Raw genomic sequence first — 451,215 nt, 5'->3', positions numbered from 1 at the left:
ACGAGGTACCCCTCACCGAGGGTGCCACCAGCCTCAGCTACATCCTCCACAAGGGCGACGAGAAGGACCTGCCCACCGACCAGTCGCTCGACCTCAGGGCGAACGGCCACGAGGTGTGGCTCCTGAACGGCCAGGAGAAGTACCTGCTGCCGCAGCCGGCCGGCTCCGCCGCCGCGCTCGACCTGAGCACGTCCAAGGCGGTCTGGCTCGACCGGAACACGGTCGCCTGGAACGCGTCCGACAACGCCGCCTCCACCCAGCTCCTGACCTCCCGAACCGGCTCGATCAAGGCCGAGAACGGCACCCTCACCGGCGCCGACACCCGCTGGCTCCGCCTCACGAAGACCACTCTGACCGACACCCAGAAGACGAAGTTCCCGCACCTTGAGGACAACACCGCCTGGTCCGTCGACCCCCGTGACCGCAGCCGGGTCCGCGAGGCCCTGCGCGGCCAGGTCGTCGCCGCCCAGCGGGCCGCGAACGGGGCCGTCCTCGCCGCGACCGGCGTCCAGATCGCCGGCGTACTGGACGATCTGTACAACGCGACCAAGGCGGACCTCGGCCCCACCTTCCACCAGGGCCGCCCCACCCTCTCCGTCTGGGCACCGACCGCCCGGTCCGTCTCCCTCGAACTCGACGGCTCCCTGAAGCACATGCGCCGCGACGACACCACCGGCGTCTGGTCCGTCACCGGCCCGCGGTCCTGGAAGAACAAGCCGTACCGGTACGTCGTGAAGGTCTGGGCGCCCAGCGTCCGCGAGGTCGTCACCAACAAGGTCACCGACCCGTATTCCGTCGCCCTCACCGCCGACTCCGGGCGCAGCCTCGTCGTCGACCTCGCCGACAGGTCACTGAAGCCGAGCGGCTGGACGACCCTGAGGAAGCCGAAGGCCGTACCGCTCAGGGACGCCCGGATCCAGGAACTGCACGTCCGCGACTTCTCCGTGGCCGACCCGACCGCCGCCCACCCCGGCACCTACCTCGCCTTCACCGACCAACAGAGCGACGGCACCCGGCACTTGAGGAAGCTGGCACAGGCGGGCACCTCATACGTCCATCTGCTCCCCGTCTTCGACATCGCCACCATCCCCGAACGCCGCGAGGACCAGGCGACCGTGGACTGCGATCTCGCGTCGCTGCCCGCCGACTCGGAGCGCCAGCAGGAGTGCGTGGCCGAGGTCGCCGCGAAGGACGCCTACAACTGGGGCTACGACCCGTACCACTACACGGTCCCCGAGGGCTCCTACGCCACCGACCCGGACGGCACGGCCCGCACGGTCGAGTTCCGCGAGATGGTCAAGGCACTCAACAACGACGGTCTCAGGGTCGTCATGGACGTCGTCTACAACCACACCGCGGCCGCCGGCCAGGCGGACACCTCGGTACTCGACCGGATCGTCCCCGGCTACTACCAGCGGCTCCTCGCGGACGGCAGCGTCGCCAACAGCACCTGCTGCGCCAACACCGCCACCGAGAACGCCATGATGGGCAAGCTCGTCGTCGACTCGGTCGTCACCTGGGCCAGGGAGTACAAGGTCGACGGCTTCCGCTTCGACCTCATGGGCCACCACCCCAAGGCCAACATCCTCGCCGTCCGAAAGGCCCTCGACGCACTCACCCTCGAAAAGGACGGCGTCGACGGCAAGAAGATCATCCTGTACGGCGAGGGCTGGAACTTCGGCGAGATCGCCGACGACGCCCGCTTCGAGCAGGCCACCCAGGCGAACATGGCCGGCACCGGCATCGCCACCTTCTCCGACCGGGCCCGTGACGCCGTCCGCGGCGGCGGCCCCTTCGACGAGGACCCCGGCGTCCAGGGCTTCGCGTCCGGCCTCTACACCGAGCCCAACTCCTCGCCCGCCAACGGCACTCCGGCCGAACAGAAGGCCCGCCTCCTGCACTACCAGGACCTCATCAAGGTCGGCCTCTCCGGCAACCTCGCCGACTACCGCTTCACCGACACCAGCGGTACGGAGGTCAGGGGCTCCGACGTCGACTACAACGGCTCACCCGCCGGATACGCGGCGGCCCCCGGTGACGCCCTCGCGTACGCCGACGCCCACGACAACGAGACCCTCTTCGACGCCCTGGCGTTCAAGCTTCCCGCCACGGCGAGCGCCGCCGACCGGGCGCGTATGCAGGTCCTCGCCATGGCCACGGCCACGCTCTCGCAGGGCCCGGCGCTCTCCCAGGCCGGCACCGACCTGCTCCGCTCCAAGTCCCTGGACCGCAACTCCTACGACAGCGGCGACTGGTTCAACGCCATCCACTGGAACTGCGCCGACGGCAACGGCTTCGCCCGCGGCCTCCCGATGGCCACCGACAACGAGCCCAAGTGGCCGTACGCGAAGCCCCTGTTGGGCACGGTCCGAGTCGGCTGCGAGCAGATCGAGGGCGCCTCGGCGGCCTACCAGGACCTACTCCGCATCCGCACGACGGAACCGGCCTTCTCCCTCGCCACAGTGGAGGAGGTTCAGTCCCACCTCACCTTCCCCCTGTCAGGAAGGGACGAGACCCCGGGCGTGATCACCATGCACCTGGACAACCTGCTGATCATCTTCAACGCAACCCCGGACAGCCAGGACCAGACGATCTCCACCCTCGCGAATAGCGGCTACCGGCTCCATCCGGTACAGGCGCGCGGCGACGACGAGGTGGTCAAGGCCGCCTCGCACGAGCCGGGCAACGGCAGGTTCACGGTGCCGGCGCGCACGGTAGCCATCTTCACGCAGCCCCACTGAACCCACCCAGGGGCGCGGGGCTGTATCGATATGCGGCTCCGCCGCGTGGGCGCGACCAGCCACAACGCACCCGCAGACAATTAGAATGCGCCCATGCCCCAGATCACCGTGGACTACTCCACAACCCTCGCGAACGACTTCAACCGCCCCGCGTTCGCGAGGGCCCTGCACACCGCGGTGGTAGCCATCGCCACCGCGAAACCGCAGGCCTGCAAATCCCACTTCCGCCCCACAGAGGACAGCACCGTCGGAGACGACACCGAGGGCCACGCCCTCGTCCACGTCACCATCGGCCTGCTCGCCGGCCGCACGGACGAGACCAAGGCCCGCCTCACCGAGACCACGGTGGAACTACTCCGTGAGCACGTGAAGCCGGCCGGCGGACGCGTCCTGCACGTCTCGGCGGAGGTCCGCGACCTCGACCCCTCGTACCGCAAGTACGAGGGCGAGGGCTAGGACGAGGATCAGGACGCGAGCGCGATCAGCCGTGTCACGAGGTCGGTGAACGGCCCCTCCGCCGGCTCGTCCTTCAGACACCGCCGCAGCAGCGCGGACATCTCCTCGTCATGGGCCGCACTGATCGCGGCCAGCGCGGCGAAGTCGTGGACGAGCTGGACCTCCAGCTCGCCGCGCGGAATACGCCGGCCGTCCAGCCAGATCAGCGCGGTGGACTCGGCGAGCGAGATCCACGAGCGGACGACCAGTTCGAGCCGCGCCGGCGGCTCGGTGACCCCGAGATGCGACAGGATCTGCTCGTACGCGGCCTGCCGTACGGAGTCGATGAGCGCGTTCGTCGTGGACGAGCCGACCGCCGGGCCGCCGCGCATCAGCGCCGAGAAACCGGGCCCGTGGTCGTCCACGAAATCGAAGTAGCGGCGCATCACCCGCAGCAGCCGCGCACCCAGCGGACCCTCGGGAGCCTCGACGAACCGGCCCGCGAGATCGTCCGACGCCCGCTTCAACGCGGCCTCGTACAGGCTGAGTTTGCCGGGAAAGTAGTGGTAGACCAGCGGGCGCGAGATGCCCGCGGCCGCCGCTATCTCGTCGATGGAGACCTCGTCGGGCGAGCGTCGGCTGAACAGTTCGAGGGCGACGCCGATCAACTGCTGCCGCCGCTCGTCGACACCCATTCTGCGGCGAACCCCGGAAGACATACGAACACCTTACCGATCAGATCCGGCCGCGAACGGCCAGGGCCGACCACGGGTGTTCGTCCAGGATCCGTACAGCCGGGTCACATGTCCAGCACCAGTCGCTCTCCGCGTGCCCGCGACACACAGATCAGCATCGAGTCGGCCCGCTCCCCGTCGGTCAGCAACTCGTCCCGGTGGTCCACCTCGCCCTCCAGTACCCGCTGTTGGCAGGTCCCGCAGAACCCCTGCTCGCACGAGTACAGCGTGTCCGGCAGCTCCCCGCGGATCGCCGCCAGCGCCGACGTGCCCGCCGGGACCGTCAACGTCCGCCCGCTGCGCCGCAGTTCGATCTCGAAGGCGCCGCCCTCACCCGTGGACGCACGCGGCGAGAACCGCTCCAGGCGCACCTCCGGCACCCGCTCGGCGACCGCCGCCATCAGCCCCTCGGGCCCGCAGCAGTACACGGCCGCGCCCTCTGGCAGCCCCGCCAACTCCCGGTCGAGGTCGGGCAGTCCGGACTCGTCCTCGGCGACCACCCGCACCCGGGCCCCGCCGAGCTTCGCGACCTCCTCAAGGAACGGCATCGTCGCGCGCGACCGCCCACAGTACAGCAGCCGCCAGTCGGTGCCCTCCGGCAGCGCCCGCAGCATCGACATCACCGGCGTGATCCCGATCCCGCCGGCCACGAAGACGTACGACGGTGCCGCTGTCAGCGGGAAACGGTTGCGCGGCCCGCGCACCTCCAGCTCCACACCGGCCCGCAGCTCCTCGTGCACCTCCCGCGACCCGCCCCGCCCGTCCGCCACCAGCCGGGTCGCGACCGTGTACGACGAGGTGTCCTCCGGATCGCCGCACAGCGAGTACTGCCGCACCAGCCCGGACGGCAGCACGAGGTCCAGATGCGCGCCCGGCTCCCAGCGCGGCAAGTCCCGGCCTTCCAGGCGCAGTTGGACTACGCCGTCGGCGATCGTCTCGTGCGCGGTGAGCAGCAGCCGCAGCGCACGCGAGCGGGGGCGGCCGGAGATCGGCTCGTCCAGCGCGGGCATCGGCCACAGCGGCGAGTCCTGGATCCGGCTCCGCATGGCCCGCCGGGCGAGCACCGCGGCGGCCGCAACGACGGCGAGCGTACGCAGTCTGGGCATCAGGCGCCCGCCTTCCGTGCCGCCTGCTCGGTCGCCTTCTCCGCGGCCACGGCGGCGGGGGAGGAGGCCAGATACGCCACCGCCTGTTCGGTGGAGGCTTCCTGCGACGGATGGTATTCGTGGCTCAGATAGCGCGGGATCGACCGGACCAGCGCGCCCGTCGACGGCAGCACGCCGCGCTTGCCGCGTAGGTAGAAGCCCCGGAACGAGGCCTTGCCGTCCAGCAGCGTCGGATCGTTCTCCATAAAGAACCGCGCCCCGCGCTGCCACAGGAACAGCAGCGCCGAGAACGCCAGCGCCCAGGTGCGCACCCGGCGCCGGTAGCCCCCGTCGACGTGCATGAACAGATCGAACGCCACCGACCGGTGCTCGACCTCCTCGGCGCCGTGCCAGCGCAGCAGATCCAGCATCGTCGGATCGGCGCCCCGCCGGTCCAGCTCGTCGGCGTTGAGCACCCAGTCGCCGAGGAACGCCGTGTAGTGCTCGATCGCCGCGATGAGCGCCACCCGCTCCATCAGCCACCAGCGCCGCGACCGGCCCGGCGGCAGGGTGCGGTCGCCGAGCAGCTTCTCGAAGAACCAGTCGATCTGCGCGGTGTACGGCGTCGGGTCGAGACCCTGCTCCCTCAGATGCGGGAGGACCTCGTCGTGCGCCTGCGAGTGCATGGCCTCCTGGCCGATGAACCCGATGACATCCTCGCGGAGCCGGTCGTCACGGATGTACGGCAGCACCTGCTTGTAGACGTGCACGAACCAGCGCTCGCCGGCCGGCAGCAGCAGATGCAGCACGTTGATGGTGTGCGTGGTGAGCGGATCCCCCGGCACCCAGTGCAGCGGTGTGGCCTCCCAGGAGAAGGACACCTTGCGGGGTGTGAGCGGCACCTGCTCGCCCGCCACGGGCCGGGGCGCCCGCGCCTGCTTGTTAGACATGATGTCAATGTACTGATGGGTAGCGCCGGGGTGAACCCCTGTGCAGCACTTACCTCGGCGCGTACCCCCGGCGCTACCTGAGCGCGTCCACGGACCGCCCGTCCTCCAGCGTGCCCGTCAGCTCGGCCTTCGCGCCCTGCTCGGTGCGGACGGCCAGCAGACTTCCCTGCGCGGACGCCTCGACACCACCGGTCGTCTCGATCGACGCCGTGCCCCGGCCGCCCGCGGCGAGCAGATACCAGGACCCCGCCTCCGACTTCCACAGCACCCCGGCCAGCACCTGCGGATCACGCGGCCCGCACGCGGGCACGCTCTCGCCCTTCGCGGCGACCGCCCCGTACGTCCCGCCCGGCGTGTGGAACTGGGCGAGCACCCGCTCGCCGCCGCCCCGCCAGGTCTCCGCCCTGGTGCACACCCAGGTCGCCGTGCCGCCGGACTCGGGCAGCTCCTGCGACGCGTAGCTCCACGCGTTCACCGTCCGCACACCCTGTCCGCGCACCGCGCCCAGCGAGCAGGCGAACGGCGACCAGGTGCGCAGCGCCTCCGCGCCGGACGCGTCGTGCGTCGAGCCGGGGCGGCCGGTGGTGAGCCGGGCCGGGACCAGTTCGCCCAGGTCGGAGGTGAGGCGGGTGCCGGTGGGGGTGGTCAGCTGGAGCACGTTCCAGGACGTGCAGGTGCCGGTCCGGGTCGCGGGGCTCGCCATCGGCGAGGTGACCCCGGCCGTCACGGTCAGGTCCATCGCGCCGGAACCGGGCTTCATGAGGTCCCGCTCGGCGGCCTTCGTCACCCAGGGGGCCGTCAGATAGCGGACGTTGCCGTCGACGCGGTGCAGGAGGACCGCGTTCGCCTCGGCGTCCGTGGCGCCGTCCATCCGCGCGAAGTCCAGCGCCGCGCCCGCCGTGCCGTCCTTCGGCTCGGCGTAGCGGGCGATGCGCAGACCGTCGTAGAGGATCACCACGCGCGCGTTGTCGATCTCGCCCGCGTAGAGCAGCTGGGGCGGGCCCGCCGGGCCGCCGGACGGGGTGCCCGGGGTCGCCGAGACCTTGACGGTCTCGCCGGGGCGGGCCCAGACGGCGAGCGCGCGGCGCAACAGGTCGCTGTCGCCGGTCAGTTCGCCGCGCGCGGGCCACACGGAGAAGTCGGTGCGTACGGAGGAGCGCCAGGCGGCCGGGGAGATCTTCACCAGCCGGGCCGGGTCGAGGGCGGCCTTCGCGGACGGGTTCTGCGCGTACGCCGGGGCGGCGGCGCCGTCCGGGGCCCAGCCGTCGCCGGGCAGCCCGAGCAGCGCCCCGCACACGGCGAGCGCGGCCGTCGCGGCGAGCGCCGCCTTCAGATGCTGGCGCCGCCGCATCAGATCGGTGGGCCGGGCCTGCAACGAACAGGGGTCGAACTCCGGGGAGTCGAGCAGCGCGTACTGCGCGGGCACCTCGTCCGCCTGCGCGAGCGCGGCACCCGGGTCGTCGACACCCGCGTCCGCGAGCACCTTGCGTACGTCGTCGTCGTCGAGCCGCTCCAGACCGCGCAGCGCGTAACCGGCACGGGCCGGCGCGGACAGGGCCGCCAGCCGCTGGTCCAGGGCCAGTTCGTCGGCGCCGCCCGAGCGCGGGAACAGCCGCAGCCCCCACACCTGCGGCAGCAGCGGCGGCAGCTGGGACCGCTTCGGCAGCGCCCGGCGCTTCAGCGGAAGCCCCGCCTCCAGCGCCGTACGCAGCACCTGGAGCCGGACGTACGCGTACCCCGGGTCGCCGTCGCGGCCACCCGTCGACTGGGCCGGGATCACCGGTGCGCTGGCCCGGCCGCGCGGCAGGGCGCGCTGGGTGAGGGCGTGTGCGGTCAGGACCCGGCGGCCGCGGCTCAGGCTCGGCGGCAGCACCAGATAGGCGAGCCGGACCAGCCGTGGATAGTGCTCGACGAGCGCGGCCTCGGCCTGCTCGACATCGACGACAGAGCCGGGCCCGTCGGCTCCGGAGGGCACGGGGCGTGAGGCGACATCCTGTGACTGCACGCCCAGCAAAACGACTGAACCGACGGATGGTCACCGCCGTACGCCCCTGTTCGGCCGGGGTCAGGCCTCCGGATCGACCAGTGCTCGGGCGTAGTTGGCCATGGAGCGCTGGTAGCGGGGGAGGTGGGGGGCCAGGGCGCCGAGGACCAGAGCCAGGGCCTCGCGGTCTCGGCCGAGACTGGACAGGCACAGGGCCAGGCATGCTCGTACGGCGTCGTCGAGTTCGTCGGAGGGGGCTTTCAGCTCCGGTGTCAGCAGCGCGACGCCCTCGTCGGGCCGGCCGGTGTTGCGGAGCGAGCTGGCCAGCTGGATCTTCGCGCGACGGCCCTTGTAGCCGTGCAGGCCGCGCGCCAGCGCCTCCCGGTACAGCGGCACCGCGCGGTCCGAGTGGCCCGTGGAGTCCCAGGCGCAGGCCTGCTCGAACGGGCCCAGTGGACTGCCGTCCGGCAACTCGGCGACCAGCTCGTCGATCACCGCGCGGAACTCCGGCGCGCCCGCCTCGTCGTAGTCGTCCAGGGTCGCCCAGGCGGCGGCCACGCGATCTTCCCAGTCGGTGATCATCGGCACACTGTGGCACGGACCATTCGGCGATCGCACGGTAATTTGAGCAGTCCGCGCCCGGCAGCCGTATCGGAGTGCGGCACGTGTGTGCCCATGCCGTACCGGAGGAACAGATGAGGTTGACCCGACCGATGCTCGCCGTGGGCGCTGCCGCGGCGGTCCTGGTACTCGCGGGCTGCGGCTCCGACGGCGACCAGGAGGCCGCCGTACCGCAGACGGCGACCGGCAGCCTGGAACACCTGGCCGCCGAGGCGAAGTGCGAGCCGGACATCCAGACCGACGCCGACGAGATCCGCCAGGCCATCTGCAAGAACGGCGACACCAAGTTCATCCTCGCCACCTTCGCGACCGACCGCGGCCAGCGCGAGTGGATCAACGGCGCCAAGGACTACGGCGGTCACTACCTGGTCGGCCGCAAGTGGGTGGCCGTCGGCGAGACGAAGGTCGTGCAGACACTGCGGACCACACTCGGCGGCAGCATCGAGGAAGGCACCGACCACTCGGCGCACGAGGGATCGAGCAGCAGCAGCCCCTCCCATTCGGGCCACTGAACAACCGGCTCGGGTCACTGAACCGAAAAGACCGGCGGTGGGAATTCCCACCGCCGGTCCTCTTTGTTCGGCTAGCCCCGCGTCACTGGCACTGCCTGCCCTCATTGATGCAGTTGACCATCTTCTTCATCGTCTTCTTGGAGAAGAAGTTGATGAAGTCGTTGTGGTCGGTGATGGGCTTGTGCAGCTGCTCCGGGAAGGAGTCCACCGCGAACGGATTGGACACCTGGCCGTTCTCGATGGTCGGGGCCGGAACCTCGTAGACCAGTCGGACCTGGAGCTGCGGGATGGCCTGGAAGCCGTTGGCGCAGGCTCCGTCGGCTCCCACGAACGCCACGTGCGTCCGGTGGTTGGCGCTGTCGATGTTCTGCCCGTCCCAGCAGCTCTGGAAGTTGGACAGCCGCACCACGTCACTGCCCTCGGGGCACAGCGGGTACTTGTCCGTCAGCTGCCGGTCCTCGAAGCCCGTGCAGGTCCACGCCGTGTTGGCGTTCGCGAGCCCGTTGACGAAGGCCTTGGCGTCACCGGTGATGATGCGCAGTGCGCGCGGCATCGCCACGACGTCGCTCGTCCGGTTGCCGACGAACGTCAGCTTCGCCTCCTTGGCCTCCAGGATCTGACCCACGTTGCCCTCGGTACCACCGCCGGCGTCGTTCTGGTCGAAGTCCTGCGAGCCGTCCTGAAGACGCAGCACCGGCCAGAAGTACGACGACCGGTCGCCCTGGTTCTGGCAGCTGGTGTCGGCGTTGGCCAGGTCCTCGTCGCTCGCGAAAGCGTCGTTGTTCTGGTTGCCGACGTAGTCGTGCAGGTGGTGGGCACCGTTGGTGACACCGGGCGCCACGATCACGTTGTCCGTGTTGTGGTTGTCGTTGCCGTTGGTGCCGCAGTTCGTCGTGAAGGTGCCCGTCGAACCGGAGTCGCCGTTGGCCGCGAGACCGTTCGGCAGGTTGCGGGCGTTCGGCTGGACGGTGGTGATGTCCTGGAAGTCGTCCGCGACCGGGCCGTTGCCGCCCTGACCGCCGTTGTCCGGCGGCGGCGGGGCCTCGCCCTGACCGTCACCGTTGTCCTGGCCGTCACCCTGGTTGTCGCCGTCGCCCTGGCCGTCACCGTTGTTCTGGCCGTCGCCGTCGCCCTGGCCGTCGCCGCCCTGGCCGTCGTTGGTCTGGGGCTGCTCCACCGGGGTACCGGTGCAGCCGGAGAGGTTGTCCAGGTCGTCGGAGGCCTGGCCCCCGGCCCGGTTGATCTCCAGCTTGATCCGGTCGATCAGCACCTTCCGGTTGTCCTTCAGCGGCTGAAGGATCGTGTTCTGGACGTAGTTGGCGTCCTGGACCTGCGCGTCACGCGTGGTCGCGAGCCGCTGGTACGCCTCGGTGATCTGCTGGTCCATCGAGGCCAGCTCGCCGTCGACCTCCCCGCGGGCCTGGTCCGGCACGTCGGACAGTTCCTGACCGACGTCGGGGCAGTCGATGGTGGCGACCTGAGCCGCCGCCGACCGCGTCTGGTTGCCCCAGCCGTTGTCCTCCTCGTGAGCCGAGGCGTAGAAGTTTGCCCAGATCAGCCCGCCCCCACCGAGCGCTAGGGCCGCCGATGCGGCTATGGCCTTGGTGGCCAGCGGCATACGGCGCTTTCGTGTATTGCGTCCCATGGAACTCCTCTGACTTCCTTGCGGGGCAGCATCGAGGCGCCCGACAGGAGTGAAGCGGCTCCCATTCATACGCAGGGCGCCTCAGAGGTGTTCAGCCGTCTCAGAAATTGGTGAGAGATTCGTGGGACAAATGGGCCTCAACTTGCGCACGAGTACCGGCAGTTGTGGTGATCTCACGGCAAGTGTTCGGCGCGGCCGGAGATTTCGTGGAGATTCAGCGGGCCTGGTTGAGATGGGCGAGAACCGCCAGGACGCGCCGGTTGTCGTCGTCCGACACCTCAAGACCCAGTTTGGCGAAGATGTTGGAGGTGTGTTTGGCGATGGCCCGTTCCGTCACCACAAGACGTTCCGCGATCGCCGCGTTGGAGCGGCCCTGCGCCATCAGCTCCAGCACCTCCAGCTCGCGCGGCGTCAGCCGGGACAGCGGCTGGTCGTCCGCCGTCCGCCGGCTCAGCAACTGCTGGATGACCTGCGGATCCATCGCCGTACCCCCGCCCGCCACCCGGCGTACGGCGTCCACGAACTGCTCCGCGTCGAACACCCGGTCCTTCAGCAGATAACCGACCCCGCCGGTGCCGTCGGCGAGCAGCTCACGCGCGTACAGCTGCTCCACGTGCTGCGAGAGGACCAGCACCGGCAGGCCCGGCCGGTCCCGTCTGGCCTGGAGCGCGCACTGGAGCCCCTCGTCGGTGTGCGTGGGCGGCAGCCGTACGTCGACCACCGCGACGTCGGGCTCCAGCTCGGCCAGCGCCCGGGTCAGTTCGGGGCCGGTCTCCACGGCGGCGGCGATCTCGAAGTCATGGGCCCGCAACAGCCGGACCAGTCCGTCACGCAGCAGGAACAGGTCTTCGGCTAGGACAACGCGCACGGAATCTCCATGGTCACCATGGTGGGACCGCCCGCGGGGGAGCCGACGGCCAGGACGCCGTCGAATGTACCGAGCCGGCGCTCGATCCCGGTCAGCCCGGAGCCCGCGCCGATCACCGCGCCACCGCGGCCGTTGTCGGTGACCGAGACCCGCAGCATGCCGTCGGTGTGGTGCAGGTCGACCCAGATCCGGTCGGCCTCCGCGTGCTTGACGGCGTTGGTGAGCACCTCGCTGACCGCGAAGTACGCGGCCGACTCCACCGGCGCGTCCGCGCGGCCCGGCAGCTCCACGGTCACCTCGGTGGCCACCGGCAGCCGCAGCGCCAGCGCCCGTACCGCGTCGCCGAGTCCGCGCTCGGCCAGTACCGGCGGGTGGATGCCGCGTACCAGGTCGCGCAGTTCGGTCAGGGCGTCGGCGGAGGACCGGCGGGCCTGTGCGAGCAGCTCCTTGGCCTGGGCGGGGTCCTTCTCGATGAGCGCCTCCACGGTCCCGAGGTCCATGCCCATCGCCACCAGCCGGGCCTGTGCCCCGTCGTGCAGGTCGCGTTCGATGCGGCGCAGTTCGGCGGCGGACGTGTCGACGGCGTCGCGCCGGGTCTCGGTGAGCACCCGTACCCGCTCGGCCAGTTCGCCCGCGCCGGGCGCCAGCACCAGCCTGGCCACCAGGAAGTGCAGGTGCAGCAGGCGCGGGGTGAGAGTGAAGGAGACGGCGAGCAGGGCGGCGCCGAGGGCTGCCGCGGCGAGCGCGGAGAGCTGGCCGGTGACCGGCACGAACCCGTACCAGAAGCCGTCCGGCAGCACCCGCCACAGCCCGAGGGCGATCACGAAGCCCTCCAGCGGATAGAACAGCAGGATCGCCGCGAGCAGTCCCGTGACAAACCCCGCGACCATGTCGACCGGCAGCCACAGCAGATCCCGCCAGGTCGCCCGGTCACCGAGCATCCCGAACGTACGGGCCCACGGGTGCGCCCCCTCCGGCAGCCGGCGGTAGTTCGCCGGGATGCGCACCCCGCCCCACTGCGCCGCGAGCATCCGCCGCCAGTTCGCGAACGCCTGGACGCCCGTCAGCACCCACGGTGTCGTCACGATCCCCACCCCGACCGGGATCAACGCGATGGACACCGCCGACAGCACAAAGCACAGCACCGCCCCCGGCAGACTGATCAGCGCCAGCAACAGCCCACGCCCGCCGGCTGTCGCCACCTCCCGCACCTTCGCCGCCCACATGCGCCCGCTCCCTCTGCCCGGATCCATACCGCCAGTCTGGCCGAGCGCACCCCCCAGGACACGGGTGCGAACGACCGAACCGGGGGTGTCACCAGATACACCCCCCACCCACGCCGCCGCCCCCTGCCGTGCAGGCTCGGGACCCGCCCTGCCGCGCCCAGGCCACGCGGCTGCCCTCGTGGCGCGGGGCACGCGGCCACGATCACGCCGCCCCCGGCGGTAAGCCGCTCCCGGGCCTCGCCCCGTGGCCTGCCCGGCACCCGCCGCATCCGCCCTGCCACGCCGGCGTGCCGCGCCCAGGGGCACCCGACCGCCCTCGGACGCCGCACGGCCACGCTCGCGTGCCGCCCCCGGCGGTAAGCCGCCCCCCCCGAGCCTCGCCCCGAGGCCTGCCCGGCGCCCGCCGCATCCGCCCTGCCACGCCGGCGTGCCGCGCCCAGGGGCACCCGACCGCCCTCGGACGCCGCACGGCCACGGCGGTCACCCGTCCCCGCCGCGCCGCCCCCGCCGCCCGCCCGGCCCCCGCCGCGCCGCCCCTCACCCGCCCGCCAGTACCTTCGCCTCCGTTTCCGGGTCCAGGCCCACCGGGGGGCGGTCGGGGCGCTGGGGGGCGGTGCCGCCGATCGAGCGGAGCCAGGTCCAGGTGTCGGCGACCGTCTCCGCGACGGGGCGGCAGTGCAGGCCCGCGTCGAGTGCGTGGGAGACGTCGGCGCCGTGCAGGAAGTCATGCAGGTCGGTGCCCGGGGGGACCCAGACCGGCAGCTGGGACCACGGCTCGATACCGGCGCCCAGCACGGTCTCCGGGTCGGTCCAGCGCAGCTCGGCCGTCGAGCCGGTCGCCGCCACACACGCGTCGAGCAGTCCGCCCATGGTGGTGTGCCCGGACGGTGAGATCAGGTTGTAGGGCCCGCCCAGCCCCCGCTCCACCGCGTCCAGCGTCCACGCGGCCAGGTCACGGACGTCGATCAGCTGCAACGGCAGCTCACGCGGCCCGGGTGCGAGGACGGGCCCGCCGCGGGCGATCCGGTTCAGCCACCACGGCAGCCGCCCGATGTTCTCGTACGGCCCGAGGATCAGCCCGCACCGCACCAGCAGCGCGTCCGCCGCACCGAACCCGGCGACGGCGGCCAGCTCGCCGCCCCGCTTGTCCCGCGCGTAGTCGGTCTGCCCGGCATCGGCCTCGGCGCCGGCCACGAGCGGCGCGTCCTCCGTGTACCCGGCGGGCGGCGCCCACGCGTACACCGAGCAGCTCGACACATACGCGTAGCGAGCGGCGCGGCCCCGCAGCAGCCGCGCCGCGTCCCGTACGGCCCGGGGCGCCGCGGACCAGGTGTCGACCACGGCGTCCCACGAGTCCTCGGGCGCCGCTTCGAGGGCGGCGAGCCCGTCGGGTGCGGTGCGGTCGCCGTGCAGCGACCGCACCCCGGCGGGCGGCTCGTGCCGCCCCCGGTGGAAGACCGTCACGTCCCAGCCGCGCCCGAGCGCCGCCTCCACCACGGCCCGCCCCACGAACTCCGTACCACCCAGCACCAGAAGTCTCATACGGCCGACTCTGCCTGCTGGGTGCGGAGAACGGAACGGGACTCTGCCCTCGGCAGAGATCAGCGGCCGACCGGCGGTGTGTACTTGTAGCCGACCCGCCGCACGGTCTGGATCGACTTGCGGTGCTCGGCGCCCAGCTTGCGGCGCAGCCGGGCGACATGGACGTCGACGGTCCGGCCGTCGCCCACGTGCCCGTAGCCCCACACCGTGGTGACCAGCTGGTCCCGGGTGTGCACCCGCTGCGGATGGGCCACGAGATGGGCGAGCAGCTCGAACTCCAGATAGGTGAGGTCCAGCGCCCGGCCGGCCACCTCGGCGGTGCGGCGCACGGCGTCGATCCGGATCAGCGGCTCGGCACCCGCGTCGGCCGCGTTCGCCGGCGCGGGCGGCTCGTCGGGCACGGCGACCGGCAGGAAGGGCGGCTGCTGGTCCGCGGGGACGAGCAGCAGATACCCGACCATCGGCGGGCGGCCCGGCAGCACCGGGAGGGTGTGGGCCGGGGCCGGCAGCCAGGTGGCGCCGGGCGGCAGCAGATCCGCCGGATCGAGCAGGTGCACCGGATCGGGCACCTCGTCCCGGTCCACGGCACGCAGTCGGTGCCGGTTGCCCGGGGCGGGAGCGGCGGGGGTCAGGGAGCGGGGGGACAGAGAACCAGGGGTCGCCATGAGGTCAGCTCTTTCGCGCGAGAGGTCCGTCGGGGACGTACGTCGTGTCGCGCAGGCCGAGGGCCGAGAAAGTACGGCGTCAGCGGGCCGGCGCGGTCGTCGCGCGGCAACACACCCGGTCGAAGTCGTCGTGCTGACGGGAAGGCCAGAACGGCTCGAGGTCATGGCGACCCGGCGCGGGGGAGTTCTGGATGCTGGCCATGGCCCCATTGAAGCAGATGACCCCCCATGACCGGACCCTCCTTCTCACGGCTCGGACACCGGACGTCCGGAACCCGACCCCCTCAACCGTCACCCGCTTCACTGTGGTCGCGAAACGCGAAGGGCGCCCACCGTCACGGCGGGCGCCCTTCGCACGGGTCGGGATCAGACCTGGCCTGCCTTCTCCAGCGCGGAGCAGCAGGTGTCGACGATGAGGCGGGTCACGAGGTACGGGTCGACGTTGGCGTTCGGGCGGCGGTCCTCGATGTAGCCCTTGCCGTCCTTCTCCACCTGCCACGGGATACGCACCGAGGCACCACGGTCGGAGACGCCGTACGAGTACTCGTTCCACGGGGCGGTCTCGTGCAGACCGGTCAGCCGGTCGTCGATGCCGGCGCCGTAGTTCTTGACGTGGTCGAGCGGCTTGGAGCCCTCGCCGAGCGACTCGCACGCGGTGATGATCGCGTCGTAGCCCTCACGCATCGCCCTGGTGGAGAAGTTGGTGTGGGCTCCGGCGCCGTTCCAGTCACCCTTGACCGGCTTCGGATCGAGGGTGGCGGAGACACCGAAGTCCTCGGCGGTGCGGTAGAGCAGCCAGCGGGCCACCCACAGCTGGTCCGAGACCTCCAGCGGGGCCAGCGGGCCGACCTGGAACTCCCACTGGCCGGGCATCACCTCGGCGTTGATGCCGGACAGCCCGAGGCCCGCCTTGAGGCAGTTCTCCAGGTGTGCCTCGACGACGTCACGGCCGAAGATCTCGTCGGCGCCGACACCGCAGTAGTAGCCGCCCTGCGGGGCCGGGAAGCCGCCCTCGGGGAAGCCGAGCGGCCGGGCGCCGTCGAAGAACGTGTACTCCTGCTCGATACCGAAGATCGGCTCCTGGGCGCCGAACTTCTCGGCGACCTCGACCAGCGCGGCCCGCGTGTTCGAGGTGTGCGGGGTCATGTCCGTGTTCAGGACCTCGCACAGTACGAGGACGTCCGCGCCGCCGCGGATCGGGTCCGGGCAGACGAAGACCGGCTTGAGCACCCGGTCCGACGCGTGGCCCTCGGCCTGGTTGGTGGAGGACCCGTCGAAGCCCCAGATCGGCAGGTCGTCGCCCTTCGCGCCGTCGGCCAGGATCTTCGTCTTGGAACGAAGCTTGGCCGTCGGCTCGGTGCCGTCGATCCAGATGTACTCAGCCTTGAAGGTCACGGGCTTCATCCTTCGGGGTGGGTCGGGCGCGCCTCGCGGGTGCGGCGGTGCCTGGGAGCCGGGCGCTGCGCACAAGGGCGCCGCCGGTGCTGCCCGGAGCCTGTCAACAGGCGGTTTCCCGGCCGTTGCCCACGTGTGAACCCGGTGTTACCCACCCCGGTGGAGCCCGGACGTACGCCGGCCCCGCCGCTCCTGGCCGGGAGCGGCGGGGCCGGTGACACGTACCGGGTGGCGGCCTCTCACACAGCGGGCCGCCGCCTCAGCGGGGATCTCGGCAGAGGCGTCACCCCACCTTCTCGATCAGCGCGTTGCGGATGAGGAACTTGCCCGGCTCGCGGACGAGTTCGAAGGCGGCGTTGTTGAGCAGGGCACAGCTGCCGGAGACCGAGGTGACCTCCACCGTCGTGGACTTGTTGTTGTCCAGGTTGGTGACCTTCAGCTGGGTGCCGGCCGGGAACTGGTTGCTGGACGCGGCGGGGGCGCCACCCTCGCCGGAGAGCGTCACGGTGGAGCCGTTGCAGACCTGCTCGCCGGAGCCGGCGGGCGGTGCGTCGTCCGCCGGCGGTGCGGCCTCGGCGGGCGGTGCGGCCTCGGCCGGGGGCGCGGCCTCCTCGCCGCCCTGGTCACCGGCGCCCTGGCTCGGCGGCGCGGCTTGGGAGCCCTGAGCCGACTCCCCGGCCACGCAGCCGGATGCCTCCTGCTGCACCTTGATCTGGTCGAGCACGGCCTCGCGGTTGGCGATCCGTGCCGCGGACTGCGAGTCCGGGTTGGCCCGCTGGTCGGCGATGAACCGCTCGTTGTTGCCGAACGCGGTGGCGAGGCCCTGGCAGACCGTCGAGTCCGCCGCGGTCTGCGCCGCGTTGGACGTGGCCGCCATCGCGAAGGCGCCCCCGCCGGCCACGGCCGCCGCGGTCACCAGCAGCGCGATCTTCTTCTTCGTACTGAGTGTTCTCCTGCGCGACATTCACGCCTCCTGGGAGGTGGGGGTGCGTACGCCGGTATGTACGAGGGACCGAACGGAGTTACTCAGCGGTCACGGGAGTCAGTTGAAGTAACGTACGTCACACGGGAGTTGGTGACCGGATGTCCGGGTGCCCCCGAAAGCCCTTGTGGCCAGGGCCTTTTGTCAGTGGCGGGTAGTAAAATAGAAGCAGTGTTCGAGGGAGGCCCCGGGGTGCCGAAGCCCCGGTCTGTGCCCTTGCCGCGACAGGAGGATGCCTGTGCCCGCTGCCGCACTCAAGCCCAAGCCGTTGCCCACCCAGTCCACCGCGACCCGTCCCGTCCTGCTCGAACTGCCCTGTGAGCCGGTCGAGAAGCGGCCGCTGCCGCCGGGGCGGCCCCGCGAGTGGTACGTCACGCACAACCGCCGGCTGAAGGCGATGCGCCTCGCCATCGCCCTGCTCGACTCCGGCGTCTACATGCCCAACCAGGCCCGCAACGAGACGATCCGCAGCACTGCGGAGACGATCGGTGTGCATCCGCCGTCGGACACGACGTGCCACATGGTGCGGGCGTTCATGCGCTACAGCCGGTGAGGTTCCCGCGCCGGGCGCCCCGTCCTCGCGACGGCGCCCGGCGTCCGGCGTCCACGGCCCGGGGCCCGTCCGCCGGACGGGCCCTAGGGCGTGTTTCGAAAGTCCCGCCTGCCGAGCGACGCCCGGCACGCACTCTCGCCGCACCGGACGAAAGCCCACGTACAACCAGTACGAGGGCTTCCGCCCGGCACGCCGAGAGCACGCACCGGACGCCGCTCGGCCCGCCCTCCGAGCGGACGACGGGACTTTCGAAACACGCCCTAGTCGCCCGGTACCGCCGTCAGTACCGCCGTCACGAACGCCCGCCGGTCGTCCGGGTGGTCGCGGAACCGCAGACCCAGGAAGTGGTCCGCGTCCGGAAGATCCAGGCGGGTGTACCGGGCGCGGGTCCGCAGGGCGTCCTCGACGGCCTCGGTGACGGCCGCCGGGATGATCGTGTCCCGGCCCGGTACGGCCAGCACCGCCCGGCCCCCGTAGGCACGGAGCGTGTCCAGGGCCGGGGCCCCGCGCCAGCTGTCCGGTGTGCGGATGAGCCGCGAGAAACGGCCGTCGCCGGTGCCGAACGGGACGTCCCAGGCCTCCGCCGAGTACACCGCCGGCGCGCACAGCCCGAGCGCGGCGACCCGCTCGCCGTAGTGCCCCGCGAGATCGGCCGCCGTCTGCCCGCTCATGCTGAAGCCCACCAGCACCAGTGGCGCCTCCTCCGGCACATGTGCGTCGATCACGGACACCGCCTGCTCGAAGCGCCGCCGCAGACTCAGCGCCGACAACTCGCCCGAACTGTCCCCGTGCCCCGAGAAGTCGAACGCCAGCGCCCGGCAGCCGTGCGCCGCGAACTCGACCACCAGCGGGAGCAGCCGCTCCTTACTGCCGGTACCGGCGCCGTGCAGGAGCACCACGGTCGGTGTCTCCTCGCCGTGCGACGCCGTCGCGGCGCGGTGCGTCACGGCGAGGCGTTCGGCGCCGGCGTTGGCGCCGGGCGCGCCCGGGACGTCGTGGGTGAGATCACCGTAGGAGAGAGGGAGTTCGGCCATGCCGTCCATTCACTCACGGCGACCGGGACACCCCCGCGGCGGCCCGCTCCCGGAAAAGAAGATGCACACGGAGTGACGGACTTCCTACTCTGGAGACACGTTGCGGAGCAGCCCGCCATCGCTTTCCGCACGACCGGCACCAGCTTGTGGACTCGGGGCTACTCTCGACGCAATCGACGGCCGGTCGCCCCTCCCCGGCGCCCCGTCGGGGAACCACCCGCCACCGCTCCGAACCACGCACGCCCACGGAGGCCCGTCATGGGCACCATCGTCATATCCGGGACCGTCGTCCTGGTCGTCATCGGATTCCAGAACCCGCTCTACTGGCTGGCCGCGGTCGCCGTGCTCTTCCTGTACGTCCGCTACGGCCGCGACGCCACCGCCGGGCCCGTCTCGGGCTCCTCGGGCGGCGGCGCCGGTGTCACGCCCGGCTCGTACAAGGCCTACCGCGACCGCCGTGACCAGCAGGCCCGGTGGGAGCGTCGCTACCAGCGCGAGCGTCCGCTCCAGACGCGCCGGCAGCGGCGCGAGAAGACCCAGCGCTGAGCCCGGCCCGGCGCCGGGACCGTCCCGGCTACAGGCCGGGCGCGCCCCACAGCGGGAACCAGCGGCCGAGGTCCTCCTCGATCCGCAGGTCGTTCGCGAGGGCCGCCTTCACCTGGAGCTCCAGCGCGTTGTCGCGCCGCTGCTCACCCGGCAGCGGCGCGAAGGGATAGAAGGTGCCACGTTTGTAGAGGTACACCAGGGCCAGGCTGCGCCCGCCGGCTCTCTCCTCGAACCCGGCGACCGAGCACAGCAGTTGCGGCCCGAAGCCGTTGACCTCCATCGAACTGTTCACCGCGTGCAGGTCGTTGACCAGCTGCGGCAGCTCGTCCGGTGCCCGGCGCGAGACCAGCCACGAGTAGCCGAAGCCGTCCTGCGTCAGCTCGACCGGCGACCCGGTGCGCTCGGCGTCCGCGTCCAGCAGCGCCTGCACCTCCCGGTGCGTCTGCTCGAACGCCTCGCCCTCGACCGTCGCGAAACACACCGCGCCCCGACCGGTGGGCGTGAAGGCGGCCGCGGCCTCCAGGGTCACGGCCGCCGACGGCAGCGCGAACAGCTGGTCGAGATCGGGCGCGACCGGCTTGCTGCGTCCCAGCAGGATGTCCAGCAGCCCCATGCTCACCCCACGTTCCCCGGAGTGGCCGCCTCGCCCAGCTCCGCGGAGATCCGCCCCAGCTGTTCGAGCCGCTGCTCCAGACTCGGGTGGGTGGAGAACAGCCGGGCCACACCGGGCTCGGCGCCCAGCGCCGGGGTGAAGTAGAAGGCGTTGAAGGCCTGCGCCGTACGCAGGTCCTTCGTCGGGATCCTCGCGATGTCACCGCTCACCTTGGTGAGCGCGGAGGCGAGTGCCGAGGGCCGCCCGGTGAGCTGCGCCGCGGCCCGGTCCGCCGCCAGCTCCCGGTACCGGGAGAGCGCCCTGATCAGCAGGAAGCTGATCGCGTAGACGGCCGCGGACACCCCCATCACCGCCGCGAAGATCACCGCGGTGTTCTGGTCCCGCCGGCCGCCGCCGAACAGCTGGGAGTAGAAGGCGAACCGTACGATCAGACCCGCGATCACGCCGAGGAACGAGGCGATAGTGATCACCGCGACGTCCTTGTGCGCCACGTGCGACAGCTCGTGCGCGAGCACACCCTCCAGCTCGGCCGGCTCCAGCCGGCGCAGCAGACCGGTGGTCACACACACCACCGCATGGTCGGCGTTGCGCCCGGTCGCGAATGCGTTCGGCATGTCCAGGTCCGACACCGCGACCACGGGCTTCGGCATGTCGGCCATCGCGCACAGCCGGTCGACCACGGCGTGCAGTTCGGGATACTCCTCGCGCTCCACGACCCGCCCGCGCATTGCGAACATCGCGATCCGGTCGGAGAACCAGAACTGCGCGACGAACAGCGCGGCGATGATCACGACGACCACGAGCCACGACTTCAACAACACGATCAAGGCGGCGACAAAGGCCACGTACAGCAGCCCGAGCAGGAACATCGTGACCGTCATCCGCACGGTCAGCCGTCGATCGCTCCGAAAGCGACTCTGCATGTGCATCACCCCGCACCATCTAGCGGTCGGGCACTCGTCCCACTGCCCAGTGTGCACCTGCCCGTCCCATACGACGGTCGCGAACGCCCCCCGGTGCCGCAAAGGCTTCCTCTACGGAAGCCCACTAAGGAACGGCTAAACCGCGCGGCCGGTCAGTAGGGCGAGCGCACGTTCAGATAGCCGAGCAGCACGATCACACCGAACACCAGCCCGAGGATCACCACCGTCGACACCCACGGCGACCGGCTCCGCGGCCCCCGCACACGCGACCGTCGTATTCGCCGGCGCACCGGCCCCCGCCGCCCGTCGGGCTCGGGGCGGAACGGCACCGGACCGGGCGGATTCTCCTTCCAGCGCGCGGCGAGCATCCGCGCCCGCGCGGACGGCTCCTTGTGCGACGCGTTGTCCGCCCACTTCAGGTCGTACTCGCGCTCGTGGTCGTCCTGACCGCTCTCACCCATCCCGGTCCACCCCCGTGTCCCTCGGTCCTGCTCCCTACAACGTCCCTCACCAAGAAAATACGCCCGGCCCCCACCGTCCGGTACGACGATCGGGCACGGGCGCATCACACCTCGGTCAGAAGTTGATCACATACAGGCGCCGCCGGTCACCGTCCCGGGGCGCGGGCTGGCGTGAGTGGTGCCCGTGGCGTGCGTGGCGTGCGTGGCGTGGATCAGCCCTCGCCCCGGCGGCCTCCGGGACCGGCCGGATCCTGCGATCCCGGCTCGCCCCGTCCATCCGGCTCGGCCCGGCCACGCGGCTCGGCCCGTCCACGCGGCTCGCTCCGTCCACGCGGCTCGGCCCGTCCACCCGATTCGCCCCGCCCATCCGGCTCGGCCCGTCCACCCGGCTCGCCCCGCCCATCCGGCTCGGCCCGCCCACCCGATTCGCCCCGCCCACGCGGATCGCCCCGTCCATCCGGCTCGCCCCGCCCGCCCGGCTCGCCCCGCCCATCCGGCTCGCCCCGTCCACCCGGCTCGCCCCGCCCACCCGATTCGCCCCGTCCACCCAGCTCGCCCCGCCCACCCGGCTCGCCCCGCCCACCCAGCTCCGCCCGTACCTCCCGCCATGCGCGGATGAGCTGCGGCAGCCGGGACAGCACCTCGCTGATCTGCGCCAGCAGCAGCGTGAGACAGCCGGACGCCGCCAGGATCACGAGTGTCACCTCGTCCCACTTCACAGCGCCCCCTCCACGATCCCGGGCGAGCGGGATCCATACGTGCTAGTCGAGCAGCGCATGACGGGTGAGCCAGTCGAGCGCCTCCGCGCCCAGGCGGTCGGGAGCTTCGAGCAGCGCGGCTTCCACCGCGGCCCGGTCCGCCAGCGCCGCGGGCACCTGGGACGGGTCCAGCCCGGAGAGACGTTCCATGGCCTCGCTCACGGCATCGGGCCAGCCCGGCATGCCGAAATGCCGGGGCGCTCGGCACGCCGCGGAGAAGGCTCTGTGCATCAGGGCCGCGCGCCAGCCCTGCTCGCGCATGACCTCCCCGGTGAACCAGACCCGGCTCTCGACGTTCGCGACGAACTCGGCCACCGGCACGGACACCGCCCGCAGGGTGAAGGACGAGCCACCGGCCCAGGGAAGATCCAGGTCCGAGGCGATGGCCACGAACGCGAGCAGTTCCTCGGGCCCCTCGCTCCGCGCGGCCAGCAGCGCGGAGCGTGCCCAGCGGTGGAGATCGACGCTCTGCGCGAAGACCTCTCCGTCGCTCGGTCCGTCCTCGGCCCAGTGGATCCGGTCCAGCGGGCCTTCACGCCAGGCGTCGGCGACCAGGCCGACCGCCGCGGCGCTCACCAGGCACTCGATGTCGTCCGTGTCGATGCCGAGACGTCCGAGTACGGCGGGCATCTCCTTCTCGATGTCCGGAGCCGGGGAGCGCTCCTCCTGGTCCCCGGTGGTCTCCAGGAGAGCCGTGAGGCGGGGCGACGGCGGCTCGGGCGGCGGCTGTTCCACAACCACGTCGTGCCGGGCCAGGTCCTCGAAGATCTCGTCCGGCCCGCAGTCGACATGGGTGGTGTCATGGCGTCCGGAGCAGCCCTCGGGACACTCGAACTCCTCGCACATCTCGGGTTCCGGGGGCTGCGCCTCGTTGATCAGGTGATAGACCAGCCGCTCCGCGACCGCCTCCCGAGCGCTGATCATGGCCAGGTCGAGCCGGAACGCCTCCTCCTTCAACTCCTTCGCGTCGTCCCCGTCGGCGGCGGGCGGCTCCGGCGCCTCCGGGATCCAGGCGTACGCGGACTCCAGCGAGATCAGCAGCCAGGCGACCTGAAGCGGCTCGGCCCGATCGCCGCCCGCCAGCTCGGCGACGGCCTCCGCCGCCTGCCGCACACCGTCGAGCCGGGCCTGATGCGCCGCCCGGACCGGCTGCCACGCCGCCTCCGCCGCCAGAGCCTGTTCGGCGCCCTCGGTCAGCGCGGCGTCGCGGGCCCGTCGCGCCCGGGTGACCAGCCGGCGCAGACAGGAGTGGCAGCCGAACAGCCCTGAATCCGGCGTCGGGCCGAGCGCCACCGGCAGCCGGTCCTCGAACGGCTCGTCGCAGAGACAGCAGTCCACGGCGCCCACGTGCCGCGACGTGGGTACGGTGGGCAGCGCGGCCCGGATCAGGGCATGGGCGTACTCGGGGATGTGCATGGGCGGGCAACTCCTCACAGGGCGGCGCCGGTTCGCGCACGGCGCTGGCTCCATGCTCCGGGCACACCCCGGCCGCTTGTCGTCGTCTGGCGGCCGCGACGGGGAAGTTGACGGAATCTGACACAGGGCGACCGGCCTGCGACTTCTACACTCTTGGCACTATCTGACGGCCATTCGGACCGTCGTCCGCACGGCCGAGAGGAACCGACCTTCCGTGACCGACACCGCCCTCCAGCCGAACGAGGCCCATCGGGAGCTGGTCCGAGCCCTCGAAGAACTCCATCGCGCGGCGGGCAGTCCGGGCATGCGCAAGGTGAGCACGCTGATCGCCGAGGACGACGACCACCCGGCGGCCGTCAGCCACGAAGGGGTCCGTACGACCCTCAAGGGCCTCACCGTCCCGCGCTGGGAGACGGTTCAGTCGATCGTGGCGGTGCTCGCCGCCGCCTGCGTCAATCCGCCCCGGGACCCGACGGCCGAGGTGGCACGCTTCCTGCCGCTGTGGCGCGCGGTACGGGAGGGGGAGCCGGGCGGTATCAGGACGCCCCGCGAACTGGCCCTGTCGCAGGGCTGGGGCACTGACGACGGCAAGTGGGACGCCGAGTCGGTGATGGCCATGATGATCAACCCGTTCAACGCCATCCAGATCGACCCGTCGCTGGCCGTGCCGCACGAGCCGCAGGTCTCGGAGGACGACTGGGTGCAGGCCGGCGTCCGTCTCATCGAGGAGCACGGCGCCGAACTCGCCCTGCGGGTGCTCCTGCGGACCCTGAAGGGCGACTACCTCGGCGCCGACGAGGGCAGCCCCTTCGGCTACCGGTTCCCGAACCAGGAGGCGGTCGAGATGCACACGGCCTTCCGGTACGGCTGCGACCGCATCCGCCGGCGCCTCGCGGTCGAACCCAACCTGCTCCAGCGGTCGTTCAGCGCGATGCACGCCGACCGGACCATGGACAGGGAGACCCGCGTCGAGATGCTGAGAGCGGAGTCGGACGCCTCCTTGATGCGGGAGGTCATGACCGCGACTCCGGAGACCTGGCACGAGCTGTCCGAGGACGCCCACCACCAGATCTTCGGCTATCTGATCAAGTCGATCGGTCCCGTGGGCCGGTTCGGGCTGCCACCGCACCTGCGCTTCGAGATCGTCTGGCGCATCCCCGAGCCGGCCGAAGACTGACCCCGCACCTCTCCCGTACGTCCCCCCCCCCCCCCCCGCACCGCGAAGGCCGCCACCCCGGTACGGGATGACGGCCTTCGGACGACAACGGCCCGCGGACGCGGACCGGCCGGATCACACGTCGAAGAATTGATGATGCAGGGCCGCTACCACGGGGCCCTGTTCAGGGGGCCGTTGTGACCAGCGTCGACGCTGTCGTTGTTCGTCGTTGTTGTTCGTCGTTGGCCACCTTCGGACGGCCCACAGACGGCCCGGTGATGGGTGCAGACCTAGAGGAGATCGTAGATGTCCTGATCTGGCTCCGGAACCAGCTCATCGAATTCCCGCAATAGTGGAAAACCTACGTCTGGCTCCACTGCGGCGATATAGCATGCCCAGCCCAACAGGCGACGCCGAAGCATCACCTCGGCCGCGCCGCCGAACTCGCTCATATAGGTGTAGTAACCGAATTTCGATATTACGTGCGAAATCCATCGCATCTTACGCTTTAGCTGACGCGGGATTCGTGGCCCGTCCGATTCACCGACGTACAAGCCGGTGACGTATTGTGGACCACCGCGGCGCATGAAAGCGGTTTTGCGCGTGTTCACGGACCAGCCGGCGTCGTCGAGGATTTGAGCGATATCCACCGAATGGCGGTCAGTGACATCACCGGAGAATGTGAGATCGTCGACATAGCGTGTAAACGACAAGCCCTCTGACTGCGCGTACTGGGCGAGGGATCGGTCTGTGCCCAGAAAGGCCAAATTAGACAGGAGGGGTGAAGTGCTAAGTCCGATTGGCAGCTTGCCGCCGATGGTGACGAGATTGACGGCAATGTCCGCGGCTTTCTCTTCGTAGCCTTGCTCTCGCAATGCAGTCTTTATTGTCGCGGCGCCAATTGACGGAAAGAAATCCTCAAGATCCATACGCAAAACGCACGGTTTTGCTAGGTGCTGACTGGCGTTGCTGACCGTGGAACGCCCGCGAACAAATCCGTGAACATGATTGGGTAGATCATACGAGAACAGGTGTGGAAAGCTCCAGCTTCGATGCAAATTCTTGCTAATGGTAGCCAAGGGTTGCCTCGGATTGAATACTTCTCGTATTCCGCCGTGCTTCTTGCGGTATATCCGCTGATCGTAGAGCCGCCCGGCGCCCGCAGGGAGAGCCGAGGACAGCGCTTCTAGGATTTCGATCGATACGCCGGCTTGCTCCGCCAGGTCTTCAACTGAGTACGGCACTGCCCCCCCCTGTGATGGGACAAAGCGAGGTAGGGTCGCACTCCCATGCAAGGACTATCATGCAACGCACGCGAACTCGCGCACAACGCTGACCGCGACCCTACCTCGCACGCGAGTGTATCACGCTTCAATGAAGTGGGTCCTTGCGGCTAGAGATGCGACCGCGCTCGAATGAATAGAGCATGGAAATGGACGGCTCGATCTCGCGGAATGCCCTATAGGCCCAGTCTTTCGGTTTTGTGGTGCAGTCCGCTTGGAGCCATCTGCTTACTGCTGCAATGACATAGTCGATGATGGCCGTAGACATGTAGTCACTCTTTGCGACCATCGTGACCTTCAACTGCGGCAATGGTGTGGCTTTGCTGATCGTTTTGTAGGCCTGCCTGGCGACGTTATCGGGAAGTCGGCGAATGATTGCCGCCATGCCCTCGCTCTGCTCTATGTAGCAAAGCAACTCAGATTCGCGGCGATGGCGGATCGATAGATCACTCAGCAATTTCACGTACATGGACTCGATCGCCCCGGATTCCGTGTCGCTCGGGACACCTTTTCGATCGGTTACGACCATGTATGATCGAAAGAAGATGGTCCGCATGAACTCTAGAAATGGACCGGATACTTCTAACGGATCGGTCGAGCTGTGAAAACCGTTCTTGCGAAACTCTTCGAAGCTGGGAAGTCCGGCCAGGCTACTCTTCACGGATAGCCTTTTATGTAGATCCCGAATCTTCCTCTCTATGTCATCTGCATCTTCACCCAGTTCAACCGCGCCGACGATCAGCGGCTGGGAGGTGTTCCCGTTTCCTGACTCGTCCATAAATAGCTTCACTGCAAAGAGCCTTTCGTGGGACCTGCCGCAACGCCACCAAGCCGTCTGCGTCGTCGCGCTAATAGCGACAGCCGCGGGAGTTACACCTTCATCTGATACGGGACCAACCCTAGGTCGGGACTCGAAGAGCTATCGAGCCCCCGCTCCTCACGGGCCACGCCCCCGCTCTCACCATTGGCAATAGGCCACCGTCGCATCATCCCCGGACTTGTAGCGCGGCCACCGCTGCCCCCTGGGATCCGTGGCCTCCACCTTGCAGACGGTCTCGATCAACTCTCGCGGTCCCCCGGCTCGAAGCGTCGCGAAGACTTCGGGCCAGGTCGACATGGCGTAGTCGGTCACGAGACAGGCTGCCCCGTCGGAGAGCAGGGCGGCGGCGCGTACTTCTTCGGCGGGAACGCTGCCAGTCAGAGCGTGTTCCGCTGCGTCGGGGCCGGCGGCTGCGACCCAATATCCAGTCGCCGTGTTGCGAGTCTCCCTTTGCGCGGACACAAGGTTCCGCAGAGCCTCTTTGTGCCCTGCTGTATGGGTCTCGTGCTGGGCCACTTCGGCCTTCAACTCGGGAAGGATCTGATCCACCCGCAGGTCAGTGATCACGGATAAGCCCTGAGGGCCGTCGAGCACGATGGGGGAGTCTGCCAAGACCAGGTGGACTAGGCATTCCTCCCGCTGCCGCAGGATCGCAACCGTTGCCGAAGGTGTTCCGGGGTTGCCGAGGTCGCATTCAGGGTGCAGAGTCGCCACGCCTTCGAGGGCCCGCGCCAGGCCAGCCGTGAGCGAGGTTTCCGAGTCGGCAAGCGCGGCGACAAGCTGACTGCCGAGGTTCCTCACATACCAAGGCACACCGTGTCGACATCCGGTGTCCAGGCCCGCCGTGCTGAGTCCGTCCAGCACGACGGCGAGAGTCGGCGTACCGGCCACCCAATCCTCATTGGGGGCCGCTCCGCCGGGTTGGGTGTCGATCGCGACGCGCATGCTCTCAGCCTTCGTGTCGATACAGCGGGGTGCCGCGTCGACTCTCCAGGACTTCGAGCGTCTTCGGGTCGTAGTGGCACGAAATCAGGGTGGAGAAGCGGCGAGTGCGAACTTCTCGGTAGATCTCTGCCAGATTATTTTCCAGGAAGTGGTGCAGCCTGTGAGCGACCTCCCCTGATCGGCGTTTGCGCAGCGTCAGCCGACGGGCGGGAGGCCGTTGGTGGTCGACGTTGGTCGCCCTGGGCCATCCTCCGACGGCCCAGGGCCAGCCCAGGAGCCTACGCATCCCCCAACCGATGATGATGCAATCTGAGGCGCCGACTGATCCCGGGCACCTATGCCACTTGTTGCACCAAGCGCTCGACTGCAATCTTGAGAGGATCACCATCGCCGCCAGGCACCCATTGCACAAAGTGCACCTCTGCCCCAGAATCTTGTAGCGCACGAAGATGATGCGCTCCCACTTCAGACAACGGAGAGTTACTCACCAACAACACCGGGGACCGAGTAATCGCGTGATATCCCGCCGCCTGATCGATTGACCTAGAATCGACAGGATTTCCCCTCCTGTAATAGCGGGCCTCGACCACAATTTGTTTACCAGAGGGGAGTTCGAGTGCAATATCAACCCTCCTGCCTGGACCGACCGACTTCTCACGTATGACGGAATAGTCGGGATTGAAGCTCAGGAGGTAGGAAAGAGCATCCTCATACACGCGCTCAGTAAGAGCATTTACGGTCGGATCGGGTCCTCGGTTTTGATTATCGATTGATTCAAGGTCCCGCAAGACACGTGGCGCCTGTTCTGGCGGAGAATCAATGGCCTCATTGACTACTTCCTGACGCTTTCTGGCAAATCTAAGATTCGCTTCACCAAAACCGAAACTGTGGAGGGGGGTGCCTCCAAACATCATGAGCAAGAAAATGGCACCAGCCAGGATGAGTGCCACTGTTCCAGCCTGATTATCGGCCACGAATACCGCAACGGCACCACCACCTGTCAGAATAACCCCGATTGCACCGGCACCTATCTGTGCACCGCGCGACAAAGGGGCGGAATAATCTTCCTCAGCGGAATCTTGACTTCTTTCATCCGGCTCTCTTTGGTTCACCGGAGGGACCTCCACATTTTCTTCCTGCGCTGCCTGAAATCCATCTCACGTTCCAACGTCTGCCCGAGTACCAGCGACCGGCTCCCTGCATCCCGAGGGCGATCGATGTGGTACTCATGTCCGTGATTCTCTGGGCAACGCCGCCTTGATGTACACGAAACTCCGCAAGTCGTTCGATCTCTGCATCTGCCGCAGCAGGACCGAGGCAGCCGACGGGCGGGGAGGGCTTGCGGTCGCCGCCGCAGACTGCCGCGCGGTACGTGGCACGTGCGAGGCTGGAGGCTGACAATCGGCGACATGGAGGGAGACTGCGTGTCCCAGCAGGCCAGCCCGCGGGGGACGTTCATGCAGGTAGCAGAGGCAGTGAAGACCCAGATCGAGGCAGACCCCGGTATGTCGGAACTCCCCTCTGCTGCCGATCTCATGCGCGACTACAACGTCTCGCGAGGGGTCGCGCTCCGGGCATTCGGCGTTCTCCAGAAGGATGGCGTTGCCGAGCCGGTACCCGGCGGCCGGTGGCGCGTTGTACGGCCCGGAGCGCCCAACGACCGGCGACCGCTGGAACAGCGCATCGCGGACGTCATCGCGGATGAAGACCTCGAAGTCGGGGCAGCGTTCCCCAGTGCGTCCGTGCTGGCGGAGCGGTTCGGGGTTTCACGTCCCACCATGACGAAAGCACTGGACAAGCTGGAGGCCGCCGGCGTGCTGGCGAGTGGAGGGCAGGGCAAGGTGCGGACCGTTCGCGCCGTGCCGATTCGAGAGGAACGGTCGTAGCTTGTCGGACCTGTTGGAGTGGGCGTATCCCCTGGCCGAGTCCCTGCTAGCCGAGCCTCTGCCACGGCGCTGGAAGCACTGCCTAGGCGTCGCCGAGCGGGCGCGCACCATCGCACCGATTCTTGGGCAGGATGCGGAGCTCTTGGAAGCCGCCGCCGTGCTGCACGACATCGGTTACGCCCCGGACCTTGCCAAGACCGGCTTCCACCCGCTCGATGGTGCTCGCTACCTCCGTGACGTCGCGAACGCTGACGAACGAGTCGTGAACCTGGTCGCGCATCACTCGTGCTCATGGATGGAGGCAGAGGCGCGCGGCCTGAGGGCGGAGCTTGAAAGCGAGTTTCCGCGCGAGGGGGTGCACCTGAACGACGCGCTCTGCTACTGCGACATGAACACGACTCCGGACGGCACACCCACAAACCCGATCGACCGGATCAACGAGATCACCGGAAGGTACGGCCCGGAAAGTCTGATCGGAACGTTCATCCGGCGCGCGGAACCGGAGATCCTCGGATGCACCTCACGTGTGTTCGAAAGGGTCGCCGCCGCCAAGCGTCAGCCGACGTAGGGGGTCGTCCGTGTCCGGTCCATGGCGTGCTCGATACGGAGCCGCATCGTGGGGTGGATGTCCAGCGCTGGCAGGTCCGCAGGGGCAACCCAGCGGACCTGTGTCGTCTCGCTGCTGGTACGCAGTTCGCCGCCAGCCGGACGGGCGCGAAAGCAGATGCTGAACTGCTGGCGGACTTCGCCATCGTCGTACTGCATCACGTGCCCGGGGTCCGTATAGATCCCGGACACGTCGACAACTTCGGCCCTGACACCGGTCTCTTCCCAGACCTCACGGACGACGGTGTCACTAATGAACTCGCCCACGTCATGGCCGCCACCGGGAAGCGCCCAACGGCCGTTGTCGGACCGCTGAATCATCAGTACCTGGTCAGCGTCGTTCTGCACGAACGCCACAACAGAGGGCACGACGGAGTTCGCTGGCGGGGCGTCGGGGTCGTGCAGATAGTCGATGCGTCCCATGGTCAGGCTCCCGTGATGTCGCGTTCCGTGATCGGGCGGGCGTGCTCCCACGTGTGATCGATGCTATTCGCATATGTATCGAACAGGCCGCCACCAGGCAGGCGACGCAGGTGCAGGGCGGGGGCCATGAACGCGCCGATGCCGTAGACGTGCGGGTTTACCAGCATCTCGTCATCGGAGCGGTAGATCGAGTTGTAGAGGGTCGAGTCATGCAGCCGGAAGCCGATGCCCGGATGGCCCCGCAGTAGCGGGCGGTACAGCACCAGAGCGTTGCGAATCTTGCCATCCATGATCTGGTGGCCTTCGTCTACGCCGCGTTGCCGAACGGCCGCACTATCGGGGTCCCCCAACAGGATCCGCACGCGGACGCCCGCCGCCACCTTGGCTTTCAAGAGGTCGTGGAACACGGGGTCTTCTGAGAGGAAGAGTCCGGCGTAGACCAGCACGTCAAGGCTCTCCTGCGCCCTGTCGTACATGTCGCGCCAGAAGCCGGACGGCACCGTGTGGCGATGCGGGAACACCGTGGCAATCTCGGCTTTGGTCAGGTCCGTTGCCGTCTCTACTGCGCGGCCATCATCCCACAACGTCGTGACGTCGACTTTGAGAACCGTAGCGGTGGCGTACTGATGGCGCCGGTACGGCACCTTGCCCTGCGTGATCCAACGTTCGACGGTCTTCGGGTTGACGTCGATCGCTTCAGCCAGGCTCTGAACGGTCATGTTCCGGGCTAACAGGGCCGACCGCAAACGCTCATTGGACATCTGCACCCCCGGTGGGACGTCTAGGGACTTCTTGAAGGTAGCCAGAACTCCCCAAGCTGTCTACGTGCGAGGTGAACAACTCCCCTGACCTGCGGCCATTCTGAATGTGCGCCAAGAAGTCCCGGCGCAAAACCAAGAGGTTCCGTCAGCAAGCTTGACGGCCCCCTATGCGGTACCTGTAAAACAGGTACCGCAACGACCGAACGAACAGCTCGGTTGGAAGGCGGCTTCATGCCGCATGCGCAGAGGGCGGGGACGCTGCAATCCCGCTAAAGGCCAGGCAGAACAGGGTTTCGGCCCGTACTGGCGAGGTGGCCCGGCGACCGCGAGCAACGGCCGGCGTGTGGGGACATGGTCCCCCTTGCAGTGATTGTTCCCTGCCCCTTCGACCTGGGAGTTCTGATGCTTCGACGAACCCTTTGGGTGCCGCCGTGATGGACCGGCCGGCAGTGCCAGTGCGACACCCGAGCCAGTGAGTGGAGCGCACGCGCTCATGGCCGAACCGGTCCGCCCCTTACCTGCCATCGCAGCGGCTAGCGCTGCGGCCGGTTGCCTCCCCCGCCCGTCCGACCGCGCTGCGCGTGCTGGCCGTACGGGCGGGGTGGCAGGGAGCCGGAAAACCCCCTCGCCTCTTGGAGTCGGTATGCCCGCGACTGTCGAGATCGTTTCGTTCGGTTATCTGCACGACGCGCAGCCGGCGGCGCATCTCACGATCGACCTGCGGCACCACTTCCGTGACCCGCACGTGTCGCCCAAGCTGCGCTACATGACCGCCGACGACGAACCGGTCCGCGCGGCGGTGATGGGCACGCCCGGTATCGCCGCCCTGGTCGAGGCGACCGCGACGGCGGTGGCCGCGTTCGCGTCCGGTCCCAGCGCCGGAACGGTGACGGTCGCTGACGGATGCGCCGGCGGCCGGCACCGTGCCCCGACGTTCGCCCGTGCTCTGGCCGAGCGGCTCACCGCGGCCGGTCACACGGTCACGGTCCGCCACCGCGACATGGCCAAGCCCGTCGTACAGCGCTGACCTTGCCCCACCAGCCCCGGCAGGCATGCCGTGAGGGCGCCGGATCGGATCCGGCCCGGGGCACGCTCCGTCACCTGTTCGCAGACCTGAGAGGAACCAGGCATGGGCAAGCTCACCGACCGGATGCGGCGCCAGGCCGACGACAACCGCGACGCCGCCGACTGGGCACGCGCCCACGGCCGTGACGACCGGGCGAAGGAACTGGAGGACCGCGCAGACGAACTGGGGTCCGGCCGCGTCACCGACGTCACCGACCAGGTCAGCGCGCTCACCCGTTGGGCGTTCCGCGGTCGCTGACCTCTGAGATTTCACGCAATGAGCCCCGGCATCCAGCCGCGAAGGGCGCGAGACCGAATCTCGCCCGGGGCGCTCCGGCCGCCGCTCGGTGGCCGCGCCGCACCTGTCGGGTGCGGATTTCCTCCTCAACGGCGAGCGGTCCCCGGGGTGCGACCCGGGGACCGCGGTTGGGCCGTTCACCTGCTAGGAGTCCACGACCCATGAAGCACATCGTTGCACTTCACGCCGCCGTCGGCGACGGGTTCGACCGTGAGCCGACGGATGCGGAGCTTGACGTGATCGCGGTGGAGACGCCGCTGATCGACGCGGAGGTCGAGTTGCTGGACGTGCGGATCGCGCTGATGGACCGCACGCCCGCCGATGTCGACAAGCGCCGGCTGCGCAGGGCCCTGCACCGCGTCCTGATCGCTCACGCGACGCTGGCCAACCATTCCACGACGGGCATGGGGGTGGGCGCGTGAGTGCCGAGACCCCGACGCTGGACAACCTGGTCGCGCCGCTGCGGGCCCTGCGTCTGTTGGCTGCGGACTTCGGGCACCTGCCGGCGCCGACCGTGAGCCTGTCGCCGATCTTCCCCAACCGGCTGCAACTCTCGCTCCACGAGGGGCTGATGGAGTTCGAGGAGTGGCGGGAGGCCCTGGGGGTCGCGCCGGACGCGGTGACCTACCGCGAGCAGAGCGGCGGCCGGACCCGTGTCCTGCGCGCGTCGGCGTCCTACGGTGGCGCCGACCTGGAGCTGATCGGTTACGGCGACGTCTGCACTCCGGTGCTGGTCGGGGGCGCGGCATGATCCGCCTGATCAGCACCGCCCGCCTTGAGCAGCTCACGGCGGACGCCGCGGCAGCCCGTGAGGATGCACGGCAGGCCGGCGTGAGCGCGGGCGTGGCGTTCGGTGAGCACGTGCGGGCGCTGTTCGCGGTCACCGGTCGTGCCGAGCGGGCAGAGGCGGCCATGTCAGAGGTGGGCGTGCTTCTGTCCGCGGCGGTGAAGGAGCTGTCCGCGGCGCAGCAGGAACTCCTGCTGAAGGACCTGGAGATCCGCCGACTGCGTCAGGAGTCGGAGCGCTGGCCGCTTGAGGGCGACACTCTCACCGTTCTCCTGCACCACGGTGAGCCGCACGCCGTCTACGCCTGCCGTGCCGACGCGCACGCGGACACCGCCACCCATGGATTCCCGGCGGATCACGTCTGGAAGCCGTGCGATGAACGCCCGGCCGCCGCGTTCACGTGGCGCTGTGAGGCGTTCATCTACGACCCCGCGTCCAACGGATTCCACCGCTCGCACCCGTCCGTTCCCGGGGAGCTGGGGGGTGCGGCGTGAACGCTGTTCAAGTGCGTTCAGCGGAGCGGGCCCTGTCGGTCGGGACGTGGCTGATCGTGTGCGGCGCCATGCTGTATTCGATCTTGACGGTCACTCCGCTGATGTCCGCCCACACGCCGGACGAATGGGCGTGGACGGCGCCGATTCTGCCGCTGGTGGTGGATGCCGCGGTGGTCATCGTGGTCAAGCTCGATGACGTGCTCGCCCGCCTCGGGGGACACGGCGGCAGATGGCCGGTGGTGCTGCGGTGGATGACCGGGCTGATGACTCTCGCCCTGAACACCGCCGACTCTGCACTGAAGAAAGACCTGGTGGGCGTAGCCGTCCACGCGGTGGCGCCGCTGCTGCTGATCGTCACCGCGGAGACCAGCCTCGCCTACCGCCGCGCCATCGCCGCCGCCGTCACGGCGCTGGAGACCGAGCAGGAAGCCGGGCGGGAGCGGCGCGAGCAAGCGGCCCGCGAGCGTGCCGAGCGGGCCCGCACCGAGGCCCGCGAGGAGCGTGAGCATTCGGCCGTGATGGCACGTGAACAGCGTGAGCACGAGGCCGCGCTCGCCCGTGAGCACAGCGAGCGGGAAGAGCGGGCACGCCGTGAGGAACGGGCCGCCCGCGAGCAGGCTGAGGCTGCCGAGCGGGAGTCTCGTGAACGCCGCGAACGCGAGCGTGAACAGCGTGAACAGGCCCGTGAACACGCCGTCCGGGAGGCCGCTGAACGGCGTGCGCAGGAGGCTGCCGAGCAGGGTGAGCGTGAGCGTCGTGAACGCGAGCGTGAACAGCAGCGGCAGGCCCGTGAACAGGTTGAGCGGCAGGAGCGGGCGGAGCAGGAAAGGGCTACGCTCCTTGCCCGCGGCCCGGCCGAGACGCGGCTCGAAGAGGGTCTCGCCCGTCGCATCGTGGCTGCCGCGTTCGCGTCGGATCTGTCGGTGCGCGCCGCGGTGGAACTGTGCGGCTGGTCGGTGGGGTGGGTGTCCGCCCGCTACTCCGAGCACCGCACAGCCGGCGACGACGGGCACGGTCAGCCGCACCTGATCGCCGTGGGCGGCCGGTGATGGCCTGGGGGTACAGCAAGTGCCTGGACCCGACCGGCGCCCGCCACGGCATCCCCACCTTCCCCTGGAAGTGCGCCCCCGACGGCTACGCCACCTACCGCCAGCTCCGCGCCCGCGGCCTGCGGCCCGGCGGACAGCCGGTCGCCGCACAGGTTCTGCGCCCGCGCTACCGGCGCGGCCCGCTCATCGCCTACCTGTACCGCATCGACGACGCCAAGCCGGTCCGTCCGATGACCCCGGCGAAGTGGGCGGCGCTGGCCAAGGCGAACACCGCGCGTCGCACCTGCCCGAAGTGCCGCGGGGATGCCGGCTACGTCATCCCCGCCTCGCTGGGCATGTGCGTGCCCTGCGCCTACCCCGACGAACAGTGCGCCGCCTGAACACCCCCATCTAGCTGGGAGTTTGAGTGAACGACACACGTCACCGCGCCCTCACCGCGGGCGCCGTCGCCATCAGCGCGGCCCTGGCCGGGTGGATCGGTGTGCGGCTGTCCGGCTACGGCGTGCCTCTCGCGCTGCTGCTGGCCTGCTGCCTGGCCTGCCTGGCCACGTTCTCCGACCTGCTGTTCCGGCTGATCCGCGCTGGCTCGACGTGCACGCACTGCTGCGCGCGGCCCGGCTGCGACTTCCGCGTGCAGGTGCCCCGCGCCAACGCCGCGGCGAACCGGCGCTGGCAGGAGATCGCCGCCCAGCACCCCCACCGCAACCTCTGAACTGCGCATTCACCCCAGATTCGGCAGGCCCGGCCACCAGCCTCCACAGCATCCGGCCGGGCCCTACTCCCGTGAAGGAGTGCTCACAGCATGACGGAACTCCACGTGGAACCGGTAGCCGTTCAGGCTGCCCCGGTCCCGCCCCCGCCCCCCGACACCCCGCCCGCGCCGGCAAAGGACGTGGCGGAGGTGGAGCACACGCCCGGCGGCTGGCCCGTCGTCCCCCTCGCCCTGGCCGGTGCGAACAGCACGGTCGGCACCCTCGCCGCGGCAACGCTGGTGGGCGGGCCGGTGGCTGCTGCGGTAGCCGCGACCGGGATGGTCGTGCTCGGCACGGTCGCCGCCTCCCGCTCCCGCAAGGCCAGCCCGCGCCGCGAGGCACGGCGGGCCGCGCTCCGTACGGCCGGCCGTGCCGGTGCCCGCTCGGCAGCCCTGCGCAGCAACAGCGCGGGCACCCGCGGCACTTCCCGCGCCCGCACCGGTTCCGGGGGCCGCTCGGGCGGCTCGCGCGCCGGCCGCGGCGGGGGCGGTCTGGGTAAGGTGCCCGGCCAGCACCGCCGCACCACCGACCCCGCCGCGGGCGGGAAGCACAGCGGCAAGGCCGGTCGCGGAAGTTCCGGCACGTCGCTCACCGGCGTGCCCCGCAACACGGCCAAGTCGCCCAAGGCGGGTGAGCGGTTGGGGCAGGTCAAGGCGTTGCGGGCCGCGCAGCAGTCCGCGGGCGGCTCGCGGGGCGGGCAGCGTGCGCAGACCACCGCGGCCCGCCGTGCGGTGGCCGACGCTCGCCGCAACGCCCGCACCAGCGCGGCCCGGTCGGGGAGCCGTACGGGTATGGCCGGGCGCCTGCTCGCCGGTACGGCCGGTAAGGCGCGGGCGGTGCGGGATGCGGCAATCGCCAAGCACCGCGCCCGCCGCGACGCTGCGAACGGCGGCGCGGTCGCCGCACGGCGCGACAGTATCCGCAAGGCACCCGCGCGTAGGGCGGCGCGTCAGGCCCTGCGCAGGTCAGCGGCCCGTTTCCACGGCCGGCGCCTGCTGGCCGCGCTGCTCGCGCTGCCGGTGGGGCTGCTGGGCTGCGTGTCCACGTGGATCGGCCGCAAGCTGGGCCTTCCCGCCCTGATCCACCCCGGCCGGCGCCTGTTCCAGCGCATGGTCCTCACGGCCGGCGAACAGCGTGCCGAGCGCGACGAGAACACCCGCAAGACGCTGCGCGAGCAGGAGACCGCTGTGGAAGCGGAAGCCGAGCAGGACGGCACGGACGGTATCGCGGACAGCGTGGAACGCCCCGCGACCACGGTTCCTACCAGCGTCAACATCCCGGTGAGTGAAGGAGAGAGCGTGTCCGGTTTCCGGTTCGAAGAGGTCGCTTCCGAGATGGAGCAGGCCGCCCACCAGTACGACCCCGAAAACGCCATGGAGATCCTCGCCATGGTCGAGGGCCTGCCCGCCGCGCTGACGTCGGTGGCGAACGTCATGAAGATCCTCGCGGAGCGTTCCGACTCCGAGTTCCCGCTGGAGAAGGAAGTCGCGGACGCCTTCAACGACATCTTCGGCGCCGTGATGAGCGCGGTCGCGGTCGCGGAGGACATGGGGCCGCTGTTCCGGCAGGCGCACGAGCAGGACATCGCCCGCCACGAGGACCCCCGCAACGGCACCGAGGCTGAGAAGGGCTGGAACGTCTAACCATGAGCAGCACCGCCACCGCCAAGAAGCAGAACGTCAGCAGTGGCCCGGTGCTGGACTGGGCGGCCGGTCACGGACCCGTGACCGGCGCCCTGTCCGCGACCACCGGAGCCTTCGCCGTCGCCGCTACCGGCGCCGCCACCGCCATGCCGCCCGGCTGGGCACTCGCCGTCGGCGCCGCCGGCGCGCTGGGCCACACCGTGGTCGGTCTGCGGGTGCGTAACGCGGGCCGCACGCTGGCCACCCGCGCCGCATCCTGGCTGGTCGGCGCCGGGTGGACCACCTGGGCCATGACCCACGGCCCCCTCACGTGGGCTGCGCTGGGTTCGCTGGCCACCATCGGGGTGGGGATCGGCGCCGCCGCCCGCTCCGCCGCCCTGTTCGAAGAGGCCCGCGAGGACGAAGCCCTCGCGGCCGAACAGCGGGCCGTGACTGCGGAGTCGTCCGCTGAGCGGCGGGCGATCGCGGTCGAGTGGGTGGAGCGGATCCAGCGGGTGTGCGCGATCACCGTGCGGGTGGTCGGGGTCGAGATGTGGCAGACCGGTGCCGGGTTCTCCATCGACGCCGAACTCCCGCCCGGCGGCGCCACCTGGAACAAGATCGCGGCCGAGTCGCCGCGGCTGTCCGCGGACGCCCGGCTGCCGCACGGCTGCACCGCCACCGCCGGACCGGGTGTCCACCAGGGCCGCGTCATCATCGATGTGACCACGGCCAACGTCCTGGAAGAGGAACGCACCTACCCCGCCGACTACAGCCCGCTGTCCCTGCACACCGGGATCCCGTGGGGCTACCGCACCAACGCCGAACAGATCCTGGTCTACCTGCGCGAGCAGTGCGCCCTCGTGGTCGGCCCGACCGGGTCGGGCAAGACGAACATGGTCCACAACATCCTCGCCGGATTCGCCCGCGCCGAGGACGTCCTGACGTGGGTGATCGACCTGAACGCCGGCAGCGCTGGTCTGCCGTGGGTGCTGCCCGCGCTGAACGGGGACATTGTCCGCGACGACGGCAAGCCGGTACTGCCCGGGGTGGACTGGCTGGCCGGCACCCACGAGGAGGCCGTGGCCATGCTCGATGCCGCGGTCCGGGTCGCCAAGCAGCGCAAGATGGGCTATCAGGACCTGCTGTCCAGGGCGAACACGGACCTGCTGCCGGTCAGCCCCCGGATCCCTCAGATCATGCTCGTGATCGATGAGGGCGCGGAGATCCTGGCCAGCACCGACCGGGAGGTCCGCAAGCTCGCGGAGAAGATCCTGGAAGTCATCCGGATCGCCCGCGCCATGGGCGTGCGCACGGTGCTGACCGCGCTCGGCGCGACGGGAAGCGTGGTCGGCAACCTCATGATCCGGCGGGAAGCCAAAGTCCGCGTCGCGCTGACCGGCGGTGAGACCGAGGGCATGGACCTGTCCAAGATGTTCCCCAGCAGCCGCGGACTGCGCGTGGACCAGGCGCCGTTCAAGGGCGCCGGGTTCCTGGGCACCCCGGAGTCACCGGCCGCACTGTTCAAGACGTGGCGGATCCTCCCCGACCAGATCCGTGCAGTCACCGCCGCCACCTCCGACCGCCACCCGAGTCTGGACGACGTGTCCGCCAGGGCGGCCGGCCCCACCTACGCCCGGCGCTGGGACGCCGAACGCACCGCATGGATGCGCGACCACACCCCCACCGCCGACACAGGGCAGGAGACACCGGCCGGGCCGGGCGGACTGCGACTGTCCGCCCTGAACCCCGCTCCGGAGTCACCCGAGGATGCGCTCGCGCGGAAGTTCCGCGAGGAGATCGACGCGCAGTTCGCCACCGCCACCGACCCCCGCACCAGCCAGCCGGAATCGGCGCCGGAGCAGCCGGCCGGACTGAACCTCTCCGCCCTGCGCGGGGAGCAGGACAGTCCCGCGCAACAGGCCGCGCTCGCCGTGCTCCTCGCCGCCGGGCCCGACGGCACCGGGGCATCGGCGATCGCCCGCGCCCTCACGCAGGAGTTCGGGACGACGCGTCAGACGGTGGTCGGGTGGCTGAAAACGTGGATGCAGGACGGCACCGCCGTCCGCGTCGGAGAGGGCACCAAAGCCCGCTACGTCCACCACACCCACACCCCCGACAACTGATCACTTGTCGCTTGTCGCCCACCCGTACCCACACACCGCCTTCCGGGGTCCTGGGCCGTGGAAACGGCTTGTGACCTGGGAGACGACAAGCGACAAGACAAGCCGCACGACAAGACAAGCGACAAGCCACACGACAAGCGGGACGACAAGCAACGCGACCACCACACCCACCCGTCGCGCGGGCCCGCGCCACCACCTGGCGCGGGCCCGCGGCACACTCCGAGGGAGCCGAAAATGCGCCAGCACACCCCGCCCGGCCACCTGGCCCCGCACATCCCCGCCGACACCTGGCAGCACGCTCAGGCCACCGGGCAGCCCGTCGTCATCGTCGTCAACGACCCCGCCCCGCCCGCCTTCCCCTGGCACCGCGTCATCGTCCCGTTCGCCATCGTCGGCGCGGCCGTCGCCGGCGGCTGGGGACTCGTCGCCGCGATCTGCTTCCTGCTCGACATCGCCGCCCACACCGCCACCGTCATCGCCGGCGCCGCCGGACCCATCGGCATCGGCGGAATCACCCTCCGCCTCTTCCGCGGCAAGAACACCTAGCTACGCCAAGGGCGACCCCTCACGTCTCGCCAAAGCCGCGGGGTCGCCCTTGCCCAACCCGTCCGCTACAGACCTGTTGGAGGTCTCCCAGCATGACGCAACCGACCACCTTCCGACGAGTGCGCGGCAGGCGCCCGCGCTTACTGGACCTGTTCTGCTGCCAGGGTGGCGCCGCCAAGGGCTACGACGACGCCGGGTTCGACGTGACCGGCGTCGACAAGGACCCGCAGCCCCGCTACCCGCACCGGTTCGTGCAGGCGGACGCGATCGCGTTCGTCCTCGAACACGGCGCAGAGTTCGACTTCATCCACGCCTCACCCCCGTGCCAGCACGACACCGACTGCCAGCGCCTCCGGGGCAACACCCACCCCGACCTGATCGCCCCCACCCGCACCGCGCTGGAGACGACCGGTCGCCCGTGGGTGCTGGAGAACGTGGGCGGCGCAGTGCCCAAGCTCCGTGCTCCGGTGATGCTCTGCGGGCAGATGTTCCGCCTGGCCAACTACCGGCACCGGTTCTTCGAGACCGGCGGCGGCTTCACCCTCACCCAGTCCGGCCACCCCGCCCACCTTGTCCCCCAGGCCAAGATGGGCCGCCCGGTCCCGCCGGGGCACTACGGGCAGTTCGTCGGCAACTTCTCCGGCGTCGACCTGGCCCGCCGGGTGCTGGGGGTGCCGTGGATGAACCGCGACGGCATCCGCGAGTGCATCCCGCCCGCCTACGCCGACCACATCGGCCGGGCCGCCCTGGCCATGCTCGCCCCGGCCCTGGGGGTGGCGGCATGAGCAACCACCTGCGCACAGCCCTCCAGCTCGCGGCCGAGGGGCTGCCCGTGCTGCCGCTGCGCAAGGGCAAGGTGCCCTTCGCCAACTGCCGCGCGTGCCTGTACACCTCGTGCGGCGGGCGCCCGCACATGAAGACCCCCGGCCCCTGCACCTGCCCCGCCCCCTGCCACGGCTGGGCCGCTGCCACCACCGATACCAGCGTCATCGTCTCGCCGGCATGGGCGAGCGCATGGCAGGGCGCCGCGGCGGTGGCCTACCACCCCGGCGGCGCCGGGCTGACGGTCGTGGACTGCGACAACGCCGACGCCATCGCGTGGGCCCGCGAGACCCTGCCCGCCACCCGGACCGTGCCCACCACCCGCGGCGAGCACTGGCTCTACCGCGGGACGATGCCGTCCGCGAACGGCGTGCGGCCCGGCGTGGACATCAAGTCCACGATGTCCTACTCCCGCTGGCTCGGGCCCGGCACCGGCACCCTGGCCGCGCTGCCCGACGTAGTGCGCGCACTCACCGCCGCCAAGCCCGCGGCCCCCGTACCCGTCAGGGTTCCCGCGCCGGCCGGGGGCGGGGAATGCCGCCACCGCACCCCCGCCTACCTCGAACGCGGGATCGCCATGGCCGTACAGAGCATCACCGACGCCCGCAGCACGATTCACCACACGGTCTACCGGACGTTCCTCGCTGTGCTGTCGACGCACGGCCGGTGCGGCTGCCTCACCGAGGACCACATCGCCCGCCTGTTCACCGCCGCGCAGACCAAGGGCGAAACCGCCCGGCACTGCACCGCCGCGTGGACCAACGCCCGCACCACATTGGGGCTTTGACCATGCCCGAGGACGACGACAAGAACCCGGCCCGGAAGGTCATCGCGGACTACGCACAAGAGCGCTTCCGCTACTTCCGCACCGCGGACGGCACCGTCTACGCACAGCGCAAGGGCCACCCCGTGGCCCGCCCGATCCGCTCCCAGGGAACCACCGGAAGCCACCGCCAAGAACTCATGGTCGGCCTGTTCAAAGACGGACTCGGCACGTTCAACGGCACCGCGATGAAGGAGGCACTCGACTTGATCGAAGCACTCGCCCTCACCGAGCAGGTCCAGCCCGTCCACATCCGCGTCGCCCCCGGGCTGGACGGAGCCACCTGGCTGGACCTGGGCCGCAACGACGGACAGTCCGTGCGCATCCACCCCACCGGCTGGGACATCGCCGTCCCCGACCCGGCAGAGGTGTGCTGGCGACGCACCCAGCTCACCGGCGAACTGCCCCTGCCCGTCAAGGACACCAACGGCAAAGGCATCGACGCCCTGTTCCGGCTGTGCAACTTCGTGAACGCCGAGACGGAGTGCCTGGCCATGGCCTGGCTGGTCGGTTGTTTGGAACCCTCCGTGCCCGTGCCCGCCCCGTTCCTCACCGGCCCCCAAGGCGCAGGCAAATCCACCGCCGGGCGGATGCTGGTCCGGCTCATCGAGGGCATGAGCAGTGACCTGCGCCGGGCCCCGAAGGACGAGGACAACCTGATCGCGGCCGTCGCCGCGGGATGGGTCACCGCGCTGGACAACCTCTCCCACATGACCCCGGACCTGTCCGACGCCATGTGCTGCATCGTCACCGGAGCCGAGTCCGTCAAGCGCGCCCTGTTCACCGACGGAGACGTCTTCCGCGCCCGCTACCGCCGCCCCCTACTCCTGACCGGCATCGACGTCGGCGTCATCCGCCCCGACCTCGCCGAACGCCTCCTCCCGCTGCGCCTGGAACGCCCGAAGGTGCGGCGCACCGAAGCCGAGCTGTGGGCGGAGTACGCCAAAGCCCTGCCCGTCATGCTCGGCTCCCTGCTGGACCTGACGGTCAAGGTCCGCGCCGCCACCGCCGTAACGCCCACCGACCTGCGCATGGCGGACTTCGCTCACCTGTGCGCGCAGCTCGACCAGGCCATGGGCTTCGGCGCGCTGGCGGCCTACCGGGCCGGGCTGGACGACCTCAACGACGACGTCATCGAGGGCGACCTGCTCGCGCAGACCGTGCTCCAGTACGCGGCCGGCATGGAACCCGGGGCGCAGGAGCGGATGACGTCTGCGGAGTGGCTGCACCTGCTCACCCGGCTCTACAGCGGCGAGGACTGCCGCCCCCTGCCCAAGGGATGGCCGGCCACCGGCAAAGTCCTCTCCGACCGGCTCAAGCGCCTCCAGCCCACCCTCGCCGCCCGCGGCCTGAATGTGGACTGGGGACGCACCAAAGCGGCCCGCTACATCGAACTCACCGAACCCGTACCGGCACCCGTACCCGGGCCGGAGCAGGAAGCCGCGTTCTGAGCCCGAGGTCACCGCACAACAGCAAGAAGAGCACCCGGCCCGACGCTGCGATGGGTGCTCCTCTTGCTGTTCGGTGCGCAGCACCGCCCCAAGGGACGTGCCGCACAGCGGCTCCTTCTTCGCTCTCTGAGCCGCGCACAACAACAGACACCACCCCCTCTCTTTCCTAAGTAGGGGAACACTGCGTCACCTGCGTCACCCACGTCCGGAGAACGGCCCCTGACCAGTAGAGGAGGGGGTGACGCAGAGCCGATCCGGCTGCGTCATCGTGCGTCACCTGCGTCACCGGGGGTGACGCAGGTGACGCGGCGGTGACGCAGCCCACCGTGCTCCGTCACCGATAACCGCAGGTCAGCGACCTGAATGACGCAGGTGACGCGGTGACGCAGAAATCCGAACCTCGGACACATGCGCCCTGCTCTCTCCGCTTGGAGCCTCCTATGGCAAAGCCGATAGACCCGGATCCCCGCGCCACTCTCCGAGGCGGCCTCCCGGACCGGTACCTCACCCCCGACGACATTGCCGACATGTTCGGCGTGCCGCTCGAAACCGTCTACCAGTGGCGCAGGAAGCGCACCGGACCGCCCGGCTTCCGGATCGGGAAACACGTCCGCTACGACCCGGCCGACGTGCGCGCCTACGTCAGCCAGCGCAAGAGCGCCTGCCAGAGCGCCGCGTAGCCAACCAGCCCAGACAGCAGGGAGAGCCGCCACGGGTGGCTCTCCCTGCTGCATGTCGAGAGGACCGCCGCTGTATGGCCGGCCACATCCAAGACCGTTGGTACAAGACCGAGACGGCGCCGAACGGCAAGACGATTAGGACGAAGACTGATCGCTACGGGACCGGCTTGCGCTACCGGGCCCGCTACGTCGCTCCGGACGGAAGTGAGCGCAGCAAGTCCTTCCCGGACAAACAGAAGCGACTGGCAGAGGCGTGGCTGACGCAGATCGCGGCTGACATGACCCGAGGCCAGTACATCGACCCGTCGGCCGGCAAGGAGACGTTTAGGGAGTTCGCCACTCAGTGGCTGGCATCCCAGACAACGGACCCTTCCACCATCGTGAACATGGAGTTGAGGTTCCGGCTGCACGCCTTTCCCTACATCGGTTCTCGCTCCCTGAGCGCGTTCCAACCCGCCCACATCCGTACGTGGGCACGGGCACTCGCAGACTCCGGCATGGCGTCGTCGTATCAGCGGACGGTCTTCGCCAACGTCTCCGCTGTGTTCGGTGCCGCCGTGGACGACGGCATTCTGACCCGAAATCCCTGTCGCGCAGGCTCTGTCCGGGCACCCAGGCTGGACCGACGGAAGGTCAAGCCGTGGACGCGTGATCGGGTGGTTGCGGTCCGGGGAGGACTTCCGAGCCAGTACGCGACGGCCGTCGATGTGGGCGCAGGGTGCGGTTTGCGGCAGGGCGAGATCTTCGGGCTGGCCGTCGACGAAGTCGACTTCGTCGGGGGAGTGGTCCACGTCGTGCGACAGGTCAAGCTGATCGGCCCGCAGATGGTGTTCGCCCCGCCCAAGGGCGGCAAGCTGCGAGACGTTCCGCTGCCCGACGTGGTGTCGGATGCGCTCGCCGCGCACATCACCCGCCGGCCACCCATCGACGTCACGTTGCCGTGGAAGACCCCGGACGGGCCGCCGGTCACAGCCAGGCTGCTGTTCTACTCGCGAGAGCGTAAGGCGCTGAACAGGAACTACTTCAACATGTACCTGTGGAAGCCCGCCCTGATTGCTGCCAGCGTCATCCCGGAACGGGGGCCGGGGGAGCGTTTCACACCTTCGCGCGAGCACGGTATGCATGCCCTGCGCCACTACTACGCGTCGGTGCTGCTGGACTCGGGGGAGAACATCAAGGCCCTGGCCGAGTACCTCGGTCATTCCGACCCGGGATTCACGCTCCGGACGTACACGCACCTGATGCCGAACAGCCAGGACCGTGCGCGCAGGGCAATCGACGCCGCGTTCGGCGCACCGGGTGCGGACGCTGGCCCGGTGGAGCCGATGCGTTGAGCTGAGCAATGGCCCGGCTGTAGGAGCCGGGCCCGAAACAGGCCGTCGGCCGTGCCCTTCCGGCGAGGAAGAACACGGCCGACGGCCCACACACGGCCCAGGGGAGCGGAAACCCGCTCTGACCTGGGGCGATATCACACGTCGAAGTACAGCTCGAACTCGTGCGGGTGCGGGCGGAGCTGGAGCGGGGCGATCTCGTTGGTGCGCTTGAAGTCGATCCACGTCTCGATCAGGTCGGACGTGAAGACGTCGCCCGCGAGCAGGAACTCGTGGTCGGCCTCAAGACGGTCCAGGACGGCCGGGAGGGAGGTCGGGACCTGGGCGACGCCCGCGTGCTCCTCGGGAGCCAGCTCGTAGAGGTCCTTGTCGATCGGCTCGGCCGGCTCGATCTTGTTCTTGATGCCGTCCAGGCCCGCGAGGAGCAGGGCGGAGAAGGCGAGGTACGGGTTGCCGGAGGAGTCGGGCGCGCGGAACTCGACGCGCTTGGCCTTCGGGTTGGAGCCCGTGATCGGGATGCGCATCGCGGCGGACCGGTTGCGCTGCGAGTAGACCAGGTTGACCGGGGCCTCGAAGCCGGGCACCAGGCGGTGGTACGAGTTCACCGTCGGGTTGGTGAAGGCGAGCAGCGACGGAGCGTGCTTGAGGATGCCGCCGATGTAGTAGCGGGCGGTGTCCGACAGACCCGCGTAGCCGGCCTCGTCGTAGAAGAGCGGGGAGCCGCCCGCCCACAGCGACGAGTGGATGTGCATGCCCGAGCCGTTGTCACCGAAGATCGGCTTCGGCATGAAGGTCGCGGTCTTGCCGTTGCGCCAGGCCACGTTCTTCACGATGTACTTGAAGAGCTGGAGGTCGTCGGCCGCGGCGAGCAGCGTGTTGAACTTGTAGTTGATCTCCGCCTGGCCGGCGGTGCCCACCTCGTGGTGCTGGCGCTCGACCTGGAGGCCGGACCGGCCCAGCTCCAGGGAGATCTCGGCACGCAGGTCGGCGAAGTGGTCGACCGGCGGGGTGGGGAAGTAGCCGCCCTTGTAGCGGACCTTGTAACCGCGGTTGTCCTCGGTCGCACCGGTGTTCCAGGCGCCGGCCTCGGAGTCGATGTGGTAGAAGGACTCGTTCGACGTGGTGGCGAAGCGCACGCTGTCGAAGACGTAGAACTCCGCCTCGGGGCCGAAGTACGCGGTGTCGGCGATACCGGTGGACGCGAGGTAGGCCTCGGCCTTCTTCGCCACGTTGCGCGGGTCGCGGGAGTACTGCTCGCCCGTGATCGGGTCGTGGATGAAGAAGTTGATGTTGACCGTCTTGTCGCTGCGGAAGGGATCGACGCGCGCGGTGGACAGGTCGGCACGGAGCGCCATGTCGGACTCGTGGATGGCCTGGAAGCCGCGGATCGAGGAACCGTCGAAGGCGAGCTCCTCGGTCGGGTCGAAGGCCTCCGCCGGCACGGTGAAGTGCTGCATCACACCCGGCAGGTCGCAGAAGCGGACGTCGACGAACTTGACGTCCTCGTCCGCGATGAACTTCTTGGCCTCGTCGGCGTTCTGGAACATCCAGCTCCTCCTACTCCCGACCGTCCCGCCGGGGTGGTAGTTCGTTCGTGCGGCCAGTGCGGTGGCACACGCTGCATCGACCCTAGGGAGGGGTGATTTCTCGGGCGTGACCCATTTGTTTCGCAGAAGTTAACCGGGTTCCCTTCCACCCTAGCGCCGACACACCCCGCCGTACCCGGGTCACAAGGGGGCGCAGTACCTTGGAGGAGTGGACAAGAGGCAAGCAATCGGATCATGGCTCTCCGGTCCCCGAGCGGCCATGGAGGACGCCGGGGCGGACTTCGGTTACCGCGGCGAGCAGCTGGGTCTGCCCGAGGAAGGGCCCGGTTCGATCGCCCGCCCCGGCCGCCGGCTCGGCGCACTCGCCGTGGACTGGGCCCTCTGCCTCTTGATCGCATACAGCTTGATCACGGATGGCTACGGACAGGCCACCGGCAACTGGGCGCTGCTCATCTTCTTCCTGCTCGGCGTCCTCACCGTCGGCACCCTCGGCTTCACCCCCGGCAAGCGCCTCCTCGGCCTGCGGGTGATCGCCCTCGACACCGGCACCGTCCAGCCGCTCCGCGCCCTGATCCGCACGGTCCTGCTCTGCCTCGCCGTCCCCGCCCTGATCTGGGACCGCGACGGCCGGGGCCTCCACGACCGCGTGGCCCGCACGGTCGAGGTCCGCACCTGAGAGGTCTGACGCCGGTCGGGTGACGGCCGGGCCCCGTACGGCCCGGGGTCCCGGCCCCGCCGTACTCCGTTCGCGACACTGCCGCCATCCGGCGTGGAGGTGGTGGACAGGTGTCGTACGACAGCCCATCGACGATCGTGGCCAGAGCGGCACAGGTCGCCGAGGTCGCGGCGCGTTACACGGACGAGGCGGAGACCGCCCGGCGGCTCTCGCCCCAGGTGGTGGACGCCGTACGGGACGCGGGTTTCGCCCGGCACTTCGTCCCCGTCGCCCACGGCGGCCGGGCCGGCGCCTTCACCGAGGTGACCTCCGCGGTCACCCGGGTCGGCGAGGGCTGCACCTCGGCGGCCTGGGCGGCCTCGCTCGCCGCCTACGCCGGGCGGTACGCGGCGTTCCTGCCCGCCGAGGGCCAGGCCGAGATCTGGGCCGACGGACCGGACGCCCTGCTGGTCGCGGCACTGATGCCGGCCGGCACCGCGCAGCGGGTCGACGGCGGCTGGCGGCTGAGCGGCGAGTGGAAGTACATCAGCGGCGTGCACTTCGCCGACTGGGCGCTCGCCTGCGCACCCGTCCCCGACGAGCCGTCCGACGATCCGGGCGGACGGCCCCCGGTGCGCTACTTCGCGGTGCCGAAGGGCGACTTCTCCGTCGTCGACAGCTGGTTCACGCTGGGGATGCGGGGGACCGGCAGCGACACCCTGGTCCTGTCCGACGTCTTCGTTCCCGAGCACCGGACCCTGGCCCGCTCGGCCGTCCACGCGGGCCGGGCGCCCGCGTCCGACGCGCGCTGCCACATCGTCCCGATGCACGCCGTGAACGCGCTGCCCTTCGCCGCCCCGCTGATCGGCGCCGCGCGAGGCGCCCTGCGGGCCTGGATCGAGCGGACCGGCTCACGCGTCGACCGCCGCGGCCGGTCCGTCGGCGAGATGCCCTCCACCCAGGTCACCCTGGCCCGCTCGGCCGCCGAGGCGGACGCCGCGGAACTCCTCGTACGGCGTACCGCCGCGGTCGCCGACGGCACCGAGACGCCCCCGGAGGGCGAGGCCGCGGTCCGCGGCGCCCGGGACCTGGCGCTCGCCGTGGAACTGCTGGTCTCCGCCGTCGACCGGGTCTTCCGGGCCAGCGGCACCTCGGGACAGAACGCCACCGACCCCGTCCAGCGCTTCTGGCGGGACGTGAACAGCGCCGCCTCCCACGTGGCCCTGTCCTTCGAGTCCACCGGCGCGGCCTACGGCGCCTGGGCGCTGTCCGGCGACGCCTCCGCGCCGCGTCGCTGACCGGGCCGGACCGCCGCGCGGTCCGGTTGCTGGTCAACTACGGCGGCGGCATAGTCGAGCTGGATGCCGGTCACGCTGCCCCACTCGCTCGACCACGGACAGTGAGGCGCCGGCAAGGCCCGACAGGTGGTGCGTCCGTCATGACGGAGCAGGACATAGCCGAGGCCCGAGCGGCCACCGACGAGTTCCGGGCCGCGATGGCCCGCTTCCCCTCGGGTGTCGTGGTGGTGACCACACGCTGCCACGACGGCACGCCCCGCGGGTTCACCGCCAGCTCGTTCTGCTCGGTGTCACTGGACCCGCCGATGATCCTGGTGTGCCTGGCGAACTCGGCCGACTCGGCGACGTCCTTCGGCGGCTGCGACCGGTTCGCGGTCAGTGTGCTGTCCCCGGTGCACCGTCCGCTCGCCGAGCGGTTCGCCACCAAGGGCGTCGACAAGTTCGGCAGCGGCGGGATGCGGCTCAGCCCCGACGGGCTGCCGACGGTCGAGCGGGCCCTGTCCGAGCTGGACTGCGTCATCCACGCAAGACACCCGGCCGGGGACCATGTGGTCCTGATCGGCCGGGTGACGGGGGTGAGACTGGGCGAGGGGCCGCCGATGGTCTACTACGACCGGGCGTTCAGGACGCTGGCCTGAGACCGGGCGTCCGGCGGCGATTCCTCAGCGGGCCTTCGGCCCGCCCTTCGGAAGCTTCATGCCCTTGGGCATCGGCCCCTTCGGCAGCGGCATGTTCTTCATCAGGTCGCCCATGGCGCGCAGCCGGTCGTTGGTCGCGGTCACCTGCGGGCCGGTGAGCACACGGGGGAGCTTCAGCATCGTGGTGCGCAGCTTCTTCAGCTCGACCTGGCCCTCGCCCGTGCCCACGATCAGATCGTGCACCGGTACGTCGGCCACCACGCGGTTCATCTTCCGCTTCTCGGCGGCCAGCAGTGTCCGGACCCGGTTCGGGTTGCCCTCGGCCACCAGCACGATGCCGGCCTTGCCGACCGCGCGGTGCACCACGTCCTGGCTGCGGTTCATCGCCACCGCCGGGGTGGTCGACCAGCCGCGGCCGACGTTGTCGAGCACGGCCGCCGCGGCGCCGGGCTGTCCCTCCATCTGCCCGAAGGCGGCCCGCTCGGCCCGGCGTCCGAAGACGATCGCCGTCGCGAGGAAGGCGAACAGGAGGCCCAGGATGCCTAGATAGATGGGGTGACCGATCAAGAAACCGATCCCGAGGAAGACACCGAGCGTAACGATGCCGACTCCCGCGAGAACAAGACCGATCTTCTTGTCGGCCCTGCGGGTCATCTTGTAGGTCTGAGCGATCTGCTTCAGTCGCCCCGGTTCAGCAGCGTCCGCTGCCGTGTCCTTCCTCGCCATGGCACGAAGTCTACGTGGCTCCCGGCCCGCCTTCGACGGCGGTGCGGCAACGAGACCCGGCCCCGGCGGCCGGCGGCGCTCTCAGGAGCCGGCGGCGAAGGTCTGCTCCAGGACGCGCTGCGCCTCGACCCGGTCCTTGGCGCGGCGGCGGTCCTCCAGCACGGACGTCCAGGCGTTGCGGCGGGCGGTGCGCTGGCCCCCGCTCATGAGCACGGACTCGGCGACGCGCAGGGCGTCGGCGAAAGACGGAATCGCGGTGGCGCGAACAGGCGCGGCCTTCATGGTGGAGGGTCCCCCCTAGGTGGCTCCGGAACTGGAGTAGGTGACGTGAGCCCAGCGTCACTCTCTGGTGTTACCAGGGCGTGACCGACCGGTCAAACACCAATGAAACCTTGATACGGGGGCGCAAAACGCTGACGCGGTCCTGACGTACGCCCTCATCAGCGAGGACGGTCAGGACCGCGTCGTATCGGCCAGTACTGGCAGGTAGGAGCTTGTGCGCGAGTTCACACACTCCCCCTCAACTCCCGGCGAGGGGTCTTTGTGTGACGGGGTGTCAGACGGCCTGCGAGGCGACGTACGCGCCACCCCGCTGCGGAGCAGCAGAATGACGCTGCTCGACGGCCATCTGGTAAAGGCGTCCCGCGCGGTACGAGGAACGCACCAGCGGGCCCGACATCACACCGGAGAAGCCGATCTGCTCGGCCTCGTCCTTCAGCTCCACGAACTCGTGCGGCTTGACCCAGCGCTCCACGGGGTGGTGGCGCACCGAGGGGCGCAGGTACTGCGTGATGGTGACCAGCTCGCAGCCCGCGTCGTGCAGCTGCCGGAGCGCCTCGCTGACCTCCTCGCGGGTCTCGCCCATGCCGAGGATCAGGTTGGACTTGGTCACCAGGCCGTAGTCGCGGGCCTCGGTGATGACCTTCAGGGATCGGTCGTAGCGGAAGCCGGGGCGGATGCGCTTGAAGATCCGCGGGACCGTCTCGACGTTGTGCGCGAAGACCTCGGGGCGGGAGGAGAAGACCTCCGCCAGCTGCGCGGGCTCCGCGTTGAAGTCGGGGGCCAGCAGCTCGACCTTGGTGCGGCCCGCCTCGCGGCCCGCGGTCTGCGCGTGGATCTGGCGGACCGTCTCCGCGTACAGCCAGGCGCCGCCGTCCTCCAGGTCGTCGCGGGCGACGCCGGTGATGGTGGCGTAGTTCAGGTCCATGGTGACGACGGACTCGCCGACCCGGCGGGGCTCGTCACGGTCGAGGGCCTCGGGCTTGCCGGTGTCGATCTGGCAGAAGTCGCACCGCCGGGTGCACTGGTCGCCGCCGATGAGGAAGGTCGCCTCACGGTCCTCCCAGCACTCGTAGATGTTCGGGCAGCCGGCTTCCTGGCAGACCGTGTGCAGGCCCTCGCTCTTCACGAGGTTCTGCATCTTCGTGTACTCGGGGCCCATTTTCGCCCGGGTCTTGATCCACTCGGGCTTGCGCTCGATGGGGGTCTGGGCGTTGCGGACCTCCAGGCGCAGCATCTTGCGTCCGTCGGGTGTGACTGCGGACACGACCGGCTCCCTAAGCGTTGATTCTTCGGCGACTTTCAGGGTACGCCCGTTGAATTGTTGGTCAGCGTGGCGTTGGCCTCACTGATGACGGGCGCAACCACGGTCCCCCGGCGCCTGCGCGGCAGGCACCCCGGCCTCCGCGCGGTGGGCCTTCGACGCCTACGCGGCCGGCGTTTTCTCGATCTCGCGCGGCTTGAGTTCCGCGTTCTCCAGTACGGCCTTCAGATGGCGTTCGACGACCGGGAGGACCTCCTCGACCGTGACGTGCCGGCCCAGCTCGTTCGCCAGGGAGGCGACGCCCGCGTCGCGGATGCCGCAGGGGATGATCCGGTCGAACCACTTGTTGTCCGGGTTCACGTTCAGCGCGAAGCCGTGCATGGTGACGCCCTTGGCGACGCGGATGCCGATGGCCGCGATCTTGCGGTCCTCGCGGCGCTGGCCGGCATTGGAGGGGGCGTACTCCGGGCCGTTGAGCCGCGGGTCGAACTCGTCGTCGTGCAGCCGGGGGTCGAAGTCCAGGGAGAGCCCGCCGAGGGCCGGGCGCCGGGCGACCGGGTCGCCGAGCACCCAGACCCCGCTGCGGCCCTCCACCCGGCTGGTCTCCAGGCCGAACTCCGCGCACGTGCGGATCAGGGCGTCCTCCAGACGCCGTACGTGCGCGACCACGTCCACCGGGCGCGGGAGCTTCTGGATCGGGTAGCCCACGAGCTGGCCGGGGCCGTGCCAGGTGATCTTGCCGCCGCGGTCCACGTCGATCACGGGGGTGCCGTCCAGGGGGCGTTCGTTCTCCGCCGTGCGCCGGCCCGCGGTGTAGACGGGCGGATGCTCCAGGAGCAGCACGGTGTCCTCGGTCTCGTCGGCGAACCGCGCCGCGTGCACCCGGCGCTGCTCGTCCCACGCCTCCTGGTACTCGACGGCGTCCGCGCCGAACCCCATGCGGACGAACCGCAATCCACTCACGGCAAGCGCCTCCCTCGACGCGTTGTTGTGTCAGGCACGTAATGCGCCCAAGCCACTGTACGTCCGTCCCGTACGCGTCAGTCCTGAGGGCAATCCTCACACGATCGGATGAAAGGACGCCGGAATGTGCGATCGCCTGCTCACACTCCGCTACATTCGCGCCGTCCACGAGGCCATAAGGGCTGCTCACAGGCGACCGGGCCCTTGCGGCCCGGAAGGCAGGAGATCGCACCGCAGATGACGGAACGACCCGCGCAGCGCACTCCCAACCGACAGCTCGCCGCGCTCATCGCAGAAGCGGGGTTCTCCAACGCAGGTCTCGCCCGCCGCGTGGACCAGCTCGGCCTCGAACACGGCCTGGACCTGAGATACGACAAGACGTCCGTCACCCGCTGGCTGCGCGGACAGCAGCCCCGCGGCACCACACCCGCGCTCATCGCCGAGGTCTTCACCCGCCGCCTCGGCCGCCGGCTCACCGCGCAGGACCTCGGCCTGGACGCGTGCGCGCCGGTCTACGCGGGGCTGGAGTTCGCCGGCAGCCCCGAGGAGGCGGTCGACATCGTCGGCGGCCTGTGGCGCAAGGACTCCGGCAGCCATGCCGAGCTCCGGAAGATCGCGTTCACCGCGGCGGGGCTCGTGGTGCCCAGCCGCGACTGGCTGATCGGCAAGGCCGACGAGAAGGTGGCCCGCGGCGAACAGCCCGTCCGCGTCCCCCCGCAGGGCCGCCCCGTCGTGCCCAAGCAGCGCGCGCAGGGCGACCGCGGGCCCGGCCAGCGGGTCACCGGCGGTGACATCTCCGCGCTCCGCTCGGTCGGCGAGCTCTTCCGCACGCTCGACAACATGTACGGCGGCGGGCACGCCCGGCAGGCCCTCGTGCGGTACCTGGAGCACGAGTGCGAGCCGATGCTGCGCGGCACCTACGGCGAGCAGACCGGGCGCCGGCTCTTCGCGGCCGCCGCCGACCTCACCCGGCTCGCGGGCTGGACGTCGTACGACATCGCCGCGCACGGGCTTGCGCAGCGGTACTTCGTGCAGGCGCTGCGGCTCGCCCAGGCGGCGGGGGACCGGTCCTACGGCTCGTACGTCCTCGTCACCATGAGCCGCCAGGCCGTCTACCTCGGCCATGGGCGCGAGGCCGTGCAGCTGGCCCGGGTCGCCCAGCAGGGGGTCGGCGGGGCCGCCCCGTCGATCGTGCAGTCGCTGCTGCACGCCGCCGAGGCGCGTGGGCACGGGGTGCTCGGGGAGGTGCGGGCGTGCACGGCGTCGCTGGTCCGCGCGGAGCGGGCGCTGGAGTCGGCGCGGCCCGGGGACGAGGTGCCGCACTGGGCGCGGTTCTTCGACGAGGCGCAGCTGGCGGACGAGTTCGGGCACTCGCACCGGGATCTTCAGCAGTTCCGGTCGGCGGCGCAGCATGCGGAGCGCTCGCTCCAGTTGCGGGCGCCCGCCTTCGCGCGCAGCCGGCTCTTCTGCCGGGTCGTCCTCGCGACGGCCCGGCTGGGTCTGGGCGAGCTGGACCAGGCGTGCCAGCTGGCCGCGGAGGCTGCGGGGCAGGCGGCGGAGATGCGGTCGGTGCGGGCAGTGGAATACGTCCGCGACTTCGAACGCCGCCTGGAGCCCTACAAGGACGCGGCCCCCGTCAGGGGCTACCGCGACAAGGTCGCCGCCTTGCAGTAGGCGAGTGGGGGTGCGGGTGGGGGGCGTTGGCGCGGCCCGGCGCCGACGGGGTGCCGCCGCGCCCACCCGTGCCGCCCTGCGGCACGCCTGCCCGCGGCTACGCGGGCAGGCGGGTCAGGGGCGCGGGGAACTGCGCGACCAGCCCCCACCGGGGCCGCAGTCGTACACGCACCCCGCTCACCGCTACGCCGCGCGTACCGTCACAGCCTCCGCAGGGCACCCGCTCCCAGCGCCAAGATCCGCCAGCACCGCCCCCGCCCCCCGCCGCCCCGAGTGCAACGCCCCCTGCACGGTGCCGGTGTCCCGATGATCCCCGCACACATACAGCCCCGCCATCAACCGCACAGGCCGCCGCAGATCATGCGGCACCCGCATCGCCGGCACCGCCTCCGCCGTGTGCTGCACGGCAAGCGTCTCCCACCGCCGCGTCCCCACCCCGTACAGCCGGGACAGATGCATCCGCACGGCCGTGTCGAGATCCCCCGGCGGAACCCCCAGCACCGTCGACGAGATCAGCGCCCGCCCCGCAGGGGCCCGGCTCGGATCGACGGCGCTCACCACCGCCGTATGGGCCACGGGCCCGCCCCGGTCCGCGTCGAGCAGCAGCGCGTCCCCCGTCGCCGGCGGCTCGTCCGTGGTGTGGTGCACCACCGTCACCGGATGGAAGTCCGGCACACGCAACCCCGGCAACAGCTCCGCCGCCGTCCGAGCGTCCGTCGCCAGCAGCACCGCCCGGCACCGGAACTCCCCGTGCTCCGCCGTGGTCACCGACGTCGTGGACACCGACGTGACCCGCACCCCGGTGTGCACGGTGCCCGGCGGCAACCCCCGCGCCAGCAGCTCCGGCAGCGCCTCGGCGCCACCCTCCGGCAGCGCCAGCCGCCCGCCCGCGTACGCGCGCAGGGCGAGATCGGCGACCCTGCTGGACGTGGTCAGCTCCGGATCGCACAACAGGGCGGCCAGCAGCGGCCGTACGAACCCGTCGATGGTGCGGGCCGGAAGGCCGCGAGCCGCGAGGGCCTGACCGGCGGGCTGCTCGGGACGGGCCAGCAGCCGCTCGACGGGCGTGGCGGCGAGCCGGGCCAGCGCGGTCCGCAGCCGGGCATGGTCGACGGCGGTGCCGAGCGGCCGCGGCGCCGGCTGGGACCGGGGCAGCGGCTGCGGCCGCGGGGCGCTCGCCAGGGCGCGCACCGCATGAAGTGCGCCCCTCGCGCTCCCTCCGTTCGCCGGGGCCCCAGCATGGTGCCGCCGCCCGTCGCTGTGCAGCAGGACACCCGGCGCGAACGGCCGGAGCACCAGGCCGTCGAGGCCCGGGTTCAGCCGCAGTTCGGGATACGCGGTGGACAGCAGCTGTCCGATCCGGTCGAGCCGGAAGCCGTCGACCTTCTCCGTCGACATACGGCCACCGACCCAGGGGGCGGCCTCCAGAACGGCCGTCGTCACTCCTGCGCTGGTCAGCCTCCGTGCGGCCGAGAGCCCTGCGACCCCGGCTCCCACCACGACGACATCCGCCTGATACGCGGGCTGAAGCACGTGCCCCTCCTCGACGTTGCACGGCCGGTGGAGACCTGATGCCCCCAATGGCCTCCGGGGATACCCGAGTTGGGGTTGAGGGTAGGGACGTGATCGGCCGCGGTCAGTCGCGCACGCACAGGGCACGGTCGCACGCCGGTGGCACATAACGGCGCGGAGAGAGGAGGAGAGGAAGGGCGACCGGGCGACCGGACGGCCGTCACGGCCACCCGGTCGTATACAAAACAGCGGCGCCCGCGCAAGCAGGACAGCGGCGCCCGCGCGGACTCAGAGAGCAGCCCGCACCGCGTCCTCGACCGTCGGGAACGCGAACACGAAACCGGACTCCAACAGCCGCCCCGGCAGCACCCGTTGGCTGCCCAGCACATCGCCGGCCATCTCACCGAGGACGGCCCGCAGCACCGGCGACGGCACCGCGAACAGCGTCGGGCGGTGCAGCACCCGGCCCATGGCGTCGTTGATCTCACGGTTCGTCAGCGGCTCGGGCGCGGTGAGGTTGAACGGCCCCGACAGGTCGTCACGGTCGATCAGATGACGGATCGCGGCCACCTCGTCGTGCAGCGCGATGTACGACCAGTACTGCCGCCCGTCGCCAAGCCGCCCGCCGAGCCCCGCCTTGTACAGCGGGAACAGCCGCCCCCACGCCCCGCCGCCGCGCGCCACCACCAGACCGGTACGGGTGAACACCGTCCGCACACCCGCCTCGTGGGCCGGGGCCGCCGCCGCCTCCCACTCGACACACAGCTCGGGCAGGAACCCCGTACCGGCGGGCGCGCTCTCGTCCACCGCGCGGTCGCCGGTCTCGCCGTAGTAGCCCATCGCACTGCCGTTCACGAAGACGCGCGGCGGCTTGTCCATGGCGGCCACCGCCTTCGCGAGCGCGCCCGTGCCGAGCACCCGGCTGCTCCGGATCCGCGCCTTGTACGCGTCCGTCCAGCGCCGGTCCCCGACCCCGGCACCCGCGAGATTGACCACCGCGTCACACCCGGCGAGTCCCGCCGCGTCGACGCGGCCGGCCTCCGGGTCCCAGCGGACCTCCGACTCGTCCCGGGGTTCGCGCCGCACAAGGCGCACCACTTCGTGTCCGTCGGCGGTCAGCGACTTCGCGAGGGTGCCGCCGATCAGACCGGACGCGCCGGCCACCGCGATGCGGGAAGGTTCCATGGGTCCATCCTCCCTGGGCCGCCGCGAAACGCGCGGGCCGGGCCCCGTACGGCCGCCGTACAGTGGCGGTCATGCCGGAACCGTACATACGCCATGCCACGCCCGAGGACGAGGGCACGCTGATCCGTCTCGACCGGGACTGCTGGTCCCACCAGCACGCGGTCACCCCGCGGCCGGACGAGGACGCACCCTTCTTCGGGAAGCGGAGCGGCCCCCTGGACCATCTGATCGCCGAGATCGACGGACGGCTGGTCGGTTACGTACGGCTCGGGTTCCCCACGGAACTCGTCTCGAACACACACGTCCGGCAGATCCGCGGTCTCGTCGTCGCCGAGGAGGCCCGCGGCAAGGGGGTCGGCCGGGCGCTGGTGCGGGCCGCCGTCGACGAGGCCCGCGTCCGTGGCGCCCGCCGTATCTCCCTGCGCGTCCTCGGCCACAACACCACCGCCCGCACGCTCTACGAGTCCGAGGGCTTCGCCGTCGAGGGAGTGCAGCCGGAGGAGTTCTACCTGGACGGCGAGTACGTGGACGACGTCCTCATGGGCCGCCGCCTGTGAGCCGGGGTGTCAGGTCGTGACCAGGTCGCCCGTGTCCACCGCCGCCGTGGCGTCCGCGGCGCTCCGCGCGTCGCCCGCGACCTCGTCGGCCGTGAGGACGTAGCCCGTCTCCGCGTCGGAGGTGGACCGGGCGAAGACCACCCCGTAGACCTTGCCGTCGGTGGTCAGCAACGGGCCGCCGGAGTTGCCGGGGCGGACCGTGGAGCGGATCGAGTAGATCTCGCGGGTGACGGACTCGTCGCTGTAGATGTTCTGGCCCGTCGCCCGCACCCGGTTGGCCACCGTCGCCGCCTGGAGGTCCAGACCGCCGTCCTGCGGATAGCCCGCGACCACGGCCGCGTCGCCGCGGTCGGCGTCGTCGTCGAAGGGGAGCACCGGCGCGGTCAGCTCCGGCACGTACAGCACGGCCACGTCCTTGTCCGGGTCGAACAGCACCACCGTGGCCGGATACGCCCGCCCGACCCCGCCGACCCGCACGGTCGGCTCGTCGATGCCGGCCACCACGTGGGCGTTGGTCATCACATGCTCCCGCGCGTACACGAACCCGCTGCCCTCGCGGCCCTGGTCGCCCGCGACACCCTCCACCTTGACCGTGCTGCGCTTGGCCGCCTCGGTCGCGGCGGCGGTGACGCTGTCGCCGGAGGGGCGGGCCACCTCGGCGGTCGACTCGTTCTCGAACGGGTTGAAGACCTGCGGGAAGCCCGCCTCGGTCAGCGCCGACGTGGCCCGCGAGAACCACGCCGGAGTGGTGTCCGGCATCGCGTCCTGCACCGTGCCGAGCAGCTTCGAGTCCCGGATCGCCGTGGTCAGCGTCGACGACGAGGACGCGGCCAGCACACTCGCCGCCACCCACGCCACGATCAGCACGGCGACCGAGTTGGCGACCGCCCCGCCGATGCCGTCGGCCACCCGCAGCGGGCCGTAGTCCAGCTCCCGGCGCAGCTTCAGCGCCAGCCGCCCGGCCAGCTCGTGACCCACGGCCGCCGGCACCAGGACCGTGCAGACCGCGGTGATCGTCGCCGCCGTGGAACCCGGTGTGACCAGGTCCATCACCCATGGCAGCACCCATACGCCGATGGCCGCGCCGCCCACGAAACCGGCGAGCGAGACACAGCCGGCGACCAGACCGCGCCGGTAGCCGGAACCGGCGTAGAGCACGACCGCCAGCACCAGCACGATGTCGAGCAGGTCCACGAAAGCCGCCCTTCTCTCGGACCGAGCACCCGTAAGTACGCGTGGAACGGTCCCGGTGATCAGCCGCACGCCCACGCCGTGCCGGGAACCGGCCACGCACGCGTGTACAGCGGAAAACGTCGTGGACCAGGACGATGGTTCCACCGGGTGGCACAGCACACATCGCGGGCGGCGCGGAACACCCCGACAGTGGGACCATGTGTGCCTTCCGACCGCCCTTCCGCCGGGCAGTCCGTGAGAGACGTGTGGTGCAGCGCCGCCTGGGGCTCAGGGGTGCGGTACGGGGCTTCGTCGTCCCGGGCGGCGGAACGGGCAGCGGTACGGGCCTGGGCGCGGCGGCGACGCGCCCCGCGCGGGACACTCCCAAGCCTCCGCAGCCTCCTCCGCGCGCGCCGGAGACGCCCACGGAGGTGGTGCCCGAGGCGCCCAGAGGGGTGGTGCTGGAGAAGCCCGCGGCGGCCGTTGTGCTCCGGAAAGTCGCACCCGCGAAAGTCGCATCCGGAAAAGTCGCGCCCGCGCGGGACGTGCCTTTCGACGAGACCCCCGCTGCCGAGGCCCCGCCCGCCTCCAGGGGTACGCCCTTCCAGGGCATCGCCCCCCGGCTGCTCCGGGTCCGCGAGGCCACCCCCCGGGCGGCCCTCGTCGCCCTCGGCTGTGTGCCCGGGATCGCCGCCGTCACCGTGCTGGCGCTGTGTGCCGTGGGTGTCGAACGGGGTGTCGAGGCGCGGGCCATGGTGCGGGAGGCCGCCGCGCGGCCCGTCGGGCATCCGGCGCCACGGCCGGAGATCGTGCCCAGGTCGGTCTGGCTGGAGGCGACGGCGGGCCGCACGCCGCCCCCGCGCTACGACGACAAGGTCGTCGCCGTCTTCGTGCACCACACCGACTCGCCCAACCGCTACGACTGCGCCGACGCGCCCCGCATCATCCGGTACCTGTACGCCGGCCAGACCGGCCCGCGGGACTGGGACGACATCGGCTACAACTTCCTCGTGGACCGCTGCGGAACCATCTACGAGGGCCGCGCGGGCGGCGTCGACCGGGCCGTCACCGGAGCCCACACCCAGGGCTTCAACCACCGCACGGCGGGCATCGCCGCCCTCGGCACGTTCACCGCGGGCGCCGAGGTGCCGCGCGTGATGACCGACGCGATCGCGGCGCTCGCCGCGTGGAAACTGGGCCTGACCGACACCGACCCGCGGGTCGACGTCCGGCTGGTGTCGAGCAACAGCCTCAGCCGGTACGCAGCGGGCACCGCCGCCACCCTGCCCGCCCTCGCGGGCCACAAGGACGGCTACATGACCAGCTGCCCCGGCGCGGCCCTCACCGCCCGCCTCCCGGAGATCAGGGCGCTCGCGGCGCGCCTCCAGGGCCGCACCTGACCACACCGGTCACCGGCGGGAGAGATAGACCCCCAGCGCCTTGTGGAGCAGCCTGCCCTGTCCGCCCAGCGGCAGCTCCCACTCCCCGACGTACTCGACGGCCTGTCCGCCCGCGCCCGTCTTGAACAGGAGCCGGCCCAGCAGCCGGTCCTCGGCGAGCTGCGGGGAGACGGACCGCAGGTCGTACGTCTGCGCCCCGGTCGCGTGCGCGTCCCCGAGCATCGTCCACAGCAGCGCGCTGGAGGGCCGCAGCTCACGCCCCAGGCGGCCGGAGGCGGCGTACGAGTGCCAGACCCGGGAGCCGACGCTGATCATGAGCGCCGCGGAGAGCACCTCGCCGCCGTACTGGGCGAGATAGAGCTGGAGCCGGTCCTGGTCCTCGGCGTTCAGCGCCGCCCACATGCGCTGGAAGTAGCCGAGCGGGCGGGCCCGGAACCCGTCGCGGCCGGCGGTCGCGGTGTACAGCCGGTGGAAGTCGGGCAGGTCGCGGGCCGTACCGAAGTCGACCCGGACACCCGCCGTCTCGGCCGTGAGCAGCGACTGCTCCCAGTGCGGTGCGAGGGCCGCCCGCAGGTCGTCCATCGAGCGCCCCGCCAGCGGGATCCGGCAGCCGTACCGCGGCTGGCCGAGACCGAAGCCGTTGCTGTCGTCCGGGTCGCACTGCCGCCACCCGAGCCGCTTGAGCCGCTCCACGGCGTCCAGCGCGTACCCGTCGACACCGTCCACGGGCAGCTCGCGCAGATGCCGTACGTCGGGGTCGGCGATGCCTGCCGTCACGGTGGCCGCGTCCCAGTGCCGCACCACGAGCGGCGGCCCGATCCGCACCGAGAATGCGCCGATCCGCCGCAGATGCGCGACCAGCGGGTCCAGCCAGCGGTCCAGGCGCGGGGACCGCCAGTCGATCGACGGTCCGTCGGGGAGGTAGGCGAGATAGCGCCGGGTGCCGGGCAGCGGCCGGTACAGCACCAGGGCCGTGGTGATCAGCTCGCCGTCCTCGAACCAGCCCACGCTCTCCGGCAGCCAGTCGGGCTTCACGTCGCCCCACTCGGGGATTTGCAGATGGCTCGCGTCCGGGTTGTTCCGCAGATGGGCGAGATGATCCGCGCGCGTGATCTCCCGTACGAACGGGCTGGTCATGGCTGGGTGCTCCTGCTCGGGGCGGCCACCCTAAGCCGGAGATCACACAACAGGTCAAGGGGCCCCGGCGTGAACCTTCCGCCTCGGCCGGTGACGTCGGTCACCAGCCCGAAGACGCGCACAGGGTCCTCGTAGCCCGCTCAAAGACCGTCCCGAGCCGGCCTGCCTACCGTCGGGGACACGTACTGACCGGAGGTGGGGATCATGAGCAGCACGAGCAGCGGTCACCGGCGGGTATGGATGGTGGTCTGCGCGGTCGCGACGGTCGTCCTGGGGCCGGCCGCCGTCACGGCGTCGGCGCTCGACGACGCCAACCAGGCACCGATGCGCCACGCGGTGCGGGTCGCCCAGACGCAGGCGTACATCCCGACGGACACGAGCCGCCGCAGGGCCGCCTGACGCACGGCACCGGCCCGGATCGGACCCGACCGGTGTCACACCTTGAAGCGCTCCCAGAGGCGGGGATACCGCTCCGCCAGCACCCCTTCGTCCTCGAAGTCGACCGGTGTGCCCTCCGGCTCCGCGGACGCGGGCGCGATCCCGAGGTCGGGGGCGACCGTCCCGGTGAGCTGCTCGTAGGCCTCGTCCGCGGCGTAGCCCAGCTCCTCGCCGTCGCCGTCGATCTCCTCGTCGAAGTCGTCGAGGAGGTCGGCGAGCGCGTCCGGGTCGTGCAGCGCGCCCTCGAAGACCTCCCGGCCCTGGCCGATCAGCCAGCACCGGAAGAAGTCGAAGGCGTCGTCGCTGATGCCGTCGAGCAGCACCCAGGCCGCGCCCCACAGGTCCCAGCGGTAGGCGCGGTTGTAGCGGGCCTCGAAGTGACGGGCGAAGTCCAGCACCATGTCCGGGTCCAGTTGGACGAGCCGCTCCACGAGCAGGTCGGCCTGCTCCTCCGGGTCACCCTCCGCGGACTCGCGGGTGGTGTCCACCAGCTCCCAGAACTCCGTCTCGTCCATCACGCCACCAGCATCGGGCCTCGGCGGGGGCACCGCACGCGGAGTGCGACGGATTGTTATGAGCGCCTGATTCCGGTGAGCGCCTCGCCTACTCCGCCCCCGCCCGGTACAGCGCGGCCTGGCGTCTCGCGTCCTGCGCGAAACGGCGTCTCAGGGTCGCCGGGGACAGCACCTCGGCCTCCGGGCCCAGCGCCGTCAGCTGGGTGTGCGCGACCTCCTCCGACTCGACCCGCAGCGTGACCCTCGACCAGCCCGTCGCGTCCGGCCGGGCCGTCTCCAGCGCGTCCCGCGCGGACACCGGATCCATGGCGTGCGGCAGTCTGCGCACACCCTCGGGGGAGAGCCGTACGGCCACCTCGGTGCGCAGCAGTGAGCGGGCGAACCGGAGCGCCTGGTCGTCCCAGAAGCCCGGCAGATCGAACGCCTCGTCCCGCGTGAACCGCTCCTCGCCGGCGTCGACGGCGGTGAACCGGTCGATGCGGTACGTCCGGAAGGAGCCGGTGTCGGCGACCCGCGCGCACAGGTACCAGACGCCGGCCTTCAGGACGAGGCCGTACGGTTCGAGGCGCCGCTCGACCTCGGTGTCCCCGCGCCGGTAGCGCGCGGTGACCACCCGGTCGTCCCAGACGGCGTCGGCGACGGCGGGCAGCAGTGCGGGCGTCGGGGGCTCGCGGAACCAGTTCGGCGCGTCCAGGTGGAAGCGCTGTGCCGCTGTCCGGGACGCGTCCTGGAGGGACGGCAGCAGGGCCGCGGAGACCTTCAGGCGGGCCGCCGAGGCCGCGTCCTCAAGGCCCATCTCCCGCAGGGCGCCCGGGACGCCGGACAGGAACAGGGCCTCTGCCTCGCCGCGGTGCAGGCCCGTCAGGCGGGTGCGGTACCCGCCGATCAGGCGGTATCCGCCGGCCCGGCCCCGGTCGGCGTAGACCGGGACGCCGGCCTCCGACAGCGCCTGCGCGTCCCGCGTGACGGTGCGCTCGGAGACCTCCAGCTCGCGGGCGAGCTCCGCGGCGGTCATGGAGGGCCGGGACTGAAGCAGCAGAACCATCTTGATGAGCCGTGCAGCGCGCATACAGCCATGATGCCGGGCCCCACTGACACAGGGGCGCGCTGCCGGGTGCGGCCCGGTGGGGGCTGGTCGCGCAGTTCCCCGCGCCCCTAAAGGACGCGCAGTTCCCCGCGCCCCTGGAAGGTGGGTCCGCCTGGGCCGACCTGCTTTTTAGGGGCGCGGGGAACTGCGCGACAAGCCACGACGGACCCGCGGCCGAACTACAACCCGTACCGCTCCCGCGCTTCCTTCACGGACGTGGCCTTGACCTCACCCCGTCGCGCGAGCTGCGCAAGCGCCGCGACGACGATCGACTCCGCGTCGATCCCGAAGTGCCGACGCGCAGCGTCCCGCGTGTCCGACAACCCGAACCCGTCCGCACCCAGCGACGAGTAGTCCTGCTCGACCCACTGCGCGATCTGGTCGGGAACCTGCCGCATGTAGTCGGAGACGGCCAGCACCGGCCCCTCCGCCCCCTGAAGCGCCCGCCGCAGATACGGCACCCGCTCCTCACCCCGCAGCAGCGCCGCGTCCGCCTCCAGCGCGTCCCGCCGCAGCTCGCTCCAGGACGTCGCCGACCACACGTCGGCGGACACGCCCCACTCCTCGGCGAGCAGCCGCTGCGCCTTCAGCGCCCAGTGGATCGCCGTACCGGAGCCGACGAGCTGGATCCGCGCGGCGTTGGCGGCAGGCGAAAGCCCCGCCGACTCCGCCGTGTTGAAGCGGTACAGGCCCTTCACGATGCCCTCGTCCACACCACCGGGCTTCGCTGGCTGCGGCAGCGGCTCGTTGTAGACCGTCAGGTAGTAGAAGACGTTCTGGTCCTCGCCCGGGGCCGCCTCGCCGTACATCCGGCGCAGCCCGTCCTTGACGATCGCGGCGATCTCGTAGGCGAACGCCGGGTCGTACGTCAGCGCCGCCGGGTTCGTCGCGGCGATCACCGGCGAGTGGCCGTCGGCGTGCTGGAGACCCTCGCCCGTCAGCGTCGTACGGCCCGCCGTCGCGCCGATCAGGAAGCCGCGGCCCAGCTGGTCGCCGAGCTGCCACATCTGGTCGGCCGTGCGCTGCCAGCCGAACATCGAGTAGAAGATGTAGAACGGGATCATCGCTTCGCCGTGCGTCGCGTACGACGTCGACGCGGCGATGAAGTCCGCCATGGAGCCCGCCTCGGTGATCCCCTCGTTGAGGATCTGACCGTTCGTGGCCTCCTTGTAGTACATCAGCTGGTCGCGGTCGACCGGCTCGTACGTCTGGCCCTTGGGGGAGTAGATCCCGAGGGACGGGAAGAGCGACTCCATGCCGAAGGTGCGCGCCTCGTCCGGGACGATTGGCACCCAGCGCTTCCCGCTCTCCTTCTCGCGGACCAGGTCCTTGAGCAGCCGGACGAGCGCCATGGTCGTGGCCACGTTCTGCGTGCCGGAGCCCTTGTCGAAGGAGGCGAAGGCCTTCTCGGCGGGCGCGGGCAGCGGGGCCAGCGGGTGGGTACGGCGGGCCGGGGCGAGGCCGCCGAGTGCGGCGCGGCGCTCCTGGAGGTAGCGGACCTCGGGGGAGTCGGCGCCCGGGTGGCCGTAGGGCACCACGCCGTCGACGAAGTCGCTGTCCCGGATGGGCAGTTCGAGCAGGTCGCGCATCGTCTTGAACTCGTCCACCGTGAGCTTCTTCATCTGGTGGTTGGCGTTCTTCGACGCGAAGCCCTGGCCGAGGGTGTGGCCCTTGACGGTCTGGGCGAGGATCACGGTCGGCGCGCCCGTGTGCTCGACGGCGGCCTTGTAGGCGGCGTACACCTTGCGCGCCTCGTGGCCACCGCGCGAGAGGTGGAAGCACTCCAGGATCTTGTCGTCGCTCAGCAGCTTCGCCATCTCGGCGAGCGCCGGGTCCTTGCCGAAGAAGTCCTGGCGGATGTAGGCGACGTCACGGGTCTGGTACGTCTGGACCTGCGCGTCCGGTACCTCGCGCAGTCGGCGTACCAGCGCGCCCGTGGTGTCGAGCCGGAACAGCTCGTCCCAGGCCGTGCCCCACAGCGTCTTGATCACGTTCCAGCCGGCGCCGCGGAACTGGGCCTCCAGCTCCTGCACGATCTTGAAGTTGGCGCGGACCGGTCCGTCGAGGCGCTGGAGGTTGCAGTTGATGACGAAGGTGAGGTTGTCCAGCTCCTCACGCGCGGCCAGGGCGAGGGCCGCCGTCGACTCGGGCTCGTCCATCTCGCCGTCGCCGAGGAACGCCCACACGTGGGACGCCGAGACGTCCTTGATGCCGCGGTGGGTGAGGTAGCGGTTGAAGCGCGCCTGGTAGATCGCCGACAGTGGGCCGAGGCCCATGGAGACCGTCGGGAACTCCCACAGCCAGGGCAGCCGCCGCGGGTGCGGGTACGACGGGAGGCCGTTGCCGCCCGACTCCTGGCGGAAGTTGTCCAGGTGCTGCTCGGTGAGCCGGCCGTCGAGGAAGGCGCGGGCGTAGATGCCGGGGGAGGCGTGGCCCTGGATGTAGAGCTGGTCGCCCGAGCCGTCGGCCTCCTTGCCCTTGAAGAAGTGGTTGAAGCCGGTCTCGTAGAGCCAGGCGGCGGAGGCGAAGGTGGCGATGTGGCCGCCGACGCCGTGTTTGCTGCCGCGGGTCACCATCGCCGCCGCGTTCCAGCGGTTCCAGGCGGTGATCCTGGTCTCCATCTCTGTGTCACCGGGGGCCGAGGGCTCCGCGGGAGTGGGGATGGTGTTGACGTAGTCGGTCTCGAGGAGCTTGGGCAGCGCGACGCCGTTGCCCTCCGCGCGCTCCAGGGTGCGACGCATCAGGTACGCGGCGCGGTGCGGGCCGGCAGCCTTGGCGACGGCGTCCAGGGAGGCCTGCCATTCGGCGGTCTCCTCCGGGTCCCGGTCGGGGAGCTGGTCGAGCTCGCTGGGCTGGATGGCACGGGGGTCGGTCATGTCGCCGCCTTCCTCAGTCGAAGGGGGTTCCCTCATCGGTAAGGGTTCGGGGTTGCCCTAGGTCTTTGGCAGGACAGGGCGTGGGCGCTGGTGCGGTGGCACCGTGCGGCTTCCGCCGCGTTGGCCCATCCGGGACAATAACTCCCTGATCGATGATCGATCAAAGGGTTCCCGGCTAAAACTTCTCGAAAACGAGAAAGTAGGCACCCGGTGCCTTTCGGGCAGGCACCCGGTGCCGCGTTTTCGAACGGTTTTCGCAGGTCGGAACACGTATGAGCGAACGGGCGCTCACTGGCGTCGAACGGTTCCTCAGGGCTCGTGACGCGGGGCGCAGCCCAGTACGTGCGCCTTCACCAGCTCCGCGATCCGGGGGTCCCGGCGGCGGAACGCGGCCACCAGGTCCTCGTGCTCCTCCGCGTACGACTGCTGCACGGTGCCGAGCCAGCGGATCGACAGGGCCGTGAAGACCTCGATGCCGAGCCCTTCCCAGGTGTGCAGCAGCACGGAGTTGCCGGCCGCGCGGACCAGTTCGCGGTGGAAACCGACCGTGTGGCGCACCTGGGCCGTGCCGTCCGACTTGCTGTCGGCTTCGTAGAGCGCGGTGACGTGCGGTTCGAGTGCGGAGCAGTCGTCGGCCAGGCGGTCCGCCGCGAGTTCCGCCGCGATGGCCTCCAGGCCGGCCCGGACCGGGTAGCTCTCCTCCAGGTCGGCGGCGGTCAGATTGCGCACGCGTACGCCCTTGTTGGGCGCGGACTCGATCAGGCGCAGCGATTCCAGTTCGCGCAGCGCCTCGCGTACGGGGGTCTGGCTGACCTCGAGCTCCGTGGCGATCCGGCGCTCCACGATCCGCTCGCCCGGCTGCCATCGTCCACTGATGATCCCCTCGAGGATGTGCTCGCGGATCTGTTCGCGCAGCGAGTGGACGACGGGGGCGGTCATGAGGGCTCCTTACGGCGACTGACGTTTAGACAATAAGGCCGGTTCGCTCCGCGGGTGGGGCGGACGGGGGTGCTTTTGCGCAGGTGAGATGAGACTTACACGCCACGGGGCCGGTGGGGATCCGTCGGGGGGCGGGTGCGGGTCCGGTGGGGGCTGTTCGCGCAGTTCCCCGCGCCCCTGAAACCCCCCCGGCCTCAGCACAGCCACCTTCCAGGGACGCGGGGAACCGCACGAGCAACCACCCCCACCCCCGCCTTCCAGGGGCGCGGGGAACTGCGCGAACACCCGCACCGACCCCGGACCCGCACCTGCCCACCGCTCCCGCTTTCCAGGGGCGCGGGGAACTGCGCGAACACCCGCACCGACCCCGGACCCGCACCCGCCCACCGCTCCCGCTTTCCAGGGGCGCGGGGAACTGCGCGAACAGCCCCCACCGGCCCGCGCTCCTGAACGCACCGATGGCCCCACCCCCGAGATCCGGGTGAGGCCACCGACGTTGGTGTGGAGGGACGGACTACAGACCAAGCTCGATCTCGAACTCGCCCGCTTCCAGAATCCCCTTGACCGCGACCAGATAGCGGGCGGCATCCGCGCCGTCCACCAGCCGGTGGTCGTACGACAGCGTCAGGTACGTCATGTCACGAACGCCAATGACCGTACCCTCCTCCGTCTCGATGACCGCCGGCCGCTTCACCGTCGCCCCGATCCCCAGGATCGCGACCTGCCCCGGCGGCACGATGATCGTGTCGAACAGCGCCCCGCGCGAACCGGTGTTGGAGATGGTGAAGGTCGCCCCCGCCAGCTCGTCCGGCGTGATCTTGTTGCCGCGGACCTTGCCCGCCAGATCGGCCGTGGCCTTGGCGATACCGGCGATGTTGAGGTCACCGGCGTTCTTGATGACCGGAGTCATCAGGCCCTTCTCGGAGTCCACCGCGATACCGATGTTCTCGGTGTCGAAGTAGGTGATCGTCCCCTCGCCCTCGTTGATCCGGGCGTTGATCGGAGCGTGCGCCTTCAGCGCCTGCGCCGCGGCCCGCACGAAGAACGGCATCGGGGAGAGCTTGACGCCCTCACGCGCCGCGAACGAGTCCTTGGCCCGGCCCCGCAGCTTCATCAGCCGCGTGACGTCGACCTCGACGACCGACGACAGCTGCGCCTGCTCGTGCAGCGCCTTGACCATGTTGTCGCCGATGACCTTGCGGATCCGCGGCATCTTCACGGTCTGGCCGCGCAGCGGCGAGGCCTCCAGGACGGGAGCCTTCCGCGCGGTGGACGCGGCCGGCGCGGCGGCGGCCGGAGCCGGAGCAGCGGCGGCGGCCTTCGCGGCCTCGGCGGCGGCGAGCACGTCCTGCTTGCGGATCCGGCCACCGACGCCGGTGCCCTTGACGGAGCCCAGGTCGACACCGTTCTCGGCGGCGAGCTTGCGCACCAGCGGGGTCACGTACGCACCCTCGTCGGTCGCCTGCGCGGCCGGCGCCGGAGCGGCCGGAGCCGCCTGCGGAGCCGGAGCGGGGGCGGCCGGCGCGGGCGCCGGGGCGGCGGGCTGGACCGGAGCCGCGGGCTGGGCCGGGGCCGGAGCGGCGGCGGCGGGCGCGGCCGGAGCGGCGGGAGCCGGAGCCGGGGCGGCCGGAGCCGGAGCAGCGGGGGCCGGAGCCGGAGCCTCGGCGGGCGCCGGGGCGGCCGGAGCGGGCGCTGCCGCCGGAGCGGCACCCGCCGCGCCGATGACGGCCAGCTTGGCGCCGACCTCCGCGGTCTCGTCCTCGCCGACCACGATCTCCAGCAGCGTGCCCGAGGTGGGCGCCGGGATCTCGGTGTCGACCTTGTCGGTGGAGACCTCGAGCAGCGGCTCGTCGGCCTCGACGGAGTCGCCGACCGACTTCAGCCAGCGGGTGACGGTGCCCTCGGTGACGGACTCACCGAGCGCGGGCAGCACCACGTCGGTGCCCTCGGCGGAACCCCCGCCGGAGGCCGCCTCGGCGGTGGGCGCCGGGGCGGGCGCGGCCTGCTCGGTGGACGGCGCCGCCGCCGGCTCGGGGGCCGCGGCGGGGGCGGGCTCGGCGGCCGGAGCGGGCTCCGCGGCCGGGGCCGGAGCCTCGGCCGGGGCGCCGGAGCCGTCGTCGATCAGCGCCAGCTCGGCGCCGACCTCGACGGTCTCGTCCTCGGCGACCTTGATGGAGGCCAGCACACCGGCCACGGGGGAGGGGATCTCGGTGTCGACCTTGTCCGTCGAGACCTCGAGCAGCGGCTCGTCGGCCTCGACGCGTTCACCCTCGGCCTTCAGCCAGCGGGTGACAGTGCCCTCGGTGACGCTCTCGCCGAGCGCCGGCAGGGTTACGGAAACCGCCATGGTTTCGGTTGCTCCTTACGAATTGCGGAAGTCTGTGTCGTCGCGCCCGAAGACCGAGAGCGTCAGTCGTGGGAGTGGAGGGGCTTGCCGGCCAGGGCCAGGTGGGCCTCGCCGAGCGCCTCGTTCTGCGTCGGGTGGGCGTGGATGAGCTGGGCCACCTCGGCCGGCAGCGCCTCCCAGTTGTAGATCAGCTGGGCTTCACCGACCTGCTCGCCCATACGGTCGCCGACCATGTGCACGCCGACCACCGCACCATCCTTGACCTGGACGAGCTTGATCTCGCCCGCGGTCCTGAGGATCTTGCTCCTGCCGTTGCCCGCAAGGTTGTACTTCAGAGCGACGACCTTGTCCGCTCCGTAGATCTCCTTGGCCTTGGCCTCGGTGATACCGACGGAGGCGACCTCCGGGTGGCAGTACGTCACCCGCGGGACACCGTCGTAGTCGATCGGGACGACCTTCAGACCGGCCAGCCGCTCCGCCACCAGGATGCCCTCGGCGAAGCCGACGTGCGCGAGCTGGAGGGTCGGGACGAGGTCGCCGACGGCGGAGATGGTCGGGACGTTCGTCCGCATGTACTCGTCGGCGAGGACGAAACCGCGGTCCATGGCGACCCCGGCCTCCTCGTAGCCCAGGCCCTGCGAGACCGGGCCGCGGCCGACGGCGACGAGCAGCACCTCGGCCTCGAACTCCTTGCCGTCGGCCAGGGTCACCTTGACGCCGTCGGCGGTGTACTCGGCCTTCTGGAAGAAGGTGCCGAGGTTGAACTTGATGCCCCGCTTGCGGAACGCGCGCTCCAGCAGCTTCGAGGAGTTCTCGTCCTCGACCGGGACGAGGTGCTTCAGACCCTCGATGACGGTCACGTCGGTACCGAAGGACTTCCAGGCGGAGGCGAACTCGACGCCGATGACACCGCCGCCGAGCACGATCGCCGACTTCGGCACGCGGTCCAGTACGAGGGCGTGGTCCGAGGAGATGATCCGGTTGCCGTCGATCTCCAGGCCCGGCAGCGACTTCGGCACGGAGCCGGTCGCGAGGAGGATGTGACGGCCCTGGACGCGCTGGCCGTTGACGTCGACGGAGGTCGGCGAGGACAGCCGGCCCGAACCCTCGATGTACGTCACCTTGCGGGAGGCGATCAGCCCCTGGAGGCCCTTGTAGAGGCCCGAGACGACCTCGTCCTTGTACTTGTGGACACCGGCGACGTCGATGCCCTCGAAGCTGGCCTTCACACCGAACTGCTCGCTCTCGCGGGCCTGGTCGGCGATCTCGCCCGCGTGCAGCAGGGCCTTGGTGGGGATGCACCCCCGGTGCAGGCAGGTACCGCCGACCTTGTCCTTCTCGATCAGGGCGACGTCCAGGCCCAGCTGCGCCCCGCGCAGGGCCGCGGCGTAACCGCCACTGCCACCGCCGAGGATCACTAGGTCGAAAACAGTGCTGGCGTCGTTCGCCACGTCACGTCCTCCATGCATGTGCGCCACGCCGGTCTCCAGTGACCGGTCGGCGGCTGGTGTCCGGCCGCTCTTTGTCTTCGGCCCTTCGGATGGGGCCCTGTCCTGCCGAGCCCATCTTCGCACCTGTCACGCCCGGACGAGACGCGGGGCGGTGGTGTGAGACACCACACCCGCGTCTCCGGGGAAGGGGGGGCCGGGTAGGCGGCGCGGCCGCCAACCGCCAGGGGCGCGGGGCTGCGCCGATATGCGGCTCCGCCGCGGGGCGCGACCAGCCCCCACGCACCCGCGGCCGCCATACGACCGGAGGACCCGAGCTGGAAGGCGCCCTCAGCCCAGATCCCCCGCGGCCGTCAGCTCGGCAAGCCGCACCAGCGTCCGCACCCCGGACCCGGTCCCACCCTTCGGCGTATAACCAAAAGGCCCGCTCTCGTTGAACGCCGGCCCCGCGATGTCCAGGTGCGCCCACGTGATCCCCTCGCCCACGAACTCACGCAGGAAGAGTCCGGCGACCAGGCCGCCGCCCATCCGCTCGCCCATGTTCGCGATGTCCGCCGTAGGAGAATCCATTCCCTTGCGCAGGTGCTCGGGGAGCGGCATCGGCCAGGACGCCTCGCCGACCTCCTCCGCGGCCTCCACGATCGCGGAGCGGAACGCGTCGTCGTTGGCCATCACACCGAAGGTCCGGCTGCCGAGCGCCAGCACCATCGCGCCGGTCAGCGTCGCCACGTCCACGATCGCGTCCGGCTTCTCCGCCGAGGCCGCCCACAGCGCGTCGCCGAGGACCAGCCGGCCCTCGGCGTCGGTGTTGAGCACCTCGACGGTCTTGCCGCTGTACATCCGCAGCACGTCACCGGGCCGGGTCGCCGAGCCGGAGGGCATGTTCTCGGCCAGCGCCAGCCAGCCGGTGACGTTGACCTCAAGGCCGAGCCGTGCGACGGCCACCACCGCGGCGAACACGGCCGCGGCCCCGCTCATGTCGCACTTCATCGTCTCGTTGTGACCGGCCGGCTTCAGCGAGATGCCACCCGAGTCGTACGTGATGCCCTTGCCGACGAACGCGAGGTGCTTGCCCGCCTTGGAGTGCGTGTACGACAGCTTCACCAGCCGCGGACCCGACGCCGAACCGGCGCCGACGCCGAGGATGCCGCCGTAGCCGCCCTTCTCCAGGGCCTTGACGTCGAGCACCTGCACCTTGATGCCGTGCTCCTTGGCCGCGGCCTGCGCGACGGCGGCGAAGGCCTCCGGGTTGAGGTCGTTCGGCGGGGTGTTGATCAGGTCGCGGGCCCGGTTGAGCTCCTCCGCGACGGCCGAGGCGCGCTCGGCGGCGGCCTTGTGGGCCTTGTCGCGCGGCTTGGCGCCGAGCAGCGTGGCCTCGCCGAGCGGGCCCTTGCCGTTCTTGCCCTTCGCGGAGTTCGCCGCGGGGGCGGCCTCCTTGTACGCGTCGAAGGAGTACGCGCCGAGCAGCGCGCCCTCAGCGACCGCACCGACGTCGGCGGCGTCGGCCAGCGGCAGCGCGAACCCGGCCTTCTTGACGCCGGTCAGGACACGGGCGGCGACACCCGCGGCCCGGCGCAGCGCCTCGGACTCGTACTCCGCGTCCTTGTCGGGCTGGGCACCCAGGCCCACCGCCACCACGAGCGGCGACTTGAAGCCGGCCGGCGCGGGCAGTTTGGTCACCTCGCCCTCGGCACCGGAGGCGCCGAGGGTCTCCAGGACGTCGGCGAGCCGCCCGTCGTACGCCTTGTCCACGGCCTCGGCGCCCGCTGCCACGACGGGCCCCTTGGCGCCCTTGGCGACGCCGATCACGATCGCGTCGGCCCGCAGGGCAGGTGCCCCGGACGTGCTGAGAGTGAGAGCTGTCACGGTGGTGAAATCTCGCTTCCAGTGTGAAGTTTCCGCGGCCGAACGGTGTGGGTCGGCCGGGCCCGACAGCCGACGCGGGCGGTCGAAACCGGCATGAGGGTGCGGTCTCGACCGGCGCCCGCACCAGTTCGGCACATATCTGTGACGAGACTACGCGCGTACGCCCACACACTCATTCCCGCGGGTGTTAACCCAACAGCCCCACCAAGTCCACCCCCCACCCAGCAACCCCGCCACCGGGCAACCCCCCCCCAGGGGCGCGGGGAACTGCGCGACGAGCCCCCACAATCCCGCACCCGACCACGCCCCACAGAAGCCCGGCTTCCCACCCAACCCCGCCGCAGGCAACCCACCCAGGGGCGCGGGGAACTGCGCGACAAGCCCCCACCAACCCGCACCGGCCCCCACCCCCCGGAACCCTCAGCCCAGCGCCACCACAACCAGCACAACCACCCCCGCCACCTCCGCCACCGCCCCGAACACATCCCCGGTAACCCCACCAAGCCGCCGCACGCAGCGCCGCAACACCCCCTCGGCCACGGCGACCGCGACGACAACAGCCACACCCGCACGGACAACACCCCCCACCCCGAACATCGCCCCGCAGCCCACCGCCCCGGCGACCACCAACCCCCCAACGGCCAGCGCCCAGCGCAACGGCACGACACCGGCCACCGCCGCCCCCAGCCCCCCAGGCCGCGCAGCCGGCACCCCGACACGGGCGGCCAGCGTCAACGCCAGCCGAGCCACGACCGCCGACACGACGGCCGCGAACACCCCCCACGCCCACGAGTCGTCGTATGCCCGCGCAAGCGCCGCCACCTGCGCCAGCAGCACGAACACCAGCGTGAGCACCCCGAACGGACCGATGTCCGACTGCTTCATGATCCGCAGCGCGTCCTCGGCAGGCTTCCCACTGCCCAGCCCGTCCGCCGTGTCCGCGAGACCGTCCAGATGGAGCCCACGGGTCAGCACGGCGGGCACGGCGACGGAGGCCACGGCCGCCAGCAGGGACCCCGCGCCGAGGAACAGCAGCAGCAGCCCCACCCCCGCCGCGCACCCGCCCACGACCAGTCCGACGAGCGGCGCGCACAGCATCCCGCCCCGGGCCGCCACACGGTCCCAGCGGGTCACCGCGACGGGCAGCACGGTCAGCGTGCCGAAGGCGAAGCGCAGACCGGGGGCGGCGGTCGGGTTCTCGGACATCACGGCAGCGTACGCGACCCCTCCCGGCGCCCCGGAGGGCCCGCGCACGGCCCGCCCGCGGAGCGCCGTCCGGGGAATCCGGCCACACTGGATCCATGGCGTCATGGTGGGAGAGCAACATCATCGAGCCGGGCAAACTCCCGCTGCTGCTCGCCCTGACCGCCTTCGTCGTCACCTTCCTGGTCACCCGGCTGATCACCCGCCTCATCCGGGCCGGCAAGGGCCCCTTCGGCAACGTCAAGGCGGGCGGGGTGCACATCCACCACGTCGTCCCCGGGGTCGTCCTGACCGTGGTCGGCGGGTTCTGCGCGGTGGCCGGCGGACAGCGCGGCTTCGGCTCGGGGCTGGCCGCCGTGGTCTTCGGCATCGGCGCCGGGCTCGTCATGGACGAGTTCGCGCTGATCCTGCACCTGGACGACGTGTACTGGACCGAGGACGGCCGCAAGAGCGTCGAGGTCGTCGTGGTCACGGCCGCACTGGTCGGACTGCTCCTGCTGGGCTACTCGCCGTTCGGGGTCAACGACCTCAACGAGGACGAGCTCCAGAACCGCGCCACCGCCCTCAGCACGATCGGCGTGAACTTCCTCTTCTCGCTCATCGCCCTCTTCAAGGGCAAGGCCCGGATCGCGATCTTCGGGGTCATCATCCCGTTCATCGCCCTGTTCGGCGCGGTCCGCCTGGCCCGGCCGGACTCACTGTGGGCGCGGCGCCTCTACCGCCGGCGCCCCCGGGCCCGCGCCAGGTCCCGGCTCCGCGCCTACCACCACGACCGCCGCTGGGCGGGCCCCAGCCGCCGGGTTCAGGACTGGATCGGCGGCGCGCCCGACCCCGTCCCGGCCCGCGCCCCGGCCCGCCGCTGACGGACCTCCGTAGCCCCAGGACTGCTGGTGGACCAGATGCAGCACCACCGTGAGCGCCACCGCGCCGAACGTCATGGCCACCGCCCCCGCCACCCCCGCCGGCGCAGACCCGTCCGCACGGTGGCGAGAAGCGGGCCCCATTCGGTGCGCGCCCAGCGGGCGAGGGGGGTCCTGGTGCCGGTCATGTCGCGGGCATTGCGCCGGTTTTGAGGACCTTCCGCCCGCCGCGCCCGCCCGCCGCGCCCGCCTGCTCGGCGACCCGCTAGCCGGCGGTCTCGTCCTTGACCGTGCCGCCGTCTGCCGCCTGAGCCACGTCAGCCGTCTCCGGCGTCTCAGCCGTCTCCGGCATCTCCGTCGTCTCAGCCGTCTCCGGCGTCCCGGACTTCTCCTCGTCCGAGTGCTCCGGGCGCTCGGGGAGTTCGGCGGCCAGCGCCGCCGCGGCCCGCACCAGCGGCAGGGCCATCAGCGCACCCGCGCCCTCACCCACCCGCACGCCGTGCGTCAGCAGCGGCTCCAGCGCCATCCGGTCCAGGGCCTTGGCCTGCCCCGGCTCCCCGCTGTCGTGCCCGGCCAGCCACCAGTCCGGCGCGCGGAACGCGACCCGCTGACCGACCAGCGCGCACGCGGCCGCCACCACACCGTCGAGAATCACCGGCGTCTTGCGCACCGCGCACTGCAACAGAAAGCCCGTCATCGCGGCGAAGTCGGCCCCGCCGACCGCGGCGAGCAGCTTCAGCTGCTCCCCGAGCACCGGCCGCGCCCGCCGCAACGAGTCCCGGATCGCGGCGCACTTGCGCATCCACACCAGGTCGTCGATCGCGAGCCCGCCCCGCCCGGTCACCACGGAGGCGTCGGTCCCGCACAGCGCGGCGACCAGCACCCCGGCCACCGTGGTGCCACCCACGCTGACATCGCCGAGCACCACCAGATCCGTACCGGAGTCGGCCTCCTCGTCGGCCACCGCGACCCCGGCCAGGAACGCGGCCTCCGCCTCCTCGACGGTCAGCGCGTCCTCGATGTCGATCCGGCCGCTCCCGCGCCGCACCCGATGCCGTACGACGTCCCCGGGCAGCTCCTGCGGGTCGCAGTCCAGCGCCATGTCGACGACCCGCACCGGCACCCCGGACCGGCGCGCGAGCACCGACACCGGACGGCCGCCCTCCAGCACCTCCCGCACCAGCAGCGCCGCGCTGCCCGCGGGCCGGGCCGACACGCCCAGCTCGGCGATGCCGTGGTCGCCGGCGAACAGCACCACCCGGGGCCGCTCGACCGGCCGCACCGGCACCGTGCCCTGCGCCGCGGCGAGCCACTCACCCAGCTCGTCGAGGCGCCCCAGTGATCCGGGCGGTACGGTCCGACGCTCCCGGTAGGCCTCCGCGTCCCGGCGCACACCCCCGTCGGGGCGCTCGATCAGATCGGTGAAGTCGTCGAGATTAAGCGAGCTCATTCGCCGAACAGTACCGGCCCCGATCGAACGGAACGCCGCCAGATCGCCGCTGGATCGCCGCCGGATCGCCGTCATGTCCGCACGGCGTCGTTGCACCGAAGATCGTGATCCCATACGTTCCGTTTTGCAGCGGATTGTCTACGTCGAGTCTGCCGGACCGCGTGCCGTTGCCGTGCCGTTGCCGGGAGCCGCCGATGCCACCCCCGCCCCTCTCACCGTCACCGTCACCGCCCCCGGCGACCGAGCGGCGCCGCGCCGCCTACGCCGCCGAACTGGCCCTGGGCACCGACCGTTTCCACGAACGGCCCCGCGTCGACTGCCCCTGGTGCGGCTCGCCCGACGTGCGCACCCGGCTCACCACGCCCGATCTGCTCCAGCACAAGCCGGGCACGTTCACCCTCGACGAGTGCCGTGCGTGTGCCCACGCCTTCCAGAATCCGCGCCTCACCCCCGAGGGTCTGTCCTTCTACCACTGGGACGCGCACGAGGCCCGCCTCGACCTCGCCGGGCCCGTCCGCTCCCGGCGCCGGCTGCGGGCGGTCGCCCGCGCGATGCTTCCGTTCCGTGAACCGGAGAGCTGGCTCGACGTCGGCACGGGGTACGCGGAGTTCCCCGAGGTGGCCCAGGCACTGTTCCCGTACACCGCGTTCGACGGTCTCGACCCGACGCCCCGCGTGGTGCACGCGCGTGAGGCCGGCCGGGTGGAGGAGGCCCATATCGGCCATCTCCCCGCCCCGGCGACCGCGGCCCGGCTGCGGGGCCGCTACGACGTCGTCAGCATGCTGCACCACCTGGAGCACACGCCCGACCCGCGCGCGGAACTCCGGGCCGCGATCGGCGCGTTGCGGCCCGGGGGGCATCTGCTGCTCGAACTCACCGACCCGCGTTCCCTGTTCGCCGGGCTGCTGGGGCGGTGGTGGCTGCCGCACACCCAGCCGCGGCATCTGCACCTGCTGCCCGCGGCGAACGTGTGTGCGGAGCTGGAGTCGCAGGGGTGCGTGCTGGTGGCGACGGACCGGGGGGCGGGGCATGTGCCGTACGACGTCTCCGCGGCGGTGTCGCTGGCGCTGGGCCATGTGCTGCCGCCGTCGGACGCGCCCTGGCGGACGGCGCCGCCGTCGGACGCGCAGGTGCGGGTGCGGGGTGTGCTGACGCGGGTCGGTCGGCCCCTGCCGGCCGCGGGGCGGGTGGTGGACGTGGCGCTCGCGCCGGTACTCCGCCGGACCCCGTTCGCGAACGGCTACCGCGTCATCGCCCGCAAGCAATAGCCAGTTGCCCGGCCGTGGCCCGATGGGGGCTGACCGCGCAGTTCCCCGCGCCACCAAAAGCCACAACCGACCGGCGTGGCTGCGGGCAATCGTGCCGCAGGGCGGCACGGGTGGGCGCGGTGGCACCCCGTCGGCGCCGGGTTGCGCAACGCCCCCCACCGCAACCCGCGTCACCCCCGCAGCAGCGTCACCTGGCCGGCCACCACCAGGAGTACCTGCTCGCACTCGCCGGCGACGGCCACGTTCAGGCGGCCCATCTCGTCCCGGTACCGCCGCCCCGACGCGGTCGCCGGCACAATCCCCGACCCCACCTCGTTGGAGACGAGCACCACCACCCGCCGGGTCTCCCGGACGGCCGCCGCCAGCTCCCGTACCCGCTCCCGCAGCAGCTTCTCCCCACCTCCCGCCCACTCCGCGTCGTCCCACGCCCCGACGGAGTCCATCGCGTCGGCCAGCCACAGCGACAGACAGTCGATCAGCAGCGGAGGCCCCTCCTCGGCCAGCAGCGGCAGCAGATCCGTCGTCTCCGTCGTCCGCCACGACCCCGGCCGCCGCTCCCGGTGCGCGGCCACCCGCTCCGCCCACTCCCCGTCGCCGTTGCGCGTCCCCCCGGTCGCCACGTACAGCACGTCGGGAAACGCCTCGAGGCGCCGCTCGGCCTCCACCGACTTCCCCGACCGCGCCCCGCCGAGGACCAGCGTCCGCCGCGGCACGTCCGGCACACTCTCGTACGCCCCGACCACCAGCGTCGTCCCGTCCGGCACCGTCCGCGCCCCGGCCGCCGCGAGCCGCCGGCGCAGCTCGGGGCCCGGCGGTACGTCGTGGTCCAGATGGACGGCGACCACATCGGTCGTGGGCCCCACCGCCCCCACCGCCCGCAGCCGCGCCAACGCGTCCGGCCGCCCCACCACGTCCACGAGCACCATGTCGTACGGCTCCGCCGCCGCGCTGCCCTCCTCCAGGCCGGCCGGCGCGCCCCCCGGCGGCAGATACAGCAGCCGCTGCCCGTCCGGGCCGGTCACCGCGTACCCCGTGCCCGGCGCGTCCATCGCCACGGCCCGCACCCGGTGCCCCGTCAGCAGCGCCAGCTCCCGCCCGTCCGGCACCCGCCCCGGCTGTGGCAGCCCGGCCGGCACCTCGACGGGCGGCCCGTTGTGCGGATGCGTCAGCAGCACCTGCCGTACCCCGCCCAGCGACCGCCCCGCCCGCGCCGCCGCGAAGGCCGCGCCCGGCGTCAGATCGAGCAGCAGGGCGCCGTCCACGAGCAGCGCGGTCGCCGCGCGCGCGTCCGCGCCCAGTGCTTTCGCGCACGCGGCGCAGGGACAGTCGGGGCGGGGGAGGCCCGCGGGGGCGCCGGTGCCGAGCAGAGTCAGTTCCACGGACCGATTTTCACCGCTCGCCGTCCGTCCTGCGCGCCCGGTACCTCCCCACGGGGTGGAGCACGGGATGGACCACGGGATGGACCACGGGGTGGACCACGGGGTGGGCCGGTGAACCCGGCGGGGGGCGGCCGGCTTCGGCCGATCACACTCGGTCTGCGACGGCACACCCAGCGGAGCGCTTAGGCTCAAGACCGGGGCGGGACCAAGATCCGGCCCCGGAACGCATGCGCTCACACCAGGGAGGCCTAGATGGCGGCATGGACGTGGCGGTTCGAGAAGGCCGACGGGACGGAGGTCCAGCCCGCGGTGCAGCCCGAGGAGTTCACCACGCAGGGGGACGCGGAGTCCTGGCTCGGTGAGCAGTGGAAGGAGCTGCTGGCGGGGGGCGCGGACCAGGTGCGGCTGTTCGAGGACCTCACGGAGATCTACGGGCCGATGAGCCTGGCCGCCGCCGCCGAGGCCTGACCGGGCGGGAGGGGCGGCCACCGCCGCCCCTCCGCAGTCCCGTCGGACGTGTTGTAGGGGACGTCCCGCCGCTCACTGCTCGCCGAGTGTCACGTCCACGGACTCCTCGGTGCCGTCGCGGGTGTACGACACCTTCGTCCGGTCCCCGGGCCTGTCGGACGCCAGCGCCTCCGACAGCGAGGTGATCGACGTGATGTCCGTGTCGCCGAGCCGGGTGATGATGTCCCCGGCCTCCAGGCCCGCCTTGTCGGCCGCCCCGCCGTTCTGCACCTCGACCACGGCCACCCCGGCGGGCTGGAAGTCGTCGTCGACGACCGTCCGGCCGGTGATGCCGAGCGCGGCCCGGCCGGAGTCGGTGACCCGGCCCTCCTGGACGATCTGGTCGGCGACCGTCTTCACCATCGACGACGGAATCGCGAACCCGATACCGGGCGCGGCGCTGTCGCCGAGGTCGGGGTCGGTCGCGGCGAGCGTCGGGATACCGATCACCTGACCGTCGAGGTCGACCAGCGCGCCTCCGCTGTTGCCCGGGTTGATCGCCGCCGAGGTCTGGATCATGTTGGCGATGGTGGCGCCCGTACCGCCGCCGGTCTGGCCCTCGCTGACGGTGCGTCCGGTCGCCGAGACGATGCCCTGCGTCACGCTGGACGACAGCCCGAGCGGCGAGCCCATCGCGAGCACGATCTGACCGACCTGCACCTTCGCGGAGTCCGCGAACTTCGCCGCCTTGAGCCCGCCCGGCACCGAGTCCAGCTTGATCACGGCCAGGTCCTGCTCGGGGTAGGCGAAGACCAGCTTCGCGGTCAGCGGCTGTTCGTTGTTGGCGGTCGTGACCTGGAAGGTCTTCTCGCTGCCGACCACATGCGCGTTGGTGACGATGTGCCCTTTGTTGTCGAAGACCACGCCGGAGCCGAGATCGCTGCGGGCCTGGATCTGCACGACCGACGGCAGTACGTCCTTGATGACCTTGAGGTAGTCGTCCTGGAGGTCGCTGGAGGCCCGCGGCGCGGCGGCCTGGGTGGTGTCCGCCCGGTCCTCCTGCCCCGCCGCGGACTTCGAGTCGGAACATCCGGCGACCAGTGCGAGGGAACACGAGAGCAGCACGGCCGGCACCGCCAGGCGCAGGGCACGGAATCGGGAAGCGTCCATGCCCCGAGTCTCACGTCGGGGTGACGGCACGGCCCGCCGTACTCACCCGAACGGGCACACCTGGGCCCAAGGGGCCTTAACCGCGCACACCGCACAGATGCAGCAGCGCCGCGACCCCCCGGTACGGATCCGTCCGTCCCGCGCGCTCCTCGGCCGCGAGCAGGGTCTCCACGTCGGCGGGGAGTCCGGCGTCCTCGGCCGCGGTGTCCGTGAAGATCCGTACGCCGTACCAGGCGTTCAGCGGCGCCGCGATGCCGGCGAGGGTGCCGGTCAGCTCGGAGAGCCGGTCGGCGCGGACGTCCAGGCCGAGCCGGTTGCGGTAGGCGGTGGTGTCGAACGCGGCCAGCGCGCCCGCCCAGTCGCCGGCCAGGCCCGGCCGCATGGCGAGCGCGTCGCCGTTGCGCACGAGCACGGACAGCAGGCCCCCGGGCGCGAGCACCCGCGCCAGCCCCGCGAGCACCGGATCGGGGTCGCGGACGTACATCAGCACGGCATGGCACAGCACCACGTCGAAGCTGCCCGGTACGAAGTGCACTCCCGTGTCGCGGCCGTCGCCCTCGACTATGCGCATCCGCTCCCGGATGCCCTCGGGCTCGGCCCCCAGCGCCGCACGCGCCACGGAGATCATCGTGGCGTCCTGCTCGACACCGGTGACCTGATGGCCCGCGCGGGCGAGCCGCAGGGCCTGGGTGCCGTGGCCCATTCCCACGTCGAGCACCCGCAGCCGCCGCCCGACCGGGAACCGCCCGGCTATCTGTTCGTCGAGCTGCCGGGCCACCAGCTCCTGCGAGACGACATCACGCAGCCCGCCCTGCTCACCGCGGCCCCTGCGGGCCGCACCCCCGGAGAACGGCTCAGCGCTCAGGGCCGCTCTCCGCGCTTGACCTGCGGCTTGGGCAGCCGGAGCCGGCGCATCTGGAGCGAACGCATCAGGGCGTAGGCGACCGCGCCGCGCCGGTTCTCGTCGGGGAAGCGCGCGGTGAGCGCCTTCTTGATCCGGAAGCCGGTCAGGACGGAGTCGAGCACGATCAGCACGATCACCACGAGCCACAGCAGCAGCGCGATGCTCTGGAGCGAGCCCACGCGGACCATGCTGAGCACCAGGATGATCACGGCCATCGGCAGGAAGTACTCCGCGATGTTGAACCGCGAGTCGATGTAGTCCCGCGCGAAGCGGCGCACCGGGCCCTTGTCGCGGGCCGGGAGGTAGCGCTCGTCACCCCCCGCCAGCGCCTTTCGCTGCCGCTCCATCGCGGAACGGCGCTCCTCGCGCTGCCGCTTGGCGGCCTCCTTGCGCGTCGTCGGAGTGTTGGCGACGCTGCGGCGCTGGGACTGGGCCTCACTCCGCTTGGGAGTGGGCCTGCCCTTGGGGGCCTGCGGGTCACGGGTCAGCTTGGAGTCGGACGCCGCCTGCTCGGCTGCGGCCTTCTCGTCTTTGGCACGGCTACGGAACACAAAACCCAAGGGTAAGGGGTGCGGAGGCATGGACCCCAGTCCCGGGGGGAACGATCCCGCAACACCAGACGTCTGTAGGGGGACAGAGGGGACGTTGTGTACGCGTCCGGGCGGGGGTCTGCGGGTCGGACCCCGGGGACCACCTACTCCCTACGCCGGATCGGACGAGTACGCAGTCGTCCTTGGGGATGAGCGCATCCGTCCCCGAACAGTGCGTCAATGGAGGCAGGGCCCGTACTGTGGGTTCTGTCGCAGCAGCTGGAGCTGGAGTCCGTCAGAAGGGGGCGCGCGAAGCCCATGAGCGGTGTCATGAAGCGTATGGGGATGATCTTCCGCGCGAAGGCGAACAAGGCCCTTGACCGGGCCGAGGACCCGCGCGAAACCCTCGATTACTCGTACCAGAAGCAGCTGGAGCTGCTCCAGAAGGTCCGCCGCGGTGTCGCGGACGTGGCCACGTCGCGCAAGCGGCTGGAGTTGCAGCTCAACCAGCTTCAGTCGCAGTCGACCAAGCTGGAGGACCAGGGCCGCAAGGCGCTCGCGCTGGGCCGTGAGGACCTGGCCCGCGAGGCGCTCTCGCGCCGGGCCGCCCTCCAGCAGCAGGTCACCGACCTGGAGACACAGCACGCGACGCTCCAGGGCGAGGAGGAGAAGCTCACCCTGGCGGCCCAGCGGCTCCAGGCCAAGGTCGACGCCTTCCGTACGAAGAAGGAGACGATCAAGGCCACGTACACCGCGGCCCAGGCTCAGACCCGGATCGGGGAGGCGTTCTCCGGTATCTCCGAGGAGATGGGCGACGTCGGCCTCGCGATCCAGCGTGCCGAGGACAAGACGGCACAGCTCCAGGCCAGGGCCGGTGCCATCGACGAGCTGCTCGCCTCGGGCGCCCTCGACGACTCCTCCGGTCTCGCCAAGGACGACATCCAGTCCGAGCTGGATCGGCTCTCGGGTGGTACGGATGTAGAGCTGGAGCTTCAGCGCATGAAGGCGGAGCTCGCGGGCGGATCCTCGGCGGGCCAGCAGGCCATCGAGGGCGGCACCGGCCAGCCGCAGTCCCAGCAGCAGCCGAAGGACACCCCGAGGTTCGACAAGAGTTAAGACCCGGGCCCACGCCGAGGAGGGCGACATGATCGTACGGATCATGGGGGAGGGACAGGTGAGGCTGGCCGACAGCCACCTCACCGAACTCAACAAGCTGGACGACGAGCTCCTGGAAGAGATGGAGAACGGCGACGGCCCCGGCTTCCGAGCGACCCTGCACGCCCTTCTCGAGAAGGTCCGCGAACTGGGCAACCCCCTGCCCGACGACGCCCTGGAACCCTCGGACCTCATCCTCCCCTCCCCGGAGGCGACCCTGGACGAGGTCAGCGCCATGCTGAGCGACGACGGCCTGATCCCAGGCTGACCCAGTGAAACCCGCCGCCGGGCGGCACAACCACACCCGCCCGACCGCACTGCCGGACGCCGTTCCGCACAATCCAGCCGCTCCGGGGGCAGTGCCGGCCGCCGGTCCGCATATTTCAGCCTGTCCGGCGTTTGAGGACGAGGCCCGTTCAGGGCCGAAGCGGGGGCCCGGGGGCGGCAGCCCCCGCACCCACCCCGGCTACGGTGGACCACCGTGACCCCCCTCGACCGCGCCCGAGACGGCGTCAAGGCCCACCCCCTCGCCCTCGACGCGGCACTGGCGGCAGGCGTACTGCTCGCCATGATCGCCGGCTCCTTCGCCGACCCGCACGGCAAACACGGCGTCGGCTGGGGCATCCGCACCCCCGGCGCCCTCAGCCTCGTCCTCATGACCCTCGGCGCCGCCGCGCTGATCCTCCGCCGCCGCGCCCCCATGGCCGTCCTCGCCGCCACCTGCGTCTTCTCCGTCGCGGAGAACATCACCGGCGCCGACCCCCGCGCCCCCGTCGCGATGGCCGTCGTGGTCGCCCTCTACACCGTCGCCGCCGGCACCGACCGCCACACCACCTGGCGGATCGCCCTGCTCACCACGGTCGTGCTGGCCGGCAGCGCGATGCTCGCGGGCCCCCTGCCCTGGTACGCCCAGGAGAACCTCGGCCTCGTCGCCTGGGCCGGCATCGGCGCCTGCGCCGGCGACGCCGTCCGCAGCCGCCGCGCCTTCGTCCACGCCATCCGCGAGCGCGCCGACCGCGCCGAACGCACCCGCGAGGAGGAGGCCCGCCGCCGCGTCGCCGAGGAGCGGCTGCGGATCGCGCGCGACCTGCACGACGTGGTCGCCCACCACATCGCGCTCGTCAACGTGCAGGCCGGCGTCGCCGCCCACGTCATGGACAAGCGGCCCGACCAGGCCAAGGAGGCGCTGGCACACGTACGCGAAGCCAGCCGCTCGGCGCTCAGCGAACTGCGCGCCACCGTGGGTCTGCTGCGCCAGTCCGACGACCCGGAGGCCCCCACCGAACCGGCCCCCGGCCTCGACCTGCTCGACACACTCGTCGGCACCTTCCGCAGCGCGGGCCTGCATGTCGAGGTGGTCGTCGAGAACGGCACACCGCTCCCGGCCGCCGTCGACCTCGCCGCGTACCGGGTCATCCAGGAGGCCCTCACCAACGTACAGAAGCACGCCGGCACGGAGGCCAAGGCCGAGGTGAGCGTCGTACGGGTGGGCCCCAACGTCGAGATCAGCGTGCTCGACAACGGCCCCGGCGACGACGACACCCCCACCCCCGGCGGCGGCCACGGACTGCTCGGCATGCGCGAGCGGGTCTCCGCCGTGGGCGGCGCCCTGACCACCGGACCCCGCTACGGCGGCGGGTTCCGGGTGCATGCGATCCTGCCGGTCAAGGCACAACCGCCTGCCAAGGGAAGTCCGAGGGACACCGCATGACCATCCGCGTCCTGCTCGCCGACGACCAGGCGCTGCTGCGCAGCGCGTTCCGAGTGCTCGTCGACTCCGAGCCGGACATGGAGGTCGTCGGCGAGGCCTCCGACGGCGCCGAGGCGGTGCGGCTCGCGAAGGAGGAGCGCGCCGACGTCGTCCTGATGGACATCCGGATGCCCGGTACCGACGGTCTGGCGGCGACCCGCATGATCAGCGCCGATCCCACGCTCGCGCACGTCCGGGTGGTCATCCTGACCACGTTCGAGGTCGACGACTACGTGGTGCAGTCGCTGCGGGCCGGCGCCTCCGGCTTTCTCGGCAAGGGCTCCGAGCCGGACGAGCTGCTGAGCGCGATCCGGGTCGCCGCGGGCGGCGAGGCGCTGCTCTCCCCGGCGGCCACCAAGGGACTGATCGCCCGCTTCCTCGCCCAGGGCGACGGGGCCGGCGGCGACCACGACCCGGCCCGCTCCGAGCGGCTCGACGCGCTCACCGGGCGGGAGCGCGAGGTGCTGGTGCAGGTGGCCGGCGGCCACTCCAACGACGAGATCGCCGAGCGTCTCGAAGTCAGCCCGCTGACCGTGAAGACCCATGTCAACCGGGCCATGGCCAAGCTGGGCGCGCGCGACCGGGCGCAGCTCGTCGTGATCGCCTACGAGTCGGGCCTGGTACGTCCAAGGGTGGAGTGACCTCAACCCGCCTGTACTCCACCCGCAGTATGCGCGGCATAAGGAAATGGACCTGGGGGCGACGGCCCGGGTGTCATGGATGGCTCAGGGTGTTGGGGTGGGCGCTCACGGCGCCCTTTCTCCGCTCCGGCCACTGAAGAGAGACGCTCACCCATGTCCTGGCTGTCCAGATTCAGCCTCGCGCAACGGGCCCTGATAGGGCTGATGTCGATCATTGCGCTCGCCTTCGGGGCGATCGCGATCCCCCAGCTCAAGCAGCAGCTGCTGCCCACCATCGAACTGCCCGTGGTGTCGGTGATCGCACCGTTCCAGGGCGCGTCCCCGGACGTGGTCGAGAAGCAGGTCGTCGAGCCCATCGAGGACAACCTCGAGGCCGTCGACAGCATCACCGGCGTCACCTCCACCGCCAGCGAGGGCAACGCCGTGATCATGGCGTCCTTCGACTACGGCATCGACACCAAGCAACTCGTCGCGGATGTCCAGCAGGCCGTCAACCGGGCCCGCGTGGAACTCCCGGACGACGTGGACCCGCAGGTCGTCGCCGGTTCCACGGACGACATACCCAGCGTGGTCCTCGCCGTGACCTCGGACGAGGACCAGCAGGCCCTGGCGGACCGGCTCGACCGGACCGTCGTACCGGATCTCGAGGACATCGACGGGGTCGGCCAGGTCACCGTCGACGGTGTCCGTGACCTCCAGGTCGCGGTCACCCCGGACAACGCCGAACTGGCCGACGCGGGTCTGACCACCCAGGCGCTGGCCCAGGCCCTCCAGGCGGGCGGCGCCACCGTGCCGGCCGGTTCCTTCGACGAGGGCGGCGCCAACCGCACCGTCCAGGTCGGCGGCGGCTTCACCTCGCTCAAGCAGATCGAGGACCTGATGGTCGCCGGGGAGCCCGGCGGAAAGCCGGTCCGCCTCGGTGACGTGGCCACGGTCGCGCAGCAGCCGGCCACGGCCGACTCCATCACCCGCACCGACGGGAAGCCCAGTCTCGCGGTCGCGCTGACCATGGACCACGACGGCAGCGCGGTCGCCATCTCCAACGCGGTCGAGGACCAGCTGCCCGACCTGCGCAAGGACCTCGGTTCCGGCGCCACCGTCACGGTCGTCAGCGACCAGGGCCCGGCCGTCTCGAAGTCCATCTCGGGCCTGACCACCGAGGGCGCCCTCGGTCTGCTCTTCGCGGTCCTGGTGATCCTGGTCTTCCTGGCCTCGATCCGCTCGACCCTGGTCACCGCGGTCAGCATCCCGCTGTCCGTCGTGCTCGCCCTGATCGTGCTGTGGACGCGCGACCTGTCGCTCAACATGCTGACGCTGGGCGCCCTGACCATCGCGATCGGCCGGGTCGTCGACGACTCGATCGTGGTCCTGGAGAACATCAAACGGCACCTCGGCTACGGCGAGGAGCGCGAGCCCGCGATCCTCAACGCCGTGCGCGAGGTGGCCGGCGCGGTCACCGCGTCGACGCTCACCACGGTCGCCGTGTTCCTGCCGATCGGTCTGGTCGGCGGCATGGTGGGCGAGCTGTTCGGCTCGTTCAGCCTGACCGTCACCGCCGCCCTGCTGGCCTCGCTCCTGGTCTCCCTGACCGTCGTACCGGTGCTGTCGTACTGGTTCCTGCGCGCCCCCAAGGGCACGCCGGAGGACGCCGAGGAGGCCCGTCGCCGGGCCGAGGAGAAGGAGGAGAAGAGCCGTCTCCAGCGGATCTACGTCCCCGTCCTCCGGTTCGCCACGCGTCGCCGGCTGACCAGTGTGGTGCTCGCCCTCGTGGTCCTCGTCGGCACCTTCGGCATGGCGCCGCTGCTGAAGACGAACTTCTTCGACCAGGGCGAGCAGGAAGTCCTCAGCATCAAGCAGGAGCTGGACCCGGGCACCAGCCTCGCGTCCACCGACGCGCAGGCCAAGAAGGTCGAGAAGCTGCTCGGCGGCATCGAGGGCGTCAAGGACTACCAGGTCACCATCGGCTCGTCCGGCTTCGCGGCGGCGTTCGGCGGTGGCACCGACACCAACCAGGCGTCGTACACCGTCATGCTGGAGGACTCGGCGTCGTACGAGGACGTCGAGGACCGGATCGACGCCGGTCTGGCGAAGCTCGACGGCATCGGCACCACGACCATCGCCGCCGGTGACGGCTTCGGCTCCCAGGACCTCAGCGTGGTCGTGAAGGCGGCCGACGCGGACGTCCTGCGCACCGCCGCGACCGAGGTCCGCGACGCGGTCGCGAAGCTCGACGACGTCACCGACGTCACCAGCGACCTGGCGCAGAGCGTGCCGCGCATCTCGGTGCGGGCCAACGCCGAGGCGGCCGCGGCCGGGTTCGACGACCAGACGCTGGGCGCGGCCGTCACCCAGGCGGTCCGCGGCACCACCGCGGGCGAGGCGACCCTGGACGACACCGAGCGCGACATCGTCATCAAGTCGGCGCGGCCCGCGCAGACGCTGGCGCAGCTGCGGGCCCTGCCCCTGGGCGCGGTGAAGCTCGGTGACATCGCGAGCGTCGACCTGGTCGACGGTCCGGTCTCCATGACCCGGATCGACGGCCAGCGCTCGGCGACCGTCACCGCCAAGCCGACCGGCGACAACACCGGTGCGGTCAGCGCGGATCTACAGACCGCGATCAACGACCTGGACCTGCCGGAGGGCGCCACGGCCGAGATCGGCGGTGTCACCGCGGACCAGGACGACGCGTTCGCCAACCTGGCCCTGGCGATGCTGGCGGCGATCGCGATCGTCTTCATGCTGCTGGTCGCGACGTTCCGTTCGCTGGTGCAGCCGCTGATCCTGCTGGTGTCGATCCCGTTCGCGGCGACCGGCGCGATCGGCCTGCTGATCCTCACGGGCACCCCGATGGGCGTCCCGGCGATGATCGGCATGCTGATGCTGATCGGCATCGTCGTCACCAACGCGATTGTGCTGATCGACCTCATCAACCAGTACCGCAGACAGGGTTACGGCGTGGTCGAGGCCGTGGTCGAGGGTGGCCGGCACCGGCTGCGCCCGATCCTGATGACGGCCCTGGCGACGATCTTCGCCCTGCTTCCGATGGCCCTGGGCATCACCGGCGAGGGCGGCTTCATCGCCCAGCCGCTGGCGGTGGTCGTCATCGGCGGTCTGGTCACGTCGACCCTGCTGACCCTGCTCCTCGTCCCGACGCTCTACGCGATGTTCGAGCTCCGCAAGGAGCGCCGCGCGAAGAAGCGGGCGGCGAAGCGGGCGAAGAAGGACGGTACGGGCGGTACGCCCCCGGTCGCCGAGGACAAGTCCCCGGAGCCTGCCGGAGTCTGACGTTCCACTTCTCACGGGCCCCCGCCCCGGCGTCGAAAAGCGCCAGGGTGGGGGCCTTTTCTTCACTTGGTCCACACCAATCTTCTTCTGGTCTACACCAAAGTCTTGACGTCGGTTAGCTCACGCCTTAAAAGAAGCGGTGAGGGTTCTCAACGCCTCAACCTCTTCCCCCACTTCGTCATCGACGAAAGGCTTCGCATGGGCTTCAAGACGCGCTGGAGACGTACGGCACTCGCGGCGGTCGGCACCCTGACGGTGGCCCTCCTGAGCGTGCTGCCCGTACAGCCCGCGGCGGCCGCCACCGGCCAGATCAGCGGACTGGCCGGCAAGTGCATCGACGTGGCCGGCGCGAGCAGCGCCAACGGCACGGCCGTCCAGCTCTACGACTGCAACGGCACGGGCGCCCAGCAGTGGAACGTCGGTACCGACGGCACGATCCGGGCACTCGGCAAGTGTCTGGACGTGGCCGGCAACTCGACCGCGGACGGCGCCCAGTTGCAGCTCTGGGACTGTAGCGGCGGCGCCAACCAGCGCTGGGCCGTCTCGGCCGCCCGGGACATCGTGAACCCCCAGGCCAACAAGTGCATCGACGTGCCCAGCGCCAACTCGGCCAACGGCACCCGGCTCCAGATCTGGACCTGCAACGGCACCTCCGCCCAGAAGTGGACGGCCCCCTCGGGCGGCCCGAGCCAGCCGAGCGGATTCGTCGTCAGTGAGGCCCAGTTCAACCAGATGTTCCCGGGCCGGAACTCCTTCTACACCTACAGCGGCCTGACCGCCGCGCTCAGTTCCTACCCGGCGTTCGCCAACTCCGGCAGCGACACGGTCAAGCGCCAGGAGGCCGCGGCCTTCCTCGCCAACGTCAACCACGAGACCGGCGGTCTGGTCCACATCGTGGAGCAGAACACGGCCAACTACCCCCACTACTGCGACTGGGGCCAGTCCTACGGCTGCCCGGCCGGCCAGGCCGCCTACTACGGTCGCGGTCCCATCCAGCTCAGCTGGAACTTCAACTACAAGGCGGCCGGTGACGCCCTCGGCATCGACCTGCTCAACAACCCCTGGCTGGTCCAGAACGACCCGGCGGTCGCCTGGCGCACCGGCCTCTGGTACTGGAACACCCAGAACGGTCCCGGCTCCATGACCCCGCACAACGCCATGGTCAACGGCGCCGGCTTCGGCCAGACCATCCGCTCCATCAACGGCTCCCTGGAGTGCGACGGCCGCAACCCGGCCCAGGTGCAGAGCCGCGTCGACGCCTACCAGCGCTTCGCCGGCATCCTCGGCGTCTCGCCGGGCGCCAACCTCTACTGCTGACCCGGCCCACGCACACAGGGGTGCCCCTCGTCACGAGGGGCACCCCTGTGTCGTATCCGCCCGGGGACCGGCTACGGCAGCGCCAGCATCCGCTCCAGCGCCAGCTTCGCGAACGCCTCGGTCTCCTTGTCGACCTCGATGCGGTTGACCAGGTTGCCCTCGGCGAGCGACTCCAGCGCCCACACCAGGTGCGGCAGGTCGATCCGGTTCATGGTCGAGCAGAAGCAGACCGTCTTGTCGAGGAAGACGATCTCCTTGCCCTCGGGCGCGAAACGGTTCGCCAGCCGGCGGACCAGGTTCAGCTCGGTCCCGATCGCCCACTTCGAGCCGGCCGGGGCCGCCTCCAGGGCCTTGATGATGTACTCCGTCGAGCCGACGTGGTCCGCGGCCGCGACGACCTCGTGCCGGCACTCGGGGTGCACCAGGACGTTGACCCCCGGGATGCGCTCGCGCACGTCGTTCACCGAGTCCAGGCTGAAGCGGCCGTGCACCGAGCAGTGACCGCGCCACAGGATCATCTTCGCGGCCCGCAGCTCCTCGGCGGTCAGCCCGCCGTTCGGCTTGTGCGGGTTGTACAGGACACAGTCCTCCAGGGACATGCCCATCTCCCGTACGGCCGTGTTGCGGCCGAGGTGCTGGTCGGGGAGGAAGAGCACCTTCTCGCCCTGCTCGAACGCCCAGTCGAGCGCGCGTTTCGCGTTGGACGAGGTGCAGATCGTGCCGCCGTGCTTGCCGGTGAACGCCTTGATGTCGGCGGACGAGTTCATGTACGACACCGGCACGACCTGCTCGGATATGCCCGCGTCGGTCAGCACGTCCCAGCACTCGGCGACCTGCTCGGCCGTTGCCATGTCGGCCATCGAGCAGCCGGCCGCGAGATCCGGCAGGACCACCTTCTGGTCGTCGGAGGTGAGGATGTCGGCGGACTCCGCCATGAAGTGCACACCGCAGAACACGATGTACTCGGCCTCCGGCCGCGCCGCCGCGTCCCGGGCCAGCTTGAACGAGTCACCGGTGACGTCGGCGAACTGGATGACCTCGTCCCGCTGGTAGTGGTGGCCGAGCACGAACACCTTGTCGCCGAGCTTCTCCTTGGCCGCGCGGGCCCGCTCGACCAGGTCCGGGTCGGACGGCGAGGGCAGGTCACCGGGACACTCGACGCCGCGCTCGCTCCTCGGGTCGGCCTCGCGGCCGAGGAGCAGCAGGGCGAGCGGGCTCGGCTGTACGTCGAGCTCCGGGGTCTGGGCGGTGGTCACGACACACACCCTTTCTGTTCTGCGGCTCGTCGGCCCGGAGTGCCGGTCCGACGGGACAAGAGGGACATCATGATGCGACTTCTCGTCGGTTTGACGCTATCTATCATAGCTCCTTCACGTCACTTTGACGATGCCGATAGCGTCGATGTGACGTGAATCCTGGTCGGTCGCGGGCCCGCTCCAGGCGGCGTCCACGGAGGCGTTTTCCGCTCCAGGCCGCGTGTGCGAGCATGAAGGGGGAACGGCAAAGAAACGAAAAGACGAGCGGCCGGCCCGGAATGAATCAGCGGCTCCGCCGGTTGCAATCGTCGGCAAGCAGTCTCCGTACAACCCGGGAGAGATGTAGATGTCCGTATCGGACGAGACCAGCACCGTCACCGACGGCATCAACCTGTCCGACGCCGCCGCGGCGAAGGTCAAGGCCCTGCTCGACCAGGAAGGCCGCGACGACCTGGCCCTGCGTGTCGCCGTACAGCCCGGCGGCTGCTCCGGCCTGCGCTACCAGCTCTTCTTCGACGAGCGTTCCCTCGACGGCGATGTCGTCAAGGACTTCGGTGGCGTCAAGGTCGTCACCGACCGGATGAGCGCCCCGTACCTGGGCGGCGCCTCCATCGACTTCGTGGACACCATCGAGAAGCAGGGCTTCACGATCGACAACCCGAACGCGACGGGCTCCTGCGCCTGCGGTGACTCCTTCAACTAAGGCTCACCGAACACGCTCACCGAAGACATGTGAAGGCGGCGGCCCCCTTACCGGGGCCGCCGCCTTCATGTGTTCCGGGCGCCTACTCCGGCAGCCGCGCCCCCGGCTTCTCCAGCGGTACGGCCCTGCTGTCCGTGCCGACCACCTTGCGGGCGCCGAGCGGCTCGTCCAGCTGCACGGTCCGGTGATGCACCTTGGCGATCTGGATGCAGATCTCACCCGGCTGCGAGGTCTCGGTGACCGTCACGGCCACCCGGTCGCCGCTCTCGTCGACGGTCGCCTCGTAGTCCGCGCACACCCCGCCCGTGAAGGCCACGGTCAGCTCCCGGCCCTCGGCGGTGTAGCCCTGCACGTCGACATCGCGGACGATCGGGGCCGCCGTCGACTTGTCGCCGGGCCCGGTCGGCCGCGGGCTCGGCTGCGTGGGCGCCGTCGAGGGCGCGGCCGGGGCCAGGTACTTCGGGTCGACCGCCGGATGCGTCACCGTGAAGGAGTCCTGCGCGCCCGGCGCCCGTACCTCGAACAGCCAGGACGGCACCAGCGTCTGGCGGGCCTCCACATAGTGCGGGGCCAGCCCGAACACCGCGTTCTCGACGGTGATCGTCTCCGGCTTCGGCGGCGCCACCGACGTCTCGCACGACGACGACTCCGGCTGCCCCTCCAGCGGTACGGGCTCGGCACAGCCGCCGATCCCCACACCGCCGCCCGAGGGGGACGCGTTCAGCTGCTCCAGCGTCCGCTCCGCACTCAGCACGGGATACGTGGCGCCCTTGGTCTGCGCCTTCAGCTGCCCGCTTCCGTTGACCAGCTCGCCCTGTCCGCTCACCGCCAGATGCGTGGTCCAGCCGTACGTCGGCAGCCCGTCCACCCGCGGTTCCGCGTTCACCATCCGCTGGGCGCCCACCACCTGGCCCGCGTCCACCTTGGCGTCGTCCTGGCCCACGGCCTTGAGCACGGGCGCCGCGGCCTCGGTGGCGTCGCCCTCGCTCACGGGGTCGCCGGCCGGACTCACCGGAGGCTTCACGCACTTGGCGGGGCTCTGGCAGTCGTCGGTGCCGGGCGCGTACCGCGTGAAGGTCCAGGTGCCCGGCGCCTGCCGGTTCACCCGGAGGGTCGGGCCCTGTCCGTCCTGGCCGCCGATCCGCCAGGCATCGCCCTCCGTGACCGGCTTCCCGGTCATCCCGAGCGCCTCCGCGAGCCGGACCACGTCCGCCTCGCTGACCTCGCCCTTCGCGGTGTACACGGCGGCCGAACGGGGGCCCTGCGGCAGCTCGCCGTCGGCCCGGTACACACTGCCGTTCGGGTCCGGCTCGCCCGGCAGGATCCCCTCCCGCTCCGCGTAGCCGTCGAGGGCGAGCGGCGGGGGAGTGGTGCCACCGTCGGGCGCCCCGGCCTCGGCGCCACCGCCGTCGCCGCCACCCGAGGCGGAGGTGGCGAGAAACGCCCCGCCCCCACCGACCAGCAGCACGGCCGCCGCGGCGACGGAGGCGATGAGCACGGGGGAGCGGCGACGGGCCGCGGGCAAGGGCTCTTCGCGGGCATCCGAGAGGTCGGAGTCGCCGGCCTCCGTAGTCGCTTCTGCTTCTACCGCTGCTTCTGCTTCTGCCGCCGCCTCGGTTTCCGCCTCGGTCTCCGCCCCGGTTCCTGCTTCGGCTTCCGCCTTCGCGTTGGTGTCCGCGGCCCCGACCTCGGCGTCGTCCCGTCCGACGGCGTCCTCGTCGGGGTTGTCGGGTGTGTCGGGTCGCTCGGTGTTCACCGCATCGCTCCTTCGGCCGCACAGCTGTCCCGGATGACCCGGCCCTGTCAATGACAGGCTGCTGGAGGGTCGTATGCCATATCCCCCCTACAGGGGACGCCGATGGGACGCGGCGGGGGAGCGCATGGTTCCCCGGCGGGCGCCGGACCGCCCGCCGGGACTACCTTTTCGGCCGCTGTGAGCCGGTTCAGTCGCCGTAGTCCGACATGGCGTCCAGCATCCTGGCCGACTTCGGCGGCACGGTCACGCCGTGGATGTGGGACGGCGGGACGGGAAGCACCGCGGCCCGGTCCGGTACCGCCCAGTGCACGGCCATCCGGGCACAGTCACCGCGCAGCGACGCGAGGCCGCCTTCGAGGTCGGCCGGGGCGGGGGCGTGGACGTCGAGGTTCGTCATACGGCACCGTAGGCACGTCGGGGCCCGCGAAGAAAGATCTACTATCGGGTAGTTTTGGCGGCTTCAGAGTCGCCCTCGCGACCCGGTAGCGTTGGGTTTCAATTCCCGTCCACCCAGGAGCGTTCACGCCGTGCGCATCGCAGTCACCGGCTCCATCGCCACTGACCACCTCATGACCTTCCCCGGCCGCTTCGCCGACCAGCTCGTCGCGGACCAGCTGCACACGGTCTCGCTGTCGTTCCTGGTCGACAAACTCGATGTCCGCCGCGGCGGGGTCGGCGCCAACATCGCCTTCGGCATGGGCCAGCTCGGCACCTCGCCGGTGCTGGTCGGCGCCGCCGGCTCCGACTTCGACGAGTACCGCGCCTGGCTGGACCGGCACGGCGTCGACACCGAGTCCGTCCGGATCTCCGAGACCCTGCACACCGCCCGCTTCGTGTGCACCAACGACGCCGACCACAACCAGATCGGCTCCTTCTACACGGGCGCCATGAGCGAGGCCCGGCTGATCGAGCTGAAGACGGTCGCGGACCGGGTCGGCGGACTCGACCTCGTGCTGATCGGCGCGGACGACCCGGAGGCGATGCTCCGGCACACCGAGGAGTGCCGCTCGCGGTCCATCCCGTTCGGCGCGGACTTCTCCCAGCAGATCGCCCGGATGAACGGCGACGACATCCGGACCCTGATGGACGGTGCCACGTACCTCTTCTCCAACGAGTACGAGAAGGGGCTCATCGAGTCCAAGACCGGCTGGTCGGACGAGGAGATCCTGGGCAAGGTCGGCCACCGCGTCACCACCCTCGGCGCGCGCGGTGTCCGTATCGAGACGGCCGGCGAGGAGACGATCGAGGTCGGCTGCCCGGAGGAGGAGGCCAAGGTCGAGCCCACGGGTGTCGGCGACGCCTTCCGCGCGGGGTTCCTGTCCGGTCTCGTCTGGGGGGTCTCGCACGAGCGTGCCGCGCAGGTCGGCTGCATGCTGGCGACGCTGGTCATCGAGACGGTGGGTACGCAGGAGTACAGCCTGCGGCGGGCGAACTTCCTGGAGCGGTTCACCAAGGCGTACGGGGACGCTGCCGCTGAGGAGGTCCGGGGGCATCTGGGCTGAGGGGCCCCTTGTCGGGTGCGGGTGTGTGGGGGCTGGTCGCGCACACGCGGCGGTAGCCGCACATCGACACAGCCCCGCGCCCCTACCGGCGTTATGTGAGTCGGCGGATCAGGTATGACGTTCCCTTCTCCGCCGGCTCTTCGCCCACGTACTCCTGGTTCCGCATCTGGCACCACGCCGGGATGTCCAGGCGGGCCGCCTCGTCGTCCGAGAGGACGCGGACGAGCCCGCCGACCGGCACGTCACCGATGACCTTGGCCAGCTCGATGACCGGCAGTGGACAGAGTTTGCCGAGGGCGTCCACGAGCAGTTCCGTGTCCCCGGCGGTCGTCACCGGCGTCGAGGTTCCCAGGGTCTCGCGCACCCCCGCGACGACCCCGGGCAACACCTCAAGGAACCGTTCGACATCCTCCGCCGGTGTCCCCGTCGGCAAGGACACCCGTACATTTCCCTCGCTCAGTACGCCCATCGCCCTCAGGACGTGGCTGGGTGTCAGGGTGCTGCTGGTGCAGGAGGATCCGGAGGAGACCGAGAAGCCCTCGCGGTCCAGCGCGTGCAGCAGTGTCTCCCCGTCGACATAGAGACAGGAGAAGGTGACGATCCCGGGCAGCCGGTGCTCCGGATCGCCGACCACCTCCACGTCGGGCACCAGGCCCGGCACCCGGGCCCGGATTCGCTCCGTCAGCTCCCGCAGCCGTACCGCCTCCTGGGCCGCCTCCGCCCGCACGGCCCGCAGTGAGGCCGCCGCCGCGACGATCGCCGGCAGGTTCTCGAACCCGGCCACCCGCCCCGACTCCCGCTCGTCGGCGGGCCCTTGGACGGCGAACCGCACCCCCTTGCGCACGGCCAGCAGCCCGACCCCGGAAGGCCCGCCCCACTTGTGCGCGCTCGCGGTGAGCAGCGACCAGTCACCCCCGACCGGCCCCCACCCGAGCGACTGGGCCGCGTCCACCAGCAACGGCACCCCCGCCTCCCGGCACACCCCGCCCACTTCCCCGATCGGCTGTACCGTCCCCACCTCGTGGTTGGCGGTCTGAAGACACGCCAGCGCGGAGTCGGGCCGGAGCGCGTCCCGGTACGCCCCGGCCGTCACCCGGCCCGCGCGGTCCACGCCGACCCGAGTGACCGTTCCTCCGTCGGCCTCGTGCAGCTCGGCCGAATGGAGCACGGACGAGTGTTCAACGGCTGACACGATCAGGTGACGCCCCACGCGCCGTCGCGCCGCCAACACACCCGCGATCCCGGTGTGCACGGCCCGCGTACCGGAAGAGGTGAACACCAACTCGTCGGCCCGGCACCCCACCGCCTCCGCGGCAGCCTCCCGAGCGGCGTCGAGCAGCATCCGCGCCCGCCGCCCTTCCCTGTACAGACGCGAAGGATCGGCCCACCCTTCGTCCAAAGAGGCCAACAGCGCCTGACGGGCCACGGGGTGAAGAGGAGCACCTGAAGCGACATCGAAGTAGGACACGCGGCAACGCTAAACCGCCAGTCACCGCAACGTCCGCAAAGGGTGCGGGACTATGTCGGTGTGCGGCTCCGCCGCGGGGCGCGACCAGCCCCCGACGGACCGCAGCCGCCAATCCAGCTAACCCACCCACTGACTAGGCCCCCCTCCCCGCGAACCGTCGGAGACCGTCGGCTAGGGTTTGGTCCGCATAAACATCCAAACCCCTGCCCGACGCAGGGCGGCGACCGACCACCGAGAAGGCCGCAGCCGTACAGCGCGGGCGAGACTCTCGGGAAGGCGCTACGTGAGTCCCAACGGCTCCGACCTCCCCCGTCGCCTGAAGGGCGCGGGCGGTACCCCCATGCCGCGGCGCCCGATGCGGCGGAAGCTGCTTCAGGCACTGACCGCAGGCCTGGTCCTTGCGACCGCCACCGGTTGCACATGGGAGGACTTCCCCCGCCTTGGTATGCCCACCCCCACCACGGAAGAGGCTCCGCGGATCCTTTCCCTGTGGCAGGGATCCTGGGCTGCCGCGCTCGCCGTTGGCGTGCTGGTGTGGGGCCTGATCGTGTGGAGTGCCATCTTCCACCGGCGCAGCCGCACCAAGATCGAGGTTCCTCCGCAGACCCGGTACAACGTGCCGATCGAGGCCCTCTACACGGTGGTCCCGATCATCATCGTGTCGGTCCTCTTCTACTTCACCGCCCGCGACGAGTCCAAGCTGCTGAGCCTGGACAAGAAGCCCGACGTCACGGTCAACGTGGTCGGCTTCCAGTGGAGCTGGTGCTTCAACTACGTCGAGAACGTCGAGGGTTCCACCGGCGACGCCAGGACCGCCAAGGAACTGGACGCCATCCCGGACCGCTACCGCAAGCAGTTCCCGGCCGACGCCGGCGGCGTCTACACCTGCGGCACGCCCGGTGAGCGCAACCCGCAGACCGGCAACCCCGGTCCGACGCTGTGGCTGCCGGAGGGCAAGACGGTCCGCTTCGTCCTCACCTCGCGCGACGTCATCCACTCCTTCTGGGTGGTGCCGTTCCTCATGAAGCAGGACGTCATCCCCGGTCACACCAACGCCTTCCAGGTGACGCCCAACAAGCAGGGCACGTTCCTGGGCAAGTGCGCCGAGCTGTGCGGTGTCGACCACTCCCGGATGCTGTTCAACGTGAAGGTCGTCTCCCCCGAGGCCTACGAGAAGCACCTCCAGGACCTCGCCGAGCAGGGGCAGACCGGATACGTCCCGTCCGGCATCGCGCAGACGAACCCCGAGAAGAACCGGGAGACGACCCAGCTGTGAGCATCCTCAACGAACCCCAGGGTGCCGGAGCAGCGACGGCCGCGCACTACGCGGACGAACTGCCGGTCCGGCGCAAGCAGCCGGGCAACGTCGTGGTGAAGTGGCTGACCACCACCGACCACAAGACGATCGGCACGCTGTATCTGGTCACGTCGTTCGCGTTCTTCTGCATCGGTGGCGTGATGGCGCTCTTCATGCGCGCCGAGCTGGCCCGTCCGGGCCTTCAGATCATGTCGAACGAACAGTTCAACCAGGCGTTCACGATGCACGGCACGATCATGCTGCTGATGTTCGCGACGCCGCTGTTCGCCGGCTTCGCGAACTGGATCATGCCGCTTCAGATCGGCGCGCCCGACGTGGCGTTCCCCCGGCTGAACATGTTCGCCTACTGGCTCTACCTGTTCGGCTCGCTCATCGCGGTCGGTGGCTTCCTCACCCCGTCGGGCGCGGCCGACTTCGGCTGGTTCGCCTACAGCCCGCTGTCGGACGCGGTCCGCTCGCCGGGTATCGGCGCCGACATGTGGATCATGGGTCTGGCCTTCTCCGGCTTCGGCACGATCCTCGGCTCGGTCAACTTCATCACCACGATCATCTGCATGCGCGCACCCGGCATGACGATGTTCCGTATGCCGATCTTCGTGTGGAACGTGCTGCTGACCGGTGTCCTGGTCCTGCTCGCCTTCCCGGTCCTCGCGGCCGCGCTGTTCGCCCTGGAGGCCGACCGGAAGTTCGGGGCCCATATCTTCGATGCGGCGAACGGCGGCTCACTACTGTGGCAACACCTCTTCTGGTTCTTCGGCCATCCAGAGGTGTACATCATCGCGTTGCCGTTCTTCGGCATCATCAGTGAGGTCATCCCGGTCTTCTCCCGGAAGCCGATGTTCGGCTACCAGGGTTTGATCGCCGCCACCATCGCGATCGCCGGCCTCTCCGTGACGGTGTGGGCCCACCACATGTACGTCACGGGCGGTGTGCTCCTGCCGTTCTTCTCCTTCATGACGTTCCTCATCGCCGTACCAACAGGCGTGAAGTTCTTCAACTGGATCGGAACGATGTGGAAGGGCTCCCTGTCCTTCGAGACACCGATGCTCTGGGCCACCGGCTTCCTGATCACCTTCACCTTCGGTGGTCTGACCGGTGTCATCCTGGCGTCGCCCCCGATGGACTTCCACGTCTCCGACTCGTACTTCGTGGTGGCGCACTTCCACTACGTGGTCTTCGGCACCGTCGTCTTCGCGATGTTCTCCGGCTTCCACTTCTGGTGGCCGAAGTGGACCGGCAAGATGCTCGACGAACGGCTCGGCAAGATCACCTTCTGGACGCTGTTCACCGGCTTCCACGGCACCTTCCTGGTCCAGCACTGGCTGGGTGCCGAGGGCATGCCGCGCCGGTACGCCGACTATCTGGCGGCCGACGGCTTCACCGCACTGAACACGATCTCGACGATCAGCTCGTTCGTCCTCGGTCTGTCGGTGCTGCCGTTCCTCTACAACGTCTGGAAGACCGCCAAGTACGGCAAGCCGGTCGGTGTCGACGACCCGTGGGGCTACGGCCGCTCCCTGGAGTGGGCCACGTCCTGCCCGCCGCCCCGGCACAACTTCCTCACCCTGCCGCGGATCCGCAGTGAATCCCCGGCGTTCGACCTGCACCACCCCGAGATCGCCGCGCTCGACCAGCTCGGCCACGGTGGTCACGAGGCCAGCGCCATCGCGGGCGCCAAGGAGGCCGGCAAGTGAAGATCCAGGGCAAGATGTTCATGTGGCTGAGCGTCTTCGTCCTCGCCATGGCGATCGTCTATGGCGTGTGGTCGAAGGAGCCGGCCGGTACCACGGCCCTCTTCCTGACGTTCGGCCTGTGCATCATGATCGGCTTCTACCTGGGCTTCACCGCCCGGCGGGTCGACGCGGGCGCACAGGACAACGACGACGCGGACGTCGCGGACGACGCCGGTGAGATCGGGTTCTTCAGCCCGCACAGCTGGCAGCCGCTCGCGCTGGCCATCGGTGGCGCCCTCGCCTTCCTCGGCATCGCGGTGGGCTGGTGGCTGCTCTACTTCTCCGCCCCGCTGCTGCTGATCGGCCTGTGGGGCTGGGTCTTCGAGTACTACCGCGGTGAGAGCCGCACCCAGTAGCACGACCTCGCACCGCACAGAGCCCGGACACTCCGTCAGGAGAGTCCGGGCTCCTGCGTTTGCCGTAATCCGGGTCCCCCGCACGGGTTACCCCGCGCGCCAGAGTTGACGAGGCTTCCTAGCGTGAGGCCATGAGCGCATCTCCGCACACCCGTACCGTCGTCAGCTGCACGTTGCTGGTGATGGCCCTCGGCGTGACCGTCACCGCGTGCAGCAGCGACGGAAACCCGCTGTCGGCCACGCCCTACGACGCTGCGGACCAGATCACCTTCGAGGGCGCCGCGGGCGCCAAGAAGAAGGCCGACCCGGACAAGCCCCTCGAGGTCACCGCCGACGGCGACGGACGGATCACCGACGTCTCCGCCGCGGACGGCGCAGGGCGCCACGTAGCGGGCGAACTCTCCGCCGACGGCCGCCGCTGGCACAGCACGTCCCCGCTCGCCGCCAACGCGCACTACACGGTCCGCGTGAGCACCGAGGACGAGGACGGCGCGCCCGGCCGCGAGGTCCACACCTTCGACACCGGCAAGCCCCTCAGCAAGAAGCGCCTCGACGTCACCTTCGGCCCCGAGAAGGGCAAGTACGGCGTCGGCCAGCCGGTCACCGCCGAACTGAGCATGCCCGTCAAGGACAAGGCCCAGCGCGCGATCGTCGAACGCGCCCTCAAGGTGACGTCGACGCCCTCCGTGGAGGGCAACTGGCACTGGGTGGACGACGAGAAACTGCACTTCCGCCCCAAGGAGTACTGGCCCGTCAACGCCACGATCCAGGCCCGCAGCAACCTGGAGGGCATCAAGGTCAGCGACCGCCTCTGGGGCGGCCGGGCGAAGCCGCTCACGCTCACCACCGGCGACAAGGTCATCGCCGTCACGGACGCCTCGTCGCACTGGATGACGGTCTACAAGAACGGCGAGGAGATCAACTCCATCCCCGTCACCACCGGCAAGCCGGGCTTCGAGACCCGCAACGGCGTCAAGGTCGTACTCGGCAAGGAGTACTTCGTACGGATGCGCGGCACCAGCATCGGTATCGCCGAGGGCAGCTCGGAATCGTACGACCTGCCGGTGTACTGGGCGACGCGGGTCACCTGGAGCGGCGAGTACGTGCACGCCGCGCCCTGGTCCGTGGGCTCCCAGGGCGCCGCCAACGTCAGCCACGGCTGCACCGGCATGAGCACCGGAAACGCCGCCTGGTTCTACGAGAACGTCCGCCCCGGCGACCTGGTCAAGGTGGTCAACTCCTACGGCGACACCATGGAACCGTTCGGCAACGGCTTCGGCGACTGGAACGTCCCCTGGAAGAAATGGCAGTCGGGCAGCGCCCTCCTGGGCGGCAACCCGGAGGGCCCCAAGCCGGAGGACGCGGCAAGACTGAGGCCGGAGAACGTCTAGAACCCGCACCCGCCCCGCGACGCAGGCGCCCGAGCGACTAGGCGCTCTGCAAGAACTTCGTCCGCAACAGCGCCGCCAGCGAAGAGGCGAACTCCACGGGCTCGACCGGCAGGGTCACCGCCGCGTCGGCCCGGGACCACGTGGCCAGCCACGCGTCCTGAGGCCGCCCGATGAGCAACAGCACCGGCGGGCACTCGAACACCTCGTCCTTGATCTGCCGGCACACCCCCATGCCCCCCATGGGCACGGCCTCCCCGTCCAGCACACACACGTCGATCCCGCCCTTGTCCAGCTCGGAGAGCACCGCCGCAGGCGTCGCGCACTCGATGAACTCGACCTGGGGAACGTCGGGAGCCGGCCGCCGGCCGGTTGCCAGCCGCACCTGCTCGCGGGTGTTGGAGTCGTCGCTGTAGACCAGCACCGTGGCGGTCGCCTGCATGCTTCCTCCGAGACGTCAGCGTCGTACGGCCGGGAACGGGATCATCCCGATGGAGCGGATGCTACTCCCCCGGACACCCCGTCAACACCTGTGGGAAGCGCCTCGTGATGGGCCATACGGGCAGTACACACGCGGCGGACACTCCGAACGGCACCCCCCGGGGTGAGGGCGGGATAAGCGACCGACATAATGTCGGTCGTGGCGACAGCAACGACAGTAGATACCGGGCACGCGCACCCGTCGGTCAACCGACCGAACCTCACCAGCGTCGGAACCATCATCTGGCTGAGTTCCGAGCTGATGTTCTTCGCGGCCCTCTTCGCGATGTACTTCACCCTGCGATCGGTGACCGGGCCGGATCACTGGAAGGAGATGGCGGGCCATCTCAACTTCCCGTTCTCGGCGGCCAACACCACGATCCTGGTGCTCTCCTCCCTCACCTGCCAGCTCGGCGTCTTCGCCGCCGAGCGCGGGGACGTGAAGAAGCTCCGGGGCTGGTTCATCATCACCTTCGTCATGGGTGCGGTCTTCATCGGCGGCCAGGTCTTCGAGTACACCGAGCTGGTGAAGAAGGACGGGCTCTCGCTCTCCTCGGACCCGTACGGCTCGGTCTTCTACCTGACCACCGGCTTCCACGGCCTGCACGTGACGGGCGGCCTCATCGCCTTCCTGTTCGTCCTCGGGCGCACCTACGCGGCGAGCAGGTTCACACACGAGCAGGCAACGGCCGCCATCGTCGTGTCCTACTACTGGCACTTCGTCGATGTCGTCTGGATCGGCCTCTTCGCCACGATCTACATGATCAAGTAGCGGGACCGCGTGCTCCGGGCACGTTCCCGCATTCCAGAAGCAGCATCGACGCAGAAGATCCTGACACCGGGGTAATCCGTGAAAAAGCTCTCCGCACGACGACGCCATCCGCTGGCGGCGGTCGTCGTCCTACTCTTCGCGCTGGCGGCCACTGGGGGGCTGTACGCCGCGTTCGCGCCCGCGGACAAGGCACAGGCCGACGAGGCCGCCCAGTCCCTCGCCATCGACGAGGGCAAGAAGCTCTACGCCGTCGGCTGCGCCAGCTGCCACGGCACCGGCGGTCAGGGCACCTCCGACGGTCCGAGCCTGGTCGGCGTGGGTGCCGCGGCCGTGGACTTCCAGGTCGGTACCGGCCGTATGCCGGCGGCCACCTCGCAGGGTGCGCAGGTACCGAAGAAGAAGAACATCTACTCGCAGGCCGAGATCGACCAGCTCGCCGCGTACATCTCCTCCCTCGGCGCCGGCCCGAACGTGCCGACCGCGGAGCAGTACGGCCCGGAGGGTGCGGACATCGCCAAGGGCGGTGAGCTCTTCCGTACCAACTGCGCGCAGTGCCACAACTTCACCGGCAAGGGCGGCGCCCTCACCAAGGGCAAGTTCGCGCCGGATCTCAACGGCGTCGACCCGAAGCACATCTACGAGGCCATGCAGACCGGCCCGCAGAACATGCCTTCGTTCCCCGACACGACGCTGACCGAGCAGAACAAGAAGGACATCATCGCGTACCTCGACGCGGTCAACAGCTCGGACACGGAGAACCCCGGTGGCTTGGAGCTGGGTGGCCTCGGGCCGGTCAGCGAAGGCCTCTTCGCATGGATCTTCGGCCTCGGCGCGCTGATCGCCGTCGCCGTCTGGGTCGCCGCTCGGACCGCAAAGGCCAAGAAGTCATGAGTAGCCAAGACATTCCAGAAGAGAACCTGCCCGCTGAGCAGGAGACCGCGCACGGAGCGGTCAGCGTCGCGGACGAGAAGAACCCGTTCGCCGACCCCGGGCTGCCGCCCCACGAGCCCCGCGTCCAGGACATCGACGAGCAGGCCGCCAAGCGGTCCGAGCGTGCGATCGCCTTCCTGTTCACGCTGTCGATGCTGGCCACCGTGGGCTTCATCGCCTCGTACGTCGGTGTCCCGCACGACAAGTCGATCTTCGTGTTCCCGATCGGTCACATCAACGCGCTGAACTTCGCGCTGGGCCTGACCCTCGGTGTCGCGCTGTTCTGCATCGGCGCGGGCGCGGTCCACTGGGCCCGCACCCTGATGTCCGACCACGAGATCGCCGACGACCGCCACCCGATCGAGGCGGAGCCCGAGGTCCGTGCCAAGGTGCACGCCGACTTCAAGCAGGGCGCCAAGGAGTCGGCGATCGGCCGTCGCAAGCTGGTCCGCAACACGATGTTCGGCGCGCTGGCCCTCTTCCCGCTCTCCGGCGTCATCCTGCTGCGCGACCTCGGCCCGCTGCCCGGGACCAAGCTGCGCCACACGCTCTGGAAGCGCGGCAAGCTCCTCGTGAACATGAACACGAACGAGCCGCTGCGTCCCTCGGACGTCGTCGTCGGTTCGCTCACGTTCGTCAAGCCCGAGGGCCTGGAGGAGCACGACCACGACTTCCAGACCGAGATCGCCAAGGCCGCCGTGATGATCGTCCGCATCCAGCCGGACAACATCAAGGACAAGCGCGAGCTGGAGTGGTCGCACGAGGGCATCGTGGCGTACTCCAAGATCTGCACGCACGTCGGCTGCCCGATCTCCCTGTACGAGCAGCAGACGCACCACGTGCTGTGCCCCTGCCACCAGTCCACCTTCGACCTCTCCGACGGAGCCCGGGTCATCTTCGGCCCCGCCGGCCACGCCCTGCCGCAGCTGCGCATCGGTGTGAACGACGAGGGCTACCTCGAAGCGCTCGGCGACTTCGATGAGCCCGTCGGTCCTGCTTTCTGGGAGCGCGGATGAGCACCACGACCAGCAGCACAGACTCCCGCGCACGCGGGAAGGCGCCGGCCGGTGAGCGGGTCGCCGACTGGGCCGACGGCCGGCTGGGGATCTACTCCCTGGCCAAGGCCAACATGCGCAAGATCTTCCCCGACCACTGGTCGTTCATGCTGGGTGAGATCTGCCTCTACAGCTTCATCATCATCATCCTCACGGGTGTGTACCTGACGCTGTTCTTCCACCCGTCGATGAACGAGGTGGAGTACCACGGCAGCTATGTCCCGCTCCAGGGACAGCTGATGTCCGAGGCGTTCAGCTCGACGCTGCACATCTCGTTCGACGTGCGTGGCGGTCTGCTCATCCGGCAGATCCACCACTGGGCGGCGCTGATCTTCCTCGCCGGCATGTTCGTGCACATGATGCGCGTGTTCTTCACGGGCGCGTTCCGCAAGCCCCGCGAGATCAACTGGCTGTTCGGCTTCCTGCTGTTCGTCCTGGGCATGTTCACCGGGTTCACCGGCTACTCGCTCCCGGACGACCTGCTCTCCGGCACCGGTGTGCGCTTTATGGAGGGCGCGATCCTGTCCGTGCCGATCGTCGGCACGTACCTGTCGTTCTTCCTCTTCGGCGGAGAGTTCCCGGGCGGCGACTTCGTGGCCCGCTTCTACTCCATCCACATCCTGCTGCTGCCGGGCATCATGCTCGGCCTGGTGGTCGGCCACCTGATCCTGGTCTTCTACCACAAGCACACGCAGTTCGCGGGCGCCGGAAAGACCAACAAGAACGTCGTCGGCATGCCGCTGCTGCCCGTCTACATGGCCAAGGCCGGCGGGTTCTTCTTCCTGGTCTTCGGTGTCATCGCGGCCATCTCCGCGGTCGCGCAGATCAACCCGATCTGGGCCCTGGGCCCCTATCGCGCGGACCAGGTGTCGACCGGCGCCCAGCCCGACTGGTACATGGGCTTCTCCGAGGGCCTCATCCGTGTCATGCCCGGCTGGGAGATCAACTTCTGGGGCCACACCCTCGTCCTGGGTGTGTTCATCCCGCTGGTGATCTTCCCGCTGGTCCTGGTCGCGATCGCGGTCTACCCGTTTGTGGAGTCCTGGGTCACCGGGGACAAGCGCGAGCACCACATCCTGGACCGGCCCCGCAACGTGCCCACCCGCACGGCCTTCGGTGTCGCCTGGATGACCTGGTACTTCGTACTGCTGGTCGGTGGTGGCAACGACCTGTGGGCCACCCACTTCCACCTGTCGATCAACGCCATCACCTGGTTCGTCCGGATCGCGTTCTTCGTCGCCCCGGTCGCCGCGTTCATCGTCACCAAGCGGATCTGCCTCGGCCTCCAGCGCCGGGACCGGGAGAAGGTGCTGCACGGTCGGGAGACCGGCACCATCAAGCGGCTGCCGCACGGTGAGTTCATCGAGGTGCACGAGCCGCTCAGCCAGGAGCAGCTGCACACCCTCACCGCGCACGAGCAGTACGAGCCGGCCGCGATCGGCGCTGCCGTCGACGAGAACGGCGTCGAGCGCAAGGTCAAGGGTCCGGACAAGCTCCGCGCCAAGCTCAGCAAGGCGTACTACGGAGACGACGCCCAGATCCCCAAGCCGACCGTCGAGGAGTACAAGGAGATCACGAGCGGCCACGGCCACCACTGATCACTGCTTCGCCACACACGAAGGGCCCCGTTCCAGCACCGCCGCTGGAACGGGGCCCTTCGTACTGCCTCCGGCTGGATAGGGTGGGAGCACACTTTTCTACGACACTCAGGAGCGGCCGTATGAGCGCTGTGACCCCCGCTGGAGGCGACAACGCGGCGGTCCGTTCCTGGCCGGGTCTGCTGAACGGACTGCTGGACGGCCGGGACCTCTCCTCCGACGACACCGCCTGGGCGATGGACCTGATCATGCGGGGCGAGGCGACGGACGCGCAGATCGCCGGCTTCGCCGTGGCCCTGCGCGCCAAGGGCGAGACCGTCGAGGAGATCACCGGCCTGGTCCGGGCGATGTACGAGCACGCCAACGTGATCGAGGTACCCGGCGCGACCGTCGACATCGTCGGCACCGGCGGCGACGGCGCCAAGACCGTGAACATCTCCACGATGTCCTCGATCGTGATCGCCGGCACCGGCGCCAAGGTCGTCAAGCACGGCAACCGCGCCGCGTCCTCGGCGTCCGGCGCCTCCGACGTACTGGAGAAGCTCGGCGTCAATCTGGAGCTGACCCCGCAGCGGGTTGCCGAGGTCGCCGAGGTCGCCGGCATCACCTTCTGCTTCGCCGTGAAGTTCCACCCGGCGCTGCGTCATGTCGCCGCGGCGCGCGGCCAGTTGGGGATCCGGACCACGTTCAACTTCCTCGGTCCGCTGACCAACCCGGCGAAGGTGAGGGCCCAGGCCGTTGGTGTCGCCGATCTCCGGATGGCACCGATCGTCGCCGGTGTCTTCGCCGAGCGGGGCAACTCCTCGCTGGTGTTCCGCGGCGACGACGGACTTGACGAACTCACCGTGACGTCGACGTCCAAGGTGTGGATCGTGCGGGACGGTCAGGTGCGGGAGGAGACGTTCGATCCGCGGGACGTGGGGATCGGGCTGGTGCCGGTGGAGGCGTTGCGGGGGGCTGACGCCTCGTTCAACGCGGACGTCGCGCTGCGCTTGCTCGACGGGGAGACGGGGCCCGTTCGGGACGCCGTGCTGCTGAACTCCGCGGCTGCGTTGGTCGCGCTGGAGCCGGGGTCCGGGTCGCTCGTGGAGCAGATCCGTGCCGGGATGGAGCGGGCGGCTGAGGCTGTGGACTCCGGGGCGGCCAAGCGGACGCTTGAGCGGTGGGTTGTCGCCAGTAACGCCTGATGCCAGGGGGCGTGGGGTTGTTGTGCGTGTGCCGCGCCGTTGTGGCTGGTCGCGCAGTTCCCCGCGCCCCTGAAAGACAAAGCACGGGGCGTAGCCCCGGCTTTCCAGGGGCGCGGGGAACTGCGCGACCAGCCACGTCCGGACCCGCACCCGCAAGTCGCCCGCGGCCCCGTGCTCTCGAGCGGCCGTTCCGGCATCCGGACAGGAGTTGCGGTCCGGTGATCACATCCCGTAGCTTTCTGATCAGGTCATGAGTGACAGCCATCAGGCCCCGGCCGGCTGTCCGGCAACCCTCCGTCCGTGGCGGGGTGCCCCGGGTGAAGACCAGGCCGTGGACAGCAAGGTCCTCGGCAAGCGCGGACCCCTCGCACACCAGGGGTCCTGGTCGTCGAGGAGATCCCCGTGGGCAAGCGAATGCGATAGGGCCGCAGAGCCCCGCCTCCGCATCCCTCCTTCTTCTGTCTTCCCGCGCTTGAGCGTGCCGCTCGTGCGGTGAATTCCGCCTGCCACAACGGGAGTACACCCATGTCCGTCTCCACCGCCGCCGTCGACCAGACCGTCTGTTCCCCGCTGCCCGTGCTCGGGCGGGACGTCACCGTGCCGCTCGTCACCGGTGGCGAGGTCACGTACGCCGCGCTCGACTACGCGGCCAGCGCGCCCGCGCTCCAGCGGGTGTGGGACGACGTGGCCGCGTACGCCCCGTACTACGGCAGCGTGCACCGCGGGGCCGGGTATCTGTCGCAGCTGTCGACGGACCTGTTCGAGAACGCCCGGCGTACCGTCGCCGAGTTCCTCGACTGCCGGGACGACGACCAGGTCGTCTTCACCCGGTCCACCACCGACTCGCTGAACCTGCTCGCCGCCGCGCTGCCCGCCGACTGCCAGGTGTTCGTCTTCGAGACCGAGCACCACGCCTCGCTGCTGCCCTGGAAGAACGCCCACGTCAGCTACCTCGACGCCCCGCGCACCCCGCGCCAGGCCGTGGAGACCCTGGAGAAGGCCCTCGCCGACCGTGACCCCCACGGCCCCGCCCTGGTCTGTGTCACCGGCGCCTCCAACGTGACCGGTGAGCTGTGGCCCGTACGGGAACTGGCCGCCGCCGCGCACGCCCACGGTGCCCGGATCGTGCTCGACGCCGCCCAGCTCGCCCCGCACCACCCCGTCTCCGTCGCCGAACTCGACGTGGACTGGGTCGCGTTCTCCGGGCACAAGCTGTACGCCCCGTTCGGCTCCGGTGTGCTCGCCGGGCGCGCGGACTGGCTGCGCGAGGCGGAGCCGTATCTCGCGGGCGGCGGCGCCAGCCGCAAGGTGACCCGGCGGACGGACGGGGGAGTGGACGTCGAGTGGCACGACAGCGCCGCCCGCCACGAGGCCGGCTCGCCCAACGTCATCGGCGCCTACTCCATCGCGTCCGCCTGCAAGGCCCTCACCGACGCCGGTTTCGAGGGTCTCGTCGCCCGTGAGCGCCACCTGATCGACACCGTGCGGGCCGGTCTCGCCGAGGTTCCCGAGGTGCGGATCCTCTCCCTCTTCGGCGACGACGCACCGCGTGTCGGCGTCATCTCCTTCGTCGTCGACGGCTGGAACAGCTCCCACTTCGCCGCCGCGCTCTCCGCCGAGTACGGCATCGGTGTCCGCGACGGTCTGTTCTGCGCCCACCCGCTGGTGCGCACCCTGCTCGGCAGCGACCCCGAGTCGCAGGGCGAGTGCGGGGCACCGGAGGCGGCGCCCGGCGAGAAGTCGCTCAACGCGATCCGGGTCAGCTTCGGTGCGGGCACGCCCGACGAGCACGTGGAGCGGTTCGTCCGGGCCGTGCGCGAACTCGTCCAGGACGGCGCCGCCTGGAACTACCGTACGGTCGACGGGCGTTGTGTGCCCGACACCTCCGCGTGAGCCGGTAGCCGGGCGCCCAGGACGACCATCCGCAGGGCGCGTTCGGTGGCGTCGGTGAGCAGCTCCGCGGCCCGCACCAGCGCCTCCGCCAGGGCCATCGGGGCGGGCAGGATGCCGTGGTACGCGTCGACGCCCGGCACGTCGTGGGCGCCCTTGCCGAGGGTGCCGGCGAGTGCCAGTACGGGACGGCCGTAGAGCTTGGCGCGGCGGGCCACCTCGCCGGGGACCTTGCCGCGCCGGGTCTGTTCGTCCAGCGCGCCCTCCGCGGTCAGCACCAGGTCGGCGCGGGCCAGACGGGCGTCCAGGTCGAGGTGGTCGAGGAGGACGTCGAAGCGGGGGAGGAGCCGGGCGCCGAGAGCGGCGAGGCCGGCGCCGAGGCCGCCGGAGGCGCCGGTGCCGGGGGACAGGCGCAGGTCCGTGGGGAGCCGGTGGACGTCCCGGGTGAGGACGCGGGCCCAGTTCTCCAGGCCGGTGGAGAGGCGCTCGACCTGCGCCGGGGTCGCGCCCTTCTGGGGGCCGAAGACCCGGGCCACGCCGTGCTCGCCGCACAGCACGTTGTACGGGTTGCAGGCGACGAGGAGTTCCGTGTGCGGCAGACGGGAGTCCAGGGCGCTTGGGTCGATGCGGGTCAGCCGGGTCAACTCGGCGCCGCCGTGCGGGAGTTCGAAGCCGTCCGCGTCCAGGAGGCGGGCGCCCAGGGCCTGGAGGGCGCCGGCGCCGCCGTCGGACGTGCCGGAGTCTCCGCAGCCCACGACGATCCGCCGTACGCCGGTGTCGAGTGCGGCCCGGATCAGTTCACCCACGCCGTAGGTGGTGGTGGCGCCCGGGTCGCGGCTGCTCGTGGGGACCAGGGAGAGGCCGGCCACCGCGGCCATCTCCACGACCGCGGTGCGGCCGGAGTCCAGGAGGGCGAAGTGGGTGCCGATCGGTTCGCCGAGGGGGCCGGTGGCGGAGAGGGCGAGGAGGCGGCCGCCGGTGGTGGTGGCGAGGGTGCGGGCGGTGCCTTCGCCTCCGTCCACCAGGGGGATGCGGTCGATCTCCGCGTGGGGGAGGACTCGGCGTACGCCTGTGGCGATGGCGTTCGCCGCGGACTGGGCGGACAGGGACTCCTTGAAGCCGCTGGGGGCTACGGCGATGTGGTTGAGCATGCGGGCTCCTGGGTGGTTGCTGTGGGGGCGTTGGCGCATCCCGGCGCCGACGGGGTGCCGCCGCGCCCACCCGTGCCGCCCTGCGGCACGATTGCCCGCGGCTGCGCGGCTATGGCGTGAGGGGGACTCCCAAGGTTGGCCAGATCGTCAGGGTGAAGAGGAGGACCACGGTCGCTGTCAGGGGGGCCAGGAATGCTGAGAGTTTTAGGAGGTCGCCCGGGGTGTAGGTCGGGACGCCAGGGATCTCCGCGAAGAGGGTGACCGGCTTGGCCGAGGCCGGGAGGGTGTGGCAGAAGCCGGCCGCCGCCGTGGACGCGAGCGCCGCCGCGACCGGGTTGACGCCGACGCCGATCGCCGCCGCGACGACCAGCGGGACCAGGACCGACGAGCGGGCCGAGCGGGACTGGAGGACCAGGTGGGCGGCCGTGCTGACCGCGATCACCACGGTCAGGAAGAGCGCCGGGCCGACCGTGGTGGGCAGGCCCGACACCAGCCACTTCGCCGCGCCCGAGTCGGCCAGGGCGACGCCCATCGCCATCGTCGCCGCCATGAAGATCAGCAGCGACCAGGGGACCGTACGCAGCGCGTCCTTCAGTGTCACCGTGCCGAGGGCCGGTGAGGCGGCCACCACCGCGCCGATCAGTGCCACCAGCGCGGGCGGTACCTGGTGCAGCGGCTCGCTGCACCACAGCAGGACGACGGTGGCGAGCAGCAGTGCGCAGCGGGACTCGGCCGGTGACCACGGGCCGGTGACCGGTTCCTCGGTGTGCTGCTGGATGTCGTCCGCGGTGATCCGTACGGGCAGGCGGCGGTCGGCCCGGCGGGTGGTCGTCAGGAGGACCACCTCCGCCGCCAGGTGCGACGACGCTACCGCCAGGGGCAGGCCGAGCAGCAGCCACTGGGTGAAGCCGACCCTCTCGCCCACCGACTCCCACAGGACCGAGACGGTGATCAGATGCGCCCCGGCGCCGATCAGTGTGGCCACCGCCGACAGCAGGATCACCGTCGGGAACAGCAGCGCCAGCATCACCACCAGCCTGCGGTGTGCGGACAGCGCCTTGGCGAGGGCCAGGAAGACCGGGAGGGCGAGCGCGGCCCTGCCGGAGGTGGCCGGTACGGCGAACGCCGTGACGACCAGTGCGGCCGTCGTCAGATGGGTCAACTGCCGTACGGTACGGGCCCCGCCGACCAGGAACGCCGCCGCCCGGCCCGCGAGCCCGGTCCGGGTCACCGCGGCGGCCAGCACGAACGCGCAGATGAGCAGCCACACCGTGGAGTCGCCGAGGGTGCCGAAGAAGGTGTCGCTGCTGATCACCCCGGTCACCGTCAGGGCCAGTCCGGCGCCGAGCGCGATGTACGTGTCGTCGATCGGGGTGGCGATCCAGGCGCAGGTCGCCAGGGCGAACACGGCGAGGGTGAGCCGGGCGGTGCCGGACAGTCCGGGGAAGGTGCCGGGGACCGTGAGCGCGGCGCACAGGGACAGGGCCAGGCACAGACCCACGGTCAGGCGGAGGTTCAGGGTCACGTCATCGAGCGTTCACGGGGGCGGTGAGCCTTCGATGAGCCGTCGATGAAAGGGAGTTCATCCCGGCAGGCGGTAGCCCATTCCCCGTACCGTCTCGACCCGTTCCGCGCCGAGTTTCTTGCGGAGCGAACGGACGTACACGTCCACGATGTTGGAGCCGGGGTCGAAGTCGTAGCCCCAGACGTGGGAGAGGATCTGCTCACGGGACAGGACCTGGCCGGGGTGGCGCAGGAAGAGCTCCAGCAGGACGAACTCACGGGCCGTCAGATCGACCGTGCGCTCCCCGGAGCGGGCGCGGCGGGTCCGCAGGTCGAGGGTGAGCGTGCCCGACTTCAGGACCGTCACCTCGGGCGCCCTGGCCGCCGTACGCAGCCGGAGCCGGATCCGGGCGAGGAGTTCCTCGAAGCGGAACGGCTTGGTCATCCAGTCGTCGGCGCCGCCCTCCAGGCCGGCCACCGTGTCCCGTACCGAGTCGCGGGCGGTCAGCACGATCACCGGGGTGCTCACCCTGGCCTCGCGCAGTTCGCGCAGCACGGTGAAGCCGTCCCGGACGGGCAGGCCGATGTCCAGGACGACCAGGTCGAAGCCGCCGGTGAGCGCGTACGCGTAGCCGGCCTCGCCGTCGGTGACGACGGTGGTGGTGAAGCCGTTGGCGCGCAGGCCCTTCTCGACGAAGGACGCGATGCGCTCCTCGTCCTCGACGATGAGGATGCGGTTCATACGGGCGCCTCTTCCGGTTCCGGACGGTTCACGGGCGGGCCTCCTCCAGGGTGAGGACGAACGTGGCGCCGCCGCCCTCGGTGTGGTGCAGCCGCACCCGGCCGCCGTGCGCCTCGGCTATCGCGCGGACGATGGACAGACCGAGGCCGGCGCCGGAACCGCGGGTGCCGCGGCGGGCCGTGCCGCGCCGGAACCGTTCGAAGATGACGTCGGTGTCCTGCGGCCGTACGCCCGAACCGGAGTCGGCGACGTACAGCTCGACGAGGTGGCCGTCGACGCGGGAGCCGATGCTGATGCGCTGCCCCGGGCCGGTGTGCTGGACGGCGTTCTGGGCGAGCTGGACCATGGCCTGCGTGATGCGCTGCGGGTCGAGACGGACCTCCGCGTCGGCGACCTCGGCGAGCCGCCAGTCGCGGTCGCCCAGTGCGCGGGCCTTGACGTAGACGTCGGCGGTGAGTTCGGCGAGCTGGACCGGCTCGGGGGTGACGAAGTCGGGGCGTTCGGCCTTGGCGAGGAGGAGCAGGTCCTCCACGATGCGGCTCATCCGGTCGAGTTCGTCGGTGACGAGGCGGACGGTCTCGTCGCGTTCGGCCGGGTCGTCGCCCATGAGTTCCAGATGGCCGCGGACGATGGTGATCGGGGTGCGCAGCTCGTGCCCGGCGTCGTCGACGAACTCGCGCTGGGCGGCGAAGGCCCGCTCCAGCCGGTCCAGCATCGCGTTGAACGTCTCCGCGAGAGCCGCTATGTCGTCGCGTCCGTGCACCGGGATCCGCCGGGTGAGGTCCTGTTCGGTGAGCTGGGCGGCGGCCGCGCGCACCAGCCGGACGGGCTGGAGTATCCGGCCCGCGACGACCCAGCCGATGCCGGTGGTCATGAGGAGGGCGACGCCCGAGATGGCGAGCAGGATGCGGAACACCTCGTCCGCGCGCTGCCGTTCGCGCTGCGGGTGGAAGGCGACGACGAACGCGGCCTGTGCGGTGCCGCCGTGCGGTGCGATCGCGACCTTGGCCCAGCGGACCGTGCCGTGGGGGCGGTCCAGGGTGCCGGTGGCGGCGGGGGAGGCGAAGATCCGGCGGCGGGCGTCCGGGTCCTCGTGCAGGGCGCGGCCCGCCGGGAGTTCGCGCGGCTGGATGAGCTGGGCGGGGTCCCGGCCCGCGCGGCCCACCAGGCCCATCAACTCCTCGTCCGGGTCGGCGTACTGACGCTCCAGGAAGACCCGCAGCAGCCGGCTCGCGTCGGTGAACGGGCGCCCGGTGGCCGGGTCGACGCCGCGCTCCTCGAACTGGGTGAACTCCACGGCCTCCTGGGCCAGCAGACTGCCGATCCGCTGGTCGGTGTCGCGCAGCAGGATCGAGCGCACGGTGGTGGCGACCGAGCCGAACGCGACCGTCATCACCAGCAGCAGCCACAGCAGGATGCGGACACGGGCGGAGATCCGCACCCGGCCGCCGTCAGCCGTCGTCCCCGCCGCGGGTTCCGCCGGAGTCGTCGGGTCCGTCGTCGTCCCCGCCGGTTCCTTCGCCTCGGTCGTCGTCATCGTCTTCGCTGCTGGGGCCGGTGGTCGGCGCGGGCGGTGCGTCGGTCGCGGGGGGCGGCGGGACGACCTCGTCGCTGGGGGCCGGCGTCGGACTGCCGGTGCGCGGGGACGGTGTGCCGCTGTCCAGTTCCACCTTGGCCGGCACCTTCGGCGACTCCTGGTGGTCGGTGAGGGCGTAGCTGGTCGCGGCGATCCCGAGCGGGATCACCACAACGGCGGCGAGGGCCGCCATACGGTGGGAGAAGACCATGCCACCGATGCTGCGCACGGCACCCGCCCGCGCGGATGAACCCAGGATGAGGATCTCTTCATGCGGCCCCGGGTGTACGCGGGGGGAGTTACGAGTCGAGGCCGATCGCGAACGCCGCCTCCAGGTCGTGCTGGGAGTAGGTGCGGAACGCGACGTGCGTGTCCGTGCCCTCGACGCCCGGGATCTTGCTGATCCGGCCCGGGATGACCTCGGCGAGGTCCTCGTGCTCCTTGACCCGGACCATGGCGATCAGGTCGTAGGTGCCGGTGACGGAGAAGACCTCGGTGATGTTCTCCAGCGCCGCGATCGACTCGGCGATCTCGGGGATCCGGTCCACGCTGGTCTTGATGAGGACGATCGCGGTGATCACGTCTGGTTCTCTCCCTCGGGCTCCGGAACTCGGGCGGCCTTCACTCTAGTCCCCGTGCGGAACCGCACCCACGTGTAGCAGAACCCCAGGCCGAAGCCGATCAGGTGGGCCAGATAGGCCACGCCGGGGCCCTGGTCCGCGCGGCCCGCGGCCAGCCACTGGAGGGCGACCCAGAACGGCAGCACGACCCAGGCCGGGAAGCGCAGCGGCAGGAAGAACAGGAACGGCAGCAGACTGGTGACGCGGGCCCGCGGGAAGGCGCACAGGAAGGCGCCGAGCACCGCCGAGATGGCTCCCGAGGCGCCCACCAGCGACTGGTCGGAGTCCGCGTTGGCGGCCGCGTAGCCGAGCAGGGCGAGATAGCCGCAGCCCAGGTAGAAGAGGGTGAACTCGACGCGGCCCATGCGTTCCTCGGTCATCACGCCGAAGACGTAGAGGAAGAGCATGTTGCCGAGCAGATGGACCCAGCTGCCGTGCACGAAGAGGGCCGTCGCCGGGGTCAGCACGGCCCGGGGGTCGCCCTCGAACAGTTGTTTGGGTACGACGCCCCAGTGCCGGAAGTAGGCCCGCTGCGCGGCCATCAGTTCGTCGCCGGAGCCGTACGCCGGACTGAGCCCGGCGGCGGGGCTGATCAGGAAGACCAGACAGCACGCCGCGATCAGTACGTACGTCACCGGGCCCGCGGACCCGCGCGGCCGGCCGGCCGCCCGGCCCGCCGTCGCGCCCCTGTTGCTGATCATGGCTACAGAGCATGACGTACCAGGACGCAACCGTGCAGACCGCCTCGCCGCCGTTGACGGATGGGCGGCGCACAGCCGCCAGGCCGTAGGGTTACGAGCCACACACTCCGGGGCACCGGTGTGTCGCGGGACAATGGAACATCCGAAGAAGGAAAGAGCACAGTCACGATGACGGTTCCTCTGCCGACCGCCGCGACGCGGTGGCGCTGCACGCTCTGTGGCAATCTCACCCGCTTCGACGTGACGCGGTCCTCGAAGGTCGTCGAGTACGTCCATCTCGATCTGGCCGGCGAGCCGAAGGTCGAGGAGCGCGAGGTGGTCAGTGAGACCATCGAGTCGGTGCGGTGCCGCTGGTGCAACGCGGTGGACCAGGTGGAACTGGTGGACAGGCCGGGCGCCGCCTCCTGAGGGAGCGGAGCCCCCGACGGCCGACCCCGCGCCGGGGTCGGGCACACGTATTGGGGTGAAGGATGGTGGAGACCACAGGCGGGGGGCCGGGCGACGGCGCCGCTGAGGTGCTCGACCGTCCACTGCCCGACGGGGTGCGCCGCCGTGTGGTGCAGATCGTCTCCGACGGCTTCGGCGGCCTGACCGTCGCCGAACTGCCCGCGCAGCTCAGACAGTACGCCCGCTTCGCACCGAACCGGCGGGCCAAGTTCGCCGGCAACGCGATGGCGGCGGCCCTGGAGACCGACCCGCTCTTCCGCCAGCGCATCGGCGAGAAGTTCAGGGAGTCGCAGCCGGAACTCACCGGCGCCCTCGACTCCGGTGCGCCGCCCCCGGCCGCGGACCCGCTCGACGTGGCGGCCGCGGCCTACGTACTGCGGCCCACGGGCTGGGTGAAGCTGGTGACTGCGGCCGGCGAGGAGGCCCAGCGGGCCGACGCCGAGCGGGTCGACGAGGAGAACCGCGCCGAGCTGGAGCGGCTGCGCACCGCCCTCACCGTCGCCCAGGACCAGACCCGCACCGAGACCGAACGGCTGCGCACGGAGCTGGAGAGCACCCGGAAGGAAGCGGAATCGCTGCACCGCAAGCTCCGGGCCGCCCTCAGTGACGTCAAGCGCGGCGAGGCCGCCCTGCGCAAGGTGCAGGGCGAGATCGAGTCGGTCCGCGCGGAGTCGCAGACGCAGGTGTCCGCCGCCGAGAGCGAGAGCCGGCGCCTCAAGGCCCGCCTCGGCGAGGTGGAGGCGTCCCTGGAGGCCACCCGCCGCGCCGCCCGCGAGGGCCGCAGCGTGGAGGACATGCGGGTACGGCTGCTGCTCGACACCCTGCTGGAGTCCGCGCAGGGCCTGCGGCGCGAACTCGCCCTGCCGCCGGTGTCCGTACGGCCGGCGGAGACCGTCGACGCGGTCGAACCGGGACGCATGACCCCGAAGGACATCGCCGCGCGCGCCCTGTCCGAGAACGACCCGGCGATCCTCGACCAGTTGCTCGCGCTGCCCCAGGCGCATCTCGTCGTCGACGGCTACAACGTCACCAAGACCGGCTATCCGCAGATGCCGCTGGAGAAGCAGCGGCTGCGGCTGCTCGGCCAGCTCTCCCAGCTCGCCGCGCAGACCGGCGCCGAGGTCACCTGTGTCTTCGACGGGGCCGAGCTGGCCGCGCCGGTGCTGCTCGCGCCGCCGCGCGGAGTGCGTGTCCTGTTCTCCAAACCCGGTATCACCGCCGACGAGTTGATCCGCCAGCTGGTGCGCGCCGAGCCGCCGGGCCGGCCGGTCATCGTCGCCTCGACCGACCGCGAGGTCGCTGACGGGGTGGCGCGCGCCGGTGCGCGGCCGGTGGCGTCCGTGGTCCTTCTGAAACGGTTCGCCCGAGGCTGACCGCTTGCCGCGTGTGCGCCCCCATCACGCCACGGGCGCCCCAACCGCAACGTTCGGGCTCAATGACCGTATTGGCGCGACCTTCACACAACGCACAGTCAATCGGGCATCACTGGTCGTGAGTTGAGTGTAAATAATGACTGGTGTGACGAGAATTTTCAGCTGAGGATTTGAACTGATCACAAGCGGGTCACTAGGGTCAGGCCTCGAACCTCTACTCGGGTGATCACTCATAAGGAGTGACGGTGGAGGGGCCCCGCCCACCGGCGTGTCGGTAGGCGGCTGGAGGAAGAAGGAGCTCGCCCCCGTGGCGTCCCACCGTCGACCCAAGCAGCCGAGCCGCGCACGTGTGACCGTGCTCACCACCGCAGCCGCGGCAGCCGTCGCCATCAGCTCCCAGGCCGCCCAGGCCGCGCCGAGCGAGAAGCCCACCAAGGACGAGGTCAAGGCGAAGGTCGACAAGCTCTACGAAGAGGCGGAGCAGGCCACCGAGAAGTACAACGGGGCCAAGGAGAAGCAGGAGAAGCTCCAGAAGGAGATCTCCACCATCCAGGACAACGTCGCCCGCGGCCAGGAAGAGGTCAACGAGCTGCGTGAGGGCCTGGGTTCGATGGCCAGCGCCCAGTACCGCTCCGGCGGCATCGACGAGTCCGTCCAGCTCTTCCTCTCCGCCGACCCGGACGACTACCTCGACAAGGCGTCCACGCTCGACCAGTTGAGCAACCAGCAGGTCGACGCGCTGAAGAAGATCCAGGACAAGCAGCGCGAGCTCGCCCAGGACCGCTCCGAGGCCTCCGAGAAGCTCACCGACCTCTCCTCCACCCGCACCGAGCTGGGCAAGAAGAAGAACGAGGTCCAGGCGAAGCTGGCCGAGGCGCAGAAGCTCCTCAACTCGCTGACCGCCGCCGAGAAGGCCGCGATCCAGGCCGACGAGCAGCGCGCGAGCCGCGACGCCTCCGACCGGGTGGACCTCGGCAACTCCGCCACCGGCTCGGGCCGCGCCATGTCCGCCTTCCAGGCCGCCCAGAGCGTCATCGGCTCGCCCTACGTCTACGGCGCCTCCGGCCCCTCCTCCTTCGACTGCTCGGGCCTGACCTCCTGGGCGTTCGCCCAGGCCGGCGTCTCCATCCCGCGCATCTCGCAGGACCAGGCCAACGCCGGCACCCGCATCTACAGCCAGTCCGACCTCAAGGTCGGCGACCTGGTCATCTTCTACGGCGACCTGCACCACGTCGGCTTCTACGCGGGCAACGGCCAGGTGCTGCACTCCCCGCGCACCGGCGCCGTCGTGCGCTACGAGTCGATCAACAACATGCCGTACCAGTTCGGCGTCCGGATCTGACCGATGCCCCAGGACCGCGCAAGGTCCCGGAAGCAACACAACGCACCGCCCGAACGGGCGAATCGCGCCACCGGATACTGACCCCACGCCCCGCCAGTGACCTGCGTCAGTGGCGGGGCGTCACTGTGCGTGCCCGCGGAGGTCTTTGGCCGACCCCCCTTCGCGGGGTTACTGTCTGCCGCGTTTGAGTCGTCCAGCGAAGGAGCGCGGCTTCCTGTGGGGTCCCATCGCCGCCAGGCACCGTCCGGGTTCGACCGGGGGGCATGTGTAGCCGTCTCCGTGCTGTCCGCAGCCGCGGCGGCACTCGGCGCCGTACCGGCCACGGCCGCACCGGCCGCGCCCTCGGCGCCCGCCGCACCGTCCGACGACACCCGCGCCGAGGTGAACCGTCTCTACACCGCGGCGGAGAAGGCCACCGAGGCCTACAACAAGGCCGACGAACGCGCCGACGAACTGCGCGGCCAGGTACGCAGGACCCAGGACGGGATCGCCCGCCAGCAGGAACGCATCAACGACATGCGGGAGTCGCTCGGCTCGCTGGCCGGCGCCCAGTACCGCTCCGGCGGCATCGACCCGTCCGTCGCCCTGCTGTTCTCCGAGGACCCGGACGACTACCTCGACAAGGCCGCCGTACTCGACCGGATCAGCGCCCACCAGGTGGGCCGCCTGGAGGACCTCCAGGGCGCGATGCGCGACCTCGCGCAGGAACGCGCCGAGGCCGCCGGGAAACTGGCCGAGCTGGAACAGAGCCGCAAGGCCGTCGCCGCCCACAAGCGGACCGTCGAGAAGAAGCTCGCCAAGGCCCGCCGGCTGCTCAACTCCCTGCCGGACGCCGAACGCGACGCCTACGGCCGGGCCTCCCGCTCCGGCCGCGCCGGACTCCCCGACTTCGGCAGCGCCGTACCCGCCTCGGGCCGCGCCGCCGCCGCGGTCGCCGCCGCCCGCTCCGCCCTCGGCAGGCCCTACATCTGGGGCGCCAACGGCCCCAGCGGCTTCGACTGCTCCGGACTGACCCAGTGGTCCTACGCCCAGGCGGGCGTGGCCATCCCGCGCACCTCGCAGGGCCAGCGGTACGCCGGACGCCAGGTGCCGCTCTCCCAGGCACAGCCCGGCGACCTCGTCACCTACCGCTCCGACGCCAGCCACGTCGGGATGTACATGGGCAACGGCCAGGTCATCCACGCCCCCTACCCCGGGGCCCCGGTCCGCTACGACCCGGTCGGCATGATCCCGGGCGCCACCGTGACCCGGGTCTGACCGGGCTCCGCGGCCTTACGATCGTGAGGATGGCTGGGCGAAGGCGAGTACGGATATCCGCAGTCGTGGCGCTGTGCGCGCTGCTGGTCGCACTCGTGTCGTGCGCGGGCGGGCCCGGCACGGACGCCGGTCCCGCCGACGTCCAGCGGCTCCTCGACCGCCGCGCGAGCGCCCTCCTGGACCGCGACGCCACGGCCTTCCTCGCCACGGGTGCCCGGTCCGGCTACGACAACCTGCGGGACGTGCCGCTCGCCGCCTGGTCGTACCGGGTGACCGACCTGCGTACCGCCGGCGACACGGCGACCGTCGACGCCGAGCTGAGCTACCGGATCGGCGGCCACGACAAGGCGCCCGTGACCACGGCCCGCACTCTGCGCCTCGACCGGGGCGCGGACGGCGGCTGGCGCGTCGCGTCCGACCGGCCCGCCGCGAAGTCCGCGCAGCAGCTGTGGGACCAGGGCCCGGTGACCGTCATCACCGGTGAGCACAGCCTTGTCATGGGCGTCGGCCAGTCACCCGCCTTCCTGCGGGACTTCGCCGCACTCGCCGACCGCGCGGTACCGGCCGTGTCGGACGCCTGGGACACCGGCTGGGGCGAACAGGTCGTGGTCCTCGTACCGAAGTCGCTGGACGGCATGGCCGCGCTGCTCGGCTCGCCCGCCTCCTCCTACCGTGGCATCGCCGCCGTCACCACGGGCGAGGTGGGCGGCTCGGGGAGCGCGCCCGCGGACCGGATCATCGTCAACCCCGAGGCGTACGGGCTGCTGGGCGCCTCCGGCAAGCAGGTCGTGCTCACCCACGAGACCACCCATGTCGCCACCCGCGCCCACACCAACGCCGCCACCCCGCTGTGGCTGTCCGAGGGGTACGCGGACTGGGTCGGCTACCGCGGCACAGGGCGCGGCCCCGCCGAGGCGGCACCGGAACTGGCCCGCGCGGTCACCGAGGGGAACGTGCCCCAGGAGCTGCCGGTGGACGGGGACTTCGGGTTCACCGACGACGCCGACGCACTGGCCAGGGCGTATGAGGGCGGCTGGATGGCCTGCCGGCTGATCGCGGAACGCTGGGGCGAGGAACGGCTCGGCGCGTTCTACCGCGCGGTCGGCGCGCACGGGAAGCGCGCCGGGGCGGTGGAGACGGCGCTGCGGCAGGTGCTCGGGACCACACCGGAGGCGTTCACGCTGGAGTGGCGGAGATACCTGGAGACTCAGCTGGACGTCGAGGTGGGCGCCTCGCCGGCCGGCTGAGCCACCGCCCACGAGGGACGGCGACGTCCCTCCGGGTCGACCACCGGGGACACCGTCGCCCGCCACAGGACGCGGGCCGCGACGAGGGTGGCGGCCACCAGCAGGCCGTTGCGCACGAAGAGCAGCGTCACACCGAGGGCGTCACTCGCCACCACGTGCGCGAACCACAGCGGGAACTCCAGGACCGTCACCAGACAGGCCGCGAGCACCAGCAGGACCGGCAGCCGCATCCGGCTCGCCCGGAAGCCCAGACAGACCGCCGCGACCCCGACCAGCCACACCATGTACTGCGGGCTGATCACCCGGCTCGTCGTTGTGAACATCAGCACCCCGACGAACGCCGCGTCCGCCATCGTGTGGGGCTCGAAACGCACCGCCAGCAGCCGCCACAGCAGCAGCCAGCCGATGGCCATCCCGGTCAGCGTCAGCGCGGCCACGCTGACCACGTCGACATACGGGCCGAGGAACTCCACCGAGCCGTAGTTCAGCAGCACCTCGCCGCTCCAGCCGAAGTGCCGGGCCACATGGAAGACCAGCGAACCCAGCGACTCCACCTCGGTGCCCCGGTCGCGCTGGAACGTCAGGAAGGCGAACGCCCCCGGCATGGCGAGCGCGAACACCGCCGCGATCACCCCCGCGGTCACCACGGCCGCACCCCACGCCCGCCGCCGGACCGCGCCGAGCAGCACCAGCGCGGGCCACACCTTCAGCATCGCCCCGAACGCGGCCAGCGCGCCCATCAGCCGGGGATGCCGGGCGCCCGCCAGCAGCGCGCCCACCGCGACCCCGGTCACCATCACGTCGTAGCGCGCGTACACGGTCGGGCCGAGCAGAGGGACGCCCACCACCCACACCCACGCGCCGCGCTGCGTACGGCCCGTGCCGCGGCCCGCGTGCAGCAGAAGCAGCAGCACGACCAGGTCCGCGGTGAACGCCAGCACGAAGAAGGCCTGCGCGTAGTCCAGGAACGGCAGCAGCGCGGGGGAGAGGATCGGCAGGGCGGCGGCGGGCGGGTACTGCCAGGTGACGTCCTTCAGCGGGAACGTTCCGGTGCGCAGCACCTCGTACCAGCCCTGGTAGATCACGGACACGTCCGTCGTGACGTCCGGGCCGGGGAACACGTACACCTTGAACACGAAGAGCAGCAGGAACAGCCGGGTCAGGGCCCAGACGGCGAGCATCCACGGCAGCGTGCGCCGCATGTCCGACTTGTTCACTGAAGCCCCTGTATCGCGCGGCCGTTGCCGAGCGGTGAGTCTACGTTGGGTAGGGTCGGCGGCGATGCGCAAGACCCTCATCGTGACCAACGACTTCCCGCCCCGCCCCGGCGGCATCCAGGCGTTCCTGCACAACATGGCACTGCGCCTGGACCCCGAGCAGCTCGTCGTCTACGCCTCCACGTGGAAGCGCGGGCGCGAGGGCACGGAGGCCACCGCCGCCTTCGACGCCGAGCAGCCCTTCACCGTCGTACGCGACCGCACGACCATGCTGCTGCCGACGCCCGCCGTCAGCCGCCGGGCCGTGGGCCTGCTGCGTGAGCACGGCTGTACGTCGGTGTGGTTCGGGGCGGCGGCGCCGCTCGGCCTGATGGCCCCCGCCCTGCGCAGGGCCGGCGCCGAACGGCTGGTCGCCACCACCCACGGCCACGAGGCCGGCTGGGCCCAACTGCCCGCCGCCCGCAGCCTGCTGCGCCGGATCGGCGAGGGCACCGACACCCTCACCTACCTCGGCGAGTACACCCGCTCCCGGATCGCCGCCGCGCTGACGCCGGCCGCGGCCGCGCGGATGGTCCAACTGCCGCCGGGCGTCGACGAGAAGACCTTCCACCCCGGTTCCGGCGGCGCCGAGGTCCGTGCCGCGCTCGGCCTCACCGACCGCCCGGTCGTGGTCTGCGTCTCGCGCCTCGTCCCCCGCAAGGGCCAGGACACCCTGATCCGCGCCCTCCCGCGCATCCTCACCGCGGAGCCGGATGCGGTCCTCCTGATCGTCGGCGGCGGCCCCTACGAGAAGGACCTGCGCCGCCTCGCGGACGAGACCGGCGTCGCCGGCTCGGTCGTCTTCACCGGCGCGGTGCCGTGGTCCGCGCTGCCCGCCCACTACGGCGCCGGGGACGTCTTCGCGATGCCCTGCCGCACCCGCCGCGGCGGCCTCGACGTCGAGGGCCTCGGCATCGTCTACCTGGAGGCCTCGGCCACCGGCCTGCCGGTCGTGGCGGGCGACTCCGGCGGAGCCCCGGACGCGGTCCTGAACGGCGAAACAGGCTGGGTGGTCCAAGGCACCTCAACAGAGGAAACAGCAGACCGCATCACCACATTGCTGGCCGACCCGGAACTCCGCCGACGAATGGGGGAGCGGGGCAGGCAATGGGTGGAAGAGAAATGGCGCTGGGACTTGCTGGCCAACAACTTGAGAAACTTGCTGTAGACCCACCAAGGGGCGTGGAGCTGCATCAATTTGCGGCTCCGCCGCGTGGGCGCGCGACCAGCCACAACGAAGCCGCACCGGCCCACGGCCCTTTAAGGGGCGCGGGGCTGTATCGATGTGCGGCTCCGCCGCGTGGGCGCGAAAAGCCACAACGGCCCCGCACCCGCCCCCGGCGCCCCCCCGGCACCCCACTAGGCGCCCCTACTTCGAGTAGATCGCCTCGATCTCACTGGCGAAGTCCTTCGCCACAACACTCCGCTTGAGCTTCAGCGACGGAGTCAAATGCCCGGACTCCTCACTGAACTGAGCCGGCAGAATCCGAAACTTCCGCACGGACTCCGCCTTGGAAACCGCCGCGTTCCCGTCGTCAATGGCGTCCTGAACCGCAGCGATCAGATCCACGTCATCCGTCAGTGACGCCGCAGATGACCCCGCCGGCTTCCCATGGTCCGCGGCCCACCGCCCCAGGAACTCCTCGTCGATCGTGACCAGCGCCCCCACGAACGGCCGCCCGTCCCCGACGACCATGCACTCCGCGACCAGCGCATGCGCCCGGATCCGGTCCTCTATCACCGCCGGCGCGACGTTCTTCCCGCCGGCCGTGACGATGATCTCCTTCTTCCGCCCGGTGATCATCAGATACCCGTCCTCGTCGAGGGTCCCGATGTCACCGGTGTGGAACCACCCGTCGGCCAGCGCCTCCGCGGTCGCGGCCGGGTTGTTCCAGTACTCCTTGAACACGTGGTCGCCGTGCAGCAGCACCTCGCCGTCGTCGGCGATCCGCACCACCGACCCCGGCAGCGGCTGCCCCACCGTGCCGATCTTCTGGCGGTCCCACGGGTTGAACGTGGTCGCGGCACAGGTCTCGGTGAGGCCGTAGCCCTCCAGGACCGTGAAGCCGATACCGCGGAAGAAGTGCCCGAGGCGCTCACCCAGCGGGGCACCGCCGGAGATCGCGTACTCGCCCTTGCCGCCGAGCACCGCCCGCAGCTTGCTGTAGACGAGCCGGTCGAAGACCTTGTGCTTGAGCTTCAGCCCCAGGGCCGGCCCCGACGGCGTGTCCAGCGCCTTGCTGTACGCGATCGCGGTGTCCGCGGCCTTGTCGAAGATCCGGCCCTTGCCGTCGGCCTGCGCCTTGGCGCGCGCGGAGTTGTAGACCTTCTCGAAGACCCGCGGCACACCCAGGATCAGCGTCGGCCGGAACGCGGCCAGCTCGTCCGTGAGGTTCTTGATGTCCGGGACGTTGCCCAGCTTGATCGGCGCCATCATCGGCGCGACCTGCACCAGCCGGCCGAAGACATGGGCGAGCGGCAGGAAGAGCAGCACACTGCACTCGCCGGTGCGGAACAGCGGACGCAGCCGCTCCACGATGTTGCCGCACTCGGCGAAGAAGGCACGGTGGGTGAGGACACAGCCCTTGGGGCGTCCGGTGGTGCCCGAGGTGTAGACGATGGTCGCCGGGTCGTCCGCCTTGGCGAGCGAGCTGCGCTCCTCGACCGTCGCGTCGGACACGTCCTGGCCGAGCCGCCCCAGCTCCTCGACCGCGCCGGCCTCGATCTGCCAGACGTTCTTCAGCGCGGGCAGCCCGTCCCGCACCGACTCGACGGACGCCAGGTGGTCGGCGTCCTCGACGATGCAGGCGGTGACGCCGGAGTCACCCAGGACCCACTGCACCTGCTCGGCCGAGCTGGTCTCGTACACCGGCACGGTGACCGCGCCCGCGCACCAGATGGCGAAGTCCAGCAGCGTCCACTCGTAGCGGGTGCGGGACATCAGGCCGACGCGGTCGCCGGGCTGCACTCCGGACGCGATCAGGCCCTTGGCCGCCGCGTGCACCTCGGTGAGGAAGACGGTCGCCGTCACGTCCTGCCAGCTGCCGCCGACCTTGCGGGCGATCACGGCGACGTCGGGATGCTGCGCGGCGTTTCTGCGGACGATGTCGGTCAGGTTGCCGTCCGCGGGGACCTCGTACAAAGCCGGAAGGCTGAACTCGCGCAAGACTGCTGCTCCTCATAGGGCGCCGGCGCCACGACGTTGTGTGATGCGACGGCGGTCCAAGGCTCGGGCAGGTACTCAGGCGGTTCTCCGGGGCCTCGGGGCCCGCTGATGAACACCTGAGCACGACTGGACTGCCCGGACGTTACCCGCCGGTATGGCGTCTTCGACAGGGGGGCCGGGCGAGATGTTCGCCGCGTCACACGGATTGCTGTTCCTTCGCGCACAGTAGTCCACCGATTTCCGCACTGGCCAGTAACCCCAGGTCCGGCCGCCACTGTTCACTCATGCCGCACACGCCTACCCTTGATCGCCATGGCACCCTCACCAGCCGGAAACCGCGGCACGCGTGTCCATGTGGTCAGTGACGTGCACGGCAACGCCCGTGACCTGGCCACCGCCGGCGACGGCGCGGACGCCCTGATCTGCCTCGGTGACCTGGTCCTCTTCCTCGACTACGCCGATCACTCGCGCGGGATCTTCCCCGACCTCTTCGGCGCCGGGAACGCGCACCGGCTCGTCGAGCTGCGCACCGCCCGCCGCTTCCAGGAGGCCCGGGAACTGGGCGCCCGGCTGTGGGCCGGCGTCGGCGGGGACCGGGCGACGGTGATCGAGCAGGCCGTGCGCAAGCAGTACGCCGAGCTGTTCGCCGCGTTCCCCACTCCGACGTACGCCACCTACGGCAATGTCGACATGCCGCAGTTGTGGAAGGAGTACGCCGGTCCCGGGACGACGGTCCTGGACGGCGAGCGCGTCGAGATCGGCGGCCGCGTCTTCGGCTTCGTCGGCGGCGGACTGCGCACCCCGATGCGCACGCCGTACGAGATCAGCGACGAGGAGTACGCGGCGAAGATCGAGGCGGTCGGCGAGGTCGACGTGCTCTGCACCCACATCCCGCCGGAGGTCCCGGACCTCGTCTACGACACCGTCGCGCGCCGTTTCGAACGGGGCAGCCGGGCGCTGCTCGACGCCATCCGGCGCACCCGGCCCCGCTACTCCCTGTTCGGCCACGTCCATCAGCCGCTCGCCCGGCGGATGCGGATCGGGGCCACGGAGTGTGTGAACGTGGGGCACTTCGCCGGGTCGGGGCGGCCGTTCGTCCTGGAGTGGTGACAGCGGTGACTGCGGTGACGGCGGCGCCCTGACCGCGCGGTAGCCTTCACGCTGCATCCACGTGCGTTACTCGTGCGTACACGACCTGCGTTACCGGCCCGCATCGGAGGAGCCACGGCGATGGCGGAACACACCAGTTCGAGCATCACGATCGAGGCGGCACCGGCCGAGGTCATGCGCGTGATCGCCGACTTCGCCCGCTACCCCGACTGGACCGGCGAGGTCAAGCTGGCGGAGGTGCTGGCGACGGACGCGCAGGGGCGCGCCGAGCAGGTCCGGCTGGTCATGGACGCCGGCGCGATCAAGGACGACCAGGTGCTGGCGTACACCTGGACCGGTGGGGACGAGGTGTCCTGGACGCTGGTGAAGTCGCAGATGCTGCGGTCGCTGGACGGCTCGTATCTGCTGAAGCCGTCGGGGGCGGCGGCGACGCAGGTCACCTACCGGCTGACGGTCGACGTCAAGATCCCCATGCTCGGCATGATCAAGCGCAAGGCGGAAAAGGTCATCATCGACCGCGCACTGGCGGGCCTGAAGAAGCGCGTCGAGTCCGGCGAGTAGCCCGTCGACCGGCCGCGGGCCGGCGGGGGTTTTCGCGCAGTTCCCCGCGCCCCTGAAAAGGTCGTCGGTCGGCCGCGGCCCGGTGGGGGCTGGTCGCGCAGTTCCCCGCGCCCCTGAAAGCCACAGCCCGCGGAGCCGCGGGCATGCGTGCCGCAGGGCGGCGCCCACCCACGCGCCGCAGTCGCGGCCGCCGCATCCGCGTAGCCGCGGGCATGCGGGCCGCCTGGGGCGGCACGGGTGGGCGCGGCGGCACCCCCGTCGCGCCGGGCTGTGCATCGCCCCCCGCCCCCCGACGCCGCACGCGAGTGCCCAGGTACGGTTCCACAGATGCGCACCATCCTGTTCACCGGCCCCGGCGGCACCGGCCGTACCACCGTCGCGGCCGCCACCGCGCTCCAGGCCGCCCGCCAGGGCACCCGCACACTCCTCATCGGCACCGACCGCACCGACACCCTCGGCGCGACCCTCGGCACCCCCACCGGACAGACCCCCGTCCGCATCACCCCCGGTCTCACCGCCTGGCGCCCCGACGCCACCACCCGCTTCCGCGAGGACCTCGCCGCCTTCCAGGACCGCGCCACCACCGCCCTCGACCTGCTCGGCGCCGCCCGCCTCGACCCCGAGGAGCTCACCCCCCTCCCCGGCGCCGAGGAACTCGCCGTCCTGCGCGCCCTGCGCGACGCCGCCCTCGCCGAGGACGCCCACGACCTCGTCGTCGTGGACCTCCCGCCCACCGAACAGGCCCTCGCGCTCCTCGCCCTCCCCGAGGAACTCCGCCGCTACCTGCGCCGCCTGCTGCCCCCCGAACGCCAGGCCGCCCGCGCCCTGCGCCCCGTCCTCGGCCGCCTCGCCGGCGTCCCCATGCCCGCCGAGTGGCTGTACGAGACGGCCGCCCGCTGGGACATGGACCTGGCCGCCGTCGAGGCCGTCGTCGCCGACCCCGACACGACCGTACGACTGGTCGCCGAACCCTCCCCGGCCGGCGCCGACGGAGTCCGCACCGCCACCCTCGGGCTCGCCCTGCGCGCCCTCGCCCCGGAAGCCCTGATCGCCAACCGCGTCTTCCCGGAGCCCACCGAGGACACCTGGCTGGCGGGCCTCGTCGCCCAGCAGCGCAAGACCCTGGAGGAGTGGCAGCACTCCCACGACCCGCACCGCGTCGCCCACCTCGGCCGCGACCCGCGCGGCACCGACGACCTCACCGCCCTCGCCGTGCCCGGTGTCAACCCCCGCCCCGCCCCGGTCGAGTGGCCCGTCACCTCCCGGCTCACCGACGACGGCGTCCTGCTCTGGCACATCCCGCTGCCCGGCGCCGACCGCGACGAACTCGACCTCGTCCGGCGCGGCGACGAACTCGTCCTGGGCGCGGGCCGGTTCAGGCGGATCGTGCCGCTGCCGTCGGCACTGCGCCGCTGCTCCGTCGCGGGCGCGAGCCTCGTCGAGGGCGAGCTGCGGATCCGGTTCGCGCCGGACCCGGAGCTCTGGCCGACGACCCGGTGAGGTCGATTCGTCCGTTCGGGTAACGTCGTAGGGACGAGACGTAGTCAGGAGACCGCCATGAGCGAAGAGCGCCCACCGTCCGACGCCGCTCCCGAGCCGGCGGCCGGCAAGGTGTCGCCGGTCACCGACGCCGACGCCTGGGCCACCGCCGTCGCCGAGGACCTCGCGGCGGAGAAGGCCCGTCGTCGCGCCGAGTACGGCACTCCGCCCGGCTCGGCGGCCGACGAGCTGCTCCGGCTGGTCGACAGCGTCGCCGACCGGCTGTCCGGACTACAGTCCCCGCTGTTCGGCGCGGTCGCCGGACCCGCCGCCCAGCAGGTGGTGAAGCAGGTCGTCCAGCAGGCCAAGGCCGCCGTCGAACCGGTCATCGAGCGCAACCCGGACGTCTTCGACCACCTCGCCTCCGCCGGCCAGGAACTGCTCGCCGCCTACCGCTCCGCGGTCCAGGCGCAGGAGCAGCGCTGGACCGGGCGCGCGGCCGACCTCGACAAGCCCCGCGACCGCGGCGACGAGGACGGTCCGGGCGCTCCGGGCGAACGCATCGACCTGGACTGAAGCCCGTTCGACCTGCACCGAGGCCCTGCGGTCGGCTTCCCGACCCCCCTTTCCACGGGGCGGACGACGGGAACCCGACCACAGGGCCTCGGGTACGGTTGGCCGTAGCGGGGCTCGACCGAAACTGAGGGATTCATGGGACTCACCATCGGCGTCGACATCGGCGGCACGAAGATCGCGGCCGGCGTGGTCGACGAGGAAGGCAACATCCTCTCGACGCACAAGGTGCCGACCCCGGGCACGCCCGAGGGGATCGTGGACGCCATCGCCTCCGCCGTGGAGGGCGCGCGCGCCGGGCACGAGATCGTGGGCGTGGGCATCGGTGCGGCCGGTTACGTCAACCGGCAGCGCTCTGAGGTCTACTTCGCGCCGAACATCCACTGGCGCAACGAGCCGCTGAAGGAGAAGGTCGAGGCCCGCGTGGGCCTCCCCGTCGTCGTCGAGAACGACGCCAACGCGGCCGCGTGGGGCGAGTACCGGTTCGGCGCGGGCAAGGGTCACCGCAACGTCATCTGCATCACGCTGGGCACGGGCCTCGGCGGCGGCATCATCATCGGAAACAAGCTGCGCCGCGGCCACTTCGGCGTCGCCGCCGAGTTCGGCCACATCCGGATGGTCCCGGACGGCCTGCTCTGCGGCTGCGGCTCGCAGGGCTGCTGGGAGCAGTACGCGTCCGGGCGGGCCCTGGTGCGGTACGCCAAGCAGCGCGCCAACGCCACCCCGGAGAACGCCGAGTTGCTGCTCGGCCTCGGTGACGGCAGCCCCGACGGCATCGAGGGCAAACACATCTCGATGGCCGCCCGCCAGGGCGACCCGGTCGCCGTCGACTCCTACCGCGAGCTGGCCCGCTGGGCCGGCGCGGGCCTCGCCGACCTGGCGTCCCTCTTCGACCCGTCCGCCTTCATCGTCGGCGGCGGCCTCTCCGACGAGGGCGAGCTGGTCCTCGACCCCATCCGCAAGTCGTACAAACGCTGGCTGGTCGGCGGCAACTGGCGGCCGGTCGCCGACGTCATCGCAGCCCAACTCGGCAACGAGGCAGGCCTGGTAGGAGCAGCAGACCTGGCGAGAGAGCCCGACCCGATCATGTAGCAGCACAATTCCGGCGCCGAACGCAGCCGAACGCCGGGCGCCCGCAACGCCGCCAGGGGCGCGGGGAACAGCGCGACCAGCCACGACGAACCGTCAGTCGCACACCACCTCGCGCCCCACCCCATTAGGCGCCCTTCGGCCCGGCGCCAGGCGTAAATTGATCAGCATGCCAACCCCGCTCCCGCCCTCCTCGACGGAGTCGGACGGCACTGCCGTCATCCGCGTCCTCAGCTACAACGTCCGCTCACTGCACGACGACCCCGCGGCCCTCGCCCGCGTGATCACCGCCTGCGCCCCCGACCTGGTCCTCATCCAGGAGGCCCCCCGCTTCTTCCGCTGGCGCAAGAAGCTCTCCCGGCTGGCCGCCGCATCCGGCACGGTCGTCCTCTCGGGCGGCGCCACCGCGTCCGGCCCGGCGCTGCTGTGCACCCTGCGCGCCACCGTGGAGCGCACGGAGGACGTCCTCCTCCCGCTCACCCCCGGCCTGCACCGCCGCGGCTTCGCCACCGCCGTCGTCCGGTTCGGCGCCGCCCGGCTCGGCGTCGTCAGCTGTCACCTCAGCCTTCAGAAGGAGGAGCGTCGCGCGCAGAGCGGGATGCTGCTCGACCGGCTCGCGGGGATGGGTGTGGAGCACGCCGTCGCGGGCGGCGACCTCAACGAACGCCCCGACGGACCGGCCTTCGCCCGCCTTTCGGAGACACTCCAGGACTGCCGTACGGTCGCGCCGTGGGGCGGCGAGCACACCTGGACGCGGACCGGTCCGCCCAGCCGGATCGACGCGATCTTCGCCACCAAGGGCGTCGAGGTGCTCGGCTGCGGGGTGCCGGAGGGACTGCCCGGGGTCACCGGCACAGACCTGAGGGCGGCCACGGACCACCTGCCGGTCCTCGCCGCCCTCCGCGTCCCCCCGAGCTGAGCCGCCGTCCGGCTCAGACCACGGCCCCGCGTCCGGGGTCGCCGTCCTCCTCGTCGTCCGTGCGCATCCGGGCCACCAACGTGGCGAATCCACCGAGGAATCCGCCGATCCCCAGCGTGGCCAGCCACCACGTCATGTCCCAGCCGAGCAGCACCGCGAGCAGCAGCAGCACCGGCCCGCCGATCACCCCGAGCCACGCGAACTTCGCGGTGACGTCGGCGGTGGGCAGCGGCGGCGGCTCGGGCGGCACGAAGTGGCCCTCCTCGCCCTCCTCGTCGATGTCGTCGGCGTCGGACGGCTCGGCCACGCTGTAGTCGCGCGGGCCGCCGCCGACGCCCGGCGCGAAGGCGATCGAACTGCCCAGCGGCCGGGGCGTCTCCTGCCGCGGCTCGGGCTCGGCGCTTCCGTCGTCGCCGTCGTCCGCCGCGGACGTCTTCTCGCTGTTCTTCCCGGAGGCGCGCTCGGCGTTCTTCTCGACGTCGAGCAGCGCCAGATCCTCGATGGACTTGAAGGGCTTGGCGCCCGGCGGGTCCGGCGGCTCGCTGCCGTACCCGGCGACGATCGCGGCCCACGCGGCGTCCTCGTCGAACGGCACGCTCTGCTCGTCCGGCTCGGGCCGCTCGCGTCCGTCCCGCTCGTCGCGGTCCTCACGGTCCTCGCGGTCGGAGTCGTGCTCAGCCACCTGCGGCCGTCCCTTCCTTGCCGACACTGGGTGCGAGCCGGCCGATGAACCCGAGACTCTCCTCGAAAATCCGGTCCGCATCGTGGTCCAACGTCGCCACGTGGTAGCTCTGTTCCAGCAGCACCTCACGGACATCGGTCGACGAGACACGGCTGAGGATCCGCGCCGAGTCGGCCGGCGGCACCACATGGTCCTGCGGGCTGTGCAGCAGCAGCAACGGCTGGGTGACCTGCGGAAGCTCGCCGTCGACCTGCTGGAAGAACCGGCGCAGCGAGTGGGCCGCGTGCAGCGGCACCCGGTCGTACCCGACCTCCTCGCCGCCGGGCTTGGCGATGTCGCTCGTGATGCCGGGCGTCGAACGCACGAAGTGCCGGACCACCGGAAGGGCGTGGGCCGCGAGTCCGTGCACCTTGTTGGCCGGGTTGACGACCACCACACCCGCCACGTCGTCGCCGTGCTTGGCGGCGAGCCGCAGGGCGAGGGCGCCGCCCATGGAGAGGCCGAACACGAACACCTGCGTGCACCGCTCGCGCAGTGCGCGCAGCGCGCGGTCCACCTCGGCGTACCAGTCGTGCCAGCCGGTGAGCTGAAGATCCTCCCAGCGTGTGCCGTGTCCGGGCAGCAGGGGCAGCGAGACCGTCAGGTCCCGCTCGGCCAGGTACTCCGCCCAGGGGCGCAGCGACTGGGGGGAACCGGTGAATCCGTGGCAGAGCAGGACGCCGACCTCACCGCCGTCGTGGCGGTAGGGCTCGGCTCCGGGGAGGACCGGCACCTTCGGTCTCCTGTTCACGAGAAGGGCGACAAAGGTCTGCTTCACCGTACGCGACCGCACTGACACCGACCAGGGTCGTCGGGGCCTTTGCCCGACCTCCGGGTTAAGGTCTGAGCGACAAACACAGGAGGCACTCGGTTGTTGTACGGCGCGATGAAGGTTTCCGTCGGGGGGCCGTTGAAGCTCGTCTTCCGGCCCTGGGTGGAGGGCCTGGAGAACGTACCCGCCGAGGGGCCCGCGATCCTGGCGAGCAACCACCTGTCCTTCTCCGACTCGTTCTTCCTGCCGGCGGTCCTCGACCGCAAGGTCACCTTCATCGCGAAGGCCGAGTACTTCACCACCCCGGGCGTCAAGGGCAGGCTGACCGCCGCGTTCTTCAAGAGCGTCGGCCAGCTGCCGGTGGACCGCTCCGGGGCGCGCGGCGCGGGCGAGGCCGCGGTCCGCAGCGGTATCGACGTACTGGAGCGCGGTGAGCTGTTCGGCATCTACCCCGAGGGCACCCGCTCGCCCGACGGCCGTCTCTACCGGGGCAAGCCCGGCGGCCTCGCGCGCGTGGCGCTCGCCAGCGGCGCGCCCGTGGTGCCGGTCGCGATGATCGACACGGAGAAGATCCAGCCGCCGGGCCAGGTGATGCCCAAGGTGATGCGGCCCGGCATCCGGATCGGCAGGCCGCTGGACTTCAGCCGGTACCAGGGCATGGAGCACGACCGGTTCGTCCTGCGCGCGGTGACCGACGAGGTCATGTACGAGATCATGAAGCTCTCCGGCCAGGAGTACGTGGACATCTACGCGACCGCGGCCAAGCGGCAGATCGCGGAGGCCGCCAAGGCCGGGAAGGAAGCGGCGAAGGAAGCGGCCAAGGCCGAGAAGGCCGCGCTCGCCCAGGCCGGCAGAGAGGCCCAGGCGGAGAAGGACGCCCCGGCAGCGGAAGGCGCCCAGGCCGGGACAGAACAGAACGCGAACGAACGCGCGGAGTAGGGGACAGGGCCCGGTCCCGGCACGGCAGTCTGGGACCGGACGTACGGGACGCGGCCCGGGTGGGGGAGATGACCAAGCGCGAACGAGTCATGCGGATGTCGGTCGAACAGCCACTGTGGCGTGCCCTGGCGGGCTACCGCGTGCTGACCCTGCTGTACGCGATCGGCCTGTTCGTCAGCGCCTACGACGACTTCCGGCGCCCCTGGATCGCGATCGCGTTCTACGCGGTGCTGGCCGTCTGGACGTTCGCGACCCTGCCCCGCGTCGCCAACGCGGCCGCCTGCACCAAACGCTTCCTCGCCGCCGACCTGACCGTCGCCGTCGTCGGCATCCTGCTCACCCGGTTCGCGGACTCGCCCGAGCGGGTCGCCGCCGGCGAGCCCACCCTGCCGTCGATATGGACCGCCGGCGTCGCCCTCGCCTTCGCCATCAAGGGCGGCTGGCGCTGGGCCGCCGTCGCCTCCACCCCGATCGCCGTGGCCAACCTCATCCACCGCGGCACCCCCGCCCGCGACACCGTCCACAACGTGCTCCTCGTCTGGGTCGCGTCCATCGCCATCGGCTACGTCGTCGAGGTCGCCCGCGCCTCCGAACGCACCCTGGCCCGCGCCCTGGAGATCGAGGCCGCCACCCGCGAACGGGAGCGCCTCGCCCGGGACATCCACGACGGTGTCCTCCAGGTCCTGGCGATGGTGCAGCGGCGCGGCGCGGTCCTCGGCGGTGAGGCGGCGGACCTCGGCCGGCTCGCCGGTGAGCAGGAGGCGGCGCTGCGCACCCTGGTCTCCGGCGGACTGGTCCCCGTGTCCCGGGTCTCGGAGGACACCGCCGACGGGGCGCTCGTACGGGCCGTGGAGGAGCCGGACGCCACCGACGCCGGACCGCTCGACCTGCGGGCCCTGCTCGCCCCGTACGCCGCCGCCCGCGTCAGCCTCGCCGAGCCCGGCGCCCCGGTGCCGCTGCCGTCGCCCGCCGCCCGGGAGTTGGCGGCGGCCGTGGGCGCGGCACTGGACAACGTCCGCAGACACGCGGGCCCCGACGCCCGCGCCTGGATCCTGGTCGAGGACGAGCCCGACGAGGTAGTCGTGACCGTACGGGACGACGGGCCCGGCATCCCCGAGGGGCGGCTCGCGCAGGCCGAGGGCGAGGGGCGGCTCGGGGTGGCCCTGTCGATCCGCGGCCGGCTGCGCGACCTGGGCGGCTCGGCCGAGCTGATCTCGACGCCCGGACAGGGTACGGAAGTCGAACTGAAGGTACCGAAGGACACCGAGATGGCACGGGGGAAGAGATGAGCGAGCGGCAGGATCCGATCCGGGTGATGGTCGTCGACGACCATCCGATGTGGCGGGACGCCGTGGCCCGCGACCTCGCCGAGGCCGGGTTCGAGGTGGTCGCCACCGCGGGCGACGGCGAGCAGGCCGTGCGCCGCGCCAGGGCCGCCGCCCCCGACGTCCTCGTACTGGACCTCAACCTGCCCGCCAAGCCCGGTGTCCAGGTGTGCAAGGAGCTGGTCGGACACAACCCGGCGCTGCGCGTCCTGGTGCTCTCCGCGAGCGGCGAGCACGCCGACGTACTGGAGGCCGTGAAGTCCGGCGCGACCGGCTATCTGCTGAAGTCGGCGTCCACCGAGGAGCTCCTCGACGCGGTGCGCAGCACGGCCGTCGGCGACCCGGTGTTCACCCCCGGCCTCGCCGGACTCGTCCTCGGCGAGTACCGCCGGCTGGCCTCCGACCCGGTGCCCGGCGCCGGCGCCGACCCCGGCGAGCCGAAGGCGCCCCGGCTCACCGACCGCGAGACCGAGGTGCTGCGGCTGGTCGCCAAGGGCCTCAGCTACAAGCAGATCGCCGAGCGCCTGGTCATCTCGCACCGCACGGTCCAGAACCACGTCCAGAACACCCTCGGCAAGCTTCAGCTCCACAACCGCGTCGAACTCGTCCGCTACGCCATAGAGCGGGGCCTCGACGAGGAGTGACGGCGCCGTCACATCCGGCTGCTCACGTCTCTCCCGTAACAACTCCCTCGTTTGGCCCCGGAAGTGCCCCTACGGGCTCTGCCGAAGTGACCTGCATCACCATTAGCGTGATTCCTGAGGCACTGCACGGCATGGCACGGCATACGGCAACCGCGGCGAAGGGACATTCCATGCGGGTAGGGGTACTGACCGGGGGCGGCGACTGCCCGGGGCTCAACGCCGTCATCCGAGGCATCGTCCGCAAGGGCGTGCAGGAGTACGGCTACGAATTCACCGGTTTCCGGGACGGCTGGCGCGGCCCGCTGGAGGGTGACGCCATCCGGCTGGACATCCCCGCGGTGCGCGGCATCCTGCCCCGCGGCGGCACCATCCTCGGCTCCTCGCGCACCAACCCCCTCAAGCAGGAGGGCGGCATCCGCCGGATCAAGGAGAACCTCGCCGAGCAGGAGGTGGACGCGCTCATCGTGATCGGCGGCGAGGACACACTCGGGGTCGCCGCAACCCTCTCCGACGACCACGGCGTCCCCTGCGTGGGCGTCCCGAAGACCATCGACAACGACCTCTCCGCCACCGACTACACCTTCGGCTTCGACACCGCCGTCAACATCGCCACCGAGGCGATCGACCGGCTGCACACCACCGCCGAGTCCCACATGCGGGTCCTGGTCGTCGAGGTGATGGGCCGGCACACCGGCTGGATCGCCATCCACTCCGGGCTCGCCGGCGGCGCCAACGTCATCCTCATCCCGGAACAGCGCTTCGACGTCGACCAGGTCTGCGCCTGGGTGACGTCCCGCTTCAAGGCGTCCTACGCGCCGATCGTCGTCGTCTCCGAGGGCGCGAGCCCCCTCGACGGCGACATGGTGCTCAAGGACGAGTCGCTGGACTCCTTCGGACACGTCCGGCTCTCCGGGGTCGGCGAGTGGCTGGCCAAGGAGATCGAGAAGCGCACCGGCAAGGAGGCCCGCACCACGGTCCTCGGGCACGTCCAGCGCGGCGGCACCCCCAGCGCGTTCGACCGCTGGCTCGCCACCCGCTTCGGGCTGCACGCCATCGAGGCCGTCCGCGACGGCGACTTCGGCAAGATGGTCGCCCTGCGCGGCACGGACATCGTGCGCGTGCCCATCGCCGAGGCCACGGCCCAGCTGAAGACGGTCGACCCGAAGCTGTACGAGGAGGTCGGCGTCTTCTTCGGCTGACCCGGCACCGCGCGGGTACGGACCGGACACCCGGCCCGCACCCGCGCGGTCCCACACTGCGGATCATCCCGGCCCGCACCCCGGCGGTCCTACCCGGCCGACCGCCCCGGCGAGAACACCCCGCCGTCACGCACCCCGCCGTCACGCACCGCACTGTCACGCACGCCGCCCATCAGTTCCGCGACCACGGTCGCCCCGTCCAGCGTCAGCACGGACTCCGGATGGAACTGCACCCCGGCGAACCCGGGCCCCCGCAGCGCGTGCACCTCGTACGACCCGCTGCGGCTCACCTCCACGCCGTGCGCGGCGAGTTCACCGGCCGCCTCGTCGTCGCAGCGCGCCACGAAGCTGTTGTAGAACCCGACGGTCTCCGGCCGCCCGAACAGCTCGATCACCGACTGCGCACCCTGGTACGGCACTTCCTTCCGTACGATCTCCAGGCCCAGCTCGGCCGCGATCAGCTCGTGCCCGAGGCAGACGCCGAGCACCCCGTGCCGGTGCTCCCGGATCACCTCGGCGGTCAGCCCACGCAGGAAGGCCATCTTGGGGTCCGTGAGATCGCGCGGGTCCCCGGGGCCGGGGCCCAGCACCACCGGCCCCTCGTGCGCGAGCACCGCCGCCCGCAGCCCCGGTTCGTCGTACCGGCGGACGGTGACCGTGAGCCCTGACGAGCGCAGGACGTGCGCCAGCATCGCGGTGAAGGTGTCCTCGCCGTCGACGACCAGCGCATGCCCGGCCGGCTCCCCGGTCCGCTCCTGCATCCGCAGCCAGAACGGCGCGAGGGAGGCCCGGCGCCCGTCCAGCGCGGCCCGTACCCGCGGATCGTCGGCCAGCCGGGGCCGCGCGCGCTCCGCATCGGGCCGGGGCGGCCGTACACCCAGCGCCGCGAGCACACCCGCCGCCTTCGCGTGGGTCTCGGCGACCTCGCCCGCCGGGTCCGAACCCCGCACGAGCGTGGCGCCCACCGGCACCCGCAGCCGCCCGGCCGCGTCGATGTCGGCGGTGCGGATCAGGATGGGGGAGTCCAGTGTCTGCGCGCCGCCCGCGTCCCGGCCGAGCAGGGCCAGCGCCCCCGCGTAGTAGCCGCGCCCGACACCGTCCCGCCCGAGGGGCTCGTACCGCTCGATCACCCGGCACGCGTTCTGCACGGGCGACCCGGTGACGGTCGCCGCGAACATCGTCTCCCTCAGCACCTCCCGCGCGTCCAGCGAGGACCTGCCGCGCAACTCGTACTCCGTATGGGCGAGATGGGCCATCTCCTTGAGCCGGGGCCCGACGACCACACCGCCCATGTCGCCGACTGTGCACATCATCTTGAGCTCCTCGTCGACGACCATCGACAGCTCCTCGATCTCCTTGCCGTCGGCGAGGAAACCGAGCAGGTTCTCGGGGGTCGGACCCTCGGGGGGATAGCGGTAGGTCCCGCTGATCGGGTTCATCACGACCGTCCCGCCGGACATCCGCACATGCACCTCGGGGCTCGCCCCGACCAGCGTCCGCTCCCCGGTGTGCACCACGAACGTCCAGTACGCCCCGCGCTCGCCCTCCAGGAGTCTGCGGAACAGCGCCAGCGCGTCGGCCCGTCCGAACCCCGGGATCCCGCCCTCGTACGTCCGCCGGATCACGAAGTTCGCGCCCTCGCCGCGCCCGATCTCCTCGCGCAGCACCCGCCCCACGATCTCGCCGTACGCCTCGTCGTCGACGTCGAAACCGCCGTCCTCGACCCGGACGTCGTGCGCCGGAAGCTGCGCGAGCGCGTCGGCGAGCGGGATCTCGTACGACTCCTGCGGCACCAGCGCCAGCAGGGGAGTGCCGTCGTCGCGGACGTCGAAGCCGCGCTCGCGGATCTGCCGGAACGGGACGAGCGCCAGGGACGCGTCGGGGAGGTCGGCGAGCCGGTCGTGGGCCGTCACCGGGCCGACGAGCAGCTCGACCGTGTGATCGTCGTGGCCCGGGGTGCGGCGGCGGAGCAGGGCGAAGGGTCGGGGGTCGGTGAGCAGGTCGGACAGGTTCACTGGGGCTCCTTCTGGGGAGAGAGGAGCGGCCCGGCCCGGAAAACACCGAAGGCCGCCCCTCGGGCGGCCTTCGCGACGTCTTGGGTACGCGCAGTCAGTGGGCCGCCGGATGAGCGGTCCACCACCAGTTCTGAAGCTGGGTCGAGTGCGCGAACATGGCGCCGACCCTAGCGCATGGGCCGCGGATCGGGGTGCCGGCCGCCGGCCGCGGAGCGTGGACGGGGTGTCTCAATGGGTGAGCGCACGGTCGGACACCCGACACGACCCCGTAATGTTGAGGTCGTGACCGTGAACGCTAAGACCAGCGCCAGCGCTGGCAACACCTGGCGAGACCTGCCCGCGGCGCAGCAGCCCGAGTACCCCGACACCGAGGCTCTGCGCGCAGTTGTTGCGGACCTCGAGTCGTATCCGCCGCTCGTCTTCGCGGGCGAGTGCGACCAGCTGCGCGCCCGGCTCGCGGCCGTCGCCAAGGGAGAGGCGTTCCTCCTCCAGGGCGGTGACTGCGCCGAAGCCTTCGACGGTGTGTCCGCGGACCACATCCGCAACAAGCTGAAGACCCTGCTCCAGATGGGCGCCGTACTGACGTACGCCGCGTCCGTGCCGGTCGTGAAGGTCGGCCGGATCGCCGGCCAGTACTCCAAGCCCCGCTCCAAGCCGACCGAGACCCGCGACGGAGTGACGCTCCCGACCTACCGGGGCGACTCCGTCAACGGCTTCGACTTCACCGAGTCGTCCCGCGTCCCGGACCCCGAGCGGCTGAAGCGGATGTACAACGCGTCGGCCTCCACGCTCAACCTGGTCCGCGCCTTCACCACCGGCGGCTACGCCGACCTGCGCCAGGTGCACGCCTGGAACCAGGACTTCGTCCGCTCGTCCCCGTCCGGCCAGCGCTACGAACAGCTGGCCCGCGAGATCGACCAGGCGCTCAACTTCATGCACGCCTGCGGGGCCGACCCGGAGGAGTTCAAGACCGTCGAGTTCTACGCGTCGCACGAGGCGCTGCTGCTGGACTACGAGTCGGCGCTGACCCGCGTCGACTCCCGCACCGGGCAGCTGTACGACGTCTCCGGGCACATGGTGTGGATCGGTGAGCGGACCCGGCAGCTGGACGGGGCGCACATCGAGTTCGCGTCCCGGATCCGCAACCCGATCGGCATCAAGCTCGGCCCGTCGACGACGGCCGAGGACGCGTTGCAGTACATCGAGCGGCTCGACCCCGACCGTGAGCCGGGCCGGCTGACGTTCATCGTCCGGATGGGCGCCGACAAGATCCGCGACAAGCTCCCCGAGCTGGTCGCGAAGGTCACGGCCTCCGGCGCGACGGTGGCATGGGTGACCGACCCGATGCACGGCAACACCTTCGAGGCGGCCTCCGGTCACAAGACCCGCCGCTTCGACGACGTGCTCGACGAGGTCAAGGGCTTCTTCGAGGTCCACAAGGGCCTCGGCACCCACCCGGGCGGCATCCACGTGGAGCTCACCGGTGACGATGTCACCGAGTGTGTGGGCGGTGGCGACGAGATCTTCGTCGACGACCTGCACCAGCGCTACGAGACGGCCTGCGACCCCCGTCTCAACCGCAGCCAGTCCCTGGACCTGGCCTTCCTGGTCGCGGAGATGTACAGGGACCAGTGACGGGTTCGCCGCTTACCGGCAGCTGAGTGGGGCGTGGATCACATACGATCCGCGCCCCACGGCACTTTTACGCCACCTGTGAGCCGGGTAAGGTTAGGTTAGCCTCACCGATCATCGGGATGGCTCGACCTACTTCAGTCCCGGCCGGGAGGTGAACCGCGTGTACGTCTGTAGCTGCTTCGGGATCACCGAGCGCCAGGTCAAGCAACACGCGGAGAACGGCGCCTGCACCCCGCGCCAGATAGCCTCGGCCTGCAAGGCGGGCACCGACTGCGGTTCCTGCGTACGACGGATCCAGGCGCTCCTGGGCAGGGGCGCGTGCCCGAGCCGGGAGTCGGCCGACCAGGGCCGGCCGCTGCTCTCCGAGGTCCTCGTCCGCGACGAGGCCGCCGATCTGGACGAGGCCGCCTGATTCAGGCCGCCCGTGCGCCTGGCCGAAATCAGCCGTTGCGGACGACTGTGAGGATCAGCTGCTTTGAGGATCAGCTGCTTTCCGGCTGCTCGATGAGCTGCGCGATGTAGAGCGCCTCGCCGAGCTTCTCCACCAGCTCCAGCTGGGTGTCGAGATAGTCGATGTGGTGCTCCTCGTCCTCCAGGATCGATTCGAAGATGTTGGCCGACGTGATGTCGCCCTTCGTGCGCATCACCTCGATACCGCGCTTCAGCCGGTCGATGGCCTCGACCTCGACCTGGCGGTCCGCCTCGAACATCTCCTTGACGGTCTGGCCCACCCGCACATGGAAGAGCCGCTGGTAGTTGGGCAGCCCCTCCAGGAACAGGATCCGGTCGGTGAGCACCTCGGCGTGCTTCATCTCGTCGAAGGACTCGTGCCGGGTGTACTTCGCGAGCTTGGTCCAGCCGAAGTTCTCCTGCATCTTCGCGTGCAGGAAGTACTGGTTGATGGCGGTCAGCTCACCGGTCAGCTGCTCGTTGAGGAATTCGATGACCTCGGGGTCGCCCTGCATCGCAAGGGCTCCTTCCGCGTGGGGAACTTGGAGGTTGCGGGCGCATGATTGCACCGGGCGAGGAAGATCGTCCAGTAAGTGCGTACTTAGTAAGTAAGTGCATGCTTAGTAGCGGTTGCCCGATTCTGGACCGGCCTGGTCAGGTGCATCGCCCCGGGTCTGTCAGGATGGAGTCATGGGTCACCCGGTACAGCGCGACACAGGAGAAGCGGCAGGTTCCGAGCTTCCGCCGGGGCAGCGCCTCCAGCGCGGCTGGCCGGTCACCCACTACGGACCGGTGCCCAAGTTCCGGCCCGAGCGCTGGGAGTTCAGGGTCTTCGGCGCCACCGCCGACGGTGAGAAGCACTGCTGGAACCACGAGGAGTTCACGGCCCTGCCGTACGCCGGTGTGGTGGCCGATCTGCACTGCGTCACCAAGTTCAGCATGGTCGGCGCCGAGTGGGGCGGGATCCCGGCCCGGACGATCCTGGGCGCCGCGCCGCCCGCCGACGATGTCACCCATGTGATGGTGTGGGCCGAGTACGGGTTCAGCTCCAACCTGCGGCTCGCCGACTTCGCCTCCGAGCGCACGATCTTCGCCACTCACAAGGACGGTGAACTCCTCACCGCCGAACACGGCTTCCCGCTGCGCCTGGTCGTGCCGCACCTGTACGCGTGGAAGGGGCCCAAGTGGGTCCGGGGTGTGGAGTACATGACCGCCGACCGCCGTGGCTTCTGGGAGGAGCGCGGCTACCACAACATCGGCGACCCCTGGAAGGAGCAGCGGTACTCCTACCAGGAGGAGCTCGGGGACGGGCCCGAGCTCTGACTCCCGGCGTCCCGCGGGCGCCTTCAGTGGTACTGCTGCACCACCCTCAGTGGTACTGGTGCACCACACCGCTCAGTGGTACTGGTGCACCACCGCGTGGCCCTTGCCGCGGCCGATCATCCACTTGTTGACCGGGACCGTGACGACAAAGGCCACCGCGAGGGCGATGGCCAGCACACCCCAGAACAGTCCGGTGTCCAGCCCGGCGTCCATCGCGCCCGGCCAGAAGGCGATCACGCCGTTGTCGACCAGTTCCATCACGGCGATCGACAGGGTGTCCGCGGCCAGCGCCACCCGGACGGCCGCCCTCAGGTCGACGCCCGCGCGCAGCACACCGCGCAGCGTGAACGAGTAGCCGAAGACGAAGGCGAGCGCGATCGCCAGGATCAGGGTCGGCACATTGCCCCAGCCGAGCGCGGTGCCGATCACCATGCCGAGCACCTCGCCGATCGCGCAGCCCGTGAGGCAGTGGAGCGTGGCCTGGACGGCCGTGTTCCAGCCCGACGGGGGCTGATGGGTGTGGCCGCCCGGGCCGCCCTGGCCGTGGTGGGTGTGCTGGTGGTGGTCCTCGTGCCGCATGGGTGCCCCCAAGGTCTGACGACTGGTTCCGCCTGAGCAGAACCATATACCCCCTAGGGGTATTCCGTCAGAGGTCGGCGCGCGGCTCCCGGAGCCGTTTCAGCCGGGCCACGTCCGCCGCGTGACCCTCCTTGCCTCCGGGGGTCTCGATGATCAGGGGGACACCCCGGGTCGCCGGGTGGCTCATCAGCGCCCGGAACGGGTCCTCGCCGATATGGCCGGCGCCGATGTTCTCGTGCCGGTCCTTGTGGGCGCCCACCACGTCCTTGGAGTCATTGGCGTGGATCAGCTTCAGCCGGCCCTCGCCGACCGTGTCCACCAGCAGATCCAGCGTCTGGTGCATCCCGCTCGGGCCGGTCAGATCGTGTCCGGCGGCGAAGATGTGACAGGTGTCCAGACAGACCCCGAGCCGGGGATGGGCGTCCAGCGCCTCGAAATACGGCCCGAAGTCCCAGGTCCGCGAGCAGAGCGAGGCGCCCTGGCCGGCCGTGGACTCCAGCAGCAGATACGGGTCGTCGTCGTGCGTCAGCTCGTCGAGCAGCGGCAGCAGGTATTCCCGCACCTGCTTCAGCGCCACCGACCGGTCCCGGCCGCCGGTCGCGCTCCCGGTGTGCACCACCACACCCAGTGCCCCGATCTCCCGGCCGCGCCGCAGTGAGTGCCGCAGGGAGCGTACGGAGTTCTCCGCGGTGGCCGCCGTGTGCGACCCGAAGTTGATCAGGTAGGGCGCGTGCACGTACGCCGGGATCGACTCCGCCGCGCACGCCGCCCGGAACGCCTCGTCCTGCCGGGGGTCGCCCACGGGGGTGGCCCAGCCGCGCGGATTGGCGACGAAGACCTGGACGGTCTCGGCCTCCAGCTCACGGGCGTAGGTCAGCCCGATCCGGTCGAGACCACCGGCCACGGGGATGTGACCACCGACGGGGTTGCGGAGGGCGAGGGGGTCGGAGGCGGGGGCCGCCACCGCGCTGGGAGATTGCTGACTGCTCACCCGACCAGGGTTTCATGCGGGCGGGGGTGCTTCTGCGGGGTGGTCGTGCCGGTGGTCGGGGGCGGCGGGGGTGCTTTGCGTGGCGGTCGTGCCGGGCGGTGGCGGGGGTGGTCGCGCCGGACGGTCGGGGCGGCGGGGTGCGGCGCGGGGGTCGTACGGGTGGTCACGCGGAGCGGTGTCCGTGTGCTCCGCGTGTTCCGGGTCAGCGGATGGTGATGGTGATCGTCGATCCCTCGGGGGCGGTGTCGCCGCCGTCCACCGACTGGCTCTTGACCGTGTCGCCGAACAGGCCCAGCAGACCGCGGTCCTCCTCGACCTGGAAGCCGGCGGCCTCCAGCTCCTGCGTGGCGTCGTCCACACTGTCGCCGGTCACGTCCGGGACCTCGATCAGCTGCGGGCCCTTGGACAGGGTCAGCGTCACCGTGTCGCCCTCGGTGAGCTGGGTGTCGGCGCCGGGCGACTGCCGGGCGACCTGCCCCTGGTCGAACTCGGAGTTGACCCGCTCGGCGGCGATCCGCACCTTCAGACCGGCGTCCAGCAGCTCCTGGCGGGCGTCCGCCTGGTCCTCGCCCGTGACGTCCGGGACGTCGACCGGGCTGCCCTTGCTGACGACCAGGGCGATCGCCGAACCGGCCCGCCGCTCGGTGCCGTCCGCGGGATCGGTGGAGATCACCGCGCCCTTGGTGACCTCGTCGCTGAACTCCCGGGTCACCATGCCCGGCTCCAGCCCCTCCTCCTTCAGCCGCGCCTTCGCCTGGTCCAGCCGTACCCCCTGCACATCGGGGACACGTACGGTCTCGGGGCCGTCCGACACGGTCAGCGTGACCGAGTCGTTCTGCCGTATCCGGCTGCCGGGCTCCGGGTCCGTGCTGATCACCGCGCCGCGCTCGACCGTGTCGCTGTAGGCGTGCTTCACGTCACCGACGTCGAGCCCGGCGTCCGCGAGCCGGTCCCGCGCGTCGGACTCGGACTGCGCGAGCAGCGCCGGGACCTGCGTGAACTGCCCGGAGTTGATGTACCAGACACCCGCGCCGACGCCGAAGACCAGCAGCACCGCCGCGACGACGGTCAGCAGCGCGCGCCGCTGCCGGGCGGTGCGGCGCCGCGGGGGCAGCGGTGGCCCGGACTCCAGACGGCTCGTGTGGTGGTAGCGGTCCGGCTCGTCCCCGTCGACCGGCAGCGGGCGCGGCACGGTGAGGGAGCGGGGGATGACGCTTGTCCGGTCGTCGGCGTTGTCGTGCGCCGCGGAGACCGCCTGCGGGGGCACCGCGTCCAGCTGGTCCTCGTCGAGCATGCCGCGGGCCTCACGCGTGGCCGCGAGCAGCGCCACGGCGTCGTAGGGCCGCAGGTCCGGTATCCGCGCGGTCGCGGCGGCCACCAGCTCGTCCAGCTCGTACGGCAGACCGGGGACGGCGGCGGACGGGGGCGGTACGTCGTTGTGCACGTGCTTGTAGAGCACCTGGGCCGGGGTGTCCCCGGAGTGCGGCTTGCCGCCGGTGAGCATCTCGTACAGCACGACACCGCACGCGTAGACGTCCACGCGCGCGTCGGCCGTGCCGTGCTCGATCTGCTCCGGGGCGAGGTAGGAGACCGTGCCGAGCACGGATCCGGTGGTGTTGGTGACGGTGTCCACGGACCGCACCAGACCGAAGTCGGCGACCTTCACCCGGCCGTCGTCCCCTATGAGGACGTTCTCCGGCTTCATGTCCCGGTGCACGAACCCGGCGCGATGAGCGGCGCCGAGCGCGGCCAGCACCGGCTCCAGGATGTCCAGGGCGGCACGGGGCTGGAGCGCCCCGCGCTCGCGCAGCACGTCGCGCAGGGTGCAGCCGGCGATGTACTCCATGGCGAGGTAGACGTACGACCCGTCGGTGCCCTGGTCGAAGACCTGGACGACGTTGGGGTGCGCGAGCCGGGCGACGGACTTGGCCTCCCGGATGAACCGGTCGACGAACGTGGCGTCGGCGGCCAGCGTCGGGTGCATGACCTTCAGCGCGAGCACACGGTCGAGGCGGGTGTCCACGGCCCGGTAGACCGTGGCCATCCCGCCCACCGCGATCCGCGCGTCGACGCGGTACCGGCGGTCGAGCAACTGCCCGACCAGGGGGTCCTGAAGGGTCGTGTCCACGCAGGCGAGTCTACGAGGCACCGCCGACAGCACCGCCCGTTCCACCGATCGGGCGACGGAATGCAGCAGACCTGTGACCGTCACGGGACGCGAAACCGGGCCGTTGTGACGGTCACCGGAACGCGGGGCCGGACATCCGCCGAACGGCTGACGGGGGAGTCGGCGGGGAGCCGGTGGGGAGCCTGCGGGGGAGCGGGACCGGCACGAAAGGGATGGGGCCGTGCCCGAAAAGCGTGCCGCCCGCGCCCCTAGAAGGCCGGCCGCTCCGGGTCCAGGCGGGCCCGGCCCTCCGTCGGGGAGGACGCCTCCGCGAAGTGCCGCTTGGGGATGCGGCCCGCGCGGTGTGCCAGGCGGCCGGCCTCCACCGCGTGCCGCATGGCGTCGGCCATCAGGACCGGCTCCTGGGCCCGGGTGACGGCCGAGGCGAGCATCACGCCCGCGCAGCCCAGCTCCATCGCCAGCGCCGCGTCGGAGGCCGTGCCCGCGCCCGCGTCCAGGATCACCGGCACGCGTGCGTGCTCGGTGATCAGCTGGAAGTTGTGCGGGTTGCGGATACCCAGTCCGGAGCCGATCGGTGAGCCCAGCGGCATGATCGCCGCGCAGCCCGCGTCCTCCAGCTTGCGGGCGAGCACCGGGTCGTCGTTGGTGTACGGCAGGACCGTGAAACCGTCGTCGACCAGGGTCTCGGCCGCGTCGAGCAGCTCGATCGGGTCGGGCAGCAGGGTCCGCTCGTCGGCGATGACCTCCAGCTTGACCAGGTCGGTGCCGAGCGCCTCGCGGGCCAGCCGGGCGGTGAGGACGGCCTCGCCCGCGGTGAAGCAGCCCGCGGTGTTGGGCAGCACCCGGATGCCGAGCTTCTCCAGCACCGACAGCACCGAGCCGTGCACGTCCGGGTTGACCCGCCGCATCGCGACGGTCGTCAGCTCGGTGCCGGACGCCACCAGCGCCCGTTCCAGCACGTCCAGGCTGGGCGCGCCGCCGGTGCCCATGATCAGCCGGGACGAGAACGACGTACCGCCGAGGAGGAAGGGATCGTCGGCCATCGGTCAGCCTCCTTGGACGGCGGTGAGGACCTCGACGCGGTCCCCGTCGGACAGGGACGTCGTGGACCACTGACCGCGCGGGACGACGGTTTCGTTGAGTGCGGCGGCGACTCCGGAGGGCGCCGGGGTGAGCGCCGTCACCAGGACGTCGAGAGCCGTGCCGGGAGCCACTTCGCGGGTCTCTCCGTTGACCGAGATGTTCATGCGGGCTGCTCCGTGAGTGCGGCGGCGGTGAAGCGCCGGGGGGTGAAGGGGCGGGCTTCCTCGGGGAGTTCACCGGTGACCAGCGCGTGCGCGAGCGCGTCGCCGGTGACCGGTGTGAGCAGCACGCCGTTGCGGTAGTGCCCGGTGGCCAGCAGCAGTCCGTCCAGCTCGGTCGGGCCGAGCAGCGGCGCGTTGTCCGGGGAACCGGGGCGCAGACCCGCGCGGGTCTCCGTCAGGGGCAGTTCGGTGATGCCGGGGACCAGCTCGTGGGCGTCGCGCAGCAGCGCGTACACCCCGCCCGCGGTCACCGTGGTGTCCCAGCCGAGCTCCTCGCTGGTCGCGCCGACGACGAGTTCGCCGTTCTCGCGCGGCACCAGGTAGACATGGCTGCCGCGGACGACCGCGCGGACGGTACGGCTCAGGAAGGGCGCGTATCGCGCCGGCACGGCCAGCCGCAGCACCTCCCCCTTCACCGGCCGTACCGGCGGCAGTACGTCGTCCGGGACGCCCGGCAGCCGCCCGCTGAGGCTGCCGGCGGCCAGCACCACCTGGCCGGCGCCGAGGCGGACGCCCTCGCGGGTGACGGCACCGGTGGCCCGCTCCCGCTCGACCACGAGCCGTTCGGCCCAGGTGCGGTGGAAGACCACCCCGGCCAGCTCGCAGGCGCTCAGCAGGGCCGCCGCGAGCCGCCGTGGGTCGATCTGGTGGTCACCGTCGACCCGCAGCCCGCCGCGCACGCCCGGCGCGAGCATCGGCTCGAGGCGCCGGCACTCCCGGCCGGACAGCCACTCCGACTCCAGGCCCGACTGCCGTTGCAGGGTGTGCAGTTCCCGCAGATGCGCGCGGTCGTCGGCGTCCAGCGCGACGGCGAGCGTGCCGCACCTGCGGTAGCCGAGGTCGTGTCCGGTCAGGTCGGTCAGCTCGGCCGCGAAGGCGGGATAGCGGTCGGCCGAGGCCACGTTGAGGCCGAGCAGGGTCTGCTCGCCGTAGTGCAGTTCGGTGACGGCGGCGAGCATGCCGGCCGCCACCTGGGCGGCGCCGCCGCCGGGTTCGGGGTCCACGACGGCCGTGGCGAGCCCGCGCTGCGCGGCCCGCCAGGCCGTGACCAGACCGATGATTCCGCCCCCGACGACGAGGACGTCCGAGGTGTGTTCCGACGTGCGTAGCGTCGGGTGCTCCGACAGGTGTGACGTACGTGTGGAGGACGACACGGGCGTTCAGCCCCTCCCTTCGCCGGCATGACCCGGATCAGGTTCGTACGGTCGGAGGCCGCCAGCCTCCCTCTCAGCCCGGTGCGTCCGGGCTCCCGCGAGTGCTCTGTGCGAGTCACCCTAACTCCTGGTTCCGTGCCTCTGTAAGGGAGCCGTCCGCCACGATCGCGCCGCCCGGCTGCCTCGCGGCACCCCCGGTCGGCGCCCGGACCGCAGGTCGGACCCGGTCCGTGCCCGGTCCGTGCCCGGTCCGTGCGCCACCGCGCGGGCCGCGGGAACCGGGCCACCCGCGCGCGTGCCCCCGGCCGACGCGGGTGCCGGCGGGCACACGCGCCGGAGACCGCCTGGACTTTCGGTAGGTCCGCACCGGACCGCCGGTCCGGTGTGACAGGACTCGCAAGCGCACCCCCTGACTGACAATTTGTCAGGTGTCTATGGTGATCAGGTGAGCGACGACAGAGAGCAGACGGCGGCGCCCGGATCGCGCCGCGTGGTAGTGGTGGGCGCCGGCATGGCCGGGGTGCAGACCGCGGTCGCGCTCCGGGAACAGGGCTTCAACGGCACGGTGACCCTGATCGGCGCCGAACCCCACCAGCCCTACGACCGTCCGCCCCTGTCCAAGGCCGTCCTGCTCGGCAAGGCCGAGGACTCCGCCTTCGACATCGACTTCGACGCGCTCGACATCGAACTGCTCCTCGGCCGCGAGGTCTCGGGCGTGCGCCCCGGGGACCATGAACTGGACACCGAGGCCGGACCCGTCGCCTACGACGTCCTGGTCCTCGCCACCGGCGCCGCGCCGATCCTGCTGCCGGGCGCGGAGGGTGTGCCCGGCGTGCACCTGCTGCGCACCCTGGACGACGCCGCGCGGCTGCGGCCGGTGCTCGCGCGACAGCACGACATCGTGGTGGTCGGCGCGGGCTGGATCGGCGCCGAGTTCGCCACCGCCGCGCGCGAGGCGGGCTGCTCGGTGACGGTCGTGGAGGCCGCCGACCGCCCGCTCGCCGGGGCGCTCCCCGAGGAGGTGGCCGCCCCGATGGCCGGCTGGTACGCCGACAGCGGGGCCGTACTGCGCACCCACGCGCGCGTGGCACGCGTCGAGCCCGGCGAGGTCGTCCTCGACGACGGCTCGCGGCTGCCCGCGGGCGCCGTGGTGGTCGGCATCGGCGCCCGGCCCGCCACGGCCTGGCTGGCCGGCTCCGGCATCCAGCTCGGCGCGCACGGCGACGTCGTCGCCGACACCCATCTGCGCACCTCCGCCCCCGACGTCTACGCGGTCGGCGACTGCGCCTCCTTCCCGTCCGTGCGTTACGGCGAGCGGCTGATGGTCCACCACTGGGACAACGCCCTCCAGGGGCCGCGCACGGTCGCCGAGAACATCGTCGAGGGCGGCCAGGCCGACGCGGTCTACGACCCGGTGCCGTACTTCTGGTCCGAGCAGTTCGGCCGCTTCGTGCAGTACGCGGGGCACCACTCCGGCGCCGACACGACCCTGTGGCGCGGTGACCCTTCGGGGCCCGCGTGGAGCGTCTGCTGGCTGCGCGAGGGCCGCCTGGTCGCCCTGCTGGCGGTGGGCCGCCCGAGGGATCTCGCCCAGGCCCGGCGGCTCATCGAGTCGGGCACGCCGATGGATCCGGAACTGCTGGTGGACCCGTCGCGCCCGCTGAAGGCGGCCACGGCCGTCCGCTGAGAACGGCCTGGTCCGGAGCCTTCGGACGCGGCCCGGCTACCGAGTGTCAGTCCCAGATGGCAGTCTTGGAGGCGTGACCGAGATTGACGCAAAGATTGATGCTCTCGTCCCCGCCTGGCTCACCCTCCCCGACATCGCGGAACAACTGGACGTCGAGGTGACCCGGGTGCGGCAGCTGGTCAAGGAGGGCCAGCTCATCGCCGTACGCCGGGGTGAGAACCGCGCGCTGCACGTCCCCGCCGCCTTCATCGACGTGGACAAGGTCGTCAAGGGCCTCGCCGGGACCCTGACACTGCTGCGGGACGACGGCTTCACCGACGAGGAGATGCTGGAGTGGCTCTTCACTCCGGACCCCAGCCTGCCGGGCACGCCCGCGCAGGCGCTGAGCGAGAATCGTGGCACGGAGGTGAAGCGCCGAGCCCAGGCGCTCGCCGTGTAACCCGAACGCGCTGAACCGCCCACCGCCCACCGTCCGGCGCCCGGCAGCCGGGGCCCCGGCCGCGGTGAACGACGCCCTGCGGCGGCGGTGGGCGGGCACGAGGCTGCCGTCGCGGCGTGTACAGCGGCGTGTACAGCGGCCGTAACTGCTGCCGGAGACGGCCCCGCTGCCACGGTGGCGGCCCGGCGGTCCGTGCGGCAGGACCACACCGGGTGCCCGTACCGACGCGGGCACCCACACCGACATCGGGGGGAACCGACCATGTCCGACACCGCACGCGAGCGGCTCGCCGACGCCCGGCTCTATCTGTGCACGGACGCCCGCAAGAGCCGCGGCGATCTGCCGGAGTTCCTGGACGCGGCGCTGGCCGGCGGCGTCGACATCGTGCAGCTGCGCGACAAGGGCATGGAGGCGGCCGAGGAACTGGAGCACCTCGCGGTCCTCGCCGACGCCTGCGCCCGCCACGGCAAGCTGCTCGCGGTCAACGACCGCGCGGACGTGGCCCACGCAGCCGGTGCCCACGTGCTCCACCTCGGCCAGGGCGACCTTCCGGTGCCCGCCGCCCGCGCGATCGTCGGCGACGACGTCCTGATCGGCCGCTCCACCCACGCCGACGGCGAGGCGACGGCCGCCGCCGCCCAGGACGGCGTGGACTACTTCTGCACCGGGCCCTGCTGGCCCACCCCCACCAAGCCCGGCCGCCACGCGCCCGGCCTGGACCTGGTCCGCCACACGGCGGCGCTGGGCACCGACCGCCCCTGGTTCGCCATCGGCGGCATCGACCTGGGCAACCTCGACGAGGTGCTCGACGCGGGCGCCGGCCGGGTCGTGGTCGTCCGCGCGATCACCGAGGCGGACGACCCGGGCGCGGCGGCGGCGGAGTTCACCAAGCGGCTCCGGCAGACGTGACCCGGAGCGGGCCCGGGCGGCCCGGGGTGTCCAAGGGATGGACAACAGGTCGGCAAATCGGGCAAATCTTCAGCGCTCGGTTGGGTGGCCCGCCGGGCCGCCACTAACCTGCCCGTATGGCCCTCGGAACCGCATCCACCAGGACTGACCGCGCACGCACGGTGCGCGACATGCTCGCCGCCGGGAAGACGACGTACTCCTTCGAGTTCTACGCGCCGAAAACCGCGAAGGGCGAGCGGAGCCTGTGGAACGCGCTGCGCAGGGTCGAGGCGGTGGCCCCCGACTTCGTCTCCGTCACGTACGGTGCCGGCGGTTCCACCCGCGCCAGCACCGTCAAGGAGACGCAGCAGATCGTCGCCGACACCACGCTGACGCCGGTCGCCCACCTCACCGCCGTGGACCACTCCCTGACCGAGCTGCGCAACGTCATCGGCCAGTTCGCCGACGCCGGCATCCGCAACATGCTCGCGCTGCGCGGCGACCCGCCCGGCGACCCCATGGCCGACTGGGTCGCGCATCCGCAGGGGCTGACGTACGCCGCCGAGCTGGTGCGGCTCATCAAGGAGTCGGGCGACTTCTGCGTGGGCGTCGCGGCCTTCCCGGAGATGCACCCGCGCTCCAGCGACCCGGAATCCGACATCCGGCACTTCGTCGACAAGTGCCGGGCCGGCGCCGACTACGCGATCACGCAGATGTTCTTCCAGCCGGAGTCCTACCTGCGGCTGCGCGACAAGGTGGCCGCCGCCGGCTGCGAGACGCCGGTGATCCCCGAGATCATGCCGGTCACCAGCGTCCGGATGCTCGAACGCCTCCCGCAGCTCAGCAATGCTCACCTTCCGTCCACTTTGAAAGAGCGGATCCTCACAGCGAAAGACGATCCGGCGGCTGTACGCTCCATGGGGATCGAGTTCGCCACGGAGTTCTGCGCGCGGCTGCTGGCCGAGGGAGTCCCCGGACTGCACTTCATCACGCTGAACAACTCCACGGCGACCCTGGAAATCTACGAGAACCTGGGCCTGCACCACCCGCCGCAGGCCTAGACCGGTCGCACCCGCGTACGACACACTGCGTAACGGCCACACTGGGAGAGGGGCGTACATGGGCTGGACGGTCCTCTACATCGCGTTTGGCATCGTCGCGTTGTGGCTGCTCGGCGAAGTGCTGTTGCAGTACAAGGCGCGGCTGCGCTGGCGGCTGCTCGCGTTCGGCGGCTTCCTCGGCGTGGTCGTCGGTGTCCTCGTGCCGTCGGTCATCGTGATCGGCCTCGGCGCCGCCGCCTTCGCGGTCGGGCAGACCTACGTCACCCTGTCGTTCCGCCGCGGCTTCGCGGAGGGCTGGGCGGTCACCGGCCGCCCGTCGTTCGGCAGCAAACGCCGCCGCGCGGAGGCCGAGCACCAGGACCCGACCCTGGAGGTCTCCGACCTTCAGGCCGGCGACTACGCGGACGCCGACCAGCACGGCGCCGACACATACGGTCACCAGCGTGCCGCCTACACCCAGGACGACTACGAGCGCGACGACGTCTTCACCCCCGCGCGCTCCGCGGAGCCCACGGCCGCCGAGGCCACCGCGGTCTACGAGCCGCAGCCCATGCCCGACGACACCGGCTCCTATGGCGTCTACAGCGACACCGGCAGCTACGCCACGGCCCAGCAGCCCCAGGACCAGTACGCCGCGGCAGGCCAGGGCACGGACCAGACGTACGGCTACGACGGCTACAACAACTACGGCCAGCAGCAGTACGGCTACGACACGGGCGGCCAGCAGCAGTACGCCGCCTACTCCGATCCGTACATCGGCACCCCGACGTACGGCTCGGACAACGGCTACGACGCCACGGGCTACGGTCAGCAGCAGTACGACCAGCAGGGCTACGGCCAGGACCAGTACGGCGGCGGCTACCCCGACGGGACCCCGCCGAACGGTGTCTGGGTCCCGCAGCAGCGCAACACCGACGACCCCTACGGCGGCGAACTCCCGCCCGAGCAGCCGTACCCGTACCAGGGCGACGGACAGCCGCAGGGGAACTCCTACGACGAGCGCTACCGCTTCTGAGCCCCTGAGGCCCGGCCGGCCCTCCCGCGCGACGCGCCCTCTTCCCGGACGACGGGCAGGGGGCGCCTCACTGTGAGCCGCGGAAGTCCGGCCCCTCCACGATCAATCCGGCGACCAGCGCGCCCGACATACCGGCGTGCGGCAGTCCGCCGCCCGGGTGGGACCAGCCGCCGACGCCGAACAGGCCGGGCAGGGCGGTGGAGTTCGCCGGATGCAGCAGCCGGCCGTCCGCCGCGGCCAGCGCCGGGGCCGGGACCGCACCGCCCACCGCGCCCGTCTCGTCCCCGATGTCGGCCGGAGTGCGGACCGCACGCCACAGGACACGGTCGCGCAGCCCCAGTATCGCCCGCTCGGCGACCGTGACCATCCGCTCGACGGCCGCCTCGGCCTCCTCCCGCGAACCGCCGCTCCCCGCGGGCACGGTGGCGGTCAGCGTCATGGCCTCGTGGCCGGCGTCGGGCACCGACCCGGGGTCGTCGGGCCGGAGCACGGTGACCGTCGGCCCGGTGCCGGGGGCCGGCGCCGCACCGAACAGGAACTCCAACTCGGCGTCCCGGTCCGGCGTGTGCACCACCGTCCGGTGCGCGGTGCCCTCCGGACGGCCGCCGCGCAGGGCGAGCAGCACGGTCAGCCGGCTGGGCAGCCCCTGCTGCGGCACGACCTCGGCTCCCTGCCGGGCGCCCGCGGCGATCCGGTCCAGGACACCCGGAGCGACCCCGGCGACCACGAAGTCCGCCTCGGCCACACTTCCGTCGGCCAACTCCACGCCCGCCGCGCGGCCTTCCTTGTCCAGCACACGCGTGACGTCGGCCCCGAAGACGAACTCGACGCGGCGGGCCAGACACCGCTCGTACACGGCACGGGCCAGCTCACGTATGCCCCCGCGCACGTACCAGGTGCCGAAGGCGTGCTCCATGTACGGCAGGACGGCCGCGCTCGCCGGTGCCGTGCGCGGATCCAGGCCGTGGGCCAGCGCGTGGCTCTCCAGCAGGGCGGCGAGCCGGGGGTCGCGCAGCTCCCACGCGCCGATCTCGGCGAGTGTCCCGGCCCGGCGGGTGCGCAGAAGGCGCTTGTGCGGCACCGACGGGTAGGGCTCGCGGTCGGCCAGCGTCCGCCAGTTCGGCCACAGGGTCTCTTCCAGGAGGGGCCTGCGGGTGCGGTCCCAGGCCTCGCGGGCCCGCACCAGGAAGTCGCCCCAGCGGTCGCCCGCGCCCGCTCCCAGGCCTTCGTCCAGGGCGGCGACCACCCCCGCGCGGGAGGCGTTCGGCAGCGCGATCCGGGTGCCGTCCGCGAAGACGTGCCGGGCCGACGGGTCGACCTGGACCAGCTCGACGCAGGCCTCCAGGGGTTCCTTGCCGGTCTTCACGAACAGATCGCGGTAGACCGCGGGCAGCGGCAGGAGGCCGGGGCCGGTGTCGAAGCGGAAGCCGTCGCGCTCCAGTCTCCGTACCGCCCCGCCGTACGTCTCCGTCCGCTCGTACACCGTCACCCGGTGGCCCGCGACGGCCAGCCGGGCAGCGGCCGCCATCGCGCCCGTCCCGGCGCCGATCACCGCAATCCGTGCCATGCCAGGGACTTTATCGGCCACCACTGACATCCCGGCCCGCGCGCCTGTGACCAGCGCGGACGCGGGAGTCCGGGGCGCCCGGGCAACGGCCCGGACCCGGCTCAGAAGGGTGGTGCGGGGCCTGCCCGAGCGAGCCGTCTCTCCTCCCGCCGCTGGGCCCTGCGGCGCAGGAACCGGCGGATCCGCGTCACGAGGAAGAACAAGACGATCAGGCCGCCCACCAGCAGCACGGCCGCGATGATCGCCGCCGCCTCCGGGTGGAAGATCGCGAACGTCACGAGCCCGCCGACGCCCAGGTCCTCGGCCAGGCTGAGCACGATGTTGCTGACCGGCTCGGGCGAGGTGTTCACCGCCATCCGCGTCCCCGCCTTGACCACGTGACTGGCCAGCGCCGTGGAACCGCCGATCGCGCCCGCCGCCAGCTCCGACAGCGAGGTGCTCTGCCCGGCGAGCAGCGCGCCGACCCAGGCGCCGGTGGCCGGCCGGATCGCGGTGTGCACGGTGTCCCACACCGAGTCGACGTACGGGATCTTGTCCGCGACCGCCTCGCACAGGAACAGCACGCCCGCGACGACCAGCACCTCGGGGCGTTGCAGCGTCTCCGGGACCTCGTCGCTCAGTCCGGTCGCGCCGAAGAAGCCGAGCAGCAGCACCACCGCGTACGCGTTGACACCGCTGGCCCAGCCGCTGGTGAAGACCAGGGGGAGTACGGACACGGAGGCGATCGTAACCACTCGGACACGATGCGTCCTGGGGTCGAGTGCACAGGGCTGAGTATCCGTACTCACCCCTGGAGATGAGTACGCGCGCGGATGGGGCCCGACCTGCGTCGACGAGAGAGTGGAGACACGGAAAGGGGCCCCGCGCCGGTACCGCCGACACGGGGCGGCGGAACCGCGCGGCCCTGGACCGCTCCTTCCGCCGGCCGCGGTCGGCGGGAGCGAGGCACGGGGGAACCCGGGGACGACCGCACGGGGGCCCATCGGGGGTAACGGGGGAACGGGGTAACGGGGGAACGGGGAAACGGGGAGTACGGGGGAACGGGGGAGCACGAGGAAGCGCCGGTCCGGAGCCGGCCCGCGGGGGACGCGGCCACACCGGACCGGCGCTTCTGTGCTACGCGCGTGGCATGGATTCCGGCCCCCCGCGCGGCAGGGCGCGGGCGCTCAGGGGCGTCCGCTCACCCGCCCCTGAAGCAGCCGGGAGAGCGCCGCGTGGACGTCGTCCAGGGACCGCTCCGGCTGGAACGCCTGCCAGTCCAGGGCGGCCACCAGCACCATCCCGACGAGCGCGGCAGCCGTCAGCGGAATGTCGATCTCGTCGCTGAACTCACCGCTCTCCACACCACCGCGCAGCACGTCCTCGACGACGGCGACGGCCTGCTTGCGCACGACCAGCAGGGTGGACTGCCAGGCCCGGTTGGTGCGCCACAGCTCGGCCACGTACAGCTGCGTGAAGGCCGGGTACCTGGAGATGAAACCGAGCCCCGCGCGGACCATCGCGTCCAGGGCGTCCACCTTGGAGCCGCCCTGCCGCTCGCTCTGCTCGGCCGCCTCCTTCAGGGAGGCCGTGAGCAGGCCCACCCCGTGCCGCAGCAGCTCCTCGAAGAGGACCGACTTGCTCGCGAAGTTGTAGTAGACCGTGCCCTTGGCGACGCCGGCCCGCTCGGCGATCTCGTCCACCGTGGTGGCGGAGAAACCCTGCTCGGCGATGAGCGTGACGGCCGCCTCGTAGAGCTTCTGCCGGGTGGCCTCGCGGCGTGACCCCGCCCCCGATGTGGCGCTGCTGCTTTCCATGGCACCGATTCTCACAGCACCGCGCGGGGAGAAGGACCCGGGAGGCGGCGTCACAGGCTCAGCTCCGGATGCAGCCGGTCCAGCGTCCACACCTGCCGCCGGCGCGCCGACACGGCGGTCAGCGCGAGGGCGCCCGCGGTGAAGGCGAGCAGCACCGCACAGGCCTGCCACACAGGACCCAGGCCACCGCCCGTGATGAGCCTCCTGAGGGCCTCGACGACATAACTCATCGGCAGGAAGGGGTGGATCGCGTTGAAGAAGCCCGGGCTGGTCTGGACGGGGTACGTGCCGCCCGCGGACGTCAGCTGGAGCATCAGCACGGCGAGCACCAGGATCCGGCCCGCGGCCCCGAAGCGCGCGTTCAACCACTGCACGATCGCCGCGAAACAGCCCGTCACCAGGAACAGGAAGCCGACCGTGCCGGCCGCCCGCGCCATCTCCAGGCCGACCAGCCAGTGCAGCACCGCCATCAGCGCCAGCACCTGGAGCACGCCGATCGCGAGGACCGGCAGCCAGCCCGCGAGGGCGATCCGCCACGCCGGGGCGCCGGCGGCGAGGGCGCGCCGGTTCAGCGGCGCGATCAGCATGTAGGCGACCATGGCGCCCACCCACAGGGACAGCGGGACGAAGTAGGGGGCGAACCCGGTGCCGTAGTTGGGTGCCTTGTGCAGCGCCTGGGAGGCCAGTTGCACGGGGTCGGCCATGACCTGCGTACGGTCCTCGCGCTGCTGCTTGTCGTAGTCGGGGATCTGCTCGGCGCCGTCGTGCAGGCCGCCCGCGAGTCTCCCGGAGCCGTCGACGAGCTTGAACATGCCCCCGCTGAGGTCCTCGGCGCCCGTCTTGAGGTCGCCGACGCCCGCGTCCAGGTCCGCCGCGCCCGTGTTCGCCGTACCGATGCCCGTGTGCAGCTTCTTGGCGCCGGCGGCGACCTGCCCCGCGCCCTTGTTCAGGTCGTTGATCTTGGTGACGGCCTTGTCGAGGTCCTCGGAGAGATGCGGGGCGCGGTCGGCGAGCGCCTGGGACTGCTTCTGAAGGGTGGCCAGTTGCCCGTCGAGCTCCTCAAGCGCGCCGGAATGGTCCGTGACCAGCGTGTCGAGGTCGGCGGCGAGCCGCGCGACGTCGGCCGCCGCGTCCCTGGCCGGCTTCAGGTCGGTGCACGCGGTGTCGGGCAGCGGGGACGTGCCGGTGGTCTCGCAGCGCGTGCGGTAGAGCTCGGTGAGCCGGTCGGAGGCCTCGCGTGCTTCCTTGGCGGCGGTCGGGGCGCGCTTCTCCAGGGCGTCGAGGTTCTCCCGGATCGCCCCGGCCGAGTCGGCGACGAACTGTGCCGTCTCCCCGATGCTCTTCTCGTTGTCCTTCAGGAAGGGCCCCACCTTGTCGGCGACCCCGTTGACCCGGTCGGCGAGCGCCTGTGTGCCCGCGGCCACCCGCGCGGAGCCGTCCTCCAGGTCGCCCGAGCCCGTGTCGAGCTTCCGCAGCCCCGTCGACAGGTCCCCGCTGCCCTCCTTGGCGTCCTTCAGCCCGTCGGCGAGGTCCTTGGAGCCCTTCTCCGCCTTCCCGATGCCGCCCTTGAGGTCGTCGGCCCCGTCGGCGGCCTTCACGGTCGCGCCGTGGATGTCGGAGAAGGAGATGAAGATCCGGTCCAGGAAGGAGCGCGACGCGTTGGTGGAGGCCGCCGTGCGCACCTCGCTGAACACCGTCCGCGAGATCTGCCCGACGATGTAGTTGTTGGCGTCGTTCGTCCGCACCTGGAGGGCGCCGGTCTCCGGCGTGTCGCCCGCGCTGGAGGCGATGCGCCGGCTGAAGTCCGCGGGCATGGTCAGCGACAGGTAGTACCGGCCGTCCTCCACCCCCGCGCGGGCCTCCTCGGCGCTCACCTCGCGCCAGTCGAAGACCTCGCTGTCCCGCAGCCCGGAGACGATGTCGTCCCCGGCGTCGATCCGCTTCCCGTCCGCGGTCGCGCCCCGGTCGGCGTTGACCAGCGCCACGGGCAGCCGGTCCAGGCGGCCGTACGGGTCCCAGAACGACCACAGGTACAGCGCCCCGTACAGCAGGGGCAGCAGCAGAAGCGCGACCAGCGCGGCCCTCGGCAGCCGGCCGCGCCCGAACTTGCGCAGCTCAAGCGCGGCGAGCTTCGGCGAACGCATCGCCCGTCTCCTTCGGATCGTCCGAGTCGTCGGAATCATGGGTGGGTTCGGCGACGGCGCCGGGGGCTACGGCTTCGGTGGCGCCACCGGGGTCCACGGCGTCGGCGGCGTCACTGGGGGGCACGGTTTCGGCGGTGTCACCGGGATCCTCGCCGTCGGCCGCGTCGGCGGGTCCGTCCGCCGACGGCGACACCGCGCCCCGCGTCGACACCACCACCGCCCCCTCCGGCGCCTCGCTGCACACCGCCAGCACGGTCGTCCCGGCCGCGGCGAGCGAGCCCAACAGGCCCCAGATCTCCACCCGTTCGGTGTCCGAGAGCTTCAGGTCGGTGTCGTCCACGCCGAGCAGCCGCGGCCGGCCGACCAGCGCCAGCGCGACGGACAGCCGCAGCGCCTCCGTCCGGTCCAGGTCGCGTACGGCGGTGCGGGAGCCCTTGGGCAGAGCCGACCGGTCGAGACCGGCGGCGTCCAGGGCGGCGTCGACACGCAGCCGGGCCTCGGCGACGCGCTCCGCGCGGGGGCGCAGCAGGCCGCGCAGGGAGCCGCCGAACCGGCGTTGCAGCAGCGCCCGTTCACGCAGGTGCTCCCCGACGGTCAGGGACGGCTCCAGGTCGGTGACGCCGGGGACGTGGGCGAGCGCGCTGACCCGGCGCAGCGGGGCCAGTTGCCGGGGAAGCCGGGCGTCGCCGACGGTCGCGGTTCCCTCGGTCGCCCGCATCCGGCCGGTGAGCGCCAGCAGCAGGCTCGTACGGCCCGAGCCAGACGGTCCCTCGACGGCGATCAGCGAGCCGGGCCCCGCGGTGAACGAGACACCGCGGAAGGCCCAGCCGCGCGCGCCCTTCAGTCCGAAGTCATGGGCGGAGACCGCGAGTCCCGCCGGGTTTTCCCCCAACACGTCCCCCCTGGGATGTCGGCCGAGATGGTCGGCGGACGTCCGCCGACAATTGAACTGACTGGTCAGTGCAAAAATTAACCCGAACTTGCGATCGAAGCAAAAGCGCAGGTCAGAACGGATTGTCAGTGGCATACCGCACGATGGACACATACGGCCACAGAGCCGTCACACAGACGACAGGAGGTTCGTCATGGCCAACTCGTCCGCAGCCGCCGCCCGTCGGCGTCGCGCCGCCGGCCCTGCCCCCTCACTGACCGGCCCGGCGAGCGACGTACACCCGGTCCTGCGCCGGGCCACGGCCCCACCCGCCGCCCTCGATCTGCTGGCCCAGGCCCGTGCGGGACTCGACGAGGCCGCCGTTCTGGAAACTCCCAACGAGCGCTATGCCACCGCCCATCTCGCCGCCCTGCGCACCGCCGCGGCCGTCCTGGCCGCACGCGGCCGCCCGGAGCCCAGCACACGCCGACGGGCCCGGATCCGCAGCGCCTGGGAAGTGCTCCCCGAGATAGCCCCCGAGCTCACCGAGTGGAGCGCGCTGTTCGCTGCCGGAGCCCGACGCCGCGCTCGGGCCGAGGCGGGCATCCAGGGCGCGGCCGGCCGCCGGGACGCCGACGACCTGATGCGCGACGTGGCGATGTTCCTCCGCCTCGTCGAACGGATGCTGGTGCTCCAGCCGGTCCTTCCGCACCCCCGCCCGGACGCGGACGAGGAGAGGGAGAACAGCGACATGCCCGACGCCGGCTGAGCGGCCGGGGGAGGGCGGGGGCGCCGGCAGGAAGCCCCGGGGTCGCACGGACGGCGCCCGGCGTCCCGCGAGCCCCGTGGTGACCGTCCGCCACGCGGCAGGCAATAGGGTGGGTGGGGCCTGAAGCCCTCCGCCCGGTCCGCCGGGCCGGGGAGGCAGCCCGTTCGCCCCGCCGCGCAAGAGGCGGTGCCGCGCCGAGGAGTCAACTGCCGTGTCCGACCCGTCTCGCCCACGCGCCTCTCTCCGTACCGCCGTGGTCTGGGAGGTACTCCAGGACGCCCTGGACCGCCGGGTCAAGGCCGCGGGCCGGGAGTCGCTGGACGTCCTCGACACCGGAGGCGGCAGCGGCAACTTCGCTGTGCCCGTCGCCCGCCTCGGCCACCGCGTCACCGTCGTCGACCCCAGCCCCAACGCGCTGTTCGCCCTGGAGCGCCGCGCCGCCGAAGCCGGTGTCGCCGACCGCGTCCAGGGCGTCCAGGGCGACGCCCGCGGCCTCTTCGACGTGGTCGAGCGCGGCGGCTACGACGTGGTGCTCTGCCACGGCGTCCTGGAGTACGTCGACGACCCGGCCGAGGGTGTGCGCAACGTCGTCGCGGCGCTGCGGTCCGAGGGTGTGCTCAGCCTGCTCGTCGCCGGACTGGGCGGCGCCGTGCTCGCCCGCGCGCTCGCCGGGCACTTCACGGAGGCCAGGCAGGCCCTGTCCGACCCGGACGGCCGCTGGGGCGCCGGCGACCCCGTGCCGCGCCGCTTCACCGCCGAGCAGCTCGCCGCCCTGGCCGAGGGGGCGGGCCTGCGGGTCGGTGCCGTACACGGCGTCCGGGTCTTCGCCGACCTGGTCCCGGGAGTGCTCGTGGACACCGAGCCCGGGGCGCTCGACGCGCTGCTGAAGCTGGAGGCCGCGGCGGCCGAGCTGCCCGCGTTCCACTCGGTGGCCACGCAGCTTCATGTGCTCGGTGAGACGCGGGGGACCTCCGGGGCCTGAGTCCGCTCCCGTGAGGCGGCGCTGATCAGCGGCTCGGCCGTGCATGGAGTACGCCACAGGCCCCCCGATTGCGCGCTTCCCGCCGTATGATCGAAGGAGACCGCCCCGGCATGACGGGTCGGCCGCCGGGGAATGGAAACCTCAGCGGGCCGGGACCGCGCATGGCGGGATCCGGTTGGCCAATTGGCGCAGAGGGGCGGGTTTCACGGGGGCGATTCCCTGCCTATCCTTAAGGGACCCCCCGGGTCGCCCCGGCGACTGCACGATGAGGAGGACTCCGTGCCGCTCTCGGAGCACGAGCAGCGCATGCTCGAGCAGATGGAGCGAGCGCTGTACGCCGAAGATCCCAAGTTCGCGACAGCGCTTGAGGGAAGCGGGCTGCGTACGTATACCCGACGACGGGTCTACCAGGCGGTCGCCGGCTTCCTCGTAGGTATCGCGCTCCTCATGGCCGGAATGGTCGCCAAGCAGGTATGGCTCAGCGTGGTGGGATTCCTGGTCATGCTGGGATGCGCGGTACTCGCAGTGACCGGCTGGCGCAAGGCCCCCAGGCCTGGCGAGCAGCCTGCCACCGACCCGCAGCAGGCCCGCCGTCAAGGGCGTGAGAAGCGCTCCATGATGGACCGGATCGAGCAACGCTGGCAGCGCCGCCGGGACGAGCAGCAGGGCGGCCAGTAGCTCCCACGATCAGCTCCTTGTGACGTTCACACGCATGAGGGGGCACCGTCACACCGACGGTGCCCCCTCATGCGTGTGTCCGGGCCGAAGTCCGCCCGGCCGAGGGCGCGCTCACACGAACGGGCGTGCTCATACGAACGGGTGCGGGGCCCCGGGCGATCCTCCGCCCGGGGCCCCGCACCCGTCACTGCCCGTCCGTCCGCCTGCCTGCCCGGTCAGCCGCTCTGCTGCCCTGAGGGCTTGGGCCTGCGGACCAGCGCCTGCACACGCTCCGCCCAGTGGACCCGCAGGGCCGTCACACGGTCGGTCAGGTCCCACACCGCCCGGACGGCCGAACGCGGCGCCAGTACCGCCCGGATCCGCGTCTTGCGGCTCGCCCGCGAGCGCAGCGCGACCTGGAGACCACGGACGTCCTGGGCGAGTCCCGGTACGGGCCGCGGATCCGGCGCGTAGAGGATCTGCTCCACCGCACCGGCCACCCGGTGCACCGACGCGGCCGCGGTGTCGTCCACGTGCCCGAGCCGGACGATCCGTGCCGCCGCCTTGCGCGGGGTCAGCGCGTCGTCGGGCGCGATGCCGTAGTCCCAGGCCGTGTCCGTCAGCTCGCGCCACACGGCCAGGACGTGGGTCGTGGCGATCTCGGCGGCGTGCCGGGAGTCCACCTGGATCGCGGGACCCGGACCGTCCGCACCGGATCCGCCGCCGGCGGACGCTCTGCCCAGCTCGTCCAGGGCGGCCAGCGCGTGCCGTTCGGACGTCAGCCGCACGGAGCGGCGTCTGACCCGCCAGAGCATGGGTGCCAGGGGCACCGCCACCACGGCCAGGCCCAGCAGGACCCAGGCCGCGATCTGGTACCAGGGCGGCCCGTCGGCACCCGCCGCGGCGGTGTCGTCAGGCAGGGCCCCGGCGCAGGCCTCCAGGCGCTTGTCCTCGGCCGAGCAGCTGGGGTCGGTCGACGGGGCGGCCGACGGCGTGTCCTGCGAGGGCTGCGCGCTCTCCGGCAGATCGGGAACCGTGACGCCGGGCAGGTCGGGCAGGGTGTACGAGGGGGTGGTGCCCCGGTTGGGCGTCGGCTCGAAGCGGGTCCAGCCCACACCCTCGAAGTACAGCTCCGGCCAGGCGTGCGCGTCCCTGAGGCCCACCGCCACCGAACCGTCCGCCTGCATGGTGCCCGGCGCGAAGCCCACCGCGACCCGGGCCGGGATGCCCAGCGAGCGGGCCATCGAGGCCATGGCGAAGGAGAAGTGGACGCAGAAGCCGCGCTTGTCGCGCAGGAACCGGGCGATCGCCGTCGAACCGCTGCCGACCTCGACCTCGGTGTCGTAGGTGAAGCCGCCGCTCACCGCGAAGTACTCCTGGAGCCGTACCGCCTGCTCGTAGGGGTTCGACGCGCCGGCCGTGACCTCGCGGGCGGTCTGCGCCACCACCGGCGGGAGCGAGTCCGGGAGTTCGGTGTAGTCGCGCTCGATCTGGGACGGCGGCGCCGGCGCGTTGGAGAGCTGGTCCGCCGTCGGCTGCACGTTGAGGCTGGTGACGTCGTAGGTCTCGCCGCGGGTGTTCTGGCCGTGGTCGCCGACCAGGGTCATGCCCTCCGGCTCGTAGCGCCACTCGCCGTCGATGTTGACCCCGCTCGGCGGGTACGGCATCGGCAGCCAGTCCTGGGCGTACCAGTCGGCGGCCGCTATCCGGGTGCGTACCTCGGTGCGCGGGACGTCGGGGGAGAGGCCCGTCGGGGTCGGGAACTCGTCCGGCACACCCACGATCTGACGCTTGGACGGCCGCCAGGTGGTCCCGTCGAAGTCGTCCAGGGACACGATCCGCAGATACATGTTGGACAGGTCTTCGGCGTCGGTGCGCAGGGTCAGCACCGTACGGTCCTCGTCGACGTTCAGGCTGTCGCGCAGGGAGACCAGCGGGTTGACCGCGGAGATGGTGCCACCGCCCCCGCTGCCCGCGCCGACGCCGGCCCCGGTGCTGTCCAGCAGTCCGCCGTCCATCGCGGGCAGCGCCAGCGGGACGACCAGGGCGATGCCCAGCGCGACCACGCCGATCCGCCGCCCGGTGCGTACCGGGGCCACCGCACCGCCCGGGCCCGGCCCGCCGCCCTGCGCGCGTGGCGCGCCGGCGAAGACCCGGCCCCACTGCGAGAGCCGGTCCCGGCCCTCGGCCAGCAGCAGCATCAGATAACCGGCCGCCGCGATCAGGAACCACACCCAGCCGCCGGAGCCGTCCGAGAGACCCGCGGCCACCGAGTACAGCGCCAGCAGCGGCAGCCCGGCCGGGGCCGCGCTGCGGAACGTCACGGCCAGCACGTCCACCAGCAGCCCGATCACCAGCACCCCGCCGACGAGCATCAGTTCGATGCCGTCCGACAGGGGCGCCGGGATCGCGTACCGCTCGACGTCGTTGGTGCCCGTCTGGAGCAGATCGGAGAAGTGCTGGAAGGCCTGCGGGCCGGGCACCAGCCCGACGACCGCGTACTCGCGCGCGAAGGCCAGGGTCAGCAGCAGCAGCGACACCAGGGCCTGCGCGGCGATCGTCAGGGACCGCGCGAGCGGCACCCGCCGGGCCGCCGCGCCCACCCCGGACTGCACCAGCAGCAGTACCGAGGCCAGCAGCAGCCAGCCGGGCGTCTCCACCAGCGGCAGCAGGGCGCACGACGCGGCCAGCGTCGCCACCACCGACATGAGCGCCATCCGCGCCCGCATGCTCACGACCGAGCCTCCCCGCTCCCGCCCGTCGCGGCCAGACCCATACGGTCCCGGTCCGCGTGCCGCCACAGCTGTTCCAGCGAGGCACCGCGCGGCACACCGACGGCCGTCCAGCCGGCCTCCCGCAACAGCCGCAGCCGCTCCTCGCCCGGGTCCACGGGGCCGGGCACGTCCGTCGCCTCGCGTGTCCACACATCGCTGTCCAGGACGAAGGCGAGCGCGCCGCCGCTGCGCTGGCGCATCCGCGCGGCCACCGTGGCCTGTTCCTCGTCCAGGTCGCCGAAGAAGGCGACCAGCAGTCCCTCGGTGCCGCCGCGCAGAACGTCGTAGGCGGGCGACAGGCCGATGCCGTCGGAGTGGTCGACCACGGCGAGGGTGTCCATCATCAGCCCGGCCGCGTCCGCCGACTCCTGGTTGGCGCCCGCGAAGCCGTCGGCGCCCTCACCGGGCACCGAGGTGCCGGTGTCCGTCAACAGCCGTACCGAAAAGCCCCGTTCGAGCATGTGCACCAGCACGGAGGCGGCGCCGCTGACGGCCCACTCGAAGGCCGAGTCCGGGCCCGCGCCCCGGTAGGCGAGACCCCGCGTGTCGAGCAGCACCGTGCAGCGCGAACGCTGGGGCTGCTCCTCGCGGCGCACCATCAGCTCGCCGTAGCGGGCGGTCAGGCGCCAGTGGACGCGGCGCAGATCGTCGCCGTAGCGGTAGCCGCGCGGGATGACGTCGTCCTCGCCGGCCAGCGCGAGCGAGCGCTGGCGCCCGTCGCCGTACCCCTTCGCCTCGCCGGTCAGCCGCACCGGTGGCAGCGACTCCACACGCGGGATCACGGTCAGGGTGTCGTACGTCGAGAAGGAGCGGGTCAGCTCGCACATGCCGAACGGGTCGGTCAGGCGCAGCTGGAGCGGGCCCAGGGGGTAGCGGCCGCGCAGATCGGAGCGGACCCGGTAGGACACCTCGCGGCGGCCGCCCGCCTCGACGCGGTCGAGCACAAAACGCGGACGGGGGCCCAGTACGTAGGGCACCCGGTCCTGGAGCATCAGCAGGCCCGTGGGCAGCCGCGAGACGTTGTCCATCCGCAGATGGACACGGGCCTCGGCGCTCGCGGGCACCCGCGCGGGGGAGAGCCGGCGGCTGCCCGCGACCCGGTAACGGGTGCGGTACAGCACGCCGGCGCACACCAGCGGCAGCACCGCGAGCAGCAGCCCGACCCGGAGCAGATCGCTCTGCCCGAGGACGTAGGCACAGACGGCGGCGGCGATTCCGGCCGCCAGGAAGGAGCGCCCGCGGGTGGTGAGGCCGGCCAGTGCCGTGCGCAGGCCGCCCTTCTCGCCCCGGTCGGCCTCCGCATGACCCGCGGCGCTCATCACAGCCTCCGCGGCGGCTGCTGGCCGTACCCGCCGGTCGCGCGGCCGAGCCCCAGACCGTTCTGCTGGGGCGTCGCCGGGACCGGGGTGTGCTGGATGATCTCCTGCACGACCTGCTCGGCCGTGCGCCGGTTGAGCTGCGCCTGGGCGGTGGGCAGCAGCCGGTGGGCCAGGACGGCCGACGCGAGCGTCTGGATGTCGTCCGGCAGCGCGTACTCCCGGCCGCTGAGGGCCGCGGACGCCTTCGCCGCGCGCAGCAGATGCAGCGTCGCGCGCGGTGAGGCACCGAGTCTCAGATCCGGGTGCGTACGCGTGGCGGCGACCAGGTCGACCGCGTAGCGCCGCACGGTGTCGGCGACGTGGACGCCGCGCACCGCCTCGATCAGCTTGACCACCTCGTGCGCGTGCGCCACCGGCTGGAGGTCGTCCAGCGGGTTCACCCCGCCGTGCACGTCGAGCATCTGGAGCTCGGCCTCGGGGCTGGGGTAGCCGATGGACACCCGGGCCATGAAGCGGTCGCGCTGGGCCTCGGGGAGCGGGTAGGTGCCCTCCATCTCGACCGGGTTCTGCGTGGCCACCACCATGAAGGGGCTCGGCAGCTCGTAGGTCGTGCCGTCGATCGTGACCTGGCGCTCCTCCATCGACTCCAGCAGTGCCGACTGGGTCTTGGGGGAGGCGCGGTTGATCTCGTCGCCGATCACGATCTGCGCGAAGATCGCCCCGGGCTTGAACTCGAAGTCCCGGCGCTGCTGGTCCCAGATGGACACCCCGGTGATGTCCGAGGGCAGCAGGTCGGGCGTGAACTGAATACGGCGTACCGAGCAGTCGATGGACCGTGCCAATGCCTTGGCCAGCATTGTCTTGCCCACGCCCGGAACATCCTCGATCAGAAGATGCCCCTCGGCGAGCAGCACGGTCAGCGAAAGCCGTACGACCTCGGGCTTGCCCTCGATCACTTCTTCCACCGAGCTGCGAACCCGATCCACGGTGGCAGTCAGATCAGTAAGGCTTGCTCGATCGTCATAGGTCGTCACCCGGCCCTCCTCGGCCCGTTCTTTTGCCGGGCCGACGCTCTGCGACGCGGCACCGGCCCACCCCAAACACGAGCACCACGCGGGAAAAGTTCCGCGCGACGCCACCATCGCATTCTTGTTGCCGTTACCGGTTCGTGTCACTCGACTGTGGACAACTGGCCGCGATATGCCGCTCTTGCTGCCTTTTGTGCCCCGCAGAACCTGAGATTCGCGAAAAACGAGAACCCGGACCGGTGGTCACGGCGGTCACTCCGGGTCGATTTCCCGCAGCAGACCGGTCCGTACATCGAAAACAAACCCGCGCACATCGTCCGTATGCGGCAGGAACGGCGAGGTGCGCACCCGCTGCATGGACTGCCGTACATCCTGCTCGACGTCCTTGAACGCCTCCACCGCCCAGGCCGGACGCTGCCCGACCTCCATCTCCAGCTCGTGCCGGAAGTCCTCGGTGAGCGACTCCAGACCACAGCCGGTGTGATGGATGAGCACGACACTACGCGTGCCCAGCGCGCGCTGGCTGATCGTGAGCGAGCGGATCACGTCGTCGGTGACGACCCCGCCCGCGTTGCGGATCGTGTGGCAGTCGCCGAGTTCCAGGCCGAGCGCCGCGTGCAGGTCGAGACGGGCGTCCATACAGGCCACGACCGCCACGCCCAGTACCGGCCGGGCGTCCATGCCCGGATCGGTGAACGCGTCGGCATAACGCCCGTTGGCCGCGACGAGACGGTCCGTGACCGTGCCGTCCCCGGCTATGGCGCCCTCGGGTCCGGTGGGAACCGATGCAGAAGTCGTCATAGTCATGACGGTACTGGTCACGGGCCACCCGGTCCTGTGGTGAGAGGGGACAAAGGACGCCATTGCGCCTTGTTGTGAGCCAACCCACAGCACGCGCGCGCGGCGGACCACGGCTCGCCCGCACGGGCGTTGTGCCGTCCGCCGGACGAGTGATCCTTTCCCGTACGGAGCTTCACGCGGGCGGGCCGCCACGCGCGCAGGCCGGTTGATTGACCGCGAGACGGGGTGGACTAAAGTGGCGCGAAGCGGGAGGCGAGGCGCTCCCTGCTGGACCGAAACTCCCCGGAGACCCCCGGCGACCTCGATATTCACCGGTGATCTCGCCACGTGCGCGGCGCGTACGTACGGCTCGGCCTCCACCCGCTCACCGGCCGGCCGACGCTTTCCGCGCCGGCGGGCCTCCCCTTCACGAGCGGGCGGGGACCCGGCGGTGCGTACCGCCCGCCGGATCTGAGAGGGCCCCTTGAGCAGCCAGAGTCGACATGTCCCGGTGATGCTCCAGCGCTGCCTGGACATGTTGGCCCCCGCCCTCCAGGAGCCCGGAGCGGTCGTCGTCGACTGCACGCTGGGCCTCGGCGGACACAGCGAGGCCCTCCTCGACCGCTTCCCCGAGGCCCGCCTCGTCGCCCTCGACCGCGACAAGGAGGCCCTGCGCCTGTCCGGCGAGCGCCTCGCCCCCTTCGGCGCGCGGGCCACTCTCGTGCACGCGGTCTACGACGAGCTGCCCGACGTGCTGGACCGGCTCGGCATCGCGCGCGTGCAGGGGGTCCTCTTCGACCTCGGCGTGTCCTCGATGCAGCTCGACGAGGCCGACCGAGGCTTCGCCTACGCGCAGGACGCCCCGCTCGACATGCGGATGGACCAGACGACCGGCATGAGCGCCGCCGAGGTCCTCAACAGCTATCCGCCGGGCGAACTCGTGCGCATCCTGCGCGCGTACGGCGAGGAGAAGCAGGCCAAGCGGATCGTCGGCGCCGTGGTGCGCGAGCGCGACAAGGAGCCGTTCAGCAACAGCGCACGGCTGGTCGAGCTGATCCGCGACGCGCTGCCGCAGGCCGCCAAGCGCACCGGCGGCAACCCCGCCAAGCGCACCTTCCAGGCCCTGCGGATCGAGGTCAACGGCGAACTCTCCGTGCTGGAACGGGCGATCCCGGCGGCCGTGAAGAGCCTCGACGTGACCGGACGGATCGCGGTGCTGTCGTACCACTCGCTGGAGGACCGGCTCGTCAAGCAGGTCTTCGCGGCCGGCGCCGCCACCACCGCGCCGCCGGGACTGCCGGTGGTGCCCGAGCGCTACCAGCCCCGGCTCAAGCTGCTCACGCGCGGTGCCGAACTTCCCACCGAGGAAGAGGTCGCCGCCAACCGCCGGGCGGCCCCGGCACGGTTGCGCGCGGCGGAGCGCATCAGGGAGGACGTCGAGTGAGCCAGGCGAAGGGGCGGGCGCCCGCGGGGGAACAGCGGACCCCACAGAACCGGAGCGCCGACCCGGGGGAGGGCCAGTGAACGGCAAACCCGAACTGCGCGGAAGGGCCGCCCGTCTCGCGCGGCTCTTCCCGACCGGGCGCGGACAGGCCGCCCGTACGCCCTTCGTCCTCTTGGTGGTCGTGCTGCTCGGCGGCGGCCTCATCGGACTGCTGGTCCTCAACTCCGCGCTCAGCGAAGGCTCGTTCCGGCTGGACGACCTCCAGCGCGACACCAAGGCCCTCACCGACGAGGAACAGGCCCTCCAGCGGGACATCGACGCCTACGCCGCCCCCGAGGCCCTCCAGCGCCGCGCGCGGGAACTCGGCATGGTGCCCGGCGGCGACCCCGCCTTCCTCGGCCCCGACGGCAAGGTCAAGGGCGTGCCCTCGCCCGCCGCCGCCCGCCCGGCCGCGGCCCGCGACCCCCTCGTCCTCGCACCCGAGGCGATCACCCACCCGACCCCCGCGAGCACCCCGCCCCGTACGCTCCCGCCCACGACGGCCGCCACGCCGAGCGCCCCCGCCACGCCGACCGCCCCGGCCGTCCCCGCGACCACCCCGGCCGCACCCAGCACACCGGCCCCCTCCACCCCGACTCCCGGCAGGTGACGGAAGTGTCCGACAGGGAACCGCCGCGCCGCCGCGTGCCCGGCCCCGCCCGCCCCGCCCGCCCGCTCGGCCGCCAGCGGCCGGGCCCCGGCGCCCGTCCGACCCGCCGCCCCGCCCCGCCCCGGCCGGGCACCGCCGCCCGCACCATCCGGCTCGGCAGCCCGCGCCCCCGGCTGCGCCTGGTCGGCCTCGCGCTGACCCTGGTGCTGGCCGCCTTCGTCGTACGACTGCTCCAGGTGCAGGCCGTCGACGCCGGCACCTACGCCGCCAAGGCCGAGAAGAACCGGTACGTCGGCTACGTCCTGGCCGCCGAACGCGGTGGCATCACCGACCGCAACGGCGTGGAGCTGGCGGCGAGTGTGGACGCGTACGACATCACCGCCGACCCCACGCTGTTCACCCGCGAGCAGCTGAAGATCGACGACGGGCCCGAGCAGGCGGCCGCGCTGCTCGCGCCGATCCTCGGCGAGGACCAGGCCACCATCGCCGCGCTGCTGCGGCCCGAGAACAAGCAGCTGCGCTACGTCCGGCTCGCCAGCCGGCAGACCCCCCAGGTCTGGAAGCAGATCAAGGACCTGAAGTCGGCGCTGGCCACCAAGGCCGAGACCGACGGGTCGACCGTCAACGTGCTGGCCGGTGTGCTCTCCGTCGCCAGCAGCAAACGCGTCTACCCCAACGGTGAGCTGGCCGCCGGGATACTCGGCTGGGTCAACGCGGACGGCAAGGGCGGCGGTGGCGTTGAGCAACAGCTCAACGGCCTGCTCGCGGGCAAGGACGGCAAGATCCGCTACGCCCAGTCCGGCGGCCGCCAGGTGCCCACCGCGGGCTCCACCGAGACGCCCGCCGTGCCCGGCAGCGACGTCGAACTCACCATCGACCGCGACATCCAGTGGGCCGCGCAGAACGCCATCACCGAGCAGGTGGAGAAGTCCGAGGCGGACAGCGGCTATGTGATCGTCCAGGACACCCGGACCGGCGAGATCCTCGCCATGGCCAACTCGCCCGGCTTCGACCCCAACGACCTCTCCCGGGCCGAGTCCGCGAACCTCGGCAACGACGCCCTCCAGGACGCCTACGAGCCCGGCTCCACCGCCAAGGTCATGTCGATGGCCGCCGTACTGGAGGAGAACGTCGCCACGCCCGGCACGCATGTCGTCGTACCGAACCGGCTGCACCGCGGCGACCGGCTCTTCAAGGACGACATCGACCATCCCACCTGGTACCTGACGCTCAACGGCGTGCTCGCCAAGTCCAGCAACATCGGCACCATCCTGGCCACCGGACAACTCGGCAAGACCCAGGCCGAGTCGAACAAGGTCCTCTACTCGTACCTGCGCAAGTTCGGCCTCGGCGGGTACACGGGACTGGACTTCCCGGGCGAGACCAAGGGCATCCTCGCGCCGCCCGACCAGTGGTCGACCTCGCAGCAGTACACGATCCCGTTCGGGCAGGGGGTGTCCCTCAACGCGATGCAGGCGGCCTCCGTCTACTCGACGATCGCCAACGGCGGTGTGCGCACCGAGCCGACCCTGGTGCGCGGCACCAAGGGCCCCGACGGCCGTTTCGCCCCGGCCGAGAAGCCGGAGTCGACCCGGGTCGTCAGCGAGAAGACCGCCAAGACGCTGGCACGGATGCTGGAGTCGGTCGTGGACGACGAGGAGGGCACCGGCACCAAGGCCCGTATCCCCGGCTACCGGGTCGCCGGCAAGACCGGCACCGCCAACCGCGTGGATCCGGACACCGGCAAGTACCGCGGCTACACCTCGTCGTTCGCCGGGTTCGCGCCCGCCGACCAACCCCGGGTCACCGTCTACTGCGCCATCCAGAACGCCACCAAGGGCAGCTACTTCGGCGGCCAGATCTGCGGGCCCGTCTACAAGGAGGTCATGGAGTTCGCGCTCAAGACCCTCCAGGTCCCGCCCACCGGAGCGCCGCCCGCGAAACTGCCCGTCACCTTCAAGCCCTGACCGTCGGGCCCTGGTCTCCAGGGCCCGACCCGCCACCGCCCCGACCTGCCCCACCGCACCGGCACCGACCGGCCACCAGCCACCCCGCCGACCCTCCTGTCCACCTCTGATCAGCACCGAGCCACCAGGAACCACCTCGTGACAACGATCACCCCCGACCCCGGGAACCACCGCCGGCCCCACCCGTCCCCGGCCCCCTCCTTTCGCCCGGAAGCGGGTGCGCCCGGTACGCTCACCGCCGTGCCACACGCTGATCAGTCCCAAACCACCCAGAAGGGCCAACCCGTGACATATCCGGGGCCGCCCAGGCCGGCGCAGGTCTCCGCCACACCCCTCGCGGAACTCGCCGGTCAGCTGGGTGTGACCGCCCCCGAAGGCGCCGCCGAGGTCACGGGCATCACCCACGACTCGCGCGCGGTCCGCCCCGGGGACCTGTACGCCGCGCTGCCCGGCGCCCGCGCGCACGGCGCCGACTTCGTCACCCAGGCCGCCGGCCTCGGCGCGTCGGCCGTGCTGACCGATCCGTCCGGGGCCGAACGCGCCGCCGCGACCGGTCTGCCGGTGCTGGTCGTCGACGACCCGCGCGGCTCGATGGGCGAACTCGCCGCCACGATCTACGGCCGGCCGGGCACCGGTCTGCTCCAGATCGGCATCACCGGCACCTCCGGCAAGACCACCACGGCCTATCTGGTCGAGGGCGGACTGCGCACGGCCCGTTCCACGGGCCTGATCGGCACCGTGGAGATGCGCATCGGCGACGAGCGCATCAAGTCCGAGCGCACCACACCCGAAGCCACCGACCTCCAGGCCCTGTTCGCCGTCATGCGCGAGCGCGGGGTCGACGCGGTCGCCATGGAGGTCTCCAGCCACGCGCTGGTCCTCGGCCGGGTCGACGGCTGTGTCTTCGACGTCGCCGTCTTCACCAACCTCAGCCCGGAACACATGGAGTTCCACTCCGACATGGAGGACTACTTCCGGGCCAAGGCGCAGCTGTTCACGCCGAAACGCAGCAGGCTCGGCGTCGTCAACATCGACGACGAGTACGGCCGCAGACTCGCGAAGGAGGCCGGCGTCCCCGTCGTCACCTACTCCGCCGAGGGCCACCCCGACGCCGACTGGCGCGCCGAGGACGTCCACGTCGGACCCCTCGACACGCCGTTCACGGCCGTCGGCCCCGACGGGGTGCGGATCGCCGCCAGGTCGCCGCTGCCGGGCCCCTTCAACGTCGCCAACACCCTCGCCGCGATCGTCGCCCTGGCCGCGGCCGGCCTCGAACCGCAGAGCGCCGCCGACGGCGTCGCCGCGGTGCCGGGTGTGCCGGGTCGGCTCGAACGGGTGGACGCCGGGCAGGACTTCCTCGCCGTCGTCGACTACGCCCACAAGACGGACGCCGTCGAGTCGGTCCTCAAGGCGCTGCGCAAGGTCACCAAGGGCCGGCTGCACATCGTGCTCGGCTGCGGCGGCGACCGGGACATCACAAAACGCGCACCGATGGGCGCCGCCGCCGCCCGGTTCGCCGACATCGCCGTACTGACCTCCGACAACCCCCGCTCCGAGGATCCCCTGGCGATCCTCGCCACCATGCTCCAGGGCGCCGCGTCCGTACCCGGCCACGAACGGGGTGAGGTGCTCCTGTTCGAGGACCGCGCCGCCGCCATCGCCGCCGCCGTGGACCGCGCACGGCCCGGGGACACCGTGCTGGTCGCGGGCAAGGGACATGAACAGGGCCAGGACATCGCCGGAGTGGTGCGCCCCTTCGACGACCGCCGGGTGCTTCGCGAAGCAATCCGGAAAACCCAGGGATGAGAATCCAGAAGACCCAGGGATGAACTTGTGATCGCCCTCTCTCTCGCCGAGATCGCAGCAGTCGTCGGCGGGCAGACCCACGACATACCGGATCCGTCGGTGCGGGTCACCGGGCCGGTGGTCCGGGACTCCCGCGAAGTGGCGCCCGGCAGCCTGTTCGTCGCCTTCGTCGGCGAACGCGTCGACGGACACGACTTCGCGCCCGCCGTCGTCGAGGCGGGCGCCGCCGCCGTCCTGGCGTCCCGGCCCGTCGGGGTGCCCGCGATCGTCGTGACGGACGTTCAGGCCGCCCTCGGCGCCCTCGCCCGGCACGTGGTGACCCGGCTCGGCGCCACGCTCGTCGCCCTCACCGGCTCGGCCGGCAAGACCAGCACCAAGGACCTGATCGCCCAGGTGCTCCAGCACAAGGCGCCCACCGTGTGGACGCCCGGCTCGCTCAACAACGAGATCGGGCTGCCGCTCACCGCGCTCACCGCGACCGAGGAAACCCGGTTCCTGGTACTGGAGATGGGCGCGCGCGGCATCGGCCACATCCGCTACCTCGCGGATCTGACGCCCCCGCGGATCGGCCTGGTGCTCAACGTCGGCACCGCCCACATCGGGGAGTTCGGCGGCCGCGAGCAGATCGCCCAGGCCAAGGGCGAGCTCGTGGAGGCGCTGCCCCCGGCCGCCGAGGGCGGAGTGGCGGTGCTGAACGCCGACGACCCCCTCGTACGCGCGATGGCCTCCCGTACGAAGGCCAAGGTGCTGTATTTCGGGGAGGCCGACGAAGCGGACGTACGGGCCGAGAACGTGCGACTCACGGACAGCGGACAGCCTGCTTTCACCCTTCACACACCCTCCGGGTGCAGTGACGTGACCATGCGCCTGTACGGTGAGCACCACGTGTCGAACGCGCTCGCCGCGGCCGCCGTCGCCCATGAGCTGGGCATGTCCGCGGAAGAGATCGCCACCGCGCTCTCCCAGGCGGGCACCCTCTCCCGCTGGCGCATGGAGGTCACCGAGCGCCCGGACGGCGTGACGGTCGTCAACGACGCCTACAACGCGAACCCCGAGTCCATGCGAGCCGCCCTGCGCGCGCTCGTGGCCATGGGCAACGGGCGTCGTACGTGGGCGGTGCTCGGCAAGATGGCCGAGCTCGGGGACGAGGCGCTCGCCGAGCACGACGCGGTCGGGCGGCTCGCCGTCCGACTCAACGTCAGCAAGCTCGTCGCGGTGGGTGGCAGGGAAGCCGCCTGGCTGCAACTGGGCGCATACAACGAGGGTTCGTGGGGTGAGGAGTCGGTGCACGTGTCCGACGCACAGGCGGCTGTCGACCTGTTGCGCAGCGAGTTGCGCCCGGGGGACGTCGTGCTCGTGAAGGCGTCCCGTTCGGTCGGCCTGGAGAGCGTCGCCGCGGCGCTGCTCGCCACGGGTGCCGAGGGTGAGGTTGCCGCCCGATGATGAAGCAGATCCTGTTCGCAGGAGTCATTGGTCTCTTCCTGACGCTGATCGGCACCCCGCTGCTGATCAAGCTGCTCGCGCGCAAGGGCTACGGCCAGTACATCCGCGACGACGGCCCGCGCACCCACGGCAGCAAGCGCGGTACGCCGACCATGGGCGGTATCGCCTTCATCCTCGCGACGGTCGCCGCCTACTTCCTGGCCAAGGTGATCACCAGCTCGCTGGACCCCGAGACCGACGCGGCGCCGACCTTCTCCGGTCTGCTGGTGCTCGGTCTGATGGTCGGCATGGGCATGGTCGGCTTCCTGGACGACTACATCAAGATCGTGAAGCGGCGCTCGCTCGGTCTGCGGGCCAAGGCGAAGATGACCGGGCAGCTGCTCGTCGGCATCTCCTTCGCCGTGCTCGCACTCCAGTTCGCCGACAACCGGGGCAACACGCCGGCCTCCACCAAGCTGTCCTTCATCACGGACTTCGGCTGGACCATCGGCCCGGTGCTGTTCGTGGTCTGGGCGCTGTTCATGATCCTCGCCATGTCGAACGGCGTGAACCTGACGGACGGTCTGGACGGCCTCGCCACCGGCGCCTCCGTACTGGTCTTCGGCGCCTACACCTTCATCGGCGTCTGGCAGTTCCAGGAGTCCTGCGCCAACGCCCAGACGCTGACCAACCCCAACGCCTGCTACGAGGTGCGCGATCCGCTCGACCTCGCGGTGGTCGCCGCCGCGCTGATGGGCTCCTGCCTCGGCTTCCTGTGGTGGAACACCTCGCCGGCCAAGATCTTCATGGGTGACACCGGTTCGCTGGCCCTCGGCGGTGTGCTCGCCGGCCTCGCGATCTGCTCCCGCACCGAACTGCTGATGGCCATCCTCGGTGGTCTCTTCGTCCTGATCACCATGTCGGTGGTCATCCAGGTCGGCTCCTTCCGGCTCACCGGAAAGCGCGTCTTCCGGATGGCGCCACTCCAGCACCACTTCGAACTCAAGGGGTGGTCCGAAGTCCTTGTGGTGGTCCGCTTCTGGATCATCCAGGGCATCTGTGTGATCGTCGGACTGGGCCTCTTCTACGCGGGATGGGCAGCGGAAAAGTGACCTCCTCCTCGGAGCTCGACGGCAAGCACGTCACCGTCGCCGGACTCGGCGTCTCCGGCGTCCCGGCGGCCAGGGTCCTGCACGGCCTCGGCGCGCACGTCACGGTCGTCAACGACGGCGACGACGAGCGCGCCCGGGCGCAGGCCGCCGAACTGGAGGCGCTCGGCGTCACGGTCCGCCTCGGTGACGGCGCCACACTCCCCGAGGGCACCGAGCTGATCGTCACCGCACCCGGCTGGCAGCCGGACAAGCCGCTGTTCACCGCGGCCGCCGCGGCGGACGTCCCCGTCTGGGGCGACGTCGAGCTCGCCTGGCGGCTGCGCGGCCCGGACGCAGCGCCCTGGCTCGCCGTCACCGGCACCAACGGCAAGACCACCACGGTCCAGATGCTGGCCTCCATCCTGAAGGCCGCCGGGCTGCGCACCGCCGCCGTCGGCAACATCGGCGTCTCCCTGCTGGACGCGGTCCTCGGCGAGGAGACGTACGACGTCCTGGCCGTGGAGCTGTCCAGCTACCAGCTGCACTGGGCGCCCTCGCTGCGCGCCCACTCGGCGGCCGTGCTCAACCTCGCCCCCGACCACCTCGACTGGCACGGCTCCATGGAGGCGTACGCCCACGACAAGGGCCGCGTCTACGAGGGCAACCGGATCGCCTGCGTCTACAACGTCGCCGACAAGGCCACCGAGGAACTGGTGCGCGAGGCGGACGTCGAGGAGGGCTGCCGGGCCGTCGGCTTCACCCTCGGCGCCCCCGCGCCCTCCCAACTCGGCGTGGTGGACGGCATCCTGGTCGACCGCGCCTTCGTCGACAACCGGCACAGCAGCGCCCAGGAACTGGCCGAGGTCACCGACGTCACCCCGGCGGCCCCGCACAACATCGCCAACGCCCTCGCCGCGGCCGCCCTCGCCCGCGCCTACGGCGTACCACCGAAGGCCGTACGGGACGGGCTGCGGGCCTTCACCCCCGACGCCCACCGCATCGCCCACGTCGCCGACGTGGACGGTGTCGCCTACGTCGACGACTCCAAGGCCACCAACACCCACGCGGCCGAGGCCTCGTTGGCGGCGTACGGGTCGATCGTCTGGATCGCCGGCGGGCTCGCCAAGGGCGCGACCTTCGACGAGCTCGTCGCCAAGTCGGCGGCGCGGCTGCGCGGTGCCGTGCTGATCGGCGCGGACCGCGCCCTCATCCGTGAAGCCCTCGCGCGACACGCCCCCGAAGTCCCGGTCGTCGACCTCGACCGGACCGACACTGGGGCGATGTTGGCGGCCGTCCAGGAGGCCCGGCGACTCGCCGTCGCAGGGGACACCGTGCTTTTGGCACCTGCCTGTGCCTCCATGGACATGTTCACCAACTACAACAAGCGAGGAGACGCGTTCGCGGAGGCCGTGCGCGAACTCGGTGCGGGCGCCTGACGGCGGCCGACGGCCACGTCGGATGCCTCGGGACCCATGGAGGGACGGGTGACTCGGATGTGGTGGGGGTCGCGTCGACGGTCCACCGGTGGCATGCCGCCGTGCTCTTCCCCGTGGGCCGCGCGGCCCGCCGGGATCCGCTCCGCCCGCGAGGCGGTGCACCCCGATGCCCGGTAGCCGCACCGGACGCCCGCCCGTCCAGCGTGCGACCGGACGGCCCGCGGCCACCCGGACGCCCCAGGAGAACCCGCTCCTGCGCCTCTACACCCGCGGCCGGCGTGCCTGGGACCGGCCGCTGACCGCGTACTACCTGATCCTCGGCGGCAGTCTGCTGATCACCGTGCTCGGCCTGGTCATGGTCTACTCGGCCTCCCAGATCACCGCGCTCCAGATGTCGCTGCCGGGCTCCTACTTCTTCCGCAAGCAGCTGCTGGCCGCCGTGATCGGCGGCATCCTGCTGGTCGCGGCCTCGCGCATGCCGGTGAAGCTGCACCGCGCGCTCGCCTACCCGATGCTCGCCGGAGCCGTCTTCCTGATGGCCCTCGTGCAGGTGCCCGGGATAGGGGTCGCGGTCAACGGCAACCAGAACTGGATCCCGCTGGGCGGCTCCTTCCAGATCCAGCCCAGCGAGTTCGGCAAGCTCGCGCTGGTGCTGTGGGGCGCCGACCTGATGGCCCGCAAGCAGGACAAGAAACTGCTCGCCCAGTGGAAGCACATGCTGGTCCCGCTGGTCCCGGTCGCCTTTATGCTGCTCGGGCTGATCATGCTCGGTGGCGACATGGGCACCGCGATCATCCTCTCGGCCATCCTGTTCGGACTGCTGTGGCTGGCCGGCGCCCCGACCCGGCTGTTCGTCGGAGTGCTGTCGATCGCCGCGTTCATCGGCGCGGTCCTCATCAAGACCAGCCCCAACCGGATGGGCCGGATCTCCTGCCTGGGCGCCACCGAACCCCAGTCGGGACCGGTCGACTGCTGGCAGGCCGTACACGGCATCTACGCCCTCGCCTCCGGCGGACTCTTCGGTTCCGGCCTCGGCGCGAGTGTGGAAAAATGGGGGCAACTCCCCGAAGCACACACCGACTTCATCTTCGCCGTCACCGGTGAGGAACTGGGCCTGGCGGGGACTCTGTCGGTGCTCGCCCTCTTCGCCGCTCTAGGCTATGCGGGCATCCGCGTGGCCGGACGCACGGAGGATCCCTTCGTGAGGTATGCCGCGGGAGGCGTGACCACCTGGATCACGGCCCAGGCCGTGATCAACATGGGTGCGGTGCTCGGTCTGCTGCCGATCGCCGGTGTCCCGCTCCCGCTGTTCTCCTACGGTGGATCCGCCCTGCTGCCGACCATGTTCGCCATCGGTCTGCTGATCGCGTTCGCGCGCGACGAGCCCGGTGCGCGGGCGGCACTTGCGATGCGGCAACCCCGCTTTGGTAGAAAGCGGGCTGGAGGCGCCATGCTTGACCGGGGGCCTCGGAGATGGAACACGATGAGACGGCGTGCCTCGGCGGCGCGTACGTCCGGAGAGCGGTGAATTTCGGTGCATGTCGTACTCGCCGGTGGGGGGACCGCCGGCCACATCGAGCCCGCGCTCGCCCTCGCGGACGCCCTGCGCAGGCAGGATCCGACCGTGGGCATCACGGCCCTGGGCACGGAACGCGGCTTGGAGACCACGCTCGTACCTCAGCGCGGCTACGAGCTGGCGCTGATCCCGGCCGTACCCCTGCCCCGCAAGCCCACCCCTGAACTGATCACCGTCCCCGGCCGGCTGCGCGGCACGATCAAGGCGGCCGAGCAGATCCTGGAACGCACCAAGGCCGACGCGGTCGTCGGCTTCGGCGGCTACGTCGCCCTGCCCGGCTATCTGGCCGCCAAGCGCCTCGGCGTGCCGATCGTCATCCACGAGGCCAACGCCCGCCCCGGCCTCGCCAACAAGATCGGCTCGCGGTACGCGGCGAAGGTCGCCGTCTCCACCCCGGACAGCAAGCTGCGCGACGCCCGCTACATCGGCATCCCGCTGCGCCGGTCCATTGCCACCCTCGACCGGGCCGCGGTCCGCCCCGAGGCGCGCGCGGCCTTCGGACTCGACCCGAACCTGCCGACGCTGCTGGTCTCCGGCGGCTCCCAGGGCGCCCGCCGGCTCAACGAGGTGGTCCAGCAGGTCGCGCCCTACTTCCAGCAGGCCGGCATCCAGATCCTGCACGCGGTCGGTCCGAAGAACGAACTGCCGCAGGTGCACCAGATGCCGGGAATGCCGCCCTACATCCCGGTAAGTTACGTGGACCGGATGGACCTCGCGTACGCCGCGGCCGACATGATGCTCTGCCGCGCGGGCGCGATGACCGTCGCCGAACTCTCCGCCGTCGGGCTCCCGGCCGCCTACGTCCCGCTGCCCATCGGCAACGGCGAACAGCGGCTGAACGCCCAGCCGGTGGTCAAGGCCGGCGGCGGACTGCTGGTCGACGACGCGGAACTCACCCCGCAGTGGGTGCAGCAGAACGTCCTGCCCGTGCTCGCCGACCCGCACCGGCTGTTCGAGATGTCCCGCGCCGCCGGTGAGTTCGGCCGCCGGGACGCCGACGACCTGCTCGTCGGCATGGTGTACGAGGCGATCGCCGCCAACCGTGCACACCGATAGGACCGTATGACGGAAGGCAGGGAGCGTGGCCGGACCGACCACCGCCGAGCGCGGTGCACGCCAGCAGGAGTCGTCCGGCCCGCCGCCCGGAAGGCGGCTGCGGCTGCCCCGCCTTCGTACGATCATCATTCTCGCGGTCGCGCTCGTCCTGCTCGCCGGCGGCACCCTCTGGGTGCTGTACGGCTCGCAGTGGACGCGGGTGGAGCGGGTGTCCGTCTCCGGCACCCGGGTGCTGACCCCGGATCAGATCACCGGGGCGGCCGACGTTCCGGTCGGGGCGCCGCTCATTTCCGTCGACACCGATGCCATTGAGGACCGACTGGGCCGGAAACTGCCGCGAATTGACTCGGTCGACGTGGTCCGTTCCTGGCCGCACGGAATCAGCCTGAAGGTGACCGAGCGCACTCCGGTTCTGCTCGTCGAAGAGGGCGGAAAGTTCGTGGAAGTGGACGACGAAGGTGTCCGTTTCGCCACGGTTTCGAAGCCGGCGAAAGGCGTTCCGCTTCTGGAATTGACGGTGTCGAGGTCGGGTTCGTCGGCGGCGAGCCTGCGCCGCTTCGGCGAGACCCGCCTGGTGCGCGAGGCGGTACGGGTGGCCGACGCGGTTCCGGCCGCCGTCGAACGGGACACCAGGGTCGTCAAGGTCCGTTCCTACGACGACATCTCACTGGAGTTGACCAACGACCGCACGGTCGCATGGGGAAGTGCCGAGAAGGGGCACGCGAAGGCCCGTACACTCGCGGCTCTTATGAAAGCAGCTCCGGATGCGCGGCACTTCGACGTGAGCGTCCCCACCGCCCCTGCGTCATCGGGGAGTTGACGCACATCGGCGCAGGCCAGCACCCTGGTTGGGCAGCGCTACGGCTGATCACATAGGGTGAAAAGAAAAACGGGAGGTTCGGCGTGTTCGTTGAACGTGCGCCACTTGTCGACTTAGTGTCCTGTTCAGAAGACTCCATGGAACAGACACACTGGTAACCCTAAACTTCAGGGTTAGGGTTCGGGTCGGCGCTACGGACCGTCCCACTCGGCATCTGTCGTCGGGGTGCGGGCAACCGCACGGCGACGACAACGTAATTCGAGGCGAGAGGCCTTCGACGTGGCAGCACCGCAGAACTACCTCGCAGTCATCAAAGTCATCGGTGTCGGCGGCGGTGGTGTCAATGCCATCAACCGGATGATCGAGGTCGGTCTCAAGGGCGTCGAGTTCATCGCCATCAACACCGACGCGCAAGCTCTGTTGATGAGCGACGCCGACGTCAAGCTGGACGTCGGCCGTGAACTCACCCGCGGACTCGGCGCCGGAGCCAACCCGGCCGTCGGCCGCAAGGCCGCCGAGGACCACCGCGAGGAGATCGAGGAGGTCCTCAAGGGGGCCGACATGGTCTTCGTGACCGCCGGCGAGGGCGGCGGCACCGGCACCGGCGGCGCGCCCGTCGTGGCCAACATCGCCCGCACCCTCGGCGCGCTCACCATCGGCGTGGTCACCCGCCCCTTCACCTTCGAGGGCCGGCGCCGCGCCAACCAGGCCGAGGACGGCATCGCCGAACTGCGCGAAGAGGTCGACACCCTCATCGTCATCCCGAACGACCGGCTGCTGTCCATCTCGGACCGCCAGGTCTCCGTCCTCGACGCCTTCAAGTCGGCCGACCAGGTCCTGCTCTCCGGTGTCCAGGGCATCACCGACCTCATCACCACGCCCGGTCTGATCAACCTCGACTTCGCCGACGTCAAGTCGGTCATGTCCGAGGCCGGTTCGGCCCTGATGGGCATCGGCTCGGCCCGCGGCGACGACCGCGCGGTGGCCGCGGCCGAGATGGCGATCTCCTCGCCGCTCCTGGAGGCGTCCATCGACGGCGCCCGGGGTGTGCTGCTCTCCATCTCCGGCGGCTCCGACCTCGGCCTGTTCGAGATCAACGAGGCCGCCCAGCTGGTCAGCGAGGCCGCCCACCCCGAGGCCAACATCATCTTCGGCGCGGTCATCGACGACGCCCTCGGCGACGAGGTCCGGGTCACCGTGATCGCCGCCGGCTTCGACGGCGGCCAGCCGCCGTCCAAGCGGGACAACATCCTCGGCTCGTCCTCCGCCAAGCGCGAGGACTCGACGCCGGTACGGCAGACCGAGAGCCGGCCGTCCTTCGGCTCGCTCGGCAGCGTCAAGCCGAAGGAGGACCCGGCGCCCGAGCCGGAGCCGGTCGCCGATCTCCCGGCCGCCGCCCCGCCGGTCCCGCCGTCGCGGAGCTACTCCGACAGCGCGGCCGAGGAACTGGACGTGCCGGACTTCCTGAAGTGATAGGACAGCGCGAAAGCGGCAGCGGCGCCCACTTCGCCTTCACCGACCGGTGGGGCGGGGTGAGCGCCGCTCCGTATGAGGAGCTCAATCTCGGCGGCGCGGTCGGCGACGACCCGCAGTCCGTGCGGACCAACCGTGAACTGGCCGCCAAGTCGCTGGGCCTCACCCCCGACCGGGTCGTCTGGATGAACCAGGTCCACGGCAACGACGTCGTCCGGGTCGACGGACCCTGGAGCGACGGGCCCGTCCCGGAGGTCGACGGTCTGGTCACCGCCACCCGTGGTCTGGCCCTCGCCGTGCTCACCGCCGACTGTGTGCCGGTCCTGCTCGCCGACCCGGTCGCCGGCGTCGTCGGTGCCGCGCACGCGGGCCGGCCCGGCATGATCGCCGGCGTCGTCCCGGCCACGCTACGCGCGATGACCGCGCTGGGGGCCGTCGCGGACCGGATCGTCGTCCGCACCGGACCCGCCGTCTGCGGCAGGTGCTACGAGGTGCCGGAGGAGATGCGCGCCGACGTCGCCGTGCACGAACCGGCGGCGCACGCGGTGACGAGCTGGGGCACACCCGCGGTCGACGTGGCCGCCGGGGTGCACGCGCAGCTCGACCGGCTCGGGGTGCGCGACCGGGAGCAGTCGCCGGTGTGCACGCTGGAGTCGGGCGACCACTTCTCGTACCGCCGAGACCGGACCACGGGCCGGCTCGCCGGCTATGTCTGGCTGGACTGATGGGGCATGACGGACCGTAAGCACGAACTCGCCGCGAATCTGGCGAAAGTCGAGGAGCGTATCGCCGCCGCGTGTGCCGCGGCCGGGCGCAAGCGCGAGGAGGTGACCCTGATCGTGGTCACCAAGACCTATCCCGCGAGCGATGTGCGGATCCTGTCGGAACTCGGGGTGCGCCATGTCGCCGAGAACCGCGACCAGGACGCCGCCCCGAAGGCCGCCGCCAGCTCGGATCTGCCCCTTGCCTGGCACTTCGTCGGGCAGTTGCAGACCAACAAGGTGCGATCCGTGGTCGGTTACGCGGACGTCGTGCAGTCCGTGGACCGGGCCCGGCTGGTGACGGCGCTCTCCAAGGAGGCCGTGCGGGCCGGGCGCGAACTGGGATGCCTCATCCAGGTCGCGCTCGACGCGGGTGCGGACGGCAGAGGGGAGCGCGGCGGCGTGGCACCGGAGGCGGTCGAGGAGTTGGCCGGACTCGTGGCCGGGTCGCCGGGACTGCGGCTCGGCGGACTGATGACCGTCGCCCCGCTCACCGGGGAGTACGCGGGGCGCCAACAGGCGGCGTTCGGGCGGTTGATGGATTTGTCGACCGACCTGCGCCGAGCCCATCCGGCTGCGAACATGGTCTCGGCAGGGATGAGTGCGGACCTCGAAGAGGCCGTGACGGCCGGAGCGACACATGTGCGCGTCGGTACGGCGGTACTCGGAGTCCGCCCCAGGCTCGGGTAACGTCGCCAGGAAGTCGGACCACAGTAGAAAATATGGTCATTACCGCCGAAAGGCGGGTGCAACGACCTCGTGGATCGCGGGCATTTGGCAGTCGTCAGCCGATCCACCACAGAGCGGAGGACTCAGAGCATGGCCGGCGCGATGCGCAAGATGGCGGTCTACCTCGGCCTCGTGGAGGACGATGGGTACGACGGCCGGGGTTTCGACCCCGATGACGACTTCGAGCCCGAACTCGACCCGGAGCCCGAACGCGACCACCGGCGACACGAGTCGTCCCACCAGTCGCACGGAGCACATCAGTCCCAACGGGACGAAGAGGTGCGAATCGTACAACCGCCCGCGCCACGCGAGTCGGTGGCGCGAGCCGCTTCGGCGGCTGTGGAATCCGGGCGTCCGGCACGGATCGCGCCCGTGGCATCCATCACACAAGAACGCCAGTCCATCGAGAAGAACGCACCGGTGATCATGCCCAAGGTCGTGTCCGAACGAGAGCCGTACCGGATCACCACACTTCACCCGCGGACCTACAACGAGGCCCGTACCATCGGGGAACACTTCCGTGAGGGCACCCCGGTGATCATGAACTTGACTGAGATGGATGACACAGACGCGAAGCGACTTGTCGACTTTGCGGCCGGTTTGGTGTTTGGTCTTCACGGCAGTATCGAGCGGGTGACGCAGAAGGTGTTCCTGTTGTCGCCTGCTAACGTCGATGTCACGGCGGAGGACAAGGCCCGTATCGCAGAGGGCGGGTTCTTCAACCAGAGCTGAGACGTACGACTGAACAGCAGTACAGACAGAGCACGGACTGGGGAGAGGGAAGCACCGGAGATGGGCGTGGTCTTGCAGGTCGTCTACATCGCGCTGATGGTGTTTCTCATCGTGCTCATCTTCCGGTTGGTCATGGACTACGTCTTCCAGTTCGCCCGCTCATGGCAGCCCGGCAAGGCGATGGTGGTCGTTCTGGAGGCCACCTACACTGTCACCGATCCACCGCTCAAGCTTCTGCGGCGGTTCATTCCGCCGCTGCGTCTCGGGGGCGTGGCGCTCGACCTGTCCTTCTTCGTACTGATGATCATCGTGTACATCCTGATCGCGATCGTGGTCCGGCTGTGATCGATGTGAACTACCGTCTTGCCGATGCCGACGATTACGTTGAGGTGAAGAGATGCCGTTGACCCCCGAGGACGTGCGGAACAAGCAGTTCACGACCGTCCGCCTCCGAGAAGGCTATGACGAGGACGAGGTCGATGCCTTCCTCGACGAGGTCGAAGCCGAGCTGACCCGACTGCTCCGCGAGAACGAGGACCTGCGCGCCAAGCTGGCCGCCGCGACGCGTGCCGCTGCCCAGAACCAGCAGAACATGCGCAAGCCGCCGGAGCCGCAGGACCAGCAGCAGGGCGGGATGCCGCAGCAGGGTGGCATGCCTCAGCAGGGCGGGATGCAGCAGGGCGGCATGCCCCAGCAGGGTGGCATGCAGCAGGGCGGTATGCCTCAGCAAGGCGGAATGCAGGGCGGGATGCCCCAGCAGGGCGGGATGCAGCAGGGTGGTATGCCGCAGCAGGGCATGCGCGGTCCCGGCGCCCCCGTTCCGGCCGGCATATCGGGCCCGCCGCAGCAGCAGATGGGCGGCCCCATGGGCGGCCCGCCCCAGCTGCCGAGCGGTGCGCCGCAGCTGCCCGCCGGTCCCGGCGGACAGGGCCCGCAGGGTCCCGGCCCGATGGGTCAGGGTCCCATGGGACAGGGCCCGATGGGCCAGGGTCCGATGCAGGGCCAGATGGGCCCCGGCGGTCACATGGGTGGCCCCATGGGCGGCCCCGGCATGCCCGGTCAGGGCGGCCCCGGTGGCGACAGCGCCGCCCGTGTCCTCTCGCTGGCCCAGCAGACCGCCGACCAGGCGATCGCCGAGGCCCGTTCCGAGGCCAACAAGATCGTGGGAGAGGCCCGTTCGCGCGCCGAGGGTCTGGAGCGGGACGCCCGTGCCAAGGCCGACGCGCTGGAGCGGGACGCGCAGGAGAAGCACCGCGTCGCGATGGGCTCCCTGGAGTCCGCCCGCGCCACGCTGGAGCGCAAGGTCGAGGACCTGCGTGGCTTCGAGCGCGAGTACCGGACGCGTCTGAAGTCCTACCTGGAGTCGCAGCTGCGTCAGCTGGAGACCCAGGCCGACGACTCGCTCGCTCCGCCGCGTACACCGGCGGCCGCGTCGCTGCCGCCGTCCCCGGCGCCTTCCATGGCACCGGCCGGTGCGAGCGCCCCGTCGTACGGCGGCAACCAGGGGATGGGTGGCGGTCCTTCGCCGGCCGGTCCGTCCTACGGTGGGCAGCAGCAGATGTCTCCGGCGATGACCCAGCCGATGGCGCCCGTGCGGCCGCAGGGGCCTTCGCCGATGGGGCAGGCGCCGTCTCCGATGCGTGGCTTCCTCATCGACGAGGATGACAACTGACGTGTAGTACGCCTTAGGCGTCGGCAGCGTTCAGCAGGGCGGGGCCCCGGGTTTCTGATCCGGGGCCCCGCCCTTGTGTGTGCTCGGGTGCCGGGGGCTGGGGGTGCCCTGCGGGGCGTTCGCGCAGCCCGGCGCGACGGGGTGCCGCCGCGCCCACCCGTGCCGCCCTGCGGCACGATTGCCCGCGACGGCGGTGGGTCGGCGGCGGTGGGCTGGCGGCGGCGGCGGTGCGTCGGCGGCGGCGGTGGGTCGGCGCCGGTGGCGGCGGTGGGCTGGCGGCAGCGGTGGGCAGCGGCGGCGGTGGGCTGGCGGCGGTGGGTGGGGTGGATGCGCGCCGCACGTCTGCCGCGGCTGCGCGGGGTCGGCTTTTGCTTTTGGGGGCGCGGGGAACTGCGCGATCAGCCCCCGCCGGGCGTCCGGTGAACGGCTGCCTGTGGTTATGGGCGAGGGCCCGGCCCCCCGGTCTGGGGAAGCCGGGCCCTCTCGCCTGTGGGAGGGGTTATGCCTTGCGGAGGCGGAACGTGAGGGTCAGGCTTTCGTCGGTGAACGCGGCACCGTAGGTGGTGTCCGCCTCGCCCTGGGCGAAGTCCGTGGCCAGGACCTCGTCCGCGATCAGCGCCGAGTGTTCCGACAGCGCAGCGATCACCGCAGGGTCCGTAGCCGTCCAGCGCAGCGCGATCCGGTCCGCGACATCCAGGCCGCTGTTCTTGCGGGCCTCCTGGATGAGCCGGATCGCGTCACGGGCCAGCCCCGCCCGCCGCAGCTCCTCCGTGATCTCCAGGTCCAGCGCGACCGTGGCACCCGAGTCGGAGGCCACCGACCAGCCCTCGCGCGGAGTCTCGGTGATGATCACCTCGTCCGGCGCGAGCGAGATCGTCTCGCCGTCGACCGTCACCGCGGCCGTGCCCTCGCGCAGCGCCAGCGACAGCGCCGCCGCGTCCGCCTCGGCGACCGCCTTCGCCACCTCTTGGACCCGCTTGCCGAAACGCTTGCCCAGCGCGCGGAAGTTGGCCTTCGCGGTCGTGTCGACCAGGCTGCCGCCGACCTCCGACAGGGACGCCAGCGACTCGACGTTCAGCTCCTCCGTGATCTGCGTGTGCAGCTCGGGGGAGAGGGCGTCGAAGCCCGTCGCGGCGATCAGCGCGCGCCGCAGCGGCTGCCGCGTCTTGACGCCGGACTCCGCGCGCGTGGCACGGCCCAGCTCCACCAGACGACGCACCAACACCATGTGCCGCGACAGCTCCGGGTCGATGGCGGTCAGGTCCGCCTCCGGCCAGGAGGACAGGTGCACCGACTCCGGGGCGCCCGGGGTCACCGGCACGATCAGGTCCTGCCAGACCCGCTCGGTGATGAACGGGGTCAGCGGGGCCATCAGCCGGGTGACCGTCTCGACGACCTCGTGCAGGGTGCGCAGCGCGGCCTTGTCGCCCTGCCAGAAACGGCGCCGGGAGCGTCGTACGTACCAGTTCGAGAGGTCGTCGACGAACGCCGAGAGCAGCTTGCCGGCGCGCTGGGTGTCGTACGACTCCAGGGACTGGGTCACCTGGTCGGTGAGGGCGTGCAGTTCGGAGAGCAGCCACCGGTCGATCAGCGGGCGGGCGGCCGGAGCCGGGTCGGCCTCGGAGGGGGACCAGTTCGCCGTGCGCGCGTACAGGGCCTGGAAGGCGACCGTGTTCCAGTACGTCAGCAGGGTCTTGCGGACGACTTCCTGGATGGTGCTGTGGCCGACCCGGCGGGCCGCCCACGGGGACCCGCCGGCCGCCATGAACCAGCGGACCGCGTCCGCGCCGTGCTGGTCCATCAGCGGGATCGGCTGGAGGATGTTGCCCAGGTGCTTGGACATCTTGCGGCCGTCCTCGGCGAGGATGTGGCCGAGGCACACCACGTTCTCGTACGACGACTTGTCGAAGACCAGGGTGCCGATCGCCATCAGTGTGTAGAACCAGCCGCGGGTCTGGTCGATGGCCTCGCTGATGAACTGCGCCGGGTAGCGGGACTCGAAGAGTTCCCTGTTCTTGTACGGGTAGCCCCACTGCGCGAACGGCATCGAACCCGAGTCGTACCAGGCGTCGATGACCTCCGGCACGCGTGTGGCCGTCTTCGCGCACTGCGGGCAGGCGAAGGTGACCTCGTCGATGAACGGGCGGTGCGGGTCGAGGGCCGACTGGTCGGTGCCGGTCAGCTCGGTGAGCTCCGCGCGGGAGCCCACGACGGTGAGGTGGTCGTCCTCGCACCGCCAGATCGGCAGCGGCGTGCCCCAGTAGCGGTTGCGGGACAGCGCCCAGTCGATGTTGTTGTTGAGCCAGTCGCCGTAGCGGCCGTTCTTCACCGTGTCCGGGAACCAGTTGGTGCGCTGGTTCTCTTCGAGGAGGCGGTCCTTGACGGCCGTTGTGCGGATGTACCAGGACGGCTGCGCGTAGTAGAGCAGCGCGGTGTGGCAGCGCCAGCAGTGCGGGTAGCTGTGCTCGTACGGGATGTGCTTGAAGAGCAGGCCGCGCTCGCGCAGGTCCTCGGTGAGCTGTTCGTCCGCCTTCTTGAAGAAGACGCCGCCCACCAGCGGGACGTCCTGCGCGAAGGTGCCGTTCGGCCGGATCGGGTTCACCACCGGCAGGCCGTACGCCCGGCAGACCCGGAGGTCGTCCTCGCCGAACGCGGGGGACTGGTGGACCAGACCCGTGCCGTCCTCGGTCGTCACGTACTCGGCGTTGACCACATAGTGGGCCGGGGTGTCCGCGGGGAACTCGACCAGCTCGAACGGACGCTCGTACGTCCAGCGCTCCATCTCGGCGCCGGTGAAGCTCTCACCCGTGCGCTCCCAGCCCTCGCCGAGTGCCTTCTCGACGAGGGGCTCCGCGACGACCAGCCGCTCCTCGCCGTCCGACACCACGACGTAGGTGACGTCCGGGTGGGCGGCCACCGCCGTGTTCGACACCAGTGTCCAGGGGGTGGTCGTCCACACCAGGAGTGCGGCGGTCCCGGCCAGCGGGCCGGAGGTGAGCGGGAAGCGGACGTAGACCGAGGGGTCGACGATCGTCTCGTAGCCCTGGGCCAGCTCGTGGTCCGACAGACCCGTCTCGTCACGCGGGCACCAGGGCGCCACGCGGTAGTCCTGGACCAGGAGGCCCTTGTTGAAGATCTCCTTGAGCGACCACCACACGGACTCGATGTACTCGGGGTCCATGGTCCGGTAGGCGTCGTCCAGGTCGACCCAGTAGCCCATGCGGTGCGTCAGCTCGGTGAACGCGTCGGTGTGGCGGGTCACGGACTGACGGCACCGGTCGTTGAACTCCGCGACGCCGTACGCCTCGATGTCCTGCTTGCCGGTGAAGCCCAGCTCCTTCTCGACCGCCAGCTCCACCGGCAGGCCGTGGCAGTCCCAGCCGGCCTTGCGGGCCACGTGGTACCCGCGCATGGTGCGGAAGCGGGGGAAGACGTCCTTGAAGACGCGCGCTTCGATGTGGTGGGCGCCGGGCATGCCGTTGGCCGTGGGCGGGCCCTCGTAGAACACCCACTCCGGGCGGCCCTCGGACTGCTCCAGGCTTTTGGCGAAGATCTTCTGGTCGTGCCAGAAGTCGAGCACGGCGTGCTCCAGTGCGGGCAGGTCGACCTGGGCGGGTACCTGGCGGTACGTCGGCGCTGTCATCGGCGAGCTTCCTCCAACGGACTTTCTGCCTTCCGTCGGAGGGACGAGAGCTCTGATTCGACGCCGTGTGCGGCGCGCTCCCGCGGTACCACCCTCCTTGGCCCTCCGGGGCGCCGTACGCGCTCCGGGGAGCCCCCTCATTGGGGTCGCGAGCCGGTTCTACCGACCGTCGCCGTGCGGCTTCGGCTTTCCTCCGGCGGCTCCGGGGTGATCTTCACGTCGCGCTCGCCCCCGGGCTTCCACCGTCCCCGGGTCGCTCTGGGCTGCGTACGCCGCTACTCGTCCCCATCCATGCCGTTCGCTGCGCCCAGTGTACGGCGCCGCACGGACAGCGGACGACCGGTTTCCCCGCACCCGCGGAGGCCCCGGCGGGGGCCTGTGTGGCCGGGGCGGTGAGGGGTGTGGTCCGGAGTGCGGTCCGGGGTGCGGTCCGGGGTGCGGGATGACCCGAATGGCGAGGTGTGCGTGCGCGCGTTCCGGGATGTCCGACGCGGCGGATTACCCGGCGGGGAGCTGGGCACAACGGATGCATGCCGGCCGCGTGGCGGCCACGGTGCGGGCGGATCGGGCGGCGTGCCCCGTTGCCGCGGGACTCAAGTCGATTTATCGTCCCAGCACGATTCGCGAGCAAGATCACAATATGTGAAGGGGCCGCGGCCATGGTGGCGAAAAAGTCCGCCGCACAGCAGTCGGCGTCCGGCAGGTCACGTAATCCGGGCACCGATGCCAGTGCCTCCGGCGGGGCGGCCAAGGAGGTCGGCGGGAAGAAGCGAGCGGTGGGGGCAGCGGGCAAGTCCGCCGCGGCCACCAAGGCCACCGGGTCTGCCGGGTCTTCCGGGGTGACCAAGACCGTCAGGACGGTGCGGGCCGGGGAGACGGCGGCGCGGTCCGTGGCGGGGGCGGCCGGCGAGGGTGCGGCCGCGGCGAAGGGGGCAGCGGGGAAATCGGCCTCCGCGCGGGTGCCTGCCAAGAAGACGACCACCGCGCGGGCAGCCACCAAGACGGCGCCTGTGAAGGCGACGGAGGACGTGCCAGCCAGGAAGGCCGCGAGCAAGAAGGCGCCTGCCAAGAAGTCCGCGGCCGAGAAGGCACCTGCCAAGAAGTCCGTGGGCAAGAAGGCTCCTGCCAAGAAGGCGGCGGCGGAAAAGACCGTCGCCAAGTCGGCGTCCGCCAAGTCGGCGTCCGCCAAGTCGGCGTCCGCCGAGACGGCGTCCGTGAAGAAGGCGGTCGCCAAGAAGGCGGCTGTGGGGAAAGCCCCGGCCAAGGAGGCAGCGGTCAAGGAAGCCACGGTCAAGAAGACCGTCACCAAGAAGGCACCCGCCAAGAAAGCGGTCGCCAAGAAGACCGCCTCCGCGGAGGGGGGCGCCAAGAAGGCGGCGGCTGAGCGGGCCGCTGCCAAGAAGGCTCCGGTTGGCAAGGGTGCCGTTGGTGAGGGGACCGGCGGGCAGCGGGTGGGTAAGAAGGCCGCAGGGCGTAAGAGCACGGCGAAGAACGCGGGTGCGGCCGAGGCCGCGGAGCAGACGGGAGCCACGACCGTGGTTGCGAAGAAGACTCCTGGCACGGCCACGGCGGCGAAGACCGCCGTACCCAAGGCACGTGGCGAACTGGCGGTGCGTCCCGGCGAGGACCCCTGGACCCCGGAGGAGATCGCCGAGGCCCGGACCGAGCTGTCCTCCGAGATGGAGCGGCTGAGCTACGAGATCAGCTCGTCGGAGACGGCACTGGCCGGTCTGATGCGGGACTCGGGCGACGGCGCCGGGGACGACGACGCGGACACCGGCACCAAGAACATCACCCGCGAGCACGAGCTGGCGCTGGCCGCCAACGCGCGCGAGATGCTCATCCAGACCGAACACGCCCTCCAGCGCCTCGACGCGGGCACCTACGGGCTCTGCGAGAACTGCGGCAACCCCATCGGCAAGGCGAGGATGCAGGCCTTCCCGCGGGCCACCCTGTGCGTGGAGTGCAAGCAGAAGCAGGAGCGCCGGTACTGATCGCCCGCGGCAGCCCTCCTGAGCACCGGGGCCGTCAGAGGTGTGCCGTACCCTCGTGCTCAGTCGGCACCTAGGTTGAGGGACTCACGTGGCAGAGGCGGAGCGCATCATCGGTACGCCGGAAACCCCGGACGCGGCGGACACTCCTGAGGAGCCGGAGACGGCCGCCCCGCGTCCGCGCGGCAAGCGGCGGATCGCCGTGCTGTTCGCCGTCGCGGCCTTCGCGTACGCCCTCGACCTGGTCAGCAAGATCATCGTGGTCGCGGAGCTGGAGCACCACGAGGCCATCGAGGTCATCGGCGACTGGCTGAAGTTCGACGCGATCCGCAACCCGGGGGCGGCCTTCGGCTTCGGACAGGCCTTCACGATCATCTTCACGGTGATCGCGGCGGCCGTGATCGTGGTCATCGCCCGGCTCGCCCGCAAGCTCTACAGCCTGCCCTGGGCGATCGCCCTCGGCCTGCTGCTGGGCGGTGCGCTGGGCAACCTCACCGACCGGATCTTCCGTTCGCCCGGCGTCTTCGAGGGCGCGGTCGTGGACTTCATCGCGCCCAAGCACTTCGCCGTGTTCAACCTCGCCGACTCGGCGATCGTGTGCGGCGGTGTCCTGATCGTGCTGCTGTCGTTCCGCGGCCTCGACCCGGACGGCACCGTCCACAAGGACTGACCCACAAGGACTGACCCGCAAGGGGCTGGTCCGCGGCGCTCGGCGGGCGGGCGTCGACCGGTCGGCGTACGGCGTTGTCCGACCCGTCCGGCATACTCGACGGGTGAGTACAGTTCCCGAGATCCGCAACCTGCCCGTGCCCGACGGTCTGGAGGGCGAGCGCGTCGACGCCGCCATCTCCCGCATGTTCGGCTTCTCCCGTACCAAGGCCGCCGAGCTGGCCGCCGCGGGGAAGGTCACGGTCGACGGCGCGGTGGTCGGGAAGTCCGAGCGGGTGCACGGCGGCGCCTGGCTCGAGGTCGAGATGCCGCAGGCGCCCGCGCCGGTGCAGGTGGTGGCCGAGCCGGTCGAGGGCATGGAGATCGTGTACGACGACGAGGACGTCGTCGTGATCGTGAAGCCGGTCGGCGTCGCCGCCCACCCGAGCCCCGGCTGGAGCGGTCCGACGGTCATCGGTGGGCTCGCCGCCGCCGGGTACCGCATCTCGACGTCCGGTGCCGCCGAGCGGCAGGGCATCGTGCACCGCCTCGACGTCGGCACGTCGGGCCTGATGACGGTCGCCAAGTCCGAGCGCGCGTACACCTCGCTCAAGCGCCAGTTCAAGGAGCGCACGGTCGACAAGCGGTACCACACGCTGGTCCAGGGCCACCCCGACCCGACCAGCGGCACCATCGACGCCCCCATCGGCCGCCACCCGCAGCACGACTACAAGTGGGCGGTCACCGCCGAGGGCAAGCCCTCCGTCACGCACTACGACCTGATCGAGGCCTTCCGCGCGGCCTCCCTGCTCGAAGTGAAGCTGGAGACCGGCCGCACCCACCAGATCAGGGTGCACATGGCCGCCCACCGCCACCCCTGTGTCGGCGACCTCACCTACGGCGCCGACCCGACGCTCGCCAAGCGGCTCCGCCTGACCCGCCAGTGGCTGCACGCCGTACGGCTGGGCTTCGAGCACCCGGGGGACGGCGAGTGGGTCGAGTTCTCCTGCGAGTACCCCGACGACCTGCGGCAGGCCCTGGACCTGGTGCGCGAGGAGACCTACGGATGACCGAGGCGTACGTGGTGCGGGTCGCCGAGGACCCGGCCGACCTGGAGTTGTGCTTCGCCGTGCGCAAGGACGTCTTCGTCGCCGAGCAGGGCGTACCGGAGGACATCGAGTACGACGCGTACGACCCGGGCGCGGTCCACGTGCTGGCCGTGCGCGCGGACGGCGTACCGCTGGGCACCGGGCGGCTGCTGCACGGCGAGGCGGCCGCCGCGAAGACCGACGGCGACCCGGGCGTGGGTTCGCTCGGCCGGCTCGCGGTGACGAAGAGCGCGCGCGGGCTCGGTGTCGGGGCCGCGCTGGTGCGGGGCATCGAGGACGCGGCACGCGCGCGGGGGCTTGCCGCGGTGGACCTCCACGCGCAGACTCACGCGCTGGGCTTCTACGAACGGCTGGGCTACGAGGCGTACGGACCGGAGTTCTCCGACGCCGACATGCCGCACCGCGCGATGCGGCGCGCACTGTAGCCGAACGGGGCGAACGCACTGGTGGCGGTGGTGCCGTGGCAGTCTTGAGGCCTGTCCTCGCATGACCGCCCACCATCCGGAGCGCTGACCGTGGATCAGCTGGCCCTGTTGTTCGTGCTGTTGGTCGGGGCCGTGGTGAGTGTCCCGGTCGGGGACCGGTTCGGGTTGCCCGCGCCGGTCCTGATGACCCTGCTGGGGATCGTCCTGGCGGTCCTCGAGTTCGTCCCGAACGTGAACATCCCGCCCGACCTGATCCTGCCGCTGCTCCTCCCGCCGCTGCTCTACGCGGCCGTACGGCGCACCTCCTGGCGGCAGTTCGCGGCGAACGTACGGCCGATCCTGCTGCTGGCCGTCGCCCTGGTCTTCGTCACCACCGTGTGTGTCGCCGCCGTCGCCCAGGCCATCGTGCCGGGGCTGCCCATCGCGGCGGCCGTGGCGCTCGGCGCGCTGGTCGCGCCGCCCGACCCGGTGGCCGCGACCGCCGTGGCCGGACAGCTGGGACTGCCCCGCAGGCTGGTCTCCATCCTGGAGGGCGAGGGGCTGTTCAACGACGTCACGGCGATCGTGCTCTACCACGTGGCGATCGCCGCGGCCGTCAGCGGCACCTTCTCACCCTGGCAGGCGGGGCTCGACCTGGTGCTGTCCGCCGTGGTCGCGCTGGCCGTCGGGCTCGCGCTCGGCTGGGGCGCGAACAAGCTCCTCGACCTGCTCGGCGATCCGACCCTCCAGATCAGCCTGACGCTCCTCGTGCCGTTCGCGTCCTACGTCGCCGCGGAGGAACTGCACGGCTCCGGGGTGCTCGCGGTGCTCGTCACCTCGCTGTTCCTCGCCGAGTACGCCACCGACCCCGACGACGTGCTGACCCGGCTGGCCGGGCACACCTTCTGGGACATCGTCGACACCCTGGTCACCGGCGTCGCGTTCGGCCTGATCGGCCTCGAACTGCACAACGCCCTGCGCACCGCGTCCGGTCGGTGGGGCGAGCTGCTGCTGTGGGCCGGCGCGATCGTCGCCGTTGTGATCTTCGTACGGCTGTTGTGGCTGCTGCCGGCGACCTGGCTGACCAAACGGCTGCACGCGCGGCGGGACCACGACGAGGAGATCCCGACGGGGTGGCGGGAGACGATCGTCATGTGGTGGTCGGGGATGCGGGGGGTGGCGTCGGTGGCGCTGGCGCTCGCGATCCCGCTCCACACGGACGACGGGTCGCCCTTTCCGCAGCGCGACGAGATCGTGTTCATCGCGTTCGGCGTGATCATGGCGACGCTGGTGGTGCAGGGGCTGACGCTGCCGTGGCTGGTGAAGCGGCTGCGGGTGCAGGCGGACAGCGAGCGGGAGAAGGAGTTCGAGCGGACGCTCGCGATCCGGGCGGCGAAGGCGGCTCGGCGCCGGCTGAAGGAGATCGAGGAGGTCGAGGAGCTGCCGGAGGAGGTGTCCGAGCGGATGCTGCGGCGGGCCTACGAGATCGGGGTGCGGATCAATCCGGAGCTGGGGGAGGAGGAGCGGCGGGAGGCGTACGAGCAGCGGGCGCGGCGGGTGAAGCGGCTTCGGCGGATCGAGCGGGAGATGTTGAGTGCGGCTCGGCATGAGGTGCTGGCCGCGCGCAGTGAGGCCGGGTCCGATCCCGAGGTGGTGGATCGGGTGTTGCGGCAACTGGATGTACGCAGCCTGCGGTGAGCTGCGACGCCCCCCGGGGTGCGGGTGCCCGGGGGGCGTCGCGGGTGCCGGCGGGGGCGTTGCGCAGCCCGGCGCGACGGGGTGCCGCCGCGCCCACCCGTGCCGCCCTGCGGCACGCCTGCCCGCAGCTACGAGGGTCAGCCCCGGTCCGGGCGGTGGGGTTCCACTGCTCGGCGCGGGCCGCCCTCGCCCGGTGGACGGGCGCCGGCGGCACGCCTGCCCGCAGCTACGAGGGTCAGCCCCGGTCCGGGCGGTGGGGTTCCACTGCTCGGCGGGGGGAGCCATCGCCGGGTGGACGGGCGCCGTTGACGCCCGGTGGGAGGGTCGCGTCGGCGGTGTTGACGCGGGGGAGTGCGTACGGGTGTTCGCGCAGGAGCCAGTCGATCATCTGCTCGCGGACCCGTACCCGGACCGTCCAGATGTCGTCGGCGTCCTTCGCGGTCACCAGGGCGCGCACCTCCATCGTGTTCGGGGTGGTGTCGGTGACGGAGATGTCGCAGGCGCGGCCGTCCCACTCCGGGATCTCGCGCAGGATGTCGCGGAGCCGGCCGCGCATCGCCTGCACCGGCGCCGAGTGGTCGAGCTGCCAGAAGACGATGCCGGTCATCTGCGGGGTGCCGCGCGACCAGTTCTCGAACGGCTTGGACGTGAAGTACGACACCGGCATGGTGATCCGCCGCTCGTCCCAGGTCCGTACCGTCAGGAAGGTCAGCGTGATCTCCTCGACCGTGCCCCACTCGCCGTCCACCACCACGGTGTCCCCGATCCGCACCATGTCACCGAAGGCGATCTGGAGCCCCGCGAAGAGGTTGCTCAGCGTGGACTGGGCGGCCACACCGGCGACGATGCCGAGGATGCCGGCCGAGGCCAGCAGCGAGGCGCCGGCGGCCCGCATCGCGGGGAACGTCAGCAGCATCGCCGCCACCGCCACCACCCCGACGACGGCCGCCACCACCCGCATGATCAGCGTCACCTGGGTGCGGACCCGGCGGACCCTGGCCGGGTCGCGCTGGGCGCGCGCGTTGGCGTAGCGGGAGTACGAGGCCTCGACGACGGCCGCCGCGATGGCGACCGCGAGCCAGGCCGCCGACCCGATCAGCACCAGCGTCAGCGTCTGTCCGATGCCGACGCGGTGCTCGGTCAGCACCCGCGCCTGGTCGTACGAGGCTCTGAGCAGCGCGGTGCACAGCACAAGCTGGTAGGGAACGCGGGCGCGGCGCAGCAGACCCCAGAGCGAGGCCTCGCCGTGCCGTTCGTCGGCCTTGCGCAACAGCAGGTCGGTGGCCCAGCCGATGACGAGTGTCAGCAGTACCGAGCCGCCGACCACGATCAGCGGGCGGAGCAAGTTCTCCATGACAGAGAACGTAACCAGGTTCGGAGAGTGTGAACATAAGTGCCCGGACCTGCGTTGTCGTACCCGGCTGGCACCATGTCCTCATGAACATCGTGCTCTTTCACTCGGCCTACGGGCTGCGGCCGGCGGTGCGCGACGCGGCGGACCGGCTGCGCGCGGCCGGCCACGAGGTCGTCACGCCGGACCTCTTCGAGGGACGGACGTTCGACACGGTCGAGGAGGGCATGACCGCCAAGGACGGGATCGGCAAGGACGAGCTGCTCAGACGGGCCGTGCTGGCCGCCGCGCCCTACTCGGAGCGCCGGCTGGTCTACGCCGGGTTCTCGCTCGGCGCGTCCGTCGCGCAGACCCTCGCCCTCGGTGACGAGAAGGCCCGCGGCCTGCTGCTTCTGCACGGCACGTCGGACATCGCGGCGACCGCGTCGACGGACGGGCTGCCCGTACAGCTGCATGTCGCCGAGCCGGACCCGTTCGAGACGGACGACTGGCTGACCGCCTGGTATCTACAGATGGGCCGGGCGGGCGCGGACGTGGAGGTGTACCGGTACGCGGGGGCGGGCCATCTCTACACCGACCCCGGCCTGCCGGACTACGACGAGGAGGCGGCCGAGGCCACCTGGCGGGTGGCACTCGGCTTCCTGGACTCCCTCTGAGGCCACGGCCTCCGGCGGCCGGCGGCTACACCGGGTCGTACGTCCGCTCGACCTTCTGCGTGCCGGTGCGGGTGCGGTACGAGCGCTGCCAGGACGCGGTGGCGTCCGCCTTGGTGCGGTCGGACAGCGTGTAGTAGTCCATCTGCGCGCGGGCGGCCGTGATGTCGAGGACGCCGTAGCCGTGGCGGTCCGTGTCGACCCAGTGGACATGCCGGTTGGCGGCGCGGATGAGCGGCGAGGCCAGCGCGGAGACCGTGCCCTCCGGGACGTTGACGAGGTCGTCGAGGTTGTCGGACGTCACCGACGTGACCACGAACTCGGTGGCGGCGGAGGCGGACAGCGGGTAGGTGCCCGCGTTCACCGGCACGTCGTTGGCCCACGCCATGTGGATGTCGCCGGTCAGGAAGACGGTGTTGCGGATCGCGTTCGCGCGCAGGTGGTTCAGCAGCTCGCGGCGGTCGTCGGTGTAGCCGTCCCACTGGTCGGTGTTGAGGGCCAGGCCCTCCTTCGGCAGCCCGAGCAGCTCGGCGAGCGGCTTCAGCAGGTCGGCGGTGAGCGCGCCGATGGCGAACGGCGAGATCATCACCGAGTTGCCGACGAGCCGCCAGGTGGTGTCGGACGACGAGAGGCCCGACTTCAGCCAGTCCAGCTGGGCGCGGCCGGTGAGGGTGCGGTCCGGGTCGTCGACGTCGCCGTTGCCGAGCGCGGCCTGCTGCGAGCGGAAGGAACGCAGGTCGAGCAGGGAGAGATCGGCGAGCTTGCCGAAGCGCAGCCTGCGGTAGGTGGTGCCTGCGATCGCCGGGCGGACCGGCATCCACTCGAAGTAGGCCTGCTTCGCGGCGGCCTGCCGGTCGGCGTAGCGGCCCTCGGTGCCCTCGGTGTGGTTCTCGGCGCCGCCCGACCAGGCGTCGTTGGCGATCTCGTGGTCGTCCCAGATCGCGACGCACGGGGCTGTCGCGTGCAGGGCCTGGAGGTCGGCGTCCGTCTTGTAACGGCCGTGCCGGATGCGGTAGTCGGCGAGGGTGAGGATCTCGTGGGCCGGCGCGTGGGCGCGTACCGAGGTGCCGCGCGTGCCGTAGTCGCCGGCGGCGTACTCGTAGATGTAGTCGCCGAGGTGCAGCCACGCGTCGAGGTCGCCGCGGGCGGCGAGGTGGCGGTAGGAGGAGAAGTAGCCGGCCTCCCAGTTGGCGCAGGAGACCACACCGAAGCGCAGGCCCGCGACGGTGGCGTCGGCGGCGGGCGCGGTGCGGGTGCGGCCCACCGGGGAGTCGGCGGCCCCGGCCGAGAAGCGGAACCAGTAGTCCGTCGCCGGTGCCAGGCCGCGGATGTCGGCCTTGACCGTGTGGTCGGTGCCGGCCCTCGCGGTGAGCGAGCCCTTGGCGACGATGTTCGTCAGCGCCTTGTCCCGGGCGACGATCCAGCCGACCTCGGTGTCCGGGCCGATTCCGGAGCCCGGGGTCGCGTCGGCGGTCGGCGTCACCCGGGTCCACAGCAGGACGCCGTCCGGGAGCGGGTCGCCGGAGGCCACGCCGTGCAGGAACGCGGGGGCCTCGTCGGCGGCGCGGGCGGGCAGTGCGGCGGCCAGCGGGCCGGCCAGCACTGCGGTGGCCGCCGCGGCCTTGACGACCGTACGGCGGCGCGGGGTACGGGAGTCGGCGTCCGCGATGGTGTCGGCGGCGCCCTCTGAGGATCTGTAACGACTGGTCACGACCGATCAGGTTACTGACCGGTATGAGCGAGAGCGGGCGAACCGGTGAAAGTTCGCCCGCTCTTCCGTTCGTGGACGCCGAAGCGTCCTCGGCTCAGGCCTTGAGCGCCGCGTCCACGGCGGTGTTGAAGTCCGCCACCGTCATCGGGGGGTTGCCCCCGGACGTGGTGAGCATCTTGCCGTCCATGACGAAGCTCGGGGTGCCGGTGACCTCGTCCTTGTTGGTGTCGAAGGTCTTCGACATCGCGAGCGCCCAGGCGTCGTACGTGCCGTTGTTGACGGCGTTCTGGAACTTTGCGTTGCCCTTCAGCGCCGGGACGGTGTCCGCGACCTCGATCAGGTAGCTGTCGTCCTTGAACTTGTCGTCGGTCTCCTCCGGGTGCCACTTCGCCGAGTACAGCGCCGTCTTGTACTGGAGGAAGGCGTCCGTGCTGACGTTCAGGGCGGCGCCCATGGCGCTCATCGCGTTCTTCGAGCCCTCGCCCCGGCTGCCGATATCGCCGTCGCCGAGCGAGTCGCCGTCGAGGAAGGTGCCGCCGATGTACTGGATCTTGAACTTGCCGTCGGCGACGTCCTTGTCGACCGTCGAGCCGACCGTCTGCTCGAAGGACGCGCAGACCGGGCAGCGCGGGTCCTCGTAGATCTTGAGGGTCTTCTTCGCGGTGGACTTGCCGATGACGACCGTCGTGCCGTCGGTGCCGGTGGTGTTGGCCGGGGCGACGACCTTCGCGTCCACCTCGGCTTCCCAGTGGCCGGGCTTGTTGGCCTCGACGACGGCGTAGCCTATGCCGCCGGCGGCGGCCAGTACGGCGACGACCGTGCCGGCGACCACGAGTTGGCGCTTGGTCTTCGCGCGCCTCGCGTCGCGCTCGCGTTCCTGGCGGAGGCGTTCGCGGGCGGCGCTCTTGGCTGCCTGGGTGTTTCGCTTGCTCATCTCTTGACTCCGTGTGGGGACGTGCCCCTTGCCGGGGCGTGCTGCGTCTTTGTTCGTGCCGGGGCGTGCCGGTGCCGGTGCCTGTGCCTGTGCCGGCGGCTGTGGCGTGGCCGGGGGAGGGGTGGCTCGGCTGCTGCGACTGCTGCGGGTGCGTTGTGGCTTGTCGCGCAGTTCCCCGCGCCCCTGTGGGTGCTGCCGCGCCGTGGTGTTCGGGGTGCGGGTGCGTTGTGGCTTGTCGCGCAGTTCCCCGCGCCCCTGTCGGCGCTGCCGCACCGCGGCCTTCGAGGTGCGAGTGCCTGCCTCGTCGGTCAGGCGGAAGCGAAGGCCGGGGGGCCTCTGCGGGCCAGCGTGTGGCGGAGGAGGAGGTCGCGGGTCGGCGTCGCGCGGTGCGCGGGACGCGGGAGGCGGTGTGCGCGCGGGGCCGGGGCCGCCGTCACCGCGGCCACTGCGAGGAGCAGGGGGCGGAACGTCGTCGCCGCGGCGGCGGCCAGGAGCTGGGCCAGGGCGCGTTCGCCGCGGCGGAGCCAGCCGGCGGCCAGGAGGCCGATGCCGATGTGGGCGGCGAGGAGGAGCCAGGCGGCCTGCGGGTCGGCGTTCGCGACCAGGGCCGCGGCGGGGTCCGGGGTGGTGGTGCCGGTCATACGGGCCAGCGGGGAGCCGACCTCGCCGGCGCACAGCACGTCGAGGCCGACCGCGCGCAGGGGGCCCGCGACCGGGCCGCCCGCGCGGCCGTAACAGGCGTGCTGGCCGGTGGTGAAGACCGTGTCGACGGCCAGCTCCAGCGGGATCAGCAGCGCGGCGATCCGGCCGAGGCCGCGTTCGCGGCGGCCCGCCAGCGCGTAGGCGACGGCGAAGACGCCGGCGGTCGCGGCGGCCACCGTGGCCAGTGGCAGCGGGACCCCGGACAGCAGCACGTGCGACGCGGTGCCGAGTGTCACGACGAGTGCCGTGAACAGCGCCGCGCGTACGACTCTGAACGGGGTCCCTGATATGTCCATAGCGGAGAGAGTGTGTCACGGAGTGCGGTAAGGGACTGCTAAAGGGTTCCTGTGGACCCCGTCACGATCCCCACGGGCGCCTCCCGCGTCACAGACCCGGGATCCGGCCGTTGCGGAACAGGTCGACGAAGATCTGGTGGTCCGCACGCGCGCGTGCGCCGTAGGTGTGGGCGAACTCCACGAGCAGCGGCGCGAAGCCGTCCTCGTCGCCCGCGATCGCCGCGTCGATGGCCCGCTCGGTGGAGAACGGCACCAGCGACTCGCCGGAGGTGTCGTCCGCCGCCGCGTGCATGGTCGCCGTGGCCCGGCCGAGGTCGGCGACGACCGCGGCGATCTCCTCCGGGTCGTCGATGTCGCCCCAGTCGAGGTCGACCGCGTACGGCGAGACCTCGGCGACCAGCTGGCCCGAGCCGTCCAGCTCGGTCCAGCCGAGCCACGGGTCGGCGTGGGCCTGGAGCGCGCGCTGGGAGATCACCGTGCGGTGGCCCTCGTGCTGGAAGTAGTCGCTGATCGCGGCTTCCGTGATGTGCCGGGAGACGGCCGGGGTCTGGGCCTGCTTGACGTAGATCACCACGTCGTTCTCCAGGGCGTCGCTGTGGCCCTCCAGGAGGATGTTGTACGACGGCAGGCCCGCCGAGCCGATGCCGATGCCGCGGCGGCCGACGACGTCCTTCACGCGGTAGGAGTCGGGGCGGGTCAGGGAGGTCTCCGGGAGGGTCTCCAGGTAGCCGTCGAAGGCTGCCAGCACCTTGTACCGGGTGGCCGCGTCCAGCTCGATGGAGCCGCCGCCCGGAGCGAAGCGGCGCTCGAAGTCGCGGATCTCGGTCATCGACTCCAGGAGTCCGAAGCGGGTCAGCGAGCGGGCCACCCGCAGGGCGCCGAGCAGCGGGCCGTCGGCCGTGTCCAGGGTGAAGGGCGGGACCTCGTCGCTCTTGGCGCCCGTCGCCAGCGCGTGCACCCGCTCGCGGTAGGCCGCCGCGTAGATCGTGACCAGCTCGGTGATCTGCTCGTCGCTGAGCGCCTTGGCGTACCCGATGAGCGCGATGGAGGCGGCGAAGCGCTTGAGGTCCCAGGTGAAGGGGCCGACGTACGCCTCGTCGAAGTCGTTGACGTTGAAGACCAGCCGGCCGTTCGAATCCATGTACGTGCCGAAGTTCTCGGCGTGCAGGTCGCCGTGGATCCACACGCGCGAGGTGCGCTCGTCCAGGAACGGGCCGCCCCGCTTGTCGGCGTCCAGGTCGTGGTAGTACAGCCCGGCCGTGCCGCGGTAGAAGGCGAAGGCCGAGGCCGCCATCTTCCGGAACTTCACGCGGAACGCGGCCGGGTCGGCGGCCAGGAGCTCGCCGAAGGCGGTGTCGAAGACGGCGAGGATCTCCTCGCCGCGTTGCTCGTCGTTGAGCTGCGGGACCGACATCGCGGGGTGCCTCCTGGTGCATGTGTACGACAGCGTTTCTGTCGTCTCCAACGGGCGGAGCCGGGCGAAAGTGCCCGTGTTCCTCGTTGTGAAGGTACGCGGGGCGGGCGCCGGAGTGTCAGTGCCCAGGCATAGACTTCGACGCTGTTCCGAGAAGTGTCCGCCACCCCGTCACCCAGTGTTTTCCATGGAGGTCACGCCGTGTCAAAGCCGCCGTTCACGCACCTGCACGTCCACACCCAGTACTCGCTGCTGGACGGTGCCGCGCGGCTCAAGGACATGTTCGACGCGTGCAACGAGATGGGCATGACCCACATCGCGATGTCGGACCACGGCAACCTCCACGGGGCGTACGACTTCTTCCACACGGCGAAGAAGGCCGGGGTCACACCGATCATCGGGATCGAGGCGTACGTCGCCCCCGAGTCCCGGCGCAACAAGCGGAAGATCCAGTGGGGCCAGCCGCACCAGAAGCGGGACGACGTCTCCGGTTCCGGCGGTTACACCCACAAGACGATGTGGGCGGTGAACAAGACCGGCCTGCACAACCTCTTCCGGCTCTCCTCGGACGCCTACGCCGAGGGTTGGCTCCAGAAGTGGCCCCGGATGGACAAGGAGACGATCTCCCAGTGGTCCGAGGGGATCGTGGCCTCCACCGGCTGCCCCTCCGGCGAGCTCCAGACCCGGCTGCGCCTCGGCCAGTACGACGAGGCACTGAAGGCGGCCGCCGACTACCAGGACATCTTCGGCAAGGACCGCTACTTCCTGGAGCTGATGGACCACGGCATCGAGATCGAGCACCGGGTCCGCGACGGCCTCCTGGAGATCGGCAAGAAGCTCGGCATCCCGCCTCTGGTGACCAACGACTCGCACTACACGTACGCGCACGAGGCGACCGCCCACGACGCCCTGCTGTGCATCCAGACCGGCAAGAACCTCTCCGACCCGGACCGCTTCAAGTTCGACGGCACCGGCTACTACCTCAAGTCCACCGACGAGATGTACGCCGTCGACTCCTCGGACGCCTGGCAGGAGGGCTGCGCCAACACCCTCCTGGTCGCCGAGATGGTCGACACCGCCGGCATGTTCGAGGCCAAGAACCTCATGCCGAAGTTCGACATCCCCGAGGGCTTCACAGAGATCACCTGGTTCAAGGAAGAGGTCCGGCGCGGCATGGAGCGCCGCTTCAACGGCAACGTCCCCGACGACCGCCAGAAGCAGGCGGAGTACGAGATGGACGTCATCATCCAGATGGGGTTCCCGGGCTACTTCCTCGTGGTCGCCGACTTCATCATGTGGGCCAAGAACAACGGCATCGCGGTCGGCCCCGGCCGCGGCTCCGCGGCCGGCTCGATCGTCGCCTACGCCATGGGCATCACCGACCTCGACCCGATCCCGCACGGGCTGATCTTCGAGCGGTTCCTCAACCCCGAGCGCGTCTCCATGCCCGACGTCGACATCGACTTCGACGAGCGTCGGCGCGTCGAGGTGATCAGGTACGTGACCGAGAAGTACGGCGCCGACAAGGTCGCCATGATCGGTACCTACGGCAAGATCAAGGCGAAGAACGCCATCAAGGACTCCGCGCGGGTGCTGGGTTACCCGTACGCGATGGGCGACCGTCTCACCAAGGCGATGCCCGCCGACGTCCTCGGCAAGGGCATCGACCTCAACGGCATCACCGACCCCTCCCACCCGCGCTACTCGGAGGCGGGCGAGATCCGGGGGATGTACGAGAACGAGCCGGACGTGAAGAAGGTCATCGACACCGCGAAGGGCGTCGAGGGCCTGGTCCGGCAGATGGGTGTGCACGCGGCCGGCGTGATCATGTCCAGCGAGCCGATCGTCGACCACGCCCCGATCTGGGTGCGGCACACCGACGGCGTGACCATCACACAGTGGGACTACCCGCAGTGCGAGTCGCTCGGCCTGCTGAAGATGGACTTCCTCGGCCTGCGCAACCTGACGATCATGGACGACGCCGTCAAGATGGTGAAGTCCAACAAGGGCGTCGACCTCGACCTGCTGGCCCTGCCGCTCGACGACCCGACGACGTTCGAACTCCTCCAGCGCGGCGACACCCTCGGCGTCTTCCAGTTCGACGGCGGCCCCATGCGCTCGCTGCTGCGCCTGATGAAGCCCGACAACTTCGAGGACATCTCCGCCGTCTCGGCGCTCTACCGTCCGGGCCCGATGGGCATGGACTCGCACACCAACTACGCGCTGCGCAAGAACAAGCTCCAGGAGATCACCCCGATCCACAAGGAGCTGGAGGAGCCCCTGGAAGAGGTTCTCGCCGTCACCTACGGCCTGATCGTCTACCAGGAGCAGGTGCAGAAGGCCGCCCAGATCATCGCGGGCTACTCGCTCGGCGAGGCCGACATCCTGCGCCGCGTGATGGGCAAGAAGAAGCCCGACGAACTGGCGAAGAACTTCGTCCTCTTCCAGAAGGGCGCGCGCGACAAGGGCTTCAGCGACGAGGCCATCCAGTCCCTGTGGGACGTCCTGGTCCCCTTCGCCGGCTACGCGTTCAACAAGGCGCACTCCGCCGCGTACGGCCTGGTCTCGTACTGGACCGCCTACCTCAAGGCGAACCACCCCGCCGAGTACATGGCCGCGCTGCTCACCTCGGTCAAGGACGACAAGGACAAGTCGGCGATCTACCTCAACGAGTGCCGCCGGATGGGCATCAAGGTGCTCCCGCCGAACGTGAACGAGTCGGTGCACAACTTCGCCGCCCAGGGCGACGACGTGATCCTCTTCGGCCTGGAGGCGGTGCGCAACGTCGGTACGAACGTGGTCGACTCGATCATCAGGTCCCGCAAGGCGAAGGGGAAGTACGCCTCCTTCCCGGACTACCTGGACAAGGTCGAGGCCGCCGCCTGCAACAAGCGGACCACCGAGTCCCTCATCAAGGCCGGCGCGTTCGACGCCCTCGGGCACACCCGCAAGGGCCTCACCGCGCACTTCGAGCCGATGATCGACAACGTGGTCGCGGTCAAGCGCAAGGAGGCCGAGGGCCAGTTCGACCTCTTCGGCGGCATGGGCGACGCCGACACCAGCGAGCCGGGCTTCGGGCTCGACGTGGAGTTCACCACCGACGAGTGGGAGAAGACGTATCTGCTCGCCCAGGAGCGGGAGATGCTCGGTCTGTACGTCTCCGACCACCCGCTCTTCGGTCTGGAGCACGTGCTGTCCGACAAGGCCGACGCGGGTATCTCCCAGCTCACCGGCGGTGACTTCGGCGACGGCGCGGTGGTCACCATCGGCGGCATCATCTCCGGCCTCCAGCGCAAGATGACCAAGCAGGGCAACGCGTGGGCGATCGCCACCGTGGAGGACCTCGCCGGTTCCATCGAGTGCATGTTCTTCCCGGCCACCTACCAGCTGATCTCGACCCAACTCGTCGAGGACGCCGTGGTGTTCGTCAAGGGCCGGCTCGACAAGCGCGAGGACGTCCCGCGGCTGGTCGCGATGGAGCTGATGGTCCCCGACCTGTCGAACGCGGGCACCAACGCGCCCGTGGTGCTCACCATCCCGGCGACCCGGGTCACCCCGCCGATGATCAGCCGCCTCGGCGAGATCCTCCAGCACCACAAGGGGGACAGCGAGGTGCGGATCAAGCTCCAGGGGCCGACCAGGACCACCGTGCTGCGGCTCGACCGGCACCGGGTGAAGCCGGATCCCGCGCTGTTCGGCGACCTGAAAGTGCTGCTCGGCCCGTCCTGCCTGGCGGGCTGACACACCGGACGCGGACTGACGCGACACGCACAAGAGGGGCGCACCCGGCTCGGGTGCACCCCTCTGCGTGTGTCCGGGCTCCAAGAGCCCGGCCCTGTGCGGACGTCAGTTGTGACCGAAGCGCTTCTGGCGGCCCTTGCGCGCGAGGTCGCCCGGCGTCACCTGCGAGATCCGCTGCTCGGCCTGCGATTCCATCGAGGACTGCTGGGCGGACTGCTCCGAGCGCTCGGACTGCGGCTGCTTCCGCTCCTGCTTCTTGTTCTTGGCCATGGTGCTGCCTCCTGCGGGGGATCTAGGGGCCAGGGCCGGGACCAGATTCACATAGGCTGACAAGGAGCGCATTTCGGATAATTACCGTGTGTGACAGGAGGGGTGGCGCGGCGATCTCCGCAAACGCCACGCCGAAGATCGAGTTCGGGCCGTTAACCTCCCCACGGTCGGGCAGACTCGAAGGAAGCCCGAAGCAAACCTCCCGGGAAGAGGGTGAGTCGCGTGGACCGCTGCATCGTCCTGGTGGACGCCGGCTATCTGCTGGGGGCCGCGGCCAGCCTCCTCGCCGGAGAGCCCTCCAGGTCCCGCATCACCGTCGACCACACCGCCCTCATCCAGGGCCTGCGAGAACGGGCGGAGTCCGACACCGAACAGCCGCTGCTGCGGATCTACTGGTTCGACGGCGCCCCCGACCGGGTCCCGCAGCCCGAGCACCGCAGGCTGCGGGTGATGCCCCGGGTCACGGTCCGGCTCGGCGCCCTCACCCGCAGCGACGGCCGCTGGGCCCAGAAGGGCGTCGACGCCGCCATGCACGCCGAGCTCACCGAGCTCGCCCGCAACCGCGCCTGCTCCGACGTCGTCCTCGTCACCGGCGACGGCGATCTGCTGCCGGGCATGATGGCCGCCAAGGAGCACGGGGTCGCCGTACACCTGTGGGCCGTGCAGGCCGCCGACGGTGACTACAACCAGTCCGAGGACCTGGTCGCCGAGGCCGACGAGCGGCGGGTGCTCGACCGGGCCTGGATCACCCAGGCCGTACGGGCCAAGGAGCTGACCGGGGTCTGCGCCCCGCCGCCCGTGCCGCGCCCCGAGATCGCCGCGATCCTCTCTGCGCCGCTGCCCGAGTCCGCGCTCGCCGCGGCCCCCGAGCGCTCGCCCGAGGAGGTGCCGCACCCGGCCGCCCCCCGGCCGAACGACACCGGGGCGCCCGCCGCGGCCCACAAGGGCGTGCCCACCCCCAAGGACCTGGCCGCCCTGCGGGCTCCCGGCAGCCAGCCGGAGCGCCAGCCCCCGAGCGCGACCCTGCGCTGGTCCTCCGACAAGGGCTGGGTGGACCGGCCCGGCGCCTCCTCCGAGCCGCCGGAGGTCGCCGCCATGCCGACGCTGGCCCAGCTGACCACGGCCGAGCAGCGGTGGGCGGACCGCGAGGAGGACATCACCACCGTCGGCGGCGACCCCTACGAGGTGGGACAGGTCTTCGCCCGGCGCTGGCTGGCCCGGCTCGGCGAGCAGGTGCAGTTCCAGGGGCTGTCCGGGATGTACCCGCGCATCCCGCACCGCATCGACGGCGAACTGCTGCGCTACGCCGCCCGGTTCGGGCTGCTCGCGCACAAGGACGACCAGATCGACGAGCACGACCGGTACGCGATCCGGGCCGGGTTCTGGCGCGAGATCGACGTCCGTACCGGGGCGGAACGCACACCTGCCGCGGAGTGAGGACGCCGGACACCGGTGCGACGGTTGAGCGCTGTTGTGCCGGGTTTGTCGTCACCCGCACATTTGCGGCCATCGGCCGCCCCGGGAACGGACCGCGGCCGCGGACCCCGTAGTCTCGTCCCTTGGTTGTACGAGGAAATCTAAAGGCGCAGGTCAGAGGCGCATTTCGATGATCCTCGCGTGATCATGTCTCACAATTTCTCACGGCTCTGCGGTGTCGCCACCGTGGAAGGTGTCCCACGCGGCGGCGGCAGACCGCAGCTCCTCTACGCCCGGCCGTACGTACTTGGCCTTGGTGAACGACGCGTTCGTGTGGCCCGCCCATGCAGCGAGGACTACGTCCGGAACGCCGGCATGGGTCGCGAGGTAGGTCAGGCAGGAATGACGGGCGTCGTACAGCCGTACCTTCCGCAGCCCCAGATCCGCCATCAGCCGGTACGCGTGGCGCTCGCGCAGTTGCCGAGTATTCAGCGCCTCGCCCAGCTCGTCGACGACGACGTACCCCGAGTCCGTGTAGCCCTCGCCCGCGGCGAGTCTCTCCCGAGCCTGCTGGGCCCGGAACTTTCGCAGCGCCTCCCAGACCCATTTCGGCAGTGGAAGTGTCCGTTCGCCGGCCTCGGTCTTCGTGTCCTTCTCCAGGACCGTTTTGTTGTTGATCATGGTGCGGGTGTTGGCCGTCTCCAGCGTCCCCAGCTTCAGATCAACGTCCTCCCAGCGCATGCCGCAGACCTCGGCCGGCCGCAGGCCCATCAGCGACAGCAGTAGCGGCGCGTACAACCGGTCGGCTTCGATGCCCTTGATGAACTGCTGTACCTCGGCCATCGTCCACGGCTTCTCGCGTCGCCGCTCGCGCCGATCGGTCTTCCGGTCCTGGAGGGAGACCTTCACGAACTGGGCAGCGTTCGTGGCGACGAGCTTCCGTACGACCGCCCGCGCGAGGGCCTCCCGCAGCCGCGAGAGGATGCCCTGCGCGGTCGAGACCGCAAGGCGCGTGCCGGGCTTGCCGCCCTTGCGCCGCCCCGCGGCCACGATGGCGTCAACGAACCCCTGCACATCGTCCTCGGTCAACTCCTGGAGGCGGATGTGCCCCAGACGCTCGTACGCGTGGACCAGCGCGTTCCGGTAACCGTGAATGCTGGTGACCTCGATGTCCCGGGCCTTCAGCCGGAGCCACTCGTCGAGCCACTCGGCCACGGTCATCTTGCTGGGGGCCACGTACGTCCCTGTGGCCATCTGTCCGCGGATGCGGTCGACCTCGTTCTCGACGTCTTTCCGCTTGTCCTTGGTGATCGTGAGCTGGTTCCGCTTCATGACCGGCTTACCGGTCGCGTCGTCGGTGATCACCTCGCCGGTCGCCGGGTCGGTCTTGGGCACGTAGCCGATGTCGATGACCGTGCGGTAGCGGACCTTGCCGCTACCGAGCACGACCTTCTTGATCTCTGCCACTGTCTCCTTCTCTCTGGGGCGGGTGGGGTCATCCGCCTCCCGCGAGGCAGGCCGTGAGGTCCAGGACAGGCCAGAGGACCAGATCCAGGCACAGCCCGGACCTGCCGGGCGACGGAGACGGTGTGGGTTCTGTCGGTGGCTCGGGAGTCGAGGGAGGCGGCGAGGGCCCGTCAGTAGGCGGGCTCGGCTCGGTGCTGCCTCCCGATGGTGCTGGAGCCGAGGGCGTGCCCGGAGCGGGGGCCGTACGGCCGCCGGCGGACGCCCCCGTGGCGCCCTCGGCGGGGACGGAGGCGGGAACGCTCTCCGGTGCTCGCGTCGTCGACGGAGCGGTGTGGGGTCCGGTCGTTCCGGTCGGTCCCTCGGCAGGTGGTGCGGGTGTGTCGGGTGGGGCAACGGTCACGGTCGCGGCTGCCGTTGGTCCGGAGGACCGCGGCCCGCTGTCCTTCTCCGGGTCCTGGGTGGTGACCGCCACCGTGATGGCGGCCGCGGCGCCCGCGGCGATGACCGCCGCTGCCACCTGCCCCCGGGGCGTCTCCAGCACCTTGCGTACGGCGCCGCTGAGGGCCGTCATCGCGGCAGTGAGCCCGCCGATGTAGAGGCCTAGGTGCCGTTTGCGTCGGACGGGCTGTGGCCCGGTGGGTGGTGGCTCGTATGCGGCTCCGTTCGCTGCTCGTACGGCCTGGTCAGGTGCGCCCTGGAGGGCGCGCAGTATCCATTCGCTGTTGCGCTCGGCACGCATGTCGCTGAGCTGCCGGTTGAGGTTTCGCCTCAGCCGCCGGAAAAGCAGCGCAATCACGATGAAGTTGGCGCCGAGCCCAGCCGCGAGAATGAAATAGATCATTCCCTTTTCCCCTGTTGCGACTTGGGTCTCGGTTACCGCACTGGTCGGCGCTTCGGTGCGGGGTACACACGATGCGACAGAAGTTGACCAGTGGTGACCAGGTGAACACGCATCGTGACATAACTGTTACCTTTATGTACCTGTGCGTGAAGCTTGCCCCTCAGGTGGACTCGGAGAGGCCGGCGGCTCCGCAGGTGGAGCGCCGGCCTCCCCAAGCTCACCTGCCTCGACGCGCTCGGCAAGTCTGCGCAGTGCGGGCCCCCGGTCTCGCGGGGCGAGCTGGCCGAGCATGTCGACGATGATGCGCTGCCTCTCGGGCTCCAGGGCGTCCAGCGGATCAGGCAGGCCGCCCTGCCCTGCGTGCTGAATCTGAATCTCCCGCAGGATCTGAGCAGCGTCTTCCCGGCCGGCCTCGATGAGGCGACTGGGTGCGACGCCGACCGTGTACGCCATGTGCGCGATCGTCTTCGGTAGCCCGATCACGCGCTCGGACTCACCGACCTTGCCCTTGAAGCCCTTCTCGATCTGGCGCCATCGGAAGCCCTTGATGCGGATTGGGGTCCGCTCTGCTGCTTCCTCTGGGCTGAAGCCGCGCGCCTGTCGGGCGAGACGGATGAGATCTGCCTCGGGCGGCGGCTTGGGGGTGCCGGGCGAGCCCATGGCCTGAGTCCCTTCTACTCCTGTGGACTTTCGTCAACTTTAGTCAACTGTTCCAGAGTCCAGGCGTGGCCCCAAGTCGAGAACCCCTCCGCACAACTCCTTCACAAACGAGGTTCTACTTTTCGCTACTTCACTCTTGACTGGCTTCTACTTTCATCTACTCTTGAGGCATGTCACCACCCACTCAAGACCCGAAGCGCCTCAGGCGGCGACGGATCGAGGCGGGCCTGAACAAGCGGGAACTGGCGGCGTCGGCCGGCATCCACCCGTCGTACGTCACCTGGCTCGAACGCGGCGACCGCGGAGCTTCCCCCCGAGTCCTCAAGCGGCTCGCCGAGGCCCTGCACTGCCAGATCGGCGACCTGATGCCGCCGGAGCCGACCGACGAAGCAGGTGCCGTCTGATGGCCGCCGACACCCCGACCCTCGACGACATCCGCTCATGGCCGGCCACGGTCAGCGTGCCGAAGGCGGCGACCGCGCTCGGCGTGTCCAGGAGCTACCTGCACGACCTGATCAAGCGGAATGAGGCGCCGGTGAAGGTGCTGCCGCTCGACGGCCGGCACCGCGTGATCACCGCGTCCCTGGTCCGGCTGCTGGAGGGCTCGTAGTGCGGGCTCGCGCCCGGGGCCTCCTCGGCTGGCAGTGCCCGACGTGTCAGCACCGCAACCCACCGATCCGCATGAAGTGCCGGAAGTGCCGGCGGGACCGCCCGCTGGGCTCCTGACCTACCCACCCCTTGAACGCGCCGAAGGGCCGCCGGATGCGACCCGACGACCCCGCGACTCGGCGCCTCCACCAGAGAGAAAGCAGAGGTCACCGTGACCACCGAGATTACCCAGACGTCCGCTGACACGGGCATCAGCCTTCAGCGCCGCAACTACATGGCGGCTCTGTCACTGGCCGAGCGGCTCATCAGCGAGACGGACATGCTTCCGACGAGCATCGACGTCCTGGTGCACCCGTGGAGGCCGGGCGCTCCGCAGCTCCGCTTCTACTTCCACCAAGACGTGCCGGGGCTGCGGAAGTTCCGGGACGACCAGATGCTGACCGAGACCCGGGAGGACCGGACGAACTCGGTCTACCTCGAAGCCACGAGGGACTTCGAGGGCGTGAGCGTGGTCGCCTGGACCCTGCTCGACGCCGATGGGAACGCGGCGGTGGCGGCATGACGATCTCGCCACTCGCCCTCGCGGCGAAGAAGGTCATCGAGGCCGCTTGGCTGCACGGTGACGCGTACGACCTCGCGTCGCAGGCCGCATTCGCGCTGGAGTCGGCGCAGTTGCTCCAGTCGCCCGAGACTGCCGCCGAGCTGGACCAGCTGCGCGAGCGAGTCGCGGCGGCGCCTGCCGAACTGGCCATCGATGAGCGCTCGGCTCTCGCCCGCCAGTTGGGCGACACCAGCCCCGCCACCACCGGGCTGATCGTCTCCTTGGTGAAGGCCATCCGCAATGTGCGCGAGCACGACCACCCGACGTGGGAGGACCTGTACTGCTTCAACCTGCTCTCTTTCATGGGTGAGCGGATGGGGCCGGTCCTGCGTCGCCTGCTGAACGCCGAGGCCCGCGTCGCCGAGCTGGAGCAGCTGCTCGCCGCGAAGGACCGCACCGTCGACGAGGACCCGATCGCCTTCGCCTTGACGGAGAAGGCCGCGGAGACCGTCCCCGCGCCGGAGCCGGACGTGTCCCGGCCGGTGCTGAAGCTGAGGACGCTCCTCGCCGGGCAGCGCGCCGCCCTGGAAGACCCGCACGACAACCCCCTGCACCACGACTACCGCGTCGGCCGGGACCTCCCGGAGGTGCGGCAGTGAGCACGACACCCGAACTGTTCCCCGGGGAGCTGGAGATGCTCCGCGGTCTGGTCCGCCTGCTCCGCACGGTGGTCCGCGAGAACGACACCTTGCCGGAGGTGCGGCGCCTGCTGTGGGAGCACGTCTCCGACGAATCCGCCGCGCACGCCGCGCGGGAGACGAGCGCCCCGACCCCGCGCGATCTCGTGGAGAAGAGCAGCCGCCCCGCGGCCGTCGCCACTCCCGAGCCGACCGGTCGCGTCGCCCACCTCCTCGACACCATCCGCTCCCTCGGCGGCACGTGGACGGTCAACAAGGCCGTCGAGGTCTACAGGCAGATGCCCGCGCACGCCGGAATGAAGATCGGCCGCATTCGCCACTACGCCCGCGGCGACCTCCGGGACTTGGCGGCGTGGGGCCTGATCACCGCGATCGAGATCAACCACACCCACTACGTCGCCGACGCCCAGAAGGGCGGTACCGCCTGATGACGACGACCGTGCAGGCCGGGGCTCAGGCCCCGGCCGCCGGGCCGGTCACCCCGACCGGCCGGCTCATCCTCGACCACACTGCCGCACGCGACGTGTGGCTCGACGCCCGCCGACAGGGCATCGGCAGCAGCGACCTGCCTGCCGTGATGAACCTGTCCGGCTTCAAGACCCCCCTGCACGTCTTCCACGACAAGCGCGGACGCCTCCCGCACGACGAGGAGTTCAGCGAGGCCGCCCACTTCGGCGTGCTCTTCGAGGAGCCCCTCGCCCGCGACTGGGCCCGCCGCAACCGGACCGTCGTCGAACCGGTCGGCCTGATCGCGAACGTCGATGACGCCTGGGAGATGTGCACCCTGGACCGGCTTTGCACCGAGTGCCCGCTGGACCGATCCGTGCGGTCGTTGTGCGCGCTCGAGGTCAAGAACCGCAACGCGTTCGTCGCGAAGCTCTGGAATCAGGGCCCGCCGGACGACGTCCTCGCGCAGGTGCTGTGGCAGATCCTCGTCACCGGCCTCGACCACATCCATGTGGTGTGCCTGATCGGCGGCCAGGACTACCGGCAGTACACCGTGCGCCGCGACGAGCACGTGAAGTTGGTCGCCTACCTGCACGCCGAAGCGTCGCGGCTGTGGCACGACCACATCGTCCCTGGACGGGCTCCCGCGCTGTCCGGCGAGGAGCCGGCGGACGCGCTGATCGAGCTGTACGACCGGCTGCACCCCGACCGCCACGGCGTGACGGTCCTGGACCGCGACCTGGATGCCGTCGACGCCATGTCGGAGTACATGGAGGCCGCCGCGCTGGAGAGCGAGGGCAAGGCGAGGAAGAAGGCCGCGAAGGCGAAGCTCCTCGGCTCCCTCGGCGCCGCGCAGGCCGCCGTACGGCAGGACCGGCCCTTCTTCTCGATCGAGCAGTCCTTCCGGAAGACGCCCGATCTGTCGCGCCTCGCCGAGGAGTTCCCCGAGGCCTACCGCGCGTGCGTCGCCGACGTCGCGCACGACCGCATCGCCATCCCGAAGTACGTGCGCGAGGAGTTCACCGCATGACGTCTCTGACCGAGCGCGCCGAGCAGCACGCTTACGGCGACCAGCCCGCGACCCCGGCCACCCCGAAGTACACCGCGCCGCCCGCCGGCGAACCGCTGCCCGACCTCGACTTCGAGGCCAACGAGGCATACCCCGCACCCGACATGGTGCCGGTGCACATCGCGTGGCTGCGGGTGCGCAACGACGTCCGCGCCGTGGCCAAGAGCGATCGGCACATCGAGAACGGCAAGCTGAAGTACCACTTCCGCGGCATCGAGGCCGCCCTCAACGCCTTCGGCCCGGCCACCCTTCGCCACGGCATCACCGTGATGGCCGTCGACATCGAGACGTCGTACCGCGACACCAAGTCCAGCCGCGGCAACCCGATGCGGGAATGCACGGTCGTTGTGACCTGGCAGATCCTCGGGCCCAAGGGAGACAGCCTGCCCCTGCTGAAGTCGGCAGGCGAGTCTCTCGACTCGGGAGACAAGGGGACCGCGAAGGCGCAGTCCCTCGCGTTGAGGGTCCTGCTGTTCAACACCGGCATGATCCCCACCGGCGACCCGGAGCCTGAGGCCTCGACCTTCGAGCGCGGTGAGGCCCCCGTGCGGTCGGCGAGCGACTACCGCGACGAGATCGTCAACCCGGACACGACTCCCGGCCGCCTGGAGCAGATCAGCTACGAGCTGGGCAACGCGCGGATGTTGCACGTCCTGGTGGCGAACGAGAACGGCGACGAGGAGACCCTCGACGCGCTCGGAATGCGGATCTACCAGGAGCGCACCGCCAAGGCCGGTGACGCGTGATGCCCGTCCGCCGCAGCAAGTACGACGACCTCAGGGCCCGGTACGAGCGGGCCCTCGAGGAACGCAACACCGCCCTGGCCGACGCCGAAGGCCACGTCTGCACCATCGTCCGCCTCTCGGGCGAGGTCGACGACCTGCGGGAGCAGCTGAAGACCCCGGGCGCCGGTCCCGGGCGGCTCACGCGCGGTGAGGGTGAACTCCGGCGTCTGCTCGGGCTCGCGGAGGAGGCGCGCCGGTCGCTCTACGAGCAGTGCCGCACCCTCCAGGCCTCGAACGAGGCGATGGCGGCCGAACTGCGCGACCTCCGTGAGGGATCGGAGGCCGGCGGATGAGCCCGCTGCTGCGACTCCTCGACCGGGTCCTGCCGCCGACCGGTATCCACCGCGGGCCTCGCGCGGGCACGGTCGCCGAGCGGATCGAGGTCTCCTTGGACATCCCCACCCAGGGCGCCCGGTTGAAGGGTGCCGAGCGCGACCGGATAGCCCGCAAGGCCGCCGAGCTGTACGACGCGGGGTGCTCCATCGAGTCCACCGGCCGCCGGATCGGCCGCTCGTACGGCGCCACCCGCACGCTGCTGCTGGAGGCCGGCGTCAAGCTGCGGTCCCGCGGCGGCATGCGGACCCGCTTCGGATCGGCGGACCGCTGATGGACCGCGACCGCTTGTGCGAACTGACCATGCGGGCCATCGGCTGCGCGCTGGACAGCGACTCCGAGGGCGCCACCAACGCCATGTTGGAGATCGGCCAGGCCGGGACGTGGCACGACGTTTACGGGGCGTGCTGCGCCTTCGCCGAGGTCGGCAAGGCCGCGCTGGTCAAGTTCTACGGCGACCAGACGCCGGACGTCGCCCACGGCGGCTCGTGGGCGATGCAGATCCTCGATCCGGCGGAAGCAGACCCGGCCGAAGTGTTCGCCACCCGGTTCATCGTCGCCTACGCCAACGACGACAGGGACAACACGATCGCCCTGTTCCGCGCCGCCCTGGAGTCAAGCGACGAGGAGTACGTGTCCTCGGTCGCTCAGCTCCTGGCTACGGCCGCCAGCCTCGCGAACAGCGCCCTCAAGCACATCCGCGCCCGCGAGTAGCCACATGGCGGGGCGGTCTACGACGGCCGCCCCGCCGCCCGGATCTTGCCGTATCGGTTCCGCAACACCCACGAGAGAGCCTGAGTTGAGCGACGAATTGCAGGACCGCGCCAGCGGGAGCGTGCCGAACGCCTTCGGCAACGCCCTCGCCTGGAAGTGGATGCCGAACATGCCGGCCTCCCTGAAGCGGTCGAACCTGCACACGTTGCTCTACACGCTCCGCACGATCGCCAACGCGGACGGCACCCTGCGCTACCGCGACACCCGGCGGCCGTTCTCTCTCCAGGCCATCGCGAAGGCCGCCGGCTGCGACCAGAAGGACGCCCGGGACCGGCTCGACGCCGCGGTCCGGGCGGGGGTCGTCACGGTGATCGGGGAGCGCCGGAAAGGCCGCTCGGTGCTGTACGTCCTCGCCCCGATCCCGGCGCCGGACTGGGCTGCCGCAGCCGCCTACCTCGACGCCGTGAAGGCCGAGAAGGAGGAGGCCCGGCAGAAGCGAGAGGCCGGGCGGAAGGCCGCTCCGTGGGCGGACGAGAAAGGGGGGCGGTCCCCCGAACTCGAAACCGAGGAGAACGGGGGACCGCCCCCACAACATCAGCCTCTTGACCAAGAGTCAGAACGGGGGGCCGCCCCCGAACCGAGTAAGGGGGACCGCCCCCCTACCGGTTCAGGGGACCGCCCCCCTTACACCCCAGGGGGTTACCCATGGGGTTCCCATGACGGGGCTGAGGTCTCTTCACAACCTCAGGTAGTAGGGCCCTCCGGTGATCAAGAGGAGCCCCACGAACCAGACCCAGGCGACCACACCACCTGGCGCATCTGCCCCGGCTGCAACCGCCGGATCATGCCCGACCCGCAGCGCCCCGACCGCCGCGTACACGCCCGCTGCGAACCCCACCTCGCCGAACCCGAGAGGACCCCGTCATGACGCACACCCGCTGCCCCGGATGCCCCGACGGCACCAAGGGCCCCGGTAAATACCTCTGCCACGGCTGCTGGACCGGCCTCACCATGGCCGCCCGCCGCGCCCTGAAGCGCCGCGACCGGCAGGCCATCGACCGCCTCCAGGAGCTGTACCGCCAACTCGGCGCCAACGTTCCCCTCACCAAGATCACCATCACGCCGTGAGCGACACCGCCGACATCCGCGCCGTCGTAGAAGACCGCCTCCCCGACACCGGCCTCAGCCGCACCGCACGCCGCACCGCCACCCGCCAACTCACCACCGCCGGCGCCCGAGCCGCAGAAATCGCCGCCCTCCTCGGCGTCACCGAACGCACCGTCTACCGCTGGCGCGCTGTCGACCGCCACGAAACCCAGACCAGCAGCACCTGACCCGCCGTCCATCCGGTTCCGCCCGCCATCGCGCACAGAGAGAAACGATCATGACCGATCCGTATGACGGCCTCGCCCGCAAGGTGTTCCGGGCCGAGACCGCTGCCGTACGCGCGCACCTCGCCGAGCAGTCGCCGACCGCGAAGCCGCGGCTGTTCCACCTCCAGCGTGACCACGACGTCTCCGGCGTCTCCGGCACCGGCCGCGTCGCCAACGGCGTCCTGTGGCCCGACGGGACCGTGTCCCTGCGCTGGATAGGCGAGCGCCCGTCCACGGTCCACTGGGACCGCCTGGCGGACGCTGAGCACGTCCACGGGCACGGCGGCGCGACCCGCATCCTGTGGGCCGACGAGCAGCCGGACGATGTAGTAGTCCAGGAGCCGGAGCGGCTGGCCCTCGCGCACCGAGCGGCCGTCCTGCGCGAGGCCGCAGAGGCCATCAACGCCCTGCCGCAGGACTACGAGTGCGACCCCGGCCGGGGCGACGCCGCCGAGCTGCTGCGCCGTATGGCCGACGGGGCGCAGCAGCCGTGACCACTGCCGCCCGCGACGCCGCGGACTGGCGCCCGCGGGCGGCCTGCCGCGGCCAAGACACCAACCGCTGGTTCGACGCCCCGGGCGGCCGATACGGCTCCGCTCAGCAGACCTGCAACGGCTGCCCGGTCCGCGCCGAATGCCTCCACGACGCCCTCAACAACGAGCCCGCCTGCCACCGCTACGGACTCTGGGGCGGCCTCACCGGAGGCCAACGCCGCGCGATCCACACCGCCGGAGGCCCGATGACCATCGCAGCCCTACGCCGCCTCCTGGCCGAGATCGACGAGCAGGGCGGCCCCGAAGCAGCACGACACAACCGCCTCCACATCCCCGACGAACGGCCCGACGAGAGGACCAGCGAGCCCATGACCCAGCCCATCCCCACCGCCCCGGCCCCGATCGTCGACGTCCAGCTGAAGGCCGGCGCAGACGTCCGCCTCCGGGAATCCGAAGCACTGCCCGTCGGCCAGTTGCTGACGTGGGCCGACGACCATCCGGAGCCCGACATCCGCGACCAGGCCGCCCGCGCCCGCGCCGCCCTCGCCGGCCTCCGTCAGCGCCACGCCGCCGACCGGGAACTGACCGCCATCACCACCGAGGCCGCGCAGCTGGAGAAACGCCTCGCCGAGCTGCGCGCGCGTGAGGCCGAACTGGCGCCGTCGAAAAGGGCCAAGCGGAAGCCGAGCAGCCACGTCCGCGACTACGACAGCCGGACCGTCCGAGCCTGGGCCGACGAGAACGGCATCGAGTGCCCGAGCTTCGGCCAGATCCCCAAGGGCGTCCTCGAGGCCTGGCGCGCGGCTCAGCAGGAAGGAGCACGGTCGTGAAGGTCCGCGCCGACGTCGCCGAACTCCTCCACCACGGCCACTCCGATCGGGCCATCGTCCGGCAACTCCACGTGGACGCCAAGGTCGTTGCCGCCGCCCGCGCTCACCTCGGCATCCCCAAGGCCAAGCCCGGCCGGAAGCCCGCAGCCAGCGCAGAGAACCTCTTCTGGCTGCGCGTGAAGCCAACCGACGACGGCCACATGGACTGGACCGGCTCCCGCAACAGCACGGGCGTCCCCTCGCTGCGCCACGGCGGCCGCAACCTCAGCGCCTACCGCATCGCGTACCGCATCGCCAACAACCGCGAGCCAGAGGGCTACGCGCTGCCCAACTGCGAACACGACGGCTGCACGAAGCCAGGCCACCACACCGACCGCACCGACCGCGCGCAGGAAAAGCGCGTGGACGCGCTGTACGGGGCGATTTTCGGAGCCGCCTCGTGATCGCCGCCATCGCCTTCGTGCTCCTGGTCGTCATCACAGCCGGCCTCCCACTCGCCCACTGGTCACACCGCCTCTGGAGGCTCAAGTGAGACGAGCCACGCACACCCTCTGGGTCCTGTACGCAGCCCTGGCCGTCGGCCTCTTCGGCTGCGCCCTCATGAGCCACCAGGCGCACCACTGGCCCGGCGTCGCGTTCTTCGCCGCCGCGGCCATCGGCGCCGCCCTCGCCATCGTCCACACCTCGTGGCTCCTCGACGAGCACCGCCACGTCCTCGCCCGCCTCGACGCACGAACCCGCCGCCAGGACGACACCGTGCGCGACGCCCTCAACGCGGCCTGCTGCGAGCCCTGGTGGGCATCCGCCGGCGCCGAGCACGACCCCGTCACCTGCACCCGAAAGGACCAGACCACGTGACCGAGCACGACCCGACGGAGCCCGACACCTGTCGCCCGATCGACGTTGATGGCGAGACCGTCCTCATCCGCGGCTCCGGCCATTTCACAGAGCAGGACCAGCAGTTCACCGAAGAGGTCATCCGTGCCGCCAAGCTCAAGTACGCATCGGATAACCCGGCGGCCGACCCCGACGCGCAGCGCGGCGCTCGCCGAGCCAACATCCACAAGCAACTGGACCTCGTCGGCCGCGGCGAATCCCTGAGCCCCAGCGAAGCCGAGCTCCTCCGGGTACAGGCCGGAGCCGAGATGCGCTTCGCCGACATCGCAGACTCCGTCACCGTCGAGGCGAAGCGGCTGCTGGAACGCCGCACGACGACACTGCGGCTGCGGGCCGAGCAGGCCGAGGCCGCCAGCGAACGTGTGCGCGAGATGGCCGAGCGCTGGGTCGCAGCCGGGCCCCCGCCGCTCGGCACGTCCGTCTCGCGCTGGTGGGACGCGCGCCTCGTCGAACTCCACCACGCCATCCGCCCACCCGAGGAGCCCAACCTCAGCGCCGAGTCGCTCGTCGACGTGAAGCGTCTCGTCGACGAGGACGGCGAGCCGCTCTGCACCTGCACGTACGGCGAGCGCTGCCCCACCTGCCGCGACTGACCACGGAGACGACCATGCACCAGCCCACCACCCGCACCTACTTCATCCAGTCCCGCCCCGCCCCCAGCCAGCCCTGGCAGCAGGCGTCAGGCATCCACGCCACCTGGGAGAGCAAGACGAAGGCCGTGCAGAGGCTCGCGGATCGCCGTCGACAGCAGCCGAGTTGGGAGCACCGGCTGATGGAGCGGCTCGTCACCGTCACCGAACAGCCCGCCACGGAGGACTGACCATGAACTTCATCGACCCCGACCGGCGAGACACGATGGCCGACTGGCTGCGCGCCAACGACATCGACCCGGCCACCGTCCCGCTCGACACCAGCATCGACATCCACAACGGCCCGGACGGACTCGTGATCGCCTACTGGGAGCACCTCGGCAAGGGCATCCACGAACGGCGCTTCGTCCCGCTCCTCGTCGAGCCCCCGGACTGGGCCGCCTACGTCGCGCAGCTCCAACCACTCACCGACGAGCAGCGAGAGCAGCTCCAGCGCATGGTCACCGTCACCGCCGAGATCCGGAAGATCGCCGAGGCAGTCGCGCCCGCAGTCATCGCCGCCGCAGCCGAGCTGACCAAGGGGTTGGAGGCACTCCGCGAGGCCGGACTCCTTGACGAGGACGGCAAGCCCCAGGAGCAACCGCGGCGCCGCCCGACCCCGTTCGAGTGCGCGCCCGGCAACCGGTGCCACGCCTGCGCCGTGTGCTGGCGCTGAGCATCGCGAAGGGGCGTGCGCCACAGTCTTGGCCGGACCGGTGCACGCCCCCAGGTGGACCCACCGTATCGCCCCACGCACCACAGGAGCCACGACGATGAGCCCCACCGCCGCACACCTCCGCACCATCGCCCTGCACTGGACCGACCTCACCGACGCCCTGGCCTCCACCGGCACCACCACCTGGCCGCCCGCCGGCCGCATGTCCGACTACCTGTCCGCCCTCGACGAGGCCGACGAGGAGCTGGCCGAAGCCGCGCGCTGGCAGGCCGCCTACAGCCGAGCGTTCCTCGACCGGGACCCGGCCCAGCTCGGCGCGACCCGGCCGCCGCTGCGCATCGCGATCCTCGACACCATGCGCACCGTCGAGGCCGCGCTGACCGCAACCGCCGACCAGGTCGCGAGCGTCGTCCAGCGCTCGCCGATGACCGCCGCTCCGCGCGGGTGGCCGGCCGCCGACCGGGCCCGCCGCGACCAGCTCGCGCGCGCCGACTCCGCGGACCCCCGACGGTGGCGGTACAGCGGCCGACGCACCGCACCGCACAGCGCACTGTGGCTCCTCGCGCGCGCGGAGGGGCGTCCTGGCCCTTTCCGGCCGCTCCCCGACGGCGAGCGCCGACTGATCGCCAACGTTGCCGCGGAAGCCGCCGAGCGCGTTGAGAGAGCCCTGGATATCACCGGGCGCACGGCCATGGTCGCCCGCCCGTGCCCGGACTGCGAGGGACGTATCGAGATGCACGGAGGCGCCGGCGCTGACCCGGTCGCCCGCTGCACCGAGTGCGGGCACATCTGGAGCAGCCAGGTCAGGGCCGTGGCGTAGACGCAGCCGGCCCCCCGCACAAGGGCGCGGGGGGCCAGCCGAGCAGCACGTCAGCCCTCGTCCTCTGCTTTGGCCCGGTTCTTCCACGAACCGGTGTGCCCTCGGATGATGTCCTGCACCACGCCCAACGACATCTCCAGCCGAGTCGCGATGGCCCGCATGGTCACCGGCGGATCCTGCGCGCGCAGGGCGAGTACGAGATCGCGGCGCTCGGCATGCCAGTCCTTCACGACCTTCGCCTGAAGGGCCATCACGCGGTTCCGCGCGCGCACCCGCTCCTCAAGATCCGCGATGCGGTCGACGTCTTCGAGGGCTTCCGACACCCGCTGTACCTCCTCGATCTCGTCGCTCACGCCCGCTCCTCTCCAGCTTCGGGAAGCGGCACGCCCCGGCACTCTTGCATGGGGACCATACAACGCTGTACGGTCCCCATACAACGGTCGGGGAGTCACTGCCCTTCCGTAGATCAACAAAGCCCCCGACCCGTTGATTTGGCGATCCCGGGCCGGGGGCGGACCCACCCCGAAGCGATCAAAGGAGCAGGTCCGCCATGGAGCGTACCGACCAGCCCGACCCGCAGCCCACCCCCCACACCGCCCGCGACTGCGCCCTGTGCGGCACGCTGCGGCACCCCGCGCAGGCCAAGGCCGGCCGCGCCCTCCGCACGCACCTGGCCGCCAACCCCCTCCCGCGGCAGGCGGCCGGCCGATGACCGAGGAGGAGCGCGTCGCCGAGCTGCACGCCCTGGCCCGCCGCGACTACGGCACCCCCACCGAGCGCGCCGCCCGCGCCGAGGCCGCCATCGCACAGGCCGAGACCGCGAAGTGGCACGCCAAGGCCGCCGCCGAGGCTCCGAGGGGGCGCCGCTGATGGGCCTCGGGCGATTCCTCCGCAGCCTCGCCCCGGGTGACGATCAGCAGCTTGCCGAGGACCTGAGCAAGCAGCGCCGCGCCGCCTACCGCCGGAACGTCACCAAAACGGCCCGCGAAGGCCAGGCCTGGGAGGACCAGGACCGCGCCCGCGACCGCCAAGGCGACCGCCACACCGAGTGGGACAACTGACCCACACCAGACCGGCCGCCCCCGCGAAATTCCCCCGCGGGGGCGGCCCCTCTTGGAGCGACCCATGAGCATGTCCCGTACGACGCGACAGATCGTCGTCGCGCACCTCACCGACCGCGGCATGAGCCCGACGGAGATCGCCGACGAGCTGGGTGTTTCCCGCGAAACCGTCCGCAGGGACCTCCACAACGCACCCGCCTCTGCACCCACACCGGCAGACCCCGACGAGGCGCCCGATGTGGCAGTCCCCGAGCCGTTCGGCCCGCAGGGCGTGACCCTGCCCGCGAGCCTCGACCTCGGCCAAGACCTACGCCTCCTCGCCACCTGCTACAAGGCGCCGCCCGAGGACGTCACGCGGCATCTGCTGCGCCGCGAGGCCGAGGCCATCCGCGACCGCATGCGCGCACGCAAGCACGCCACAACACAAGACGCCTGATGAGCGCGCAGCCATCGCCCGACGGCGACGAGCTGCGCGCCCGCGCCTACCTCCGCGCCCTCCGCGCACGCCCCTTCGGCCACCAGGAGCCACCCATGCCGCCCCCTGAGAAGCGGCCGATCACACCCACCCGCGTCATCCCGGCCAGCACCCCGCTGCCCGCTCGGCCGCCCGAGCCCGGCGAATCACCGCCCTGGCACATACCCCCACCTCCACCCCCGCCCGCGGCAGCGCCACCGCCGCCGGCGCCGATCGAGGTACGCCACGTCCACGAGGTCCTGCTCGTCATCCCCGACCCGGAGCCCGAACCTGCCCCGTGGTGGGCGCGCCTGTGGGATCGCCTCGCCACCTGGCGGATGGCCGTCGCCCTGCTCGCCGCCCTCGTGCCGTGGGCCGGGGGCCAGAGCCCCGTGGGTATCTGGTCCCGGACCGTCCACCAGGCCCGGACCGAGGCCGGCATCGGCGCCGCCTACGTCATCGCCGGTGTGGCCATCGCCGCGACCTGGGCCCTGGACCGGCACACCGGCCGCGCCCTCCCCCGCTTCCTCCTCGTCACCGCCCTGCTCGGCGCCTTCGGCGTCCTGAGCTGGTGGGATCCCTTCGCCCTGCTCACCGGAGTCCACCGATGACCGCCACGTCCACCCTCACTCTGGGCGGCCTGCTCCTCGCCCTGATCATCCTGACCTGCAACCTGTACCCCTGGTACCGCGGCGGCCGGGAGATGTCCAAGCTCGCGGCGTTCGGGAAGGGCTTCGGTGGCGCCGCCTGTGCCGCCACTTGCCCGGGAGGCGTCCTCGGCTGGGTGCACTCCCGCTCCGGCACCGTCGGCAACGGTGTGGGCGAGCGCACGAGCCAGGCAGCCACCGGCACCGCCTCCGGACAGAGCCTGACTACCGGCCAGCTCGTAGGCCTCGGCACGACCGGCGCGGCCATCGTCGTCATTGCCGTGACGCTCCTCGTCCTCGCTTACAAGGAGTCTGGGAAGAAAGACCGCCGCCGGATCGTCGGCGGCGCCTACGTCGGCTCCGCCTTGTGCCTCACCGCGGGTGTGGCCGGCGCGCTCGCGTGGCTGCCCGGCGCCCTCAACGCGCTCGGTGACGGAGTGGTCGCCGCGGTGCAGGGGGCTGGGATCCTGTGACCCGCCTCGCCCGCATCGCGGACCGCCTGGCCGTGGGCTCGCGCGCATACGCCCGCCGCGTCGGCACACGAGCGGCAGCGTGGTGCGCGCGCGGCCGGCGGGACGACCTGCCCGGCTGGCGCGGCACGCTCGGGATCTTCGTCCGGATCGCGCTGCTCACCCTCGGCGGGTACCTGCTGGCCCGCCTCGTGCGCGCCGTGCCTCACCTGATGTGGGTCGTCACCGGCTGGTGGGTGCTCGCCGCATGGCGTGCGGGCAGGCCAGCCACCAAGGCCTCTGCGGCGCCGTCTGCTGCTCCGACCGGGAAGGCCATCCGCGCACTGCTGCTGGAGCTGATGGGCGACGACTCCGCAGTCCACCTCTCCACCGTCCTCGCCCACCTTCAGCGGCGGCCCGACACCGCGGCCGTCACGGCCGGCTGGGGCATCGCTGATCTGCGCGCCTGCCTGGAGGGTCTGGGGGTCCCCGTCCACCTCAAGGTGAAGGCGCGAGGGAAGGGGCCGACGAGAGGGGTCCGGCGCGCCGACCTGGCCCCTTCCCCAGCTGTCTCCGGGGAGGCGTCTACCGCCCCGTCTACCGCCGCCTGACCTGCACGTCTACCACTCCGTCTCCCACGATCTACCCGACCATCTACCGAGCGCGTCGAAGGGGCCACACCCAGGCGCGCGGCACGAGAGAATCCACCAACCTGCAACCGAGAGGACGTCCATGAGCGACACCCACGACCAGGAGCCGGACGCCGAGCGAGACACCCTGCTCGGCCAGCACTTCCCCGGCATGAGCGAAGAAACAGCATCGTCGGTGCAGGCCGAGATGGACCGCCGCGAAGCCGCGGGCCTACCCGCCGTACCCGAGATGCCGTGGGAGGACTGAGGTCCATGGCCGAGCGGTTCACGTACAGCGGGTCGGCGACGGTCGGCGGCCTCGTCCTACCCAACGTTCGACTTCAGGAGAGCCTCAGCCCTGAAGGCCTGAGGTCCTGGGAAGGCTCAGCGCGCTTCCTCGTGCGCGACGCACCTGCTGGGTTCCCGGGCGACCTGGACGGTCCGGAGTCCGTGCTCCTCGAACTACCCGACGGTCGGAAAGGACATGTAATCGCGACGACTCGCACGTTCGACGACAGCAATTGGTCCGTCTGGCTGGTGGGAACTGGTCCAGCCCCGAGGTAATCCGCTCACCGCCGCGCACTTGCGTTCGGCGCGATCATGTCGCATCCTGGCCGCACGTCCGGCGCGCCCGGACCCTGAAGCTCCGAAGGCCCGCCATCGCGCGGGCCTTCACCATTTCCCCACCAACCGCCCACGCGGCGTGTCACGATGCCCCAATCAGCAGCAAGGTGGGCCAAACCGTGATCAACGCAAGCGGCCAGGGCGGACAACTCGCCTTCGACGGCCAGTACGTCAGCATCACCCGCAACGGCTTCCTCGGCCGCGCCAGCCATGGCCGAGGAGAGAAGAAACTCCACATCAGCTCCATCAGCGCCGTGCAGTGGAAGCCCGCCGGCCCGATGGTCAACGGGTTCATCCAGCTCTCCCTCGGCGGCGCCGACCGGCAGGCCGCCAAAGGCTCGCGCACCATGAACGCGGCCAAGGACGAGAACAGCGTGGTGTTCACGAAGAAGCAGCAGCCCGAGTTCGAGCAGCTGCGCGCGGCCATCGAGCAGGCGATCGCCGCTGGGCACGCTCCGCAGGCGCCGGCCGCCGCAGCGCCGTCGCTCGCCGACGAGCTGACCAAGCTCGCTGCGCTTCGTGACCAAGGCATCCTCAGCCCGGCCGAGTTCGAGGCGCAGAAGGCGCGGCTTCTGGCTCAGTAGTCCTCTCCCGACTGGCCCGGCTCGCATCCGTGCGCGGCCGGGCCTTCGCGCGCCCGGAGGTGACCATGAGCGTCAACCGGGACAAGCGGCCCGTCGACGAGGACGACTACCGGCGCGTGGCCGAACTGCACGCGCTCGGCATGGGCCGCAACGCGATCGCCCGCGAGATCGGCCGAGCGCAGCGCACCGTCAGCGTCATCGCCGGAGACCTCGGCCTCGTCTTCGACACGTCGATGACCGAGGAGGCCACAGCCCACCGCGTCGCCCAACTCGCCGCGCTCCGGGCCGATACCGCCCTGGACCTCCACCTCGACGCCCTCCGGCTCACCCAGTCCATGTGGGAGCCCGCGAAGGTCTTCAACTTCGGCGGCAAGGACAACACCTTCGCCTCGCGCGTAGTGGATGAGCCGCCGGCCGCCGACAAGAAGTCCCTCATGACCGCAGCCGGGATCGCCCTGGAGAAGTCCCTCAAGCTCGTCCCGCCCGCGGACGACGCCGGCGCCGACGACGCCCGTTCGATGCTCGGCCAGCTCATGGCCGGCCTGAAGGCCGCGTACGACCAGGCCGTCAGCGAGGAGGGCGGTACCGGCGAGGAGGCGGAAGGTGAGTCTCCTTGACGCGCTGCCGCTGTCCCGCAAGCAGATCATCTCCGTCGTACAGGCGGACGCTCGGATCAACGCCTGGGAAGGCTCGGTCCGTTCGGGGAAGACGATCGCGAGCCTCCTCCGCTGGCTGATCTTCATCGCGAACGCGCCGACCGGCGGCGAGCTGGTCATGGTCGGGCGCACCCGCGACTCCCTGTACCGGAACGTCATCGCCCCGCTGACCAACCCGGAGATCTTCGGGAAGCTGTCCAGACAGGTCGACTACAACCCCGGCGCCCCGATCGCGATCATCATGGGCCGGATCGTGCACGTCATGGGCGCCAACGACGCCAAGGCCGAGCCCAAGGTCCGCGGTATGACGTGCGCGGGCGCGTACGTCGACGAGGCCACGACGCTCCCGCAGACGTTCTTCGACCAGCTGGTGGCGCGCTGCTCGGTCAAGGGCGCGAAGATCTTCACGACGACCAACCCGGACAACCCGGCCCACTGGTTCCGCCGTGACTACCTGAAGCGGCCGGCCGAGACCCGGCTCCGGTCCTGGCACTTCACCCTCGACGACAACCCGTTCCTGGACCCGGACTACGTGGCGTCGCTCAAGTCGACCTACGTGGGTCTGTTCTACCGGCGGAACATCCTCGGGCACTGGGTGCAGGCCGAGGGCGCGATCTACGAGGCGTTCGACGAGCAGCGCCACGTGGTGGCCGATATCCCGCACATCACCAGGTGGCTGTGCGACGCGATCGACTACGGCACGACCAACCCCTACTCAGACCTGCTGATCGGGCTCGGCGTCGACCATCGGCTGTACGTCGTCTCCGAATACCGGTGGGACTCGCGCGCTGAGCGCCGCAAGAAGACCGACGTCGAGTACAGCCAGGCCCGCAAGCAGTGGCTCACCTCCGTGGCGCAGCCGCAGACCAACGTCCTCGGTGTCCACCCGGAGTGGACAGTTGTCGACCCCTCCGCGGCCTCGTACATCGAGCAGCTGCACCGCGACGGCGTCTCCGGAGTCACTCCGGCCGAGAACACGGTGGTCGACGGCATCCGCACGGTGTCCTCGCTGTTCGCGGGGGACCGGCTGCGCGTGCACCCGTCCGTGCGCGGCCTCATCGAGGAGCTGCCCGGCTACTCCTGGGACGACGAGGCAGCGGAGAAGGGCGAGGACAAGCCCATCAAGATCAACGATCACTCGTGTGACGCGCTCCGGTACGGCGTCCGTACGACCGAGGCCTTGTGGCGCCCGCACATCCAGATGCTCTTGGAGGTGGCCGCATGACGCTGACCGTCGAGCAGGCCCTCGCCAATGCCGCCCGGTTGCTGGAGCAGGCCGAGATGGAAACCAACCTTGCGCTGATGGAGCGCCTCGACGAACTCGCCTCGTCCTGGCTGGGCATGGCGCACCTGCTGATGGAGAAGGAGCGCGCCTGATGCCCCTGCCCACCGCAGACACCCCGTGGCCGCCGGTCGACAACCGCGTCCAGCACGCCCTCGCCGACTGGGACGCCTGGTACTCCAGCGAGCCCGACCGGCTTGAAGCGCAGTACATGGGCCGCGGCTTCCGCGAGGCCGTCGGCCAGCCCTCGCAGACCCGAGGCGGCATCATCAACAGGCTCGTCCGATGGTTCTGGAGCCAGCCCACCCCCGAGGGCGAGAAGCGCGACAAGCTGCATGTCCCCCTAGCTGGAGATATCGCCCGCACGTCGTCGGAGTTGCTGTTCTCGGAGCCTCCGAAGCTGCTCGCCGCCGAGGACGCCAGCGGCGGCACCCAGGCCGCCCTCGACACGCTGATGGAGGGCGGCCTCCAGCCCACACTCCTGGAGGCCGGGGAGATCTGCGCCGCGCTCGGCGGCGCGTACCTCCGCGTGGTGTGGGACGACGAGGTATCGGATCGGCCGTGGATCGACGCGGTCGCCGCCGACCGAGCCGTCCCCGAGTTCCGGTACGGCCGGCTCGTCGCGGTCACCTTCTGGACCGTCCTGGAGACGGAAGACCGCAGTGACAACCGCGTGTTCAGGCATCTGGAGCGCCACGAGAGAGGCCGGATCTACCACGGCCTCTACGAGGGTTCCGCGTCCAGCCTCGGCGCTGTCCGGCCGCTCGCCGACCACCCCTCAACGGCCCCGCTCGCCGCCCAGGTTGATGCCGAGGGAGGGCTCGACACTGGCGCGCCCAAGCACCTCACGGCCGCCTACGTGCCCAACGTGCGCCCCGCGCGCGCCTGGAGGCACATCCCCACCGCCACCTACTGGGGGCAGAGCGACTTCCAGGGCATCGAAGGCCTCATGGACGCCCTGGACGAGACGTACAGCTCGTGGATGCGGGACATCCAGAACGGCAAGGGCCGTGTGGTCGTCCCCAACTCGATGTTGGAGTCCCTCGGCCCCGGCCAGGGCGCAGGCTGGAACGAGGAGCGCCGGATCTACACGGGGCTGAACATGCTTCAGCGGCCCGGCGACCCGGCGCCGTTGGAGGTCGTGCAGTTCGAGATCCGGTTCGAAGCGCACCGCGACACCTGCCAGGCCCTGATGGAGCAGGCCGTACGGCAGGCTGGCTACTCCGCAGGCAGCTTCGGGGAGTCCGACGGGCAGGCCGTCACCGCGACCGAGGTGAAGGCGCGCAACCGGCGCTCGCTGGGGACCGCGGGACGCAAAGGCCTGTACTGGAAGCCTGGCGTCGCGGACATCGCCGCGGCGTTCCTCGCGGTGCTGGCCGGTCCGCGCTTCCGCGAGTCCGGCCTCGACCTGGAGCCGCCGACGGTGGAGCTCCAGGACGGCATCGGCGAGGGCCCGGTGGAGCTGGCCACCACGGCCGAGCTGCTGCGGCGGGCCGAGGCAGCGTCCACGGAGACCCTCGTTCGGATGGTCCACCCCGACTGGACCGACGACACGCGGGTTCAGAGGGAAGTTGACGCGATCATCGGCGAGTCCGGGCGGAGGGTCGCCGACCCGACGATGACCGGAGCTGAGGGCGAGGGAGTGCCGAATGCCGGTTTCCCCAGCGATGGCGGAGGATCTGGCGGCTGAGGTCGCGCAGCTCTACGAGGACGCTGAGTCCTCGCTCCTGGAGCGGATCGCCAAGGCCTTGGAGGCGGACATCGAGTCGCCGCGGTGGGCCGAGCTGAAGCTGGCCGCGGTCGGGAATCTGCGCCAGGCCGTCGAGACGGTGGCCGAGGCGCTCCAGCAGGACACCGACGGGGCCGTGCGGCGGGCGCTGGTGACGGCGTACAACCGGGGTCGTCAGGCTGCCGTGGCCGAACTGGGGGCGCTGGACATCGGCCGCGAGCTGGTGGCCCGCGAGACCCTGCCCAACGCGCCCGCCGTCGACCGGCTCGCGGCATCGATGGCGGAAGACACCCGCCCGGTGTACGCGCGGATCACGCGCGCCGTCGTGGACAGCTACCGGCGCATCGTGACCCGGGTCTCCGGCGGTGTCCTCCTCGGCACGACGACCCGCAGGCAGGCCGCGCAGCGGGCCCTGGACCAGTTCGCGCAGCGCGGCGTCACCGGCTTCGTCGACAGCGCTGGCCGCTCGTGGGACATGGCGTCGTACGCCGAGATGGCCGTGCGGTCGGTCACCGCCCGCGCCGCAATCGAGGGACATGTCGATGCTCTCGCCGAGATCGGCGTGGGCCTCGTGATGGTGTCGGACGCCCCGCTGGAGTGCCCGCTGTGCGAGCAGTGGGAGGGCGAAGTCCTCACCCTCAACGGCCCTCCAGGACCGCAGTCCCTGCGTGTTGAGCACACCATTCAGCCGAGCGGGCTGCTCGCGCCCACGCGCACCGTCGTCGTTCACGTCGCCGGCAGTCTCATCGAAGCCCGCGCGAACGGCCTGTTCCACCCCAACTGCCGCCACTCCCTGGCCGCGTTCCTGCCCGGGGTGACGACCCGGCCCCCGCACCACCCGACGCCCGGGACGACGTACGAGGACACGCAGCGGCAGCGGGCGATCGAGCGGAACATCCGGGCGTGGAAGCGCCGTCAGGCTGTCGCGATGGATGAGCAGCAGCGGCGGCGCACGGGCGCGTACGTGCGCCGCTGGCAGGCGGCCATGCGCGCGCATGTGGACGCGCATCCGGACCTTCGCCGCAAGCCGCAGCGCGAGCAGATCACGGCGGCCCGATGACCAAGTCCGGCCCCAAGTCGCATTCGTAGTTGCGACACGGGCCAGGCAGGTTGAGGACCCGCGGTCGCTTGCGCGTTCCTACGTTTCGGGTCTCAGACGCCAAGGGTTCGCCGCACTCGGTGCAGGCGGACAGGCTCTCCGGCTCCTCTTCTGCTTTCACGGGTCTGGAAGGTACATCGGCCCCCCGCAGATCTGCCAGCAGCTCTCGCTGGCCCCAATGCTCCCCGGCACCCGCCGCACGGCGACCGCCGGTCAATCCCGCACGGGAGATCACCATGCAGGTCCCTTTCAAGCACCCGCTCGCGACACACCCCGCGGGCACGATCCTCGGCTACCGCACGGACGGCCGACCGATCTTCGTCATCGTGGGTGGCAGCGGCGAGGGCGAAGGCGGCTCCGGATCCGGCGCGAACGGCGGCGGTGAGGGAGGCGCCGGAGCCGGAGGTCAGGGCGGCACCGGCGACGGAGGCCAGGGCGCAGGCCAAGGCAGTCAGGGCGCCGGTGGAGCCGCTGGAGGACAGTCCGGAACGGGCTCCGGCGACGGAGACGACACGGACTGGAAGACCGAGGCCAAGAAGTGGGAGAAGCGCTCCAAGGACAACCACACGGAGCTGGAGCGTCTCCGGGCCGCGAACATGACCGAGCAGGAGAAGGCAGTCTCCGAGGCGGAGCAGAAGGGCCGCACGGCCGCCGCCACGGAGTACGGCCAGAAGCTCGCCAGCGCTGAGTTCCGCGCTGCTGTCGCCGCGGCCGGCCTGGACCTCGGCGAGGCCGCCGAGCTCATCGACGTCAACCGCTTCGTCGGCGAGGACGGCGAAGTGAACGTCGCCGCCATCAAGTCGGCCGTCACCAAGCTCTCCAAGCTCGCCCCCGCACGGGGCGCGGGCCGCTCCGGCGGAGACATGGGCGGCGGAGGCGGCTCCGGCGACCAGGACGCCTCCATCGACAAGCAGATCGAGGAAGCCACCAAGGCGCGCGACTTCAAGCGCGTCATCGCACTCAAGCGGCAAAGGGCCGCGCAGACCACGTAAGGAGTCACCATGGCCGGCATCACCGGGATGGGAACGACTTTCAACCTCCCCAACTACGCGGGCGAGCTGTTCGCGCTCACCCCCGAGGACACCCCGCTGCTCTCGGCCATCGGCGGGCTCACCGGCGGCGGCATGACGACCGCCACCGAATTCGAGTGGCAGACCTACGACCTGCGCGACCCGGCGCAGCGGACGAAGGTGGAAGGCGACACCGCACCGACTGCCGAGGGCCGGGCCCGCGGCAATGTGCGGAACGTGGCCCAGATCCACCAGGAGAAGGTGTCCGTTTCCTACACCAAGCAGGCAGCCATCGGGCAGATGGCTACACCTCAGTCGGCGCCGTTCCGGGGCGTTCCGGGGTCGAACCCGGTCAGCAACGAGCTGAACTGGCAGGTCGAGCAGAAGCTCAAGGAGATCGCCCTCGACGTGAACTGGTCGTTCATCAACGGCCAGTACGCCAACCCGACGTCGAACGCCACCGCGCGCAAGACCCGAGGCCTGCTTCAGGCGATCACGACGAACCGCATCGCCCGGGGCACCTCGGTCACGGGTGCTTCCACGGCGACCGACACAGTCACCGCGACCGGACACGGCCTGTCGGACGGCAACAAGATCGTGTTCACCAACACGTCGACCGCCACCGGCATCATCGCCGGCCGCGTGTACTACGTGGACGCCATCGACGCGAACACCTTCAAGGTGTCGACCAGCAACGGCGGCAGCCCGATCACCCTCGGCACCGCGACCGGCCTGGCCTTCACCAAGCCGTGGGCGACCGCGCTGACTGGCGACATCGTCAACGACATGCTCCAGCTCGCCTACGACAACGGCGGCATCAGCGAGCAGGAGACCGCGACCCTGCTGTCCAACAGCATCCAGAAGCGGGCCATCACCAAGGCCTTCGCTTCCCAGTACGGCCAGTACCAGGAGACGACCCGCAACGTCGGCGGCGTCAACGTGACCACGATCGTGTCCGACTTCGGAACGCTCAACGTCATGATGGACCGGCACATGCCCCAGGACACCGTCGCTGTGGTGTCGCTGGAGCAGCTGCGCCCCGTCTTCCTGAACGTGCCGGACAAGGGCGTGTTCTTCGAGGAGCCGCTGGCCAAGACCGGCGCCTCCGACGAGGTCCAGCTCTACGGCGAGATCGGCCTGGAGTACGGGGCCGAGACCGCGCACGCTGTCCAGACGGGTCTGGTGGTCTGATCATGGCGATCTACCAGCGCGGTGCAGGCGATCACGTCGCCGAGCGGGTGCAGCCCGTTCCGGGTACCGAGGAGGCCGAGCGGTACGCGGCTCTGGCCGACGACCCCGCGTCCGGGTGGCGCTGCGTCAAACCCGACGCCGAGCCGGAGGGGGACGGCCCGCCTGAGTCGGTCGTCCTGGAGCGGCCGTCCAAGTCGGCGTCCAAGGCGGCCTGGCTGGCCTACGCCGTCCAGGAGGGCATGGACGAGGTCGAGGCGGACAAGGCCACGCGCGACGAACTGGCCGCGAAGTACGCGGACGGAGGCGGTGCCTGATGGCTCTCACGCGCACGCGGGTGGAAGTCAAGGTCGCCACCACCCAGACCAAGCCCGACGACCTGTCCGTCCCGCAAGACGCGGTCCAGATCGTCAAGGCCCTGTCCTTCGGGGACGGGGCCGGGGCGGGCGCGGTCAACCTGCTGTTCCACGACCGGCGCACACTCGCCGCGTCCGGGACGGAGAACCTGGACCTGGCCGGCGTCCTCAGCGACAAGTTCGGCCAGGCCCTCACCTTCGCCCGGATCAAGGCAGTGCTCGTCGTCGCCGCGGCGGCGAACACGAACAACGTCAACGTCACCCAGCCAGGCAGCAACGGCGTACCGCTGTTCCTCGCGGCTGGAGACGGCGTCGGTGTCCGGCCGGGAGGCCTGTTCCTGTGGGTGGCCCCGGACGCCGCCGGCGCCGCGGTCACCGCCGGCACCGGCGACCAGCTGACCGTGACCAACTCCGCGGCCGGCACGTCCGTGACGTACGACGTGCTGATCCTCGGCGCGGCAACATAAGGGGGGCCCGGTGGCCCGGATCTACGCCACGAGCGCGGACTACCACTCGTACACCGGGCAGACCCCGCCGGCGGACATCGACGCCCGGCTCGGCCGGGCCTCGCGGTTCCTGGACAGCGAGGTGTTCCGGCTGTGCGGGTACGAGGTCGACGAGGACGGCTACCCCTCGAACACCGTGGTGCGAGAGGCGTTCGCTGACGCGGTCTGCGCGCAGGTGCAGTGGTGGGACGAGACGGGCGACGAGCTAGGTACGGCGGGGCGGTGGGGCTCGGTGAAGATCGGGTCCGTCGCCTTGTCCGGACCCGGCTCGTCGTCCGGCAGCTCGGGTCCGGTCGGTGGCCGGGAGGTTGCTGATTCCGCGCTGGAGGCCCTCCGCTCACCGGACCTCACGCCGGACGTCTTCGTGCTGGGGATGGTGGTCCAGTGCTGATCCCCGGCTTCCTGCTGCGGCACGAGGTGACCGTGGAGCCGTACGAGGGGCAAGGAGCAGCGGCGCCGGTCTACGGAGCGCCTGTGGCCGTGCAGTGCTTCCTGGAAGAGAAGACGCGGCTCGTCCGGGCCCCCGACGGCCGCGAAGTCGTGTCGGGGGCAACGGTGTACTGCCGCCTCGACGCGGTCTCGGCGCCGCCGGAGTCCCGCGTCACCCTGCCGTCCGGCCGCCAGACCACCGTCATCGACCAGGCCCGGCACGACGGCGGCGGACTGCCCACCCCCGATCACCTGGAGGTGAGCCTCGTATGACGCAGTACACGCGCATGAGCTTCGAGGGTCAGCGTCTGTGGACCCAGCGCGGCCGGCGGCTCGCGCAGGACGGGCTGCGTCGGGCCCTGGAGCACATCCTGGCCGAGTCGAAGAAGCTAGTGCCGCTGGACGAGGGCACCCTGGAGCGGTCCGGGAAGGTCGACATCGACGGCCTGGACGGCTCCATCTCCTACGACACCCCGTACGCCCGCCGGCAGCACGAGGAGCTGACGTGGCGGCACGCTCCCGGCCGGTCGGCGAAGTACCTGGAGAAGCCGATGAACAGCGAGCGGGACGTCGCGCTGCGCATCATGGCCGTGAGTCTGCGGAGGTGGCTGCGTGGCTGACCTCCTCGACGGCATCGCCCGACACCTCCAGGAGAAGGGCCTCGTCGAGTACCTGACGGCCGCGGCGGGCGGTGACTGCTTCCTGGAGACGATGCCGTCCGCCCCGGACGTCGCGGTCGTGCTGTCGACGTACGACGACGGCCGCGAGCCGGACTCCCGCCTTGGGTACGACGAGCCCCGCGTGCAGGTGCGTGTGCGCGGGACGAAGGACGCCCGAGTGTCGAGGCAGCTCGCCTTGGCGATCTACGGGGAGCTGCACGGACTGGGCCCGGTGACGCTCCCGGACGGCACGGAGCTGATCCTGTCGGTCGCCATCCAGAACGGGCCGGCATCCATCGGCACCGACCAGCTCGGCCGCCACGAGCACGCCTGCAACTTCCGTATGGAGCACCGCTCGATCACCGCGTACCGCGACTGATCCACCTTCCCCTTTTCCAGCCCGAGCGGTCGCCGCTGCGGGCACCTCGTCATGCCCGGAGGAGCCATGGCAGCCACGAAGTACAACGCCCGCGACGTCGAGTTCGAAGTCGAGGACTTCAACAACCCCGGCACGTGGGTGGCGATCAGGACCGCTCAGGGCGGTTCCGGCGACGGCGGGGTGAACACCTTCAGCGTCGGCCACGAGTACGAGACGACCGACACGACGACGTTCGCGAGCGAGGGCCGCGCCGAGTCGCAGAACATGCAGGAGGGCAAGACCCTCACCCTGGAAGGCTTCCGCCTCAAGGACAGGATGACCGGTGCCCTCGACCCCGGCATGGCGCTCATCGAGGCCCAGGCCGCGCGCCTCGGTGACGACTCGCTCGTGGGCTTTCGATTCGCGGCCCCGGGTGACGCCAACTGGACCGTGTGGACCGCGCACTTCCAGCTCGGGGACTCCGGCGGCGGCAACAACGACAAGGTGTCGTGGGCCTGCACCGTGACCCGGTCCGGTCCGCAGACCACGGCGGTCAAGGCGTGAGCCCCGCCCGCAAGCCCGCGGCCGAACACCAGTCGTGGGATGAGTTCTGGGCCGAGGTATCCGGTGGCCGCACGGAGGTCATTCGCGGTGTCAGGGTGCGCGTGCCCACGGACATGCCGCTGCTCATGGAGCAGCGCGTCGAGGAGCTGCGCGACTCGGAGGCAGAGGAAGATCTCCACGAGCTGGTCGGGCTGCTGTTCAGCGGCAACGTCCTCGGCCAGTGGATCGAAGCGGGCATGGGCGTCGTCGAGTTCCAGACCGCCCTCACGTGGGGCATGGCGCACGCCGGTGGGGCCGACATGTCCTTCCACGAGGCCCTGGAGCTTGTCCGGTCTGGTGACGGCGAGGGAAAAAAGCAGGGCCCGAAGGGCCCGAACAGGGCGGCGCGGAGGGCCGCGCCCGCGAAGCGATCCGCCGCTGGTGGTGGGCCGTCGAAGCGGACTTCCAGCGCGAATACCGGCTCGGCCCGCAGGACATCCCGCGGCTGACCCGCCGCCGCTTCAACACGCTCCTGAGCGGCCTCAGCGGCGAGAGCGTCTTCCGCCAGGTCGCCGGCGACTTCATCTCGATCGTGGACGACGCCGACCAGATTCGGGCGGCGCTGCACAGCTGATCACCACAACTGCGTAGCGCGGGCTCGCGCCGATGGGAGGTGCCCTGTGGCTCTCACGATCGGCACGCTGGTCGGTTTCATCCGGGCGGACGACACGGGCTGGACGCGCGGCATGGACGCCGCGCGCCTGCGGATGCGCGGCCTGCGCCGCGACACCGACGGGCAGCTCAGGGACCTTCGCGGCAGGTTCGTCTCGGAGGGCGAGGCAGCCGGGCGGGGCCTGGCCGACGGCATCCGCGCGCATGCTCAGCAGGCCGCGCCTGCGGTCAAGAAGGTGGGCGCGGCCGTCCTGGCGCTCGGCGCCGGCGCCCCGGCCGCCGCAGCAGTCGGTGTCGCCCTCATGGGGATCGTCGCCGGCGCCGCCGCCGCGGGCATCGCCGTCAAGGCGTTCACGCTCGCCGCCGGGCAGCAGTGGACTGCCGTCCAAGACGTCGCCACTCTCGCCGAGGAGGCGCAGAAGGCCGCCGCGTCCGGGTCCGCCGACGCTGCGGACAAGCAGAAGGCATACACCGACGCCCTCGCCCAACTCCCGCCCGCGACGCAGCAGACCGCGAAGGCGTTCGTCGGCCTGAAGGGCGACTTCAAGAAGTGGTCCGACGGCCTGTCCGGCACCACGATGCCGGTTTTCACCAAGGGCATCCAGATCTTGCGGGACCTGCTGCCGACCCTGACCCCGTTCGTCAAGGCGGCGGCCGGCGCCATCGGCGGGTTCCTGGACGACGTCGGTCGGGGAGTGAAGTCGGCCGGCTTCAAGGAGTGGGCCGCCGACATGGCGAAGGCCTCCGGGTCCGCCCTCAAGAACTTCCTCACGACGATCAAGAACCTGGCGGTCGGGTTCGGCGGGTTGCTCGCCGCGTTCCTGCCCGCCTCCGACGGTATGACCGGCGGGCTCGTCAGCATGACCGGCGCTTTCGCCGCGTGGGGCAGCGGGCTGAAGGACTCCGAGGGCTTCGCAGTGTTCATGGATCTCGCGCGCGAGGGCGGGCAGACCCTGGGGACCCTCGCGACGGCCGCGTTTGAGGTCCTTTCCGCGCTGTCGCCGATGCTCGGCGTCACGGCGCTGCTCGCGATGGAGATCGCACAGCTCATCAACGCTGCACCGCCCGGTGTGCTGCTGGCGATCGGCACCGCGTGGGTCGCGATCGGGCTCGCCGTCAAGGCGTACGGGCTGTACACGACGATCGCTGCGGCTGCGACGCGGGCGTGGGCGATCGCGCAGGCCATGTGGACAACGATCATGATGATGAACCCGATCGGCCTGGTGATCGCTGCGATCGTGGCCCTGGTCGCGATCATCGTCGTCGCGTACCGGGAGTCCGAGACCTTCCGGAACATCGTCCAGGGCGTGTGGGAGGCGCTGAAGACCGCGACGAGCGCGGCCATCGACTGGATCGCTGGCGCGATCAGCTGGTTCAGCAAGCTCCCCGGGAAGATGGCGGGCTGGTTCGGTGCCGCGAAGGACTGGGCCGTCCGCAAGCTGCTGGAGCTGGTCAACTGGCTGATGGGCCTGGACGACCGCGCGTTCCGGGCGCTGTCCGGGCTCGCGGGCTCCCTGAAGCGCAGGGCTGTCGAGGCCGGCGTGCAACTGGTGTCGGCGACACGGCAGAAGCTGTCGGACGCCGTGAACTGGGTGAAGGGCCTGCCCGGCCGGGCCCGCTCAGCGCTCGGAGGACTCGGCTCGACGCTGTGGAACGCCGGACGCAACCTGATCAGCGGCTTCATCAACGGACTCCTGAGCAAGTTCGGCGACGTGAAGACCACCCTCGGCAACCTGACGTCCAGCCTGACCTCCTGGAAGGGCCCCGAGGACGTCGACAAGCGGATCCTCACCCCGGCCGGACGCATGGTCCTGGCCGGGTTCCAGCGCGGCATCGATCTGCAAACCCCAGCACTGCGCGCGCAGCTTCAGGGCCTGACCGGCGCCCTCCCGGGGATGGCTCGCGGCGCCGCCGCCGGGGCTGCCGCTTCCGGCGGCGGCATGGCCGGACTCCGGATCGAGATCGCCGGTCCTGAGGAAGTGACCCGCCTGATCCGCGGCATCGTCGCGAACACAGGCGGTGGCGACGTGCAACTCACGTTCGGCAAGAGGCGCTAGGAGGTGTTCGGGTGGACCTCGATCTTCGAGGTGAGCTTCAGATCGGCGGGGTCTGGGTCGACACCACCGGCAACCTGCTGACACGGCAGGCGCTCGCCCACACGCGCGGCCGGCAGGACCAGGGTTCTCGGGTGGACCCTTCCACCTGCCGGCCGCTCATCAACAACACCGACGGCGAGTTCAGCTGGGACAACCCGTTGAGCCCGCACTACGGGAAGTTCGGCCGCAACAGCCCGTTCCGGTTCTCCCTGCGTGCGGGCGCGCCAGCCCTGGAACTGCCTGGCTCGTCCGCCGCGGTCGCGTCCACCCCGGACGCCGCTGCGCTGGACATTGTGGGAGACATCGACGTCCGGGTGGACGCGACGCTGCGCAACTGGACGACGTATGCGCCCGGCAGCGTCAGTACGACGCAGCTCCTCGGCAAGTTCGGGTTCGCGGCCGCGACGAAGTCGTGGTTCCTCGGTACGCGCAGCGGGCGGGTCTACTTCGAGTGGTCGGCGGACGGCACGAACGCGCTGTCGGCATCGTCCACGGTTCTGCTGCCGGTCTCTGCGTCCGGCCGGATGGCGCTGCGGGCCACTCTGGACGTCGACAACGGCTCTTCGGGCCGGACTATCACCTTCTACACGGCCCCCTCGGGCGTTGCAGGGCCGTGGACGCAGCTCGGTGATCCTGTCGTCCAGGCGGGCGTCACGAGCATCTTCAACTCGTCCCTGCCGCTGCGGGTGGGCCGCGCGACGGACGTTGCCTTCACCCAGCCGGATGGCCGGTTCCACAAGGCTGAGGTGCGGTCCGGGATCGGCGGCACGATCGCCGCCAATCCGGACTTCACCACCCAGGCCGTCGACGCCGGCTCGTTCGTAGACAGCGCCGGGCTCACATGGACGATCACCAGCCCCGCGTCCATCACGAATCGGCGTACCCGCCTCAGCCACGAGCTGGCCGCGGCCCCCCTGGAGTGGCACCCGTCGGGCAAGCACGTGTGGATCCCGGCCCAGACGGCCGGCGTCCTGCGGCGGATGCGCCGCAGCGGCAGGGCGCTCGAATCGACGCTGCGGCGCCGTATCCCGTCCGGGCGCCCGCTGGCGTACTGGCCGCTGGAGGACGGACGCGACAGCAGCCAGTTCTACTCACCGATCCCCGGTGTTCGGCCCCTGCGACAGGGGGGATTCGACCTGGCGTCGGACGACTCCCTGGCGGGATCGTCCGCGCTGCCATCGATCAAGGCTGGCGCCACCCTGTCCGGCACAGTGCCCGCACCGCCCGCCAATACCACCCAGTGGCACACGGAGTTCGTTTTCTTCGCAGAGGAAGGACCGCCGACCGACCGCACGCTGTTGCAGTGGACGGGCAGCGGCACCGTCAAGCGCTGGCAGCTGCTGCTGACCGACGTCGGCGCGAACACCATCGGCTACGACGAGAACGACAACATCGTGACCTCGTCTCTGCTGAACCTGACCGTCTACGGCTCCTGGTGCCGATGGCAGGTCTACGCCGTCCAAAACGGCGGCAACGTGGACTGGAGCGTGCGCTTCATTCCGATCGGAGGCGATGGCGGCGAGATCGAAACGAGCTACGCGGGCAGCCTCGGCCGGATCACCGGGGTCATGGGCCCCAACGCCTATCACGCCGAGCTCGACGGGGTGCGCATCGGCCACCTCGGCGTCTTCACGACCGCGGACACCCTGATCTACAACAACGCGGACATTGCCTTCACGGGCGAGACCGCAGGCGAGCGCATGCAACGCCTCATCGCCGAGGAGGCCCTGCCGCTCACCGTGACGGGCCACATCGACGATCAGACCCTCGTCGGCCCGCAGCGTCCGGACAAGGTGCTGGAACTGCTGGAGGAGGCGGCCGATGCCGATGGCGGGATCCTCTACGAGGACCGCGAGCGGCCGGCACTGCGGTACCGGGACCGGGCGTCGATGTACAACCAGACGCCCGCGCTGACGCTGGACTACACGACCAACGTCGCGCCGCCGCTGAGCCCGACAGGCGACGACGACGCCACGGAGAACGACGTCACCGTCAGCCGGGTCAACGGCAGTTCCGGCCGGGCCATGCTGGAGGAAGGACCGCTGTCCGTCCAGGACCCGCCGGCCGGCGTCGGTCCGTATCCGGCGTCGGTGTCGTTGAACCTGGACTCCGACGACCAAGCCGAGCCGATCGCGTATTGGCGCCTTCACCTGGGCACCTACGAAGGTCGCCGGTACCCGCAGGTCCACGTAATGGTGCACAAGGCGCCAGAGCTGGTGGACCAGATCCTGGCGGTCGACGTCGGGGACAAGCTGGTCATCCAGAACCCGCCGCCCTGGCTCGCTCCCGGCGACATCGAACTCATCGTCGAGGGCTACGAGGAGACGTTCGCCGGCCCGTTCCAGTGGGACATCGTGTTCAACTGCTCGCCCGCTCAGCCCTGGAACGTGGGTGTCGTCGAGGACGCCTCCCGGGGCCGGATCGACGCCAACCCCCGCGGCTCGCTCCTGGCGGCTGCGGTGGACAGCGACGACACGCAGCTGATCGTGCACACACCCGCCGCCGGGGCCACCCATCTGCCGGTTCCCTGGATCACCTCCAGCGGGCCCGGCCCGAACTACGCGTCGGACTTCCCCATCCCGGCTGTGCTGGGTGGGGAGGTCGTCTCGGTCTCCGCGAACACGCCGGCGCTCTGGGATCAGTTCGCGCGCACGGTGGCAGGCGGCTGGGGGGCGCCGGATGCCGGAGGCGCCTGGACGGTCACCGGTACGGCGGCGGACTACAGCGTGGGCAGCGGTGTGGGCTCCGTGGCACAGCCGTCCGTGGGGATCGCGCACCTCACACTGACGCCCGCGCCAGGACCAGACGTTGACCTGTATGTCGACGTCGCCACGTCGGTCCTCGCCAGCGGTGCCAGCCTGTTCACGGGCCCGTTGCTGCGGGCCGTCGACAACAACAACCACTACTCGTGCCGGGTCGACTTCACCACGGCGGCCGCCGTCAACATGACCGTGCGCAAGCGGGTGGCGGGTGTCGAGACACAGCTGGGCACGTACACGAGCGGTCTGACACACGTGGCCGGGACCTTCTACCGGGTGAGGGTCCAGTCCGCAGGGACCACGCTGCGGGCGAAGATCTGGCTGGCCTCCACTCCCGAGCCACGGCAGTGGCAGATCGAGGTCACGGACGCGTCGCTGACCGCGGCAGCGAACGTGGGCTCCAGGTCGTTCGCCAACACGGGCTCTACGGCAGTGTCGCCCGTCATGCGGTTCGACAATTTCTTGATCGTCACGCCACAGCGGATGACCGTCACGCGGTCCGTTGAGGGCATCGCCAAGGGCCACGCGGCCGGGGCCGAGGTCCGCGTGCACAAGCCCGCCGTTGTGGCCTTGTAGGAGGACCCGTGACGTTCATCGAGTTCCCCATCTGGCAGCCCGGCATGATCGTGACGGAGGCGCGCGCCAACTCGGCGGCGCTGGTCGGCCGCACCGTGTTCCGGGCCACCCGGGATGCCAACCAGTCCATCAGCACGAGCGCCTCAGCGAATCCGGACATAGCGAACGCCCTGTCCTGGGAGACGATCGGCGTCGACGACCTCGGCGGGTGGTCGTCGGGGTCCGCGACGCGCTACACCTGCCAGCTCGCTGGCTGGTACAAGATCCAGGCGAAGGCCGGCTTCAATGCCTCGGTGAGCGGCACCGCCCGCACGCTGGGCATCTTCATCACCGGGGGGCTGGCGCCTGGCGGGCACTTCAGAACGGCGACGACGTTCACCAACACGACCCACACCAGGGACGGCTTCCTGACTGCGCTGCTGGGTGTCGGCGACTACGTCCAGATCGCCCCCGGCCAGGACACCGGCGGGGCCCTCAACACCGCGACCGGCGGCATCCGGCCCACGCTGGAGATCGAGTTCGCCCGTCCCGCCTGACCATCCCGTACGTCCGCAGCCCCGCGCCGCCCGGCCGGGGCTTTCGTCATGCCCGGAGGCCTCATGCAGCTCGTCACCCGAAAGCAACTGGGCTGGCCCGCCTCGGCGGCGCCCTCCCAGGCGACCACAAAGGGCGTCAAGGTCCATTACACCGGTTCGGCCGTCTCGACGGCTCTGCTCAAGGATCACCAGCGGTGCATCGCCCTGTGGCGGGACATCCGCGCCGCCCACCTCGCCAACAAGGTCGAGAACTACTCAGACGTGGCCTATAACTACGCCGCCTGCGTCCACGGCTACGTCTTGGAGGGCCGCGGCGTCGGCCGCCGCACGGGCGCCAACGGCAACCAGACCCTCAACAAGGCGCACTACGCCGTGCTCGGGCTGATCGGCAAGACCGGAGTGACGCAGCCGACCGACGAGCTACTCAGTGCCCTTCGGGACGCGATCGAGCACCTCCAGGACCACGGCGGTGGTAAGGAGGTCAAGGGACACAAGGACGGCCTCGCCACCTTGTGCCCGGGGGGCCCGCTGTACGCGTGGGTGCAGAAGGGCGCGCCCCGGCCGGGCGGGAAGCCGGCCACGCCGAAGCCGGGCACGGCCCGCCCGGTGGTCGACCTGTCCCAGCTCATCGCGGCCGCCAAGAGCGACCCGCCCAAGAAGGGCACGCCGGTCTCGTACGCGGGCGTGAAGGTCGTCGAGGACGCCCTTGTGAAGGAAGGCCTCCTCGCGGGCTCCCTCGCTGACGGGCACTTCGGCACCGCCACAAAGGCCGCGTACGGCCTGTGGCAGATGCGCTGTGGGTGGCGCGGCGCCGACGCCGACGGCATCCCCGGCAAGAGCAGCCTCACCAAGCTCGGCACCCGCCGCGGCTTCGACGTCAAGGAGTAGCCATGTTCACCCGTGCTTTCTGGAAGGCCACCGGCGAGCGCACTGTGCGCACCGTGTCGCAGACCCTCGTGGCCACTCTCGGCCTCGACACCACCGGCGTCCTCGACGTCGATTGGGGCCAGGGTCTGGCGCTCGGCGCGAGCGCCGGCGTCCTCACGGTCCTCACCGCGCTCGCGACGGGCACCGCCGACGGACCGGGCCGGACCGAGACCGTGAGCCGCCAGTGACGGCGCCGGACCCCGGCGTCTACATCTCGTCAGCGCAGATGTACCAGGAGATGAGATCCCTGCACGACGCTGTGACCCGAGTCGACTCCAAGCTCGAAGCGCTCACCGGGCAGGCCGTACAGATCAACGATCACGAGAACCGGCTTCGGGTGCTGGAGAGTGCTCCGAAGACGGTCGACATCGAGCCCCGTGTTGCTTCGCTGGAGCGTGGACGTTGGCCCATGCCGACGATCGGTGTTCTGGCCGGTGTTGCGGGTGCGGCTACCGGCGCTATCGCTCTCTTCGCCCGCTGAAACGGTTTGCCCCCTCTCGCCTTCGGGCGGGAGGGGGCGTTTCGTCATGCCCGAGATCAGCGCGGGTGGAGTCCCCGGCGGGCTCGGTTGATCACGTTCTGCGCGTCGGCGCCGTACACCGCCGACTCGGCGAGCCTGTCCCACACACGCCGGTAGGAGGCCACCGTCTCGGTGTCGTCGAGCCAGAGTTCAGCGTGCCAGTCCTCGGCGATGACCAGGCTGTTGTCGAGTACCCAGAACCCGTTGGCGGTGGGGACCTTCAGAGAGGCCGTGAGGGGGATGACCCCGAGTTCGATCGTGTCCATCCCGACGTGGCCCGCGAGCCTGTCCAGCTGCGCGGCGAGAACGGAGGGCGGGCACACGAGGGCGTGCAGCGCGGGTTCCCACAGCAGGGCGTGGAAGCGCCGGCCTCCCTGGTACAGCCACGTCTGCCGTTCCATCCTGGACCGCACGGCTTCCTCGGTGTCCCGTGCCGTGCCGTAGAGGTCGGCGTACCGCAGGAAGATGTGCCGGGCGTAGTCGGCGGTCTGAAGCATGCCGGGGATGACGGCCTCTTCCCAGGCGTGGATGGTCCGAGCCTGGTCGACGGCCACGTTCCAGGTGTCCTGGACGGGCCGGTGCCCGGCGGCGAGCTGTCGACGCCACGAACGGATGTGGGACTCGAACCCGCGCAGCCGGGCTAGCAGTTCCTCCACAGCCTCGGCTTGGCCTACGCCGTCGGCCCACGCTCGGAGGTCCTCCGGGGTGGCGGTCTGCCGGCCGCCCTCCAGCTTGTACACCTTGGAGTGCGGCCAGCCGAGGCGTTGCGCGAGCTGCGTGCCGGTGAGACGGCCTCCAACGGCCGACAGGCGTAGCTCCCTCAGGCGTCGTCCGAGGGCCTCGCGAGCCTGCTGGTAGTCCGTGCTCACCGGCGGTGCTCTACTCCTTCGTGCCGAGCTGTGCCGCGAACTGGTCGTAGGGCACCGACGCGTGGACCGCAGCGTCCCGGACCTGGCAGTACCGCAGCACCTCGGCAGGCTCGGTGATGATCTCGACGTCGTTGAAGACGTCCCGGCCGTCGAAGTTGAGGACCGCGACGAGGCGGCTGTCGAAGACCCAGAAGTCCTCGGCGGGCAGGTGCGCCCCTTCGGCATCCTGTCGCCACACGTTGCGTGCATCCTCGCCGGTGGCCGCGTTGCATCGGGCGTAGCTGAGGAGGAATCGCTGGCCCTCGGTGGGCGGGTTGTCGACGACGCGCACACGGCCGACGTACTTTCCGGCCGCCGTCTGCCGGCGGATGTTCGTGCACCAGTCGCTGTCGAGGTCGCACGGCGCCGTGCCCGTGGCGAGGAACTCGGCGTAGCCGGAGTCGTCGCGGTCCGAGGCGTAGCCGCGTCGGGTCTCCAGGTGCCACGCTGAGTGCTTGAAGTGGTGGAAGAGCTGCCCGAACTCTTCCAGGTCGATCAGCTTGGGCACGCGGTGCAGCTCCTTCGGGCCGTGGTTGACGAGGAGTTCGCGCGGGACGGCGACCGCCACGTCCTCCGGTCCCAGGTGCTGGAGCTGGTCGGTGTCGTCGGGGTCACTGACTGGCCGCCCCTGGACGATGATCTCACCGCTGTCGATGTCCTCGTGTACTGCTGGGCAGGCCCCGTTCTTGCTGTCGGTGCCGTTGAACCGGATCCGTCGCGCCATGGTTCGTCTCCCTCGTTGCCGGGGTGCAGTGACTCCAGCATCACCAGGCCCGGTGCCCCCGCACTACAGCGCCTCGACCCCTTTGTGAGACCAGACAAGAACATTCGCTCACTGCCTGAGAACATTCGAGAACATCGCATGGCAGCTGTCAACGGCGCGTCCATACCGTCCTGTTCATGGCCAACCACCAGCCACACGACACCGATCCCTTCGCCGCCATGGAGTCCCTGCGGGCGGCGCTGGACCAGGCCGGCATAGTGCTGCCGTCGCTCGCCGTCGACCCGGGCTCGCCGACCCTCGGACTCGTCGACCTCGGGCGGGTGCGCGCGGACGTTGCGGTGCGACTGGCTCACGCACTCCAGCGAGGAGCCGCCGCATGAACGCCCTCGCCTACGACGTCCCCGCCGACGTGGTCGCCGTCCTGGTGCTGCCCGAGATCGATGGTCTGGCTGTTGACCAGACCCTCGGCGCTGCCTGCGTGTGGTGCAACTGCCCGCTGCCCGTCGCAACGGCTGTCGACCTCGGCGAGCCCCTGTCACCGTGCGGCTCGACGGCCATATCCGGCATGCGCTGGTGCGCGCGCAGCTGCCCGTCCTGCGTCGCCGAGCGCGCCCACCGGGGCCTCTACTCCCACATCCCGGACTGCGAGCAGTGCACCGACGACGCCGAGGTGTGCGACGTCGGGCGCATCCTGTACCGCCTCGTGAGGGACCACCGACGATGAAGCTGACGAAACCGCCGAAGGACCCGGAAGCACGGGCACGGATCGCCGAGAAATCCGCCGGCCGGGCGGGCGGCTACTGCTGGATCGAGCACCCCGACGGCGGCAGCTTCTGCACGCTGCACCCCGGCCACGAACCCGACCTGCACTTCAACTTCTACATCCGCGAAGAGTTCCGGTGACCCCCGCCGTCTGGCCGCCGAGGATCCGGCCGGGCGACGGGTGAGCGGCCGCCCGACGGCGAGCAGAACAGGGCGGCCGCTCAACGCACGAGATCGGCCAGCTGTACACCGACCGCGTCACAAAGCAAACCTTCATAACCACTGGCTATCACGACAGTTCTTGGACGTCACCGGCCGCCGGGGTGGAAGGTCATTTCAGCGCACGAGGTGGGAGAGCGGGACGCCGATCGCGCTGGCGATGTCGAGCAGGGTCTCCAGGGTCGGGTTGGCGAGGCCGGCCTCGATGTCCTGGTAGTAGCTGCGGTTCATCGGGATGGCCAAGATCACCGACTCTTGCGTGAGGTTGTGGGCTATGCGGGCGTCGCGGATGGCCCTCCCGATGCGCTGCCGGTCCGGGCGCCAGGGGTCGTCAGTGAGGTCGCGAGGCACTCGACAAACGCTCTGACCTGCCTGATTATTAGTCAGCCTGGTGACAACAGGCTTTATGTGATCTTGAGGTTCAGCGTAGGGCCCCCATTGAGCCCCCGCCCCGTTGAAGGACCGGAAACCTTCGACGGGGCGGGTTGTCGTATGCGGCAGCTCGGCATATGCCGCCGGTTTATATAGAAAACATGTTCGATTATGGCTACGGTGGACGCAACGCGGCCCCGGTCGGCGGGGGTCCGGAAACCCCTGCCGACCGGGGCCGTGCTCTGTGCCTGGCGCCCCACCCGTGATGCGCCTACATCTCACGCACATCTCACAGACTGCGTGTGAGATGACGTCCGTGGAGCCGCCACCCTGGACGTTACGGACGTTGGGGCGCCTCAGTGGACACCACGGGCGCCCGATAGAGTCGTCCCTTGTGAGTACGCACGGAGCACAGGCCGTCCAGGACAGGGGTGAGGTCGTGTGTGCCGTGCGCGGGCTGTCGAAGACGTATCCGGCGGTGCGTGGACGCCGCGGGGTTCCCGCGACCCCCGAGGTACGGGCCGCCGACGACGTACGCCTCGACGTGTGCCGGGGCGAGATCTTCGGACTGCTCGGGCCGAACGGCGCCGGGAAGTCCACCGTCGTACGCCAGATCACCGGGCTGATGCGGCCCGACCGCGGCACCGTCGAGATCCTCGGCCACGACATCGTGCGCCATCCCGAGCGGGCCTCGCGGATCCTCGCCTACCTCGGCCAGGAGTCCAGCGCCCTCGACGATCTGACCGTCTCCCTGGCCGCCGAGACCACCGGACGGTTGCGCGGCCTGGAGGCACGGGTCGCGCGGGCCGAGCGGGACGACGTACTCGACGAGTTGGGGCTCGCGCCGATCGCCGGGCGGCCGATCCGCAAGCTGTCCGGAGGGCAGCGGCGGCTGGCGTGCTTCGCCGCCGCGCTCGTCGGCGAACGGCCCCTGCTCGTCCTCGACGAACCCACCACCGGTATGGACCCGGTCGCCCGCCGCGCGGTGTGGTCCGCGGTGGACCGCCGCCGGGCCGAGCGCGGTACGACCGTGCTGCTGGTCACCCACAACGTCATCGAGGCCGAGACCGTACTGGACCGGGTCGCCGTCCTCGACCGGGGCCGGGTGATCGCCTGCGACACCCCGACCGGGCTGAAGGAACAGGTCGCCGGCGAGGTGCGGGTGGAGCTGGTGTGGCGGGAGCGGGCGCCGCTGGAGGTGCCCGAGGTCGCGGCGCTGCGCGAGGGCGCGGTCGAGTCCGGCCGCCGCTGGACACTGCGGCTCGCGCCAGAGGAGGCCCGCGCGGTCGTCGCCACCGTCACCGGCGGGGCCGCGTTCGCCGCGCTGGACGACTTCACGCTCGCCACCCCCAGCCTGGAGGACGTGTACCTGGCGCTGGGCGGAGGCGCGCGGCAGGGACTGGTGAAGACGTGAGCGGTACGAGGGACACGCGGGCGGCCGCTCCGGGGCCGGGCTCGTGCACGGCTTTGAGTGTCCGGGCCCCCGGGTCCGTACTCGTGGCGAACGGGGCCGCCGCACGGACGGCGGACCGGGCCGCCGCGGCGACAGAGCTCGGGAACTCCGGGAAGGGGAGCAGCGCGACGTGAGTGTCGTACCCGCAGAGGTGCTGCCGGGCAGTGCGCCGGCCATCAAGGAGCGCCCCCGGGCGGCGGCCGAGCTGGCGCCACGGGCGCGGCTGTGGCCGTCGCTGGTGGCCGTCTACCGGGCCCAGCTGTCCCGGGCACGGGTGGCGCGGATCCCGCTGCTGTTCGTCGCGACCTTCCAGTCCGTCGGCATCCTGATCATGATGCGTGGGGTGGTGGACGGCGGCAGCCAGGCCGAGGCCGTGGTCGCCGGGTCCTCGATCCTCGTCGTGGCCTTCGTCGCGCTGAACCTGCTCGCCCAGTACTTCGGGCAGCTGCGGGCCACCGGTGGGCTCGACCACTACGCCACCCTGCCGGTGCCGCCGGCGGCCGTGGTGCTGGGTGCGGCGGGCGCGTACGCGTCGTTCACCGTGCCGGGGACCGTGGTGACCGCCGTCTTCGGGTGTGTGCTCTTCGGGCTGCCGCTGACCAACCTCTGGATCCTGCTCGCCGTGATCCCGCTGGCCGGCGCCGCGCTCGCCGGGCTCGGCGCGGCCCTCGGGCTGCTCGCGCCGCGGCCCGAGCTGGCCACGCTCCTCGGTCAGCTCGGTATGTCGGCGGCGCTGCTGCTCGGTGTGCTGCCCCCCGAGCGGATGCCGGACGCGGTCCGGTTCGCGCGGGACCTGCTGCCGTCGACGTACGGCGTCGAGGCGTACGCGCGGACCTTCTCCGGCTCCACGAACTGGGCGTTCGTCCTCGGTGACCTGGCCGTGTGCGCCGTGGTCGGGGTGATCTCGCTGGGCGTCGCGACGTGGGCGTACCGTCGGGCGGCCGTCCGGTGACGCGCCGCGCGGGCGGGCCTGGCACGATGTCAGGGTGAGCGCTCCGTTGACACCACCTCCGCCACCGCACGAACAGTCCTCGCACGGCCCGTCGGCCGACGGCACCTGGCAGTCGCCGCCCGCGCCCGGGTATGGCGGTGAGGGCGCGTCGGACGCCGCACACGGCGGATACGCCGGGCCGGGAGGGCCGGTTCAGGACGGGCCCGGCATGAAGACCGAGATACGCGAAGCCGGCGTGATCCTGGTGGCGCTGGCCGTGTGCGGGGTGCTGCTCGGGGCGCTGTGGGTCTGGCTGGCGCCGCGCGTGCCGCTGGTCGGCGAGGTCGCGGACGGTGCGTGGGCCGTGTACGTGCAGGACACCGAGGGCGAGCAGGCGATCGGGGTGGACGGAACGTTCACTCTGCTGGCGCTGGCGTTCGGGGCGGTGACCGCGGGGGCGGTGTTCCTGTTCCGGCGGCGCGGGGGTGTGCCGTTGGTGCTGGCGCTGGGGGTCGGGGGGCTGGTGGCCTCCCTGATCGCCTGGCGGGTGGGGATGTGGCTGGGGCCGTCGGACGACGTGCTGGCGCATGCCAAGGATGTGGGGCAGGGGGTTTCGTTCTCGGCGCCGCTGGAGTTGGGGACGAAGGGGGTGCTGCTTGCCTGGTCGGTCGCGGGGCTGGTGGTCCACCTGGGCCTCACGGCCCTGTTCGGCCCCCGCGACGAGGTCTGAACCCGGGGTGCGAGGCGCCCGGCGCGGGGGTGCGGGCCGGGGGCGTCTGCGCAGCCCGGCGCGTACGGGGTGCCGCTGCGCCCACCCGTGCCGCCTTGCGGCACGACTGCCCGCAGCGGCGGTCGGTTGCCCGCGGCTGGCGGCCGCGTTTCAGGGGCGCGGGGAACTGCGCGATCGGCCCCCACCGGGTCGCACTTTGAGTGACCCGCCCGGAGGGCTAGGCGCGGGCGATCGGGGCCAGGATCGCGTTCGTGAGGGTGGCCAGGGACTGGGGGGCCAGCTCGACCTCCAGCCCCCGACGCCCCGCCGAGACACAGATCGTGGCATGGCCCGACGCCGAGTCGTCCAGCACCGTACGCAACAGCTTCCGCTGCCCCAGCGGCGAGATCCCACCCCGCACATACCCGGTGGTGCGTTCGGCGAGCACCGGGTCGGCCATCGCCGCCCGCTTACCCCCCACCGCCGCCGCCAGCGCCTTCAGATCCAGCGAGCCGGCCACCGGGACCACGGCGACCGTGAGTGTCCCGTCGACGTCCGCCACGAGCGTCTTGAACACCCGCTCGGGGGACACCCCCATCGCCTCGGCCGCCTCCTCGCCGTACGAGGGATGCGCCGGGTCGTGCTCGTAGGCGTGCACCGTGTGGTCGACGCCCGCCGCGGTGAGGGCGACCGTGGCGGGCGTACCGCCGGACTGCTGCTTCTTCGTCTTCTTGGCCATACGTCCCGGATCCGTGGTCAGTTCAGGCTCGTCGGGCCGCGCGTCAGCTCCGACGCCGGCAGGGACGGCAGCGTACGGATGATCGCGGTCTCCGCGCGAAGGAGTTTCAGCTCGTCGCGCAGCCGGGACGCGGTGTCGGGCGCATGGAGCAGCCGCTGCTTCGTCGGCGTGTCCAGCATCATCGCGGCGGCCACGAGGTACGAGACGACGGCCGGTTCGTCCGGCAGGTCGGCGCCGCTCGCCAGCGACCGCTCACGCGCCCCGGCCAGCCGCTTCTGGTACTGCCGGAACGCCCGCAGCACCCCTTCCGCCAGCGCCCCGGCCTCGTCGCCCGGGTCTTCGGTCAGCAGCTCGAGCTCGGCGGTCAGGAACGGTCCCGACGTGTCCACGGACAGCAGCTTGACCCGGTTCGTCCCGGTCGCGAGGACCTCGAACGTGCCGTCGGCCCGCTCCCGGATCGTCGCCGCGTCGGCCACACATCCCACGGCGTGGAACGCCTTCACGGGGTCGGCGCCGAACCCCGCCGCGGGCCCTCGGTCGGGCACGGCGGTCGGATCCGGCATGCCGGGTGAGCTGGGGGCCACCTCGTGGCCGTCGCGGATCGCCAGGACGGCGAACCGGCGCGGTTCCTCCTCGGGCGTCTTCAACAGCGTGCGCATCATGGCGCGATAGCGCTCCTCGAAGACGTTGAGAGGAAGCACTAGCCCCGGGAACAGCACCGAGTTCAGGGGGAAGAGCGGGAGCCGGACGGTGGTCACGCCGCAGAAGCCTAGTGGTCGGAGCGGTGGGCGCGTCCGCCGTGCCCACCTGATGGATGTGCGGAATGCGGCCGGGCGGCTCCCGCGGGGGCCGCGCGCAGCTCTCTGCGGGCCAGCAGGAACAGGCCCAGCGGGTCGTCCGTGCCCGGGTGCCGGGGGAAGAACTCGGCGCCCCGGTCCCACGGAAACGTCGTGGCGTACGGGCCGATGAGCCGCAGCTGGTCCAGTGCGTCGGCGCGCCGGTCCAGCCGGATCAGGACGTACGCGAGCACGTTGCGGATCTCGGCGGGCCACGGGTCGGCCGGCGCGAGACGCGCCGAGAGGTCGATCGCGCGGTCGGCGGCGGCGTCCAGCCGGGCGCGCGGCACGGCCTCGCCGCAGCCGTCGGAGAGATAGCCGAGGGCGGCGCGCACCGGCAGCGCCTGGACCAGCGAGCCGGGCGGGGCGTCGTCGGCGGCGGGCTCGGCGAAGTCGAAGCAGGCGCGGTGCGAGCCGTGCCAGTAGGCGGCCAGGTACTTCAGGGCGGCGACATGGCAGCCGTAGTGGTGCGGCGAGCGGCGGACCGCCTCCGTCCACAGCCGCTCGAACTCGGCGTGCCCCGCGTTCGCGCCCCGCGCGTGGTCCAGGCCGAGCCGCCACGGCACCGGGTCGTGCGGCACGGCCTCGGCGGCGGCGTCGATCAGCGGGCTCACCGAGGCGAGGAGTTCGACGCGGGCGGGGGAGAGCCAGGCCCTGCCCACCGCGAGGTGCGCGGCGACCAGCAGGGCGTCGGGGTCGCGCGGCGCGGCGGCCCGCCAGTCCTCGAACCACTCGGTACGCGCGTGGGCGAAGGCGGCGAGACGGCGGGCGTAGCGGTCGCGGTTCTCCCACTCGGCGTCCTCCCGGGTGCCGGCCAGCAGCCGGGCCACCGGTTGCCACTCGCCGCGCGCGGCCGCGACCAGCGCCGGGCCGAGCCGGTTGTCGGGAACGTCGAGCAGCACCTCGTCGTCGGCGGGAAGTCCGGCGGGGAGGTGCTCGGTGCTCCGGGCGATCCGGGCACCCCGCATAAATGGGGGCAGCAGAGCCATGGTGTCGACCATTGAAAGTCGGCGGCTCGGGCGCGCGCCAGCCCCTCCACAGAACCTCCGGAAAGTTGTACGCGCTGGGGTCAAGGCCGGGTAAAGGCGGCTGATCGCTGTCCGGCGTGCGCGGGGCGGCGCCGCCCCACGCACAACTTTCACACCGGCGGTCACATCGGTGCCGCCCCGGCACCGGCGTCTCAGCCCCGCCTCCGCTCCGGCACCGGTGTCAGCCCCGCCCCCGCTCCGGCACCGGTGTCAGCCCCGCCCCCGCCCTGGCACCGGCGTCTCAGCCCGCCCCCGCCGCGCCCCGGCGCCCGCCCCGGCGTCTCAGCCCCGCCGCAGCAGCCGGGTGGCGCCCGCGGCGACCGTCGTCGCCAGGATCCAGCCGAGGAGGACGAGGGCCGCCGCCAGCCACTGCCAGCCGCCGTGCAGCTGCCAGTACGCGACATGGCCCAGGTCGATCACCGGCAGCAGCAGGTCCAGGGCGAACAGGGTCGGGTTCCACGGCGGGTCGCCGGCGCTCTCGCCGACGGCCGGCTTCCCGGCGTACGCGAAGGCGACCGAGCCCGCCGCCCACAGCACCGCCATCCACACCGCGGCCCGCCCCGGCCGGTAGCCGTAGGCCACCGTGACGTCCTGCACGATGCCCCAGAGCTTCGCGGCCGGCGGCAGCGTCTCGCGGCGGCGGCGCTGCTTGGCGAGCAGCACCTCGCGGGCGTCCTCGTCCTCGCCACCGTTGCGCAGGACGGCCGCCAGCCGCTCGTACGGCTCCGGGCTGTACTCGGCGGTCGCGGCGGCCACCCAGTCCAGCCGCTCGGCGAGCGGGAAGGGGCCCTGCGGCACGAGGTTCTCGTAGGCGAAGCCGCCCATGTGCAGATTGCCGGGTCCCGGCCAGGCGCTCGCGCGGTCCACGAGGTTGACGACCCGGGCGCCGGACAGCACCACCTTGCCGCGCTCCGGCCGCTCCCCGAGGAACCGCAGTTCGGGCACCTGCACGCGGCGCAGCGACAGTTCCTGGTCGTCGGTGAAGGTGAACCGGGCCCGCTCCATGTCGACCGCGTCGCCGAACCGCCCGTCGTCCAGGCGCACCCCGCCCCGGCACTCGAAGCGCTGGATCCGGGTGCCACGCGCCGGGGTCCGCCCGCTGAGCTGGACGCCGCCGCCGACGCCGGCCGGCGTCAGGTACAGGGTCCGCTCGACGGTCAGCCGGGGCGCGTTCAGCGCCAGCCGGGAGTACGGGTTGATCAGCCGGGCGCCGCGCAGGCTCAGCGAGACGCCGACGGTCGCGCTGCGCAGGCTCAGCTCGCCGTGCGACTCCAGCATCTCCGCCTGTAGGTCCTGGCCCACGGTCATACCGTCGGCGGCGATCGAGCGGCCGCTGCGGTCGCGGTACACCACGGCCTGGCTGAGCAGCAGATCGGTGCCGATGTGCGCGTCGGAGAGCCGGATGCCGTTGTGGAAGCGGCAGCGCGGCAGATGCAGATCGCCCTCGGTGTGCAGCCGGGCCGCCTCCAGGCGGGGCACCGAGCAGTCCACCAGGCGTACGGTCCTGAAGCGCGCCTCCGGCAGCAGCACCTCCCGGTCGAACCGGCAGCCGCGCAGCTCGACGTACGGCTCGACCGCGCCGCCCGCGAGGTCCAGCGTGCCGCTGATCCGCACCCCGGTGAGCTTCAGCGCGGCGACCCGGCCGGCGAGCGCGGGCGGGCCGTCCAGGAGCAGCCAGCACACGATGCGGGCCCGTACCGTCCGCCCCGGCCCCCAGGGGTGGCCGCCGTGCGGATCGTCGACGACGGTGTCGCCGCTGCTCAGGTCGTACTCGGTGCCGTTGCGGTAGGCCTGCCACATGCCGGCCTCGGTCGCGGTCAGATCGTCCGGCAGGTCTCCGTCCCGGATGCCGGCCCCCTCGCTCACGGTGTCCTTCCTCCCCGTTTCCTCGTGTGCCTCATGGGTTTCGTACAACCGTTCATGCCCGCTGAGTGACGCCTCGAACGCGGAAAGTGAAGGGGATCTTCCGCAAGCCCGGACCGGCTGCCCGGCGGCCGGTGTCACCCATGGCCAGCGGTCTGTATCACCCGTGCCCCGCGGTCTGTATCACCGTTTGATACGCGCGGACGTCGCCCCATCCCGGTCTGCGAGAATTGGGGGCGTGCTGCTCTCTTCCTACCTGGCCCGAATCGATCTGCGCGGCGACGCCCTCCCGGAGGGTCCCGCCCTGCGCGACCTGCTGCCCCGAGCCGACTTCGACGTTGCGGCCGCCCTGGAGAAGGTGCGGCCCATCTGCGAGGCCGTGCATCATCGGGGCGACGCGGCGCTGATCGACTTCGCCGAGAGGTTCGACGGCGTCCGGCTCGACCGGGTGCGGGTGCCCGCCGAGGCGCTCGACAAGGCCCTCGCGGAGCTCGACGCGGACGTGCGCGCGGCCCTGGAGGAGTCCATCCGGCGCGCCAGGATCGTCCACCGCGAGCAGCGCCGCACCACCCGCACCACCCAGGTCGTGCCCGGCGGCTCGGTCACCGAGAAGTGGGTCCCGGTCGACCGCGTCGGGCTGTACGCGCCGGGCGGCCGGTCCGTCTACCCCTCCTCCGTGATCATGAACGTGGTGCCCGCGCAGGAGGCGGGTGTCGAGTCCGTCGCGCTCGCGTCCCCGGCACAGGCCGAGTTCGACGGCCTGCCGCACCCGACGATCCTCGCCGCGTGCGCGCTGCTCGGCGTCGACGAGGTGTACGCGGCCGGCGGCGCCACCGCCGTCGCGATGTTCGCGTACGGCACCGAGTCCTGCCCGCCCGCCAACATGGTCACCGGCCCCGGCAACATCTGGGTCGCCGCAGCCAAGCGCTACTTCACCGGGAAGATCGGTATCGACGCGGAGGCCGGCCCGACCGAGATCGCGGTCCTCGCGGACGCCACGGCCGACCCCGTGCACGTCGCCGCAGACCTGATCAGCCAGGCCGAGCACGACCCGCTCGCCGCCGCCGTCCTCGTCACCGACTCGCCCGAACTCGCGGACGCGGTCGAGAAGGAGCTGGTGACACAGGTCGCGGCGACCAAGCACATCGACGACCGGATCGTCCCGGCCCTCAAGGGCAGGCAGTCCGCGATCGTCCTCGTCGACGGTGTCGAGGAGGGCCTCAGGGTCGTCGACGCGTACGGCGCCGAGCACCTGGAGATCCAGACGGCGAACGCCTCGGCGGTGGCCGACCGGGTGCGCAACGCGGGCGCGGTCTTCATCGGCCCCTGGGCGCCCGTCTCCCTGGGCGACTACGCGGCCGGCTCCAACCACGTCCTGCCCACCGGCGGCTGCGCCTGCCACTCCTCGGGGCTGTCCGTGCAGTCGTTCCTGCGCGGCATCCACATCGTCGACTACACGCGGGACGCGCTGGCCGAGGTCGCGCGTCACGTGGTGACCCTGGCGGAGGCGGAGGACCTGCCCGCGCACGGCGCGGCGGTCAAGGCGAGGTTCGAGTGGAAGGTTCCCGAGAGCAAGTGAGCGGCAATCCGTCTTCGTCCGTCCGGGACGAACTCCCCGTCCGGGACGAGCTGCGGGGCAAGTCCCCCTACGGCGCGCCCCAGTTGGACGTCCCCGTACGGCTGAACACCAACGAGAACCCCTATCCGCTGCCCGAGGAGCTGGTCGAGCGGATCGCGGAGCGGGTGCGCGACGCGGCCCGCAACCTCAACCGCTACCCCGACCGGGACGCGGTCGAACTGCGCACCCGGCTCGCCCGCTACCTCACCGACACGGCCGGCCACGAGGTGGGCCTCGCCAACGTGTGGGCGGCCAACGGCTCCAACGAGGTCATCCAGCAGCTGCTCCAGACCTTCGCCGGGCCCGGCCGCACCGCCATCGGTTTCGAGCCGTCGTACTCGATGCACACCCTGATCGCGCGCGGCACCGGCACGGGCTGGATCTCCGGCCCGCGCAAGGACGACTTCTCCATCGACGTCGCCGCGGCCACGAAGGCGATCGCCGAGCACCGGCCCGACGTCGTCTTCGTCACCACCCCCAACAACCCCACCGGCACCGCGCTCCCGCGCGAGACCGTGATCGCGCTGTACGAGGCCGCGCAGGCGGCGAAGCCGTCGATCGTCGTGGTCGACGAGGCCTACGTCGAGTTCAGCCACGGCGACTCGCTGCTGCCGCTGCTCGAAGGCCGCCCGCACCTCGTCGTCTCGCGCACGATGTCGAAGGCGTTCGGCGCCGCGGGCCTGCGCCTCGGCTATCTCGCCGCGCACCCGGCGGTCGTCGACGCCGTCCAGCTCGTACGGCTGCCGTACCACCTGTCGGCCGTCACCCAGGCGACCGCGCTGGCCGCCCTGGAGTACACCGACACCCTGCTCGGCTACGTCGAGCAGCTGAAGACCGAACGGGACCGGCTGGTCTCCGAACTGCGCGCCATCGGCTACGAGGTCACCGCGTCCGACGCGAACTTCGTGCAGTTCGGGCGGTTCGAGAACGCCCAGGAGGCGTGGCGGAGCATCCTCGACCGGGGTGTCCTGGTCCGGGACAACGGCGTACCGGGGTGGCTGCGGGTCACCGCGGGCACGCCGGCCGAGAACGACGCGTTCCTGGACGCGGTCCGTGAGTTGCAGAAGGAGCACAAGGCATGAGCCGCGTAGGACGCGTGGAGCGCACGACCAAGGAGACGTCCGTCCTGGTCGAGATCGACCTCGACGGCACCGGCAAGGTCGAGGTGTCGACCGGGGTCGGTTTCTACGACCACATGCTCGACCAGCTCGGCCGGCACGGTCTGTTCGACCTGACCGTGAAGACCGAGGGCGATCTGCACATCGACTCGCACCACACCATCGAGGACACCGCCCTCGCCCTCGGCGCCGCCTTCAAGCAGGCGCTCGGCGACAAGGTCGGCATCTACCGGTTCGGCAACTGCACGGTCCCGCTGGACGAGTCGCTCGCCCAGGTCACCGTCGACCTCTCCGGCCGCCCCTACCTCGTGCACACCGAGCCCGAGAACATGGCGCCGATGATCGGCGCGTACGACACCACGATGACCCGGCACATCCTGGAGTCCTTCGTCGCGCAGGCGCAGATCGCGCTGCACGTCCACGTGCCGTACGGCCGCAACGCGCACCACATCGTGGAATGCCAGTTCAAGGCGCTCGCCCGCGCCCTGCGCTACGCCTCGGAGCGCGACCCGCGCGCCGCCGGAATCCTCCCCTCCACGAAGGGCGCCCTGTGAACGGCACCTCCACCCTGCTGATCGTCGTCGGCCTGTTCCTGGCCGGCGGCATCTACTCCTTCGCCAAGCAGAAGATGCCGAAGGGCCTGATCGTGCTGCTCTCCATCGGTGCCGCGATGTGCCTGGTGGCGGGGGTCCTCCGCCTGGAGGTGTGGAATTGAGCGCCGGCAGGAGCGTCGTCGTCTTCGACTACGGCTTCGGCAACGTGAGGTCGGCCGAGCGGGCACTGGCCCGCGCGGGCGCCGAGGTGGAGATAACCCGCGACTTCGACAAGGCCATGAACGCGGACGGTCTGCTGGTCCCCGGTGTCGGCGCGTTCGCGGCCTGTATGAAGGGCCTCAGGGACGCGCGCGGTGACTGGATCATCGGCCGCCGGCTCGCCGGCGGCCGCCCCGTGATGGGTATCTGCGTCGGTATGCAGATCCTCTTCGCGCGCGGGATCGAGCACGGTGTGGAGACCGAGGGCCTCGACGAGTGGCCCGGCTCGGTCGAGCCGCTCCAGGCGGAGATCGTCCCCCACATGGGCTGGAACACCGTCGAGACCCCGGCCGGCTCCGAGCTCTTCGCCGGCCTGGACGCGGACGCCCGCTTCTACTTCGTGCACTCCTACGCCGTCCACGACTGGTCCCTGGAGACCACGAACCCGGCGCTGCGCGCGCCGCTCGTCACCTGGTCGACGCACGGCAAGCCGTTTGTGGCCGCCGTGGAGAACGGCGCCCTGTGGGCCACCCAGTTCCACCCCGAGAAGTCCGGCGACGCCGGCGCGCAGCTGCTCACCAACTGGATCGGAACCCTGTAGAGACATGGCCAAGCTCGAACTCCTCCCCGCCGTAGACGTCCGTGACGGCCAGGCCGTCCGCCTCGTGCACGGCGAGTCCGGCACCGAGACCTCCTACGGCTCGCCGCTGGAGGCCGCCCTGGAGTGGCAGCGCTCGGGCGCCGAGTGGCTGCACCTGGTCGACCTGGACGCCGCGTTCGGCACCGGCGACAACCGGTCGCTGATCGCCGAGGTGACCGGCGCGATGGACATCAAGGTGGAGCTGTCCGGCGGCATCCGCGACGACGACACCCTCGCCGCCGCGCTCGCCACCGGCTGCACCCGCGTCAACCTCGGCACGGCCGCCCTGGAGACCCCGGAGTGGGTCGCCAAGGTCATCGCCGAGCACGGCGACAAGATCGCGGTCGGTCTCGACGTACGCGGCACGACCCTGCGCGGCCGCGGCTGGACCCGCGACGGCGGCGACCTCTACGAGACGCTGGAGCGCCTCAACAACGAGGGCTGCGCGCGGTACGTCGTCACGGACATCGCGAAGGACGGCACCCTCCAGGGCCCCAACCTGGAACTGCTGCGCAACGTGTGCGCGGCGACGGACCGCCCGGTGGTCGCCTCCGGCGGTGTGTCGTCCCTGGACGACCTGCGGGCCATCGCCGGGCTCGTGGAGCAGGGCGTCGAGGGCGCCATCGTCGGAAAGGCGCTGTACGCGAAGGCGTTCACCCTGGAAGCGGCCCTTGAGGCAGTGCGGTCATGAGTGACGTACGCCGGGTGCAGAGCGGCAGCCCCTGGGAGGAGGCCTTCGGCTTCGCCCGCGCGGTGGCGGCCGGCGACCGGGTCGTCGTCGGCGGCACCACGTCCTTCAAGGGTGACGTGCTGTACGGCGAGGGCGATCCGTACGAGCAGACGCGGGTCGCGATCGCCAACGCGCTCGCGGCGATCGCCGGGTTCGGGCTCGGCCCCGAGTCCGTCACCGCCGTACGGCTGCTCCTCACCCACGCGCGCGACGTCGACGAGGTGGGCCGGGCGCACAAGGAGGTCTTCGACTCCGTGCGCCCGGTGATGACCATGGTGGTCGTCTCCGGCTTCGTCGACCCGCGCATCCTGGTCGAGGTGGAACTGGAAGCCTTCCGAGGAGCCCCCGCATGACGCTGGCCGTAAGGGTCATCCCCTGCCTGGACGTGGACAACGGCCGGGTCGTCAAGGGGGTCAACTTCCAGAACCTGCGCGACGCCGGCGACCCCGTCGAGATGGCGAAGGTCTACGACGCCGAGGGCGCCGACGAGCTGACCTTCCTGGACATCACCGCCTCGTCGGGAAACCGCGAGACGACGTACGACGTGGTGCGCCGCACCGCCGAGCAGGTGTTCATCCCGCTGACCGTGGGTGGCGGTGTGCGCACCGCCGACGACGTGGACAGGCTGCTGCGGGCCGGCGCCGACAAGGTGGGCGTCAACACGGCGGCCATCACCCGCCCCGAGCTGCTCCGGGAGATCGCGGAGCGCTTCGGCCGGCAGGTGCTGGTCCTCTCGGTGGACGCGCGGCGCACCGAGTCCGGATCCTTCGAGGTGACCACCCACGGCGGCCGCAAGGGCACCGGCATCGACGCCGTCGAGTGGGCGCACCGGGCCGCCGAGCTGGGCGCGGGCGAGATCCTGCTCAACTCGATGGACGCGGACGGCACCAAGGACGGCTACGACATCGAGATGATCGAGGCGGTCCGCCGGCACGTCACCGTCCCGGTCATCGCGTCCGGCGGCGCCGGACGGCTCGCCGACTTCGCCCCGGCCGTCACGGCGGGCGCGGACGCGGTCCTCGCCGCCTCGGTGTTCCACTTCGGCGATCTGCGCATCGGCGAGGTCAAGCAGGCACTGCGGGAGGCGGGCCACCCGGTCCGCTGACATCGGCCAACGGGCCGGAAAACGACGTTGGCCCCCCGCGGTCACTGGGTAGGCGTGCCAGAGCTACCCATGAAGCGGGGGAACCATCATGGCGGTCCGGCCCATCGTCGACCTCTTGCAGCTCAGCCCTGATTTCGTACGCGATCCCTATCCCGTCTACGCGCGGCTGCGGGCCGACGGGCCCGTCCACCACGTGCGCGCACCGGACGGCGAGGAGCTGTGGCTCGTCGTCGGCCACGAGGCCTGCCGGACCGCCTTCACCGACCCCCGGCTCAGCCGGGCGTGGATGCAGTCCGGGGACATCGGGCAGATCGTCAACACCGACCAGGACCAGCCCGCGCTCGCGCACATGCTGATGTCCGACCCGCCGGACCACACCCGGCTGCGCCGGCTCGTGGCACGGGAGTTCACCCCGCGCCGGATCGAGGCGCTGGCCCCGCGCATCCAGCAGATCACCGACGAGCTGCTCGACACGATGCTCGCGGCCCCGGAGCGGCGCGGCGACCTGATCGCCTCCTTCGCCTTTCCGCTGCCGATGACCGTCATCTGCGAACTGCTCGGGGTGCCCGGCATGGACCGTGAGGCGTTCCGCCGCTGGTCCAACGAGATGGTGGCGCGCAGCAGCCCGGAGGCGGAGGGGCTCGCCTACCAGGAGACCACCGAGTACCTGCGCGAGCTGATCGTCGCCAAACGCAGCAGCCCCGGCGAGGACCTGCTCAGCGCGATGATCCACGCCGTCGACGAGGGCGGTGACCGGCTCTCGCCCAACGAGCTGATCGGCATGTCCGTCCTGCTGCTCATCGCCGGCCACGAGACCACGGTCAATCTGCTCGGCAACGGGCTGCGCGCCCTGTTCGCACACCCCGCCCAACTCGCCGCGCTCCGCGCCGACCCGGGGCTCCTCGACGGGGCGATCGAGGAGATGCTGCGCTACGACGGCCCGGTGGAGGCCTGCACCGACCGGCTCGCCCTCCAGGACGTGGGGATGGGCGGCACGGTGATCCCGGCGGGCTCCACCGTGCTGATCGTGATGGCCGACGCCGACCGCGACCCGGCGCGCTTCGACGACCCGGACCGCTTCGACATCCGGCGCGACGCCCGGGGCCACATCGCCTTCGGACACGGCCTGCACTACTGCCTGGGCGCGCCCCTGGCCCGGCTGGAGGGCCGGATCGCGCTCCGCACGCTGCTCGAACGCTGCCCCGACCTCGCGATGGACGCGGACGAGGCACAGCTGCCCTGGGTGCCCGGACTGCTGATCCGGGGTGTGCGGGAGCTGCCCGTGCGCTGGTGACGGCCCGGGACGGGTGCGTCGGTCGACCGTAGGAGCGAAAGGAAAGTTGCGCAAAATTTGTTGCGCAACTTTTCTTTCGTATCTACGGTGAGGGTATGACGGAGAAGGAGCACAACCGCCGGATCACCGATCTCGGCACCCTCAAGGCGCTGGCGCATCCGCTGCGCATGCGGCTCTACCGGGGACTCACCGTGGCCCGGGTCGCCACCGCCTCGCAGCTCGCCGAGCAGGTCGACGAGGCCGTCTCCCTGGTCAGCTACCACCTGCGCAAACTCGCCGAGCACGGGCTCATCGAGGAGGCCGAGCCGCGCAGCGGGGACGGCCGCGAGCGCTGGTGGCAGCCCGCCTCGGACGGCGTCACCATCCGCGACGAGGACTTCCGCGACGCTCCGGAGAAGGCGGCCGTCCACACGGCGGCCAGCCGGCTCTTCTTCGACCAGCGCGCCGACATGTACCGGCGCTTCCTCGACGAACGCACCACCTGGCCGCCGGCGTGGGCCGCCGCCCAGGAGTCGTCCGAGTCGACCCTGCGCCTGACGCCGGATGAACTCGCCGAACTGGTCGCCGAGATGCGCGACCTCATGCGCCGCTACGAGGAGCGGGCCCGCGCGGCCGAGGCCGCCGGCGACTCCGCGGGCCGGGAGAACGTCGCCGTGCACACGAACGCCTTCCCGTTCCGGCTCTGAGAGGCCGCCCCCATGGCAACGACCGCCACGGTCACCCCGCCCGTCGCCCCGGCCCCGCCCGCCCACCGCGACGCCAACGTCCTGCGCTGGCTCACCGCCTACACCGCCTCGATGATCGGCGACAGCGTCTACTACCTCGCCCTGTCCTGGGCCGCCGTCCAGGCCGGTTCACCGTCCCAGGCCGGTCTGGTCGTCGCGGTGAGCGCCGTACCGCGGGCGCTGCTGATGCTCGGCGGGGGAGTGCTCGCCGACCGGCTCGGACCACGCCTGGTCGTCATCGGCAGCGACGCGGTGCGCTGTGTCGCGGTGCTCGCGGTCGCGGTCCTGCTCTTCCTCACCAGCCCCGGCCTGTGGCCGCTGGCCGCGCTCGCCCTGGTCTTCGGCACCGTCGACGCCGTGTTCCTGCCCGCCGTGGGGGCACTGCCCGCGCGGATGACGAGCAGAGGGCAACTCGCGCGCGTGCAGGGCATGCGGGGCCTCGGCATCCGCTTCGCGAGCGTGGTCGGCGCACCACTCGGCGGCCTCGCGGTCGCGGTCGGTGGCGCCGCGGGCGCGTTCGCCCTCGCCGGACTGCTCATCGCGGTCTCGGTACCGCTGCTGGTCTCCGTACGCACGCGCGAGCTGCCCGCCGACGACCGGGAAGCCGCCAAGGGCACCGCGTGGAGCGACCTCAAGGGCGGCCTGGCCCACATCCGGCACCACCGGGTGCTCGCCCCGCTCATGCTGGCGATAGCCCTCGGCGACCTCGGCTTCGTCGGCCCGCTCAACGTCGGCCTCACCCTGCTCGCCGACGAGCGCGGCTGGGGCGCGTCCGGCATGGGCTGGGTGCTCGCCGGGTTCGGCGTGGGCGCCGGTACGGCCTCACTGCTGCTCACCGTACGAGGCGGCCTTCCGCACGCCGGCCGGGTGGCGGGGTACACGATCCTCGCCGGGGCGGTGGCCATCGGTGCCCTCGCGCAGGTGCCCAGCGTTCTCGCGGCGGCCGGCGTGGCCCTGCTCGTCGGGCTGCTGGCCGGCCTCAGCGGCGCCCTGTGCGGGGCCCTGATCCAGACCCAGGCCGACCCCGCCTGCCTGGGCCGCGTGACCGCCGTCTCCGGCCTGGTCAGCCTCGGCTTCGCACCCCTGAGCATGCCGCTGTCCGCCGCCGCGATCGGCGTCTGGGGCACCGGACCCGTGTTCGCGGTCAGCGCGGCGGTGTGCGGGCTGGGCGGGGTGATCGCCCTGTGCGTGCCGGGCCTGCGCCGCGCGGAACTCCCGAAGTGGGACGCGGGGGAACTCCCGAAGCGGGACCGGGCCGAGCAGGACTCGCCCGAGCTCCCTGAGCAGGACTCGCCCGAGCTCCCTGAGCAGGATTCGCCCGAGCTCCCTAAGCAGGGCGCGGCCGAACTCCCGAAGTAGGACTCAGATACCGAGCTGTTTCGCCTGCCGCAGCTTGGCGACGGCGTTCTCGTCGCCGTCCAGGTCCACCTTCGCCGCGCTCTTGCGGCCGTAGGAGAAGAGCAGCAGCTCCGAGGGCTCGCCGGTCACCGTGACGACCGGGGCGCCGCGGTGGGCGACCGCGGTCTGGCCGTCGGGGCGGCGCAGCACCACACCCGTGGGCGCGGAGCGGCCCATCAGGCGGGCCGTGCGCTCCAGACGGGACCACAGGGCGTCCTGGAAGACCCCGTCCAGCTCCCGGGGCGCCCAGTCGGGCCGGGCGCGGCGGACGTCCTCGGTGTGGACGTAGAACTCGACGGTGTTGGACGCCTCGTCGATCTGCTTGAGGTTGAAGGGCGAGAAGCGCGGCGGGCCGGTCCGGATGAGCTGGATCAGCTCCTCGTACGGCTTCGCGGCGAACTCCTCCATCACCTTCTCCAGCCGCGGCGCGAGCTGCTTGATCATGATGCCGCCCGCGGCGTCGGGGCGGCGCTCGCGCACCACCACGTGCGCGGCGAGATCACGGGTGACCCACCCCTCGCACAGAGTCGGGGCGTCCGGACCGGAGGTTTCCAAGAGATCGGCGAGCAGAAGCCGTTCACGCTTGGCGAAGGTCGACATACAGCCAGCGTACGACCGGGGGCCCGGTCCGCCCAGTGGACACGTGACCGGGGCTGTCGGTGGCGCGCGGCACAATGGGCGGCATGACCAGTACGCCCCGCCGGCCCAGCCGACTGGATCCCGAGATCGCCGCCCGCCTCAGGCGCAGCGGCGACGGACTCCTGCCCGCCATCGCCCAGCAGTACGACACCGGTGAGGTGCTGATGCTGGGCTGGATGGACGACGAGGCGCTGCATCGCACCCTGACCACGGGCCGCTGCACGTACTGGTCGCGCAGCCGCCAGGAGTACTGGGTCAAGGGCGACACCTCCGGCCACTTCCAGTGGGTGAAGTCGGTCGCGCTGGACTGCGACGCCGACACCGTCCTCGTCCGGGTCGACCAGGTCGGCGCCGCCTGCCACACCGGCACGCGCACCTGCTTCGACGCCGACGTGCTGCTCAAGGACGGCGGCGCCGGTTCCGGCGCACCGGCCGCGGATCAGTAGGGTCGGCCGCCATGGACCTCGAGACGTTCCGCAAGCTCGCCGGCGACCGCCGGGTCATCCCGGTCACCCGCAAGCTCCTCGCCGACGGCGACACCCCGGTCGGCCTCTACCGCAAGCTCGCGGCCGAACGCCCCGGCACCTTCCTCCTGGAGTCCGCGGAGAACGGCCGCACGGCGTTCAAATGGTCTCGGTACTCCTTCGTCGGCGTCCGCAGCGCCGCCACCCTCACCGAGCGGGACGGCCACGCCCACTGGCTCGGCACCCCGCCGGTCGGCGTCCCCGTCGACGGCGACCCGCTCGCCGCCCTGCGCGCCACCATCGAGGCCCTGCACACCCCCCACCAGGAGGACCTGCCGCCCTTCACCGGCGGCATGGTCGGCTACCTGGGCTACGACATCGTGCGCCGCCTGGAGAAGATTGGCCCCGGCGACCGGGACGACCTGAGGCTGCCCGAGCTGACCATGCTGCTCACCAGCGACCTCGCCGTCATGGACCACTGGGAGGGCTCGGTCCTGCTGATCGCCAACGCGATCAACCACAACGACCTCGACACCGGCGTCGACGAGGCCCACGCGGACGCCATGGCCCGCCTGGACGCCATGGAGGCCGACCTCACCCGCGCGGTCGCCCAGCCCCCGGCGACCCTGCCGCCCTCCGAACTGCCGCCGTACACCGCCCTGTGGGGCGGCCCCGACTTCCAGGCGGCCGTCGAGGACATCAAGGAGCGCATCCGCGCGGGCGAGGCCTTCCAGGTCGTCCCCTCCCAGCGCTTCGAGACCCCCTGCACGGCGAGCGCGCTGGACGTCTACCGGGTCCTGCGGGCCACCAACCCGTCGCCGTACATGTACCTGTTCCGCTTCGAGGGCTTCGACGTCGTCGGATCCAGCCCGGAGGCGCTCGTCAAGGTCGAGGACGGCCGCGCGCTCGTCCACCCCATCGCCGGCACCCGGCACCGCGGCGCCACCCCGCAGGAGGACCAGGCACTCGCCGACGAACTGCTCGCCGACCCCAAGGAGCGCGCCGAGCACCTGATGCTCGTCGACCTCGGCCGCAACGACCTGGGGCGCGTGTGCGAACCCGGCTCCGTCGAGGTCGTCGACTTCATGTCCGTAGAGCGGTACTCGCACGTGATGCACATCGTCTCCACCGTCACCGGCCGGATCGCGGCGGGCCGCACGGCGTTCGACGTCCTCACGGCCTGCTTCCCCGCGGGCACCCTGTCCGGCGCCCCCAAACCGCGCGCGATGCAGATCATCGACGAGCTCGAACCCTCCCGCCGCGGGCTGTACGGCGGCTGTGTCGGCTATCTCGACTTCGCCGGCGACTCCGACACTGCCATCGCGATCCGTACGGCCCTGCTGCGCGACGGCACGGCGTACGTGCAGGCCGGGGCCGGCATCGTCGCCGACTCCGACCCGCTCGCCGAGGACACGGAGTGCCGCAACAAGGCGGCGGCGGTCCTGCGCGCCGTCCACACGGCGAACCGGCTCGCACAATAGGGCGCTTCTCACGTGAACCCCGGGTGACGCCGGACGGGGGTGGCAGGCGATAGTGGAGTACGTGACTGCTGTTCCTCACCCCCGCACCGTGGCCGTCGGCTCCTTCCGGGCCGGCCGGCTCAGCCTCGCCCTCGCCCTGGGCTTCGGCGCGCTCGGCGCGGCCGTGGCGCTGCTCGCCACCCGCCAGGAGTGGTCGGCGGGCACCGCGACCGTGGCCGGCGGCGACTTCCCGCTGACCGCCTCCGGCAGCGATGTCACCGGCGTGCCCGCGGCGCTGGCCATAGTGGGCCTCGCCGCGCTGGTCGCCGTCTTCGCCGTCCGCCGCGCCGGCCGCTTCGCGGTCGCCGGTCTGCTCGCGCTCTCCGGCGCCGGCACCGTCGCGGCCGCCCTGCTCGGCGCCTCTGACAGCACCGCGCTCGACGAGAAGGCCGCCCAGGCCTCCGGCGACACCTCCGCCACCGTCGACGCGCTCACCCACACCGCCTGGCCCTACGTGGCGGCCGTCGGCGGTGTGCTGATCCTGCTGGCCGGCCTGCTCGCCCTGCGCTACGGCCGCCAGTGGCCCGCGATGTCCGGCCGCTACGAACGCAACGGCGCGCCCCGCCCCCGCCGGGCACCCACCGTCGACCCCGACCGCCCCGAGGACCTCTGGAAGGCCATCGACCGCGGCGAGGACCCCACGACGGGCACGGACCGCCAGTAGAGCGCCGGGCCGGTGGGCCGTTCGTCCGGGGCGAAGGTCCCGATGTGGTGAACGGGACACACGTCCGACGCGACCCCCGCTCACGGCACACACGCGCGTGCGGGACAATGGAACACGAGCGTCAGGCTCAGGACACGCACACAGCAACGAGGAGCAAGCAATGGCGGGCAGCAGCCACGGTCACGGTCACACCCCGGCCGCCTGGACGGGTGTCATCATCGCCTTCATCGGTTTCTGCGTGGCGGGCGCCTTCATGGTGATGGACCAGCCGCTGGGCTTCTGGGGCGGCATGGCGATCATCGTCCTCGGCGGTGTCGTCGGCGGCGTCATGCGCCTGATGGGCCTGGGCCTGCCGAAGGCCGAGCCGCTCGCGATGGTGCCGGGCGCGGCCAAGAGCAAGCCCGCGGTCACCACCCGCGAGCCGGTCGGCGCCGAGAGCTGACCTCCACGACTTCCGGGGGCGGGCCCACTGCCGGGTCCGCCCCTTGGTGCGTCCGCGCGTCCCGCCCTTGGTGCGTCCGGGCTTTCCGCGCGGCACAATGCGAGGCGTGACCGCCGACAACCCGCACGCGACCCCCGCCGGCCCCACCGCGGCCAGGCGGCTCGCCGTGCCCCTGGGCCTGCTCACGGCCGTGGGCGCGGCCTTCGCGTACGTCGGCGCCGTCGACCCCAACGAGCCCGGCCACTACCCCGCCTGTCCGCTCCTCCAGGTCACCGGCCTCTACTGCCCCGGCTGCGGCGGCCTGCGCAGCGCGTACGCCGTCGCGCACGGCGACCTCGCGGCGGCCTTCCAGGCGAACGCGGCGGCCGTCCTCGGCTACGCCTTCTTCGCCGTCGTATGGACCGTCTGGGTGGTTCGCGCGGCGCGCGGCCGGCCGATGCGGGTCGATCCGCACCCGGCGTGGCTGTGGTCGGCGGGCGCCGCGCTGGCCGTTTTCTCGGTTGTCCGGAACCTTCCGTTCGGTGGCTGGTTGCATCCTTGATCATTCAGGGAACGTCCAGGTAGTGGGAACGGCGTCAACCGGATTCGAGGCCTACGCCCCGCTACGGATACCATCGCAGTGACCACCGGTTTTCGTCCGCCGGCCGACCGGCCGCGAGGACGAGGGATCGAAGCCCAAGCGCCGGAACAGCCAACCGTCTGGAAGGGGGCCGCTCGCGTGAGTGTGCTCGACGAGATCATCGACGGAGTCCGTGCCGACCTCGCGGAGCGGCAGGCGCGCGTCAGCCTCGACGAGCTCAAGGAGCGCGCGGCGAAGGCTCCCGTCGCCAAGGACGGTGTGGCCGCGCTCCGGGGCGAAGGCGTCAAGGTCATCTGCGAGGTCAAGCGCTCCAGCCCCTCCAAGGGTGCGCTGGCCGCGATCGCCGACCCGGCCGGACTCGCCGCGGACTACGAGGCGGGCGGCGCGGCCGTCATCTCCGTCCTCACCGAACAGCGCCGCTTCGGCGGTTCGCTCGCCGACCTGGAGGCCGTCCGCGCCCGCGTGGACATCCCGGTCCTGCGCAAGGACTTCATCGTCACGTCGTACCAGCTGTGGGAGGCGCGGGCCTACGGCGCCGACCTCGCGCTGCTGATCGTCGCCGCCCTGGAGCAGTCCGCCCTGGAGTCGCTCGTCGAGCGCGCCGAGTCCATCGGGCTCACCCCGATCGTCGAGGTCCACGACGAGGACGAGGTCGAGCGCGCGATCGACGCGGGCGCCAAGGTCATCGGCGTCAACGCACGCAACCTCAAGACGCTCGAGGTCGACCGCGGCACGTTCGAGCGGGTCGCCCCCGAGATCCCGGACGGCCTCGTCAAGATCGCCGAGTCCGGAGTCCGCGGCCCCCACGACCTGATCGCCTACGCCAACGCGGGCGCCGACGCCGTCCTGGTCGGCGAGTCCCTCGTCACCGGCAAGGACCCCAAGACCGCGGTGGCCGACCTGGTGGCGGCGGGCGAACACCCGGCACTGCGCCACGGCCGCGGCTGATCTCCCGCTAGGCTGACCCCGATGACTCTCACCGTGACCACCGTGGACCGCTACGCCCGTCTGGCGCGCGGCTGCCGCCCGAGGGGCTGCCGCGCTCCCGCGAGGCGTGTCCACGGTCGCCGCGTGCGGTACGTCATCGGTGACGAGCCCGGCCAGGTGAACGGCCGCCGATGGCAGCGCCCCTTCAGGGGCGCGGGGAACTACGCGACAAGCCACTGACGGCCCGCGGTCAACATCTGATCTCCGCCCCCACGGCGAATTAGTGTCTTTTCCACACACTCACCGTGAGGCTCACCCATGCCCAGCAACTTCTTCATCCCCGACCCACAGGGTCAACTCCCCTCCGCCGAGGGCTACTTCGGCGCCTTCGGCGGAAAGTTCATCCCCGAGGCCCTGGTCGCGGCCGTCGACGAGGTCGCCGTCGAGTACGACAAGGCCAAGCACGACCCCGAGTTCGCCCGCGAACTCGACGACCTCCTCGTCCACTACACCGGCAGGCCCAGCGCCCTCACCGAGGTCCCCCGCTTCGCCGCGGAGGCCGGCGGCGCCCGTGTCTTCCTCAAGCGCGAGGACCTCAACCACACCGGCTCGCACAAGATCAACAACGTCCTCGGCCAGGCCCTGCTCACCAAGCGCATGGGCAAGACCCGCGTCATCGCGGAGACCGGCGCCGGTCAGCACGGCGTCGCGACGGCCACCGCCTGCGCGCTCTTCGGTCTCGAATGCACCATCTACATGGGCGAGATCGACACCCAGCGTCAGGCCCTGAACGTGGCCCGCATGCGCATGCTCGGCGCCGAGGTCATCGCCGTGAAGTCCGGCAGCCGCACGCTGAAGGACGCCATCAACGAGGCCTTCCGCGACTGGGTCGCCAACGTCGACCACACCCACTACCTGTTCGGTACGGTCGCCGGCCCGCACCCCTTCCCCGCCATGGTCCGCGACTTCCACCGCGTCATCGGCGTCGAGACCCGCCGCCAGCTCCTGGAGCGCGCCGGGCGCCTCCCGGACGCGGCCGTCGCCTGTGTCGGCGGCGGCTCCAACGCCATCGGCCTGTTCCACGCCTTCATCCCCGACACGGACGTACGCCTCATCGGCTGCGAACCCGCCGGGCACGGCGTCGACAGCGGCGAGCACGCGGCCACCCTGACCGCGGGCGAGCCCGGCATCCTGCACGGTTCGCGGTCCTACGTCCTCCAGGACGAGGAGGGCCAGATCACCGAGCCGTACTCGATCTCGGCCGGTCTGGACTACCCGGGCGTCGGCCCGGAACACTCCTACCTGCGCGACAGCGGGCGCGGCGAGTACCGCGCGGTCACCGACGACGCCGCGATGCAGGCCCTGCGGCTGCTGTCGCGGACCGAGGGGATCATCCCGGCGATCGAGAGCGCCCACGCGCTGGCCGGCGCCCTGGAGGTCGGCCGGGAGCTGGGCAAGGACGCGCTGATCGTCGTCAACCTGTCGGGCCGCGGCGACAAGGACATGGACACCGCCGCCCGCTACTTCGGCCTGTACGACACCGACGCCGAGGTCGCGGCGGACGCGGACACGGACACCGCGGAGATCGAGGGGGACGCCAAGTGAGCGGCAACATCCAGCTGTTGACGGACACCCTCGCCGCCGCGAAGGCGGAGGGCCGGTCCGCGCTGATCGCCTATCTGCCGGCCGGGTTCCCGACCGTGGACGGCGGCATCGCGGCGGTCAAGGCCGTCATCGACGGCGGCGCCGACGTCGTGGAGGTCGGGCTGCCGCACAGCGACCCGGTCCTCGACGGCCCGGTCATCCAGACCGCCGACGACATCGCGCTGCGCGGCGGTGTGAAGATCGCCGACGTGATGCGGACCGTCCGCGAGGCCCACGCGGCCACCGGGAAGCCGATCCTCGTCATGACGTACTGGAACCCGATCGACCGCTACGGCGTCGAGCGGTTCACCGCCGAACTCGCCGACGCGGGCGGCGCGGGCTGCATCCTGCCCGACCTGCCGGTGCAGGAGTCCGCACTGTGGCGCGAGCACGCCGAGAAGCACGGGCTCGCCACGGTCTTCGTGGTCGCGCCCAGCAGCAGGGACGAGCGGCTCGCGCGGATCACCGCGGCGGGCTCCGGCTTCGTCTACGCGGCCTCGCTGATGGGCGTCACCGGCACCCGCGCCTCGGTCGGCGCACAGGCGCAGACCCTGGTGGAGCGCACCCGCGCCACCACCGAACTCCCGGTCTGTGTCGGCCTCGGCGTCTCCAACGCCGCCCAGGCCACCGAGGTCGCCGGCTTCGCCGACGGCGTGATCGTCGGCTCGGCCTTCGTCAAGCGCATGCTGGACGCGCCCGACGACGCGGCCGGCCTGGTGGCGGTCCGGGAACTCGCGGCCGATCTCGCCAGGGGCGTGCGCGGACAGGCGTAGGGCACCGGTACAACGGACCGGACATTTCGTACCAGGTCACTCGAACGGGTGGACCTGGGGCCGGGGAGGCGCTGGGCGCCTCCCCGGTTCGTTTCCGGGGTGTGAGCGAGAAGAACCGTGACGGAAAGCGCACCGCCCGCGAGCGGCTGGCGGTCGAGCGCGAGAAGCAGAAGTCCGCGGAGAAGCGCCGGCGCGCGCTGATCGTCGGCGCCAGTGTCGTCTGCGTGCTGGGCCTCGCGGCGGTGATCGGCGTCGTCGCCGCGAACGCCGGGAAGGACGACGGCGACAGCGAGGCCGGCCCGGTGGTCGCGCCCTCGGGCGCGCAGGGCGAGGACAGCCTGGCCCTGCCCGTCGGGGAGCAGAGCGCCAAGTCGACGCTCACCGTCTGGGAGGACTTCCGCTGCCCGGCGTGCAAGTCCTTCGAGACGACGTACCGCCAGACCGTGCACGAGCTGACGGCCGCGGGACAGCTCAAGGTCGAGTACCACCTGGCGACGATCATCGACGGCAACATGGGCGGCAGCGGCTCCCGCAAGGCGGCCAACGCGGCGGCCTGCGCCCAGGACACCGGAAAGTTCACGGCGTACCACGACGTGCTGTACGACAACCAGCCGCCGGAGACCGACGACGCCTTCGCGAGCAACGACAGGCTGATCGAGCTGGCCGCCAAGGTCGACGGGCTCGACACCCCCGCCTTCCGCACCTGTGTCACCGACGGCACGCACGACGCCTGGGTGGACAAGTCCAACGAGGCCTTCACCAGCAGCGACTTCACCGGCACCCCGACCGTCCTGCTGAACGGCACGAACATCTACCAGGACCAGTCGATGACCCCGGCGAAGCTGAAGCAGATGGTGGAGGACGCCGCGAAGGGCTGAGCCGCCGACGGGCGGGCGCGGGCGGACCCGGCGCCCGCCTGTTATCGACCCGTAGCCGGGCCGCCTGCCGTGCCACCGGTTTCGCACGGTAGCGTCGACCCTGCCATGGAACTTGCCTATATTTTCAGTCCGTCGCGCTCGGTGTGGCATCTCGGCCCCATTCCGCTGCGCGGCTATGCGCTCTGCATCATCCTCGGTGTCTTCCTGGCCGTCTGGCTCGGCAACCGGCGCTGGCTCGCCCGCGGCGGCCGGGCCGGCACCGTGGCCGACATCGCCGTCTGGGCGGTGCCGTTCGGCCTGGTCGGAGGCCGGCTCTACCACGTGATCACGGACTACGAGCTGTACTTCAGCGAGGGCCGTGATTGGGTGGACGCCTTCAAGATCTGGGAGGGCGGCCTCGGCATCTGGGGCGCGATCTCGCTCGGCGCGCTCGGCGCCTGGATCGGCTGCCGCCGCCGGGGCATCCCGCTGCCGGCCTACGCCGACGCGGTCGCCCCCGGCATCGCCCTCGCGCAGGCGGTCGGGCGCTGGGGCAACTGGTTCAACCAGGAGCTGTACGGACGCGAGACCGATCTGCCGTGGGCGCTGCACATCACGTCCTCCGCGGACGGCCGCGTCCCGGGCTACTACCACCCGACGTTCCTGTACGAGTTCCTGTGGTGCGTCGGCGTCGCCGCGCTGGTCATCTGGGCGGACCGCCGCTTCAAGCTGGGCCACGGCCGGGCGTTCGCCCTGTATGTCGCCTCGTACTGCGTGGGCCGCTTCTGGATCGAGTACATGCGCGTCGACGACGCCCACCACATCCTCGGTCTGCGCCTGAACAACTGGACGGCGATTCTGGTCTTCGTCCTGGCCGTCGTCTACTTCGTGGTGTCCGCGAAGAAGCGTCCGGGCCGCGAGGAGATCGTCGAGCCGGGTGCCGTGGACGGTGACTCCGAGGGTGCCGCCGCGACCGCCGGTGACGGCGACGCCACGGACTCCGGTGCCGGGGAGGACCCGAAGGACGAGGCCGACACCGAGGTCGAGGCGAAGGACGACGCCAAGGACGACGTGACGACGAAGAAGACCTGAGGGTCGCTCATGACGACGACGAGGGCGCCCGGAGTTTCTCCGGGCGCCCTCGTCGTCGTACGGGATCAGCCGCGGTGGGCCAGGGCCAGTGTGCGCCGGGCCTCCGCCACCACCGCCGCGTCCACGAAGGTGCCGTTCGCCAGGGCCTGGGCGCCCGCGTCCGAGCCGGCCGCCTCGACGATCGTCTCCGCCCGCTCGATCTCCTGGGCGGTGGGGAGATAGGCCCGCTCGATGACCGGCAGCTGACGCGGATGAATGGCGGCGCGGCCCAGGAAGCCCAGGGCGCGGCCGTGGGCGCTGCTGGCGGCCAGACCCTCCAGGTCACGGGTGTCCGGATACACCGACTGGGGCGGCGACGGCAGTCCGGCGGCACGGGCGGCGAGCACGATCCGTGAACGCGCCCAGTCGAGGCCCCGGTCGTCGCGGACCCCCAGTTCGGCCCGGAGATCGGCCTCGCCCAGCGAGATGCCGTGCACCGCCGGGTGGGCGGAGGCGATGGCGTAGGCGTGTTCGATACCGAGGGCCGATTCCAGGAGGGCGTACAGGGGTGGTGCGCCGCCACCGGTGCCGGGGGAGGTCTCGGCGACGTGGACGAGCCGGCCGGGGGAGGTGACCTTGGGCAGCCGCAGGCCGGACAGGCCCGGCAGCGCGGACACGCTCTTCAGGTCGAGCGCGGCCCACGGGCCGTCCAGGGCGTTCACCCGGACATGGACGGGAACCGGCTGCCGGTCCGCGAGCAGATCGGCCGTGGCGGCACGGGCGTACTCCTTGCGGTCCGGGGCGACCGCGTCCTCCAGGTCGATCACCACCACGTCGGCCCCGCAGCCGAGCGCCTTGGCAACCGTCGACGGACGGTCCCCGGGGGCGTACAGCCAGGTCAGCGGGGTCACAGGGCGCCCTCCTCGCGCAGTCCCGCGACCTCCGCCGGGGTCAGGCCCAGCTCGGTGAGGACCGTCTCGGTGTCGGCGCCGTGCGGACGGCCGGCCCAGCGGATCGCGCCGGGTGTGGCCGACAGCCGGAAGAGCACGTTCTGCATCCGCAGCGGGCCCAGGTCCGGGTCGTCGACGGTGGTGATGGTGTCCAGGGCCGCGTACTGGGGATCGGTCATCACGTCCCGTACGTCCTGGATCGGGGCGACGGCGGCCTCCGCCTTCTCGAACGCGGCCAGCACGTCCGCGCGGGAGCGGGCGGCGATCCAGGAGCCGACCGCCTCGTCGAGGACGTCGGTGTGCCGGGCCCGGTCGGCGCCGGTCGCGAACCACGGTTCGTCGATCAGCTCGGGCCTGCCGACGAGCCGCATCACGCGCTCGGCGACCGACTGCGCGGAGGTGGAGACGGCGACCCAGTTGCCGTCGGCGGTGCGGTAGGTGTTGCGCGGGGCGTTGTTCGCGGAGCGGTTGCCGGTCCGCTCCTGGACGTGGCCCAGCTGGTCGTACCAGGTGGGGTGCGGGCCGAGGACCGTGAGGATCGGCTCGATCAGCGCCATGTCGACGACCTGGCCCTCGCCGGTGCGGTCGCGGGCGGCGAGGGCGGTCATGACCGCGTATGCCGTCGCCAGGCCCGCGATCGAGTCGGCGAGGCCGAACGGCGGGAGGGTGGGCGGTGCGTGTGGTTCGCCGGTGATCGCGGCGAACCCGCTCATCGCCTCGGCGAGCGTGCCGAAGCCGGGCCGGTGCGCGTAGGGCCCGAACTGGCCGAACCCGGTGACCCGGGTGAGGACGAGCCGGGGGTTGGCGGCCGACAGCTCGGACCAGCCGAGGTCCCACTTCTCCAGGGTGCCGGGGCGGAAGTTCTCCACGATCACGTCGGCGGACTCGGCGAGCCGCAGCAGGGTGCGGCGGCCGCCCGGCCTGGACAGGTCGAGGGTGATGGTCCGTTTGTTGCGGCCGAGGAACTTCCACCACAGGCCGACCCCGTCCTTCGACGGGCCGTGGCCGCGCGACGGGTCCGGTCGGGTCGGGTGCTCGACCTTGACGACGTCGGCGCCGAAGTCACCGAGGAAGGTGGCGGCGAGCGGGCCCGCGAAGAGGGTGGCGAGATCGAGGACGCGCACACCGGAGAGGGGGGCGGTGCGGCTCGCGGTGTGGGTTTCGGAGAGGGGAGTGGCGTGGGCGTCGTGGAGGGGAGTGGCGTGGGCGTCGGACGGGGGAGCGGGCTGGTTCATGACGTGTACCGGTTCTCGATCTCCGTGCGGTACGGCATCGACGCCGACGCGCCCTCCCGCTGTACCGACAGCGCGGCGGCCGCGGCGGCCCAGCGCAGGGCGTCCGGCATCGGGCGGCCCTCGGTGAGCGCCACGGCCAGGGCGCCGACGAAGGTGTCACCGGCGCCGGTCGAGTCGACGGCGGTGACCCGCGGCGCGGGGACGGTGACCGGTTCGGCGCCGCGGACGGCGTGCAGGCTGCCGGCCGCGCCGAGGGTGATGACGACCTCCGGGACATGTTCGAGCAGCGCGGTCGCCGCCTCGCGGGGGTCGGTGCGGCCGGTGAGCCCTGCGGCCTCGTGCTCGTTGGGCACCAACAGGTCGACGGAGGCGAGGAGTTCGTCGGGAAGCGGTCTCGCCGGGGCCGGGGTGAGGATCGTACGGACACCGTGGGCGCGGGCGGCGCGCGCTCCACCGAGGACCGCGGTGAGCGGGATCTCCAGCTGGAGCAGCAGCGCGTCGGCCGAGGCGATCAGGCCCTCGTCGCCCGCGGCGAGATGGTCGACGGTGCCGTTGGCGCCGGGGATCACGACGATCGCGTTGCCGCCCTCGTCGTCCACCACGATGTGGGCGGTGCCGGACGGGCCGTCGACCGTCTGGAGGAGGTCCGTGTCGACGCCGGAGTGTTCGAGGGCGGAGCGCAGCTGGGTGCCGAAGCCGTCGTTGCCGACGGCGCCGACCATCGACACCCTGGCACCCGCGCGGGCGGCGGCGATCGCCTGGTTGGCGCCCTTGCCGCCGGGGATCGTACGGAACTCCCGGCCCGTCACGGTCTCTCCGCGCCGGGGGGCCTTCTCGACGTAGGCGACGAGGTCCATGTTGATGCTGCCGAGTACGGCGATATGGGTCATGGGCTGGATGTCTCCGGGTGGGTGAGGTCGGCGGTGAGGTCGGCCAGGGTGTCGAAGCCGACGCCGTTGAAGTCGCCGACGGAGGTGGACAGTCGGTTCTTCAGCGGGGCGGTCCAGCGGTCGGGCAGGGCGTGCGGGGAACCGGCCAGCAGGGCGGCGATGCTGCCGGTCGTGGCGCCGTTGGAGTCGGTGTCCCAGCCGCCGGACACGGCACGGCAGATGGCGCCGGAGAAGTCGCCGTCGGCATGGGTGAGCGCGGCGGCGATCAGCGCGGTGTTGGGGATGGCGCTGACCCAGTGGTGGGCGGCGTGGTGGGCGTGGAGTGCGTCCACGACGTCGTCGAAGTCCTCGTGGGACTCGGCGAGTCGGACCGCGTGGGTGATCGCGTCCGCGAGGCGGGAGCGGGGTGGGATCACCGCCAGGCCCGTGCGCAGGGCGGTGTGGACGTCGGCGGTGCCGGTGGCGGCGGTCGCGATGGTGGCCGCGGTGAACATCGCCGCGTAGACGCCGTTGGCGGTGTGGGTGAGGACGGCGTCGCGGTGGGCCTGTGCGGCGGCGGCCTCCGGGGCGCCGGGGTTGGTCCAGCCGTGCACGTCGGCGCGGATCAGGGCGCCGATCCACTCGCGGAAGGGGTTGCGGTGGCGGGCGGTGTGCGGGGGTTCGATGCCGGAGAGGAGGTTGCGGTAGGCGACGCGTTCCGCGGTGAAGGTGCGGCCGGCGGGGAGTTCGTCGAGCCAGAGGCGGGCGACGTCCGTGGTGGTGAAGTCCCTGCCGTGGCGTTGGAGCAGGAGGAGGTTGAGGAGGGGGTAGTTGAGGTCGTCGTCCTCGGGCATGCCGTCGATGTTCTCGGCGAGGGAGGTGGGGGCGGAGCGGCGGTTCCAGGGGTACGCGGTCGTGAGGGGCTCGGGGACGCCCTTGGCCGTGAAGTACGTGGTGAGGGGCCAGTTGCCGGTGGACCGGGCGAGTTGGCGGATGCCGGTGAGGGGGAGTTTCTCCACCGGCTTGCCGAGGAGGCATCCGGCGGCTCGGCCCAGCCAGGCTGCGTGGAGGCGAGCGCGGTGGGTTTCGCCTACCGGCGCTTGCCGGGTGCCGCCGCGCCCACCCTCCCCCACTCCCGGCTTCGCTCGAGCGGGGGGACCCCCGTCGCCCCAGCGGCACGACTGCCCGCAGCTCTGCCTGATTGCCTCCAGGTCTGTGGGTTCGTGGTCCGTCAGTTTGCTGGGGAGGTCGGTGAGTTCGTCGAGGAGGTCCGTTGCCAGGAGGCGGAGGTAGCGGGAGGCGGGGGTGGGGGACGCGCCGGCCCGGGGTGGGGCCGGATGGCCGCCCGCCGCCGTCCAGCGGTCGGCGATCTTCGACGGCTCCCGGCCGTCCAGGGTCGCCTGGTGGAGTTCGTGGCCGATCAGGTCTTCCGGCTGGACCCAGGTCAAGCGGAGCATGCGGTGCCTCCCATGGCAGTGAACAACTGCTCGTGGGTACGGCGCCGGAGCACATCCCGTTTGAAGATCTCACCCGTGATTTCGCACAGGGTGCGCGCCGGCTCCCACAGGTCGAGGCGGCTCGCCTCGGAGACGGCCTTCGACCAGTCGCCGGGGACCGGGGAACCGAGGGCGCCGGCGATCGCGCCGGCCATCGTGGCGATGGAGTCGCAGTCGCGGCCGTAGTTCACCGAGCCCAGGACCGCCTGGCGGAAGTCGCCGCCGGAGACGACCAACATCCCGAGCGCCACGGGGAGTTCCTCGATCGCGTGCAGCCGGGAGGGGCGACGGGCGCCGAGGGAGGGGGAGCGGTAGTCGGGGCCGACCGTGTCGTACGGGGTCACCGCCGCCCGTAGCGGTGCCAGCGCCGACTCGAAGTCCCGGTGCCGGGACGCCTCCTCGCACACCGCCTCGATCGCCGCCCGCGTGCCGTCCTTCGCCAGGGAGAGACAGGTGGCGACAACCGAGTCGGGGGTCGCGCCCGGGGTGCACGCCGCCGCTACCGCCGCCGCGAAGACACCCGCCGCCTCACGGCCGTACGACGACTGGTGGGCGCCCGCGATCTCCAGGGCCTCCGTGTACGCGCCCGCCGGGTTCGCCGCGTTGACCAGGCCGACCGGTGCCATGTACATCGCGGCACCGCAGTTGACGATGTTGCCGACACCCGCCTCGCGGGGGTCGATGTGGCCGTAGTGGAGGCGGGCCACCAGCCACTTCTCGGCGAGGAAGACGCGGTGCAGCGGAAGCGCCTCGGCCTCCAGCTCCGGGATCCAGCGCGGGGTGGTCATCAGGTCGGGGACCAGGTGCTCGGCGATCGCGTACGCGTCGAGGTGGTCGCGGACCCGGGCGTAGACCCGTACCAGCGCATGGGTCAGCAGGGTGTCGTCGGTGACGTGCCCGTCGCCCTTGTGGTACGGGGCGATGGGGCGGGCCGTGCGCCAGGCGTCGCCGTTCCAGGGGCCGACGACGCCGTGGACGCGGCCGCCGTGCCGTTCGGTGATCTGCTCCGGGCTGTAGCCCTCGACGGGGCCGCCGAGGGCGTCGCCGACGGCGGCGCCCACGAGGGCCTCCGTGATCCGTTCGTCCAGGTCGGCTCCATGGGTTTCCGCTGCTTTGGATTCTTTGGGCGTCATGCCCCGAATCATCCTCCGGTGGGGGCCGGTTGTGCGGCTACGAGGAGTTCGGCGAGTTCCACCAGGTCGGTGCCGGTGAGACGGGGGAGCGCGCAGCCGGAGAGGGTGCGGCAGGTGTCCCGCCAGGACGCCGGGATCGCGGCGCCGCCGCCGAGGGCGCCGGTGAGCGCGCCGGCCAGCGCGGGTGCCGAGTCGGCGAGCCGGGACAGACAGACGGCGGCCGGTACGGCGACGGCGATCCGGCCGCGGGCCGCGGTGGACAGGGCGAGGGCGACGGGGACGGTCTCGGCGGCGGCGATGCCGTAGCTGTAGACGTGGTCGACGATCTGGTGCTCCAGGAGGGGGACGAGGGAGAACGCGTCGTCCGCCGTCCGTGCCAGGGCCAGTGCGTGGCGGGCGTTGCGGCCGATCTCGGTCGCCTCGGGGAGTTCGGCGAGCGCGGCTCGTACGCAGGTGTCCACGTCGGCGCCGGTGAGTGCGAGGGAGAGCGCGGCGGCCATCGCTCTGGCGCCGTGCACACCGTCGCCGTCCTGGGTGTAGCGGGCGTCGAACTCGGCCAGTTCGGCGGCGAGTCGGGGGTCGCCGGGGTGGGCGACGGCGAGCACACAGGCGCGGACGCAGGCGGCGTCGTCGAAGTAGTGCGGGTTGTCGTGGCCGGTGGCGGGTGGGCGCAGGCCCGCGGCGAGGTTGCCGAGACCGGCCCGTACGGAGATACGGGCGCGCAGGGGGAGTACGGCGGACTCGACCTCGGGGGCGCGGTCCGCGGCGGCGGCGACCTCGCTCGCGACGGCGTTCCAGGTCAGGTCGATGGCGGCGCGCATGCGGCGGGCGCGGCTGAGGTCGGCGAGTACGGAGTCGTCGCCGGCGCGCAGGACCGCCTCCGCGGCGAAGACCGCCCATTCGGCGTCGTCGGAGGGGCCCAGGCGGAGGGGCTCGGGGGGTTGGTTGAGGGCGATGGGGACGGGGAGGGTGGTGGTGGCGTTGTGCTCGGCGAAGGTGTCGAGTTCTCGGGTGAGTCTTCGTGTCCACTCGGGCATGCGGGTGGCTCTGTGGCGGGCGGCCGGCCAGCCGGCGGCGTCGCCTGCGGCCAGGCCCAGGAGGAGGCCCTCGACTCTGTTGCCGGGGTCGGCGGCGGCGTGGGTGTCGGCCCCGGCCCCGGTTCTGGCCTCGGCTTCGCCTTCGGCCCCTGGGTTCCCACCCGCACCACCCGTGCGGGTTTCGATGTCGGGTGCGGGTGGCCCCTGTGGGGCGGGTCCGCCGTCGGCGGCTGCGGGTCCGTGGTTTTCGTTGGCCGCTGGGCCGTGGTTTTCGTGGGGGTTGGTCGGGGAGTCGGTCCAGGGGGCCGGGGGTGTCATGCGACCACCTCTTTGAGGCTCTGGTCTTCTTCCACGTCCGGGGTGAGGAGGTCCGCCACGTCCAGGACGTGGTGGCCGGACATTGACGGGAGGCAGCTGCCCCTTGCCGGGCCGATCGCCGCCGCCCAGTCGGGCGGGATGGCCGACACACCCCGGGTCGCGCCCGCCAGGGCGCCCGCCACCGCCGCCGTGGTGTCGGCGTCGCGGCCCATGTTGACCGCCGTGAGCACCGCCTCCCCGAAGTCGCCGTCGGCCGCCGCGTACGCGCCGAAGGCCAGGGCGACCGCCTCGGGTGCGAGGTCGGTCCAGGGGTAGCCGCCGATCACCACCGCGGAGCGGACGGCGCGTTCGCCGCGGTGGGCGACCGCGACCGCGCGGCGCAGTGAACGGGCGGTCCAGGAGTCGTCGGGGACGACGGCGAGCGCGGCGGCGACGACCGCGATGGTGGGCGCCCCGCCCATCGCCGCGGCGACCCCGGCCGCGACCGCCTGGCCGCCGTAGATGCCCTCTCCCTCGTGGCTGACCGAGCCGTCGATCGCGACCAGGCGGGCCGCCTCGGCCGGGCGCCCCGCGGCGAAGACACCGAAGGGCGCCGCCCGCATGGCGAGTCCGTCGCTCCAGGCGTGCCGGTGCTGGGCGGAGATGGGGGCGGCGAGACCGCGGCGCAGGTTCTCCAGCGTGCCCCGTTCGCTGAACCCGGCGCCGCGGAACGGCCCCTCCGCGCGGTCCGCGATCCAGGCGTGCCAGGCCGCCTCGGCATGCGCGGGCGTGAGCGCGGAGCCGTGCCGGGCGAGCAGCAGCCCCGAGAAGATCGCGTACTCGGTGTCGTCGGTACCGGCGGGCCGGTCGACGACGTAGCCGGTGATACGGCCCCAGCGGGCCCGGATCTCGGAGGGCTTCAGGTTCTCCGCGGGAGCCCCGAGGGCGTCCCCGACAGCCAGGCCGAGCAGTGCGCCGCGCGCCCGCTCACGGATTTCGGCGGCGTTCCCGGGGGCCGGGACCGAGGGAACGCAGGCGATGGATGCCATGGCGGCCTCTCCTCTCAGGGTTCTGGGAACCCATTTGCGGAACTGTCCCCGGTGCGCCGGGCCACGCAGCCTCAGGAGCCCCAGCGTCACCCGGTCGACATATGAGCGCCATGATCAACAAACGAGCAAAGAAGGTAAAGCCGCAGGTTAGTCCAGCCTTTCCTTGCTGGCGGGCGGATGATCGCGGGCGTACTCTGGTCGGAGTCAAGAAATGGAATCAGTCTAGATTTGCGATCTGGGGGACCCGGCATGGCCATCATCGAGACCGAGGCGACGCTCCACGAGGCGCACCGCGACAACCACACGCACCGCGATGTGAGCGGCGGCTGGCTGCGCCCGGCCGTCTTCGGTGCCATGGACGGTCTCGTCTCCAACCTCGCCCTGATGACCGGCGTCGCGGGCGGCTCCGCCGGGCAGCAGGCCATCGTGCTGACCGGCCTCGCGGGCCTGACCGCGGGCGCCTTCTCCATGGCCGCCGGTGAGTACACCTCCGTCGCCTCGCAGCGCGAGCTGGTCGAGGCCGAGCTGGCCGTCGAGCGCCGGGAGCTGCGCAAGCACCCCAAGGACGAGGAGGCCGAGCTCGCCGCGCTCTACGTGGGGCGCGGGGTCGAGCCGGCGCTCGCCCGCGAGGTCGCCCGGCAGCTGTCGGAGGATCCCGAGCAGGCGCTGGAGATCCACGCCCGCGAGGAGCTGGGCATCGATCCCGGCGAGCTGCCCTCGCCGCTGCTGGCCGCCGTGTCGAGCTTCGGCGCGTTCGCGCTCGGCGCGCTGCTGCCCGTACTGCCGTATCTGCTCGGTGCCACCGTGCTGTGGCCGGCCGTGCTCGCGGCCCTGCTCGGGCTGTTCGGCTGCGGTGCCGTCGTGGCCAGGGTGACCGCGCGGACCTGGTGGTTCAGCGGTCTGCGGCAGCTCGCGCTGGGGGGTGCCGCGGCCGGTGTGACATACGCCCTGGGCAGCCTGTTCGGAACGGCTGTAGGGTAACGCGGCTGGAACATATGCATTGAGCCGCATAGGTAGCCGTTACTCGCTGGTTTCGAGCGATTAACCAATGGGCATGAGCCGTAAGCACTGTGGGCAATGAAGCCCGCAGTGTGCCGGTGGGGCAGGCGACGACGCCCGCCCCTCCTCTCTCGGGCCGACGGACATCGATCTGTTCACGTCGGCCCCCGCAAACCTCCGCCGCCGAGCGCGGTGTCCGATGTCGCGTACCCCCGTGGCGTCCCGCATGTTGGAACGGTCTATCCCGCTTCCCGAGAATCGTTCCATCATGTAACCTGCACGAAATTTTGCACTCTCGCAGAGGGCCAACGTCGTCCCTACGCACCTCCCCAGCGCCGAAAGGCCTGGTGGCAACCCCCAGCCAGATGACGACGACGGGAGAGCCGATGCGTACGCCGCACCAGCCGTCCCAGCACTCCGGGAATGGCCAGAACTGGTCCTTCATGGATGCTCGCCCTGCCGCGCAGGGAATGTACGACCCCCGTAACGAGCACGACGCGTGCGGCGTCGGTTTCGTGGCCACCCTCACCGGCGAGGCGAGCCACACGCTGGTGGAGCAGGGCCTGACGGTGCTGCGCAACCTGGAGCACCGGGGTGCCACCGGCTCCGAGCCCGACTCGGGCGACGGCGCCGGCATTCTCTCCCAGGTGCCCCACGCGTTCTTCCGCGAGGTGGCCGAATTCGAGCTGCCCGCCGCCGGTGCCTACGCCGTGGGTATCGCCTTCCTGCCGAACGCCACCACGGACGAGGCCGTCTCACAGATCGAGACGCTCGCCGTCGACGAGGGCCTGACCGTCCTCGGCTGGCGCGACGTCCCCGTCGCCCCCGAACTGCTCGGCGCCACCGCCCGCTCGACCATGCCCGCCTTCCGGCAGATCTTCGTGGGCGACGGCACCAGCACCGGCATCGACCTCGACCGCAAGGCGTTTGTGCTGCGCAAGCGCGCCGAACGCGAGGCGGGCGTCTACTTCCCGTCGCTGTCCGCGCGGACCATCGTCTACAAGGGCATGCTGACCACCGGCCAGCTGGAGCCCTTCTTCCCGGACCTGTCCGACCGCCGGTTCGCCTCCGCGATCGCGCTCGTCCACTCCCGCTTCTCGACGAACACGTTCCCGTCGTGGCCGCTGGCCCACCCGTACCGGTTCGTCGCGCACAACGGTGAGATCAACACCGTCAAGGGCAACCGCAACTGGATGCGCGCCCGTGAGTCGCAGCTGGTGTCCGATCTGTTCGGTTCCGATGGGTCCGACGGCAAGGCGCTTGAGCGGGTCTTCCCGGTCTGCACCCCGGACGCCTCCGACTCGGCCTCCTTCGACGAGGTGCTCGAACTGCTGCACCTCGGCGGCCGTTCGCTGCCGCACTCCGTGCTGATGATGATCCCGGAGGCGTGGGAGAACCACGACTCCATGGACCCGGCCCGCCGCGCCTTCTACCAGTTCCACGCCACGATGATGGAGCCCTGGGACGGCCCGGCCTGTGTCACCTTCACCGACGGCACCCAGGTCGGCGCGGTCCTCGACCGCAACGGACTGCGCCCCGGCCGCTACTGGGTCACCGACGACGGCCTCGTCGTCCTCGGCTCCGAGGTCGGCGTCCTCGACATCGACCCCGCCAAGGTCGTCCGCAAGGGCCGCCTCCAGCCCGGCCGGATGTTCCTCGTCGACACCGCCGAGCACCGGATCATCGAGGACGACGAGATCAAGGCCGAACTCGCCGCCGAGCACCCCTACGGGGACTGGCTCGAAGCCGGCGAGATCGAGCTGGGCGACCTGCCCGAGCGCGAGCACATCGTCCACACCCACGCCTCGGTCACCCGCCGCCAGCAGACCTTCGGATACACCGAGGAGGAGCTGCGCGTTCTGATCGCGCCGATGGCCAAGGCCGGCGCCGAGCCGATCGGCTCCATGGGCACCGACTCGCCCATCGCCGCCCTCTCCGAGCGCCCCCGGCTGCTCTTCGACTACTTCACCCAGCTGTTCGCCCAGGTCACCAACCCGCCGCTGGACGCCATCCGCGAGGAACTGGTCACCTCCCTGCGCTCGTCGCTGGGCCCCCAGGGCAACCTGCTCGACCCGACCGCCGCCGCCTGCCGGTCCGTCCTGCTGCCCTTCCCGGTGATCGACAACGACGAGCTGGCCAAGCTCATCCACGTCAACGCCGACGGCGACATGCCCGGCTTCAAGGCCGCCACCCTGTCCGGCCTCTACCGGGTCTCCGGCGGTGGCGACTCCCTCGCCGCCCGTATCGCGGAGATCTGCACCGAGGCCGACGCCGCCATAGAGAACGGCGCGCGGCTCATCGTCCTGTCGGACCGGCACTCCGACGCCGAGCACGCGCCGATCCCGTCGCTGCTGCTCACCTCCGCCGTTCACCACCACCTCATCCGCACCAAGCAGCGCACCCAGGTGGGCCTGCTGGTCGAGGCCGGTGACGTCCGCGAGGTCCACCACGTCGCCCTGCTCATCGGCTACGGCGCCGCCGCGGTCAACCCGTACCTCGCGATGGAGTCCGTCGAGGACCTGGTCCGCGCCGGCACCTTCCTGCCCGGCATGGAGGCCGAGCAGGCCATCCGCAACCTGATCTACGCCCTCGGCAAGGGCGTCCTCAAGGTCATGTCCAAGATGGGCATCTCCACCGTCGCCTCCTACCGCGGCGCCCAGGTCTTCGAGGCCGTCGGTCTCGACCAGGGCTTCGTCGAGCAGTACTTCAACGGCACCGCCACCAAGATCGGCGGCATCGGCATCGACGTCGTCGCCAAGGAGGTCGCCGCCCGGCACGCCAAGGCGTACCCCGCCTCCGGCATCGCGCCCGCGCACCGGGCGCTGGACATCGGCGGCGAGTACCAGTGGCGCCGCGAGGGCGAGCCGCACCTGTTCGACCCCGAGACCGTCTTCCGCCTCCAGCACTCCACCCGCAGCGCGCGCTACGACATCTTCAAGAAGTACACCGAGCGCGTGAACGAGCAGTCCGAGCGGCTGATGACGCTGCGCGGCATGTTCGGCCTCACCTCGGGCCGGGACCCGATCCCGCTGGACGAGGTCGAGCCGGTCGAGGAGATCGTCAAGCGCTTCTCCACCGGTGCCATGTCGTACGGCTCCATCTCCAAGGAGGCGCACGAGACCCTCGCCATCGCCATGAACCAGCTGGGCGGCAAGTCCAACACCGGTGAGGGCGGCGAGGACGCGGACCGGCTGTACGACCCGGCCCGCCGCTCCTCCATCAAGCAGGTCGCCTCCGGCCGCTTCGGTGTCACCAGCGAGTACCTGGTCAACGCGGACGACATCCAGATCAAGATGGCCCAGGGCGCCAAGCCCGGCGAGGGCGGCCAGCTGCCCGGTCACAAGGTGTACCCGTGGGTGGCGAAGACCCGGCACTCGACGCCGGGCGTGGGCCTCATCTCCCCGCCGCCGCACCACGACATCTACTCCATCGAGGACCTGGCCCAGCTGATCCACGACCTGAAGAACGCGAACCCGCAGGCGCGGATCCACGTGAAGCTGGTCTCCGAGGTCGGCGTCGGCACGGTCGCGGCCGGTGTGTCCAAGGCGCACGCGGACGTGGTGCTCATCTCCGGCCACGACGGTGGTACGGGTGCCTCGCCGCTGACGTCGCTGAAGCACGCCGGCGGACCCTGGGAGCTGGGGCTCGCCGAGACGCAGCAGACCCTGCTGCTCAACGGCCTGCGCGACCGGATCGTCGTCCAGACCGACGGCCAGCTGAAGACCGGCCGCGACGTCGTCATCGCCGCGCTGCTCGGCGCCGAGGAGTTCGGTTTCGCGACCGCGCCGCTCGTCGTCTCCGGCTGCGTCATGATGCGCGTCTGTCACCTGGACACCTGTCCGGTCGGCATCGCGACCCAGAACCCGGTCCTGCGGGACCGCTTCTCCGGCAAGGCCGAGTACGTCGTCAACTTCTTCCGGTTCATCGCCGAAGAGGTCCGCGAACTCCTCGCCGAGCTGGGCTTCCGCACCATCGAGGAGGCCGTCGGCCACGCCGAGGTCCTCGACGTCACCCGCGCGGTCGACCACTGGAAGGCACAGGGCCTGGACCTGGAGCCGCTGTTCCACGTGCCCGACCTGCCCGAGGGCGCCGTACGCCACCAGCTGATCGAGCAGGACCACGGACTGGCGAAGGCGCTCGACAACGAGCTGATCAAGCTGGCCGCGGACGCGCTCGCCGCCGACAGCGCGACCGACGCACAGCCGGTCCGCGCCCAGGTCGCGATCCGCAACATCAACCGCACGGTCGGCACCATGCTCGGCCACGAGGTGACCAAGAAGTTCGGCGGCGCCGGACTGCCCGACGACACCGTCGACATCACCTTCACCGGCAGCGCCGGCCAGTCCTTCGGCGCCTTCGTCCCGCGCGGCATCACGCTGCGCCTGGAGGGCGACGCCAACGACTACGTCGGCAAGGGCCTCTCCGGCGGCCGGGTGATCGTCCGCCCCGACCGGGGCGCCGACCACCTCGCCGAGTACTCGACGATCGCGGGCAACACCATCGCCTACGGCGCGACCGGCGGCGAGCTGTTCCTGCGCGGACGTACGGGCGAACGCTTCTGCGTGCGCAACTCCGGCGCGCTGGTGGTCTCCGAGGGCGTCGGCGACCACGGCTGCGAGTACATGACCGGCGGTCACGCGGTCGTCCTCGGCGAGACCGGCCGCAACTTCGCGGCCGGCATGTCCGGCGGCATCGCCTACGTCATCGACCTCGACCCGGACAACGTCAACACCGGCAACCTGGACGCCGTACAGGCCCTCGACGACGCCGACAAGCAGTGGCTGCACGACGTGGTGCGCCGCCACGCCGAGGAGACCGGCTCGACGGTCGCCGAGAAGCTGCTCGCCGACTGGGACGCGTCGGCGGAGCGCTTCACCAAGATCATCCCCCGTACGTACAAGGCAGTGCTCGCCGCCAAGGACGCCGCCGAGCAGGCGGGACTCTCCGAGTCCGAGATCACCGAGAAGATGATGGAGGCGGCGATCAATGGCTGACCCGAAGGGCTTTCTGAACCACGGCCGCGAGGTCGCCACCTCCCGCCCCGTCGACGTACGCCTCAAGGACTGGAACGAGGTCTACGTCCCCGGCTCCCTGCTGCCGATCATCAGCAAGCAGGCCAGCCGCTGCATGGACTGCGGCATCCCGTTCTGTCACAACGGCTGTCCGCTCGGGAACCTCATCCCCGAGTGGAACGACTACGCCTACCGCGAGGACTGGGGCGCCGCCTCCGAGCGGCTGCACGCGACCAACAACTTCCCGGAGTTCACCGGTCGCCTCTGCCCCGCGCCCTGCGAGTCGGCGTGTGTGCTCGGCATCAACCAGCCCGCCGTCACCATCAAGAACGTCGAGGTCTCCATCATCGACAAGGCGTGGGAGACCGGGGACGTCGCCCCGCAGATCCCCGAGCGCCTGTCGGGCAAGACGGTCGCGGTCATCGGCTCGGGACCCGCCGGTCTCGCCGCCGCCCAGCAGCTCACCCGGGCCGGCCACACCGTCGCCGTCTACGAGCGCGCGGACCGCATCGGCGGGCTGCTGCGGTACGGCATCCCCGAGTTCAAGATGGAGAAGCGGCACATCAACCGGCGGATCGAGCAGATGCGCGCCGAGGGCACCCGCTTCCGTACCGGCATCGAGATCGGCCGCGACCTCAGGGCGACCGACCTGCGCAAGCGCTACGACGCCGTGGTCATCGCCGCGGGTGCCACCACCGCCCGCGATCTGCCGGTCCCCGGCCGTGAGCTCAAGGGCATCCACCAGGCGATGGAGTACCTGCCGCTGGCCAACAAGGTCCAGGAGGGCGACTACGTCTCCCCGCCGATCACCGCCGAGGGCAAGCACGTCGTCGTCATCGGCGGCGGCGACACCGGCGCCGACTGCGTGGGCACCGCCCACCGCCAGGGCGCGGCCTCGGTGACGCAGCTGGAGATCATGCCCCGTCCGGGCGAGGAGCGGAACGAGGTCGCCCACCCGTGGCCGACCTTCCCCATGCTCTACAAGGTCACCTCCGCGCACGAGGAGGGCGGCGAGCGCGTCTACTCGGTCTCGACCACCCACTTCGAGGGCGACGAGGACGGCAACGTCCAGTGGCTGCACCTCAGCGAGGTCGAGTTCATCGAGGGGAAGCTGACCCCGAAGCCGGGCTCGGAGCGCAAGATCCCGGCCCAGCTGGTCACCCTCGCCATGGGCTTCACCGGCACCGACCGCGAGAACGGCCTGGTCGAGCAGTTCGCCCTGGACCTCGACGAGCGGGGCAACGTCGCCCGCGACGCCGAGTACCAGACCAACGTCCCCGGTGTGTTCGTCGCCGGTGACGCCGGCCGCGGCCAGTCCCTCATCGTGTGGGCGATCGCGGAGGGCCGCTCGGCCGCCCGCGGCGTCGACCGCTTCCTCACGGGCGCCAGCGACCTGCCGGCCCCCATCCGTCCGACGGACCGCGCCCTGATGGTCTGACGGACCCCCACAGGCCTCCCGTACAACGGCGTACGGGCGGGATGTCGGGGGGACGTCCCACCGGGACGTCCCCCCACAGCACCCGCAGACGGCGTCTGCCCCCACGTCCCCGACCGGACCCGGGCAGACGCCGCCTCTTTTTGCCCGCCGCCGTTCGTCTGTGACCGTTCTCGCCGACTTCGGGAGTGTCGCGGCGGGTGGGGCGTACGCTCGCGGCTTCCGGTGGGGGACCGAGGGGAGCGGGCGTGGCGGCGATCAGTCTGAGCAAGGTCGAGGAGGCCGCCCCCGGGCTGGTCAGCCTGTACAAGAGCGCCGGCGCGGCCGTGGAGCGGCACGGCCTCGACGGGCAGCGGGCCGCCGTGTATCTCGTGGTCGACCACTCCGGTTCCATGCGGCCGTACTACAAGGACGGCAGTGTGCAGGCCCTCGCCGATCGGGTGCTGAGTCTGTCCGCGCAGCTGGACGACGACGGCCGCGTACCCCTGGTGTTCTTCTCCACCGGTATCGACGCCGTCACCGAGATCGCGCTCGCGGACCATCACGGCCGTGTGGAACGGATCGTGGCCGGGCTCGGGCACATGGGCCGCACCAACTACCACCTGGCCATGGACACCGTGATCGATCACTACCTCGACAGCGGCTCCACCGACCCCGCCCTGGTGGTCTTCCAGACCGACGGAGGCCCCACGCAGCGGTTCGCCGCCGAGCGGTATCTGTGCCGGGCGGCCGGGCTGCCGCTGTTCTGGCAGTTCATCGGGTTCGGGGATCCGACGAACCACCAGTTCGACTTCCTGCGCCGGCTCGACGAACTCGCCGTCCCGGGGCTGCGGGTCGTCGACAACGCCGGGTTCTTTCCGGCGGGCACGGATCCGATGAAGCTGTCCGACGCCGAGTTGTACGACCGTCTGCTGGGGGAGTTTCCGGAGTGGCTGGTGGCGGCGCGGGGGGTTGGGATCCTGCCCCGAGGTGGTGGGGATTCGCTGTCCTGAGGTGGTGGGAGAAAGGGGCTCACCCGCTTGCCGGCACCGTTGGCCCGGCCCCCGGGGGCGTGACAGTCTGAGGGGATTCCGACGGGGAGGCGACGGCTTATGGACGGCGCGGGATCGGTGAACGGGGCGGCGGAGAGCGGCGGTTCCGGGGCGGACGGTGCTGTCGGTTCCGGGGTGGCGGAGAGTGCGGGGGCGGCGGGGCGCAGGGGGTCGCTTCCGCGGGGGGAGCGGCTGGCCGACTGGGCCGACGGGCGGCTCGGCATCTACGGTCTGGCCAAGGCCAACATGCGCAAGGTCTTTCCCGACCACCCGTCGTTCCTGCTCGGCGAGATCTGCCTGTACAGCTTCATCGTGCTGATCCTCACCGGCACCTATCTGACGCTCTTCTTCGAGCCGAGCATGGTCGAGGTGGTGTACGACGGCTCCTACGAGCCGCTCAACGGCGTCCTGATGACCCGCGCCTTCGAGTCCACCCTGGAGATCAGCTTCGACGTACGCGGTGGGCTGCTGATCCGGCAGATCCACCACTGGGCCGCGCTGGTCTTCGTCACCGGCATGCTCGTGCACATGATGCGGGTGTTCTTCACCGGCGCCTACCGCAAGCCCCGCGAGGTCAACTGGCTGTTCGGCTGGACCCTGCTGTTCCTCGGCATCATCACCGGCCTGACCGGCTACTCGCTCCCCGACGACCTGCTGTCCGGCACCGGTGTGCGCTTCGCGCAGGGCGCCATCCTGTCGATCCCGATCGTCGGGACGTACATCTCGTTCTTCCTGTTCGGCGGCGAGTTCCCCGGCTTCGACATCATCCCGAGGTTCTTCCCGATCCATGTGCTGCTGCTGCCCGGGATCATGCTGGGCCTGGTCGCCGCCCATCTGATCCTGGTCTTCTACCACAAGCACACGCAGTTCCCCGGCCCCGGCAAGAAGCAGGAGTCGGTGGTCGGTATGCCCTTCCTGCCGGTCTACATGGCCAAGGCCGGCGGCTTCTTCTTCCTGGTCTTCGGCGTGCTCACGATCATGGGCGGCATCGCCCAGATCAACCCCGTCTGGGCCTTCGGCCCCTACCGCCCGGACCTCGTCACCACCGGCGCCCAGCCCGACTGGTACCTCGGCTTCTCCGAGGGGCTGATCCGGGTGATGCCGGGATGGGAGATCAACCTCTGGGGCCACACCCTCATCCCGGGTGTCTTCATCCCCTTCACCCTCTTCCCGGTCATCCTGCTCGCCATCGGCCTCTACCCGTTCGTCGAGTCCTGGATCACCGGCGACAAACGCGAACACCACCTCCTGGACCGGCCGCGCAACGCGCCCGTCCGCACCGGCCTCGGCGTCGCCTGGCTCAGCCTCTACGTCGTCCTGCTGATCGGCGGCGGCAACGACATCGTCGCCACCCATCTCCATCTGTCGATCAACGCCATCACATGGTTCGTCCGTGTCGGGTTCTTCGTCGTCCCCGTCCTCGCCTTCTACGTCACCAAACGGATCTGTCTCGCCCTCCAGCTCCGCGACCGCGACAAGGTGCTGCACGGCCGGGAGACCGGCACCATCAAACGGCTCCCGCACGGTGAGTTCATCGAGGTCCACGAGCCGCTCGCGCGGGACCAGCTGTACTCCCTCACCCAGCACGAGCAGCCGCGGGCCTACGAGATCGGCCCCCTCGTCGACGCCGGCGGCGTGCGGCGCCGGGTCACCGTGGCGCAGCGGGTACGGGCCCGGCTCGCCCGCGGCCTGTACGGACCGGACACCCACGTGCCGAAGCCGACGCCGGAGGAGTATCTGGAGCACCGCGCGCACGACGGTCACGACGATCACGGCGGTCATGGCGGTCATGGCGGTCAGGTCGGGCACTCGGCGCAGGAGGAGCTTCCGGAGCGGCCGGCGCAGGGCGAGCCCCAGGAAGTGACGGGCGGAGAGTCGCGGCACTGACTCACCCGCCTTCACCGAGCACGGCCGCCCTGCACTCCTGCGGCGAGCCCCAGGCGGTGCGCAGCGCGCGGGCCTTGGTCAGCCACAGGGACAGGTCGAACTCCGCCGTGTAGCCGATCGCGCCGTGCAGCTGCAACGCCGTACGGGCCGTGGTGTACGCCGCCTCGCAGGCGCTCACCTTGGCCGCGGCGAGGTCGGCCGGTGTCATCGTCACCGCGGCGCCGAACACCAGGGGGCGGGCGAACTCCAGCGCGATCCGCGCGTCCGCCAGCCGGTGTTTCACCGCCTGGAACGAGCCGATGGCGACCCCGAACTGCGTGCGCCGCCGCACATGTTCGACCGTCCGGTCGAGCAGCGCGAGCCCGACCCCGAGCGCCTGCGCGGCGGTGGCGAGCCGGGCCCAGGCGAGGGCGACCGCGGTGGCGGTGGCGATAGTGGTGGCGCCGGCCATGGGGGTGGCGGTGGCCGGCGCCGTGCTGGTGGCGGCGGTGGGTGTGCGCGTGGGCGGGTCGGTCGCGAGGAGTTCGCCGCCGGGGAGGAGTGGGGCCAGGCGCCGGGCGGGGTCCAGGGAGGGGCGGACCGGGCCGTGGCCGGGGGAGAGGCGCAGGGTCCGCGGGGTGAGGGCGAGGCGGAGATCCGCCGCGTCGGCGTCCAGCGCGCACGCCTGGGACGGTGGTGCGAGGGTCGCGAGGCTCTCTCCGGCCGCGAGGGACGGCAGCAGCCGCTTGGCCGGTGCCGGGTCCGGCAGCTCCGCGAGCAGCGCCGCCGCCGCGACCGTCTCCACCAGTGGGCCCGGCACCGCGTGGCGGCCCAGTTCGACGAAGGCGACGGCGAGTTCGACCGGCCGGGGGCCCAGACCGTCGTACGCCTCGGGGACGGCCAGCGCGAAGACACCCGCTTCGGCGATACGGGACCACAGCGCACGTCCGCGTGTGTGGTCGCCGCGGCTCCAGTCCCGGACCACCCCGGGTGTGTCGGCCGACGTCAGCAGCGCGTCCAGGGAGGCCGCGAAGGCGCTTTGTTCGGCGTCCGGGCGCAGGTGCATCAGCGGCGTCCCCTCGGCAGGCCGAGCAGCCGCTCGGCGATGATGTCCCGCTGGATCTCGTTGGTGCCCGCGTAGATCGGGCCGGCGAGTGCGAAGACGTACCGCTCCGCCCAGTCGTGGTCGGCCAACTCGCCCTCCTCGCCCAGCAGATCGAGGGCCGTCTCGTGCAGCGCAATGTCCAGCTCGGACCAGAACACCTTGTTCAGGCTGGACTCCGGGCCGAGTGGTTCCCCGGCCAGGAAGCGGGTGGCGGCGGCGTACGTGAACAGCTGGTACGCGCGTGCCCCCATGACGGCGTCGGCCACCCGGTCGCGGAGGGCCGCAGGGCCGCCCCGCTCCCGCCACAGCGCGGCCAGCCGGTCGGCGGCGGCGAGGAAACGGCCCGGGGAACGCAGCGTCAGCCCGCGTTCGTTGGCGGCCGTCGACATCGCGATCGGCCAGCCCCGGCCCGGCTCGCCGATGACGTCCTCGTCCGGCACGAAGACGTCGTCCAGGAACAGCTCCGCGAACGCGGGCCTGCCGTCCAGCCGGGCGATCGGCCGGACGGTGACACCCGGCGCGCGCAGGTCGAACATCAGATACGTCAGCCCCTGGTGCGGCTTCGGAGTGTCCGGCTCGCTGCGGAACAGGCCGAACGCGCGGTCCGCGAAAGCCGCCCGCGAGGACCACGTCTTGTGCCCGTCCAGCCGCCAGCCGCCGTCCGTGCGCCGCGCCCGCGACCGCAGCGACGCCAGGTCCGAACCCGCCTCCGGCTCCGACCACGCCTGCGCCCACACCACCTCGCCGGAGGCCATCGGGGGCAGCACACGGGCGCGCTGCTCCTCGGTGCCGTGGTCGAAGAGGGTCGGGGCGAGCAGACTGACGCCGTTCTGCCCGACGCGGCCCGGGGCGCCCGCCGCCCAGTACTCCTCCTCGAAGACCAGCCAGCGCATCAGATCCGCGTCCCGCCCCCCGAACCTGGCCGGCCAGGACACCACCGACCAGCGGTCCGCGGCCAGTTGTGCCTCCCACTCCCGATGCGCGGCGAAGCCCTCGGCGGTCTCCAGGGAGGGCAGCGGGGTGCGCGGCACGTGCGCGCGCAGCCATGCGCGGGCCTCGGCCCGGAACGCCTCGTCGGCAGGTGAGTGGGTGAGATCCACGGTCGCCGTCCTTCCCTAACAAGTGTTTGGTAGGTTACCGTGGCGCTATGACAATCGTCGAGAGTCCGGCCTACGTACCCGGCCACGGACTGCTGGCCGGACGCACCGCCGTGGTCACGGCGGCGGCCGGAGCCGGCATCGGCGGCGCGACCGCACGACGCCTCCTGGAGGAGGGCGCCCGCGTGCTGATCAGCGACGCCCACGCCCGGCGCCTCAAGGAGCACGAGGCACAGCTCGCCGGGGAGTTCGGCGCCGCGGTGACGGCCGTACGCTGCGACGTCACCGACGACACACAGGTGCGCGCACTGTTCGACGCGGCCGTGGAGGCGCACGGCCGGCTGGACGTCGTGGTCAACAACGCCGGACTCGGCGGCACCGCGGACCTCGCCGACATGACCGACGACCAGTGGTCGAACGTCCTCGACGTGACACTGAACGGCACGTTCCGCTGCCTGCGCGCCGCCCTGCGGATCCTGCGCGCCGCCGGCACCGGCGGAGTGGTCGTCAACAACGCCTCGGTGGTCGGCTGGCGCGCCCAGGCCGGACAGGCGCACTACGCGGCCGCGAAGGCCGGGGTGATGGCACTGACCAGATGCGCGGCGATCGAGGCCGCTGAGTACGGCGTCCGGGTCAACGCCGTGGCGCCCAGCCTCGCCATGCACCCGCACCTCGCCAAGGTCACCACCCCCGAACTGCTCGCCGAACTGACCGGGCGCGAGGCCTTCGGCCGCCACGCCGAGCCCTGGGAGGTGGCCAACGTGATCGTCTTCCTCGCCTCCGGCTACTCCTCCTACATGACGGGCGAGGTCGTCTCCGTCAGCAGCCGGCACCCGTAGGACCACAATGGACCCGTGCCGACCAAGAAGAAGCCCCAGGTGACCGCCGTGAAGAAACCCAACACGGGTGGTGCCGTGAAGAAGGGCGGGGGTGGAGCCGCCGCGGCCGACCGGCGGCACGAACTCCTGCACACCGCCGCCGAGGTCTTCGCCGAACAGGGCTACAACGCCACGACCGTACGGAAGATCGCCGACCACGCCGGGATGCTCGCGGGCAGCCTCTACTACCACTTCGACTCCAAGGAATCGATGCTGGAGGAGATCCTGCGGACCTTCCTCGACGAGCTCTGGGACGGCTACGACAGCGTCCTCGAAGCCGGACTCGGGCCGCGCGAGACGCTGGCCGCGCTGGTCACCGAGTCGTTCAAGGAGATCGACCGGCACCGCGCAGCCGTCGCGATCTACCAGAAGGAGTCCAGGCAACTCGTCGCGCAGGAACGGTTCGTGTTCCTCGCCGAGTCGCAGCGCAAGTTCGAGAAGGCGTGGCTGTCCACGCTGGAACGCGGCGTGGCGGACCGGGTCTTCCGCGCCGACCTCGACGTCCGCCTCACCTACCGCTTTGTGCGCGACACCGTCTGGGTGGCCGCGTCCTGGTACCGGCCGGGCGGACAGCACAGCGCCGAGGAGATCGCCCGGCAGTACCTGTCGATGGTGCTGGACGGGATCGCCGTACGGGAGTGACCCGTCCGGCTCTGCCAAGTGCCCCTTCGGGTGAGGGAGTTGTCGTCATGGCCGAGGCCTACATCGTCGAAGCGGTCCGTACGCCCGTCGGGCGGCGCGGGGGCGGGCTCAGTACGGTCCATCCCGCCGACCTGGGTGCGCACGCGCTCAAGGAGCTCGTCGCGCGGGCCGGGGTGGACCCGGCCGCCGTCGAGGACGTGGTCTTCGGCTGCCTCGACACCGTCGGACCGCAGGCCGGCGACATCGCCCGCACCTGCTGGCTGGCCGCGGGGCTGCCGGAGGAGGTGCCCGGCGTGACCGTCGACCGGCAGTGCGGGTCCTCGCAGCAGGCCGTGCACTTCGCCGCACAGGGGGTGCTCTCCGGCACGCAGGACCTGGTCGTCGCCGGCGGTGTGCAGAACATGTCCCAGATCCCCATCGCCTACGCCACCCGCCAGGCCGCCGTCCCCCTCGGCTTCACCGCGGGCCCCTTCGCCGGCAGCGAGGGCTGGCAGGCGCGCTACGGGGACCGGGCCGTCAACCAGTTCGTCGGCGCCGAGATGATCGCCGCGAAGTGGGGGATCAGCCGGCAGGACCAGGAGGAGTTCGCCCTGCGGTCGCACCGGCGGGCCCTGCGGGCCATCGACGAGGGGCGCTTCGACCGGGAGACCGTGGCCTACGGCGATGTCCGCGCCGACGAGGGGCCGCGGCGGGACACCTCCCTGGAGAAGATGGCCGCGCTCAAGCCCGTCATCGACGGTGGCACCGTCACGGCAGCCTGCTCCTCCCAGGTGTCCGACGGGGCGGCGGCACTGCTCATCGCCTCCGAGCGGGCGGTGCGGGAGCACGGGCTGCGGCCCCGGGCGCGGGTGCACCACCTGTCGGTGCGGGGTGAGGATCCGATCCGGATGCTGACCGCGCCGATCCCCGCGACCGCCCACGCCTTCAAGAAGACGGGGCTGACGATGGGGGACATCGATCTTGTCGAGATCAACGAGGCGTTCGCACCGGTGGTGCTGGCCTGGCTGAAGGAGACCGGGGCGGATCCGGAGAAGGTCAATGTCAATGGTGGGGCGATCGCGTTGGGGCATCCGCTGGGGGCGACCGGGGCGAAGTTGATGGTGACGTTGCTGCATGAGCTGGAGCGGGTCGGGGGGCGGTTCGGGTTGCAGACGATGTGTGAGGGGGGTGGGCAGGCCAACGTGACGATTGTTGAGCGGGTTTGAGGGGAGCGGTGGATGAGGTGGTGGGGTGGGGGGCGGGTTGTGTACCGGGTGCGAGTGGGTGGGGGCTTGTCGCGCAGTTTCCCGCGCCCCTGACGGCATCCACGCCACGCCCCTCACTCCGTGGTTGTCAGGGACTTCAGGACCTCCTCCGCCTCCCCCATGATCCTGGTCATCAGGGCGTCGCACGACGGCAAGTCGTCTATCAGGGCGGCTACCTGGCCGGAGGCCATGACGCCCAGGTCCGGGTGGCCTTCCACCATGGAGGCTCTTAGGAGCATGGGGGTGTTCGCCGCCAGGAGGACCTGGCTCCAGGTCAGGTCTTTGCCGTGTTTCAGGGCGCGGCCGTCGCGGAGCAGGGTGGGCCAGCCGGTGCCCGAGAGGCGGCGGAAGCGGGCCGCGTGACGTGCGGCCCGCAGGAGCGTTCTCACGCGGCCCGTGTTCTCCAGCGCGTCGACCAACTCCGTGCGGAGCATCCGGTGGGGCATGCCGTCCACGGCCCGGGTGACCGTGACGTCCTTGACGGTCGCCGCGAGATATCTCGCCTTGACCGCGTCCGGCACCGTGGAGTCGGAGGTGAGCAGGAACCGCGTCCCCATCGCGATCCCCGCCGCCCCGTACGCCAGCGCCGCGACCAGCCCCCGCCCGTCGAAGAACCCGCCCGCCGCCACCACCGGTATCTCCACCGCGTCCACCACCTGCGGCAACAGCACCGTCGTCGCCACGTCACCGGTGTGCCCGCCGCCCTCCCCGCCCTGCACGATCACCGCGTCCGCGCCCCACGCCGCGACCTTCTCGGCATGCCGCCGCGCACCGACGGTCGGGACCACGACCACGCCGGCCGCCTTGAGTTCGTCGATCAGCTCGCGGGACGGGGCCAGGGCGAAGGACGCCACCCGCACGCCCTCCTCGACGATGACGCGGATCCGCTCGGGCGCGTCCGAGGCGTCGGCGCGGAGATTGACCCCGAACGGCTCGGCGGTACGGGACCTGACCTCCCGTATCGCCTCGCGCAGCCGGTCGGGTGTCATGGTCGCGGAGCCGAGGATGCCGAGGGCGCCCGCGTTCGCCGCCGCGGAGACCAGTCGTGGGCCGGCGACCCAGCCCATGCCCGTCTGCACAACGGGATGCCTGACGCCCACGAGGCGGGTGAGGCGGGTGTCCATCAGCCGTCCGCCTTCCGTGCGGGTGCGGGTGCAGGAGCGGGCGCGGGCGCGGGCGAGGGCGCGGGAGCCGGCGGTGTCATCGGCCCACCTCCCGTGCCCGGGTGTCCGCCGGGTCGATCACCTCGCGGATCAGGCGCAGCTCCTCCGCCGTGGGGTCGCGGGTGTACGGCACCTCGTCCGGGATCGTCAGCGTGAAGCCCGTCGCCTCCGTGACCTCCTCCACCGTCACCCCCGGGTGCAGCGAGGCCAGTCGCATCGAGTGGTCCGGCGTCTCGAAGTCGAGGACACCGAGGTCGGTCACCACCCGGGGGATGCGGTGGTAGCGGGCGCCGGCCGCGCGGTCGTAGCCGACGCCGCACACCATGTCGACGCGTTCGACGAAGACCCGGGGCGAGTGTTTCGGGATCCAGTAACTCGTGGGGTTGTTGAGGGTGTTGACGGGTGCCCCGCGCACTCCGAGCAGCTGGCGTTTCGGCTGGTGCCAGTCGCCGATGCAGGAGATGTTCTGGTTGCCGAACCGGTCGATCTGGCTCGCGCCCATCATCACGTGCCGTCGGCCGCCGGTGACCAGCGCCAGGTGCTGCCGGTACGGCAACCAGCCCTCCACCGTGCCGTCCTGACCGACCAGCAGGGCCTCGCCGTCCGTCAGCAGCAGATCGGGGGCGAACGTCCGCCGGGCGAGCCGGGCGCCGACCGACGGGATCAGGCCCATCGGGCTCGCCAGGATCTCCCCGGCACCGCGCCAGGCCTCGGCGCAGGCGATGACGCAGTACTCGGCGCGGGTCGCGGCCGTGACGAGGTCGCCTGCCGTGCCGCGTGACTCCTCCGGTCCGTCCAGTGGTCCGTTCATCACGTCCGCTCCTTGTGCCAGTCCCGCACCGCCGCCTGGTACGCGGGCTCGTCCCCGTCCAGGAACCGGTCCGCGAACTCCTGCCACGGCCTGGTCGCGTACTCCCGCTGGAAGGCCTCGTCCCTGCCGTAGTCCGGCGCGCAGGACGTGAAGTGCGATCCGTTCGGCGCCTCGACCACCCCCGTCACCGTGTGCCGCTTGATCAGCAGGGTCTGCGGGGCCGCTTCCTTGGTCAGCTCGGCCGTGTCCACGATCCGCTCGCACGAGACGTACGCCGTGTCCGCCGCCTCGCAGAACAGGTCGTCGAAGTACGGGTCGGGCCCCAGGTAGGCGCCGTTGCCCTGCCGGTCGGCCCGGTTGACATGGACCAGCGCCGCGTCCAGCCGCAGGGCGGGCATGGCGACGAACGTCTCGCCGTCCTCGTAGGGCGAAGTCACCGTCTTCAGACCCGCGTTGACCCGCATCACGTCCGAGCCGATGCCGGCGCGCACCGGCAGGAACGGCAGCCGGTTCGCCGCCGCGCGCAGGCCCCACATGAACATCGCCTCGTCGACCTCCACCAGCTCGAACGCCCCGCGCTCGCGCGCCGCGCGGTAGTGCGGTTCGAGCGGGATCGAGTCGAGGGTGACGAAGGCGGCGACCAGCTTGCGGATCCGGCCCGCCGCGGCCAGCATCCCGACGTCCGGACCGCCGTAGGACACCACGGTGAGATCGGTGACCCGCGATCGTAGGAGCGCTCTCACCAGGGCCATCGGTTTGCGGCGCGAACCCCAGCCGCCGATGCCGACGGTCATGCCGCTCGCCAGCCGTCCGACCGCCTCCTCAGCGGTCATGGTCTTGTCGCTCATGGCCCCCTCCGTCCGTCGCCCGTCCGTCCGTCGCCCGTCCGTCCGTCGCCTGTCCGACCGTCGGCTGTCCGATCTCCGGTTGTCCGGCCGTCGGTTGTCCGGCCGTCCGCTGTCCGGCCGTCCGTTGTCCGAAGCTGTCGCGGACCCGGTCCGCCACTCCGCTCACACTCGCCTCGAAGGTGAAGCCCTGCTCGAAGCGGTAACTGCGCCGCACGTCGACCGGGTCGATGCCGTTGATCGCGGCCTTGGCCAGCCGGATCAGCTCGCCGTCCTTGGCGGCGATCTCGCGGGCCAACTCCAGTGCCGCCGCGCGCAGTCCGGCGCGCGGCACCACGCGCCACACCGAACCGTGCGTGTGCAGCTCGGCCGCGGTCGCCGTGCGGGACGTGTAGTACAGCGCGCGCATCAGGTGCTGTGGGACCAGCCGGGCCAGATGCGTGGCGGCGCCCAGCGCCCCGCGGTCCAGCTCGGGCAGTCCGAAGGTGGCGTCCTCGCTCGCCACGATCACGTCCGCGTTGCCCACCAGGCCGATGCCGCCGCCCAGGCAGTGGCCCTGCACGGCCGCCACCACGGGCACCTCGCACTCGTACACCGCCGAGAAGGCCGCGAGACAGCCCCGGTTGGCGCCGACCAGCGCGGTCTGACCCCTTGTCTGTATCTCCTTGATGTTCACACCCGCGTTGAACCCGCGGCCCTCCGCCGCCAGCACCACGCAGCGCACCTCGCCGTCACGGCCGGCCCCGCGCACCGCGTCGGCCAGCGCGAACCAGCCGTCCACCGGAACCGCGTTGACCGGTGGGAAGTCGACCGTCACGACGGAAATCCCCTTTTCCGCGGACGAGGTGGAGACACCCATGGACGCATCAGCTACCTTCGCACTCGACTGCCTTTCCACCAAACATTTGTTAGGTGTCAGGCTTCGAAGCTAGCAGCAGGCGGATCGAGGCGGGAGGGCCTGTGGAAAACCCCGTGTCCGACCTTGTGGAAAACCCGGCGTCCGACGCTGTGCGGGAATCGCACCGGCTCGTCGTCCCGGACCGGCTCGTCGTCGTCACCGGCGGCACCCGCGGTGTCGGCGCCGGCATCGCGAAGGCCTTCGCCGACACCGGCGCACGAGTCGTCACCTGTGCCCGCCGGCCACCCGAAGTGCCCGTCGCCGGAACCGAGTTCGTACCGCTCGACCTGCGCGACCCCCACGCCGTGCGGGACTTCTTCGCCGCGCTGCCCCGCCTCGACGTGCTCGTCAACAACGCGGGCGGCGCCCCCTACCGGCGCCTCGCCGACGCGGACGCCGCCCGGCACGTCCGGGTCGTCGAGCTGAACCTGATCGCCCCGCTGACGGCCTCGCTCGCCGCGTACGAACATCTCCGGCGGACGAGGGGCTCGGTCGTGATGATCGGCAGCGTCAGCGGCGGCCGGCCGTCGCCGGGGACGGCGGCGTACGGGGCGGCCAAGGCGGGCCTGGAGAGCCTCGCCCGTTCGATGGCCGTCGAGTGGGCACCCGACGTCCGCGTCAACACCCTCGTCGTCGGTATGGTCCGCACCGAACAGGCCCACCTGCACTACGGCGGCCGGGACGGCATCGACGCCGTCGCCGCCACCGTCCCGCTCGGCCGCCTCGCCGAACCCGCCGACGTCGGCGCCGCCGCGGTCTTCCTCGCCTCCGACGCCGCCGCCTACATCAGCGGGGCGAGCCTCCTCGTCCACGGCGGCGGCGAACGGCCCGCCTTCCTCGACGCGGCGACCGCCAACAAGGACCGCGCGGCAGCCGGCTCCCGGCCCGCCCCGGACAGCACCCCTGCCCCCGCAGACACGTCCATTCAAGGAGACCCGACATGACCGGAATCTGCGACGGACGGGTCGTCGTCGTCACCGGCGCGGGCCGCGGCCTGGGCCGTGCCCACGCCCTCGCGTTCGCCGCCGAGGGCGCGCGCCTCGTGGTCAACGACCTCGGCGTCCAGCTCGACGGCACCCCGCAGACCGCCCCCGACACGCCGGCGGGCCGCGTCGTGGAGGAGATCCGCGCGGCGGGCGGCGAGGCCGTCGCGCACGCCGGCGACATCGCCACCACCGTCGGCGCCGCCTCACTCGTACACACCGCCCTGGACACCTACGGCAGGCTCGACACGCTGGTCAACAACGCCGGGTTCCTGCGCGACCGGATGCTCGTCAACCTCGACGAGGACGACTGGGACGCCGTGGTCCACGTCCACCTCAAGGGCCATTTCCTGCCACTGCGACACGCCGCGGCACACTGGCGCGCGGAGGCCAAGGCGGGCCGTACGCCCACCGCGCGGATCGTCAACACCAGCAGCGGCGCCGGTCTCCTCGGCTCCGTCGGACAGGGCAACTACAGCTCCGCCAAGGCCGCGATCATCGGGCTGACCCTCGTCGCGGCGGCGGAACTGGCCCGCTACGGCGTCCAGGTCAACGCCATCGCGCCCGCCGCGCGGACCCGTATGACGGAACGCGCCTTCGCCAAGACCATGGCCGCACCCGAGGACGGGTTCGACGCCATGGCCCCGGAGAACGTCTCCCCGCTCGTCGTCTGGCTGGGCTCCGCCGCGAGCGACGGCGTCACCGGACGCGTCTTCGAGGCGGAGGGCGGCCGGATCACCGTCATGGAGGGCTGGCGCGCGGGCCCCACCGCGGACAAGGGCACCCGCTGGACCCCGGCCGAGGCGGGCAAGACGGCCCGCGAACTCCTCACCCGCGCGGAGCCACCGGGCGCCGTCTACGGGGCATGAGGTCGCCTATGTATCGCACTCCAGCACAGTCCTGCACAACGCACACCGCGCGCGTACCCGCCCCCGCACCGGCACCCTGATCCGCTGGTTGCAGGTCGGGCAGGGGAACGACACCCGCAGCGGCTCCTCGTCCGCCGAGAAGGTGTACACCGCCCCGGGAGCGGCGGCCAGGACGTGGCCCCGGGCACGGTCCCCGGCGTGGTCCTGGGCGTGGCGCCTGTCGCGCGCGTACCGGCGCCGCCCCGCCCACCCCGCCGCCGTCAGCGGAGGCTGCTGCTCGTCCCGGCGGGCCCGCGCCATGCCCTTCACATACGCCGTGTACGCCTGCGGACTGGTGAACCAGACCGACGGGTCCTCACCGAACACCAGCGCCCGCTTGGCCAGGACGTAACCGAACTCCTCAGGAGTGAGATAACCGAGCTTCTGCGACGACGCCGCGTCCTCCCGGTACGCGTCCAGCAGTAGCCAGCCCGCGCCCAGATAGGCCGCCGCGGTGTCCGTCAGGATCTCGTTGTCCCGCGTGCCGGGGAACGACAGCCCCAGGCGGTGCAGATAGACATGCATCGTCTCGTGCGCCAGCGCCGCCCCGATGTCCCGCCGGTGGGTGCGGAACCGGTCGTTCAGCTCGACGAAGTACTCCGGCCCCGCGGTGAGTTCGACGTTCGCCGCGTGCCGCATCGCGCGGAAGGCGACGATCAGCCGCGCGTCGGGCAGCCGGTAGTGCCGCACGAACTCACGCGCCACCCGCTGCGCCCCGAGATGCAGATCGTCCGTGTCGGCGAACGCCACGTCCGCCGGGGCCACACTCTGCGAGAACGTCTGGATCGTGTCGTACGACAGCCTCCTGTACAGCGCTGTGATCGCGGCCCGCACCGTCTCCAGGTGCGGAAAGCCGTGCTCGACCGGTCCGTCGTTCGCCACGCCCATACCCCCATGACGCCGTGAACCACCCGATTCCACTCTACGAGCACTCCCGCCCGGGGCGAGCGCCGGGCGGGGCGAAAAGCGGGTGCCGTGCCCGCTGACCTCGGGCTACCGTCGGGCGGTGACCACCGAATCTCCCACCGGCCCCGTCCTGCGTGTCGGCGGCGCGGACGACGCCCTCGAGAAGCGGCTCGACGCCGAGCTGACCGTGTTCAACACCACCGCCGTCGGTCTCCCCGAGCCCGAGGACATCTCCGTCACCGTCACCGACCCGGCGGGTGAGCTGGTCGGCGGCCTCACCGGGTCCGTCTGGGGCGGCCTGTGCTCCGTGCACCTGCTGTGGGTGCGCGAGGACCAGCGGCACGCCGGCTGGGGCAGCCGCCTGATGCGGGCGGCCGAGGAGGAGGCCGTACGGCGCGGCTGCACGGACATGACCGTCTCCTCGTACACCTTCCAGGCCCCCGGCTTCTACAAGGGCCTCGGTTACCGCGAGGCAGGTCGGCTCGGCGGGGTCCCCGGCGGCCACGAGGACGTCTACCTCCACAAGACCCTCGGAGCCTGAGACGGCACCGTCGGACCCGGGACGCCCGCGCCCGCTGTCCGCCCCCTGGGACGGACCACCTCCAGCACGGCGTGAACCCGCCCCGGCCACGTAGGGTGTTCGCCCATGACCACCAGCAACACCGGTACCGGAGACGTCGAGCCCGCCGTCCGCGAGGAGCTCGACCGGCTGCGCGACAGCATCGACAACATCGACGCGGCCGTCGTCCACATGCTCGCCGAACGCTTCAAGTGCACCCAGCAGGTGGGCCACCTCAAGGCCCTGCACCAGCTGCCGCCCGCCGACCCGGACCGCGAGTCCCGGCAGATCGCCCGGCTGCGCGGACTCGCCGAAAGCGCCAAACTGGATCCGGCGTTCGCTGAGAAGTTCCTCAATTTCATCATCGGCGAGGTGATCCGCCACCACGAGCGGATCGCCGAGGACACCGTCGGCAACAGGGCCGCCACGCCGCGCTGACCTCGCGGGACGCGAGCCGCGCACGGCACCTCCCGCGCGGGAGCGCCCTTCACCGGACACTCACGGGCACTCCTCGTCAGCCGACGGGCACTCCCCGTAGGCGACGGGGACTTAGGCTGGTGACCCACGTGGGAGGGAGGGCCGGCCATGCCGTCGGACGCCAGGATCCTCATCGTCGACGACCACGAGGACACGCTGTACGCCCTGGAGAGCGCACTCGCCCCGCTCGGCTACCTCCTGGCCCGCGCCACCAGCGGGGACGAGGCCCTCAAGCACGTCCTGCGCGGCGGGGTCGGCCTCCTGCTCCTCGACGTACGCATGCCCGGCGTCAGCGGCCTGGACGTGGTCCGCTACCTGCGCCGCCTGGAACAGACCCAGCACATCCCCGTCGTCCTGCTCACCGGCTTCGGCCCCGACCAGGAACTGACCGCCGCCGCCTTCGAACTCGGCGTCGCCGACCTGCTCATCAAACCCATAGACCCCTGGGCGCTGCGCACCAAGGTCCGCTTCCTGTACGACGCGCACCAGCGCCACCAGGCACTCGCGCGCGAAGTGGACGAACTGCGCGCCCAGCTCGCGAAGGACACCACGCTCCCCGACGGCTCCCTGCCCACGCGCGTACCCGTACAGCGCGACGGCCCGAGGGCCGCATCCGCCTCCACACAGGAGCGGACATGACCCCGGCCGGCCGGACATGACCCGAACACGACCCGAACATGACTCGGATACGACTCGGACAAGACTGGCATAGCAGTCGCATACCGGACATGGCGGTGCGAACCGAGCACGAAGCGGGCCGCCCCTGTGCGTTGTCAGAGCCATCAGGCAGCATGGCCTGCATGTCCGTTCTCACGCGCGACGAAGCGCAGACCCGTGGCAAGCTCCTCGACATCCAGCGGTACGTGATCGACCTCGATCTGACCACCGGGGACGAGACCTTCGACTCCCGTACCGTGATCCGGTTCACCGCCCGCGCCGACGCGGACACCTTCGTCGAGGTCAGGCCCGCCGAACTGCGCTCGGTCACGCTGGACGGACAGCCCCTCGACCCGGCCGCCCTCGACGACAACCGGCTCCCGCTGCACCTCACCGCCGGCGAGCACGAACTACGCGTCGACGCCGCCATGCGCTACTCCCGCACCGGCGAGGGCATGCACCGCTTCACCGACCCCAGCGACGGCGAGACCTACGTCTACACCCAGCTGTTCATGGACGACGTCCAGCGCGTCTTCACCGCCTTCGACCAGCCCGACCTCAAGGCCGTGTTCGAACTGACGGTGACCGCCCCGCACGGCTGGACCGTCCTCGCCAACAGCATCACCGAACACCACGGCGAAGGCCGCTGGCAGGCCGCCCCCACCCAGCCCATCTCCACCTACCTCGTCGCCGTCGCCGCCGGCCCCTGGCACTCCGTACGCGCCGAACACCGCGGACTGCCCTTCGGCATCCACTGCCGCCAGTCCCTCGCTCCCCACCTCGACGCGGACGCCGACGAACTGCTGGAGATCACCCGGCAGTGCTACGACCGCTACCACGAGAAGTTCGAAGAGCCCTACCCGTTCGACTCCTACGACCAGGCCTTCGTCCCCGAGTTCAACGCCGGCGCCATGGAGAACCCGGGCCTGGTCACCTTCCGCGACGAGTTCGTCTACCGCTCCGCCGTCACCGACACCGAGCGGCAGACCCGCGCGATGGTCATCGCCCACGAAATGGCCCACATGTGGTTCGGCGACCTCGTCACCCTCAAGTGGTGGGACGACATCTGGCTCAACGAGTCCTTCGCCGAGTACATGGGCTACCAGACCCTCATCGAAGCCACCCGCTTCACCGACACCTGGACCGACTTCGCCGTCGTCCGCAAGGGCTGGGGCTACGACGCCGACCAGCGCCCCTCCACCCACCCCGTCGCCCCCGAAGCCGTCGACGACACCGCCGCCGCCCTGCTCAACTTCGACGGCATCTCCTACGCCAAGGGCGCCTCCGCGCTGCGCCAACTCGTCGCCTGGCTCGGCGAGAAGGACTTCCTCGCCGGCATCAACACCCACTTCGCCCGCCACCGGTTCGCCAACGCCACCCTCGCCGACTTCATCGACAACCTCGCCTCCGCCACCGAACGCGACGTCCACGCCTGGGCCGACGCCTGGCTGCGCACCACCGGCGTCGACACCCTCACCCCCCGCGTCACCCGCGGCGACAACGGCACCTACACCCTCACCGTCGACCACGCCGGCGACCGCCCCCACCGCATCGCCGTCGGCCTCTACGACCAGGACCACTCCGACAACGACGGCCGGCTCGTCCTGCGCGACCGCCTCGACCTCGACATCCCGCAGACCGCACCCGAGTCCGTCGGCAAGCGCCCCGCACTGCTCCTCCTCAACGACGGCGACCTCACCTACACCAAGGTCCGCTTCGACCCCGAGTCCTTCGAGACGATCCGCACCCACCTCTCCGGACTGCCCGAACCCCTCACCCGCGCGGTCGTGTGGAACGCCCTCAGGGACGCCGTCCGCGACGGCGAACTCCCGCCCGCCACCTACCTGGAGACCGCGCGCGCCCACCTCCCGCGCGAGACCGACCTCGCCGTCGTCCAGGGCGTCCTCGGCTTCGCCGCCACCCAGATCGCCGACCGCTACCTCACCCCCGAGGCCCGCCCCGAGGCACTCGCCACCCTCAGCGCCCTGTGCCGCGACCTCATCCGCCGCACCGAGGACGGCTCCCACCCCGGCCTGCGCCTGATCGCCGTACGCCACTTCATCGACGTCACCACCCGCCCCGACACCATCGGCGCCTGGCTCGCCGACGGCATCGTCCCCGGCGGCCCCGAACTCGACCCCGAACTGCGCTGGCGCATCCTCGGCCGGCTCGCCGTCCTCGGCGCCGTCGACGAGAGCGTCATCACCGCCGAACTGCGACGCGACCCCAGCGCCACCGGCCAGGAAGGCGCCGCCCGCTGCCGCGCCGCCCTGCCCGACGCCGAGGCCAAGCGCACCGCGTGGGAGGCCATGTTCGTCCACGACGACCTCTCCAACTACCTGTTCACCGCCACCGCCCGCGGCTTCTGGCAGCCCGAACAGGCCGACCTCGTACGGGAGTACGTCCCGCGCTTCTACGAGGACGCCGTCGCCCTCGCCGCCCGCCGCGGCCCCGCCATCGGCGAAGCCGCCGGCCGCTGGGCCTTCCCCGACTACGCCGTCGACGCCGACGCCCTGCGCCTCGGCGAGACCTGTCTGCGCGACGCGGATCCCATCCCGGCCCTGCGGCGCAAGATCGTGGACCAACTCGACGACCTGGCACGCGCGTTGCGGGTACGGGAGACCCACTCGACCGCGCGGGACTGACCCGACGGCGGGGGCACCTGCACCCACGGCGAAGCCGTGGGCCGAGGCACTGCCGCCCACGGCAACGCCCCCGCCCATACCCCCTTTCGGGTCCGATCCCCGCACTTTCCGGGCGCGCCGCCCCCCACCCCGTACAAGCTGGAACTCCGCTGCGCGCACGGAGGACCCATGAGCACTCCGCCCCTGGCCTCAGGACCCCAAGGCCCCGACGCGCTGCGGCCGTTGCTCGACACCGTCCTCGACGCCCTGCACACCGGCCGCCACGCGCGCGGCGGCCCGCTCCCGGCCGGCGGACCCGACGCCGTCGCCGTACGCGTACGCGACGCCGTGGACGACGTACTGCCGCACGACGGCGATCCGGACGCCCTGCGCGCACTCGTCCGGCTGCTCGCCGAAGGCGCCGCCGACCCCGCCGACCCGCTCTGCGCCGCCCATCTGCACTGCCCACCGCTCGCCGTCGCCACCGCCGCCGACCTCGCCGTCGCCGTCCTCAACCCGTCCCTCGACTCCTGGGACCAGGCCCCGGCCGCCTCCGAACTGGAGTCCCTGGTCTGCCAAGCCCTCGCCCGCGAGACCGACGCCGCCGACGCCCTGATCACCACCGGCGGCACCGAGTCCAACCTGCTCGCCCTGCTCCTCGCCCGCGAGACCCACGGCCCCGGCCTGCGCCTCGTGCACGGTGCCAACGCGCACCACTCCCTGCCGCGCGCCGCCTGGCTGCTCGGCCTGCCCGAACCCGTCGTCGTACCCGCACCCGCCGGCACCCTCGACCCCACCGCCCTCGACGACACCCTCGGCGCCCTGTCCGGCCCGCTCCTCGTGGCCGCCACCGCCGGCACCACCGACGCCGGGCTCATCGACCCACTCCCCGAGATCGCCGCCCGCTGCCACGCCCACGGCGCCCGGCTGCACATCGACGCCGCGTACGGCGGCGGACTCCTCTTCAGCGACCGGCACCGCGAGCGCCTCACCGGACTCGACGCCGCCCACACCGTCACCCTCGACCTGCACAAACTCGGCTGGCAGCCGCTTGCCGCCGGCGCCCTCACCGTCCGCGACGCCACCGACCTCGCCGCCCTGCACCAACGCGCCGACTACCTCAACGCCCCCGACGACACCACCGCCGGACTGCCCGACCTGCTCGGCCGCTCCCTGCGCACCAGCCGCCGCCCCGACGCCGTCAAGATCGCCGTCACCTTCAGGACCCTCGGCCGTACGGGCCTCGGCGCCCTGGTCGACCGCGTCTGCGACCTCGCACAGCAGTTCGCCACGCTCGTCGAGGAACACCCCGGCTTCGAACTCCACGACCGGCCCACCATCAGCACGGTCCTCTTCCGGCCCACGGCCACCCCCACCGGCCGCAACGCCGGCCCCGGAGCCCCCACCGGCCACCACACCGCCCCCACGGACGCCACCGTCGCCGAGATACGCCGCACGCTCCTCGCCGAAGGCCGCGCCGTCCTCGGCCGCGCCCGGCTCGACGGCCGCCTCTGGCTCAAGGCCACCGTCCTCAACCCGCACACCCGGCCACAAGACCTGGCCGCCCTCCTGAACCTGGTGGAAGGAAGCACCCCCGAATGACCCCCGGCACCCCCCACACGCCCCAGACGTCCCCCACCCCGAAGCCCACCCTCACCCCCACGCCCAAGTCCGCCCCCGGCCCCGAACCCGCCCCCGATCCGGACCCCCGCCCCCACCCCGAGACCCCCCGCGACCTCGTCGGCATCGGAATCGGCCCCTTCAACCTCTCCCTCGCCGCACTCGCACAGCCACTCGCCGAACTCGACGCAGTCTTCTACGAACAGCACCCCGCGTTCGACTGGCACCCCGGCCTGCTCATCGACGGCGCCACCATCCAGGTGCCGTTCCTCGCCGACCTCGTGACCCTCGCCGACCCCGCCAGCCCCTGGACGTTCCTCAACTACCTCAAGGCCCGCGACCGGCTCTTCCCCTTCTACTTCGCCGAGCGCTTCCACATCCAGCGCGCCGAGTACGACGCCTACTGCCGCTGGGTCTCCGAGAGCCTCCCCGGACTCCACTTCCGCCACCAGGTCGACGCCGTCCGCTGGAACCCCGAACGCGACGTCTTCGAAGTCGACTTCACCCAGCTGGACACCGACGGCGAAGCCGAAGCCCTCGGCCGCACCTACACCCGCAACATCGTCCTCGGCATCGGCACCGAACCCCACGTCCCCGACCCGCTCAAACCCCTCGTCGACGCCCCCGGCGTCCCCGTCCTGCACGCCGCCGACTACCACGACCACCGCGACGCCCTGCTCGCCGCCGGCCACGTCACCGTCATCGGCTCGGGCCAGTCCGGCGCCGAGGTCTTCCTCGACCTCCTGCGCCACCGCCCCGCCGGCCGCGAACAACTCCACTGGCTCGGCCGCAGCGAGGCCTTCGCACCCATGGAGTACTCCAAGCTCGGCCTCGAACACTTCACACCCGACTACACGCGCTACTTCCACGCCCTCGCCGAACCCGTCCGCGACCGCCTCACCGGCTCGCAGTGGCAGCTCCACAAGGGCATCGACGCCGACACCATCGCCGCCATCCACGACGAGCTTTACCGCCGCACCCTGCACGGCGGCTGGCCCGACGCCGTCCTCACCCCCGGCGTCCACGTCCGCACCGCCGGCCGGCTCGCCACCACCAAGGTCGAACTCCACCTCGAACACACCCAGCAGAACACCCGCTCCCGGCTCACCACCGACGCCGTCGTCCTCGCCACCGGCTACCGCGAACGCCCTCTGGACCGCATCCTCGCCGGACTCGACCCCTACATCCGCCGCGACAGCCGCGAACGCCCCCGCGTCGACAAGGACTTCCGCCTCGTCCTCGACCCGTCCGTCACCGGCGCCGTCCACGTCCAGAACGCCGAGACCCACACCCACGGCGTCGGCGCCCCCGACCTCGGCCTCGCCGCCTGGCGCAGCGCCACCATCCTCAACGCCCTCACCGGCAAGGAGACGTACACCCTGCCCGGCCGTACCGCCTTCACCACCTTCGGACTCGAACAGCGGCCCCAGATCCCGGCCGCCCGCACCCCGAGGACACTCACCCCGCTCGCGGACGGAATCTGAGGCCGGCCGGCGCGGATCAGAACACCGGCGTGCCGTCCCGCGTCAGCCTCCAGTCCACCGACGCGAAGTCCTGAGGATCCAGCACACCCTTCGCGGTCACCCACTCCGCGATCCGGGTCCGGATCTCCGTCGACTCCGACCACACCTCCTGCGCCGACGCCACATGCGGGAAGGCACCGCCGCCATTCGCCCGGTAGTTGTTCACCGCGAACACGAACCGCGCGGCATCGTCCAGCGCCACACCCCCACGGGCGAGGTTCCTGATCCGCGACCCCGCCGGCTGCGCGATGTCGATGTCGTACGAAAGCCCCGACACGTAGTCGTAGTTGTAGTCCGGACGGTTGCCCGCGTTCGTCAGCTTCTCCACGTCGACCACCGCGTCCGGCGCCGTCCGCACGAAGTACTCCGCCGAGTACTCCAGGTACGCCCGCACCTGCGCACCCGTCATCACCTTCGCGACCAGCGTGTTGTCGTACACGTACAGACCCGACAGATCCCGGATCGTCACCTCGCCCGCCGGGATCTGCGACGTCCGCGAGAACGGCGACGCCTGCGAAAGCACCGGCAGCGCCGCGTACTCCGTACCGGCCAGCGCCGCTGTGACCACGTCCTCCTGCACCTTGTTGATCAGATCGATGATCGGCGCGTCCTTGTAACGGGCGTCGACCGTCGTCAGCGTCTGCGTCGCACTGCCGACGACCTGGTTGACGTACTCCACGACCTTCGTGTGCTCGTCGTCCAGCATCCGGCTGATCCGCGGATCGTCCGCCACCGTGTTCGAGTTGCGCAGCGACGCCTTCACCGACTCCACCCGCCAGCGCCCACGCTCCAGCACCAGCTCGAAGTCGAACAACGTCAACCGCTCCGCGTAGCACAGCGGTTCGGACAGCACGACTGTCCTGCCCGTGGCCTCGTTCGTGACCAGCAGCTCCGGGATCTCCACATGCGCGTGCCCGACCAGGATCGCGTCGATGCCCGGCACCAGCCGCGCCACGTTCGCCGCCGCGTTCTCCACATACGGCAGCTGATCACCGTACGACGACGTGCCCGACGAGCCCGAGTGCGCCGACACCACCACCACGTCCGCACCCATCGACCGCAGCTTCGGCACCCACTTCGCCGCCTGCTCCTCCAGCCCCGGAAACGCCAACTTGCCCTGCACCAGCGCCTTGTCCCAGATCGCGATCCCCGGGTTCGTCAGCCCCAGCACCGCCACCTTCACCGGCGGCCCGCCCGGCACCGGGAACCGCTTCATGAAGTACGGCGGGAAGGCCGGCCTGAGCGTCTTCGCGTCCACCGCGTTCGCGCCCAGCAGCGGGAAGTCGCACTGCTCCTCGAACTTGCGCAGCGTCTCGATGCCGTAGTTGAACTCGTGGTTCCCGAGTGCCACCGCGTCGTACCCGATCGCGTTCATCGCCTGCGCCATCGGATGCACCGGACCACCCTCGGCGGTGATCGGATCGACCTTTGCGTAGTAGTACGTCAGCGGCGTGCCCTGGATCGTGTCACCCGCGTCCAGCAGCAGCGTGTTGCGGCGGCCCTTCTCCTTGCGGACCTGCGCCACCAGCGTCGCGATCCGCGCCAGCCCCTTCGCGTTGCCCTGCGCGTCGGCGTACTCGCCGTCCTTGAAGTAGTCCCAGTTGAAGATGTTGCCGTGCAGGTCCGTGGTGCCCATCACGGTGAACGAGTAGCGCACCGGCCTTCCCTTCCCTCCCGCGTGCGCCGCGGGCGCCGCGACCGCTCCGGCGACCGCCACCCCCGCCCCCGTCGCGGCCGACCTCTCCAGGAACCTACGGCGATTCAACGGCATGACGTCCTCTCCTCAAGTCACGGCAGACACGGCCACCCAACGCGTAACGCGCGTAGATTCTGACCCGAACACGACCAGCGGCAACAGAGGCACGAGGTTGCGATCCGATGACCCCACCGGTGGGCCGGCCGAGCTGAAACCCCGTCACCAGCCACGCCCCCAGTGACAGAGTGGGACACATGACCACACCCACCGCCGACGAACCCCAGCCCGCCGCCGTCCCCTACGGCACCCCCGACGCCCCCCGTATCGCCGTCCGCGGCGAGGCCCACCTCGAAGTCGACCCCGAGTTCGCCCGCATCGGCATCACCGTCAGCGCCCGCGGCCGCGACCGCCGCGCCGCCCTCGACGACCTCACCCGCCGCAACACCACCGCACTCGACCTCGTGAAGTCCTACGGCGACGCCGTCGAGCGCGTCGAGACCGGCGCCTTCTCCATCACCCCCGAACTCACCAAACACGGCCGCGGCGAACGCATCCGCACCTACCAGGGCGCCGTCCGCATCACCGCCGAACTCACCGACTTCACCGCCCTCGGCGAACTCACCACCCGCCTCGCCGACCTCGACCTCACCCACATCGACGGCCCCTGGTGGGCCCTGCGCCCCGACTCGCCCGCCCACCGCGAAGCCCGCCGCAAAGCGGTCCACGAAGCGGTCCAGCGCGCCCGCGAGTACGCCGACGCCCTCGGCACCACCCTCGCCGCCCTCGTCGAACTCGCCGACATCGGCGCCGACGCCCCGCAGCCCTACTCCGCCACCCCCGGCCGGATGCGCAGCGTCGCCTACGGAGGCGCCGCCGAGGACAGCGCCGCCGCACCCCTCGACCTCGAACCCCAGCGCCAGCACGTCTACGCCAGCGTCAACGCCCGCTTCACCATGACCCCACCGGCGCTCTGACCGCGGACGGCTCCGAAACCGCCGCCGAAAAGGCGTGCTCGCCTGCCATTCGAAGGGGAATTCGCGGCATTTCCACGTGATATCCGAGGCGTATTCGCACGGTCGCGCGCAGCCACCCAAAAATGCTCATCAGAGCGCCCCCGCGCACAATTCAAGCCTTGTCAACACCCCTTCACCCAACGGTTGTTGAGTCGTCATGCCCGGCCAATTCTCTACCCGCCGGTAAGGCATACGCTCGAAACATGCGCCGAGCAAAAATCGTCTGTACTTTGGGCCCCGCCACCGACTCGTACGACCAGATCAAGGCACTGGTCGACGCCGGAATGGACGTCGCCCGCTTCAACCTCAGCCACGGCACCTACGCCGATCACGAGGAGCGCTACCAGCGCGTTCGCAAGGCCGCCGACGAGTCCGGCCGCAGCGTCGGCCTCCTCGCCGACCTTCAAGGCCCGAAGATCCGCCTCGGCCGATTCACCGAAGGTCCCGTACTGCTTGAACGCGGCGACACGTTCACCATCACCGTCGAAGAGGACGTCCAGGGCGACCGCGACACCTGCGGCACCACCTACAAGGGCCTCGCCGCCGACGTCACCCCCGGCGAGCGCATCCTCGTCGACGACGGCAAGGTCAGCCTCGAGGTGATCGAGGTCGACGGCCCCCGCGTCCGCACCACCGTCGTCGAAGGCGGCATGGTCTCCGACCACAAGGGCCTCAACCTGCCCGGCGTCGCCGTCTCCGTCCCCGCCCTCTCCGACAAGGACGAGGCCGACCTGCGCTGGGCCCTGCGCATGGGCTTCGACGTCATCGCCCTCTCCTTCGTCCGCAGCGGACGCGACATCGACGTGGTCCACCGGATCATGGCCGAGGAGGGCCACCACCTCCCGGTCATCGCCAAGGTCGAGAAGCCGCAGGCCGTCGAGGCCATCGACGACATCGTCGCCGCGTTCGACGGCATCATGGTCGCCCGCGGCGACCTCGGCGTCGAGATGCCCCTCGAACAGGTGCCGATCGTCCAGAAGCGCGCCATCAAACTGGCCAAGCGCAACGCCAAGCCGGTCATCGTCGCCACGCAGATGCTGGACTCGATGATCGACAACTCCCGCCCGACCCGCGCGGAGGCGTCCGACGTGGCCAACGCGGTCATCGACGGCACCGACGCGGTGATGCTGTCCGGCGAGACCAGCGTCGGCAAGTACCCCGTCGAGACCGTCCGCACCATGGCGAAGATCGTCGAGGCCGCCGAGGAGGACATCCTCGCCAAGGGCCTGCCCCCGCTGACGGAACGCAACAAGCCCCGCACCCAGGGCGGCGCCGTCGCCCGCGCGGCCGCGGAGATGGGCGACTTCCTCGGCGCCAAGTTCCTCGTCGCCTTCACCCAGTCCGGCGACACGGTCCGCCGCCTCTCCCGCTACCGCTCGCCGATCCCGCTCCTCGCCTTCACCCCCGACCCGGCGACCCGCTCCCAGCTGAGCCTGACCTGGGGCGTCGAGACCTTCCTCGGCCCGCACGTCGACTCCACGGACGCGATGGTCGACCAGGTCGACGAACTCCTCACCCGCTACGGCCGCTGCGAGCCGGGCGACATCGTCGTCATCACGGCCGGCTCCCCGCCGGGCATCGCGGGCAAGACCAACCTGGTCCGCATCCACCACATCGGCGAGGACGACAAGTAGCCCTTGCGGGGGCCCCTCCGGGGGCCCCGGGTGGCGCGGCTCAGTACTTGGGTCCCACGTGGGCGTCCATGAGGGCGACGGAGGCTTTGCGGGCGATGGAGATGTTGAAGGGGTCGCTGCCGCGAGCGAGGGTGGTCCATTCGACGCCGACCAGGTCGAGAGCGTCGGTGAAGAGGCGCCTGATGTCGTCCGACTTGTTGGTGAAGAAGTACCTGGGATATTCGTAGCGCTTTCGCTCACCGGCCACGAGACGGGTGGTCCAGTTCGTGACCCGGCAGCCGTCGGAGTGGATGAGGCCGCGGATGAAGTCCCAGGGGTGCGTGCGGACGATCTTCCACTGCCAGGGCTCGAGGGCGATGCTGCGCTCGTGCTTCCTGCCGGGGCCGTGCTGGGGGAAGAGGCAGTGCAGGTGCTTCGAGTACACCTTCACGTTGCGACATCCTGTCTTGCGGACGCGGCAGACGGCGTTGTCGGGGAAGACCGTGCGCATGGCTTGCTCACACTTGTCCATCAGGCCGGGCCAGGATTCGTCGCACGTGATCATCAGGTTCGGCACGCGGTGCTCGGAGTAGTGGCTGATGTGGCCGTCACCCAGATACAGGCCCAGTAGGTAGCTGTACGCCGGCTCGTCCAACTCGCGGCCGTCGCATCGTGGGCATTTGGGGTCGTGCTTGCCTGGACACTCGTTGCGTTTCGCTCGGTCCAGATGCTTCCAGTAGGCGATCGTTCCCGATGGAACGTTGAACTCGCGGGCGACGTCGGCGTTCTTTGCGCCGTCGCGGAGGAGGGTGAGTGCCCGCTGTCGAACCTCAGTGCCGTGAAAATGCATACGACTACTCTGGGTGAGTGATCACGACAGTGCGCAGCAAAAAGCGGATGTTCACGAGAACGTGGACATCCGCTTCCTGATCGAACAGTGCCGGGTGCGGGATTCGAACCCGCAAGCCCTTTCGGGCAGATGTGTTTGAGACATCCGTGTATGCCCTTCCACCAACCCGGCAGGACTGGCTGCTCGGAAGCATACCGGGTCACTCCAGCTCCCCGCCTCTAGGTAGGCTGCATATCCAGCAGCACCTGCCGGCCCGTACCAAGGAGCCCCCGTGACCGCCCCCGAGTCGCCCCAGCCCGTAGACGTGCCCGACGACGACAAGTCGCACGTGCCTCCGCTGACGACCCGTGTCGTCATCGCCGAGGACGAGGCCCTGATCCGGCTCGATCTCAAAGAGATGCTGGAGGAGGAGGGCTACACGGTCGTCGGTGAGGCCGGCGACGGCGAGGAGGCCGTGGAGCTGGCGCGCGAGCACAAGCCGGACCTGGTGATCCTGGACGTGAAGATGCCCCGGCTCGACGGCATCTCCGCCGCCGAGAAGATCACCGAGGAGTCCATCGCGCCGGTCCTGATGCTCACCGCCTTCTCGCAGCGCGACCTCGTGGAGCGGGCCCGGGACGCCGGGGCGATGGCGTATCTGGTGAAGCCCTTCAGCAAGAGCGATGTCGTACCGGCCATCGAGATGGCCGTCTCGCGGTACACGCAGTTGAAGGAGCTGGAGCGCGAGGTCGCCGACCTCAGCCAGCGCCTGGAGACCCGCAAGCTCGTGGACCGGGCGAAGTCCATCCTCCAGACCGAGTACGGGCTGAGCGAGCCGGCCGCGTTCCGCTGGATCCAGAAGACGTCGATGGACCGTCGGATGTCGATGCAGCAGGTCGCGGAGGCCGTGATCGAGGACGCCGCGGAGAAGAAGGCGCCCAAGGGCGGGGACAAGGGCTGACGTCCCGTCCTGACCGGCATTGACGAGGCCCGCGTCCCCCTTCGGAAGGGGGACGCGGGCCTCGTCGTAGCGTGCAGTGCTGGTCAGTCCTCGCCGAGGTACGCCTTGCGGACCGACTCGTCGTGCAGGAGGTCCTGCCCGCTGCCGGACAGGACGATGCTGCCGACCTCCATGACGTGGCCGTGGTCGGCCAGGGAGAGCGCGGCCTGGGCGTTCTGTTCGACGAGCAGGATCGTCGTGCCCTGGGACTTGAGTTCGGCGATCGTCGACATGATCTTCTGCATCATGATCGGGGACAGGCCCATGGACGGCTCGTCCAGCATGAGGAGCTTGGGCTGGGACATGAGGGCCCGGCCCATCGCGAGCATCTGCTGTTCGCCGCCGGAGAGGGTGCCGGCGGCCTGCTTCCTGCGTTCCCCGAGGATGGGGAAGAGGTCGTAGGCGCGCTGGATGTCCTTCTCGATCTTGGGTTTGTCGTTGCGGAGGAAGGCTCCCAGCCGCAGGTTGTCCTCGATCGTCATGCGGGGGAAGATGTGCCGGCCCTCGGGGGAGTGGGCGAGTCCGAGGGAGACGATCTGGTGGGCGGGGATCTTCCTGAGGGATCGCCCGCCGAACTTGATGTGGCCGCCGGCCGGCCTGAGCAGGCCGGACAGGGTGCGCAGGGTCGTGGTCTTGCCGGCGCCGTTGGTGCCGATGAGGGTGACGACCTCGCCGGCCTCGACCTTGAACGAGATGCCCTTGACGGCTTCGATCTTGCCGTAGGCGACCCGGAGGTCTTCGACTTCGAGGAGTGCGGTCATCGGTCGTTCTCCTTGCCCGGCGTGGCCTGTGCTTCGGCGGCCTCGACCTCGGCGACCTCGGCGGCGCCGGGTGCGTCTTCGAAGGGTTCGCCGAGGTAGGCGGCGATGACGCGTTCGTCGCCCTGGACGGTGGCGCTGTCGCCCTCGACGAGTTTCTCGCCCTGGACGAGGACGGCGACGCGGTCGCAGAGGTTGAAGATGAACCGCATGTCGTGCTCGATGACGAGGACGGCGATGCCCTGGTCGCGGATGGCGAAGACGAGTTCCTCGGTGGCGCGGGTCTCCTGCGGGTTCATGCCGGCGGTGGGCTCGTCGAGCAGGAGGAGGCCGGGTTCGCTGGCGAGGGCTCGCGCGATCTCGAGCTTGCGCTGTTCGCCGTAGGGGAGGTTGCGGGCGAGGTGTTCGGCCTTGCTCGCGAGTCCGACGAACTCGAGGAGTTCCATGGCGCGTTCGCGGGAGCTCTTCTCGGCGCGGTGGAAGCCGGGGCCGCGCAGGAGGGCGGACCAGAGGCCTTCCTTGGTGCGGGTGTGGCGGCCGACGAGGACGTTTTCCAGGACCGTCATGTTGGAGAACAGGCGGATGTTCTGGAAGGTGCGGGCGATGCCGGCTGCCGTGACCTTGAAGGACTTGGGCGGCAGGACGGTGCCCTTGTAGCGGACTTCGCCCTCGGTGGGGATGTAGAGCCCGGTGAGGCAGTTGAAGAAGGTGGTCTTGCCGGCGCCGTTGGGGCCGATGAGGCCGACGATCTCGCCGCTGTTGACCTGGAGGTCGACGTCTCGTACGGCGGTGAGGCCGCCGAAGCGCATGGTCACGCCGCGGGCGTCGAGGACGGCCTGGCCGGTGGTGATGGTGTCGGTTGTCATGGGTCAGGCCCCTGCCTTGCCGAGGACTGTGGGTGCTTCCGTCTCTTCGTGGAATTCGAGCTGGCGTCGCCGGTTGGGGATGAGGCCTTCCGGGCGGAAGCGCATCAGCAGGACGAGCGCGAGTCCGAAGGCGAAGAGCTGGTAGTCGCCGAGGAACTGGAGCTTGGCGGGGATGAGGTAGAGCAGTGCGGCGCCTACGAGGGGTCCGCTGATGGTGCCCATGCCGCCGAGGACGACGGCCGCGAGCAGGAAGGCGGAGTTCGGTGGGACGACGTGGGCGAACTGGTACTGCTCGGGTGTGACGGTGTAGGTCACGTGTGCCTGGACGGTGCCTGCGAGGCCGGCGAGTGCGGCGCCGAGGGCGAAGGCGATGAGCTTGACGCGGAAGCCGTTGATGCCCATGGCGAGGGCGGCTGTCTCGTCCTCGCGGATGGCGATCCAGGCGCGGCCGATGCGGCTGTCGCTGCTGCGGCGGAAGACGATGACGACGACCAGCGTGATGAGGAGCATCAGCAGGAAGTAGTTGGCGAACCGCGCGATGGTGAAGCCGCCGAAGGTGTGTTCCTCGCCGAAGTCGAATCCGAGGATGTTGAGGTTCGGGATCGAGGAGATGCCGTTGGAGCCGTTGGTGATGTCGGGTCCTGAGGTGCCGTCCATGTTGAGGACGGTGATGCGGAAGATCTCTCCGAAGCCGAGGGTGACGATGGCGAGGTAGTCGCCGCGCAGCCGCAGGGTGGGTGCGCCGATGATGACGCCGAAGATCATGGCGACGGCGGCGCCGAGGATGGCGGAGAGCCAGAACGGCAGGTGGATGTCGAACGGCGAGGAGGGGGAGCCGGAGACCATGGCCGCGGTGTAGGCGCCGACGCCGAGGAAGGCGACGTATCCGAGGTCGAGGAGGCCGGCGAGGCCGACGACGATGTTCAGGCCGAGGGCGACGGTGGCGAAGATCAGGATGTAGACGCCGATGGTCGCGTACTGGTCGTCGCTCTGGGTGAAGGGGAAGGCTGCCGCGGCGACGAAGGCGCCGATCATCGTGACGTTGCGGTGCTTGCCGGTGAGGGCGGAGATGCGGCCGACGAGTCCTGCCTTGGCGGCGGCGGCGAAGCCGAATCCGGCGGTGATGAGGAAGCCGACGAAGAGTTCGTCGTACTCGGTGCCGATGCCGTAGGTGAAGACGATCAGGCCGAGGGCGAGCGTGGCGACGATGATGAGGATCTCGGCGTAGCCGGGCAGTGTGCGCGCGGGTGTCGAGGTGCCGCCGGCGAGGGAGCCCTTGATGACGGAGCGGATGCCGCGCAGCTTCTGGCGGAACTGCTCCCAGCCGGTGTCCTCGGGGTCGGCCTGTTCCGGGTCGGGCCACTGGAAGGGGAGGGCGAGGGAGCCGAGGACGGCGGCGAGGGTGGCGAGGGCGACGATGTAGGCGCCGGGTTCGAGGTTGACCAGGCCGCCGAGCTGGGCGCTGATGGCGATGATCGTGTACCAGGCGGTGGCGAAGGCGCCGAGTGCGGCGACCTTCAGTGCGCCGTCGGCGCCCGCGGGGGTGAGCCAGCGCAGGCCTTTGACGCCGTAGGAGGCGAGGCCGAAGAGGGTGGTGAGTGCGCCGCCGATGAGGACGAGGACCTGGAGTCCACCGGGGTAGCCGTAGACGGTGAGGTCGCCGGGGAAGTCGGCGGTCCAGGTCCAGGCAAGGAAGGTGGAGACGACGGTGAGGACGCCGCCGCCGGTGGCGAGGGCGCGGCCGAGCTGGGGCGGGATCCCGATGAGTCCGGCGTGCTTGCCGGCGTTGACCTTGCGGGGGGTCTCGGGTGCAGTGGTCTGTGTGGTCATCGGAGGATCACGCCCTGTCCGCGACGCGCTCGCCGAGCAGGCCCTGTGGCCTGAAGAGGAGCACGAGGATGAGGAGTACGAACGCCCAGACGTTGGCCCAGGACTGGCTGCCGAACTGTTCCATCCCCGGGATGTCGGAGATGTAGGCGGTGGAGAGGGCTTCGGCGACGCCGAGGACCAGGCCGCCGAGCATGGCGCCGTAGATGTTGCCGATGCCGCCGAGGACGGCGGCGGTGAAGGCCTTGAGGCCGAGGATGAAGCCCATGCGGAATTGGACTTCGCCGTACTTGAGGCCGTAGGCGACGGCTCCGACGGCGGCGAACGTGGCGCCGAGGGCGAAGGCGACCACGATGATGCGGTCGGTGTTGATGCCCATGAGTTTGGCGGTGTCGGGGTCCTGGGCGGTGGCCTGCATGCCGCGTCCGGTGCGGGTCTTCATGACGAAGAACGCGAGGATGGCCATGCTGATGGGGGCCGCGCTCAGCAGGAAGATGTCGCCGGTCTGGATGGTGACGTTGCCGATCTCGAAGGGTCCGCCGTGGATCTGCGGGAAGGTGATCGCGGATCGCGCGTCGGGGTACCAGGCCCAGATGGCCTGCTGGAGCGCCAGGGAGAGGCCGATGGCGGTGATGAGCGGTGCCAGCCGTGGCGCGGTGCGCAGCGGACGGTAGGCGAACCGTTCCGCTCCTACGGCGACCAGGACGGCGACGAGGACGCCGCCGATCAGCATGAGTGGCAGCGCGACCCACAGCGACGTGCCGTCGGGCAGCACGTACAGGTAGACCGTGAGGGCGCCGAAGCCGCCCATCATGAAGATCTCACCGTGGGCGAAGTTGATGAGCTGGACGATGCCATAGACCATCGTGTAGCCGATGGCGACCAGCCCGTACATGGATCCCAGGAGCAGGCCGTTGACCAGCTGCTGCGGCAGTTCGTTCACCGCAAGTCCTCCGAGAGGGTCGTTGATGCGAGGGAAGTGACCGGATGCGAGTCCGCGCGGGGCGCCAGTGGTGCGGCGCCCCGCGCGGCTCGTTGGTGGGTGCGGGTGGGTCAGCCCTCGTAGGTGCCGGACTTGGCGGCGGCCCAGTCGCCGTCCTTGACCGAGTAGACGGTGAGCTGCTTGTTGGTGGCGTCGCCGTACTCGTCGAAGGCGACCGTGCCGGTCACGCCGTCGAACGTGACGTTCTGCATGGCGGCGGTGACCTTCTCGCGGGCGTCGTCCGGGAGTTCGCCGTTGTTGTCCTCGACGACCTTCTTGACGGCTTCGATGATCGCCCAGGCCGAGTCGTAGGAGTAGCCGCCGTAGGCCTCGTAGGCCTCCTTGTAGCCCTCGGCCTTGTAGTTGGCGACGAACTCCTTGGCGGAGGGGAGCGTCTCGACGGGGGCGCCGACGGAGGTGGCGAGGTCGCCGGTGCCGCCCGCGCCGGCCAGAGTGATGAAGTCGGCGCTGTAGATGCCGTCACCGCCGACGAGCGGGATCTTGGCGCCCGCGGCCTTGATCTGCTTGCTGAGCGGGCCGGCCTGCGGGTACTCGCCGCCGTAGTAGACGACGTCGGCGCCGGTGCTCTTGACCTTGGTGGCGACGGCCGAGAAGTCCTTGGTGTCGGGGTCGATGTGCTCGGTGCCGACGATCTCGCCGCCGAGCTTCTCGAACTCCGCGGAGAAGGTGGCGGCGAGGCCGGCACCGTAGGTCTTCTTGTCGTCGATGACGAAGACCTTCTTCTTCTTGGCGTCGTTGAAGACGTACTGCGCGGCGAACGGGCCCTGGATGGCGTCCGTGGTCGCGGTGCGGAAGTACGACTTGTACGGCCTGGCCTTGGAGGTCTGCCAGTCCGGACCCTGGGTCAGGGCGGGGTTGGTGTTGGCGGGGGAGACCTCGACGAGGTTGGCGTCGTCGAAGACCTTCTGCATCGACTCGGCGACGGAGGAGTTCAGCGGGCCGACGACTCCGAGTACTTCGTTGTCGGCGACGAACTTGGTCGCGTTCTGCTGGCCGGAGGAGGGCTGGGCCTGGTCGTCGAGGGCTTCGATCTTGAAGGTGACCCCGTCGACGACCTTGTCCTTGTTGGCCGTCTTGACGGCCAGGTCGACGGAGTTCTTGATGCCCAGTCCCAGCGCGGACAGGTCGCCGGTCAGCGGGGCGTCGACGCCGATGACGACGGTGGTGCCACCGCCGCTGGAGTCCGAGCCGCCGTCCTCGTCCCGCGAACCGCAGGCGGTGAGGGTGAGCGCTCCCGCCGCCAGCGCGGCGGTGATGGCGATGAGCGAACGTTGACGCACGATCAGTCCTTTCCCTGGCGCGGATCTTCCCGGTGGAAGACGCCGAGTCGAGCGCTGGGTCCGAAAGGGACGCCGGTTGACGTCGAATCCGACGGCGCGGTGACTGGCCGTGACTCTAAGCGGGTGTAGGGAACGTGTAGGAGTGTCTGACGAAGGCTGTGACTCTCTTGTTATGACACGACGTAATGCAGAGCGGTACGCGCCGGGCGGATGCGCGGAATTCCAGCCGATTCGCCCTGTCCGCATGTTGAGACGCGCAGGACCAGCCGCCCGCTATCAGTAGTGTTTTAGCTATTTGGTGATGTCGCGAACTCGTTGCCGCAGGCTACTTGCAGGGCATCCGCGAGGTCCTGCGCATAGTGCTCACCCAGGATGAAACTGTGTGCTTCTATTGCGCGCGCATTACGTAGCGTTACGTCAAGGAAAGGGAGCACGACATTCCGCGGCACTTTTCCGCAATCGGTGACCTTCATACTGATAGTGATCTTGCGGGGGATTCCGGTGGTTGTGCGGAATGGCGCCCGAGGAATGGACGTCAGGGAAAGACCGGCGTACGGCTGGCCGATGCGCACCACGGTGACGTCGGGTCCGGAACGCGCGGTGACGTCCACCGAGAAGACGAAGCTCCCGGCGCGGGCCGCCGTGTCGTGGGTGCCGGTGTAGTGCAGGCCCACCACCTGGGAGGGGTACGGGGGTTCGGGCGCCGGGGGCGGCTCGGGGCGGGTGGCGTAGAGGTAACCGGCGGCGATCACGAGGCCGGTGGCGGCCGCGCCCGCGAGGATTCGGCGGCGTTGCCGGGGCCGGAGCCGCCCGGCGGGCCCGTGCGCGGGGCCCCTCTCGGGCGGCGCCTCCCACTGGTGGGTGCCCTCGCCCGGCTCCACGGGGCCGACGCCGCTCAACTCCACGGCCCCGCACTGGGGTTGCCGTCGCGGTATCGCTCCGTGCAGCGCTCGTCCGCCTGACGGTCGATCAACTGCTCCGCGGAGGCGCGGCCTGCACGCCGCTGCTCGGCCCGCGCGGCGTCCACGACGTTCATCAGGATCTCGTACTGTCCGTTGGACAGGCCCATCGACTGGTAGTCGCCGTAGGTGTTGTCGTCCAGCACCTTGCGTGACCAGTGCCCGATGATCCGGGCGCACACTTCGGCGGGCGGGGTGGTGTGCGGGGCGGGTGTGACGGTGTCCGCGGCCGACGGTGCGGCCCGGGGCTGCGGATCGGCGCATCCGGTGAGCAGCGCGCAGGCCGCCAGTACCAGCCCGACCCCCACCGACCGAAGGGGTCTTCCCGCCGCCGCACCCGGCCCCGTTCCCATGCCTCGACGCTAAGGGGCGGGGTGCCGGGGGGCAACGGGCCGTTGGGACGCGGGGCGGCCCCTTCGCGGCGCTCGGCCGGCGCGGGGCGGTGGGCTTGGCGCGCGTCGTGCGGGCCCGCTCCGCGTCAGCCCGTTGTGCGGACCCGCTCCGCGTCTCCCGGGTTCACATCGCGGAGCAGGCAGGTCAGGCGGGCCGTGCAGACGCGGCGGTCGGACTCGTCGGTGATCACGATCTCGTACGTCGCCGTCGAGCGGCCCCGGTGCACCGGGGTGGCCACGCCGGTCACCAGGCCCGAGCGGGCGCCGCGGTGGTGGGTGCAGTTCAGGTCGACGCCGACGGCGATCTTGGTGCTGCCGCCGTGCAGCATGGAGCCGACCGAGCCGAGGGTCTCGGCCAGCACCGCCGACGCGCCGCCGTGCAGCAGGCCGTAGGGCTGGGTGTTGCCCTCGACCGGCATGGTGCCGACGACGCGCTCCGCCGACGCCTCCACGATCTGTACGCCCATGCGCGTGCCCAGGTGTCCCGCGGAGAACAGGGCGGGCAGGTCGACGCCGAGCGCCGCGTACTCGTCGATGACCTCTTGCGGGAACTTCACTTGCTGCTGCTCGCCCATGGGGCCCGACTCCGTTCGTCGATCCGGTCAGCGTCCGCGCTCGTCGCGGTGCCTGAGCAAACGCTCAGTCGGTTCCCGATTGTTCCAGACGCACCACGACGGACTTGCTGGCCGGGGTGTTGCTGGTGTCCGCGGTGGAGTCGAGCGGCACGAGGACGTTGGTCTCGGGGTAGTACGCGGCGGCACAGCCGCGCGCCGTCGGGTAGTGCACCACCCGGAAACCGGGCGCCCGCCGCTCCACGCCGTCCTTCCACTCGCCGACCAGATCGACGTACGAGCCGTCCACGAGGTGCAGCTCACGGGCGTCCTCGGGGTTCACGAGCACCACCCGGCGGCCGTTCTTGATCCCCCGGTAGCGGTCGTCCAGGCCGTAGATCGTGGTGTTGTACTGGTCGTGCGAGCGCAGCGTCTGCAACAGCAGCCGGCCCTCGGGCAGCGCCGGGTACTCCACCGGCGCGGCCGTGAAGTTGGCCTTGCCGGTGGCGGTCGGGAAGCGGCGCTCGTCGCGCGGGGCGTGCGGGAGGGCGAAGCCGCCGGGGTGGGCGACCCGCTCGTTGAAGTTCTCGAAACCGGGGACCACGCGCGCGATGCGGTCCCGGATCGTGGCGTAGTCCTTCTCGAACTCCTCCCACGGAGTGCGGGACTCGGCGCCCAGGACACGCCGGGCGAGACGGGCCACGATCGCCGGCTCGGACAGCAGCTGCGCGCTCGCCGGCGCCAGCCGGCCGCGCGAGGCGTGCACCATGCCCATGGAGTCCTCCACGGTCACGGACTGCTCGCCGCTGCCCTGAAGATCGCGCTCCGTGCGGCCCAGGGTCGGCAGGATCAGGGCACGCGCGCCGGTGACGGCGTGGCTGCGGTTGAGCTTCGTCGACACGTGCACGGTGAGCCGGGCGCGCCGCATGGCCGCCTCGGTGACCTCGGTGTCGGGGGACGCGGAGACGAAGTTGCCGCCCATGGCGAAGAAGAACTTCGCCTGTCCGTCGCGCATCGCGCGGATGGCCCGTACGACGTCGTAGCCGTGCTCGCGCGGGGGAGCGAAGCCGAACTCCTTCTCCAGCGCGTCCAGGAAGGCCGGCGCCGGGCGCTCGAAGATGCCCATGGTGCGGTCGCCCTGCACGTTGGAGTGACCGCGCACCGGGCACACGCCCGCGCCCGGGCGGCCGATGTTGCCGCGCAGCAGCAGGAAGTTGACGACCTCGCGGATCGTGGGCACCGAGTGCTTGTGCTGGGTCAGGCCCATCGCCCAGCAGACGATCGTGCGCTTCGAGGCCAGGACCATGTCCAGGGCCTGCTCGATCTCCGCGCGGGTGAGGCCGGTCGCGGTGAGAGTCTCGTCCCAGTCGGCCGCGCGGGCCGCCTTCACGAACTCCTCGTAGCCGTGGGTGTATTCGCGGACGAACTCCTCGTCGACCGCGCCCTCGGTCTCCAGGATCAGCTTGTTCAGGAGGCGGAACAGGGCCTGGTCGCCGCCGATGCGGATCTGGAGGAACAGATCGGTGAGCGAGGCGCCCGCGGTGAGGCCCTTGGGGGTCTGCGGGTTCTTGAAGCGCTCCAGGCCCGCCTCGGGCAGCGGGTTGACGCTGATGATCCGCGCGCCGTTGGCCTTGGCCTTCTCCAGGGCGGACAGCATGCGCGGGTGGTTCGTGCCCGGGTTCTGGCCGGCGACGACGATCAGGTCAGCCTGGTACAGGTCCTCCAGCAGGACGCTGCCCTTGCCGATGCCGATGGTCTCGCCCAGCGCCGAACCGGACGACTCGTGGCACATGTTGGAGCAGTCCGGCAGGTTGTTGGTGCCGAACTCGCGGGCGAAGAGCTGGTATAGGAACGCCGCCTCGTTGCTCGTACGGCCCGACGTGTAGAACAGCGCCTCGTCGGGGGAGCCGAGCGCCGACAGCTCCTCGGCGATGATGTCGAACGCGCGCTCCCACGCGACCGGCTCGTAGTGCTCGCCGCCCTCGGGGAGGTACATGGGGTGGGTCAGCCGGCCCTGCTGGCCGAGCCAGTACCCACTCCTGGTGGCCAGGTCGGCTACCGGGTGCGCGGCGAAGAACTCCGGGGTGACCCGCCGCAGCGTGGCCTCCTCGGCGACCGCCTTCGCGCCGTTCTCACAGAACTCCGCCGCGTGTCGGTGGTCCGGCTCCGGCCAGGCGCAGCCCGGGCAGTCGAAGCCGTCCTTCTGGTTGACGCGCAGCAGCGTCAGCGCGGTGCGCCGGACGCCCATCTGCTGCTGGGCGATGCGCAGACTGTGGCCGACCGCGGGAAGCCCCGCCGCGGTGTGCTTCGGCTCTGCGACCTGCGGCGCGTCCTGGACGGGGTCGGCCTTCGGCGGCTTTGTCGCCATCGCACGCTCTCCTAGTCGCTGCGTGTGCCAAGTACATCTCCGATACTCCCACGCGCCTGTGACAACGATGGCGGGAGGGGAGTAGGAAGTGCGTGTGAGGCGGGAGGGCGGTGCGCCGGCCTCCGGGGGCGGGGAGGGCCGTCCGCCCGGCGTCTGGGGGCAGGGAGGTTGTCCGGCCCGGCATCTGGGGGGCGGGGAGGTCGTCCGCCCGGGGCTGCGTGAGCGGGGAGGGCCGTCCGCCCGGCCTCTGGGAGCGGGGAGTGCCGTCCGCCCGTCCGCCGGGGGCGCGGTTCGCGGTGCGTTCGCCCTCCGCGGGCCGCGGCGCGCATCCGCCGGTCGGGGCCGACTGTCAGTGCGGCGTGGCAGGATCGGGGTCGTGGCAGAAACAGCATCGAAGAAGACCGAGACCACCCCCGGCGGGAGCCGTCCGCGGCTGATGCTCATGGACGGGCACTCGCTGGCCTACCGCGCGTTCTTCGCGCTGCCCGCGGAGAACTTCACAACCGCGACGGGCCAGCCGACGAACGCGATCTACGGCTTCGCGTCGATGCTGGCCAACACGCTGCGCGACGAGGAGCCCACGCACTTCGCGGTGGCCTTCGACGTCTCGCGCAAGACCTGGCGCTCCGAGGAGTTCACCGAGTACAAGGCGAACCGCTCCAAGACCCCGGACGAGTTCAAGGGCCAGGTCGAGCTGATCGGCGAGCTGCTCGACGCGATGCACGCGCAGCGCTTCGCCGTCGACGGCTTCGAGGCGGACGACATCATCGCCACGCTCGCGACCCAGGCCGAGGCCGCGGGCTTCGACGTGCTGATCGTCACCGGCGACCGGGACTCCTTCCAGCTGGTCAGCGAGCACACCACGGTGCTGTATCCCACCAAGGGTGTCTCCGAGCTGACCCGCTTCACCCCCGAGAAGGTTTTCGAGAAGTACGGACTGACGCCCGCCCAGTACCCCGACTTCGCCGCCCTGCGCGGCGACCCGTCCGACAACCTCCCCGGCATCCCGGGCGTCGGCGAGAAGACGGCCGCGAAGTGGATCAACCAGTTCGGGTCGTTCACGGAGCTCGTCGAGCGCGTCGACGAGGTCAAGGGCAAGGCCGGGCAGAATCTGCGCGACCACCTCGACGCGGTGAAGCTGAACCGCCGGCTCACCGAGCTGGAGCGGGCCGTGGAGCTGGAGCGGTCGGTCACCGACCTGGAGCGCGCCCCGTACGACCGCAAGGCCGTCGCCCTGGTGCTGGACACCCTGGAGATCAGAAACCCCTCGCTGCGCGAGCGGCTCTTCGCCGTCGACCCCGGCTCCGAGGAGGCCGAGTCGACGCCGGTCGTCGCCGCGGGTGTGGAGCTGGACGGCAGTGTGCTGGGCACCGGCGAGCTGGCCGGCTGGCTCGCCGAGCACGCGGACGAGACCCTCGGCGTGGCCACGGTCGACACCTGGGCGCTGGGCAGCGGCTCGGTCGCCGAGGTCGCCCTGGCGACGGCGGGCGGGCCGGCCGCCTGGTTCGACCCGTCCCAGCTGGACGAGGCCGACGAGCAGGCGTTCACGTCCTGGCTGGCCGACCAGGACCGGCCCAAGGTGTTCCACAACGCCAAGGGCGCCATGCGGGTCTTCGCCGAGCACGGCTGGAGCATCGCCGGCGTCGGCATGGACACCGCGTTGGCCGCGTACCTGGTCAAGCCGGGCCGCCGCTCCTTCGACCTGGACGCGCTGTCCCTGGAGTATCTGCACCGGGAGCTGGCGCCCGCCGCCGCTGCCGACGGCCAGCTCGCCTTCGGCGCGGACGACGGCGCCGAGGCCGAGGCGCTGATGGTGCAGGCCCGCGCCATCCTCGACCTGGGCGAGGCCTTCGAGGGCCGGCTCGCGGAGGTCGGCGCGGCCGATCTGCTGCGGGACGTGGAGCTGCCGACGTCCGTGCTGCTGGCCCGCCTGGAGCGGCACGGCATCGCCGCCGACAGGAGCCACCTGGAGGCCATGGAGCAGATGTTCGCCGGTGCCGTGCAGCAGGCGGTGAAGGAGGCGCACGCGGCGGCGGGCCATGAGTTCAACCTCGGCTCGCCCAAGCAGCTCCAGGAGGTGCTCTTCGGCGAGCTGGCGCTGCCCAAGACGAAGAAGACCAAGACCGGCTACACCACGGACGCCGACGCACTGGCCTGGCTGGCCAACCAGACGGACAACGAACTGCCGGTCATCATGCTCCGCCACCGTGAGCAGGCGAAGCTGCGCGTCACTGTCGAGGGCCTGATCAAGACGGTCGCGACGGACGGCCGCATCCACACCACGTTCAACCAGACGGTCGCCGCGACCGGCCGCCTGTCGTCCACCGACCCGAACCTTCAGAACATCCCGGTCCGCACCGACGAGGGCCGCGCGATCCGCCGGGGCTTTGTGGTCGGCGAGGGCTTCGAGTCCCTCATGACCGCGGACTACAGCCAGATCGAACTGCGGGTGATGGCCCACCTCTCCGAGGACGCGGGCCTGATCGAGGCCTTCACCACCGGCGAGGACCTGCACACCACGGCCGCCTCACAGGTGTTCGCGGTCGAGCCCGCCGCGGTCGACGCCGAGATGCGCCGCAAGATCAAGGCCATGTCGTACGGCCTCGCCTACGGTCTGTCCGCGTTCGGCCTCTCGCAGCAGCTGAACATCGACGCGGGGGAGGCCCGCGCGCTGATGGACGCCTACTTCGAGCGGTTCGGCGGTGTACGGGACTATCTGCGCCGGGCCGTCGACGAGGCACGGGCCACGGGCTACACGGCGACCCTCTTCGGGCGCCGCCGCTACCTCCCCGACCTCAACAGCGACAACCGGCAGCGCCGCGAGGCGGCCGAGCGGATGGCCCTCAACGCGCCGATCCAGGGCACGGCGGCGGACATCGTCAAGATCGCCATGCTCAACGTCGACCGGGCCCTGCGGGAGGCGGACCTCGCGTCCCGGATGCTCCTCCAGGTCCACGACGAAATCGTCCTGGAGATCGCCCCCGGCGAGCGGGCCGCCACGGAGGAGATCGTCCGCCACGAGATGGCGAACGCGGTCCACCTCCGGGCCCCGCTCGACGTCTCGGTGGGAGTGGGTGCGGACTGGGAGTCGGCGGCGCACTAGAGGGCCGGCGCACTATAAGGCCGGCGCACTGGAAGGCGCGGACCGGGCGGGGCGACCGTTGGACTGGCGCAATGGCCAGGGTGACCGTAGGACTGGCGCAATGGCCGGGCTCAAGTGGCCGGCCGAGGTCAATAGTCGAGCGTCGGATACCAGTCGCCCCGGCCCCGCCGGGTCAGGTCCAGTACGTGCCACACCGGGGCGATCAGGTCGGTGCCGCGCTCCTCGACGTCCTCGGACATCCGGGGATGCGCCGAGTAGAAGTGCCTTACGGAACCGTCGTCGTCGCGGGTGAACACCGAGATCGTGGAGTCCTGACGGCCCTCGGCGTCCTCGCTGTCCAGGTCGTACTTGAACGTGTTGGACGCGGCGCTGAGCAGCCGCAGCCGCGTCCAGTTCCGGCTTCGGGCGTGTGCGCGCAGGGCGGGCAGGTCGGCGGCGGCGACCACCGCGAAGTCGACGTTCTGCGTGAGGTGGTGGGCCACGCCGTTGAGTCCGTCGCACCACATCGTGCACATGGGGCACGGCTCCGTGTCCGCCTTGCCGAACATCATCTGGTAGAGGAACAGCTCGCGCCCCGGGGCCGTGAACAGCTCGCTCAGCCGCACGTGCCGTACCGGGGAGTCGCCGGCCGCCAGATCGGCGGGGCCCTCCTCGAAGACGTAGTCATCGAGGACGGGGCCGGGTGGTAGCCGGAGCCGCAGCTCGGCGACGCGCTCCCCCCGGTGCATCAGCTCGATCTCGGCCTGCCGCAGCTCCTCGCGGGCCCGGACCCGACTCGTGTCCAGCCAGCCTATGCCCGCCCGCCGGGCCCGTCGGTCGGCGTGGCGAAGTGCCTGGTAGGAGGGCTTTTCACCGCGATGACCCCGGAGAGCCGTCACTCACCTGGCCCCCGCGAAAACGCCCCCCGGGTGCTCGGGCCGTCAAGATGCCGCCATGGGTATACGCATGCTCCACCGCCGGCCGGCGTCGTCGACGCCGCCTCCGCCGGTGCCGGCCTTCGCCGCCGGTGCAAGCACCGCCCGCCTCGCCATCGGCCCGGCCGAGGCCCTGCGTCACACCGCGAAGGATCTCCGCAGCCGTTGCACGCCGGTGAAAGCGACGAGGGAGCCGGTCCCGGCGCGTCCCGGCGACCCGCCCGTCTGGCGCCTGTGGGCCGACCTGGCCCGCGGCCACCTGACCCTGCTGATCGCCCACCTGCCACGCACCCGCCCACCCCACACCCTGACGGTCTTCACAGCCCCAACCCCGGCAGGAGCCCACGGCAAAGGAACCCCGAACACACCACAGTGACACCCACGGCCAGCACCCCCTCAGCGGCGCGAGGAACTGCGCGACAAGCCCAAACGCACCCGCACCCGGCAACGCCCCCCCACACTCCCCCCCAGGGGCGCGAGGAACTGCGCGCTCAGCCCAAACAGACCCGCACCCGGCAACGCACCCGCACCACCCCTTCAGGGGCGCGGGGAACTGCGCGACAAGCCCCAACGCACCCGCACCCAGCAACGCACCCACACCCGCCGCACCCCCCCACCCCTCACACCCCCACCCGCTCCCTCCCCCCACCAACCCGAGCCGGCCGCCGCCACCCCCGTACCGCCACCGCGTACACCAGCACCCCCACCACCAACCCCGCGCCCCCGCCAAAACACAGCGTCGGAATCAGTTCCCACGGCTTGGCGACATCCCGAAACTCCGCCCACCACCGCACCGCCCGCTCCACAGCCGCCCCCGCGGCGCAGCCGCAGATCACCACACAGGCCAGCCACCGCTCGCGCCGCGACAGCGACGGCACCCCCACCGGCTCGGCAGCCGCCACCCCGCGCAGCGCGTGCACGACAAACACGGCGATGACAACGGCGGCCACGGCGGACCCCCCGTACTGCAAGTACCAGTACAGCGGCGACCCGGCCACCTCACGGCCCAGGACGGGGAAGACCCGCATGCCCCACCGGTCGAGGTGGGTGAAGGCGTCCCACACCACGTGGGTCAGCGAGCCGACGACGGCGGACACGTACCAACGCGCGGCCCACCGCGCGGCCGTGGACGGCCGGACACGCGCGCGTGGCGCCCCGCACCGCAGCAGCGTCGCGACCCGGTTCTGCCGGGCGCGCGGCAGCAGGGCGACGAGGGGCTCGCGCACCAGCAGCCAGAGACCGACCAGCGCCCAGGCGATCAGCACATCGACGGTGAAGACGCCGGCGAACGAGTGCGTGACGTCGCCGAATTCCATCGCCCCGGACAGGACACTCGCCGCGTAATAGGTCATGTCGGGCGCGAAGGAGCCCGCGACCAACACGGCCGGTACCAACGGGCCGCGACCGGTTCCGTCCGCGCGGACGGCGGGCAGCACGGCCGCCGCGTGGCTGAGGGTGAAGGGCAAAGGGGCTCCCTGGGGCGGACGTTCACCGGGGATTCCGGTTCCGTGATCGAATGCGCCCTTCAGTATCCGGGACGGCCGTGGAAGCCTGGGCGCCGACAGGTGGACAACGGCATGTGGCCAAGTGGTGAAAATCGGGCAGGAACGGGTCCCTGCACAAAGGAAGTTGTCGTAGGGTCGCGTGGGCCGAGGCGCCGGGCGAAGGTCCGGATGTCGCGGGTGCAACTTTCGGGGCGCCCCGGTCGTCACACAAGAGCGAGTGCGGCACTGCGAGCACTCGCTCAACAACACGGCTTGAACCGCAGATAGAGGCGGGCGCTCGGGCGTCCATGGGAGGGGTTCCATTCATGGCGGCGCAATTCGGCAGTCGGCTTCGCAAGGGAGCGGCGACCACCGCCCTGGCCGCGGCGGCGGTGGCGGCACTGTCCGCTTCGCAGGCGCCCGGCGTCGCAGCCGGTGATCAGGGCAGACAGAGCACCGCCGACTCCCAGTCCTCGTCCGACGCGAGCGCGGACAGCGCGACCGGCAACTCGCCGTACTACACGGACCTGCCGCCGCTGACCACCCCGACCCCCTCGCCCACGACCACGGCCGACGGCACGCCGGTCGCCACCGGCGACGCCCAGGCGGGCATACCCGCGACCGTCCTCGACGCCTACCAGCAGGCGGCGGCCGAACTGCGCAGCTCCAAGCCCGGCTGCAACCTCCCCTGGGAACTCCTCGCCGCCATCGGCAAGGTGGAGTCCGGGCAGGCCCGCGGCGGCAACGTCGACGCGGACGGCACCACCATCAGCCCCATCCTGGGCCCGCAGCTCGACGGCAACGGCTTCGCCCTCATCCGCGACACCGACGACGGTGCCTTCGACGGCAACGCGACGTACGACCAGGCCGTCGGCCCCATGCAATTCATCCCCTCCACCTGGGCCTGGGCCGGCCGCGACGGCAACAGCGACGGCCGCGAGGACCCGAACAACATCTACGACGCCGCGCTCGCCGCCGGCCACTACCTGTGCCGCAACGGCTGGGACCTGGCGACGACGGGCGACATGAAGAGCGCGATCCTCAGCTACAACAACTCGACGGAGTACCTCAACACGGTCCTGTCCTGGCTGGACTACTACCGCGAGGGCACCCACGAGATCCCGGACGGCACCGGCACGCTTCCGGTCGACCGCAGCGACAACACGGACCCGCCCGGCACCACGCCGCCCGCCTCGAACCCGCCGAGCACCCAGAACCCGAAGCCCGGCAACTCCGGCAACCCGTCGACGCCGCCGTCCAAGCCGCCGACGACTCCGCCGTCCACGCCGCCGCCGACCTCCACGCCCACGCCGACCGACACGGTCCACCACCTGGAGAACGCGGGCACCACGAAGCTCACCGCCATGGCGGGCGACGCGTTCGACGGCAAGATCACCGCGCGGGCCGAGACCAAGACCGACAAGGCCGTCGCGAAGGTCCGCGTCCGGTTCACCGTCGTCGGCGACACCGACACCACGTTCACCGGCGGCGAGAAGGTCGCCGTGGCCGTCACCGACGCCTCGGGCAAGGCGGTGGCGCCCGCGCTCCTGGCGGGCGAGAAGACGGGCGACTTGGTCGTCCGCGCCACTCTCGTCGGCCGCTCGGTACCGGGTCCCGACTTCAAGGCGAGTGTCACCGCGCGTGCCGCCGACGCCCTTACCCGGGTCGGCACCGAGGCGCTGACCTGCGTCGCGGGCGGCGAGTTCGCCGACGACGTCACCCTGGACGCGACGTACAAGGGCGCGGCCGCGGACAAGGTCGCCGCCACCGCGACGCTCGTCAAGTCCGCGGACGACCCGACCGCCAACGACAAGGGCCCCTACTTCAAGGACGCCGACAACAAGGCCGTACGCACCCTGACGGACCTGGCGACGGATGCGAACGGCCGCCTGAAGCTGCCGAAGCTCTACGCGGACGACGCGGACGGCACGTACCTGCTCCGTGTCACGACCACGGGCGGCGCCACGCTGACCCTGGAGCTGACCGTCACCAAGGCGCCGGACCCAACGCCGACCCCGTCGACGTCGGAGAGCGCCGAAGCGAGCCCTTCCGCGTCGCCCAGCGCGTAGCGAGCACATCCCGCACGAGGGCGCCCCTCCACTTCGGTGGAGGGGCGCCCTCGTTGTGCTGTACGACGTGTTCTCATCTCACGCGCGCGTTGCTACGGTGCCGGACCTGACGGTCCCTCAGTTCCGCAGTCCGACACCGGGAGGCCCCGCATGCGCGCCCTGATCGCCGCCGCGACCGGTCTCGTCCTCGCGCTCGGCCTGGTCCTGGCCCTCACCGCGGCCGGCTCCCCGACCGGAAAGACCTCGCCGAAACCGCTGCTCACCACGGTCCCCGCACACCCGTAACCGCCCCGGAGGGAGGCCGAGATGCGCCGAAAGTCCGGCCTGGTCCTGCTCGCCCTCGCCGTGTTCTTCGCGGCGCTCGCGCCCCTCATGCGCTGGTACGCCTTCCCGCGCCTCGCCAAGGTCCCGGCGAACCAGTACCAGGACATGGTCCTGGAGGCCAAGGACGCCACGCTCCTCGACTACGGCACCATGCAGGCCCGCACGGTCCCCAAGGTCACCATCGTGCAGACCCTCAAGGGCAACGTGGAGGCCTCCGAGAAGATCGAGGAGACCGCGGGCCGCGACGTCGTCGTCTGGGACAGCCTGTCCTACGTCCAGGACGCCGACGGCGAGATGGTCTCCAAGGTCCCCGAGCGCTACATCTTCGACGCCCACACCCAGGAACCCGTCCACGCCACCGGCGAGATGGTCGACGGCGACCGGGTCCGCCGCGAGGGCATCGAGTTCAAATGGCCCTTCCTGACCGAGAAACGCGACTACGAGTACTTCGACGCGCAGGCCCGCATCACCGCCCCCATCCACTACAAGGGCACCCAGGACTTCCGGGGTGTCGAGGTCTACTACTTCGAGCAGACCATCCCCTGGACGAAGGTGCCCTTCCCCAAGGTCCTGCCCGTGGAGGGCGTCACACCCGAGTCGATCGCCGAGACCGGTACGACCCGCTGGTACACCACGGTCCGCAAGTTCTGGGTCGAACCGCTCACCGGTGCCCCCGTCTACGGCGAGGAGATCCACAAGGAGGAACTGCGCGGCGGCACCCTCCTGGGGGACCGCGACAAGGTGACGGCGTTCTCCGGGCACGTGAAGATGCGCGAGGACTACATCGAGTCCACGGTCGACCTGGTCAAGTCCAACCGCACTCTCGTCCTGCTCCTCACCTCGTACCTCCCCTGGGGCTTCCTCTCCCTGGGCGTCCTGCTGCTCGCCCTCGCGCTGTACCTGGAGGCACGCGGCCGCCGCCCCGGCGACCCCGCGCCCGAACAGGCCACGGAACCACAGCCGGTCACCGCCTGAGCCGCGCGTTCGTGTACCGCGTCGGCTCGGCACCCGCCGGGTCCTCCGGCCACGGATGCTTCGGATACCGCCCGCGCAACTCCGCCCGTACGCCCTTGTAGCCGTCCTTCCAGAACGACGCCAGGTCGGCCGTCACCGCGGCCGGGCGGCCCGCGGGCGACAGCAGATGCACCAGCAACGGCACCCCGGCGACGGCCGGCGACTCCTGGAGCCCGAACATCTCCTGCAACTTCACCGCCAGCACGGGCTGCCCCGGGTCGCCGTAGTCGATACGGATTCTGGACCCACTCGGTACGGTGATCCGCTCCGGCGCCAGCTCGTCGAGCCGCACCGCCTCACCCGTGGCCCAGGGCAGCAGCCGGCCCAGCGCCGCACCCGCGTCGATCCGCCCCAGATCGGCCCGCCGCCGCGCCCGGCTCAACTCCGGCTCCAGCCACTCGTCCACACGCGTGTACAGCGTGTCGTCGCCGACATCGGGCCACGGCCCGGCCAGCCGCCGGTGCAGAAAGGCGAGCCGCTGCCGCAGCACCACCGCGTCCGGCGACCACCGCAACAACCCGAACCCCTCCCTGCGCAACCCCTCAAGAAGCGCCTCCCGTACGAGGCCGGAGTCGGCGTTCCGCAGCGCCCGCACCGTCAGCTCGACGGCCCCCAGCCGCTCCACCCGGCGTGCGACGACGTCCCCGTCGGCCCAGTGCACCTCGTCCCGCTCGTCGGCGAAGGCCCCCGCCGCGCGGCGCGCGATCTCCTCGTCGACGACCGCGCCGAGCTGTACCCGCGCGTGCCCCCGGCCCACCGGACGGTCGGCGACGGCCACGGCGATCCAGGACGCCCCGCCGAGCGCGCTGCCCCGACCGGTCTCCGCGCGGGTCCCCGACACCATCAGATACGAACCGCCGTCGGCCCGCGCGACCCGCTCGGGAAACGCCAGCGCGGCCACCAGCCCCACGAGCCGTTCCCCCTCCGGCGCGCCGGCCGGTGTGCCGGACGCCTCCTCCGCGACGGCCCGCAGTCGCCGCACCTCGGCACGCCACCGCGCGGCATAGCCGTCACCGCCGCGCCGGGCGGCCCGCAGCGCGGCGGCCAGGTCGTCGCCGTACTCGCGCGGCGCCTCCTCACTGAGCAGGGCGACCACCTCGGCGGCCCGCTCCGCGCCCACCAGGGGCGCTGCGTCCAACAGCGCGCGCCCCAGGCGCGGATGCGCCCCCAGACGCGCTAGGCGGGCGCCCCGCGCGGTGGCACGTCCCGCCGGGTCCACCGCCCCGACCGCCGTCAGCACCTCGCGCGCCGCGGCCATCGCCCCGGCGGGCGGCCGGTCCAGCAGAGCGAGCCCGGAGGCCTCCGGATCGCCCCAGCACGCCGTCTGGAGCGCGAACGCCGTCAGGTCGGCCACCTTGATCTCCGGTGCCGGGAAGCGCGGCAGGCGCGCGTCCTCCGCCTCCGCCCAGCACCGGTACACCGCGCCCGGCGCCTCCCGCCCGGCCCGCCCCGCCCGCTGCCGCCCCGCCGCCTGCGAGGCCCGTACCGTCGTCAGCGCGCTCAGCCCGCGCGCGTGGTCCACCCGCGGCTCGCGCGCCAGCCCGGAGTCGACGACCACGCGCACGCCCGGAACCGTCAACGACGACTCGGCGACCGACGTGGCCAGCACCACCCGCCGCCCCGCCGCCGGAGCCAGCACCGCGTCCTGCACCGCCGCCGGCGCCCGGCCGTGCACCTGGAGCACCTCCACGCCGCCCAGGTTCCCGAGCTGCCCCGCGACCCGGGCGATCTCGCCCACGCCGGGCAGAAAACACAGCACGTCCCCGGACCGCTCGGTCAGCGCCCGCCGTACCAGCGACGCCACATGGGCCAGCAGCGCCGGATCGACCCGCATCCCGTGCGGCGGCCGTACCGGACGGGCAGGCGGCGCCCACACCACCTCCACCGGATGCGCGACCCCCTCGGCGGCCACCACCGGCGCCCCGCCGAGCAGCCCGGCCCAGCCATCCGCGTCCGTCGTCGCCGACGCCGCCACCAGCCGCAACTCCGGCCGCAGCGCCTGCCGTACGTCCCACAGGAACGCGGCCACTGTGTCCGCGTCCAGATGCCGCTCATGGCACTCGTCGAGGATCACGACATCGACGTCGGCCAACTCCTGGTCCCGCTGGAGACGTTGGAGCAGCACACCCGTCGTGACGACCTCCACGCGCGCGTGGCGCCCCACCACCCGCTCGCCGCGCACGGTGTAGCCGACGCTGTCGCCGACCTTCTCGCCCAGCAGCCAGGCCATACGGCGGGCCGCCGCGCGGGCCGCGATCCGCCGCGGCTCGGCCACGACCACCCGCCGCGCGGGGCCGTCGCCGAGCAGCCCGGCGAGCGCCAGCGGCACCAGCGTCGTCTTGCCGGTGCCGGGCGGCGCGACCAGGACGGCGGTCCCGGGCCCGTCGAGGGCCTCGCGCAGGGCGGGCAGGGCGGTGCGTACGGGCAGCGCGTCGAGGGCGTCGTGGCGGATCACGCACCCAGTGTCGTACGCCCGGGGAAACCGGAGTCCTCAGGAGGGGGCTCGGAAACCGTCCTCTATATGAGGGGGGTCAGTCCCGTGCGCAGACGTAGATCGCCGTGCCCGGGATCAGCCGGCCGCGCGTCGGTGACCAGCCGCCCCACTCCGATGTGTTCCAGGACGGCCACTCCGGCTCGACCAGGTCCACCAGCCGCAGGCCGGACGCCACCACGTCCCGGACCCGGTCGCCCAGGGTGCGGTGGTGCTCGACGTACACCGCGCGGCCGTCGTCGTCCTGCTCGACATAGGGAGTGCGGTCGAAGTAGGAGGACGAGACGGTGAGCCCTTCGGGGCCCGGCTCGTCCGGGAACGCCCAGCGGATCGGATGCGTCGCCGAGAACACGAACCGGCCGCCCGGCCGCAGCACCCGCCGCACCTCCGTCAGCACCAGCACCGGATCGGCGACGAAGGGCAGCGCCCCGTACGCCGAGCAGGCCAGGTCGAAGGAGGCGTCCGCGAACGGCAGCGCGCCCGCGTCCGCCTGCACGAGCGGGAACGGGCTGCCGATGCGCAGCGCGTGCTGGAGCTGCCGGTGGGAGAGGTCCAGGGCGACCGGGCGCGCGCCCTGGGCGGCGAGCCAGCGGGAGCACTGGGCGGCCCCGGAGCCGATCTCCAGTACGTCCTTGCCCTTCAGGTCCTCCGGCGGGCCGAGCAGTTCGGCCTCCACCTCGTCGAGGCCCTCGGGCCCCCACACGAAACGGTCGTCCCCCAGGAACGTGCCGTGCTCGATCTGGTACTCGTCCGCGTTGCGGTCCCACCAGCCGCGGTTGGCGCGGGAACTCTCCGCGACGCCGGCGTCACGGCGGGTCGCCTCCGGCTCGGGTGGCTCGAAGGCCGGCTCGGGCGATACGGACTCTTGGATGATCGGCTCCCTCGTCGTACTCTTCCGTCCAGCCGGGTTCGGGCGGTGCCACGAAAGAGGTCTCTCAGGCCTACGTGGCCTCCTGGGACGGCTCTTGTGCCGGGTATGCGGCGATCCGCCCCGGGTGTGCGTCTTCGCGCATTGACCCTGCCCGGCTGCCCCCGTATGCTACAAGTTGCGCTGCGGGCCTGCGCTCCTCAGACGTAGCAGGCTGCGCTCGCATCTGTTGTATGTCCCCTCGGTTGTCGAGGCGTCACCAGTGTTTTTCGGTGGCGCTTCCTAGGCTGTCCGGCTTCTTCAGAGCGAAACGGGCTCCCGGCGTAAGCAGTACCTACGACTTCAATGTCCGTACCGGAGCCCTTTCCCACATGACGAGCAGCACCGAGACCACCGCAACCACCCCGCAGGTAGCGGTCAACGACATCGGTAACGAGGAAGCTTTCCTCGCCGCGATCGACGAGACGATCAAGTACTTCAACGACGGCGACATCGTCGACGGCGTCATCGTGAAGGTCGACCGGGACGAGGTCCTGCTCGACATCGGTTACAAGACCGAAGGCGTCATCCCGAGCCGCGAGCTCTCCATCAAGCACGACGTCGACCCGAACGAGGTCGTCGCCGTCGGTGACGAGATCGAGGCCCTTGTCCTTCAGAAGGAGGACAAGGAAGGCCGCCTGATCCTCTCGAAGAAGCGTGCCCAGTACGAGCGTGCCTGGGGCACCATCGAGAAGATCAAGGAAGAGGACGGGATCGTCACCGGTACCGTCATCGAGGTCGTCAAGGGTGGTCTCATCCTCGACATCGGCCTCCGCGGCTTCCTCCCGGCCTCCCTGGTCGAGATGCGCCGTGTTCGCGACCTCCAGCCCTACGTGGGCAAGGAGCTCGAGGCCAAGATCATCGAGCTGGACAAGAACCGCAACAACGTGGTCCTGTCCCGCCGTGCCTGGCTGGAGCAGACCCAGTCCGAGGTCCGCCAGACGTTCCTCACGACCCTCCAGAAGGGTCAGGTCCGCTCCGGCGTCGTGTCCTCGATCGTCAACTTCGGTGCCTTCGTGGACCTGGGTGGCGTCGACGGTCTGGTTCACGTCTCCGAGCTCTCCTGGAAGCACATCGACCACCCGTCCGAGGTTGTCGAGGTCGGCCAGGAAGTCACCGTCGAGGTTCTCGACGTCGACATGGACCGCGAGCGTGTCTCCCTGTCGCTGAAGGCGACCCAGGAAGACCCGTGGCAGCAGTTCGCCCGGACCCACCAGATCGGCCAGGTCGTGCCCGGCAAGGTCACGAAGCTGGTTCCGTTCGGTGCGTTCGTCCGCGTGGACGAGGGCATCGAGGGTCTGGTCCACATCTCCGAGCTGGCCGAGCGCCACGTGGAGATCCCGGAGCAGGTCGTCCAGGTCAACGACGAGATCTTCGTCAAGGTCATCGACATCGACCTCGAGCGTCGCCGGATCTCGCTGTCGCTGAAGCAGGCCAACGAGTCCTTCGGTGCCGACCCGGCCTCGGTCGAGTTCGACCCGACGCTGTACGGCATGGCCGCGTCGTACGACGACCAGGGCAACTACATCTACCCCGAGGGCTTCGACCCCGAGACCAACGACTGGCTCGAGGGCTACGAGACCCAGCGCGAGGCTTGGGAGGGCCAGTACGCCGAGGCGCAGCAGCGCTTCGAGCAGCACCAGGCCCAGGTCATCAAGTCCCGCGAGGCGGACGCCGCGGCGGCCGCCGAGGGTGGCGACGCGGCGGGTGCGGCTCCGGCCGCGTCCGGTGGCGGCGGCGGTTCGTACTCCTCCGAGGGCCCGGACAACTCCGGTGCGCTTGCCTCGGACGAGGCGCTTGCCGCGCTTCGCGAGAAGTTGGCGGGTGGCCAGAGCTGAGCGCTTGCCGCTGAGCCTTAGCCGGTAACTGAAGGCCCCGCACCTTTTGGGTGCGGGGCCTTCAGCGTTTTCCGGGGTGGCTCGGTGGCCCTTTGGGCGCGGGTGCGTTGTGGCTGGTCGCGTAGTTCCCCGCGCCCCTTCTCGGCGTTGCCGACGCCCTGCGTTCGGTCTGTGACCCGGAGCCTGCGGGTTGGGGAATGCAGGAGCGTTCCGGGGGTGGGAATGTCGGTGCTCCGCGTCACGTTGTTGATGAGGAACAACGAGGAGGAGCGGTCACTGTGCTTGATCCGCAGGGTTTGTACACGTGGGAGCCGAAGGGGCTGGCCGTCGTCGACATGGCGCTCGCCCAGGAGTCGGCCGGTCTTGTCATGCTCTACCACTTGGACGGATACATCGACGCGGGCGAGACCGGTGACCAGATCGTCGACCGGGTGCTCGACTCGCTGCCGCACCAGGTCGTCGCACGCTTCGACCACGACCGGCTCGTGGACTACCGCGCCCGCCGGCCCCTGCTGACGTTCCGCCGCGACCGGTGGACGGGCTACGAAGAGCCCGCCATCGAGGTCCGGATCGTCCAGGACGCGACCGGCGCACCCTTCCTGCTGCTGTCCGGCCCCGAACCGGACGTCGAGTGGGAGCGCTTCGCCGCCGCCGTGCAGCAGGTCGTCGAGCGACTCGGCGTACGCCTCACGGTGAACTTCCACGGCATCCCCATGGGCGTCCCGCACACCCGCCCCGTGGGCCTGACCCCGCACGGCAACCGCTCCGAGCTGGTCCCCGGCCACACCAGCCCCTTCGAGGAGGCCCAGGTGCCCGGCAGCGCGGAGTCGCTGGTCGAGTACCGCCTCATGGAGGCCGGTCACGATGTCCTCGGCGTCGCCGCGCACGTGCCCCACTACATCGCGCGCTCGGCGTACCCGGACGCCGCCCTCACCGTCCTGGAGGCCATCACCGGAGCCACCGGCCTGGTTCTCCCCGGTATCGCCCATGCCCTGCGCACGGACGCCCACCGCACACAGACGGAGATCGACCGGCAGATCCAGGAGGGCGACGAGGAGCTGACGGCGCTCGTCCAGGGCCTGGAGCACCAGTACGACGCGGTCGCCGGCGCGGAGACCCGCGGCAACATGCTCGCCGAGCCCGTCGAGATCCCGTCCGCGGACGAGATCGGGCTGGAGTTCGAGCGGTTCCTGGCGGAGCGGGAAGGGGACAACTGAGGCCCCCGAGGCCTCCTTGTCCCACCTGGCTCCCGGGGGCGCCCGGTCCGGGCGCCGGTACCAGGCCCTAAGCTTCGGCTCATGCTGAAGGTGGGCCTGACCGGCGGGATCGGCGCCGGCAAGAGCGAGGTGTCGCGGCTCCTCGTGGAGTGCGGTGCCGTCCTGATCGACTCCGACCGCATCGCGCGCGAGGTCGTCGCGCCCGGTACGCCGGGGCTCGGGTCCGTCGTCGAGGCCTTCGGCCCTGACGTGCTCGCGGCGGACGGCAGTCTCGACCGGCCCCGGCTGGGGTCCGTCGTCTTCGCCGACCCCGACAAGCTCGCCGTACTGAACTCGATCGTGCACCCCCTGGTGGGCCGGCGGTCCAGCGAGCTGGAGGCGGCCGCCGCCGAGGACGCCGTCGTCGTGCACGACGTACCCCTTCTCACCGAGAACGGCCTCGCGCCGCTGTACGACGTCGTGATCGTCGTCGACGTGGCCCCGGAGACCCAGCTGGACCGGCTGGTCCGGCTGCGCGGGATGACCGAGGAGGACGCCCGCGCGCGGATGGCCGCCCAGGCCACGCGCGAGAAGCGTCTGGAGATCGCCGACATCGTGATCGACAACGACGTGCCGCTCGACGAGCTGGAGCGCCGGGTGCGTGAGGTGTGGGCCGAGCTCGAAGACCGAGCACGGCGCTCCGCACAGCCGCCGCGGGCGTAACAGGGCTCCGCGCGGGCGCGAAAATCGCGGGCGAGGAATAGCGGCGCCCCGCGCGGGCGTTGAAACCTTCCAGAGAGGGAAGGACTGTGCCGTGCCCGACACCAGCGGATCGACCGGACGTACACCGGAGACGCATGTCATCGACTTCCGTGCCGCCGAGCAGTTGCTCGCCGCGCGGGATCCGCGGGGCGCGGTGAAACTGCTCGACTCAGTCATCGCCGCACACCCCGAGAACACCGCCGCCCGGCTGCTGCGCGCGCGAGCTTTCTTCGCCGCCGCCCAACTGCGGCCCGCCGAGCTGGAGTTCACCGTCGTCCTGGAGCGCGAGCCGGACAACGCCTACGCGCACTTCGCGCTCGCCCGCACCTACGAGCGGCAGGGGCGGCCCGACCAGGCCAAGCGCCACTTCCGGCTGGCCGCCGCGCTGGACCCCAACCCGCAGTACCTGAAGGCCGCGCAGTTCGATCTCTGACGTCCCAGGGTTCCTGGAGGTGCTGGGGTCCTGGGGATCCCAGGAGGCCTAGAGGTTCTTGCGGTCCTTGGAGCCTGTGTTCGACGCGGGGCGGACCGGCTCGTACGGGGGGATGTCCCGGCCCGGCTGGTAGTGCGGGCCCTGGCGGATGTGACGCAGGACCATCGCCATGTCCACGGTGATCACCAGCCACAGGACCCCGCACGCGATCGCCCATCCCGGACGCCCGGCCACAGCGAACGCGACGGTTCCGAAGACCGCCCAGATCAGCCCCCACACGGTCAGCCAGAAACGCGCCCGCAGTGCGCTGCGCGCGGTCAGCGGCTCGTTGCCCGTACGTCTCGGCATGGGATCACGGCTCCTTGCTTGCAACGTACTCTTCGGTGGGGCGTTCTCAAAGGGCGGTCGTCGCTGGTGAGCGGCCCGCGCGGGGAGGGCGCGGAGGCTTTCTTACTGGGGGTGGCTCTGTGTTGCCGGATGTCGACGACCTTCCCGAGGTGCTCCTCGACCTCGGTGTGTCGCACGAGGACATCAACGAGCTCGTGGCAGGGCAGCGCACGCTGACGGCGGACGCCGGCGCGATGCGTCTGCTGGAGGAGTGCGTCGAGGAACTGGGGCGCGACATCGGTGTGATCGACCCCGCCGACATGACCGGCGGGGAGTGGAGCCCGGACGGATTCGCCGACCGGGTCGCCGAGGGACCCGAGGCGCTGGGCGGCCTGTTCGCGGTGTACGTGTTCGTCGCCACCGCGCCCCGCACGCGCGCGTACCACCAGGAACTGGGCATTCCCGCGGACGTCTCGCGCCGCACCCTCGCCGATCTGGGGCGGAACATGGCGGTCCACCGCCGACGCCATGGACGGACCGGGTTCCACGTGCCCTGGTGGATCAGCCGGCACTTCCGCGGCGAGCTGTACCAGCTCGGGCGGCTTCAGTTCGAGCGGGCGCGGCTCGGCGGACCCGGATCACGGGCGCTCCCCGCGGCCGGCCTCGACGTGGCGCCCGGGACGCCGTGTCTGAGCCTCCACATCCCCGACTTCCACGGGCCGCTGTCCCCGGCCGCATGCGACCGTTCCATCACCCTCGCCCGGGAGTTCTTCGCGCGGTACTACCCGCAGGAGCCGCCGGTGGCGGGCGTCTGCCACTCCTGGCTGCTCGACCCGCAGCTGAAGCGGTACCTGTCCGCCGAGTCCAACATCGTCCGGTTCCAGGACCGGTTCCACGTGGTGCCGGAGGACGTCGAGCAGGAGGACGTCGAGCCGGCCGACCGGACGCCGGTGCAGTTCGTGTTCGGCGACCCGGAACTGGCGATCGCGGAGCTGCCACGGCGTACGGCGGTGGAGCGCGCCGTCGGTGACCATCTGCGGGCGGGCGGCCACTGGTACGTCCGGCGCGGCTGGTTTCCCTGGTGAGGGGTGCGTGCTTATGAGGGCTGCCTGCTCGTGAGAGCTGCCTGCCTGTGAGGGATGCCTGCCCGTGAGGGTGGCCCGCCCAAGGGTTGCCCGCCTGCGCGCACATCACTCAAAAGGGTGAAGGTGTTCGAGGGGGGAACGGGCTTGCGGCGGCGGGCCGTTGGACGGGCATGAGGGTGGAGATGCGAGAGGGATACGAGGGTACGGGCCCGGGGGCGATCACTCCGGACGGCTGCGCGGTGGAGCTCTACTCACGGCTGCCGGTCGGCGCCGAGCCGGACATCATCGCGGCGGCCGTTCCGGCGGGCGCCCGGATTCTGGAACTGGGCAGCGGGGTCGGCAGGATGACCCACCCGCTGCTGGAGCGCGGCTTCACGGTCACGGCGGTCGACGAGTCCCCGGAGATGCTCGAACGCGTCAAGGGTGCACGGACGATATGCAGCCCCATCGAGGACCTGGACCTGGACGAGACGTTCGACGTGGTGCTGCTCGCGTCGTTCCTCGTGCACAACGGGGACGCCGACGTACGGCGGGGCATGCTGCGCGCCTGCGTCCGCCATCTGGCGCCGGGCGGCCGGGTGTTGGTCCAGCGGGAAGGGGAGGACTACCACACCGATCTGCCGCGTGAGCGCGTCGACCCCAGCGGCTTCACGGTCCGTATGGTGTCGTCGGAACCGGTGGGCGAGGGCGTCAACTCGGTCCGCGCCGAGTACGACTTCCCGGACGCCGCCTGGACGCAGACCTTCCTGGCGCGGCCCCTGACCCGGGAGCAGTTCGAGGACGTGCTGGCGGAGGCCGGCCTCAGAGTCGACAAGTACCTGACGGAGGACCGGATATGGGTGCGGGCGGTGCCGGCGGAGGGGTGAGCGCCGGGGCGTGCGGACGGGGATGACCGGGACGGAACGGCATTCGGAATGATGTCCGCGCCGGAGGCGATGAGTTCGGGCAGCGGCGGGGGTCTACCTCTGTGATTGCAGGATGGACCGCTTCACTCAGGAGACCCCCATGTCGAAGACCACCGCTTCCGTCGCCTCCACCGCTTCCGCCACCGCCGTCGCGCCGGACCGCCACTCCGGCGGTTCGCTCGCCGCGGGTACCCGTCCCGTCATCGCCGAGTCGCCGACGGCCCGGGGCCGCCGCGCCCGTATCGCGCTGCGTGGACTACAGGTGCTGCTCGCGCTGTTCTTCGCGGTCGCCAGCGCACTGCCCAAGCTGACCGCGCACGCCTCCGCCGCCGACTCCTTCCACGAGATGGGCTGGGGCAGCGCGGGGATGTACGCCGTCGGTGTGCTGGAACTGGCCGGTGCGATAGGGCTGTTGATCCCGGTGACGCAGTCGGTGGCGGCCATGGGGCTGTCGGCGCTGATGGTGGGTGCGTTTGTGGTGCAGGTCGTCTACTTCGGCGGCGAGTACGCGGCGACACCGCTGATCCTCATCGTGCCGTTGGCGCTGATCGCCTGGGCACGGCGTGGGCAGAACGTGGAGCTGGCCCGGCTGCTGGGGCGGGGCCCGCGAGGTGCTTGACGGTCACGGCCGTGATGTTTACGGCCGTATCGGTTACGGCCGGGCAGGGCCCGCGGGTCCTGCCCGGCCGAGACACCGCCGATGGCCGATACGGCCGTCGGCGGCGCCGCGTCCGCCGTCCTCGGGCCGGTCACCTCGGCCGTGGGGTCACTGACCCGCCGGGCGGCCCGGGTCGCCGAAGTTGGTGCCCAGACCGCGCAGCGCACGCAGGCGTTCCAGGTCGCGGCGGTCGCGCTTGGTCGGGCGGCCCGCCCCGCGGTCCCGGATGCCGGCCGGTGCGATGGCCTCGCGGGGCGGGGGCGGCGGGCTGTTGTCGATGTAGCACTGGACGGCGACCGGGGCGCCCACGCGCTTGCGGATCAGGCGTTTGACCACCACGACCCGGTCCCGGCCCTCGTTGCGCAGACGCACCTCGTCGCCGACGCGCAGTGAGTGGGCGGGCTTCACGCGCTCCCCGTTGACCCGGACGTGCCCGCCCTTGCAGGCGGCGGCACCGATGGAACGGCTCTTCACCAGGCGTACCGACCAGATCCAGCTGTCGATCCGCACGCTCTCACCACCGGTCGGCGCGGCGGCCTTCGCGGCGGCGATGGCGGCGGCGATCTTCGGGTCGTCGGCACCGGGTCCGTCGGCGTTGGCAGAGGGTGATCCGGCAGACGGTGACCCGGCCGTGCCGGACTCGCCCGAGGGCGCTGCCCCGACCTCACCGGAAGCCGCGGCCGCCCCGGCACCTGCACCGGCAGCCGCGGCCACCCCGGCACCCGCACCGGAAGCCGCGGCCACCCCGGCACCCGCACCGGAAGCCGCGGCCACCCCGGCACCCGCACCGGCGGCGATCCCGCCCCCACCGGCACCCGCACCCTCGCCGGCACGCCCATCCCCACCGGCACGCACATCGCCCCGGTTGCCCCTGATGTCGTCCGTGTTCTCGGAAGCCATGGCGTCGACCTTAGTCGGCCGGTGCCGGTGAGCCGGAGGTGTTTTCCGACGAGGGGCGGGGCCGGGGTCCGCCGGGCACGGCACCTCGCCGGCCCACTCCGGATGCGGGGCGGGGGCGGGGCACCGTCATCGTGCTGGCCCGCGGGGTCACCGTGATCATGAACAACGCGCAGATCACGGACACCGTGCTGCACTCCATCGAGGGCGTCGTCGAGGACACCTCGTCCGGGGTCTTCGCGATCCTCGTCTTCCTGGTCAATCTGCCGCTGGCGTTCCTGATCCCGTCCACGTCCGGCCATGCCACGCTCGCCATGCCGATCCTCGCCCCGCTCGCCGACTTCGCCGGTGTCTCCCGCGCGGTCGTCGTCACGGCCTGGCAGTCCGCGAGCGGCTGGATGACCCTCTGGGTGCCGACGACCGCGGTCACCATCGGCGGTGTGGCCCTCGCGAAGGTCGGCTACAACAAGTACCTGCGGTTCGTGACGCCGCTCCTGGCGATTCTGTCCGTGCTCATCTGCGGGTTCGTCGCGTTGGGGGCCGCTTGGACGTAGTACGGGTCCGTGGGGGACGGTGGGGGCATGGACAGCCTCGTCGAACTGGACGCGCGGGTCGCCGACTGTGCCGCCTGCCCCCGCCTCGTCGCCTGGCGCGAGGAGGTCGCGGCGGTCAAGCGGGCCGCCTTCGCCGACTGGACGTACTGGGGCCGGCCGGTGCCCGGGTTCGGGCCGCCGGACGCGCGGCTGCTGATCGTCGGCCTCGCACCCGCGGCCCACGGCGGCAACCGGACCGGACGGATGTTCACCGGCGACCGCTCCGGAGACGTGCTGTACCAGGCGCTGTACGACGTCGGCCTGGCGTCGCAGCCGACCTCCGTCTCCCTCGACGACGGCCTCGAACTCCACGGCGTCCGCATCACCGCGCCCGTCCACTGCGCGCCACCCGACAACAAACCCACCCCCGGCGAACGCGACACCTGCCGTCCCTGGCTGGTCGACGAACTCCGTCTGCTGCGGCCGACGTTGCGGGTGGTGCTCGCCCTCGGCGCCTTCGGCTGGCAGGCCACGCTCCCCGCCCTCGCCGAGTCCGGCGTGAGTCTGCCGCGCCCCCGCCCGGCCTTCGCCCACGGGGCACACGTACGGCTCGACGGCCTGGATCTCTTCGGCTGCTTCCACGTCAGCCAGCGCAACACCTTCACCGGCCGCCTCACCCCGGAGATGCTGCGGGAGGTGCTGAGCGCGGCCGCACGGACGGCGGGTCTGACCCCACGGGCGCCCGGACCCGTTGATTGAGGCGACGCCTGCGACACAGGGCCGCTAGCGTGCCGCGGTGACCTTCTACCCGGAGATCGAACCGTACGACCAGGGCATGCTCGACGTCGGTGACGGCAACCGCGTCCACTGGGAGGTCTGCGGGAACCCACACGGCAAGCCCGCGCTGGTGCTGCACGGCGGTCCCGGCTCCGGCAGCTCGCCCGGCATGCGGCGCTACTTCGATCCGGCCGTCTACCGGATCGTGCTGCTCGACCAGCGGGGCTGCGGACGTTCGACACCGCACGCGAGCGCCTACGACACCGACATGAGCGTCAACACGACGGCCCATGTCCTCGCCGATCTGGAACTGCTGCGCCGGCACCTCGGCATCGAACGGTGGCTGGTGTGGGGCGTGTCGTGGGGCTCGGTGCTGGGGCTGCGGTACGCGCAGACGCATCGGCACGCCGTCTCGGAGCTGGTGCTGGCCGGCGTAGCCACCGGTGCGAACCCCGAAGTCGCCCTGATGACCAGGGGGTTGGGAAGGATCTTCCCCGAGGCCTACGCCCGGTTCCTGGAACCGGTTCCGCGGGACGAGCGGGACGGCTCCCTCGCGGCGGCCTACCACCGGCTGCTCGAATCGCCCGACCCGGCGGTACGCGAGCGCGCGGCGCGGGCCTGGACGGACTGGGAGACGGCGATCGTACCGGCGCCGCCTCGTTCGGTGCCGCGGTACGAGGACCCGGTGTTCCGGATGGGCTTCGCCCGTACCGTGACGCACTACTGGGGCCAGGACCACTTCCTGGGCGAGGGCAACGACGAGGGTGTCGTCCTGCGTGACGCCCCGCTGCTGGAGGGGATTCCGGGCACGCTCGTGCAGGGCGCCCTGGACTTCGGCAACCTCCAGGGCACCGTGTGGCGGCTGCATCACGCCTGGCCGGGGAGCGAGTTGTTCGTGGTGGACGAGGTGGGGCACAACGCGGGGGCACCGGGGACGGCGGAGCTGCTGATCGCGGCGACGGACAGGTACGGAAGGTCGTCGTGAGCCGGCTTGCGGTCGGCCGTATCGACAAGTGGCCCAATTCCTGAAGTGATTCCGAGGCTTGCCGACCCTGAAGTAATTCGGAGGCTTGCCGAACCCTGAAGTGATTCGGAGGCTTGCCGAATCCTAAAGTGGTTCCGTGGCTTCCCCGAACAGGTGCCGGACCGTCGACTCGTAGTTGGCGCGCACGTGCCCCAGCGCGTGGGCGCGGGCGCGATCCGGGTCGCCGGACGCGATCGCCTCGTACAGCTCGCGGTGTTCGGTGAGCAGGTGCGGCCACTCCTCGTTGCGCCGGGTGAGCCAGCGCAGGCGGCCGTCGACGGGTTCCATCACGGAGATCAGCAGATGGTTGCCGGCGGTGGCCAGGATGCGGTCGTGAAAGCGGGTGTTGATGTCGGTGATGGTCTCCGCGTCCCCCGCCTCCGTCGCGGCGGCGGCGCGGTCGAGCAGCTTGGCCAGCTCGGTGAGACCGGGCTGGGCGTCCTCGAACTCACCGCCGGGACCCGCACCACCACCGCGTTCCTCGCCGCGGCCCAGCACGCCCTCGACGCCGGCGCCGAGGTCCTCGTCCTGGGCTGCGCCGGCATGACCGGCCTCCAGCGCACGCTGGGCGAGAAGCTGGGTGTTCCGGTGGTGGACGGGCTGGGCGCGGCGGTGAAACTCGCGGAGTCGCTGGTGGGGCTGGGCCTGTCGACGAGCCGGGTCGGGGGTTATGCGCGGCCGCTGGCGAAGGGGAGGGTGTGGGGGAGGAGGGACGGTTGAGCGGCACCCGCGGTCGCATGTGCCCGTCGCTCAGGGACGGTCGCCCTCCGGCACCACGGCCGTCGCGGTGATCTCCACAAGCTGTCCCGGATACCCGAGGCAGGCCACCCCGAGCAGCGTCGACGCATGCGGCCCGGCGCTCAGGCCGGACGCCTCCACCACCTCCCACACGGCCGAAAGCGCGGCCGTGTCACCACTCACGACATACACATCGGTCGACACCACATGCTCCAAGCCGCTCCCGACGGCGTGCAGTTGCTCCCGCAGATTGCTGATCACCTGCTCCGCCTGCCGCACGGGGTCGCCTTCCCCCACCAACCGCCCCTCACGGTCGAGCGGCACGGAACCGGCGAGAAAGGCCACCTTGGCACCCGCCTCGACCACGGAGACGTGCGAGTAGGCCGGCGGCGGAAAGAGGCTGGGAACGGTCACACGCTTGATCACGGCGGCTCCTTGGACGGACGGTGGCCAACCTGAGGATCTTTGCGGCTGCCTGCGGCAAAGGCATCCGAATTTTCGGCGCACCGCTTTCGCTCCGATTCTGGCCAGAACTGCGCTCTTTCGGTACGAACCATGTCCACTCACCCTGTGCCCAGGGCGACAGCAGTTCGACGGGCGAGGGGTCCGAGGGGGAGCCGCGATGGTCGAGCCGACGTATGTGCCGGTATTGCCCGTCCGACCGCGGGCCTGGGCCGCGTACGAGGCCCTGGACCCTCGAGTACGGCGGCGCACGGAACCTCTTTGGACACTGACACCGCACCACGGTCCGGAGCGGCCCCGGGACGAGCGGTACGACCTCGACCCCAACGACGATCCGGCGGAGTTGGAGAGGTGGCTGACGCCCAAGGTGGACAGGCTCGTCGAGGCCACCGACTCGATGCCGGGGTGGCTCGACGCCGTGCACGTCGAGAGCCGGGTCCGAGGTTCGGCGGCGGCCCTGTGGCGGCTGGCGTCCAGGTGCAACCTGCGTCTGGTGACCGGTCCCGAACGCGACCCCACCTTGCAGCGCCATACCGCGGACCTGGCCTTTCTCGGCGGCCGCGGTCTGGGGATACGCCTGCTGGTCGACGAGCCACCGGAAGAGCACAGCGCGGCCTGCCTGCTGGACATGGTCGACCGCCTCTGCCTCCAGCCGTCCACGACCGATCTGATTCTGGACATGGGTGCCGTCGCGTTCGGCGACGAAAGCGTCAAGAGCGCGATCGCCGCGGTCGACGTGCTGGGCACACTGCGGCGCTGGCGCACGGTGGTACTCGTCGCCGGGGCCTTCCCTCGCTCACCCGAGGACGGCCCCGGTGCCCCGGGCATGTACGCGGTGCCGCGCCACGACCACCACCTCCACGGAAGTGTGCACGCCGCCCGGCCTTCATTACCGCGCTCCGTGGTGTACGGCGACTACTCCGTGGAACATGCCGGCGCCGCCGGCATCCCTCCGCTCGCCCATCGGTACGGTCCGCCATCGGGCCTGTTCCGGTACACCACACCAGACAGCTTTCTCATCGCTCGAGCGCCGTTGCGCGGGGGCCCCGATCGCGCCGACCGGGTTCGCGCCGCGGCGCGTTCGATGACGGAGGCCGGGCCGTTCCGCGGTGCCGGCTACAGCGAAGGCGAACAGTGGATGCAGAAGTGCGCGGAGGAGGAGGGACCGAAGGGTTCGGGCAACGCCGAGATGTGGATCAAAATGGGTCACATTCAGCACATGACCTTCGTTGTGCGCGACGGCATCGGCCGTATGTGACGCAGGGGTTCGTCGAGTTGCCCGGCGGAGGAGAAGGCACCGGCCGTAAATCAGGTCGGGCCACGACCGACCAGCCGATACATTCGGCCGGGCGGCGTTCGAGTTCGTGGGAAAGGCAGTGGTCATGGCGGAGTTGAGCGACGAGACCGCCTTCCTGCGGACGGTCACCGACCGGTTGGCCGCGCTTGCGACGGTCGAGGCCGTCACCCTCGGCGGCTCCCGTGCCCAGGGCACCCACCGTCCCGACAGCGACTGGGACATGGCCGTCTACTACCGCGGCCCCTTCGACCCGGCCGACCTCCGCGCGATCGGCTGGGAGGGAGAGGTGTTCGAGGTCGGCGGGTGGGGCGGCGGGGTGTTCAACGGCGGGGCCTGGCTCACGATCGACGGGCGACGCGTGGACGTGCACTACCGCGACCTCGACGTCGTGAAACGGGTTCTCGCGGAGGCGGAGGAGGGCCGCTACCAGGTGGAGGCGCTGCTCTTCCACCTGGCCGGTATCCCCACGTATCTCCTGGTCGCCGAACTCGCCATCAACCAGGTGCTGTACGGGACTCTGGCGCGGCCGGCGGCCTTTCCGGAGAAGCTGCGCGCGAGCGCCCACGCCCGCTGGCTCGGGGTGGCCCGCGCCACGCTCGACTATGCCATGGCCCATCACGCACCCGCCGGGCGGCGGACAGAGGTGGCCGGGGCCATCGCGGTGGCGATGACTCAGGCCGCCCATGCCGTTCTCGCCCACCGGGGTGAGTGGGTGACCAATGAGAAGCGTCTGTTGGAGCAGGCGGGACTTCGGGCGGCGGACGGCATTCTCGGGGGCATGGCCACGGAATCGGGACCGGACGCGCTGGCCGAGGCGATCACCGCAGCGCGGGAACTCCTTGAGACCACGAGCAGTTGACGGACGGCGGTTACGAGGACGCCACTTCCCGAGGAAAGCAGAACACATGACACTGGTGCTCATTTCGCCGTCGTACGGCAGTACTGAAACGCGGCGTCATTGGGCCGACACGGTCGATCGTCCGGTCGCCTTCACCGAGCCGCGCTACGACGAACTGGTGACACGTGACCAGCGAGCCCGGCTTGAGGCCCTGCATCCCGAGGGTCACGCCCGTTTCTGGGGCGCCACCCCAGCGCACGACAAGAAGTTCGCCGATGTCGGCACCGGCGACGTCGTGCTGTTCACGGGGCAGAATCAGGTACGCGCTATAGGAGAGGTCGGAGCGATCTTCCGCAACGGCGCGTTCGCCGATCGGCTCTGGCCGCCGCAGCCCGGAGGGCCGAGCTGGCACACTGTGTACAGCCTCCTTGACGTGTTTCCGGCGAACTTCACCTACACCGAACTGAACTCGTCCATCGGCTACAGCCCCGCATTCAACTTCCCCGGCCAGCTGGTTCTCCGTGGCGAAAAGGCGCGGTCCGTCCTCGAGGACTTCATGATTACACCCGGCACGGAATGGGAGTCGGCGATGGCACCGCTCTCTCGCGACCGCGTGGCCGAGGAGCGGGCCGCGATCCGTGTCGCGGCGGCCGAGGAACTGCGTACGCTTCGGACGGGCTATCGGCGCACCGGCCGGATGATCGTCGTCGACCGTCGGGAGGCCGGACTCGTCAGGGAGTACCGGGAGTTCCTGCGTGGCTCGGGCCGGTCCGCGCATCGGTTCTTCTGCCCTTCGGGCGTGAGCGATCTCTACGTCCACGGAGCCGACGGGGCGGAAGTGATCGAGGCGAAGAGCACGGCCGAACACGCACATGTGCGCCAAGCTCTGGGACAACTTCTCGACTACGCGCCGTACAGCCCGCAACCCGCGCACCGCCTCGCCGGTCTCTTCCCCCGGGCCCCGCTGCCGCAGGACATCAACCTGCTTCATCGCTACGGCGTCGACTGCATCCACCGTGAGGGGCCCGCACAGTTCCGCCGCCTGCCGGCACCGGAACCACGACGGGCGCTCATGAGCAGTGTGTGGTCGGACAGCGAGGCCTGACCTCCGGCCGAATGTCACGTGGCCGAAACACGATCGTCCCGTTGTCTCCAAGTTCGCGATCTACCGTGTGGAGCACAGCCCGTCTCCCGGCCACCGTCGCCCGAAGGCAGACCTCGCCCTCGTTCCGGCAGGAGCCCTGTGTACCGCCCCGTGTTCTCCGTTCCGCCCTGGCTCGCTCATGCGCTGCGTGCGCAGCGTGGGCCCGTTCCGTGGAGTGCCGTGGTGCGCGGCGCGCTCGCCGCCGGGCCGTTGCTGCTGCTCGCCGTGGAGATCGGACGGGTCTCCCTCGGTGTCGTCGCCGCCATCGCCGCGATGCTCGCCGGAATCAACGACCGGGGCGGGAGCCGGCGGGTCGCGATCGGACGGTTGGGGGTTCCCGCGCTCGCCGGGGCAGCGGGGATGGTCCTCGGGACGTATGTCGACGGGCTTTTCGCGGCGTATGCCGACGGGGCCGTCCGGGGTGCCTGGCTCGCCGTCGCGTTCGCCCTGCTCGGGGTCGTCGGCGGAAGTGTGAGCGCGGCCGGTCCTGTCGGTTCCGCGGCCGGGACGCAGTTCCTGGTCGCGTCCGCCGTGGGCGCCGGGATGCCGCTGCCCGACGCCGGCTGGGTGCGCGGGCTCGCCTTCCTCGCCGGCGCCGGCTGGCTCATCGTGCTGCGGCTCGCGCTGCCCAGCCCACGCGCCCTCACCAGTGACTATCTGCTCGACGGCGAACGCGAGGCCGTCGCCCGCGTGTACGACGCCGTCGCCGCCCTGCTCGACGCCGCCGGAACCCCCCGGGCCACCGACCGGCGCGCCTCCCTCACCGCCGCGCTCGACCAGGCACAGGACGCCCTCGCCGGACCACGGCTGTGGCGTTACGCCACCTCGGTGACCGAACGGCGGCTGCACGCCCAGTACGCCGCCGCGCTCCCGCTCGCCGAGGCCGCCACCGCGCTCGCCTGGGCCGGACGCACCGCCTCCGACCAGGCGTCCGAGGGGCCCCGCCGCCTCGCCGCCACCGTCCGCGACGGCACCCGCGGCGCCGGGCCCCTGCCCGCACCCCGGCGTTCCGACCCCGCCCTGCGCGCCCTCGACGCCGCCCTCCTCGACGCCGCGCAGACCTTCGACCGGGGCGACGACGGCAGGAAGCGGCTGCACCGGCGGCGGCGGTCGTTCGGTGGGCTGCTGCGGGCCGTCGTCGGAGCGGGCGGCCGGGAGTACGGACTCCGGGTCGGGCTCAGCTTCGGCGGTGCCGCCGCCGTCGCGCAGGCGCTCCACCACTTCCAGTTCCACGGGGAGCACCGGCACTGGTACTGGCTGCCCGCCACCGCCGTCTTCCTGGTCAAGCCCGACCTCGGGCCGTTGGCGTCCCGCGTGCTCTGCCGGGCGGCCGGGACCGTGCTCGGGGCCCTGGCCTTCGCCGGGTTCGCGGCCGTGCTGCCGAACCCGGGCGGGCTCGTCGCCCTCGTCGCCCTGTGCGGCGCGCTCATCCCCGTGTCCACCCGGCACTTCGCCGCCCAGACCGGCGTGGTCACCGTCCTCGTGCTCGCCCTGGTCATGGTCGGCGGCGAACCGCAGGCCTCCGCCGGCCGCATCGGCGAGACGCTCCTCGCCTGCGTGATCGTGCTGGTCGTGGGGCATCTGCCGCTGCCCGGACGGCGGGGCGGCGGAGTACGGGCCCGGCTCACGGCGGCCGGGGGCGCGACCCAGGCGTACCTGAGCCATGTCATGGCCGAGGCCGAAGGGGAGCCTCGGCCCGACGCGCGAGCGCCCCGTGACGCCGACACCCCCAACCCCCGCCCGCACCGCTGGTTCCTGCGCCGGGAGGCCTACCGGGCCGTCGCCGAGGCCCGAGCCGCCATCGCCCTCGCCGAGGCCGAACTGCCCCTGCTCGCCCGGCACACCGAGGGCGCGGACGAGGTCGCCGCCCTGCTGGAACGGCTCGTCGACACCACCACCGCCTGTGCCGTCCATCTCGACGACTCCGGGCAGCTCACCCCCGGGCACACGCGCCGGCTCGCCGAACTGCTGCGCGCCCTCGACGAGCAGCGCGTACGCCTGGGCCTGCACCACTCCGACCTGCCGGTCGCCGTCCGGCCCGGCTGAGGCGTCGGGGGCTCACGGGGCTCAAGCGCCCTGGGGGCTCACGGGGGCTCAAGCGCCCTGGGGACTCAAGCGCTCCGTCGGTCAGTCGCCGATCCGTACCCACACCGGCGCGTGGTCCGAACCCGCCGCCCCGCGGCGGTCCGCCGGATCCGGGCCGACCGACGGCAGCCGCGGCGGCTGCGGTTCGTCGGGCAGACCCGTCGACGCCGCCGTGATCCGGTGGACAAGACGGTGGCTGACCAGCACGTGGTCGATGAGCTCGCGGCGGCCGGAGTTCACCCGGGAGAAGCGGCGATCGGCGGGGATCAGCGGGGCGATGTTCCACAGCCGGGCCGCGTCGCCCCGGTCCGGCTGGTCGAAGCCGGCCGTGCCGACGGCGGAGCCGGGCGGGCCCAGCAGGATCTGTGTCGTCGCCGCCTGCGGCTCGTCGTTGAGATCGCCCAGCACCGCGACGTCCCGCTCCCTGCCGTCACCCGCCAGCAGCTCGTCCGCCAGCGCCCGCAACGTCGTCGCCTCCGCGGCCCGGCGGTAGAGGGCGTACGCGCCGTACCGCGCACGCTCCCCCTCGTTCCGGGGCTGGAAGCGGCCGCCCGGGAACGTCAGCAGCTTGGACTTCAGATGCGCCACCGCCACCCGCAGCGGACCGCCGGCCGTCGCCGCCTCCACCGCGAGGAGGCCACGCCCCGACTCCGCGATGGTCTCGCCGGAGTCCTCCACCTGCACCGGACGCAGCCGCTCCGGGAAGGCGGTGGTGTCGGCCAGCACCTCCAGCGGGGTACGGCTGAGGAAGCCGACCCGGATACCGCGGCTGTCGGGGTGCTCCGACAGGGCGATGTGCCAGTCGCCGCCGACCAGACCGGCCAGGTCCCGCAGCGCGGCCGGGTCGCCGACCTCCTGCACACCGAGCAGCGCCGGGTCGAGCTCGCCGATCACCGCGGCGAGGGCGGCGAGCTTGGTGTCGTACGCGGACTTGTCCTTCGGGCCGGACGGGCCGCCGGGGAGACAGAGGTTCTCGAGGTTCCAGGTGCCGAGGAGCATGTGTGGCTCCTTCCAGGGAGCCGGGACGGGCTCTTGTCCTGCCAGCGTGCGGCACCGGCGCGCGGGGCGACAGCCGGGTGACCGGATCGCGCGGTTCGGCTCACACGGCGGCACGACACCGTCGTACGTTGGCGCGATGAGCCGATCTGCCGACCGCGGCCCCGGTGACCGCGGACCCGCCGACCTCCACTCCTCCGACGGGAGCGCCTCCGACCTCCACGCCTCCGACCTCCACGCCTCCGACCTCCACGCCTCCGATCGCCGTCCCGCCGACCTCGTCATCACCGGATGCACGGTCCTCGTCCACGACGAGCAGGAGCGGATCGGGTTCGAGGAGGACGCCGCGATCGTCGTACGGGACGGGGTCGTGGACGCCGTGACCCGGGCCGGGGAGGTCGTGGGCCTGGCCGCCGCCGAGACCCTCGACGCCCGTGGGCAGCTCGCGATGCCCGGCCTCATCAACTGCCACACGCACGCGCCGATGGTCGCCCTGCGCGGACTCGCCGAGGACCTGCCGACGGAGGAGTGGTTCAACGACGTCGTCTGGCCCGTCGAGTCCAACCTCACCGAGAAGGACGTGGAGTTGGGCGCCCGGCTCGCCTGCGCCGAGATGATCAGCGCGGGCGTGACCTGTTTCGCCGACCACTACTTCACGATGGACGCCGTCGCCGCCGTGGTCGAGGAGAGTGGGATGCGGGCGCATCTCGGGGAGGCGTTCTTCTCCACGCAGGGGGACCAGGGGCGGGAGAGGTCACTGGAGTTCGCGTTGCGGCACCGCGGGGGCGCGGACGGCCGTATCACCACCGCTCTCGCGCCGCACGCCCCCTACACCGTCACCGACGCCGACCTCGCCGCCACCGCCGAACTGGCCCGCGCGCACGGCCTCCCGGTCCATCTGCACGCCGCCGAGAACCGCGACCAGGCCGAGGCGAGCCTCGCCCGGCACGGCGTCACGCCCATCGAGATCCTGGAACGCACCGGACTCCTCGGCACCGACCTTCTCATCGCGCACGGCACCGGCATCCTCGACCGCGACCTGCCGGTCCTGGAGCGCGCGGGCGGCCGTACGGCCGTAGCCACCGCCCCGCGCGGGTACCTCAAGTTCGCCTGGCCCACGACCACACCCGTACGCGCCCTGCGCGAGATCGGCGTCCCCGTAGGGCTCGCCACCGACGGCGCCGCCTCCAACAACTCCCTCGACGTGTGGGAGTCCATGGCCCTCACCGCCCTGATCCAGAAGTCCACCACCGGCGATCCCCGCTGGCTGACCTCCCGTCAGGCCCTGCACCACGCCACACTCCAGAGCGCCCGCGCGGTCGGACTCGGCGACACGATCGGCAGCATCGCACCCGGCCGCCGCGCCGACCTCGTCCTCGTCGACCTCACCGGACCGCACACCCAGCCCGTCCACGACCTCGCCGCGACCCTTGTGCACAGCGCCCGCTCCGCCGACGTACGGACCACGATCGTCGACGGCCGGATCCTCATGCGCGACCGCGAGCTGCTGACCCTCGACGTACCCGCGGTGGTAAGGGAGTTGGGGTCGCGGATGCCCGCACTGCTGGACCGCAGCCACGGCCGGCGCATCCAGGAGTACGACACCTGAGGGGGCCCACGCGGGATGCGTAGGCTGGGATCATGGATCTCGCGGACGGCCTCCTCGATCACCCGTACGACGTCTACCGGCGGCTGCGCGACAGTGCGCCCGTGCACCGCGTCGACGGACCCGACGGATCGCCCGCCTGGCTCGTCACCCGCTACGACGACGTCCGCGCCGCGCTCGCCGACCCACGGCTCTCGCTCGACAAGCGGCATGCGGGGGAGGGCGGTTACCGCGGATTCGCCCTGCCGCCCGCGCTCGACGCCAACCTCCTCAACATGGACCCGCCCGACCACACCCGCATCCGCCGGCTGGTCGGCCGCGCCTTCACGCCACGCCGTGTCGAGCAACTCCGCACCCCCATACGGCAGACCGCCGACCGGCTCCTCGACGCCCTCGGTCCGCACGGCACCACCGACCTGATCGCGGCCTACGCCGCGCCCCTGCCGATCACCGTCATCTGCGACCTGCTCGGCGTGCCCGGCCCGCACCGCCGTGACTTCCGCGCCTGGACCGACGCCCTCGTCGCGCCGGACCCGGCCCGTCCGCAGGCCGCGAAGGACGCCGTCGTCGCGATGCTCGGATACTTCACCCGCCTCATCGCCGCCAAGCGCGCCGAACCCGCCGACGACCTGCTGTCCGACCTGATCGCGGTGCGGGACGAGGGCGACCGGCACACCGAGAACGGTGACCCGCCCGCCCGGGACGGTGCCGACCGGCTCACCGAGGACGAGCTGATGTCGCTCGCCTTCCTCATCCTCTTCGCCGGCTACGAGAACACCGTGCAGCTCATCGGGAACGCCGTCCTCGCCCTGCTGCGCCACCCGCACGACCTCGCCGCCCTGCGCGGGGAGCCGGAGCGACTCCCCGCCGCTGTGGAGGAGTTCGCCCGCTACGAGGGCCCCGCCCTGCTCGCCGTCCGCCGCTTCCCGACCGAGGACATCACCCTCGGCGGTGTCACCGTCCCGGCCGGCGAGACCGTCCTGCTGTCGCTCTCCGCCGCCAACCGCGACCCCGCCCGCTTCCCGGATCCCGACCGGCTCGACCTCGGCCGCGACGCCGCCGGACACCTCGCCCTCGGCCACGGCATCCACTACTGCCTCGGCGCGCCGCTCGCCCGCGCGGAGACGCAGATCGCGCTCGCCGCTCTCCTCGACCGCTTCCCGCACCTCGCCCTCGCGGCCCCGGACGCCGGCCCGGACGCGGACCTTCGGTGGCGTCCGTCGATGCGCGCCCGGGGCCTGCTCGCGCTCCAGGTGACGTACGGCGAGGCACCACCTTCCTGAACTTCCGCTCTCCGCAACCCTTCTGACCTGCCGAAAGAGAATTCCGCGAAAAAACTTCTCCCAGAGCGATGAGTTCCGCGCGGTGCCGCGGTCAGCACCTCAACGGGACCGTTGTACAGGAGGGGCCATGTCGCTTCCGGAGGTCGTCTCGCGCGAACAGTGGCGCAAGGCGCGTGAGGAACTGCTGCTCAAGGAGAAGGCGGCGACACGCGCGCGGGACGCGCTCAACGCGGAGCGCCGCGGGCTGCCCATGGTCGAGGTCGACAAGGAGTACGTGTTCGAGGGCGGTGACGGCAAGGCCACCCTGCTCGACCTCTTCGAGGGGCGGCACCAACTCGTCGTGTACCACTTCATGTTCGCGCCCGACTGGGACGCGGGCTGCCGCAGCTGCTCGGGCTTCCTCGACCAGGTCGGCCATCTGGCGCATCTGCACGCGCGCGGGACGTCGTTCGCGGCCGTCTCCCGGGCGCCATACACGAGGATCCTGCCCTTCAAGGCGCGGATGGGCTGGACCCTGCCCTGGTACTCGTCGGCCGGGAGCGACTTCAACGCCGACTTCGAGGCGACGGTCGTACGGGACGGGGAGCAGACCGAGCGGCCGGGGATCAGCTGCTTCCTGCGCGACCTCGACCGCGTCTTCCACACCTACTCGGCGTACGAACGCGGCCTCGACGGTCTCGGTTCCACGACCAGTTTCCTCGACCTCACCGCACTCGGCCGCCAGGAGGACTGGGAGGAACCCACGGGACGCGCGTCGGCCTTCGGGGCTCCCGCGGGCAGTGAGCGCGTCCGCTATCACGACGAGTACGAGGACTGACACCAAGCGTGTCCATGGGGCCTGATCTGCCGAGACGCTTCTCACACCGTGCGGTGAACGAGTGTCAACTAGGTCTCAGTACGGCGACAGTGCGAGGCGTTTTACCTCTCGGGAGCGTTAACTCCTACAAGTTACGACGCTTTCTGGAGGTGCGAGATGGTGAATGGGCGAAAGGTGCTCGAACGCTTTCCCGCAGGCGGGCCGCGAGGATCGTGGCCCGCGGAGGAGTTCGCACAGGCACGCCGGCTGGAGGGCCTCCCGGCGGAGGTCGTCATGGATCTGGCCGGGGACGCGTTCCTGGTGATCGTGCGTGGGGCCGACGGCGTGGGGGACGCCGCGGCGTGACAGCCGGGGGATGAGCCGGGAGGCTGAGCCGATGGACGGGCCGGAGCGGCGGAAGGCGCCGCTCCGGTTTTCACAGGGGCAGGGAACCGTACAGACCCGCGCCCACGGCGGCGAAGGCCGGGGAGCCCCACCGGGGCCAGGAAGGCGCGTACTTCCCGGCCATGTACGTCAGACACGTGGCGGCCATCGCCGGCCACAGCACGGCGAAGGCGGCGGCCCCGAGCGAGAAGCGGTCCGCGACCGCGGCGGCGAGCGCGTACGCCACGAGCGCTGCCGGGAGCGCCACCCAGGAGTCGAATCCGTACGGCTCCCAGGCGACGGCGTCCGCGTCGCGGCGCCTGGCCCGCTCGGCGGTCACGATCGTGGCCAGCAGCGCGGTACCGGCGACGAGGGTCCACAGCGCGGCGGGGGCCACCAGGAGGGGGCTGGGCGAACTCATGCCGCACCTTCTCACGGGCGGCGGGCGGCGGGCGGCGGGCTGCCTTTTCACCAGCCTTCCCAGGGCTCACGGGGCTTCCCGGGGCTTCCTACGGGCCGCGCGTCCGCGTCGGCGTGCTGAACTGTTCCGCCTGGAGTGAGTACAGCTCCGCGTAGATCCCGCCCTTGGCGAGCAGTTCGTCGGGGGTGCCCGACTCGGCCAGGCGGCCGCGGTCCAGGACGTGGACCAGGTCGGCATGGCGGACCGACGCCAGGCGGTGGGTGATCAGGACGACGGTCTGGCCCGTGCCGGCCAGGGCGCGGATCTTCTCGAAGACCTCCAGCTCGGCCCGGGCGTCCAGGGCCGCCGTCGGCTCGTCGACGATCAGGATCCGGCCCTGCCGGTAGGCCGCCCGCGCGATCCCGAGCCGCTGCCACTGGCCGCCCGACAACTCGTGCCCGCCGCTGAAGTGCCGGGCCAGCAAGGTGTCCAGGCCGTGCGGCAGATCCGCCACCACCTCCTCCGCCCCGGCCTCGTCGACCGCCGTGGCCAGCCGTTCCTCGGTGAGCGGAGCGGCCGACCGGCCCACCGCGACATTGACCCGCGCGGTGAACGGCCAGCGCTTGAAGTCCTGGGCCACCATCGCGACCCGCTCCGCCAGCTCGCGCCGGTCGGCGCCGGCCGCGTCGACGCCGTCCCACAGGATCCGGCCCCGATCGGGCGGATAGAGCCCGGCGAGCAGCTTGACCAGGGTCGTCTTGCCGGATCCGTTCTCGCCGACCAGCGCGACGATCTTGCCGAGCGGCACGGTGAGCGTGATGTCGTCGAGAGCGGGCCGCGGCCGGTCGCCCTGATACGTGAAGCTCACGTTCTCGAAGCGGATCTCCGCCGGATCCTCGGGGAGCGTGGCCCCGCCCGCCGGGATCATCCGCCGCGCGGCCTCCCGGTGCAGCCGTTCGAGGTCGCCCACGAAGAGGGCCTCCTCGTGCAGCGCGTTCACCTCGACCACCAGGGTGTCCAGGTTCCCCGAGCCGGTCCGGATCGCGATCACCGCCGTCCCGGCCACCGACAGCGCCATCGCCCCGGTGAGCAGCAGCCCGCCCAGCGTCGCGTACGTCGCCACCGTCGCCAGGCCCGTCCAGGACGCCGCGATCAGCCCGGTGCGCGCGGCCAGCCGGGCCAGCCGCGCCTGCTCCGCCTCCGCCGTCTCCGACATCGAACGGAAGTGCCGCAGCAGGAAGGGCCCGACGCCGTGCACCCGGATCTCCGGCGCCGCCGCGGGCTCGATCAGCAGCGAGCCGATCAGCCGGCCGGCCCGCGCGTGCTGCACCCAGGCGTGGAAGGACTCGTACCGGCGCCTGGCCATCGTCAGCGCGCTCCACGCGCTCGGCAGCGTCATCGTGACCAGCAGCGGCAGCAGCGCGGGATGCAGCACGGTCAGCACACCGGCCGCCGCGATCAGCGAGATCCCCGCGTTCACCACCCGGGCGGCGTACGACATCATCCGGCGGGCGGACGAGGCGCCGTACTGCGCGGTGTCCAGCAGCTTGTGGAAGGCGTGGTCCTCGATCGCCGACAGCTCCACCGCCGCCGCGCGCTCCAGATACCGCTCGGTCGCGACCCGCTCCACCTTGGGTTCCAGCCGCCCGGTGGCATACGTCGAGGCGGCCCGCAGCAGCGCGGCCAGCATCATCACGGCGGCGACCGTGGCGAGCGCCGGGACCGCGCCGCGCAGCCGCTCCTCGATCGGGCCCGAGCCGATCAGCCGGGCGAGCACACTGTTGACGGCCAGCAGACTCACCGCCTGTGCCAGACCCCGGCCCACCTCGGCGGCCAGCACGGTCCGCGCGGCCCCGCGGTCCGCCTGGAGGGCGAGGCGCAGGCTGGCGGTGAGCAGGGCGGGCAGCCGGGTGATCATCGCCCGGAAGTTCAGTTCGAGGAAGGCGTCCTCGTGCTTGCTCCAGCCGGTGTCGTAGCGCAGCGGGCCGCCGAAGAGCAGCCGCTCCGACTCGGACACCCCGGGCCGCTCCTTGACCCGCCCCCGCCGCCAGCCCCCGAAAGCCCCCACCACCAACCTCCCGCCCGAGAATGAACGGCCACTATCGCGGCACACACGGAACCGGGGGAGGGCGCAGAGAAGAAAGATGGGGCACGGCGGCTTGCGCGGGGGCGCACGAGGCTCGGGACCCGCTGGTGGGGCCGGCCGGTGAATGCCGGGTCTCAAGGGGCGCGGGGAACTGCGCGACAAGCCCCCATCGACCCGAACACGACGCCCCGCCTCAGACACCCCAGTGGGCCCCAAGCGGCAGTGCTTACGCGACAGTGCTTACGCGACAGTGCTTACGCGATGACGGGCCGCGACCAACTGGGCGTGGTCCCCGTCAGCCGGCACAACGCCAGATACAGCGGAATCGGCGGGGTGTACGGCAGCGCCCCGTCGGGCCGGTGAAGCAGCCGCGTCACCGTCGGCACAAACGCCCCGACGACGTACTCGGCGGGGTCCGGCCAGTCGAGGGCGTAGTCGGAGTCGGCGGGGACCAGCCACCACCAGTGCGTCTCATCGGCGTAGACGCACCCCACGTGCGGCAGCCGAGGTATGACCTGCTGGCCGAGGTCGGCGGGGACCGCCACCGCGTCCCAGCCCATCGGGGCCGTCATGCCGTCCGGCAGGGACAGCCGCCGTGGCCCGCCCTGCACCGGCGTGCCGGGTGTGTGCAGGCCGCGCCCCAGCCGGACCAGCGTGTCCAGACCGAGCACCTGACCACCGCGGGACGTGGGCTTCACGGTCCCCACCTCTCCCCGTCCCGCTCGCGTGGCCGGGTGATCCCGGAGGCCGGCCGGAAGATGCCCACACCCGGTGCCGGCGGCGGAACGAGGCCCTCGGCATCGTTGTCGTCGGACCCGCCCTCCGAGGGCCCGCCCGGCTTCGGACGGGCACCCCAGCCCAGGTCGTCGTGCGGGGCGTCGGCCTGGCGCGGCAGCTCCGCCCAGACCAGCAGCCCGGGGCCGTGCTCCTGGGCGCCCCACGCCCTGCACAGGGCGTCGACGAGAAGCAGCCCCCTCCCCTGCTCCTCCTCGGGCCGCTGTGAGGACGGCAGGGACTGACCCGGCGCACACCCCTCGTCACGTACCGCTATCCGCACGAGGTCGTCACCGTCGTGCAGCTCGCACACCACAACGCCACTCGCCGTGTGCACTATCGCGTTCGTGACCAGCTCGGAGACCACGAGGGCCGCCGAGTCACAGGTGTCCTCGCACACCGACCAGCCGGTCAGCCGGGCCCGGGTCAGCCGTCTGGCCTGCGCGGGTGAACCCGGATGCGCGGCCAGTTCGAATCGGAACCGGCGCTCGGCAGCGGCCTCGGCGGGGCCTGCTCCCGTAGCGGCGCCGTCGAGGCCGAAGGGGCCTGCGGCGGCGTCTGCTCCTAAGGGCGGGGACGGAATCACGCTTGCCACTATCGCCCCGCCGTGAACACTTGGCAAGTGTCACTCTGAAAAATGCAGAGTGCCGTATGACTCTCTGGACGGGCGTGGCACACTGCTCGCAACAGCATGTTGCGCGGCGCCAGTTCGGACACCGAGGGTTGTTCCCACCTTCGAAAATGTCTTCGAATGGCGCCGTACGGCTGTCAGGATTTCCGCCAGTCCCGAGTTTTTCCCGTGAGTCCCCTGAGTGGAGGTGGAGCGTGAGCGAGCCGCGGTCCGCGCCGACGGTCGGCCAGGTCGTCCTCGGCCGGCGCCTGCTGGACCTGCGGGAAAGCGCCGGCCTCAAGCGCGAGGAGGCGGCCAGGATCCTGCGCGTCGCGCCCGCCACGGTCCGCCGTATGGAGATGGCCGAGGTCGCGCTCAAGATCCCGTACCTCCAGCTGCTGCTGAAGTCGTACGGCGTCTCCGACGACGAGGCCGGCGCCTTCGTGCAGCTGGCCGAGGACGCGAACAAGCCCGGCTGGTGGCAGCGGTTCCACGACATCCTGCCCGGCTGGTTCTCGATGTACGTGAGCCTGGAGGGCGCCGCCAAGCTGATCCGCAGCTACGACCCCCACTTCGTCCCGGGCCTGCTCCAGACCGAGGGCTATGCCCGCGGCGTCCTCAAGGCGGGCGCCGTCGGCCAGACCCGGCCCGAGGAGATAGAGCGCCACGTCGACCTGCGGATGCAGCGCCAGGACCTGCTCACCCGTGAGGACGCGCCCCGGCTGTGGGTCGTCATGGACGAGACCGCGCTGCGCCGCTCCGTCGGCGGCCCCGAGGTGATGCGCGCCCAGATCGACCGGCTGCTGGAGGCCACCGAGCTGACCACCCTGACACTCCAGGTGATCCCGTTCGCCTCGGGTCCGCACCCGGGCACCTACGGCCCCTTTGTCCTTTTCCGATTCGCCATGCCCGAACTTCCGGACATGGTCTACAGCGAGTACCTGACGGGCGCCGTCTACCTGGACGCGCGCGCCGAGGTGGCCACCTACCTCGAGGTCATGGACCGCATGGCGGCGCAGGCCGCTACGGCACAACGCACGAAGGAGATCCTCAAGGATCTCCGCAAGGAGCTGTGAATGGAAGGCATCACGTCCCAGCCGAGGCCGCGGACCCGCAGTGAGCGGATCTACAACGGCATGCCTGCCCGGGAGCTGGGCAGCGAGGGCTGGCACAAGCCGTGGAGCGGCGGCAACGGCGGAAACTGCCTGGAGGCGATGAAGCTCGCCGACGGCCGGATCGCGGTCCGGCAGTCCACCGACCCCGACGGGCCGGCGCTCATCTACACCACCGACGAGATGACGGCGTTCATCGAGGGCGCCAAGGCGGGGGTGGCCGACTTCCTACTGACCTGAGGCCGGCCGGGCCGCTTCCGGACCGCCCTGCGTTGTCGCTCAACTCCCTTGTCCTAAATACTGAATTGATGAAGATGACGTTCCGACGCTTATGGAGTGCCTCATGACAGGGCAGGACCCCACCGGCGCAGTCCAGATCGACACCAGCAAGCCCCACTCCGCTCGGATGTACGACTGGTATCTCGGCGGCAAGGACAACTACCCCGTCGACGAGGAACTCGGCCGGCAGCTGGTCGCCCTCGACCCGCGCGTGCCGGTCATGGCCCGCGTCAACCGCGCCTTTATGCAGCGCGCCACGCGCTGGCTCGCCCAGCAGGGGATCCGGCAGTTCCTCGACATCGGCACCGGCATTCCGACCGAGCCCAACCTGCACCAGATCGCCCAGCAGGTCGCCCCCGACAGCCGGGTCGTCTACTGCGACAACGACCCGATCGTGCTCGCCCACGCGGCCGCCCTGCTGCGCAGCACCCCCGAGGGTGTCACCGACTACGTGCAGGGCGACGTCCGCGACCCGGCCTCGATCATCGAGGCCGCCGCGAAGGTGCTGGACTTCAGCCGGCCCGTCGCCCTGTCGCTGGTGGCGCTGATGCACTTCATTCCCGACGAGTACGGCGCCCACGAGCTGGTCGCCGCGCTGGTCGCGGAACTCCCCGCCGGCAGCTACCTGATGATGAGCCACGCCAGCGCCGACTTCCGGACCGATCACCTGGACGAGGCGGAGGCGAAGATCAAGGCCGCCGGCATCACCCTCGCCCTGCGCCCCCGCGCCGAGATCGAGCGCTTCTTCACCGGCCTCGAACTGGTCGACCCCGGCGTCGCCGTCGTGCACCGGTGGAAGCCGGAACTCGGCGAGCCCGTTCCGGGCCAGGACGACGGGGTCATTCCGGGGTACGGGGTGGTCGGGCGCAAGGGCTGACGCTCCGCGGCCACTGGGCGCCGTGCTGGGCCGTCGGCTCAGAAGGCCGTGCTGGAGCCAACGGCTCAGAAAGCCGTGCCGGGGCCGCCGGCTCAGAAGTACGACCACATCCGTCGCGGCGCGTCCACCAGCCGGCTCAGCGCCACCACCGGGAACGGCGGCTGCTCCGCCCGTTCCCGGTCCAGCCGCAGCCCGTAGTAGATCTGCTCGATGGACGGCGGTCCCACCGCGAGATTGCGCCGGACCGCCGCCGACGGCGACTCCTCGCCGCTCCGCACGAGATACGCGGCCGCCATCGTCCCCGTACGCCCCACACCCGCGCCGCAGTGCACGAACACCGGACCCGGTGCCGTGCCCACCACGTCGAGCAGCCGGTCCACCTGCTCCGGGCGCGGCGTCTGCCCGTCACGAATCGGCAGCCGTACGACGTCCAGCCCCGCGTCGCCCGGTCCCGCGAGCTGGGCCGTGCTGAGGTCCTCGGCGCGCAGATCGACGACGGTCGTGAAACCGAGCCCCGCCAGGGTCCGGTAGCCGGCCGGGGAGGGCGCGCCACCGCGCCACAGCTTTCCGGAGGCGTCCACCGGCTGGAAGTTGTGGATGCCCCGCACCGAACGGGTGCCGGCGGGTGGCCCGGTCTCCGCACGCGCCCACTGGGACAGCGCCAGGATGCCGAGCGCGCCGGTGGCCCACAGGGCCAGATAACCGATCGCGGCGACGCCGAGCCAGCGCAGCACACGTCTGCGCAGGGGGCGTTGGGGGAGAGCGGACAGGGGCGGGGACGGGGCGAGCACAGCCATGGGCGACCGGGGTGTCGGGGACGGGGGCGCGTGGGCATCGTAACCCGAAAGGGTGATATAGGACCCTTTCCGCAGCTCCGAGCTGCTCTCGCGCTGTCCCGCGTCAGTTGCCGCCGGTGTTCCCGATGCCCATCACGGTGAGGTGTGTGCGCTGCAACGTCGCGTCCTCCAGACAGCCGCGCAGCCGCATCCGGTCGTGCGGGGTGAGCGCGGGCCGGACGACCCCGGCGAACGTGCCGTCGTGCAGATCGCCGAGCGTCGCGTTCCGCAGCGGTACGGAGGTGGAGTCCCGGCAGCTCTCCCACACCTGCCGCGCGGCCAGCGACCGCCGCTCGGCCGTGCCGCCGGCCCCGCGCATGTCCACCTTGAGCAGCACGGACGTGGCCACACTCCCGTCCGCCCGCTCCTCCCGCGTCTGCGTGAGATCGGCCAGCCCGACCACGAGTGCGGCGAGCAGGGCCGCGCCGAGGACGCCGACGGTCACCGTGCGGGCGGTGCGGGCGGGGGAGCGGTGGGGGACGGCAGGGGGCAGGTCGTCGAGGGGGGTGGCAGCGGGGGAGGGGATATCGGGATAGGAGGCCGGGTCCGCCTTTCCGTATGAGCCGTACGGACCGTGCGCGTTGTACGGGTCCTCGGCATACGGGTCGTCGTCGGCGTACGGGTCGAGTGGGTCGCGTGACGCGGTCGGGTCGGGTGCCGCCAGGACGGCCAGGCGGCCCGCGAGACGGCGTTCCGCGGCCGGGCGGGCCGTCGCCGACGCGACCCGCTGCACCACCCAGGCCAGCCCGGACAGCAGCACGCCGGTGACCATGAGGACCGGTACGAAGACGTACGTGCCGTCGCCGCGCTCCTCCAACCAGCGGAACCGGCCGGACAGTTCGGGCTCCGGGGGCTCGCGCAGCCGGGCCAGGACGTCCTGTTGCCGCCGGTCGCTGTCGCGGACACGCTGCTCGATACGTGTCATGCGGCCCATGAGGACCAGGCCGAGCAGCAACACCTCGACCACGAGGAGCAGTACGCCGGACAGGACCGCCCGCTGCCACTGCCACCGGTAGAGGTACACCACGAGATACGTCCCGGCGCCGGCCGCGGCCAGGCCGGCGAAGACGTAGGAGAGCCGCCTCATGCCGCACCTCCCACGCGTACGTCGCCGTTGGTGCCGTCGACGGTGAGCCGGGCGCCGGCCGGGAACCGGTCGACGGCGTCCGCGACCCCGACGACCGTGGGGAGGCCGAACTCCCTTGCCAGGACGGCCAGATGGGACAGCGGACTGCCGGTCTGCGCGACCAGGCCGGTGAGACCGGGCAGGAGTGGGGCGAGCGCGGGATCGAGGGTGCGGACGACGAGGACGGCGTCCGGGGGCTGGGTGCCGGTGCCGTCCCAGACGGTCCCGACCGCGCGTCCGCCGGAGACGCCCCGGCCTCCGTCGCCCTGGGCCGCGGGGCGTTCGGCCACGACCGTGCCGTCGTCGGCGAGCCGGAACGCGTCCGGCAGCGGGGCGGACGGGGGCTGCGGCAGCCGTTCGTGCATACCGGCCGGGAGGGGCCCGCCGCGCAACGCCGTCACGAACTCAGGCCAGTTCAGCAGGCCCGCCCGGTCGATGGTGAGGCCCATCCGCCGGGCGCCCTCCCGTACCAGCCGGACCTGCAACTCCTGCACCCATCGGACGCGGAGCCGGAGCGCTTCGCGGGGTGGGAGGGAGGGGGCGGGGCTGGTGGTGGTGCGGTGCGGCGGGAGGGACGGTCGCGGGAGGTCGGCCCGGTGACGCGGTAGGGGTGGTCCCGGGAGGTCGGCCTGGTGACGCGGTAGGGGTGGTCCCGGGAGATCCGTCCGAGAGGGCGGGAGTGCGGGCCGCGCTCCGTTTCCGGCCGTCTCAGCCGCACCCCCCGCCGTCGCGGGCAGCCCCTGCCATCCGCTCAGGCTGGGCGTCAACAGGGCCAGTACCACCGGTTCTTCGGCCACCACCCGCTCGTCCGGTACGCCGCGAGCGCGGGCCCGGGTCAGGGTGGTGAGGGCGGCTCCGGCCGCCGTACGGCTCCGCGCCGGCTCGGTCAGCAGCGCGCCCGCGAGGGCCTCCTGGGCGTGCAGGGAGACCAGGACGCTCCGCGACCAGCGCAGGGCGGTGAGCAGTTCGGGGGCGGTCTGCTCACCGGGCGGCGGGACCTTCGCGAGATGCCGGTCGACGTCCGCCACCAGGTCCGTGGCCAGACCCGGCAGCACCCCGCGCAGGCGCCCCACCCGCCAGGCCGCGCCCAGCCGGCGGGCGCCCGGCGCCGGATTGAGCAGCGCCAGCCAGCGCCGCCGGGGCGGAGCGGCGCCGAGAAGCCGCAGGTCGGCGGCGGCCCGACCGCCGACCGTCGTCACCACCGGCACCGTGCGCAGCAGCCGGCGCGGCGCGGTGCCGCCGATGTCCAGCGCGGAGGCGAGCCCACGGGCCATGGGCGCCACCCACAGATCCTCCTCCAGCGGCGCGAGCTGTCCCGGCAGGGTCTCGGCGACCGGCCCCGGACCGAGCAGCCGGGCGGACGCGCTCGGCCGGGCTGCCATCGCCGTGATCGGCCGGCTCTGGAACAGCCACAGCCGATCGCCCTCGTCGAAACCGAACTCGATGTCCTGCGGCCCGCCGAACACCCGCCGGGCCTGCCGTGCGAGCCGTGCCAGCCGGTGCAGTTGGTCCCGGTCGAGCAGCGTGTCCGCCCCGTCCGGCTCCGTGCGCAGGATCCGCCCGTGCGCGCTCAGCCAGTGGTTCGTGCCCTCCTGCTCCCCGCCGACCAGACTGTCCGGGCCGCCCCGGACCGCGCTGACCAGCATCCGGTCGGCGCGTCCCGCCACCGGATCCGCGCCGAACAGCACTCCGCCGACACGGGCCGTGAGCATCGGCTGCACCAGGACGGCCATGGGCGCGGTCACCCCGTCGGACAGCCGCGCGGAGTCGAGCACCGTCCGCACCGCCGAGCGGAAGTGCTGCCACCCCTGTACGTCGAGCACCGAGGCGAACTGGCCCGCCAGCGACGACTCCTGGGTGTCCTCCTGGGGTGAAGAGGACCGTACGACAAGGGAACGTGAGCCGTCCGCCGACAGTTCCCGCCAGGCGTCCCGCAGGGCCGCGGTGTCGTCGAGCGCCCGGTACGGGATCACGAACCCCGGGAGCACGGGCAGTCCGGCGCGGGCCGCGCGGGCGAGGTTGGCCGCCTTGGAACCGGCGAGCAGGGGGAGTGCGGCGGTCGGCTGATCGAGGGGGACCACCGCGTGGCCCGCCTCGCCCGAGAACCGCCGGGGCCCGTCCCCTTCGCGGGCACCCTCTCCGTGACGTTCGTGGAGCGTCGTCATCAACACCCTCCAGGACCGGCCGCCAACCAGGGGGGACGCGCGGGGGTGGCCCTGCGCCTGACGACGGAACGAAGGATGGGGGCGGCGGCCGGGAGCCGGATCACGGCGGACGACTGCGTGCCTCCTGTTGGAATGATCCCACCGCGGTTCGATTTCATGTCGGGTGCAGGACACATACCGGCCGCGCACGGCACGATTTCGTGCGCGGGGAGGAGGAGTGATCCCGGAGCTCCTCCTGACGGGGGTGGGAGCGGGCTCCGTCCTCATGCGGAGGGGGGAGACGGGGGTGGGGGTGTGCTGCGGGGGTTGTAGGACGGGGGTACTGGGGGCACGGGGGAAGAGAGACCGCACCGCCCTGTCCTCCGGGCGGGCTCCGTCCCCCGCCTACCCCGGCGGCAGCACCCCGCACAGGGCCTCCAGCGCCGCCCCGTACCCGTGCTCCGACGGTGTCGCGTACCCCACCACCAGCCCGTCCTCCGCCGGCGTCCGGGCCGCCGGATGCCGGAACGCGGCCAGGCCGTCCAGCGCCACCCCCTGCCAGGCGGCGGCCTTCACCGTCGACGCCTCGGTTCCCGGCGGCAGCCGCAGTACCGCGTGCAGCCCGGCCGCCACACCGGTGACGGCGACGTGCGGCGCCTGCTCGGCGAGCGCCGCGACGAGCCGGTCACGGCGCCCGCGGTAGTGCTGCCGCATACGCCGCACATGACGGTCGTAGGAGCCGCACGTCAGGAAGTCGGCGAGGCTCAGCTGGTCGAGGACGCTCGCCCAGGCCTCGCGCTCGCCCTTGGCCGCCAGTACGGCCGGGACGTGGCGCTCGGGCAGCACCATCCACCCCAGCCGCAGCGCGGGCGACAGGCTCTTGCTGACCGAGCCGACGTAGATCACATGCTCGGGGTCGAGGCCCTGCACGGCGCCGACGGGCTTGCGGTCGTAGCGGAACTCGCCGTCGTAGTCGTCCTCCAGCAACACCCCGCCACGCGCGCGTGCCCAGTCGACCACCGCGGCGCGGCGCGAGGCGTGCAGCGGGCCGCCGGTCGGGAACTGGTGGGCCGGCGTGAGCAGGACGGCCCGCTCCCGCTCCAGCCGGTCCACACGCGCGCCGTCCTCGTCCAGCGGCAGCGGAACCGTCCGTACACCCGCCGAGGCCAGCAACTCGCGGTGGAAGCCGAGGCCGTACTCCTCCACGGCGAGCGGACCACGCAGAACGCTCCCACCGCGCCCGGCACTTGGGCCCCGCCCCGCACCCGGGCCCCGCCCCGCACCCGGGCCCCGCCCCGCACCCGGATCACGTGCAACCCCCTGGAAGAGCAGCCGCAGGGCGTGGGCGAAGCCGGAACAGACCACGATCCGGTCCGGCTCGGCACGCACCCCACGCGCGCGTGCCAGATACTCGGCGAGCGCCTGCCGCAGCTCCGGGCGGCCCGCCGGGTCACCCGGCCCGAACGCCTCGTTGGGCGCCTGCTGGAGCGCCCGCCGGTAGGAGGCGCTCCAGGCCGCCCGCGGGAACGCCGACGCGTCGGGCGTCCCCTGGCGCAGGTCGTGTTGTGGTCCACGCGCGCGTGGAGGCCCCTTTCTGGGGATCCGCGCGGCGTGTCGCAGCGGCTCGGCCACCCCCGTCGCGACCCGGGTGCCCGACCCCTGCCGGGCGGTGAACCAGCCCTCCGCGACCAGTTCCGCGTACGCGTCGGCGACCGTGTTGCGGGCGACCCCGAGGTCCGCGGCGAGCGAACGGTAGGGCGGCAGCCGGGTGCCCGGAGGCAGCCGCCCACTGCGTACGGCGTCCCGCAGCGCCTCGATCAACGCCGCCCGCCGCCCACCCGGCCCGGTCAGCTCCACATGCAGGTCGGCGCCGATCCGCTCCGCCGAATTGACCCATGATTCCGCCATGGGATTGCACCCTACAGCCGGTCTTTCCGGCCCATAGATTCATAGTCATGACGACGAACACGATCACCCGCGACGCAGCCACCACGACCCCTCCCACCTCCACCTCCACCTCCGTCGCGGACAAGACCCGCATCGACTTCGCCAAGGCCGCGCCCAAGGTCTTCCGCGCGGTCGTCGGCTTCGACGCCGCCGCCCGCGAGGGCCTCGACCCCGCCCTCGTCGAGCTCATCCAGATCCGCGCCTCGCACCTCAACCACTGCGCGTACTGCCTGCACATGCACACCAACGACGCCCGCAAGGCCGGCGAGAGCGAGGACCGGCTGCACCTGGTCGCCGTGTGGCGCGAGGCCCGGCACTTCTTCACCCCGAGGGAACAGGCCGCACTGGCCCTCACCGAGGCGGTCACCCTGATCGCCGACGGCGGCGTCCCCGACGACGTCTACGCCGAGGCCGTGCACCACTTCGACGCCCAGGAACTGGCCCACGTGATCGCCCTGATCCTCACCATCAACACGTGGAACCGGATCGCCCTGGCGACCGGCAAGGCGGCGGGCACGGACGAGCGGGCCTGAAGAACCGCCGCCTTCCGGTCGGACCGCCGGCGGCCGGTCGGACCACCGTCCTCAGGTTGGACCGCCGCCCTCCCGGTCGGACCGCCGCCCGCCGGTCAGACCGTCATCGGCCGGTCGTGCGGTGAGATGGGCGCCGGCAGCGTCGAACTGCCGGTCAGGGCACGGTCGACGGCCGCCGCGACCGCCCGGCCCTCCGCGATCGCCCACACGATCAGGGACTGACCGCGGGCCGCGTCCCCGGCGGCGAACACGCCGGGGACGTTCGTCGCGAACTCCCGGTCCCGGGCGATCGTGCCCCGCGGCTCCATGGTGAGCCCCAGCTGGTCGACCAGCCCGTCCGCGCGGTCGGGCCCGGAGAAACCGAGGGCGAGCAGCACCAGGTCGGCGGGGAGCGTCCGCCCGGAACCGGGCCGCGGCCGGCGCCCGGCATCCACCTCGACCAGGTGCAACGACCGCACCCTCCCCTCGGCGTCCCCGGTGAAGCGCAGCGTGGACGCCGCGAACAGCCGCGCGTCGGCGCTCGCCGCGGGTGCCGTCCGCAACTCACCGGCCTCCTCGTGCGCCGCCGACAGCCGGTAGATCTTCGGGTACGTCGGCCAGGGCTCGACGTCCTCGTCGCGCTCGGCACCCGGCTGCGCGTAGATGTCCAGCTGCGTGACGGACGCGGCCCCCTCCCGTACGGCCGTGCCCAGGCAGTCCGCCCCGGTGTCACCACCGCCGACGATCACCACGTGCTTCCCGGCGGCCGACATCGGGGACACCGCCGGATCGCCCTCGCACACCCGGTTGGCCGGCGGCAGATACTCCATCGCCTGATGGATGCCGGTCAACTCCCGCCCCGGTACGTCCAGTTCCCGCCACGCGGTGGCCCCGGTGGCGATGACCAGGGCGTCGTAGCGCGCCCGCAGCTCGTCCGCGCGGACGTCCCGCCCGACCACCGTCGACGTACGGAACTTCGTCCCCTCGGCCCGCATCTGCGCCAGCCTGCGCTCCAGATGGTGCTTCTCCATCTTGAACTCGGGGATGCCGTACCGCATCAGCCCGCCCAGCCGGTCGTCCCGCTCGTACACCGCGACCGTGTGCCCGGCCCGCGTGAGCTGCTGTGCCGCGGCCAGCCCGGTCGGCCCGGACCCGATCACCGCGACCGTCCGCCCGGACAGCCGGTCGGGCGGACGCGGCGGCACAAACCCCTCCGCCCACGCCCGGTCGGCGACGGCGCACTCCACGTTCTTGATGGTCACGGCGGGCTGGTTGATCGCGAGCACACACCCCGCCTCGCAAGGCGCCGGACACAGCCTTCCCGTGAACTCCGGGAAGTTGTTCGTCGCGTGCAGCCGGTCGGCCGCCGCCCGCCAGTCCTCGCGCGAGACCAGGTCGTTCCACTCGGGGATCAGATTGCCCAGCGGACACGCCTCGTGGCAGAACGGGACCCCGCAGTCCATACACCGATCCGCCTGCGCACTGATGATCGGCAGCAACGCCCCCGGGACGTACACCTCGTCCCAGTCCCGCACCCGCTCCCCGACCGGCCTGCGCGGCCACTCCTGCCGAGGCGTCGTCATGAATCCCTTGGGATCTGCCATGGCCGTCTTCCTTGTGTACGGGGGTGACGGGCAGCGCGCCGACGGACCGACGAAAGGGACGACGGAGAGGGGGGCGCGTCCGGGGCGGGGATGAGGGGGAAGCGCGGAGAGGAGGGGGCGAGGGGAAGCCAGGGGGAGCGAGGGGGCTCTTTCGGCCACCATACGGCCGTCGGCCACCGGCGACGACTCCTCGGCCGCCACCCGGTGGCCGGTCAGGCTATGGCGAGCACGTACGAGATCGCCGCGGCCCCGGAGGCCACCGTGCGGACGTGGTTCCACGCCGTCCACTCGCGCACGTACACCGACCAGTACGAGGCGGCCTCCGCCGTACCGGCCTCGACCTTCGCCAGGGCGTCGTTCCGCGGCACGTTCGCCACGATCGTCAGCCCGAACGTACCGAACAGATACAGCGCGCTTCCGACCAGCAGCTCGACCGACCCCTCGTCCGGCCACACCACGAACGTCACCACCGTTATCACCACGGACAGCACCGCCGTACCGCCGAACACGGTCATGAACGCCGGCTTCAGCGCCATCACGTTGATCGACTGCATCGCGGCGACACCCTGCGCGGGCGGCAGCGCGGCCAGGCCCCGCATCACGAAGGTCGAGAAGGCGCAGAAGACCCCCGCCACCAGGCCGGTGCCGAGCACACCCGCCACCGTCAGCACGAAGTACGGTCCCTCGATCATGTCGACTCCCACGTCCGCTGCTTCGGAGAGCCGGTCCCACCCGGCCCCTCATCCGTCACCACCAGTCAATGCCTCTCACGGGCCACCTGCCATGGCCGAGCGGCGCGACGGCATACGTGAGCGTCCAGAGGGCGCGCCCGTCCCTTGAACCGGAGCCCCGCCTCACCCCGCCGAAGCCGCTCCCGCCCCCTGCCAGGCCCTCAGTACGGTCTCCACCGTCGGTGCGATCCGCCGCCGCGCCTCGTACCGCGACACCCCGCTCATCAGCAGCCGGTCGTACGGCGTGTCCACGTGCCGCACGGACGCCACGACCGCCGAGATCACGGCCCCTTCCGACAGTGCCCGCCCCGCCGCGCTTCGGCCCACCCGCCCGCTGCCCCGCAGTGAGGCATGCGCGGCGATCTCCAGCGCGCGGTCCTGCGGGCAGCCCGGGAACAGCCGGCGGATCTCCCGCGCGAACGCGTCCGTGAAGCGCAGGTCCTGCGCCGCGCGCCGTGCCGCGTCCCGCACCCGGCGCCGTCTGCGGGCCTCCGAGTCCGCGAGACAGCGCGCCTCGGCCCGGACCAGCGCCGCCTCCTCGACCAGCACACCCTGCCGTTCGTAGCGCGACTGACGCCGGTTGAACCGGACCACGACCACCGACAGGCCGCTCTCCTCCCGGGATCTGCGGGTCAGCGCCGTGTCGCCGCGCGGCAGGAACACCAGATGGCCGAGGTCGGCGCAGTCCAGACACCGAGGCGCGGCGTCCTCCAGCACAAGCATCGGCAACGGCCCCCGGCCACAGGCCGCACACCGCTTGCGCTTCAGAGGCTGAAAGACGAGCAGCCCGTTACTGGGCGCGGATGCCGGCATCGCACCGAACCCGGAGGACCCGGAGGACCCGGAGGAGCTGGAGGAGCCGGAGGAGCCGGAGGACATGGCGGACCCGGAGGAGCCGGAGGGCATGGCGGACGCGGGCGGCGTGGGCGCGGACGTGACGGATGGTGTGGACGAGCCCGACGTGGTCGACGTCGTGGACGTGCTGCCGGACGTCCGGGAAGTCGCGGGAACTGCCATACCCGCTTCATTCCCGCCCACCACCGGGATCCACTCCGAGGCCCCGCCCCGCGCTCGACGGACGCCGGCCGGCGGCGGCCGACCGGTGATCGCCGGCTCCGCCCCGCCCGGCATCATGGCCGTGTGCGATTCGAAGCGATCACGTGGGAACGGCTCGGCGACCAGCTCGCCGACCGGCTGCTCGACCTGACACCGGACGACGGCAGCCCCTGGCCCCGGATCGCCTTCGACGGTGCCCCGGCGGCCCGCCCCGGAGACCTCGCCGAACTGGTCCGGGAGGCGCTGCGCGTCCGCGGCCGGCTCGCGCTCGCCGTCGGCACCGAGGGCTTCCTGCGCCCCGCCTCGCTGCGCCTGGAACACGGTCACCGGGACGTCGACGCCTACTACGACGGCTGGTTCGACACCGGCGCCCTGTGGCGCGAGGTGTTCGGCCCGCTGGAACCCGATGGCACCGGCCGTGTCCTTCCCGACCTGCACGACCCCGTCACCGACCGCGCCACCCGCACCCCCTACGTCCAACTCCCGCCCGGCGGAATCCTGTTGCTGCACGGCCCCCTCCTCCTTCGGCACTGGTTCCCCTTCGACCTGGCCGTCCACGTCCTGCTCTCCCCGGGCGCCCTGCGCCGCCGCACACCCGAGGCCGACCACTGGACGCTCCCCGCCTTCGAGCGCTACGAGGACGAGACCGACCCCGCCGCCACCGCCGACGTCCTCGTCCGCGCCGACGACCCGCGCCATCCGGCATGGAGCGGCTGAGAGCCGCCCCCGGCGTCCTGATCCCCGCGGCCCGTCCACTCCTGGAGCCACCGGGCCCCCGCCGGCCGCTCCTCGCGGGCGGGCCGCTCCGGGTGCGTTCGCCGGGCGTCGCGGCGAGAATGAAGGGCGCCGGGACTAGCGGTGCGTCTCGCGCCGCGCCGGCCGTCCGGCACCGGGAGGTACTTCATGACCACTGCCGGAGACATCATGCATCGCGGCGCCCAGTGGATCCCCGTCCACGAGACCCTGGACCGCGCCGCCCAGCTGATGCGTGAACTCAACGTCGGTGCCCTGCCCATCGGCGACCCCAACGACCGGCTCTGCGGCATCCTCACCGACCGCGACATCGTGGTCGGCTGTGTGGCCATGGGCCACGACCCGGCCAAGGTCACCGCCGGTGAGATGGCCCAGGGCACACCCCGCTGGATCGAGGCCGGCGCCGACGTCAGCGAGGTCATCCACGAGATGCAGGAGCACCAGATCCGGCGACTGCCCGTCATCGACAACAAACGTCTCGTCGGCATGATCAGCGAGGCCGACCTGGCGCAGCATCTGACGGACGACCAGATCGCCTCCTGGGCCGAACGCGTCTACGCGAGGAGCATGACGCGCTGACGTCCGGCGCGGAGCACCGAACGGCTTCGGACCACGGCCGGCGGATCCGTCCGCCGGCCGGCCGTCAGAGCCACCCGTTGCGCCGGAAGCCGCGGTACAGCGCCGCACACACGACGGATATCAGCCCGATCACCATGCCGTAGCCATAGCGCCAGTGCGTTTCCGGCATGTAGTCGAAGTTCATTCCGTACACACCGCACACCATCGTCGGCACGGCGACCATCGCGGCCCAGGCCGTGATCTTCCGCATGTCCTCGTTCTGCGACACCGTGACCTGCGCCAGATGCGCCTGGAGAATCGAGTTGAGGAGCTCGTCGAACGCGGCGATCTGCTCCGTGGCCCGCTGCTGATGGTCGGAGACATCGCGGAAGTACGCCTGTATCTCCGTGTCGACCACCCGCGCCGTGCGGTCGGACAGCTCTTGCAGCGGCCGTCCCAGCGGCACCACCGCCCGCTTCAGCTCCAGCAGTTCACGCTTGAGCTGGTAGATACGGCCGGGGTCGGCCCGGGCGCCGTTCGTCGCGAAGACGTCCATCTCGACCTGGTCGATGTCCGCCTGCACGGACTCCACAACGTTCAGATACTCGTCGACGACGTGGTCCGCCACCGAGTGCAGCACCGCGGACGGCCCCTTGGCCAGCTGGTCCGGCGCGGCCTCCAGCTCTTCCCGCATCGGACCCAGCGAGCCGTGCCGGCCGTGCCGCACCGTGATCACGAAGTCGTGTCCGACGAACACCATGATCTCGCCGGTGTTCACCACCTCGCTGGTCGCGGTGAGTTCCTCGTGCTCCACGTAGCAGACCGTCTTGAACACCGCGAACAGCGAGTCGCCGTACCGCTCCACCTTCGGCCGCTGATGGGCCTCGATGGCGTCCTCGACCGCGAGCGGGTGCAGGTCGAACAGCTCGGCGATCCCGGCGAACTCCTGGGCCGTGGGCTCGTGCAGCCCGAGCCAGACGAACCCCTCGCCCGTCTTGCGCACCCGCTCCACCGCGTCCACCAGATTCACACAGGTCGGCACACGGCGGCCCTCCTCGTAGGCCACGCAGTTGACCACCGAGGAGCCCAGCGGGGACCGGGCGGGGTGGCTCAGGTCGACACGCTTGTGCCGCCGCGCCATGCGAGCCACCCGGCGGAGGCCGTCGACGGCGCCGAAGCTCGTGACCTTCCGCAGATTCCCTGCCATGGACATCCTGATCTCCTTGCGTGGATTCCCCCGAACCGCGTTTCCGCGCCCTGTCGAGCCAGTTTGCCAGGACCCCGTCGGGATCGGATAAGCCTGTGGATAGGGCGGATTCCGCTTTGTTCCCGCCTGTGGACAAAGGTGCCCGGCCAGCCCGCCGGGCAGACATCTCGTCGTACCGGAGCGTCGCCCACCGCCGACAACCGGAACAACTGGGATGATCGGCACATGACTCGCGCCATGATCCGACCGGACGGCTATCTCCTCGACAACCGGCAGGCGGAGGCGGGGGAGCGCTTCACGGCCCTCGCCAAGCTCTTCGACCCCACGACCTTCCGGCACCTCGAAGGGTTCGGCATCGGACCCGGGTGGCGCTGCTGGGAGGTCGGCGCGGGCGGTACCTCCGTCGTCTCCTGGCTGGCCCGGAAGGTCGGCCCGACCGGCAAGGTGCTCGCCACCGACATCGACGTCTCGTGGACCGGCTCCGCCGCCCGTCCGCCGGTGGAGGTGCGACGCCACGACGTGGGCAAGGACCGGACGCCGGGAGAGGGCTTCGACCTCGTCCACGCCCGGCTCGTCCTGGTCCATGTGCCGGACCGCGAACGCGCCCTGCACTCCATGATCAGCGCCCTGCGCCCCGGCGGCCGGCTCCTCGTCGAGGACGCCGATCCCGGGCTCCAGCCCCTGGCGTGCCCGGACGAGCACGGTCCCGAGCAGCAGTTGGCCAACCGGATGCGGCAGGCGGTGCGCCACCTGCTCGCCGACCGCGGCGCCGACCTCGCCTACGGCCGCACCCTGCCGAGGCTGCTGCGCGAGGCCGGTCTGCACCACGTGCAGGCCGACGGCTCCTTCCCGCTCGCCTCACCCGCCGGCTCGGTCCTGGAGTCGGCCACCATCCGCCAGGTCCGCGACCAGCTCGTCAAGGCGGACCTCGTCACGGACGAGGACATCGACCGCCACCTGGCCAACGTCGCCTCGGGCACCCTGGACGTGGCGACGGCCCCGATGATCTCGGCTTGGGGCCGAAAGGCCTGAACCGGCTGCCCATCGACCTGCCTTCCTCCGCCTAGGGCCCCTCCGCGGGTGGTCGCTCCGCGAGCCGCCCCTCGGCCGGCGGTCTGCCACCGACCCGCTGTACGGCCGTCGCACCCGCGCGGCACCCCTCCGCCGCCGCTTCCTCCGGCTCCGCACCCGCGTGCAGCGCCGCGAGAAACGCCCCGGTGAAGGCGTCACCGGCACCCGTTGTGTCGCGCGGGGTCGCCGCAACGGCGGGCACGCGCGCGAGGACACGGCCCGACCGTGCGACCAAGGCGCCCTCCGCACCCCGCTTGGCGACCACCAGAGGAACACGGCGGCTCAACTCGGCCGCCGCGTCGCCCACGTCGGGCAACCCGGTCAGCAGACACGCCTCGGCGTGGCTCGGCAGCAGCACGTCGATGCCCTCGACGAGCGCCAGAAACCGTTCGACACCCAGGTCCTTGAGGAACCCCACGGACGCCGGATCCAGACTCACGGGCACCCCGCGCCGCCGCGCCGACTCCAAGGCCACGGCCACCAGCGCGCGGCTCGGTTCCGAGAACAGCAGATACCCCGAGAGATGCAGCCGTACGACGCCGTCCAGCAGCCCGTCCGACCAGTCACCGGGATCGATCGACAGCGAGGCCCCGCTGTCCGTCAGGAACGTCCGCTCGGCCTCGGCGCCCGTGTCGACAAGACAGATCACCGTCCCCGTCGGCGCCCGCGGATCAACGACGAGCTGTGGACTGACGCCACTCGCCCTGAGCTCCCGTTCGTGCCACAGGGCGGCATCCACACCGACACGCCCGAGCAGCCGTACGTCCGGACAGCCCCAATGGGCGGCCCAGCAGGCCACGTTGGCGCCCGCGCCGCCGGGCACGGTCCGGATGGCGGCGCCCGTGTCCGTACCGGCGGCGAGCGGCCCTCGATGCCGGGCGACGACGTCGGTGACCACGTCCCCGACGACGAGCAGTGCCCCGCGCGGAGAACGAGCGCCTTTGTCATCCGCCCCGCGCGCAACCCCACTGAGTTCGCCCTCGCCCGGGTCTCCCCGCCCCGCTCCCACGCCGCTCACGCAGTCCGGGCCCACGCCGCCGCGATCTCCGCCGCCAGCCGGACATTGCCGCGTACCGCCGCCAGATTGGCCTCCAAGGAGGCACCGTCGGTGTGGCGCACCAGGTAGTCGAGCAGGAACGGCGTGACGGCCTGACCGGTGACCCCTTCCGTCTCGCACGCGTGCAGCGCGTCGGCCAGCACCCGCGCGTGGAGCGCCGGATCCAACTGCTGCTCCTCAGGAACCGGATTGGCGACGATCAGCGCCGACCCGGGCCCGTCGAGCACGTCCTGCGCCTTCATGACACCGGCCACCTGGTCCGGCGTGTCGAGCGTCCAGTCCACGGGGTGCCCGGAGTCGGAGAGGTAGAAGCCGGGGAAGCGGTCCGTGCCGTATCCGGCGACCGCCACCCCCAGTGTCTCCAGCCGCTGAAGCGTCGCGGGTACGTCCAGGATCGACTTGACGCCCGCGCAGACCACCGTGATCCGGGTCCGCGCGAGCAGCCCCAGGTCGGCCGACTCGTCCTGCGTCACCGTCCACTCCCGGTGCACACCGCCGAGCCCGCCCGTGGCGAACACCCGGACACCCGCCAGCGCCGCCAGCAGGGCCGTCGCCGAGACCGTCGTCGCCCCGCTCGCCCCGGAGGCCACCGCGAGCGGCAGATCCCGGTGCCCGAACTTGCGGATGCCGTCCTCGGTGGCGATCCGCTCCAGCTGCTCCTTGTCCAGGCCCACATGCGGCCGGCCGTCCAGCACGGCGATCGTCGCCGGTACGGCACCCTCCTGCCGTACGACCGCCTCCAGCTCGCCCGCGACCCGCAGATTGCGCGGACGGGGCAGCCCGTGCGCGATGATCGTGGACTCCAGGGCCACCACGGGACGCCGCGCGGCGACCGCCTCCCGCACCTCGTCGGACACCACCAGCGTCACGCCTGTCTCCTGTCAGTCGTCCTGCCTCATCTCTGGCGGGCGGCGCGCCCCGCCAAACCCTTGCGACACGCCGGACGGCACACCAGCCTGGGGGCATGACGGACAACCTGACACGTCTCGACCACGTGGTTCTCTGGGTGCGCGACCCGATCGCGGCGGCCGACTTCTACGAGAAGACGGTCGGCCTGGAGCCGCTGCGGGTCGCCGAGTTCGCCGCCGGCAAGGCCCCGTTCCCGTCCATGCGGCTCAACGAGGAGTCCATCGTCGACCTCATGCCGCTCACCATGGCCGAGCGCATGGACATGCTGCCAGGCGCCGCGGAGAGCTCCGGCCACCCCGTCAACCACGTCTGCATCGCCCTCCCGCAGGACGGCTTCGACGCGCTCCACGCGCGCCTGCGGGAACACGCCGTCCCCATGACCGACTTCTCGTACGACTCCTTCGGCGCCCGCGGCACGGCCCGCCGCAGCTTCTACTTCCGTGACCCGGACGGCAACTTCTTCGAGGCCCGGCACTACGAGTGAAGACCGGGGGCCACGCGCGCGTGGCCCCCGGTAACTCCTCCTGACACCGGAGGAACGGTCCCCGTCACACCGGCCGCACGCCCGCCAGCACCCCGTGCGGATCCAGCACGTACTTGCGGCTCGCGCCCTGATCGAACTCGGCGTAGCCGCGCGGCGCGTCGTCCAGGCCGATCACGGTCGCGTTCACGGCCTTCGCGATGTGCACACGCCCGTGCAGGATCGCCATCATCAGGCCCCGGTGGTAGCGCATCACCGGGCACTGCCCGGTGGTGAACCGGTGGCTCCTGGCCCAGCCCAGACCCAGCCGCACCCGGAGCGTCCCCGACTTCGCGTCGTCGTCGACCCCGCCGGGATCCTCCGTCACGTACAGGCCCGGGATGCCCAGGGCACCGCCCGCGCGTGTGACGCCCATCAGGGAGTTCAGGACCGTCGCGGGCGCCTCGGGGGCGTCCGGGCCGTGCGCGCGTGCCTCGAACCCGACCGCGTCGACGGCGGCGTCCACCTCCGGCTCCCCGATGAGCTGCGCGATCTGTTCGCCGACGGCGCCGCGTGAGACGTCGACCGTCTCGCAGCCGAAGCTGCGCGCCTGCGCCAGACGCTCCTCGTTGAGGTCTCCCACGATGACGACCGCCGCGCCGAGCAGCTGCGCCGAGGCCGCCGCGGCCAGACCGACCGGTCCCGCGCCGGCGACGTAGACCGTCGACCCGACGCCCACACCCGCCGTGACCGCGCCGTGGAAGCCCGTCGGGAAGATGTCCGACAGCATGGTGAGATCGAGCAGCTTCTCGCGCGCCTCGTCCCGGTCCGGGAACCGGAGCAGGTTGAAGTCCGCGTACGGCACCATCGCGTACTCGGCCTGCCCGCCGACCCAACCGCCCATGTCGACATAGCCATAAGCGGCCCCCGGCCGGGCCGGGTTGACGTTCAGGCAGATGCCCGTGGCGCGCTCCTTGCAGTTCCGGCACCGCCCGCAGGCGATGTTGAACGGCACGGAGACGATGTCGCCGACTTCGACGAACTCGACGTCCGGCCCTCGCTCGACCACCTCCCCGGTGATCTCGTGTCCCAGCACCAGCCCCTCGGGCGCGGTCGTCCGCCCGCGCACCATGTGCTGGTCGCTTCCGCAGATGTTGCTGGCGAGCACCTTGAGGATCACCCCGTGCCGGCACTTGCGGCCGACGTTGTCGGGTGCGACCCCCGGCCCGTCCTGGAGCTCGAGCGTCGGGTGGTCGATGGTCCTGACCTCCACCGCGCCCGGCTTGAGATACGCCACTGCCCTGTTTCCGCTCATGCGTGATCGCCGTCCCTTCGGCCCCGGGCTCTGCCGGATGCCAGTCGGATGCCAGCGGCTGTGCGTACGGCGGAGTCTGCTACCGGCACCCCGGCCCGACCACCCCTCGCGCGGCACCGGAAACACGGTCACTCCGATGAGGGAGGGACGGGTGCGTGAACACCGGGAGGGAGGGGCGGGCGTTGCCGCCGAGAGCCGTTCGCCCGAGGAGTCTCCGGCAGTCCTCGACCGATCCAACGGCAGTCATGGATCAATCCACCGGCCGTCCACGACGAGGCCTCTCGCCGACATCAAGGAAATCGCCGGCCGTCCATGCCCCATCCACTGCCCGCCGACGACAGAGCCTCTGGCCGTCCTCGACCGATCCACGAGCTGCGACCGACGCGGCCTCCGGCAGTCGTCAAGCGGCTCCGCCCCGAGGTTGCGGACGGCCTCCGGTCTCAGAACAGCGGCTCGGGAAGCACCCCTTCCAGCGCGAGCAGCTTCCGCTTCGTCTCCAGACCCCCACCGAACCCGCCGATACCGCCGTCCCGCTCGACGACCCGGTGACAGGGCACCACGACCGGCAGCGGATTGGAGCCCATGGCCACACCGACCGCCTGGGCCGCGCCGGGCTGGCCGACGCGGCCGGCCAGATCGCCGTACCCGACGACCGATCCGTACGGCACTCCGGCGGCCAGCTCGCGGAGGACCTGCCGGTTGAATCCGGAGATCAGCGACCAGTCCAGCGGCAGCTCGAAGTCGTGCCGCTCGCCCGCGAAGTACGCCTTGAACTGCCGTATCGGCTCGGCCAGGAACGGCGAGTCGGGCGCCTCGACCGGCTCGACGACGCCCAGCCGGGACGCGAGCCGGTCGACCGCCCTGTCGCGCACGGCGTCGGTGGCGTGGAAGACGACATTGACCAGGCCTTCTCGGGTGGCGGCCAGCAGCAGTGGACCGATGTCGCTGTCGACGACCGCCCACACGACCTGCTGCTCGTACTGCCCATCGCTGCTCATGCGCCCACGGTACGACCCACCACTGACAACGCCGACGCGCGGGAACCGGGCCGCAGTCGGCCACCCCGCGTCCGTGCATGCGTACTCCTCGGGTTGGACGATCACGGACAGTCGGCGGCGTGACGGCGGAGGGTCAACGGAGGAGGGGTGCAGGACGGCCACAGATTGAATGCGCGATCCCCGCGGGCTCACACGAGGGCCGCACAACTGCGGCAAGGCCGTGTTTCTTTGTCGGAAAGTCGTTCGAGCTTTCCGGCGGGAGTCATACTCTCTGCGTCAACCCCGGCCGCGCGGGCGGTCGTCGGAGGGGGCGTTTCCCACGGGTTCCGGGACGCAAGGGCGGGAGGGCAGCCGCGCATGCAGGGCACGGTCGACGGATTCAGCTACGGCCTCGTCACACCACTGGTCGCATGCCTCATGGCCTGCCTGGGCGGGGCACTTGGCCTGCGCTGCGCCTCCAGGTCCCTGCTCGTGCCACGCACCTGGCGACCCGGTTGGCTGGCCCTCGGATCGGCCACGATCGGCTCCGGAATCTGGACCATGCACTTCATCGCGATGATGGGCTTCACGGTGGAGGAAGCGCCCATCCACTACCACAAGCCCACGACGTACGCCAGCCTCGTCGTGGCCATCGTCATGGTCGGGGTCGGGATCTTCATAGTCGGCTACAAGGGCGCGAAGGGCGCCGCCCTGTTCACCGGCGGGACTCTCACGGGACTGGGCATCGCCTCCATGCACTACCTGGGCATGGCGGGCATGCAGGTGGACGGCGTCCTGGAGTACAACACCCTGACCGTCGCCGCCTCCGTCGTCATCGCGATGGCCGCCGCCACGACCGCACTGTGGGCCGCTGGGCAGGTCAGGGGCTGGCTGTGGAGCGTGGGCGCCAGCGTCGTCATGGGACTCGCCGTCAGCGGCATGCACTACACGGGCATGGCCGCGGTCAGCGTCCACCTGCACAGCACCGCCGACCCGGCCACCGGTGACACACCGGCCGGACTGCTGGCCCCCATGCTGATCGGCCCACTGGCCTTCCTGTGCCTCGCCGCCGCGGTGGTGGTCTTCGACCCCGTGATGATCACCGGCAGTCCCGCCCCGCCGCGCGTCGAGGAGAAGCCCGGCGTCCCCGCGCACGCCCTTGTCCTCCCGCGCCAGTCCCGCCGCCTCGCCCTGCGGCCGCGCCGTACCCAGGAACACGAACGCCCCCGCACCTTCGAACGCCGCTGACCGCACCCTGCTGACCGCACCTCGCTGACCGCACCCCGCTGACCGCACCCCGCGCCGGCCCGCGAACGAAGGCCGCCGCGCACCCGTCCTCCGGCCGATCCACCCCCGTTGTCAGTGGTGGGTCGTACGGTTGATTCCATGCGGCCCGTTTCCAAGATCGAACGTACGGTGGCGCCCATTGAGGTCGTCAGCTCCTACCAGCCGAACGGCGACCAGCCGACGGCGATCGCCGACCTCGCGCGGCGCGTCCAAGCAGGCGAGAAGGACGTCGTCCTGCTCGGCGCGACCGGCACCGGCAAGTCCGCCACCACCGCGTGGATGATCGAGAAGCTCCAGCGCCCCACCCTCGTGATGGCGCCGAACAAAACGCTGGCCGCCCAGCTGGCGAACGAGTTCCGCGAGCTCCTGCCCAACAACGCGGTCGAGTACTTCGTCTCGTACTACGACTACTACCAGCCCGAGGCCTACGTCCCGCAGTCGGACACCTACATCGAGAAGGACTCCTCGATCAACGAGGAGGTGGAGCGGCTGCGCCACTCCGCGACCAACTCGCTGCTCACCCGCCGCGACGTCGTCGTCGTCGCCTCGGTCTCCTGCATCTACGGCCTCGGCACACCGCAGGAGTACGTCGACCGCATGGTCCCCCTGAAGGTCGGCGAGGAGATCGACCGGGACCAGCTGCTGCGCCGCTTCGTCGACATCCAGTACACGCGCAATGACATGGCCTTCTCCCGCGGCACCTTCCGCGTCCGCGGCGACACCATCGAGATCTTCCCGGTCTACGAGGAGCTCGCCGTCCGCATCGAGATGTTCGGCGACGAGATCGAGGCCCTGTCCACGCTCCACCCGCTCACCGGCGAGATCATCAGCGACGACGACCACCTGTACGTCTTCCCGGCCTCTCACTACGTCGCCGGTCCCGAGCGCATGGAGCGGGCCGTCAACGACATCGAGAAGGAGCTGGGGGAGCGCCTCGCCGAGATGGAGAAGCAGGGCAAGCTCCTGGAGGCCCAGCGCCTGCGCATGCGCACGACGTACGACCTCGAGATGCTCCGCCAGATCGGCTCCTGCTCCGGCGTGGAGAACTACTCGATGCACTTCGACGGCCGCCTCCCCGGCTCCCCGCCGAACACCCTGCTCGACTACTTCCCGGACGACTTCCTGCTCGTCATCGACGAGTCGCACGTCACCGTGCCGCAGATCGGCGCCATGTACGAGGGCGACGCCTCCCGCAAGCGCACCCTCGTCGACCACGGCTTCCGCCTCCCCTCCGCCCTGGACAACCGCCCGCTGAAGTGGGAGGAGTTCCAGAAGCGCATCGGCCAGACCGTGTACCTGTCGGCGACCCCGGGGCAGTACGAGATGTCCCGCTCGGACGGCGTCGTCGAGCAGATCATCCGGCCCACCGGCCTGATCGACCCCGAGGTCGTCGTCAAGCCCACCGAGGGACAGATCGACGACCTGGTGCACGAGATCCGGCTGCGCGTCGAGAAGGACGAGCGGGTCCTGGTCACCACACTCACCAAGAAGATGGCCGAGGACCTCACCGCCTACTTCCTGGAGCTCGGCATCCAGGTCCGCTATCTGCACAGCGACGTCGACACCCTGCGCCGTGTCGAGCTGCTGCGCGAGCTGCGCGCCGGCGAGTACGACGTCCTGGTCGGCATCAACCTCCTGCGCGAGGGCCTCGACCTGCCCGAGGTGTCCCTGGTCGCGATCCTCGACGCGGACAAGGAGGGCTTCCTGCGGTCCGGCACCTCACTGATCCAGACCATCGGCCGCGCGGCGCGCAACGTCTCCGGACAGGTCCACATGTACGCCGACAAGATCACCCCGGCGATGGAGAAGGCCATCGACGAGACCAACCGCCGCCGTGAGAAGCAGGTCGCCTACAACACCGCGCACGGCATCGACCCGCAGCCGCTGCGCAAGAAGATCAACGACATCGTGGCCCAGATCGCCCGCGAGGACGTGGACACCGAGCAGCTGCTCGGCTCCGGCTACCGCAGGGCGGCGAAGGACGGCCGGGGCACCAAGGCCCCCGTCCCCTCCCTCGGCAACAAGGCCCTCGCCGGCGCCACGGCCGCCAAGCCGGCCAGGTCCGCGAAGGGCAAGGCCAAGGAGACGGTGCCGACCGACCGTCCCGCCGCCGAGCTCGCCGAGCAGATCGAGGAGCTCACCCAGCGGATGCGGGCGGCCGCCGCGGACCTCCAGTTCGAGATCGCGGCCCGACTGCGCGACGAAGTGTCGGAGATGAAGAAGGAGTTGCGCCAGATGAAGGAGGCGGGCCTGAGCTGAAACCCGCCTCAGGAGCCGGTCCGGGCCCCTGCACCGGCGTCCGCCGGCGGGCCGGACCGAGGGGTCGGCTGTGCTGTGTTGCAAGACCGACACAAAGTCCGAACCGGGGTACGTCACTGTCAGTGCCCCTGCGTAGTGTTCGTGCAACCGCGACTTCGCGGCAACAGGGGACAGTTCGAGAGGGGAATCAGCGCGTGACCGTCAACATGACCAAGGGTCAGGCAATCAGTCTGCAAAAGAACGACGGCGGCAGCCTGACCGCGGTGCGCATGGGTCTCGGCTGGCAGGCGGCCCCCCGGCGTGGCCTGTTCGGCTCGCGCACCCGGGAGATCGACCTGGACGCCTCCGCGGTGCTGTTCGCGGACAAGCAGCCGGTCGACGTCGTCTTCTTCCGCCACCTGGTGAGCGACGACGGCTCGGTGCGCCACACCGGCGACAACCTCGTCGGCGGTGTCGGCCAGGGCGGCGACGACGAGGCGATCCTCGTCGACCTGTCCCGCGTGCCCGTCCACATCGACCAGATCGTCTTCACCGTGAACTCCTTCACGGGCCAGACGTTCCAGGAAGTGCAGAACGCGTTCTGCCGCATCGTCGACGAGACCAACGGCGAGGAGCTGGCCCGCTACACGCTCGCGGGCGGCGGCCAGTACACCGCCCAGATCATGGCCAAGGTGCACCGCACGGGCACCAACTGGACGATGACGGCCCTCGGCACGCCCGCCAACGGCCGCACCTTCCAGGACCTGATGCCCGCGATCCTGCCGCACCTGTAAGCGGCACGGCGAGCAGCACACCACACCACACGCGACACAGGGGGACTGAAGCGATGACGGCCGAGCTGGTGCGGGGGCAGAACCACCCGCTCTCCGAGGACCGTCTGGAGATCCGCGTCTCGGCCGGCACACCGGTCGTGGCCGGGGCCACGCTCAGCGACGAGCACGGCACGGTGCACGGAGTCGAGTGGGTGGCCCACCCGGGCGCACCCACTCTGCCCGGCCTGGAGGTCTCCCGACAGGCAGCCGCCGACCACCGTCTCGCGGTGGACCTGGACGCGCTGCCGGACGCCGTGCACCGGGTCCATGTGCTGCTCGCCCTGCCCGTCGGCGTCGGGGGTCCGCTCTCCTTCGGCGCCGTCGCGGCCCCCTTCGTCGCCGTCACCGGCCTCGACGGCACGGAGGTCGCCAGCTACACCATCACCGGCCTGGACGCCGAGTCCGCCGTGGTCGCCCTGGACCTCTACCGCCGGCAGGGCGCCTGGAAGGTGCGGGCCGTCGGCCAGGGCTACGCGGGCGGCCTCGCCGAACTCCTCACCGACCAGGGCCTCCAGCAGGCCCGTCAGCTCGCGACCAGCATCAACGACGCGGTGGCCTCGGGGCTCGCCCGCTCGGTCGCGGCCCCGCCACCCCGTACGCAGGACGGCGACCGTACCCGCCAGACGGCGGCCCCGGCGTTCGGCCCGGACCAGACCGGCTCGCCGTACGGCACCTCGCCGGGCACCCCGGCGCCCCGCCCCGGCTACACCGGCCACACGTCCTCCGACGACACCTCCTCCGTCGGCCAGCCGTCCGCGCCGACCGGAGGCCCGGTCGACTACAGCCACCCGCGCCGGCAGAACGGCGCTCCGCCGCCGCCCCCACCGACCGCACCCCCCGCCACGCCCGGAAGGCCCGCTCAGCCCGTCGCGGGCGACGCCACCGGCTGGTCCATGGAGGAGCGGCTCTACAACCAGGTCTGGGGCATGTTCGAGGACCTGGCCCGCACCACGGCCTCGTACCGCAGTGCCGTCGACTTCGCCGAGTCCCGGATGGAGAAGGAGCTCGACCAGGTCCTGTCGGACCCGCGCAGCCGCATCGGCGGCCAGGGCGACGCCGCGCGTGAGGCGGCACGGGCCAGGCACGACCAACTGGTCGACCAGGCCAAGCAGGTGCTCGACCGGGACGTCGCCCAGCTCGTGGCGGAGTCCGAGGTCGTCGAGCCCGCCCTCCCGGCGATGTACGCGCGCTGGGACAACCCCGTCTGGCACGCCTACCGCGTGCCGATGGAGATGCCCATGGCGATGCGGCTGGGCGACCTCCACCTGCCCGAGAGCGGCCCGATGCGGGTCCCGCTGCTGCTCCGGCTGCCCCTGGAGCGCGGTATCTGGGTGGACAGCGGCCGGGCCGCGTCGCTGGACGACACGTTCACCGACTCCCACGACATGCGCCGGCTGGCGATGGAGACCGCGGTCGCGCACGCGGCGCGACTGCTCGCCGTGCACCCGGCGGGCGAGTTCACCGTGCATGTGATCGATCCGGCGGGCTCCGGCGCCCAGGCGCTCGCCCCGCTGGTGCAGACCGGTGTGCTCGCCACCCCGCCGGCCATCGGCGCCGCCGGCGTCGCGGACACCCTGAGCCGGCTCACCCAGCGGGTCGACCTGGTGCAGATGGCGATCCGCGGCGGAGCGTCCGACGCGCTCCCGCCCGGCTTCGACACCGCCCAGCAACTGCTGGTGGTCAACGACTTCCCGCACGGCTTCGACGACCGGGCCGTGACGCAGTTGCGCTACCTCGCGGACGAGGGCCCCGCCGTGGGCGTCCATCTGATGATGGTCGCCGACCGTGAGGACGCGGCGGCCTACGGACCGCTCCTCGACCCGTTGTGGCGTTCGCTTCTGCGACTGACACCGGTCCCGGACGACCACCTCGCCGACCCCTGGGTCGGCCACGCCTGGACCTACGAGCCGCCGCTCGTGCCGCCCGGCAGCCAGGTGCTCCAGCAGGTCCTCACGCAGGTCGCCGCGGCCCGCCGTGCGTGGCACGGCTGATCGTCCAGCACTCTCTCCACCCTTTGCCAAAGATCAGGTAAAGCGCTCCTGACCTGCACACTTTATCCTTCCTTTACCTAACGCTTTACCTTTCCTTGGTGAATGGGTATGCTTGTCTCCACGGAGGGGAGTACTCCCTGCCAACTGCGGCGTACCCGTCAATACGGATCAGGCCAGATCCCGGGGCGTCGGCCCGAGGCTTCCGAGCGCGTCACGCGCACTGGAAGCTCGGGTGGAAGAGACCTCCGGCAGCGACGACGCTGACTGTCTGTTTGCCGTTACGTACTGCCGGAGGCGCAGTGGATGTTTCATTGGGAATCTGGGTCCTGACCATCGTGGGTCTGGCGGCCCTCATCGCGGTCGACTTCTTCATCGGCCGCAAGCCGCACGACGTCTCGATCAAGGAAGCCGGGATCTGGACGATCGTCTGGATCGTGCTCGCCGCCCTGTTCGGACTGGGCCTGCTCGTGTTCGGCGGGGGCCAGCCCTCGGGCGAGTTCTTCGCCGGCTTCATCACCGAGAAGTCGCTGAGCGTCGACAACCTCTTCGTCTTCGTCCTGATCATGGCGAAGTTCTCGGTCCCGTCGCAGTACCAGCAGCGGGTCCTGCTCGTCGGCGTACTGATCGCCCTGGTGCTGCGCGCGATCTTCATCGCCGCGGGTGCCGCGATCCTCGCCAGCTTCGCCTGGGTCTTCTACATCTTCGGCGCCTTCCTGATCTACACCGCCTGGAAGCTCATCCAGGAGGCCCGCGCCGACCAGGACGACGAGGACTGGGAGGAGAACAAGCTCCTCAAGGCCGCCGAGCGCAGGTTCGGTGTCGCCGACCGGTACCACGGCACCAAGCTGTGGATCCAGCAGAACGGCAAGCGCGTCATGACGCCGATGCTGGTCGTGATGCTCGCGATCGGCACCACGGACGTGCTCTTCGCCCTCGACTCGATCCCGGCGATCTTCGGCCTGACGCAGGACCCGTACATCGTCTTCACCGCCAACGCCTTTGCCCTGATGGGTCTGCGGCAGCTGTACTTCCTCATCGGCGGACTGCTGCGCAAGCTGGTCCACCTGAGCTACGGCCTGTCGGTCATCCTGGGCTTCATCGGCGTCAAGCTGGTGCTGCACGCACTGCACGAGTCCGGGGTCCATGTACCCGAGATCAGTATCCCGGTCTCCCTCGGGGTGATCTGCGGCGTCCTGATCGTCACCACGATCACCAGCCTGCGGGCGTCCAAGAAGGCGGCCGCGGCGGAGCAGGCCAAGGGCGACGACGCCCCGAAGGACAGCATCGACGTCTGACGGACGTCGAGCACGGCTGAACCACCACTGGGGCGGCGCTCGGCGAACTGCCGACCGCCGCTCCGGCATGTGGACAGTGTTCTTCCGATTCATTGTCATTCCGATCAATTCCGATTTCAGATCGAGCGCAGGAGGAGATGAAGGGGCCGGCCCCGCAAGGCCGGTTGGGGTCCCCAGCGGCGGCAGACATCCGCCGGACCCGGTGACGGCCGAGCGGTGCACACGCCCCGGCCCGATCGCTTCCTCTTGGCTGTTCGAGACGCCGAGGAGGCGATGTGCAGGACAAGCGACGGAACGACGGACAGCCCCACCGGGCGACCGGCCACGAGCAGCTCAAGAAGGTCGGGGAATCGCGGGGCGGAGGTGACGCGCACCGGAGTGCGAAGCCCGAGGCCCTCTGCGACGATCGCAGCATGATCGCTCGGCTCAGGTCGCTCACGGCCCGGTGGACGTCCGTGGTGCCGTTGCTCGCGATCGTCCTGCTGGTCTTCACCTGGGGCCGCGATCTTCCCGGCGTGGTCGTCGGAGTCGTCACCGTGGTGCTCGCCGGATCCGTCCTGGCCGCCGTACACCACGCCGAGGTCGTCGCCCACCGAGTCGGCGAGCCCTTCGGCTCCCTCGTCCTCGCCGTGGCTGTCACGATCATCGAGGTCGCGCTGATCGTCACGCTGATGGTGGACGGCGGCGACAAGAGTTCCACGCTGGCGCGGGACACCGTCTTCGCCGCCGTGATGATCACCTGCAACGGCATCGTCGGTGTCTGTCTGCTGGTGGCCTCACTGCGGCACGGCACGGCCGTCTTCAACCCAGAGGGGACCGGCGCCGCCCTCGCGACCGTGGCCACGCTCGCCACGCTCAGCCTGGTGCTGCCGACCTTCACCACGAGCAAGCCCGGCCCGGAGTTCTCCGGAGTCCAACTCACCTTCGCCGCGGTGTCGTCACTGATCCTCTACGGCCTCTTCGTGGCGACCCAGACCGTGCGGCACCGCGACTACTTCCTGCCGATAACCCGCGAGGGCGCGGTCATCACCGCCGACGACCACGCCGACGCGCCGTCCTCCCGCACCGCGCTGACCAGCCTGGGACTGCTGGGCCTGGCCCTCATCGGGGTGGTCGGTCTGGCCAAGGGGGTGTCGCCGACCATCGAGTCCGGCGTGAGCACGGCCGGACTGCCGCACGCCGTCGTCGGTGTGATCATCGCGCTGATGGTGCTGCTCCCCGAGACCATCGCCGCACTGCGCTCCGCCCGCCGCGACCGGGTACAGACCAGCCTCAACCTCGCGCTGGGCTCCGCCATGGCCAGCATCGGCCTCACCATCCCCGCGGTCGCCCTCGCCTCGATCTGGCTCTCCGGACCCCTGGTCCTGGGCCTCGGCTCGACCCACATGGTGCTGCTGGCCCTCACGGTCGTGGTCAGTTCACTGACCGTGGTGCCGGGCCGCGCGACACCGCTCCAGGGCGGGGTCCATCTGGTGCTGTTCGCGGCGTATCTGGAGCTGGCGATCAATCCGTGACGGCGGCCCGTCCGTCGTAGTGCGCAGGGGGCGTGAGAGTCCGCAGGGGGTGCGTGAGAGTCCGCGCAGGGGGTGCGTGAGTTCACGCACCCCCTGCGGCACCCCGCGTCACCCCGAAGCCGGCTGCACCGCCGGCACCGGTACCGGGCGCGTCTCCGGTAGCAGCGCGAAGCACGCCAGGCTGAGCAGTGCGATCCCGGTCAGATACGCGCCCACACCCCACGGCACCCGGCCGCCCTGCTCGGCGAGCGCCGTCGCCACGATCGGGGTGAGCGCGCCGCCGAGCACCCCGCCGAGGTTGTAGCCCACGGCGGCTCCGGTGCAGCGCACGCGCGGCTCGTACAGTTCCGGCAGATAGGCGGCGATCACCGCGAACATCGTGATGAACGCGAGCATCGCCCCGAGGAACCCGAGGAACATCAGCAGTGGGGCGCCCGTCGACAGGAGCGCGACCAGCGGGAACATCCACAGGGCGGCCGCGGTGCAGCCGATGAGGCACAGTGGCCGCCGTCCGTAGCGGTCGCCGAGCAGGGCCACCAGCGGCGTCAGTGAGCCCTTGATGACCACGGCGGCCATGATGCAGGCCAGCATGACGGTACGGCTGACGTCGAGCCGTTCCGTGGCGTAGGCGAGCGACCAGGTCGTCACCGCGTAGAAGATCGCGTACCCGACCGCGAGCGCTCCGGCCGTCAGCAGGACGAGCCGCCAGTGGTCGCGCACCACCTCGGCGAGCGGCACGCGCGCGCGGTCGTCGAGTTCGAGGAACTGCGGGCTCTCGGCGAGCGAAGAGCGCAGCAACAGCCCTCCGACGGCCAGCGCGCCGGCCGCCCAGAACGGAATCCGCCATCCCCAGGCCGCGAACTGCGCGTCGGACAGCGTCACCGACAGCACCAGCATCACGCCGTTGGCCAGCACAAAGCCCACCGCGGGCCCGATCTGCGGAAAGCTCGACCACAGCCCACGACGCTCCGGCGGCGCGTGCTCCGCGGTGAGCAGCACGGCACCGCCCCACTCCCCGCCCAGTCCCAGGCCCTGAAGGAACCGCAGCACCAGCAGGAGCAGGGGCGCCGCCACACCGATCGTGTCGTACGTCGGGACGCAGCCCACCGCGACCGTCGACGCACCGGTCAGCAGCAACGAGATCATCAGCACCGGCCGCCGGCCGTGCCGGTCCCCGATGTGCCCGAACAGCACCGATCCCAGCGGCCGGGCGACAAAGCCCACGCCGAAGGTCGCGAACGCGGCCAGCGTTCCCGCGAGCGGCGAGAAGGTCGGAAAGAACAGCGGCCCCAGGACCAGCGCCGCCGCGGTCCCGTAGACGAAGAAGTCGTAGAACTCGATGGCCGTCCCGGCCAGGGAGGCGGTCGCGAGCCGCAGCATGCTGGGTGCCCTTACGGAGCGTACGTCGTGCATGCCGCGTCAACTACCCACGGTGACCACGGGTTACGGGGGCGCGCGGAGGTGCGCCGTGCCTTCGCCGAGTGACGGCGATGCGCCGTGATAGACCGGATCGGAGCAGCGGTCCCGGCGACCGCACCGCCTTTACGGACCGGAGGAACCGTGCCCCGCAGCCTGGCCAACGCCCCGATCATGATCCTCAACGGGCCCAACCTGAACCTCCTCGGGCAGCGCCAGCCGGAGATCTACGGCTCCGACACGCTGGCCGACGTGGAGGCGCTCTGCGCCAAGGCCGCGGCGGCCCACGGCGGCACGGTCGACCTCCGCCAGTCGAACCACGAGGGTCAGCTGGTCGACTGGATCCACGAGGCGCGGCAGAACCACTGCGGGATCGTGATCAACCCGGCCGCCTACTCGCACACGTCGGTCGCGATTCTGGACGCGCTCAACACCTGTGACGGCATGCCCGTGGTGGAGGTGCACATCTCCAACATCCACCAGCGTGAGGCGTTCCGGCACCACTCGTACGTCTCGCAGCGGGCCGACGGGGTCATCGCGGGGTGCGGTGTGCAGGGGTACGTCTTCGGTGTCGAGCGGGTCGCGACGCTGGTGGGGGCGGCGCAGGCGGCGACGTGAGCCCTGGCGGGCGGCTGCCTGGAGCGACTTGCCGGGGCCGCCGGCCGAGGGCGGGGATAGAGGGACCGGCGGCCCATTACCGCGCCGGAGCCGTCATCCCGCGCGGGGCTCCCACCAGTTGACCGCGCAACGACGTGTGCCGGGAGCGTACGTTCGGCTCCGGCGCGTGTGCGGAATTCACACGGGGCGCGCATACGTGATTGCGCGCCCCCCAATGAACAACTCGCGCCCCTCGTGCCCGACGCGCCCCCTGGGAGGGGGAGTTCACCACCCGCGCGCGTGCCACTCGGGCAGGTGCGGGCGCTCGGCGCCCAGGGTGGTGTCGTTGCCGTGGCCCGGATAGACCCAGGTCTCGTCCGGGAGCACGTCGAAGATCTTCGTCTCCACGTCGTGGAGGAGACTGGCGAACGCCTCGGCGTTCTTACGGGTGTTGCCCACACCACCGGGGAACAGGCAGTCACCGGTGAACACATGGGGATGCCCGTGCGGGTCGTCGTAGACGAGGGCGATCGAGCCGGGTGTGTGGCCGACCAGGTGGCGCGCGGTGAGCACCACGCGCCCCACCCTGATCGTGTCGCCGTCGTCGACCAGGACGTCCGTCGGCACCGGAATGCCCTCGGCGTCCGCCCGGCCCGCGTACGTACGGGCCCCGGTGGCGGCCACGACCTGCGCGAGCGCCTGCCAGTGGTCGCCGTGCTGGTGGGTGGTCACCACCGACGCGATGCCGTCGTCGCCGATCGACCCGAGCAGCGTCTGCGCGTCGTTCGCCGCGTCGATCAGCAACTGCTCGTCCGTGGCCCGGCAGCGCAGCAGATAGGCGTTGTTGTCCATCGGGCCGACCGCGATCTTGGTGATCATCAGGTCCTTCAGCTCGTGCACGTCCGCCGGGCCGCCGACCGTCACCTGTCCGCTGTACGTCATGCCGGCCAGTCTAGGGCGGGGGTCGGACAGCGCGGGGGCGCACTCCCTTGTGCGCGGCCTACAGCGGAGGCAGTGTCGGCAGGGGTCCGCCCGCCGAGGTCAGCGCGGCGCCCGCGCGGCGGCCCGCCAGCCAGCCGAGGAGATCCGCGCGGGCACCCGTGACGGTGACCTCGGGCTCGTCGGCCGCCCGGCCGGTGCTCCACGCGCGCGTGCCGTCCGTCACCCGGGTCGGCGGCACGGCGGGGTGACCGGCGAACCGCTCGGCGAGGAACTCGATCTCCCGCTCCGTGAACTCCGCGGGCAGATCCTCCAGCTCGTAGCCGATGCCCAGGTCCACGTGGTGCAGCTCCACCTCGACCCAGCGCCGGTACGGCACCCGGGACGCGGAGTCGGTGACACCGTTGCGCAGCTCCACCGTCCGGGACCAGTCCGCGACGGCCGCCCCGGCGTCCTGGAAGCGGGCGCCGCTGTCGCGGACGTCGGCGACCTGCACGTCCAGCTCGCGAGGGGCGTCCCGGGTGATGTCGGAATCCCGGGCGTCGCCGGAGACGTACATGGGCCGCCCTTCCAGAACATTCACCAGGGCGTCGGCATTGCGGGCGAGGTGGGCGAGAACGTGACCGCGGGTCCAGCCGGGCAGCCGTGACGGTTCTCTCGTGGAAGCGTTGTCCAGCTTGGCGACCGCGGTGAGCAGCCGCTCCGTCGCTTCCCGTACAGAGTCCAGGTCACGCACGTGATCAGTCATGGAGCCGACCCTAGCCCCGCCACTCCTTTGGGTGAAGCGGGTCGACGCGGGCCATAAATCGAATGCGCGTGCTATAAGGTCGTCGTTGGCGTCGGGCATGCTGGATGGCCGGGGATTGTTATGCAACCCGGGAATCCGACCGGCGTTGTCAGTGGCTCCCCCTACGCTGAGAAAGCACGGGGGCCTCGCCCCTGTCACTTCTCTCAAAGAAAGGTGCGGACCGGCGTGGCCGACCGTCTCATCGTCCGTGGCGCGCGCGAGCACAACCTGAAAAACGTCTCGCTCGACCTGCCTCGTGACTCGCTCATCGTCTTCACGGGCCTGTCCGGGTCGGGCAAGTCCTCCCTGGCCTTCGACACCATCTTCGCCGAGGGCCAGCGCCGCTACGTGGAGTCGCTCTCCTCGTACGCCCGCCAGTTCCTCGGCCAGATGGACAAGCCGGACGTCGACTTCATCGAGGGCCTGTCCCCGGCGGTCTCGATCGACCAGAAGTCGACCTCGCGCAACCCGCGCTCGACGGTCGGCACCATCACGGAGGTCTACGACTATCTGCGGCTGCTCTTCGCGCGCATCGGCAAGCCGCACTGTCCCGAGTGCGGCCGCCCGATCTCGCGCCAGTCGCCGCAGGTCATCGTCGACAAGGTCCTGGGGCTGCCCGAGGGGAGCCGCTTCCAGGTGCTGTCGCCGCTGGTGCGCGAGCGCAAGGGCGAGTTCGTCGACCTCTTCTCCGACCTCCAGACCAAGGGCTACTCCCGCGCGCGTGTGGACGGCGAGATCATCCAGCTCTCCGAGCCGCCCACGCTGAAGAAGCAGGAGAAGCACACCATCGAGGTGGTCGTCGACCGCCTCACGGTGAAGGACACCGCCAAGCGCCGGCTGACCGACTCCGTGGAGACGGCCCTCGGCCTGTCCGGCGGCATGATCGTGCTCGACTTCGTCGACCTCCCCGAGGACGACCCCGAGCGCGAGCGGATGTTCTCCGAGCACCTCTACTGCCCGTACGACGACCTGTCCTTCGAGGAGCTGGAGCCCCGCTCCTTCTCCTTCAACTCGCCCTTCGGCGCCTGCCCCGAGTGCACGGGTATCGGCACGCGTATGGAGGTCGACGCCGAGCTGATCGTCCCCGACGAGGACAAGACCCTCGACGAGGGCGCCATCCACCCCTGGTCGCACGGACACACCAAGGACTATTTCGGCCGGCTCATCGGCGCCCTCGCGGACGCGCTGGGATTCCGCACCGACATCCCCTTCGCGGGCCTGCCGCAGCGCGCCAAGAAGGCCCTGCTGTACGGCCACAAGACCCAGATCGAGGTCCGCTACCGCAACCGGTACGGCCGCGAGCGGGTGTACACGACGGCGTTCGAAGGGGCCGTCCCCTTCGTCAAGCGCCGGCACGGCGAGGCCGAGTCCGACGCCAGCCGTGAGCGCTTCGAGGGCTACATGCGCGAGGTGCCCTGCCCCACCTGTGAGGGCACCCGCCTCAAGCCGATCGTCCTCGCCGTCACGGTCATGGGGAAGTCGATCGCCGAGGTCTCGGCGATGTCGATCAGCGACTGCGCCGAGTTCCTGGGCGAGCTGAAGCTCAACGCGCGCGACAAGAAGATCGCCGAGCGCGTGCTGAAGGAGGTCAACGAGCGGCTGCGCTTCCTGGTCGACGTCGGCCTGGACTACCTGTCGCTGAACCGCGCGGCGGGCACCCTCTCCGGCGGCGAGGCCCAGCGCATCCGCCTGGCCACCCAGATCGGCTCAGGCCTCGTCGGTGTCCTGTACGTGCTCGACGAGCCGTCCATCGGTCTGCACCAGCGCGACAACCACCGGCTGATCGAGACCCTGGTCCGGCTCCGTGACATGGGCAACACGCTCATCGTCGTCGAGCACGACGAGGACACCATCAAGGTCGCCGACTGGATCGTCGACATCGGTCCCGGCGCGGGCGAGCACGGCGGCAACGTCGTGCACAGCGGCTCCCTGAAGGAGCTGCTCGCCAACGACGAGTCCCAGACCGGCCAGTACCTGGCGGGCAAGAAGGCCATTCCGCTGCCCGACGTCCGCCGGCCGCGCGACCCGTCCCGACAGATCACCGTGCACGGCGCCCGTGAGAACAACCTCCAGGACATCGACGTGTCCTTCCCGCTGGGTGTGTTCAGCGCGGTCACCGGTGTCTCCGGCTCCGGCAAGTCGACCCTGGTCAACGACATCCTCTACACCCACCTGGCTCGCGAGCTGAACGGCGCGAGGAGCGTGCCCGGACGGCACACGCGCGTGGACGGCGACGACCTCGTCGACAAGGTCGTCCACGTCGACCAGTCGCCCATCGGCCGCACCCCGCGGTCGAACCCGGCGACCTACACCGGCGTCTTCGATCACGTCCGCAAGCTGTTCGCGGAGACCACGGAGGCGAAGGTCCGCGGCTACATGCCGGGCCGCTTCTCCTTCAACGTCAAGGGCGGCCGCTGCGAGAACTGCGCGGGCGACGGCACCATCAAGATCGAGATGAACTTCCTCCCGGACGTCTACGTCCCGTGCGAGGTCTGCCACGGCGCCCGGTACAACCGGGAGACGCTGGACGTCCACTACAAGGGCAAGTCCATCGCCGAGGTCCTGAACATGCCGATCGAGGAGGCCCTCGGCTTCTTCGAGGCCGTCCCCGCGATCGCCCGCCACCTCAGGACACTGCACGACGTCGGCCTCGGATACGTCCGGCTCGGTCAGTCGGCGACCACCCTGTCCGGCGGCGAGGCACAGCGCGTCAAGCTCGCCAGCGAGTTGCAGAAGCGATCCACCGGACGCACGGTCTACGTCCTCGACGAGCCGACGACAGGTCTGCACTTCGAGGACATCAGCAAGCTGCTGAAGGTGCTCTCCGGCCTGGTCGACAAGGGCAACACGGTCATCGTCATCGAGCACAACCTCGATGTGATCAAGACCGCCGACTGGGTCGTCGACATGGGTCCCGAGGGTGGCGCCGGCGGTGGCCTCGTGGTCGCCGAAGGCACGCCCGAGCAGGTCGCGGGGGTCTCCACCAGCCACACCGGCAAGTTCCTGCGCGAGATCCTCGGAGCGGACCGCATCAGCGACGCCGCCCCGGTGAAGGCCCCGCGCAAGACGGCGGCGAAGACCGTCGCGGCCAAGGCCCCGGCGAAGAAGACCGCCACCGCGAAGGCCACCGGGACCGCCAACAACACGGCGTCGCGGAAGGCGGCGGGCGCCACCAAGAAGGCGGCGCCCGCGAAGAAGGCGACACGGGCACGCAAGGCCTGACACGCCTTCATCTCCCATGCGTCGTCAACGACGGGCATGGGAGGCCTCACTCGAACCGGTGACAGTCGGGACGGGCGGTGGCCTGCGGGAACTCCCCGCGGGACACCGCCCGTTGTCGTACCGGTTCAGCCGTCCTGGCCCTGCGCAGGAACGCACCCAGCGTGTTGTTGTCGCCCCCTACTCGAACGTACAACGCGGTCAGCCCGACCACGGCACTCACCCGCACCTCGTCGGCCGTCCCACCCACGTGCAGGTCACAGCCGCCGTGAGGCTGTCACCCCCGCCGACGTGGGACTGCCCGCCGGGCCGCGTCGGCGCACGCCGGGCCTGCGCCGCGCCGAGCCCGCCAAGTGATCGAGCACAACAGGCAGGCGGTGTTGCTCACGGACCGATCGTGCGGCGGTCGCGCGATCCGCCGCCATCGGCCGAACGGCGCTTAGATCCGGCCCACTTCGGACGCGTACGGCGGCTCCGCGCCCGCTCGTGAGCAGGTGATGGCCGCCGCGCGGGCGGCGAAGCGCAGGAGCCGGGTCCAGCCCGCCCGGCCCAGGTCCGCGAGGGCCGGTGCGGAGAGGGCGTTCTGCTCCGAAAGGCCGTGCAGCAGGGCGGCGTTGACGGTGTCGCCGGCACCGATCGTGTCGACCACGTCGACCTTCTCGCCCGGCACGGAGTACTCCTCGCCGTCCCTGGTGAAGACCGTCAGCCCGTCGCCGCCGCGGGTGACCACCACGGCCGCGGGACCGTCCGCGAGCCATTCGCGCGGGGTGCCGCCAAGCCAGCGGGCGTCCTCCTCCGACAACTTGAGCAGGGTCACCGAAGGCAGCCAGCTCCTGAACCGGGCACGGTAGGCATCGGCGTCCGGGATCAGGACGGCACGGATGTTCGGGTCCAGGGTGGTGAACACCCCCTGCGCGGCGGCGGTCCGCAGCAGCTCCTCGTACGCGGTCGCACCGGGCTCCAGGACGAGCGAGCAGGTACCGAAGGAGATCGCCCGGGTGCCGGCGGGCAGCCGGTCGGGGGCGGCGAAGAGCCGGTCGGCAGTGCCCTCGACGTAGAAGGAGTAGGCGGCCGAACCGCCGGCGTCGATGGTGGCGACGGCGAGGGTGGTGGGTTCGGGGCCGCGCTGTACGCCGGAGACGTCCACGTCGGCCCGGCGCAGCCCGTCGAGCAGGGCCTCACCGAACGCGTCGTGGGAGGTGCGGGAGCAGAAGGCGGTGGGGGAGCCGAGCCGGCCGAGGGCCACGGCGGTGTTGTACGGGCCGCCGCCCAGCGCCGGCTGGAGACCCGCGAGGGCACCCGTGCCCTGCGGTACCAGGTCGATCAGGGCTTCACCGGCGACGACGATCACGGGACGTTCCTCTCTGGGGCACCAGGGACTTCGGGGGCTGGAGTGGCTGGAGTGGCTGGAGTGGCTGCGGGGGACGGTGGAAGGGCGCTGAGGGGGTTGCCGGGGACCGCCGGCTCGGATGCCGGGGCGGCGGTCGGGTCGGCGGTCGGGCCGGGACCTTCGTCGGGCGGGGCAGGGGCGCCCTCCGGGCATCCGCAGGAGCTGCGGTGGACGAAGGCACAGGGCAGCCGCACCGTGCGGCCGGGCCGGTCGGGCTCGGCGAGGCGTTCGAGAAGCACTCGCACCCCCTCGGCGCCGATCTCCCTGCTGGGCTGGGCGATCGCGGTGAGCCGGGGCGAGAACAGGTCGGCCCAGGCGAAGTCGTCGAAGCAGCAGAGCGCGATGTCGCCGGGTACGGACAGACCGCGATCGCGCAGGGTGCGCAGGGCGCCGATGGTCATGGCGTTGTTGCCGGTGACCAGGGCGGTCGGCGGCGCGGGGAGGGACAGCAGGGCGGCGGTGGCCCGGGCGGCGCCCTCGGACGCGGAGTCGCCGTGGGCCACGAGGTGCTCGTCGTACGCGAGGTCGGCCGCGTCGAGGCCCTGCCGGTAGCCGGTGATCCGTTCGGCCGTGGTGCTCAGGCCGGGGAGGCCGGCGACGAGGGCGATACGGCGGTGGCCGAGTTCGGCGAGGTGGGTGACCAGACGGGTCATGGGGGCGGTGTTCTCGGCGCAGACCTGGTCGAAGCCGGGTCCGGTGTCCGTGGGGTCCTCGACGAGGCGGTCGAGGAAGACGGCGGGGACCTGGTGGCGGCGGAGGTAGGCGAGGAGCATGCGGGGGTCGGCCGACGGCGCGATGATCATGCCGTCCACCCGGCGTTCGTGCAGCAGCTGGACGACCTTGCGCTCGTGCTCGGGGTCGTCGTGCGGATCGGCGATGAGCAGGCCGTAGCCGTGGGCGAGGGCGCCGGCCTCGACGCCCTGGAGGATCTCCGTGAAGTAGGGGTTGCTGATCGCCGACACCGCGAGGCCGATCGAGCGGGTGCGGGAGGTCACCAGGGAGCGGGCCAGGGTGTTGGGTGTGTAGCCGAGTTCGTCGATGGCGTCGAGGACGGCCTGGCGGGTGCGGGGGAGTACGGGCCGGGTGTTGTTCAGGACGTGGGAGACGGTCGCCACCGAGACGCCCGCGCTGCGGGCCACGTCGGCCATCGTCGCCATGACGCCGCTCCCCTTCTCGCCGCTGCCGCGACCCCGGTCGCTGTCGTAGGGGCCCGTTGCCGCCGGCGGACTGCCGGACCCACCTCTGGCGGGGAAACGTATCCCATTCGGCGGCCCGCGTAAACGCTTGCGCAAGCGTTTACGTCACCCCACGCGGACTTCCGTAGTCACCGCTTGCTCACCGTGACCCTCGGCGGAGCTCGGTTACTCCCAGTCCCAGCCGATCCCCACGATCCCGGACCGCACGCGCGGTTCCACGAGATGTACCGAGTGGTGAGCGGTGAGGGGCAGCTCCTGGCGGCCGCTGCGGGGTGCCGCGGCCGAGTGCTGGGTGAACCGGTGGCAGCGCAGGGGCAGCGCGTGCTCGTGGAACGCGACTTGGAGGGCGTACTGCCCGCCGGCGGGGCCGAAGCCGCGGACGTACTCGTGGCAGGCGTTCGCGGTGCCGTCTTCCACGGTGTAGCGGAAGAGGTAGGTGTCGCCCGCGCGCAGACGGGTGTCGAAGTGCAGTTCGGCGACGAGCACACCGGTCTCGTGGTGCCGGCGGACGCGGCCCGTGCGGCAGTTCTCCAGGGCGCGCACGGTCATGCGGTCCGGCACACAGCCGGGGTCGCCGTGGTGGACGGCGACGAACCGGTCCACGCCCTCGCGGTGCGCGCGCACGATGTGGTGGGACTCACGGCCGAGCAGTTCGCGCTGGGCGCCGATGTCCACGCGCTCGTGGTGACCGAGCATGTGCAGCCCGCCGTCGATCGGGGCGTCCAGTTCGCCGAGCAGCTGTTCGAGGATGCCGGAGGCCTCGACGAGGGAGCGGTAGGAGCGGGCGGCGGCGCGTTTGCCGGTGCGTTCCTCGTCGGCGTCGGCGAGGAGCCGTATGAGGGATTCCTCGGGTAGTTGCAGTATCTCCTCCAGCGCGCGTACGGCACGCAGGGACTCGGGGCGCTGGGGGCGGCGGGCGCCCTGCTGCCAGTAACTCAGGCTGGTGACGCCGACCTTCACACCGTGGCGCGTCAGATGGTGCTGCACACGCTGGAGCGGCAGTCCGCGGGCGGCGATCGCGGCGCGCAGCGCGACGTGGAACGGCCCGCCCCGCAGGACCGTGTCCAGTTCCGCGGGGGCGATGTCCTGGTGCTCCACGGGCTGAGTGGCGTGCGGCATGCAGGCGCCTTTCTGTCACTGTCAACGGTTGGTCAGGCCGTTCGCGCTGATGGTGGGGCCACCCCCGTAGGCGCCGGGCCGTTTCGCTCCGCGCGCCGCCGTTCCCTGCCCCGAGTTCCCCCGCATTGAAGCGTGTTGACCTAGTCCCGACAACACCTGATGCCCAAGAGGGGGGTACTTCCGGGCGAGCCGGGTTGTGGTCGCCGGGCCGGTCACGCAGAGTGACACCGGTGGTTGTCCACAGCCTCGTCGGACTGTCACTCCTCGCCAGTAGGGTGTGAGACATGGCCGATCCCTCCAGCTACCGCCCCAGGCCGGGTGAGATCCCGGACTCTCCCGGGGTGTACAAGTTCCGCGACGAGCACCGCCGGGTGATCTACGTCGGGAAGGCGAAGAGTCTGCGCCAGCGCCTGGCCAACTATTTCCAGGATCTGACCGGTCTCCACCCGCGCACCCGCTCGATGGTGACCACCGCCGCGTCCGTGGAGTGGACGGTGGTGTCCACGGAGGTCGAGGCCCTTCAGCTGGAGTACTCCTGGATCAAGGAGTTCGACCCCAGGTTCAACGTCAAGTACCGCGACGACAAGAGCTACCCGTACCTCGCGGTGACGATGAACGAGAAGTACCCCCGGGTACAGGTGATGCGCGGTCACAAGAAGAAGGGCGTGCGCTACTTCGGGCCGTACGGGCACGCCTGGGCCATCCGCGACACCGTCGACCTGCTGCTGCGCGTCTTCCCGGTGCGCACCTGCTCGGCCGGCGTCTTCAAGAACGCCTCGCGCACCGGCCGCCCCTGTCTGCTGGGCTACATCGGCAAGTGCTCGGCCCCCTGCGTCGACCGGATCACGCAGGAGGAGCACCACGAACTCGCCGACGAGTTCTGCGACTTCATGACCGGCCGCACGGGCACCTATCTGCGCCGCCTGGAGCGGCAGATGGCGGAGGCGGCCGAGGACATGGAGTACGAGCGGGCGGCCCGTCTGCGCGACGACATCGAGGCCCTGCGCAAGGCCATGGAGAAGAACGCGGTGGTGCTCGCCGACGCCACCGACGCCGATCTGATCGCGGTCGCCGAGGACGAGCTGGAGGCGGCCGTGCAGATCTTCCACGTCCGCGGCGGACGGGTGCGCGGCCAGCGCGGCTGGGTCACCGACAAGGTCGAGGAGATCACCACCGGCGCCCTCGTCGAGCACGCCCTCCAGCAGCTGTACGGCGAGGAGACCGGCGACGCCGTGCCCAAGGAGGTCCTGGTCCCCGCCCTGCCGGACCCGATCGAGCCGGTCCAGCAGTGGCTGGCCGACCGGCGCGGTTCCAACGTCTCCCTGCGCATTCCGCAGCGCGGCGACAAGAAGGCCCTGATGGAGACGGTGCAGCGCAACGCCCAGCAGGGGCTCGTGCTGCACAAGACCAAGCGCGCCTCGGACCTGACCACCCGCTCCCGCGCGCTGGAGGAGATCGCCGACGCGCTCGACCTGGACAGCGCCCCGCTGCGGATCGAGTGCTACGACATCTCGCACCTCCAGGGCGACGACGTGGTGGCGTCCATGGTCGTCTTCGAGGACGGGCTGGGCCGCAAGAGCGAGTACCGCCGCTTCCAGATCAAGGGCTTCGAGGGCCAGGACGACGTCCGGTCCATGCACGAGGTGATCACCCGCCGCTTCAGGCGCTACCTCGCCGAGAAGGAGCGCACCGGCGAGTGGGTGGACGACAGCGACCCCAAGGACATCAACGCCACGCCGAACGGCGACGGGCAGGTCGCCGACGACACGGACGCCCTCGGTGACGGGATCGGTACGGGCCTCAAGGACGAGGACGGCAGGCCGAAGAAGTTCGCCTACCCGCCGCAGCTCGTCGTCGTCGACGGCGGCCGCCCGCAGGTGCTGGCGGCCCGGCGCGCGCTGGACGAGCTGGGCATCGACGACATCGCCGTCTGCGGCCTCGCGAAGCGCCTGGAGGAGGTCTGGCTCCCCGACGACGAGGACCCGGTCGTCCTGCCGCGCACCAGCGAAGGCCTCTATCTGCTGCAACGCGTCCGCGACGAGGCGCACCGGTTCGCGATCACCTACCAGCGCACCAAGCGGGCCAAGCGCTTCCGGGCCGGCCCGCTGGACGAGGTGCCGGGGCTCGGCGAGACCCGCAAGCAGGCACTGATCAAGCACTTCGGTTCGGTGAAGAAGCTGCGGTCCGCGACAATCGACGAGATCTGTGAGGTACCGGGTATAGGCCGCAAGACGGCGGAAATCGTCGCCGCGGCCCTCGCCCGGGCGGCCCCGGCCGCCCCCGCCGTCAACACGGCGACCGGAGAGATCATGGACGACATGGAGGACGAGGCGCCCGGGACGACGGCGGACGCCTCGGGGGAGCCCGTGACAGCGGGCGCCCCGGACGAGCGACGGGGGCAGGAGAGATGACCGAGCAAGAGAAGCAGAGTCCCGACGAGCAGGAACCGGTCCACAGGGACCCGGACGAGGATGCCGTCAAGGACGGCACACGGCAGGACGACGGAGATCAGGTGAGTACGGACGACGCGGCGGCACCCGGGATCCCGGACACCGCCATCCCCGAGCTGGTGATCATCTCCGGCATGTCGGGGGCCGGCCGGTCCACGGCCGCGAAGTGCCTGGAGGACCTCGGCTGGTTCGTGGTGGACAACCTCCCGCCCGCGCTGATCCCCACCATGGTGGAGCTCGGCGCCCGCTCCCAGGGCAACGTGGCGCGGATCGCGGTCGTCGTCGACGTGCGCGGCCGGCGGTTCTTCGACAACCTCCGCGAGTCGCTCGCCGACCTGGAGGCGAAGCACGTCACCCGGCGGATCGTCTTCCTGGAGTCGTCGGACGACGCCCTGGTGCGCCGCTTCGAGTCGGTACGCAGACCGCACCCGTTGCAGGGCGACGGCCGGATCGTCGACGGCATCGAGGCGGAGCGCGAGCTGCTGCGCGAGCTGCGCGGCGACGCCGACCTGGTGATCGACACCTCCAGCCTCAACGTGCACGAGCTGCGGGCCAAGATGGACGCCCAGTTCGCCGGCGACGAGGAGCCCGAGCTGCGGGCCACGGTGATGTCGTTCGGGTTCAAGTACGGCCTCCCGGTCGACGCCGACCTGGTCGCGGACATGCGGTTCCTGCCCAACCCGCACTGGGTCCCGGAGCTGCGCCCGTTCAACGGCCTCAACGAGGACGTCGCCGCGTACGTGTTCAACCAGCCCGGCGCGAAGGAGTTCCTCGACCGCTACGCCGAGCTGCTGCGGCTGGTCGCGGCCGGGTACCGCCGCGAGGGCAAGCGCTATGTGACCATCGCCATCGGCTGTACGGGCGGCAAGCACCGCTCGGTGGCCATGTCGGAGAAGCTCGCCGCGCGCCTCGCGGCCGAGGGTGTGGAGACGGTGGTCGTACACCGGGACATGGGACGGGAATGACCGGACGTACACCGCGGCTGAGCAGGCTGCGCCGGATGGCCCCCGAGGGCCGCTCGGTCCCCGCGGGGCGGGGCGGCCGGGTGCGCCGGCGCGGCGCCCAGCCCAAGGTGGTCGCGCTCGGCGGCGGCATGGGGCTGTCCGCCTCGCTCGCCGCGCTGCGCCGGATCACCGGCGACCTCACGGCCGTGGTCACCGTGGCCGACGACGGCGGCTCCAGCGGCCGGCTCCGCGACGAGCTGGGGGTGCTGCCGCCGGGCGATCTGCGCAAGGCGCTCGCCGCGCTCTGCGGGGACGACGACTGGGGCCAGACGTGGGCCCGGGTCATCCAGCACCGCTTCCAGTCCAAGGGCGAGATGCACGGCCACGCGGTCGGCAATCTGCTGATCGTCGCGCTGTGGGAGCAGCTCGGCGACCATGTCCAGGCGCTCGACCTGGTCGGCAGGCTGCTCGGCGCGCAGGGCCGGGTGCTGCCGATGTCGGCCGTGCCGCTGGAGCTCCAGGCCCTGGTGAGGGGCCACGACCCGGAGCTGCCGGACGCGATCGACACGGTCCGCGGACAGGCGAACGTCGCGCTCACCCCGGGCGAGGTCCAGTCCGTCCACCTGGTGCCGAACGACCCGCCGGCCGTCCCGGAGGCCGTCGCCGCGGTCCTCGACGCCGACTGGGTGGTGCTCGGCCCGGGGTCCTGGTTCTCGTCGGTCATCCCGCATCTGCTGGTCCCCGAACTGCTGGACGCGCTGACCGAGACGAAGGCCCGCCGGGTGCTCTCCCTGAACCTCGCGCCGCAGCCCGGAGAAACCGAGGGGTTCTCCCCGCAGCGTCATTTGGAGGTTTTGGGACGACACGCCCCTAAACTCGCCCTGGACGTGGTGCTGGCCGACGAGGCCGCCGTGCCCGATCGCGACTCGCTGACCGATGCCGCCAAGCGGTTCGGAGCCGCGGTGGAGCTGGCGCCGGTGGCCCGGCCCGACGGGACTCCCCGGCACGACCCGGAGCAGCTGGCCGCCGCGTACGACCGTATTTTTCGGATGCATGGAAGGATCGGCCCATGGCGATGACGCCAGCGGTGAAGGATGAGATCTCCCGGCTCCCCGTCACCCGGACCTGCTGTCGGAAGGCGGAGGTCTCCGCGATTCTGCGGTTCGCCGGCGGCCTTCACCTGGTCAGCGGGCGCATCGTGATCGAGGCGGAGCTGGACACCGCGATGGCGGCTCGCCGCCTCAAGCGGGACATTCTTGAGATCTTCGGGCACAGCTCGGAGCTGATCGTGATGGCGCCGGGCGGGTTGCGGCGCGGTTCGCGCTACGTCGTGCGGGTGGTCGCCGGTGGCGACCAGCTGGCCCGGCAGACGGGTCTGGTCGACGGCAGAGGCCGTCCGATCCGCGGGCTGCCGCCGCAGGTGGTCTCGGGGGCCACCTGTGACGCCGAGGCGGCCTGGCGCGGCGCCTTCCTGGCGCACGGCTCGCTCACCGAGCCCGGCCGGTCGTCCTCCCTCGAGGTGACCTGCCCCGGTCCCGAGGCGGCGCTCGCCCTGGTCGGCGCGGCCCGCCGGCTGTCGATCGCCGCGAAGGCCCGCGAGGTGCGCGGCGTGGACCGCGTGGTGGTGCGCGACGGCGACGCGATCGGCGCGCTGCTCACCCGGCTCGGCGCCCATGAGTCGGTGCTGGCCTGGGAGGAGCGCCGGATGCGGCGCGAGGTCCGCGCCACGGCGAACCGGCTCGCCAACTTCGACGACGCCAACCTGCGCCGGTCGGCCCGCGCGGCCGTCGCCGCCGGTGCCCGGGTGCAGCGCGCCCTGGAGATCCTCGGCGAGGAGGTCCCCGAGCACCTCGCCGCCGCAGGCCGGCTGCGTATGGACCACAAGCAGGCCTCGCTGGAGGAGCTGGGCGCTCTCGCCGACCCGCCGCTCACCAAGGACGCCGTCGCCGGCCGCATCCGCCGCCTGCTCGCCATGGCCGACAAGCGCGCCGGGGACCTCGGCATCCCGGGCACGGACGCCAACCTCTCCGAGGACCTGGTCGACAACGTCGCCGGGTAGCCCGGTCGGCAAGGGCGCCGGGTACGCGGGACCTGCCGGTCGGGTGCGGCCGTACGACCATCGACCCCGACGGGGTCGTCGTAGGCCCCCCGCGACCGGCAGACCCCCGCGCCGACGGGGGTCCCCCCCCGGCCCCCCGGCCTCCTCCGAAGCCTCCGGCCCCAGGCAGCCGACGCCGAACGCCGGCAGCCGACGCCGACCGCCGATTCCGGCCGCCGATTCCGGCTTCCGGCCCCGAGCTGCTGGCCTCCGATTCCGGCTTCCGGCCCCAAGCCGCCGGCCCGCGGCCCCGAGCCGCTGGCCCCCGGCCCCCGGCCCCAAGCCCCCCGCCCCCGATTCCGACCGTCGGTCTCCGACTCGGACCGCCCGCCCCCAGGACCCATCCACCCCCCCCGACCAGCACCGCACCCCCCAACCACCCCCTCCCGCCGTCCCGTCGTCCACCCGGGCGGCGGTGTCGGCGTGTTGGCGGCGTGGAACGCCCCCTTGACTTGATCATCGGGTGACATGAGCCTGGCAACCATTCGCCACTGTGGCGAGCACCTGCTAGGGGGGTTCATGAGACGAAGAGCGAGATCGATCCTCGCTGTCGGCACGCTTCTGATGACCGGAGCGTTCATCGCACCCATTGCCCAGGCGCAGAGCGGCAGTTCACTTCCCGCCGCCAAGCCCTCCTCGTCCGACGGGGACGAGGTCAAGGTCTTCCGGGCCGAGGTCACCAAACAGCAGGTACCCCTGCTGCTGGCGGCCGGCCAGGACGGCCACGAACTCAGCGAACAGGTGCCCGAGAAGGGCACCGCCACGGTCGAGGTCTTCCTCACCGAACCGCAGGCCGACAAGCTGGAGAAGCAGGGCGTCGACCTCGCCGAGCACAAGGTCTCCGCGAAGGCCGAAGCGCGAGTGGAGGCCGCGGCCGACGGCGTTTTCCGGCCGTACAGCGGCAGCGGCGGTCTCCAGGAGGAGATCCTGCGGACGGCTCAGGAGAACCCGGGCCTGACCAAGGTCGTCTCCATCGGGAAGACCGTCCAGGGCCAGGACATCCTCGCGCTCAAGCTCACCAAGAACGCCAAGAAGACCAAGGACGGCTCCAAGCCCTCCGTGCTGTACATGTCGAACCAGCACGCGCGTGAGTGGATCACCCCGGAGATGACCCGCCGGCTGCTCCACCACTACGTGGACAACTACGACAACGACCGGCGGATCAAGAAGATCGTCGACTCGACCGAGCTGTGGTTCGTGCTCTCGGCCAACCCCGACGGCTACGACTACACGTTCGAGAACGAGGACAACCGGCTCTGGCGCAAGAACCTGCGGGACATGAACGGCGACGGGGTCATCTCCACCGGTGACGGCGTCGACCTCAACCGCAACTTCTCCTACAAGTGGGGCTACGACGACGAGGGTTCCTCCCCGGAGCCCACCAGCCAGACCTACCGCGGCCCCGGCCCGAACTCCGAGCCCGAGACCAAGGCGATCGACGCCTTCGAACGCCGGATCGGCTTCGAGTACGGCATCAACTACCACTCCGCCGCGGAACTGCTGCTCTACGGCGTCGGCTGGCAGGTCGCCACCCAGACCCCGGACGACGTCCTCTACAAGGCGCTCGCCGGCACCCCCGAGAACTCGGCGATCCCCGGCTACCACCCGCAGGTCTCCTCCGAGCTGTACACGACTAACGGCGAGGCCGACGGACACGCGGCCAACGTCAACGGCACCGCGATGTTCACCCCGGAGATGTCCACCTGCCAGACGATCTCGGCCCTCGACCCGGACGACGAGTGGAACCCCGCCGACTGCCAGTCGGGCTTCAACTTCCCGGACGACGAGAAGCTGATCCAGCAGGAGTTCGCGAAGAACATCCCCTTCGCGCTCTCCGTCGCCGAGTCCGCGGCCACCCCGGACCGCCCCAAGTCCTCGGTCGGTGTCGACGCCCCCGACTTCACCCCGGCGGCCTTCACCACGTCGTACTCCCGCGGCGCCGACCAGGAGATCTCCGTCGTCGCCCGCAAGTCGGTGCGCGACAAGGAGCTCAGGTACCGCGTGAACGGCGGCCGTACGCACGACCAGGCACTGCGGTCCTGGAAGGGCGGCGAGACCTACGGCGGTGAGGACAACCTCTACTTCGACGAGTACCGCGCCAAGGTCCAGGACGGCGAGCCGGGCGACAAGGTCGAGGTCTGGTTCACCGGCGAGACCCGCGCGGGCAAGAAGGTGTCCAGCCAGCGCTTCACCTACACCATCGCCGAACGGCCCCGCGCCGACACCCTGGTGGTCGCCGAGGAAGGCGCCGCGGCCACGCAGGCGCAGACCTACGTCGACGCGCTGCGCGCCAACGGCCGCAGGGCGATCGTCTGGGACGTCGCCAAGCAGGGCGCGCCCGACGCGCTCGGTGTGCTCGGCCACTTCGACACCGTCGTCCACTACACGGGCGCGGCCGTGCCCGGCAATCCGACCCAGCTCCAGCTGCGCGCCTTCCTCAACGAGGGCGGCCGGCTGATCGAGGCGGGCGAGCGGGCCGGCGGCAGCGTCAACCTCGGTGACGGCACCCCGTCCAACGACTTCAGCCAGTACTACCTGGGCGCCTACTCCCGCACCTCGCAGCCCGGCGTCACCGCGTTCGAGGGCTCCGGCGCGCTCGCGGGCGCCTCGGGACCGCTCGGGGGTGCGCCCGGCAACCCGCTGGACACCGCCGGGTCCTTCGGTGTCACCTCCGACGAACTGCCGGCCGACACCTACCCGCAGTTCCGCAGCGCGGGCGGAGGCCAGTACCCGGGCACGGTCAATCCGTACGGGCCCTTCGAGGGCGCGTCCATGGCCGCCGTCAAGCACTCCGACTACGCCTGGAACCGGCTCACCCGCACCGTGGACCTCACCTCGGTGACCGCCGCCGATCAGCCCACCTTCCGCACCCAGCTGCTCTGGGACACCGAGGAGGGCTACGACCACGCCCTGCTGGAGGCGCGCACCACCGGCGCCGACGACTGGACCACACTGCCGGACAGGAACGGCGCCACCACCTCCACGGTGCCCACCGAGTGCGCGGCCGGGTTCTTCATCCAGGCCCACCCCGCGCTCACCCGCTATCTCTCCCGGAGCGCCGACGGCTGTGTCTCCGGCGGGACCAGCGGCGCCTGGAACAGCCTGACCGGCACCTCCGCCGGCTGGCAGGACGTCTCCTTCGACCTGTCCGCCTACGCGGGCAAGACGGTCGAGCTGTCGCTGAGCTACGTCACCGACCCCGGCACCGGGGGCCACGGCGTGCTCGCCGACAACGCGCGTGTCGTCATCGGCGACGCCGCGGGCCCGGTCGACGGGTTCGAGACCAGCCTCGGCGCGTGGACCGTCGCGGGGCCGCCCGCCGGCAGCCCCGCCGTCGTCGAGGACTGGGCGCTCGCGGGCGAGCTGTTCCAGACGTACGGAGCGGTCACCACCGAGGACACCGTGCTGCTCGGCTTCGGCCTGGAACACCTCACGTCGGCAGCCGACCGCAACGCGCTGGTGCGCCGCGCGCTGGCCTCGCTCGACGACTGATCCACAGGTCAACCACCCACACGGTCCGGCCACCCCATCGGGTGGCCGGACCGTGCGCCCCGGGCGGTCCGTACCTCTACTGACGGGTACGGACCGCCCGTCCGTGTAGGGGCCGTCTCGATGTCACCACGGCGGCGTCGGGGAGGTAGGGTCGTGGGTGGTCGGGGACATCCCATACAGCTCGCCGGCATCGAGAGCCGGCGCACCAACGAGGAGATCGGTTCGTGACGATCCGCGTAGGCATCAACGGGTTTGGCCGCATCGGTCGGAACTACTTCCGCGCACTGCTGGAGCAGGGCGCCGACATCGAGATCGTGGCCGTCAACGACCTGGGTGACACCGCCACCACCGCGCACCTGCTGAAGTACGACACCATCCTGGGCCGCCTCAAGGCCGAGGTGAGCCACACCGCCGACACGATCACGGTCGACGGCAGGACGATCAAGGTCCTGTCCGAGCGCAACCCCGCCGACATTCCGTGGGGCGAGCTGGGTGTCGACATCGTCATCGAGTCGACCGGCATCTTCACCAAGAAGGAAGACGCCGCCAAGCACCTGGCCGGCGGCGCCAAGAAGGTCCTCATCTCGGCTCCGGCCAAGGACGAGGACATCACCATCGTGATGGGCGTCAACCAGGACAAGTACGACCCGGCGAACCACCACGTCATCTCCAACGCCTCGTGTACCACCAACTGCGTGGCGCCGATGGCGAAGGTCCTGGACGAGAACTTCGGCATCGTCAAGGGCCTGATGACGACGGTGCACGCGTACACGAACGACCAGCGCATCCTGGACTTCCCGCACAAGGACCTGCGTCGCGCGCGTGCCGCCGCCGAGAACATCATCCCGACCACCACCGGTGCCGCGAAGGCCACCGCGCTGGTCCTGCCGCAGCTCAAGGGCAAGCTCGACGGCATCGCGATGCGCGTCCCGGTCCCCACCGGCTCGGCGACCGACCTGGTTGTGACGCTCCAGCGCGAGGTCACCAAGGACGAGGTCAACGCCGCGTTCAAGAAGGCCTCCGAGGACGGCGACCTCAAGGGCTACCTGGTGTACACCGAGGACGAGATCGTCTCCTCGGACATCGTCAGCGACCCGGCCTCCTGCACCTTCGACTCCTCCCTGACCATGGTCCAGGAGGGCAACACGGTGAAGATCCTCGGCTGGTACGACAACGAGTGGGGCTACTCCAACCGCCTCGTCGACCTCACGGTCTTCGTCGGCGACCAGCTCTGATCCACAGGGCGGGCATCTCCGTGTGAGAGCAGGGCTCGGCCGGCGCAGGGACGCGCCGGCCGAGCCCTGACTCACGTACAGACACACCCCGGCCCGTCCGCGGACCGGCCGGCCCTCCTACGATCAAGAGTCTCTGACCAGGAGTAGCTCCATGAAGACGATCGACGAACTTCTCGCCGAAGGCGTGGACGGCAAGCGGGTCTTCGTCCGCGCCGACCTCAACGTGCCGATGGCCGACGGCCTCATCACCGACGACGGCCGCATCCGGGCCGTCCTGCCGACCGTCAAGGCCCTCGCCGACGCGGGCGCCAAGGTGGTCGTCGCCTCCCACCTGGGCCGCCCCAAGGGCGCGCCCGACCTGGCGTTCTCCCTGCTCCAGGCCGCCGAGCGGCTCGCCGAACTGCTGGGCACGCCGGTCGCGTTCGCCCAGGACACCGTGGGCCCCGCCGCCCACGACGCCGTCAACGGCCTTCAGCCCGGCCAGGTCGCGGTCATCGAGAACCTGCGCTTCAACGCGGGCGAGACCAGCAAGGACGACACCGAGCGCGGCGAGTTCGCCGACCGCCTGGCGGCCCTCGCGGACGTCTACGTCGGCGACGGCTTCGGCGCCGTGCACCGCAAGCACGCCTCGGTCTACGACCTGCCGGCCCGGCTGCCGCACTACGCCGGTTACCTCATCGCCACCGAGGTCGGCGTCCTGAAGAAGCTCACCGAGGACGTCAAGCGGCCCTACGCCGTGGTCCTCGGCGGCGCCAAGGTCTCCGACAAGCTCGCCGTCATCGACCAGCTGCTCGGCAAGGCCGACCGCCTGCTGATCGGCGGCGGCATGGTCTTCACCTTCCTGAAGGCCAAGGGGTACGAGATCGGCTCGTCCCTGGTCCAGGAGGACCAGCTGGAGGTCGTGAGCGAGTACATCGAGCGCGCCGAGAAGAGCGGCGTCGAACTGGTGCTGCCCGCCGACGTGGTGGTCGCGCCCGCGTTCCCGGACCTCAAGACCAAGGCTCCCGCCGACCCCACGACCGTCGCCGCGGACGCCATGCCCGCCGGCCAGATGGGCCTGGACATCGGTCCGGAGTCCCGCAAGCTGTACGCCTCGAAGCTCGCCGACGCCGCCACCGTCTTCTGGAACGGCCCGATGGGCGTCTTCGAGCACCCCGATTTCGCCGAGGGCACCAAAGCGGTCGCCCAGGCCCTTCTCGACTCCCCGGCCTTCACGGTCGTCGGCGGCGGCGACTCCGCCGCGGCCGTCCGGATCCTGGGCTTCGACGAGAACGCATTCGGCCACATCTCGACCGGTGGCGGCGCCTCCCTCGAATACCTCGAGGGCAAGACGCTCCCCGGCCTTGCCGCACTGGAGGACTGACCCCGCATGACGACCCGTACGCCCCTGATGGCTGGCAACTGGAAGATGAACCTCAACCACCTCGAGGCCATCGCACACGTCCAGAAGCTCGCCTTCGCCCTGGCCGACAAGGACCACGAGGCCGTCGAGGTCGCCGTCCTGCCGCCCTTCACCGACCTGCGTTCCGTACAGACGCTGGTCGACGGCGACAAGCTGAAGATCAAGTACGGCGCCCAGGATCTCTCGGCGCAGGACTCCGGCGCCTACACCGGCGAGATCTCCGGCTCGATGCTGGCCAAGCTGAAGTGCACGTACGTGGCCGTCGGCCACTCCGAGCGCCGCCAGTACCACGCCGAGACCGACGACATCGTCAACGCCAAGGTCAAGGCCGCCTACAAGCACGGTCTGACCCCGATCCTGTGTGTCGGCGAGGAGCTGGAGGTCCGCGACGCGGGCAACCACGTCCCGCACACGCTCACCCAGGTCGAGGGCGGCCTCAAGGACGTCACCGCCGAGCAGGCCGAGTCGGTCGTGATCGCCTACGAGCCGGTGTGGGCCATCGGTACCGGCAAGGTCTGCGGCGCCGACGACGCCCAGGAGGTCTGCGCGGCCATCCGCGGCAAGCTCGCCGAGCTGTACACGCAGGAGCTGGCCGACCGGGTCCGCATCCAGTACGGCGGCTCCGTCAAGGCCGGCAACGTCGCCGAGATCATGGCGAAGCCGGACATCGACGGCGCCCTGGTCGGCGGCGCGTCCCTGGACGCGGACGAGTTCGTCAAGATCGTGCGCTTCCGCGATCAGTGACCGGCTTGTGAGTAGGCCGTAGCGGCGATACGTCGTACCCTTGCGGGGGCCGTAGGCTCTGAGGGTGGGCTTCGAAAGTTCACCCGTGAAGCTTCGGCCCCCGTCGTCGATCCAGATCCGAGGAAGTTGGTCCAGCCGTGGTTATGGGGTTCTCGATCGCCCTGATCGTCTTCAGCCTGCTGATGATGCTGCTGGTGCTGATGCACAAGGGCAAGGGCGGCGGTCTCTCCGACATGTTCGGTGGCGGTATGCAGTCGTCCGTCGGTGGCTCTTCGGTCGCCGAGCGCAACCTCGACCGCATCACCCTGGTCGTCGGTCTGCTCTGGGTCGCGTGCATCATCGTGCTCGGCCTGCTGATGAAGCTGGACTGACCCCGCGGATCCGATCCGCAAGCCCAATCGGTACGTAACGCCCCATGTTCGGTACGCGCTGCACAGCGCGGCCTATCATGGGGCTTGCGTCTAGGTGTGGGGCCTGTAACTCCAATCACTGGACGCGCGTTGGGCCTTACGTAGACTGAGGCGCTCGCAGCGAAGCGAAAACGCCGACTCGCTTCGCGGCACCATCACGCAGGGAGTTACGACCGTGGCAAGTGGCAACGCGATCCGAGGAAGCCGGGTCGGGGCGGGGCCGATGGGCGAGGCCGAGCGGGGCGAGTCCGCCCCGCGTCTGCGCATCTCCTTCTGGTGCTCCAACGGGCACGAGACCCAGCCCAGCTTCGCCAGCGACGCGCAGGTGCCCGAGACCTGGGACTGCCCGCGCTGTGGCTTTCCGGCAGGGCAGGACCGGGACAACCCCCCGGCACCGCCGCGCACCGAGCCCTACAAGACGCACCTGGCGTATGTGCGGGAGCGGCGCAGCGACGCGGACGGCGAGGCGATCCTCGCCGAGGCGCTCGCCAAACTGCGGGGCGAGATCTAGAGATTGAACCGGCCGGCACCCACAGGTGTCCGGCCGGAGCTGTCTGTGCCACAGACGGCGGGACCGCCCGCGCGTCCATGGTGTGCTGACACCTGTGGTCACGGTGCACGTATCTGTTGTGTGACGCCCTGACGAGGCGACGCCGACTCACGTCCACCGCTGATCAACTAGGTTGGGATCCATGAACGCAGACGGCCGTACCAGGCTCCATCAGACGCCCGAGTGGACCGCTCTGGCCAAGCACCGCGAGGAACTCGCGGACACCCATCTGCGCGATCTGTTCGCGGCCGACCCGTCCCGTGGAACCGGCTACACCCTCCGGGTCGGCGATCTGCACATCGACCACTCCAAACATCTGGTCAACGACGAGACGCTGCGCCTGCTGCGTGAGCTGGCCGCCGCCACCGGCGTGTTCGGCCTGCGGGACGCCATGTTCCGCGGCGAGAAGATCAACACGACCGAGGACCGGGCGGTCCTGCACACCGCGCTGCGCGCCCCGCGGGACGCGGTGATCGAGGTCGACGGCGAGAACGTCGTGCCGCGGGTGCACGCGGTCCTCGACAAGATGGCCGCCTTCGCGGACCGGGTCCGCTCGGGCGAGTGGACCGGCCACACCGGCAAGCGGATCAGGAACGTCGTCAACATCGGCATCGGCGGCTCCGACCTGGGCCCCGCGATGGCCTACGAGGTGCTGCGCGCCTTCACCGACCGCGCCCTCACCGTCCGCTTCGTCTCCAACGTGGACGGCGCCGACCTGCACGAGGCCACCCGCGACCTGGACCCGTCCGAGACGCTGTTCATCATCGCGTCGAAGACCTTCACCACGATCGAGACCATCACCAACGCCACCTCGGCCCGTGCCTGGCTGCTGGATTCCCTCGGTGCCGACGAGGCCGTCGCCAAGCACTTCGTGGCGCTGTCGACCAACGCCGAGAAGGTCACGGACTTCGGTATCGACCCGGACAACATGTTCGAGTTCTGGGACTGGGTCGGCGGCCGCTACTCCTACGACTCCGCGATCGGCCTCTCGCTGATGATCGCGATCGGCCCGGACCGCTTCCGCGAGATGCTCGCCGGTTTCCACACCGTCGACGAGCACTTCCGCACCGCGCCCGCCGAGTCCAACGTCCCGCTTCTGCTGGGCCTGTTGGGCGTCTGGTACGGCAACTTCCACAACGCCCAGTCGCACGCGGTGCTGCCCTACTCGCACTACCTGTCGAGGTTCACGGCGTATCTCCAGCAGCTCGACATGGAGTCCAACGGCAAGTCCGTGGACCGCGAGGGCCGGGCCGTGGAGTGGCAGACCGGCCCGGTGGTGTGGGGCACACCCGGCACCAACGGACAGCACGCCTACTACCAGCTGATCCACCAGGGCACCAAGCTCATCCCGGCGGACTTCATCGGCTTCGCGGAGCCGGTGGCCGAGCTGAGCGACGAGCTGAAGGCCCAGCACGACCTGCTGATGGCCAACTTCTTCGCCCAGACCCAGGCGCTGGCCTTCGGCAAGACGCCCGACGAGGTACGGGCCGAGGGGGTGCCGGAGGAGCTGGTCGCGCACAAGACGTTCAAGGGCAACCACCCCACGACCACGATCCTCGCGCGTGAGCTGACGCCGTCCGTGCTGGGCCAGTTGATCGCGCTGTACGAGCACAAGGTGTTCGTCCAGGGGGCCGTGTGGAACATCGACTCCTTCGACCAGTGGGGCGTGGAGCTCGGCAAGGTCCTCGCCAAGCGGGTCGAGCCCGCGCTCACCGAGGGCGCGGACGTGCCGGGCCTCGACGAGTCCACCAAGGCCCTGGTGGCGACGTACCGGGGACTGCGCGGCCGTAACTGACGACCCGGCGGACGGGCTCCCTCGGGCTCAGGTGATCGCGCTGAGGGAGTCCGCGAACCGGCGGCGAGCGGCGCGGGCGGCCGGCAGTGCCGCCAGCGCGACCGCGCCCAGCACGGCGGCCGCGCCGAGCAGCACCAGCAGCACGGCCGGCGGACCCTGGGCGATACCGGCGCCGATACCGCTGGACCGCCCTTGCAGATTGATCAGCCAGTGCGACAGCGGCACCCCCAGAGCCGTGCCGAGCAGTACCGCCGCGAGGGCCGTGCAGCCGGTCGCCGTCACCGTGATCGCGGTGATCTGGCGCGGGGACAGCCCGATCGCCTTCAGGGCCAGCAGATCCCGTTCGCTCTCGCGGACCGTGCCGCCGATCGCGGTCAGCAGCTCGATCAGCCCGATCAGGGCGAGTACGGCGATCAGCCCCAGGACCACTCCGCGCAGCGGGGAGAGCCCGTCGGCCGGGTTGGTGACGGTGTGCACGTCGAGGCGTCCGTCGCCGGCCTCGGTCAGCCGGGCGGCGACCACGGCCGGGTCCGCCCCGGGACTCAGCCGGATCTGGTGGAGCGTGGGACGCAGTCCCGGATCGTTCTCGCGCAGGGTGTCCAGCGAGGTGGTGATCACCCGCCCGGCGTTCTCCGGCTCGATGGAGCGGCCCACGATGTGCAGGATCTGCGGCTGGTCGCCGACCGTCATCCGCACCCAGTCGCCGACCCGGGCCTCCAGCAGGTCGAGCAGGCCCTGACCGGCCACCGCCTCGTCCCGGCCCTGCGCGCGGCGGCCCTCGGCGAGCGCGTACGGGTAGGGCCGGTCGGCGGTGCCCAGGCCGCGCAGGGCGATCGTGGCGGTCTGGCCGGGGACCAGCGCGGCCACCTCCACACCGGGGTAGGCGGCGGCGACCTGCGGATCGCTCTCCAGTAGGGCGCGGGTCCCGTCCTCGCCCAGGCCGCGGTCGGCGCGGACGGTGAGCGCGGCGGGCAGGCCGACCCGCTCGGGTTCGCCGTTGAAGCGGTCGATGGTGGTCCACGCGCTCATCGCCACCACGATCAGCAGCAGGGGGAGGGTCAGCCGGGCGACCGCGGCCAGGGAGCGCGGGCGGCGGGTGAACGCCTTGTGCCAGCCGAGGACCAGCGCGGGCGGCAGCCGCAGCCCGAGCGCCCGGCGCGCCGCCCCCGAGAGCGGTCCGCCCGCCGGGGCCACCGGACGGGGCACCGGCACGGGCGGTATCTGCCCCGCCCGCCAGGCCGCGAGCCCGGTGATCGCACCGATGAACAGCACCACGACCGCCGGTGCCGCGAAGAGCGTGACCGTGTGGCCGGGCAGCCCCTGCCACACACCGACCGCGTCCCCGAGCCGTCCCGGAATCCGGTTGCCGAGGGCCTCGGTGAGCGTGGCGGCGGCCAGCGCGCCGAGAAGCGCGTAGGCGAGGTGTTGCAGCAGGAAGACCCGGACGACCTGGGAAGGTGTGAAGCCGATCGCCTTGAGGATCGCGATGTCCGGGAGGTGGCCGCGGATCCGGGTGCTGATCGCCCCGTGCACGGCGAGCCCGGCCGCGAGCAGCGCGCCGAGCCCGAACAGCCCGAGGACCTGCCCGAGCAGCCGGTTGTCTCCCTGCGCCTCGGCGCGGGCCTGCTCCCAGGTGGTCACCTCGCCGATCGCGCCGGCCCCGAGCAGGGTGACGGCGCGCTGTACGGCGTACCCCGTGTCCTCGGGGTCCGTCAGGCGCAGCCCGATGACCCGGCCGTCCGGGGCGGGCACGGCAGCCGGTGGTGCCCAGACGAGGCCGGGGCGTTCGCCGGCCCGGTAGCGCGGCTCGGCGCTGTCGGCGACGCCGAGGACCGTCAGGGAGCGGGCGGTGCCGGGGAGGGTGAGGACGTCACCGGGTTCGGCGACCAGGGCGCGGGCCAGCCGGGACTCCAGGACCACACCGTCCGGGACGGCCGGGTCCAGCCAGCGCCCGGCGGTGAGCGGCGGGCGGCCGACCTCGGGCCGCTCGGGGACACCGCGCAGTTCGACGGAGGCGCGGGCGCCGCGGGAGGCGACGGTGGCGGAGGCGGTGGGGTAGGGGCCGGCGACGGACTCGACGCCGCCAAGGCCCGCGAGGCCCCTGGTGTCGGTGGCGGGGCCGGTGTGCAGCCACACATGGGCGCCGTTGGCCTGGGTGAAGACGCGCTGCCAGGGGTTGGTGGCGTAGCCGAACAGGGCGGCGGCGAGCAGCAGGGAGGTCACGATGCCGGCGGTGGCCAGCACCAGGAACAGGGCCTCTCCACGGTGGGTGCGCAGATCGGAGTGCGTCCAGCGCAACATGGCTCGCACGGGCTCAGCCCCTCGGCCGGCGGGTGGGCGAATCCGCCGGCGGAGCCGGAGCGACCGCCGGGGCCGGGGACAGGGAAAGGGACACGGCCAGGGTCGGGGGCGCGGCAAGGCGCTCGTAGGACCGCATGTCAGTCCTTCAGCTCCAGGACACCCGATATCCCGGTGCCGCGGGTCGGCGTGCCGTGCAGTTGCGCGTCGTCGGCTATCCGGCCGTCGAAGAAGCTGATGACGCGGTCGGCGGCGCTGGCGAGCCGGGCGTCGTGGGTGACCAGCAGGATGGTCTGGCCGCGCTGGTGGAAGCGGGTGAGCAGCCGGACGACCTCACGGGTGCCCTTGCTGTCCAGGCTGCCCGCGGGTTCGTCGGCCAGCAGCAGCGGCGGGCGGTTGACCAGGGCGCGGGCGAGCGCGACGCGCTGCTGCTCACCGCCCGAGAGCTCGCCGGGCATACTGCGCTCCTTGCCGACCAGGCCCAGTTCGGCGAGGAGCTGCTCGCGCTCGGCGCGGGCCTGCTTCGGCGCGACTCCGGCGAGCAGCGCGGGCAGCTCCACGTTGTCGGCGACCGACAGGTTCGAGACCAGGTTGAAGAACTGGAAGACGATCCCGATGCGCTTGCGGCGCCTGGTCGCCCAGCGGGCCTCGCTGTACGTCTCGGTGCACTCGCCGTCCAGCCAGATCCGTCCGGCGTCCGGCCGGTGCAGCCCGCCCAGCAGATGCAGCAGCGTCGACTTCCCGGCGCCGGACGGCCCGGTGATCGCCACGAACTCGCCCGGCTCGACGGCGAGATCGACCCCGCGCACGGCATGGGCGGGCGCGCCCTCGCCGTAGTGGGTCTTGGTCAGGCCCTCCGCGCGCAGCACAGGAGCGTCGGTGTGGGTCACTCCAGCTCCTCCAGTTCTTCCTGGCACCGCTCCAGCCAGTCGAGGTCGGCCTGAAGATGCAGCATCGCGCCCTCGATCAGCAGCTGGGCCATGCGGTTGTCCCGGTCCGCGGTCGCGGCCAGCTTCGACAGACTGCGCATGGTGTTGAGGTACTGCCGCCGCTGCTTGTTGATCAGGGCGACCTGGTCGGCGAGTCCGGTGCGGGGCGCGAGGGCCAGTTTCATAAAGAACTCGTCCCGTACCCGCGGCTCGTCGGCCACCTCGTCGTACCAGACGCGCAGCGCTTCTCGTCCGGCCTCGGTGAGGTGGTAGACCTTCTTGTTGGGCCGGCTGGACTGCTCGACGTCCTCGCCCTCGATCAGTCCGGTCTTCTCCAGGCGGCCGAGGGTGACGTAGATCTGGCCGACGTTCGGGTGAGGGTACGCGGCACCCAGCACTTGCTCAAGGTCCTGCTTCAGCTCGTAGCCGTGGGCCGGGCCCCGGGCGAGCAGGGCCAGGAGGGGCAGCCGCACCAGAGCTCTCCTCCTCGCATCCTGGGTGATGTGCCGCAGACCCTAGTATCGCCCATACCTAACAGGTATACATGGCATCTGACCGGACGACGAGGCCCGGGGAGGGTGTACAGGAGGAACCTATGCGGTGGATGCGAGCCGCGGGTAGGGGTCTTCTCGTTCTCGTGGTGGTCCTGACCGGGTACGCGGCATCCGGAGTGCGCGCCGACGTCGGCGCCCCCGGTGGCCGCGGGCCGGTCACCCTCGCCACCGCCGGCGACCTCACTGGCTATCTCGGCCCCCTGCTGGAGGGCTGGAACCGCACGCATCCCGATGAGCAGGTCACCCTCGTCGAACTCCCGGACTCCGCCGACGAGACACACGCGCAGATGACCACCGATCTTCGGTCGGGGGAGCGCAGCCGCTTCGACGTCCTCAACATCGACGTCAACTGGACCTCGCAGTTCGCCGCCGCGGGCTGGATCAGGCCGCTGCCGCGCGAACGCTTCCCGCTGGACACCTTCCTGCCGCCGGTCGTCGACACCGCGACCTATGAGGGCAGGCTCTACGCCGTCCCGTACGTCACCAACGCCGGCCTGCTGTTCTACCGCGCGGACATCCTGGAGAAGGAGGGCATCGAGCCGCCGCGCACCTGGGACGAGCTGGAACGGATCGCCGAGACGGTCGCCCCGAAGTACGGCCTCGACGGCTACGCGGGCCAGTTCCTGCCCTACGAGGGGCTCACCGTCAACGCCGCGGAGGCGGTCTACTCGGCGGGCGGCTCCATCCTCGGCGACGAGGGCGAGCGGGTCACCGTCAACTCCGAGGCGGCCCGCGAGGGCATCGGATTCCTCGCCCGCGGGGTGCGCGAGGGCTGGATCCCGAAGGCTGCGCTGAGCTACAAGGAGGAGGAGTCCAAACAGGCCTTCCAGGACGGCCACCTCCTCTTCCTGCGCAACTGGCCCTACGTGTACGCGGTCGCGTCGGCGGCGGGCTCACCGGTGGCCGGGCGGATCGGGGCGGTGCCGCTGCCCGGTTCGGACGGGCCGGGCACCAGTGTGCTCGGCGGCTCCAACCTCGCCGTCAGCAGCCATGCCCGGCACCCCGACACCGCCTCCCGTCTGATCGCCTATCTCACGGGCGAGCGCGCCCAGCGCCAGGTCCTCACCAGCGGCGCCCTGCCGCCCGTACGGGCCGCGCTGTACGAGGATCCGGAGCTCGTGCGGAGGTTCCCCTACCTGCCGACGCTGAAGGCGGGTGTGCTCGCGGCCGCGCCGCGTCCCAAGAGTCCGGAGTACGACCAGGTGAGTCTGGTCGTGCAGGCCGTGGTGCAGGACGCGATGACCGGGCGGCAGTCGCCCGAGGCCGCGGTCCGGCGGCTGGCGAAGGAGCTGGCCGCGGTCTCCGGCCGCTAGCTCCCGTCCGCCCCTCCCGCTTTCCTGGCTTTCGCGCCCTAGTTACATGTTAGGTAACGCGGACGTCTCATTCGGGGTCCGAGTGCCCTGGTATCTCCCTTTTTGGAACCCCAACTTCCCGGTAGCTTCTGCCAGTTCATTGACACCCCCGTGTCACGCCTACTTAACATGCATGCATAACATCCGGCTCGCACAGACAGGCCAACGGGGTGATTGCACAGTCCCTCACGGGGCGCCACTGGTGGCGCGACGCGGTGATCTATCAGGTGTACGTGCGCAGTTTCCTGGACAGCACCGGCGACGGCATCGGCGATCTGGCCGGAGTCCGGGCCGGACTGCCGTATCTGCGCAAGCTCGGTGTGGACGGGATATGGCTGAGCCCGTTCTATCCCTCGCCCCAGCACGACCACGGCTACGACGTCGCCGCCTACCGGGACGTCGATCCGGTCTTCGGCGACCTCGCCGAGTTCGACCTGCTGATGTCGGCCGCGCGCCGGCTCGGCATCAAGGTCCTGCTGGACATCGTCCCCAACCACTGCTCCAACGAGCACCCCTGGTTCGCCGAGGCGCTCGCCTCCGCGCCGGGCAGCCCGCAGCGCGCCCGCTTCCACTTCGCGGACGGCCGCGGCCCGGACGGCTCCGAGCCGCCCAACAACTGGCACGCCATGTTCGGCGGACCCGCCTGGACCCGGGTCACCGAGGCCGACGGCAGCCCCGGCCAGTGGTACCTGCACATGTTCACGCCCGAGCAGCCCGACTGGAACTGGCGCCACCCGGAGGTCCCCGAGGAGTTCGACGGGGTGCTGCGGTTCTGGCTCGACCGAGGCGTCGACGGCTTCCGCATCGACGTCGCCGCGGGCCTGTTCAAACACCCCGGCCTGCCCGACTCCGACGATCCCGAGGTCGACGCCCGCACCCGCGACTCCGTCAACCCGCTCGCCTGGAACCAGCCCGAGGTGCACGACGTCTGGCGCAACTGGCGGTCGATCTGCGAGGAGTACGCCGAGCGCGACGGCCACGAGCGGCTGCTGGTCGGCGAGGTCTCCGTGCCCAGCGCCCGCGAACACGCCCTGTACGTCCGCCCCGACGAACTCCACCAGGCGTTCTTCTTCGACCTGCTCGGCGCCCCCTGGGACCCCGACGCGTTCCGCAAGGTCATCTCCGAGGCCATGCAGGACATCGCCGGCACCGGCTCCACCGTCACCTGGGTGCTCAACAACCACGACCAGGTCCGCACGGTCACCCGCTACGGCGGACACACCACCGAGGGCAGCGGCCTGGGCACCGCCCGCGCCCGCGCCGCCGCCCTGCTGATGCTGGCGCTGCCCGGAGCCGCGTACATCTACCAGGGCGAGGAGCTCGGACTGCCCGAGGTCGTCGATCTGCCCGACGACGTGCTCACCGACCCGATCTTCCGGCGCACCGGCAGCCGGGCCCGCATCCGCGACGGCTGCCGGGTGCCGCTGCCCTGGTCGGGACAGGCCTCACCGTTCGGCTTCACCTCCGGGGCCGCCGGCGCCAAACCCTGGCTGCCGCAGCCCGACTACTTCGCCGAGTACGCCACCGACCGCGCGCTCGCCGACACCAGCTCCTTCTGGCACCTGTACCGGGACGGCCTCCAGCTGCGCGCCGCACTGCCCCAGCTGGGCGAGGGCGAGCTGCGCTGGATGGACCGCCAGCCGGGCGTCCTCGCCTTCGAGCGCGGCGACGGCCTGGTCTGCGCGGTGAACTTCGGCACCGCCCCGGTCCCGGCACCGGTCTCCGGCACCCCCCTGCTGTCCAGCGGCCACTGCCCGCCGGGCGTCCTGCCCGGCTCCACCGCCGCCTGGTGGCTCAACGACAGGTGAGTCACCCCGCTCACCCGGCTCACCCGCTCACCCCAGGTTTTCCGTCAACTTCCCATCCGTCGAAGGGACATCAACGATGATGCGACGACGTACCACCCTGCTGACCGGCTGTACGGCCCTCGTCCTGGCGCTCGGCGCGACCGCCTGCGGCAGCGGCGACGACGTCTCCGCCGGGGGCGGCGACAAGCCGCTCAGCGGCCAGACCGTCTCCGTGGCCGGCGTCTGGTCGGGCACCGAGCAGGAGAACTTCCAGAAGGTCCTGGCGGCGTTCACCGAGAAGACCGGCGTCAAGACCGAGTTCGTCTCCACCGGCGACAACGTCTCCACGGTCGTCGGCAGCAAGATCGAGGGCGGCAACGCCCCCGACGTCGTGATGGTCCCGCAGGTCGGCGTGCTCCAGCAGTTCGCGGACGAGGGCTGGCTCCAGCCGCTGTCCAAGCCCGCCCAGGACGCCGTGACCGCCAACTTCGCGCCGGTGTGGAAGAACTACGGCAGCGCCGACAACACCCTCTACGGCGTCTACTTCAAGGCCGCCCACAAGTCGACCGTCTGGTACAGCCCCGACGCCCTCGCCCAGGCCGGCGTCGAACCGCCCACGTCCTACGACGAGATGCTGGAGGCCGGACAGACCGTCTCCGACTCCGGGCTCGCCGCGTTCTCCGTGGCCGGACAGGACGGCTGGACGCTCACCGACTGGTTCGAGAACATCTACCTCTCCCAGGCCGGACCCGAGAAGTACGACGCCCTCGCCGCGCACGAGCTGAAGTGGACCGACGCCTCCGTCGTCGACGCGCTCACCGTGCTCGGCAAGCTCTTCAAGGACAAGCAGCTCATCGCGGGCGGCCAGAACGGCGCCCTCAACACCGACTTCCCCGGCTCGGTCGAGAAGGTCTTCGGACCCAAGCCCGAGGCCGGCATGGTCTACGAGGGCGACTTCGTCGCCGGTGTCGCCAAGGACGAGTTCGGCAAGGTCATCGGCGAGGACGCCGACTTCTTCCCGTTCCCGGCGGTCGAGGGCGGCGAGCCGCCGGTGGTCAGCGGCGGCGACGCGGCCGTGGTCCTGAAGGACGGCAAGAACCGCGAGGCCGGCATGGCGCTCGCCGAGTACCTGGCCTCGCCCGAGTCGGCCGCGGTCTGGGCCGAGGCCGGCGGGTTCCTCTCCCCGAACAAGAAGCTCGACCTCGCCTCCTACGGCGACGACGTCACCCGTGCCACCGCCAAGTCCCTGATCGACGCCGGCGACACGGTCCGCTTCGACATGTCCGACCAGGCCCCGGCGTCCTTCGGCGGCACCAAGGGCACCGGCGAATGGAAGATCCTCCAGGACTTCCTGCGCGACCCGTCCGACCCGTCCGCCACCGCCGCCCAGCTGGAGTCCGCGGCCGCCAAGGCCTACAAGGACTGATCGGCCATGACCGCCACCCTCGTCAAAGAGGCGAGCACCCCGCCGCCGCCCGCGCCCGTCGATCCCCAGCGGCGCGCCCGGCGGCGGGGCCGGACCGTCGCCCTGTTCTTCGTCCTGCCCGCGCTGCTGCTGCTCGGCGCGCTCGTCGTCTACCCGGTGCTCTTCTCCGTCGGCCGCAGCTTCTTCGACGCCTCCGGCAACACCTTCGTCGGCGGCGACAACTACACGGAGATGTTCCGCGACCCGGCCACCCTCAAGGCCGTACGGAACACCGCGATCTGGGTGGTCGTCGCACCCGCGCTGCTCACCGGCCTCGGACTGATGCTGGCCGTCCTGGTGGAGAAGATCCGCTGGGCGACCGCCTTCAAACTGCTGCTGTTCATGCCGATGGCCGTGTCCTTCCTCGCCGCGGGCATCATCTTCCGGCTCGCCTACGACGAGGACCCCGACAAGGGTGTCCTCAACGCGGCCGCGGTCGCCGTCCACGACTCCTTCGAGGGGACCTCGACCTACCCCACGGCCCGCGCCAGGGACGGCCAGGGACTGACCGCGGGCGGCGACGGCTCCTACCGCACGGACGGGCCCGTCTCCCCGGGCAGCACCACCGCCCTCGGCCTGGTCGGTGTGCTGCCGGGCGACGTGCCCGCCGAAGCGGTCCCCGCGAGCGGCGCCGCCTCCCAGACCGCCGCGGCGGACGAACTGCGCGGTGTCGTCTACCTCGACTTCACACCCGGCGGCGGAGGTGAGCAGGGCCGCGTCGACACCGGGGAGAGCGGTCTGCCCGAGATGACGGTCGAGGCGGTCCGGGACGGCCGGACCGTCGCCACTACGACCACCGGGCCCGACGGGGCGTTCCGCTTCACCGGCCTCGACCCGGGCGCGTACGAACTGCGGCTGCCCGCCGGCAACTTCGCCCCGCCGTACGACGGCATCTCCTGGCTCGGCCCGACGCTGGTCACCCCGGCGATCATCGGGGCGTACCTGTGGATCTGGACCGGCTTCTCGATGGTGCTGATCGGCGCCGGACTCTCCACGCTGCCGCGGGACGCGCTGGAGGCGGCGCGGATCGACGGGGCCAACGAGTGGCAGATCTTCCGGAAGATCACCGTGCCGCTGCTGGCACCCGTGCTGTCGGTCGTCTTCATCACCCTCGTCATCAATGTGATGAAGGTCTTCGACCTCGTCTACATCATCGCGCCCGGACCCGTGCAGGAGGACGCGACCGTGCTCGCGACCCAGATGTGGCTGGTGTCGTTCGGCGGCGGCAACGACCAGGGCCTCGGCAGCGCGCTCGGTGTACTGCTGCTGCTCCTGGTGATCCCCGCGATGGTCTTCAACGTCCGCCGTTTCCGAAGGAGTCAGCGATGAACGCGATCCGTCGCGCCGTCGGCAACGGGGTGGTCCAGGCCTTCCTCGTGGTCGTCGGACTGGTCTGGATGACCCCCCTCGCCGGGCTGTTCATGTCGTCCCTGCGGTCCTCCGAGGACACCGCGAAGGGTGGCTGGTGGACCGTCTTCACCAGCCCCGGGCAGCTGTCCTTCGACAACTACTCGGCGCTCCTCGACAACGCGGGCATCACCCGCGCGTTCTGGAACACCGTGCTGATCTCGGTGCCGGCGACCGCGCTGGTCGTGGTGATCGCCGCACTCGCCGGATACGCCTTCGCCTGGCTGGACTTCCCGTTCCGTGAACCGCTGTTCCTGCTGGTGGTCGCGCTGCTGGTGGTGCCGGTGCAGATCGGTCTGCTGCCGGTCGCCAAACTCTTCGGCCAGCTGGGCCTGTTCGGCACGATCCCGGGTGTGGTCCTGTTCCACGTGGCCTACGGACTGCCGTTCGCGGTGTTCCTGCTGCGGAACTACTTCGCGGAGATACCCAAGGAGATGCTGGAGGCCGCACGGATGGACGGCGGCACCGAATGGCGGATCTTCGTCCGGCTGGTGCTGCCGGTGGGCCGGCCCGCCATCGCCAGCCTCGCCATCTTCCAGTTCCTGTGGGTGTGGAACGACATGCTGGTGGCGCTGCTCTTCGCCGACACGTCCTCGCAGCCGCTGACGGTGGAACTCCAGTCCCAGATCCGGCAGTTCGGCAGCAACATCGACGTCCTGGCCCCCGGCGCCTTCCTCTCGCTGGTGGTCCCGGTGGTCGTGTTCTTCGCCTTCCAGCGGCACTTCGTGCAGGGCGTCATGGCCGGCTCGGTCAAGTAGGACGCCCGCAAGAGCTCCCCTCCGGCGCGTCCGCCTCGCGGAATCCCAGCCTCCCCGCCACGCGAGGCACCGCCGCCGGCGGGGGACGGGGACGCCGGGTCCGTCCGAAGCGGCGGACGGGCCCGGCGTTCGTCTACTCCATGTGCAGCACGACCCGCGTCACGCGGACGCGGGCGGATACAGCGACCTCGGCAACTGCGAGGCCGCCGCCGAGTCCAGCAGCCACAGGGTGCGGGACCGGCCCCGCGCCCCCGCGGCCGGCGCCTGGACCTCACCCGCACCCGACAGCGCGATGGCCGCCGCGTTCGCCTTGTCCTCACCGGCCGCCAGCAGCCACACCTCCCGGGCCGCCCGGATCGCCGGCAGGGTCAGCGTGACCCTCGTCGGCGGGGGCTTGGGCGCCCCGTGCACCCCGACCACCGTACGGTCCGTCTCCCGCACCGCGGGCAGCTCAGGGAAGAGGGAAGCCACATGGGTGTCCGGTCCCACACCGAGCATCAGGACGTCGAACGTCGGCACCGCGCCATGGTTCTCTGGTCCGGCGGACCGCGCCAGCTCCTCGGCGTACGAGGCGGCCGCCGCGTCCACGTCGGCGCCGAACGGACCGTCCGACGCGGGCATTGGGTGCACGCGCTTCGGGTCCAGCGGAACGGAGTCGAGCAGCGCTTCCCGCGCCTGGGTCACATTGCGCTCCGGGTCCCCGTCCGGCAGATACCGCTCGTCGCCCCACCACAGGTCGAGACGGGTCCAGTCGATCGCGTCCCGGGCGGGCGCCGCGGCGAGCGCGGCCAGCAGGCCGTTACCGTTGCGCCCGCCGGTCAGCACGAGCGACGCCGCACCGCGTGAGGCCTGGGCGTCCACGACCTTCGTGATCAGCCGGGCCGCCGCGGCCTGCGCCATCAGTTCCTTGTCGTGGTGCACGACCAGCTGCGGAGTGTTCACCTGGCCGCCGCCTTCTTGGGCGGAGCCGGCTTCGCCGCCTTCTTGGCGGACGCCTTCCCGGCATCCTCCACAGGGTCGGCGGCCGGCTGCCCGTCCGCGGCCTGCGCGGCGGCGTTCAGCCGCTCCACGCCGAACCGCAGCGCCGACGCGTAGGTGTCGTCCGGGTCGAGCCGGCGCAGCTCCTCCGCGATCAGCTCGGCCGTCTCCCGCCGCTTCAGCGCCACCGCACGGTCCGGCTGACCCTCGATGGACAGCGTCGCGAGCGAGCCGTCGGCACGGTCCAGGACGATCGGACCGCAGTCCGTCTGCATCCGTACGGCGGTCAGTCCCGGCCCGCCGGACAGCGACCGCTTGACGGGCACGTCCAGCCGGTCCGCGAGCCACATGGCGAGCAGCTCGCAGCTGGGGTTGAACTCCTCGCCCTCGACCTCGACACCCTGCACCTCGCACACGACCTGGTCCAGGGCCGCGGCCAGCATCGAACGCCAGGGCGTGATGCGGGTCCACGACAGGTCCGTGTCGCCGGGGGTGTAGGCGTCGGCCCGCTCGGCCAGCTCCCGGACCGGCTGCTCGGCCGCGTAGGTGTCGGTGACCCGGCGCTGGGCGAGCGAGCCCAGCGGGTCCTTCGCCGGGTCGAGCGGCGCGTTCACCGGCCACCAGACGACCACGGGGGCGTCCGGCAGCAGCAGCGGCAGCACCACCGACTGGGACTGGCCGACGACCTCGCCGTACAGCCGCAGCACCACGGTCTCGCCGGTGCCGGCGTCGGCGCCCACCCGGACCTCGGCGTCGAGCCGGGACTGGGTGCGGTCGCGCGGGGTGCGGGCGTGCCGCTTGATGACCACGAGCGTGCGCGAGGGGTGCTCGCGCGAGGCGTCGCTCGCGGCCTTGAGCGCGTCGTAGGCGTTCTCCTCGTCGGTGACGATGACGAGGGTGAGGACCATGCCGACGGCCGGGGTGCCGATCGCCCGGCGGCCCTTCACCAGCGCCTTGTTGATCTTGCTGGCCGTGGTGTCCGTGAGGTCTATCTTCATGGCCGGCGCCAGCTCCGTCCCTCTCGTGCGAGCATCTCGTCCGCCTCGACCGGACCCCAGGTCCCGGCCGGGTACTGCGGAGGCTTGCCGCTCGCGTCCCAGTACTCCTCGATCGGGTCGAGGATCTTCCAGGACAGCTCGACCTCCTCGGTGCGCGGGAAGAGGTTGGAGTCGCCGAGCAGGACGTCCAGGATCAGCCGCTCGTACGCCTCCGGGCTGGACTCCGTGAAGGACTCGCCGTACGCGAAGTCCATGGAGACGTCCCGGATCTCCATCGACGTGCCCGGCACCTTGGAGCCGAAGCGGACCGTGATGCCCTCGTCCGGCTGGACGCGGATCACGATCGCGTTCTGCCCGAGCTCCTCGGTCGCCGTGGTGTCGAAGGGGGAGTGCGGGGCGCGCTGGAAGACCACCGCGATCTCCGTGACCCGGCGGCCGAGCCGCTTGCCGGTGCGCAGATAGAACGGCACGCCGGCCCAGCGCCGGTTGTCGATACCGACCTTGATCGCGGCGTAGGTGTCGGTCGTGGACTTGGGGTCGATACCGTCTTCCTCCAGGTAACCGACCGCCTTCTCGCCGCCCTGCCAGCCCGCCGAGTACTGGGCGCGCACGGTGTCGCGGCCCAGGTCCTTCGGCAGCTTGACCGCGCCGAGCACCTTGGTCTTCTCCGCGGCCAGGGCGTCCGCGTCGAAGGAGGCGGGCTCCTCCATCGCGGTGAGCGCCATCAGCTGGAGCAGGTGGTTCTGGATGACGTCACGGGCGGCGCCGATGCCGTCGTAGTAGCCGGCCCGGCCGCCGATGCCGATGTCCTCGGCCATGGTGATCTGTACGTGGTCGACGAAGGACCGGTTCCAGATCGGCTCGAACATCGTGTTGGCGAAGCGCAGCGCCAGGATGTTCTGGACGGTCTCCTTGCCCAGGTAGTGGTCGATCCGGAAGACCTGGTCCGGGGCGAACACCTCCTCGACCGTCGTGTTGAGCTCCTCGGCGGACTTCAGGTCGTGGCCGAACGGCTTCTCGATGACCGCGCGGCGCCACGAGCCCGCCGTCTGGTCGGCGAGACCGTGCTTCTTCAGCTGCTGGATGACCACCGGGAAGGAGCGCGGCGGCACCGACAGGTAGAAGGCGAAGTTGCCGCCCGTGCCCTGGGCCTTGTCCAGCTCCTCGATGGTGGCGCGCAGCCGCTCGAACGCGTCGTCGTCGTCGAAGGTGCCCTGGACGAAGCGCATCCCCTGGATGAGCTGCTGCCAGACCTCCTCACGGAACGGCGTACGGGCGTGCTCCTTGACGGCGTCGTGGACCTCGGCGGCGAAGTCCTCGTTCTGCCACTCGCGGCGGGCGAACCCGACCAGCGAGAAGCCCGGCGGCAGCAGACCCCGGTTCGCGAGGTCGTACACCGCGGGCATCAGCTTCTTTCGTGACAAATCGCCCGTGACGCCGAAGATGACCAGGCCCGACGGCCCCGCGATACGCGGGAGCCGTCGGTCTGCGGGGTCACGGAGCGGATTCGCTCCGGTACCGGAAAGGGGGGACAAGTGTCAGCCTTCCGAAGGGGCGAGGCGCTTGAGTTCCGCCTCGGTCGAGGCCAGCAGGTCGTTCCAGGACGCCTCGAACTTCTCGACGCCCTCGTCCTCCAGTACCTGGACCACGTCGTCGTACGCGATCCCGAGCTTCTCGACGGCGTCCAGCTCGGCACGCGCCTGCTCGTAGGTACCGGCGATGGTGTTGCCGGAGATCTCGCCCTTCTCCTCGGTGGCCACGAGGGTCGCCTCCGGCATGGTGTTCACCGTGTTCGGCGCCACCAGGTCGTCGACGTACAGGGTCGCCTTGTAGGCCGGGTCCTTCACGCCGGTCGACGCCCACAGCGGACGCTGCTTGTTGGCGCCCGCCTGCGCCAGCGCGCTCCAGCGGTCCGTGCCGAAGACCTGCTCGTACGCCTCGTAGGCCAGCCGCGCGTTGGCGACGGCGGCCTTGCCGCGGGCGGCCTTGGCCGCGTCGGTGCCCAGGGCGTCGAGCCGCTTGTCGATCTCGGTGTCCACGCGGGACACGAAGAAGGACGCCACCGAGTGGATCAGGGACAGGTCCAGGCCCTTGGCCTTCGCCTTCTCCAGACCCGCCTGGTAGGCGTCCATGACCTCGCGGTAGCGCTCCAGCGAGAAGATCAGCGTGACGTTGACGCTGATGCCGTTGCCGATCACCTCGGTGATGGCCGGCAGGCCCGCCTTGGTGGCCGGGATCTTGATCAGCGTGTTGGGGCGGTCCACCAGCCAGGCCAGCTGCTTGGCCTCCGCGACGGTGGCCTTGGTGTTGTGCGCGAGACGGGGGTCCACCTCGATGGAGACCCGGCCGTCCTGGCCGTTCGTCGCGTCGAAGACCGGGCGCAGGATGTCGGCGGCGTCCCGGACGTCCGCCGTCGTGATCATGCGGACGGCCTCCTCCACGGTGACCCTGCGGGCGGCGAGGTCACTGAGCTGCTGCTCGTAGCCGTCACCGCTGCTGATCGCCTTCTGGAAGATCGTCGGGTTCGTGGTCACGCCGACGACATGGCTCTGGTCGATCAGCTCGCCCAGGTTGCCGGACGTGATCCGCTTGCGCGACAGGTCGTCCAGCCAGATCGCGACGCCTTCCTCGGAGAGGCGCTTCAGTGCGTCTGTCATGGAAAATGCATCTCCTACAGGTCGTGTGTCAGCGTCAGCGCTGGGCTGCGGCGATCGATTCCTTCGCCTTCTCGGCGACATTCTCGGCAGTGAAGCCGAACTCGCGGAAGAGGACCTTGCCGTCGGCGGAAGCACCGAAGTGCTCCAGGGAAACGATCCGACCGGCATCCCCGACGTACTTGTGCCAGGTGAGACCGATACCCGCCTCCACCGAGACCCGGGCCCTCACCGAGGGCGGCAGGACGCTGTCCCGGTACCCCTGGTCCTGCTCCTCGAACCACTCCACGGACGGCATCGACACCACCCGCGTCGGCACCCCGTCGGCCTCCAGCGCCTCCCGCGCCTCCACGGCGACATGCACCTCGGAGCCGGTGGCGATCAGGATGACCTCGGGAGTCCCGCCGGACGCCTCGAACAGCACGTAACCACCGCGCGCGGCGTCCTCGTTGGGCTCGTAGGCCGGCACACCCTGCCGGGTCAGCGCCAGACCGTGCGGGGCGCCCTTGCCGAACACCTTCGTGTAGCGGCGCAGGATCTCGCGCCACGCGATCGCGGTCTCGTTGGCGTCCGCCGGGCGGACCACGTTCAGACCCGGGATGGCACGCAGCGCGGCCAGGTGCTCGACCGGCTGGTGCGTCGGGCCGTCCTCGCCGAGACCGATCGAGTCGTGCGTCCACACGTACGTCACCGGCACGTGCATCAGCGCCGAGAGCCGCACGGCGTTGCGCATGTAGTCGGAGAAGACGAGGAACGTACCGCCGTAGACACGGGTGTTGCCGTGCAGCGCGATGCCGTTCAGCTCCGCGGCCATGGCGTGCTCGCGGATACCGAAGTGGATCGTGCGCCCGTACGGGTCGGCGCCCGGCAGCGGGTTGTCCGCCGGCAGGAACGACGAGTTCTTGTCGATCGTCGTGTTGTTGGAGCCGGCCAGGTCGGCCGAGCCGCCCCACAGTTCCGGGATCACGGCACCGAGCGCCTGGAGCACCTTGCCGGACGCGGCACGCGTCGCGACACCCTTGCCCGTCTCGAAGACCGGGATCTTCTCCTCCCAGCCGGCCGGCAGCTCGCCCTTGGCGATCCGGTCGAACTCGGCGGCCCGCTCGGGGTTGTTGCCGCGCCACTCCTGGAACGACTTGTCCCACTCGGCCTTGGCCTGACGGCCCCGGTCGAGCGCCTCGCGCGTGTGGTTGATGACCTCGTCGGCGACCTGGAAGCTCTGCTCCGGGTCGAAACCGAGGACACGCTTGGTGGCCGCCACCTCGTCGTCGCCGAGCGCCGAGCCGTGCGCGGCCTCGGTGTTCTGCGCGTTGGGCGCCGGCCACGCGATGATCGAGCGCATCGCGATGAAGGACGGCTTGTCCGTCACCAGCTTCGCGGCCTCGATCGCGTTGTAGATGGCGTGCGGGTCGAGGTCGCCGTCCGGCTTCGGCGCGACGCGCTGGACGTGCCAGCCGTACGCCTCGTACCGCTTGACGGTGTCCTCGGAGACCGCGGTCTCCGTGTCACCCTCGATCGAGATGTGGTTGTCGTCCCACAGCAGGACCAGATTGCCGAGCTTCTGGTGGCCCGCGAGGGAGGACGCCTCGGAGGAGATGCCCTCCTGGAGGCAGCCGTCACCGGCGATCGCGTAGATGAAGTGGTCGAACGGGGACTCGCCCTGCGGGGCGTCCGGGTCGAACAGACCACGCTCGTAGCGCGCGGCCATCGCCATGCCGACGGCGTTGGCGACACCCTGCCCCAGCGGGCCGGTCGTGGTCTCGACACCGGTCGTGTGCCCGTACTCGGGGTGACCCGGGGTCTTCGAACCCCATGTCCGGAAGGCCTTCAGGTCGTCCAGCTCCAGGCCGAAGCCGGCCAGGTAGAGCTGGGTGTAGAGGGTCAGGGACGAGTGACCGGCGGACAGCACAAAACGGTCCCGCCCGACCCACTCGGCGTCCGCGGGGTCGTGCCGCATCACCTTCTGGAAAAGGGTGTACGCGGCGGGCGCGAGGCTCATTGCCGTACCGGGATGGCCGTTACCGACCTTCTGTACGGCATCGGCGGCCAGGACGCGGGCGGTGTCGACGGCCCGCTGGTCCAGCTCGGTCCACTCGAGGTCTGTGGTGGTCGGCTTGGTGCTCACCCTGGGTCAGGGCTCCTCTCCACATGTCACGCATGTCGAATGCCGGTGCATCGGGCACCCGGCCGTTGTTGAGCCTACCCCCGTATGTACGTGCGTCTTTTCGACTCATTCCAGACTGCCGGGACTCTCGGGGATCCGCCTCCCGACCGGGCCGCGGCACGCTCGGCAACTGAATACGGCGCGGCACGTCCGCGTGCTCAACGAAGCGGGCCCGAGCTCATCCGGGGACGCCTTCGGACACGACCCCACCCCCGCGAATGTCCGGGTCTGGGCAACGTCTACAGTGACGTGGTACGCGCGAGCCTTTACCGGGACTTCACACGGTTCGGGTTTGCTGGGATGTCTCTGTCAGGGGTGTGCGTGACGGCCGTTGAATCCCGTCCTGCGGGGGTTGCCGGGGCGAGTCGGAGCCCGAGTCACCGGCCGTTCGGGGCCCGTGTCAAGGCGTTCGTGGCGCTGACCAAGCCGCGGATCATCGAGCTGCTGCTGATCACCACCGTTCCGGTGATGTTCCTGGCGGAGCAGGGTGTGCCCGATCTGAAGCTGGTGTTGCTCACCTGCCTCGGCGGCTACCTGTCCGCGGGCGGCGCCAACGCCCTCAACATGTACCTCGACCGCGACATCGACGCCCTGATGGACCGCACCTCGCAGCGGCCACTGGTGACCGGCATGGTCAGCCCCCGCGAGTGCCTGGCGTTCGGCTTCACACTCGCGATCGTCTCCACACTGCTCTTCGGGCTCACCGTCAACTGGCTGTCGGCCTGGCTCGCCCTCGGCGCGCTCCTCTTCTACGTGGTCGTCTACACGATGATCCTCAAGCGCCGGACGTCGCAGAACATCGTGTGGGGCGGCATCGCCGGCTGTCTGCCGGTACTGATCGGCTGGTCGGCCGTCACCAACTCCATGTCGTGGGCGCCGATCATCCTCTTCTTTGTCATGTTCTTCTGGACGCCGCCGCACTACTGGCCGCTCTCCATGAAGGTGAAAGAGGACTACGCGCGCGTGGGCGTCCCGATGCTGCCGGTCGTCGCCTCCAACAAGGTGGTCGCCAAGCAGATCGTCATCTACAGCTGGGTGATGGTCGGTGTCTCGCTGCTGCTGACCCCGCTCGGCTACACGGGCTGGTTCTACACCCTGGTCGCCCTGCTGGCCGGCGGCTTCTGGCTGTGGGAGGCCCACGGTCTCCAGAACCGGGCCAAGGCGGAGGTGACGGGCGCCAAGCTCAAGGAGATGCGCCTGTTCCACTGGTCGATCACCTACGTGTCGCTCGTCTTCGTGGCGATCGCGGTGGACCCCTTCCTGAGGTGACCTGGGTGACCTGGGTGACCTGAGGTGAGGGTCACGCCCCCCGGGCGTCGCCGACTGATCTACCCGTCGGTAGCATCCTGGCCATGGCAGACACGCAGCAGGTTGAGGAGCGCCGGGAGGCCAGGCGGGCCGCGAAGGCGGAACGCACGGCGGCCCGGCTCGCCAAGCAGATCGGCGCCTTCGCCAGGACCCACGGGGGCGCCGAGGGCCAGATCGCCTACATCGGCGAACGCGGCGCCCGCATCGTCCTCGTCGGCGAGGACGGCAACTGGGGCGACCTGGTGGCCCCCACGTACCCCATCGCCGAGCAGGCGGTGGCGAAGTCCGGCATCACGGCCCACGACTCCTTCGACGGCGAGTTCGCGGCCAAGGTGACAACGGGCGAGTACGAGTGGAAGCGCATGGCCGGTATCCAAGTAGGAAACGGCTGAGCAGCGAACGTAAGGGGCGCGGGGCTGTGACATGTGCGGCTCCGCCGCGTGGGCGCGAGAGGCCACAGCCGACCCGCACCCGACATTCAAGCCGCACTGCCCCAAACGCAGCACCTCCATCCCGGTTCACCCGTTAGGACTCCTAGGAACAAGCAGTCCACCACGGGGAGCCCGGATGATCGACACGCCCGCGCTGGTGGACCAGTACTGCCACGGAGTGCTCCGCACGGAGCTGGGCCTGGGCACCTTCGAGGCCCAGCTCTCCCACACCGAGGGCCCACCCGCCCCCGGCACCACCCTCTTCGACACCCAGACCGGCTTCGCGGTCCGCCGCTGGTGCCCCCCGATACTCGGCCTGGAACCGCACTGCCCACCCGCCCGCTATCTGGCCAAGCGCCGGGAGATCGGCGTCCTCGAAGCGGGCCGCAGGCTGCTCCGCGGGAGCGGCATCACGACTTACCTGGTCGACACCGGGCTCCCCGGAGACCTGACCGGCCCCGCCGAACTGGCCTCCGCCGCGGCCGCCGAGGCCCGGGAGATCGTCCGCCTGGAGCTGCTCGCCGAGCAGGTCGCCGACACCTCCGGCACCGTCGAGTCCTTTCTCGCCAACCTCGCCGAGTCGGTGCACGCGGCCGCCGCGCACGCCGTGGCGTTCACCTCGGTCGCCGGCGTACGGCACGGCCTCGCGCTGGCGCCGGAACCCCCCGGCCCCGGCGAGGTGCGCGGCGCCGCGGGCCGCTGGCTGGCGGCGCGCCGCGTCGGCGAGGAGCTCAGCGACCCGGTGCTGCTGCGCCATCTGCTCTGGATCGCCGTCGCCTCGGGGCTGCCGCTCCAACTGCACGCCGGGCTCGGCGAACCGGGGCTGCGGATCGACCGTACGGATCCGGTGCTGCTGACGGACTTCGTCCGGGCCACGGCGGGTCTCGGCACGGATCTGATCCTGCTGCACGGCTACCCGTACCACCGGCACGCGGCGCATCTGGCCGGCGTCTTCCCGCATGTGTACGCCGATTCCGGCGCGGCCCTCGTCCGTACCGGCGCCCGGGCCGCGACGGTGCTCGCGGAGATCCTGGAGCTGGCCCCGTTCGGCAAGATCCTGTTCTCCAGCGGGGCGCAGGGGCTGCCCGAACTGCATGTGGTCGGGGCGCGGTTGTTCCGGGAGGCGCTGGGCCGGGTGCTGGGCGGCTGGGTGACGGACGGGGCGTGGTCGCCGGGTGACGCGCACCGGGTCGCTGGGCTGATCGCGGCGGGCAACGCGCGCCGGGTGTACGGGCTGGAGTGACCTGTCCACACTGGCCGTATGGCGACCAAGGAACTGCTCGACCGCTTCCTCGACGATCTCGCGCCCTTCGACCCCGTAGCCGTGTGGGCCCACGGCTCGCTGGCGGGCGGCGACTACCAGGAGGGGCGCAGCGACCTCGATCTGATCGCCGTCCTGCCGGGCGCGATCGGTCCGCGGACGGTGTGGCGGCTGGCGCTGGTCCATGCCGCGCTGCGCGCCGACCCGTCGGCCGCCAAGCTGCACTGCACCTATCTGACTCCGGCGCGTACCGCCGGGGCCGGGCGCAGGCATCTGACGTGGGCGCACGAGCAGCTGTTCCGGCGCACGGTCACCCCGGTCACCCGGCGTGAACTGCACACCTTCGGCCGGGTGTTGCACGGCATGGAACCCGCCGGCCTGCTGCCGCCGGTACCGGACGCGGAGCTGGCCGGGTTCGTCGTGGAGGACCAGCGGGACTTCTGGCGGCGGGAGGTGGACCGCGCCGCCAACTGGACGCAGGACATCTGGGTGGACCTCGCCATGGTCACCCTCGCCCGCGCCACCGTGACCCTGCGGGACGGCCGGCTGATCTCCAAGCGGGAGGCCCTCGACCTGCTGCCCGGTATGGGCGCGCCCGTCGAGGTGGTCGACGACATCAGGCAGCGCCGGTACGCCGAGCATCCGGTACCGGCCGACGCCGCGTGGCGGGTCCGCCGGGCCGCGCTGACCAGGGACTACCTGGGCCCGGCGATCGACGCGCTGGTGGCCTCGTACGGCTGAGCCGCCGGTACGGGCACCTCGGCCACCCCGGACTCCGGGCGTTCGCGCAGCGCCAGCAGGACCCGCAGGGTGCCGATCCACACCAGGCAGGAGCCGAACATGTGGGCGCCGACGAGGACTTCGGGGAGGTCGGTGAAGTACTGGACGTAGCCGATCGCGCCCTGCGCCAGCAGGATCAGGAACAGTTCGCGGGTGCGGGCCAGAGTCGCCTTGGGGGCGTCGACGGCCTTGAGGACGAACCACAGGGCGAACGTCAGGGTCACCACGATCCACGCCAGTACGGCGTGCAGCTTGGTGACGTCCTCCCACGGCACGTCCATCCGCGGCACCTCGCTGGAGTCGCCCGCGTGCGGGCCCGCTCCGGTGACGACCGTGCCGACCGCGATCAGCAGCGCGGTCGCGCCGACCAGCACCCACACCAACTGCTGGACGACCTTGCCGACCAGCGGACGCGGCGCCTCGTCGCCCTCCCGGGTGCGCTGCCACATCACGGTGGCGACCGCGATCAGCGCGGAGGAGAGCAGGAAGTGCGCGGCGACCGTGTACGGGTTGAGACCGACCAGCACGACGATGCCGCCGAGCACGGCGTTGCCCATGACGACCCAGAACTGGGCCCAGCCGAGCCGGGTCAGATCACGCCGGTGGGGCTTGGTCGAGCGGGCCGCGATGATCGCCCAGCCGACGGCGGCGCACAGCACGTACGTCAGCATGCGGTTGCCGAACTCGATGACGCCGTGCACCCCCATCTCGCTGGTCGCGGTGAGGGAGTCGTCGGTGCACTTGGGCCAGGTCGGGCAGCCGAGCCCCGAGCCGGTCAGCCGGACGGCGCCGCCGGTCACGACGATCACCACCGCCATGACGAGCGCGGCGAGCGCGGCCCGCCGGACCGTCCGCGGTGCGGGCGTCCAGCGCGCGGCGATGAAGGCGAGGGGGTTGCGCAGCGCGGCGGTGGCGTCCGCGGGGGTCAGCTTTGGCACGGGCACCATCGTAGAAGGCCGCTTGTGCACTCGTTCACGAGGGGCCCGGTTCGGGGCGCGACGCCTGGTCACGCCCGTCGGCCGCCGCGGCTACTCCCAGCGGAAGAACTTCCCCGCCGCCGCGAGCCCCACGACCGACCACACGGCCAGGATCCCGAGATCGCCCCACGGCATGGCCGCCCCGTGCTGCAACACGTCCCGCAGTCCGTCGGACAGGGCGGAGACCGGCAGCAGCCCGAGGACGTCCTGGGCCGCGTCCGGAAACTTGTCCAGCGGCACGATCACCCCGCCGCCGACGAGCAGCAGCAGGAACACCAGGTTGGCGGCGGCCAACGTCGCCTCCGCCTTGAGCGTGCCCGCCATGAGCAGTCCGAGTCCGGAGAACGCGGCCGTGCCGAGGACGAGCAGCAGCAGGACGGCGAACGGGTTGCCGTGCGGCGACCAGCCCAGTGCCAGCGCGATCACCGTCACGAGCAGCACCTGAAGCACCTCGGTGACCAGCACCGACAGGGACTTCGCGGTCATCAGGCCCCAGCGGGGCAGCGGCGAGGCGGCGAGCCGCTTCAGCACGCCGTAACGGCGCTCGAAGCCGGTCGCGATGGCCTGGCCGGTGAACGCCGTCGACATCACCGCCAGCGCGAGGATGCCGGGCGCGAGGAAGTCGACGGACTCGCCGGCGCCGGTGTCGACGATGTCGACCGTGCTGAACAGCACAAGCAGCAGTGTCGGGATGATCACCGTGAGCAGCAGCTGCTCGCCGTTGCGCAGCAGCATCCTCGTCTCCAGCACCGCCTGCGCCGCGATCATCCGCGGCAGCGGGGCGGCCCCCGGCCGTGGGGTGTACGTACCCGTGGCGCTCATCCACGCAGCTCCTTGCCCGTCAGTTCCAAGAAGACGTCCTCCAACGTGTGCCGCTCCACCGAGATGCGGTCCGGCAGCACGCCGTGCTGGGCGCACCACGAGGTGACCGTCGCCAGGAGCTGGGGGTCGATCTTGCCGGTGACCCGGTAGGAGCCCGGCGTCAGTTCGGCCGCCGCCGAGTCCGTCGGGAGCGCCTTGAGCAGCGAGGCGACGTCGAGGCCCGGGCGGCCGGAGAAGCGCAGGGTGTTCTCGGCGCCGCCGCGGCACAGCTCCTCGGGCGAGCCCTGGGCGATCACCCGGCCGGCGTCGATGATCGCGACGTCGTCGGCGAGCTGCTCGGCCTCGTCCATGTAGTGCGTCGTGAGGATCACCGAGACCCCGTCGGCGCGCAGGTCCCGCACGAGGTCCCAGGTGGCGCGGCGGGCCTGCGGGTCGAGGCCCGCGGTCGGCTCGTCGAGGAAGACCAGCTCGGGCCGGCCGACGACGGCCATCGCCAGCGCGAGGCGCTGCTGCTGGCCGCCGGAGAGCCTGCGGTAGGTGGTGCGGCCGCAGGAGCCGAGGCCGAGCCGCTCGGTCAGCGCGCCGACGTCCAGCGGATGCGCGTGCAGGGCGGCGACGTGCCGGAGCATCTCGTCGGCGCGGGCGCCGGAGTAGACGCCGCCGGACTGGAGCATCACACCGATCCGCGGGTGCAGCTCACGGGACTGGCGGACCGGGTCGAGGCCCAGGACGCGTACCGTGCCCGCGTCCGGCCTGCGGTACCCCTCGCACATCTCGACCGTCGTCGTCTTGCCCGCCCCGTTGGGACCGAGCACGGCGGTCACGCCGGCCCGTGCCGTCAGGTCGAGACGGTCCACCGCGGTCTTGTCGCCGTATCGCTTCACCAAGCCATCGACCTGGACCACGGGCTCACTTCGCATGGGTCCAGAGTCTAGGTTCGGGCCCGGCGATCCGGACGGGCGGGTTCGGGACGGACCCGGGCGCCGGGGGAGTGAGCCGGGCGCGCGCCGCCGCGGGAGGCCGGTGTCACTCCCGTCCGTGCAGCGCCCACAGCTCCCGCGGCCGGTGCAGCGGCAGCCACTTCTCGGCGTAGGCCACCGCGTCCGCCACCGGGAACAGCCGGGTCTCGGCCGCGCCCACCGTGCCCCGTACGACCGGGCGGTCCCGTTCGAAGTCGTGGCCCAGCTCCGCGAAGCCGTCGGAGGTGATGGACACCTCCGTCACCACCTCCCAGCCGCCGCCCGGGGCCGGACGGCCGACCTCGACCAGCGGGGACGGAGTCCGGTACTCGGCGAGATGGAAGCTGGTGCACGCGTCGTAGCCTGCGCCGAGCAGCAGGACCCGCGCGCCCAGCCGCTCCAGGCGGGCCAGCGGGCTGCGCTCGCCGAGCCGGCAGTCGGTGGCGTGTCCCTCGGTGATCTCCGCCGCGCGCGGGCCGAGCGCCGCGAAGGACGTCTGCGGGTGCGCGCTGCGCAGGGCGCCGGGCCAGCGGCGGACGGTCTCCGGGATCACGCCGACGCCGCGCGAGGGTGTGAGCCGCGGGTCGTAGGCGGGCATCGTGGCCCGGATGGTCTCCCACCACTCCTCGGGCACCGCCGGCTGTCCCCACAGCTCCGGGTCGGAAAGGTCACCTGTCTGGGTGGGGACCACCAGCGTGCCCAGCCGGCCGAGCGCGCCGAGAATTCCCTGGACGACGGCCACGGCACCCCCGCAGACCCAGCCCAGGGAGCTGAGCGAGGAGTGCACGAGGAGCGTCACACCGGTACGGACGCCGGCCGCCCGCAGCTGCGCGGAGATCCCGTCGCGGGTGACAAGAGGGCCGGTCGGCAGGGGTGTGGGCATGGTTCCGGAGTCTCCTCGCACGGCCCTCGCGGCGCTACCGATTTGACCTCTCGTTTGATCGATCAAAGATCGTTTGCCCAGGTCGGATTAGGTATACCTAAGTGACGCAGGGCACCGTCCGCCCCTTTGGACGCCGCTTGTCAGGCTCTGAGGAATTACGCAACAATGGCGTTGTGAAAAACGTCGACGAGGCTCCGCAGGAGGAACTCGCGTCGGGGATGCGCTCGGACAGGTCCACGCGCAACCGCGTCGCGCGCTCCATCCTGGACCACGGGCCGTCGACCGTCGCCGAGCTCGCCGGGCGGCTGGGTCTCACCCACGCCGCCGTCCGCCGGCATCTCGACGCGCTGGTCGCCGACGACGTCGTGGAGGCACGCGAGCAGCGAGTGTACGGCGCGCGCACGCGCGGCCGCCCCGCCAAGGTGTTCGCCCTGACCGACTGCGGCCGGGACGCCTTCGACCAGTCCTACGACAAGCTCGCCGCCGACGCCCTGAGGTACATACAGGAGCGGTTCGGCGGGGACGAGGCGGTCGTCGCCTTCGCCCGCGCCCGGATCGCCGAGCAGGCCGCCGCCTACCGCGCGGCCGTCGACTCCGCCGCCCCCGAAGAGCGCACCGAAGCCCTGGCCAAGGCCCTGAGCGCGGACGGGTACGCTGCTACGGCGCGCAGCGCGCCCCTCCCGCAACAGGGTGAGCAGCTCTGCCAGCACCACTGCCCGGTGGCCCATGTCGCGGAGAAGTTCCCCCAGCTCTGCGAGGCGGAGACGGAGATCTTCTCCCAACTGCTCGGAACGCACGTCCAGCGACTGGCGACCATCGCGCACGGCGACGGCGTCTGCACGACGTTCATCCCAAAGATTTCCAAGACGCAACTCCACAGCCAGAACGCATCTGAACGTACCGCCGGGAGGAACCCCGCATGACGCTCCCCATCGAGGAGACCGCCCACCCCGAGCTCGAGGGTCTGGGCACCTACGAATACGGCTGGGCCGACTCCGACGTGGCTGGTGCCTCCGCCAAGCGAGGTATCAACGAGGAAGTCGTCCGGGACATCTCCGCCAAGAAGAGCGAGCCGGAGTGGATGACCAAGCTCCGTCTCAAGGGCCTGCGCCTGTTCGAGAAGAAGCCCATGCCGAACTGGGGCTCGGACCTCTCCGGCATCGACTTCGACAACATCAAGTACTTCGTGCGCTCCACGGAGAAGCAGGCGGAGTCCTGGGAGGACCTGCCCGAGGACATCAAGAACACCTACGACAAGCTGGGCATCCCGGAGGCCGAGAAGCAGCGCCTCGTCGCCGGTGTCGCCGCCCAGTACGAGTCGGAGGTCGTCTACCACCAGATCCGTGAGGACCTGGAGGAGCAGGGCGTCATCTTCCTCGACACCGACACCGCGCTGAAGGAGCACCCGGAGCTCTTCAAGGAGTACTTCGGGACCGTCATCCCGGTCGGCGACAACAAGTTCGCGTCGCTGAACACGGCCGTGTGGTCGGGCGGTTCCTTCATCTACGTGCCGAAGGGTGTGCACGTCGAGATCCCGCTCCAGGCCTACTTCCGGATCAACACCGAGAACATGGGCCAGTTCGAGCGGACCCTGATCATCGTCGACGAGGGTGCCTACGTGCACTACGTCGAGGGCTGCACCGCCCCGATCTACAAGTCGGACTCGCTGCACTCCGCGGTCGTCGAGATCATCGTCAAGAAGAACGCCCGCTGCCGCTACACGACCATCCAGAACTGGTCGAACAACGTCTACAACCTGGTCACCAAGCGTGCCGTGGCCTACGAGGGCGCGACCATGGAGTGGGTCGACGGCAACATCGGCTCCAAGGTCACGATGAAGTACCCGGCCGTCTACCTGATGGGCGAGCACGCCAAGGGCGAGACCCTGTCCATCGCCTTCGCGGGCGAGGGCCAGCACCAGGACGCCGGTTCCAAGATGGTCCACATGGCGCCCAACACCTCCTCCAACATCGTGTCGAAGTCCGTGGCGCGTGGTGGCGGCCGTACCTCCTACCGCGGTCTGGTCGAGATCGGCGAGGGCGCCCACGGCTCGAAGTCCAACGTGCTGTGCGACGCCCTGCTCGTCGACACCATCTCCCGCTCCGACACGTACCCCTACGTGGACGTCCGTGAGGACGACGTGTCCATGGGCCACGAGGCGACCGTCTCCAAGGTCTCCGAGGACCAGCTCTTCTACCTGATGAGCCGCGGTCTGAGCGAGTTCGAGGCGATGGCGATGATCGTGCGCGGCTTCGTCGAGCCGATCGCCAAGGAACTGCCCATGGAGTACGCCCTGGAGCTCAACCGGCTGATCGAGCTGCAAATGGAAGGCTCGGTCGGCTGACCCCGGCCACTGGCCCGCACACGTCCTGACATCAGAAAGCGAGCACTACGACAGCCATGGCTGAGGCTCAGAACTCCACGGTGGGGTCCTCCACCACCGCCGGATCGATCGCGGTGGCCGCCGAGTCGACCGTCGCCACGCGCATGAGCGCGCCCCCGTCCTTCGACGTGGCGGACTTCCCAGTCCCCCACGGCCGCGAGGAGGAGTGGCGGTTCACGCCGCTGGAGCGGCTGCGCGGGCTGCACGACGGCACCGCGGCCGCCGGCGGCGAGGGCGTGAAGGTCGAGGTGGAGGCCCCCGAGGGCGTCACCGTCGAGCTGGTCGACCGCGACGACCCGCGACTCGGCAAGGCCGGCACCCCGGTGGACCGCATCGCCGCCCAGGCCTACTCGTCGTTCGAGAAGGCCGGCGTGGTCACCGTCCCCAAGGAGACGGTCCTCACCGAGCCGATCCGCATCGCCGTGCACGGCGAGGGCGGGACCCGCTTCGGCCACCAGATGATCGAGCTGGGCGCCTTCGCCGAGGCCGTCGTCGTCCTCGACCACACTGGTGACGCCGTGGTCGCCTCCAACGTCGACTACGTCCTCGGGGACGGTGCCAAGCTGACCGTCGTCTCCATCCAGGACTGGGACGACAAGGCCGTGCACGTCGCTCAGCACAACGCCCTGATCGGCCGGGACGCCTCGTTCAAGTCCTTCGTCGTCACCTTCGGCGGCGATGTCGTACGACTGCACCCGCGCGTGTCCTACGCCGGACCCGGCGGCGAGGCCGAGCTGTTCGGCCTGTACTTCACGGACGCCGGCCAGCACCAGGAGCACCGCCTCCTGGTCGACCACAACGCCCCGCACTGCAAGTCCAACGTGATGTACAAGGGCGCTCTCCAGGGCGAGGGCGCGCACGCGGTGTGGATCGGTGACGTGCTCATCGAGGCCACGGCCGAGGGCACCGACACGTACGAGATGAACCGCAATCTCGTGCTCACCGACGGCGCCCGCGTCGACTCCGTGCCGAACCTGGAGATCGAGACCGGCGAGATCGTCGGCGCCGGTCACGCCTCCGCCACCGGCCGCTTCGACGACGAGCAGCTGTTCTACCTGATGGCCCGCGGTATCCAGGAGCAGGACGCCCGCCGTCTCGTCGTCCGCGGCTTCTTCGCCGAGCTGGTCCAGCAGATCGGCATCGCGGACCTGGAGGAGCGGCTCATCACCCGTATCGAAGAGGAGCTGGAGGCGTCGGTCGGATGACCACCTTCGTACGTGCCTGTGCGCTCAGCGAGCTGGAGGAGAACACCCCGAAGCGGGTGGAACTCGACGGCACGCCGGTCTCCCTCGTGCACACCGAGGGTGAGGTCTTCGCGATCAACGACATCTGCTCGCACGCGAACGTCTCGCTGTCCGAGGGCGAGGTGGAGGACTGCCAGATCGAGTGCTGGCTGCACGGTTCCTCGTTCGACCTGCGCACCGGTAAGCCGTCCGGCCTTCCCGCGACGCGCCCCGTCCCCGTTTACCCCGTAAAGATCGAAGGGGACGACGTGCTCGTCTCCCTCACCCAGGAGTCCTGAGGCACCCATGGCAACGCTTGAAATCCGAGACCTGCACGTCACCGTCGAGGCCGACAACGCCACGAAGGAGATCCTCAAGGGCGTCGACCTCACCGTGAAGCAGGGCGAGACGCACGCCATCATGGGCCCCAACGGCTCGGGCAAGTCGACCCTCGCCTACTCCCTCGCGGGCCACCCGAAGTACACGATCACCAGTGGCACCGTGCTGCTCGACGGCGA

At 71.2% G+C, this 451,215-nt stretch carries 430 protein-coding genes, 1 tRNA gene, 5 pseudogenes and 2 riboswitches (2 of these 438 only partly in view); of the genes and pseudogenes, 269 read left to right on the top strand and 167 right to left on the bottom strand.

Annotated features, from left to right (window positions below; translation table 11 throughout):
* Together pulA and ACIQAC_RS02430 are read left to right on the top strand one after the other, a co-directional pair.
* Window positions 1-2,741, top strand: the 3' portion of a protein-coding gene (gene pulA, locus ACIQAC_RS02435; protein WP_402186223.1) for a pullulanase-type alpha-1,6-glucosidase. Its footprint begins 2,662 nt before the window's first position; the window shows 2,741 of its 5,403 coding nt (coding positions 2,663-5,403); the start codon falls outside the window, past its left edge; its stop codon occupies window positions 2,739-2,741.
* A 93-nt stretch (window positions 2,742-2,834) separates the two neighbouring features.
* A complete protein-coding gene (locus ACIQAC_RS02430; protein WP_402186222.1) occupies window positions 2,835-3,197 on the top strand; it encodes a 5-carboxymethyl-2-hydroxymuconate Delta-isomerase in 363 nt (120 codons plus the stop codon).
* Between the two features lie 8 nt (window positions 3,198-3,205).
* Here the strand turns inward: ACIQAC_RS02430 and ACIQAC_RS02425 are convergent, their stop codons facing one another.
* From ACIQAC_RS02425 to ACIQAC_RS02405, 5 genes are all read right to left on the bottom strand, one after another.
* Entirely contained in the window at window positions 3,206-3,895 is a 690-nt protein-coding gene (locus tag ACIQAC_RS02425; protein ID WP_402186221.1) for a TetR/AcrR family transcriptional regulator, read from the bottom strand.
* Window positions 3,896-3,975: 80 nt separating this feature from the next.
* A complete protein-coding gene (locus ACIQAC_RS02420) occupies window positions 3,976-5,016 on the bottom strand; it encodes a PDR/VanB family oxidoreductase (RefSeq protein WP_402186219.1) in 1,041 nt (346 codons plus the stop codon).
* Window positions 5,016-5,945: a metal-dependent hydrolase gene (locus ACIQAC_RS02415; RefSeq protein WP_402186217.1), complete on the bottom strand. Its 930-nt coding sequence runs from the start codon at window positions 5,943-5,945 to the stop codon at window positions 5,016-5,018. The genes ACIQAC_RS02420 and ACIQAC_RS02415 overlap by 1 nt, the downstream gene beginning before the upstream one ends.
* Before the next feature lie 73 nt (window positions 5,946-6,018).
* Window positions 6,019-7,950, bottom strand: coding sequence for a hypothetical protein (locus ACIQAC_RS02410; protein WP_402186215.1), 1,932 nt, complete (start codon window positions 7,948-7,950; stop codon window positions 6,019-6,021).
* Window positions 7,951-8,010: 60 nt separating this feature from the next.
* On the bottom strand, window positions 8,011-8,511 hold the full coding sequence (locus ACIQAC_RS02405) for a tetratricopeptide repeat protein (protein ID WP_402186213.1): 501 nt from the start codon (window positions 8,509-8,511) through the stop codon (window positions 8,011-8,013).
* 113 nt (window positions 8,512-8,624) lie between these two features.
* Between ACIQAC_RS02405 and ACIQAC_RS02400 the strand changes: the two genes are divergently transcribed.
* The gene (locus ACIQAC_RS02400) at window positions 8,625-9,062 is read left to right on the top strand and encodes a hypothetical protein (protein WP_402186212.1); all 438 of its coding nucleotides are present in this window, start codon (window positions 8,625-8,627) and stop codon (window positions 9,060-9,062) included.
* 82 nt (window positions 9,063-9,144) lie between these two features.
* On the opposite strand, the gene ACIQAC_RS02395 is transcribed toward ACIQAC_RS02400, so the two are convergent.
* From ACIQAC_RS02395 to ACIQAC_RS02360, 8 genes are all read right to left on the bottom strand, one after another.
* Entirely contained in the window at window positions 9,145-10,707 is a 1,563-nt protein-coding gene (locus ACIQAC_RS02395; protein ID WP_402186210.1) for a DUF1996 domain-containing protein, read from the bottom strand.
* A gap of 214 nt (window positions 10,708-10,921) precedes the next feature.
* Window positions 10,922-11,575: a LuxR C-terminal-related transcriptional regulator gene (locus tag ACIQAC_RS02390; RefSeq protein ID WP_402186209.1), complete on the bottom strand. Its 654-nt coding sequence runs from the start codon at window positions 11,573-11,575 to the stop codon at window positions 10,922-10,924.
* Window positions 11,560-12,801 carry a sensor histidine kinase gene (locus tag ACIQAC_RS02385; protein WP_402186207.1) on the bottom strand — a complete coding sequence of 414 codons (1,242 nt, stop codon included), beginning with the start codon at window positions 12,799-12,801 and terminating at the stop codon, window positions 11,560-11,562. The genes ACIQAC_RS02390 and ACIQAC_RS02385 overlap by 16 nt, the downstream gene beginning before the upstream one ends.
* Before the next feature lie 537 nt (window positions 12,802-13,338).
* Window positions 13,339-14,343, bottom strand: a complete 1,005-nt coding sequence (locus tag ACIQAC_RS02380) for an SDR family oxidoreductase (protein ID WP_402186205.1) — start codon at window positions 14,341-14,343, stop codon at window positions 13,339-13,341.
* 59 nt (window positions 14,344-14,402) lie between these two features.
* Window positions 14,403-15,008, bottom strand: coding sequence for a winged helix-turn-helix domain-containing protein (locus tag ACIQAC_RS02375; protein WP_402186203.1), 606 nt, complete (start codon window positions 15,006-15,008; stop codon window positions 14,403-14,405).
* A gap of 79 nt (window positions 15,009-15,087) precedes the next feature.
* Window positions 15,088-15,210 (bottom strand): hypothetical protein, encoded by a 123-nt coding sequence (locus tag ACIQAC_RS02370; protein WP_402186201.1) that lies wholly within the window; start codon window positions 15,208-15,210, stop codon window positions 15,088-15,090.
* A 164-nt stretch (window positions 15,211-15,374) separates the two neighbouring features.
* Window positions 15,375-16,403: a glutamine synthetase gene (gene glnII, locus ACIQAC_RS02365; protein WP_402186200.1), complete on the bottom strand. Its 1,029-nt coding sequence runs from the start codon at window positions 16,401-16,403 to the stop codon at window positions 15,375-15,377.
* 283 nt (window positions 16,404-16,686) lie between these two features.
* Window positions 16,687-17,367, bottom strand: coding sequence for a hypothetical protein (locus ACIQAC_RS02360; RefSeq protein WP_402186198.1), 681 nt, complete (start codon window positions 17,365-17,367; stop codon window positions 16,687-16,689).
* Window positions 17,368-17,623: 256 nt separating this feature from the next.
* Here ACIQAC_RS02360 and ACIQAC_RS02355 point away from each other — a divergent pair, with 256 nt between their 5' ends.
* On the top strand, window positions 17,624-17,938 hold the full coding sequence (locus ACIQAC_RS02355; RefSeq protein ID WP_402186197.1) for a hypothetical protein: 315 nt from the start codon (window positions 17,624-17,626) through the stop codon (window positions 17,936-17,938).
* 260 nt (window positions 17,939-18,198) lie between these two features.
* On the opposite strand, the gene ACIQAC_RS02350 is transcribed toward ACIQAC_RS02355, so the two are convergent.
* Window positions 18,199-18,972, bottom strand: coding sequence for an alpha/beta fold hydrolase (locus ACIQAC_RS02350; protein WP_402186196.1), 774 nt, complete (start codon window positions 18,970-18,972; stop codon window positions 18,199-18,201).
* Between the two features lie 258 nt (window positions 18,973-19,230).
* On the opposite strand from ACIQAC_RS02350, the gene ACIQAC_RS02345 reads away from it, so the two are divergent.
* Window positions 19,231-19,518, top strand: coding sequence for a hypothetical protein (locus tag ACIQAC_RS02345; RefSeq protein ID WP_402186194.1), 288 nt, complete (start codon window positions 19,231-19,233; stop codon window positions 19,516-19,518).
* Window positions 19,519-19,546: 28 nt separating this feature from the next.
* Here the strand turns inward: ACIQAC_RS02345 and ACIQAC_RS02340 are convergent, their stop codons facing one another.
* From ACIQAC_RS02340 to ACIQAC_RS02325, 4 genes are all read right to left on the bottom strand, one after another.
* Window positions 19,547-20,131 (bottom strand): hypothetical protein, encoded by a 585-nt coding sequence (locus ACIQAC_RS02340; RefSeq protein ID WP_402186937.1) that lies wholly within the window; start codon window positions 20,129-20,131, stop codon window positions 19,547-19,549.
* A gap of 2 nt (window positions 20,132-20,133) precedes the next feature.
* Window positions 20,134-21,054 carry a zinc metalloprotease HtpX gene (htpX, locus tag ACIQAC_RS02335; RefSeq protein ID WP_402186193.1) on the bottom strand — a complete coding sequence of 307 codons (921 nt, stop codon included), beginning with the start codon at window positions 21,052-21,054 and terminating at the stop codon, window positions 20,134-20,136.
* Window positions 21,055-21,206: 152 nt separating this feature from the next.
* Window positions 21,207-21,515: a hypothetical protein gene (locus ACIQAC_RS02330; RefSeq protein ID WP_402186191.1), complete on the bottom strand. Its 309-nt coding sequence runs from the start codon at window positions 21,513-21,515 to the stop codon at window positions 21,207-21,209.
* Window positions 21,516-22,276: 761 nt separating this feature from the next.
* Window positions 22,277-23,689: a hypothetical protein gene (locus ACIQAC_RS02325; RefSeq protein ID WP_402186190.1), complete on the bottom strand. Its 1,413-nt coding sequence runs from the start codon at window positions 23,687-23,689 to the stop codon at window positions 22,277-22,279.
* A gap of 214 nt (window positions 23,690-23,903) precedes the next feature.
* Here ACIQAC_RS02325 and ACIQAC_RS02320 point away from each other — a divergent pair, with 214 nt between their 5' ends.
* The gene (locus tag ACIQAC_RS02320) at window positions 23,904-24,866 is read left to right on the top strand and encodes a hypothetical protein (RefSeq protein ID WP_402186189.1); all 963 of its coding nucleotides are present in this window, start codon (window positions 23,904-23,906) and stop codon (window positions 24,864-24,866) included.
* A gap of 269 nt (window positions 24,867-25,135) precedes the next feature.
* On the opposite strand, the gene ACIQAC_RS02315 is transcribed toward ACIQAC_RS02320, so the two are convergent.
* The 4 genes from ACIQAC_RS02315 to ACIQAC_RS02300 form a co-directional block, all read right to left on the bottom strand.
* A complete protein-coding gene (locus tag ACIQAC_RS02315) occupies window positions 25,136-26,089 on the bottom strand; it encodes a reverse transcriptase family protein (RefSeq protein ID WP_402186187.1) in 954 nt (317 codons plus the stop codon).
* Window positions 26,090-26,216: 127 nt separating this feature from the next.
* Window positions 26,217-26,906: a hypothetical protein gene (locus ACIQAC_RS02310; protein ID WP_402186185.1), complete on the bottom strand. Its 690-nt coding sequence runs from the start codon at window positions 26,904-26,906 to the stop codon at window positions 26,217-26,219.
* 180 nt (window positions 26,907-27,086) lie between these two features.
* Window positions 27,087-27,893 (bottom strand): hypothetical protein, encoded by an 807-nt coding sequence (locus ACIQAC_RS02305; RefSeq protein ID WP_402186184.1) that lies wholly within the window; start codon window positions 27,891-27,893, stop codon window positions 27,087-27,089.
* A 335-nt stretch (window positions 27,894-28,228) separates the two neighbouring features.
* Window positions 28,229-29,005: a hypothetical protein gene (locus ACIQAC_RS02300; RefSeq protein ID WP_402186182.1), complete on the bottom strand. Its 777-nt coding sequence runs from the start codon at window positions 29,003-29,005 to the stop codon at window positions 28,229-28,231.
* Between the two features lie 312 nt (window positions 29,006-29,317).
* On the opposite strand from ACIQAC_RS02300, the gene ACIQAC_RS02295 reads away from it, so the two are divergent.
* The gene (locus tag ACIQAC_RS02295; RefSeq protein ID WP_402186181.1) at window positions 29,318-29,779 is read left to right on the top strand and encodes a GntR family transcriptional regulator; all 462 of its coding nucleotides are present in this window, start codon (window positions 29,318-29,320) and stop codon (window positions 29,777-29,779) included.
* 1 nt (window position 29,780) lies between these two features.
* Entirely contained in the window at window positions 29,781-30,347 is a 567-nt protein-coding gene (locus ACIQAC_RS02290) for an HD domain-containing protein (protein ID WP_402186180.1), read from the top strand.
* Here ACIQAC_RS02290 and ACIQAC_RS02285 read toward each other — a convergent pair.
* Together ACIQAC_RS02285 and ACIQAC_RS02280 are read right to left on the bottom strand one after the other, a co-directional pair.
* Window positions 30,335-30,808: an NUDIX domain-containing protein gene (locus ACIQAC_RS02285; protein ID WP_402186179.1), complete on the bottom strand. Its 474-nt coding sequence runs from the start codon at window positions 30,806-30,808 to the stop codon at window positions 30,335-30,337. The genes ACIQAC_RS02290 and ACIQAC_RS02285 overlap by 13 nt on opposite strands.
* A 2-nt stretch (window positions 30,809-30,810) precedes the next feature.
* Window positions 30,811-31,527: an XRE family transcriptional regulator gene (locus ACIQAC_RS02280; protein ID WP_402186178.1), complete on the bottom strand. Its 717-nt coding sequence runs from the start codon at window positions 31,525-31,527 to the stop codon at window positions 30,811-30,813.
* Between the two features lie 685 nt (window positions 31,528-32,212).
* Here ACIQAC_RS02280 and ACIQAC_RS02275 point away from each other — a divergent pair.
* From ACIQAC_RS02275 to ACIQAC_RS02200, 16 genes are all read left to right on the top strand, one after another.
* On the top strand, window positions 32,213-32,596 hold the full coding sequence (locus ACIQAC_RS02275; protein ID WP_402186177.1) for an ATPase: 384 nt from the start codon (window positions 32,213-32,215) through the stop codon (window positions 32,594-32,596).
* A gap of 102 nt (window positions 32,597-32,698) precedes the next feature.
* Window positions 32,699-32,893, top strand: coding sequence for a hypothetical protein (locus ACIQAC_RS02270; protein WP_402186176.1), 195 nt, complete (start codon window positions 32,699-32,701; stop codon window positions 32,891-32,893).
* A gap of 200 nt (window positions 32,894-33,093) precedes the next feature.
* Window positions 33,094-33,354: a DUF6284 family protein gene (locus tag ACIQAC_RS02265; RefSeq protein WP_402186175.1), complete on the top strand. Its 261-nt coding sequence runs from the start codon at window positions 33,094-33,096 to the stop codon at window positions 33,352-33,354.
* Window positions 33,351-33,683, top strand: a complete 333-nt coding sequence (locus ACIQAC_RS02260) for a hypothetical protein (protein WP_402186174.1) — start codon at window positions 33,351-33,353, stop codon at window positions 33,681-33,683. Before ACIQAC_RS02265 ends, ACIQAC_RS02260 begins: the two co-directional genes overlap by 4 nt.
* On the top strand, window positions 33,680-34,213 hold the full coding sequence (locus ACIQAC_RS02255; RefSeq protein ID WP_402186173.1) for a hypothetical protein: 534 nt from the start codon (window positions 33,680-33,682) through the stop codon (window positions 34,211-34,213). The genes ACIQAC_RS02260 and ACIQAC_RS02255 overlap by 4 nt, the downstream gene beginning before the upstream one ends.
* A complete protein-coding gene (locus tag ACIQAC_RS02250; protein WP_402186171.1) occupies window positions 34,210-35,262 on the top strand; it encodes a DUF2637 domain-containing protein in 1,053 nt (350 codons plus the stop codon). The genes ACIQAC_RS02255 and ACIQAC_RS02250 overlap by 4 nt, the downstream gene beginning before the upstream one ends.
* Window positions 35,262-35,642 (top strand): RRQRL motif-containing zinc-binding protein, encoded by a 381-nt coding sequence (locus tag ACIQAC_RS02245; RefSeq protein WP_402186170.1) that lies wholly within the window; start codon window positions 35,262-35,264, stop codon window positions 35,640-35,642. The genes ACIQAC_RS02250 and ACIQAC_RS02245 overlap by 1 nt, the downstream gene beginning before the upstream one ends.
* A 26-nt stretch (window positions 35,643-35,668) precedes the next feature.
* Entirely contained in the window at window positions 35,669-35,974 is a 306-nt protein-coding gene (locus ACIQAC_RS02240; protein ID WP_402186169.1) for a hypothetical protein, read from the top strand.
* Between the two features lie 90 nt (window positions 35,975-36,064).
* Entirely contained in the window at window positions 36,065-37,657 is a 1,593-nt protein-coding gene (locus tag ACIQAC_RS02235; RefSeq protein WP_402186168.1) for a hypothetical protein, read from the top strand.
* 2 nt (window positions 37,658-37,659) lie between these two features.
* Window positions 37,660-39,762, top strand: coding sequence for a hypothetical protein (locus ACIQAC_RS02230; RefSeq protein WP_402186166.1), 2,103 nt, complete (start codon window positions 37,660-37,662; stop codon window positions 39,760-39,762).
* 234 nt (window positions 39,763-39,996) lie between these two features.
* Entirely contained in the window at window positions 39,997-40,308 is a 312-nt protein-coding gene (locus ACIQAC_RS02225; RefSeq protein ID WP_402186165.1) for a hypothetical protein, read from the top strand.
* A 92-nt stretch (window positions 40,309-40,400) separates the two neighbouring features.
* Window positions 40,401-41,093: an SAM-dependent methyltransferase gene (locus tag ACIQAC_RS02220; RefSeq protein WP_402186163.1), complete on the top strand. Its 693-nt coding sequence runs from the start codon at window positions 40,401-40,403 to the stop codon at window positions 41,091-41,093.
* A complete protein-coding gene (locus tag ACIQAC_RS02215) occupies window positions 41,090-41,917 on the top strand; it encodes a bifunctional DNA primase/polymerase (protein ID WP_402186162.1) in 828 nt (275 codons plus the stop codon). Before ACIQAC_RS02220 ends, ACIQAC_RS02215 begins: the two co-directional genes overlap by 4 nt.
* Window positions 41,918-41,919: 2 nt before the next feature.
* Entirely contained in the window at window positions 41,920-43,404 is a 1,485-nt protein-coding gene (locus ACIQAC_RS02210) for an ATP-binding protein (RefSeq protein ID WP_402186935.1), read from the top strand.
* 440 nt (window positions 43,405-43,844) lie between these two features.
* On the top strand, window positions 43,845-44,084 hold the full coding sequence (locus ACIQAC_RS02205) for a helix-turn-helix domain-containing protein (protein WP_381985454.1): 240 nt from the start codon (window positions 43,845-43,847) through the stop codon (window positions 44,082-44,084).
* A gap of 74 nt (window positions 44,085-44,158) precedes the next feature.
* A complete protein-coding gene (locus tag ACIQAC_RS02200) occupies window positions 44,159-45,418 on the top strand; it encodes a tyrosine-type recombinase/integrase (protein WP_402186160.1) in 1,260 nt (419 codons plus the stop codon).
* Window positions 45,419-45,552: 134 nt separating this feature from the next.
* Here the strand turns inward: ACIQAC_RS02200 and glnA are convergent, their stop codons facing one another.
* Complete coding sequence (gene glnA, locus ACIQAC_RS02195; RefSeq protein WP_402186158.1) at window positions 45,553-46,962, bottom strand: type I glutamate--ammonia ligase; 1,410 nt, start codon at window positions 46,960-46,962, stop codon at window positions 45,553-45,555.
* Between the two features lie 208 nt (window positions 46,963-47,170).
* Between glnA and ACIQAC_RS02190 the strand changes: the two genes are divergently transcribed.
* The 3 genes from ACIQAC_RS02190 (at window position 47,171) to ACIQAC_RS02180 (ending at window position 49,553) form a co-directional block, all read left to right on the top strand.
* Entirely contained in the window at window positions 47,171-47,638 is a 468-nt protein-coding gene (locus tag ACIQAC_RS02190; protein ID WP_402186157.1) for an RDD family protein, read from the top strand.
* 110 nt (window positions 47,639-47,748) lie between these two features.
* Entirely contained in the window at window positions 47,749-48,915 is a 1,167-nt protein-coding gene (locus ACIQAC_RS02185; RefSeq protein WP_402186155.1) for an acyl-CoA dehydrogenase family protein, read from the top strand.
* 140 nt (window positions 48,916-49,055) lie between these two features.
* Window positions 49,056-49,553, top strand: coding sequence for a flavin reductase family protein (locus ACIQAC_RS02180; RefSeq protein ID WP_402186153.1), 498 nt, complete (start codon window positions 49,056-49,058; stop codon window positions 49,551-49,553).
* Window positions 49,554-49,577: 24 nt separating this feature from the next.
* On the opposite strand, the gene ACIQAC_RS02175 is transcribed toward ACIQAC_RS02180, so the two are convergent.
* The 4 genes from ACIQAC_RS02175 to lipB all read right to left on the bottom strand — a co-directional run bounded on the left by ACIQAC_RS02175 (window position 49,578) and on the right by lipB (window position 52,785).
* Window positions 49,578-50,279: a DUF4191 domain-containing protein gene (locus ACIQAC_RS02175; RefSeq protein ID WP_402186152.1), complete on the bottom strand. Its 702-nt coding sequence runs from the start codon at window positions 50,277-50,279 to the stop codon at window positions 49,578-49,580.
* Window positions 50,280-50,360: 81 nt separating this feature from the next.
* The gene (locus ACIQAC_RS02170) at window positions 50,361-50,561 is read right to left on the bottom strand and encodes a hypothetical protein (protein ID WP_402186151.1); all 201 of its coding nucleotides are present in this window, start codon (window positions 50,559-50,561) and stop codon (window positions 50,361-50,363) included.
* A gap of 274 nt (window positions 50,562-50,835) precedes the next feature.
* The gene (lipA, locus tag ACIQAC_RS02165; protein WP_402186150.1) at window positions 50,836-51,825 is read right to left on the bottom strand and encodes a lipoyl synthase; all 990 of its coding nucleotides are present in this window, start codon (window positions 51,823-51,825) and stop codon (window positions 50,836-50,838) included.
* Between the two features lie 159 nt (window positions 51,826-51,984).
* Window positions 51,985-52,785 carry a lipoyl(octanoyl) transferase LipB gene (gene lipB / locus ACIQAC_RS02160; protein ID WP_402186149.1) on the bottom strand — a complete coding sequence of 267 codons (801 nt, stop codon included), beginning with the start codon at window positions 52,783-52,785 and terminating at the stop codon, window positions 51,985-51,987.
* A 237-nt stretch (window positions 52,786-53,022) separates the two neighbouring features.
* On the opposite strand from lipB, the gene ACIQAC_RS02155 reads away from it, so the two are divergent.
* Window positions 53,023-54,459: a regulator gene (locus ACIQAC_RS02155; protein ID WP_402186147.1), complete on the top strand. Its 1,437-nt coding sequence runs from the start codon at window positions 53,023-53,025 to the stop codon at window positions 54,457-54,459.
* A gap of 183 nt (window positions 54,460-54,642) precedes the next feature.
* Here the strand turns inward: ACIQAC_RS02155 and ACIQAC_RS02150 are convergent, their stop codons facing one another.
* Together ACIQAC_RS02150 and ACIQAC_RS02145 are read right to left on the bottom strand one after the other, a co-directional pair.
* Window positions 54,643-55,992, bottom strand: a complete 1,350-nt coding sequence (locus ACIQAC_RS02150; protein ID WP_402186146.1) for an NAD(P)/FAD-dependent oxidoreductase — start codon at window positions 55,990-55,992, stop codon at window positions 54,643-54,645.
* 267 nt (window positions 55,993-56,259) lie between these two features.
* Window positions 56,260-57,156: a TIGR01777 family oxidoreductase gene (locus ACIQAC_RS02145; RefSeq protein WP_402186145.1), complete on the bottom strand. Its 897-nt coding sequence runs from the start codon at window positions 57,154-57,156 to the stop codon at window positions 56,260-56,262.
* A 71-nt stretch (window positions 57,157-57,227) separates the two neighbouring features.
* Here ACIQAC_RS02145 and ACIQAC_RS02140 point away from each other — a divergent pair, with 71 nt between their 5' ends.
* Entirely contained in the window at window positions 57,228-57,713 is a 486-nt protein-coding gene (locus tag ACIQAC_RS02140; RefSeq protein ID WP_402186144.1) for a GNAT family N-acetyltransferase, read from the top strand.
* Between the two features lie 9 nt (window positions 57,714-57,722).
* Here ACIQAC_RS02140 and ACIQAC_RS02135 read toward each other — a convergent pair whose 3' ends face one another.
* Entirely contained in the window at window positions 57,723-58,907 is a 1,185-nt protein-coding gene (locus tag ACIQAC_RS02135; RefSeq protein ID WP_402186143.1) for a MarP family serine protease, read from the bottom strand.
* Window positions 58,908-59,509: 602 nt separating this feature from the next.
* Between ACIQAC_RS02135 and ACIQAC_RS02130 the strand changes: the two genes are divergently transcribed.
* A complete protein-coding gene (locus ACIQAC_RS02130) occupies window positions 59,510-60,286 on the top strand; it encodes a peptidoglycan recognition protein (protein WP_402186933.1) in 777 nt (258 codons plus the stop codon).
* A 9-nt stretch (window positions 60,287-60,295) separates the two neighbouring features.
* Here ACIQAC_RS02130 and ACIQAC_RS02125 read toward each other — a convergent pair whose 3' ends face one another.
* Entirely contained in the window at window positions 60,296-61,423 is a 1,128-nt protein-coding gene (locus ACIQAC_RS02125; protein WP_402186141.1) for a lipid II:glycine glycyltransferase FemX, read from the bottom strand.
* 204 nt (window positions 61,424-61,627) lie between these two features.
* Here ACIQAC_RS02125 and ACIQAC_RS02120 point away from each other — a divergent pair, with 204 nt between their 5' ends.
* Entirely contained in the window at window positions 61,628-61,822 is a 195-nt protein-coding gene (locus tag ACIQAC_RS02120) for a hypothetical protein (protein WP_402186139.1), read from the top strand.
* A 35-nt stretch (window positions 61,823-61,857) separates the two neighbouring features.
* Here ACIQAC_RS02120 and ACIQAC_RS02115 read toward each other — a convergent pair whose 3' ends face one another.
* From ACIQAC_RS02115 to ACIQAC_RS02080, 8 genes are all read right to left on the bottom strand, one after another.
* Window positions 61,858-62,376, bottom strand: a complete 519-nt coding sequence (locus tag ACIQAC_RS02115) for a DUF4240 domain-containing protein (RefSeq protein WP_402186932.1) — start codon at window positions 62,374-62,376, stop codon at window positions 61,858-61,860.
* An 88-nt stretch (window positions 62,377-62,464) separates the two neighbouring features.
* The gene (locus ACIQAC_RS02110; protein ID WP_402186137.1) at window positions 62,465-63,445 is read right to left on the bottom strand and encodes a helix-turn-helix transcriptional regulator; all 981 of its coding nucleotides are present in this window, start codon (window positions 63,443-63,445) and stop codon (window positions 62,465-62,467) included.
* 197 nt (window positions 63,446-63,642) lie between these two features.
* Complete coding sequence (gene aceE, locus ACIQAC_RS02105) at window positions 63,643-66,339, bottom strand: pyruvate dehydrogenase (acetyl-transferring), homodimeric type (RefSeq protein ID WP_402186136.1); 2,697 nt, start codon at window positions 66,337-66,339, stop codon at window positions 63,643-63,645.
* 309 nt (window positions 66,340-66,648) lie between these two features.
* Window positions 66,649-67,278 carry a GntR family transcriptional regulator gene (locus tag ACIQAC_RS02100; RefSeq protein WP_402186135.1) on the bottom strand — a complete coding sequence of 210 codons (630 nt, stop codon included), beginning with the start codon at window positions 67,276-67,278 and terminating at the stop codon, window positions 66,649-66,651.
* Window positions 67,279-67,792: 514 nt separating this feature from the next.
* Window positions 67,793-69,625 carry a 2-oxoglutarate dehydrogenase, E2 component, dihydrolipoamide succinyltransferase gene (sucB, locus tag ACIQAC_RS02095; protein WP_402186134.1) on the bottom strand — a complete coding sequence of 611 codons (1,833 nt, stop codon included), beginning with the start codon at window positions 69,623-69,625 and terminating at the stop codon, window positions 67,793-67,795.
* A gap of 62 nt (window positions 69,626-69,687) precedes the next feature.
* Window positions 69,688-71,076 (bottom strand): dihydrolipoyl dehydrogenase, encoded by a 1,389-nt coding sequence (gene lpdA, locus ACIQAC_RS02090; protein ID WP_402186132.1) that lies wholly within the window; start codon window positions 71,074-71,076, stop codon window positions 69,688-69,690.
* Window positions 71,077-71,403: 327 nt separating this feature from the next.
* Window positions 71,404-72,939 (bottom strand): leucyl aminopeptidase, encoded by a 1,536-nt coding sequence (locus ACIQAC_RS02085; protein ID WP_402186131.1) that lies wholly within the window; start codon window positions 72,937-72,939, stop codon window positions 71,404-71,406.
* Window positions 72,940-73,359: 420 nt separating this feature from the next.
* On the bottom strand, window positions 73,360-74,145 hold the full coding sequence (locus tag ACIQAC_RS02080; RefSeq protein ID WP_402186130.1) for an adenosylcobinamide-GDP ribazoletransferase: 786 nt from the start codon (window positions 74,143-74,145) through the stop codon (window positions 73,360-73,362).
* A gap of 95 nt (window positions 74,146-74,240) precedes the next feature.
* Here ACIQAC_RS02080 and ACIQAC_RS02075 point away from each other — a divergent pair, with 95 nt between their 5' ends.
* The gene (locus ACIQAC_RS02075) at window positions 74,241-75,005 is read left to right on the top strand and encodes a hypothetical protein (RefSeq protein ID WP_402186128.1); all 765 of its coding nucleotides are present in this window, start codon (window positions 74,241-74,243) and stop codon (window positions 75,003-75,005) included.
* A gap of 262 nt (window positions 75,006-75,267) precedes the next feature.
* Here the strand turns inward: ACIQAC_RS02075 and cobT are convergent, their stop codons facing one another.
* Window positions 75,268-76,452 (bottom strand): nicotinate-nucleotide--dimethylbenzimidazole phosphoribosyltransferase, encoded by a 1,185-nt coding sequence (cobT, locus tag ACIQAC_RS02070; RefSeq protein ID WP_402186126.1) that lies wholly within the window; start codon window positions 76,450-76,452, stop codon window positions 75,268-75,270.
* Window positions 76,453-76,646: 194 nt separating this feature from the next.
* On the opposite strand from cobT, the gene ACIQAC_RS02065 reads away from it, so the two are divergent.
* Complete coding sequence (locus ACIQAC_RS02065) at window positions 76,647-77,720, top strand: class I SAM-dependent methyltransferase (RefSeq protein ID WP_402186124.1); 1,074 nt, start codon at window positions 76,647-76,649, stop codon at window positions 77,718-77,720.
* 170 nt (window positions 77,721-77,890) lie between these two features.
* Here the strand turns inward: ACIQAC_RS02065 and ACIQAC_RS02060 are convergent, their stop codons facing one another.
* Complete coding sequence (locus ACIQAC_RS02060; protein WP_402186123.1) at window positions 77,891-79,099, bottom strand: bifunctional adenosylcobinamide kinase/adenosylcobinamide-phosphate guanylyltransferase; 1,209 nt, start codon at window positions 79,097-79,099, stop codon at window positions 77,891-77,893.
* 252 nt (window positions 79,100-79,351) lie between these two features.
* On the opposite strand from ACIQAC_RS02060, the gene ACIQAC_RS02055 reads away from it, so the two are divergent.
* Window positions 79,352-79,567, top strand: coding sequence for a hypothetical protein (locus ACIQAC_RS02055; protein WP_402186122.1), 216 nt, complete (start codon window positions 79,352-79,354; stop codon window positions 79,565-79,567).
* Window positions 79,568-79,639: 72 nt separating this feature from the next.
* On the opposite strand, the gene ACIQAC_RS02050 is transcribed toward ACIQAC_RS02055, so the two are convergent.
* The 3 genes from ACIQAC_RS02050 to ACIQAC_RS02040 form a co-directional block, all read right to left on the bottom strand.
* Window positions 79,640-80,716, bottom strand: coding sequence for a S1C family serine protease (locus ACIQAC_RS02050; RefSeq protein WP_402186120.1), 1,077 nt, complete (start codon window positions 80,714-80,716; stop codon window positions 79,640-79,642).
* A gap of 76 nt (window positions 80,717-80,792) precedes the next feature.
* Window positions 80,793-81,494 (bottom strand): class I SAM-dependent methyltransferase, encoded by a 702-nt coding sequence (locus ACIQAC_RS02045; protein WP_402186118.1) that lies wholly within the window; start codon window positions 81,492-81,494, stop codon window positions 80,793-80,795.
* Between the two features lie 83 nt (window positions 81,495-81,577).
* Window positions 81,578-82,201: a DUF3043 domain-containing protein gene (locus ACIQAC_RS02040; protein WP_402186117.1), complete on the bottom strand. Its 624-nt coding sequence runs from the start codon at window positions 82,199-82,201 to the stop codon at window positions 81,578-81,580.
* 267 nt (window positions 82,202-82,468) lie between these two features.
* Between ACIQAC_RS02040 and ACIQAC_RS02035 the strand changes: the two genes are divergently transcribed.
* The 6 genes from ACIQAC_RS02035 (at window position 82,469) to ACIQAC_RS02010 (ending at window position 90,298) form a co-directional block, all read left to right on the top strand.
* Entirely contained in the window at window positions 82,469-83,266 is a 798-nt protein-coding gene (locus ACIQAC_RS02035) for a PspA/IM30 family protein (protein ID WP_402186930.1), read from the top strand.
* A gap of 28 nt (window positions 83,267-83,294) precedes the next feature.
* Window positions 83,295-83,573, top strand: coding sequence for a hypothetical protein (locus tag ACIQAC_RS02030; protein ID WP_402186116.1), 279 nt, complete (start codon window positions 83,295-83,297; stop codon window positions 83,571-83,573).
* A 213-nt stretch (window positions 83,574-83,786) separates the two neighbouring features.
* Window positions 83,787-85,016 carry a sensor histidine kinase gene (locus ACIQAC_RS02025; RefSeq protein ID WP_402186115.1) on the top strand — a complete coding sequence of 410 codons (1,230 nt, stop codon included), beginning with the start codon at window positions 83,787-83,789 and terminating at the stop codon, window positions 85,014-85,016.
* Window positions 85,013-85,696, top strand: a complete 684-nt coding sequence (locus tag ACIQAC_RS02020; protein ID WP_402186114.1) for a response regulator — start codon at window positions 85,013-85,015, stop codon at window positions 85,694-85,696. Before ACIQAC_RS02025 ends, ACIQAC_RS02020 begins: the two co-directional genes overlap by 4 nt.
* A gap of 153 nt (window positions 85,697-85,849) precedes the next feature.
* On the top strand, window positions 85,850-88,981 hold the full coding sequence (locus ACIQAC_RS02015) for an efflux RND transporter permease subunit (protein ID WP_402186113.1): 3,132 nt from the start codon (window positions 85,850-85,852) through the stop codon (window positions 88,979-88,981).
* Between the two features lie 198 nt (window positions 88,982-89,179).
* Window positions 89,180-90,298 carry a lectin gene (locus ACIQAC_RS02010; protein WP_402186111.1) on the top strand — a complete coding sequence of 373 codons (1,119 nt, stop codon included), beginning with the start codon at window positions 89,180-89,182 and terminating at the stop codon, window positions 90,296-90,298.
* A 71-nt stretch (window positions 90,299-90,369) separates the two neighbouring features.
* Here the strand turns inward: ACIQAC_RS02010 and nadA are convergent, their stop codons facing one another.
* Entirely contained in the window at window positions 90,370-91,554 is a 1,185-nt protein-coding gene (gene nadA, locus ACIQAC_RS02005) for a quinolinate synthase NadA (protein WP_402186110.1), read from the bottom strand.
* A gap of 346 nt (window positions 91,555-91,900) precedes the next feature.
* On the opposite strand from nadA, the gene ACIQAC_RS02000 reads away from it, so the two are divergent.
* On the top strand, window positions 91,901-92,257 hold the full coding sequence (locus ACIQAC_RS02000; RefSeq protein WP_402186109.1) for an iron-sulfur cluster assembly accessory protein: 357 nt from the start codon (window positions 91,901-91,903) through the stop codon (window positions 92,255-92,257).
* 82 nt (window positions 92,258-92,339) lie between these two features.
* Here ACIQAC_RS02000 and ACIQAC_RS01995 read toward each other — a convergent pair whose 3' ends face one another.
* Both ACIQAC_RS01995 and ACIQAC_RS01990 read right to left on the bottom strand, forming a co-directional pair.
* Window positions 92,340-94,013 (bottom strand): hypothetical protein, encoded by a 1,674-nt coding sequence (locus ACIQAC_RS01995; protein WP_402186108.1) that lies wholly within the window; start codon window positions 94,011-94,013, stop codon window positions 92,340-92,342.
* A 187-nt stretch (window positions 94,014-94,200) separates the two neighbouring features.
* A complete protein-coding gene (locus ACIQAC_RS01990) occupies window positions 94,201-94,410 on the bottom strand; it encodes a hypothetical protein (RefSeq protein WP_402186107.1) in 210 nt (69 codons plus the stop codon).
* Window positions 94,411-94,540: 130 nt separating this feature from the next.
* Between ACIQAC_RS01990 and ACIQAC_RS01985 the strand changes: the two genes are divergently transcribed.
* Window positions 94,541-95,515 carry a carbohydrate kinase family protein gene (locus ACIQAC_RS01985; protein WP_402186106.1) on the top strand — a complete coding sequence of 325 codons (975 nt, stop codon included), beginning with the start codon at window positions 94,541-94,543 and terminating at the stop codon, window positions 95,513-95,515.
* A gap of 91 nt (window positions 95,516-95,606) precedes the next feature.
* Here the strand turns inward: ACIQAC_RS01985 and ACIQAC_RS01980 are convergent, their stop codons facing one another.
* The gene (locus tag ACIQAC_RS01980) at window positions 95,607-96,983 is read right to left on the bottom strand and encodes a cysteine desulfurase/sulfurtransferase TusA family protein (RefSeq protein ID WP_402186104.1); all 1,377 of its coding nucleotides are present in this window, start codon (window positions 96,981-96,983) and stop codon (window positions 95,607-95,609) included.
* A 283-nt stretch (window positions 96,984-97,266) separates the two neighbouring features.
* On the opposite strand from ACIQAC_RS01980, the gene coxB reads away from it, so the two are divergent.
* From coxB to ACIQAC_RS01960, 4 genes are all read left to right on the top strand, one after another.
* On the top strand, window positions 97,267-98,259 hold the full coding sequence (gene coxB, locus ACIQAC_RS01975; RefSeq protein ID WP_402186103.1) for a cytochrome c oxidase subunit II: 993 nt from the start codon (window positions 97,267-97,269) through the stop codon (window positions 98,257-98,259).
* Window positions 98,256-99,995, top strand: coding sequence for a cytochrome c oxidase subunit I (gene ctaD / locus ACIQAC_RS01970; protein WP_402186102.1), 1,740 nt, complete (start codon window positions 98,256-98,258; stop codon window positions 99,993-99,995). Before coxB ends, ctaD begins: the two co-directional genes overlap by 4 nt.
* Complete coding sequence (locus ACIQAC_RS01965) at window positions 99,992-100,390, top strand: cytochrome c oxidase subunit 4 (protein WP_402186100.1); 399 nt, start codon at window positions 99,992-99,994, stop codon at window positions 100,388-100,390. The genes ctaD and ACIQAC_RS01965 overlap by 4 nt, the downstream gene beginning before the upstream one ends.
* A gap of 131 nt (window positions 100,391-100,521) precedes the next feature.
* Window positions 100,522-101,781: an Ig-like domain-containing protein gene (locus ACIQAC_RS01960; RefSeq protein ID WP_402186099.1), complete on the top strand. Its 1,260-nt coding sequence runs from the start codon at window positions 100,522-100,524 to the stop codon at window positions 101,779-101,781.
* A gap of 37 nt (window positions 101,782-101,818) precedes the next feature.
* On the opposite strand, the gene ACIQAC_RS01955 is transcribed toward ACIQAC_RS01960, so the two are convergent.
* Window positions 101,819-102,220: a hypothetical protein gene (locus ACIQAC_RS01955; protein ID WP_402186097.1), complete on the bottom strand. Its 402-nt coding sequence runs from the start codon at window positions 102,218-102,220 to the stop codon at window positions 101,819-101,821.
* A 189-nt stretch (window positions 102,221-102,409) separates the two neighbouring features.
* Between ACIQAC_RS01955 and ACIQAC_RS01950 the strand changes: the two genes are divergently transcribed.
* The 6 genes from ACIQAC_RS01950 (at window position 102,410) to ACIQAC_RS01925 (ending at window position 109,693) form a co-directional block, all read left to right on the top strand.
* Window positions 102,410-103,030: a heme-copper oxidase subunit III gene (locus ACIQAC_RS01950; protein ID WP_402186095.1), complete on the top strand. Its 621-nt coding sequence runs from the start codon at window positions 102,410-102,412 to the stop codon at window positions 103,028-103,030.
* Window positions 103,031-103,108: 78 nt separating this feature from the next.
* Window positions 103,109-103,921 (top strand): c-type cytochrome, encoded by an 813-nt coding sequence (locus ACIQAC_RS01945; protein ID WP_402186094.1) that lies wholly within the window; start codon window positions 103,109-103,111, stop codon window positions 103,919-103,921.
* Window positions 103,918-104,976, top strand: coding sequence for a Rieske 2Fe-2S domain-containing protein (locus tag ACIQAC_RS01940; RefSeq protein WP_402186092.1), 1,059 nt, complete (start codon window positions 103,918-103,920; stop codon window positions 104,974-104,976). Before ACIQAC_RS01945 ends, ACIQAC_RS01940 begins: the two co-directional genes overlap by 4 nt.
* Entirely contained in the window at window positions 104,973-106,613 is a 1,641-nt protein-coding gene (locus ACIQAC_RS01935) for a cytochrome bc complex cytochrome b subunit (protein ID WP_402186091.1), read from the top strand. The genes ACIQAC_RS01940 and ACIQAC_RS01935 overlap by 4 nt, the downstream gene beginning before the upstream one ends.
* 122 nt (window positions 106,614-106,735) lie before the next feature.
* A complete protein-coding gene (trpD, locus tag ACIQAC_RS01930; RefSeq protein WP_402186089.1) occupies window positions 106,736-107,800 on the top strand; it encodes an anthranilate phosphoribosyltransferase in 1,065 nt (354 codons plus the stop codon).
* 246 nt (window positions 107,801-108,046) lie between these two features.
* A riboswitch (SAM riboswitch) is annotated at window positions 108,047-108,163 on the top strand.
* Between the two features lie 162 nt (window positions 108,164-108,325).
* On the top strand, window positions 108,326-109,693 hold the full coding sequence (locus tag ACIQAC_RS01925) for an aminotransferase class V-fold PLP-dependent enzyme (protein ID WP_402186087.1): 1,368 nt from the start codon (window positions 108,326-108,328) through the stop codon (window positions 109,691-109,693).
* Here the strand turns inward: ACIQAC_RS01925 and ACIQAC_RS01920 are convergent.
* From ACIQAC_RS01920 to ACIQAC_RS01890, 7 genes are all read right to left on the bottom strand, one after another.
* Complete coding sequence (locus tag ACIQAC_RS01920; protein ID WP_402186085.1) at window positions 109,648-110,841, bottom strand: glycerate kinase; 1,194 nt, start codon at window positions 110,839-110,841, stop codon at window positions 109,648-109,650. The two genes, ACIQAC_RS01925 and ACIQAC_RS01920, sit on opposite strands and share 46 nt — an antisense overlap.
* A gap of 109 nt (window positions 110,842-110,950) precedes the next feature.
* Window positions 110,951-112,366 carry an SLC13 family permease gene (locus ACIQAC_RS01915; RefSeq protein ID WP_402186084.1) on the bottom strand — a complete coding sequence of 472 codons (1,416 nt, stop codon included), beginning with the start codon at window positions 112,364-112,366 and terminating at the stop codon, window positions 110,951-110,953.
* A gap of 57 nt (window positions 112,367-112,423) precedes the next feature.
* Window positions 112,424-113,086, bottom strand: coding sequence for a response regulator transcription factor (locus ACIQAC_RS01910; RefSeq protein ID WP_402186082.1), 663 nt, complete (start codon window positions 113,084-113,086; stop codon window positions 112,424-112,426).
* 28 nt (window positions 113,087-113,114) lie between these two features.
* Window positions 113,115-114,623, bottom strand: a complete 1,509-nt coding sequence (locus tag ACIQAC_RS01905; protein ID WP_402186080.1) for an ATP-binding protein — start codon at window positions 114,621-114,623, stop codon at window positions 113,115-113,117.
* Window positions 114,538-114,873, bottom strand: a complete 336-nt coding sequence (locus tag ACIQAC_RS01900) for a small secreted hydrophilic protein (protein WP_402186078.1) — start codon at window positions 114,871-114,873, stop codon at window positions 114,538-114,540. The genes ACIQAC_RS01905 and ACIQAC_RS01900 overlap by 86 nt, the downstream gene beginning before the upstream one ends.
* Before the next feature lie 88 nt (window positions 114,874-114,961).
* Window positions 114,962-115,243 (bottom strand): Lrp/AsnC family transcriptional regulator, encoded by a 282-nt coding sequence (locus tag ACIQAC_RS01895; RefSeq protein ID WP_402186076.1) that lies wholly within the window; start codon window positions 115,241-115,243, stop codon window positions 114,962-114,964.
* Window positions 115,240-115,983, bottom strand: a complete 744-nt coding sequence (locus tag ACIQAC_RS01890; RefSeq protein WP_402186074.1) for a rhomboid family intramembrane serine protease — start codon at window positions 115,981-115,983, stop codon at window positions 115,240-115,242. The genes ACIQAC_RS01895 and ACIQAC_RS01890 overlap by 4 nt, the downstream gene beginning before the upstream one ends.
* Window positions 115,984-116,151: 168 nt before the next feature.
* Here ACIQAC_RS01890 and ACIQAC_RS01885 point away from each other — a divergent pair, with 168 nt between their 5' ends.
* The 5 genes from ACIQAC_RS01885 to ACIQAC_RS01865 all read left to right on the top strand — a co-directional run bounded on the left by ACIQAC_RS01885 (window position 116,152) and on the right by ACIQAC_RS01865 (window position 121,649).
* A complete protein-coding gene (locus ACIQAC_RS01885) occupies window positions 116,152-116,391 on the top strand; it encodes a hypothetical protein (protein ID WP_402186072.1) in 240 nt (79 codons plus the stop codon).
* 62 nt (window positions 116,392-116,453) lie between these two features.
* Window positions 116,454-117,803 carry an NYN domain-containing protein gene (locus ACIQAC_RS01880; RefSeq protein ID WP_402186070.1) on the top strand — a complete coding sequence of 450 codons (1,350 nt, stop codon included), beginning with the start codon at window positions 116,454-116,456 and terminating at the stop codon, window positions 117,801-117,803.
* Between the two features lie 307 nt (window positions 117,804-118,110).
* Window positions 118,111-119,145: an NlpC/P60 family protein gene (locus ACIQAC_RS01875; RefSeq protein WP_402186069.1), complete on the top strand. Its 1,035-nt coding sequence runs from the start codon at window positions 118,111-118,113 to the stop codon at window positions 119,143-119,145.
* Between the two features lie 216 nt (window positions 119,146-119,361).
* Window positions 119,362-120,402, top strand: a complete 1,041-nt coding sequence (locus tag ACIQAC_RS01870) for an NlpC/P60 family protein (RefSeq protein WP_402186067.1) — start codon at window positions 119,362-119,364, stop codon at window positions 120,400-120,402.
* Between the two features lie 29 nt (window positions 120,403-120,431).
* Entirely contained in the window at window positions 120,432-121,649 is a 1,218-nt protein-coding gene (locus ACIQAC_RS01865; protein ID WP_402186066.1) for a hypothetical protein, read from the top strand.
* Here the strand turns inward: ACIQAC_RS01865 and ACIQAC_RS01860 are convergent.
* Complete coding sequence (locus ACIQAC_RS01860; RefSeq protein ID WP_402186929.1) at window positions 121,610-122,851, bottom strand: glycosyltransferase 87 family protein; 1,242 nt, start codon at window positions 122,849-122,851, stop codon at window positions 121,610-121,612. The two genes, ACIQAC_RS01865 and ACIQAC_RS01860, sit on opposite strands and share 40 nt — an antisense overlap.
* Window positions 122,852-122,930: 79 nt before the next feature.
* Between ACIQAC_RS01860 and ACIQAC_RS01855 the strand changes: the two genes are divergently transcribed.
* Window positions 122,931-124,073: a glycosyltransferase family 4 protein gene (locus ACIQAC_RS01855; RefSeq protein WP_402186064.1), complete on the top strand. Its 1,143-nt coding sequence runs from the start codon at window positions 122,931-122,933 to the stop codon at window positions 124,071-124,073.
* A gap of 201 nt (window positions 124,074-124,274) precedes the next feature.
* On the opposite strand, the gene ACIQAC_RS01850 is transcribed toward ACIQAC_RS01855, so the two are convergent.
* On the bottom strand, window positions 124,275-126,071 hold the full coding sequence (locus ACIQAC_RS01850) for an AMP-dependent synthetase/ligase (protein ID WP_402186062.1): 1,797 nt from the start codon (window positions 126,069-126,071) through the stop codon (window positions 124,275-124,277).
* A 354-nt stretch (window positions 126,072-126,425) separates the two neighbouring features.
* Between ACIQAC_RS01850 and ACIQAC_RS01845 the strand changes: the two genes are divergently transcribed.
* The 6 genes from ACIQAC_RS01845 to ACIQAC_RS01820 all read left to right on the top strand — a co-directional run bounded on the left by ACIQAC_RS01845 (window position 126,426) and on the right by ACIQAC_RS01820 (window position 131,802).
* Window positions 126,426-127,181, top strand: coding sequence for a metallophosphoesterase (locus tag ACIQAC_RS01845; RefSeq protein WP_402186927.1), 756 nt, complete (start codon window positions 126,426-126,428; stop codon window positions 127,179-127,181).
* Between the two features lie 120 nt (window positions 127,182-127,301).
* On the top strand, window positions 127,302-127,742 hold the full coding sequence (locus ACIQAC_RS01840) for an SRPBCC family protein (RefSeq protein WP_402186060.1): 441 nt from the start codon (window positions 127,302-127,304) through the stop codon (window positions 127,740-127,742).
* Between the two features lie 327 nt (window positions 127,743-128,069).
* Window positions 128,070-129,242 (top strand): ArsA family ATPase, encoded by a 1,173-nt coding sequence (locus tag ACIQAC_RS01835; protein WP_402186058.1) that lies wholly within the window; start codon window positions 128,070-128,072, stop codon window positions 129,240-129,242.
* Between the two features lie 57 nt (window positions 129,243-129,299).
* A complete protein-coding gene (locus tag ACIQAC_RS01830; RefSeq protein ID WP_402186057.1) occupies window positions 129,300-129,797 on the top strand; it encodes a DUF5304 domain-containing protein in 498 nt (165 codons plus the stop codon).
* A gap of 135 nt (window positions 129,798-129,932) precedes the next feature.
* Window positions 129,933-130,886: an ROK family glucokinase gene (locus ACIQAC_RS01825; RefSeq protein ID WP_402186055.1), complete on the top strand. Its 954-nt coding sequence runs from the start codon at window positions 129,933-129,935 to the stop codon at window positions 130,884-130,886.
* A 166-nt stretch (window positions 130,887-131,052) separates the two neighbouring features.
* Window positions 131,053-131,802 carry an endonuclease/exonuclease/phosphatase family protein gene (locus ACIQAC_RS01820; protein WP_402186053.1) on the top strand — a complete coding sequence of 250 codons (750 nt, stop codon included), beginning with the start codon at window positions 131,053-131,055 and terminating at the stop codon, window positions 131,800-131,802.
* 13 nt (window positions 131,803-131,815) lie between these two features.
* On the opposite strand, the gene ACIQAC_RS01815 is transcribed toward ACIQAC_RS01820, so the two are convergent.
* Window positions 131,816-132,484 carry a hypothetical protein gene (locus tag ACIQAC_RS01815; protein WP_402186051.1) on the bottom strand — a complete coding sequence of 223 codons (669 nt, stop codon included), beginning with the start codon at window positions 132,482-132,484 and terminating at the stop codon, window positions 131,816-131,818.
* Window positions 132,477-133,256 (bottom strand): alpha/beta hydrolase, encoded by a 780-nt coding sequence (locus ACIQAC_RS01810; RefSeq protein WP_402186049.1) that lies wholly within the window; start codon window positions 133,254-133,256, stop codon window positions 132,477-132,479. Before ACIQAC_RS01810 ends, ACIQAC_RS01815 begins: the two co-directional genes overlap by 8 nt.
* 153 nt (window positions 133,257-133,409) lie before the next feature.
* On the opposite strand from ACIQAC_RS01810, the gene ACIQAC_RS01805 reads away from it, so the two are divergent.
* The 4 genes from ACIQAC_RS01805 (at window position 133,410) to ACIQAC_RS01790 (ending at window position 137,402) form a co-directional block, all read left to right on the top strand.
* Window positions 133,410-134,234 (top strand): lysophospholipid acyltransferase family protein, encoded by an 825-nt coding sequence (locus tag ACIQAC_RS01805; RefSeq protein WP_402186048.1) that lies wholly within the window; start codon window positions 133,410-133,412, stop codon window positions 134,232-134,234.
* 68 nt (window positions 134,235-134,302) lie between these two features.
* On the top strand, window positions 134,303-135,523 hold the full coding sequence (macS, locus tag ACIQAC_RS01800) for a MacS family sensor histidine kinase (protein WP_402186047.1): 1,221 nt from the start codon (window positions 134,303-134,305) through the stop codon (window positions 135,521-135,523).
* Window positions 135,520-136,203 carry a response regulator gene (locus ACIQAC_RS01795; RefSeq protein WP_402186045.1) on the top strand — a complete coding sequence of 228 codons (684 nt, stop codon included), beginning with the start codon at window positions 135,520-135,522 and terminating at the stop codon, window positions 136,201-136,203. The genes macS and ACIQAC_RS01795 overlap by 4 nt, the downstream gene beginning before the upstream one ends.
* Before the next feature lie 170 nt (window positions 136,204-136,373).
* A complete protein-coding gene (locus ACIQAC_RS01790; protein WP_402186043.1) occupies window positions 136,374-137,402 on the top strand; it encodes a 6-phosphofructokinase in 1,029 nt (342 codons plus the stop codon).
* A gap of 89 nt (window positions 137,403-137,491) precedes the next feature.
* On the opposite strand, the gene ACIQAC_RS01785 is transcribed toward ACIQAC_RS01790, so the two are convergent.
* Together ACIQAC_RS01785 and ACIQAC_RS01780 are read right to left on the bottom strand one after the other, a co-directional pair.
* Window positions 137,492-139,417, bottom strand: coding sequence for an anthranilate synthase family protein (locus tag ACIQAC_RS01785; protein WP_402186041.1), 1,926 nt, complete (start codon window positions 139,415-139,417; stop codon window positions 137,492-137,494).
* A gap of 94 nt (window positions 139,418-139,511) precedes the next feature.
* Window positions 139,512-139,574, bottom strand: coding sequence for a trp operon leader peptide (locus ACIQAC_RS01780; RefSeq protein WP_402186926.1), 63 nt, complete (start codon window positions 139,572-139,574; stop codon window positions 139,512-139,514).
* Window positions 139,575-139,699: 125 nt separating this feature from the next.
* Between ACIQAC_RS01780 and ACIQAC_RS01775 the strand changes: the two genes are divergently transcribed.
* Window positions 139,700-141,052 carry a class II 3-deoxy-7-phosphoheptulonate synthase gene (locus ACIQAC_RS01775; RefSeq protein ID WP_402186039.1) on the top strand — a complete coding sequence of 451 codons (1,353 nt, stop codon included), beginning with the start codon at window positions 139,700-139,702 and terminating at the stop codon, window positions 141,050-141,052.
* 151 nt (window positions 141,053-141,203) lie between these two features.
* Entirely contained in the window at window positions 141,204-141,464 is a 261-nt protein-coding gene (locus ACIQAC_RS01770) for a bacterioferritin-associated ferredoxin (RefSeq protein ID WP_402186037.1), read from the top strand.
* Window positions 141,465-141,534: 70 nt separating this feature from the next.
* Here ACIQAC_RS01770 and bfr read toward each other — a convergent pair whose 3' ends face one another.
* The gene (gene bfr, locus ACIQAC_RS01765; protein WP_402186036.1) at window positions 141,535-142,017 is read right to left on the bottom strand and encodes a bacterioferritin; all 483 of its coding nucleotides are present in this window, start codon (window positions 142,015-142,017) and stop codon (window positions 141,535-141,537) included.
* Window positions 142,018-142,192: 175 nt separating this feature from the next.
* On the opposite strand from bfr, the gene ACIQAC_RS01760 reads away from it, so the two are divergent.
* Complete coding sequence (locus tag ACIQAC_RS01760; protein WP_402186035.1) at window positions 142,193-142,825, top strand: sulfite oxidase-like oxidoreductase; 633 nt, start codon at window positions 142,193-142,195, stop codon at window positions 142,823-142,825.
* Between the two features lie 72 nt (window positions 142,826-142,897).
* On the opposite strand, the gene ACIQAC_RS01755 is transcribed toward ACIQAC_RS01760, so the two are convergent.
* The 6 genes from ACIQAC_RS01755 to thiO all read right to left on the bottom strand — a co-directional run bounded on the left by ACIQAC_RS01755 (window position 142,898) and on the right by thiO (window position 148,954).
* Window positions 142,898-143,404, bottom strand: coding sequence for a DUF4396 domain-containing protein (locus tag ACIQAC_RS01755; protein WP_402186033.1), 507 nt, complete (start codon window positions 143,402-143,404; stop codon window positions 142,898-142,900).
* Window positions 143,405-143,471: 67 nt separating this feature from the next.
* A complete protein-coding gene (locus ACIQAC_RS01750; protein ID WP_402186032.1) occupies window positions 143,472-144,395 on the bottom strand; it encodes a deoxyribonuclease IV in 924 nt (307 codons plus the stop codon).
* A 202-nt stretch (window positions 144,396-144,597) separates the two neighbouring features.
* Window positions 144,598-146,523, bottom strand: coding sequence for a Stk1 family PASTA domain-containing Ser/Thr kinase (gene pknB / locus ACIQAC_RS01745; RefSeq protein ID WP_402186030.1), 1,926 nt, complete (start codon window positions 146,521-146,523; stop codon window positions 144,598-144,600).
* Window positions 146,524-146,771: 248 nt separating this feature from the next.
* On the bottom strand, window positions 146,772-147,566 hold the full coding sequence (locus tag ACIQAC_RS01740; RefSeq protein ID WP_402186029.1) for a thiazole synthase: 795 nt from the start codon (window positions 147,564-147,566) through the stop codon (window positions 146,772-146,774).
* A 3-nt stretch (window positions 147,567-147,569) separates the two neighbouring features.
* Window positions 147,570-147,770 carry a sulfur carrier protein ThiS gene (thiS, locus tag ACIQAC_RS01735; RefSeq protein WP_402186028.1) on the bottom strand — a complete coding sequence of 67 codons (201 nt, stop codon included), beginning with the start codon at window positions 147,768-147,770 and terminating at the stop codon, window positions 147,570-147,572.
* Window positions 147,767-148,954, bottom strand: coding sequence for a glycine oxidase ThiO (gene thiO, locus ACIQAC_RS01730; protein WP_402186925.1), 1,188 nt, complete (start codon window positions 148,952-148,954; stop codon window positions 147,767-147,769). Before thiO ends, thiS begins: the two co-directional genes overlap by 4 nt.
* A 24-nt stretch (window positions 148,955-148,978) precedes the next feature.
* Window positions 148,979-149,090, bottom strand: a riboswitch (TPP riboswitch).
* A 402-nt stretch (window positions 149,091-149,492) separates the two neighbouring features.
* Between thiO and ACIQAC_RS01725 the strand changes: the two genes are divergently transcribed.
* From ACIQAC_RS01725 to ACIQAC_RS01705, 5 genes are all read left to right on the top strand, one after another.
* Window positions 149,493-150,668, top strand: a complete 1,176-nt coding sequence (locus ACIQAC_RS01725) for an NAD(P)/FAD-dependent oxidoreductase (protein ID WP_402186924.1) — start codon at window positions 149,493-149,495, stop codon at window positions 150,666-150,668.
* Window positions 150,669-150,741: 73 nt separating this feature from the next.
* Complete coding sequence (locus ACIQAC_RS01720) at window positions 150,742-151,107, top strand: Rv2175c family DNA-binding protein (RefSeq protein ID WP_402186026.1); 366 nt, start codon at window positions 150,742-150,744, stop codon at window positions 151,105-151,107.
* A gap of 261 nt (window positions 151,108-151,368) precedes the next feature.
* Window positions 151,369-152,016, top strand: coding sequence for a thiamine phosphate synthase (thiE, locus tag ACIQAC_RS01715; RefSeq protein ID WP_402186024.1), 648 nt, complete (start codon window positions 151,369-151,371; stop codon window positions 152,014-152,016).
* Between the two features lie 116 nt (window positions 152,017-152,132).
* Window positions 152,133-153,056, top strand: coding sequence for a methylenetetrahydrofolate reductase [NAD(P)H] (gene metF / locus ACIQAC_RS01710; RefSeq protein ID WP_402186022.1), 924 nt, complete (start codon window positions 152,133-152,135; stop codon window positions 153,054-153,056).
* 58 nt (window positions 153,057-153,114) lie between these two features.
* Window positions 153,115-154,071 (top strand): hypothetical protein, encoded by a 957-nt coding sequence (locus ACIQAC_RS01705; protein WP_402186020.1) that lies wholly within the window; start codon window positions 153,115-153,117, stop codon window positions 154,069-154,071.
* A gap of 67 nt (window positions 154,072-154,138) precedes the next feature.
* Here ACIQAC_RS01705 and ACIQAC_RS01700 read toward each other — a convergent pair whose 3' ends face one another.
* From ACIQAC_RS01700 to ACIQAC_RS01680, 5 genes are all read right to left on the bottom strand, one after another.
* Window positions 154,139-155,638: a phytoene desaturase family protein gene (locus tag ACIQAC_RS01700; protein WP_402186019.1), complete on the bottom strand. Its 1,500-nt coding sequence runs from the start codon at window positions 155,636-155,638 to the stop codon at window positions 154,139-154,141.
* 101 nt (window positions 155,639-155,739) lie between these two features.
* The gene (locus ACIQAC_RS01695) at window positions 155,740-156,354 is read right to left on the bottom strand and encodes a DUF4126 domain-containing protein (protein ID WP_402186018.1); all 615 of its coding nucleotides are present in this window, start codon (window positions 156,352-156,354) and stop codon (window positions 155,740-155,742) included.
* A gap of 450 nt (window positions 156,355-156,804) precedes the next feature.
* Window positions 156,805-157,434: a TetR/AcrR family transcriptional regulator gene (locus ACIQAC_RS01690; protein WP_402186016.1), complete on the bottom strand. Its 630-nt coding sequence runs from the start codon at window positions 157,432-157,434 to the stop codon at window positions 156,805-156,807.
* Window positions 157,435-157,484: 50 nt separating this feature from the next.
* Window positions 157,485-159,578, bottom strand: coding sequence for a YhgE/Pip family protein (locus tag ACIQAC_RS01685; protein ID WP_402186014.1), 2,094 nt, complete (start codon window positions 159,576-159,578; stop codon window positions 157,485-157,487).
* On the bottom strand, window positions 159,550-160,470 hold the full coding sequence (locus ACIQAC_RS01680; protein ID WP_402186013.1) for an ATP-binding cassette domain-containing protein: 921 nt from the start codon (window positions 160,468-160,470) through the stop codon (window positions 159,550-159,552). Before ACIQAC_RS01680 ends, ACIQAC_RS01685 begins: the two co-directional genes overlap by 29 nt.
* A gap of 193 nt (window positions 160,471-160,663) precedes the next feature.
* On the opposite strand from ACIQAC_RS01680, the gene ACIQAC_RS01675 reads away from it, so the two are divergent.
* From ACIQAC_RS01675 to ACIQAC_RS01665, 3 genes are all read left to right on the top strand, one after another.
* Window positions 160,664-161,218, top strand: a complete 555-nt coding sequence (locus tag ACIQAC_RS01675) for an SAV_6107 family HEPN domain-containing protein (protein ID WP_402186012.1) — start codon at window positions 160,664-160,666, stop codon at window positions 161,216-161,218.
* Between the two features lie 211 nt (window positions 161,219-161,429).
* Window positions 161,430-162,200 (top strand): methyltransferase, encoded by a 771-nt coding sequence (locus ACIQAC_RS01670; RefSeq protein ID WP_402186011.1) that lies wholly within the window; start codon window positions 161,430-161,432, stop codon window positions 162,198-162,200.
* Between the two features lie 279 nt (window positions 162,201-162,479).
* A complete protein-coding gene (locus ACIQAC_RS01665) occupies window positions 162,480-162,878 on the top strand; it encodes a DUF3040 domain-containing protein (RefSeq protein ID WP_402186010.1) in 399 nt (132 codons plus the stop codon).
* Between the two features lie 215 nt (window positions 162,879-163,093).
* Here ACIQAC_RS01665 and ACIQAC_RS01660 read toward each other — a convergent pair whose 3' ends face one another.
* The 4 genes from ACIQAC_RS01660 to ACIQAC_RS01645 form a co-directional block, all read right to left on the bottom strand.
* Window positions 163,094-165,592, bottom strand: coding sequence for a transglutaminaseTgpA domain-containing protein (locus ACIQAC_RS01660; RefSeq protein WP_402186009.1), 2,499 nt, complete (start codon window positions 165,590-165,592; stop codon window positions 163,094-163,096).
* On the bottom strand, window positions 165,589-166,950 hold the full coding sequence (locus ACIQAC_RS01655; RefSeq protein ID WP_402186008.1) for a DUF58 domain-containing protein: 1,362 nt from the start codon (window positions 166,948-166,950) through the stop codon (window positions 165,589-165,591). Before ACIQAC_RS01655 ends, ACIQAC_RS01660 begins: the two co-directional genes overlap by 4 nt.
* Window positions 166,950-167,984: an AAA family ATPase gene (locus ACIQAC_RS01650; protein WP_402186007.1), complete on the bottom strand. Its 1,035-nt coding sequence runs from the start codon at window positions 167,982-167,984 to the stop codon at window positions 166,950-166,952. Before ACIQAC_RS01650 ends, ACIQAC_RS01655 begins: the two co-directional genes overlap by 1 nt.
* A 246-nt stretch (window positions 167,985-168,230) precedes the next feature.
* Window positions 168,231-168,779, bottom strand: coding sequence for a beta-class carbonic anhydrase (locus ACIQAC_RS01645; protein ID WP_402186005.1), 549 nt, complete (start codon window positions 168,777-168,779; stop codon window positions 168,231-168,233).
* Window positions 168,780-169,242: 463 nt separating this feature from the next.
* Here ACIQAC_RS01645 and rsmH point away from each other — a divergent pair, with 463 nt between their 5' ends.
* From rsmH to ACIQAC_RS01565, 16 genes are all read left to right on the top strand, one after another.
* Window positions 169,243-170,202 (top strand): 16S rRNA (cytosine(1402)-N(4))-methyltransferase RsmH, encoded by a 960-nt coding sequence (gene rsmH / locus ACIQAC_RS01640; RefSeq protein ID WP_402186003.1) that lies wholly within the window; start codon window positions 169,243-169,245, stop codon window positions 170,200-170,202.
* A gap of 76 nt (window positions 170,203-170,278) precedes the next feature.
* A complete protein-coding gene (locus ACIQAC_RS01635) occupies window positions 170,279-170,851 on the top strand; it encodes a hypothetical protein (protein ID WP_402186002.1) in 573 nt (190 codons plus the stop codon).
* Window positions 170,848-172,818, top strand: a complete 1,971-nt coding sequence (locus ACIQAC_RS01630; RefSeq protein WP_402186000.1) for a peptidoglycan D,D-transpeptidase FtsI family protein — start codon at window positions 170,848-170,850, stop codon at window positions 172,816-172,818. Before ACIQAC_RS01635 ends, ACIQAC_RS01630 begins: the two co-directional genes overlap by 4 nt.
* Before the next feature lie 285 nt (window positions 172,819-173,103).
* The gene (locus tag ACIQAC_RS01625) at window positions 173,104-174,624 is read left to right on the top strand and encodes a UDP-N-acetylmuramoyl-L-alanyl-D-glutamate--2,6-diaminopimelate ligase (RefSeq protein ID WP_402185999.1); all 1,521 of its coding nucleotides are present in this window, start codon (window positions 173,104-173,106) and stop codon (window positions 174,622-174,624) included.
* A gap of 27 nt (window positions 174,625-174,651) precedes the next feature.
* Window positions 174,652-176,067, top strand: a complete 1,416-nt coding sequence (gene murF, locus ACIQAC_RS01620) for a UDP-N-acetylmuramoyl-tripeptide--D-alanyl-D-alanine ligase (RefSeq protein ID WP_402185997.1) — start codon at window positions 174,652-174,654, stop codon at window positions 176,065-176,067.
* A complete protein-coding gene (gene mraY, locus ACIQAC_RS01615) occupies window positions 176,067-177,158 on the top strand; it encodes a phospho-N-acetylmuramoyl-pentapeptide-transferase (protein WP_402186922.1) in 1,092 nt (363 codons plus the stop codon). Before murF ends, mraY begins: the two co-directional genes overlap by 1 nt.
* Window positions 177,140-178,573, top strand: coding sequence for a UDP-N-acetylmuramoyl-L-alanine--D-glutamate ligase (murD, locus tag ACIQAC_RS01610; RefSeq protein ID WP_402185995.1), 1,434 nt, complete (start codon window positions 177,140-177,142; stop codon window positions 178,571-178,573). Before mraY ends, murD begins: the two co-directional genes overlap by 19 nt.
* Before the next feature lie 166 nt (window positions 178,574-178,739).
* The gene (gene ftsW, locus ACIQAC_RS01605; RefSeq protein WP_402185994.1) at window positions 178,740-180,101 is read left to right on the top strand and encodes a putative lipid II flippase FtsW; all 1,362 of its coding nucleotides are present in this window, start codon (window positions 178,740-178,742) and stop codon (window positions 180,099-180,101) included.
* Window positions 180,102-180,107: 6 nt separating this feature from the next.
* Window positions 180,108-181,205 (top strand): undecaprenyldiphospho-muramoylpentapeptide beta-N-acetylglucosaminyltransferase, encoded by a 1,098-nt coding sequence (gene murG, locus ACIQAC_RS01600; RefSeq protein ID WP_402185993.1) that lies wholly within the window; start codon window positions 180,108-180,110, stop codon window positions 181,203-181,205.
* Window positions 181,206-181,230: 25 nt separating this feature from the next.
* Window positions 181,231-182,025, top strand: a complete 795-nt coding sequence (locus ACIQAC_RS01595) for a cell division protein FtsQ/DivIB (RefSeq protein ID WP_402185991.1) — start codon at window positions 181,231-181,233, stop codon at window positions 182,023-182,025.
* A 279-nt stretch (window positions 182,026-182,304) separates the two neighbouring features.
* On the top strand, window positions 182,305-183,498 hold the full coding sequence (gene ftsZ, locus ACIQAC_RS01590; RefSeq protein ID WP_402185990.1) for a cell division protein FtsZ: 1,194 nt from the start codon (window positions 182,305-182,307) through the stop codon (window positions 183,496-183,498).
* Entirely contained in the window at window positions 183,495-184,223 is a 729-nt protein-coding gene (gene pgeF, locus ACIQAC_RS01585) for a peptidoglycan editing factor PgeF (RefSeq protein WP_402185989.1), read from the top strand. The genes ftsZ and pgeF overlap by 4 nt, the downstream gene beginning before the upstream one ends.
* A 6-nt stretch (window positions 184,224-184,229) precedes the next feature.
* Entirely contained in the window at window positions 184,230-184,949 is a 720-nt protein-coding gene (locus ACIQAC_RS01580) for a YggS family pyridoxal phosphate-dependent enzyme (RefSeq protein ID WP_402185987.1), read from the top strand.
* 129 nt (window positions 184,950-185,078) lie between these two features.
* On the top strand, window positions 185,079-185,720 hold the full coding sequence (locus tag ACIQAC_RS01575; protein WP_402185985.1) for a cell division protein SepF: 642 nt from the start codon (window positions 185,079-185,081) through the stop codon (window positions 185,718-185,720).
* Between the two features lie 60 nt (window positions 185,721-185,780).
* Window positions 185,781-186,065, top strand: coding sequence for a YggT family protein (locus ACIQAC_RS01570; protein ID WP_402185984.1), 285 nt, complete (start codon window positions 185,781-185,783; stop codon window positions 186,063-186,065).
* Between the two features lie 52 nt (window positions 186,066-186,117).
* Window positions 186,118-187,392 carry a DivIVA domain-containing protein gene (locus ACIQAC_RS01565; protein ID WP_402185983.1) on the top strand — a complete coding sequence of 425 codons (1,275 nt, stop codon included), beginning with the start codon at window positions 186,118-186,120 and terminating at the stop codon, window positions 187,390-187,392.
* Between the two features lie 499 nt (window positions 187,393-187,891).
* Here the strand turns inward: ACIQAC_RS01565 and ileS are convergent, their stop codons facing one another.
* The gene (gene ileS / locus ACIQAC_RS01560) at window positions 187,892-191,035 is read right to left on the bottom strand and encodes an isoleucine--tRNA ligase (RefSeq protein WP_402185981.1); all 3,144 of its coding nucleotides are present in this window, start codon (window positions 191,033-191,035) and stop codon (window positions 187,892-187,894) included.
* Between the two features lie 659 nt (window positions 191,036-191,694).
* On the opposite strand from ileS, the gene ACIQAC_RS01555 reads away from it, so the two are divergent.
* The 5 genes from ACIQAC_RS01555 (at window position 191,695) to ACIQAC_RS01535 (ending at window position 196,885) form a co-directional block, all read left to right on the top strand.
* The gene (locus tag ACIQAC_RS01555; protein WP_402185979.1) at window positions 191,695-193,029 is read left to right on the top strand and encodes a TraR/DksA family transcriptional regulator; all 1,335 of its coding nucleotides are present in this window, start codon (window positions 191,695-191,697) and stop codon (window positions 193,027-193,029) included.
* Window positions 193,030-193,117: 88 nt separating this feature from the next.
* The gene (gene lspA / locus ACIQAC_RS01550) at window positions 193,118-193,696 is read left to right on the top strand and encodes a signal peptidase II (RefSeq protein WP_402185977.1); all 579 of its coding nucleotides are present in this window, start codon (window positions 193,118-193,120) and stop codon (window positions 193,694-193,696) included.
* A 103-nt stretch (window positions 193,697-193,799) separates the two neighbouring features.
* Window positions 193,800-194,744, top strand: a complete 945-nt coding sequence (locus ACIQAC_RS01545) for an RluA family pseudouridine synthase (RefSeq protein WP_402185975.1) — start codon at window positions 193,800-193,802, stop codon at window positions 194,742-194,744.
* Window positions 194,741-195,208, top strand: coding sequence for a GNAT family N-acetyltransferase (locus tag ACIQAC_RS01540; RefSeq protein ID WP_402185974.1), 468 nt, complete (start codon window positions 194,741-194,743; stop codon window positions 195,206-195,208). Before ACIQAC_RS01545 ends, ACIQAC_RS01540 begins: the two co-directional genes overlap by 4 nt.
* A 90-nt stretch (window positions 195,209-195,298) precedes the next feature.
* Entirely contained in the window at window positions 195,299-196,885 is a 1,587-nt protein-coding gene (locus ACIQAC_RS01535) for a Na+/H+ antiporter (protein ID WP_402185972.1), read from the top strand.
* A gap of 235 nt (window positions 196,886-197,120) precedes the next feature.
* Here ACIQAC_RS01535 and ACIQAC_RS01530 read toward each other — a convergent pair whose 3' ends face one another.
* Complete coding sequence (locus tag ACIQAC_RS01530) at window positions 197,121-198,239, bottom strand: mechanosensitive ion channel family protein (RefSeq protein ID WP_402185970.1); 1,119 nt, start codon at window positions 198,237-198,239, stop codon at window positions 197,121-197,123.
* Window positions 198,240-198,322: 83 nt separating this feature from the next.
* Here ACIQAC_RS01530 and ACIQAC_RS01525 point away from each other — a divergent pair, with 83 nt between their 5' ends.
* The gene (locus ACIQAC_RS01525; protein ID WP_402185969.1) at window positions 198,323-198,892 is read left to right on the top strand and encodes a dienelactone hydrolase family protein; all 570 of its coding nucleotides are present in this window, start codon (window positions 198,323-198,325) and stop codon (window positions 198,890-198,892) included.
* 25 nt (window positions 198,893-198,917) lie between these two features.
* Here ACIQAC_RS01525 and ACIQAC_RS01520 read toward each other — a convergent pair whose 3' ends face one another.
* From ACIQAC_RS01520 to ACIQAC_RS01505, 4 genes are all read right to left on the bottom strand, one after another.
* Entirely contained in the window at window positions 198,918-200,600 is a 1,683-nt protein-coding gene (locus ACIQAC_RS01520; RefSeq protein ID WP_402185967.1) for an alkaline phosphatase D family protein, read from the bottom strand.
* 94 nt (window positions 200,601-200,694) lie between these two features.
* A complete protein-coding gene (locus tag ACIQAC_RS01515; RefSeq protein WP_402185965.1) occupies window positions 200,695-201,534 on the bottom strand; it encodes a thioredoxin domain-containing protein in 840 nt (279 codons plus the stop codon).
* A gap of 308 nt (window positions 201,535-201,842) precedes the next feature.
* Window positions 201,843-202,532 (bottom strand): hypothetical protein, encoded by a 690-nt coding sequence (locus ACIQAC_RS01510; RefSeq protein WP_402185964.1) that lies wholly within the window; start codon window positions 202,530-202,532, stop codon window positions 201,843-201,845.
* A gap of 88 nt (window positions 202,533-202,620) precedes the next feature.
* Window positions 202,621-203,946 carry a DUF2252 domain-containing protein gene (locus ACIQAC_RS01505; RefSeq protein ID WP_402185962.1) on the bottom strand — a complete coding sequence of 442 codons (1,326 nt, stop codon included), beginning with the start codon at window positions 203,944-203,946 and terminating at the stop codon, window positions 202,621-202,623.
* A 201-nt stretch (window positions 203,947-204,147) separates the two neighbouring features.
* Here ACIQAC_RS01505 and dnaE point away from each other — a divergent pair, with 201 nt between their 5' ends.
* Entirely contained in the window at window positions 204,148-207,687 is a 3,540-nt protein-coding gene (gene dnaE, locus ACIQAC_RS01500) for a DNA polymerase III subunit alpha (RefSeq protein ID WP_402185961.1), read from the top strand.
* Window positions 207,688-207,792: 105 nt separating this feature from the next.
* Here dnaE and ACIQAC_RS01495 read toward each other — a convergent pair whose 3' ends face one another.
* The gene (locus ACIQAC_RS01495) at window positions 207,793-207,957 is read right to left on the bottom strand and encodes a hypothetical protein (RefSeq protein ID WP_402185959.1); all 165 of its coding nucleotides are present in this window, start codon (window positions 207,955-207,957) and stop codon (window positions 207,793-207,795) included.
* Between the two features lie 222 nt (window positions 207,958-208,179).
* Here ACIQAC_RS01495 and ACIQAC_RS01490 point away from each other — a divergent pair, with 222 nt between their 5' ends.
* Window positions 208,180-209,394 carry an NYN domain-containing protein gene (locus ACIQAC_RS01490; protein ID WP_402185958.1) on the top strand — a complete coding sequence of 405 codons (1,215 nt, stop codon included), beginning with the start codon at window positions 208,180-208,182 and terminating at the stop codon, window positions 209,392-209,394.
* A 201-nt stretch (window positions 209,395-209,595) separates the two neighbouring features.
* Here ACIQAC_RS01490 and xerC read toward each other — a convergent pair whose 3' ends face one another.
* Window positions 209,596-210,840 carry a tyrosine recombinase XerC gene (gene xerC, locus ACIQAC_RS01485; RefSeq protein ID WP_402185956.1) on the bottom strand — a complete coding sequence of 415 codons (1,245 nt, stop codon included), beginning with the start codon at window positions 210,838-210,840 and terminating at the stop codon, window positions 209,596-209,598.
* Between the two features lie 224 nt (window positions 210,841-211,064).
* On the opposite strand from xerC, the gene ACIQAC_RS01480 reads away from it, so the two are divergent.
* Window positions 211,065-211,436, top strand: coding sequence for a hypothetical protein (locus tag ACIQAC_RS01480; RefSeq protein WP_402185954.1), 372 nt, complete (start codon window positions 211,065-211,067; stop codon window positions 211,434-211,436).
* 377 nt (window positions 211,437-211,813) lie between these two features.
* On the opposite strand, the gene ACIQAC_RS01475 is transcribed toward ACIQAC_RS01480, so the two are convergent.
* Complete coding sequence (locus tag ACIQAC_RS01475) at window positions 211,814-212,341, bottom strand: hypothetical protein (RefSeq protein ID WP_402185953.1); 528 nt, start codon at window positions 212,339-212,341, stop codon at window positions 211,814-211,816.
* A gap of 170 nt (window positions 212,342-212,511) precedes the next feature.
* Between ACIQAC_RS01475 and ACIQAC_RS01470 the strand changes: the two genes are divergently transcribed.
* From ACIQAC_RS01470 to ACIQAC_RS01370, 21 genes are all read left to right on the top strand, one after another.
* On the top strand, window positions 212,512-212,745 hold the full coding sequence (locus ACIQAC_RS01470; RefSeq protein ID WP_402185951.1) for a helix-turn-helix domain-containing protein: 234 nt from the start codon (window positions 212,512-212,514) through the stop codon (window positions 212,743-212,745).
* Window positions 212,745-212,951 (top strand): DNA-binding protein, encoded by a 207-nt coding sequence (locus tag ACIQAC_RS01465; RefSeq protein WP_402185950.1) that lies wholly within the window; start codon window positions 212,745-212,747, stop codon window positions 212,949-212,951. Before ACIQAC_RS01470 ends, ACIQAC_RS01465 begins: the two co-directional genes overlap by 1 nt.
* A 210-nt stretch (window positions 212,952-213,161) precedes the next feature.
* Window positions 213,162-213,512 carry a hypothetical protein gene (locus ACIQAC_RS01460; protein ID WP_402185948.1) on the top strand — a complete coding sequence of 117 codons (351 nt, stop codon included), beginning with the start codon at window positions 213,162-213,164 and terminating at the stop codon, window positions 213,510-213,512.
* On the top strand, window positions 213,509-214,150 hold the full coding sequence (locus ACIQAC_RS01455; RefSeq protein ID WP_402185946.1) for a hypothetical protein: 642 nt from the start codon (window positions 213,509-213,511) through the stop codon (window positions 214,148-214,150). The genes ACIQAC_RS01460 and ACIQAC_RS01455 overlap by 4 nt, the downstream gene beginning before the upstream one ends.
* A complete protein-coding gene (locus ACIQAC_RS01450) occupies window positions 214,147-214,617 on the top strand; it encodes a hypothetical protein (protein WP_402185945.1) in 471 nt (156 codons plus the stop codon). The genes ACIQAC_RS01455 and ACIQAC_RS01450 overlap by 4 nt, the downstream gene beginning before the upstream one ends.
* Window positions 214,617-215,666: a YqaJ viral recombinase family protein gene (locus ACIQAC_RS01445; protein WP_402185943.1), complete on the top strand. Its 1,050-nt coding sequence runs from the start codon at window positions 214,617-214,619 to the stop codon at window positions 215,664-215,666. Before ACIQAC_RS01450 ends, ACIQAC_RS01445 begins: the two co-directional genes overlap by 1 nt.
* A complete protein-coding gene (locus ACIQAC_RS01440) occupies window positions 215,663-216,451 on the top strand; it encodes an ERF family protein (RefSeq protein ID WP_402185942.1) in 789 nt (262 codons plus the stop codon). The genes ACIQAC_RS01445 and ACIQAC_RS01440 overlap by 4 nt, the downstream gene beginning before the upstream one ends.
* Window positions 216,451-216,783: a hypothetical protein gene (locus ACIQAC_RS01435; protein ID WP_402185940.1), complete on the top strand. Its 333-nt coding sequence runs from the start codon at window positions 216,451-216,453 to the stop codon at window positions 216,781-216,783. The genes ACIQAC_RS01440 and ACIQAC_RS01435 overlap by 1 nt, the downstream gene beginning before the upstream one ends.
* Window positions 216,780-217,097, top strand: a complete 318-nt coding sequence (locus tag ACIQAC_RS01430) for a helix-turn-helix domain-containing protein (protein ID WP_402185939.1) — start codon at window positions 216,780-216,782, stop codon at window positions 217,095-217,097. Before ACIQAC_RS01435 ends, ACIQAC_RS01430 begins: the two co-directional genes overlap by 4 nt.
* Window positions 217,097-217,537 carry a hypothetical protein gene (locus ACIQAC_RS01425; RefSeq protein ID WP_402185938.1) on the top strand — a complete coding sequence of 147 codons (441 nt, stop codon included), beginning with the start codon at window positions 217,097-217,099 and terminating at the stop codon, window positions 217,535-217,537. The genes ACIQAC_RS01430 and ACIQAC_RS01425 overlap by 1 nt, the downstream gene beginning before the upstream one ends.
* An 85-nt stretch (window positions 217,538-217,622) precedes the next feature.
* Window positions 217,623-218,465, top strand: a complete 843-nt coding sequence (locus ACIQAC_RS01420) for a hypothetical protein (RefSeq protein ID WP_402185937.1) — start codon at window positions 217,623-217,625, stop codon at window positions 218,463-218,465.
* Complete coding sequence (locus ACIQAC_RS01415; protein WP_402185935.1) at window positions 218,462-218,665, top strand: hypothetical protein; 204 nt, start codon at window positions 218,462-218,464, stop codon at window positions 218,663-218,665. The genes ACIQAC_RS01420 and ACIQAC_RS01415 overlap by 4 nt, the downstream gene beginning before the upstream one ends.
* Window positions 218,662-218,871, top strand: a complete 210-nt coding sequence (locus ACIQAC_RS01410) for a helix-turn-helix domain-containing protein (protein ID WP_402185934.1) — start codon at window positions 218,662-218,664, stop codon at window positions 218,869-218,871. The genes ACIQAC_RS01415 and ACIQAC_RS01410 overlap by 4 nt, the downstream gene beginning before the upstream one ends.
* Window positions 218,872-218,921: 50 nt before the next feature.
* Entirely contained in the window at window positions 218,922-219,404 is a 483-nt protein-coding gene (locus ACIQAC_RS01405) for a hypothetical protein (RefSeq protein WP_402185932.1), read from the top strand.
* On the top strand, window positions 219,401-220,234 hold the full coding sequence (locus tag ACIQAC_RS01400; RefSeq protein ID WP_402185931.1) for a histone-like nucleoid-structuring protein Lsr2: 834 nt from the start codon (window positions 219,401-219,403) through the stop codon (window positions 220,232-220,234). The genes ACIQAC_RS01405 and ACIQAC_RS01400 overlap by 4 nt, the downstream gene beginning before the upstream one ends.
* Window positions 220,231-220,677, top strand: coding sequence for a hypothetical protein (locus ACIQAC_RS01395; RefSeq protein WP_402185929.1), 447 nt, complete (start codon window positions 220,231-220,233; stop codon window positions 220,675-220,677). Before ACIQAC_RS01400 ends, ACIQAC_RS01395 begins: the two co-directional genes overlap by 4 nt.
* Window positions 220,678-220,762: 85 nt before the next feature.
* The gene (locus ACIQAC_RS01390; protein ID WP_402185928.1) at window positions 220,763-221,092 is read left to right on the top strand and encodes a hypothetical protein; all 330 of its coding nucleotides are present in this window, start codon (window positions 220,763-220,765) and stop codon (window positions 221,090-221,092) included.
* Window positions 221,089-221,724: a hypothetical protein gene (locus tag ACIQAC_RS01385; RefSeq protein WP_402185926.1), complete on the top strand. Its 636-nt coding sequence runs from the start codon at window positions 221,089-221,091 to the stop codon at window positions 221,722-221,724. The genes ACIQAC_RS01390 and ACIQAC_RS01385 overlap by 4 nt, the downstream gene beginning before the upstream one ends.
* Before the next feature lie 14 nt (window positions 221,725-221,738).
* Entirely contained in the window at window positions 221,739-221,951 is a 213-nt protein-coding gene (locus ACIQAC_RS01380) for a hypothetical protein (protein ID WP_402185924.1), read from the top strand.
* Between the two features lie 2 nt (window positions 221,952-221,953).
* Window positions 221,954-222,436: a hypothetical protein gene (locus tag ACIQAC_RS01375; RefSeq protein ID WP_402185923.1), complete on the top strand. Its 483-nt coding sequence runs from the start codon at window positions 221,954-221,956 to the stop codon at window positions 222,434-222,436.
* Window positions 222,437-222,533: 97 nt separating this feature from the next.
* On the top strand, window positions 222,534-223,256 hold the full coding sequence (locus tag ACIQAC_RS01370) for a hypothetical protein (protein WP_402185921.1): 723 nt from the start codon (window positions 222,534-222,536) through the stop codon (window positions 223,254-223,256).
* A gap of 50 nt (window positions 223,257-223,306) precedes the next feature.
* Here the strand turns inward: ACIQAC_RS01370 and ACIQAC_RS01365 are convergent, their stop codons facing one another.
* Window positions 223,307-223,609, bottom strand: a complete 303-nt coding sequence (locus ACIQAC_RS01365) for a hypothetical protein (RefSeq protein WP_402185920.1) — start codon at window positions 223,607-223,609, stop codon at window positions 223,307-223,309.
* Window positions 223,610-223,806: 197 nt separating this feature from the next.
* Here ACIQAC_RS01365 and ACIQAC_RS01360 point away from each other — a divergent pair, with 197 nt between their 5' ends.
* From ACIQAC_RS01360 to ACIQAC_RS01215, 30 genes are all read left to right on the top strand, one after another.
* The gene (locus ACIQAC_RS01360; protein WP_402185919.1) at window positions 223,807-223,968 is read left to right on the top strand and encodes a hypothetical protein; all 162 of its coding nucleotides are present in this window, start codon (window positions 223,807-223,809) and stop codon (window positions 223,966-223,968) included.
* A complete protein-coding gene (locus ACIQAC_RS01355; RefSeq protein WP_402185917.1) occupies window positions 223,965-224,126 on the top strand; it encodes a hypothetical protein in 162 nt (53 codons plus the stop codon). The genes ACIQAC_RS01360 and ACIQAC_RS01355 overlap by 4 nt, the downstream gene beginning before the upstream one ends.
* Window positions 224,126-224,317: a hypothetical protein gene (locus tag ACIQAC_RS01350; RefSeq protein ID WP_402185916.1), complete on the top strand. Its 192-nt coding sequence runs from the start codon at window positions 224,126-224,128 to the stop codon at window positions 224,315-224,317. The genes ACIQAC_RS01355 and ACIQAC_RS01350 overlap by 1 nt, the downstream gene beginning before the upstream one ends.
* Before the next feature lie 64 nt (window positions 224,318-224,381).
* Entirely contained in the window at window positions 224,382-224,753 is a 372-nt protein-coding gene (locus ACIQAC_RS01345) for a helix-turn-helix domain-containing protein (RefSeq protein WP_402185914.1), read from the top strand.
* Complete coding sequence (locus tag ACIQAC_RS01340; RefSeq protein ID WP_402185913.1) at window positions 224,753-225,382, top strand: hypothetical protein; 630 nt, start codon at window positions 224,753-224,755, stop codon at window positions 225,380-225,382. Before ACIQAC_RS01345 ends, ACIQAC_RS01340 begins: the two co-directional genes overlap by 1 nt.
* Window positions 225,379-225,891, top strand: a complete 513-nt coding sequence (locus ACIQAC_RS01335) for a hypothetical protein (RefSeq protein WP_402185911.1) — start codon at window positions 225,379-225,381, stop codon at window positions 225,889-225,891. The genes ACIQAC_RS01340 and ACIQAC_RS01335 overlap by 4 nt, the downstream gene beginning before the upstream one ends.
* Complete coding sequence (locus tag ACIQAC_RS01330; protein WP_402185910.1) at window positions 225,888-226,478, top strand: hypothetical protein; 591 nt, start codon at window positions 225,888-225,890, stop codon at window positions 226,476-226,478. Before ACIQAC_RS01335 ends, ACIQAC_RS01330 begins: the two co-directional genes overlap by 4 nt.
* A 121-nt stretch (window positions 226,479-226,599) precedes the next feature.
* Window positions 226,600-226,764 (top strand): hypothetical protein, encoded by a 165-nt coding sequence (locus ACIQAC_RS01325; protein WP_402185908.1) that lies wholly within the window; start codon window positions 226,600-226,602, stop codon window positions 226,762-226,764.
* Between the two features lie 475 nt (window positions 226,765-227,239).
* Complete coding sequence (locus ACIQAC_RS01320) at window positions 227,240-227,704, top strand: DUF4429 domain-containing protein (protein WP_402185906.1); 465 nt, start codon at window positions 227,240-227,242, stop codon at window positions 227,702-227,704.
* 65 nt (window positions 227,705-227,769) lie between these two features.
* On the top strand, window positions 227,770-228,321 hold the full coding sequence (locus ACIQAC_RS01315; RefSeq protein WP_402185905.1) for a hypothetical protein: 552 nt from the start codon (window positions 227,770-227,772) through the stop codon (window positions 228,319-228,321).
* Complete coding sequence (locus ACIQAC_RS01310) at window positions 228,308-229,585, top strand: PBSX family phage terminase large subunit (protein ID WP_402185903.1); 1,278 nt, start codon at window positions 228,308-228,310, stop codon at window positions 229,583-229,585. Before ACIQAC_RS01315 ends, ACIQAC_RS01310 begins: the two co-directional genes overlap by 14 nt.
* Window positions 229,582-229,737, top strand: a complete 156-nt coding sequence (locus ACIQAC_RS01305) for a hypothetical protein (RefSeq protein WP_402185902.1) — start codon at window positions 229,582-229,584, stop codon at window positions 229,735-229,737. Before ACIQAC_RS01310 ends, ACIQAC_RS01305 begins: the two co-directional genes overlap by 4 nt.
* Window positions 229,737-231,332, top strand: coding sequence for a phage portal protein (locus tag ACIQAC_RS01300; protein WP_402185901.1), 1,596 nt, complete (start codon window positions 229,737-229,739; stop codon window positions 231,330-231,332). The genes ACIQAC_RS01305 and ACIQAC_RS01300 overlap by 1 nt, the downstream gene beginning before the upstream one ends.
* Complete coding sequence (locus ACIQAC_RS01295; RefSeq protein WP_402185900.1) at window positions 231,292-232,431, top strand: phage minor capsid protein; 1,140 nt, start codon at window positions 231,292-231,294, stop codon at window positions 232,429-232,431. The genes ACIQAC_RS01300 and ACIQAC_RS01295 overlap by 41 nt, the downstream gene beginning before the upstream one ends.
* 275 nt (window positions 232,432-232,706) lie before the next feature.
* On the top strand, window positions 232,707-233,462 hold the full coding sequence (locus ACIQAC_RS01290) for a hypothetical protein (protein WP_402185898.1): 756 nt from the start codon (window positions 232,707-232,709) through the stop codon (window positions 233,460-233,462).
* A gap of 9 nt (window positions 233,463-233,471) precedes the next feature.
* The gene (locus ACIQAC_RS01285; RefSeq protein WP_402185896.1) at window positions 233,472-234,671 is read left to right on the top strand and encodes a DUF5309 family protein; all 1,200 of its coding nucleotides are present in this window, start codon (window positions 233,472-233,474) and stop codon (window positions 234,669-234,671) included.
* A gap of 2 nt (window positions 234,672-234,673) precedes the next feature.
* Entirely contained in the window at window positions 234,674-234,985 is a 312-nt protein-coding gene (locus tag ACIQAC_RS01280) for a hypothetical protein (RefSeq protein ID WP_402185894.1), read from the top strand.
* Window positions 234,985-235,491, top strand: coding sequence for a hypothetical protein (locus ACIQAC_RS01275; protein ID WP_402185893.1), 507 nt, complete (start codon window positions 234,985-234,987; stop codon window positions 235,489-235,491). The genes ACIQAC_RS01280 and ACIQAC_RS01275 overlap by 1 nt, the downstream gene beginning before the upstream one ends.
* A gap of 10 nt (window positions 235,492-235,501) precedes the next feature.
* Window positions 235,502-235,921 (top strand): hypothetical protein, encoded by a 420-nt coding sequence (locus ACIQAC_RS01270; protein WP_402185891.1) that lies wholly within the window; start codon window positions 235,502-235,504, stop codon window positions 235,919-235,921.
* Window positions 235,915-236,232: a hypothetical protein gene (locus ACIQAC_RS01265; protein WP_402185889.1), complete on the top strand. Its 318-nt coding sequence runs from the start codon at window positions 235,915-235,917 to the stop codon at window positions 236,230-236,232. The genes ACIQAC_RS01270 and ACIQAC_RS01265 overlap by 7 nt, the downstream gene beginning before the upstream one ends.
* Window positions 236,229-236,579 (top strand): minor capsid protein, encoded by a 351-nt coding sequence (locus tag ACIQAC_RS01260; protein ID WP_402185888.1) that lies wholly within the window; start codon window positions 236,229-236,231, stop codon window positions 236,577-236,579. Before ACIQAC_RS01265 ends, ACIQAC_RS01260 begins: the two co-directional genes overlap by 4 nt.
* Window positions 236,572-236,997: a minor capsid protein gene (locus ACIQAC_RS01255; RefSeq protein ID WP_402185886.1), complete on the top strand. Its 426-nt coding sequence runs from the start codon at window positions 236,572-236,574 to the stop codon at window positions 236,995-236,997. The genes ACIQAC_RS01260 and ACIQAC_RS01255 overlap by 8 nt, the downstream gene beginning before the upstream one ends.
* A 66-nt stretch (window positions 236,998-237,063) precedes the next feature.
* The gene (locus ACIQAC_RS01250; RefSeq protein WP_402185885.1) at window positions 237,064-237,540 is read left to right on the top strand and encodes a phage tail tube protein; all 477 of its coding nucleotides are present in this window, start codon (window positions 237,064-237,066) and stop codon (window positions 237,538-237,540) included.
* The gene (locus ACIQAC_RS01245) at window positions 237,537-238,028 is read left to right on the top strand and encodes a hypothetical protein (RefSeq protein WP_402185883.1); all 492 of its coding nucleotides are present in this window, start codon (window positions 237,537-237,539) and stop codon (window positions 238,026-238,028) included. The genes ACIQAC_RS01250 and ACIQAC_RS01245 overlap by 4 nt, the downstream gene beginning before the upstream one ends.
* Before the next feature lie 171 nt (window positions 238,029-238,199).
* The gene (locus ACIQAC_RS01240; protein ID WP_402185882.1) at window positions 238,200-240,248 is read left to right on the top strand and encodes a hypothetical protein; all 2,049 of its coding nucleotides are present in this window, start codon (window positions 238,200-238,202) and stop codon (window positions 240,246-240,248) included.
* 11 nt (window positions 240,249-240,259) lie between these two features.
* Complete coding sequence (locus tag ACIQAC_RS01235) at window positions 240,260-243,622, top strand: hypothetical protein (RefSeq protein ID WP_402185880.1); 3,363 nt, start codon at window positions 240,260-240,262, stop codon at window positions 243,620-243,622.
* An 8-nt stretch (window positions 243,623-243,630) separates the two neighbouring features.
* Window positions 243,631-244,158, top strand: a complete 528-nt coding sequence (locus tag ACIQAC_RS01230) for a hypothetical protein (RefSeq protein ID WP_402185879.1) — start codon at window positions 243,631-243,633, stop codon at window positions 244,156-244,158.
* Between the two features lie 63 nt (window positions 244,159-244,221).
* Window positions 244,222-245,046 carry an N-acetylmuramoyl-L-alanine amidase gene (locus ACIQAC_RS01225; protein WP_402185877.1) on the top strand — a complete coding sequence of 275 codons (825 nt, stop codon included), beginning with the start codon at window positions 244,222-244,224 and terminating at the stop codon, window positions 245,044-245,046.
* A gap of 2 nt (window positions 245,047-245,048) precedes the next feature.
* Window positions 245,049-245,273 (top strand): holin, encoded by a 225-nt coding sequence (locus ACIQAC_RS01220; RefSeq protein WP_402185875.1) that lies wholly within the window; start codon window positions 245,049-245,051, stop codon window positions 245,271-245,273.
* The gene (locus tag ACIQAC_RS01215) at window positions 245,270-245,566 is read left to right on the top strand and encodes a hypothetical protein (protein WP_402185874.1); all 297 of its coding nucleotides are present in this window, start codon (window positions 245,270-245,272) and stop codon (window positions 245,564-245,566) included. The genes ACIQAC_RS01220 and ACIQAC_RS01215 overlap by 4 nt, the downstream gene beginning before the upstream one ends.
* Window positions 245,567-245,622: 56 nt before the next feature.
* Here ACIQAC_RS01215 and ACIQAC_RS01210 read toward each other — a convergent pair whose 3' ends face one another.
* On the bottom strand, window positions 245,623-246,474 hold the full coding sequence (locus tag ACIQAC_RS01210; protein WP_402185872.1) for a helix-turn-helix domain-containing protein: 852 nt from the start codon (window positions 246,472-246,474) through the stop codon (window positions 245,623-245,625).
* A gap of 10 nt (window positions 246,475-246,484) precedes the next feature.
* The gene (locus ACIQAC_RS01205) at window positions 246,485-247,237 is read right to left on the bottom strand and encodes a DUF6879 family protein (RefSeq protein WP_402185870.1); all 753 of its coding nucleotides are present in this window, start codon (window positions 247,235-247,237) and stop codon (window positions 246,485-246,487) included.
* A gap of 176 nt (window positions 247,238-247,413) precedes the next feature.
* Here ACIQAC_RS01205 and ACIQAC_RS01200 point away from each other — a divergent pair, with 176 nt between their 5' ends.
* From ACIQAC_RS01200 to ACIQAC_RS01190, 3 genes are read left to right on the top strand one after another with little or no spacing between them, the layout of a single operon-like run.
* On the top strand, window positions 247,414-247,617 hold the full coding sequence (locus ACIQAC_RS01200; protein ID WP_402185868.1) for a hypothetical protein: 204 nt from the start codon (window positions 247,414-247,416) through the stop codon (window positions 247,615-247,617).
* Window positions 247,614-247,961 (top strand): hypothetical protein, encoded by a 348-nt coding sequence (locus tag ACIQAC_RS01195; protein WP_402185867.1) that lies wholly within the window; start codon window positions 247,614-247,616, stop codon window positions 247,959-247,961. Before ACIQAC_RS01200 ends, ACIQAC_RS01195 begins: the two co-directional genes overlap by 4 nt.
* Window positions 247,958-248,140, top strand: coding sequence for a hypothetical protein (locus ACIQAC_RS01190; protein ID WP_402185865.1), 183 nt, complete (start codon window positions 247,958-247,960; stop codon window positions 248,138-248,140). The genes ACIQAC_RS01195 and ACIQAC_RS01190 overlap by 4 nt, the downstream gene beginning before the upstream one ends.
* Window positions 248,141-248,335: 195 nt before the next feature.
* Here ACIQAC_RS01190 and ACIQAC_RS01185 read toward each other — a convergent pair whose 3' ends face one another.
* Window positions 248,336-248,878, bottom strand: a complete 543-nt coding sequence (locus tag ACIQAC_RS01185) for a helix-turn-helix domain-containing protein (protein ID WP_402185864.1) — start codon at window positions 248,876-248,878, stop codon at window positions 248,336-248,338.
* A 151-nt stretch (window positions 248,879-249,029) separates the two neighbouring features.
* Here ACIQAC_RS01185 and ACIQAC_RS01180 point away from each other — a divergent pair, with 151 nt between their 5' ends.
* The 3 genes from ACIQAC_RS01180 to ACIQAC_RS01170 all read left to right on the top strand — a co-directional run bounded on the left by ACIQAC_RS01180 (window position 249,030) and on the right by ACIQAC_RS01170 (window position 251,704).
* Entirely contained in the window at window positions 249,030-250,004 is a 975-nt protein-coding gene (locus tag ACIQAC_RS01180) for an ABC transporter ATP-binding protein (protein WP_402186921.1), read from the top strand.
* A gap of 169 nt (window positions 250,005-250,173) precedes the next feature.
* Window positions 250,174-250,995 (top strand): ABC transporter permease, encoded by an 822-nt coding sequence (locus tag ACIQAC_RS01175; RefSeq protein WP_402185862.1) that lies wholly within the window; start codon window positions 250,174-250,176, stop codon window positions 250,993-250,995.
* A gap of 34 nt (window positions 250,996-251,029) precedes the next feature.
* Complete coding sequence (locus ACIQAC_RS01170) at window positions 251,030-251,704, top strand: AAA family ATPase (protein ID WP_402185860.1); 675 nt, start codon at window positions 251,030-251,032, stop codon at window positions 251,702-251,704.
* Window positions 251,705-251,921: 217 nt separating this feature from the next.
* On the opposite strand, the gene ybaK is transcribed toward ACIQAC_RS01170, so the two are convergent.
* The 4 genes from ybaK to ACIQAC_RS01150 all read right to left on the bottom strand — a co-directional run bounded on the left by ybaK (window position 251,922) and on the right by ACIQAC_RS01150 (window position 256,152).
* A complete protein-coding gene (ybaK, locus tag ACIQAC_RS01165) occupies window positions 251,922-252,422 on the bottom strand; it encodes a Cys-tRNA(Pro) deacylase (protein ID WP_402185859.1) in 501 nt (166 codons plus the stop codon).
* 17 nt (window positions 252,423-252,439) lie between these two features.
* Window positions 252,440-253,180, bottom strand: coding sequence for an LON peptidase substrate-binding domain-containing protein (locus tag ACIQAC_RS01160; RefSeq protein ID WP_402185857.1), 741 nt, complete (start codon window positions 253,178-253,180; stop codon window positions 252,440-252,442).
* Window positions 253,181-253,191: 11 nt separating this feature from the next.
* Window positions 253,192-254,259: a hypothetical protein gene (locus tag ACIQAC_RS01155; RefSeq protein WP_402185855.1), complete on the bottom strand. Its 1,068-nt coding sequence runs from the start codon at window positions 254,257-254,259 to the stop codon at window positions 253,192-253,194.
* Between the two features lie 309 nt (window positions 254,260-254,568).
* Window positions 254,569-256,152, bottom strand: coding sequence for an oxidoreductase (locus tag ACIQAC_RS01150; protein ID WP_402185854.1), 1,584 nt, complete (start codon window positions 256,150-256,152; stop codon window positions 254,569-254,571).
* Between the two features lie 235 nt (window positions 256,153-256,387).
* On the opposite strand from ACIQAC_RS01150, the gene hisD reads away from it, so the two are divergent.
* The 11 genes from hisD (at window position 256,388) to ACIQAC_RS01095 (ending at window position 265,490) form a co-directional block, all read left to right on the top strand.
* Window positions 256,388-257,728: a histidinol dehydrogenase gene (gene hisD / locus ACIQAC_RS01145; protein ID WP_402185853.1), complete on the top strand. Its 1,341-nt coding sequence runs from the start codon at window positions 256,388-256,390 to the stop codon at window positions 257,726-257,728.
* Window positions 257,725-258,849: a histidinol-phosphate transaminase gene (locus ACIQAC_RS01140; protein WP_402185852.1), complete on the top strand. Its 1,125-nt coding sequence runs from the start codon at window positions 257,725-257,727 to the stop codon at window positions 258,847-258,849. Before hisD ends, ACIQAC_RS01140 begins: the two co-directional genes overlap by 4 nt.
* On the top strand, window positions 258,846-259,439 hold the full coding sequence (gene hisB / locus ACIQAC_RS01135) for an imidazoleglycerol-phosphate dehydratase HisB (RefSeq protein WP_362757493.1): 594 nt from the start codon (window positions 258,846-258,848) through the stop codon (window positions 259,437-259,439). The genes ACIQAC_RS01140 and hisB overlap by 4 nt, the downstream gene beginning before the upstream one ends.
* Window positions 259,436-259,600, top strand: a complete 165-nt coding sequence (locus tag ACIQAC_RS01130) for a hypothetical protein (RefSeq protein WP_402185851.1) — start codon at window positions 259,436-259,438, stop codon at window positions 259,598-259,600. The genes hisB and ACIQAC_RS01130 overlap by 4 nt, the downstream gene beginning before the upstream one ends.
* Window positions 259,591-260,238, top strand: coding sequence for an imidazole glycerol phosphate synthase subunit HisH (hisH, locus tag ACIQAC_RS01125; protein ID WP_402185849.1), 648 nt, complete (start codon window positions 259,591-259,593; stop codon window positions 260,236-260,238). Before ACIQAC_RS01130 ends, hisH begins: the two co-directional genes overlap by 10 nt.
* Before the next feature lie 4 nt (window positions 260,239-260,242).
* Window positions 260,243-260,968, top strand: a complete 726-nt coding sequence (gene priA / locus ACIQAC_RS01120) for a bifunctional 1-(5-phosphoribosyl)-5-((5-phosphoribosylamino)methylideneamino)imidazole-4-carboxamide isomerase/phosphoribosylanthranilate isomerase PriA (protein ID WP_402185847.1) — start codon at window positions 260,243-260,245, stop codon at window positions 260,966-260,968.
* On the top strand, window positions 260,965-261,360 hold the full coding sequence (locus ACIQAC_RS01115) for a Rid family hydrolase (protein ID WP_402185845.1): 396 nt from the start codon (window positions 260,965-260,967) through the stop codon (window positions 261,358-261,360). The genes priA and ACIQAC_RS01115 overlap by 4 nt, the downstream gene beginning before the upstream one ends.
* Entirely contained in the window at window positions 261,357-262,112 is a 756-nt protein-coding gene (hisF, locus tag ACIQAC_RS01110) for an imidazole glycerol phosphate synthase subunit HisF (RefSeq protein WP_402185844.1), read from the top strand. Before ACIQAC_RS01115 ends, hisF begins: the two co-directional genes overlap by 4 nt.
* A gap of 88 nt (window positions 262,113-262,200) precedes the next feature.
* Entirely contained in the window at window positions 262,201-263,406 is a 1,206-nt protein-coding gene (locus ACIQAC_RS01105; protein WP_402185842.1) for a cytochrome P450, read from the top strand.
* Between the two features lie 95 nt (window positions 263,407-263,501).
* On the top strand, window positions 263,502-264,092 hold the full coding sequence (locus ACIQAC_RS01100; protein WP_402185840.1) for an ArsR/SmtB family transcription factor: 591 nt from the start codon (window positions 263,502-263,504) through the stop codon (window positions 264,090-264,092).
* 12 nt (window positions 264,093-264,104) lie between these two features.
* Window positions 264,105-265,490: an MFS transporter gene (locus ACIQAC_RS01095; protein ID WP_402185839.1), complete on the top strand. Its 1,386-nt coding sequence runs from the start codon at window positions 264,105-264,107 to the stop codon at window positions 265,488-265,490.
* Window positions 265,491-265,493: 3 nt separating this feature from the next.
* Here ACIQAC_RS01095 and ACIQAC_RS01090 read toward each other — a convergent pair whose 3' ends face one another.
* Complete coding sequence (locus tag ACIQAC_RS01090) at window positions 265,494-266,129, bottom strand: TIGR03085 family metal-binding protein (RefSeq protein WP_402185837.1); 636 nt, start codon at window positions 266,127-266,129, stop codon at window positions 265,494-265,496.
* Window positions 266,130-266,212: 83 nt separating this feature from the next.
* Here ACIQAC_RS01090 and hisI point away from each other — a divergent pair, with 83 nt between their 5' ends.
* The 11 genes from hisI (at window position 266,213) to lgt (ending at window position 275,131) form a co-directional block, all read left to right on the top strand.
* Complete coding sequence (hisI, locus tag ACIQAC_RS01085; RefSeq protein WP_402185836.1) at window positions 266,213-266,614, top strand: phosphoribosyl-AMP cyclohydrolase; 402 nt, start codon at window positions 266,213-266,215, stop codon at window positions 266,612-266,614.
* Between the two features lie 11 nt (window positions 266,615-266,625).
* Window positions 266,626-268,113 carry an anthranilate synthase component I gene (locus ACIQAC_RS01080; protein WP_402185834.1) on the top strand — a complete coding sequence of 496 codons (1,488 nt, stop codon included), beginning with the start codon at window positions 266,626-266,628 and terminating at the stop codon, window positions 268,111-268,113.
* Between the two features lie 52 nt (window positions 268,114-268,165).
* Window positions 268,166-268,816: a TIGR02234 family membrane protein gene (locus ACIQAC_RS01075; RefSeq protein ID WP_402185833.1), complete on the top strand. Its 651-nt coding sequence runs from the start codon at window positions 268,166-268,168 to the stop codon at window positions 268,814-268,816.
* 160 nt (window positions 268,817-268,976) lie between these two features.
* The gene (locus ACIQAC_RS01070; protein ID WP_402185831.1) at window positions 268,977-269,258 is read left to right on the top strand and encodes an HGxxPAAW family protein; all 282 of its coding nucleotides are present in this window, start codon (window positions 268,977-268,979) and stop codon (window positions 269,256-269,258) included.
* Between the two features lie 97 nt (window positions 269,259-269,355).
* A complete protein-coding gene (locus ACIQAC_RS01065) occupies window positions 269,356-269,799 on the top strand; it encodes a DUF2752 domain-containing protein (RefSeq protein ID WP_402185829.1) in 444 nt (147 codons plus the stop codon).
* 177 nt (window positions 269,800-269,976) lie between these two features.
* A complete protein-coding gene (gene trpC / locus ACIQAC_RS01060) occupies window positions 269,977-270,786 on the top strand; it encodes an indole-3-glycerol phosphate synthase TrpC (RefSeq protein WP_402185827.1) in 810 nt (269 codons plus the stop codon).
* 21 nt (window positions 270,787-270,807) lie between these two features.
* A complete protein-coding gene (gene trpM / locus ACIQAC_RS01055; protein ID WP_402185825.1) occupies window positions 270,808-271,005 on the top strand; it encodes a tryptophan biosynthesis modulator TrpM in 198 nt (65 codons plus the stop codon).
* A gap of 78 nt (window positions 271,006-271,083) precedes the next feature.
* A complete protein-coding gene (gene trpB, locus ACIQAC_RS01050; RefSeq protein WP_402185823.1) occupies window positions 271,084-272,370 on the top strand; it encodes a tryptophan synthase subunit beta in 1,287 nt (428 codons plus the stop codon).
* Window positions 272,367-273,182: a tryptophan synthase subunit alpha gene (trpA, locus tag ACIQAC_RS01045; RefSeq protein WP_402185821.1), complete on the top strand. Its 816-nt coding sequence runs from the start codon at window positions 272,367-272,369 to the stop codon at window positions 273,180-273,182. The genes trpB and trpA overlap by 4 nt, the downstream gene beginning before the upstream one ends.
* Before the next feature lie 101 nt (window positions 273,183-273,283).
* Window positions 273,284-274,060 (top strand): DsbA family protein, encoded by a 777-nt coding sequence (locus tag ACIQAC_RS01040; protein ID WP_402185819.1) that lies wholly within the window; start codon window positions 273,284-273,286, stop codon window positions 274,058-274,060.
* 105 nt (window positions 274,061-274,165) lie between these two features.
* A complete protein-coding gene (gene lgt, locus ACIQAC_RS01035; RefSeq protein ID WP_402185818.1) occupies window positions 274,166-275,131 on the top strand; it encodes a prolipoprotein diacylglyceryl transferase in 966 nt (321 codons plus the stop codon).
* Between the two features lie 65 nt (window positions 275,132-275,196).
* On the opposite strand, the gene ACIQAC_RS01030 is transcribed toward lgt, so the two are convergent.
* Genes ACIQAC_RS01030 through ACIQAC_RS01000 form a run of 7 tightly spaced genes read right to left on the bottom strand, consistent with a single transcriptional unit; the run spans window position 275,197 to window position 283,176 of the window.
* On the bottom strand, window positions 275,197-276,021 hold the full coding sequence (locus tag ACIQAC_RS01030) for an HpcH/HpaI aldolase/citrate lyase family protein (protein ID WP_402185816.1): 825 nt from the start codon (window positions 276,019-276,021) through the stop codon (window positions 275,197-275,199).
* Complete coding sequence (locus ACIQAC_RS01025) at window positions 276,018-277,295, bottom strand: CaiB/BaiF CoA transferase family protein (RefSeq protein ID WP_402185814.1); 1,278 nt, start codon at window positions 277,293-277,295, stop codon at window positions 276,018-276,020. Before ACIQAC_RS01025 ends, ACIQAC_RS01030 begins: the two co-directional genes overlap by 4 nt.
* On the bottom strand, window positions 277,292-278,185 hold the full coding sequence (gene rbsK / locus ACIQAC_RS01020; RefSeq protein WP_402185812.1) for a ribokinase: 894 nt from the start codon (window positions 278,183-278,185) through the stop codon (window positions 277,292-277,294). The genes ACIQAC_RS01025 and rbsK overlap by 4 nt, the downstream gene beginning before the upstream one ends.
* Complete coding sequence (locus ACIQAC_RS01015; RefSeq protein ID WP_402185810.1) at window positions 278,182-279,621, bottom strand: ADP-ribosylglycohydrolase family protein; 1,440 nt, start codon at window positions 279,619-279,621, stop codon at window positions 278,182-278,184. Before ACIQAC_RS01015 ends, rbsK begins: the two co-directional genes overlap by 4 nt.
* Complete coding sequence (locus ACIQAC_RS01010; RefSeq protein ID WP_402185808.1) at window positions 279,609-280,793, bottom strand: ADP-ribosylglycohydrolase family protein; 1,185 nt, start codon at window positions 280,791-280,793, stop codon at window positions 279,609-279,611. Before ACIQAC_RS01010 ends, ACIQAC_RS01015 begins: the two co-directional genes overlap by 13 nt.
* A gap of 8 nt (window positions 280,794-280,801) precedes the next feature.
* Window positions 280,802-282,148, bottom strand: coding sequence for an ADP-ribosylglycohydrolase family protein (locus tag ACIQAC_RS01005; RefSeq protein WP_402185807.1), 1,347 nt, complete (start codon window positions 282,146-282,148; stop codon window positions 280,802-280,804).
* The gene (locus ACIQAC_RS01000) at window positions 282,145-283,176 is read right to left on the bottom strand and encodes an ADP-ribosylglycohydrolase family protein (protein WP_402185806.1); all 1,032 of its coding nucleotides are present in this window, start codon (window positions 283,174-283,176) and stop codon (window positions 282,145-282,147) included. Before ACIQAC_RS01000 ends, ACIQAC_RS01005 begins: the two co-directional genes overlap by 4 nt.
* Window positions 283,177-283,425: 249 nt before the next feature.
* Between ACIQAC_RS01000 and ACIQAC_RS00995 the strand changes: the two genes are divergently transcribed.
* The 5 genes from ACIQAC_RS00995 (at window position 283,426) to ACIQAC_RS00975 (ending at window position 293,540) form a co-directional block, all read left to right on the top strand.
* A complete protein-coding gene (locus tag ACIQAC_RS00995) occupies window positions 283,426-284,157 on the top strand; it encodes a VIT1/CCC1 transporter family protein (protein ID WP_402185804.1) in 732 nt (243 codons plus the stop codon).
* A gap of 404 nt (window positions 284,158-284,561) precedes the next feature.
* Window positions 284,562-289,169 (top strand): glutamate synthase large subunit, encoded by a 4,608-nt coding sequence (gltB, locus tag ACIQAC_RS00990; protein ID WP_402186920.1) that lies wholly within the window; start codon window positions 284,562-284,564, stop codon window positions 289,167-289,169.
* Window positions 289,162-290,625 carry a glutamate synthase subunit beta gene (locus ACIQAC_RS00985; protein WP_402185803.1) on the top strand — a complete coding sequence of 488 codons (1,464 nt, stop codon included), beginning with the start codon at window positions 289,162-289,164 and terminating at the stop codon, window positions 290,623-290,625. The genes gltB and ACIQAC_RS00985 overlap by 8 nt, the downstream gene beginning before the upstream one ends.
* A 245-nt stretch (window positions 290,626-290,870) precedes the next feature.
* Window positions 290,871-291,614: a vWA domain-containing protein gene (locus tag ACIQAC_RS00980; protein WP_402185801.1), complete on the top strand. Its 744-nt coding sequence runs from the start codon at window positions 290,871-290,873 to the stop codon at window positions 291,612-291,614.
* Between the two features lie 99 nt (window positions 291,615-291,713).
* Entirely contained in the window at window positions 291,714-293,540 is a 1,827-nt protein-coding gene (locus ACIQAC_RS00975; RefSeq protein WP_402185799.1) for a cytochrome bc complex cytochrome b subunit, read from the top strand.
* Between the two features lies 1 nt (window position 293,541).
* Here the strand turns inward: ACIQAC_RS00975 and ACIQAC_RS00970 are convergent, their stop codons facing one another.
* The gene (locus tag ACIQAC_RS00970; protein WP_402185798.1) at window positions 293,542-294,585 is read right to left on the bottom strand and encodes an acyl-CoA dehydrogenase family protein; all 1,044 of its coding nucleotides are present in this window, start codon (window positions 294,583-294,585) and stop codon (window positions 293,542-293,544) included.
* Complete coding sequence (locus tag ACIQAC_RS00965) at window positions 294,585-295,724, bottom strand: acyl-CoA dehydrogenase family protein (protein ID WP_402185796.1); 1,140 nt, start codon at window positions 295,722-295,724, stop codon at window positions 294,585-294,587. Before ACIQAC_RS00965 ends, ACIQAC_RS00970 begins: the two co-directional genes overlap by 1 nt.
* Window positions 295,725-295,771: 47 nt before the next feature.
* Between ACIQAC_RS00965 and ACIQAC_RS00960 the strand changes: the two genes are divergently transcribed.
* The 3 genes from ACIQAC_RS00960 to ACIQAC_RS00950 are packed head-to-tail and all read left to right on the top strand — an operon-like array spanning window position 295,772 to window position 298,446.
* Complete coding sequence (locus ACIQAC_RS00960; protein ID WP_402185795.1) at window positions 295,772-296,560, top strand: SDR family oxidoreductase; 789 nt, start codon at window positions 295,772-295,774, stop codon at window positions 296,558-296,560.
* 15 nt (window positions 296,561-296,575) lie between these two features.
* Window positions 296,576-297,241 (top strand): TetR/AcrR family transcriptional regulator, encoded by a 666-nt coding sequence (locus ACIQAC_RS00955; RefSeq protein ID WP_402185793.1) that lies wholly within the window; start codon window positions 296,576-296,578, stop codon window positions 297,239-297,241.
* 47 nt (window positions 297,242-297,288) lie between these two features.
* The gene (locus ACIQAC_RS00950) at window positions 297,289-298,446 is read left to right on the top strand and encodes an acetyl-CoA C-acetyltransferase (protein WP_402185791.1); all 1,158 of its coding nucleotides are present in this window, start codon (window positions 297,289-297,291) and stop codon (window positions 298,444-298,446) included.
* A gap of 113 nt (window positions 298,447-298,559) precedes the next feature.
* Here ACIQAC_RS00950 and ACIQAC_RS00945 read toward each other — a convergent pair whose 3' ends face one another.
* The 4 genes and pseudogenes from ACIQAC_RS00945 to ACIQAC_RS00930 all read right to left on the bottom strand — a co-directional run.
* A complete protein-coding gene (locus ACIQAC_RS00945) occupies window positions 298,560-299,609 on the bottom strand; it encodes an NAD(P)H-dependent flavin oxidoreductase (RefSeq protein ID WP_402185790.1) in 1,050 nt (349 codons plus the stop codon).
* 76 nt (window positions 299,610-299,685) lie between these two features.
* Window positions 299,686-300,459: a CoA-transferase subunit beta gene (locus ACIQAC_RS00940; RefSeq protein ID WP_402185788.1), complete on the bottom strand. Its 774-nt coding sequence runs from the start codon at window positions 300,457-300,459 to the stop codon at window positions 299,686-299,688.
* Window positions 300,459-301,307 (bottom strand): CoA transferase subunit A, encoded by an 849-nt coding sequence (locus ACIQAC_RS00935; protein WP_402185787.1) that lies wholly within the window; start codon window positions 301,305-301,307, stop codon window positions 300,459-300,461. Before ACIQAC_RS00935 ends, ACIQAC_RS00940 begins: the two co-directional genes overlap by 1 nt.
* Before the next feature lie 124 nt (window positions 301,308-301,431).
* Window positions 301,432-302,163: pseudogene (locus ACIQAC_RS00930) on the bottom strand (enoyl-CoA hydratase family protein); the annotation flags it as partial.
* A gap of 149 nt (window positions 302,164-302,312) precedes the next feature.
* Between ACIQAC_RS00930 and ACIQAC_RS00925 the strand changes: the two are divergent.
* Together ACIQAC_RS00925 and ACIQAC_RS00920 are read left to right on the top strand one after the other, a co-directional pair.
* Window positions 302,313-303,146: an SDR family oxidoreductase gene (locus ACIQAC_RS00925; protein WP_402186918.1), complete on the top strand. Its 834-nt coding sequence runs from the start codon at window positions 302,313-302,315 to the stop codon at window positions 303,144-303,146.
* Complete coding sequence (locus tag ACIQAC_RS00920) at window positions 303,143-304,054, top strand: SDR family oxidoreductase (protein WP_402185785.1); 912 nt, start codon at window positions 303,143-303,145, stop codon at window positions 304,052-304,054. Before ACIQAC_RS00925 ends, ACIQAC_RS00920 begins: the two co-directional genes overlap by 4 nt.
* 6 nt (window positions 304,055-304,060) lie before the next feature.
* Here the strand turns inward: ACIQAC_RS00920 and ACIQAC_RS00915 are convergent, their stop codons facing one another.
* Window positions 304,061-304,975, bottom strand: a complete 915-nt coding sequence (locus ACIQAC_RS00915; protein WP_402185784.1) for a hypothetical protein — start codon at window positions 304,973-304,975, stop codon at window positions 304,061-304,063.
* Window positions 304,976-305,099: 124 nt separating this feature from the next.
* Between ACIQAC_RS00915 and ACIQAC_RS00910 the strand changes: the two genes are divergently transcribed.
* From ACIQAC_RS00910 to ACIQAC_RS00885, 6 genes are all read left to right on the top strand, one after another.
* Entirely contained in the window at window positions 305,100-305,540 is a 441-nt protein-coding gene (locus ACIQAC_RS00910; protein WP_402185783.1) for a GNAT family N-acetyltransferase, read from the top strand.
* Window positions 305,541-305,645: 105 nt separating this feature from the next.
* Window positions 305,646-305,996 (top strand): chorismate mutase, encoded by a 351-nt coding sequence (locus ACIQAC_RS00905; protein WP_402185782.1) that lies wholly within the window; start codon window positions 305,646-305,648, stop codon window positions 305,994-305,996.
* Window positions 305,997-306,143: 147 nt separating this feature from the next.
* Entirely contained in the window at window positions 306,144-306,674 is a 531-nt protein-coding gene (locus ACIQAC_RS00900) for a two-component system response regulator (RefSeq protein ID WP_402185781.1), read from the top strand.
* Between the two features lie 161 nt (window positions 306,675-306,835).
* A complete protein-coding gene (gene pepN, locus ACIQAC_RS00895; protein ID WP_402185780.1) occupies window positions 306,836-309,337 on the top strand; it encodes an aminopeptidase N in 2,502 nt (833 codons plus the stop codon).
* Window positions 309,338-309,505: 168 nt separating this feature from the next.
* Window positions 309,506-310,918, top strand: coding sequence for a pyridoxal phosphate-dependent decarboxylase family protein (locus ACIQAC_RS00890; RefSeq protein WP_402185779.1), 1,413 nt, complete (start codon window positions 309,506-309,508; stop codon window positions 310,916-310,918).
* Window positions 310,915-312,420 (top strand): SidA/IucD/PvdA family monooxygenase, encoded by a 1,506-nt coding sequence (locus ACIQAC_RS00885; protein WP_402185778.1) that lies wholly within the window; start codon window positions 310,915-310,917, stop codon window positions 312,418-312,420. The genes ACIQAC_RS00890 and ACIQAC_RS00885 overlap by 4 nt, the downstream gene beginning before the upstream one ends.
* Window positions 312,421-312,436: 16 nt before the next feature.
* On the opposite strand, the gene ACIQAC_RS00880 is transcribed toward ACIQAC_RS00885, so the two are convergent.
* Complete coding sequence (locus ACIQAC_RS00880) at window positions 312,437-314,230, bottom strand: bifunctional metallophosphatase/5'-nucleotidase (protein ID WP_402185776.1); 1,794 nt, start codon at window positions 314,228-314,230, stop codon at window positions 312,437-312,439.
* A 179-nt stretch (window positions 314,231-314,409) separates the two neighbouring features.
* On the opposite strand from ACIQAC_RS00880, the gene ACIQAC_RS00875 reads away from it, so the two are divergent.
* Both ACIQAC_RS00875 and pyk read left to right on the top strand, forming a co-directional pair.
* The gene (locus ACIQAC_RS00875; RefSeq protein ID WP_402185774.1) at window positions 314,410-315,129 is read left to right on the top strand and encodes an SIMPL domain-containing protein; all 720 of its coding nucleotides are present in this window, start codon (window positions 314,410-314,412) and stop codon (window positions 315,127-315,129) included.
* A gap of 242 nt (window positions 315,130-315,371) precedes the next feature.
* Window positions 315,372-316,802 (top strand): pyruvate kinase, encoded by a 1,431-nt coding sequence (gene pyk / locus ACIQAC_RS00870; protein WP_402185772.1) that lies wholly within the window; start codon window positions 315,372-315,374, stop codon window positions 316,800-316,802.
* A 40-nt stretch (window positions 316,803-316,842) separates the two neighbouring features.
* Here pyk and ACIQAC_RS00865 read toward each other — a convergent pair whose 3' ends face one another.
* Window positions 316,843-317,631, bottom strand: a complete 789-nt coding sequence (locus tag ACIQAC_RS00865; RefSeq protein ID WP_402185771.1) for a helix-turn-helix domain-containing protein — start codon at window positions 317,629-317,631, stop codon at window positions 316,843-316,845.
* 88 nt (window positions 317,632-317,719) lie between these two features.
* Window positions 317,720-317,802: transfer RNA gene (locus ACIQAC_RS00860), tRNA-Leu, on the bottom strand.
* Between the two features lie 100 nt (window positions 317,803-317,902).
* On the opposite strand from ACIQAC_RS00860, the gene ACIQAC_RS00855 reads away from it, so the two are divergent.
* Entirely contained in the window at window positions 317,903-318,571 is a 669-nt protein-coding gene (locus tag ACIQAC_RS00855) for an ANTAR domain-containing response regulator (protein ID WP_402185770.1), read from the top strand.
* A gap of 83 nt (window positions 318,572-318,654) precedes the next feature.
* On the opposite strand, the gene ACIQAC_RS00850 is transcribed toward ACIQAC_RS00855, so the two are convergent.
* The 9 genes from ACIQAC_RS00850 to ACIQAC_RS00810 form a co-directional block, all read right to left on the bottom strand.
* On the bottom strand, window positions 318,655-319,371 hold the full coding sequence (locus ACIQAC_RS00850) for an ABC transporter ATP-binding protein (RefSeq protein WP_402185768.1): 717 nt from the start codon (window positions 319,369-319,371) through the stop codon (window positions 318,655-318,657).
* Window positions 319,368-320,234 carry an ABC transporter ATP-binding protein gene (locus ACIQAC_RS00845; protein ID WP_402185766.1) on the bottom strand — a complete coding sequence of 289 codons (867 nt, stop codon included), beginning with the start codon at window positions 320,232-320,234 and terminating at the stop codon, window positions 319,368-319,370. The genes ACIQAC_RS00850 and ACIQAC_RS00845 overlap by 4 nt, the downstream gene beginning before the upstream one ends.
* Window positions 320,235-320,237: 3 nt before the next feature.
* Entirely contained in the window at window positions 320,238-322,064 is a 1,827-nt protein-coding gene (locus tag ACIQAC_RS00840) for a branched-chain amino acid ABC transporter permease (RefSeq protein WP_402185765.1), read from the bottom strand.
* Window positions 322,065-322,071: 7 nt separating this feature from the next.
* A complete protein-coding gene (locus tag ACIQAC_RS00835; protein WP_402185764.1) occupies window positions 322,072-323,004 on the bottom strand; it encodes a branched-chain amino acid ABC transporter permease in 933 nt (310 codons plus the stop codon).
* 110 nt (window positions 323,005-323,114) lie between these two features.
* Window positions 323,115-324,344 (bottom strand): branched-chain amino acid ABC transporter substrate-binding protein, encoded by a 1,230-nt coding sequence (locus ACIQAC_RS00830; RefSeq protein ID WP_402185763.1) that lies wholly within the window; start codon window positions 324,342-324,344, stop codon window positions 323,115-323,117.
* A gap of 287 nt (window positions 324,345-324,631) precedes the next feature.
* The gene (locus tag ACIQAC_RS00825; RefSeq protein WP_402186916.1) at window positions 324,632-325,243 is read right to left on the bottom strand and encodes a Tat pathway signal sequence domain protein; all 612 of its coding nucleotides are present in this window, start codon (window positions 325,241-325,243) and stop codon (window positions 324,632-324,634) included.
* The gene (locus tag ACIQAC_RS00820) at window positions 325,240-325,656 is read right to left on the bottom strand and encodes a hypothetical protein (protein WP_402185762.1); all 417 of its coding nucleotides are present in this window, start codon (window positions 325,654-325,656) and stop codon (window positions 325,240-325,242) included. The genes ACIQAC_RS00825 and ACIQAC_RS00820 overlap by 4 nt, the downstream gene beginning before the upstream one ends.
* A 125-nt stretch (window positions 325,657-325,781) precedes the next feature.
* Entirely contained in the window at window positions 325,782-326,270 is a 489-nt protein-coding gene (locus tag ACIQAC_RS00815) for a PaaI family thioesterase (protein WP_402185761.1), read from the bottom strand.
* Between the two features lie 64 nt (window positions 326,271-326,334).
* Entirely contained in the window at window positions 326,335-328,614 is a 2,280-nt protein-coding gene (locus ACIQAC_RS00810) for an FdhF/YdeP family oxidoreductase (protein ID WP_402185759.1), read from the bottom strand.
* Window positions 328,615-328,990: 376 nt separating this feature from the next.
* On the opposite strand from ACIQAC_RS00810, the gene polA reads away from it, so the two are divergent.
* Window positions 328,991-331,717, top strand: coding sequence for a DNA polymerase I (gene polA / locus ACIQAC_RS00805; RefSeq protein ID WP_402185757.1), 2,727 nt, complete (start codon window positions 328,991-328,993; stop codon window positions 331,715-331,717).
* Between the two features lie 128 nt (window positions 331,718-331,845).
* Here polA and ACIQAC_RS00800 read toward each other — a convergent pair whose 3' ends face one another.
* On the bottom strand, window positions 331,846-332,595 hold the full coding sequence (locus ACIQAC_RS00800; RefSeq protein WP_402185756.1) for a DUF899 family protein: 750 nt from the start codon (window positions 332,593-332,595) through the stop codon (window positions 331,846-331,848).
* A 55-nt stretch (window positions 332,596-332,650) separates the two neighbouring features.
* Between ACIQAC_RS00800 and ACIQAC_RS00795 the strand changes: the two genes are divergently transcribed.
* Window positions 332,651-333,007, top strand: coding sequence for a hypothetical protein (locus ACIQAC_RS00795; RefSeq protein ID WP_402185755.1), 357 nt, complete (start codon window positions 332,651-332,653; stop codon window positions 333,005-333,007).
* A gap of 244 nt (window positions 333,008-333,251) precedes the next feature.
* Here the strand turns inward: ACIQAC_RS00795 and ACIQAC_RS00790 are convergent, their stop codons facing one another.
* On the bottom strand, window positions 333,252-334,097 hold the full coding sequence (locus ACIQAC_RS00790; protein ID WP_402185753.1) for a DUF4184 family protein: 846 nt from the start codon (window positions 334,095-334,097) through the stop codon (window positions 333,252-333,254).
* A 344-nt stretch (window positions 334,098-334,441) separates the two neighbouring features.
* Here ACIQAC_RS00790 and ACIQAC_RS00785 point away from each other — a divergent pair, with 344 nt between their 5' ends.
* The 3 genes from ACIQAC_RS00785 to ACIQAC_RS00775 all read left to right on the top strand — a co-directional run bounded on the left by ACIQAC_RS00785 (window position 334,442) and on the right by ACIQAC_RS00775 (window position 337,483).
* Complete coding sequence (locus ACIQAC_RS00785) at window positions 334,442-336,184, top strand: lytic murein transglycosylase (protein WP_402185751.1); 1,743 nt, start codon at window positions 334,442-334,444, stop codon at window positions 336,182-336,184.
* A 150-nt stretch (window positions 336,185-336,334) separates the two neighbouring features.
* The gene (locus tag ACIQAC_RS00780) at window positions 336,335-336,469 is read left to right on the top strand and encodes an SPW_0924 family protein (RefSeq protein ID WP_402185750.1); all 135 of its coding nucleotides are present in this window, start codon (window positions 336,335-336,337) and stop codon (window positions 336,467-336,469) included.
* A gap of 21 nt (window positions 336,470-336,490) precedes the next feature.
* Window positions 336,491-337,483 carry a DUF3068 domain-containing protein gene (locus ACIQAC_RS00775; protein ID WP_402185749.1) on the top strand — a complete coding sequence of 331 codons (993 nt, stop codon included), beginning with the start codon at window positions 336,491-336,493 and terminating at the stop codon, window positions 337,481-337,483.
* On the opposite strand, the gene hrpB is transcribed toward ACIQAC_RS00775, so the two are convergent.
* The gene (hrpB, locus tag ACIQAC_RS00770) at window positions 337,473-339,977 is read right to left on the bottom strand and encodes an ATP-dependent helicase HrpB (protein WP_402185747.1); all 2,505 of its coding nucleotides are present in this window, start codon (window positions 339,975-339,977) and stop codon (window positions 337,473-337,475) included. The genes ACIQAC_RS00775 and hrpB overlap by 11 nt on opposite strands.
* A gap of 76 nt (window positions 339,978-340,053) precedes the next feature.
* Window positions 340,054-340,887, bottom strand: a complete 834-nt coding sequence (locus tag ACIQAC_RS00765; protein ID WP_402186915.1) for a class I SAM-dependent methyltransferase — start codon at window positions 340,885-340,887, stop codon at window positions 340,054-340,056.
* 365 nt (window positions 340,888-341,252) lie between these two features.
* Here ACIQAC_RS00765 and rpsA point away from each other — a divergent pair, with 365 nt between their 5' ends.
* The 4 genes from rpsA to ACIQAC_RS00745 all read left to right on the top strand — a co-directional run bounded on the left by rpsA (window position 341,253) and on the right by ACIQAC_RS00745 (window position 345,149).
* Window positions 341,253-342,758 (top strand): 30S ribosomal protein S1, encoded by a 1,506-nt coding sequence (gene rpsA, locus ACIQAC_RS00760; protein ID WP_402185746.1) that lies wholly within the window; start codon window positions 341,253-341,255, stop codon window positions 342,756-342,758.
* Window positions 342,759-343,036: 278 nt separating this feature from the next.
* Window positions 343,037-343,975 (top strand): PAC2 family protein, encoded by a 939-nt coding sequence (locus ACIQAC_RS00755; protein WP_402185744.1) that lies wholly within the window; start codon window positions 343,037-343,039, stop codon window positions 343,973-343,975.
* Window positions 343,976-344,056: 81 nt separating this feature from the next.
* The gene (gene coaE / locus ACIQAC_RS00750; protein ID WP_402185743.1) at window positions 344,057-344,677 is read left to right on the top strand and encodes a dephospho-CoA kinase; all 621 of its coding nucleotides are present in this window, start codon (window positions 344,057-344,059) and stop codon (window positions 344,675-344,677) included.
* Window positions 344,678-344,768: 91 nt separating this feature from the next.
* A complete protein-coding gene (locus ACIQAC_RS00745; protein WP_402185741.1) occupies window positions 344,769-345,149 on the top strand; it encodes a tetratricopeptide repeat protein in 381 nt (126 codons plus the stop codon).
* Between the two features lie 48 nt (window positions 345,150-345,197).
* Here ACIQAC_RS00745 and ACIQAC_RS00740 read toward each other — a convergent pair whose 3' ends face one another.
* The gene (locus tag ACIQAC_RS00740) at window positions 345,198-345,497 is read right to left on the bottom strand and encodes a DUF6343 family protein (protein WP_402185739.1); all 300 of its coding nucleotides are present in this window, start codon (window positions 345,495-345,497) and stop codon (window positions 345,198-345,200) included.
* A gap of 119 nt (window positions 345,498-345,616) precedes the next feature.
* Here ACIQAC_RS00740 and ACIQAC_RS00735 point away from each other — a divergent pair, with 119 nt between their 5' ends.
* The 3 genes from ACIQAC_RS00735 to ACIQAC_RS00725 all read left to right on the top strand — a co-directional run bounded on the left by ACIQAC_RS00735 (window position 345,617) and on the right by ACIQAC_RS00725 (window position 348,085).
* Entirely contained in the window at window positions 345,617-346,561 is a 945-nt protein-coding gene (locus ACIQAC_RS00735; RefSeq protein WP_402185737.1) for an acyltransferase domain-containing protein, read from the top strand.
* 182 nt (window positions 346,562-346,743) lie between these two features.
* Window positions 346,744-347,427 (top strand): class I SAM-dependent methyltransferase, encoded by a 684-nt coding sequence (locus ACIQAC_RS00730; protein ID WP_402185735.1) that lies wholly within the window; start codon window positions 346,744-346,746, stop codon window positions 347,425-347,427.
* 139 nt (window positions 347,428-347,566) lie between these two features.
* On the top strand, window positions 347,567-348,085 hold the full coding sequence (locus tag ACIQAC_RS00725; protein ID WP_402185734.1) for a DoxX family protein: 519 nt from the start codon (window positions 347,567-347,569) through the stop codon (window positions 348,083-348,085).
* Window positions 348,086-348,232: 147 nt separating this feature from the next.
* Here ACIQAC_RS00725 and ACIQAC_RS00720 read toward each other — a convergent pair whose 3' ends face one another.
* On the bottom strand, window positions 348,233-348,838 hold the full coding sequence (locus ACIQAC_RS00720) for an RNA-binding S4 domain-containing protein (RefSeq protein WP_402186914.1): 606 nt from the start codon (window positions 348,836-348,838) through the stop codon (window positions 348,233-348,235).
* A 311-nt stretch (window positions 348,839-349,149) separates the two neighbouring features.
* Here ACIQAC_RS00720 and ACIQAC_RS00715 point away from each other — a divergent pair.
* The 3 genes and pseudogenes from ACIQAC_RS00715 to pip all read left to right on the top strand — a co-directional run.
* Window positions 349,150-349,575: pseudogene (locus ACIQAC_RS00715) on the top strand (YfcC family protein); the annotation flags it as partial.
* A 27-nt stretch (window positions 349,576-349,602) separates the two neighbouring features.
* Window positions 349,603-350,313: a uracil-DNA glycosylase gene (locus ACIQAC_RS00710; protein WP_402185733.1), complete on the top strand. Its 711-nt coding sequence runs from the start codon at window positions 349,603-349,605 to the stop codon at window positions 350,311-350,313.
* A 37-nt stretch (window positions 350,314-350,350) separates the two neighbouring features.
* Window positions 350,351-351,316: a prolyl aminopeptidase gene (gene pip, locus ACIQAC_RS00705; RefSeq protein ID WP_402185732.1), complete on the top strand. Its 966-nt coding sequence runs from the start codon at window positions 350,351-350,353 to the stop codon at window positions 351,314-351,316.
* A 123-nt stretch (window positions 351,317-351,439) separates the two neighbouring features.
* Here pip and ACIQAC_RS00700 read toward each other — a convergent pair.
* Window positions 351,440-351,781: pseudogene (locus ACIQAC_RS00700) on the bottom strand (FadR/GntR family transcriptional regulator); the annotation flags it as partial.
* Between ACIQAC_RS00700 and ACIQAC_RS00695 the strand changes: the two are divergent.
* A pseudogene (locus tag ACIQAC_RS00695) lies at window positions 351,782-352,075 on the top strand (aspartate/glutamate racemase family protein); the annotation flags it as partial.
* Between the two features lie 30 nt (window positions 352,076-352,105).
* Here ACIQAC_RS00695 and ACIQAC_RS00690 read toward each other — a convergent pair.
* Window positions 352,106-352,519, bottom strand: a complete 414-nt coding sequence (locus ACIQAC_RS00690) for a RidA family protein (RefSeq protein WP_402185730.1) — start codon at window positions 352,517-352,519, stop codon at window positions 352,106-352,108.
* 196 nt (window positions 352,520-352,715) lie between these two features.
* On the opposite strand from ACIQAC_RS00690, the gene ACIQAC_RS00685 reads away from it, so the two are divergent.
* The 4 genes from ACIQAC_RS00685 (at window position 352,716) to ACIQAC_RS00670 (ending at window position 357,880) form a co-directional block, all read left to right on the top strand.
* The gene (locus tag ACIQAC_RS00685; protein ID WP_402185728.1) at window positions 352,716-353,813 is read left to right on the top strand and encodes a hypothetical protein; all 1,098 of its coding nucleotides are present in this window, start codon (window positions 352,716-352,718) and stop codon (window positions 353,811-353,813) included.
* Window positions 353,814-353,937: 124 nt separating this feature from the next.
* Window positions 353,938-354,711, top strand: a complete 774-nt coding sequence (locus ACIQAC_RS00680; protein ID WP_402185727.1) for a nucleotidyltransferase domain-containing protein — start codon at window positions 353,938-353,940, stop codon at window positions 354,709-354,711.
* 46 nt (window positions 354,712-354,757) lie between these two features.
* Window positions 354,758-355,795 (top strand): hypothetical protein, encoded by a 1,038-nt coding sequence (locus tag ACIQAC_RS00675; RefSeq protein ID WP_402185726.1) that lies wholly within the window; start codon window positions 354,758-354,760, stop codon window positions 355,793-355,795.
* 138 nt (window positions 355,796-355,933) lie between these two features.
* Entirely contained in the window at window positions 355,934-357,880 is a 1,947-nt protein-coding gene (locus tag ACIQAC_RS00670) for an FUSC family protein (RefSeq protein ID WP_402185724.1), read from the top strand.
* Between the two features lie 81 nt (window positions 357,881-357,961).
* Here the strand turns inward: ACIQAC_RS00670 and ACIQAC_RS00665 are convergent, their stop codons facing one another.
* Window positions 357,962-358,918, bottom strand: coding sequence for an endonuclease/exonuclease/phosphatase family protein (locus ACIQAC_RS00665; RefSeq protein ID WP_402185723.1), 957 nt, complete (start codon window positions 358,916-358,918; stop codon window positions 357,962-357,964).
* A gap of 136 nt (window positions 358,919-359,054) precedes the next feature.
* Here ACIQAC_RS00665 and ACIQAC_RS00660 point away from each other — a divergent pair, with 136 nt between their 5' ends.
* The 4 genes from ACIQAC_RS00660 (at window position 359,055) to ACIQAC_RS00645 (ending at window position 362,966) form a co-directional block, all read left to right on the top strand.
* Window positions 359,055-360,524: an amidohydrolase gene (locus ACIQAC_RS00660; protein WP_402185721.1), complete on the top strand. Its 1,470-nt coding sequence runs from the start codon at window positions 359,055-359,057 to the stop codon at window positions 360,522-360,524.
* 32 nt (window positions 360,525-360,556) lie between these two features.
* A complete protein-coding gene (locus ACIQAC_RS00655; protein ID WP_402185719.1) occupies window positions 360,557-361,804 on the top strand; it encodes a cytochrome P450 in 1,248 nt (415 codons plus the stop codon).
* 127 nt (window positions 361,805-361,931) lie between these two features.
* Window positions 361,932-362,621, top strand: coding sequence for a DUF899 domain-containing protein (locus ACIQAC_RS00650; protein WP_402185717.1), 690 nt, complete (start codon window positions 361,932-361,934; stop codon window positions 362,619-362,621).
* A 156-nt stretch (window positions 362,622-362,777) separates the two neighbouring features.
* A complete protein-coding gene (locus ACIQAC_RS00645; protein ID WP_402185715.1) occupies window positions 362,778-362,966 on the top strand; it encodes a hypothetical protein in 189 nt (62 codons plus the stop codon).
* A 70-nt stretch (window positions 362,967-363,036) separates the two neighbouring features.
* On the opposite strand, the gene ACIQAC_RS00640 is transcribed toward ACIQAC_RS00645, so the two are convergent.
* From ACIQAC_RS00640 to ACIQAC_RS00625, 4 genes are all read right to left on the bottom strand, one after another.
* Window positions 363,037-363,405, bottom strand: coding sequence for a hypothetical protein (locus tag ACIQAC_RS00640; protein WP_402185714.1), 369 nt, complete (start codon window positions 363,403-363,405; stop codon window positions 363,037-363,039).
* An 88-nt stretch (window positions 363,406-363,493) separates the two neighbouring features.
* Complete coding sequence (locus ACIQAC_RS00635) at window positions 363,494-365,401, bottom strand: ABC transporter ATP-binding protein (protein ID WP_402185713.1); 1,908 nt, start codon at window positions 365,399-365,401, stop codon at window positions 363,494-363,496.
* 323 nt (window positions 365,402-365,724) lie between these two features.
* Window positions 365,725-366,168, bottom strand: a complete 444-nt coding sequence (locus ACIQAC_RS00630) for a hypothetical protein (protein WP_402185711.1) — start codon at window positions 366,166-366,168, stop codon at window positions 365,725-365,727.
* Window positions 366,165-366,839: an ATP-binding protein gene (locus tag ACIQAC_RS00625; protein ID WP_402185709.1), complete on the bottom strand. Its 675-nt coding sequence runs from the start codon at window positions 366,837-366,839 to the stop codon at window positions 366,165-366,167. The genes ACIQAC_RS00630 and ACIQAC_RS00625 overlap by 4 nt, the downstream gene beginning before the upstream one ends.
* 230 nt (window positions 366,840-367,069) lie before the next feature.
* Here ACIQAC_RS00625 and ACIQAC_RS00620 point away from each other — a divergent pair, with 230 nt between their 5' ends.
* The 3 genes from ACIQAC_RS00620 to ACIQAC_RS00610 all read left to right on the top strand — a co-directional run bounded on the left by ACIQAC_RS00620 (window position 367,070) and on the right by ACIQAC_RS00610 (window position 369,122).
* Window positions 367,070-367,930 (top strand): helix-turn-helix transcriptional regulator, encoded by an 861-nt coding sequence (locus ACIQAC_RS00620; RefSeq protein ID WP_402185707.1) that lies wholly within the window; start codon window positions 367,070-367,072, stop codon window positions 367,928-367,930.
* Entirely contained in the window at window positions 367,931-368,206 is a 276-nt protein-coding gene (locus ACIQAC_RS00615) for a DUF397 domain-containing protein (protein WP_402185706.1), read from the top strand. It begins immediately after the preceding gene.
* Between the two features lie 103 nt (window positions 368,207-368,309).
* Entirely contained in the window at window positions 368,310-369,122 is an 813-nt protein-coding gene (locus ACIQAC_RS00610) for an SAM-dependent methyltransferase (protein ID WP_402185704.1), read from the top strand.
* A 92-nt stretch (window positions 369,123-369,214) separates the two neighbouring features.
* Here ACIQAC_RS00610 and ACIQAC_RS00605 read toward each other — a convergent pair whose 3' ends face one another.
* The 4 genes from ACIQAC_RS00605 to ACIQAC_RS00590 all read right to left on the bottom strand — a co-directional run bounded on the left by ACIQAC_RS00605 (window position 369,215) and on the right by ACIQAC_RS00590 (window position 375,136).
* Window positions 369,215-369,919, bottom strand: a complete 705-nt coding sequence (locus ACIQAC_RS00605; RefSeq protein ID WP_402185703.1) for a protein-tyrosine phosphatase family protein — start codon at window positions 369,917-369,919, stop codon at window positions 369,215-369,217.
* A gap of 103 nt (window positions 369,920-370,022) precedes the next feature.
* A complete protein-coding gene (locus ACIQAC_RS00600; protein ID WP_402185701.1) occupies window positions 370,023-371,045 on the bottom strand; it encodes a hypothetical protein in 1,023 nt (340 codons plus the stop codon).
* Window positions 371,042-373,249 (bottom strand): PEP/pyruvate-binding domain-containing protein, encoded by a 2,208-nt coding sequence (locus ACIQAC_RS00595; RefSeq protein ID WP_402185699.1) that lies wholly within the window; start codon window positions 373,247-373,249, stop codon window positions 371,042-371,044. Before ACIQAC_RS00595 ends, ACIQAC_RS00600 begins: the two co-directional genes overlap by 4 nt.
* A 384-nt stretch (window positions 373,250-373,633) precedes the next feature.
* Window positions 373,634-375,136 carry a PLP-dependent aminotransferase family protein gene (locus ACIQAC_RS00590; RefSeq protein WP_402185698.1) on the bottom strand — a complete coding sequence of 501 codons (1,503 nt, stop codon included), beginning with the start codon at window positions 375,134-375,136 and terminating at the stop codon, window positions 373,634-373,636.
* Between the two features lie 47 nt (window positions 375,137-375,183).
* Here ACIQAC_RS00590 and ACIQAC_RS00585 point away from each other — a divergent pair, with 47 nt between their 5' ends.
* Window positions 375,184-375,708 (top strand): carboxymuconolactone decarboxylase family protein, encoded by a 525-nt coding sequence (locus ACIQAC_RS00585; protein WP_402185697.1) that lies wholly within the window; start codon window positions 375,184-375,186, stop codon window positions 375,706-375,708.
* A gap of 95 nt (window positions 375,709-375,803) precedes the next feature.
* Here ACIQAC_RS00585 and ACIQAC_RS00580 read toward each other — a convergent pair whose 3' ends face one another.
* From ACIQAC_RS00580 to ACIQAC_RS00570, 3 genes are all read right to left on the bottom strand, one after another.
* Complete coding sequence (locus tag ACIQAC_RS00580; RefSeq protein WP_402185695.1) at window positions 375,804-377,291, bottom strand: glutamate synthase subunit beta; 1,488 nt, start codon at window positions 377,289-377,291, stop codon at window positions 375,804-375,806.
* 212 nt (window positions 377,292-377,503) lie between these two features.
* Window positions 377,504-377,983, bottom strand: a complete 480-nt coding sequence (locus ACIQAC_RS00575; RefSeq protein WP_402185694.1) for a DUF1772 domain-containing protein — start codon at window positions 377,981-377,983, stop codon at window positions 377,504-377,506.
* Window positions 377,984-378,145: 162 nt separating this feature from the next.
* Window positions 378,146-378,835, bottom strand: coding sequence for a DUF2293 domain-containing protein (locus ACIQAC_RS00570; protein ID WP_402185693.1), 690 nt, complete (start codon window positions 378,833-378,835; stop codon window positions 378,146-378,148).
* 64 nt (window positions 378,836-378,899) lie between these two features.
* Between ACIQAC_RS00570 and ACIQAC_RS00565 the strand changes: the two genes are divergently transcribed.
* From ACIQAC_RS00565 to ACIQAC_RS00555, 3 genes are all read left to right on the top strand, one after another.
* Window positions 378,900-379,229 carry a hypothetical protein gene (locus tag ACIQAC_RS00565; protein WP_402185691.1) on the top strand — a complete coding sequence of 110 codons (330 nt, stop codon included), beginning with the start codon at window positions 378,900-378,902 and terminating at the stop codon, window positions 379,227-379,229.
* Window positions 379,163-379,795 carry a uridine kinase gene (locus ACIQAC_RS00560; RefSeq protein ID WP_402185689.1) on the top strand — a complete coding sequence of 211 codons (633 nt, stop codon included), beginning with the start codon at window positions 379,163-379,165 and terminating at the stop codon, window positions 379,793-379,795. Before ACIQAC_RS00565 ends, ACIQAC_RS00560 begins: the two co-directional genes overlap by 67 nt.
* A gap of 186 nt (window positions 379,796-379,981) precedes the next feature.
* Entirely contained in the window at window positions 379,982-380,410 is a 429-nt protein-coding gene (locus tag ACIQAC_RS00555; RefSeq protein ID WP_402185687.1) for a CBS domain-containing protein, read from the top strand.
* A 64-nt stretch (window positions 380,411-380,474) separates the two neighbouring features.
* Here ACIQAC_RS00555 and ACIQAC_RS00550 read toward each other — a convergent pair whose 3' ends face one another.
* Window positions 380,475-381,602 carry a magnesium and cobalt transport protein CorA gene (locus ACIQAC_RS00550; RefSeq protein WP_402185685.1) on the bottom strand — a complete coding sequence of 376 codons (1,128 nt, stop codon included), beginning with the start codon at window positions 381,600-381,602 and terminating at the stop codon, window positions 380,475-380,477.
* 231 nt (window positions 381,603-381,833) lie between these two features.
* Here ACIQAC_RS00550 and ACIQAC_RS00545 point away from each other — a divergent pair, with 231 nt between their 5' ends.
* Window positions 381,834-382,628 (top strand): methyltransferase domain-containing protein, encoded by a 795-nt coding sequence (locus ACIQAC_RS00545; protein WP_402186912.1) that lies wholly within the window; start codon window positions 381,834-381,836, stop codon window positions 382,626-382,628.
* A gap of 31 nt (window positions 382,629-382,659) precedes the next feature.
* On the opposite strand, the gene ACIQAC_RS00540 is transcribed toward ACIQAC_RS00545, so the two are convergent.
* Window positions 382,660-383,583 (bottom strand): carbohydrate kinase family protein, encoded by a 924-nt coding sequence (locus ACIQAC_RS00540; RefSeq protein WP_402186911.1) that lies wholly within the window; start codon window positions 383,581-383,583, stop codon window positions 382,660-382,662.
* Between the two features lie 98 nt (window positions 383,584-383,681).
* Window positions 383,682-384,593 (bottom strand): pseudouridine-5'-phosphate glycosidase, encoded by a 912-nt coding sequence (locus ACIQAC_RS00535; protein WP_402185683.1) that lies wholly within the window; start codon window positions 384,591-384,593, stop codon window positions 383,682-383,684.
* Between the two features lie 95 nt (window positions 384,594-384,688).
* Between ACIQAC_RS00535 and ACIQAC_RS00530 the strand changes: the two genes are divergently transcribed.
* Window positions 384,689-385,117 carry a VOC family protein gene (locus ACIQAC_RS00530; protein ID WP_402185681.1) on the top strand — a complete coding sequence of 143 codons (429 nt, stop codon included), beginning with the start codon at window positions 384,689-384,691 and terminating at the stop codon, window positions 385,115-385,117.
* A gap of 64 nt (window positions 385,118-385,181) precedes the next feature.
* Here ACIQAC_RS00530 and fdhA read toward each other — a convergent pair whose 3' ends face one another.
* A complete protein-coding gene (gene fdhA, locus ACIQAC_RS00525) occupies window positions 385,182-386,408 on the bottom strand; it encodes a formaldehyde dehydrogenase, glutathione-independent (RefSeq protein ID WP_402185679.1) in 1,227 nt (408 codons plus the stop codon).
* A gap of 440 nt (window positions 386,409-386,848) precedes the next feature.
* On the bottom strand, window positions 386,849-387,406 hold the full coding sequence (locus ACIQAC_RS00520; protein WP_402185677.1) for a methylated-DNA--[protein]-cysteine S-methyltransferase: 558 nt from the start codon (window positions 387,404-387,406) through the stop codon (window positions 386,849-386,851).
* Between the two features lie 357 nt (window positions 387,407-387,763).
* Here ACIQAC_RS00520 and ACIQAC_RS00515 point away from each other — a divergent pair, with 357 nt between their 5' ends.
* The 6 genes from ACIQAC_RS00515 to ACIQAC_RS00490 all read left to right on the top strand — a co-directional run bounded on the left by ACIQAC_RS00515 (window position 387,764) and on the right by ACIQAC_RS00490 (window position 396,543).
* Complete coding sequence (locus ACIQAC_RS00515; protein ID WP_402185675.1) at window positions 387,764-388,633, top strand: MHYT domain-containing protein; 870 nt, start codon at window positions 387,764-387,766, stop codon at window positions 388,631-388,633.
* A 138-nt stretch (window positions 388,634-388,771) separates the two neighbouring features.
* A complete protein-coding gene (uvrB, locus tag ACIQAC_RS00510; RefSeq protein ID WP_402185674.1) occupies window positions 388,772-390,931 on the top strand; it encodes an excinuclease ABC subunit UvrB in 2,160 nt (719 codons plus the stop codon).
* 194 nt (window positions 390,932-391,125) lie between these two features.
* Window positions 391,126-391,704, top strand: a complete 579-nt coding sequence (locus tag ACIQAC_RS00505; protein WP_402185672.1) for a TerD family protein — start codon at window positions 391,126-391,128, stop codon at window positions 391,702-391,704.
* A 53-nt stretch (window positions 391,705-391,757) separates the two neighbouring features.
* Complete coding sequence (locus tag ACIQAC_RS00500) at window positions 391,758-393,734, top strand: TerD family protein (protein WP_402185670.1); 1,977 nt, start codon at window positions 391,758-391,760, stop codon at window positions 393,732-393,734.
* A 311-nt stretch (window positions 393,735-394,045) separates the two neighbouring features.
* Window positions 394,046-395,029 carry a TerC family protein gene (locus tag ACIQAC_RS00495; RefSeq protein WP_402185668.1) on the top strand — a complete coding sequence of 328 codons (984 nt, stop codon included), beginning with the start codon at window positions 394,046-394,048 and terminating at the stop codon, window positions 395,027-395,029.
* Between the two features lie 413 nt (window positions 395,030-395,442).
* Window positions 395,443-396,543, top strand: a complete 1,101-nt coding sequence (locus ACIQAC_RS00490; protein ID WP_402186909.1) for a calcium:proton antiporter — start codon at window positions 395,443-395,445, stop codon at window positions 396,541-396,543.
* Window positions 396,544-396,651: 108 nt separating this feature from the next.
* Here ACIQAC_RS00490 and ACIQAC_RS00485 read toward each other — a convergent pair whose 3' ends face one another.
* Complete coding sequence (locus ACIQAC_RS00485; RefSeq protein ID WP_402185666.1) at window positions 396,652-397,956, bottom strand: MFS transporter; 1,305 nt, start codon at window positions 397,954-397,956, stop codon at window positions 396,652-396,654.
* A 147-nt stretch (window positions 397,957-398,103) separates the two neighbouring features.
* Here ACIQAC_RS00485 and aroQ point away from each other — a divergent pair, with 147 nt between their 5' ends.
* On the top strand, window positions 398,104-398,577 hold the full coding sequence (gene aroQ / locus ACIQAC_RS00480; RefSeq protein WP_402185665.1) for a type II 3-dehydroquinate dehydratase: 474 nt from the start codon (window positions 398,104-398,106) through the stop codon (window positions 398,575-398,577).
* Window positions 398,578-398,841: 264 nt separating this feature from the next.
* Here the strand turns inward: aroQ and ACIQAC_RS00475 are convergent, their stop codons facing one another.
* Window positions 398,842-399,498: an MBL fold metallo-hydrolase gene (locus ACIQAC_RS00475; protein ID WP_402185663.1), complete on the bottom strand. Its 657-nt coding sequence runs from the start codon at window positions 399,496-399,498 to the stop codon at window positions 398,842-398,844.
* A 58-nt stretch (window positions 399,499-399,556) separates the two neighbouring features.
* Complete coding sequence (locus tag ACIQAC_RS00470; RefSeq protein WP_402185661.1) at window positions 399,557-400,243, bottom strand: maleylpyruvate isomerase family mycothiol-dependent enzyme; 687 nt, start codon at window positions 400,241-400,243, stop codon at window positions 399,557-399,559.
* A gap of 225 nt (window positions 400,244-400,468) precedes the next feature.
* Between ACIQAC_RS00470 and uvrA the strand changes: the two genes are divergently transcribed.
* Together uvrA and ACIQAC_RS00460 are read left to right on the top strand one after the other, a co-directional pair.
* Entirely contained in the window at window positions 400,469-403,504 is a 3,036-nt protein-coding gene (uvrA, locus tag ACIQAC_RS00465) for an excinuclease ABC subunit UvrA (RefSeq protein ID WP_402185659.1), read from the top strand.
* Window positions 403,505-403,762: 258 nt separating this feature from the next.
* Window positions 403,763-403,855: pseudogene (locus ACIQAC_RS00460) on the top strand (transcriptional regulator); the annotation flags it as partial.
* 85 nt (window positions 403,856-403,940) lie between these two features.
* Here the strand turns inward: ACIQAC_RS00460 and ACIQAC_RS00455 are convergent.
* From ACIQAC_RS00455 to ACIQAC_RS00445, 3 genes are all read right to left on the bottom strand, one after another.
* Window positions 403,941-404,852 carry a carbohydrate kinase gene (locus ACIQAC_RS00455; protein ID WP_402185658.1) on the bottom strand — a complete coding sequence of 304 codons (912 nt, stop codon included), beginning with the start codon at window positions 404,850-404,852 and terminating at the stop codon, window positions 403,941-403,943.
* A complete protein-coding gene (locus tag ACIQAC_RS00450; protein ID WP_402185656.1) occupies window positions 404,849-406,048 on the bottom strand; it encodes a LacI family DNA-binding transcriptional regulator in 1,200 nt (399 codons plus the stop codon). Before ACIQAC_RS00450 ends, ACIQAC_RS00455 begins: the two co-directional genes overlap by 4 nt.
* A 204-nt stretch (window positions 406,049-406,252) precedes the next feature.
* Complete coding sequence (locus ACIQAC_RS00445; protein WP_402185654.1) at window positions 406,253-407,206, bottom strand: hypothetical protein; 954 nt, start codon at window positions 407,204-407,206, stop codon at window positions 406,253-406,255.
* Window positions 407,207-407,490: 284 nt separating this feature from the next.
* On the opposite strand from ACIQAC_RS00445, the gene uvrC reads away from it, so the two are divergent.
* From uvrC to pgi, 11 genes are all read left to right on the top strand, one after another.
* A complete protein-coding gene (gene uvrC / locus ACIQAC_RS00440) occupies window positions 407,491-409,617 on the top strand; it encodes an excinuclease ABC subunit UvrC (RefSeq protein WP_402185652.1) in 2,127 nt (708 codons plus the stop codon).
* Window positions 409,614-410,621, top strand: coding sequence for an RNase adapter RapZ (gene rapZ, locus ACIQAC_RS00435; protein WP_402185651.1), 1,008 nt, complete (start codon window positions 409,614-409,616; stop codon window positions 410,619-410,621). The genes uvrC and rapZ overlap by 4 nt, the downstream gene beginning before the upstream one ends.
* Window positions 410,618-411,679, top strand: a complete 1,062-nt coding sequence (gene yvcK / locus ACIQAC_RS00430; RefSeq protein WP_402185649.1) for a uridine diphosphate-N-acetylglucosamine-binding protein YvcK — start codon at window positions 410,618-410,620, stop codon at window positions 411,677-411,679. The genes rapZ and yvcK overlap by 4 nt, the downstream gene beginning before the upstream one ends.
* Complete coding sequence (whiA, locus tag ACIQAC_RS00425) at window positions 411,670-412,659, top strand: DNA-binding protein WhiA (RefSeq protein ID WP_402185648.1); 990 nt, start codon at window positions 411,670-411,672, stop codon at window positions 412,657-412,659. The genes yvcK and whiA overlap by 10 nt, the downstream gene beginning before the upstream one ends.
* A gap of 558 nt (window positions 412,660-413,217) precedes the next feature.
* Window positions 413,218-416,190, top strand: a complete 2,973-nt coding sequence (locus ACIQAC_RS00420) for a M14 family zinc carboxypeptidase (RefSeq protein WP_402185647.1) — start codon at window positions 413,218-413,220, stop codon at window positions 416,188-416,190.
* A 224-nt stretch (window positions 416,191-416,414) separates the two neighbouring features.
* On the top strand, window positions 416,415-417,425 hold the full coding sequence (gene gap / locus ACIQAC_RS00415; RefSeq protein WP_402185646.1) for a type I glyceraldehyde-3-phosphate dehydrogenase: 1,011 nt from the start codon (window positions 416,415-416,417) through the stop codon (window positions 417,423-417,425).
* Window positions 417,426-417,576: 151 nt separating this feature from the next.
* Entirely contained in the window at window positions 417,577-418,788 is a 1,212-nt protein-coding gene (locus ACIQAC_RS00410; RefSeq protein ID WP_402185644.1) for a phosphoglycerate kinase, read from the top strand.
* 6 nt (window positions 418,789-418,794) lie between these two features.
* The gene (gene tpiA / locus ACIQAC_RS00405) at window positions 418,795-419,571 is read left to right on the top strand and encodes a triose-phosphate isomerase (protein ID WP_402185643.1); all 777 of its coding nucleotides are present in this window, start codon (window positions 418,795-418,797) and stop codon (window positions 419,569-419,571) included.
* 143 nt (window positions 419,572-419,714) lie between these two features.
* The gene (secG, locus tag ACIQAC_RS00400; protein WP_402185641.1) at window positions 419,715-419,942 is read left to right on the top strand and encodes a preprotein translocase subunit SecG; all 228 of its coding nucleotides are present in this window, start codon (window positions 419,715-419,717) and stop codon (window positions 419,940-419,942) included.
* A gap of 214 nt (window positions 419,943-420,156) precedes the next feature.
* Window positions 420,157-420,492 carry an RNA polymerase-binding protein RbpA gene (locus tag ACIQAC_RS00395; protein WP_078637775.1) on the top strand — a complete coding sequence of 112 codons (336 nt, stop codon included), beginning with the start codon at window positions 420,157-420,159 and terminating at the stop codon, window positions 420,490-420,492.
* 181 nt (window positions 420,493-420,673) lie between these two features.
* Window positions 420,674-422,326: a glucose-6-phosphate isomerase gene (pgi, locus tag ACIQAC_RS00390; RefSeq protein ID WP_402185639.1), complete on the top strand. Its 1,653-nt coding sequence runs from the start codon at window positions 420,674-420,676 to the stop codon at window positions 422,324-422,326.
* Window positions 422,327-422,353: 27 nt separating this feature from the next.
* Here pgi and ACIQAC_RS00385 read toward each other — a convergent pair whose 3' ends face one another.
* The 3 genes from ACIQAC_RS00385 to ACIQAC_RS00375 form a co-directional block, all read right to left on the bottom strand.
* Window positions 422,354-424,636, bottom strand: a complete 2,283-nt coding sequence (locus tag ACIQAC_RS00385; protein ID WP_402185637.1) for an FtsX-like permease family protein — start codon at window positions 424,634-424,636, stop codon at window positions 422,354-422,356.
* Between the two features lie 128 nt (window positions 424,637-424,764).
* Window positions 424,765-425,514 carry an ABC transporter ATP-binding protein gene (locus ACIQAC_RS00380; RefSeq protein ID WP_402185636.1) on the bottom strand — a complete coding sequence of 250 codons (750 nt, stop codon included), beginning with the start codon at window positions 425,512-425,514 and terminating at the stop codon, window positions 424,765-424,767.
* A complete protein-coding gene (locus ACIQAC_RS00375; RefSeq protein ID WP_402185635.1) occupies window positions 425,511-426,026 on the bottom strand; it encodes a PadR family transcriptional regulator in 516 nt (171 codons plus the stop codon). Before ACIQAC_RS00375 ends, ACIQAC_RS00380 begins: the two co-directional genes overlap by 4 nt.
* 122 nt (window positions 426,027-426,148) lie before the next feature.
* Between ACIQAC_RS00375 and ACIQAC_RS00370 the strand changes: the two genes are divergently transcribed.
* The 5 genes from ACIQAC_RS00370 (at window position 426,149) to ACIQAC_RS00350 (ending at window position 432,876) form a co-directional block, all read left to right on the top strand.
* On the top strand, window positions 426,149-427,420 hold the full coding sequence (locus ACIQAC_RS00370) for an ABC transporter substrate-binding protein (RefSeq protein WP_402185633.1): 1,272 nt from the start codon (window positions 426,149-426,151) through the stop codon (window positions 427,418-427,420).
* Between the two features lie 209 nt (window positions 427,421-427,629).
* Window positions 427,630-429,267: a glycoside hydrolase family 13 protein gene (locus ACIQAC_RS00365; protein WP_402185631.1), complete on the top strand. Its 1,638-nt coding sequence runs from the start codon at window positions 427,630-427,632 to the stop codon at window positions 429,265-429,267.
* Window positions 429,268-429,343: 76 nt separating this feature from the next.
* Window positions 429,344-430,672 (top strand): ABC transporter substrate-binding protein, encoded by a 1,329-nt coding sequence (locus tag ACIQAC_RS00360; protein WP_402185629.1) that lies wholly within the window; start codon window positions 429,344-429,346, stop codon window positions 430,670-430,672.
* A 6-nt stretch (window positions 430,673-430,678) separates the two neighbouring features.
* Complete coding sequence (locus ACIQAC_RS00355) at window positions 430,679-432,040, top strand: ABC transporter permease subunit (protein ID WP_402185627.1); 1,362 nt, start codon at window positions 430,679-430,681, stop codon at window positions 432,038-432,040.
* Window positions 432,037-432,876 carry a carbohydrate ABC transporter permease gene (locus ACIQAC_RS00350; RefSeq protein ID WP_402185626.1) on the top strand — a complete coding sequence of 280 codons (840 nt, stop codon included), beginning with the start codon at window positions 432,037-432,039 and terminating at the stop codon, window positions 432,874-432,876. The genes ACIQAC_RS00355 and ACIQAC_RS00350 overlap by 4 nt, the downstream gene beginning before the upstream one ends.
* A gap of 159 nt (window positions 432,877-433,035) precedes the next feature.
* Here the strand turns inward: ACIQAC_RS00350 and pgl are convergent, their stop codons facing one another.
* The 5 genes from pgl to tkt are packed head-to-tail and all read right to left on the bottom strand — an operon-like array spanning window position 433,036 to window position 439,631.
* Window positions 433,036-433,818: a 6-phosphogluconolactonase gene (gene pgl, locus ACIQAC_RS00345; protein WP_402185625.1), complete on the bottom strand. Its 783-nt coding sequence runs from the start codon at window positions 433,816-433,818 to the stop codon at window positions 433,036-433,038.
* On the bottom strand, window positions 433,815-434,852 hold the full coding sequence (gene opcA / locus ACIQAC_RS00340) for a glucose-6-phosphate dehydrogenase assembly protein OpcA (protein WP_402185624.1): 1,038 nt from the start codon (window positions 434,850-434,852) through the stop codon (window positions 433,815-433,817). The genes pgl and opcA overlap by 4 nt, the downstream gene beginning before the upstream one ends.
* Complete coding sequence (gene zwf / locus ACIQAC_RS00335; protein ID WP_402185623.1) at window positions 434,849-436,387, bottom strand: glucose-6-phosphate dehydrogenase; 1,539 nt, start codon at window positions 436,385-436,387, stop codon at window positions 434,849-434,851. Before zwf ends, opcA begins: the two co-directional genes overlap by 4 nt.
* A gap of 3 nt (window positions 436,388-436,390) precedes the next feature.
* Window positions 436,391-437,509, bottom strand: coding sequence for a transaldolase (gene tal, locus ACIQAC_RS00330; protein ID WP_402185622.1), 1,119 nt, complete (start codon window positions 437,507-437,509; stop codon window positions 436,391-436,393).
* A 34-nt stretch (window positions 437,510-437,543) separates the two neighbouring features.
* Window positions 437,544-439,631, bottom strand: coding sequence for a transketolase (gene tkt, locus ACIQAC_RS00325; RefSeq protein ID WP_402185621.1), 2,088 nt, complete (start codon window positions 439,629-439,631; stop codon window positions 437,544-437,546).
* Window positions 439,632-439,985: 354 nt separating this feature from the next.
* On the opposite strand from tkt, the gene ACIQAC_RS00320 reads away from it, so the two are divergent.
* The 4 genes from ACIQAC_RS00320 to ACIQAC_RS00305 all read left to right on the top strand — a co-directional run bounded on the left by ACIQAC_RS00320 (window position 439,986) and on the right by ACIQAC_RS00305 (window position 443,411).
* Window positions 439,986-440,939: a heme o synthase gene (locus ACIQAC_RS00320; RefSeq protein WP_402186907.1), complete on the top strand. Its 954-nt coding sequence runs from the start codon at window positions 439,986-439,988 to the stop codon at window positions 440,937-440,939.
* A gap of 83 nt (window positions 440,940-441,022) precedes the next feature.
* A complete protein-coding gene (locus ACIQAC_RS00315) occupies window positions 441,023-441,370 on the top strand; it encodes a hypothetical protein (protein ID WP_402185619.1) in 348 nt (115 codons plus the stop codon).
* Between the two features lie 175 nt (window positions 441,371-441,545).
* Complete coding sequence (locus ACIQAC_RS00310; protein ID WP_402185617.1) at window positions 441,546-442,652, top strand: amidohydrolase family protein; 1,107 nt, start codon at window positions 441,546-441,548, stop codon at window positions 442,650-442,652.
* A gap of 18 nt (window positions 442,653-442,670) precedes the next feature.
* Window positions 442,671-443,411 carry a nucleotidyltransferase gene (locus tag ACIQAC_RS00305; protein WP_402185616.1) on the top strand — a complete coding sequence of 247 codons (741 nt, stop codon included), beginning with the start codon at window positions 442,671-442,673 and terminating at the stop codon, window positions 443,409-443,411.
* On the opposite strand, the gene ACIQAC_RS00300 is transcribed toward ACIQAC_RS00305, so the two are convergent.
* The 4 genes from ACIQAC_RS00300 to ACIQAC_RS00285 all read right to left on the bottom strand — a co-directional run bounded on the left by ACIQAC_RS00300 (window position 443,366) and on the right by ACIQAC_RS00285 (window position 447,091).
* Window positions 443,366-444,397, bottom strand: coding sequence for a heme A synthase (locus tag ACIQAC_RS00300; protein WP_402185615.1), 1,032 nt, complete (start codon window positions 444,395-444,397; stop codon window positions 443,366-443,368). The two genes, ACIQAC_RS00305 and ACIQAC_RS00300, sit on opposite strands and share 46 nt — an antisense overlap.
* Before the next feature lie 81 nt (window positions 444,398-444,478).
* A complete protein-coding gene (locus tag ACIQAC_RS00295) occupies window positions 444,479-445,249 on the bottom strand; it encodes an ABC transporter permease (protein ID WP_402185613.1) in 771 nt (256 codons plus the stop codon).
* A complete protein-coding gene (locus ACIQAC_RS00290) occupies window positions 445,246-446,169 on the bottom strand; it encodes an ABC transporter ATP-binding protein (protein WP_402185612.1) in 924 nt (307 codons plus the stop codon). Before ACIQAC_RS00290 ends, ACIQAC_RS00295 begins: the two co-directional genes overlap by 4 nt.
* Before the next feature lie 106 nt (window positions 446,170-446,275).
* A complete protein-coding gene (locus tag ACIQAC_RS00285; RefSeq protein ID WP_402185610.1) occupies window positions 446,276-447,091 on the bottom strand; it encodes an aminoglycoside N(3)-acetyltransferase in 816 nt (271 codons plus the stop codon).
* A 173-nt stretch (window positions 447,092-447,264) separates the two neighbouring features.
* On the opposite strand from ACIQAC_RS00285, the gene ACIQAC_RS00280 reads away from it, so the two are divergent.
* The 5 genes in view from ACIQAC_RS00280 to sufC are tightly spaced (at most 56 nt apart) and all read left to right on the top strand, a layout consistent with a single transcriptional unit that may run on beyond the window.
* The gene (locus tag ACIQAC_RS00280; RefSeq protein WP_402185608.1) at window positions 447,265-448,014 is read left to right on the top strand and encodes a helix-turn-helix transcriptional regulator; all 750 of its coding nucleotides are present in this window, start codon (window positions 447,265-447,267) and stop codon (window positions 448,012-448,014) included.
* The gene (gene sufB / locus ACIQAC_RS00275; protein WP_402185606.1) at window positions 448,011-449,435 is read left to right on the top strand and encodes a Fe-S cluster assembly protein SufB; all 1,425 of its coding nucleotides are present in this window, start codon (window positions 448,011-448,013) and stop codon (window positions 449,433-449,435) included. The genes ACIQAC_RS00280 and sufB overlap by 4 nt, the downstream gene beginning before the upstream one ends.
* 56 nt (window positions 449,436-449,491) lie before the next feature.
* Window positions 449,492-450,679: a Fe-S cluster assembly protein SufD gene (gene sufD / locus ACIQAC_RS00270; RefSeq protein WP_402185604.1), complete on the top strand. Its 1,188-nt coding sequence runs from the start codon at window positions 449,492-449,494 to the stop codon at window positions 450,677-450,679.
* Window positions 450,676-450,996: a bifunctional 3-phenylpropionate/cinnamic acid dioxygenase ferredoxin subunit gene (locus ACIQAC_RS00265; protein ID WP_402185603.1), complete on the top strand. Its 321-nt coding sequence runs from the start codon at window positions 450,676-450,678 to the stop codon at window positions 450,994-450,996. Before sufD ends, ACIQAC_RS00265 begins: the two co-directional genes overlap by 4 nt.
* Before the next feature lie 7 nt (window positions 450,997-451,003).
* Window positions 451,004-451,215: the 5' end (the start) of a Fe-S cluster assembly ATPase SufC gene (gene sufC / locus ACIQAC_RS00260; protein ID WP_402185601.1), read on the top strand. 553 nt of this gene lie beyond the right edge of the window; only the first 212 of its 765 coding nucleotides appear in the window; the start codon lies at window positions 451,004-451,006; its stop codon lies off the right edge, out of view.

Origin of the sequence: Streptomyces sp. NPDC088387, assembly GCF_044753385.1 — a bacterium.
In the GTDB taxonomy this organism is placed as follows: domain Bacteria; phylum Actinomycetota; class Actinomycetes; order Streptomycetales; family Streptomycetaceae; genus Streptomyces.
The sequence above is the reverse complement of the archived record's forward strand: the minus strand, read 5'-3'. Positions and strand labels throughout refer to the sequence as shown.

What these genes read in the sequence shown, in the direction of transcription:
- ACIQAC_RS02430 (WP_402186222.1), top strand. Translation starts at nt 2,835, where the DNA reads ATGCCCCAGATCACCGTGGACTACTCCACAACCCTCGCGAACGACTTC.
- ACIQAC_RS02425 (WP_402186221.1), bottom strand. Translation starts at nt 3,895, where the DNA reads ATGTCTTCCGGGGTTCGCCGCAGAATGGGTGTCGACGAGCGGCGGCAG.
- ACIQAC_RS02420 (WP_402186219.1), bottom strand. Translation starts at nt 5,016, where the DNA reads ATGCCCAGACTGCGTACGCTCGCCGTCGTTGCGGCCGCCGCGGTGCTC.
- ACIQAC_RS02415 (WP_402186217.1), bottom strand. Translation starts at nt 5,945, where the DNA reads ATGTCTAACAAGCAGGCGCGGGCGCCCCGGCCCGTGGCGGGCGAGCAG.
- ACIQAC_RS02405 (WP_402186213.1), bottom strand. Translation starts at nt 8,511, where the DNA reads ATGATCACCGACTGGGAAGATCGCGTGGCCGCCGCCTGGGCGACCCTG.
- ACIQAC_RS02400 (WP_402186212.1), top strand. Translation starts at nt 8,625, where the DNA reads ATGAGGTTGACCCGACCGATGCTCGCCGTGGGCGCTGCCGCGGCGGTC.
- ACIQAC_RS02395 (WP_402186210.1), bottom strand. Translation starts at nt 10,707, where the DNA reads ATGGGACGCAATACACGAAAGCGCCGTATGCCGCTGGCCACCAAGGCC.
- ACIQAC_RS02385 (WP_402186207.1), bottom strand. Translation starts at nt 12,801, where the DNA reads ATGTGGGCGGCGAAGGTGCGGGAGGTGGCGACAGCCGGCGGGCGTGGG.
- ACIQAC_RS02380 (WP_402186205.1), bottom strand. Translation starts at nt 14,343, where the DNA reads ATGAGACTTCTGGTGCTGGGTGGTACGGAGTTCGTGGGGCGGGCCGTG.
- ACIQAC_RS02375 (WP_402186203.1), bottom strand. Translation starts at nt 15,008, where the DNA reads ATGGCGACCCCTGGTTCTCTGTCCCCCCGCTCCCTGACCCCCGCCGCT.
- ACIQAC_RS02370 (WP_402186201.1), bottom strand. Translation starts at nt 15,210, where the DNA reads ATGGCCAGCATCCAGAACTCCCCCGCGCCGGGTCGCCATGACCTCGAG.
- ACIQAC_RS02360 (WP_402186198.1), bottom strand. Translation starts at nt 17,367, where the DNA reads ATGTCGCGCAGGAGAACACTCAGTACGAAGAAGAAGATCGCGCTGCTG.
- ACIQAC_RS02350 (WP_402186196.1), bottom strand. Translation starts at nt 18,972, where the DNA reads ATGGCCGAACTCCCTCTCTCCTACGGTGATCTCACCCACGACGTCCCG.
- ACIQAC_RS02345 (WP_402186194.1), top strand. Translation starts at nt 19,231, where the DNA reads ATGGGCACCATCGTCATATCCGGGACCGTCGTCCTGGTCGTCATCGGA.
- ACIQAC_RS02340 (WP_402186937.1), bottom strand. Translation starts at nt 20,131, where the DNA reads ATGGGGCTGCTGGACATCCTGCTGGGACGCAGCAAGCCGGTCGCGCCC.
- htpX (WP_402186193.1), bottom strand. Translation starts at nt 21,054, where the DNA reads ATGCAGAGTCGCTTTCGGAGCGATCGACGGCTGACCGTGCGGATGACG.
- ACIQAC_RS02330 (WP_402186191.1), bottom strand. Translation starts at nt 21,515, where the DNA reads ATGGGTGAGAGCGGTCAGGACGACCACGAGCGCGAGTACGACCTGAAG.
- ACIQAC_RS02325 (WP_402186190.1), bottom strand. Translation starts at nt 23,689, where the DNA reads ATGCACATCCCCGAGTACGCCCATGCCCTGATCCGGGCCGCGCTGCCC.
- ACIQAC_RS02310 (WP_402186185.1), bottom strand. Translation starts at nt 26,906, where the DNA reads ATGGACGAGTCAGGAAACGGGAACACCTCCCAGCCGCTGATCGTCGGC.
- ACIQAC_RS02305 (WP_402186184.1), bottom strand. Translation starts at nt 27,893, where the DNA reads ATGCGCGTCGCGATCGACACCCAACCCGGCGGAGCGGCCCCCAATGAG.
- ACIQAC_RS02285 (WP_402186179.1), bottom strand. Translation starts at nt 30,808, where the DNA reads ATGGGACGCATCGACTATCTGCACGACCCCGACGCCCCGCCAGCGAAC.
- ACIQAC_RS02280 (WP_402186178.1), bottom strand. Translation starts at nt 31,527, where the DNA reads ATGACCGTTCAGAGCCTGGCTGAAGCGATCGACGTCAACCCGAAGACC.
- ACIQAC_RS02275 (WP_402186177.1), top strand. Translation starts at nt 32,213, where the DNA reads ATGCCCGCGACTGTCGAGATCGTTTCGTTCGGTTATCTGCACGACGCG.
- ACIQAC_RS02270 (WP_402186176.1), top strand. Translation starts at nt 32,699, where the DNA reads ATGGGCAAGCTCACCGACCGGATGCGGCGCCAGGCCGACGACAACCGC.
- ACIQAC_RS02265 (WP_402186175.1), top strand. Translation starts at nt 33,094, where the DNA reads ATGAAGCACATCGTTGCACTTCACGCCGCCGTCGGCGACGGGTTCGAC.
- ACIQAC_RS02255 (WP_402186173.1), top strand. Translation starts at nt 33,680, where the DNA reads ATGATCCGCCTGATCAGCACCGCCCGCCTTGAGCAGCTCACGGCGGAC.
- ACIQAC_RS02245 (WP_402186170.1), top strand. Translation starts at nt 35,262, where the DNA reads ATGGCCTGGGGGTACAGCAAGTGCCTGGACCCGACCGGCGCCCGCCAC.
- ACIQAC_RS02235 (WP_402186168.1), top strand. Translation starts at nt 36,065, where the DNA reads ATGACGGAACTCCACGTGGAACCGGTAGCCGTTCAGGCTGCCCCGGTC.
- ACIQAC_RS02230 (WP_402186166.1), top strand. Translation starts at nt 37,660, where the DNA reads ATGAGCAGCACCGCCACCGCCAAGAAGCAGAACGTCAGCAGTGGCCCG.
- ACIQAC_RS02225 (WP_402186165.1), top strand. Translation starts at nt 39,997, where the DNA reads ATGCGCCAGCACACCCCGCCCGGCCACCTGGCCCCGCACATCCCCGCC.
- ACIQAC_RS02220 (WP_402186163.1), top strand. Translation starts at nt 40,401, where the DNA reads ATGACGCAACCGACCACCTTCCGACGAGTGCGCGGCAGGCGCCCGCGC.
- ACIQAC_RS02215 (WP_402186162.1), top strand. Translation starts at nt 41,090, where the DNA reads ATGAGCAACCACCTGCGCACAGCCCTCCAGCTCGCGGCCGAGGGGCTG.
- ACIQAC_RS02210 (WP_402186935.1), top strand. Translation starts at nt 41,920, where the DNA reads ATGCCCGAGGACGACGACAAGAACCCGGCCCGGAAGGTCATCGCGGAC.
- ACIQAC_RS02205 (WP_381985454.1), top strand. Translation starts at nt 43,845, where the DNA reads ATGGCAAAGCCGATAGACCCGGATCCCCGCGCCACTCTCCGAGGCGGC.
- ACIQAC_RS02200 (WP_402186160.1), top strand. Translation starts at nt 44,159, where the DNA reads ATGGCCGGCCACATCCAAGACCGTTGGTACAAGACCGAGACGGCGCCG.
- glnA (WP_402186158.1), bottom strand. Translation starts at nt 46,962, where the DNA reads ATGTTCCAGAACGCCGACGAGGCCAAGAAGTTCATCGCGGACGAGGAC.
- ACIQAC_RS02180 (WP_402186153.1), top strand. Translation starts at nt 49,056, where the DNA reads ATGACGGAGCAGGACATAGCCGAGGCCCGAGCGGCCACCGACGAGTTC.
- ACIQAC_RS02175 (WP_402186152.1), bottom strand. Translation starts at nt 50,279, where the DNA reads ATGGCGAGGAAGGACACGGCAGCGGACGCTGCTGAACCGGGGCGACTG.
- ACIQAC_RS02170 (WP_402186151.1), bottom strand. Translation starts at nt 50,561, where the DNA reads ATGAAGGCCGCGCCTGTTCGCGCCACCGCGATTCCGTCTTTCGCCGAC.
- ACIQAC_RS02155 (WP_402186147.1), top strand. Translation starts at nt 53,023, where the DNA reads ATGACGGAACGACCCGCGCAGCGCACTCCCAACCGACAGCTCGCCGCG.
- ACIQAC_RS02145 (WP_402186145.1), bottom strand. Translation starts at nt 57,156, where the DNA reads ATGGAACCTTCCCGCATCGCGGTGGCCGGCGCGTCCGGTCTGATCGGC.
- ACIQAC_RS02140 (WP_402186144.1), top strand. Translation starts at nt 57,228, where the DNA reads ATGCCGGAACCGTACATACGCCATGCCACGCCCGAGGACGAGGGCACG.
- ACIQAC_RS02125 (WP_402186141.1), bottom strand. Translation starts at nt 61,423, where the DNA reads ATGACCAGCCCGTTCGTACGGGAGATCACGCGCGCGGATCATCTCGCC.
- ACIQAC_RS02120 (WP_402186139.1), top strand. Translation starts at nt 61,628, where the DNA reads ATGAGCAGCACGAGCAGCGGTCACCGGCGGGTATGGATGGTGGTCTGC.
- ACIQAC_RS02115 (WP_402186932.1), bottom strand. Translation starts at nt 62,376, where the DNA reads ATGGACGAGACGGAGTTCTGGGAGCTGGTGGACACCACCCGCGAGTCC.
- ACIQAC_RS02110 (WP_402186137.1), bottom strand. Translation starts at nt 63,445, where the DNA reads ATGCGCGCTGCACGGCTCATCAAGATGGTTCTGCTGCTTCAGTCCCGG.
- aceE (WP_402186136.1), bottom strand. Translation starts at nt 66,339, where the DNA reads ATGACCGACCCCCGTGCCATCCAGCCCAGCGAGCTCGACCAGCTCCCC.
- ACIQAC_RS02100 (WP_402186135.1), bottom strand. Translation starts at nt 67,278, where the DNA reads ATGACCGCCCCCGTCGTCCACTCGCTGCGCGAACAGATCCGCGAGCAC.
- sucB (WP_402186134.1), bottom strand. Translation starts at nt 69,625, where the DNA reads ATGGCGGTTTCCGTAACCCTGCCGGCGCTCGGCGAGAGCGTCACCGAG.
- ACIQAC_RS02080 (WP_402186130.1), bottom strand. Translation starts at nt 74,145, where the DNA reads ATGTCCGAGAACCCGACCGCCGCCCCCGGTCTGCGCTTCGCCTTCGGC.
- ACIQAC_RS02075 (WP_402186128.1), top strand. Translation starts at nt 74,241, where the DNA reads ATGGCGTCATGGTGGGAGAGCAACATCATCGAGCCGGGCAAACTCCCG.
- cobT (WP_402186126.1), bottom strand. Translation starts at nt 76,452, where the DNA reads ATGAGCTCGCTTAATCTCGACGACTTCACCGATCTGATCGAGCGCCCC.
- ACIQAC_RS02065 (WP_402186124.1), top strand. Translation starts at nt 76,647, where the DNA reads ATGCCACCCCCGCCCCTCTCACCGTCACCGTCACCGCCCCCGGCGACC.
- ACIQAC_RS02055 (WP_402186122.1), top strand. Translation starts at nt 79,352, where the DNA reads ATGGCGGCATGGACGTGGCGGTTCGAGAAGGCCGACGGGACGGAGGTC.
- ACIQAC_RS02050 (WP_402186120.1), bottom strand. Translation starts at nt 80,716, where the DNA reads ATGGACGCTTCCCGATTCCGTGCCCTGCGCCTGGCGGTGCCGGCCGTG.
- ACIQAC_RS02040 (WP_402186117.1), bottom strand. Translation starts at nt 82,201, where the DNA reads ATGCCTCCGCACCCCTTACCCTTGGGTTTTGTGTTCCGTAGCCGTGCC.
- ACIQAC_RS02035 (WP_402186930.1), top strand. Translation starts at nt 82,469, where the DNA reads ATGAGCGGTGTCATGAAGCGTATGGGGATGATCTTCCGCGCGAAGGCG.
- ACIQAC_RS02030 (WP_402186116.1), top strand. Translation starts at nt 83,295, where the DNA reads ATGATCGTACGGATCATGGGGGAGGGACAGGTGAGGCTGGCCGACAGC.
- ACIQAC_RS02020 (WP_402186114.1), top strand. Translation starts at nt 85,013, where the DNA reads ATGACCATCCGCGTCCTGCTCGCCGACGACCAGGCGCTGCTGCGCAGC.
- ACIQAC_RS02015 (WP_402186113.1), top strand. Translation starts at nt 85,850, where the DNA reads ATGTCCTGGCTGTCCAGATTCAGCCTCGCGCAACGGGCCCTGATAGGG.
- ACIQAC_RS02010 (WP_402186111.1), top strand. Translation starts at nt 89,180, where the DNA reads ATGGGCTTCAAGACGCGCTGGAGACGTACGGCACTCGCGGCGGTCGGC.
- ACIQAC_RS02000 (WP_402186109.1), top strand. Translation starts at nt 91,901, where the DNA reads ATGTCCGTATCGGACGAGACCAGCACCGTCACCGACGGCATCAACCTG.
- ACIQAC_RS01990 (WP_402186107.1), bottom strand. Translation starts at nt 94,410, where the DNA reads ATGACGAACCTCGACGTCCACGCCCCCGCCCCGGCCGACCTCGAAGGC.
- ACIQAC_RS01960 (WP_402186099.1), top strand. Translation starts at nt 100,522, where the DNA reads ATGAGCGCATCTCCGCACACCCGTACCGTCGTCAGCTGCACGTTGCTG.
- ACIQAC_RS01955 (WP_402186097.1), bottom strand. Translation starts at nt 102,220, where the DNA reads ATGCAGGCGACCGCCACGGTGCTGGTCTACAGCGACGACTCCAACACC.
- ACIQAC_RS01950 (WP_402186095.1), top strand. Translation starts at nt 102,410, where the DNA reads ATGTCGGTCGTGGCGACAGCAACGACAGTAGATACCGGGCACGCGCAC.
- ACIQAC_RS01940 (WP_402186092.1), top strand. Translation starts at nt 103,918, where the DNA reads ATGAGTAGCCAAGACATTCCAGAAGAGAACCTGCCCGCTGAGCAGGAG.
- ACIQAC_RS01935 (WP_402186091.1), top strand. Translation starts at nt 104,973, where the DNA reads ATGAGCACCACGACCAGCAGCACAGACTCCCGCGCACGCGGGAAGGCG.
- trpD (WP_402186089.1), top strand. Translation starts at nt 106,736, where the DNA reads ATGAGCGCTGTGACCCCCGCTGGAGGCGACAACGCGGCGGTCCGTTCC.
- ACIQAC_RS01925 (WP_402186087.1), top strand. Translation starts at nt 108,326, where the DNA reads ATGTCCGTCTCCACCGCCGCCGTCGACCAGACCGTCTGTTCCCCGCTG.
- ACIQAC_RS01920 (WP_402186085.1), bottom strand. Translation starts at nt 110,841, where the DNA reads ATGCTCAACCACATCGCCGTAGCCCCCAGCGGCTTCAAGGAGTCCCTG.
- ACIQAC_RS01910 (WP_402186082.1), bottom strand. Translation starts at nt 113,086, where the DNA reads ATGAACCGCATCCTCATCGTCGAGGACGAGGAGCGCATCGCGTCCTTC.
- ACIQAC_RS01905 (WP_402186080.1), bottom strand. Translation starts at nt 114,623, where the DNA reads ATGACGACGACCGAGGCGAAGGAACCGGCGGGGACGACGACGGACCCG.
- ACIQAC_RS01900 (WP_402186078.1), bottom strand. Translation starts at nt 114,873, where the DNA reads ATGGTCTTCTCCCACCGTATGGCGGCCCTCGCCGCCGTTGTGGTGATC.
- ACIQAC_RS01890 (WP_402186074.1), bottom strand. Translation starts at nt 115,983, where the DNA reads ATGATCAGCAACAGGGGCGCGACGGCGGGCCGGGCGGCCGGCCGGCCG.
- ACIQAC_RS01885 (WP_402186072.1), top strand. Translation starts at nt 116,152, where the DNA reads ATGACGGTTCCTCTGCCGACCGCCGCGACGCGGTGGCGCTGCACGCTC.
- ACIQAC_RS01880 (WP_402186070.1), top strand. Translation starts at nt 116,454, where the DNA reads ATGGTGGAGACCACAGGCGGGGGGCCGGGCGACGGCGCCGCTGAGGTG.
- ACIQAC_RS01865 (WP_402186066.1), top strand. Translation starts at nt 120,432, where the DNA reads ATGGCTGGGCGAAGGCGAGTACGGATATCCGCAGTCGTGGCGCTGTGC.
- ACIQAC_RS01860 (WP_402186929.1), bottom strand. Translation starts at nt 122,851, where the DNA reads ATGCGGCGCACGCTGCCGTGGATGCTCGCCGTCTGGGCCCTGACCCGG.
- ACIQAC_RS01855 (WP_402186064.1), top strand. Translation starts at nt 122,931, where the DNA reads ATGCGCAAGACCCTCATCGTGACCAACGACTTCCCGCCCCGCCCCGGC.
- ACIQAC_RS01840 (WP_402186060.1), top strand. Translation starts at nt 127,302, where the DNA reads ATGGCGGAACACACCAGTTCGAGCATCACGATCGAGGCGGCACCGGCC.
- ACIQAC_RS01835 (WP_402186058.1), top strand. Translation starts at nt 128,070, where the DNA reads ATGCGCACCATCCTGTTCACCGGCCCCGGCGGCACCGGCCGTACCACC.
- ACIQAC_RS01830 (WP_402186057.1), top strand. Translation starts at nt 129,300, where the DNA reads ATGAGCGAAGAGCGCCCACCGTCCGACGCCGCTCCCGAGCCGGCGGCC.
- ACIQAC_RS01825 (WP_402186055.1), top strand. Translation starts at nt 129,933, where the DNA reads ATGGGACTCACCATCGGCGTCGACATCGGCGGCACGAAGATCGCGGCC.
- ACIQAC_RS01820 (WP_402186053.1), top strand. Translation starts at nt 131,053, where the DNA reads ATGCCAACCCCGCTCCCGCCCTCCTCGACGGAGTCGGACGGCACTGCC.
- ACIQAC_RS01805 (WP_402186048.1), top strand. Translation starts at nt 133,410, where the DNA reads ATGAAGGTTTCCGTCGGGGGGCCGTTGAAGCTCGTCTTCCGGCCCTGG.
- macS (WP_402186047.1), top strand. Translation starts at nt 134,303, where the DNA reads ATGACCAAGCGCGAACGAGTCATGCGGATGTCGGTCGAACAGCCACTG.
- ACIQAC_RS01795 (WP_402186045.1), top strand. Translation starts at nt 135,520, where the DNA reads ATGAGCGAGCGGCAGGATCCGATCCGGGTGATGGTCGTCGACGACCAT.
- ACIQAC_RS01790 (WP_402186043.1), top strand. Translation starts at nt 136,374, where the DNA reads ATGCGGGTAGGGGTACTGACCGGGGGCGGCGACTGCCCGGGGCTCAAC.
- bfr (WP_402186036.1), bottom strand. Translation starts at nt 142,017, where the DNA reads ATGCAGGGCGACCCCGAGGTCATCGAATTCCTCAACGAGCAGCTGACC.
- ACIQAC_RS01760 (WP_402186035.1), top strand. Translation starts at nt 142,193, where the DNA reads ATGGGTCACCCGGTACAGCGCGACACAGGAGAAGCGGCAGGTTCCGAG.
- ACIQAC_RS01755 (WP_402186033.1), bottom strand. Translation starts at nt 143,404, where the DNA reads ATGCGGCACGAGGACCACCACCAGCACACCCACCACGGCCAGGGCGGC.
- ACIQAC_RS01740 (WP_402186029.1), bottom strand. Translation starts at nt 147,566, where the DNA reads ATGGCCGACGATCCCTTCCTCCTCGGCGGTACGTCGTTCTCGTCCCGG.
- thiS (WP_402186028.1), bottom strand. Translation starts at nt 147,770, where the DNA reads ATGAACATCTCGGTCAACGGAGAGACCCGCGAAGTGGCTCCCGGCACG.
- ACIQAC_RS01725 (WP_402186924.1), top strand. Translation starts at nt 149,493, where the DNA reads ATGGCCGGGGTGCAGACCGCGGTCGCGCTCCGGGAACAGGGCTTCAAC.
- thiE (WP_402186024.1), top strand. Translation starts at nt 151,369, where the DNA reads ATGTCCGACACCGCACGCGAGCGGCTCGCCGACGCCCGGCTCTATCTG.
- metF (WP_402186022.1), top strand. Translation starts at nt 152,133, where the DNA reads ATGGCCCTCGGAACCGCATCCACCAGGACTGACCGCGCACGCACGGTG.
- ACIQAC_RS01705 (WP_402186020.1), top strand. Translation starts at nt 153,115, where the DNA reads ATGGGCTGGACGGTCCTCTACATCGCGTTTGGCATCGTCGCGTTGTGG.
- ACIQAC_RS01700 (WP_402186019.1), bottom strand. Translation starts at nt 155,638, where the DNA reads ATGGCACGGATTGCGGTGATCGGCGCCGGGACGGGCGCGATGGCGGCC.
- ACIQAC_RS01690 (WP_402186016.1), bottom strand. Translation starts at nt 157,434, where the DNA reads ATGGAAAGCAGCAGCGCCACATCGGGGGCGGGGTCACGCCGCGAGGCC.
- ACIQAC_RS01685 (WP_402186014.1), bottom strand. Translation starts at nt 159,578, where the DNA reads ATGCGTTCGCCGAAGCTCGCCGCGCTTGAGCTGCGCAAGTTCGGGCGC.
- ACIQAC_RS01675 (WP_402186012.1), top strand. Translation starts at nt 160,664, where the DNA reads ATGGCCAACTCGTCCGCAGCCGCCGCCCGTCGGCGTCGCGCCGCCGGC.
- ACIQAC_RS01655 (WP_402186008.1), bottom strand. Translation starts at nt 166,950, where the DNA reads ATGAGCGCCGCGGGTCATGCGGAGGCCGACCGGGGCGAGAAGGGCGGC.
- ACIQAC_RS01645 (WP_402186005.1), bottom strand. Translation starts at nt 168,779, where the DNA reads ATGACGACTTCTGCATCGGTTCCCACCGGACCCGAGGGCGCCATAGCC.
- mraY (WP_402186922.1), top strand. Translation starts at nt 176,067, where the DNA reads ATGAAGCAGATCCTGTTCGCAGGAGTCATTGGTCTCTTCCTGACGCTG.
- murD (WP_402185995.1), top strand. Translation starts at nt 177,140, where the DNA reads ATGGGCAGCGGAAAAGTGACCTCCTCCTCGGAGCTCGACGGCAAGCAC.
- ftsW (WP_402185994.1), top strand. Translation starts at nt 178,740, where the DNA reads ATGCCCGGTAGCCGCACCGGACGCCCGCCCGTCCAGCGTGCGACCGGA.
- ACIQAC_RS01580 (WP_402185987.1), top strand. Translation starts at nt 184,230, where the DNA reads ATGACGGACCGTAAGCACGAACTCGCCGCGAATCTGGCGAAAGTCGAG.
- ACIQAC_RS01575 (WP_402185985.1), top strand. Translation starts at nt 185,079, where the DNA reads ATGGCCGGCGCGATGCGCAAGATGGCGGTCTACCTCGGCCTCGTGGAG.
- ACIQAC_RS01570 (WP_402185984.1), top strand. Translation starts at nt 185,781, where the DNA reads ATGGGCGTGGTCTTGCAGGTCGTCTACATCGCGCTGATGGTGTTTCTC.
- ACIQAC_RS01565 (WP_402185983.1), top strand. Translation starts at nt 186,118, where the DNA reads ATGCCGTTGACCCCCGAGGACGTGCGGAACAAGCAGTTCACGACCGTC.
- ileS (WP_402185981.1), bottom strand. Translation starts at nt 191,035, where the DNA reads ATGACAGCGCCGACGTACCGCCAGGTACCCGCCCAGGTCGACCTGCCC.
- ACIQAC_RS01555 (WP_402185979.1), top strand. Translation starts at nt 191,695, where the DNA reads ATGGTGGCGAAAAAGTCCGCCGCACAGCAGTCGGCGTCCGGCAGGTCA.
- ACIQAC_RS01540 (WP_402185974.1), top strand. Translation starts at nt 194,741, where the DNA reads ATGACCGAGGCGTACGTGGTGCGGGTCGCCGAGGACCCGGCCGACCTG.
- ACIQAC_RS01530 (WP_402185970.1), bottom strand. Translation starts at nt 198,239, where the DNA reads ATGGAGAACTTGCTCCGCCCGCTGATCGTGGTCGGCGGCTCGGTACTG.
- ACIQAC_RS01525 (WP_402185969.1), top strand. Translation starts at nt 198,323, where the DNA reads ATGAACATCGTGCTCTTTCACTCGGCCTACGGGCTGCGGCCGGCGGTG.
- ACIQAC_RS01515 (WP_402185965.1), bottom strand. Translation starts at nt 201,534, where the DNA reads ATGAGCAAGCGAAACACCCAGGCAGCCAAGAGCGCCGCCCGCGAACGC.
- ACIQAC_RS01510 (WP_402185964.1), bottom strand. Translation starts at nt 202,532, where the DNA reads ATGGACATATCAGGGACCCCGTTCAGAGTCGTACGCGCGGCGCTGTTC.
- ACIQAC_RS01505 (WP_402185962.1), bottom strand. Translation starts at nt 203,946, where the DNA reads ATGTCGGTCCCGCAGCTCAACGACGAGCAACGCGGCGAGGAGATCCTC.
- ACIQAC_RS01495 (WP_402185959.1), bottom strand. Translation starts at nt 207,957, where the DNA reads ATGGCCAAGAACAAGAAGCAGGAGCGGAAGCAGCCGCAGTCCGAGCGC.
- ACIQAC_RS01475 (WP_402185953.1), bottom strand. Translation starts at nt 212,341, where the DNA reads ATGGGCTCGCCCGGCACCCCCAAGCCGCCGCCCGAGGCAGATCTCATC.
- ACIQAC_RS01470 (WP_402185951.1), top strand. Translation starts at nt 212,512, where the DNA reads ATGTCACCACCCACTCAAGACCCGAAGCGCCTCAGGCGGCGACGGATC.
- ACIQAC_RS01465 (WP_402185950.1), top strand. Translation starts at nt 212,745, where the DNA reads ATGGCCGCCGACACCCCGACCCTCGACGACATCCGCTCATGGCCGGCC.
- ACIQAC_RS01455 (WP_402185946.1), top strand. Translation starts at nt 213,509, where the DNA reads ATGACGATCTCGCCACTCGCCCTCGCGGCGAAGAAGGTCATCGAGGCC.
- ACIQAC_RS01445 (WP_402185943.1), top strand. Translation starts at nt 214,617, where the DNA reads ATGACGACGACCGTGCAGGCCGGGGCTCAGGCCCCGGCCGCCGGGCCG.
- ACIQAC_RS01440 (WP_402185942.1), top strand. Translation starts at nt 215,663, where the DNA reads ATGACGTCTCTGACCGAGCGCGCCGAGCAGCACGCTTACGGCGACCAG.
- ACIQAC_RS01435 (WP_402185940.1), top strand. Translation starts at nt 216,451, where the DNA reads ATGCCCGTCCGCCGCAGCAAGTACGACGACCTCAGGGCCCGGTACGAG.
- ACIQAC_RS01430 (WP_402185939.1), top strand. Translation starts at nt 216,780, where the DNA reads ATGAGCCCGCTGCTGCGACTCCTCGACCGGGTCCTGCCGCCGACCGGT.
- ACIQAC_RS01425 (WP_402185938.1), top strand. Translation starts at nt 217,097, where the DNA reads ATGGACCGCGACCGCTTGTGCGAACTGACCATGCGGGCCATCGGCTGC.
- ACIQAC_RS01415 (WP_402185935.1), top strand. Translation starts at nt 218,462, where the DNA reads ATGACGCACACCCGCTGCCCCGGATGCCCCGACGGCACCAAGGGCCCC.
- ACIQAC_RS01405 (WP_402185932.1), top strand. Translation starts at nt 218,922, where the DNA reads ATGACCGATCCGTATGACGGCCTCGCCCGCAAGGTGTTCCGGGCCGAG.
- ACIQAC_RS01380 (WP_402185924.1), top strand. Translation starts at nt 221,739, where the DNA reads ATGCACCAGCCCACCACCCGCACCTACTTCATCCAGTCCCGCCCCGCC.
- ACIQAC_RS01375 (WP_402185923.1), top strand. Translation starts at nt 221,954, where the DNA reads ATGAACTTCATCGACCCCGACCGGCGAGACACGATGGCCGACTGGCTG.
- ACIQAC_RS01370 (WP_402185921.1), top strand. Translation starts at nt 222,534, where the DNA reads ATGAGCCCCACCGCCGCACACCTCCGCACCATCGCCCTGCACTGGACC.
- ACIQAC_RS01360 (WP_402185919.1), top strand. Translation starts at nt 223,807, where the DNA reads ATGGAGCGTACCGACCAGCCCGACCCGCAGCCCACCCCCCACACCGCC.
- ACIQAC_RS01355 (WP_402185917.1), top strand. Translation starts at nt 223,965, where the DNA reads ATGACCGAGGAGGAGCGCGTCGCCGAGCTGCACGCCCTGGCCCGCCGC.
- ACIQAC_RS01350 (WP_402185916.1), top strand. Translation starts at nt 224,126, where the DNA reads ATGGGCCTCGGGCGATTCCTCCGCAGCCTCGCCCCGGGTGACGATCAG.
- ACIQAC_RS01345 (WP_402185914.1), top strand. Translation starts at nt 224,382, where the DNA reads ATGAGCATGTCCCGTACGACGCGACAGATCGTCGTCGCGCACCTCACC.
- ACIQAC_RS01340 (WP_402185913.1), top strand. Translation starts at nt 224,753, where the DNA reads ATGAGCGCGCAGCCATCGCCCGACGGCGACGAGCTGCGCGCCCGCGCC.
- ACIQAC_RS01335 (WP_402185911.1), top strand. Translation starts at nt 225,379, where the DNA reads ATGACCGCCACGTCCACCCTCACTCTGGGCGGCCTGCTCCTCGCCCTG.
- ACIQAC_RS01325 (WP_402185908.1), top strand. Translation starts at nt 226,600, where the DNA reads ATGAGCGACACCCACGACCAGGAGCCGGACGCCGAGCGAGACACCCTG.
- ACIQAC_RS01315 (WP_402185905.1), top strand. Translation starts at nt 227,770, where the DNA reads ATGAGCGTCAACCGGGACAAGCGGCCCGTCGACGAGGACGACTACCGG.
- ACIQAC_RS01305 (WP_402185902.1), top strand. Translation starts at nt 229,582, where the DNA reads ATGACGCTGACCGTCGAGCAGGCCCTCGCCAATGCCGCCCGGTTGCTG.
- ACIQAC_RS01300 (WP_402185901.1), top strand. Translation starts at nt 229,737, where the DNA reads ATGCCCCTGCCCACCGCAGACACCCCGTGGCCGCCGGTCGACAACCGC.
- ACIQAC_RS01295 (WP_402185900.1), top strand. Translation starts at nt 231,292, where the DNA reads ATGCCGGTTTCCCCAGCGATGGCGGAGGATCTGGCGGCTGAGGTCGCG.
- ACIQAC_RS01290 (WP_402185898.1), top strand. Translation starts at nt 232,707, where the DNA reads ATGCAGGTCCCTTTCAAGCACCCGCTCGCGACACACCCCGCGGGCACG.
- ACIQAC_RS01285 (WP_402185896.1), top strand. Translation starts at nt 233,472, where the DNA reads ATGGCCGGCATCACCGGGATGGGAACGACTTTCAACCTCCCCAACTAC.
- ACIQAC_RS01280 (WP_402185894.1), top strand. Translation starts at nt 234,674, where the DNA reads ATGGCGATCTACCAGCGCGGTGCAGGCGATCACGTCGCCGAGCGGGTG.
- ACIQAC_RS01275 (WP_402185893.1), top strand. Translation starts at nt 234,985, where the DNA reads ATGGCTCTCACGCGCACGCGGGTGGAAGTCAAGGTCGCCACCACCCAG.
- ACIQAC_RS01260 (WP_402185888.1), top strand. Translation starts at nt 236,229, where the DNA reads ATGACGCAGTACACGCGCATGAGCTTCGAGGGTCAGCGTCTGTGGACC.
- ACIQAC_RS01250 (WP_402185885.1), top strand. Translation starts at nt 237,064, where the DNA reads ATGGCAGCCACGAAGTACAACGCCCGCGACGTCGAGTTCGAAGTCGAG.
- ACIQAC_RS01225 (WP_402185877.1), top strand. Translation starts at nt 244,222, where the DNA reads ATGCAGCTCGTCACCCGAAAGCAACTGGGCTGGCCCGCCTCGGCGGCG.
- ACIQAC_RS01220 (WP_402185875.1), top strand. Translation starts at nt 245,049, where the DNA reads ATGTTCACCCGTGCTTTCTGGAAGGCCACCGGCGAGCGCACTGTGCGC.
- ACIQAC_RS01205 (WP_402185870.1), bottom strand. Translation starts at nt 247,237, where the DNA reads ATGGCGCGACGGATCCGGTTCAACGGCACCGACAGCAAGAACGGGGCC.
- ACIQAC_RS01200 (WP_402185868.1), top strand. Translation starts at nt 247,414, where the DNA reads ATGGCCAACCACCAGCCACACGACACCGATCCCTTCGCCGCCATGGAG.
- ACIQAC_RS01195 (WP_402185867.1), top strand. Translation starts at nt 247,614, where the DNA reads ATGAACGCCCTCGCCTACGACGTCCCCGCCGACGTGGTCGCCGTCCTG.
- ACIQAC_RS01190 (WP_402185865.1), top strand. Translation starts at nt 247,958, where the DNA reads ATGAAGCTGACGAAACCGCCGAAGGACCCGGAAGCACGGGCACGGATC.
- ACIQAC_RS01185 (WP_402185864.1), bottom strand. Translation starts at nt 248,878, where the DNA reads ATGTGCGTGAGATGTAGGCGCATCACGGGTGGGGCGCCAGGCACAGAG.
- ybaK (WP_402185859.1), bottom strand. Translation starts at nt 252,422, where the DNA reads ATGGCCAAGAAGACGAAGAAGCAGCAGTCCGGCGGTACGCCCGCCACG.
- ACIQAC_RS01155 (WP_402185855.1), bottom strand. Translation starts at nt 254,259, where the DNA reads ATGGTCGACACCATGGCTCTGCTGCCCCCATTTATGCGGGGTGCCCGG.
- hisB (WP_362757493.1), top strand. Translation starts at nt 258,846, where the DNA reads ATGAGCCGCGTAGGACGCGTGGAGCGCACGACCAAGGAGACGTCCGTC.
- priA (WP_402185847.1), top strand. Translation starts at nt 260,243, where the DNA reads ATGGCCAAGCTCGAACTCCTCCCCGCCGTAGACGTCCGTGACGGCCAG.
- ACIQAC_RS01115 (WP_402185845.1), top strand. Translation starts at nt 260,965, where the DNA reads ATGAGTGACGTACGCCGGGTGCAGAGCGGCAGCCCCTGGGAGGAGGCC.
- hisF (WP_402185844.1), top strand. Translation starts at nt 261,357, where the DNA reads ATGACGCTGGCCGTAAGGGTCATCCCCTGCCTGGACGTGGACAACGGC.
- ACIQAC_RS01105 (WP_402185842.1), top strand. Translation starts at nt 262,201, where the DNA reads ATGGCGGTCCGGCCCATCGTCGACCTCTTGCAGCTCAGCCCTGATTTC.
- ACIQAC_RS01100 (WP_402185840.1), top strand. Translation starts at nt 263,502, where the DNA reads ATGACGGAGAAGGAGCACAACCGCCGGATCACCGATCTCGGCACCCTC.
- ACIQAC_RS01095 (WP_402185839.1), top strand. Translation starts at nt 264,105, where the DNA reads ATGGCAACGACCGCCACGGTCACCCCGCCCGTCGCCCCGGCCCCGCCC.
- ACIQAC_RS01090 (WP_402185837.1), bottom strand. Translation starts at nt 266,129, where the DNA reads ATGTCGACCTTCGCCAAGCGTGAACGGCTTCTGCTCGCCGATCTCTTG.
- hisI (WP_402185836.1), top strand. Translation starts at nt 266,213, where the DNA reads ATGACCAGTACGCCCCGCCGGCCCAGCCGACTGGATCCCGAGATCGCC.
- ACIQAC_RS01080 (WP_402185834.1), top strand. Translation starts at nt 266,626, where the DNA reads ATGGACCTCGAGACGTTCCGCAAGCTCGCCGGCGACCGCCGGGTCATC.
- ACIQAC_RS01070 (WP_402185831.1), top strand. Translation starts at nt 268,977, where the DNA reads ATGGCGGGCAGCAGCCACGGTCACGGTCACACCCCGGCCGCCTGGACG.
- ACIQAC_RS01065 (WP_402185829.1), top strand. Translation starts at nt 269,356, where the DNA reads ATGCGAGGCGTGACCGCCGACAACCCGCACGCGACCCCCGCCGGCCCC.
- trpM (WP_402185825.1), top strand. Translation starts at nt 270,808, where the DNA reads ATGACTCTCACCGTGACCACCGTGGACCGCTACGCCCGTCTGGCGCGC.
- trpB (WP_402185823.1), top strand. Translation starts at nt 271,084, where the DNA reads ATGCCCAGCAACTTCTTCATCCCCGACCCACAGGGTCAACTCCCCTCC.
- lgt (WP_402185818.1), top strand. Translation starts at nt 274,166, where the DNA reads ATGGAACTTGCCTATATTTTCAGTCCGTCGCGCTCGGTGTGGCATCTC.
- ACIQAC_RS01025 (WP_402185814.1), bottom strand. Translation starts at nt 277,295, where the DNA reads ATGAACCAGCCCGCTCCCCCGTCCGACGCCCACGCCACTCCCCTCCAC.
- rbsK (WP_402185812.1), bottom strand. Translation starts at nt 278,185, where the DNA reads ATGACCCATATCGCCGTACTCGGCAGCATCAACATGGACCTCGTCGCC.
- ACIQAC_RS01015 (WP_402185810.1), bottom strand. Translation starts at nt 279,621, where the DNA reads ATGCTCCGCTTGACCTGGGTCCAGCCGGAAGACCTGATCGGCCACGAA.
- ACIQAC_RS01010 (WP_402185808.1), bottom strand. Translation starts at nt 280,793, where the DNA reads ATGACGCCCAAAGAATCCAAAGCAGCGGAAACCCATGGAGCCGACCTG.
- ACIQAC_RS01005 (WP_402185807.1), bottom strand. Translation starts at nt 282,148, where the DNA reads ATGACACCCCCGGCCCCCTGGACCGACTCCCCGACCAACCCCCACGAA.
- ACIQAC_RS01000 (WP_402185806.1), bottom strand. Translation starts at nt 283,176, where the DNA reads ATGGCATCCATCGCCTGCGTTCCCTCGGTCCCGGCCCCCGGGAACGCC.
- ACIQAC_RS00995 (WP_402185804.1), top strand. Translation starts at nt 283,426, where the DNA reads ATGGCCATCATCGAGACCGAGGCGACGCTCCACGAGGCGCACCGCGAC.
- gltB (WP_402186920.1), top strand. Translation starts at nt 284,562, where the DNA reads ATGCGTACGCCGCACCAGCCGTCCCAGCACTCCGGGAATGGCCAGAAC.
- ACIQAC_RS00985 (WP_402185803.1), top strand. Translation starts at nt 289,162, where the DNA reads ATGGCTGACCCGAAGGGCTTTCTGAACCACGGCCGCGAGGTCGCCACC.
- ACIQAC_RS00975 (WP_402185799.1), top strand. Translation starts at nt 291,714, where the DNA reads ATGGACGGCGCGGGATCGGTGAACGGGGCGGCGGAGAGCGGCGGTTCC.
- ACIQAC_RS00970 (WP_402185798.1), bottom strand. Translation starts at nt 294,585, where the DNA reads ATGCACCTGCGCCCGGACGCCGAACAAAGCGCCTTCGCGGCCTCCCTG.
- ACIQAC_RS00960 (WP_402185795.1), top strand. Translation starts at nt 295,772, where the DNA reads ATGACAATCGTCGAGAGTCCGGCCTACGTACCCGGCCACGGACTGCTG.
- ACIQAC_RS00950 (WP_402185791.1), top strand. Translation starts at nt 297,289, where the DNA reads ATGGCCGAGGCCTACATCGTCGAAGCGGTCCGTACGCCCGTCGGGCGG.
- ACIQAC_RS00945 (WP_402185790.1), bottom strand. Translation starts at nt 299,609, where the DNA reads ATGGACACCCGCCTCACCCGCCTCGTGGGCGTCAGGCATCCCGTTGTG.
- ACIQAC_RS00940 (WP_402185788.1), bottom strand. Translation starts at nt 300,459, where the DNA reads ATGAACGGACCACTGGACGGACCGGAGGAGTCACGCGGCACGGCAGGC.
- ACIQAC_RS00935 (WP_402185787.1), bottom strand. Translation starts at nt 301,307, where the DNA reads ATGAGCGACAAGACCATGACCGCTGAGGAGGCGGTCGGACGGCTGGCG.
- ACIQAC_RS00920 (WP_402185785.1), top strand. Translation starts at nt 303,143, where the DNA reads ATGACCGGAATCTGCGACGGACGGGTCGTCGTCGTCACCGGCGCGGGC.
- ACIQAC_RS00905 (WP_402185782.1), top strand. Translation starts at nt 305,646, where the DNA reads ATGACCACCAGCAACACCGGTACCGGAGACGTCGAGCCCGCCGTCCGC.
- ACIQAC_RS00900 (WP_402185781.1), top strand. Translation starts at nt 306,144, where the DNA reads ATGCCGTCGGACGCCAGGATCCTCATCGTCGACGACCACGAGGACACG.
- pepN (WP_402185780.1), top strand. Translation starts at nt 306,836, where the DNA reads ATGTCCGTTCTCACGCGCGACGAAGCGCAGACCCGTGGCAAGCTCCTC.
- ACIQAC_RS00890 (WP_402185779.1), top strand. Translation starts at nt 309,506, where the DNA reads ATGAGCACTCCGCCCCTGGCCTCAGGACCCCAAGGCCCCGACGCGCTG.
- ACIQAC_RS00885 (WP_402185778.1), top strand. Translation starts at nt 310,915, where the DNA reads ATGACCCCCGGCACCCCCCACACGCCCCAGACGTCCCCCACCCCGAAG.
- ACIQAC_RS00880 (WP_402185776.1), bottom strand. Translation starts at nt 314,230, where the DNA reads ATGCCGTTGAATCGCCGTAGGTTCCTGGAGAGGTCGGCCGCGACGGGG.
- ACIQAC_RS00875 (WP_402185774.1), top strand. Translation starts at nt 314,410, where the DNA reads ATGACCACACCCACCGCCGACGAACCCCAGCCCGCCGCCGTCCCCTAC.
- pyk (WP_402185772.1), top strand. Translation starts at nt 315,372, where the DNA reads ATGCGCCGAGCAAAAATCGTCTGTACTTTGGGCCCCGCCACCGACTCG.
- ACIQAC_RS00865 (WP_402185771.1), bottom strand. Translation starts at nt 317,631, where the DNA reads ATGCATTTTCACGGCACTGAGGTTCGACAGCGGGCACTCACCCTCCTC.
- ACIQAC_RS00850 (WP_402185768.1), bottom strand. Translation starts at nt 319,371, where the DNA reads ATGACCGCACTCCTCGAAGTCGAAGACCTCCGGGTCGCCTACGGCAAG.
- ACIQAC_RS00845 (WP_402185766.1), bottom strand. Translation starts at nt 320,234, where the DNA reads ATGACAACCGACACCATCACCACCGGCCAGGCCGTCCTCGACGCCCGC.
- ACIQAC_RS00840 (WP_402185765.1), bottom strand. Translation starts at nt 322,064, where the DNA reads ATGACCACACAGACCACTGCACCCGAGACCCCCCGCAAGGTCAACGCC.
- ACIQAC_RS00820 (WP_402185762.1), bottom strand. Translation starts at nt 325,656, where the DNA reads ATGGGAACGGGGCCGGGTGCGGCGGCGGGAAGACCCCTTCGGTCGGTG.
- ACIQAC_RS00815 (WP_402185761.1), bottom strand. Translation starts at nt 326,270, where the DNA reads ATGGGCGAGCAGCAGCAAGTGAAGTTCCCGCAAGAGGTCATCGACGAG.
- ACIQAC_RS00810 (WP_402185759.1), bottom strand. Translation starts at nt 328,614, where the DNA reads ATGGCGACAAAGCCGCCGAAGGCCGACCCCGTCCAGGACGCGCCGCAG.
- ACIQAC_RS00795 (WP_402185755.1), top strand. Translation starts at nt 332,651, where the DNA reads ATGGGTATACGCATGCTCCACCGCCGGCCGGCGTCGTCGACGCCGCCT.
- ACIQAC_RS00785 (WP_402185751.1), top strand. Translation starts at nt 334,442, where the DNA reads ATGGCGGCGCAATTCGGCAGTCGGCTTCGCAAGGGAGCGGCGACCACC.
- ACIQAC_RS00780 (WP_402185750.1), top strand. Translation starts at nt 336,335, where the DNA reads ATGCGCGCCCTGATCGCCGCCGCGACCGGTCTCGTCCTCGCGCTCGGC.
- ACIQAC_RS00775 (WP_402185749.1), top strand. Translation starts at nt 336,491, where the DNA reads ATGCGCCGAAAGTCCGGCCTGGTCCTGCTCGCCCTCGCCGTGTTCTTC.
- rpsA (WP_402185746.1), top strand. Translation starts at nt 341,253, where the DNA reads ATGACGAGCAGCACCGAGACCACCGCAACCACCCCGCAGGTAGCGGTC.
- coaE (WP_402185743.1), top strand. Translation starts at nt 344,057, where the DNA reads ATGCTGAAGGTGGGCCTGACCGGCGGGATCGGCGCCGGCAAGAGCGAG.
- ACIQAC_RS00740 (WP_402185739.1), bottom strand. Translation starts at nt 345,497, where the DNA reads ATGCCGAGACGTACGGGCAACGAGCCGCTGACCGCGCGCAGCGCACTG.
- ACIQAC_RS00730 (WP_402185735.1), top strand. Translation starts at nt 346,744, where the DNA reads ATGCGAGAGGGATACGAGGGTACGGGCCCGGGGGCGATCACTCCGGAC.
- ACIQAC_RS00725 (WP_402185734.1), top strand. Translation starts at nt 347,567, where the DNA reads ATGTCGAAGACCACCGCTTCCGTCGCCTCCACCGCTTCCGCCACCGCC.
- ACIQAC_RS00710 (WP_402185733.1), top strand. Translation starts at nt 349,603, where the DNA reads ATGGACAGCCTCGTCGAACTGGACGCGCGGGTCGCCGACTGTGCCGCC.
- ACIQAC_RS00685 (WP_402185728.1), top strand. Translation starts at nt 352,716, where the DNA reads ATGGTCGAGCCGACGTATGTGCCGGTATTGCCCGTCCGACCGCGGGCC.
- ACIQAC_RS00680 (WP_402185727.1), top strand. Translation starts at nt 353,938, where the DNA reads ATGGCGGAGTTGAGCGACGAGACCGCCTTCCTGCGGACGGTCACCGAC.
- ACIQAC_RS00675 (WP_402185726.1), top strand. Translation starts at nt 354,758, where the DNA reads ATGACACTGGTGCTCATTTCGCCGTCGTACGGCAGTACTGAAACGCGG.
- ACIQAC_RS00665 (WP_402185723.1), bottom strand. Translation starts at nt 358,918, where the DNA reads ATGCTCCTCGGCACCTGGAACCTCGAGAACCTCTGTCTCCCCGGCGGC.
- ACIQAC_RS00660 (WP_402185721.1), top strand. Translation starts at nt 359,055, where the DNA reads ATGAGCCGATCTGCCGACCGCGGCCCCGGTGACCGCGGACCCGCCGAC.
- ACIQAC_RS00655 (WP_402185719.1), top strand. Translation starts at nt 360,557, where the DNA reads ATGGATCTCGCGGACGGCCTCCTCGATCACCCGTACGACGTCTACCGG.
- ACIQAC_RS00650 (WP_402185717.1), top strand. Translation starts at nt 361,932, where the DNA reads ATGTCGCTTCCGGAGGTCGTCTCGCGCGAACAGTGGCGCAAGGCGCGT.
- ACIQAC_RS00645 (WP_402185715.1), top strand. Translation starts at nt 362,778, where the DNA reads ATGGTGAATGGGCGAAAGGTGCTCGAACGCTTTCCCGCAGGCGGGCCG.
- ACIQAC_RS00640 (WP_402185714.1), bottom strand. Translation starts at nt 363,405, where the DNA reads ATGAGTTCGCCCAGCCCCCTCCTGGTGGCCCCCGCCGCGCTGTGGACC.
- ACIQAC_RS00615 (WP_402185706.1), top strand. Translation starts at nt 367,931, where the DNA reads ATGGAAGGCATCACGTCCCAGCCGAGGCCGCGGACCCGCAGTGAGCGG.
- ACIQAC_RS00610 (WP_402185704.1), top strand. Translation starts at nt 368,310, where the DNA reads ATGACAGGGCAGGACCCCACCGGCGCAGTCCAGATCGACACCAGCAAG.
- ACIQAC_RS00605 (WP_402185703.1), bottom strand. Translation starts at nt 369,919, where the DNA reads ATGGCTGTGCTCGCCCCGTCCCCGCCCCTGTCCGCTCTCCCCCAACGC.
- ACIQAC_RS00600 (WP_402185701.1), bottom strand. Translation starts at nt 371,045, where the DNA reads ATGAGGCGGCTCTCCTACGTCTTCGCCGGCCTGGCCGCGGCCGGCGCC.
- ACIQAC_RS00595 (WP_402185699.1), bottom strand. Translation starts at nt 373,249, where the DNA reads ATGACGACGCTCCACGAACGTCACGGAGAGGGTGCCCGCGAAGGGGAC.
- ACIQAC_RS00590 (WP_402185698.1), bottom strand. Translation starts at nt 375,136, where the DNA reads ATGGCGGAATCATGGGTCAATTCGGCGGAGCGGATCGGCGCCGACCTG.
- ACIQAC_RS00585 (WP_402185697.1), top strand. Translation starts at nt 375,184, where the DNA reads ATGACGACGAACACGATCACCCGCGACGCAGCCACCACGACCCCTCCC.
- ACIQAC_RS00580 (WP_402185695.1), bottom strand. Translation starts at nt 377,291, where the DNA reads ATGGCAGATCCCAAGGGATTCATGACGACGCCTCGGCAGGAGTGGCCG.
- ACIQAC_RS00575 (WP_402185694.1), bottom strand. Translation starts at nt 377,983, where the DNA reads ATGATCGAGGGACCGTACTTCGTGCTGACGGTGGCGGGTGTGCTCGGC.
- ACIQAC_RS00570 (WP_402185693.1), bottom strand. Translation starts at nt 378,835, where the DNA reads ATGCCGGCATCCGCGCCCAGTAACGGGCTGCTCGTCTTTCAGCCTCTG.
- ACIQAC_RS00565 (WP_402185691.1), top strand. Translation starts at nt 378,900, where the DNA reads ATGGCGGACCCGGAGGAGCCGGAGGGCATGGCGGACGCGGGCGGCGTG.
- ACIQAC_RS00555 (WP_402185687.1), top strand. Translation starts at nt 379,982, where the DNA reads ATGACCACTGCCGGAGACATCATGCATCGCGGCGCCCAGTGGATCCCC.
- ACIQAC_RS00550 (WP_402185685.1), bottom strand. Translation starts at nt 381,602, where the DNA reads ATGTCCATGGCAGGGAATCTGCGGAAGGTCACGAGCTTCGGCGCCGTC.
- ACIQAC_RS00545 (WP_402186912.1), top strand. Translation starts at nt 381,834, where the DNA reads ATGATCCGACCGGACGGCTATCTCCTCGACAACCGGCAGGCGGAGGCG.
- ACIQAC_RS00530 (WP_402185681.1), top strand. Translation starts at nt 384,689, where the DNA reads ATGACGGACAACCTGACACGTCTCGACCACGTGGTTCTCTGGGTGCGC.
- fdhA (WP_402185679.1), bottom strand. Translation starts at nt 386,408, where the DNA reads ATGAGCGGAAACAGGGCAGTGGCGTATCTCAAGCCGGGCGCGGTGGAG.
- ACIQAC_RS00520 (WP_402185677.1), bottom strand. Translation starts at nt 387,406, where the DNA reads ATGAGCAGCGATGGGCAGTACGAGCAGCAGGTCGTGTGGGCGGTCGTC.
- ACIQAC_RS00515 (WP_402185675.1), top strand. Translation starts at nt 387,764, where the DNA reads ATGCAGGGCACGGTCGACGGATTCAGCTACGGCCTCGTCACACCACTG.
- uvrB (WP_402185674.1), top strand. Translation starts at nt 388,772, where the DNA reads ATGCGGCCCGTTTCCAAGATCGAACGTACGGTGGCGCCCATTGAGGTC.
- ACIQAC_RS00500 (WP_402185670.1), top strand. Translation starts at nt 391,758, where the DNA reads ATGACGGCCGAGCTGGTGCGGGGGCAGAACCACCCGCTCTCCGAGGAC.
- ACIQAC_RS00490 (WP_402186909.1), top strand. Translation starts at nt 395,443, where the DNA reads ATGATCGCTCGGCTCAGGTCGCTCACGGCCCGGTGGACGTCCGTGGTG.
- ACIQAC_RS00485 (WP_402185666.1), bottom strand. Translation starts at nt 397,956, where the DNA reads ATGCACGACGTACGCTCCGTAAGGGCACCCAGCATGCTGCGGCTCGCG.
- ACIQAC_RS00475 (WP_402185663.1), bottom strand. Translation starts at nt 399,498, where the DNA reads ATGACGTACAGCGGACAGGTGACGGTCGGCGGCCCGGCGGACGTGCAC.
- ACIQAC_RS00470 (WP_402185661.1), bottom strand. Translation starts at nt 400,243, where the DNA reads ATGACTGATCACGTGCGTGACCTGGACTCTGTACGGGAAGCGACGGAG.
- ACIQAC_RS00450 (WP_402185656.1), bottom strand. Translation starts at nt 406,048, where the DNA reads ATGGCGACGATGGCCGACGTGGCCCGCAGCGCGGGCGTCTCGGTGGCG.
- ACIQAC_RS00445 (WP_402185654.1), bottom strand. Translation starts at nt 407,206, where the DNA reads ATGCCGCACGCCACTCAGCCCGTGGAGCACCAGGACATCGCCCCCGCG.
- uvrC (WP_402185652.1), top strand. Translation starts at nt 407,491, where the DNA reads ATGGCCGATCCCTCCAGCTACCGCCCCAGGCCGGGTGAGATCCCGGAC.
- rapZ (WP_402185651.1), top strand. Translation starts at nt 409,614, where the DNA reads ATGACCGAGCAAGAGAAGCAGAGTCCCGACGAGCAGGAACCGGTCCAC.
- yvcK (WP_402185649.1), top strand. Translation starts at nt 410,618, where the DNA reads ATGACCGGACGTACACCGCGGCTGAGCAGGCTGCGCCGGATGGCCCCC.
- whiA (WP_402185648.1), top strand. Translation starts at nt 411,670, where the DNA reads ATGGCGATGACGCCAGCGGTGAAGGATGAGATCTCCCGGCTCCCCGTC.
- ACIQAC_RS00420 (WP_402185647.1), top strand. Translation starts at nt 413,218, where the DNA reads ATGAGACGAAGAGCGAGATCGATCCTCGCTGTCGGCACGCTTCTGATG.
- ACIQAC_RS00410 (WP_402185644.1), top strand. Translation starts at nt 417,577, where the DNA reads ATGAAGACGATCGACGAACTTCTCGCCGAAGGCGTGGACGGCAAGCGG.
- tpiA (WP_402185643.1), top strand. Translation starts at nt 418,795, where the DNA reads ATGACGACCCGTACGCCCCTGATGGCTGGCAACTGGAAGATGAACCTC.
- secG (WP_402185641.1), top strand. Translation starts at nt 419,715, where the DNA reads ATGGGGTTCTCGATCGCCCTGATCGTCTTCAGCCTGCTGATGATGCTG.
- pgi (WP_402185639.1), top strand. Translation starts at nt 420,674, where the DNA reads ATGAACGCAGACGGCCGTACCAGGCTCCATCAGACGCCCGAGTGGACC.
- ACIQAC_RS00370 (WP_402185633.1), top strand. Translation starts at nt 426,149, where the DNA reads ATGCGGTGGATGCGAGCCGCGGGTAGGGGTCTTCTCGTTCTCGTGGTG.
- ACIQAC_RS00360 (WP_402185629.1), top strand. Translation starts at nt 429,344, where the DNA reads ATGATGCGACGACGTACCACCCTGCTGACCGGCTGTACGGCCCTCGTC.
- ACIQAC_RS00355 (WP_402185627.1), top strand. Translation starts at nt 430,679, where the DNA reads ATGACCGCCACCCTCGTCAAAGAGGCGAGCACCCCGCCGCCGCCCGCG.
- ACIQAC_RS00350 (WP_402185626.1), top strand. Translation starts at nt 432,037, where the DNA reads ATGAACGCGATCCGTCGCGCCGTCGGCAACGGGGTGGTCCAGGCCTTC.
- opcA (WP_402185624.1), bottom strand. Translation starts at nt 434,852, where the DNA reads ATGAAGATAGACCTCACGGACACCACGGCCAGCAAGATCAACAAGGCG.
- tal (WP_402185622.1), bottom strand. Translation starts at nt 437,509, where the DNA reads ATGACAGACGCACTGAAGCGCCTCTCCGAGGAAGGCGTCGCGATCTGG.
- ACIQAC_RS00315 (WP_402185619.1), top strand. Translation starts at nt 441,023, where the DNA reads ATGGCAGACACGCAGCAGGTTGAGGAGCGCCGGGAGGCCAGGCGGGCC.
- ACIQAC_RS00310 (WP_402185617.1), top strand. Translation starts at nt 441,546, where the DNA reads ATGATCGACACGCCCGCGCTGGTGGACCAGTACTGCCACGGAGTGCTC.
- ACIQAC_RS00305 (WP_402185616.1), top strand. Translation starts at nt 442,671, where the DNA reads ATGGCGACCAAGGAACTGCTCGACCGCTTCCTCGACGATCTCGCGCCC.
- ACIQAC_RS00300 (WP_402185615.1), bottom strand. Translation starts at nt 444,397, where the DNA reads ATGGTGCCCGTGCCAAAGCTGACCCCCGCGGACGCCACCGCCGCGCTG.
- ACIQAC_RS00295 (WP_402185613.1), bottom strand. Translation starts at nt 445,249, where the DNA reads ATGAGCGCCACGGGTACGTACACCCCACGGCCGGGGGCCGCCCCGCTG.
- ACIQAC_RS00290 (WP_402185612.1), bottom strand. Translation starts at nt 446,169, where the DNA reads ATGCGAAGTGAGCCCGTGGTCCAGGTCGATGGCTTGGTGAAGCGATAC.
- ACIQAC_RS00285 (WP_402185610.1), bottom strand. Translation starts at nt 447,091, where the DNA reads ATGCCCACACCCCTGCCGACCGGCCCTCTTGTCACCCGCGACGGGATC.
- sufB (WP_402185606.1), top strand. Translation starts at nt 448,011, where the DNA reads ATGACGCTCCCCATCGAGGAGACCGCCCACCCCGAGCTCGAGGGTCTG.
- sufD (WP_402185604.1), top strand. Translation starts at nt 449,492, where the DNA reads ATGGCTGAGGCTCAGAACTCCACGGTGGGGTCCTCCACCACCGCCGGA.
- ACIQAC_RS00265 (WP_402185603.1), top strand. Translation starts at nt 450,676, where the DNA reads ATGACCACCTTCGTACGTGCCTGTGCGCTCAGCGAGCTGGAGGAGAAC.